A 408,576-nucleotide genomic window follows, 5' to 3' on the forward strand; every position below is an offset into this window, starting at 1 on the left:
ATAAATTCTCTACTTAGATTCATACTACTTGCCAGTTTATTAAAGAACGTCTGCGTCATTGCGGGTGCAAAACTACACCCTTTATTCGCTTTAACAAGCTTTTTTAAACCTTTTTTTTAAAGTTATATTAACTTAAACTTTAAGATACTGAAAACATGACTCTTGGAACTCCAAGTTTTCCCTCTCCCCTCCCGAAGCTTCGGGACTCTCCGAAGAAAAGGTTGACTTTACGTATAAAAAAACATAGATGTCATTACATACAAGCAATCCTATTACTACTTTCTTCAATCTATTGAAACTTCCTAAACAACAAGGTTTATTGTCGTTATTAACGGATTGTACCTCCAAAACGACTCCCCTAGCCCCGATAGCAGTGGAAATCCTTTTCTCTCATTTCTTTTACGAGAGAAAAGATTGAAACGAATAGCGGGAAATAGCTCTTAAATAGAAACATTCGTTCTTTACCTATATATAAGGAGTGCCGATTTAGTTTTTACATCTATATGATAACAAACCTTACATATATATTGTATGTATTTTTGTAATGGTCTATATTTGCATTCTTAAAATAATAAACAATGATTAAGATTACTTTGCCCGATGGGTCGATTAAAGAGTTTGCTCCTGGGATTACTCCTATGGATGTTGCCAAGAGCATTAGTGAAGGATTTGCCAGAAATGTAATTTCGGCTTCTTTTGATGGTACAACTGTGGAAACCACAACTCCTTTGACAACGGACGGCAGTCTTATATTATATACATGGAATGATGCTGATGGGAAAAAAGCTTTTTGGCATTCGACTTCTCACGTTATGGCACAGGTTCTTGAAGAATTGTACCCCGGAATAAAATTAACTCTTGGACCAGCAATATCTAATGGATTTTATTATGATGTAGATTTTGAAGACCAGAAAATTACAGATGCTGACTTCAAAAAAATTGAGGATCGTGTCCTTGAAATATCAAGAGGAAAACATGAGTTCAAACTACGTCCTGTTTCTAAAGCAGAAGCTTTGGAATTATACAAAGACAATGTTTATAAAACTGAATTGATCACCAATCTTGAGGACGGAACGATTACGTTTTGCGATCATGATACGTTTACTGATTTATGCCGTGGTGGCCATATTCCAAATACTGGAATCATCAAAGCGATGAAGATTATGAGTGTTGCTGGTGCTTACTGGCGTGGTGACGAGAAAAACAAACAGTTGACCCGTGTTTACGGAACTTCGTTTCCTAAACAAAAGGATTTAACTGAATACTTAGAATTACTTGAGGAAGCAAAGCGTCGAGACCACAGAAAACTAGGAAAAGAACTTGAGCTGTTTGCTTTTTCACAAAAAGTAGGTGCAGGATTGCCATTGTGGTTACCGAAAGGCGCTGCTTTAAGAGATCGACTAGAACAGTTTTTGAAAAAAGCACAAAAAAAAGGCGGATATGAGCAAGTGATTACGCCGCACATTGGTCAGAAAGAATTATATGTAACTTCAGGGCATTATGCTAAATATGGCGCTGATAGTTTTCAACCTATAAGTACTCCGGCCGAAGGAGAAGAGTTTTTATTAAAACCAATGAACTGTCCTCATCACTGTGAAATTTATAATGTACGTCCGTGGTCATACAAAGATTTACCTAAGCGTTATGCTGAATTTGGTACCGTTTACAGATACGAACAAAGTGGTGAATTACACGGTTTAACTCGTGTAAGAGGATTTACTCAAGATGATGCTCATATTTTTTGTACTCCGGAACAACTTGACGAAGAGTTTAAAAAAGTAATTGACTTAGTACTATATGTCTTTGGTTCATTAGGATTTGAAAATTTTACAGCCCAAATTTCTTTGAGAGATAAAGAGAATAGAGATAAGTATATAGGTAGCGATGAAAATTGGGAAAAGGCGGAAAATGCGATTATCAATGCCGCCAAAGATAAAAATCTAGACACTGTAGTAGAATATGGCGAAGCAGCTTTCTATGGTCCAAAACTGGATTTCATGGTAAAAGATGCTTTGGGAAGACAATGGCAATTAGGAACGATTCAGGTGGATTATAACCTACCGGAACGTTTTGATTTGACTTACAAAGGATCTGATAACGAATTACACAGACCCGTGATGATTCACAGAGCTCCTTTTGGATCAATGGAACGGTTTATTGCTATTTTATTAGAGCATACTGCAGGAAATTTCCCTCTTTGGTTGATGCCTGAACAAGCTATAATATTGTCTTTGAGCGAGAAATATGAAATATATGCGAAAAAAGTTTTAGATTTGCTAGAAAATCACGAAATTCGCGCCCTTGTAGACAATAGAAACGAGACAATTGGCAAGAAAATCAGGGATGCAGAAATGCAAAAAACCCCGTTTATGTTGATTGTAGGTGAGGAAGAAGAGAAAAATGGCACTATTTCTATCCGTCGTCATGGACAGGAAGGAAAAGGAAATATAAGCGTTACAATAGAAGAATTTGTCACTATTGTAAACGAAGAGATCAATAAAACATTAAAAGTATTTACAGTTTAACTTAAATTATAAAGTCATAGCAATAAGAAGCAACAGAGGTTACCAACCTCGCGTAGAAAAAAAAGATGCCCACAGAATAAACAACCTTATTCGTGGTGTACAAGAAGTAAGACTTGTAGGAGAGAACATTGAGCCAGGAGTTTTTAAACTTTCAGAAGCTTTAAGATTAGCAGATCAATTTGAATTGGATCTTGTTGAGATTTCTCCTAATGCAGAACCACCGGTTTGCAAAATCATGGATTACAAGAAATTTGTTTACGAACAAAAGAAACGTGATAAAGTCTTAAAAGCGAAATCTACACAAGTTGTTGTGAAAGAAATCCGTTTTGGTCCACAAACCGATGAGCATGATTATGAGTTTAAGAGAAAGAACGCTGAGAAATTCTTGAAAGAAGGAGCGAAATTGAAAGCTTTCGTTTTCTTTAAAGGACGTTCGATTATCTATAAAGATCAAGGTCAAATCTTATTGTTGAGATTAGCAACAGATCTTGAAGAGTTTGGTAAAGTGGAAGCGATGCCAGTTCTGGAAGGAAAGAGAATGATTATGTTCATTGCTCCTAAGAAAAAGAAATAATTATTTGCTGTAAGCAATAAGCAATAAGCCGGGTTACTTAAACTTTGCTTAAAGCATAAGCGCATATAGCTTTTGAAAAATAAGTAAGTAAGAATAAATTAAAACACTAGGAAAAAATGCCTAAAATGAAAACCAAATCTAGCGCCAAGAAACGTTTTAAAGTTACTGGTTCTGGAAAGATTAAAAGAAAGCATGCTTTTAAAAGTCACATCTTGACTAAAAAATCTAAAAAACGTAAATTAGCATTGACACACTCTGCGCTAGTTCACAAAACAGATATGAAAAGCATCAAACAACAATTAAGAATTATATAATTCTTTAGGTTAAAACAATTTAAAATAACCTTGGAGTATGGCTTTTAAGTTCTCTTGATTTAATTCGGGACGCCTGCTACAAAAAAAACAATAAAATTATGCCAAGAGCGGTAAATTCAGTTGCTAAAAGAGCAAGAAGAAAAAAAATAATGAAGCAAGCCAAAGGTTTCTTTGGTAGACGTAAAAACGTTTGGACAGTTGCTAAGAACGCGGTAGAGAAAGCAATGTGCTACGCTTACCGTGATAGAAAAGTGAACAAAAGAAATTTCCGTGCATTATGGATTCAACGTATCAACGCAGGAGCCAGATTGGAAGGAATGTCTTATTCACAATTCATGGGTAAAGTAAAAGCTAACGGAATCGAATTGAACCGTAAAGTTCTTGCAGATTTAGCGATGAATCACCCTGAAGCTTTCAAAGCAGTACTTAATAAAGTAAAATAAACGTTTTATCAACTCAATTTAGATTACTTACTTATATAAAACCTCAATCGAAAGATTGGGGTTTTTTGCTTAAATACGGTCCTACTGTACTGTTTCTAAACAATCATTCCGTTAAATTATACTTTTCAATAATATACTTGGTTATAGGCTTTAGTGGTTTCCCTGTTACTGGGTGAAATCCCGCGATATTAAAAAGCTCTATCGCTCCATCACGTTTACAATACCAAACTACAGGCTTATCCTTATTAAAGAAATCTAACGTACTATCACAATCCAATTTTTTCAATTTCATCGCAGCCTCATCAATGGTACTAATGAACCCTGCCTGTCCATTCTCCTTCAAGCAATCTACGGCTATATAATAATTTCCCTCCCACTGCATACATTCCTTTTTTGGAAAAAAAACTCCTTTTACAGTATATCCCATAAAAAACAAGGATAACAATACCGCAAAAAACATCACTGTCTTTTTTCCTATCTTATCATTTCCTGTTAAGGCAACCTTTTCGATGAATTTTCCAAAAGGAAGAGTATCTATAAACGATTCCTTTTCTTCAACAAATAAAGAAACTTCTGGATTTCCTCTTTCGCTAATTTTATCATTAAGCAAATACTTATTGTAAGGTCTTGGATTAAAATTAACCAGAATGGCTGCCAATTCTATTCTTGTTGTATTCTCAGAATCTTTCTCCCCTTTTAAAAATGATATTATAGGTTTGAATTTTCCAATATCAAAATTCTCAATCGTTTTTCTCAAATCCCCCTCTTCTTTCACATTAAAGAATATTCTAAATGAATTCCCATCGGTCTTCGTTAAGCTATTATCAAGTTTCATCAAACATAGATTTCGCAATTGAGCAGGTGTAGGATTTAATAAAATACCAGAGACATCATCAATTTTCGATACCTCATATTTAACTCTAATAGCACTCTTATACTCTTCAAAAGTAATTTTGTTCATACGCATTTATTGGAATTATTCGGAATTCTCTGGAAACCTTCAGAAATAGCGGAATGATCGGAATTCCATTAAAATTATTCAACAGAGACAGCATTCCTTTGCTACAGAATCAGTTCCTGTTTTGAATTGCAATCAAGACAAATGTACAAAACTAGTTCTAAAAAAAAGTGTTGCAAAACAGCATCTTATGTTTATTCGGGAAGTATAAATAATACTATTCTGTTTCCGCACACTTCACTTCCCAAAAAGCAAAAGAACAAAATGTTTTTAATGGCTAGCCTACTCAGGCAAAGATTCGATTTCAATATCGGACCGCCCAATCTATGTCTAATTTTTAATTCTAAAAAATGAAAAGAATAATTCTAGTATCGTGTTATATCATTGCATGTGTTGCAATGGTTTCTTGTTCCAATGATGAAGTGGAAACATCTCCAAACAATAATAAACAGCAAGTATCCGCCGATGCCCCTGCAGATCCAATTGACGGACAAAATGGTCAAACTCCGGTTCCTCCTCCTAGATAAAAGTAAAATAAAACAAAATCATAAATAGAATAGTAATCAAATTTAATTAATTTCTGTATTTTCGGGGGATGAAACTTAAAAAGTTAAATTCCCCGTTTTTTATTTTATCCATTCTTTTGTCTATCGGACTTTTATCCTGCAAAAAAGAAGTAACCATTACAGCTAAACCAAAAAATAATTCGGAATATCAACACTATTATACACTTGCTGAAAAATATTTTGAAAACAAAAAAAACGATAGAGCCTTCTATTATTATAATAAAATAAAATCTATTTCCGATGTTTCAACAGATCGTGAAAAGATAATTTATTCATTACTAAAAATGGCCATCATTCAACAAAATGAAGGGGATTATTCAAGTAGTGAAACTACAGCGACTGAAGTAATATCACTATTTCAAAAAAACACAAACCCAGCTTATAAATGTGCCATTTTTAATCTATTAGGTATTAACTATGAAAACCTATATGATTATAATAATGCAATTTATTATTACAATCAAGCCTATAATCAAGCGGATAATGAATTACAGAAAGTAGTACTTAAGAACAATATTGCAGTGATATATATGGATAAAGAAGATTATCAACATGCCATACAAATTCTTTTTCCTTTGACTCTAAATAAAAAGATTTCAAACAGTGATGAGAACAAAGCAAGAGTACTAGATAATTTGGGCTATTGTTACTTTAAAATTGGTGATTCAAAAAGCCTTAATTATATGGATCAATCTTTAAAAATAAGAAAACAGATAGAAGATAGCTTTGGAATAATGGCAAGTTATATTCATTTTTCTGAATTCTATAAAGATGTTAATTCTAAAAAATCTAATAGCTATGCAAGAATGGCCTATCAAAAAGCCACAGAAATAAACAGTGTAAATATTCGATTGAAATCATTAGCACTATTGATCGAAAATAGTATTGGGAATGAATCAAAAAAATTCTCAATGTTACACCTGCTTATTAATGATAGTATTAATAAAGTGAGACAAAAAGCAAAAAATCAATTTGCTAAAATGAAATATGACTCTAAAAAAGAAAAAGAAGAAAATTTAAAACTAAAAGCCCAAAAAGCGGAGAATGCTCTTCAATTAGAACAACAAAAAAACAGAAGCCAACTCTTATATTTTGTTGTTGGAATTATCATTTTGATTAGTATTTTCATATCCCATTTTCTTATAAATAAAAGTAAAAGAGAAAAAATAAAAATTTCGTACGACACCGAGATTCGAATTGCAAAAAAACTACATGATGAGTTGGCTAACGACGTTTATCATACTATGGCCTTTGCTGAAACTCAAGATTTATCCAACAGCCAAAACAAAGAAAAATTGCTTAACAATTTGGACATTATATATTCCAGAACACGAAACATTTCCAAGGAAAATAGTACTATCGAGACAGGATCTCTTTTTATATTCAACTTGAAAGACATGCTGTCCGGATTCAACACTAGTGAAGTCAATATATTGACTAATGGAATTGATACTATCAATTGGACAACTTTAGAAAACAATAAGAAAATAACTGTTTATCGCGTGCTGCAAGAATTACTTGTCAACATGAAAAAGCATAGTCAATGTAGTTTAGTAATACTAACTTTCAAAAAAAATGAAAATAAATTACAAATAGATTATACTGATAACGGCGTGGGAGCGACATTTGACGAAAAAAAATCAAAAAATGGGCTACAGAATGTGGAAAACCGCATTCAGGCTATAAAAGGAACAACTACTTTTGATAAAAAATCCAATAAAGGATTCAAAGTAAATATTATTTTTCCAATATAATCATAGCCTTATGTTTCATAAAGTTTTAGTTGCCGAAGATTTAGACAGTATCAGTATGACAGTTGTTCAAGCACTTGAGGAACTTTCTGTTGTAGAAATTCACCATGCAAAATACTGTGATGATGCTTTTTTGAAAATAAAAAAGGCACTTCATGACGAAGTACCTTTTGATTTATTGATAAGTGATTTGTCATTTAAACCAGACCATCGAGAAAATAGGTTCTCTACAGGTGAGGAATTAATTGACGCTGTAAAAAAAGTACAGCCAAACATCAAAACAATAGTATTTTCTATTGAAGACAAATCTTTTAGAATAAAATCCCTTTTTAATAATTGTGGAATTAATGCCTACGTATCTAAGGGGCGTAACAGTATCCCTCAACTTAAAAATGCTGTTCAAAACATATTTAACAGTGATAAGAAAATCATTTCTCCTGAATTGTCTCATCTATTAATAGACAAATCAATCTTGGAAATTGAAGCCTATGACATTTCTCTTTTGAAATTTTTATCTAAAGGATTAATTTTAGACGAAATAGCATTAGAATTTAAAAAATCCGGCATCACTCCCAATGGAAGCAGCAGTATAGAAAAACGAATCAATAAACTCAAAATATACTTCAAGGCCAGTAATAATGTACATCTTATTTCCATAACCAAAGATTTAGGATTGGTATAATCTTCTGCACCGTCCTCTTTAAAAAACTAGAACAAAAATCACACAGTTTCAAATTTAATTATTACTCCCTTTAATTTGATTAAATTGGTAATTACTAATCGTTGGAATTGAATATTTTTCAATTTTTTGAAAATAATTACCCCTTTTACGGTTTCCCGTAAAGAATTAATTTTTATTAGAATTACGTTTGGCTTGTTTAACTTTAAAACTTCAAAAATGGCCAATTTCACCAGTACGGACTTAGCATTTACAGGATACACGATTGATCTTAATAATCCTGAAAATTACAATGTAGTTTATATAGATAAAACAGCAGAATTTGAAGTAGTTCATTTCTGCAATCAGTTTTTAGAAAAATATAAAGTTCCTCAAACAAAAGCAAGCTTTCAAAAAGTAGAAAGTTTTTTGCAACACTCTCTTTTAGAACATCAAGTTTACCGAGAAGAATTATTAGACTGGATTGCGAGCAACTGGATTAAATTATAGTTGGTTCTTAACCTATTTTTTCTAAAATAAAGGAACTAATTCCAAATATCCTCTGGAATCAAAAAAATATTTTTTGACCTGATACTCCCATTATTTGTTAGAAAACGACTATGGAATACTTTTTTTTACCAAAATGAGGTTTCCCGTAAAGAAGTGATTTTTAATGATAGTAAGTTTGGTGTCAGCTATAAAAAGCAAGCCTATGATACCTTAATTTTCTGAATTTAGATTTGTTACTTTCAAAACAACTCTACTATTTATGGATTATAGAATCTTTTATTTCTATATGTAATATTTTTTTGGGGAGGGGGTAATCGACAAGAATCTGGAAGAACATAAAGAAGCGATTTTTTACGGGGTTAGGTTGGGAAGAAAAGGTTAAATAATCAATAATTTAGATACTATGAAAACTGAAATGAATACACCGATTGTTTATGATGTACAAAAAGGGAGCTATTATTACATGATGGGCTCAAAAAAACTTTAGTAATTGAAGTGCAAAACAATTTCTTAAATTATAGAAACAACTCTAATACAATGTTTAGAAAATCATGTTATACACTCCTATTTGTAACGCTATTGTCAGCCTGTAGTTTGGATAATAATCGAGAATCCTATATCTCAAACTTAGATTCTTTTGTTAAATCTACATCTGAAAACTATAAAAATTTTGAGGAAGAAGATTGGAAAAAAGCAGATAGCCTCTTTGCTAATTTTCAAACCGTTGGACATAAAAAATGGAAATCTGAATTCACTCCCGAAGAATCGGTTCATGTAAACGAGTTGATGGGTAAATATCATGCCATAAAAGTTAAAGCAGGTATATTGAATTTAAAGGAAGGTGTGAATGATATGATTCAACAAGCAGTTTCTTTTATTAACAAAATTGCAACAGACTCAACCTTAACAAAACAACAAATAAATTATAATAAATTATGAAACAATACTATCTTATTTCTATAGTAATAATGTCGTCATTCTTATTTTTAGGATGTCCAAGTACAGAAAAAAATGATCCATTCATTGCCATGAATTTTGATGCTTATGATGCAGGTCTCAATAAAAGAGTCGAAGCCTATCAAGATGCAACATTTCCAAATCTTGCCAATACAAAAGCAGGAAATCCATCAATGTATATTGATTTTTCAAGTGGAATTTTTCAAGCTTTTAAAAACAATCCAACTAATAGTAATTTACTAAAAGCAGTTTATGGAAACTTGTCAGGAGATTTAGATGTCTTTATGTTGAATAATGATTCTATTCAGCCTTTAATAAACAGCGATCCCAATTTAGTAGGTAAAATGGTTGTAGATCAAAATTCTTATGATGGCATATATGCGCCAATAAAAGACGCAGTTTCAAAAATTGTAAGCAAGAACAATGATGCTTTGCTAGTTAGTGATTTTGAAGAATACTATCCTGAATCATCCGGTAGATCTGAAATTTTGGACATTCCTTACCTAAAAGAATCATTTATTAAATGGCTTTCTAAAGGGAATACCATCCGTTTTTATGTTTCAAATTATAAAGAAAACGGGATTGATAAACACTTGTATTTTACTGTTTTTAATTGTGGTAATTCGTCAAAATCAAGTATGCTTTCAAAGGTTGAAAATTCGCTTTATTCTTTACCGTATTTTGATCTTTCAAATAAATCTTTTAAACTATCTCAGGAATATGGTGGAGAAAAAACAGGTGGTATTTTCTATGATATTACTGGTAAAGATGAAAAGCAAAAAAATCTTTTAGACTTGAATAGGGAGACCTATGTAAATGGTTTACAAAATAATAACAATTTCGAATTTTATCAGTTTGGATTGGACTGGTCAACAATAGGTGAATTAAAAAGTGTATACCAAGAGCAAAATCAATTTAAAGATTTTTTCAGAAAATTATTTATTGATGTAAGCGATGAAGATGCATATTCCATTGGAGCCTTAGATGTAAAAGTTTATGATGTTTCTGAAGATTTTGAACAGTTTTCGAAATGCAGAGAAGTGTTAAACCACAAGCCAAAATTTGAAAAAGGGAGTAATGGCGAAGATAAATTTAAAGAAGGTCAAATTGATGATATTGCTCTTTCATGTTATGACACTAAAGGGAAAGTGCTCAAAGATTGGATCTATAAAAGAAACCCGAATGTAAATCTACCGGAAGTATTTTCTTTAAATAATGAATTATTTAGAAACACCAAAAAATCAAATAAGAAAAAAGTTGAATTAGGTGTTTCTTTCGACACAAAATTTAATTTAAAAAATGTAACTAATCCCATAGGTTTAATTAGAGTAGACATAGTTATCAATACTGCAAACCCTAATATTTCGAATTCGAAGCTTGATATGTTTAAATGGTCATCTACAACCAAAAAAGGCTCTCAAAACTTAGCTCTTTTTGAATCAATAAAAAACACACTTACTGATGTAAAAGTAAAACCTGAAAATAAAGTCATTTACTCCTATTATATAAATACACTTTAATAATTACTAACCAAAAAACAAACAAAATGGAATCAACAACAGCTTACATTATCTCTCTTATTACATCATTCGTGTTTTTATTATTAGCTGCATTTATTGCAAATGCTATAAAATTTGAAGGCGGAAGTAATCCAAAAGACCCACAACAAAGAAAAATGTGGTTTTGGGTTCTTGCAATTCTATGTCCTGTTGTAATTTTTTTACTTGGATATTTCGTCTTTAAACCGGATGCTAATATTATGATTGTCAATAAATATATGACCGCACTAAGCATAGGCACTGGTATCGGTTTTATGGTTTACATTATCATAGGCTTTGGATTAAGCAAAATGTTCAAAAATGGTAAAGTAGGAAACTGGTTTTAATACTTAAAAAAAATATAAATGGATAAATTATTTGTAATAGCAATTGGTGGCACAGGAATGCGATGTTTAGAATCCTTTACACATTTAAGTGCAATTGGCATGTTCGATAATCAAGAAATTGAGATACTGACATTAGATACTGACCAAACAAATGGTAATAAAGGGAAAGTTGAACAGCAAATAGAGTTGTATAACCGTATCAAAACTTCTACAACGGCAGAAGGAGGCACACCCAATGCCAATACTTTTTTTTCGGCAAAATTAAATTTATATAAGTTTTGGACTAATTATTCTGGTTTAGGCAGAGAAAATTACAAGAATATTACAAAAATTTCCACAGGATCGCCTGAACAACAAAAATCAAATAAATTAATATCTGATTTATTTCTAGATAACAATTCTGTTCAGGAATTTGGCTTAGCACACGGCTATAGAGCACAAACACATTTAGGTTCTATGCTAATGTATCACGGGATAGTTGAGGCAGCTCGCAATATTGCTAAAGGTACAGACGTTCAGTCTCAAGAAAGAGATTTAGATGGATTTGTTTCCAAATTAGAGAAAGCAGGTGTAAATGCAAGGGTTTTTATATTCGGTTCTATATTTGGGGGAACAGGAGCGTCTTCAATACCGGTTATTCCAAAAGCATTACAAGATTTTGTAAAAATACGTTCAGGAGGTATCTCAACTATTGATTTATCGAAAGCCAAGTTTGGATCAACATTATTAACTGAATATTTCACTTTCAAGAAGCCGGACGATAAACAAAAATCAACTAAAGAAAATAGCGTTATTGCAGATTCGTCTTTTTTTCCATTAAATAGTCAAGCTGCACTTCAATTCTATCAAAGTGATCCAACTGTCCAAAAAAGCTATAAAATATTATACCACATTGGTTGGCCAATTGAAAGTAAAAAAATTGATGAGGATAATTCCGGAAATGAAACAATAACAGGTGGGTCGAATCAGAAAAACCCTTGTCATATCACGGAACTATTGTGTTCTTGTGCTGCCTATGATTTTTTTACCCGCAAAACTGGCTTTGATGGGGCTAAAGCAGAATATTTATACAAGGCAGTAGAGTTCAATAATAATTCTTTCAACTTCTCTTTTGATGATTTTGTTGGTAATATAAACAAAGCTGGAGAAACTTTTGCAAATCGTTTAGGCGCTTTTTTCTCATTGGCTCACATTTGTTTAGCAAAAAATCGTGCGGCTGTGGGAGATAGTGGATTAAAGGGTTTTATAAGGCAATTCGAAAATCAAGAAATGAAGGATTACAGTACAATTACAGATGCTGAATGTACTGAAATTGATAATTATTTTAAAGATTTTGCCTATGAATTTGACAATGACAAATTCCTTCCCGGTTGGTTATACCAAATCAGAAAGACTGTTGCACCCGGAGCATTTATGTTTGACCCAAAATCATTTCCTGATATGAAATCAGAACTTAATAAAATAGATGTTGGGGCAATCTTTTTGGATAAGAAATACCATTGGTCGGATGATCGTTCTATGAAAAATATTTCAGGAGATCGGTATGATAATTTTGTAAGTAAACTTATTAAATCTAGTTCAGAAGACAAGCAAAATGTAAACACAACCAAAGAGAAATTTTTGGCTCATATTTATAATGCAATTACTATTTCTCAAAACTTCAATTTAAATTAATAGCATTATGGCTGATAATAAAATAAAAGCACTTGCAATAAAAGTTCACCCTAATAAAGAACCCCTGGGTAAAGAATATGCGTGGGAGAAAATTCCGCAATTAGAAAAATTCACCCAGCATATTACCATACCTGAAATTGCAGTTGACAAAGATGGAAACACATCCGTGGATATTGGTTCTATTGTTTCGGGTATGCCAACAGTGTATGCCAGAGCCAATCTGTTTAGAAATGCTTTGGATAATATTGCTGATAAAGATGCCGAGGCTTCGGGATTAATGTTATTTTATAAATCTTTAATCAGCGAATGGAAAGGATTTATTAGTTGTGTCGCATTAAACTATAAAGACATTCAAATTGACAGGGTGCATCTAGCCTATTCTGACGGTAAAAAACTAATGGATACTACTAATATTTATGAGCCGATTGGTGCTTTCGGAAATGTCTTATTTGAAAGGCAACCCTTGTGGTGCGATCAATCGTTAGTAAATAACGCTGATAAAGTTCCTTTTATTGATGTGATTTCCTTTAATGGGAATGTAGTTGGTGGAACTTCACCAGACTCCTTTTTATTTACTTCAGTTTCCTATAGAATTAAAGATAGATTACCATTTATAAATGTCAATAATGGGAAATTTATTGATCCACTGCTATCTGAATTAAAGCCTGATGAACTCTCGAGCATATATGGTTATGCAAAACATATTCTTAACAATATCGAGAAATTCAGAACAAACTTTGATGGATTAGAAGAATTTCTTAAACCAAATTATGGTAATATTGGAGGTTGCATTCAAAATTGGATGGCTGACATGGTTAAATTCCAAGAATTAAAAGGGTATCCAAAATTAGAAAATCAAACGCCTCCAGAAGTTGGTACCATTTTTAAATTTCCGTTTAGTGTCTTATTCAATTATTCGACAGAATTATATGGTTCTGAAGGAATAATATCCGTTGATGCAAATTTAGAAGGGAATATATCTTTTGATCCAAAAGATTTATTACTTCCGGATTCTACGGAAATTGCACAAATTGATTTTGGAAGAGAAGGTGTGGAAACAAAGAATTATTTAAAATCTAAACCCATTCTATTATTAGAAGCGGAAACTAAAGGTCAACCCAATAATTATGCCTATTTTACATTGCCACTTACCCCCTTGGCATTAAATGTATTTGGCAAAAATTTGAATGCCTTAGTAGGATTAGATGAATCATCAAGTGTTAAATCTAGGATTTCTGCAATATATGACCCTAATGATAAAGATGGCGAAAAATTAATTGTTCAACTGAAATTATTCACCCAAACAGGTAATGAAATTACAAAACAAGTAGTTTACAACGTAACTCGTGATTCTATCCTTGGGCAAGATATTTTAATGTGGCCCAATTTTATTTCCAAACAATGGAATAGGTATTTCCTTTTTTCAGAGATTCCGCATAATGATGCAAAATTTCAAGCTACCCCATTTTTGGGAGATGTAAATGATGATTTTTTCAGAATCGTACTTGATGATAAAGGTGTACCATTATATTTAGCAAACAAAGGAAAAGCTACTGATATTCCTGAAAAATATGGTAATATTAAAGTGCAGTTGCATATTACTTCTAATAATGCTGTAGCAGATAATGCCTATAAATATGAAATTTATGAGAGCAACCAACCTTTTAAAGGCATAAAATTTTCACATGCTGGAATTGATTGTGGTTTTGGGATTATACGTTATGACGGAACAGGTAACAATGACATGTTGCCAACTAACATGCTCAAAAATCCGATAGTAGATTTATCGCCTGCCTATTTAGGGGTTGACTTTGGCAGTACAAATTCATCAATAGCCTATTATTCTGAAAGAGATTTAAAAGTTTGTGATAATCTAATATTAAAAAATAGACGTGTCTCGCTATTATCTAATGATGCGAAAAATAATGATGAAAGACCAGCGGTTGAGGACGAAATCTTCTTCTTCCAAAATGACGAGATAATTACTAATTCTATAAAATCTGTTTTAACTATACACGACCCGAGAAGGTTGTCAAATAAAGATAATATTTCTCATGATTCATTGGCCGCACAAGCAGTAAAAGGAGGTTTTCCTTGTTTTGAAAAAAATCTTCCAATTGAGAATGCTATAAACAATCGGTACATTTTAAATTATAATAGAGTTGGAAAGGCGGAATTAGTTTATAATATGAAGTGGTCGACACAAAGTATTGATAAAAGCTATAAAACAGCTTACCTAAGTTCTTTACTATTACATGTTTATGCTCAATTATTTATTGAAAATCACGAACCTAAAACACTAAAATGGTCTTATCCTTCTTCTATGGGTAAGGGATTATTGACTGAATATCAAGGTATTTGGAATTCTCTAAAAGAGGTAAGTCCTATTGTGAGTAAAGGTCCATCTTTAGAAATATTCTCACCATCTGATCTTGCTGATCTTGGAGATACTTCAGGTAATTCTTGGAATACTGAAAGTAATTCGAGTTTGGGTAATCCCGATAACAATTCAACTTCTGGTTGGGGTCCATCTATAGGTAATGTTGATGCATGGGGGAGTAATAGCCAACCTCCAGCAGCTTCCGGTTGGCCCGATGAAAGTTTAAATAAAAATAAAAAATCAGTAGTAGAGATCGCAACAGAAACAGAGCCTATTCGTTTTGATTTTAAAGTTTTAGGAGATAAAGAATCTTTAACAGAGGCTTGTGCTGTAGCAAATTACCTGGTTAGACCAAATGGAGGTTATACTTTAGGTCCTGGAGAATTAGTCTTGTGTTTTGATATTGGAGGAAGTACTACCGATATTACTGCATTATGTCAGATGGATGGCGGTAAAGCTATGATTAAGCAGAATTCAATTCGTTTTGCCGCTCAACGTGTTGCTGAAGCAACAAGGTTTTCTCCAAATTTCAAATCGGTTTTATTGAAAATGTGCGATAAGAAAAAAATAAAAATAGAAGGATTAAATACACCCAACAATAAATTTAATGAAAATACTGCACCATATTATTTTGAACAGGTAGTTGATAGGTTAGACGCCTCTGATTTTGATGATTTTTACCGTTTAATTGCTGCGGATTGTAAGGAAATGATGAGTGTAAACTTGTATGTTACAGGCTTAATTATGTATTACGCAGGTCAGTTAGCGTATAAGCTAAGGACAGAAATCGTTAAGTCTGAAGATGCTCCACAAGCGGTTAAGGCATTAGCTCCAAAAATAAAAATTGCATTTGCCGGTAAAGGAGCAAGAATTTTTGATTGGTTTAGCGCAGTAAATTCTAAAGCAGCTGACGATTATTATACTCAAATGTTTATTAGAGGTATTGGAGGAGAGTCAATAGCAAAAACGACCATAACTCCAATATCGCTAAATCCATTAAAGATAATCGATATTAATAGTCAGAAATCAGAGAATAATGCTGATGTAAAATATGAAGTTTCAAAAGGTTTGGCAATACCTACTAATCAAACAAGATTACTTGTACCAAGAAACAAAAATGCAATTGAGGTTTTAGGTGAAGATAACTTTTGTGTAGTAACTCCTAATGGAGAATTTAAATACTTAGATTCATCTAATTCTGTGACACCTGAAATGATGGAACATATAGGAGACTCTTTTATTTGCCTTCCTCCACAAGGCAAACCACATTGCCCAAGATTCATGGACTTCGCAGATTTATTTTTTAAAGTTTCTTCATCTATTTTTGGGCTAAAAATGACCCAATCAGATTTTATGACTGGTTTTCAGGATATGAATATTGAAAATTATATTAAGGGTGATCCACAATATATTGAAGCTCAAAAAAGTAAGAATGACCAGAAAAAATTTGATTATGTGGCACCAATCATCATTTTAGAGGGCATGAAATTTTTTGAAAAACATTTATTAAAAGGGATTCAAAAGCAGTAACCACTATGAATTATTGTGTATTAATAAAAATATCAAAACGTATGGTTTCCTTCTGGTATCTATCAGAAGGAAGTGCTTATGCGCCATTGATAATCAACCATTCAAATGAAGTGCCACTATATTTCTATGTAAATGGGAATGATTTTATTTTCGGGAATGCTGCCAGAGACCGCTTTTATTCAAGCGACCCTAATACTTTTGGTAATTACTTTGAAATTGTAAAAAATCCGAGTAAACATTTCAATATTTATGGGCAACAAAAGTTGGTTAAACAGCTATTTTATTTCGGAATAGAACAATATTTATCCCACTTTATTAATACTATTTTATATAAAAGTGATTCAATTGAATCATATAGACCAAATTTTCCACTTCGATTTCTTTTTGAAACAGATATAGAAGATAAAGAAAAAGCGTTAATTGAAACCCTGTTTACAGAGGCAGGTTATTATAATGTTGAACGGATTAATTACAATGAATCTTTATTTGAAGTGTTGTGCGATAAGGGGGTAATGAGAGCGAACAAATCTGTTTTGTTGCTTAATGGTATTGATAATACATTGTATCTTGAATTATACAAAAACATATCCGAATCTCCAACAGCATCTTCAAAATTAGAAGGTCATGGTGCAGACCCTAGAGTAAAGATTTTGGCAGATATGATTATTGAATATATTATAACTCAAAACTCCTATTTGTCTATTAATAAAGAAATTGAGATCGCGGCACTTTTACCCTACTCGGCTAGTTTATTAGAAAACACAACCCCAATCATTAAAGGGGATGCAATACTTACGGATGGAAAATCTTATTGGTTTAGGATAAACGAAAGAAACCTAAACGACAGATTATTATATTATTCTAATGATAGTATTATTTATACTGCCATTGAGGATTTATTAAAGTCAAACAGAATAAACGTTGAAAACACGACTATATTATTGGGAAGTGAAGAAATAAACACTTCTTATTTTTCAAATAAACTATTAAAAAAATATCCAAATGTAAAAGGAATTGAAACGGTTTGTAGCAATGACACTATGAAATTAGTGTTTTCTAAAATTGCAAAATCTGGTTATTTGGCAAAACGAAAAGTTGTTGTTAAGCCTCCTATTGCTTCAATAGATAAGGCTGACAGTCCTGAAGAAAAGAGACCTGCGTTGCCCATTTTTCTGGTAAATGTTCAAAAGAGTAACGGTCAGGATGTAAATCAAGGAAAGGAAGTAAAAATGCCGAATATTCCTCTACCTCATAAGATTGAATATAAAAAATCTAATGTGCAAGCACCTCCTATATTACCTTCCAAAAAAGAAAATATCAATTCAACTGTAACAAAACCAAAATTACCTGAGGCAAAGAAAAAGAATCCAGTCGTTCTTCCTCCATTACCTCAAAAAAAAACAATAAATAAATAAATAAATAAATATAATTATGGCAATTTCACTAGAAAAAAAGAAACCAATTTCATTGGTAAAAGAAAAACCGGGGCTTCAAAAAATTGTAGCAGGTCTTGGATGGGATGAAGCAACAATCAATGGTCATAAAGTTGACTGTGATGTTTCAGTATTTATGTTAGGGTCTAACGGGAAAATCCCACAAGACGAATTTTTTATTTTTTACAATAATCTTAATTGTCCTGACGGTGCTGTGAAGCATTTAGGAGACAGTCGAGCTGGCGAAGGCGAAGGCGATGATGAATCTGTGAATATAGATTTATCTCGTCTAGACAGTAGAATTGAGTTCTTATATTTTGCTGTAACAATAAATGAGTCTGAGGAAAGAGGACATCATTTTGGCAATGTAGAAAATTCCTATATTAATATCAGAAATGGCATTGACAATTCTATTTTATGTCAATATGAATTAAAAGAAAATTTTAACGGTCAAGACTCACTCATAATTGCATCTATTTCGCGAAACAATGGTGCATGGAATGTTGAAGCATTAGGACAAGCGTTCTCTGGCGGATTAGGAACTCTTATAGAATTATATCAATAAAACGAAAAAACATGTCAGATACCATAAATAGACCCAGTTTTAATTTAAGTAAGGGAGAACGATTCTCTCTGTCAAAAGCCGCACCTGGCTTAACAATTGTAAAAATAGGTATGGGTTGGGATCCAAACGAACAACCAAATGGACCAGATTTTGACCTTGATGTGTCTGCATTTGCCATCAACAGCAATTTCAAAATACCTTCGGATAGTTATTTTGTTTTTTATGGCCAAGTCAATATGGGGAATAAAATAGCAGATAAAGAGGAAAAACATCTTTACAGACCAATCACGCAGGATTCTTCAATAATAGGGGCAATCGATGATCCTGACGGAACAAGAAGTGATGGAGAAGATGATGAAGATATGTTTATCGACTTAACTAAAGTAGATAGCAAGGTTGAGCAAATTATTCTTTGCGCAACTATTTGCAAATTTCCTCATGATAATAAAAAAGATCGTAGGACATTAGATCAGAACTTTGGTCAGGTAAGCAATTGTTACATTCGAATAGTAAACGAAAGTGACGGAGAAGAAATGTTAAGATATAATATGAATGATAAGTTTAATGACGAAGATGCAGTAGAGTTTGGTCGATTATATCGAGTTGACAATACTTGGGAATTTGAAGCAATGGGAAGAGCTCATACAGGTAGCTTGCAAACATTAGTTGATATGTACACTTAATTTTTAACATAAAAAATAAATAATTATGGCATTTAATTTAAATAAAAGTGATGAATCTATTTCCAAAATAGATTTATTAAAAAAGTCAAATTCAGCATCTAAATTTGATTTATCAAAAAATAATGATCCATTACCTTTAAATGGAAAAGAAAATGGAAAATCAAAAACTTGGGTTTTTGCTTTATTTGGGGTTTTATTACTTGGTGGCGGCGCTTGGTATTTTTTATCAAAATCTAATAATACTATCGTAAATGAGGCATCCTCTAATTCGGTAGTTGAATCAAACGCTATTGTAACACCCTCAAATGGGCATAGCGAGACCTCTAAAGCAGTTGTAGATAGTCCTGCATCAGCAATACAAGAAAACAACACTTCTTCGGATGTTAGTGTAACTCAAAACGAGACTTCCGCTACCAATACATCTGGTCCGTCAAATAATGAATCCGTAGTAAATACAAGTTCCAATGTTTCGAAGGCGACATTGAATAACAAAGTATATGCTTCATTTGATAAGGCATCAGCTTCCTTTAGTAGTATTGATAATTCTTTAGTTAAAGACATTGTTGCATTTTTAGAGAAAAATCCAAATGCTTCAATAACTGTAAATGGTTATGCCAGTAGCGAAGGAATATTAGCAGTTAACCAGAAAATATCTCAATCAAGAGCAAATACTTTCAAAGAATATTTAATATCAAAAGGTATTTCTGAAAATAGAGTTGTTGCTAATGGTAAGGGTATTGATCATCCCATTGCCTCTAATGACGCAGAAGAAGGTCGTCAAAAAAATAGAAGAGTAGAAATATCAATCCAATAACTATTAATCATAATAAAAACTAATTGCGCCCAAAAAGAAAAGTAAAAAACAGATTTTCAAAATAATTACGTCGGAATTTTATTTAGCATTATTATTTTTGTGGTAGGGACTAGTTTGGGAAGTATTGGTTGGCTGAGTGTGTTTGCCCCTGTTTTGATTGCATTCCTAATTATCTTTCTATTATCCGGTTTAAAAAATAAAACAAAAAACTTTAAAAATATGAATGAATTAATACAACATATAAGCATTCTTTGGCAAGACATCTTAAGTCATCCAGGAACTTCTTTAGCTATAATCGGTAATTTGATTATCATCGAGAGTTTGTTGTCTGTAGATAATGCAGCTGTATTGGCTACAATGGTAATGGATTTACCAAAAGATCAGAGAGATAAAGCCTTAAAATACGGTATTTGGGGTGCTTATTTTTTTAGAGGATTAGCTATGATTTTTGCTTCTTTTCTAATAAAAATATGGTGGCTTAAACCATTAGGAGGTTTGTATTTATTATATTTAGTTTACGATTACTGGAAAAGTAAACAAACTGAAAGTACGGATGACGATACAATAGATAAAGAAAGTAATTGGCTATATAAACTAACTGTTGGTTCATTAGGAACTTTTTGGGCTACGGTTTGTTTAGTTGAATTAATGGATATGGCTTTCTCTATTGATAATGTTTTTGCAGCTGTTGCTTTTACACCAAATATCATTTTGGTTTGTATTGGAGTTTTTATTGGAATTCTTGCTATGAGATTTATAGCACAATGGTTTGTTACACTTATGGAAAAATATAATTTTCTAGAAACTGCTGCATTTATTGTAATTGCAATATTGGGAATTAAACTAACACTTTCATTGCTGGAGCATTTTTATCCAGAAGGCTCAATCAGTACCTTTTTAGGAAGCCATACTGCAGATATTGGTATATCTGTTCTGACAGTTGCAATTTTCTTTATTCCTATAATAACATCTTTATTTTTTGATTTTCCAAAGAAAAATATAAATTCTCCAGTTGAATAACATTATAAAAATAGTTTTATCAATTCTATTAATGGCATGTCTTTTCGACATGCCATACGGCTATTATCAATTTGTGCGTTTTGCATCAATGCTTGCATTTGCCTATTTATCCTTTTCAGCAAATGAACAACACAAGAAAAATGAAGCAATCCTTTTTCTTGTATTAGCAATCTTATTTCAACCCTTTATCAAAATAGCATTAGGCAGAACGATTTGGAACATAGTAGATCTCATAGTTGGGACTGGACTTTTGGTTACCGTTTTTAGAGGTAAAATGAAAAGTGATAAATAATTTAAACTATCATTATTTTAAACGAATTCGAAAAGTTAAAAACTAAGCGGCTCTTTAATTTACAATTTTAAGATACGACAAGAAACAAAACAAAACATGAAAAAAATATCCTTTTTACTCTTAATCTTAGCCTGTCAATACACCTTCTCCCAAACCAAACTTCTTTCTTGGAATCTGGAAAACTTTGGTAAATCAAAATCGGAAGAAACCATCAACTATATCGCAAATTCGCTGAAAGATTATGACATTATTGCCATTCAGGAAGTAGTTGCGGGTTATGGCGGTGCTAAGGCAGTGGCTAGATTAGCGGATGAACTCAATCGGAAAGGAGCCAAATGGGATTATGTGATTAGTGAACCAACCAGCAGTAGTGCTTATAAAACCGAACGCTACGCTTTCATCTGGAAAACGAGCAAACTTAAAAAAATAGGAAAAGCCTGGCTTGAAAAAAAATACCATTTAGAAATCGACAGGGAACCGTATTTCTGCACGTTTCAATATGAAAACAAACAGTTTACAGTAGCTAATTTTCATGCCATAACCAAAAATAAGCAACCGGAAACCGAGATTAAATATTTCAAATTTTTACCTGATGAATATCCTACTTTGAATTTGATTTTTGCAGGTGATTTCAATTGTCCGCAATCACATACGGTTTTCAACCCTTTGAAAAAAATGGGATATCAATCTATTTTGGTTGACCAAAAAACGTCACTGAAACAAGAATGCAAAAATGATAAATGCCTCGCATCAGAATTTGACAATATGTATTTCAAAACTTCAAAAATAAATACTATAGATTCGGGAGTTATTGCTTTTTACAAAAATTTCAATTCACTAAAACAAGCCCGAATAATATCCGATCATATTCCAATTTGGTTTGAATTTTCTGTGAATTGATATTAATCGAAAACTTCAAAATTATCTCCGTCAAAACTGGCAAAAACCATACTGGGATGAGAATCCTGATGAAACATATTTCCCAAATTATCGATAGCAATAGCACCTGCAAAACCATCATAAGGTTTCAATTCCTTGAACGTTTTACTAAAGGCTTCTTGTAATGTAAAGCCATCTGTAACGCGAGTGACAATTTTGGCAGCTGTTGCATTACTTACAATATCCTCGCCTACTCCAGTTAAACTCACACCGCAAAATGCATTCGCATAATTTCCTGCTACAGTTGCCGAATCTGAAATGCGTCCCGGAATTTCAAAACCTTTTCCGCCTGTTGAAGTAGCAACGGCAATTTTTCCGTTTCGGTCTAAAGCCACACAACCCACTGTTCCTGTTCCCAGTGCTTTCAGTTTCGCTTCATATTCAGCTCTACGTTGCGGAATCTCGGTTGAAAAAGATTCGAAACCGTGTTCCCGGGCAAAATTGGTTGCTCCATTTCCTCCAAGAACCCTGTCGTCATATTGCATCAATACTTGGGCAACTTGAACCGGATTTTTTACTCCTTCGATATTGATAACGCCACTCATTTTCTGGGTTTCACCATCCATAATCGCAGCGCTCATTCTAATTTTTCCGTCACTTTGTATTTGGGAACCAATTCCTGCATTAAACAATTCGTCATCTTCGAGAAGAGAAACGGCATAAACAACTGTTTCTAATGCTGAATGTGTTTTTAAAAATGTATAGGAATCTTTTACAATTTGCTCCAGCGCATTTTGCTTGGCAACTTTTGTTTCGTAATTAGTAGAAGATTCTGAGAAAAAACCGCCGTGTATGATTAATTTCATGGTATGGATGTTGGGTATTGGGTATTGGGTATTTGGACCAAAGCCTAAGACCAATTACCCAAAACCTGAATTACAAGTAATGTGAAGATTGTATGTGCATTAAATGCGTTTCTAGATTATAGGTGTCAAATTTGCTCATGACATGGGTAACCAAATGTGAAATTGAAATGGGTTGCCCTAATTCTACTTTCGTCAAATTGGTGTCTTTTATTTCACGACCATCAACCAAAATAACCAATCCGGAACCAATAGCTTCCATTTGGCTATTATTAGTAATCAACAATCCCGTATCTTCTCCAAGCCCTATTCCCAATACTCTGGGATTCCCAACAACTGCTTGAAAAAGTCGGCCAATTCGTCCGCGTTGTACAAAATGGGTATCGATTATAACACCATCTATTAAACCCAATCCGCTAGAAATTTTGACTTCCCCTTTTAATAAAGCTTCAGAGCTACTGCCTTGATAAATCATATTATTAGAAGCTGCTGCAGCACCTGCAGAAGTTCCGGCATAAATAAATTCTTCATTATGGTATTTATCCAATAAAATGTCATGAAAAGGTGTTCCACCAAGAATGGAAGTCAATCGCAATTGATCGCCTCCGGTAAACATAACGATATCGGCAGCTTTTAATCGTGCTAAAACGGTTTCATCGGCAGCTTGTTCGCGTCTTTCTATAGTAAGTATATCTACATTTTTGGCATTCAAATACTCAAATGCTTTAACATATTCAGGACCAATTTCTCGTGGAATTACTGAAGCCGTTGTAATAACTTCTATTCGAGAGTTCTCTTTGTGTTTTGATTCGTTTAATATTCTTTTTAAAATCCCAGTTTCAAAAAAATTTAAATTGCTAGTTGCATTTTTATCTATATCGGTTTCAGTAAAGCTTCCTTTATCTACCGCACCGCCTATTATTATTAGTTTTCCTAGTATATTCATTTTGTAAAAATAACCAAAAAGATAAAAAAAGCCATTGAACTATCACTTTTTTTTAAATTATCACAAACAGAACAAGTATTGTTTATTTTTAAAGAAATAAATTTTGATTCCTATTTTAAAAAAGCTAATTTAGTTGCATTCTGTACTTTTTCTAAAAAAAACTATGTAAATACCTGTCTTTTTTTCAAAGTTAGAATCTATTAAATTTAAAATCAATTCATTACCTATCCATTTTTCAGTTCAAAAAATAACATTCCCGTTTTTATGAAAATAATTAAAGTACAAGCCCTTCGTGGACCTAATATTTGGAGCATCCAAAGAAAAAAATTAATCCAAATGCGATTGGATTTGGAGGAAATGGAACAATTTCCAACTAATAAAATTGAAGGATTTAGAGAACGCATTGAAGCCATGTTTCCTACAATGATTGAGCATCGCTGTTCTGAAGGCTGTCGTGGCGGATTTTTTTCCAGAGTGGAACGCGGTACTTGGATGGGACATGTAATTGAACATATTGCACTTGAAATTCAATCTTTGGCAGGAATGGAAACCGGCTTTGGAAGAACAAGAGAAACGAAAACTCCTGGAACCTATAATGTAGTCTTTAGTTATACCGAAGAAAATGTTGGTCTTTTTGCCGCAGAATCTTCTGTTGCAATTGCTGAAGCATTAATAGCCGGAACGGATTACGATTTGAATGCCGATTTACAAAAAATGCGTGAAATACGGGAACGTGTACGACTTGGGCCAAGTACCGGAAGTATTGTAGAAGAAGCCGTTTCCAGAAATATTCCTTGGATAAGACTTGGAACAAATTCCTTAGTTCAACTAGGATATGGCATCAATCAAATGCGTTTTCAAGCAACAATTACTTGTAAAACCAGTAGCATCGCTGTAGATATAGCTTGTAACAAAGAGCTTACAAAAAAAATGTTGGACATGGCTTCGATTCCAGTTGCCAATGGAAGCATTTGTACAGACGAAGAAGGTTTGGCTGAAACTATCAAAAAAATTGGTTATCCTATCGTATTAAAACCTTTGGATGGAAATCATGGAAAAGGCGCTTCTATTAATGTTACTAATTGGGAAGATGCCGTTTCAGGCTTGGCATTCGCACAGCAATATGGCAAACGTGTCATCGTAGAAAAATTCATTACTGGTTTCGACTTTAGAATATTAGTAATTGATAATAAATTAGTAGCTGCCGCAAAACGTGTTCCCGCTCACGTAATAGGAACTGGAAAAGACAACATTCAGCAATTAATTGACACAACCAATCTGGATCCCAGAAGAGGTTATGGCCATGAAAATGTGCTAACTCAAATAGACGTCGATAGAGACACCGAAGATTTATTGGAAAAATTAGGCTATACATTAGAAACCATTCCGAGAATTGGGGAAATAGTATTCCTAAAATCCACAGCAAATTTAAGTACTGGCGGAACTTCTGTAGATGTAACCGATATGATGCACCCCGAAAATATCTTTCTCGCTGAAAGAATTTCAAGAGTAATTGGACTGGACGTTTGTGGTGTTGATATTATGGCCGAGAATTTAACGCAACCGTTAAAAGAAAATGGTGGTGTAATCTTGGAAGTCAATGCGGCTCCGGGTTTTAGAATGCACCTTGCTCCTTCTGAAGGATTACCCAGAAACGTTGCTTCACCTGTTATTGACATGTTATATCCTCCGGGTAAATCCTTTCGCATACCTATAATTGCTGTGACGGGAACCAATGGTAAAACCACTACTACCCGACTTTTGGCACATATTGTGAAAAATAATGGTTTCAAAGTGGGATTCACCACATCTGATGGGATTTATATTCAAAATCACATGATGGAAAAAGGCGATACTACCGGACCTCTAAGTGCCGAATATGTTTTGAGAGATCCAACAGTGGAATTCGCAGTTTTAGAAACCGCTCGAGGTGGAATCCTTCGTTCTGGCTTGGGTTTCAGCCGTTGCGATATTGGAATTATCACCAATATACAGGAAGATCATTTGGGTTTAAGTGACATTCACACCTTAGATGATTTGGCAAGAGTTAAAGCCACAGTTGTAAAAAGCATCAAGAAAGACGGTTGGGCAGTTTTGAATGGAGACGATGAACATTGTGTAAAAATAGGTCAAGATTTAAAATGCAATGTCGCTTATTTTAGTTTGAGTGAAGACGGTGATTTCATTAAAAAACTTTGTGCCGAAGGAAAAACGGTTGCCGTATATGAAAATGGATTTATAACCATCAAAAAAGGGGAATGGAAAATCCGAATCGAACGCGCCACTCACGTTCCTTTAACATTGGGCGGAAAAGCAAAATTCATGATTGCCAATGTGCTTGCGGCAACTTTAGCAAGTTATTTGTGGGGTTTTAAAACCGAAGATATTAGTTTGTCCTTGCAGACTTTTATTCCAAGTGCAGCACAAACTCCCGGTCGTATGAATATTTTTGAGTTTAAAAAATTCAAAGTATTGATTGATTTTGCTCACAATGCATCCGGTTACAAAGGAGTTGAAGAGTATTTACAAAGTGTTGAGGCTACAAAAAAAATAGGAATTATCGCTGGAGTTGGAGATAGACGTGATGAAGACATTAGAGAATGTGCAAATATAGCAGCTCGAATGTTTGACCATATTATCATTCGTCAAGAAAAATACCTGAGAGGAAGAACCGAAGACGAAATTATTAATTTAATCCTCGATGGAATTAAAACTTCAGGCAAAATAGTTACTTATGAAATTATTCCTAAAGAAACTGAAGCCATAAAACACGCTATCAATTGTGCCGAAGAAGGAAGCTTCATTACCGCATTAAGTGATGTGGTTACTAATGCTATCGATATTGTACAAGAATATTTAGATAAAGAAAACGAACACGGAAGCGTTTAATTTTTTTAGGAGCTAATTCCTGCTGTCCGTTATATCTTTCCTTGCCTAAAGAAGGCAAGAAAAGGATGCCACTCACATCAGGGCTAAAAACAGAAAGCCAATCGGTATCGATTGGCTTTCTGTTTTTTATTAGGTTTTCTGTTTTTTCTTCTTGGCTGCAGGAAACAACACATTATTCAAAATCAAGCGATAACCTGGAGAATTCGGATGTAAATCTAGTACTGTGGGCGCATCTCCCACCTGATGCTGAAAATCTTCGGGATCGTGGCCGCCATAAAAAGTGAACATTCCTTTTCCTTTTTCTCCATGAATGTAACGTGCTTCTCCATTTAACTCACAAGTTCCCATCACCAAAATATTCGATTTTATAAGCGCTACATCAAAAGAAGTAGTCTGTCCCATGAATCCTTTGACCAACTGCGTATGATTTTGACACAACATACTCGGTATTGGATCCCATTTTGCCGAAAATTCCATTAAGGTAAAATAATCTTTATCCATTAAAATTCTTCTTTTTGAAGTCATATCAATATCCGAAAATTCATATTGCTCCGGTCTTCTTTCTAAAATAAAATCTTTGAAAGCAAACGAATTATTATAATTCATCTTCGATTGATAATTAGCATCACTTGCATCACCGTCAAACATAGCTTCGCAAATATCCACACCATCAGCTGCCAAAGCAATATCAAAACTATCCGTTGCTGAACACATCGCAAACATAAATCCACCGCCGATAACGAAGTCCCTGATTTTTTTGGCTACAGCTCCTTTTTCTTGTGAGACTTTCGGATAGCCTAATTTAGTTGCCAATGCTTCGGCATCTTTTTTTTGTTCAATGTACCAAGGCGCATTTTTGTAAGCTCCATAGAACTTACCGTATTGCCCCGTAAAATCTTCATGATGCAAGTGCAGCCAATCGTAAAGTAGTAATTGATCACTTAAAACTTCTTCATCATAAATGGGTGTAAAAGGAATTTCGGCAAAAGTCAAAACGAGTGTTACCGCATCATCCCAAGGCTGTTTTCCTTTGGGTGTATAAACTGCAATTTTGGGAGCTTTTTCTAGCACTACCGTTTCCATATTTTGCGAAGGACTCGAAATCTCCTCTAAAATTCTGGCTTCCTCACCATCTGAAAGGATTTCAAAACTCACCCCCCGAATCTTACATTCTTTACGTATTTCTTCCGCATCTGGTAGTAAAAAAGAACCTCCCCGATAATTAAGCAACCAACTTGCTTTGTAATTTCTATCCAAACACCAATAGGTAATTCCATAAGCCTTCAGATGATTTTGCTGCGTGGTTTCATCCATTGGCAACAAAATAAAAGAAGCTTTTGCCGAAAAGGAAATAAAAATTAGTAGAATATAGATTGACTTCTTGAAAGACATTACCGTTTTTATTTCAAAGATAACAGTTTTTAGGCGATGAAAATCATAAAAAAATCCGCTGTAGCGGATTTAAATTTATATGTTAGAACGGTACATCACTGTCATCGTCCGGGTCATTCAAGTTACTTCCAAAAGCTTCATTTGCTGATGGCAAGTTTTTAGTAATAAAAGGATTGTCATCTTGATTCATACTCGACGGTAAGTCATCATAACCTCCACTATAATCTTCCAGATTATCAAATTTACCCAAATGTCCAATAAACTTCAAACGAACATTTTCTATACTACCATTACGGTGTTTTGCGATCATTATTTCTGCCTGACCTGCAGTTGGAGAGGCTTCATCATCATCCCATTCGTCAATTTTGTAATATTCAGGACGGTATAGAAACGATACAATATCGGCATCTTGCTCAATCGCACCTGATTCACGAAGGTCAGAAAGTAAAGGTCTTTTACTGGAACCACGTGTTTCCACCGCACGCGATAGTTGAGAAAGTGCAATTACAGGAACATTCAATTCCTTCGCCAATGCTTTTAAGTTACGGGAAATCGTAGAAATCTCCTGCTCTCTGTTTCCTCCTCCTTTTCCGTTTCCACCAGCAGTCATCAATTGCAAATAATCAACAATAATAATTCGGATACCATGTTGCGAAACCAAACGTCTCGCTTTTGCTCTTAAGTCAAAAATAGATAGTGACGGGGTGTCATCAATATACAATGGGGCTTTTTCTAAATTTTTAACTTTGGTACTTAATTGTTCCCATTCGTGTTTTTCCAGTTTTCCGGTACGCAATTTCTCTGATGACAAACCTGTTTCAGAAGAAATCAAACGGGTGATTAGCTGAACCGATGCCATCTCCAGGGAAAATAAGGCAACAGGCATTCCAAAATCAATTGCCATATTTCGTGCCATCGATAATACAAATGCGGTCTTACCCATTGCCGGTCTTGCCGCTATAATAATTAAATCACTTGGTTGCCAACCTGAAGTAATCTTATCTAATTTATCAAAACCAGTCGCTACACCACTCAGCCCTTCTTGACCTGCTATTTCTTCGATTCTTTTTTTGGCTTGCAACACTAAACTCTGAGCTGTTTCAGAACTTCGTTTTATATTTCCTTGTGTTATTTCGTATAATTTGGATTCGGCTCTATCTAATAAATCAAAAACATCCGTTGTTTCATCGTAAGAATCTTCAATAATTTCAGTAGATATGCGAATCAAACTGCGTTGAATAAATTTTTGAAGAATAATTCTGGAATGAAATTCAATATGTGCAGAAGACGATATCTTTTGCGTAAGCTGAATTAAGTAAAAATCCCCCCCTGCCAATTCTAATTTTGCATTTTTCTTAAGTTGGGCAGAAACGGTTAATAAGTCAATAGGCTGCGTTTCTGTAAACAGCTGAACGATAGCCTCAAAAATATGTTTGTGTGCATCTTTATAAAAAGCATCAGGCTGTAAAATGTCAATTACATCATCCACCCCTTTTTTATCAATCATCATGGCGCCAAGCACAGCCTCTTCTAAATCGAGAACCTGCGGTTGTAATTTTCCTTTTTCAAGGCTTATTATAGTAGTTTTATCAACCTTCACAGGATTAATATTTCTGAAGTTTTCCATAGTGCGAAAGTAGCAAAAATTAAAAAAAAATTGTCATTGAGTTGTTACAAATAATTGTTCATAAGTAACTATTTTTTGTTTATAACCACAAAAAAATCCGAAACTGTAAGGCTTCGGATTAAATATCAATTTGTAAGATTTTACTCTTTATATTCACCCATTTTACTGTATTTGTCCATTCTTCTAGCAACTAATTCTTCTGTTGATAAGTCTTTCAATTCATTGAATCCTTTCATGATATATTGCTCAACCGTTTTGAAAGCAGTCTCTCTATCGTAATGTGCTCCACCTAATGGTTCAGGTATAATATCATCAACTAATTTTTGTTTTTTCATATCGGCAGAAGTCAACTTCAATGCTTCGGCTGCTTGTTCTTTATATTCCCAGCTTTTCCATAGAATAGAAGAACATGATTCAGGAGATATAACAGAATACCAAGTGTTTTCCATCATATATACTTTATCACCCACACCTATTCCTAATGCTCCACCAGAAGCGCCTTCACCTACAATAACAGTAATAATTGGCACTTTTAGACAAATCATTTCGAAGATATTTCTGGCAATTGCCTCACCTTGACCGCGTTCTTCGGCCTCTAATCCTGGATAAGCTCCCGGAGTGTCAATCAAAGTCAAAACAGGAATACCAAATTTCTCTGCCATTTTCATCAATCGCAACGCTTTTCTATATCCCTCAGGATTTGGCATCCCAAAATTACGAAACTGACGTGTCTTCGTATTGAATCCTTTTTGTTGACCTACAATCATAAAAGATTGTCCATCAATTTTTCCTAAACCGCCAATCATGGCTTTATCATCTTTGAAACCTCTGTCACCAAAAAGTTCCAGAAAAGTTTCGCCACATAAAGCACGTACGTGATCCATTGTATAAGGACGGCTTGGATGTCTTGACAATTGTACCCGTTGCCAAGCAGTCAAGTTTTTATAAATATGCCTTTTAGTTTCTTCTAGCTTTTTGTTGATTTGTTTGCAAGTATTCGTTACATCAACATCTGATTCCTGACCAATAACAACACATTTATCTAACTGTTCTTCTAGTTCTTTTATAGGAAGCTCAAAATCTAAATATTCCATAGGATTTCTGCGTTTTTGTTTTTAATTCGAACCGCAAATATAAAATTTTAAATCGTTCAAAAAGGTAAATTTTATATTTATGTCTTAAACTGTATATTCTAAATTACGAAAATCATTCTTTAAACGAAGACAAATCTACATTTAATTTTTATTTAAATAATGACAATCAAACACTTACAAAGTAATTATAATTTACTTTTGAAATAAAAATCGGATAAAATCAAATCTGACAATTTGAGTTTTAAACTCTTTCGTTACTTCTTTTCTGTTGCTAATTCTTTTCTCGATTTGTAGGCTTTCAAATATTCTCCTTTTGGAGTTCCATCATCAAAAGAGCTATATTTTATTAATGCTCTTACACCTTGACGTGCTTCTTCATTGGTGAAATTTTCATATTCAATTCTATATAATGCGGAATACATTTCGGCACGACCAATTCCGTGATAGCAATGGATCAACACCGGATAATTGTCTTTGTTATCCATTATTTTGAAAAATCGGTTTAAATTTTCTTGTTTTGGAACCTGATCTGAACCATTATTAAAATAATTTACTCCGTTTATTTTTGCCACGGCTTCTTGCTCAGCAGTCAGTTCAGCAGGGATTTCTGGATTATTCTTCAAATCCGTAGTGCCCGGAAAACGCAAATCAACAATCGATTTTATATGGTATTTGGTAACGTAACTTTCTATTTCATCTGGTGGAATCACCCCTGACTTGTATACTTTACCTTCCGTTATGGTTTCAAAATTATGATTGATGTTCATATCGTAGACATATTTCCCAACAAAGATTAAAACGATTCCAAGTAAAGTAAAACTTATTAATTTTCTATTTCTTTTCATATTGTAAAGATCAATAGTATTTTGAGGACAATATACGATTGAACACTATTTTTCAAATGCCTATGGATGTCTAAAACATTGATAAGCTGATTCGTTTTATTGCAATCACCTTCACGAATTCCTGCGATTAAAAGTAAAAAAACGACAGCACTAAACAAACATCTTGAAAACCGCTTAAACTTCAACTTCCTTTTGATAATGTTTAATTACACCATTTAGGATTACTGTCATTACAATTATTATGGCTCCAATATAAAACTCAAAGCTCATTTTTTCTTTTCCTCCAAGGATGAAATAGGCTAATACGATTCCATAAACCGGCTCTAAATTAGTAGTCAGCATTACCGTATAAGGAGTGAGTTTTTGCATGACTTTTACCGAAGCAGTAAACGCATAAGCGGTACAAATAGATGCTAAAATCAAAATTAAAACCCAATTATTGAATGTCAAAATAAAGAAATCCAACGTAAATTTTTGTTGAAATATAAAGTAAACCGAAATAAAAAATACACCCGCCAGAAACTCATAAAAGGATATTACGGAAGGGTCGTGATTTTCTATTAGTTTTCCGTTCATCAGTGTAAACAAAACCCCTAATAGTATCGAAGCCAAAGCATACAGCATACCGTCTAAATAATTAACTTCGACTTTCATGATTAATGCCAGTCCGGCGATTATAATAAATCCAAAAAAGACTTCATACCAAAGCACTTTTCGACCATAAAAAAGAGGCTCTAATAGTGACGCAAAAAAAGCGCCCAATGAAAAAACGGAAAGCGTAATGGACACATTGGAAACATGAATCGCTTTGAAAAAGAATATCCAATGCAACGCAATTAACAGCCCCACAAAAATCAATTTCACGAAGGATTTAAAGGGAATTCTAAATGATTTCTTTTTGAATAAAATAAACAGTGATAAAAACATACTGGCAAAAACCATTCGATACCAAACTAAAGCATCAGCTGTTATGGTGATTAAAGCGCCTAAAATAGCGGTAAAACCCCAGATAAAAACAATAAGATGCAGGTTTAAGTAAGACTTTAATTTATCGTTTTGCATTTCGTAATAAATAAATGGCTAAAATCCCAAAAGCAAAATTGGGTAACCAAACTGCCAACATAGGGGGAATACTTGATTTTTCGGCCAATACACCAAAGATTTTATCAAAGAATACAAAAGCAAACGCTAAGGCAATTCCTATCGCTAAATTAATCCCCATTCCGCCTCTGCGTTTCATAGACGAAACCGAAACCGCAATAATGGTAAGAATAAATGCCGAAACCGGAATACTGAATTTTTTATATAGTACGACTAAATAGACATTGATATTAGACGACCCACGTTTTTTTTCTTTGTCGATGAAGTTAATCAGTTTATTCAAACTCAGTGTTTCAGCGATATAAACTACTGGGGCTAAATCCTCTAAATCAAAACTAAAACGGGCATCCTTTTGAGGTGCTTTTTCAATTTTATCTCCATTTTCCCCTACCGTCCTTTTTGTATAATCAAACATGGTGTAGGTTTTAGCCTTTGGATTCCATTTTATTCTGCTTGCCGAAATTTTATAGACCATTTTCTCTTTATTGAATTTTTCCAATGAAAAATTAAAAGCAGTCTTTGACAACGTATTAAAGCTGTTCACATAGATGAATTCAGTATCACTAATTTGTCGGTACACATCCGTGTCATCTCCCCGCATCGCTTCTTTTCCTCCCGTTTTTAAATACGTATATCTAAAATTATTAAACCCTTCACTGGCCGCAGGAACAACAAAAAACCCCATCAATAAAACAAAAACCGAAACGATGGAAGCCCCAATAATGTAAGGTCTTAAAAAACGGGTAAAAGAAATCCCCGAACTCAAAATAGCTATAATCTCTGTGTTATTGGCTAGTTTTGAAGTAAACCAGATAATTGATAAAAACAAAAAGATTGGGAATAACGAATTGGCAAAATAAACCGTGAAATTATAATAGTAAACCGCAATTTCAATAAACGGAATTTTATTCTCGATCATGAAATTAATCTTCTCCGAAACATCAATAATAATTCCAATAGGTATGAACATCAACAACATAACCGCAAAAGTGGCTAAATATCTTTTTAGGATGTACTTGTCAATTATTGTTAACATAGTAAAGTTTAATCGGTTATTTGTTTAATCGTTTAACCGAATTAACGATTAAACTTTTTTAAAGTCTTTGATTCATATTCTTCACCATCATTTCTTTCCAAGGTCTGAAATCGCCCGCTAAGATATGTTTTCTAGCCTCACGAACCAACCACATGTAAAATCCAAGATTATGGATTGTGGCAATTTGTTTTCCCAGGTATTCATTGGCAGCAAAAAGGTGACGCAAATATGCTTTCGTATATTCAGTATCCACGTACGTAATTCCCATTTCGTCAATAGGCGAAAAGTCGTCTTCCCACTTTTTATTTTTGATATTTATCGAACCGTTAGCCGTAAACAACATTCCATTTCTGGCGTTACGCGTAGGCATCACGCAGTCGAACATGTCAATTCCAAGGGCAATATTTTCCAGAATATTTATCGGAGTTCCCACGCCCATCAGGTAACGAGGTTTATCTTCGGGCAGGATTTCACAAACTATTTCGGTCATCGCATACATTTCCTCTGCAGGTTCCCCTACTGAAAGTCCACCAATCGCATTTCCTTGTTGATTCGAATTCGCAATATATTCTGCCGATTGTTGGCGTAAATCTTTATAACAACTTCCTTGAACAATTGGAAAAAACGTTTGTTCATAACCATATTTAAAAGGCTGTGTGTCTAAATGATTGATGCAACGGTCTAACCAGCGGTGCGTCATTTTCATCGAACGTTTTGCGTAATTATAATCACATGGATACGGCGTACACTCATCAAAAGCCATGATAATATCGGCTCCTATGGTACGCTGAATTTCCATCACATTCTCCGGAGTAAAAAAGTGGTACGAACCGTCAATATGCGATTTGAACTTCACCCCTTCTTCCTTAATTTTTCTATTGGCCGAAAGCGAATACACTTGGTAGCCCCCGGAATCCGTCAAAATATTGCGGTCCCAGTTCATGAATTTATGCAAACCACCCGCTTTCTCGAGGATTTCGGTTTGTGGTCGCAGGTATAAATGGTAAGTATTCCCCAAGATAATATCCGGGTTTATATCGTCTTTCAATTCGCGTTGATGCACGCCTTTTACAGAACCAACGGTTCCTACAGGCATAAAAATTGGGGTTTCAATCACACCGTGATCAGTGGTAATACTTCCCGCTCTGGCTTTGGACTGCGGATCTTTTTTTAATAAATCAAACTTCATAAACACGTTTTTCTCCCGACCGTTCGGGACGGCAAAGATAGGTTAATTTGAAACCCCCATCAAAAAAATATTTTTCTTCTAATGAAATGAAAAAGGGGGTTCCTGACAACCAAAATTTAAATACTTTTTCGGAAGAAAATTAGATAATTACATAATTTAAAAATTTAATTAAGATTTGGGAATTCCCATTTAGCAAGGTTTTACAAAGCACTTTTTGAAGCAAATCAGCCTTAGAAAATTAAGAATTAGGGCGTGATCTTGTTGCAGAACTAAATCCTATTTTTTACAGCAACAAGATCGGGCAAACGAAGTTCACTGAACTCCAATGAAAAACATCGAAAAAGTGAAGTAATCCCTCACGCAGATAAAATATCTGGCATCCATTGGCAGTTACCTGTTAATCTTACTCGATTCCCGGTAGCGTAAATTGCACTAAAAACCTCAAAATAGTTACGCAATCGCAATCTAAATTTTTAGAAAAAATCATACTATTCGTATTTATGATTAGTTAATTAACATCCGCTTAATCAACAATTTAACTAACTTTACACTATATAAACCGGAGTGTATGAATTTTGAAATACAACAAAAATAAAAGTATTATTTATAGGATATTAAGCACGATTTTATACCACTCAAAAAAACAACCGTCATGGGAACTACATATAAAAATCCGCAAGCTGAAGGAGCTGCGGCAGCAAAATCAGAAGCAGCATATGATTTAAAAGACTTATTTGAAGTTGGGTTGAACGACATTTACTCAGCAGAAAAAGCATTAATTGAAACTTTACCGCATATGGTTGAAAATGCTTCATCACCACAATTAGCCAACACCCTGCAAAATCATTTAAATGAAACGAAACAACATGTTTCCCGTTTGGAGGAAATATTTGAATCAAAGGGCATTAAAGCAGTTGCAAAAAAAAGTGAAGCTATAGAAGGATTGATAGAAGAGAGCAAAGGCATAATAGCACAAGCCGAAACGGGTGCCATGCGTGATGCCGGAATTATTGCCGCTGGACAAAAGTTGAAAAAATATGAAATTGCGACCTATGATGCGCTGCATTCATTTGCAGAAAATCTTGGTGAAAACAAAGCCGCAAATTTGCTCGCTATGACACTGAACGAACAGAAAAAAGCGGATGCCGCTTTGAACGAAATTGCTCAATCCAACATCAATTTTAATGCTTCAGAGCAGATTTAAATATAAAATATTAAAAGTAATTTTGATTAGGAACCTGTAATCATTTACTGTTTTCAGTTTAACCTAAATGCCTGCCTCGTGCAGGCTTTTTTTGTGGCTTAGTTTCAAATTTTAAATCATGTGTTTTCCAGCAAAACCACTGAGATATATGCCCACGTAAGTACATAAAGCATTCAACTAATTAAGAGCCATTTTGATGATTTATAAGATAATTATTATATATTTGATTTTAAATAAACACTGACGTTTGTCATACATATCTACCCAAAATTGGGTGTATTATGATGACTCAGTCATCACTATATACAAGTTGTACACAATTTATGGAATAACTGATGAACAAAACTATTTCAAACATAATTGCTTTTATAACCATTTTGGTTTCAACATTAAGTTATCTACAGATTTATAACGTAATGATTGATTCTCATCCAAGTTCAAAAGGTTTGTCTGAATTTTTTACTTTGGTCAGTTCAATCTTATTTATTATGAGCGGACTTAGTTTGGCTTCGATTATTAACAAAATTACAGAATTTAAAAAGTATATAATCGTGTCACTATATTTACTTATTGGAATTATTCCTATGGCAATTCAAAATCAATTCATGATCATACCAACTGGCGTATTTTCAATTATTGTAATGACAATTTCTATTTCATTAATAACTAAAGCTAAGATTAAACATCTAATTACCTTAAATGGATTATTACTTGTATTTAATGCTATTTGGGGAATATTGATAATTAAAATGTAAACTGTGTACAACAGCTACTCCTATGTAAAGCATCGTAAAGTTATTCACAACTTTTGAGAGGGTTATATGTTGGTTATTTTTCGAGTATAAAAATTCCGTTCCAACGGCTTGTTAAAAAAGTTGGAAACAACTTTTTGTCCGCCGAAGGCTTGGATTGAAAAAGTTATTCTAACTTTTTCAATAATGCCAGGAATTTTGATCTCTTTTAGTTCATAGTCATTCTTTTTAAATTCTTAAAACTCATACTCCTATATGTGGTCTGTTTTGTGCAGCCACCAGCATCGGTTTGATTGTAAGAATACAAAATAGCTGCCTGCTACAAAATGCGGCTTCTTTTTATAGAACCGCCATAGCTGTTTTGCAGTCTATTTTTTGGTATGGTTGAGCTTTTTAAGAAGATTGTTTTTATTTTTCTAACACTAAATTTTTATTGATTTGATAGGGCGTTTCCGTTTTAATTACCGAGAGTATTCTTCGTGCCAATTTATGGGCTATTTTAATAATGACACTCTTTACGTTCTTGCCTTGATGTTTGCGGTAATAGTTTTGCATTTCGGTATCTTTTCTAATGGCAATCCAGGCTGCTTCCACTAAATAACTCCGTAATTGTGAACGGCTTCTGGGGGTTATTCCTAAACACTTTTCCGATGAGCCGCTATTATAAATCCCTGGCACCAATCCGATGTAAGAGCTAAATTGTCCCTCATTATTGAATCGGCGCAAATCACCACATTCGGCCAGAATTACACTTGCCAGATAACCGCCAATTCCTGGAATACTCCTCAATAGATTATAATCTTTCTTATGGGTCTTTCTGCAATGAGCACGCATTTGATTCGCAATTTCCAAATACTCTGACCTAATAAATTTGTACATCCGTATTTTGCCCTGCAAAGCCAATTCTCCGCAGCTGGTGCTGAATTTTATATTTTCCAGCCATACAATAAAATCTTTGCTCCAATTTGAATTATCAAACTCTTGAGGTATTGCAATGCCATGAAATAATAACATACTTTTGATATGCGATTTGCTTTGTCGGAGTTTCTTGGTGACTTGGGTTCTATGACGAGCCAAAGTCGTAAACTGCTCGTGTTCTTCAGTAGGTATATAAACTCCCCTGAGAACACCTGACTTTAATTGATTAGACAGATTTCTGGAATCTAAGGCGTCTGTTTTTTGATACCGCTCCTTGTCTCCTGTCTTAACATCGGATGGATTGACAACCAAAACAGACCAACCTAAGTTTAAAAAATAGCGGGCTGAGGAAAACCCGCAGCAACCTGCTTCGTAAACTAAATCCACTTCGTGATTAGGAAATGTTTGCTCCACATATTGAAATAAATCCTCGGCAACAGAAGGCATCGAGTACGTTCTGTGAAAGAACAAATCAGTTTGAATGGAAACTGTCCAGCTTTTTTTGTGAATATCTAAACCAATGAATATCTTTGGTTTTCTTAAGGCGTCTTGTAATTGCATAATCTTCGTTTTTAGTAACTCTAAGTTATGCTTTTACATAGATGCTACAACGGATTTGGGCATTTTGGCTTAATGAGAAATTGGTTTTGTATTTGGAATGATTTACTTCGTCTATTCGCTATCGCTCGGGTGGCAAATCCGAAGAATGGGCTTAATTTAATCCCAAACCTCGCCAGGCTTTGGACGTTAGACACAACCTAAATCAACACTATGTTAACATTCAACAAAAATTATTTTGGTTTTACAATTTTATTTTTTTTCATTGAGGTTTTAATAGCGATTTTCGTCAATGATAGCTTTGTGAGACCCTATCTCGGTGATGTTTTGGTTGTTATTTTAATCTATTGCTTTTTGAAATCTTTTCTCAAATTGCCCGTTTTAACTGTTGCGCTATTTGTATTGATTTTCTCTTTCACCATAGAATTTCTTCAATTTTTAAATATTGTCGAAAAGCTACATTTAGAAAAATCAAAAATTGCCAGAACTGTTATCGGGACTTCATTCTCTTGGATCGATTTGCTAACTTATATTGCGGGAATTGCAATCGTAATTGCTGTCGAAAAGTATGGGCTTAAAAAAGAAGGAGTAGAAAATGCAAGTTTGTGACAAAATTAGAATATATGAAAACGTCCTAAAACAAGTTGGCACCAAACGCAACTTATTTTAGGACATTATACTTAAAAATTCATTTCATTATTCCATCATTTTTTCGCTGTAATACGCCATCTCAGAAGTTATTTTACCTTTATCATTAAAATTATCAATGAAAAATATTGGTAAAACAATTTTCTTTTTATCAGATTTTCTCGTTAATCTAAAATTCCACCACGATTGTACCACCATTGCATCTCCCATTTCATAATGCAAATAGTCCGGATACCCAACCATATCAATACTCGTTAGGTCAAATTTATCAAAAAGCTTTTGATCGTTTGCTTTTTGTTCCACTAAGGTTATGCTTTTCCCTACCGGTGAATTGATGTCCATAAAAGTGGCTTTTTCATCATAAAAACTATAGGCTTTGTCAAAGTCTTTATTTTCAAAAGCATAAATCATTTTTCTGACAATATTAATATTTTCATGATGATTGTAGATAACACCATTTTCTCTATCATTAAAACTACTGCCAATTTCATCAAAAATGCTGTTATTTGAATACTTGATAATTGTTTTAATTTTATTGCTTTTATCAACTACAAACAACCGATGCAAAGGCATATCTATTTTTACTCCTGTTTTGCCATGTACACCTTTTAAATCTTCCCAAGTTTGAACCCAGACTACATCTTTATTATTATCCTCTTTATATTCTAAAGCATCTGGATAAGCACCTGGAGATCTTTTGACACTTAAATAATCAACATTGTCTTTCCAAAACTTTACTTCATTCAAAAAAGAAGCTTTGTCACTCCCTTTATCATCTTTATTAGAACTGGTACCATTATATGATTTAAAATCATCTGCTAAAAAGCTCGCTACTTTGTCAGCATCACCATTGACATATGCTTGCGTCATGGCTTCTACTGCAGCAATTGCGGGATGCTCTACATAAATAGTCCCATTAGTCTTTTTTTGTGCGAAAGTGATGCAAGTAGCAATCAGCAATACAATTGAGAAAAATTTTTTCATATTTAAGGTTTTTTAGTTAATAAGATATTAAATTTAACAAAAAATACTGATTTACAGTACATTATACTATTTTTTTTTCTTAGTTTAAATTAAGAAGCTGCTGATTTTAATTTTTTTTCACCATTTTGAAGTAAATTTTTAACCACTAGATTCTTTATTTACATTTATTACAGTAGTACTCTTTTTTCTATTTTCTTTTTTAACACATTTTGTCCCGTTTTCCATCATCACATAGTCTTTCATTTTCATCATTTTGGAAACTGATTATCCATACAGACTATCAAATTACACCCTTTAAAATACAGTTCTCATTTTTTATAATTCTAAAACAACACATAAACATTTAATTAACAAACAATTGAATACATTTTATTTAACTTTATGTTTTATATACACAACAATTAAAAATTATAAAAATGGAAACAAAGAATCAATCAACAGCAACCACTGAATCCAACAAACAAAAACTCGTAATCGTAAGAGAATTTGATGCATCACGAGAGCTTGTTTGGACAGCTTGGACAGATCCTGAAAGTTGTAAGAAATGGTGGGGGCCAAAAAATTTTACTTGCCCAGTGTGTGAAATAGATTTTAAAGTTGGAGGTAAATATCTTAATTGCATGCGATCTTCTGAGGGTAAGGAATTTTGGAGCACTGGAACTTACGTCGAAATTGTCCCTATGGAGCGAATTGTTTGCACGGATTCATTTGCAGATGAGAAAGGGAATGTCGTTTCGGCGACACATTATGGTATGGAAGGTTTCCCTTTAGAATTATTTGTAACAGTTTCATTTGAAGAACATGACAACAAAACTAGAATGACACTTACTCATCAAGGGATTCCATCACGAAAAATGACCGATTTAACTAGTGCCAGCTGGAACGAATCTTTTGACAAGCTTGCGGAAAGTATAAAATAATGCTGAAAGGAAATATCACTAAAAAATAAAAAAATGGTTATATCCCCCAAAAAAGATTCACGACTACCCTAACGGAGCATTCTCAAAGTATATTAATGTCAATTAATTAATCCTTTATTTTGGGAGATACAAATTTGTTACAATCACTACTATTGTGTAATTGATGGCCCTTCCGTCCTTTTAAGTTTCATTTTTTGCAGTAATTCCTAATTCTACTCATCATGATTGAAGGATTAAATACAGCGGAAGCTCAGAAAAAATTAAAAGTTTTTGGCTTTAATGAATTGCCATCAACAAAACCAAAATCTATTTGGCGCATTGCTTTGGAAGTCGTCAAAGAACCCATGTTCATTTTATTGATTAGCTGTGGCGTACTTTATATTTTATTGGGTGATTACAGAGAAGGCATTATTTTACTTTCTGCCATTTTTGTTATTATTTTCATCACTTTTTATCAATATCAGAAAACTGAAAAAGCATTAGAAGCACTCAAGAAACTTTCCTCGCCACGCGCTTTGGTGATTCGGGATGGAAAAGAAATCCGGATTCCCGGACGCGAAGTGGTTCCTGATGATATAATTGTATTAAATGAAGGTGATCGGATTGCCGCTGATGCAAAAGTACTCGACACCATAAATCTTACCGTTGATGAATCATTGCTTACCGGCGAATCAGTCGCAGTAACGAAAAGCGTAGAAATCGATACCTCGAATTCACATGGATTAGTTTTCAGCGGAACGCTTGTTGTTCAAGGAAAAGGATTTGCAAAGGTTTTTGCAACCGGAACAAAAACACAGTTTGGAAAAATTGGAATCTCTTTGCAAAGTATTGAGGAAGATGAAACCCGATTGCAAAAAGAAATGAAAGTATTGATTCGGAATCTATTTCTTATCGGTATTTTTATCAGCATTGGTATCATTGCAACCTTTTATTTTACAAGAGGGAATTTCATTCAAGCACTACTGAATGGGCTTGCCGCTGCGATGTCCATTTTACCAGAGGAATTTCCTGTTATCCTTACCGTATTTCTGGCTTTGGGTGCCTGGCGATTATCTAAAAAAAATGTGCTGACCAGAAAACCTTCAGCAATTGAAACATTGGGTTCGGCAACTGTTTTATGCACTGATAAAACGGGAACCATTACCCAAAATAAAATGGAAATTGCCACTATTTATGATGGTCAAGAAATCGTACTGAAAAGCATTTTCCATGAAAAACAAAATCAGATTTCCAATTTGGTTGTTGCTGCGCATTATGCCTCTCGAAAAGATGCGATTGATCCAATGGAACAAGCCATTTACAAAACACATGAAGAAATAATTTCGCAAAAAAAATCGGACCATAAACTCCTAAAAGAATATCCATTGAGCAGAGAATTACTTGCTATGACTCGTGTTACTGAAAATGTTACTGAAAATTCCATATCCGTTTCTGCCAAAGGTGCCCCGGAAGCTATTTTCAAGCTTTGCAAAATGAAGGAAAAGGAAACGATGAAACATTTTTCAGCCGTACAACAAATGGCCGAACAAGGATATCGGGTTATTGCTGTTGCAAATGCTGCACATCATAAGGAACAACTCCCAGATTCGCAACATGAATTTGACTTTAGTTTTCTTGGACTTATTGGTTTAGAAGATCCCATCCGTCCAGAAGTCCCGCAAGCCATAAAAGAATGCCATGAAGCCGGTATACAAGTGATTATGATAACCGGCGATTTTCCCGCTACTGCAAAAAGTATTGCTTCATCCATAGGTCTTGATGCCAATAAAGGAATTATTACTGGAGAGGAGTTAACCGCAATGAGTGATGAAGAACTGAAATTAAGAATAACTAAAACCAATGTTTTTGCCCGCGTAGTTCCTGAACAAAAACTGAGGATTGTTCAGGCTTTAAAAGCCAATAACGAAATCGTGGCAATGACGGGCGACGGAGTCAATGATGCACCAGCCCTGAAAGCAGCCAATATTGGTATTGCCATGGGAAATAAAGGAACCGATGTGGCCAGAGAAGCTTCTTCGCTCGTTTTATTAGATGATAATTTTGCATCCATTGTTTCGGCTATACGTTCCGGAAGAAGGATTTTTGATAATCTGCAAAAAGCAATGTCGTATGTTCTCTCCATTCATATTCCTATAATCGGGCTTACCCTTTTACCCGCATTCAATACTTCGATTCCATTATTATTAATGCCGCTGCATATTGTTTTTATGGAATTGATAAATGATCCCGTTTGTTCCATTGCATTCGAATCAGAGCAAGAAGAAAAAGAAATCATGCAGCGTCCTCCCAGAGATCCAAACGAACAGTTTTTTGGTGGAAGAAAGATTATACTGAGTGTCATGCAAGGCTTTTTATTGTTGGCTATGGTTTTTTCGGTTTATTTATTTTCCAAATTCCAAGAATATCCCGAAGGAGAAGTAAGAGCTATTGTTTTTTCGGCACTACTGCTTGGAAATATTTTTATCATTTTGACCAATATTTCAAAAACAAGAAATATTATCTCCGTAATAACCGAAAGAAATCCGGTTACAATCCCCATCCTCTTAACCGCCATCATAATGTTGCTGCTGATTATTTCGATTCCGTCGTTACGTCAGACTTTTAATTTTGAAGTTACCAATTACAATCATTTTATGCCTTCTATTTTAGGAGCGATTGCTATCCTTATCGTTCTTGAAACCATAAAATATTTTAAAAACAGAAGCAGACAAAATAAAGAATCCCTTGTGTAACAAAAGTCTACAATGGCGGCAGTTGGAGTAGTCTTCAAAATAAAATTAATCACTAAATTAAAAGCATAAACAGTAAAGAACCAGCCGAAACAGTACGTTAAATTTTGGAAAAAATCATACTATTCGTATTTACAATTAGTTAATTAACAATTGATTCGATGATAGTTTGTTTAATTTTATAGTATTAAAAAAGCAAGTAATCAGTTTGTAAGATACAGGCAACAAATTTAATAGTACTTGCAACAATTAATCTTTAAAAAACAACTATTATGAGACCTGAAAGTAGTAAAAACGAACCTTTTAAAGGAGCTGTTCAAGCAAAATCAAACGCAGCACATGGATTGAGAGATTTATTTGAAGTTGGATTGAAAGACATTTATTGGGCTGAAAAAGTATTGACCAAAACGTTACCAAAAATGGTAAAAAATGCTTCATCGCCAGAATTAGTTAACTCATTAAAAAACCAGTTAAGTGAGACACAAGAACACGTTTCCCGTCTGGAAAAAATATTTGAAGTAACTGGTATTGCACCAACAGCAAAAAAATGCGATGCCATGCAAGGTATATTAAAAGAGACCAATGGTCTTATCAGAGAAACCGATATTGGTATGGTACGTGATGCTGGGCTTATTGCAGCAGATCAAAAAGTAAAACATTACGAAATTGCAACCTATGGCACTTTACATGCTTTTGCAAAAACGTTAGGTGAAAATAAAGCGGCGGAATTATTGGCTATGAATCTTCATGAAGAGAAAAGAACTGACGCTGCCTTAACTGGAATTGCTTTATCTGCTATCAATAGAGAAGCTTATAGAGCTGATTCAATTACAAATACTTAGAATGTAATTTCATTGGAGAACAGTAATTTCTTACCGTTTCTCTATTTAATATAAAGCCTGCAAATGCGGGCTTTTTTTATGGATTATTATCATCTAAATTAGTAATTCAGATTATCACAAACCGTAATCTATTGTACATTAAATATTCAAAAAAACCTTTGCGGTAACCCTAAATAAAAATTACATTTGCAGCAGTTTAACTTTTACACACAAAATGAAGCCTAACACACAACAATTAAACGATTTAACTATCCAAGTCAGAAGAGATATTCTTCGAATGGTTCACGCTGTAAACTCAGGTCACCCGGGAGGTTCTCTAGGTTGTACTGAATTTCTTGTAACCCTTTACCAAAATTTGATGGAACGTAAAGAAGGATTTGATATGGACGGAATTGGAGAAGATCTTTTCTTCCTTTCAAACGGACATATATCTCCAGTATTCTATAGCGTTTTAGCGAGAAGCGGTTATTTTCCAGTATCAGAACTAGCAACTTTCCGTTTAATCAATTCAAGATTACAAGGACACCCAACTACTCATGACGGTTTACCTGGAGTACGTATTGCATCTGGTTCTCTTGGACAAGGATTATCTGTAGCGATTGGTGCTGCACAAGCAAAAAAATTAAATGGTGACAACCATATTGTTTACACGCTTCATGGTGATGGTGAATTACAAGAAGGTCAAAACTGGGAAGCAATTATGTATGCTTCTGCAAAAAAAGTAGACAATCTTATTGCAACAATCGACCTTAACGGAAAACAAATTGACGGTACTACGGACGAAGTTTTATGTATGGGAAGTATCCGTGCTAAGTTTGAAGCTTTTGATTGGGATGTTTTGGAAATTGAAAAAGGAAACGACATCGAAGCTATTTTAGCAGGAATGACAGATGCTAAATCAAGAACTGGAAAAGGAAAACCAGTTTGTGTATTGTTGCATACTGAAATGGGTAATGGTGTAGATTTTATGATGTACAGTCATGCTTGGCATGGTAAAGCGCCAAATGATGCACAACTGGAAAATGCTTTAGGTCAAAACTATTCAGAAGACGAAACTGACTATTAGAATTAAGATTGAAGATTAACAATTTCTGATTGCAGAATTTTTTAATCTTTTCAATTTTTTAATCTTTCAATTAAAAAGAATAATGAAAAAATATACAAATACAGGAAGTAAAGATACGCGTTCAGGTTTTGGAGCGGGAATGACCGAATTAGGTCAAACCAATGAAAATGTTGTGGCACTTTGTGCCGATTTAATTGGTTCATTAAAATTTGACGATTTCAAGAAAAATCATCCAGAGCGTTTTTTCCAAATTGGAATTGCCGAAGCAAACATGATCGGAATTGCAGCTGGTTTAACCATTGGAGGAAAAATTCCTTTCACAGGAACTTTCGCTAACTTTTCTACAGGAAGAGTTTACGATCAAATTCGTCAATCCGTTGCTTATTCTGAGAAAAACGTAAAAATTTGTGCTTCACATGCCGGATTAACTTTAGGTGAAGATGGTGCAACACACCAAATCCTTGAAGACATAGGATTAATGAAAATGTTACCGGGAATGACTGTGATCAATACTTGTGATTACAATCAAACTAAAGCAGCTACATTAGCAATTGCAGATTACCATGGTCCAGTTTATTTACGTTTTGGTCGTCCGGTTGTCCCTAACTTTATGCCATCTGACGAACCTTTTGTAATTGGAAAAGCAATTGTTTTAAACGAAGGTACAGATGTAACCATTATCGCTACCGGACATTTAGTTTGGGAAGCACTTATAGCTGCTGAAGCATTGGAAGCAAAAGGTATTTCGGCTGAAGTAATCAACATTCATACGATTAAACCATTAGATGAAGAAGCAATTTTGAAATCATTGGCAAAAACAAAATGTATCGTTACTGCTGAAGAGCATAATATTCTTGGTGGTCTTGGCGAAAGTGTTTCTAGAGTATTAGCATTAAACAGTCCAGCTCCACAAGAGTTTGTTGCAGTGAATGACAGTTTTGGAGAATCTGGAACACCAGCGCAACTAATGGATAAATACAAATTGAACAACCAAGCGATTGTTGAAGCTGTAGAAAGAGTTATTAAAAGAAAATAATTTACTTTATTTCTGAACATAAAAAAAATCCCATTCTGACGAATGGGATTTCTCATTTAGTGTCGGTTTTATTATTGACACGCTTTATCTAAATGCTTTTTGATTCTTGCAGGATCAGTAGTGTTACCACTACAACTTGGAATATCTGCAAATGGAAAAGACAATCCAGTAGCTGGATTTTTAATTTCTAATTTAGTAGTATAATTATCTCCATCATCATCTACATCTAAAAAATTAGGAACCCCATCTTTATCTGTATCATCAGGATTATCAACTCCTGTTGCCAATATACGCATGTAACCATCTCCATTTAAGTCCTCTTGGTAAGAGGGAATACCATCTGCATCCTGGTCTAATCTATTCATTTCATACAATTTGAAATTAAAGACTAGAGGAGCATAAGAAGGAATAATTCCGCTTCCTGAAGCATAATACGCTAATCCCGAAGGAATGAACATTACACCTGCGCCAAAACCGTTATGAGTTACTGTTCCGTCAGCATTAGAGGTATAGGTTCCCGTTTTGAATTGTGGAAATATTTCTCCCCATCCCGTGATGGTACTTAATAAACTAAAAAAAGATTGAGGATACTTAACTTCTTCAAATGGCGTTGTGGATATAGTTGTAACCCCTGATACAGTTGTACGAGATAAATATTCTCCTTTATATGACGCTAACACTGCATCTACATTACAAGGTGATGTCCCTACTCCTTCTCTAAGCACTAAATAATACAATTTATAGGTAATATCATGAAGACTTACATCTCTGCTCAAAAGTTTAGGAAAAGTAGCTTGATCTTTATAAGACCAAATTGATTTTTGAGTTCCTCCAGTCGGTATCGTAGTAATGGTTACATCTTGATCGTCTGCAAATCCAGGATGATCTATAACGGTTATATAACTTGTTTTTAAATAATCTTCAATATCAGTATTATCAGCGGCATATTGTACTGCATAATCTCTAAGTGGCTCAATTGTAGCGGTATCATTCTTCGAACATGAAAATAAAGAGATTGTTGTAATTAATAAAATAAAATAATACTTAAATTTGTTCATTATAGCTAATTTTTAAGTGCGCAAGATACAATATTGATTTATTTTTGTAAACTATTTAACTCCGATTTTAGAAAATTTATGAGAATAGACAAATATTTATGGTGCGTCCGATACTATAAAACGAGAAACATGGTAACTGAGGCTTGCAAAAAAAATCATGTTACCGTAAATGGCCAGGTTGCCAAGCCTTCAAAGGAGGTTTTTCCTACTGATAAAATCACATTTAGGAAGGACCAAATCACCCAAATCATCACCGTTTTAGACATTCCTGAAAATCGTGTCGGGGCTAAATTGGTCGATATTTATAGAAGAAATGATACCCCGGCAGAAGCCTATCAACATTTAGAACTTTTAAAATTATCGAAAGAGCATTATCGAAAAAATGGAACTGGAAGACCTACCAAAAAAGACAGAAGAGATATTGATGAATTTGGAAATGAGATTAAAGATGATGACAATGTAGATTAAAAAAACGGTTCTCTAATCTAAAACATATATCTCTAAACCTTAAACTTTTAAACTAAAATAATGAGCAAAAATATCATCTTAACAAATCAGGAAATTGAGCATAAAATAAAAAGAATTGCATACCAAATCTACGAAACCTTTGTAGATGAAGAAGAAATTGTTATTGCGGGAATTGCGACTAACGGTTTTACTTTTGCAAAAAAAATAGCGGTAGCACTGGAAATAATTTCTCCTCTTAAAGTTTCGCTTTGCGAAGTGCAAATCAACAAGCAAAATCCCGAATTACCAATTCACACCTCCTTATCAAAAGAACAGTACGCAAATAAAGGCTTAGTCCTTGTTGATGATGTACTGAACTCTGGCACGACATTGATCTATGCAGTAAGGCATTTTATTGACGTTCCTTTAAAAAAGTTCAAGACAGCAGTCCTTGTAGACAGAAACCACAAGAAGTATCCTGTAAAAGCCGATTTTAAAGGAATATCATTATCCACTTCCCTACTGGAACACGTACAAGTTGTTTTTGATGAAAACGGAGACAATTACGCCTATTTAAGCTAGAATAGTAACTATATCCATAACCGTCTGGTCGATTGTCTTATCATCAACAATCACCTTATGCTGCGCATGGTTGTAATAGAAACTTCTGTCGAAGAGATGTTTTGCAATAAACTCTTTCATCTCTTCATCACTTTTATCAGCAATAAGAGGACGTTTACTTTTATTATGAGCTAATCTATTAAATAAAGTCTCTATTGATGCTTTGAGATAAACAGACACCACATTATCACCTTTTAACAACTCATGATTATTTGCATAACAAGGTGTCCCTCCCCCCAAACCTATAATTAAGCTGTCGGGGGAATTCAATAATTCGATGAAAACCTCGTGTTCTAGTTTTCTAAAATAAATTTCACCGTGTTTTTCAAAAATGTCATTAATGGACAAATTTACTTTCTCTTCAATCTTTTTATCCAAATCCACAAAAGGAATTTCGATATTTTTTGACAGCTTATTTGCAATTGTGGACTTACCACAACCCATATAACCTAATAATATAATTTTTTTCATCTGAATAAAACCTTACAAATTAAGGTGTTGAGTAATTTTGTTAAAAAAAGACAAATTTATAATAAAATTGCTTGGAAAACTCCAAAATAAGTCCTTATATTTGCACCCGCATTCAAGGAAAGAATTTGACTCGATAGCTCAGTTGGTAGAGCACATCACTTTTAATGATGGGGTCCTGGGTTCGAGCCCCAGTCGGGTCACAAATTTGTGATCAACACATAATTTTCTTGAAGCATTGACTCGATAGCTCAGTTGGTAGAGCACATCACTTTTAATGATGGGGTCCTGGGTTCGAGCCCCAGTCGGGTCACTAAAGGTCGAGTAATTTATTACTTGACCTTTTCTTTTTTAAGGCCACGTGGAGAAACGGTAGACTTGCCAGCTTGAGGGGCTGGTGCTCGCAAGGGCGTGTGGGTTCAAATCCCACCGTGGTCACTCTAAGGGACAAGGAAGAAAAATCTTCTTTTGTCCCGTTTTTTTTTGCTATTTAATTTATGTTAATCAAATAAATATGACTGGCAATTTCATTGACTCGAGCGGTTTATAAATGGTTATTTCGAAAAGTGAAATTTTCGGGATAATTTAAACAAATTATCTCTCTTCCCTCAGATAAATTAGTATTTGTATAAGCAAAATTAAGTTGTGTTAATCTCTTGATCACCATATTTAATAGGCCTTCAATACTTTGTTTGTCATCTGAGATATTGTTTAGCTAGATTTTTAAACGGTTTAAAAATTTATCATACTCCATTTTCATCTTTTGATAATCGTCTGCATCGATCTATGAGGTTACAAGAAGTTCCTTGGCAATAGACAATCTCTTTTCATAATTATTAATCTGTGTCAATAATTCCCCTTTTTCATCTTTAGCTGCATTTGTATTACTCCTATAAGATTCCAAAATCATTGAAGCATATAATTCCATTTATAACAAAATGAAATTATAAATAATAAAAACAATTACTGCTAAATTTAATAAATTAATTAAAAGAATGAAGCTTAACTTTACCTCTGCGTTTTGACTACAAAAAGTTTAACTAACAATGACAATGAAAGAATCTATAATATATCTTGATAATAATGCTACGACTCAACTTGACAATCGTGTCTTACAAACTATGCTGCCTTATTTTACAGAGAATTATGCTAATGCTTCAAGTGAACACCTGTTCGGTTTATCCGTAGGTGAAATAGTTGATTTTTCCAGAGATCAAGTTGCAGATTTAATCAATGCAAAACCGAAAGAAATTACTTTTACTTCTGGTGCTACAGAAGCGATAAATTTAGCCTTTAAAGGATTAATACATCATAAGAAAAAGCACATAATTACAGTGGTAACCGAGCATAAGGCTGTATTAGAAACCTGCAGTTTTATGGAAAGTTGTGGTTTTGATGTTACTTATCTAAATATAAATAAAGATGGCCGCATAAATTTAGATATGCTAGAAGCAGCAATAAGAATTGATACATTAGTAATTTGTATTATGCTAGCCAATAATGAAACTGGTGTCTTACAACCATTAAAAAAAATAGGTAAACTTGCTAAGTCTAAAGGTGTAATATTCATGACTGACGCAACACAGGCCGTTGGTAAATTACCTATTAATGTTTCTGAATTAGGCATTGATATGATGCCTATTTCTGCGCATAAATTTTATGGTCCAAAAGGAATTGGTGCATTGTATGTTTCGGAAGCAGCCAAAATAAAATTAGACTCTCAGATACACGGTGGCGGACAAGAACGTAAAATGCGTAGCGGCACGCTCAATGTCCCAGGAATTGTAGGACTGGGAAAAGCCTGCGAAATAGCATCATTAGAAATGGACGGCAATAGAATTCAAATTACTGTTTTAAGAAACCTTCTAGAGAATGAACTTTTAAAAATTGAAAATACTTTTGTAAATGGAAGTATTGAAGATAGATTATATAACACAACCAATATTTGTTTTCCTGGAGCAAATTCTGAAAGACTGATAATTGGTTTGCAAAACATTGCTGTTTCGAGCGGTTCTGCTTGTTCTTCTGTAACAAATAAATCATCATACGTTTTAAAAGAACTAGGGTTGTCTGAAACTGATGCTTTGAGCTCAATACGTTTTAGCTTGGGTAAATTTACAACAAAGGAAGAAATCAATATTGTCATTGAAAAAGTAACAAAACTTGTTGCAATCTTAAGACAGGATAATTGTTAATGAGCTAGGTCTTGTAAAAATAAGATTTGCTTTTCCGCCTGCTATTCATAAGCTACTGGTAAATAAAGCTTCGATTATCCAAATAACACTTATTTAAAGCTATGATATTTGATCAATAAGGTTATAATAATCGTCTAAAGTATCGATATCTACAGCTCCTTTTTCGAAAATTACAGATGCAACATCTTCTTTATAGTACTGAAGCATTTTTTTAGCTCCTTCATTGCCTTTAAGGTTTAAAAGTTCATCAAAATAGCGACTGCTAAATAATACTGGCGTACCTAATGTATCTGCATATTCCGAGGCCACAATACCCTTTCCTGTTTTATTGTGCTGCTCAATCAAATCCTCAAAGACTCCCGCCGTGACATAGGGCTGATCACATACGGTAAAAATGCAAAAATTTAAATTTGGTTTCAGCATACATAATCTATCTAGTCCAATTGAAATTGATGAAGCCATACCCATTTCCCAATTCAGATTATGAACAACTTGAACCTCAAGTAAATTAAGATCTTTCTCTATAACTACTTTATAAGCACCTGTCACAACTAGTACAAAAGTATTGTGTAACAAATTTGCCTGCAGTAGTGTTTTCCGCAGCAAAGTATCACCATTATATTGTAATAATTGCTTAGGTTTTCCTAATCTCGAAGAATTACCAGCTGCCAGAATTATTATGCCAAAAACTTTTTCCATATTATCATCCAATAGTTATCTTGCTTTGGTTTTCTATACTAAGCGATATTCGAAAATAATCGTGCACATGACGAAAGGCATCCTGAATCATATTTACTCTTTTAAACCACCATTGTTACTGGGTGTATTTTTTCTTTTTTATATTTTAATGATAACCCCTCTTTACCACTTATGACTGCTTTAATTTCTGATACTATAGAAAGTGCAATTTCTTCAGATGTTTCTGCGCCAATATCCAACCCAACAGGTCCGTAAATACGATTAAGTTGTTTTTCCGTTAGCACAATACCATTGTCTTTTAAGTCGTCAAGCATACGATTAAGCTTTGTTTTAGGTCCAAGAATTCCTATATAGACACAATCTGTTAGTATTAAAAATTTAAGCATAGCCAAATCATATTTGTAGTTATGGGTTATCAATACAAAGAATTTTCTATCATCTACAGATACGTTGTTTAACACTTCTTCTGGTTTTGCAATAGAAACAGCAGTAGCCTTTGGAAACCTTATAGCTGTAGCATGAGTTGCACGACCGTCGACCACAATAGTTTCCCATCCTAAAAGTGAAGTCATTTCTACAAGTGGTTTTACATCATTTCCAGCTCCGCATATTACTAGAGATATTGGTGGAGCAATATAATCTATCAATGCTTCATAAGAAGTATTTTTAAATTCAACTTTTTTTATTATTGAAGTCTTATTTTCTAATACTTCCTTACTGTAGGATGATAATATCGCGTAAGGATTATTTGCCTTTAATATTGCACTAGCTCTGTCAAACAAAACGGTACCAGGTTGAAGTGAATTTCTATTATGAGAAAACAGTGTTATAATAACGGCATCTTTTCTTTCTTTTTCTAACTGCTGTAAAAGTTCTATGGGGTTATTATTTTTAGCAGAATCTATATATTCAAAAAGAATATGCACTATACCATTACAACCAAGTTGCACACCAAATTCAATATCATCCTCATTACTGGTGTCATAGGTTATAAGCTTATTTTGTTGCTGATTGATGGCAAGTAATGCTTTTCGCAAGGCATCACCTTCAAGGCAACCTCCACTAATAGCACCCGTTAATTCGCCATCTTCACTTACAAGCATTCGTGCTCCAGGTTGTCTGTATGAAGAACCTTCAACCTTTACTACAGTTGCAAGAGCAGTTTTTTTTCCTGCTTTGGTAGCTAAAAAATAGGCTCTAAGTATATCTTTGATTTCTTTCATGTACAAACCGATTTCCTATAATAAAACACAATTCTGTAAAGAATATTTTATAATAATTGAACTATACTTCATCCAAATTAAAAGGAAGTTTTCTAATTCTTTTTCCTGTCAAATCAAAAATTGCATTGGTCAGTGCTGGTGCAAAAGGAGGCAAAGCAGGCTCACCTACTCCTCCCGCGTCGGCATCATTTTCAATTATATGTACTTCCATTTCAGGCATATCATATATACGTGGCATGTTGTATTCGTAAAAATTCTTTTTATCTGCCATCCCATCGGTAAAGGTCATCTCATGAAATACTGATGCTCCGAGTCCCATAATTATGGAACCTTCTATTTGGGCTTGAATAATATCTGGGTTTACATACCAACCACAATCCATTACTGCCCATACCTTATCTATTTTTATACCGCCGCCTTGCTTTGCAGAAACTTTTACAATCTGCCCAACTGTGCTGTCAAAACATTCTGTTATGGCTACTCCAAAACCTTCATTTTTCTTTCTAGACTTCCATCCTGAAACTTCTTCTAACTTATCAATAAGTTTTTGAAGGCGCTCTTCTTTTAAATATTTTCTTCTAAAATCTAACGGATCTTTTCCTGCTTCTTGAGCCATTTCATCCATAAAACTCTCATAAGCAAAACCATTAGTAGATGCGTAAACAGACCTCCACCAAAGTACTGGTATAGGTGTTTCAAACGGAATATCAGAAAAACTTATATTTTTAATCGATTCAAAATAAGGAGCTAAAAAACCTTCTGTAGTACTTCCGTTAGGTTTTCCTCTTTTTTCAGACATCCAGTGATCGATGTTTTGCCCTGCCATTCGGAATTTAATTGCAGCAATTTCACCATTTTCTATTACCCCTTCACCTCTATAAGAAATTCCTGGTCTAAAAGGTCCCTGCGTTGCATCATCCTCTCTTGACCAAACTACCTGCACTGGCCCATTTATCTCTTTTGATATTACAACGGCTTCATGACAAAAGTCTGTAAATGCTTTTCTTCCAAATCCACCACCTAAAAAGGTCATATTCACTATTACTGACTCTAAAGGCAATCCGAAACTTTTGCTTACACTTTCTTGCATCCAATCTGGTGCCTGTAAAGGACCCCAGATTTCAATTTTATTCCCTTGATAATGCGCTATGCAATTTACAGGTTCCATTGCATAATGCGATTGGTAAGGCGTCTCATAAACTACATCTATTTTTTTTACAGCTGAACCAATAATTTTATTAGGATCGCCTTCTTTTTTAAAAATCAGTCCTTCTTCTTTTTGCAGTAATTCTAACTTTCGTTTAGCTATTTCTGGAGAACTTAAATGTTCAAATCCGCTATCATCCCAAACAACTCTAAGTGCTTTTTTACCTTGTAAAGCAGCCCAGCTGTTATCTGCTACAACAGCAATCCCATCTCTCAAAGTGTTATGAACTTGCATTTGTATCTTAAATACTTTTTTAACACCCGCAATCTTTAAAGTTTGTGAATCATCATAACTGACTAATTTTCCTCTTAGTCTTGGATTACGTTCCACCGCTGCAAAAAGCATCCCATCAATCCTTTTATCAAGACCAAATATGGCTGATCCATTGGTTTTTAACTTTGTATCAATACGGCGAATACCTTTACCAATAAGCTTATAGTCTGAACGCTTTTTTAGTTTTACATCTTTAGGAGTAGGCAGTTTAGATGCTTTCTCAGCCAGCTCTCCATAATGTAAACTCTTTCCTGATTGTTTATGAATGATGTGACCTGATTGCGCAAAACATTCCGTCGCCGAAACAGACCAAACATCAGCTGCTGCAGTTATTAGCATTTCTCTGGCAGTGGCACTAAGCTTCAAAAGATTTTTATAAGAACCTCGTATTGTAGAGCTACCTCCGGTTATCTGACCACCATATTTTTTACTTCCCTGAGCAAATATTACATTAATATCTTTTAAATCAACTTCAAGTTCTTCTGCAATAATCTGAGGTACTGAGTGATAGGAACCTTGTCCCATCTCTGCACGATGATCTACCAAAGTTACTTTTCCACTTTCCTCAATAATGATCCAAGCATTCAACTCTACTTTATTGAGTGCAGCAAATTCTGGATTTACTATCCTTGCTGAAGCACCTTCACTACTAAAAATACCTAGATAGAAGGCGGTTCCTCCTATACCAGCTAATTTAAGAAAACCTCTTCGTGACACATTTGGAAGTATATTTGATTCTGACATGATTTTTTCAGTATTTGAGTGTAACTTTCATTGTTATTTAGCTGGTGCATAGGCACCGTTTTTAATCCAGGTAATCCAAGCTTTCTTAAATTCGCTGTGACTCAGTGGAGGCTCTGAATGTCCTTCTGCTGGTTTCCATCCCGAGAGTACTAGTCCATCATCAGCGTGAGCTAGAAGTTGCTTCATACTTTTATTCCCATTTTGTTTTCGATCTACAAGCTGCTTGGCAAGAGCATGAGCAGATCTTCCCTCAAAAATCATTTTCATATTAGCTGGAGGCAAATGCCAGTCTGGGTTTCCTGGAGGCGCATGTGGTCCAGATGTATTCTCTAGCTGATGACAATTAGCGCACTTCATGGCATAAAGCCCCTTACCGTCTACTCCTCTTTTAGGAAACATCTTATGAATATGACTGTCATCACCCTGAAGCGGAATATCTCCTATCGGATGGCAATTGACACACCTTGGACTCATAAGCACAGAATAAACTTTCTCAAAAGCTTTTACAGAGACTAAACTATCCTTCTTTACAATTGATTTTGCAATAGTTGTGTATGCATCATTCGAATAGTATCTTTTACTAAAACTAAATGCGACTATTGAAATCAGCATTAAGAACAAAGCAGCAATTTTTACAGCTCTATTTCTAACAATATTTGTCATCTTTTGTGAAAACCAATTTTTCATCATAGTGAATTATTCAAAAGTTGTATGAATTTATAATCTTTATTATCTACTAGGATTTGTTTTCAGAATTGCGTTGTATTTCGGCCGCTATGTGTATCGCTTTTCGAATTCTAGGATACGTCCCACAACGGCAAATATTACCTGACATTGCGTTATCTATATCTTCATCTGTAGGGTTCTTATTTTCTCGAAGTAGTACTGCTGCCGACATTATTTGTCCTGAATGACAATAACCACACTGCGGAACGTCTATATTCTGCCATGCCTGTTGTAAAGGGTGGTCATTATTTAAGGATAATCCTTCGATTGTAGTAATCTTTTTACCTTCAGCTCGGCTGACTTTCGTAACACAAGAACGCACAGCTTCTCCATCAAGATGCACAACACAGGCACCACATTGCGCCACACCACACCCATATTTTGTACCTGTTAATTGAAGAATATCACGTAAAGCCCAAAGCAGCGGCATGTCATTACTAATATCACAATCATAAGATTTATTGTTTACATTTAATTTAATCATTTTTAAATTAATTTATCGTTTACTCAAAATTAAGTATAAATAGCTTAGAATAAGTTTTAATTTATAAAATTAATCCAACTGATGTATAGAAAATTATTGAATTCAAACTATTAATTAAGATAATCAAACCTAAAGAATGGAAATGGCTTGGATGCTGCCATGTATTACAACTAAAATGCTCACCAAATCCCTAAGAGAACCGGAAGATGATAAATTAATCATCCGGAAAATGTATCACAAGGTTCCATCAAAAGTAGAATATTCACTTAGTGACACAAGTCTGGAATTAATAGCGCTTATAGAGCATGTACATGAATGGGGAAAAAAGCAATTGGAAAATGAAACTTCAATTCGTTAATACGGACAGCACGAACCATTATTATTAATTGCCAAGTTTCAAATCTCATAAGACAAAATTCTAAACTTTTACTTCAAGATTTGAAGCTTATGAATCATAATTCTTTAAAAAAATCTAATATTCTTATATTATTTTCTATTGTAGTTCAAAAGTTATACTAACATTTCCATTACCCAGTGCCTCAGTTAATCTTTTTGTATCATCAATGCGACCCAACCTAGTATAACTATATGAGGTAGAAAATGTTTTGTAAAAAAAGCACTAATGTTCTATTTCCATAGAGCATTAAATCTCCTGTTTGTATAGTAGAAGAATTAGATGCATTGGTTGTTAAAGCATTGGCGAAATCATAAAACTTTTCATTTCTATTCAAATCGCTCATGTTAATTGTCATCGGCAGCATTGCTTTAAATTCTGTTGCAGTAGCATTGTTCGAAAGTGTAGTATTAAAGACACTTGAACCAATCTTAATTCGGATTTTTATATTCATCGTCGAATTAGTATTGTCCGAAAAAGATGGATGAAACCTCAGGCAAAAGCCCAAAGTAGTGTACAATTCAAGTATGCTCAGTCCGTAAAAATTGCACTCTGAAGGATGTCTGACAGATGAAACGCTTTTCAAGTTGCTATTCCTTGCCAGATATAACCTATTTATACAGAGATTACGTAAAAACCGAAATCATTATTAAGTTCTCATTAGAGTCTCCGAAATATATTCATTCTATATGTTTTAGATATTCAAATCATAATAATTACAAACCTAACATTCCTAATTCAATAGTACGTTCTACTCAATTTTATCAAATCAGCTAAAAAAAGGTTCGAAAATTGTCCCGGCAAGGTCACTTTTAAAGCCTGTTTACTAGGCTTAACGGATATTTGGTGCAACTTACGTGCAACCATTTTTAAAAACACTCTTTTTCAGGGTGTTTTTTTATATCTAGTTTTCAGCAAAACCCAATTATTTCAAAATCATAACCTTTATGAGTGCTGAATTGATGATATCCCAATTTTTAACAACACTACCTTTTCTACTATAATAATATCATCCCATAAAATATATCGGGCTCACCGTCAATTCTAGTTGCTAAATTATCAGAATCCAAATAAGAATAATATGTATTCATATATATTGGAAAATTATTTCCTGAGCAATCACGCAAATTAGCTTCAGTCGATGGGGGAACTGGTCTATTAATGTATCCATTAAATAGAAAATCATCAAAGCCTCTTACCTGTCTTGTAATTACTCCTCCTGCATTTAATGCCCAACCTAAACCAACTAAACTTGCTTATTGGCAATTCTATTTTCCCAGATTTTACATCAAATAATGAAATATCGATATTAGGAACTCCTGTATAATTACCTACAGGTATATCAACATATTGCCCTAAAGAAGCTGCATTAGTTCTATTTATAACTGATGAAGATGCCGAATATTTTTCAAAGGAAATGTATAGCGGTAACAAAATGACCTAAATTAATTTTTGAATATGCTGACATTAATAAGAATAAAATCTTAATTTAAAATATAAAAAAGCGTCTTGACATACTATCAAAACGCTTTTTTTATTGTTTAAGAATACCTTTATTTCATTAATTGCTGCAAAGGTTTAAGTTGTTCTAAATCAATATTTGATTTTTGCAACACGCTCATCATGGTCATGATATTCGTAGGATTCATATCTTTTCCTAAAACACGAACAACAGCAAAGCCATTTTCTTTTCTGTTGGCGAAAAGTACAAACTCCTCAATATGCTCATCTGAACCTACGTAACTTACCGAAGCACCTTCTTTTCCAGAACTAAACTTCATTAGTTGCTGGTACTTTTTGTCTTTTAAAATCAAATTAACCTTAGCGCGTTCAATTTCAAATTCCGCTTTGTTTTTATCATTTAATTTGAAAGCCAAAACATTCATCTTATCAAAAGATTGCAAAGCTGTTTTTTGTTCCAATGTCAATTTTGTTTTATTCACATTCAATATCTCCGGGGAGACATCTAATACTACAAAATTTTTGTTTTCTGTATTTTCAACAAAGTACTTCTGCAATGTTGGTTCTGAATTGCAACTGAACAAAAACAAGCTAAAAAGCAGTGCAATACTATAAACAGCTTTCATTTTACTTTTTACCTTTTGTTGCTCTCTTCAAATCATCACCTCCAGGAATTCTCATTTTGTCCGTAAGAATAGAAATCTCACTCAAATCAAAATCCCCAGTTAAGGACATTAAAACCGTATCGTCATTTTTAGCACCCTCAATAAACATCAGTAACTCTCTAATTTGAGAATCTTTGACTCCTGATTTTACTAAAATTTTGATGTTTTTTCCGCTGTCATTTACACGCATCAATTCTTCAAGACCAGCTGTTTTGATGTATTTATCAGCGGCAACTTTCATTTCGCCTTCTACTCTGGCACTTTTAGTAGTAAAGACTTTTAGATTGTCTAATTTTTTTATCAAACTCAGATATTGCTGCGTTTCTCTGTCGGAAGCATCCACTTTTACTTTACTCATCAAGTCAAACATTTTTTTGTTTACAATGATTGAGGTAACACCATCTTGTCCGTCGAATTTATCGAAGGCCGCTTGCGCGAAAAATGGACTTGAAACTAATACTGCTACTACTGTTATTAAAAACTTCTTCATTTTTTTATATTTATTATTGTTTAAAAATTAATTCTTTTGAATCTTGGTATTCTTTAATGTAATATACACTTTCTATGCCAACGTTTACATGATTCGATAATAATGCCAATGCTTTTTGAGTTTCTTTAAGAGCAACTTCAGGATCATCATACGTTCCCAAATCCTGTTTCTCATTTGCATTATCATAATTATAAAACACATACATCCCAATTCCAAGCAAAACAACTACCGAAGCCGCAATAGATAGCCATGCTGCATAACGTTTCTTATCCCCGTCCCGAAACTTCGGGATCTGGAGTAATGGAATTTCTTGCTTCAACATTTGCTTTTTTGCGAGCGGAAAATAACCAAACATAGGCTTGTATTGTTCTAAATGCTGCGCAACATCCAGCGAAGAAAAATAATTACGTAATTCATTTTCTTCGGCAATACTGGTTTCTCCCTGAAAGTATTTTTCTAAAATTATTTCTATTTTATTTAATTCCATAGCGGTGTGTTTTTGTCATGCTTTCTCTTATCGTTTTCCTGGCTCTTGAAAGTGCTACTCGAATGGCAGTTTCATTCATATCTGTTATTTCCGCGATTACTGCAAATTCATATTGTTCTATGTCCCGCATTTGTATTAACAATCGTTGTTGTTCCGGCAACTGGTTTATTATTTTTTCAACCCAGTTCAAACTGTCGATGTCTTCTACTTTTTTATCTAAACTTTGCTGGCTATCGGTAAAATTATTATGAACGATTTTGATATTTTCCGCTCTTTTGGATTTCAACTGATCCAAACAATAATTTTTTGTCATTGTCATTGTAAAAGCTTCGACATTATTAAAGCCATCTAAATTTTTATTTTTACTCCATAATTTAACCCAAACTTCCTGAGTCGCATCTTCCGCCTCTTCAGTACTTATGAGCAGTCGCTTAGCCAGCCGAAAGACTTTGTCCTTGAATGGTGAGATTAGCTGCACAAACTCATTTTGATTCATAAAGAGTATTTATTAAGTCGGTTATACAATCAAGACGATTCATATTCCTTTTTGTTACAAAAAAAATATAAAATAAAAACTAAAGTTAGTATTTTTACGTTTATAAAAGATATTGCATCCCAAAACATGAAAAAAACATACCTACTTTCGCTTTTATTACTTTTATCTGTTTTTACTTTCCAAAGCTGTCAAGATAATGACGATGTAGCCGCACCTGTAAACTTAGACATTCAAGATTTTATCTGGAAAGGATTAAATCAATACTATTTATGGCAAGCTGACGTACCTAACTTAGCTGATGACCGATTTGCAAATCAAATAGAATTAAATGCTTTTTTGAAAGGATATCCAGTTCCTGAAAATTTATTTGATGCCTTGAGAGTCGACAAAACCATTGATAGATTCAGTTGGATTGTAGATGATTATTTAGAACTCGAAGGAGCACTTCAAGGTACCACAAAAAATGACGGTATCGATTTTGGTTTAAGTTATAAACCTGGAAGCTCTACCGAAATATTTGGATATGTTCGTTATATTATTGCAAATTCAGATGCTTCTACAAAAAACATCAAGCGCGGCGATTTTTTTACAGCAATAAACGGAACACAACTTACCATAAGCAATTACCAAGCGCTATTAGCCGCTGATAGTTACACCTTAAATATGGCGGACTACAATGGCACTACAGTTGTTTCCAATGGAAAATCGGTAGCATTGACAAAAACAGTCTTATCCGAAAATCCAATTTTAATCAACAAAGTAATAACGTCCGGTTCCCATAAAATAGGATATTTAATGTACAATGGTTTTTATGCGGATTATGATACGCAATTGAATGATACTTTTGCTTCTCTAAAATCACAAGGAATAACTGATTTGGTTTTAGATCTACGTTACAATGGCGGTGGTTCTGTTCTTACAGCAACACGATTGGCAAGTATGATAACGGGACAATTTACGGGGCAGGTATTCGCAAAACAACAATGGAATGCCAAAATCAATAGCTATTTTGAAACGAATAGTCCTGAATCATTAAAAAACAACTTCACTGACAAAATTGGGACGACAGCCATCAATAGTCTAAACTTGACTAAAGTTTATATATTGACTACTCATAGTACTGCATCAGCAAGTGAATTGGTGATTAACGGTCTAAAGCCTCACATTACTGTTGTACAAATTGGTGATGTGACCACCGGAAAAAATGTTGGATCCGTTACCTTATATGATTCCCCTACTTTTGGCAAAGAAAACAGAAACCCCAATCACAGGTATGCGATGCAGCCTATTGTATTAAAAATAGTAAATTCGGTTGGTTTTGGTGATTACTTTAATGGATTACAACCGAATTACTTGTTAAAAGAAACTGTGAGTACTTATGGAGTTCTTGGCGATACCACAGAGCCTTTATTGAGTACTGCGATTGGGAAAATCACCGGAACAGCTAAAATGCTGAAACAAAACCCAGAGAAAGGTTTTGAATATTTTAAGGACGCAAAATCTATAAATGGACTGCAAAACCAAATGTACCTTGAGAAAGCACCCGAAGGTCTTTTGAAAGCTTTGAAATAAATAAAAAAGCTAAATATAATAAAACGATGTTTTTCAAGTTAATATCTAATAATCAGTATTTTAAATATAAATCATAATGAAAAACACAACTAAAGCATTCTTGTTCTTAATCCCAATTGTTTCTTTTTCGTTTATTAGTTCTAAACCATTAGAGCCAAAAAAAATAAATATAGTTATTGATGCAAGTCATGGTGGTGATGATTATGGAGTCATCTCTAATTCTATTACCGAAAAGAAAATTGTAGAACAAGTCACTAACAAAATTAAGTCTTTAAACAGCAATGTTGTGATTCATCTTACAAGATCCGATGATACGTTTTTATCTTATGAAGAAAGAACTGATTTTATTAACAAACTCAAACCTGATTTGGTTTTATCTTTACATGTAAATTCAAGCTTAAATAATAAAACATCTGGCTTAGAATTTTATGTAGCAAAAGAAACTGAGTTTTTTGAAAAATCAAATGAAATTGCCGGAAGACTGCATGACAAATTTTCAAAAGATACAAATTTAAAAATAACAGGTATAAAAACAGGTCCTTTCTACATTCTTAAAAGATCAGAAGTACCAGCAGTGATTGTGGAACTTGGTTATTTAACCAATGAAAATGACAAAAAATACTTGATTGATGATAAGGAACAAAACAAAATTGCTAAATCCATCTCAGAATTCATTTCGGAAATGAAATAAAAACAAAAAACCCGTTCCAAATTAAGGAACGGGAATTAAGACTAAAACTAAAATAATTTTTCTTTATTTTTTAGAATAAGAGATTCAAACCTAATTTAAAATTTCTTCCTCTAGTACTAAATCCTCTGCTTTCAACAAAATCTTTATCCAGAATATTATCAACAGCACCAAAAATGTTTAATCTATTTTTGATTAATTCATAACGAATAGTAGCATTTACTAATTGATAGTCTTTCAAAATTTCGGAGTTTAAAACAGCATCATATGTTGGAGCTGGATAAGTGGTATACTCTAAATATCTATCAGACACAAACTGATACGCCACATTAAAAGCTAAACGAGGAGTTGCTTGCACATCAAGAGCCGCATTTACTTTGTGTTTTGGATTTAGAATACGAGATTGTCTTTCTAATTCAGTGAATGTATAATTTGCATTGAATTTTATGTTATCATTAAAAGCATACGAAATCATTGTTTCAATACCTTTTGCTTTATTTTTGCCATTAACATTGAAGTATTTATACGTCATCAAATCAAACCCGATTGCATCTTTTTCTTCCCTTTGAAAAGCAACTGCATTCAAAACAACTTTTTTGTTTAGCAAACTTACTTCAAAACCAGCTTCCGCAGTGGCATCTTTTTCAGGAGATAAATTCAAATCACCATACGGAGAGTACAATTGGTACAAACTTGGAGCAACAAATGCTGTACTATAAGAAGCCAACACTTTTAATGATTCTGAAAAACTATACGATGGATTAATATTATAAACTAAATTATTCCCGTATTTACTATGCATATTATACCGTGCTCCGGCATTTAAGTTTAATCCAAAACCAGAATTATAAACCGCAGTAACATAAGGATCAATCATATTGAATTTTGCCACCTCAGTGGTAATAACATCATACTCGCTTATGTTTGACATTTCGTGGAACTGAAATTGTGCACCTGTAACCAAAAATAACTGAGTTGAGATTTCGTATTTATTAAAGGCATCCACATTGACACTTCTTGACTTCGCTTGGAATAGAGATCCATAGCTAAAGATATCACGGTTGATTACGTTTGCACTAGTATTAATTACCAATTCTCCTTTATTGTATTTATATTTTGGAGAAAAACCAACTCTAAATTGCTCCGAAAGACTGAAGTTTTTAAGATCATCTGCAAACGAACCTGCATCAAAATCATTTTTCATTCGATCATAATTAGCAAAGAAATTCAACGATAATTTTTTAGTTGGTGTAAAACCAATTTTCACTACAGAATTTACTCTTGAAAAATCATCGTTCTCAAATTTAGTATTTGAATTTAATGGCTTTGCTTCAGAAATCCCTGTAGTTTCAGTACTGTTTAAAGAAGCAAAGTAATTTACTTTTTCAAAACCTCCGTTTACAGCAAATCCCTGATTGTAATCTTGTACATTATAATTTGCTTTTTTAGCAACTGTTTGTGTACCAATATTCATATATGCATTTCCGGCAATAGCTTTCTTGCCTGCTTTTTTTAGTGTAATATTAATCACACCAGTCGCTGCTCCAGAACCGTATAAAGTACTTGAAGCACCTTTCATAATCTCAATACTTTCAATTTGCTCCACTGGAAGCAATCTCAAATCATACGATAAGCTAATCCCGGAAGCATCTGTTACCGGAACGCCATCAATTAAGATTAAAACCTGATGATTTCTTCCTCCACGAATGTAAAGCCCCAAGTCTTTCCCATTGCGACTCTGATTTCCATTAATTTCAACACCTGCAACCGTACTTAAAATAGAAGCTACTGATAGTCCTGATTTTTTCTTTAAATCTTCGGCAGTAATTTTGACGATAACTTTTCCTGATTTTTCTTTTGACAAAGCAAATTTCGAATCGGAAACAACAACCTCATCAAGTTGTTTTGGCTCTTGTTGTTGTTGTGCATAAGTGTTCATTGCAAATAACAATGCAATCGCACTAAAGCGAATGAATTTTTTGTTCATTTTAAAAATGTAAAATTTAATAAATTGGGAGAAAAGCACAGAATGACCCATACCCAAACCTTTTTTCCCGAAAGTTTGATACTCGATGTAATAGGCAGGTCTCCTGGCTTGCGTCTTGTTGTTTACCTTCCCAAGAAACTGAAATAAATTCAGCTAACTCAGTGGTTTTGTAGATAACAACAAGCTTGATAGCTTACAGTTGCGGGTACAGCTCAGGATTTATGATTTAAGTTAGAATTCATGATTTAGGTTTTAAACCTAAAATCTGAAATCTAAAACTTGAAATCTTTCACCTGATTCCCTTTTAATGTGGTTTGAAAAAACAAACCTCAACCTCAATACGGCGGCAAAGATAAAATTATATTAAGTTAATAACCTAAATAATTGCGAATTTTATAATTCAATTTTAATTACAGCTCCAAAATCTACTTTATTCTGAAAAGCGTCTTTTAAAGGTAAATTCGAAATTTTACATAAAAAACTTCGGATAACTCCCGCATGTGCCACAATAATTACTGGTTTTGAATTGGTTGTTTGAAGTTCATTATTTATAAAACCAATTACTCGATCATGCAAATCCGTAAATGATTCTCCATTGGGCACGCGAACATTTACAAAATCAGTCATCCAAGGTGTAAAATCATCCGGTGGAATTACATCCCAATTTTTCATTTCCCAATCGCCAAAATTCATTTCCATCAAGCGGGAATCTTCGTTAATAGAAGCAATTTTTGAATTGTCTTTGATATAATTGGCCAAAAGAACACATCGCAGCAAAGGACTGGAATACAACCTTGCGTCTTGAGGCAATTGACTCAAAATAGACTGGAAAACAGCATCATAAGGTTCCATTATTTTCACATCCGATTGTCCGTAACAAATTCCTTTTTCGCAAACAGTTTCCGTGTGACGTACTAAATAAACTTCCATAATGCAATAACTGATATATAAAAAACCACTTCACAAACCTGTTGGGTCGCACCCAAACAATCCCCGGTATACCCGTCAATCCATTTCTGAAAATAACGCGCCAAAAAAAATCGAGTCAGAAAAACTGGGATTAAAACCAACAGCATTTGCCACTGAAAATAGGACAAAATAACTAATGGAAATAATCCAAAAAAGAAAGCTCCTACCACTTCTCTCCAAGAATAACTTTGTGCGATAGGTTTGCTTTTGCTTGAAGCATCTTCACGAGAATATTGATGGGTAAAAACAATTGAAATTGCCGCCAATCGACTGATGGAATGCGCTGTAACAAGAAGTAATAGAATTACACATTGTGGATTATAAATTATAAATTTAGAATTATCCGAGACTTCAATTAATTGAGTCAACCCTTGAAATTTAAGCACTAACAACAGCACTAAACCAATTGCTCCATAAGCTCCAATGGCGCTGTCTTTCATAATTATCAGGATTTTTTCTTTAGTCCAACCGCCACCAAAACCATCGCAAACATCAGCAAAACCATCTTCATGAAAAGCTCCCGTCACTAAAACCGAAGCAATCATAGAGAAGATTACTGCAATTTCAGGAGCAACTAAATAATTAAAAACACAATATACCCCAAAAGCCACACTCCCTACAATCCAACCAATTACTGGAAAATAACGGGACGCTTTATTTAAATAATCTGGATTATGATCGATGTTTTTAGGACACGGAATCCTAGTATAAAACATTAATGCTGTAAAAAATATATGGAGTTCTTTTTTCATTTTTGGAATTATTTTTTGATTTTATTTATCACGTAGAGACGTACTTCAGTGCGTCTCTACATTCGTAAGTCTCTACCGTTTATCGACCACTGACCCCCGCTGATTCAAAACTCGCCATCTCATTCAAGAAAGCTACAGCCGACTCAATTATAGGAAAAGCAATGGCGCAACCCGTGCCTTCGCCCAATCGCAAATCAAGTTGCAACAAAGAACGAACTCCTAGATAATCTAATATTTTTTGGTGTCCTTGCTCCGCAGAAGAATGGCAAAAAACAGCATTTTTAGTAATGGATGGATTCTTTTTAAAGGCAATTAAAAAAGCAACACTACAAATAAAACCATCAACTAGAATCAACATATTGGCTTCCTTTGCCTGAAGCATTCCACCTACCATTTGCATGATTTCAAATCCGCCGAAATAGGCTAATTTGCTGTCTAAATCATCTGAACCATCATAATTATCAAGGCATTTTTTAAGGATATTAATTTTTTGAATCAACTGTTCCTCATTTATTCCAGTTCCTTTTCCCACGCATTCTTGAATTGGTAATTCTAAAATAATACTCATTAAAACCGAAGCTGTAGCTGTATTTCCAATACCCATTTCACCAAAGCCAATGCAATTACTGCCCGTTTTTGCAATAGTGGCAATAATTTCGCTTCCTTTAATAAAACACAATTCAATTTCTGTTTTACTCATGGCAGGTCCTTGTAAAAAGGAGTGCGTTCCTTTCCCTATTTTAGCCGAAATCAAATCCGTATTCATAGGAAAATCATAATTCACGCCCGCATCTACAATAGCTAATTGAATCTTATTTTGTTTACAAAACACGTTGATTGCTGCGCCGCCTATCAAAAAATTATTCACCATTTGTCTGGTTACATCTTGCGGATAGGCACTTACACCGTGATTTGCAATTCCGTGATCAGCAGCAAAAACAACCATATTGGGTTTTGTAATTTTAGGCTCTAAAGTTTGAAACACCATCCCTATTTGTTTGGCAAGCACTTCTAAAATTCCTAATGAACCAGTTGGTTTGGTTTTTTGATCAATTTTATTTTGTAACGCATTTGCAAAAGCAGCAGCATCCATTTCCTTTTTAATATCAAAAAATACTTTCTCCACCTTACTTACATGCAAAACAGTGATTTCCTCAACTAATGGAATTTCTTGTTTTTGTTTCCAATTCAGTTGTTGCAACATAGGTTGATTGTCATAATTAGTCGCAGGTTTTCCCACACAAAAATATCCCAATGGCTCCATGTTTTCAGGCAAACCTAATAATTGCTTGAACTGATAGTAATTCAATATGGAAACCCACCCCATAGAATAGCCTTGTTCCGTTAATGACAGCCAAATATTTTGCGCCGCACAAACAGAACTGAACTTTACCGCTTCATTACTGCCAACGGTTCCAATCGTAAAATTATTCAAAACCGAACGATCATAGCAAATCACTAATCCCAGTGGTGCTTCTTCTATTGCTTCTAGCTTTAGAGCTTTGTATGCTAGTTTTTGTTGTTCGTTATCAGTTAAAGCAACTGCTTTTTCATCATAATCTAAAAACAAATCTTTAATGGCTTTCTTTATTTCACCCGACCTGATCAGATAGTATTTTGTAGCATCAGTCAATCCCACAGAAGGCGCCCAATGTCCTGCTTGCAGCGCTTTTTCAAGAACAGCATCCGGTACTTGATCCTCCGTAAAATGACGGGTGTCTCGACGGGATTTTAAAATTTCATCTAAATAAGTCATGTTTTTTTATTTAAAAGGTCAATGGCAAAAATCAATTTGAAAAACATTGCTTTGATTTTTGATATTGATATTGCCATTGTTTTTTTTGTTATTGAAAAGTTATTCATTCCAAACGATGAAACAATAATTCTCATAGGTAATTCTAGTGAATTCAGGCAGTTCAATCGCTCTAGAAAACAAGGGACAATTAATTACCAAAGTATGAAATTCCCCGTTTTCACCACAAGGATCTATTCCTTTTTCATGTAATTCTTGTGCTAATTCTTTGGTCAAAATTTTACCCAAATAATGTTCTCCCATCATTGTATTGCAAGAAACAATCATCGTTACAATTCCGTTTTCAAGCATTTGGTTTACCAAAACGATTCGGTCTTGTTGCCACAAAGGTAAAATTGCTTTTAGCGATGCTTCGGCACATACTTTGTCTTCCCAATCTTTATGCGGTTGCAAATCAATATCACCAAAAACGGCTGCTTCCAAATCATATTTGGCTTTTAGCATTTTCAAAACTGCAATAAACTTAGCTTCATAATCACCCCAAGTTGCGGGAATTCCTTCCAGAGGCAATCCCATTTTTTGGGCTTGCTGATTCAATATAGACAATGGCAATCCATGAGAACGGGATACTTTGCCGTTTTCATTCATCATATTGAGTAACACTTTTGAAATAAATCCTTGCTGAATTGCTTGCATCATTGCATAACAACTGTCTTTTCCGCCACTCCAAGAAGTCACAAAATTCATTTCTTTTCTTTTATTGTTACAGGAATTCCAGAAACCATAAGCACTACTTTATCGGAATTTTTAGCTATATATTGATTCATCCAACCTTGAAGTTCAGTGAATTTTCTACCAATATGAGTTTCGGCATGAACGCCCATCCCTATTTCATTGGTTACAATAATAATAGTCGCATTTTCTTGATTGGCAATAGCATCAAATTCGGCTTTAGCTTGTTCTAAACACAAGGAAACATCATTTTTAGTATCCACAAAAAAGTTCGTTAACCAAAGAGTAACACAATCGACAATAGCTACTTTTTCCGAAAAATCAATTTCGCTCAAGTGTTTTTCTTTTTCGATATTAATCCATCGTTCGTCCCGATCTTTTTGATGACGATCGATTCTCTTTTGGAAATCATCATCCCATTTTCGCGCTGTGGCCACATACATTGGTTTATCCGACAATCCTTTTGCTAAATTTTCGGCATAACTACTTTTACCGGAGCGTTCGCCGCCAGTGATTAAATATATCATTCTAATTGTAAATTATTAATTGTAAATTGTAATAACATCTTTTATGCTAATTGAATAACTTATTTCTTGGTATCAACTTTTGCTTTAGTCGTTTTAATAATACTTGTTATAAGTTTTAATATTGATATTGCATCGTTATTTATATTTTCATATTCTTTCTCATTTAAATAATCCGTAGCTTTTAATAATTCTAACCAATAAACAACCTCATTAGCTTCTTTTTGTGCAATCGCAAACTTGTGAATAAAATCTTGCTTACTCTCTGCATGTTCTGCTTCGCGAATCATTGCTCCAATACTTGTCCCAGATCTTAATAACTGTTTTGAAAGCACAAACTCTTTTTTATCACAACATAGATATTGATATAATCTAACTATTCGTACAGCAAAATCAAAACTCTTGGTTTTTACTATATTATCTTTCATCATTGATAATTTACAATTTATAATTATTTATACGGACAATGTCGACATCCATTGGCACAACAATGACCTCTTTTTAGATGAAACCAAGCCTTGAAAACATAATTCCCTTTTTCTAAATAATAGTCGATTCCTTCTATGAGATTTGTCGTTTGGGGTAAATATTTGGCCTTATTATCCATTGCCGTTTCAGAAGATAGTGTCGCAACATATTCCTCAATTTTAGCGGAGCAAGCAGTTGTAAAACAATTGGAACACAAGCAATCCACCACTTCGGAGGGAGTAAAAATGGGCGGAAAATTGTTGCACCAGCATTTACTTCCTTCAGGTGTGTCCCCACAATTAAAAGGAGTTCCGCAAGTAGAACAGTTTTTGACTTTAATGCTATTCATTTCGTAAAGATACTATTTGTTGAATTTTTTACTGCTAAAAATAAACAAGAAATTTTATAAATTTGGTATACCTTTGTCGCTATCGAAAAATTAAATCATGAAATTCACCTTTAAATTAATCCTTTTTGTTTTCTCTTTTTCAATTTTCGTTGGATGTAAAAAAAGCGAAAACGGAAACGTAAAAGAACCCACAAATTCAAAAAATGCAATCGAATATGCCTCGGGACTTTCTATTACCACCTACGAAGGATATTCAATAGTGACGGTTTCAAATCCTTGGCCTGAAGCCAATAAAAATTTCACTTATATATTAAAAGAAAAAAACGGCAGCATTCCTGATAGCCTACAAAAATACACCACAATTTCAGTTCCTTTAGAATCAATCGTCGTTACCTCAACGACCAATATTCCTTTTTTGGAAATGCTGGGAGTTGAAAAATCACTGGTGGGTTTCCCCCATACCGATTATGTTTCTTCTGAAAAAACCAGAAAACTAATTGACGCAGGCGCTGTTAAAAATATAGGACAAAATGAAAAATTAAACATGGAGCAGCTCATTGAATTGGCGCCTAACTTAATTGTAACTTTTGGAGTTGACAATAATAATCCAATGATTGATAATTTACAAAAAAGTGGTCTTAATGTACTCATTCAAGCGGACTGGATGGAACAAACACCGCTAGGCAAAGCAGAATGGATTAAGCTTTACGGTGCTTTATTTGGAAAAGAAAAAGAAGCCAAAACGCTTTTTGATGCAATCGTTAAAAATTACAATGACGCGATACAATTGGTTGCAAACAAAAAACCAACAGCAACCGTTTTGTACGGAGCGATGTATCAAGAGCAATGGTACGTAGCAAGAGGAAATAGCTGGGTAGCCCAATTTATGAAAGATGCCAAAGCAAATTATTTGTGGGCAAATGTTGCAGGAACAGGAAGTCTTAGTTTACCTTTTGAAAAGATATTAGAGAAAGCAAAAACAGCGCAATATTGGATAGCAACAGGTTCTTTTAAAAGTAGTACTGAATTCGAAAATAGTAATCCGCATTACAGTCAGTTTGACGCTTCAAAATCTAAAAATGTGTATACTTTTGAAAGTAAATTAGGTGCAACTGGAGGAACCATTTATTATGAATTAGCACCAAGCAGACCGGATTTAGTCTTGAAAGATTACATTAAAATCTTCCATCCGGAACTGCTTCCAAATTATACTTTTACTTTTGCACAAAAACTAAATTAAATTGGCGAATCAAAAACGAAATACGATTCTATTTTTCTTGCTTACTTTGGGGCTAGTTCTATTGTTTTTTGTAAACATTAGTTTTGGTTCAATCACGATTCCTTTTAAAGAAATTTATACTAGTTTAACTGGTGGCCAAGCGAGTAAATCCACTTGGGAATATATCATCATCAATTATCGTTTACCCAAAGCCATTACAGCAATTCTTGTTGGAATGGGGTTATCCATAAGTGGTTTGCTGATGCAAACTTTATTTCGGAATCCATTGGCAGGACCTTATGTTTTAGGACTGAGTTCTGGTGCCAGTTTAGGTGTCGCTTTTGTAATATTAGGAGCGAGCTTACCCCCCCCTTTTTTAAGTACAATTTTGCTATCCTCTTATGGAGTGGTTTTAGCCTCAACTATTGGAAGTTCTGTTGTATTACTCGCCGTTTTGATGGTTTCCCAAAGGCTACGCGATACAATGGCCATCTTAATTGTGGGATTGATGTTTGGCAGTTTTACCAGCGCAATAGTTGGTGTTCTTACGTATTTTAGTTCGGCTGAACAATTACAAAAATTCACGTTTTGGTCCATGGGAAACTTAGGCAACTTGTCTTGGTCTTCTATATTAATTCTAACAATTTGTGTAGCGATTGGATTATTATTAAGTCTATTTAGCATAAAACCACTTAATGCACTATTATTGGGTGAAAATTATGCGCGCAGTTTAGGTTTGAATTTCAAAAAAACGCGATTGATTATTATTTTTGCAACAAGCATTTTAGCAGGAAGCATCACGGCTTATGCAGGTCCAATTGCCTTTGTAGGACTGGCAGTTCCGCACATAGCAAAATTAGTATTTCAAACCAGTAACCATTCGGTTTTGTACTGGAGTACGTTACTTTTAGGCGCTTCGATTATGCTTGTTTGTGATGTAATTTCAGAATTGCCCGGACTAGAGATTACTTTGCCAATCAATGCTGTAACTTCTATAATTGGAGCTCCAGTTGTGATTTGGTTATTGGTTAGAAAACGAAAAATGATTGCCTAATGGAAAACAAAATCATCTTACAAGCGTCTCAAATCAGCATTGGTTATTCTCATAAAAAAGAGAAAATCGTAGTGGCTTCGGATATTTCTATTTCCTTAAAAAAAGGAAAACTGATTGCTTTAATTGGGGCAAATGGCATTGGAAAATCAACACTTTTAAAAACGATAACTGGAATCCAGAAACCGCTTTCCGGTGCTGTTTTCTTGAATGAAAAGAAAATCAATGATTATGAACCTTTGGACTTAGCGCAAAACCTAAGCATCGTTTTAACAGAAAAATTACCTCCAAGTAATTTAACCGTTTTTGAACTCATTGCTTTAGGAAGACAACCCTACACCAATTGGATGGGAACTTTATCTGATATTGATATTGTTAAAGTTAATGAAGCCATGGCATTGACGCAAATCAGTCATTTAGCCACAAAAAAACATTATGAGATTAGTGACGGGCAATTGCAAAAAGTATTGATTGCACGAGCTTTGGCACAGGATACTCCGTTAATAATTTTGGATGAACCTACTACCCATTTGGATTTATTGCACAAAGTAGCCTTATTCAAACTTTTGAAAAAGCTTACTCATGAAACTGGAAAATGCATTTTATTTTCTACTCATGACATTGATATGGCGATACAATTGAGTGACGAAATGATCATTATGACTCCTGAAACAGTGCTTCAAGATGAGCCTTGTAATTTTATTTCAAAAGGAAGTTTTAATACCTTATTCAAAGACGAGCATATTGTTTTTGACGCTGAAAAAGGAAAATTCATGATTGTTTAGTTACTAAGCCATTTTACTCCAAAATCAATTCATTTTATACCATTAAAGAGGTACTATTTTAAAGCAGGAATTCTTCTTTATAATAGCTGCTATCTAAAAACTATCCTTTTTCCTATCTATAAATTTCACAATAGTTAGAAGACCATTCAAAACACAAATAACACAGAGGGTTTAATTAATTTTAAAATAAAATAAACTGAATATCAATCAGTTATAATATTTATTGTATTTTTGTTATTCCTATTATTTTCCCCAAAGCTTAACTTATCTACATCATTAAAAACAATCTTTTAAAATTTTAATTATGGAAAATTTGTTTACAATGCCAAAAAAAATTATCGTTTTGGGGTCATTATTTTTACTTTTTTCTTGTAGTCAGGATGAAATGATTTATACTGATTTAGAACAGAATGTATCCTCATCACTTACTGCGAAATGGAGTGCTGACAAACTTAATGTATTTAAAGGACCTAAAGTTGCGATTGGCAATGATAGTGCACGCTCCTGGATTAGTGTGAGAAAAGATACAGGATTGCCGTATGAAATTGGTATCGAAATGACTCCCGGAGCATTAACTGGACTTCCTGATGATACGCCAGGTGTAGAGGGCCCAACTATTGTTCTTCCATTGCATATTAAAGCAAAGCAATTAACCCCTTTTAAACACATAGGACTTAATTGGCAAAACCACGGCCATGGTGGAGGACCTACAAATACTGAATTCAATTCTCCACATTTCGATTTTCATTTCTATACAATTTCTAATGAAGAGCGCTTAGCGATTCCTGATTGGTGTTCGTGTCCTGCTGATGCCGCATTTAACATCTATCCACCCACTACAATGACTACTACTAATCCCCCAATTACTATTACTACTGGTAGTTATATGCCTTTGGGTTATGTTACTCCACCTGGTCAGGGTGCCGTATATGGACAAATGGGAAAACATTGGCTACCAATACCATTTAACTATTTACCTTTCAGTAAAGTTATGGTTTACGGCACTTATAATGGGAAAATTGTTTTTGTAGAGCCAATGGTTACACTGGAATACTTATCAGCAAATCCAGCTTTTAGCGCCCTTTATTCGCAACCGGAATTATTTGAAAAAGCTGGAAATTATCCAACGAAATATAATATCTATCGTGATGCTAAGACTGGAAATACTAAAATAACTTTAAGTGATTTTTTCCCCAGAGTAGCTACACCAAATTAATTATAAATGAGGAAGTGGATGCTTCCTCATTTTATTTCTTTTTAATTATTCAGTACAAAATCGTACTAACCATTTCCTTTCAATAAATTTATACTCACTGTTGCAATGGGAGAATCAGGAAATCTCCTAAAGAAATTAGCATCTGGATACAATCCCGCTTCAGCAGCGATTTTGTGCAAAACAGGAATTTCGACGATATATTGATCTGAAAAACCGTGCGTAGCATCATAAGCCGTAGCAGCCGTTTTTCCTAAATTTGCAGCAGTCAAATTTGGAGCAATGGTATGCAATTCAATCATTAACAACCCAAATTTCCGAACGTAAGGAGACCATTTATTCAAATGTTCCAATAGATTATCTTCGACTAAACTATTACTGATTCGCTCTCCCCTATGCGCAAATGCTCCTGTTGAATGACTTACTCTGTCTTTGGTAACATGTTTTGGCATTTCCCAAATTCGGTTATGATCCAAGAAGGTTCTCACATTCAGTAAATCTTTTAAATCAATGTTATAATTTTCCAATAAATCATTGGCTAACAAATCGGGTTGCCCAATATCTCCCCAAATTACTTTGGCCCAAATATCGGCTTTGATTAAATTGGCTCGGGTTACTTTCAACGCCGCCTGATTGTAATCGGCACCAACCAGAAATAAAGGATAATCATCCAGCATTTTTCCGCGAAGCGTTTGTCTCTCTATTACAGTATAAATATGTTCGATAAATGCTCCATTACCACAACCCATATCGAGAATTCCTTTCGGCTGATCTTCTATTGGTAAATTGAATAATTTAATGATAATCTCATCTACGACTTTAAAATAAGTGTCGTGTGCACCTCCGCTTCCCCAAACATTCATTTCTCGGTCAACATGAATTTCATCCTCTCCTTCGGCCACCGTTCGGAGTATATTTGGATTACCAAAAAGCAAATCCTCCATTTTACTAAAAGTAGGTAAATAAGAAACCGTCACTCCATAAGCAGAAGCCCTTTTGGCAAAAAACAACCCCTTTTCCGTAAACTGATAATTGCCTTTTTTTTGGGTAAACCAACCTAAATCTGCAAAGAAATCTAATATAATTTTGAAATTTTCGGGGGATTTATGAAATTCTTCGGGACGGAAAGAAATCTCCATAAAATATTTATGGAACATGCCGCTCATACCAAGTCTTACTAATATTGGTCCAACCAAACAACCTTCAATATGTGTTAGAATCTGATGTTGAATTTCATTGGTCAACGTATCATTCGAAAATGAAATTCCATAATTAGTTGCATACAAATCGAAAATTAAACCCAATCGAGCGAATGGAATATCATCTAATAATCGCGTGCGAAATTGCATCGTGAAATGCAATAAATCAAGAACATCTTCATACAGATAGAACATTGGAAAAGCAATCGCACTTTTATTGTTTATGCTAAATTTGATATGGTCTGTGGTAGTATTGATATGATAATCCAAGAATCCTTGCGAACACAAAACACGCAAACCCACATTGAGATAGCCTTCATTTGCTTTAAAGTGTTCCGTAAGTTCCGCAAGTGTGACTTCTTTTTTGTCAAGAATATAGGATAGCACTCCTTTTTCAAACAAAACATACGCAACCGGAGCGGTAACCAAACCATCTAAATGTTTGAAAATGGTACTTCTAAGGATAACTTTATCAATCATAAAAGTAAGTTTTAAAGGAGAAAAAACACAATTAGATCCAGAATGACCTAATCAAATATATAAAATTCCAACCACAAAAACCGTCTTACTTTTTACAATTTACAGTTTATTACTTATTTGTCTCTTTGCTTCACCAATGACAAACGCAACAGAATTTGCAATATTAAAACTTCTAATTAACGGTGACATAGGAATTGTCAGATGATTGGGAAATTCGTTTAAAACAGCTTCGCTCAAACCCTTACTTTCTTTCCCAAAAACCAACCAATCTCCATCCTGAAAATCATTCTCCAAATACGATTTTTCGGCATGGGAACTCATTAGGAAAACTCGAGACAAATCAGGAATCTGTGCTTTCCATTCGGCTACATTTTGATATTCTGTAACATCAAGATGTACCCAATAATCTAAACCGGAACGTTTCAGGTTTTTATCATTAATGACAAATCCAAAAGGGTGAATTAAGTGCAAACGGCTTTCCGTACCTACGCACAATCGGCCAATATTTCCAGTATTATTTGGGATTTCAGGTTCTACTAAAACGATGTTTAACATTTCTTTTTGGTTAATCGGTTATTTGTTTATTCGGTTATTTGAAACTCTTCCACTTCCAAAACTTCTCCTGCCTGTAAATCATTGAGATGTACGTTTCCTATTCGAACACGTACCAAGCGTAAGGTAGGAAAACCAACAGCGGCAGTCATTTTTCGGACTTGGCGAAACTTTCCTTCATTCACCGTTATCGAAGCCCAGGAAGTTGGACCGTGACGTTCATCACGAATTTTTTTTCCTCTAGTTCCAAAAGCGGGAATTTCGTTTATCAAAAATGCTTTACACCGTTTCGTAATGTATTTCGTGCCATTGAATCCTATTTCAACCCCTTTTTGCAGTTGCTCAATGGCTTCCTGATGGATAATGCCATCGACTTGGACGTAATATTCCTTGTCGACTTTTTTACTTCGAATGATTTCGCTCATCATCCCGTCCGTGGTCAACAACAATAATCCCTCTGAATCTTCGTCAAGACGTCCTATTGCCATCGTTCCTTTGGGAAAATCATGCAATTCGCCCAGCAGTTTCTTTTTTCTTTTTAATTCGTAAATAAACTGACTCAGATACCCGTAAGGCTTGTGAATGATGAAATGAGAATGAGACATTTTAGTGTATTAGTTGTGCGTGCAAAGATAGTTTTGTTTTCGCTGGATTTAAAATAGTGTCGCCATACATTTATTGGTGTAAACCAAAAGCTATGTTAAATGATTGAATTCCTTCGTTTAAAAAGCGTAATCTTATAGAAGCTAACAGTATTAGCTTTAAAATCAAAGAGTATGGAAAGCAATGATTTAGGTTCAAAAAAAACAAATAATAAGCAAAATATAAACGAAGGATTTAGCGGTCAGAATCTAGCCCAAAATACGAATCCTGAAGTATCGCATTTGAAATCAGAAGTAGAAACTGATGCACATGGAAATCAAAAAATTGTTCAAAGAGCACGTAATATTGATGGAACTTTAGAACAAAATGAGGATAGCACTCCTATAAATTTAAGTTCTGATACCGCAAATGTTTCTGAAGAACAAGCTAAAAAAATGGTAGAAAATAAAGATCATAACTCGGACATCATTCCAAATCGTTATCCTAATGAGCATCCTGATAATAAGGAAGACAGGGGAAATATTAAACTGGATGAATAACAATTGATTTTGTTTAAAAAAAGCCAATACGAATCTAATTCCTATTGGCTTTTTTATTTTGCCAATTCCAATGTATACAGTTTAAAAAAAGAAAGGCTTACAGTACATGAGAACTGTTAAGCAGAAGCCATTTTTTCAAATTTTAAAACTGTAAAAACTTGATATAGTATTTTGATTTCCGGAAGAAAACCAGCAAACTTTTGTTTATTTTTACAAACTTACAAAAAGAAATTCTATGTCAAATATGCTTCCGTTCTTATTGCTTTTTATTATTGCCTTCGTTATTGGTATTTTCATTGGTAAACTCATTTTCTCTGCCCGGTTTCAGTCGGAAAAAATTAGTTTAGAAGAAAAATTAATTGCATTTTCCTCCCAATTCAATCAACTGAAAGAACAGATTATTGTTGACAAAACAACTTTTGAAAAACAATTAGAAAACGCCAATGCTGAAAAAGAAAGCATTCGAAGCGAAAAAGACAGTTTAGCCATCCAGCTTTCTAAGAAAGAAGTTGATTTCGAGAATCTTTGGGAACGCAACAAAGAACAAAAAGAAGAAGTCGAGAAACTGCAAGAAAAATTTACCAAGGAATTTGAGAATCTCGCCAACAAAATATTAGAAGAAAAGTCCAATAAATTTACTGAACAGAACAAAGAAAACATGAAGAATATCCTGACGCCTTTGCAGGATAAAATTCATTTGTTCGAAAAGAAAGTCGAAGACACCCACAAAGAAAGCATTGATTATCATGCGGCTTTGCGCCAACAGATTTTGGGCTTGCGGGAAATGAATATCCAAATGAGCAAGGAAACCCTCAACCTGACGAAAGCTTTGAAAGGCGACAGCAAGATGCAGGGAAATTGGGGCGAATTGGTTTTGGAACGCGTTCTTGAAAAATCAGGATTAGAGAAAGGCCGTGAATATGAAGTCCAACAAGCGTTCACTACTGAAGATGGCAATCGCGTTTTTCCTGACGTTGTCATTAATCTGCCTGACGGCAAAAAAATGATTGTCGATTCTAAAGTTTCTTTGACAGCTTATGAAAAATATATCAATGAGGAAGATGACGATGTGAAAATTGGATTTTTAAAAGAACACGTCAATTCCATCAAACGCCACGTAGAGCAATTAGGAAATAAAAACTACCACGATTTATATCAAATTGAAAGCCCTGATTTCGTGTTGTTGTTTATCCCTATTGAACCCGCTTTTGCCATGGCGTTGAATGAAGATACCAGTTTATACAATAAAGCATTCGAGAAAAACATTGTCATTGTTACGCCTGCCACTTTATTAGCTACTTTGCGAACTATTGACAGCATGTGGACCAACCAAAAGCAACAGGAAAACGCTTTGGAAATTGCGCGTCAAGCAGGTGCTTTGTATGATAAATTTGAAGGCTTTGTAGGTGATTTAATCAAAATTGGAAAGAAGATAGACGAAAGCAAAATTGAATATAGCGGCGCCATGAATAAACTGGTGGAAGGAAAAGGAAACTTAATCGTAAGTGTGGAGAAATTGAAAAAGATGGGAGCCAAAGCGAAAAAAGCACTTCCGGAAAGCATATTGAACAGAGCAGAAAAAGACGAAAATCAATTATTAAACTAAATAAAATGAAGCGAATTTTAGGGATTATTTTAGGAATCGGTACGCTAGTCTTGATTTGTTATTTTGCATTTCTCTATTACGTTCCTTATAGTGAAGGCATTCGTTCCGGTGAACTCATAAAATTGAGTCATAAAGGAATGGCGATAAAAACATGGGAAGGCGAATTAAGTCAGGGAATTTCCGGAGCTCAGATTTTTAGTTTTTCTGTCTTGGACAACGATAAAAAAGTGATTGAAGATTTGAAAGGGCTACAAGGAAATTATGTAAAATTAACTTATGTAGAACGATACAGAACATTTGCTTGGTGGGGAGAAACGAGATATTTTGTTACATCCGTACAAAAAGAAACTTCCCCTTTTAATCAAAAATAATTTTTATGAATACAACTTTTAAAACTGTCGCTTCGTCAAATATCAGTATTTCAGAATTAATGCTTCCGTCGCACACCAATTTTAGCGGAAAGATTCATGGTGGTTATATTTTATCTTTACTGGATCAAATTGCATTTGCTTGTGCTTCAAAATTTTCAGGCAATTATTGCGTTACAGCATCTGTTGATACCGTGAATTTCCTTAAACCAATTGAAGTAGGCGAACTGGTTACCATGAAAGCCTGTGTGAATTATGTTGGTAACAGTTCGATGATCATAGGCATTCGGGTTGAAGCAGAAAATATCCAAACAGGAAAAATAAAACATTGCAATTCCTCCTATTTTACTATGGTTGCGAAGGACAAAGAAGGCAAAAGCGTTCTTGTTCCTGGTTTAATCTTATCCAACCTTAATGAAGTACGCCGTTTTTGCAATTGCATCAAACAAATAGCCTTAAAAAAGGAAAAAGACCTACACGAAGAAGAGTTTGATTATAGTTCTGCGGAATCGCTGGCAAGCCTTAAAAAATACAATGTACAATTAGAGTTACACTAGATTATTTCAGCCTTATTTTTTAACTAAAATCAATCGATTTAAGATCTAAAAAACCAAAAATTAATGCAATTTCAGATTTATACAAACGGCTCAATAAGTTTATATTAATGCGATTATTTATCATTAATCGTAAACTTATTTCCTTGAAATTTCGTAACTTTAAGTAGTTTAATTCATAAATGATTATGAAAAAAATTACGCTCCTTTACCTAATTTTTATAGCTAATGCTGCTGTTGCACAAGAAAAAATGACTACTGATAAAGGAATCATCTATTTTGAGGCTTCAGTTCCTTTCTTTGAAGAAGTAAAAGCAATAAATAAAAAAACAGCCTGCGTTTTGATTACCAAAACTGGAGAGATAACCTGTTTTGCTATCATCAAAAATTTTCAATTTGAAAGAAGTTTGATGGAGGAACATTTTAACGAAAATTACATGCAGAGTCATCGATATCCTAAAGCCGTTTTCAAAGGCAGAATTGAGAAATTTGATCTGAAAAATATTGACTCAAATGCAACTGAATATCAAATTACAGGGAAAATTACCATGCATGGAAAATCAAAAAAAATCATAGTATTGGGTACAATCAAAAAGGGAGTTCAAGGAATCGAATTAAATACTAATTTTCCATTAAATACCGATGATTTCAAAATCGAAATTCCCTTTATCGTGCGCAGTAAAGTATCTAAAAACGTGAATACACAGCTTTATTGTGTTTTACAATAAAGCTATTTAGTTAAACAATTCCTAAGAGCCCCCTCCAAGTTTTTGTATTTAAACTGGAATCCTAATTTTTCCAGTTTTTCTGATGACACTCTTCGTCCGTATAATACAATTTTAGACATTTCTCCCAATGCAAATTTTAACACAAATTCGGGTACATTGGGCAACCAAATCGAGTAACCCAAAACTCGCGCCAATGTTTTAGAAAAAATTGCATTGTTTGTATTGTCATTTACGGCTGCATTATAAGGTCCATTCATTTCCTCATTTACAACAGCCTCAAGATATACATGACACAAATCATCGACATGTATCCACGGCATGTATTGCTTTCCGGATCCTAATACTGAACCCAATCGATACTTAAATATAGGAATCAGTTTCTTTAAAAAACCATCATTTTTTCCTAATACTAATCCCGTTCGGATTTTTACCGTACGAATATGCAAGTTTTCAATAAAATCTATTCCATTTTCCCATTTTTGACACGTAGAACCTAGAAAGTCATGAGCCAAAGGTGTTTCTTCCGTACAGATTTCTTCACCATTCACAGCGCCATAAATCCCAACTGCAGAAGCAGAAATAAAGGCATCCAGTTTTTTATTGTTTTTCTTCAAAACAGAATAAATCAATTGTGTTGACTTTTCTCTACTGTCAACAATAGCTAATTTACGTTTAGCAGTCCATCTTTTTTCAGCGATATTTTCACCCGCTAAATGGATTACGTAATCCGCATTTAGTACTGACGCTTCATCAATCGTTTGATTGGAAACATCCCATTTAAAATAAGAAATATCGGTTGTGTTTTTTTTATCACTTCGACTCAATATAGAAACTGAGAATCCTTTCTCAATTAATAAATCAGTTAAGTGCTTACCGATAAATCCTGAACCTCCGCTTATTAATATATTTTTTTTCATAACAAAACAAATCTAATCATTTTGAGCCACATAAACATTAACATTAATTTTTGTTTAACATTATTAGATTTTAGTTAAACATTCATTATCTTTATACTCTAATTTGAAATACATCAAAAATGGCTACTAAAAAATCAACAATAACAAAAGAGAAAATAGTTTCTATGTATATGAATTATACATTGGAAAATAATGACAAACCGAAATCCGTTTATAATTTCACGAAACTGAACAATTTTTCAGAAGCTGAATTTTACAACTTTTTCGGAACCATGGAAAGTGTAGAGAAAGAAATCTTCAAAATGTTTCTAGAAAAAACGGTCGAATTACTTCAAAAGAACCAAGACTATGAAACCTATGATATGAAAAGTAAAATGCTGAGTTTTAACTTTACTTTCTTTGAATTATTGTCTGCTAACAGAAGTTATGTGACCATGAGCTTGAAACAGCATCACAATGAGTTGAAAAATTTAATGCTGTTATCCAGTTTGAGAAGCAGTTTCAAAAACTATGTCGCAGGAATCATTTCAGATGAATACCGAATCAAACAGGAAAAATTTCAAAACTTTCAGGAAAAAGCAATTCAGGAAACGTCATGGATACAACTTTTATTGACCTTGAAATTTTGGCTGGAAGACTCCTCTCCTGCTTTCGAGAAAACAGACCTATATATAGAGAAGTCAATAAAAGCCACATTTGAATTGATGAATATCACACCGCTAGATAGCTTAATAGACTTTGGGAAATTTATTTTCAAAGAAAAAATACACAACAAATAATGAAAACCATAGACTATATCCCTACGTCAAAAATTGAAAGAGCTACCAAACTGGTGCAAACTGGTGCAAAAGTTGGTGTAAATTATCTCAAATATTACGGAGAAAAAATGGTTAATTCTGATTTGACTCGTGATAAACTCAACGAAGATAACGCAGAAGACATCTACGACGGACTGAAAAGTTTGAAAGGAAGCGCGCTCAAAGTAGCGCAAATGCTAAGTATGGACAAAAGCTTTTTGCCACAGGCTTATGTAGAAAAATTTTCTCTTTCACAGTTTTCCGTTCCCCCACTTTCGGCTCCATTAGTATTGAAAACGTTCAAGACGAATTTTGGAAAAACACCTTATGAAATTTTTGACGAGTTCAATGCGAATTCCGTTAATGCTGCAAGTATCGGGCAAGTTCATGTTGCAGTAAAAAATGGCAAAAAATTGGCGGTAAAAATTCAATATCCTGGCGTTGCCAATAGTATTTCATCTGATTTGGCTTTGGTGAAACCAATAGCGATTCGAATGTTTAACCTTCAAGGGAAAGATTCTGATAAGTATTTCAAGGAAGTCGAAGACAAATTGATTGAGGAAACCAATTATTTATTGGAATTAAAACAAAGCCAAGAAGTGGTTGAAGCCTGCAAAAAGATTGAAAATTTAGTTTTCCCAAATTACTATCCAAAATTTTCATCCGAGAAGATTATCACGATGGATTGGATGACAGGAATTCACCTTTCGGAATTTACCAATAAAAATGACAATCAAGAAATCGCGGACAAAATTGGTCAGGCATTGTGGGATTTCTATATGTATCAAATTCATATTTTAAGGAAAGTACATGCTGATCCGCATCCGGGAAATTTCTTGGTAAACGATGAAAACCAATTAGTGGCATTGGATTTTGGTTGTATGAAACAAATTCCTAATGACTTCTACATTCCTTATTTCGAATTAATAAACAAAGAAGTGATTGACAACAAGAAACTTTTTAGCCAAAAATTATTCGAATTAGAAATCCTTAGAGTGGATGACTCCAAAGAGGAAGTGGAATATTTCACTCAAATGTTTTACGATTTATTATCGCTGTTCACCAAACCTTTTCAAACCGAAAATTTTGATTTCTCGGACGCAGCATTTTTTGAAAGCATCGCACAATTGGGCGAACGATTCTCAAAAGATACTAATCTTAGAAAAATGAACGGTAATCGAGGTTCCAAACATTTCATTTATATGAATAGAACCTTTTTTGGATTATACAATTTGATGTTTGATTTGAAAGCGACGATTGTTGTCAATGAATATCAAAAATACAACTAGTGAAAAAGGAAAATCTGCCTTCAAAAATGTGTTTGGTTTGTAACCGACCTTTTAGCTGGCGGAAAAAATGGGAAAAGGTTTGGGAGGAAGTCAAATATTGTAGTGAAAAATGCAAAAGAAACAAAAAGGGTTAGTTTGGTTTAGAAATGATCTTAGAGTCCATGATAATGAATCTTTGACAAATGCTATTGTTGAAAATGATTCTGTAATTGCGGTGTATTGTTTTGATCCAAGGCATTTTGAACAAACAAGATTTGGTTTTAAGAAAACAGAAAAATTCCGAGCTAAATTCCTAATTGAATCGGTAACAGCATTGAAACAAAATCTGGAAAAATTAAATATTCCGCTTTTGGTTTATCACCAAAAACCAGAAGATTGCATTCCGGAAATTATTGCTCAAAATGGAATCAATTCTGTTTACTTCCAAGAAGAATGGACGAGTGAGGAAATGGAAGTTTTAGAGAACCTAAAAGCTAAAGTTCCGGATTCAGTATCGTTCAAAGCGACTTACAATCAGTTCTTATTTCATCCTGCAACTATTCCGTTTGACATTCCATCGATTCCAAATGTTTTTACACAATTCAGGAATCAGTGTGAAAAATTAGCAACCGTCAGACCTGAATTTGCAGTTCAACCGCTGTCTAAAGAAAATGGGATCACGAATGAAACTGTTATTCCCACGATGGAAACATTAGGGTTCAGTGATTTCGAAATGGATTCCAGAACGGCTTTTCCGTTTCGTGGTGGTGAAAACCAAGCATTGAAAAGGTTGCAAAATTATTTTTGGGAAACCAAAAAACTAAGCGTTTATAAATTAACCCGTAATGGATTAATTGGAGCTGATTTTAGTTCGAAATTTTCTCCTTGGTTGGCAAACGGTTCAATTTCGGCGAAGACTATTTATTGGGAAATTGTTAAATACGAACAACAAATTGGGAAAAATGAATCAACGTATTGGTTGATTTTTGAACTGATTTGGAGAGATTATTTTAAATACGTTTCGATGAAAAACGGGAATTCGTTTTTCAAAATTGGAGGGATTTTAGATAAAAAATACGATTGGAAAAACAATCTATCTGCCATAAACAATTGGATCAACGGCACTACTGAAGAGCCTTTTGTAAATGCTAATATGATTGAATTGCAACAAACGGGCTGGATGAGCAATCGCGGCAGACAAAATGTAGCGTCTTATTTTGCAAAGAATCTTTTGTTAGACTGGCGCATAGGAGCCGCGTATTTTGAAGCGATGCTTATTGATTACGATGTACACAGCAATTACGGAAATTGGATGTATGTTTCAGGAGTTGGCAACGACCCAAGAGATCGAAAATTTAATATTAAGTTACAAGCTGCCAATTATGACGGACAATCAAAATTCCAGAAATTATGGTTGCAACAACAATTATTTTAAAAATTAAATGAATACAAACAAGAAACATATCAATGTGGTTTGGTTTAAAAGGGACCTCCGTTTACAGGATAGCGAAGCGATTTTTAATGCCACAAAAACAGATACACCCACTTTGTTGCTTTATGTATTCGAAAAATCGTTAGAAAACGATTCGCACTACAGTCCGAGACACTGGAATTTCATCAAGCAATCGCTTCTAGACATCAATAAACAACTGGAACAATCGAATACGCACGTTTTAGCGGTGTCCTCAGAGGTGCTGCAAGTACTCAATACCATACAAGAAATATATAAAATAGACACGGTTTTTTCGCATCAGGAAACGGGTTTAAAAATTACGTATGAAAGAGATAAAACCTTCAAACGATTTTGCAAAAACAATCAAATTCATTGGGTTGAAAACACCAATAACGGCATTTTCAGAGCGTTAAAAAACAGAACGGATTGGGTTTCAAAATGGGAAAAATACATGAATGAACCTCAATTTATCTTTGATTCAAAAGCAGAAAATTTCCTCAATACGGAAGCAATAACCGAACTCGAAAAAGCATTGGAAAAGACAAATTTAGAAACTATTCCGGACACTGTTTTTCAAAAAGGCGGCAGTACAATGGCTGGAAAGTATTTGCAAAACTTCTTTGACGAGCGCTATCATAATTATAGCTCCCATATTTCGAAACCTTTATTGGCTCGAAGAAGTTGCAGCAGATTATCACCCTACATTGCTTGGGGAAATTTATCCTCCAGACAAGTTTTGCAAAAAGCGGCCACGTTCAGATTAACCTGTAGCCATAAAAAGCAAATTGATTCTTTTATATCCAGATTGACTTGGCAGGCACATTTCATTCAAAAATTTGAAATGGAAGAGATCATGGAGTTTGAAAGTGTCAATAAAGGTTTTCATTCGTTGAAAAAGAAAGTCAATGAAAATTATATTGATGCCTGGAAAACGGGACAAACGGGATTTCCATTAATCGATGCTTCCATGCGTTGCTTGAATGAAACCGGTTATTTGAACTTTCGAATGCGGGCGATGTTAGTGTCCTTTTTTACGCATAATTTATGGCAGCCTTGGCAGGAAGCAACGCAACATTTATCACAAATGTTTCTGGATTTTGAACCCGGAATTCATTTTCCACAGTTGCAAATGCAGGCTGGTGAAACCGGAATCAATATGTTGCGTATCTATAATCCAATAAAGAACAGTTACGAACACGATCCTGATGGAGAATTTATAAAAAAATGGGTGCCGGAATTGCGCAATTTGCCACGAGCTTTTGTACATGAACCGTATAAAATGACTTATTTAGACCAGAAGTTTAATGATTTTGAAGTAGGCATCAATTATCCGAAACCAATTGTAAATATGGAACGAACGAGGAAATTTGCCAGTGATTTTTTATGGAAAATGAAAAAGAATCCATTGGTAAAAGAGGAAAGTTTCCGCATATTAAAGTTGCACACCATGGCTGATATTGGGGACAGTGAATAATTTTTCAATAGCAATCTCAAAAAATCAATAGCAATTTTAAATAAATAAAATATCGTGACTATAAAAAAAGAACTTACTGATGTAGACAAAGACCGAATCATAGAAATGGCTTGGGAAGACCGAACCACTTTTGATTCGATTTTAATGCAATTTGGACTAAAAGAACAAGAAGTAATCGACTTGATGCGCATCGAAATGAAACCTTCGAGCTTTAGAATGTGGCGTGAAAGAGTGCAAGGACGTAAAACAAAACATGAAAAATTAAGGCATTTTCGGGAAGGTCGTTTTAAATGTACGATGCAAAGACAAATTAACAATAACAAGATTTCGAAAAGATAGCGTATTGTTTTTAAGATTACAGGTTTGAGGTTTCAGATTAAAAATAAAGAAAATAGATTTTAAATAACTGATTGAATAATAAAAATGAAAAACATAGTAATCATTGGTGGTAGTAAAGGAATTGGCAAAGCTATTTTGTTGCAACAATTAGAGACAAACTTTGTCTACAACATTAGCCGAAATGCGCCAGATATCACGCATCGCAATCTGAAACACTTTTCTGCAGATGTATTGCAGGATTCGCTTCCGGAAATTGAGGCTATAGACACCGTGATTTATTGTCCGGGTTCCATCAATTTGAAACCCATAGGAAGTCTTACCATAGATGATTTCAGGAATGATTTTGAAATTAATGTCATTGGCGCTGTTAAAGCGATTCAGAAATATTTACCTGTTTTAAAAAAGGGAACTAATCCATCGATTGTTTTGTTTAGCACGGTAGCCGCAAAATTAGGAATGCCGTTTCATGCTAGTATTGCTACCGCAAAAGCAGGAGTTGAAGGATTAGTGAAATCGCTGGGAGCAGAATTGGCATCGGTAGTACGCATCAATGCCATTGCTCCCACGATTACCGAAACGTCACTTGCAGCAGGTATTTTGAGAAATGATCGAATGAAAGAAAATATGGTGGAACGCCACCCGATGAAAGGCTATTTGAAACCAGAAGAAGTAGCTAGTATGACTGGCTTCCTGATTTCGGAAAATGCGAAATCAATTTCTGGTCAAGTATTCGAAATGGATTATGGAATAGTGACTTTTAAAATTTAGATATAAATTACACGCTATCAGATAAAGTTTATTTCACCATTAAGGAATGAAGTTTATTAAGAAATAATGTTTAATTTTTCTTAATTCCTTAATGGTTTATAAAAAAAATGTTTTAAAAATATCCAATAAAATAATTAGCCAAACTTAATATTGAAATACAGCATACCATGATAAAAGAAATGAAAAGTTACGAGAAAATTGAACAATACGACACTGAAATAACAGAATCGTTAGCTGATAATTACAGAGTAATAATTGAAAATTTAGGGGAAGATGTTAACAGAGAGGGCCTTGAAAAAACACCGGAACGTGTGGCCAAAGCGATGCAATATTTGACTCATGGCTACGGATTAGATCCACTAGAGATACTAAAATCAGCGATGTTTACTGAAGAACATAAACAAATGATTGTGGTAAAAGACATCGAAGTATATTCGATGTGTGAACACCATATGTTGCCGTTTTTTGGAAAAGCACATGTCGCTTACATTCCAAATGGTAAAATTGTAGGTTTAAGTAAAATACCAAGAGTCGTGGATGCTTTTGCCAGAAGAATGCAAGTGCAGGAACGATTGACGGACCAGATTAAAAATTGTATTCAGGACGCTTTGAATCCACTTGGTGTAGCGGTTGTGATTGAAGCGCAACACATGTGCATGCAAATGCGAGGGATTCAAAAACAAAATTCGGTTACCACGACTTCTTCTTTTACAGGAGCTTTCGAAAAAGATAAAACCAGAAAAGAATTTATCAGTTTAGTTTCTAATAAATTGAGTTAATTTTAATTACTTATTTGTTCATTCGAAATGTTTTTTATTAGCTAAAAATAGAACACAGATTACACGGATTAAACAGATTATTACAGATCCTTTGATTGATTAATTTTAAATTAGAGTTAATTCGTGTAATTCGTGGCAAAAAAAATTTAAGTATTATTTCGGACAAGCATAATTGTTTAAATACAAGATCATGAAAATTCTCTTAACAGGCGCAACAGGTTATATCGGGAAACGACTTTTGCCTATTCTGGTGGCACAAGGTCATGAAGTAATCTGTTGTGTGAGAGATAAAAATAGGTTTTATTGTCCCGTCGAATTTCAAAAAAGTGTCTCGGTAATTGAAGTCGATTTTCTGAAACAAGAAACATTGACAACCATTCCAGATGCTATTGATGCTGCTTATTATCTGATTCATTCCATGTCAGGAACGGCTGCTAATTTTGATGAATTAGAAAGTTTATCGGCACTGAATTTTGTACAGCGCTTGAATGAAACCGAAGCAAAACAAGTTATTTATTTGAGCGGAATCATCAATGACAAATCGCTATCCAAACATTTATCATCGAGAAAAAAAGTAGAAGAAATTTTAAATATTGGAACTTTTGCCACGACAACTTTAAGAGCTGGAATTATTGTGGGTTCAGGTAGTGCATCGTTCGAAATCATACGGGATTTAGTGAATAAACTTCCTATTATGATAACTCCAAAGTGGCTGAATACCAAATGTCAGCCAATTGCAATTCCGGATGTTCTTGATTTTTTATCCAAATCATTATTAAATCCGCTAACCTACAATCAGAGTTTTGACATTGGCGGGCCGGATATTTTAACTTATAAAGAAATGCTTTTGGGTTTTGCGGAGGCTAAAAAACTAAAGCGATGGATATTTACCATTCCTATAATGACGCCAAAATTATCCTCGTATTGGTTGTATTTTGTAACCTCAACATCCTATAGACTTGCGTCAGCACTGGTCAGCAGCATGAAAGTCGAAGTTGTTTGCAGCGATAACAGAATCAATACTTTATTGAATGTTACGCCTATGTCCTACAAACAAGCACTTTCCCGAGCTTTGATAAAAGTAGACGAGGACAAAGTAGCTTCAAGCTGGAAAGATTCGTTGGTCAGCGGACGTTTTAGCAGCAATATGTCGGAATATTTAAAGGTTCCAAAAAAGGATTGCTACATCGACCGACGTAAAATGGAAATCTTAGACCGAGATTTTACCATCAGTAGAATATGGTCCATCGGTGGTGACACGGGTTGGTATTATGGCGATTGGTTGTGGAATTTACGTGGTTTTATAGACAAATTATACGGTGGCGTAGGTTCCAGAAGAGGACGAACAAACCGACATGATATTCATTCTGGGGATGCTTTAGATTTTTGGCGCGTTTTGTATGCCAATAAAGAAGAGGGAAAATTAATCTTATTTGCCGAAATGAAATTACCAGGTGAAGCTTGGTTAGAATTTAAAATCATCAATAATACTTTGTATCAAGCGGCGACTTTTAGACCGAGAGGAATTTGGGGAAAATTATACTGGTATTCCGTTTTGCCGTTTCATGGATTTATTTTCGAAGGAATGTTGAAGAAATTGATTCAGTAATTTTTTTAAACATATAAGTTATATAAGTTTTTAGGTTATGTCTTAAAACTTATATGACTTATATGTTCAAATCCTTTTACTTCAAAATTCCGGCTTTGTACGTAGCAATCGCTCTGTCTCTGGCCATAGCGTGCTCAACCATTGGTTTTCCGTAACCTAAATCGAATTCTTTAATCCATTTTCGGATGTAAATTCCTTTTTCATCGAATTTTTTTTGTTGAATCTCCGGATTGAAAACTCGGAAATAAGGAGCTGCATCACAACCGGTTCCTGCAGCCCATTGCCAGTTTCCAACATTGGCAGACAATTCGTAATCCAGTAATTTTTCAGCAAAATAAGCTTCTCCCCATTGCCATTGAATCAATAAATGCTTGCAGAGAAAACTCGCCACCACCATGCGGACTCTGTTGTGCATGTATCCCGTTTCATTGAGTTGACGCATTCCGGCATCAACCATAGGATAACCAGTAGTTCCCGAACACCAGCGCTTGAAATCTTCTTCGTTATTGCGCCACTGAATCCCATCATACGCTGATTTGAAGTTTTGTGTAACGACTTTTGGGAAACTGAATAAAATTTGCATGAAGAATTCCCTCCAAATCAGCTCACTCAAAAAAACATCATTTTTATGGAATGCCCAATTGACTAATTTCCTGACGCTTACTGTTCCAAAACGTAAATGTGGTGAGAGATAAGAAGTTTTATCCAAAGCTGGAAAATCTCTTATATCTTGATAATTTGCAATGAATTTTAAATTATGCGGCTTTACTTTTATAGGACTTTCTTCGAAACCTATTTGTTCCAAAGTTGGAAAAACAAAGTCACTTTTATAGAAATTAGAAAACATATCCGTGGCATCGTATTCTATAACCGGAGCCATTGATTTGTATTTTTCTAGCCATTTATTTTTAAAAGGAGTGTAAACCGTGTACGGCAATCCATCGGCTTTTGTGATTTCTTTTTCTTCGAAAATAACTTGGTCTTTAAAAGAAAAGGAAATGGTATTGTTTGCTTCCAACATTTCACAAATACCGGTGTCACGTTGTATGGCGTATGGTTCGTAATCTTTGTTGAAGAAAACTTCCTTGACATCGAATTCTTCTAAAAGTGACTGCCAAACGTCAATAGTTTTTCCTTTTTTTACCAAAAGTGAACTTCCTATTTCTTGCAATTGAGCATTAATTTTTGAAAGTGATTCATGAATGAAACCTACTCTGGCATCGTTTTTTGGCAAACTGTCTAAAATGGAATCATCAAAAATAAACAACGGAATAACAGGATATTTAGATTTCAAAGCATGGACTAATCCAACATTATCTTCTAAACGTAAATCGCGTCTGAACCAAAAAAAAGATACTTCTTGCTTAGCCATTATTTAGAATTAAACATTTTATCCACCATAACACGTCTGTGATCAAAAATAGTTTTCAATTTATTTTTTACGACAAGTGTATTCATAATGCGACCAATGAAACCTAAAGGCAACGCATAATGAACCAAATCGGTCATTTTTACTCCGTTTTCAGTAGCTTCGAAAAAGTGTTTGTGATGCCACAGCGCGTAAGGTCCAAAACGTTGTTCGTCGATAAAATAACTATTCTCTTTTACGAATGTGATTTCAGTAACCCAAGGCAATTTCAAACCCAAAAGCGGCGACACTTTGTATTGTATAATTTGCCCTGCGTACATGGATTTATTATCGAAATCAGTGATTTCGAAACCCATTGTTTCCGGTGTGATTTTTTGAAGATTACTTGGACTGGAAAAAAAAGCCCAACATTCTTCTAAACTTGCATTTACATGCTGAACGGTTTCTTTTTTATAGAGTTTCATGGGTGATACTTGTTATTTTTAATCGGAAATTGAATTGAACTACAGGTTGCGTGAGGGATGGCAGTGGAGCTCTTTTTATAGCTGGCTTTTTTGCCAGCTATAAAAAAGCGGGAACGTACAGCCCGACCCGATTTTTCATCGGGTCACGCCCAAATTAAATTATTAGATTTTATAGTATTTGAAAGGCACAAATAACATTCCGAAACACTCGCCGTGTTCCTTACCCAAATGTTTGTGATGTACTTTGTGGGCTTTTCGCAATCCTATTATATACTTGTTATTGGTGTTTTTGAACCACTTAAATCGTTGATGGATAAAGACATCGTGAATCATGAAATAACAGAATCCGTAAAATGTGATTCCGAGTCCAATGAAAAAAAGATAGTTCATCCCTCCTTCAACTCCAAAGTAAAAAAGAACGATGCTGGGAATGGCAAAAATCACAAAGAAAATGTCATTTCGTTCGAAAACATTAGCGTATTTAGGTTGGTGATGATCGGCATGAAAATACCACATCAAACCGTGCATAATGTATTTATGCGTAAGCCAGGTCACACATTCCATGAAAAGAAAAACACCTAAAAAGATTAAAAAGGAAATCATTATTTTGTTATTTATTTAAAATATAGGTTTTAAAAGTAAGCACTGTTTTATACTAATTTCAACTTGTAAGTTACAAAAGATTGCGCCAATAGCCCCGCTTTCGTATAATTTGAAACCCGAATTCTGGCATTCCCAATTTCATGACAAGGCGTGTTTTCTAATTTTTTCAAGAGTTTTTTATAATAGACAAATGCCGTGTAAACTCCAAATTTAGCTTCGATGGGCAGTTTCAGAATTCCTTGATATGCGACGTTAAAGTCTTCCTGAATTTCCTTTATAATCATTTTTTTGGCATTTTCATCGAATGAGTTCAAATCGACTCCCGGAAAGTAATTTCGGTTCAAAACCAGATTATCGTCCTTCAAATCTCTCAAAAAATTTACTTTTTGGAAAGCAGAACCCAATCGCATGGCTTCGTCTTTCAACTGCTCGTATTTATGGTCTTTTCCGGCTACAAAAACTTTAAGACACATCAATCCAACCACATCAGCAGAACCATAGATATATTCATCATATTCGGCTTTGTTATTGTAATCTGATTTTACTAAATCCAGTTTCATACTTTTCAAAAAAGATTGAATCAAGTCGTCAGTAATGTTGTATTTCTTAACCGTATGCTGAAAGGAATTCAAAATCGGGTTCAGACTTATCCCAGAATTATACGATTTGTAATATTCTTTTTCGAAATCATTAATCAATTCTTCCTTATCGAAACCGTGAAATGAATCGACAATTTCATCGGCAAAACGAACAAACCCATAGATGCTGTATATAGCATCCCTAATGATTGGCGAAAGCATGTATACCGCCAATGAAAATGAAGTACTGTAGTTTTTAGTAACCAGTTTACTGCATTTGAAAGAGACATCATCAAATAATTGCTTCATGGCTATTGTTCTAAAAATTGCTTATTTATTAATTCCGACACTAGTTTTCCTGAGATCAATGCGGGTGGAACTCCCGGTCCCGGAACGGTTAATTGTCCCGTGAAATATAGATTCTTTACTTTTTTACTTTTTAATTTTGGTCTTAAAAAAGCGGTCTGTAATAAGGTATTCGCCATTCCGTAGGCATTTCCTTTATACGAATTGTATTCTGAAACAAAATCATTTTTACAGAACGATTGCTTAAATATAATGTTATTTTTTACACTTTGTTGCGTTAAAGTTTCGAAACGATCCATTATTTTATTGAAATATTCTTCTCGTAATTCCTCTGTATCTGTGATTCCTGGTGCTAATGGAACGAGAAAAAAACCGGTTTCCATTCCTTCAGGCGCAGCCGTTGTATCAGTCAACGAAGGAAAGTTTGCATAAAACAATGGTTCCTTTGGCCACTGCGGTTCATCATAAATATCCTTGGCATGCTGATAAAAATCAACATCAAAAAACAAGGCGTGATGCGAAATATTTTCTATTTTTTTATCAAACCCTACATAGAACAATAATGACGAAGGCGCAAAAACACGACTGTCCCAATATTTCTCAGAATACGCGCGATGTTCCTTATCCAGTAATGTTTCGGTGTGATGATAATCCGCTCCGCTCAAAATCAAATCGGACGCAATTGTTTCGCCATTGACAACTATCGCCTTTGCCGTTTTATTCTCAACAATTATTTTTTCAATATTTGAATTCGTGTGAAACGTAACTCCTAACTCTCTTGCTAAACGTTCCATCGCACGAACTACATCGAACATTCCGGTTTTAGGATGCCAAGTTCCAAGACCAAAATCAGCATAATTCATAAAACTGTAAAACGATGGCGTGTCAGATGGTTTTGCTCCCAGAAATAATACTGGAAATTCCAATATCTGAATTAAACGCTCGTTCTTAAATTTCTTGCGGACCTCTTTACTGATGTTAGTAAAAAATTGTCCCACTTTTAAAGCGGTTTCCTTAGTTACCAATTCCAATGGTGAAACCCCGGGACGGTATACTAAATCTTTGATGGCAATATCATAATTGCTTTTGGCTTCGGCCATAAATTCATTTAGTACTTTACCACTTCCTTTTTCAATGGCTTCAAAAGCAAATATAATATCCGCTAAATTATCAGCAATTGCTATAAAATCATCTACACCATAATACACTCGATATGCCGGAGATAATTTTATAAGCTCATAGTAATCAGTTGTTTTTTTGTCAAAATCAGCAAAAAAACGTTCAAATACATCGGGCATCCAATACCAACTCGGTCCCATATCAAAGGTGAACCCCTCTCTTTTTAATTGTCTGGCTCTTCCGCCAATAGTGGCATTTTTCTCAAAAACAGTAACTTCATGACCACTTTTCGCCAAATAGCAAGAAGCTGCCAAAGCTGAAAATCCCGAACCTATAATTGTAATTTTTTTTTTCATTTGTTTAACAAATATACAAAAATATTAAACAAAAAATTAAATTCGGTCTATTAATTCTGAAATGGTATCGAAAATTGATATTTTATCAGAAAGTTCTTCCTTATTAATAAACTCAACCAATCGACCAGTGAACCATAACTCGGTGGTATCGTCTACTAATTCATCAGTCATTTTAGTCACATATTCATTTATGGAATCTCTATCAGGCTGAACGGTCAAGTAGGATATGAAAACAATCGAATTGAAATGTTTCTTTAAATCTTTCAAATTTTCAATTGGCATACTCTCTCCCAAGTAAATCGTTTTATATCCATTCAAAAGAATTTCATAATTCAAATACATCAATCCTAATTCATGTATTTCATTCATAGGAAGCGACAAAACAAACACCTTATCAAATTTGGTTTGTTTTAAAACCTGCAATTTTTCAGTATTAACCAGTAGTTTTTGCTTGACTAAATAACTGATAAAATGCTCGTGTGCCGGAGTAATTGTATCAGACTGCCATAACAATCCCAACTCATTCATCAAAGGAATAAAAACTTGATGAAAGATTTCCTTGAAGGATTTTTCGGCAATTAACCAATTATAGGTATTAAAAAACAACTCTTGATCAAAGTTCATCATTGCCATTTTAAAAGCACTGATAGCATGATTTTTGGCATTTTTTGTAGAAATAATTTCTCTTACAAGGGACGGTATTTTTTCTTGGGGATAAGTGGCAATTTTGGATATTTTATACCCGTAATCATGCAACAAAGTAATATTCAAAAGCTTTTGTAAGCTAGCCAAATCATACAACCGAATGTTAGTATCCGTACGCATTGGTTGAAGTATATCGTATCTTTTCTCCCAGATTCGTATAGTATGCGCTTTTATTCCAGAAAGATTTTCAAGATCTTTAATACTGAAAATACTTTTTATATTGTTCATTGTTTACGTAAATTTAATAAACAAATGTAAAATAATTTTTCTTATAAATTTGAAATAATCTGAAAACTCTTGTTTTATTCTAAAGTAACGCTGTCAAACGCATCCAATTTATCTAAATTCAGGATTGTTTTAGAATTATCAGTACTTCGGGCGTACATAGGTTCAAATTTTGCTCCATACACAACCTCATCAAAAGTATACGACGTTCGAATAGCAACCGTATTACTGAACATATCATCAAAGGTTTTTATAAAAACAAGGATTTCACCGTGAATATTTTCAAAATCTTCTTTAGTAAAATTATAAAGCGGACTGTTTTCGGTAATTGGGTGAACCAAAGTCCAGCTTAAGGTTAAAGCATTTATTTTATCCAATTCTAATTCCAAAGAGTAGAAATTATTGGTCCTTATACCATTTTCTTCAATGCTCATTCCAAGAGTCATTTTGGCTTCAGCATCAGTAAAATTTGTATTTTTAAAAGGTGAGGTTCTAATCATTAAACCTTTGATTTCTCCATAAGGTGAAATCAATGCATTATGCGAAAATTTTAAAAATGCTGTAGGTTTACTAAATCGCCCGAAGAATAAACCCGTAGCAATAGCAAAACTCAATAACCCAATTAATGCTTCGGCAGCAGAAACAAGACTTGCCATAAACCCTGATGGGCTAATATGCCCATACCCTACAGTGGTGAAAGTTTGAGCACTAAAAAAATAAGCTTGACCAAACTGTACCCAATCTGATCCTGAGGTATCAATACCATTTAAATACTCAATACCTATAACATAATAGATTAAGGCAAACAAAAAATTCATTCCAACATAAAATAACAATAGAATCGACATGAATTTCCATCTCGGCAAATCAATCATCGTATGATACCAACTGATGCGACGCAAAAGATGCATACCTCGTTTCTCTACATTGGCAGTACCGTTTTTATTGACAAAACGTCCCCCATAATTATTAGCATTCGTTCCAAAACCAGTATTCTTATCCGCTTTAGCTTTTATATTGATATTTTTCAAAGAGGCCATTTCATTTCAATTAGTTGTGAGGTAAAAATAGCTAAAAAAACAGCTTGAATTTTACTTTGTAAAGGGATATTTTTGGGACTTGTGGGTTAAAACAACTTACCGATCCTATTTTTTGTTGAGAGTACTAACTAAAAAATTATTAGTATTTTAGCCACCGATTCTTTTCCTATTCGAACAGGAAAATAGAAACTAAACTAAATATTTTATGAAAAATCTGTTCCTTCTCCTCTTCAGTATTTACACACTATCGTCTTTTGCACAAACAACTTCAATTAAAAAATCTCCGTTACTTAAGGAAGCGTCTGCTAAAAGTGTTGGAATGTCAGAAGAAAGACTAGCAAGAATTGATTCAATGTGTAAAGAAGCAGTAGAAAAATATGAAATTCCTGGAGCTGTTGTCCTAGTGGCAAGAAACGGAAAAATTGTTTACTACAAAGCCTTTGGAATGGCTGATAATGAATCCGGAAAAGAATTAAAACGTGATGCTATTTTTAGAATCGCTTCGCAAACAAAAGCCATAACCTCTACTGCAATTATGATGCTATGGGAAGAAGGAAAATTTAAATTAGAAGACCCCATTTCAAAATATATTCCAGAATTTAAAAACGAACAGGTTTTAGACACTCTTTATGAAAATGGCACTTATAAAACTATTCCTGCCAAGAATCCAATTACCATAAGACATCTTTTAACACATACTTCCGGAATTGGTTATGGTGCAATAGACAGTGACGTGCGCTTTAAAAGAATATATAAAAATGCCGGAATAACCGATTTGTTTACCACAGAAAACATTAGTATAGAAGAAAGCATTAAAAAACTGGCAAAACTTCCTTTACACCATAATCCGGGGGAAAAGTTCACTTATAGCGAAAGCCTTGATGTATTAGGTTATTTTATAGAAATAGTTTCAGGAATGCCGCTTGATCAATTTTACAAAACACGAATTTTTGACCCGCTGGAAATGAATGACACCCGATTCTATCTTCCCGAGTCAAAACATAATCGATTGGTTTCGATTCAGAAAAAAGAAAATGGAAATTGGATTAAGTTTCCTACCACATTTTATGACCCTAATTATCCAGTAAAGGGAGCGCAACGCTTTTTCTCTGGAGGGGCTGGTTTATCTAGTACTGCTAAAGATTACGCTACTTTTCTACAAATGTATTTGAATAATGGAGAATTAAACGGTATCCGTCTACTAAGCAGAACTACAGTCGAATTTATGATGAAAAATCAAATAGGTAATCTACGAGGAGACACTGGGGCCTATCATGGCTTGGCTTTTGAAGTTATTGACGAAAAAGGCGAAAAAATGGGAGGCAGAAACAGTAAGGGTACATTTGGATGGGGAGGATACTTCAACACCCAATATTTCGCAGATCCAAAAGAAAATATTATCGGAATCATAATGAAGCAAACACAAGAAGCCAGTACGGATTCCACAGGTTGGAAATTTCGTCAATTAGTTGGACAATCTATTGATGATTAATATAAAAATCGAATTAAAACTAAATAATGCTTTTTAGTATTCGCTCATAATACAAAAGCCTTTATAAAAAGAAATCTCGCTCAAAAGTTTTGAACGAGATTTTTTTTTACTTTCAAATGGGATCTTAATTTGTTCAATCTTTTTTTGAGTTCAAGTCTTTTATTTACAAATCCCTTATGCAATGATTTTTTTGGGCTTTATATCAAACCCAACCAGATAAGATTTTAAATTTTGCCTCCTAAAATAAAATGTTTTAAAATAAATCAAACTAACTGAAAATCAGTACCTTTATATTGTATTTTATTTTTTTTATATAAAACTAAATGTTTATGTATAACCAGATGTTAAAAGATAGAATTGAAGCGGGTTTATTGCTTTCAGAAAAATTAAAAAAATATCAGAATACCAATACTGTAGTTCTTGCTGTTCCCAGAGGCGGAGTGCCTGTGGGATATATAATTGCCAAAAGTTTACATCTTCCTTTAGACATTGTGCTCTCCAAAAAGATTGGACATCCTTACAATAAGGAATTTGCCATAGGTGCCGTATCAATGGATTCTACGATTATTGATGAACATCCTGGTGTTTCCAATGAATATATAGAAGAAGCAATCGTCAGACTCCGAAAATTATTGCGGGGAAAATATGGACTCTACATGGGCAATCGCGAACCTATTGATATAAAAGGGAAAAACGTAATTGTGGTAGATGATGGTATCGCAACCGGAAATACCTTACTGGTCAGCATAAGTATGTTGCGAAAAAGAAACCCTGCAAAAATTATTGTTGCAGTACCGGTTTTACCTCGTGAGACTGTAGCAGTATTTGAGAAAAATGCAGATGAGTTTATCTACCTGATTGCCTCCAAATCTTTTAGAGGTGTAGGCGGATGTTACGAAGAATTTGACCAAGTCGAAGATGACGAAGTAATTAAAATATTGAGTGTTAAAAGCCCTATTGAATAGCATTACAAATCTACGTATTGTTTTATTTTAAAAAATCAATCATGGAGAAATTAGATTTGGAAATCCCCTTGTCATCTGTCACATTGAAAGGGGATTTAGTAATTCCTGAAAATGCAATTGGGATTATTGTTTTTTCACACGGCAGTGGCAGCAGTAGGTTCAGTTCCCGAAACAGAATGGTAGCAGAACTCATTCAGCAACAAAAGATAGGCACGTTCTTGTTTGACTTACTTACCGAAGACGAAGATCGTATTTATGAAAACCGGTTTAATATCGATTTACTGGCCAACCGATTAATCGAAACTACATTATGGTTAATGGGCTATAAAGGTGCCAAAAACTTACCCATAGGCTACTTTGGAGCCAGCACGGGAGCAGCATCAGCATTGAAGGCAGCAGCTCATTTTGGAAAAAGAATAAAGGCGGTAGTATCACGCGGCGGACGCCCTGATTTAGCAATTACTGAATTACCATTAGTAACCGCTCCAACACTACTCATTGTTGGTGGTGAAGATATCCCGGTTATTGGGATGAATAAAATGGCTTATGACGAACTGCAATCAATAAAAGAAATGAAAATAATTCCGGGAGCGACCCATTTATTCGAAGAGTCAGAAAAATTACAGGAAGTAGCTGATTTAGCGATTGTCTGGTACAAAAGACATTTGACAAAAGAAAACGAGTAATCCTTTTATGCTTGTCCCAAAGTCCCCAATCTATGTTTTCAATTTAACACTTAAAACCATTTATCTTTCTAAGTTATTGATAGTATTCAAATCAATTAAAAAAACAAACAATCTAACATTTAAATAAAACTACAATGGCAACAGTAAACACATACATCACCTATAATGGAAATTGCGAAGAAGCATTCAATTTTTACAAATCAGTGTTTGGTGGTGAATTCTCCTATTTTGGAAGATTTAAAGATATGCCAATGCAAGAGGGCAAAACCTGCCCTCCGGGAGATGCCGAAAAAATAATGCACATTTCCTTACCCATCAGTAAAGAAACAGCTATAATGGGAAGTGACAGCTTCGAATCGTTTGGCGCTAAAACCATTTACGGAAATAATTTTTCGCTTTCCATAGGTGCAGAAAGTAAAGAGGAAGCTGACAAACTGTTTAATGCACTTTCAGCGGGTGGAAAAGTAGGAATGCCTATGGAAGATGCTTTTTGGGGAGGCTATTTCGGGACATTCACTGATAAATTTGGTGTGAATTGGATGGTGAATTTTGAGAAAAACCAAGGGGAATGAAAATTATTTCATAACTTTTTTCGGCAAAATCAAAATATTAAATATTCTCAATTTTACAGCGTTGGAAGCATTAAAAACAAACAAATATGAAAAAATCAAAGGAATCCATACGACTTTTTGAAAATCCTATCTTGGAAAGTCTTACAAAAACCAATGCTTTGTTTGTAATCGCCACTTTAGCACTTATATCGCTAAGCATACTCCTATTTGGTATAATCAAAATAAAGCTATCAATACTGGGATATATAGCGTTATTTTTTTCGGGAACCTTTGTTTATACACTTGCCGAATATTTAATACACCGGTTTATTTATCATTCGGCAGAATATAAAAACCCTAAGAAATGGATATTCAAGATTCATGGAATGCATCATACTACTCCCCGGGACAAACAGCGATTGGTTTTGCCTCTTCCTGTATCCATGCCACTCGCTGGCTTATTTATATTTATTTTCTGGCTTATTATGGACAAGTATGTTCTTCTATTTTTCCCGGGTTTTTTAATGGGGTATTCGTACTATCTGTCTTTACATTATTTCATACACACAACCAAAGCTCCCAAAAACTTTTTTCGCTATCTATGGAAACACCATCTTTTACACCATTACAAAAATGAAACGGTAGCTTTTGGTCTTACATTTCCGCTTTGGGACATTATTTTTGGAACAATGCCAAAAGATAAAAAACTGGAATAACCCCAAAACGTTTTAAAATGACTAAACATAACGGAATGGCAATCGCAATTGCCTGGCCTGAATTTATTGGCAAACAGCCCGGTTCCTGGTATGATACCCCAATGCGCTGGTTGGGTCATAACAAAAACTTTCAATATAAAGTAGGTCATGCGTCATTGATATTAGTAGACGTCGCCTCAGGCAATTGTTCTTATTTTGATTGTGGAAGATACCATGCTCCTTATCAGCATGGACGGATTCGGGATATTACTACAGATGCAAATCTTGAAATTCATACCAAAGCTCATTTTATCAATAATAAAATCGCAAATATTAAAGAGCTGTTGAATGAAATTCAAAACAACGAAACTACTTTTGGTATGGGACCGTTATATGCTTCCTATTGTCCTGTAAATATTGAATCTTCCAGATCCAAAATTAAAGAACTGCAAAGTAAAGACGCGATTCCTTTTGGTCCATTTGTAATTAATGGAATCAATTGTTGTCGGTTTGTGAGAAACGGAATTTTGGCTGGAACCCCTGCGCTAAAATACCGTTTTAAATTGCGCTATTTATGGCGTCTCAAACCCATGCCCATAACCAATATCAACTGTCTTTCGGATAAAGTCATTATACCGGAAATTGTTGCTGATAATCCAAAAAGGCAACATCATCACTCCAATACAGTATATACCAAAGAAAACGTAAAAGGCACGCTACCGGCACCAACTAAACCTGAAAATATTCCCAAAGACAGCCAATGGTTGGGTGGCGAAGTTGCCGGAGGTTGGTTTTGGTTGAAACCAATTGACGAAGGATACTTAATAAACCGGTATTCATCAGCAGGTGTTCCAGAATGTACCGGAAAATTCAGATTAGCCGGCAGTGGATTCTTCAATATCAGAAAGTCTTATTCGTTTTCACACTTGTCTCATTGCAGCAAAGTAACAATCATTCAGGATGACGAATTATTTGAATTTTTAAGAGAAGACTAATTCGTACCTACAAAATAAATACTTCCTTCCTGCTTTATAGCTTTGCAATTGAAAAACAACCATATAAATTATAAACGATAAGAAAAACTTAATTATACAGTTACCCCTTTTTAATAGACTACCTTACACAAAAATCAATGTCTATAGAACATAAAGTTCGGCTGGTTGAAGAATTATTCGACCGTCTTGAAAATGAAATTAGTGTTTTCCAATCAGAAACTAATTTACATTGTCGTACTGGCTGTGGCCAATGCTGTTCTACACCAGACATCGTTGCTTCTCCGTTAGAGTTTTTGCCTTGGGCATTATACCTGTTTTTAAACAGCAAAGCCGAAGAAATGTTAATGGAATTGAACAATAAATCCGACAGCAACTGTCATTTATACCGACCAATAGATATCTTGGACCGCAGCAACGGAAGCTGCAGCAACTACCGCTATCGCGGATTGATTTGCAGACTTTTTGGGTATGCCGCGAGCAGAGATAAATATGGTAAACTGCGATTGGCCACTTGCAAAATAATCAAAGAAGAACAACAACAAAACTACAAGGATACTGAAGAAGCCATAAGCAAAGGATTATACGTGCCCATTTTTTCGGATTATTACATGCAACTGTCTCAAATTGACAACAGGCTCGCCATTACTTTACTCCCCATAAACGAAGCCTTAAAAATAGCCATTGAAGAAGTCTTGCATTATTACGCCTATAGACCGTTTCCGGGTGGATTGGAGAATATTGCCTAGAATAAAAAGAACAACTAATGCACATACTGATTTCAAGAAACTAGGGTTGGGACTTTAACAAAGCATTACTAACAGAGAAAAGTGTTGTCAAATGGTACGCAGCTGAAACGGTCTCGCTAAAGCGAAACGCTGATAAAAAAAGATTTTCCTCAACACTAATCTGCTTAATCTGCAAAATCTGCGTGAATTTTTTTTAGCACGCAGATCCAGCCGATTTTATAGTGCCGTAGGACTATCCCGAATTCTTAACACCAACGATTTAAAAAAAGTTAGATAGAATCGAAACAGTGTAATTCCGAATGATGCTAAAACAATCGCTTTTTTCCCTAAATTAGTTGAATTAAAATAAATTTTATGAAAAAGCTAACCAAAGAAGATATCAGTCAGGAGATTTTTGATTTATACGATGACTACGCCCATAATAAAATAGAAAGAAGGCAATTTGTTGAAAAGTTATCACTGTTTGCGGTAGGTAGTCTTACACTTCCATCACTCCTTAGCTTTATGACGCCAAACTACATCGATTCTATTTTGATAAAACCCGGAGATCCAAGGTTGAAATCAGAATTTATCACCTACGATTCTCCTAAAGGCGGAGGAAAAATCAAAGGGCTTTTATCCCAACCGACCGACACCAAAAAGAAATTACCGGGAATCATTGTCGTACATGAAAATCGAGGACTGAATCCGTATATAGAAGATGTAGGCAGAAGAGCCGCAATAGAAGGATTTATCACTTTGGCACCAGACGCATTATCGCCTTTGGGCGGTTATCCCGGAAATGATGATGCCGGAAGGGAATTACAAAAAAAACGTACTCGTGAAGAAATGCTCGAAGACTTCATTGCTGCCTACGAATACCTAAAATCACACAAAGATTGTAATGGACATATTGGTGTAGTAGGATTTTGTTTTGGCGGTTGGATTGCTAATATGATGGCGGTCAAAATTCCAGATTTGTGTGCAGCAGTTCCTTATTACGGCGGACAACCAACAGCCGAGGAAGCCGAAAAAATAAAGACACCCATAATGGCAAATTATGCCGGTTTAGATACCAAAGTAAATGAGGGTTGGCCCGCTTATGAAGCTATCCTTAAAAAGAATAAAGTAGAACATGTCGCTTATTTCTATGAAGGAGTGAATCATGGTTTTCATAACAATACCACTCCACGATACGATGAAGCCGCCGCAACTCTATCGTGGACACGAACTATTGATTTTTTCAAGGAGAAATTAAAGAAGAAATAATTTCAGAATTTTGATATTTAAAAGTCCCTTTATTGGGACTTTTTTGTGGCTGATTGTGAATTACTTTAAAGAAAATACTTAATAAATAAGAAGAGAGTGGCAATTTGATTATATTTGAAAAGACGAATTTAATTACAAATAGTTTTAACTCTTTTAGCATTGATTATATTAGATTTAGCTATGAGCAATTTTAAAAGACCTAACAAAAAATGAAATATTGTCAAACATTATTATTCCTTTTTTTATCTATTAATTTACTAGGACAATTTAACCCAAAACCAGATAAATATCAACACTATTCAATAATTAAAAAGAAAGACACCATCAATTTTCATTTATATTCAAATGATAAAATTGAGAATACAAATAGCATTTTACTTTTTCTACAGGGTTCTGGGCCAGAACCTTTTATGAATATTAAAAAAGAAGGTAAAATGACTTATATAAAAAGTCATATTCCTTTTGACTTAGAAAAAATACCCAAAAACTTCGTATTTGTTGTTATATCAAAAAAAGGAATCCCTTTTTCAACAATAAATAGTGAATTTAAAGCTACAAAATTGTTTTATGAAAATGAATCTTTAGAATACAGGGCAAACCAAGCAAATGAAGTCCTTAAATATTTAATAAGGAATTTAGTTAAAAAACCTAAAAAAATTATTGCAATTGGTCATTCTGAAGGAAGCGATGTTGCTGCTAAATTAGGAACAATAAATAAAGATTTAACTCATATTGGGTTTTGGTCAGGCGATGGAAACACTCAGTATTATGATTTCACACTTTTTATTAGAAAAGAGATTCAAAAAGGTACTTTAACAGAAAATCAAGGAAAAGTAAAAATGGACTCTTTATTAAATCAACTTAAAGAAATTGAAGCGGATGAAAACTCTATTAGTAAATTTTGGGAAGGACATACATTTCGACGTTGGACAAAATTTTCTGAAGCAGCGATTGATAATTTACTTCAAATCAAAATCCCAATTTTTGTTACAGCTTGTGGAAAAGACGAATCTGTACCTATTGAATCTACCTATTTGATTCCAATTGAGTTCATCAGACATAAAAAAAACAATCTAACATTTAAAGTATATCCAGATTATGACCATTCATTTATCATTTGGCAAAAAAATAAACCCGAATATCATTGGATGGATGTATTTGAAGAATTTATGAAGTGGACTAATGATTAATAAATATAGCCTGCTGGGTGGCAAAGTCATTCGCTCTACGAAGAGTTAGTCGGTTTACGCTGGGCAAATGTCTCCGACTTTGACCCCATAACAATGAGCCACTAACACAAAAAACTATCCCACAAAAAAGCCCCAATCGGGGCTTTTTACATATAACAGATTCAAGTTTTTATTTACTCAAATACATTTTTCTTCTGGATATAATTCGTAGAATTTATCATCTTTCAAGTCATCAATAAACAAGATGCTTTCTCCTGTTGATTCATCTATAGATTAAGATGATTGAATAAAAAACTAATAATTTTCATACCTAAAATTATTTACCTTTGTATAAATGAATAAAAACCTTTACATTATTGCTGGTTGCAATGGAGCAGGAAAAACAACTGCTTCCTTTACTATTTTACCAGAAATTTTAAATTGCAAAGAATTTGTAAATGCAGATGAAATTGCCAAAGGATTATCGCCTTTTCAGCCTGAAAAAGTCTCTTTTGAAGCAGGAAGAATAATGCTCAAACGAATCAACGAACTTTTGGAAACAAATCAAACCTTTGCTTTTGAAACTACTTTGGCAACCAAAAGTTATAAATCTAAAATTGTCGAAGCAAAAAAGCAAAAATATAATGTAACGTTGTTATTTTTTTGGTTAGAGACTGTTGATTTAGCGATAGAAAGAGTTAAAACTCGAGTCATTGAAGGAGGTCATAATATAGAAACCGAAGTCATAAAGCGTAGATACATCAATGGAATTAAAAACCTTTTTGAAATTTATCTTGAAATTGCAGATGAAGTGCTTATTTTTGATAATTCATTTGGAGTACCAGAATTAATTGCGGAAAAATCTTTAGACACTGAAATAAAAATTTTAAGCGAAACTAAATTCTATAACTTAAAAAAATATTGGAATGAAAGAGTATAAAAGATCTCAAAACCAACAAAAAATTGTTGATGGGATGAACAAGGTTTACGAGAAATTAATCGAATTCAAAAAGAAAACAAATAGCGAATTGGTTATTCTCAAGGATAATAAAATAGTTAGGATAAAACCTTAAAATCATAAAAAAAGCCTGCTCTACTAAGAGTTAGTCGGTTTACGCTGGGCAAATGTCTCTGACTTTGCGTCCACAACGAACAAGATTATCCCACAAAAAAAGCCCCGAAATTTCGGGGCTTTTTAAATATCAATAATTCAAGTTTTATTTACTCAAATACATTTTTCTTCTAGAGTACAATTCGTAGAACTGATCGTCTTTCAAGTCATCAATAAACAAGATGCTTTCTCCTGTTGATTTCATTTCTGGTCCTAATGCTTTATTCACATTATGGAATTTGCTGAAAGAGAAAACCGGTTGCTTGATGGCATATCCTTTCAACTGTGGGTTAAAAGTAAAGTCGGTTACTTTATTGTGACCTAACATTACTTTAGTCGCATAGTTCACATAAGGTTCTCCGTATGCTTTTGCTATAAAAGGAACCGTACGAGACGCTCTAGGATTCGCTTCAATGATATAAACAAGATCGTCTTTTATCGCAAACTGAATGTTGATTAAACCAACCGTTCTCAAAGCCAACGCAATATTTTTGGTATGGTCTTTTATTTGTTGCATTACAAACTCCCCTAAGTTAAATGGTGGCAAAGTCGCGTTACTATCTCCAGAGTGCACTCCACAGGGTTCGATGTGCTCCATAATTCCTATGATGTACACATTCTCCCCATCGCAAATCGCATCAGCTTCGGCTTCAATTGCTCCGGCCAAATAATGATCTAAAAGCAATTTATTTCCTGGAATCGTTTTCAATAAATTGATTACGTGCTCTTCTAATTCTTGTTTGTTGATTACAATTTTCATTCCCTGACCACCCAACACATAAGAAGGACGAATCAATAATGGAAAGTCTAAAGTATCAGCCAAAGCAGAAGCTTCGTCCGCTGTTTCTGCAATTCCAAATTGTGGGAAAGGAATTTTTAAATCGGTTAAAAGTTCTGAGAAACGTCCTCTGTCTTCGGCTAAATCCAAAGCGTCAAAACTAGTTCCTATAATTTTTATTCCGTATTTAGACAGTTTTTCGGCCAATTTCAAGGCAGTTTGTCCCCCTAATTGCACGATAACACCTTCTGGTTTCTCATGTTGGATAATATCGTAGATATGTTCCCAGAAAACAGGTTCGAAATACAATTTATCGGCTGTATCAAAATCAGTCGAAACCGTTTCTGGATTACAGTTGATCATGATGGTTTCATACCCACATTCTTTGGCGGCAAGCACCCCGTGAACACAAGAGTAATCAAATTCGATTCCCTGCCCAATTCTGTTTGGACCTGACCCAAGAACAATTATTTTCTTTTTATCCGTAACAACACTTTCATTGTCAACGTAACGAGTTCCGTCCGCTTTTTCTATTTCGGCTTCAAAAGTCGAGTAATAGTAAGGCGTTTTCGCTTTGAACTCAGCAGCACAAGTATCAACCAGTTTGAATACACGATTGATGTTCATTGTAGTACGTAAAGTGTGAACTTGACTTTCCAGACAACCTACCATGTGCGCGATTTGTCTGTCCGCAAAACCTTTTTGTTTCGCTTCCAATAACAATTCTCTTGGCAAAGATTCTACTTTATAGTTTGAAATTTCTTTTTCTAAAGTATAAAGCTCTTCATATTGTTTCAAGAACCACATATCAATTTTAGTGATTTCATGAATGCGGCTCAATGGAATTCCCATCGCGATAGCATCATAAATCACAAAAACACGATCCCAACTCGCAAAAGTCAGTTTCTCGATAATTTGTTCGTAGTTTTTATATCCTTTTCCGTCAGCTCCTAAACCATTTCTTTTGATTTCCAATGATTGCGTTGCTTTGTGCAATGCTTCTTGGAATGAACGTCCAATTCCCATTACTTCACCAACGGATTTCATTTGAAGTCCTAACGTTCTGTCAGCTCCTTCGAATTTATCAAAGTTCCAACGTGGAATTTTTACAATCACATAATCCAAAGTTGGTTCGAATAAAGCCGAAGTCGATTTGGTAATTTGATTTTGCAATTCATCTAAATTGTACCCCAAAGCTAGTTTGGAAGCAATCTTTGCAATAGGATAACCCGTTGCTTTTGATGCCAAAGCAGATGAACGAGACACACGAGGATTGATTTCAATCGCTACAATGTCTTCTTTATCGTCTGGCGAAACGGCAAACTGCACGTTACAACCTCCGGCAAAATTTCCGATGCTACGCATCATCAAGATGGCCATATCACGCATTTTTTGGAAAGTCGTGTCAGACAATGTCATTGCTGGTGCAACCGTGATGGAATCTCCGGTATGAATTCCCATTGGATCCATATTTTCGATAGAACAGATAATCACAACATTATCGTTTTTATCTCTCAAAAGTTCCAATTCGTATTCTTTCCAACCCATTAAAGCTTTATCAATTAAAACTTCGTGAATTGGTGATGCTTCTAAACCTCTGGTTAAAAGTTCATCAAAATCTTCTTTTTTATAAACGATAGCAGCTCCGGTTCCACCTAAAGTAAAGGAAGGACGGATTACTAACGGAAAACCAAATTCTTGGGCAATTTCTTTTCCTTCAAGGTAAGAAGTCGCTGTTTTTGCCGGTGCAGCAGGAATTCCAATTCTTTCAAGCAATTGTTTGAACTGCTCTCTGTCTTCGGTAATATTAATGGCATTGACATCAACCCCGATTAATTTTACTCCAAAATCAGCCCAAATTCCTTTTTCATCGGCTTCCAGACACAAGTTCAAAGCGGTTTGTCCACCCATAGTAGGTAAAACAGCATCGATTTGCGGGTGCGCTTTAAGGATTTCAATAATAGATTTGGTCGTTAATGGTTTCAAATATACGTGATCGGCCATACTTGGGTCGGTCATAATCGTAGCCGGATTGGAGTTGATTAGAATCACTTCAATTCCTTCTTCACGAATAGAACGAGCAGATTGTGATCCTGCATAATCAAATTCGCATGCTTGACCAATAACAATTGGGCCTGAACCTATTATTAAAACTGATTTTATGGATGTATCTTTTGGCATTTTATGGTAGTATTGTGTTGTGTAGTTATTTTTTTCGAAGTTCAAAGTTACTCAACTTTAACCCCTTAGCATTAAAACTTAACATTTTTAACGATAAGGTATAAAAAAAGGCGATACTAAAAAAAGTAACGCCTTATATATGTTTATAAAAACATTATTTTTTGTGTCTTGGTTCACAAGAAACAGTCAATTTATGTCTTCCTTTAGCTCTTCTACGCGCAAGAACTTTTCTTCCATTAGCAGAAGCCATTCTGTCCATAAATCCGTGCTTATTTCTTCTTTTTCTTTTCGATGGTTGAAACGTTCTTTTGCTCATTGCTTTGTATCTTTAAAATCTTATTTATATGTCTTCCTAATTTCGAATAACTGTTATTCTAAAACCGAGTGCAAATATACAAAGACTTTTTTTTCTCACAAGCAGTTTTGTAAAAATATTTTCAATTCCTTTTACTATATTTGTGATCTTAAAATAAACACACTATGTTTCACAGAAATATTAAACTTATTATCGCCGGACTTATTATAGCTACTGGCATTTGGCAATTTACAGAAGGAAATATCGGTAACGGAATATTCCTTATTTTATTGAGTGCAATTCCTATTTTTCTTTACTTCAAAAACGAATTCATCTTACTTGCCTTCTTAAAACTAAGAAAACAGGATTTTGAAGGCGCTAAAAAGTGGTTAGCTTACATCAAAAATCCCGAAACTGCTTTAGTGCAAAAACAACAAGGATATTTCAATTACTTACACGGAATCATGCTTTCGCAAACGAATATCAACCAAGCGGAGAAATATTTCAAGAAAGCGATTGAGTTAGGATTATCAATGGATATGGATTTGGCTGTAGCCAAATTGAATTTAGCCGGAGTTGCTATGACCCGCCGCCGGAAATTAGAAGCCACTTCCCTATTGAATGAAGCTAAAAAATTAGACAAACAGAATATGTTGAAAGATCAGATTACGATGATGAAAGATCAAATGAAGAAAATATAATTTTTTACAATTATCGAAAAAGGGTCAAATGATACACATTTGACCCTTTTTTTTGTCTTAAATTAATATCCCTTTAAAGGAATTTCGATTTGGTATTTTTTACCGGTATCGTTCAACAATTTCGTTTCCCTTAACCAAGGATTGTGTATTTTCAAAATCTTATAGTTAATCCCCTGACTTTTTGCAAAACTGGCCAAATCAGTAATCGAACTGTCAATTTCAATTTTCTTGGTTGGCAAAGCTCCATATAAATCTTCAGGAGCAATGGCAAACCCATATTTTACCGGATTCTTCATGATCTCTTTCAACGCTAAAATCCTGAAAACATAGCGAGACGTTTCTTCCGTAAGCAACAAATCATAATAATTAGACACTTTTTGAAGATCAATTTGTTTATTCACACCTGTCATTCCACCGTTATAAGAGGCTGCCGCCAAGGTCCAGCTTCCAAATTTTCCTTTGGCACTCAAAAAATAACTGCAAGCCGCTTCTGTAGATTTTTCTAAATCATAACGTTCATCAACGTTTTCATTGACTTCCATTTTTCTTTCTTTGGCAGTCTCCGGCATGAATTGCCAAACACCTCTAGCTCCCGCTGGCGAAACCACATTCACTAAACCACTTTCTATAACAGCCAGATATTTAAAATCATCCGGAATTCCGTTCTTTTTCAAAATAGGTTCAATTACAGGAAAAGCACGATTGGCTCTTTTTATAGCCAAAATAGTCGACGCATGCAGATTTACATTTACCAACAATTCCCTGTCCAAACGTTCCTTAACATCCGATATTTTCAATGGTGTTTCTTCCCCTGCAAAATCCAATTTTACTGGAAAAACCGACACTGATTCTTTTTTTAAGTTTTCTTTCTCTTCTGGATTTGCAACGGCAAAAATAAATATCCCACTTGCAAAAATTACGGTGAAGAGTAGCGTAAATTTATTTATCAATTTCATATTTTCTTTTTTTAAGTCTTTCGTTTCCTTACAAAAGCACGTTTGCTTCTTTTTTTGTTTCCAATATAATGGAAGGCAAATTTTCATTCAGCCATTTGTATTTATTCAAAATCATAATGTGCGTTCCACCTTTAACAACGACACAATTTTTAATATTTTTTATCGGAAAAACATCATCCATATCGCCATGAATATGAATTACGTTTTCATCAACAACTGTTCTGTCCCAAAGAACAACTTGTTCTACTGCCCAATTCAAATAACGAATATCCCGAACCGAAAGAAACTTTTCATACAATTTAAGCCTTTGATTCACTTTTTCCCCAAAGGAAAATTTAGCCAGACTTTCCATATTTAAAATCAGATTCATCGGAATCAGTTTATAGGCCTTAGTGGTCTTGGCAATTTTTAATCTGCGAGGAAATTCCAAATTACTTCTCACACTCGAAATAATAATTACTTTTCGGGCATCAATATATTTTGCCATTTCCTGAACTAAAATACCACCAAAGGAAACTCCAATCAAAACAGGATTCTTATGCTTAATTTTATCGGCAATTCGTTTTGCATAATCCGTTAAAGATTCATTGTCCATTGGGATTTCCCATTCTAATAAATGTATCTCAAAGGTATCTGTCGGAAGTGCAATCCGCTCAAAAATTGCAGTACTTGCCGCTAATCCGGGCATTAGATAAACTGGGATTTTACTCATAATTGTTTTAACGGTTTTATAACAGCATTCTGCTTTTTTATAGCGAATTTTGTATAAAAATAATTTTTTTATCGGACACTACCCGAATTACCACTTGATATTACCAATAATTTATGACTACACAACTATTTGAATCGAGCACAAGAGGCAAAGCAGATTTTGGTTGGCTTAAAGCCAATTTCTCCTTTTCGTTTGGAAATTATCACAATCCGGAACGGGTACAATTTGGAATGTTACGCGTTTTAAATGACGATACCATTGCAGGAGGAACAGGCTTTGGTACGCACAGTCATGCCAATATGGAAATCATTACCATTCCACTTGAAGGCGGATTGATGCACAAGGACAGTATGGGAAATGAAGGCGTAATTCGTTTTGGAGAAGTCCAAGTAATGAGTGCCGGAACCGGAGTGGAACATTCTGAAATGAATGCCAGTCAAAAAGACAATGCCAAAACATTACAACTATGGGTATTCCCTGACAAAGAAGAAGTTACACCAAGATACGACCAAAAATCATTTGATATTGAAAATCAAATCAATACCTTTGTAAATATTGTTTCGCCAAAAGACAGTACTGACGGAAATGCGCTTTGGGTTTACCAGAAGACCTTTTTTTATTTAGGTATTTTCGATAGCAACAGCACTACCACCTACGAAGTTAAAATTCCTCAAAACGGAGTTTATTTATTTTTAATTGAAGGCGAAATAGAAGTTAATAATCAAATTATGAAGGCAAGAGATGCCATGGGAATAACTGATTTCGATCAATTTGAAATCAAGGTTATAACTCAATCAAAAATACTTTTGGTAGAAGTACCAATGAATCACAGTTAAATTAGTATGGAAGCAGCAATCACTATGGAAATCAAAGACAATACTTTTGCAAGACAATTTGAAACTATAGTTGACGAAGGATTGGTTTCTGTCGAATATTCGTTTCAGGAGAAAAAAATATTTTTGACAAAAATCAATGTTCCTGATTCATTTGAAGATGAGGAATTCATTTCTAATTTTCTAAAAAACATCATGGAAATTGCGATTGAACGAAAATTTAAAGTTGTTCCCATTCTTCCTAAAATAGTGGTGTTTTTCAAAAAAAATCCTGTTTACAAAGAATTACTTCCTCCCGGAATACGATTATAAAAAAAAAAGAGACATTGTCAATAAACAATGTCTCTTTTTTTTGCTCAAAAACTCAAATTTCAATCGTTCAAATTATCTTCTGTCCCCAGACCGATTTGGATTATCCCTTCTTGGCATAGACTGGCGATTCGCTGGAGTATTTTCTTGGCGATCTCTCTCCATGGGTTGATAATTCCTTGGTGCGGTTGGCTGAACAGAACGATTCGCAGGAGCATTTTCTTGACGATTTCTCGGTATCGGTTGATGATTCCCTGGAGCATTTTCTTGACGAGTTCTCGGCATAGATTGACGCGTCCTTGGCTCATTAATCTGGCCCGGACGGGTTCCCGGAGAATTTCCTTGACGAGTTCTCGGTATCGCTTCTCTAGTTCTTGGAAGAACAGGTGTTTCTGGTCTTCTAAAAGTCCTTCCCTCATAGGTTCTTCTATAGGTATCATTTATCCGGTTTCTTCGTACTATTGGAGAACTGGTCCTTCTGGAAGAATAATACGAATAGGAAAGCGGATATCTTACATATCCTGTTCTGCGATAAAATGGATTTCTATAATAATAACTATGATAACCCCAATAATTATAATAATAAATAGGAGTCCAAGGACGCCAATAATATGGATAATATCCCCAATACCATGGAGATGTATAAATTACAAATGACGGTGAAAATAAATTGATTATTATTGGCCAATCATTAACGTAAAAAACGCCATTCCAATATGTATCACTAAACACTCTTTCATTGCCTGCATAACCAGGATTTAGGGTTCCAAAAGTATTTTCTGAATTAGGCTCCACAATATAATCTTCACCATACAATTCTTCATCTCCTATAATTTGAACAACAATCTTTCCGTATCTGTTTTTATTGACTTCAATAACAGCAACATCCTGATCTTCCGATCTATTTATCGCCACACGAAGCACAATAGAATAAGAATCACCATCTCTATAACTGACTACTCGAATGTAATCTATTAAATTGTCATTATTTAAATCCAGATTATTGATATTTCTATCTTTGCTATTAATAGCTCTTTCAAATTCTTCTAATGTTTTTGATTTTTGAAAAATGTCCAATACAGCATACAGATTTAGGTTATCACCCGGCAAACCTAAAGCTACCGGTTCATTTTCTATTTGAGAAAACACCGGCAAACTCAACAAACAAGTCGTTAAGAACACAAAGGATAAAATTATTTTTTTCATGATTTCAAATTTTACATATTGACATCAAATTTTAATACAAGGCACGAAAAAAAAACATCAAATAACTAGTTGTAAGATACTTATATTACATCCCTAAAAATAAAGCTGCAAAAAGTGTTCCCAAATTATTCCAAAAGAATATTTTTTTTTTAGAATTCGAAATGGTTAAAAACCGTACAACATAAAAAAAGGCATACATTATCTGTATACCTGATTTTTATTCTTCAAAATGTAAATTCCGTTTGCTAAACTGAACTACTTCTTCTCTATCTCTCTCATACTGTCCATTTTTTTATTTGCCAAGAAACCAGTAATATCTTCAAAATGTTCCACTACTCTTTTGTTTCCAAATTCAAAAACCTTAGTCGCCAATCCATCCAAGAAATCCCTGTCGTGAGAAACCAAAATCAAGGTTCCGTCAAAATCACGCAGCGCCTCTTTGATAATGTCTTTGGTTTTCATGTCCAAGTGATTCGAAGGCTCATCCAGAATCAATAAATTAACCGGTTCCAACAATAATTTAATCATTGCCAAACGCGTTTTCTCACCACCAGAAAGCACTTTTACTTTCTTCGTTACATCATCCCCGTGAAACATGAAAGCACCTAAAATATCTTTGATTTTAGTTCGAACATCGCCTACGGCAATATCATCAATGGTTTCAAAAATAGTGGCGTTTTCATTCAATAAAGAGGCTTGGTTTTGGGCAAAATAACCAATTTGTGCATTGTGACCGATTTCTAAACTTCCGCCATCAATCTCAATTTGCTTCATGATTGCTTTAATCATCGTCGATTTTCCTTCGCCATTTTTCCCTACGAAAGCCACTTTCTCGCCTCTTTCAATCACAACATTCGCATCTTTAAAAACAACATGCTCGCCGTATGATTTTGACAATTCTTTCACAATCACAGGATATTGTCCCGAACGTATTGCAGCAGGAAACTTTAATTTTAATGCCGAAGTATCTACTTCGTCAACCTGTACAATAACCAGTTTCTCTAACATCTTAACTCGGGATTGAACGGCATCTGTTTTAGAAAACGTCCCTTTAAAACGGTCGATAAAAGTCCTATTATCAGCAATCATACGTTGTTGCTCATCGTATGCTTTTTGCTGGTGAACCCTACGGTCTTTTCTCAGTTCCAAATAATGGGAATATTTTGCTTTATAATCATAAATACGCCCCATGGTAACTTCGATGGTACGATTCGTAATATTATCTACAAAAGCTCTATCGTGAGAAATCACCACAACCGCTTTGGCTGAATTAATCAAGAAATCCTCTAACCATTGAATACTTTCAATATCCATGTGATTGGTAGGCTCATCCAGTAAAATTAAGTCTGGTTTTTGCAAAAGGATTTTGGCAAGTTCTATTCGCATTCTCCATCCTCCGGAAAACTCCGAAGTCTGACGGCTAAAATCTTCGCGAACAAATCCCAAACCAATCAGAATTTTTTCTACTTCGGCTTCATAATTTATTTCTTCGATAGCATAAAATTTCTCGCTTAAGTCCGAAACTCTTTCAATTAATTTCATGTAGGCATCACTTTCATAATCCGTACGAATTGTCAATTGCTCATTGATTTCATCGATTTCCGCTTTCATTCCAAAAACTTCACCAAAAGCTTTAGAAGTTTCTTCCATCACCGTCGCACCGTCTGTAGTCAATAAATGCTGAGGCAAATACGCCACAACAGCATCTTTGGGTGCCGAAATATTACCGGTTGAAGGCTTACTTTGACCCGCAATAATTTTAAGAAGCGTCGATTTTCCAGCTCCATTTTTACCCATAAGGGCAATTTTATCATTTTCATTTATAGCAAAAGAAACATCACTAAAAAGTGTTGTGCCGCCAAATTGCACGGAAATATCGTTAACTGTAATCATTGTTTTTGTTTAAAGTTTAATGTTCAAAAATTTAAAGCTGTATTAACTGATGAACATTTTTTTGAAAGTGCAAAGATAGATTAAATTGATAATTAGACAATTTGGAAAAGGGATTATAAGAAATTATTATTTCAAATTTCTTATAATCCCTTTTCAGATCCATACTTTCACTCTTTCAAATGATTTTATATCGTATTACTCTTTCCTCCACTTTTTAGATTCCTCAAAAACATGTTCTAAAATCGCAGCTTCTCTTTCGTCAAAGTCAACGTTTCTGCGAGCCATAACTAATCGAGCCGTTTCGAACGCTTTTTTGGTTATATAAGTCGTAAATCTCGAAGCGCCTCCCCAAGAAAAACTCGGTACAAAATTGCGGGGAAATCCACTTCCAAAAATATTAGCGCTTACTCCTACTACCGTTCCCGTATTGAACATCGTATTAATTCCGCATTTACTGTGGTCTCCCATCATCAATCCACAAAACTGAAGTCCTGTTTTAGCAAAACCTTCGGTTTCATAACTCCACAATTTCACTTCTTCGTAATTATTTTTTAAGTTCGAATTATTACTGTCGGCACCAATGTTACACCATTCGCCAAGAACAGAATTTCCTAAAAACCCGTCATGTCCTTTATTCGAATAGCCAAACAATACCGAATTATTAACTTCGCCTCCAATTCTTGAATGCGGACCAACAGTTGTTGCGCCATAGACTTTCGCAGCCATTTTTACAGTTGCATTTTCGCACAAGGCAAATGGACCTCGGATTACCGAACCTTCCATAATCTCAGAATCCTTACCTATATATATAGGTCCTGTAGATGCGTTTAAGGTAACAAATTCCAACTTTGCTCCTTCTTCTATAAATATATTTTCCGGGGCGATGACATTAACACTTTTGGGAATGGGTTGTGATTTTCTGTCTTCGGTTAAGAATTCAAAATCCTCTCGTATTGCCGCATCATTTTTGGAAAAAATATCCCACGTATGTTCCACCGTTAAGCAATCATCTTGATATTCTATAATTTCATAGGTATCAAAATCAACTTCTTCCTGATTTTCGTTGGTATGAAAAGCAATTACTTCATCTCCTTTAAAAATAGCCTGATTGGACTCCAGATTACTGACCATTTCCACCAAAACATCATTAGGAAGAAAAGAGGCATTTATCATCACATTTTCTTCTAGTTCTACCATTGGAAATTTCTCCGACAAATATTCTTCTGTCAATGTGGTCGTAGTGGAACCCAAACGCATTTCCCATTTTTGACGAATGGTCATTATCCCAATAAGAATATCCGCAACTGGACGCGTGAAAGTAAAAGGCAATAATGCATTTCGTGAAGGACCATCAAAAAGTATGTAATTCATAAAAATTGTTTATTTGTTGATTTGGTTATTTGTTGATTCAAAAATTAATTTCACCAACCTACCGTTTTAATAATATTGAAGCCAAAGTTACAAAGTTTTCAAATAGATAAAAATAAAAAAAGCCTCCCGAAAGGAAGGCTTAATTGTATTTGAAAACAAGTTAAAATTATTTAACGTGTTTAGCGTATTTAGTTTTGAATTTATCAATACGTCCTGCAGTATCAATAAGTTTAGATTTACCTGTGTAAAAAGGGTGAGAAGTTCTAGAGATCTCCATTTTCACAACTGGGTATTCAACACCGTCAACTGTTAATGTTTCTCTTGTATCTGCAGTAGATTTAGTAATAAAAACTTCGTCATTCGACATGTCTTTAAATGCAACTAATCTGTAATTTTCTGGGTGAATTCCTTTTTTCATCTTGTTAATCTTTTTTTATTTGTTAATTATAACTTGTCTTGAAGCTTTTCTTCTAACAGAAAAGGTATAAACTCCTTATAACTTTTTGTTTTACAATATTATTTTGAGTTTGCAAATTTACAATTTTTTTCCAATAATCAAATCTTTGCTTGACTTTTTTTATATAATCGTAAAAAGCGATTTTTATCCTCGAATATATTGGGAATTGCTATATTTGTGGATTAATAAATAAACAGCTACTAATGGTTAATGAAATTATAAAAAGAAACGGAATTACATTCGGGATAATCACGGGAGTAATATTATCATTAATCACTACTTTAATGTATGCTATAGATATAGAATTGTTTATTGCTTGGTGGACAACCCTATTAAGTTTTTCTGTTTTTATCATTGTTCCAATTGTATCGCTTTCCAAAACAAAAAAAGAATTAAATGGTGTATTCCCGTTTAAAGAAGCCTTCACTACCTATTTTATTACAGCAGTAATTGGAGTGCTTATTTCTGTTGTTTTTAAAATTATTTTATTCAATTTCATAGATCCGTCTGTAAAAGCTACACTGCTAGATTTAACCATAAAATATTTGATCAGCACTTCTGAAAAATTTGGAGTAGCGGCATCCTCTTTAAATGAAACCATTTCAAAGCTAAAAGAAACGGATCCTTATTCAATCGTTGAACAACTAAAAGGATCAATTTTTAATATCTTTTTTTGCGCCATATTAGGATTGATCATGGCAGCCTTTTTTAAAAGTAAATCTCCATCACAAGAATAAATAGTAATGAATTTATCCATACTCATACCCCTTCTTAACGAAGAGGAATCACTTAAAGAACTTTATACTTGGATCATTAAAGTGATGCAATCGAATAATTACACCTATGAAATCATTTTTCTGGATGACGGAAGCACGGATGATTCTTGGAATATTATCGAAGAATTTGCCCGTGAAAATTCTCATGTAAAAGGAATTCGTTTCATGAAAAACTTTGGAAAATCTCAGGCATTACACGCTGGTTTTGCCAAAGCCAAAGGCGATGTAATTATCACCATGGATGCCGACTTACAAGATAGTCCCGAAGAAATTCCCGGATTATATGAAATGATTGTCAATGGTAAATTTGATTTGGTTTCCGGTTGGAAAAAGAAACGTTACGACTCCATAGTTGCCAAAAACTTACCTTCAAAATTATTCAATTGGGCTGCCAGAAAAACATCCGGAGTTGAGTTGAATGATTTTAATTGTGGATTGAAAGCCTATAAAAATGTTGTTGTTAAAAACATTGAAGTTTCGGGAGAAATGCACCGATACATTCCTGTTTTGGCAAAAAACGCCGGTTTTGGAAAAATTGGCGAAAAAGTAGTACAGCATCAAGCCAGAAAATACGGGGAAACTAAATTTGGAATGGAACGTTTCATTAATGGCTTCTTGGATTTAATTACCATTTGGTTTCTTTCCCGTTTTGGAAAAAGACCGATGCATTTATTTGGCGCAATAGGATCTCTAATGTTTATCATTGGTTTTATGCTTGCTGGATATATTGGTATTTCAAAACTATACCATATGTATAATGACATGCGTTATAGCTTGGTGACTACAAATCCTTGGTTTTATATTGCGCTTACGACGATGGTATTGGGAACGCAATTATTTTTGGCCGGATTTCTTGGCGAAATAATTTTGCGTACCAAAAACAATGAAGAGCGCTATAAAGTTTCAAGTGAGGTTAATTTTTTATAATTTTCACTCTAAATCAAAATTTAATGCAAATCATATTGTTTGATTTTGCAAATTGCATTGGGATAATTATTGAAATTGCAGGAACCATTTCTCGTCAGGACACGAACTAGCCCTGATAGAAGCGGCATCCTTTTTTTTTTTTTCTTTAAAAAAGAAAAAGATATAGCGAATAGCAGGAAATAGCTCCAAAAAAATTGAAATTGATTCGTCGAAATAACTATATTTAAATTTTAAACTAAGAATTTAGAAACTAAAAAACATACAAAAATGGATATCAAACAAAACATTTTGGATGCAGTAAATGAATGGTTAACACCAACATTTGACACAGCAACACAGGAATCTATCAAAGAATTGATGACTACATCACCTAAAGATCTGGAAGAAAGTTTTTATAAAAATCTTGAATTTGGAACTGGTGGAATGCGCGGTGTAATGGGCGTAGGAAACAATCGCATCAATAAATACACTCTTGGGAAAAGCACACAAGGACTTTCGGATTATTTGCATACAGCATTTCCTAACCAACCCATAAAAGCAGTTATTGCATACGATTGTCGTCATAATAGTGATACATTGGCCAAAGTAGTTGCGGATGTTTTCTCGGCGAATGGTATTCATGTTTATTTATTTTCTAGTTTGAGACCAACACCAGAATTATCATTTGCCCTTAAATATTTAGGTTGCCAATGCGGAATCGTTCTTACTGCTTCCCACAATCCACCAGAATATAATGGTTATAAAGTGTACTGGGAAGATGGTGGACAAATTGTTCCGCCGGAAGACGAGGGAATTATCAATGTAATTGAAAATTTAAATTACAACCAAATCAAATTTACTGCAAATGAAGATTTGATAGAATACATAGACACCGAAGTTGACGAAGCTTTTATTAAATCAACTATCGAAAATGCCAGTTTTGGCACTTCGGCTGCAGCCAAAGAAAATTTGAATATTGTTTTTACTTCTTTGCACGGTACATCAATTACACTTGTTCCAGATACTTTTGCACAAGCCGGTTATCCTAACGTGCATATCGTTGAAGAACAAAGGGTTCCAAATGGTGATTTCCCAACAGTAAAATCTCCTAATCCTGAAGAGCCGGAAGCATTGGCAATGGCAATAGCATTAGCGGATAAAACCAATTCTGATATTGTAATAGGTACTGACCCGGATTGCGACCGATTGGGTGTTGCTGTGAGAAATAATGAAGGAGAAATGACTTTGTTGAACGGAAATCAGACTATGATTTTGATGACCGCTTTTTTACTGGAAGAATGGAAAAAGGCTGGAAAAATCAATGGGAAACAATTCGTGGGTTCTACGATAGTTTCAACACCTATGATTATGGAACTGGCTTCAGCTTATGGTGTACGATTTAAAGTAGGTTTAACCGGTTTTAAATGGATTGCCAAAATGATAAAAGATTTCCCTGAACTGCAATTCATTGGCGGTGGGGAAGAAAGTTTTGGATATATGGTTGGCGATGCGGTTCGTGATAAAGATGCCGTAGCAGCGACTTTATTGATTTGCGAAGTAGCAGCTCAGGCAAAAGCCAAAGGAAGTACCGTTTATAAAGAATTATTAAAACTTTATGTAGCACACGGTTTTTATAAGGAACATTTGATTTCTATCACTAAAAAAGGAATGGAAGGCTTGGCAGAAATCAATCAAATGATGATTTCTTTACGAGAAAATCCTGTAAAAGAAATTAACGGACAAAGAGTAATCATGTTAGAAGATTATAAATCATCTGTTGCTAAAAACTTACTTACTGGCGAAGAAGAAATCATCGATATGCCAAAAGCGGATGTATTGATTTATTATACTGAAGACGGATCTAAAATTTGCGCCAGACCAAGTGGTACAGAACCTAAAATAAAATTCTACATCAGCGTGAACGCTGAATTGGATTCGGTTGAGAATTTCACGAAAGTAGAGGCTATATTAAACGACAAAATAAAAAATATTATTATTGCAATGCAATTGAACTAATGGACAAAAGCTTATTAAAATTAATTCCTTACACAAAACCTTATAAGTCTCATATTATTTGGAATGTGGTATACAATGTTCTGTATGCCTTGTTTAGCACCATTTCAATGCTAACACTTCTTCCTGTACTTGAAGTATTGTTTGGCAAAACCAAAACAATAGAAAAAGAACCTGTATATACTGGAATAGGAAATATAAAGCAGTTTGGTTCCGATTTTATGTATTATAAAATTTCAGAATTAACAAAGGAAAATAGTATCCAAGTTGCGCTGTTATTTGTTGTTTTAATGGTTATTACAACATTCTTATTCAAAAATTTATTTAATTATCTCGCCTCGCATCACATCATGCACCTCAAAAATGGGGTTTTAAGGGATTTGAGAAAATCAATGTATAATAAAATAATAGAATTGCCCATTTCCTATTATTCTGAAAAAAGAAAAGGAGATATTATGGCTCGAATGCTTGGTGATGTCAATGAAGTCCAAAATTCTTTTTTTTCTATATTAGAACTTGTCGTAAAAGAACCTTTAACTATTGTTTTTGCTTTAGTAACCATGTTTTTTATAAGCACAAAACTGACTTTATTTGTTTTGATTTTTATCCCGATTTCCGGATTAATCATTTCAAAAATCGCTAAAAATTTGAGAGCAAAATCGTTGCAGGCACAGCAAGAAAGTGGTTTCCTAATTTCTATCGTCGATGAAAGTTTGAGCGGGTTGAAAGTGATAAAGAGTTACAATGCAGAGACTAATTTCAAAAACAGATTTAACGATTCGGTAACCCGATTGTTAAATTTATCAAACAGCATCGGAAGCAAAAATAATCTGGCAACCCCATTAAGCGAATTTCTGGGAATCACAACAATTTCAGTCTTACTTTTTTATGGCGGGAATTTGGTGTTAGTAGAAAAAACATTAGAAGGCTCTGCCTTTATCGTTTATCTGACATTAGCTTTTAATATTCTTACGCCTGCAAAAGCCATTTCTAAAGCTTCGTATTCCGTAAAAAATGGATTAGCCGCCGCAGAACGGGTTTTTGAAGTTTTAGAAGTCAAAAACGAAATTACTTCAAAAGAAAATGCGATTAACAAAAATACTTTTGATTCTAATATAACAATCAAAAATATCAACTTTAAATACGAAGATGAAGCAGTTCTAAAAGACTTTTCATTGGAAGTAAAAAAAGGACAAACAGTAGCACTTGTAGGACAATCCGGAAGCGGAAAAAGTACCATTGCAAATTTACTTACCCGTTTTTATGATGTTAATGAAGGGACAATTTCTATCGATGGTATTGACATCAAAGACATGAATATTCATTCTCTTCGTGATTTAATGGGATTGGTAACTCAAGACAGTATTTTGTTTAATGATACCATAAAAGCAAATATTTCTTTAGGCAAATTAGATGCTACTGATGAAGAAATAATTGAAGCCCTGAAAATTGCCAATGCGTATGAATTTGTAAAAGATTTACCTCTGGGAATTCATACTAATATTGGCGACAGCGGAAACAAGCTTTCCGGTGGTCAAAAACAACGATTGTCTATTGCGAGAGCAGTTTTGAAAAATCCTCCGATTATGATCCTCGATGAAGCGACTTCTGCATTAGATACCGAAAGCGAAAAATTTGTACAAATCGCTCTGGAAAACATGATGCAAAATAGAACCTCTATTGTAATTGCTCACCGTTTATCCACTATTCAAAAAGCCGATTTAATTGTGGTAATGAAAAAAGGAAAAATTGTAGAACAAGGTAAACACGAGGAACTAATTGCTATGGATGGCACTTATAACAAATTAGTAACCTTACAATCATTTGAATGATGATTTAAAATTAGTAGTTTTATGTTCAATTGTGTATTAAAATCTAAAAAATGTATCTTAATAATCCAAACATAAAACTTCCTGAAGATTCAAACACCATCGTTTGGAAATACCTTGATTTATCAAAGTTTCTAGACTTACTGATGTCGCAAAAACTGTTTATGTCGCGCTCTGATAAATTTGAAGATCAATATGAAGGTACTTTTAGCGAACCCACATTTGAAGAAATAAAAAAATTATCGATTGACAATCCTGAATTTCTCAATTTTTATAAAACACATCGGGAAAAAGTAGCGATTAGCAGTTGGCATATCAATGAATATGAATCCTTTGCGATGTGGCAAATTTTCACACAAAACAGCGAAGGATTGGCTATTCAATCCACGATTGGCAGATTACAAAAGGCACTTCATCCTGAGACAAATTTCAATCAATACATTGGTGAAGTAAATTATATCGATTACAAAAAAGAATACATACCGTTTGATGATATGTTTTTTCCTTTTTTATTCAAAAGAAAGAGTTTCCAATACGAGCGTGAAGTACGAATTATATCAGATGTTGAAGATAATACCATCAAAATCAACGACGGACTTAAAATCAATGTTGACATTAATGAACTGATCGAAAAAATATACATTCACCCAAAATCTGAAAACTGGTACAAAAACCTCGTTATTCAATTAGTTAAACAATTGGGATTTAATTTTACGATTGAAAAGTCTGACTTAGAAAGTGATATTTTAATTTAGGTTTTAAACGGGTTTGTAACTTATTATTTTCCATTCCTTGTTTGACAAATCAACGTAGTTATAATGTACCACATCCATTTTATCAAATTGTCCATTTTTATTAGTATCCTCAACGGTTCTAAAATACAAACGGTTATTTGATTCAATCAAATTCCAATCGATTAATTCCTGATAACTATCCGATAATTTAGTCAATCTATCCCCACTTATTTCACTAAGATACAAAGCTTTAATATCACTTGTATCCAGTTTTCCGTCCTTATTAGTATCCATATCAACCATCGTGTAAACCATGATTTGATTTTTGGTTTTATTAGCAACTGATTTCAAATAAGTCGCAGTTTGAATCAAAACTGGTTTATCTGTCAATGCTTTTATAGAATCTGAACCAATTTTTTGAAACTTTATATTTTGTAAAAAACCAGTGATTTCATTTTCTCCATAATTAGATATTGTAAAACTCAGATCATTCACACTAGAAGATCCATATCTTGTTTTTATACCTTTTTCTCGAATGCTTAAATCTCCCACAGGATGAATCAGATAATTGGTTCCTTCCATATGAATGGGCAAATCGGCTATTTCGATATCTGTCGAATCAGTTTTGGCGACGGCTCTTCCTCTAGAAGCATCGTACGTTACTTTTGGCTTTTCTGAATCTTCTTTACAACTGGTTAAAAGCAGAACTGAAAGTCCTAATAATGCTATATGTAATTTTTTCATGATGATGTCTTATTATAAAATAAATTCAAATGTAATCATTTTTAAAAACGCTTCTGTCATTCTGTAAATCATTTATGATTTAGAAAGGGCTTAAAACTGCAATAAAAAAGCTCTTATTTCTTTTCTATTACAACTTCGCGCTCAATTTTACATTAAAAACCCTGGTGGTCATATAATTAGGAATTGCATATTGATTTTTTGAATATACATCCCGAACCCAAGTATTCGTAATCGCATTTTGATTATCAAAGAGGTTAAAAATTTCTAAGCCTATAGCTAACTCCTTAAAGCTTTTGAGCCAACCTTTATTAACATTACCCGAACTATTTTCTAAAAACACTTTAGAAAAACCAACATCTGCTCTGCGATAATCCCTCAATCTGTTTTGGTACAAATAAGGATCCGCATACGAAGGTGAACCTCCCGGCAAACCCGTATTGTAAATTAAATTCAAGTAAATTTTCACACTCGGAATATTAGGCATAAAATCTTGAAATAAAATCCCAAATTTCAATCTTTGATCTGTTGGTCTTGCAATATATCCTTTGTTATCGCTATTTTCTTCCGTCTTCAAATATCCAAAACTAAACCAAGATTCCGTTCCGGGAACAAACTCCCCATTCAACCGAACGTCCAATCCCTGCGCATATCCTTTGGCATTATTATTAGCCGCGTAACGTATTCGTACATTATCTATCGTATACGTATTTACGTCCGTCAATGATTTATAATACAGTTCTGAAACCAGTTTAAAAGGACGATTCCATATCTTGAAACTATAATCATTACTCAAAACCAAATGAATGGATTGTTGTGCCTTGACATTTGGCTGCACAACTCCATCAGCATCTCTAAGTTCCCTATAAAATGGCGGTTGGTGGTAAACACCTCCCGAAATCCTGAAAACCATATCCTTTTCCCAATTTGGTTTTATGGCAAATTGTGCTCTTGGACTAAAAGTAACTTGAGATTTACCCATTGCATTATCTCCAGAAACTTCCCAATTATGCATTCGCACTCCCGCATTATACCAAACTTCACTCGAACCTAAATTTCCTTTTCTACTCAATTGTGCGTAACTTGAAAATCTATTAATCGTATTGAAATTAGTTGCTCTCACATTCTGATAAGGCACTAAAGGTCCCGTATAAGGAGTATACGGTTGATCATTTTTAGGCAAAATAATAATTGGCGGATTTATAGAAAACCCTGCTGAATCAATTACTTCCCACTCCACAATCCTATCCCGAATGGATTCTCGTGTGTATTTTACTCCCCATTCGAATTGGTTTTCTTCCCAATCATGAAATCCTTTTACTTCCGTATTTATAATTAGCGCATCTAAATCGTTTCGTGCATGATTAAGCTGTGAACCAATTCCTCTTGAAAAAGAAACATCACCATAGGTATCAGAACCGATATTAGTATCTACTTCACCCAGACGATATTGGGCAAAAATATCAAAATGTTCCTGTTCCAAAGTATGAAAAACAGATCCGATAAATTTCAATGTAAAATTGTTCGAAGCATGAAAGGTTGTCTTTAGAGCTCCAAAATAAGTATTAAATTTATCTTTTTCTTGGCCTTCATAATAAATAGAAAGTGCCATAGGATTATCAATGGTTCCAAAATTAGTTTGACGCGTCAATGGCTGATACTGGTATTTATTTTGAGAAATATTCCCCAAAAAACTCCATTGCCATTTGGCCGACACTTGGTAATTAATATTCGTTTGAATATCAGCAAATGTTGGCGTAAAATTCGTTTGTGTTTCTTGGCTTTTCACCAAAAGACTATTGTTACGATACCGGACTCCGGTAACTGCAGACCATTTTTTATCTTTGGAAACCGCATCAATAGAAAGGCTTCCGCCAAGAAAACTAGCTTCTAGATTAGCTCCAAATTTTACTGGTTTTCTATAGGTAATATCTAACACTGAGGATAGTTTATCGCCAAATTTTGCCTGAAAACCTCCGGCAGAAAAATCAATATTTTGAACCAAATCAGTATTGGTAAAACTCAATCCTTCTTGTTGTCCAGAACGAATTAAAAAAGGACGGTATACTTCGATTTCATTTACATAAACCAAATTCTCATCATAATTCCCTCCACGAACGGCATATTGCGTACTCAACTCATTATTAGAATTTACTCCCGGTAAAGTTTTTAAGATATTTTCTATACCGGCATTAGCTCCAGGAATTTTTCGGATAACTTCAGGTTCAATTGTGGTAATTCCCTGAACTCTTTTTCCGTTTTTTGCAATAACGATAACTTCGCCCATCTGTTCTTGGTAATCACTCATTACCAAATTGAACTCATAATCTTCATTTGATTTTAAAACAATGGAAACCGTTGTCTTTTTCAAAGAAATATGCGTAAAAACAATAACCAATTTTTGATTGGCAGGAACAGCCAAATCAAAAAAACCATTTACATTAGATTGCGTTGTTTTGTTAAGACACAAAACATTTACATTCTCTACAGGTTGGTTATTTTTATCAAGAATAATTCCTTTAATCCTAGCCGATTGGGCTGATGCAGCAAGTCCAATAAAGAAAAAAAAGAAAACAAGTATTAATTTATTAGGAATCAAATGGTTTGGTTTTTATTTTTTTTGGCTTCGAAAAAAATGAGTTTCAAAGATAGTTGAATTTCCTACATTATCAATTACAACCACTTTTAAATCATTGGCACCTTCGGCAACAATCCCATCACTGAAATTGTGAATTAGTTTTTTAGTTTTATTGTCGTATTCGAACAATATCCAGTTTCCATTCAAATAGCCATTATATGATTTTATACCAGATGAGCTATCATTTATAGTAAGTTGAACTGTCTTTTGGTCACTCAACCATTTTCCTTCAATTGGTTTTGCTATGGTAATTTTTGGCGCAATGGTATCCATAACCAAAGCATATTTCCCTAAAGTTTTCACTTTAGTATTAAAAACATTTTCTTTTCTATATGTTGAATTATAGGTCACTTTTTGACCTTCAATCAAACCAATAAATATTTTTTCTCTCTGAGCTTCGTTGTATTTATTGTCTTCTATGGAAATTGTAAAATTAGTATGCGCCGGAACAGTATCGTCATGAAGATACAACGTATCATTTTTCACATCAAAATTCATATCAAAATCATCGTAAAACGTTCCTGCGGGAAAGAAAACTGACATATTCTCTTTGGCAAAATTACTGTCTTTGTTCGTTTTTACAAAATAGTTAGACACCACTGGCTCTTGGTCAATAATAGTGGATAATAGATCATATTGAATAGGAATGGAAACAGTGCTTTTATTCCCATAAAAATCCGAAACTTCAACTCGATAAACGGAAGTCAAGTTAGGAACTACTGAAATGATTCCGTTATTTTCATCAGCCTGAATAATGCTTAGTCCATATTTATTTTTCATGAATAATTTCTGAATTCTTTGCTGCGTTTTCTTGTACTTCGAATAATCGATCAGCGCATTTACATAACGCATGTCATCAAATGAATACGTGTCGAATTGATATTCAAAATTTGGTTTTCCATTGTAAAAAGACTGGACTTTAAAAAGGCCGTTTTTATTAAATGAAACATCATCATAATCAACAGCAGTTATTCCAAAACCTATTTTCCCATTGGCAACCACTTTTTCAGACAGATAGGTTCCATTTTTTTGTAATGACAAATTAAGTAACAATGGACGCTTCGAATGATTTACCGAAGTTTTTGTATCCAAAGGATAGACATAAACGGAAGAAATGACAGGCTTTTTGGTGTCCTTAATGTTTTTATCAAATCCGAAAAACATAGGATTAATAATTTTTTCTGTTTTACTGTCTCGAATTTCAAAATGCAAATGTGGTCCCTCTGAACCTCCCGTATTTCCTGAAAAAGCAATTATTTGTCCTTTTTTAATAATCAGCTCATTTGGCTTAGGAAACAATTCGATTTCAAAAGATTTCAAGGCATAATGGGATTTTTTGATGTAATCCTCAATACCATCATTGGCTCTTTGCAAATGCCCGTATACAGAAGTAAACCCATTAGGATGAGTGATATAAATACATTTTCCATTTCCAAAAGTGGAAATTTTTATTCTTGATATATAGCCATCGGCAACAGCGTAAACCTTTAATCCTTCTTTCTGTAATGTTTTTAAATCAAAGCCTGCATGAAAATGATTCGGCCTCAATTCGCCAAAATTTCCTGAAAGTTGTAGTGGAACATCAAGTGGCGAACTAAAATAATCTTTGGGATAGTCTACTTGAGCAAAAAGAGGACTGCAAAAAAATATAAAAAATATAAAAATTTTCATTGGTTTCATTTTTGCTAAGATAAAAAAAAGTAGTTAATAAAAAATTACAAACGAAATCAAATCACAACCTACTGAACTACATATAATTGATTTTTTTAACGTAAAAAAATCAATAAAATATTGTAATAATAAAAAGGAATACTAACTTTGTAAGATTAAGTAATGAATTAGAATTAATAATGAGTGTAATTGCAGAAATAATTGATACTCTTGAAAATAAGGTTGAAAAACTTTTCAGTAGACTGAAAGGTTTGGAAAAAATCAATCAAGATTTAAAAATTGAATTAACAAAATCTGCAGCAACCATACAAACTCAACATCAAGAGATTGAAGCGCTGAAAACGCAATGTGAAACACTCAAAATTACTAATACATTATTAGGCAGTGACGATAATAAAAGAGATACAAAGCTTAAAATAAATTCATTAATTCGCGAAATTGATTACTGTATAGCACAACTATCAGATTAATAATAAATATGGACGATAAGCTTAAAATTAAAATATCAATCGCAGACAGAGTTTACCCGTTAACGGTAGAATTGTCTCAGGAAGAAGGCCTTAGAAGCGCCTCAAAGAAAATTGATGTGATGATAAAGCAATTTGAAGAAAATTATGCTGTTCGTGACAAGCAAGATGTATTAGCCATGTGTGCTTTACAATTTGCCTCACAAGTAGAACAAAAACAAATTGATAATGCAATTGATGGCGAAGCAACCATTGAAAGATTAAAAAAAATCAATGCGGTTTTAGACCAATATCTCGACAATTAAACGTTCTTTACAAAGACTAAGATACTGCCTACATTAGTTCATATTTGGTAAACTCAACACTAACAATTTAGAATGAGCAAATCATCACTACTAAAGCATGCCACGCTTCGGCGAGGAAACTTGAACAGTGAGTTAGCTCAAAACTTGTCTTTCCGAGTTTATTCAATTACCCTAATGTAGGCTTTTTTTATATATAAATTTTAACAAACATGGACAACATATTAACGATCATTATTACCGGTTTTATAGGTATTGCAGGGGGGTTTGGAATAGCCAAACTAATAGAAAAAAGTAACATTTCTAACTTAATTAAAAACGCAAAAAAGGAAGCCTCATCAATTTTAAAAGATGCCAACCTTGAAGCCGAAAACATAAAAAAAGATAAAATTCTTCAAGCAAAAGAAAAATTTATCGAATTGAAATCAGAGCATGAGCAAGTAATTCTTTCTCGTGACAAAAAAGTAGCAGAAATAGAAAAAAGAGTTCGTGACAAAGAATCTCAAATTTCTAATGAATTGTCTAAAGCAAAAAAAGTCAATGATGATTTTGAATCTAAAACTTTAGAATACAGCACTAAAATAGAGGTTTTAGATAAAAGACAGTCTGAAGTAGACAAATTACACAAAAGCCAATTGCAACAACTGGAAGTGATATCTGGTTTATCTGCAGAGGAAGCTAAAAATCAACTCGTAGAGGGATTAAAAGCAGAAGCTAAAAGTAAAGCCATGTCGCATATTCAAGATACGATTGAAGAGGCTAAATTGACTGCACAACAAGAGGCTAAGAAAATCATCATCAACACGATTCAAAGAGTTGGAACAGAAGAAGCAGTAGAAAACTGTGTGTCTGTTTTTAACATTGAATCCGATGATGTAAAAGGTAGAATTATTGGTCGTGAAGGTAGAAATATTCGCGCTCTTGAAGCTGCAACAGGAGTTGAAATCATTGTAGACGATACACCAGAAGCTATTATACTTTCTTGTTTTGATCCTGTACGTAGAGAAATCGCACGTTTGGCATTACATAAACTGGTAACTGACGGAAGAATTCACCCAGCACGTATTGAAGAAGTTGTTGCTAAAACAGCAAAACAAATTGACGATGAAATTATAGAAGTTGGTAAACGTACCGTTATCGATTTAGGAATTCACGGTTTACATCCTGAATTAATTAAAGTTGTGGGACGTATGAAATACCGTTCTTCTTATGGACAAAATTTACTGCAACACTCTCGTGAAGTTTCTAAACTTTGTGGAATCATGGCAGCTGAACTTGGTTTAAACGTAAAACTGGCTAAAAGAGCAGGTTTATTACACGATATTGGTAAAGTTCCAGATGCAGAAAGTGATTTACCTCACGCATTATTAGGAATGCAATGGGCTGAAAAATACGGTGAAAAAGAAGAGGTTTGTAATGCGATTGGTGCGCATCACGATGAGATTGAAATGAAATCATTATTATCCCCGATTATTCAGGTTTGTGATGCTATTTCAGGTGCAAGACCAGGTGCAAGAAGACAAGTATTAGATTCTTATATCCAGCGTTTAAAAGACTTAGAAGAAGTAGCTTACGGATTTAGCGGTGTAAAAAACGCTTATGCTATTCAAGCCGGTAGAGAACTTCGTGTTATTGTAGAAAGTGAAAAAGTTTCTGATGAAAATGCAGCTAATTTATCTTTTGAAATATCACAAAAAATTCAAACTGAAATGACTTATCCTGGCCAAGTGAAAGTAACTGTAATCAGAGAGACAAGAGCAGTTAATATTGCGAAATAATTCTCTTCTAACTCTCCCAACGGTAGGAATTAGATAAAATAAAAAAAGACTTATTGATTTAGAAATCAATAAGTCTTTTTTTATTTTATCTACTACAATTCTCTGATTAAAAATCTGCTTTTTTTCTGGGATGAAAAGTATTAATTACCTGCGTTAAAAATTTTCGATCAAGATGAACATAAATCTCTGTTGTAGTTATCGATTCATGGCCCAGCATTAGTTGAATCGATCGTAAATCGGCACCATTTTCCAGAAGATGTGTGGCAAAAGAGTGTCGCAACGTATGCGGACTGATGTTTTTATTTAAGTTTATTTTAGTGGCCAAATCTTTAATAATCGTAAAAATCATAGCTCGTGTCAATTGATTTCCTCTTCTGTTTAAGAACAATGTATCTTCAAATCCTTTTTTAATATTCAAATGGACTCGCATCGTATCTTTATAAATTTGAATGTATTTTTGAGTTAAATTTCCAATAGGTACAAACCGTTGCTTATTCCCTTTCCCAGTGATTTTAATAAAACCCTCCTCAAAAAACAAATCGGAAATTTTTAAAGCTGTCAATTCAGAAACCCGGAGACCACAACCATAAAGTGTTTCGAGCATGGCACGATTGCGTTCCCCTTCATTAGTAGTTAAATCAATGGCCGAAATAAGAGTATCAATCTCATCAACAGATAAAGTGTCGGGAAGCTTTCTACCTGTTTTAGGGGTTTCAATCAACTCCAAAGGATTGTTATCCCGAAAGTCTTCAAATATCAAATAGCTAAAAAAACTTTTAAGCCCCGAAATAATTCTGGCTTGTGAACGAGGATTAACTTGTTTTGAAACATCATAAATGAACTGTTGAATTGTTTCGTCGTCAATCTGTATTGGAGAAATAACTATTCCATTCTTTTCAAGAAAAAGGCACAAACGTTCTATGTCGAAAGAATAATTTTCAATAGTATTCTTTGACAAGCCACGTTCGATTCTTAAATAAGACTGATAACTTTTTATATAGGTATTCCAATTCATATCCCAAAGTAAAGCATTTTTTAGACATAAAAAAACCACGCTTTTAAACGCGGTTTGCTTTACGATTAAATCAAAAATTATTTTCCCCATTTACCTCCGCCCACATAGAATCCCAAATGAATTCCTAAATACGTATTAGAAACCGTTCCTATTGTAGCTCCGCTCGCATTGTGCAAATCAGATTTTGGCACCAGATTGTATTCCATTCCCATTCTGAATTTGCCCCATTCGAAACCTCCCCGCACTAAGGCTCCCATTTTACCGTTCACACCAAATACGATCTGATTAGAATTACTCCCTTCATCGAATTCTACATTTGCGATCGAATAATACCCAATTCCTCCACCCATATAAGGAACAAAAGATTTTCCTGCTTCATCAAAATAATAATCATAAGTGGCCACATACGAACTATTCACAGATACTTTTGCGCTGGTCGTGCTCCCTCCGCTACCCTGCACATCACGAATCATTGCGGCAGCGCCAATGCGAAACCCCACATTCATATCGTCTGCTATATTGTATTTGGGTTCGATAGCAGACAGTAAACCTCCGCCGCCATTTGAAGGTACTGTGTACCCAAAATCCCATCCCACTCTAAATCCACCCTGTTTTTGTGCATACATATTGGAAAAAGCCAATACAACACCCAATACTAAAATTAGTCTTTTCATCTTTTACTTTACATGTTACTGACTCTAAAAATACGAATAAATCTTCCGCTTTATTGCACGGTGGTTAAAAATACAAACCAATTTATCAACAACTGCCAGGCCCCTATTCATTTGAGAAAAAAAAACCTCCCGAAGTGGGAGGCATAGTATATTGCTTTAATACAAAAAATTAAAATTTGTATCCCAGGGAAATTTGGAAAACAGAATTTTTAGATTCTGATTCTCCTGGAAATAAATCTTTTTGCACTCGTGTTAAGCCTAAATTATAACGTGCGCCAAGCATAAATTTTTCAGCAAAATTATAATTGGCACCAAAACCCAAACTTACATCTATTGATTTAGTGTCATCCTTAACATCAATAGATTCTCCTCCAGATTTTGCTTTGGAAGATACCAGAAACCCAATTTGCGGTCCTAATTCAAGACTAAAAGCATCAGCTATATAATATTTAGCCATAACCGGAACGTTGATATAATCTAATTTCAAATCTCCTTTATCCCCATCAACTTCTAATTTAACTCCTTGTGTAGAATACAGCAATTCAGGCTGAATAGAAAATTCATTACTTATCATAAATTCTCCAAAAAAACCTACATGAAATCCTACTAAGGACTTTGAATTCATACCATCTTGATCGGCATTAGTGATTGAGGATATGTTTAAACCTGCTTTAACTCCAAAAGACATATCTTCTTTGTCTTGAGCATTCACAATCCCAAATGTGAAAACTGTTACTAATAATAAAGTAATTTTTTTCATGATTAATTATTTAAAATTTATAGATCTAAAGTTAAAAAAATCAAACATGACATTCTTCTTTAGACCATAAAACTCGTTGACTACCTAATTAATCCGTTTAAATACAACAAAAAATAAGATTTAACTCATTGATTTTTAGATATTTAAAATAAATTTACAAGAAAAAAGCTAATTAAAAGCTTCAAAACATGATAATCTAGAAATTAAATTTAAGTGAATATTATAAGTAAAAAACATAAAATTGTAATATTTCTTTACATTAAGAGTTATACCTTGGACGTTCAAATTAAGAACAATAATCAAATACCAATATTATGAAAAAGACAATTTTAGTTGCCGTTTTACTGTTTGCTATTTCAAGTAATATGCAAGCTCAATTAGTTAAGTTTGGAATAAAAGCAGGATTAAATTATGCAAATCAAACTGGTACTAATATTACAATAAATAGTGGTAATTATGACAAAGATGCTATTACCAGCTATCACGCAGGATTAGTCGCAGAAATTAAACTTCTGGATAGTTTCTCTATACAACCTGAATTACTCTACTCTACTCAGGGAGCAACATACAAATATGCGGCTACAGAATTTAAAAATGAATTGGGTTATTTATCCATTCCTGTTTTAGCAAAAATTAATCTGAATAAAGTAATTAGTCTTGAACTAGGTCCTCAAGCTTCCTTTTTATTGAGCGAAAGAAACGATTTTGATGTTAAAGATTCTAACACGTTCGATTTTGCAGTTGTGGGTGGTTTAGGACTAAACATTACAAACCATTTTTTCATACAAGCACGTTATGGTTTAGGATTAACGGATGCTTCAAAGGATGCAGAAGTTAAAAACTCTGTTGTTCAACTCTCAGCTGGTATTAAATTCTAATAAAATTAAAATAAATTTATTAAAACCGTTCCATAAATTGGAACGGTTTTTTTATTTTTACCAAAATAACAATTATGAAAATAAGTATTATCAACGGCCCAAATCTTAATCTTCTGGGGAAACGGGAACCAGAAGTCTATGGAAGCCAAACTTTCGAAGAATATTTCACTACTTTACAAATAAAATTTCCATCAATTGAATTTACTTATTATCAAAGCAACATTGAAGGAGAATTAATTGATAAAATTCAGCAATTTGGTTTTTCTTATGATGGTATTATTTTAAATGCTGGTGCTTATACACATACTTCTATAGGTATTGGAGATGCAATAAAAGCAATTACAACACCAGTTGTTGAAGTACATATTTCGAACACATTTTCTCGCGAAAGTTTCCGGCATCAATCCTATATTTCAGGAAATGCAAAAGGAGTTATATTAGGCTTTGGATTAAAAAGTTATGAATTAGCAATACAGTCTTTTTTGTAGTTTGAATGAATTCCAAGAAAAACAAATAAATTGAAAGACAAAAGGCACAAAAAAATTGTGCCTTTTGTTTATAAAATCTCTAACTGATTATTGGGTTCCACATGGATTAAAACGTGACCTAATTCAGGAATTTCTTGTCTTAAAGTGTCTTTCAATTTATGGGCTAAATCATGTCCTTCTTTTACTGAAATATTCGCATTTACTATCGCATGAAGATCCACATGATATTGCATTCCTGCTTTTCGTATAAAACATTTCTCTGTATCAATAATTCCCTCGACTTGAAAGGAAACCTTTCTAATTTCATCAATTAAATCATCGTTCAGATTTTCATCCATAATTTCCCCAAGAGCAGGTCTGAAAATAAGATAACTGTTATAAAGAATAAAACCAGATGCAAAAAGCGCCGCCCAATCATCAGCAGATTCGTATCCTTTTCCTAAAATTAAAGCAATTGAAATCCCTAAAAATGCCGCAACTGATGTGATTGCATCACTTCTATGGTGCCAAGCATCTGCTTTCAATGAAGAACTATTCGTTTCTTTACTGCGCCTCATAACCAAACGAAAAGAATATTCTTTCCAAATAATTATCGCTCCTAAAATAAAAAGTGTCCACGATTTTGGTAATTCATGTGGGGTACCAATATTATTAATACTTTCATATGCAATAATTGTAGCTGAAGTAATTAAAAAGCCAACAACCAAAAAAGTTATTAATGGTTCCGCACGACCGTGTCCGTAAGGGTGATTTTCATCCGCCGGTCTATTGGAATACTTGATTCCGAACAATACTAAAAAAGAGGAAAAAATATCAGTAGTAGATTCAATCGCATCTGCTATTAAAGCATATGAATTTCCAAAAAAACCTGCTAACCCTTTAATAATCGCTAAACAGATGTTTCCAACTATGCTAAAATAAGTTGCTTTAATTGCAGTTTGTTCGTTTGACATTGTATTTTATAATGATTTAATAAAATAAAAAATCGTTTAAATAATCCTTTAGAATTTTGAATTTATACATTCACTCAGGTAGGATTTTTTAAACGATTTTTTTTATAAAATTAGTGTTATGCTCGAATTATATTAGCGCCAATCGCTCTTAATCGTTCGTCAATTCGTTCATAACCTCTATCGATTTGTTCTATATTTTGAATAGTACTTGTCCCTTTTGCCGAAAGAGCTGCAATCAACAAGGAGATCCCTGCACGAATGTCCGGTGAAGACATGGTCGTTGCTTTCAATTGTGATTTGAAATCATGCCCCATAACTACTGCTCTATGCGGGTCACATAACATAATTTTCGCGCCCATATCAATTAACTTATCTACGAAAAACAATCGGCTTTCAAACATTTTTTGATGAATCAATACATCTCCTCTTGCTTGTGTGGCAACTACTAAAACAATACTTAATAAATCAGGCGTAAATCCTGGCCAAGGTGCATCAGCAATAGTAAGAATAGAACCGTCGATATCCGTTTTCACTTCATATCCATCTTCATGGGCAGGAATATAAATATCATCTCCTCTTCGTTCTAAAGTGATTCCCAATTTTCTAAAAGTATTTGGAATAACTCCAAGGTTATCCCAACTTACATCTTTAATTGTAATTTCACTTCTGGTCATAGCAGCTAATCCAATCCATGAACCAATTTCAATCATGTCCGGAAGAATTCTATGCTCACAACCGCCTAGACTTTTGACTCCTTCGATAGTTAATAAATTAGACCCAACTCCCGTAATGTTTGCCCCCATAGCGTTCAACATTTTGCAAAGTTGTTGCAAATAAGGCTCACAGGCTGCGTTATAAATTGTTGTTTTTCCTTTTGCCAAAACAGCAGCCATAACAATATTAGCTGTTCCTGTAACTGATGCTTCATCAAGTAACATATCAGTTCCAGTTAATCCTTTTGGAGCTTCTACACCATAAAAATGGTCTTCTCTATTGTAACGGAATTTTGCACCCAGATTGATAAATCCTTCAAAATGCGTATCTAATCTTCTACGACCTATTTTATCTCCTCCGGGTTTTGGAATATATCCTCTGCCAAAACGAGCCAATAATGGTCCAACAATCATAATTGAACCACGAAGTGAGCCACCTTCTTGCTTAAATGCTTCAGTTTCTAAATATTGTATATTAACATCATCTGCTTGAAAAGTATAAGAGCCAGATCCATTTTTTTGAATTTTAACTCCTAAGTTCCCTAAAAGGGTTATCAATTTATTGATATCAATAATATCAGGAATATTATTAATTGTAACTTTTTCAGGAGTCAAAAGAACTGCACATAAAATTTGCAATGCTTCATTTTTAGCTCCTTGTGGCGTGATTTCTCCTTTTAGACGAATGCCACCTTCTATTTTGAAAATTCCCATATTATTTTTTTAAGGTTCTGAGGTTTTAGGTTACAAAGGCTATGAAGTTTTACCGATTTATTAAAAGCAGTACTTCAAAATCTAAACAACTTATTACCTATTTTATTTTGGATTATTGTTTTTTACGAAAGGTTTTGGTTTACCCGTTTTTAAATTCTTATTACTTAGAATTTTTGGTTGTCCAACAGGAGTGATTTTATTGGAAACTCGTTTATTAGTTCGCAATAAATCGGTAGTATTTAAAAGTTCTTCTGTACTTTGAAGCAAATTTAGTTTACCATCCGATAATTCATACAAGTGTTCGAAAATAACATCATCCTTTACGGTATCTTTATTCCAACTCAAATAGGATTTTTTCATGTGATTGGCAATTACTTTTACCAATGCATTTTTCATTTCGCCATCTTCCCATTTATTGGCGACATCAATCATATATTTTATGTTGTTACCATAATACCTGTATTTGGGGAAATTTTGCGGGTATTTTAAAACATCCGGTTTTAATTGCAAGACTTCTCGAGATGGAATTGGGTATGGCGAATCGGCCACTAATTTAAAATCAGACATAATAAAAATCTGATCCCATAATTTATGTTGAAAATCAGGAACATCTCGTAAGTGAGGATTCAAACTCCCCATCACCTGAATAATATATTTTGCCGCTTTGTTGCGCTCCACATCATCTTCAATCTTTGTAGCCTGATCAATCAATTTTTGCAAATGACGACCGTATTCCGGAATAATTAAATGGGATCGCTCCGCATTATATTCCAAATGATGAACAGTGTCGTTCGCGTTTTCTTTTATATATTTTGAATTCATATTCGAATGTATATTTTTTGATCTTATATGCCACATTCCGAAGATTTAAATCATTCGAAATGTATCAAAAATTTATTTTATATTACAGGGAAATAATACCTTTAATTGTAGAAACTTCTAAGTATTTATCTACTATTTCTTGTGAATCTTTTACGGTAACGTCAACAGATATACTTGTGAATTTACCCGTTTTGGATTTTGTCGTTTTTATAACCGCTCCCATACAGTCAAAAGCCAGTTCAACACGCTCCACATTATCATTTTCTGTTGGTACAATAAACTTAAATAAGTACTCTGCTGGCCATGTATTACTCATATCCAGCTCTACTTTTAATCTTTCGTAAAATTCCGCAGTCTCTTTTTCTTTATCGTTATCCATTTTCAATTTAAAAATAAGAGCAAATATACGGTTTCAAATGTAAATTTTGAATATTTGAAATATGATTTTTTGCCAAATTATATTTTTACGGCAATCATTTTTTCAAATTCCAATAAGTTTGAGTAATTTCGCGCCTTATTTGTAAAAAGTGCAGAAAGAAATCATAGTTATCATTGGCGGTCCCGGAACTGGAAAAAGTACAATCATAGACGGATTGGTAGCTAATGGATATTGCTGTTACCCTGAAATTTCCAGACAAGTAACTTTAGAAGCTCAAAAACAAGGTATTGAACAATTGTTCCTGACAAATCCTTTACTGTTTAGTGAATTACTTCTGGAAGGCAGAAAAAAGCAGTTTCAAAGCGCACTTGAAGAACCTCATAAAATTGTATTCATTGATCGTGGTATTCCAGATGTTGTTGCCTATATGCATTACATTGGAGACAGTTATCCTACTTTTTTTGATTTGGCTTGCCAAGAATACAAATATACTAAAATTTTCATTCTTCCGCCTTGGGAGGAGATCTATACTAGTGATACTGAACGATATGAAAACTTTGAACAAGCCAAAGATATCAATAGTCATCTTGTTACAACTTACAACAAATATGGTTACGAACTTATAGAAGTGCCTAAAGATAGTGTTGATAACAGAATTCTTTTTATCTTAGATAAAATTTCTAAATAGTTTAAGCATTACAAATTGGGATTTACGATTTTTTCATCAAGTATAAATTAAAATCTAATCCCGAAGCTTTGGGAACGAAATCTATGCCAGAAGCACTACAAATTCTCCAAAAATATTGGAAGCATGGCAAATTTAGATCACTACAAAACGAAATTATAAATTCTGTTTTAAGTGGTGAAGATACTTTTGCGATAATGCCTACCGGTGGCGGAAAATCCATCTGTTTTCAAGTTCCCGCAATGATGCAGGAAGGAATTTGTTTAGTAATTTCTCCATTAGTGGCATTGATGAAAGATCAAGTCGCTAATTTACAAAAACGAAATATTAAAGCGATTGCTTTGACTGGCGGAATAAAATCGGATGAAATGATTGACCTGTTGGACAACTGCCAATTTGGAAATTACAAATTCCTATATTTATCTCCGGAACGATTACAATCGGATTGGATTCTGGAAAGAATAAAAAACCTTCCCATAAATTTAATTACTATTGACGAAGCACATTGCGTTTCACAATGGGGACACGATTTCAGGCCTGCTTATTTGAAGATTTCAGGATTAAAAAAGCATTTTCCAAAAATCCCTTTCTTGGCTTTGACCGCAAGCGCAACTCCAAAAGTTAAAGAAAGCATCATCACTGATTTAGGATTGCACCATCCGAAAATTTTCGAGAAATCATTTGCAAGGGAAAATATTGCGTACATGGTTTTTGAAGTCGAAGATAAACTTTTTAGAATCGAACAAATTCTAAAGAAAAACCCTCAGTCCTCTATAATATATGTGAGAAATAGGAAATCTTGTTTGGATATTTCGGCACAATTACAATCTTTAGGATTCAAAGCAACGTATTATCACGGCGGACTTGCGTCCAAAGAAAAAGATAAAAACATGCAGTCTTGGATGAATGAAGAAGTGCAGGTTATTGTTGCTACCAATGCGTTTGGAATGGGAATTGATAAAGCCAATGTAAAAACAGTCATCCATATTCAGCTTCCGGAAAATTTAGAAAATTATTATCAGGAAGCTGGAAGAGCCGGAAGAAATGGCGAGAAAGCCTATGCCGTACTATTAACCAGTCCATCGGATATTCTTCAAACCGAAAATCAGTTTATCAATGTTCTTCCTGATAAAAAGTTTTTAAATCTAATGTATATCAAACTCTGTAATTATTTCCAGATTGCTTACGGAGAAGGAATCGACGAGCAATTTACGTTCAATTTACATCATTTTTGTCTAAAGTATGAGTTTCCAACATTGAAAACCTACAATGCCATGCAGTTTCTGGACAGACAAGGAATTATTAGTTTGTCCCAAGAGTTTTCTGAAAAAATTACGCTGCAATTTCTTATTCCTTCCAAAGAAGTAATCCGTTATATGAGTTTAAATCCTAATGACGAAGAAATTATTTTGGCAATATTGCGAACCTATCCTGGAATTTATGAGATCCAAACCGCTTTCAACTTAGAATTGATTGCAAAAAAGTCACATCAAGGTACAAATGAAATACAGGCAGTTTTAAATAAATTAAAGGAAAAAGATATTATTGAGTATCATTCGAAAAATAATGATGCTACATTAATTTTTAATGAAATTCGCGAAGATGAAAGAACAATAAATAGAGTTTCTAAATACTTAGAAAATCAAAACGACTTAAAAAAAGAACAACTCAAGTCTGTTATTTATTATATAAGTGAGAAAAGAAATTGTAAAAGCAAATTGATTTTAGATTATTTTGGCGAAAAGACAAACGTTGATTGTGGTATTTGTTCCTATTGTATCACTAAAAAAAATAAGAAAAGGGATGTGACTTCGCTTTCAAAAGAGATTGTTGCTTTATTACAATCAGACGATTTGAATTCTAGAGACATCCAAAATAAAACTAAAAATAGCCCAGACGACGTTATCTTTGTGCTACAACATTTATTAGAAAACAATATTATACTTGTAAAACCAAACAATAAATACACTTTAAAATCATAATGGAAAAATTACGAATTATTTTTATGGGAACCCCAGAATTTGCTGTTGGGATTTTGGACACTATAATCAAAAATAACTATGAGATTGTTGGCGTTATTACAGCAGCTGATAAACCTGCTGGCCGTGGACAAAAACTAAAATATTCGGCGGTAAAAGAATATGCGCTAGCCAATAATCTTACTTTATTACAACCTATAAACCTAAAAGACGAAGCTTTTTTATCGGAATTAAAATCCTTGAATGCTAATTTACAAATTGTAGTTGCTTTCAGAATGTTACCAAAAGTAGTTTGGGAAATGCCTTCGTTGGGAACCTTCAATCTTCATGCTTCGCTTCTACCTAATTATCGCGGAGCGGCACCAATAAATTGGGCAATCATAAATGGAGAAACGAAAACGGGTGTGACTACTTTCTTTATAGATGACAAGATTGATACCGGAGCCATGATTTTAAGTGCCGAAACACCAATCTCAGCAACTGAAAATGCAGGACAATTACATGATCGATTAATGGATTTAGGAAGTAAGACCGTTATTGAAACTTTGGAAATGATTGAAAAAGGAAATGTAACGACCATTATTCAAAAAGATGATGCTGATATTAAAACGGCATATAAGCTAAATAAAGAGAATTGCAAAATAGATTGGACAAAATCAGCTTCAGAAATAAATAACTTGATTCGAGGTTTGAGTCCTTATCCAGCTGCTTGGTGTTTCTTTGGAGACAAAAATGAAGAGTGGAATGTGAAAATATATGAAGCAAAAATCATCTCAGAACATCACAATTATCCTATTGGTAGTTTGATTTGTAACAAGAAAGAGATGAAAATTCCTGTAAAAAATGGATTAATCCAAGTACTTAGTTTACAGTTTCCGGGAAAAAAGAGAATAAACACTATAGAATTGTTAAATGGCATGTCTTTTTCTGAAAATGCGAAAGTCTATTAACATCAGTAAAAACAAGGGGTTTGATACTTTTAACAAGAAATAAGCCTTGTTTTATGAACAAAAAAAATAAGTTATTAACAAAACAAACTAAAATAACACAAAACGCTTGCAAGGAACGGATTTCCTACTAAATTTGTGTATTGACAATTTTTTTAACCAACAATTAATAACTATTTATTATGAACAAATCAGAATTAATCGATGCTATCGCTGCAGATGCAGGAATTACAAAAGCTGCAGCTAAATTAGCTTTAGAGTCATTTTTAGGAAATGTAGGCGGTACTTTGAAAAAAGGAGGAAGAGTATCTTTAGTAGGTTTCGGATCTTGGTCAGTATCTGCTAGAGCAGCTAGAGACGGTAGAAATCCTCAAACAGGAAATACTATCCAAATCGCAGCTAAAAACGTTGTGAAATTTAAAGCTGGAGCAGAATTAGAAGGAGCGGTAAACTAATCATAAGTTTTCCATTATAATAAAACCTTCCACATGGAAGGTTTTTTTATGCATTTAAACGACTTTGTTTGGTATTATCAATAATTATTCCTTAATTTTAATAAAAAAACTAGCGTCATGATTTCAGAAAAATTAAAAAAAGGACATCTTCTTATAGCGGAGCCTTCTATATTTGGAGATTTATCATTTAGCAGATCCGTAATATTATTAGCAGACCACAACAAGGAAGGTTCTGTTGGTTTTATTATAAATAAACCTTTGAAATATACCATCCACGACTTGATCCCTGATATTGATGCAAGATTCAAAATCTACAATGGTGGACCGGTAGAACAAGATAATCTTTATTTTATCCATGACATCCCCGAATTAATTCCTAATAGTGTAGAAATTTCAAATGGCATCTATTGGGGTGGCGATTTCGAATCTACAAAAGAACTTATCAATACCGGAAAAATAAGTAAAAAAAACATTCGTTTTTTTCTAGGATACACCGGTTGGGAAGAAGACCAACTGGAAACAGAAATGGAATGTAATTCGTGGATTATCACTGAAAATAATTATGAAAATAAAATCATAGGAAAATCAGCAGCTCATTTCTGGAAAGAACAAATTATGGAATTAGGAGGAGAATATCTTATCTGGTCTAATGCTCCAGAAAATCCTTATTTAAATTAAACAACACGTACCGCTTCGTTCAATTTTTCAACTAATTCATTTGCCAATTTAGTTGTAAACTCCTTTTTACGATATTTTGTAATAGGCTGTATACCTTTTATAACATTCGTAATAAACAATTCATCTGCTTTTTGAAGATCAAATGGAGAAATTACTTCTTCCACTACCTCTAAATTTGCTATTTTTTTTGCCAACCCTAAAATTTGTTTTCTCATAACACCATTCAAACACCCTTCAGAAACAGGTGGCGTAATGAGTTTATTACCCAGTAGCATAAAAATGTTTCCTTGCAAAGCTTCAATAACATTTTTACTGTCATTCAACAAAATGCAATTGTCTAATCCATTTTCATTTGCATAAATACTAGCGGTTATGTTTAAGATTTTATTAGTTGTTTTTATGGAAGACAGCAATTGTTTAGTCACATAAAAGTCTTTATACAAATCAACTTCATATTCTTTTTTGTTAATTGAATAGAACTTTTCTTCAAGTGCTATTGTATGAATTAAAAAAGAAATTGTATTATTTTGTGGTAAATAATAACCACCGTCATTTCTATAAATGGTAATTCTGGCTCGCGCCGAATCAGCTAAAGAATTATTTTTAACGAGAGAAAGTATTTGTTCTTCAAAATATTCCATGGTAAAATTCATTGGAATCTCCATTCGAACCACTCGCATAGAAGACATTAATCTAAAATAATGATCTTCTAAAAAAAGAATTTTATTATTTATTATTTTAACCGTTTCGAAAACAGCATCACCATACAAAAAAGCGCGGTTCTGTGTCAATATATTAGCGTCTTGAGACACTATAGTTCCATTAAAATTAATCATAAAAAAAGCCCTAAATTTTGTTTAGGGCAAATATAAGTCATAAAATATGATTTTACTATACAGACCCTATGAGATGTTTCAAATCTGAAATTTGATTTTCCCATAGTTGTGTTGCTTCATCTACTTCATTTTTATCAGCAAAATCAATAACCATTAAAGAAACATCCTTGGTAAGTTCATCAACTAAAATATGCAATTCAAAAAAGTACTCTGTGTCTTTACTGTTTTCATCAACCCATTTGAATTTAACTTTTTCACCCGACTTCTTAGAGGCAAGCCTAGCTTTTTCTTCGGAGTCATTCCAAATAAAAGTAAAGAACTCTCCACGAGAATTTACATTATCAGCAAACCATTCTGACAGACCAGAAGGAGTCGATATATATTGATATAATAATTGAGGCGAGGAATTTATGGGGAACTCGATTTCGTAACGTACTTTTTGGTCCATGAGCTACATTTAATTTTTGCGAAATATATAGAATATAACTCCGAAAAAAAAGCATTTTTAAAAATATTTTTTTTTCTTAAAAATATACTTGCAAGCTGTAATATTATTTTTATATTTGCACCCGCATTCAGGGATGGTTTTCCACCTTCAATCATGGCGAGATAGCTCAGTCGGTTAGAGCGCAGGATTCATAACCCTGAGGTCCCGAGTTCAAATCTCGGTCTCGCTACCAAAGCAAAAACCCTAACATCAATCTGTTAGGGTTTTTTTATGTTTAAAATTTAGTATATTCCTCAGACCCCAACCCTTAGGAGTGACGAAAAAGAGTGACGTATTAAGCTCCAAAGATTGAAATTTTTAGTACTCCCTCTTCTGTTTTTGTCAAAATAGTTGGGTCAATATAATATCTTTCGAGTATCTCATGGGTTGAATGTGATGATAAAACACCCGTGTCTTTGTTCATTACTGCATGGACCAAAGATATATAAGTCTTTCTTAAATCCTTAAAATTTACTTTTTTATCAATATCCACCATATTTTATAATGAGTAAATCCTTTTTACAAGTCATTCACCATAGTTTTTGACAATATTTTTCTCTCTGGAAATAGTATAAAATCATTCGTTTGTTCCTTATCATCGTAACTGGTAATGTAAAACTCTTAAAGACAAGGAAAAAAGTAATCAAAGAAGACCATTAGTAGTTTGATAGACTATTTTTTGGGGTATTTAAATAAAACAAGTCTAATTGCATAAAGAATTCGTTTCCAAAATATATACAAGAAATTGACAAACCAAGTCAAAAATTCGTTTTGGAATTAAATTGAGGCAATCTACATAAAGCCTTTCAATATTTTTCTTTCCTTATTATTAGTTAACAAAGCCCTATAAAATTCCCATTATTAATAGCACTTTTAATACTGTTTCTTAGAGAATTCATCAACCTAATCAAGTCATTTATCTTAAAATAAAAAATATTTTTATATATAATTTTACGTACAAAATTTTATTTTTAACGTCGTTAATCGTTTTTTTTTAGCTTTTAATCGACTACAGAAAACAAAAACCATAAATTTAAATTCTCATTAAGCATGATTTTTAATCTGAATTCATTTAAAACAAAAAATACATGTGCCATAATTAATTTAAACAGGAGAAAATCATGAAGAAAATTACTTTAATAAACATAAAACTAATTCTCACATTTTGTTTGCTTCTTATTACAATTTTTGGATATTCACAGACAATGCAAACCTTTAATATATCTGGAACTTTTACTGTTCCAGCAGGAGTCACGAGCTTAACAGTTGAAGCCTGGGGAGGAGGTGGTGCTGGTGGGGGCGCAACCGGAAATCCATCAGCAGGTGGTGGAGGTGCTGGCGGTGGCTATGTCAAAAACACATCTCTTACTGTAATTCCAGGCACCACATATACCGTTACTGTTGGAGCTGGTGGCATAGGGGCAACAGGGACAGGTGGTGCAGGAAATCCATCTTGGTTTGGATCAACGGCTACTTTATTAGCTGTTGGTGGGAACGGTGGGAATGGCGCAACTGCAGGTCTTTCAACCACTAGCGGTGCAACTGCATCAACAAGTGGTAACATTGGTTTCTCTTCTAGTTTTAATTATTATGGTGGAGCCGGAGGAACCGGTGTAGCATTAGGAGTATCAAGTGGCGGAGGAGGCGGAAGTGCAGGAACAACTTCAAATGGGAATAGTGGTCTTGTCATGCTTGGAGGTGCTGCTGTTACTGGAGGTGGTGCAGGGGCAACAGGCTTAAATATCACTAGTGACGGAGATTCAAGTACTGCTTTAGGCGGGGCTGGAGCTGGGGCTAGAACTGGAACCGGTGCAGATAAATCAGGCGGAAATGGCTATAAAGGTCAAGTAATTATCTCATGGACCTGTCCTACTTATAGTTTAACGGCAACTCTATCGCCAGCTTCAATCTGTCCAGGCAACACATCTATCGTAACACTAACGTCTTCATTATCAATACTAACAGTAGGGACTTATACTGTTACTTATAATTTATCTACCCCCAATACTGCAACAGGAAATACCGCAATTATGAATGTAACAAGTGCTGGCTCAGGAACTTTTACCACAAGCGCATTATCAAATTCAGGCACAACAAATATAATAATTACAAATCTTACAAGTGGTGGAACTTCTCCTAATAATTGTAGTTCACTCATCAGTCTAAACAATATTGCAAGCATAACCATAACCGCTACCCCTACTATTACGAGTACGACACCTGGTTTTACAATTGGCTCTGGAACAGTTAATTTGGCTGCAACTGCTTCTGCAGGGACGATTTACTGGTACACAACCGCTACAGGCGGAATTACTTTAGGAACAGGTACAAATATGACCACACCCATTATTACAACAACTACAACCTATTATGTTGAAGCGGTTAATGCATCTTGTATTTCTGCCGCAAGAACCGCAATAGTTGCAACGGTAAATTCTCCAGAAATAAATATTCTGGGAAACGCCACTTCAATTATTGATGGTGATGCGAGCCCAAGCATCATAGATTGGACAGAATTTGGATCAATGGAGACCAGTACGGGAATCATCACAAAAGCATACACTATTCAAAATACTGGTACTTCAGCCTTATCCATAGGAGCCATAACTATTTCTGGAACTAACGCTGCCGATTTCACCGTTACCACTAGTCCGAGTGCTTCAATTGCTGCTGGAGTCAGCTCTACATTTTCTGTTAGTTTTAATCCTAATACCTTAGGTTTAAAAACTGCCGTAATTTCAATCATAAATAACGACTCTAATGAAAATCCTTATGATTTTTCTATTCAAGGTACGGGAATTCAAACCTTTTTTGATAGCGACGGAGATGGTGTATATGACAATTTTGATATAGATGATGATAATGATGGCATTCTAGATGCTACTGAGGAAGTTAATTGTAATAGCTCAAATGGCCATAAAGTAGATTACAAGTTTTTAAATGAAACCTTTGGGACAGGAGGAAAAACTTCAAGCTTTACAGCAGCCTATAATGCAACAACAACCTATTGTTATGAAGACGGAATTGCAGGCACTAATACGACAGCATGCCCTAGTCAATCAACCTGGATACTGGACGATGGTGAATACACGGTAGTCTCTAAAATAACAGGAACAGTAGCTAGCGACCCTGAAAATATTCATGGTGATTTAGCTTGGTATAACGGAGAAGATCATACTACAGGAGATACCAATGGAAGAATGGCTGTTTTTAATGCCAGTTTTACTCCCGGAACATTCTATGAAACAACTATTACCGGGGTTTTGTCAAATTTACCGATAACCTACAGTTTTTGGGTATTAAACATAATGGCCGCCTCTACTTTTCCAAACTCAATTTTACCCAATGTAACAGTAGAGTTTTATGATTTATCAAACAATCTTCTTACAACTTTCAACACAGGAAACATTGGAAGATGTTCCGGAAGCTCAACAGACAATACCTGCACTCAAGGAGTTTGGAAACAATTTACTACTAGTGTCAACTTAGGAAATGTGAATGCTTTTACCATTCGTTTCAAAAACAATGCTCCTGGTGGTGGCGGTAATGACCTTGCATTGGATGATATCCTAATTTCACAAACTTTATGTGATTTAGACAATGATGGCGTTGCTGACATGTTTGATCTGGATGCCGATAATGACGGAATTGAAGATGTTATAGAAGCAGGCTTAGGAAACTTGAGTAACGCCAAAGGAAAAATAGATGTGACTTGGGTAGATATCAACGGAAACGGACTTCTGGATAGTGCTGAGTCGACAGCCGTACTAGCCGCACTAGACTCTGATGGTGATGGAATCCCAAATTATATAGATTTAGATAGCGACAACGATAGTCTTTTTGACGTGGACGAATCTGGGGCAGGAAATACAAATGCTGTTTCTGGATATGAAAATGGTGACGGAGACATTAATGGAGATGGAACAGGAGACGGTCCGGAATCAGAAACATTTAGAAGTAAAGACATTAATGGAGATGGAATAATAGAAGGTTTTGGTGACGGAATATTAGACATTTATGACTATGGTACTGGAGCTACGAACCAATACGGAAATTTAGGACAAGGTATTGCAACTGCAAATCCTGCTACTACTTATCTAAAAGACACGGATGGAGATGGAATCCCCGATTATCTTGATGTAAAATCTAATGGAATTACATTTGATATTGCCAATACTTTATTAATCTATGACTATAAAACTTTAGACACCAATAATAATGGCGTTATTGATGGCACAACCGATATTGATAAAGATGGAATTCTGGATACTTTTGACACCAACACGGCTCTGTTTGGTTCTCCTAGAGATTTACACACCAAATTATTTCTAGACTTTGACGGTAGAAACGATTATGGCCAAAGTACGGCAATTCTTGGGGGATTAGCCAATGCATCTTTAATGGCATGGATTGATTTAAATGCCGCTTTTTCTACTGATGGAGTTATTGCAGGACAAAATAATTTTCAAATCCGAATTACTGCCGCTAAGAAATTGGAAGCAGTTGTAAACGGTACAACAGTAACTTACAATACAGCTTTAAATGTATCCCAATGGTATCATGTTGGGGTAATTTACGACGGAGCAAATATAAAGTTATATTTAAACGGTGCTTTGGTGGCAACTCAAGCTAAAACCGGAAGCATATCAGCTGATGTAACATTACTTACTTTAGGAAAAGACCCTAGTTCAAATACAAAATATTTTAAAGGAAAAATTGATGAAGTTCGGGTGTTTAATATGGCTTTAACTGAATCCCACTTTCAAAGAATGGTGTATCAAGAAATCCAAGATACCGGTTCAGAAATTAGAGGTACAATTGTTCCTAAAAATATCACCACATCACCTACTTCTTTGCCTTTTACTAATTTGCTTCGTTATTATAGAATGGACAACTACATAAATGACATTATTGATGACTTAACAACAACAGCTATTGATGTTACCGGAACAAAAATATATAACCATAAACATATATATGTGCAACAGGCCCCTATGCCTTTTTTAACGGAACGTAACGGAAGTTTTGCTACTGCTGTAAACAGTCCTACAAAAGAAATTAGAGGGAATGATATTATGGATCAGGATTGGTCTATCGTAAAAGTACAACATGATATTACTGAAACGGCTAATAATATTGATTTGGGAATGCTGGTAGATTCTGGAAAAAAAATTGTGATGAATAATGATACCAAAATACAAAATGATTGGTATTTAAAACTAGATGGAAAACTAGATTTAGTGGGAATGTCACAGTTAGTGCAAACTATGGAGAGCGACTTAGATATTACAAGCTCTGGATCAATAGAAAGAGACCAACAAGGTCAATCCAACAAATACAATTATAACTATTGGAGTTCTCCAGTAAGTCCTATAAACACTGCTACCAACAATACTAATTATACTGTTGGTGGAGTAATGAAAGATGGTACTACAACAGTTCCTCAAAATATTAACTGGATTGGTGGCTACGATGGAGTGCCCACAACCCCTATTAGTTTACCTCGTTACTGGCTTTATAAATTTGATAATTATGTCAATACTTATGCTAATTGGGTTCAAATATTAGAGACAAATCCACTACGTGTAGGCCAAGGATTTACATTAAAAGGAAGTGGAGCGATATCAGGAACTCAAAATTATACTTTTGTTGGAAAACCAAATAACGGTACAATTTTAACAAATACTATAGGTGATAATCAATTATTGTTAGCAGGTAATCCCTATCCATCAGCATTAGATGCTAATGCTTTTATAACTGATAATATAAGTTCTTTAGAAACTTTCTCAAGCCCTTCTACAGATGGCACTTTATATTTTTGGGAACATTATGCTACTAATAACACACACGTTTTACGTGATTATCAAGGGGGATATGCTGTACGAAATTTAACTGGAGGATTAGCCCCTTCATCTGCAGGTGTAGATTTCATCAGCAAATCAGGAACTCCGTCAAGAGGAATCCCTAACCGATATATTCCGGTAGGACAAGGTTTTTTTATAATTGGAAAAATAGGTTCTAGTGGCATTGTTACTTTTAGAAATAGCCAAAGAGCTTTTCATAAAGAAAATGACGCTTTAAATTCGAATATAATGTATAAAACTAAAAGCGATAAAGAAACAATCTGGAATAATAACAATAATGACCCTGTAATAAAAGATACTTATAAAAGAATTCGTTTAGGTTTCAATTCCCATAATGATTATCACAGACAGGTGTTGTTAGGATTCATGGATGAAAAAGCAACTCGCGAAATGGATTACGGTTATGATGGTTTTAATCTCGATGACTTTCCAAATGACATGTACTTATTGAACGGTGAAAATCAATTAGTAATAGAAGGAGAAGGATTTTTTGATGCGAGTGCCTCCTATCCTATTGGTGTAAAAACAGATGCCGAAGGAAATGTAAAGTTCTTAATTGATGAATTAGAAAACTTCGACTCAGCACAAGCAATTTACATCTACGATGATTTGACAGGGATGTATCATGATATTCGCAATAAAACATTCGAAGTGATTCTGCCACAAGGTATAAACAACAACCGTTTTTCATTACGATTTACTAATAAAACATTAAGCATTGATGACAAAATCATCAATGATAATGCCATTAAAATTACTCATTTACAAAATGGAAATAGTCTTATAATCAACAATAATGTATTGGACACAACCGTTAAAAAAGTTACTTTATTCAATATAAATGGCCAATCGATAGACACTTGGAAAATTGATAATCAAGACCAACAAAACATTCACTTACTTATTAAAAAAGTAAATTCCGGGGTATATATTGTAAAACTTCAAACCACAAAAGGAGATTTTAGTAAAAAAATAATTATCCCTTAATGATAAGATAAAATAAATTTAAGAGGTAGAAACTGTCTGAAAAGACAGTTTTTTTTATGTCTAAATTGACCTTAAATGAACAAAAAACTAAAACATTTAAAGTTAATTTTCTTAAAACGAGTAGTTTGTCGGATGATAAAATCCTTTCATCGAAAAAAAAAATTTTTTTTAAACAATATCATCATAAATACTTAATTTTAAGACATGTAAGCCAAACACATTAAAACGAAAAGTAAATAAATAGTACTCCGAGCACAATTCTTCTTGTTGCTTTTTGTGTAAAAAATAAAAATTACACCAAAAACAGTGACAGGCAGATAGATTTTCATTGAAAACAATACCACTACAATAAAACATTATTTGTTTCTAAGGACAGCATGAATTTCTCTATGCCTTTTTATAAAAATATTAATCGTTTGATTTTAAAATGTAGGTATCATGAAAAAAAAATACTTTAACTTCCATATAAATTTATCTTTAGCATTAATAGTATCGAAAAATTACCATTTGTTTTTGATTGTTTTACTTGTTTTTTTGGTTAACATTGATAGTTTTGCTCAAACAATATCAAGTTTTACTCCAACTAATGCCTGTACTGGTTCTGGTGCTTCAGTTGTCATGACTGGAACCGGTTTTAGTGGAGCTTCATCAGCAACTTTTAATGGTGTCGCAGCAACTTCTTTCATTGTAGACAGTGATACCCAAATTACTGCCGTCTTACCTGCCACTGCCACAACTGGACTTATTTCGGTGAAACCGGCTTTAGGTCCGGATATTATTAGCTCGGGCACATTTACTGTAAATAATATTTCCGTTCCATCGGTATCAATTCTAGCCAATCCGGTTAGTCCTATATGCTCTGGAACTTCGGTAACATTTACTGCGACTCCTGTAAATGGAGGTAGCACTCCAGCGTACCAATGGTATCTTGCTGGAATTGCTGTTGGTACAAATAGCTCAACCTTCACAACCAATACTCTTGCTAATGGCAACCAGGTAAAAGTTGAAATGACTTCTAATGCGACTTGTCCAGTTCCTGCAACCGTAACCAGCAATATAGTAACGATGACGGTGAATCCTTTGCTAACACCATCTGTTACTATTGAAGCAACTGAAACAACATTTTGTGCAGGAACATCTGTGACATTTAGTGTAGATGCATTGACCAATGGCGGTCTCACTCCAACCTATCAATGGCGTTTAAATGGGACTCTAGTTGGAACAAACAGCAACTCATTCACTTCCTCAACACTTTCAAATAATGATGTCATTACATTAGATGTAACATCATCAGCTTCCTGTGTCATACCTGCAATGGTTAGCAGTAATTCAATCCAAGTTACGGTTAATCCGAATGCAACAATCGGTTTAACTTCGGGAGCTGGCACTAATAATCAAACATTATGTGCAAGCACATTAATGACAAATATTACATTTAGTATTAGTGGTGGTGGAACCGGCGCAGGAGTAGCTGGTTTACCTGCAGGAATATCTGGTAATTTCAGTGGAGGAATATTTACAATAAGTGGCACTCCTACCGTGAGTGGTTCATTTCCTTATACCATTACAACAACAGGAACTTGTGTTCAAACTACCTCAACAGGAACTATTACAGTAAATCCTGTTGCCACGATCAATTTAACTTCGGGAGTTGGAACTAATATTCAAACAAGATGTATTAATGTTGCGATAAGTAATATCACATATACTGTAAGTGGTGGAGGCACCGGAGCAGGAGTAACAGGTTTACCTGCAGGAATAACAGGTGCTTTTAGTGCAGGTACATTCACCATCAGTGGAACTCCAACTGCAACGGGTACTTTTAATTATATGGTAACTACAACAGGCACCTGTTCCCAAGCTACAGCAACAGGAACAATAACGGTTAATCCGGATGCAGCAATCAGTTTAACTTCGGGAGCTGGCACTAATAATCAAACATTATGTGCAAGCACATTAATGACAAATATTACATTTAGTATTAGTGGTGGTGGAACCGGCGCAGGAGTAACTGGTTTACCTGCAGGAATATCTGGTAATTTTAGTGGAGGTGTGTTTATAATAAGTGGTACTCCTACCGTGAGTGGTTCATTTCCTTATACCATTACAACAACAGGAACTTGTGTTCAAACTACCTCAACAGGAACTATTACAGTAAATCCTGTTGCCACGATCAATTTAACTTCGGGAGTTGGAACTAATATTCAAACAAGATGTATTAATGTTGCGATAAGTAATATCACATATACTGTAAGTGGTGGAGGCACCGGAGCAGGAGTAACAGGTTTACCTGCAGGAATAACAGGTGCTTTTAGTGCAGGTACATTCACCATCAGTGGAACTCCAACTGCAACGGGTACTTTTAATTATACGGTAACTACAACAGGCACCTGTTCCCAAGCTACAGCAACAGGAACAATAACGGTTAATCCGGATGCAGCAATCAGTTTAACTTCGGGAGCTGGAACTAATAATCAGACATTATGTGCAAGCACATTAATGACAAATATTACATTTAGTATTAGTGGTGGTGGAACCGGCGCAGGAGTAGCTGGTTTACCTGCAGGAATATCTGGTAATTTCAGTGGAGGAGTATTTACAATAAGTGGTACTCCTACCGTGAGTGGTTCATTTCCTTATACCATTACAACAACAGGAACTTGTGTTCAAACTACCTCAACAGGAACTATTACAGTAAATCCTGTTGCCACGATCAATTTAACTTCGGGAGTTGGAACTAATATTCAAACAAGATGTATTAATGTTGCGATAAGTAATATCACATATACTGTAAGTGGTGGAGGCACCGGAGCAGGAGTAATAGGTTTACCTGCAGGAATAACAGGTGCTTTTAGTGCAGGTACATTCACCATCAGTGGAACTCCAACTGCAACGGGTACTTTTAATTATACGGTAACTACAACAGGTACCTGTGCCCAAGCTACAGCAACAGGCACAATAATAGTTAATCCGGATGCAGCAATCAGTTTAACTTCGGGAGCTGGAACTAATAATCAGACATTATGTGCAAGCACATTAATGACAAATATTATATTTAGTATTAGTGGTGGAGGAACCGGCGCAGGAGTAACAGGTTTACCTACAGGAATATCTGGAAATTTCAGTGGAGGTGCGTTTACAATAAGTGGTACTCCAACCGTGAGTGGTTCATTTCCTTATACCATTACAACAACCGGAACTTGTGTTCAAACTACCTCAACCGGAACTATTACAGTAAATCCTGTTGCCACGATCAATTTAACTTCGGGAGTTGGAACTAATATTCAAACAAGATGTATTAATGTTGCGATAAGTAATATCACATATATTGTAAGTGGTGGAGGTACCGGAGCAGGAGTAACAGGTTTACCTGCAGGAGTAACAGGTGCTTTTAGTGCAGGTACATTCACCATCAGCGGAACACCAACTGTTGCAGGTACCTTTAATTATACGGTAACTACAACAGGTACCTGTGCCCAAGCTACAGCAACAGGCACAATAATAGTTAATCCGGCACTTGTTCCTTCGGTAAATATTTCTAGTACTACAACATTAATATGTTCAAGTGCCGGAACTTCAGTAACTTTTACTGCAAGTCCAACAAATGGTGGAAGTACTCCAACTTACCAATGGCAAAGAAACGGAACAACTATTGTTGGAGCAACAAGCTCCACTTATACCACTACATCACTAGCAAATCCATCTACAATCACGGTTGTAATGACTTCAAATGCTACCTGTGCATCACCAACTACAGCTACCAGTAATAGTATTGTGATGACAGTTTATACAGGAACTCCTTCACTCCCAGCAAATCCAATATCAGGTCCTACAGCAGTTTGCCCCATTACTTCCGCTACATATTCAGTATCCGCCGTGAGTGGCGCGACTCTTTACACTTGGACTGTTCCTACAGGCTGGGTAATAAATTCCGGACAAGGAACTATATCAATTAATGCAACTGCAACAGGATCAGCAACAATAGGAAATAATCAAAACATTAGTGTTCAAGTAAGTAACCCATGTGGCACTGGTAATTTAAAAACTTTTAATGTTGATGTAAATACCTTTGCGGCCGTGAACCTTGGTGCTGATATTAGTATGTGTTCTGGAACAAGTATTAGTTTAAATCCTATATTAACAGGTAATGCAAATGCCCTTACATTTACTTCCTCTAGTGGAACAATTAGCGGAGGACCATATCCAGCAATATATACTTATACACCAAACATTTCAAGTGGCCCGGTAACAATTGATGCAACATCAAATGACCCTGCGGGAAGTTGCACCTCTGGAACAGATCAATTAATTATTACTATAAACCAGACTGTGGCAATTACGTCACAACCTGTAGCTACCCAAACAGCATGTTCTGGAACGAACGTAAGTTTCAGCATAACGGCATCAGGTACAGGATTAACTTACCAATGGAGAAAAGGTGGAACAAACCTTGTTAATGGAGGCAATATAGGCGGTGCAACCAGTGCTACTTTAACATTAACCGGTGTTTTAACAACCGATGCCGGAAGCTATAATGTCGTGGTGAATGGAGCCAGTCCTTGTGCTGCGGTTACTTCTTCAAATGGTGTTCTCGTTGTAAACCAAGTAGTAGCAATCAGTAACCAGCCTGCTGTTACCCAAACAGTATGTTCAGGAAATTCCGTAAGCTTTAGTGTAACGGCAACCGGTACAGGTTTGACCTATCAATGGAGAAAAGGTGGAACCAATCTTTCCAATGTCGGGAACATCAGTGGAGCCACAACCAATACTTTAACCATTAACCCTATGGCATCAGGTGATGCTGCCGCGGATTACAATGTTGTAATAACAGGAACAGCTCCATGTACTGCCATGACTTCCAATAATTCAACTCTGATCGTGAATGATGCAGTGGCAATTACGTCACAACCAGCAGCTACCCAAACAGCTTGTTCAGGAACGAACGTAAGTTTCAGCGTAACGGCAACGGGTACAGGATTAACTTACCAATGGAGAAAAGGTGGAACAAACCTTGCTAATGGAGGCAATATAGGCGGTGCAACCAGTGCTACTTTAACATTAACCGGTGTTTTAACAACCGATGCCGGAAGCTATAATGTCGTGGTGAATGGAGCCAGTCCTTGTGCTGCGGTTACTTCTTCAAATGCTGTTCTCGTTGTAAACCAAGTAGTGACAATCAGTTCCCAGCCTGCTGTTACCCAAACAGTATGTTCAGGAAATTCAGCCACCTTTAGTGTAACGGCAACCGGTACAGGTTTGACCTATCAATGGAGAAAAGGTGGAACCAATCTTTCCAACGTCGGGAACATCAGTGGAGCCACAACCAATACTTTAACCATTAACCCTGTGGCATCAGGTGATGCGGCCGCGGATTACAATGTTGTAATAACAGGAACAGCGCCATGTACTGCCATGACTTCCAATAATTCAACTCTGATCGTGAATGATGCAGTGGCAATTACGTCACAACCTGCAGCTACCCAAACAGCTTGTTCAGGAACGAACGTAAGTTTCAGCGTAACGGCAACGGGTACAGGATTAACTTACCAATGGAGAAAAGGTGGAACAAACCTTGTTAATGGAGGCAATATAGGCGGTGCAACCAGTGCTACTTTAACATTAACCGGTGTTTTAACAACCGATGCCGGAAGCTATAATGTCGTGGTGAATGGAGCCAGTCCTTGTGCTGCGGTTACTTCTTCAAATGCTGTTCTCGTTGTAAACCAAGTAGTGACAATCAGTACCCAGCCTGCTGTTACCCAAACAGTATGTTCAGGAAATTCAGCCACCTTTAGTGTAACGGCAACCGGTACAGGTTTGACCTATCAATGGAGAAAAGGTGGAACCAATCTTTCCAATGTCGGGAACATCAGTGGAGCCACAACCAATACTTTAACCATTAACCCTGTGGCATCAGGTGATGCTGCCGCGGATTACAATGTTGTAATAACAGGAACAGCTCCATGTACTGCCATGACTTCCAATAATTCAACTCTGATCGTGAATGATGCAGTAGCAATTACGTCACAACCAGCAGTTACCCAAACAGCTTGTTCAGAAACGAACGCAAGTTTCAGCGTAACGGCATCAGGTACAGGATTAACTTACCAATGGAGAAAAGGTGTAACCAATCTTTCTAATATCGGTAATATCAGTGGTGCGACTAGTGCGACTTTAACATTAACTGGTGTTTTAACAGCCGATGCCGGAAGCTATAATGTCATGGTGAATGGAGCCAATCCTTGTGCTACGGTTACTTCTTCAAATGCTGTTCTCGTTGTAAACCAAGTAGTGGCAATCAGTACCCAACCTGCTGCTACCCAAACAGTGTGTTCAGGAAATTCAGCCAGCTTTAGTGTAATGACAACCGGTACAGGTTTGACCTATCAATGGAGAAAAGGTGTAACCAATCTTTCCAATGTCGGGAACATCAGTGGAACCACAACCAATACTTTAACCATTAACCCTGTGGCATCAGGCGATGCTGCCGCGGATTATAATGTTGTAATAACAGGAACTGCACCATGTACTGCCCTCACTTCCAGTAATTCAACTCTGATCGTGAATGATGCAGTAGCAATTACGTCACAACCTACAGCTACCCAAACAGTCTGTTCAGGAACGAACGTAAGTTTCAGCGCAACGGCAACGGGTACAGGTATAACCTACCAGTGGAGAAAAGGTACTACTAATCTTGCAAACGGAGGCAATATCAGTGGCGTAACTAGTGCTACATTAACAATCTCAAATGTGGCGACAACGGATACTGCGAATAATTATAATGTTGTGGTAACTGGCACAAGCCCTTGCGCACAAGTGACTTCAAACAACGTAATCTTGCTAGTAAATCGTAGAGTTATCATAGGAACTCAGCCATCTAATGTGGGCATATGTGCCAGTAGCCTTGCACAATTTGGTGTGGTGGCCAGTGGTGACAATCTTACTTACCAATGGTACAAAGGAACCTTCCCTGGCACTGCGGTTACCAATACTGCATTTATTACGGGGGCTCAAACTAATATTTTAAATTTTAGTCAGGCATTTTTGTCTGATGATGGTATTTATTATATTGTCGTAAGTGGTGCTAGTCCTTGTGCCTCTGTAAAGTCAAATGAGGTAACCTTAAATGTAGACCAATCCATTTTAATTACAGCCCAGCCTGTTGCACAAACTGTTTGTGAAAGCGCTTCCAATATTAGCTTCTCAGTTACTGCAAATGCAGGCGGTGATCCTATTACTTATCAATGGAGAAAAAATGGTACCAACATTTCAGGGGCAACAACTCCAACTTATACAATTACAACAGCAGTTTTGGCGAGTACAGGTAATTATGATGTGGTTGTTTCAGGACCTTCGGGTTATACTTGTCCAACGGTTACTTCTGTTAGCGCAGCACTTACGGTTACACCAACAGTAGGCACACCAACAGCAATTACCATAGCTTCAGGAACAGAACCAAGTTGTCAAATAACAGCTGCTACCACTACCTATGCTACTACAGCTACCAACAGTACCGGCTTTAACTGGTCATTAAGTAATCCAGCAGCAGGAACTATCAATTCATCAGGAGTGATGACGTGGGCAACAGGATTTTCTGGTTCAGTCAATATCCAAGTAACAGTGAATGGCTGTAACGGCCCTTCAGTACAGGTAATCAGAACAGCGAATGTTACGCCAACAGTAGGCACACCAACAGCTATTACCATAGCTGCAGGGACAGAACCGAGTTGTCAAATAACAGCTTCTACTCCAACCACCACCTTTGCTTCCACAGCTACCAACAATACCAGTTTTAACTGGTCAGTAAGTAATCCAGCAGCAGGGACGATCAACTCATTTGGAGTAATGACATGGACAACAGGATTTTCTGGTTCAGTCAATATTCAAGTAACAGCAAATGGTTGTAACGGTCCTTCAGTGCAAGTAATCAGAACAGTTATTATTACACCAACTGTTGGCATACCAACAGCGATTAGCATATCGGCAGGGACAGAACCAAGTTGTCAAATAACAGCTTCTACTCCCACCACGATCTTTACTTCCACAGCTACCAACAGTACCAGCTTTAACTGGTCAGTAAGTAATCCAGCAGCAGGAACTATCAACCCATCAGGAGTAATGACATGGACAACAGGATTTTCTGGTTCAGTCAATATTCAAGTAACGGCAAATGGTTGTAACGGTCCTTCGGCACAAGTAATCAGAACAGTTGCGATTACACCAACAGTTGGTACACCAACAGCGATTACCGTATCTGCAGGTACAGAACCAAGTTGTCAAATAACAGCTTCTACTCCAACAACTACCTTTGCTTCCACAGCAACTAACAGTACAGGCTTTAACTGGTCAGTAAGTAATCCAGCAGCAGGAACTATCAATTCATCAGGAGTGATGACATGGATAACAGGATTTTCTGGTTCAGTCAATATCCAAATAACTGCAAATGGTTGTAACGGCCCTTCGGCACAGGTAATAAGAACAGTTCTTATTAACCCTACGCCAAATGCAGTGGCAACAAATTCAGCTCAAACAATTTGTTCAACAGCTGCAATTACAACAATGGTTTTATCTGGAAATGTAGCTTCAACGACTTTCAATTGGACTAGAAATAATATAGGACCTGTTACGGGAATTGCAGCTAGTGGAAGTGGAGATATCAGTGGAAGTCTAACTAATGCTACTAATTCATCAGTAACGGTGACTTTTATCATTACCCCTACAGCTAATGGATGTGGTGGAACACCCATAACCACAACAGTTCTCGTTAATCCAACTCCAAATATACTTGCAACAAATTCAGCTCAAACAATTTGCTCAGCAAGTGCCATTACAGCGATGGTTCTATCTGGAAATGTGGCTTCAACTACGTATAATTGGACTCGAGATAATACAGTATCAGTAACTGGAATAGCAGCTAGCGGAAATGGAAATATTAGCGGAAGCCTAACAAACACTACTAATGCAGCTGTAACGGTGACTTTTACAATAACTCCTATGGCCAATGGTTGCAATGGAGCACCAATAAGTGCGACAGTTCTCGTTAACCCTACTCCAAATGCAGTAGCAACAAATGCTGCTCAAACCATTTGTTCACAAAGTGCCATTATAGCGATGGCTCTTTCTGGAAATGTAGCTTCAACTACGTATAATTGGACTAGAGACAATACAGTTACCATAACTGGAATAGCTTCCAGCGGAAGTGGAAACATCAGCGGAAGCTTAACTAATGCTACTGCTGCGCCAGTAACCGTAACTTTTACTATTACCCCTATAGCTAATGGATGTTCTGGAATACCAATAACAGCAACAGTTCTCGTTAACCCTTCGCCAAATGCAGTGGCAACAAATTCGGCTCAAACAATTTGTTCAGCAACTGCAATTACAACAATGGTTTTATCTGGGAATACAGCTTCAGCAACTTTCAATTGGGTTAGAAACAATACGGGAACCGTAATAGGAATACCAAATAGCGGAAGTGGAGACATAAGCGGAAGCTTAACCAATACTACTAGCGCACCAATAACCGTAACTTTCATTATTACTCCTGTGGCTAATGGATGTTCGGGAACTGCAATAAATACAACTGTTTTAGTGAATCCAACTCCTAATGCAATTGCGACTCCAGCGACACAAACTATATGCTCAGCAAGCCCAATTACAACAATAGTTTTATCTGGAAGTGTTGCTTCAACTACTTATAATTGGACCAGAAACAATACAGTTGCCGTAGCTGGAATAGCTTCAAGTGGAAGTGGAAACATCAGTGGAACTTTAACAAACACAACTAATGCACAAAAAACAGTAACTTTTACGATTACACCAACGGTAAATGGTTGTAATGGAATACCAATAGATGCAACGGTTATTATTGAAGCAGCTTCAGCAGGAGGCGCAGTTACAATTTCCCAACCTAACATATTGCCTGTTGTTAAAATAGTTACAGTATGTCACTCTGCCAGCGGAACGATATACCTAAGTGGGAATACCGGTACTGTTGTGAGATGGGAATCTTCAACAACAGGAGGAGCTAGTTGGACTCCAATTGTAAATACCGGCATAACATATGATTATACAAATATTCTCGTGACTACACTATTTAGAGCCGTTATCCAAAACGGATCATTATGTACGCTGGCCTATTCCTCTACATCAATTATAAACGTGATACCAAATATCAAACCTTCACCAGTAAGCGCAACGCCTTCGACAATATGCAACGGTGATTCAACAATTTTATCTTCACAAAGCGGCTATGCTACGAGCCAAAGTTTAGCTTCCGGAGGTGCTTTTGACACTGCTAATCCAAAAAACTGGTTGGTAGATGGTTGTGGAAATTGTCTGTCTGCTGGTGGTAGTAATACAAATCCAGGGCCATTTCAAGAAAGCGCCACAAATGGAGGTACTTATTCCGGCATAAATTATACTTCAACTGGAAAATTTGTAATTGCCAATGGTAATTTCAACTCCATCTTACAAACTCCCGTCTTTAATACCTTAGGATTAACATCCGCAAGTTTACATTTTGATCATGCCTATAATTTATTAGCAGGCGCATCGGCAAAAGTTGAAATTTCTATAGATGGTGGTGCCACATACAACACTATTTTGGCTCAATATAATGGACCAAGTACTCAACTTCCATATACTATTAGCACTAATATGAGTATCGATTTGAGCGCTTATTTGGGTCAAACTAATTTAAAAATACGATTTAACTACCAAGGTACTGTAGGAAGTTCATGGGCAATAGATAACATTGAAATCCCTGAAGCACCTGTAGGAGTACTAACATCTCAATGGGTTGAAACCATTACAAATACTGTTATAAGTAATAGCAATGCTACAAATGCAACAGTATCACCAACTGTAACAACAACCTATGCAGTAACATCCTACCTTAATGGTTGCACTAGTCTTGGCATTGATGGAACCACTTATGTGACCGTAACTGTAAATCAAAGACCAGTAGTAACAGCTCCTCCTGGGATAATTTGCTCAGATGACACCACTAATATTCCCTTAACAAGTAGTGAACTGGGAACAACATTTGCATGGACTGTAGTTCAAACTGGAGTGTCGGGGGCTAGTCCTGGTACTTTAAATACTATTGCGCAAAAATTAACAACAACAGGCGCTACAGCCGGAACAGCTGTTTACACAATTACACCTACTTCTAACGGCTGTATGGGAACAGCAAAAACAGTAACGATAGCAGTAAATCCTAGACCTACAGCAAACATAGGACCATCACAAACGATCTGTTATGATGGTACAGCTACTTTTAGCATTGCATTAACAGGAACTGCACCTTGGAGTGTAACCTATAGCAATGGTACAACACTAACAACAGTAAACAATGTCAATGTGAATCCTTTTGTATTTACTGTTTCTAATATCATATCTAATAAAACCTATACTATTACTGCATTGAGCGATTCTCAATGTACTTCAAAACCAATAGATTTAACTGGATTAGCAACTGTAACCGTTTTAACAGGAACAGCAGGTTTATGGACAGGATTGGTAAGTACCGATTGGTTTGATTGCAAAAACTGGGCTGGCGGATTACCTTCAAGCACTATAAATGCTCAAATTCCTAGTATCCCTTCTGGAGGGCCTAGAATGCCAGTGATCGATCCTGCAAACTCTGCTTTTGCGGCAGCGTATAGCAATATTGCCAGCGCACAAGATTTAATAATTGCCATTGGAGCTTCTGTAACTATGGCGCCAATCGGTGTTTCAGATTTGCAAATTAGTCGCGACTGGAAAAACAGTGGTTCTTTTATTCCGGGAATTGGAACAGTAACCTTTAATGGTGGAACTGCAAATCAGGTTCAAACTGTAAATCTTGGCATTAAAACCAATGAAACTTTTTATAATCTAACCACAAATAATTCAGGCACAGCTATAGGAATTAGTTTAATAGATGGCTTTGAATTAACCGTTTCTAATACCTTATCCTTATTAAGTGGTGATATCCGTTTGACAGGAGAAGCCCAATTAGTTCAGGCTGGAACCGGAGCAAATCCTATTGGCGGTTCAGGAAGATTATTGAGAGATCAACAAGGTCAAAAAAATAGTTTCAATTACAATTACTGGTCCTCACCTGTAAGTACAAATAACACTAACTATTCCATTGGCGGTGTTTTAAGAGACGGTACTGATGTTACCACAAGTCCATTTAGTCCTGGAACCATAACTTTTGGAGATAGTGCTTATTTTGCAGATGGAGCTGCTACAAACCCAATAAGAATAAGTAACCGCTGGTTTTTCAGCTATAATTCTCTTACCCCTGATTCTAATACTGGTTTACAAAACTATTTTCAATGGAACTATATTGGAAGTACTGGAGTCATAAAAATAGGCGAAGGATTTACAATGAAAGGAACGGATGGAACGGCTTCTCTTTTATTTTCACAAAATTATGTTTTTGTTGGCAAGCCTAATTCCGGGACTATCCCATTAAATATAGCCATAAACCAAACTTATCTGATTGGAAATCCATATCCATCAGCACTTGATGCCGATGAGTTTATAAAAGACAATTTAAAAGATTGTAGCGGTTGTAGAGCCAGTGCAAATATCTTTAATGGAGCTCTTTATTTTTGGGATCATTTTGGATTAACAAGCAATCACTTTCTGGCTGAATATGTTGGAGGTTATGCAACTTATACATTAATGGGTGGATTAGTTGCCATTGCTAATGACCCTTTAAATATAAATAATGGTTCAACCGGAGCTAAAACACCAAAACGCTACATTCCAGTAGCTCAAGGCTTCTTTGTAGATGCTTCGTTAGGCTCATCATTAGCAGGAACAGTAGCTACGGTTCAGGGCGGAACCCTAAATTTTAAAAACAGTCAACGAGCCTTTATTAGAGAAAGTTCCGGAAATTCTATATTTATGAAAGAAAGTCTTTCTAAAAAAGAACAAGTTGTTTCCATTGACCAAAGACCTAAAATTAGATTGAGTTTAGCATCTTCAATAGGAATAAATCGACAATTACTAGTGGGAGTTGACAGTAATACTACAAATCAATTTGACATTGGTTACGATGCCCCGATGCTAGAAAGAGAAGGAGATAATATCTACTGGGAATTTAGTAATAGTAAATTTATAATTCAAGCAATACCCGATTTTAATGATGATCGAATAATCCCTTTAGGCCTCACTATAGTAAATGAAGGCATGGCAACTATAAAAATTGATGCCCTTGAAAATATACCCGAAACTACTAAAATTTACTTATATGACAATGTTTCCGGAAGTTATCATGACATGAAAAATAGTAAATTTACAATTCCTCTGGCTATTGGTGAATACAAAAATCGTTTCTCCTTACAATTCACAAATAAAACACTTGCTGTTGAAGAGAATAATATAAATGATGGCATTCAAATTTTATATTCAAACAATTATAAAGTTTTAATTATCCAAAACAAAATTCTTGACACGATGGTTAAAGAAGTTCATCTCTTTAATCTATTAGGACAAGATATCACAAAATGGGATGTTGAAAATATGGCTCAAAACAGAATTCAAATTCCAATCAAGAATCTACCTTCTGGAGTATATATTGTAAAACTGAAAACTTCGAAAGGAGATTATAGTAAAAAAATAATTATTAAATAACCAATTTATTTCTAATGGAAAAATTAGCATAATTAAGCAAACATTAATCCTAAATTTAAAATTGATAATTAATTATTCTTTTTATATTTGAGGAATTAATTCAAATAGCATTTCAAACAAACTAATAAATAAAATTTTAACTTTTCAAAAATGAAAAAAATAAGTACTCTTTTAGCAATACTTTTATTTACAATTAGTGCGAGCGCACAAGAAACAAAACCAGTTGCAAAAGAAAAGGCTAAAAAAGAATCTTGTTGTTCAAAAAAAGATTCAAAAGTAAAAGCGGAAGGAAAAAAATGTGATGCATCAATGGCTAAAGCCAGTGGAAAAAAATGCTAAACTAAAGTGTAATTATTCAATTCTCCATAAAAAACGCCTCTAAATTAAGAGGCGTTTTTCATTTTTATAATTTCGATTCAAATAACTAAGCGTTTTTTTATTTAACTCTTACACTCCATTCAAAATCCATTTCGGAAACTTGGATTCCTTTTTCGTCTGTTCCAATAGATTTCATCCAGAAGGTTTGTCCTTCTCCTGTAGCAATAGTTTCTTGAATGGCCTTTTCAATTAAATGTCCATCCTTACAATTAAAAGTTATTCTTCCAGTTGCTTTTTTTGTGAAATTTCCTTTATTGTTAGCCACTAGCATCGATATTTTTCTACCACTTTTTTGAATTTGATACATGACTAAAGCTCCCGTAGAAAGCTCCGCAGCCATAGCTTGCACAGCAAAATACATGGAATTAAATGGATTTTGGTTAATCCAGCGGTGTTTTACTGACACTACACATTTATGGTCATCTATCTCTTTTACACGTACGCCACAGATAAATGCCGATGGTAATTTGAACAATAGAAATTTATTAAGTTTTGATACGGTAAGTTTCATATGTAGCTACTATTTATTTTTTATAGGACTTGAGCGAGAGCGAACAGGCGAAGCAATATGGTATCGCCATTCCTTATTATTTTTGGGATTTTGAATTATGGCGAGTTCATTATTACTGGTTTTGTTGCTAAAATACAAAAAAATACTATGCATACATATTAAAATATTTTGTTAATTATATGTTAATATTAAGTACTATGTCATACAAGATACTGTCTTTTAGATATATATTTGTATAAGAAATTACTATATACTTTTAAACATGGAAACAACTACCGAAAGAAACACCGCTACATTTACGCATTTGAGTGCATTAACTCAATATTTCATTCCTTTTGGAAATTACATTTTTCCAATATTGATTTGGTCTTCAAAAAAAGACAAATCGGAATTTGTGGATTACAATGGAAAACAAGTGCTGAATTTCCAATTGAGTTTATTATTGTATTCATTAGTACTAATTATGATAGCTGTTCCTATCTTTCTAATTACTTTCTTAAAGAATATTCCTTTTGAAGCACTAATAAATGATCACGATATTGTTTTAAGAAATTTTAGTTTTGAGGTAACATCGGAATATTAACAGTAGGTATAGTAGCTGTTTTAATTTTTGGCCTTTTGAAAGTGGCTGAATTCTTTTTGATCATTTATGCTTCCATAAAAATATCAAATGGTGAAAAATACAACTACCCAATCACGATTCCGTTTATTAAATAGTAAATACTAAATAGGTAAGCAGTTTCTAAATAGCCCTGATTGAAACGGCATCCTTTACTTGCTTTCTTTAAGCAAGTAAAGATAAAGTGGAAAGCAGGAAATAGCTTCAAAAAATAATCATCAATCATCAATCAAAAAATGAATAGTTTAATCAACCAAAAATCAAAAAAAAGAAATTATGAACATTGAAAACACAAAAGCCCAGATGCGTAAAGGTGTTCTCGAGTTTTGCATCTTATCCGTATTGAAAGAAAAAGATGCCTACACATCGGAAATATTAGACACTTTGAAAAACGCAAAATTGTTAGTCGTGGAGGGAACTATTTATCCACTACTTACAAGATTGAAAAACGATGGATTACTCAACTACCGTTGGGAGGAATCAACATCAGGACCACCAAGAAAATACTATGGTCTGACCGAAATAGGACAAACTTTTTTAAACGAACTTAGTGGCACTTGGACTGAATTATCTGATGCCGTAAACCTTATAACCAACCAAAAACAATAGTCATGAACAAAACTGTAAATATAAACCTAGGCGGAATGTTCTTCCATATAGATGAAGATGCATACCAAAAATTAACACGATACTTTGATGCTATAAAACGTTCTTTATCGAATTCATCAGGACATGATGAGATTATAAAAGATATTGAAATGCGTGTTTCGGAATTATTGAACGAGAAACAAATAAGTGACAAACACGTTGTAGGATTAAAAGATGTAGATGAGGTAATTGCCGTAATGGGACAACCTGAAGATTACATCATTGAAGATGAATTGAAAGGTTCTCAAACGTATAGTGACCACTCCAATAGAAGATCAAAAAAACTGTACAGAGATAAAGAAAAAGGAATGATTGGCGGTGTTGCTGCAGGATTAGGACACTATTTTGGAATCGAAGCTGTTTGGATCAGAATTGTTTTGATATTATTAGTTTTTGCAGGATTTGGAACTGGTATTCTTGCTTACATCATTCTTTGGGTTGTAACACCAGAAGCCATTACAACATCCGAAAAACTAGAAATGACTGGAGAACCAGTTAACATTTCGAATATCGAAAAAAAAGTTAGAGAAGAGTTTGAAAGCGTTTCAGGGAAAATAAAAAATGTTGATTACGATAAATATGGCAATCAAATAAAAACGGGTGCCAGCAAATTAGGAAACTCATTTGGTGATTTTATCATGACTGTTTTTAAGGTTTTTGCAAAATTTTTAGGGGTGATTTTGATTATCACCGGAATTGCAACTTTAATTTGTTTACTGATAGCCGTTTTTACTTTAGGTTCTTCAAATTTTATTGATGTGCCTTGGCAAAGTTTCATTGAAGCAGGGAATTTCACTGATTATCCAATATGGTCTTTTGGACTATTGATGTTCTTTGCTGTAGGGATTCCATTCTTTTTCTTGACACTATTAGGTTTTAAATTACTATCTCCAAATATGAAGTCAATAGGAAATATTGCAAAATATACGCTGTTGGCACTTTGGATAATTGCTATCGCCATACTTATTTCAATTGGAATAAAACAAGCATCTGAAGTGGCATACGAAGGAAAAACAGTTCAAAAAGAAACTATTAATCTAATGCCAAATGACACTTTATATGTAAAATTCAGATACAATGATTATTACACAAAAAGTATTAATGACAGGGAAAATTTCAAATTTGTACAGGATTCTGCAAATACTGAATTAATTTATTCCAACAATGTGAGATTTCAAATTTTACATACGGATGAGAAATTACCATTCATTCAGATTGAGAAGATGGCAAGGGGAAAATCATTTCAAGATGCCAAAAAAAGAGCCGAAAAAATAAAATATACTATTAAAATTGAAGGAAATCATTTAATTTTAGACAATTATTTATTGACCGAGGTGACTAATAAATTCCGTGATCAGGAAGTGGAAATCTTTTTATACTTACCTGAAGGGACTTTATTAAAACCAGATTCTTCCCTTCAGGATTATGACAGTTCTGATGATTCATTCTTCAATTTACATTACAGTTCAGACAATTACATTTATAAAGTAGAAAATTCACAAATAAAATGTTTGAATTGTCCTGCTGATGAAAATGAATATGATGACGTAGAAGATGATTCAGAAAATGACAGTACTCAAACATCAGTTACTATCAATAAAAACGGAGTTTCTGTAAAAAATGATACTATCATTAATTCAAAAAATAACATACAAGAATTAAAAATTAATAAAGACGGCATTATCATTAAAACCAAATAGCCATGATAAAAATCATCACATTAATCACAAAATTCATTATTGTCACTTTGGTTGCATTACTGTTTGCATCATGTAATCACATGATAAACATAAAATCAATAGAAGGAAGCGGCCATGTCACAACCGAAAAACGAATTGTACAAGGCGATTTTAAAAGTGTTGAAGTCAGCAATGCTATAGATCTTATCATTGAGCAATCAGACAAAATAGAAATCATTGTTGAAGCTGATGATAATTTGCAAAAAGAAATCACCACCAAAGTGGAAAACGGCGTTCTTATTATTGCTTGTGATTACAATTCTTTCAGCAATATAAAATCAAAAAAAGTAATTGTAAAAATGCCTGTAATTGATCAATTAGAAGCTTCTGGAGCTGCTACAATCAAAAGCATGAATACGATAAAAGGGGAAAGTATCAGACTTGAAGCATCCAGCGCAGCTTCAATAAATTTAAATATTGAATCCGATGCTATTTTTAGTGAAGCCAGTAGCGGAAGTACTATTGCCATCAATGGAAAAGCTCTTACGCTTGAAGCAAAAGGGTCAAGTGGAAGTACTATAGATGCCAATGATCTATTGGCAAATGAAATAAAGGCCCATTCCTCAAGTGGTAGCTCTGTAAATGTTCATCCAATAGTGAGTTTGGATGCAGAAGCATCTAGCGGAGGAAGCGTAAACTATAATACTATTCCAAAATCAATTCGGAAAGAAGCTAATTCAGGAGGAAGTGTTCATCAGGAATAAGAATTCCTTTTTAATCAAAAATTATATAAATCATCCATCAAAAGTGGATGATTTTTTTATATTTGTAAATATCCTAATTCAAATAAAAATGAAAAAAAACACTATAATACTGCTACTCCTTTTATCAACTACATTTACATTTGCACAGAAAAAAGATAAAATAAAAGGATCGAAAACAGTCACCATTGAGCAAAAAGAAGTTGGTAATTTTGAAGCACTTGAAGTCGAAGACAATCTTGAAGTTCATTTAGAAAGAGGAGAAAAAACGGAACTGAAAATTGAAGCTGATGACAATTTACATGATATTATTTCATTCGATTTAAGAGATAAAATACTTCGTATTTATACTACCAAGGAAGCCGTAAATTATAAAAAATTAATTGTTAGGATCACTTATACTAACGATTTAACCTTAGCTACTGCCAAAAACGAATCGACTATAAATGCAATACAAGAAATTCAACTAGACAATTTAACATTTAAAGCCCATGATTTTTCACAACTTTATTTGAATGTCAATGCCAAAAATTTCATATTACAAGTAGATGATAAATCAAAAACAGAACTGAATTTGAAATCAGAAAACGCAATTATCGAATTAAGTAAAAATTCATATCTAAAAGCATTAGTTACAACTATTGATTTGAAAGTTGACATGTACCAAAAATCAAATGCAACTATTGAAGGTGATGCGACCAATGCAATCCTTCGATTGGATAATAATTCGAGTCTGACAGGAAATAAACTTACCATAAAAAATGCTGATGTGACTACTGAAAGTTATTCCAATTGCAGTTTGAATGCAGTAACAACAGTTATTATTGATGCTGCAGAAAAATCAGAAATTCAGCTTTTGGGAACACCAAAAATTGAAATACGACGATTTACTGATGAAGCTAAATTGATAAAGAAATTGAAATAGGAAAATAGCTCAAAAAAAAGTCCCAATTTGTGAAAATTGGGACTTTTTTTGAGCTATTTTCTAATATTGATTATTCCTTAGAAGCCAAATATCTTTCGGCATCCAGAGCAGCCATACAACCCGTTCCGGCAGCTGTGATTGCCTGACGATACACATGATCTGCAGCATCTCCGGCTACAAAAACTCCATCAACATTAGTCTTTGAAGTTCCAGGAGTATTGATAATATATCCTGTTTCATCTAACGTAATAAACTCATTAAAAATATCTGTATTTGGTTTGTGACCAATAGCGACAAAGAAACCGGTAGCAGGAATATCAAAAATAGCTCCTGTCGTTTTATTTAAAGCTTTTACCCCTTCAACAACTTGCTCATCTCCTAATACTTCAACAGTGTCATGATTCATTAATATCGTTATGTTCTCCGTTTTACGAACGCGTTCTTCCATGATTTTAGAAGCTCTGAATTTTTCGCTTCGTACCAACATCGTTACTTTTTTACAAAGCTTTGATAAATAGTGCGCTTCTTCACAAGCTGAATCCCCTGCTCCAACAATTACTACTTCTTGGTTTCTATAGAAAAAACCGTCACAAACAGCACAAGCAGAAACGCCACCACCCATTTTTAAATAATGTTGTTCTGAAGGTAAACCTAAATATTTAGCAGACGCACCGGTTGAAATAATTACGGTTTCACAATGCAATTCTTTAGTGCCATTGATCCAAACTTTATGAATATCCCCTGAAAAATCTACTTTAGTTGCCCAACCATCACGCACATCAGTACCAAAACGTTGTGCTTGTGCTTGTAATTGAACCATCATTTCAGGTCCTGTAACTCCATCAACATAACCAGGAAAGTTCTCCACTTCGTTTGTTGTTGTTAATTGACCTCCAGGTTGAATTCCTTGATATAAAACAGGACTCATATTTGCTCTGGCGGCATATATAGCTGCAGTATACCCCGCAGGACCAGACCCTATGATAAGGCATTTTATTTTTTCTATTGTATCTGACATAGTCTTTTTTATTACATTTTTTGAAGTTGCAAATGTAGTTTTTTAATAAAAAATTATGGGTATAAAAACATCATTTTTACCTATCCTGAAATAATATTCTCCTATTTTGATTTTTGATTTGCTCAAATAAAAAATAATTCTATCTTTGCACCAGAATTACGGGGTGTAGCGTAGCTCGGTTATCGCGCCTGCTTTGGGAGCAGGAGGCCGCAGGTTCGAATCCTGCCACCCCGACAAAAGTCGAACAGAAATGTTCGACTTTTTTGTATTTATAAATTTCCTCAACTGTCCCGTGTTGAAATAAATTGACAAAAACTTCCTAATTACCTACAATCACAAAATGTTTATATATTTACAAATCATAACATTTTATACTTTGTTCTATGGAAATTTTTCTTTTGGTTGCCATATTTAGTTTATTGTTTTACATCTTTACGACATTCAAGAACCGATTTGATCAAGTTGAAGAGCGATTTGATGAACTGAACAAAAAAATTTCTTTATTGAAAATAACCGATAGGCCTACAGAGAAAAATGTGGCTCCCGCAGTTCCAATTATTGAAAAAGAAATACCTAAAGCAACTTTTGAACAAGCAAAACCGGTGCCTTTCGAGCCTGCCATAAAAGAGGAGGAAACGAAAAAAGTCATTTTTTCTATAGATAGTACGCAGCGAGAACCAAAATCTATTGAACCAAAAATAGCTGTCCCTATACTTCCACAAAAAACATTTTGGGAAAATTTCAAGGAAAACAATCCAGATTTAGAGAAATTTATTGGTGAAAACCTAATCAACAAACTTGGTGTCTTAATTCTTGTTTTAGGAATTAGCTATTTTGTGAAATATGCAATAGACAAAGATTGGATTAATGAACCGGCGCGTGTAGGAATTGGTGTTTTGTGTGGCGTATTAGTTATGGGAATTGCACATAAACTGCGACAAAATCATGCTGCTTTTAGCTCTGTTATTGTCGCTGGCGCTATTGCTATTTTCTATTTTACGATTGGTATCGCTTTTCACGATTACCACTTATTTAATCAGAGTATCGCATTCGGAATCATGGTGGTAATAACTGCTTTTAGTGCTCTAATATCACTTTCTTACAACAGAATTGAACTAGCGGTCCTTTCCCTGATCGGCGGATTTGCAGTTCCTTTTATGGTGAGTACAGGAGAAGGCAATTATGTAGTTTTATTTAGCTATATACTTATTTTAAACATAGGAATTCTCGCTTTGGCCTATCATAAAAAATGGAATTTGGTAAATGTACTTGCTTATATTTTTACCGTTTTATTGTATGGAGGTTGGTTATTTAAAGAAATTGAGAATGACAAACCACATTATTTGGGAGCATTAGTATTTGCGTTTACTTTTTATTTTATTTTCATTTTGATGAATATCATCAATAACACAAGAACAAAAGGAGAGTTTTCTAAAACAGAATTAGTAATTCTGGCCAGCAATACCTTTTTGTTTTATGGAGCCGGAATGGCAATTCTAACAAATTATCATCCCGAATTCAGAGGATTATTCACCACCATAATTGGATTACTTAATTTGGTTTATGCTTGGTTTTTATATAAGAAATTTGGATTAGACAAAAAAGCAGTTTACTTGCTTATCGGGATGACATTAACGTTTGTTACTCTTGCAATCCCTATTCAATTTGAAGGCAATTATATCACTTTATTCTGGACTGCCGAAGCCATTTTATTATTATGGCTTTCGCAAAAATCAAAAACCACAGGTTATCGATTTGGCTCTGCAATCGTTCATTTTCTAATGATTATCAGCTTGATAATGGATTGGAATAAATTTTACGGAGGCATTTCAACGCTAAACATAATTATCAATCCCATATTCGGTACCGGAATATTTGCAATAACTTCTTTATTTGCTGTTTATTATTTATTGAAACATGAAACTGAAAAAACCAATCTCCTTGGTTTTACCTTTAATCCTGAAAAATACAGAAAATATATTTTTGGATTGGGAATTGTTGTTTCCTATTTTACTGGATTTTTAGAAGTGGGCTGTCAATCAGATGATTATATCAAAAATATAAATGCTTCAGCAGCGTTTCCAGTGGTCTATCATTTGCTGTTTTTGGCAATACTGTCAACTTATCTGATAAAAAAGAAAACGGATTCAGGATTTAAGATCGCAACAGTAATTGCAATCAGCAACATTATTTTATTCGCATTCTGGTTCTCAAAATATGCTTTCAATGAACATCAAGAAATTATAAGTGCCGGAAAAGGGCAACCAATTGCGTTTTATTTACATTATTTTTCGTTGTTTCTCATTATTTATTTTGGATTCCAATTGTACCAAATAAATAAGAAACAAGTAGTTTTTGAAATGTTCAACAAGAAAATGTACGCTTGGATTGCTGCTTTTTTCGTCATTTATATCGCCAGTACAGAAATAATGCTTCACGGATTGGTGTTGCTTAATTCACCTGTCACCATCCAAGACGTTCAATCAAGTAGCCTGTATGCTGATTACAAAGCAGATTTAAATTATATTAGAGACACCATTGCTATAGAAACGATAGATATCGCCCGAACTAAAATAACCAAAACTGGCTATCCAATTCTTTGGGGAATCTTGGCTTTTGTTTTCCTAATTGTCGGAATAAAAAAACAACAAAAAAACCTTCGAATTATTGCTTTGGCTTTGCTTGGATTAACGATTTTAAAATTATTCTTGTTCGATATCAGCAATATTTCCGAAACGGGAAAAATCATATCGTTCATACTGCTAGGAATCCTGATTTTGATTATTTCTTTTGTCTATCAAAAAATAAAAGTTCTAGTTATAGATGAAAATAAACGCAATGAAACTAATGAAACTAAATAATTTTCTGATACTATTATTTTTGACAAACCTTTCGTTTGGACAACATAAGACAACTGCAAAAATAAAAATAGTTGCTAATGATGGCTTGCATAAAATGGTTTTACCACCTGCTATTCGGTCTTTTTCTAAAGAAGACTTAAGTGATTTCAGGATTTTTGATACCAAAGGAAATGAGGTACCCTATTTTATAATTCAAAATGAAAAAAAAACTTCCCCAAACACTTTTGAAGAATATTCAATACTGTCAAAAACTGTTGTGCCTAAAAAAAGCTCTTCGATTGTCATCAAAAATCCTTCGGCTACAAATATCAACCGAATTTCACTTTCTATAGCCAATTCAGATGTAGTAAAAACGTATTCTATCTCTGGAAGCGATGACCAAAAAGAATGGTTTGGTTTATCAAATTCACAAGAATTAGGAGATTTGAATAGTACCGATAAAAACAGTGTTATCAAAACCATTTCATTTCCGCTTTCCTCCTATCGCTTTTTAAAAATAGATTTCAACGATAAAAAAACCTTAGCGATCAATATTCTGAAAGCGGGAAATTTTAACAACCAAGTTCAAAATAATTTGTTGCAACAAATTATTCCTAAAAGCAGTTCTATAACGCAACTTCCAAACGAAAAGAAAACACAAATCCATCTTGTTTTTGATGCACCACAAGTTATAAACCAACTCGTTTTTGATATTACAGAACCTACGCATTATAAACGAAATGCCAGCATTTATAAAAATGTAACGCGAAAAATTAAGCATAAAACAGAAACCTATCAAGAAAATAGTACCAATTTCGAATTGAGTTCTGACACAAAAAACACATTCAATATTTCGCAAATGTTTGAAAAAGAGTTTTTTATAACGATAGAAAATCAAGATAACCAACCCTTGACTATTTCTGCAATCAAATGCAATCAAATCCCTGTCACGATAATTGCCGATTTAAAAGCAAATGAAAAATATACCATCAAAACAGGAAATCCAAATTTATACGCTCCACAATACGATCTTTCCAATTTCAAAAATAATATTGCCACAACTTTACCCCAAACCATAATTTATGAAATAAAACAAACAATTAAAGCCCAAAACGAAATTCAAGAAAAATCTTTCTGGCAGCAATCTTGGTTCATGTGGCTTTGTATTACATTAGGTGGCATTGCTATTTTATACTTTACTACAAGTCTGGTAAAAGACATGAAGAGTACGGATTAAATCCTGAAAACCTATGGTTAATTTTTTCAGAATAATTCTTAGCTAATAATAGTTATCCAATCTTCCCTAGCCCAGATGGCAGTGAAAAGCTTCGCAGAACAACTCCCTATTTTTTCTTGACAAAAAAGAGCGACCAAAGGAAGCTCCTTTTATGGCTTTAGAAAAAGGGTGTAGTTCAAGAACTTGAAATGAACAGCTGGAATAGCTCCCGAAAATCATATCCGTTTTAAAAATTAGAATCTGTCAAATGACGACTAATCAAGCTTTAACAAATGTTAACAAAATAGATTTTTAGAAACCATAAATAATTGTATTTTTACGGTTCAAAATTTAGAAAAATAAATGGGCAAAATCATCGCGATTGCTAATCAAAAAGGTGGAGTTGGAAAGACTACAACGTCTGTAAATCTTGCCGCTTCATTGGGTGTTTTAGAAAAGAAAGTGTTACTTATTGATGCTGATCCCCAGGCAAATGCCTCTTCAGGATTGGGTATTGATGTTGAATCTGTTGAAATAGGTACGTATCAAATTCTGGAACATAGTCATACGCCGAAAGAGGCCATCATAAAATGTTCTGCTCCAAATGTGGATGTAATTCCATCACATATTGACCTTGTTGCTATTGAAATCGAATTAGTCGATAAAGAAAACAGGGAATATATGCTTAAAAAAGCATTGGAAAGTGTCAAAGATGACTATGATTATATCATCATCGATTGTGCGCCTTCTCTTGGATTACTTACCTTGAACGCTTTGACTGCTGCTGATTCTGTAATTATTCCTATTCAATGTGAGTATTTTGCATTAGAAGGTTTAGGAAAGTTACTAAACACAATAAAAAGTATCCAAAAAATTCACAATCCCGATTTAGACATTGAAGGGTTATTATTGACCATGTTTGACTCGAGATTGCGTTTATCAAACCAAGTAGTTGAAGAAGTTCAAAAACATTTCAACGACATGGTTTTTGACACCATTATTCAAAGGAATGTAAAACTGAGCGAAGCACCAAGCTTTGGAGAAAGTATAATAAACTACGATGCGACAAGCAAAGGAGCTACTAATTACTTACATCTTGCTCAAGAAGTTATAAAGAAAAACAGTAAATAGTTTTATGGCAAAAGCACTAAAAAAACAAGCCTTAGGAAGAGGATTATCTGCATTGTTAAAAGATCCGGAAAACGATATAAAATCCGTAAACGATAAAAATGCCGATAAAGTTGTAGGAAATATTATTGAGCTTGAAATTGATGCGATTGAAATAAATCCGTTTCAGCCCAGAAGCAATTTCAATGAGGAATCGTTGAGAGAACTAGCGACTTCTATCAAAGAATTAGGCGTTATTCAGCCCATTACCGTACGTAAATTAGACTTCAATAAATACCAATTGATTTCGGGTGAGCGTCGTCTTCGTGCGTCAACTCTTGTGGGATTGACTACCGTTCCTGCTTACATCCGTATTGCAAATGATAATGAATCGCTAGTTATGGCCTTGGTTGAAAATATTCAGCGCCATGATTTAGATCCAATAGAGATTGCACTTTCGTACCAACGGTTAATTGATGAAATTCAGCTGACTCAAGAACAAATGAGTGAGCGTGTAGGAAAAAAACGTTCTACAATTGCCAATTATTTGAGACTTTTAAAATTAGACCCGATAATCCAAACCGGAATTCGTGATGGTTTTATCAGTATGGGCCATGGTCGTGCGATAATCAACATTGAAGATCAAGACATTCAAACTGATATTTATCAAAAAATCGTTAGTCAAAACCTTTCGGTTCGCGACACTGAAGCTTTGGTGAAAAACTATCAGGAAAGTTTAAAACCAAAACCTGCCGGCAAACCTAAAGCGGCTTCGTTTGAAATTGCAGATGCTCACAAAAGCACTTTTACAAATTATTTTGGAACTAAAGTCGATGTAAAAGTAGCCGGAAACGGTAAAGGAAAAATCACCATTCCATTTCACTCCGAAGAAGACTTCAACAGAATTATTAAACTAATAAACGAGTAGTGCATAAAATCATTTTCATAGGTCTATTCCTCTTTATAACAGGAAACGCTACTGTTTTTGCACAATCAAAAACTCAGGATGCGGTTCTGATAGCAAAAGACACTGTGAAATCGAATGATATCGATCCTTTAACCCCTGCAAAAGCGGCCTTTTATTCGGCAGTGCTACCAGGACTTGGACAAGCTTACAACAAAAAATACTGGAAAATACCTCTTGTTTACGGCGCTATGGGAACTAGCCTTTATTATTACATTAGCAATAATAAAAAGTACCATCAATATAGAGATGCTTATAAACGAAGACTGGAGGGGTATACAGATGACAATTTTACGTATCTGGATAATACGAGATTGATTGCCGGACAAAAATTTTATCAGAGAAATAGGGATTTGTCGGCATTGATAACTTTAGGTTTCTATGTTCTAAATATTGTGGATGCCAATGTGGATGCTGCTCTTTTGCAATTTAATGTGGATGAAAACTTATCCGTAAGACCAAATATTTATCCAAATGATGTAACATTCAAAACAAACTTCGGACTAACTCTTAACTATAACTTTTAACCGCAGGTCGATACGACTTGTCAGGTTAGTGTTTATTTAAATTTAAAAAAATAAAACAAATGAAAATTGCGCTTTTAGGATACGGAAAAATGGGTCAGGTAATAGAAAGAATTGCTCTTGAAAGAGGTCATGAAATCGTTTTGAAAAAGGATGAATTCAACACTTATGAAGGGCTTTCAAATGCTGATGTGGCTATTGATTTCAGTGTCCCAACAGCTGCTGTAAGCAATATTTCCAGTTGTTTTCACGCTAACGTACCTGTGATTTCAGGAACGACTGGTTGGTTAGAACATTATGATGAAATGCTCGCTCTATGCGCAGCAAAAAATGGCGCATTTATTTCTAGTTCAAATTTCAGTTTAGGTGTAAATATTTTCTTTGAACTCAATGAGTATTTGGCTAAAATAATGTCAAAATTTGACAGCTACACAGTAGAAATGGAAGAAATTCATCATACTCAAAAACTGGATGCACCAAGTGGAACTGCAATTTCATTAGCAAAAGGAGTAATTGAAAATAGTAATTACACTAATTGGACATTAGAAAATCCCGAAGTGAATCAAATTTATATCGATACCAAAAGAACTGGGACTGTTCCTGGAACTCATACGGTAACTTATAATTCAGTTGTAGATGCTATCGAAATCAAACATACCGCACACAATCGGGAAGGTTTTGCACTTGGAGCCGTAATTGCAGCAGAGTGGATAGTAGGCAAACAAGGTGTTTTTACAATGAAAGACGTTTTAAATTTAAAATAAAATTGTTTCAATTTAAGCTAGTTTCGAATGAAACAACTTTAAACTTTAAATAAAAAATTATGACAGCATATCAATGGTTTGTGTTTTTTCTAATCATGCAAGTAGTCCACTTTTTAGGAACTTGGAAATTATACGAAAGTGCAGGTAGAAAACGTTGGGAAGCAGCTATTCCTGTTTATAATGCTATTGTTTTAATGAAAATAATTGGTCGCCCAACTTGGTGGACAGTTTTACTTTTCATCCCAATTATTAACCTAATTATGTTCCCAGTAATTTGGGTTGAAACCTTAAGGAGTTTTGGAAAAAAATCTTCTTTAGATACTTTTTTAGGTATTGTGACTTTTGGATTCTATATCTATTATGTCAACTATACCCAAAAATTAGATTACATAGCAGACAGAAGTTTACATCCTGAAAATAAAACGGCAGAAACAATTAGTTCGTTACTTTTTGCAGTTATCGTAGCTACTTTAGTTCATACGTATTTTATTCAGCCATACACCATTCCTACATCATCACTAGAGAAATCATTATTAATTGGCGATTTTTTATTTGTAAGCAAAATGAATTATGGAGCAAGAGTCCCTATGACTACAGTGGCTTTGCCAATGGTTCACGATTCAATTCCTTTGACCAAAAGTAAATCTTATCTTACTTGGCCACAATTGCCTTATTTGAGATTACCTGGTATTCAAAACATAAACCGAACCGACATAGTGGTTTTCAACTGGCCCGTAGATACTGTTTATAAATTTTTTGACACATCAAAAAGAAGAGCTTACAAACCAGTAGATAAAAAATCGAATTATGTAAAAAGATGTGTTGGTATTCCTGGTGATAGCTTGTCTATAAAAGACGGGATTGTTTACATAAACGGAAAAATATTACAATTACCGGAAAGAGCTAAACCGCAATTTTCATATGCAGTTGCACTAGACGGAAAAACACCAATCGATTTTGAATCTTTATTAAAAGAGTTAGATATTACGGACGATGCAGGGTTTAAAACTGACTTAAGAGACACTTTATTCTTAAAAGCACTTACTGCAGCCGGAGCAGAAAGATTAAAAAATGTTCCCGGTGTTGTATCCGTAACAAGACAAATTTCAAAAGGTGTTGAAGGAGGTATATTCCCTCATATCAACAAATGGAACCGCGATAATTTTGGTCCAATTTATGTTCCACAAAAAGGGAAAACGGTTTCTTTAACTACTGAAACACTGCCGTTTTACAGAATGATTATTTCTGAATATGAGAAAAAAGATTTAAAAGTAAATGGAAGTGAAATTAGAATTGATGGTAAGGTAGTTAACAGCTATACTTTCGATCAAAACTATTATTGGATGATGGGAGACAACCGTCATAACTCTGAAGATAGTCGTTATTGGGGTTATGTCCCTGAAGATCACATCGTAGGAAAACCAATTTTTATATGGCTAAGCATAGACCCTCATGGAAAAGGACTCAATAAAGTTCGTTGGAATAGAGTTTTCACAACTGTTAGCGGTGAAGGTCAACCGCAATCTTATTTTAAATTATTCCTTCTTGCCTTAGTAGCCTTCTTTGTTGGAGAATATTTTTGGAAAAAAAGAAAAGAGAAAAAAGATTAATTTGAGGATTGGTTAATCAAAAAATTTCATAATACACAACTAAAGTCATAATTTCAATAAAATGTTTTTATGACTTTTGTTTTTAAAATACTTTCAAAAGATGAACACTTTATTACATCCAACCTATTTTCCATCAATTAGTCATTTTGTGGCTATGGCACAGGCTGAAAGTATTACGTTTGAAATTGAAGATAATTTCCAAAAACAAACCAATCGCAATCGCACTTATATTTACAGTCCAAATGGAATTCAGTTATTAAATATTCCAGTAAAACATTCGAAAGAAAATCATCAAAAGACAAAAGATATAAAAATAGAAACCGATTTTGATTGGCAAAAACAACATTTCAAATCACTGGAAGCGGCGTATAGAAGTTCTCCCTTTTTTGAATTTTTCGAGGATGACTTACGTCCAATTTTTGAAAAAAAACACATCTTTTTATTGGATTTAAATTTTGAATCTTTAGCTGTTCTAACTAAATGTTTGCGTTTTAAAATCGAATATTCAACTACAACTGAATACTTTCATGAAGTTGACACAGCCGTAATAAATGACTTTAGAGGTTTAGTAGACGGAAAAAAAGACAAATCCATATTTGAACCTTACACTCAGGTTTTCGATGATAAACATGGATTTATTAACAATCTAAGTGTTCTGGATTTATTATTTAATGAAGGAAAATATGCCGTGGAGTATTTGAAAAAACAAAAACTTTTATAATTAGGATTATAATTATTCCTGTTCAAAAGACAGTCTTGCCATAATAGGAAAATGATCTGAATTTATAAATTCAGGGAAGTTTTCAAATTTCTTGACCGTAATTTTTTCATCAGCAAAGATATAATCAATTCGCGCCGGATAGTACCGAAACTTATACGTTTCTCCAAAACCTTTTCCTGCTTCTTCAAAACTATCTTTTAGCTTTCCTTTTATACCTCTGTAAACATACGAAAAAGCGCTATTATTCATATCCCCACAAATGACAATTGGATATTCACAACCTTTAACATGATCTTTTAGCTTCTCAGCTTGTTCTTGTTGCTCTTTGAAACCTTCACTAATTCTCATCAGCATCTTTTTTGATTTCTTCTGATTAATCACATCAATATTTTCATCAATTTCATTAACATCGGGAGATATTTTCAATGATTGCAAATGCATATTGTACACTCTGATGATATCCTTTCCTTTTTTAATATCAACAAAAACAATATTGTTAGTCGTATTCGCAAAAACAATATTTCCCTGATTAATAATGGGGAATTTAGAAAAAATAGCCTGCCCACTTTTAATATTATTTCCATCTGTAAAAATATAGCGGTGCGGATACACTTTAAAATCAATATTGGCTGAAGAAGAGTACTCCTGAATACACAATACATCAGGATTTTTATCATTTATAAAGGTTAAAATTTCAGAAGGAACATCATCTCTATCAATCCACTTAAACACATTGAATAAATGAACATTGTAGCTCATTATAGTAAAATCATTTTCTCCTTTGGGCAATTCGACAGCAGAAAATTTATAGAATTTATTGATAAAAGTAATTCCGATCAACAAAACCAGACCAGAGACAATCATTCGCTTTTTGAATTGAAGAGCCCAATAAACAAAAAACAATCCATTTATAATAAAGAAAAGAGGCATAAAAAGCGTTAACACTGATAGAAGAGGGAACGATTTTGGTGCTAAAAAAGGAAAAACATAAGCAATGAAAGTCATTACAGCGAGCGCTATATTAAATACAAACATTACTTTATTGAACCATGAAAGGTTTTTCATTTTTTATTTTTTTCTGCAAACTAAAAACTGCTATTCTATTTGCCCGCTTTGAACAAAAATTCTTTTTCTTCTTTGGTCAGACTATCATAACCTGATTGACTTATTTTATCTAAAATTTCATCAATTTGTTGCTGTGCTTTATCTTTGGCTATTATTCTTGAAGGACTTTTTTCAACTGGCTTGCTATAATTTTTGTGTACTTTTTTAAACGGTGTAGATGCATTTTTTTTGAACAAATTTGTAAAAAAATCTAGAATACGAGAAACCATTTTACTTAAATCAATCCCGTTTTGAAGCAATTTAATGAAAATAAAACCAAAAAAAGCTCCTGAAAGATGAGAAATATGCCCTCCTGTATTTCCTAATCTGAATTGCATTAAATCAATCAAAATAATCACAAAAGTGATGTGCCATAATTTCACATTACCAATGAGCAACAATCGAATATTCATCAAAGGATGATACGTTGTTGTAGCTACCAAAACAGCCATGATTGCAGCCGAAGCGCCAACAATGGATGAACTTAAATTTAAAAAACAATAACCAGCTACAAAAGCTATCCCGGCAAATATAGCACTCAATAAATACAATCCTAAGTATTGCTTTGGTGTAAAAAAAGTCAAAAACAAACTACTTGAAAAATTCAAAACCATCATATTAAAAAACAAATGCCAGAATCCATCATGAAAAAAAGCATAGGTTAGAAAAGTCCAGGGTTTTATAATAAAATTAGAAGGCTCTGAAGAAAGCGCAATCCAATTTGGAAAATCAAAGGCACCAACTTTAAATTGATAAAAAAAAAGTAATGAAACTAGAAAACAAAAAACATTCCAATAGATTAACCGTTGGGCTATTCCACCTAATTTATACTGTAATTTCAAGTCATCTAAAATATTACCCATTTTCTTAAATTAATTCCAACGATTACTATTAAACTGATTTTTCTTCCAGTACCACATAATAATGAAACCAAATAAGGCACCTCCAACGTGAGCAAAATGAGCTATTCCACCGCCGCCTCCAAAAATTGATTTTCCTGACACTCCTAAATACAAATCTACTAAAACTAAACCTGGTACAAAATATTTTGCCTTTATTGGCACCGGAATAAACATCAAAGCCAATTCCGCATTAGGAAACATAAAAGCAAAAGCAACAATTACACCATATATAGCTCCAGAAGCTCCAACAACAGTTCCAAAATAGGCACTTACGAAATTTTGAAAACCGGGACTGTTTAAAATTGGAACTATCTGGTCGTTACCTTTTCCATTTAAAACAGCTAAAATTTCTGTTTTTGAAAATCCTTGACCCATTAGAGAATTTATTCCATCCTGATAGTAATAATAGTTGATTCCTGTATGAAGCAATGCTGCACCTAAGCCACAGGAAATATAGAAAAAGAGAAACTTTTTGCTTCCCCAAATACTTTCTAATGCAGATCCAAAAGAATATAGCGCAAACATGTTGAAGAAAATATGCATAAATCCACCATGCATAAACATGTGTGAAATAGGCTGCCAAACTTGGAAATTTGGATTTTCAGGAAAATACATGGAAAGCATTTTATAAGCTGGATCACCTATAACAAGTGTCCCAACAAAAAACAAAATATTAATAATGATTAATTGCTTAACCGTCTCTGTTACGTTTCTCATAGTGCAAATTTTTTATCTAAATCTTCCACACGCATAGTGATGAAAGTGGGTTTATAAAATGGGGAAACATTAGGGTCTTTACAGGCAAAAAGCCCGTTAACCAAATTTTCCTGTTCTTTTTCTGTAAGGTGTGTTCCTGTTTTTACGGCCAAACTTTTCGCCATAGATTTGGCAATTGTATCATTCTGGCTAAAACTGCTTTCTGGAATCCCGTCTTGTAAATCACTTAATAATTGTTCCAAAACTATTGAGACTTCACTCTCTGTCACGTTCACCGGTATTCCTGAAATGACGATATGATCTGTACTATTTTCTTCGAAAACAAACCCAGTATTCATCAATGAAAGTTGCAATTCAGCAATAAGATCCATTTCGCTTGACGAAAAAAACAAGTTCAATGGAAATAATAACTGCTGACTTGAAGCTTGATTAACCGTCATATTAACCAGCAATTGTTCGTACAAAACACGCTGATGCGCCCGCTGCTGATCCACAATAACCATTCCTGATTTTATGGAGGAGACAATGTATTTTTTATGAATTTGATAGGTTTTATGAACCGCATGCTCCACTTCTTCATCATTGAATAAAGAGGAAGTCACTTCTTCATTTTCGAAAGTAATATGTCCTATTTCATCCGTATCTTGTTTTAAACCTACATACAAACTCTCCCAATTTGCTGTTGGTTCTGGTTTTCTATAACTAGAAAATTGTTTGCTGGGTTTTTCTTCAGAGAACGGATTGAAATTTCCATCCACCTGAATCGTTGGCGTAGCACCTTCTAAATCTTTATAATGATACGGCGTGTCCAAATTAGAATCCCGATCAAAATCCAAAACCGGAGCCACATTAAATTGTCCCAAACTATGTTTTATAGAAGCTCTTAAAATAGCATATAAGGCATGTTCGTCATCAAATTTAATCTCCGTTTTAGTAGGATGAATATTAATATCAATCGTATTGGGCGGCACCGATAAATATAAAAAATAACTAGGTTGCGCACCATCTTTCAAAATTCCGTCATACGCAGCCATAACAGCATGATGCAAATAGCCACTTTTTATAAAACGGTCATTCACAAAGAAAAACTGTTCGCCACGATTTTTCTTGGCAAATTCTGGTTTGCTTACAAATCCCTGAATCGCCACTATTTCTGTTTCTTCCTGAACCGGAACTAATTTTTCATTGGTTTTACCCGAAAAAATATTGACAATACGTTGTCGCAAAGTGGAAGGTGGCAAATTAAACATTTCACTGCCATTGTGATAAAACGTAAAATGAATTTTTGGATGTGCCAAAGCCACACGTTGAAACTCATCAATAATATGGCGGTATTCCACCGTATCGGATTTCAGGAAATTGCGTCGTGCCGGAATATTAAAGAATAAGTTTTTCACTGCAAATGAAGTGCCTTTTGGCAAAACAGCAACATCTTGAGATACAAACTTACTCCCTTCAATTATAATGTGTGTTCCAAGTTCTTCCTGGTCTTGTTTGGTTTTCATTTCTACATGGGCAATCGCCGCAATAGAAGCCAATGCTTCTCCACGAAATCCTTTGGTATGCAAAGAAAATAAATCTTCAGCTTGACGAATTTTGGAAGTGGCATGACGTTCAAAACACAAACGCGCATCAGTTACGCTCATTCCTAAACCATTATCAATCACTTGTACTAATGCCTTTCCTGCATCTTTAATAATTAATTTGATATCTGTTGCTCGGGCATCTACTGCGTTTTCAAGCAACTCTTTGACAACTGAAGCTGGTCGTTGAACGACTTCTCCAGCAGCAATTTGATTGGCAACATGATCAGGAAGTAATTGAATTATACTCGACATTAACAAATTTAGGTTTAAAGTTTATGGTTTAAAAATTTTTAAAACCAAGAACTACAAATTTAATGAATTTCTATTGGGTTTTATTATTAATGTGCTTTTAAAAAAGAAAAATTCACACCCTAAAAATTCGGCCTATACAGCCTCGTTAAGAACTAATTTCAGCAAGTTAACCCTCAAATCTACTGTGATACAAATATTCCGCATATATTATGAAACATCATCTAATTCTAAATCAAAGACTAAAATCCCAAGGCCAATACAAAAATTCAAATACTTGAAAAACAATAACATAAAGTATGAATTTTGAAATTTTTTAACGAAATTATATAACCCTTCTACACCTTTAAAACTTAAATTTGTTATTTCAAACAAGTAAAATAATTAAAAACAACAGTTATGAAAGCAACCAATGAAAAACAAGAAAATGCAAAAGCAGAATCTAAAAAAGGAGCTGTAAAAGCAAAACCAGATGCGGCACAAGGTCTGAGAGATTTTTTTGAAGATGGATTGAAAGACATCTTTTGGGCAGAGCATGCGTTGACGAAAGCTTTGCCAAAAATGGCAAAAAATGCAACTTCATCTAAACTGATTCATGCCTTTGAACACCATTTAAAAGAAACAGAGGAACATGTTGTTCGTTTAGAAAAAGTATTTGAATCTTTGGGCATAAAAGCAGTAGGTAAAAAATGTGATGCGATGGAAGGATTGCTAAAAGAAGCTGATGGCATTATGGAAGAAACCGAAATTGGAGTGGTACGCGATGCAGCAATCATTGCCGCAGCTCAAAAAGTAGAACATTATGAAATTGCCACTTACGGTACTTTGCGTGCTTATGCTGTAACATTAGGTGAAAATAAAGCTGCCACTTTATTGGCTAAAACTCTCGAAGAAGAGAAAAAAACAGACGTATCATTAACCGAAATTGCGCTATCTGATATTAATCTTGAAGCAGCTCATGCACATGAATAATCCTTTGGGTAATGATTTATAATTCATAAAACGGATTTCCACAGATTCTTTAATACTTTATTAATTGCTAATGCCCATATATATATATGGAGAATCTACTATAAATGTATTAGTGACTCAATAAAAAACCTACTCCATTGGAGTAGGTTTTTACTTATGTTTTAATAAAATTGTATTATTTATTCCTTCAACTCTAAAGGCGATCCTTCTTCTATTTGGATAGCTCCTGCAGACAATAAATGTTGATTATCTATTTGATGTGATAATGAAGCTTGTTGACGAATATAAGCCATTTTTATAGCCGCAATAGCCGCTTCAGTCCCTTTATTCCCGTGAATTCCTCCACTTCGATCAATGGATTGTTGCATGGTATTATCAGTCAAAACACAAAAAATAACCGGAATATCAGTTTGTACATTCAAATCTTTAATTCCTTGAGTTACTCCTTCACACACAAAATCAAAATGTTTCGTTTGCCCTTGAATTACACATCCAATAGCAATAACAGCATCTACATTCTGCGTTTGCAACATTTTCTTAGAGCCATAAATAAGTTCAAAGCTTCCAGGAACATTCCACCGAATAATATGCTGTGGTGGAACTTGATTTTCCAAAAGGGCTTCTATAGCACCTTTATAAAGTCCTTCAGTTATAGCATCATTCCATTCTGAAACAACAATCCCAAAGCGAAAATCTTTCGCATTTGGGATTGAATTTTTATCGTAATCAGATAAATTTTTATTTACGGTAGCCATTTGATTTTTGATTATAGAGTTTTGATTTCAGATATTAAAGATAGCATTTTGAAAACAAAAATCTACACTCTTCAATCAGGAATCTTAAATCATTTTTACTATTGTGCCAATCCTATCAAGACGTCAATTGAAGCAGCTTCTGGAGTTGCCTCAAAATTTTCTTTTATATCTGTAAAATATTTTAAAGCATCTACTTTGTTTCCTAACGCTAAAGCTATTTTTCCAGCTTTTAACAAGAAACGTGGTGTTGTAAAATCATTTTTATTTGACTCAGCTGCTTTTACGTAATTTTCTAAAGCTTCTTTTGGTTGATTTTTTTGAGAATAAGCATCCCCTATCGCTCCTTTTGCCAAAGCACCCAAAACAATATCTTCAGATTTAAATTTACCTAAATATTCGATAGCTTCGTTATATTTTCCCGTATTCAAATAAGCCAAACCTGCATAATAATTAGCTAAGTTTCCTGCATCTGTTCCTGAATATTCATCAGCAATTTTTAAAAATCCAAATTTCCCTTCGGAACCATTCAAAGACAACTTATATAATGAATCACTAGCAACTCCGTCAGTAGCTTTTTGAAAATTTTCTTGCGCAACAAACATTTCATTAGCCGCTTCGTCTTGTTTTGGCGTAGCAACAAATTTTTGATATGCTAAATAACCTACAGTAAACAATGCAACACCTGCAACTAATCCAATAATGACTTTTTGATTTCTAGCTACCCAATCCTCAGTTTTTGAAGCTGTTTCGTCTAATGTTGAAAAAACACCGGCTGTTGTGCTGTCTTTTTCATCAATTTTAACCTCTTCAACCGCATCATTTACTTCTTTTTCTTTTGGTGCTTTATATCCTCTTTTACTGTACGTAGCCATTTAATTTTAATTTAGTGAGTCGCAAAAATAAAATTTTTATTCAAACCGACATAAAAAATATGCTTTTATATTCAAAAAAATATTATAGGAGGTTCTTTCTTTCCAAAGGAAAAATAATTTCCATAGAAAAAATCTAAAAGCCATTTTTATCGATATTTTTCAATAATTTGCACCCGCTTTGAAAAACCTGTTCAAAAACATCAAAGTTCTCAATACCAGCAAGCCTTAAAGATGTATTTAAAAAAGATTTCATTATTCAATTATAAGAATTTTTCAGAAGCAAATTTCGCTTTTGACAGCAAAATAAATTGTTTTGTAGGTAAGAATGGTATTGGAAAGACAAATGTGCTTGATGCAATCTACCATTTATCGTACGGAAAAAGCTATTTCAATCCATTAGCCGTTCAGAATATTAAACACGGAGAAGAATTCTTTGTGATTGATGCTGAATTTGAAAAAAACGAAAGAAATGAGCAAATCCTTTGTAGTCTAAAAAAAGGCCAAAAAAAAATATTAAAACGCAACGGAAAAGCGTACGATAAATTTTCAGATCATATTGGTTTTATTCCTTTGGTTATTATTTCTCCCACCGACAGCGATTTGGTTGTGGAAGGCAGTGAAACTCGAAGAAAATTCATTGACAGCATAATTTCGCAGTTAGATTCCCATTATTTACAACAACTGATTCAATACCAAAAAGTAATGAGCCAGCGTAATGCTTTGTTAAAATATTTTGCACTGAATCATGTTTTTGAAAACGATACGTTATCTATATATAATGAGCAGCTCAACAGTTTCGGAAATTATATTTTCGAAAAAAGAAAAGAATTTATCGACCAGTTTATTCCTATTTTCAATACACATCATCAAGCCATAACGGGTTCACAAGAAACAGTTCAGCTGGTATATGAAAGTCATTTATTCGAAAAAGATTTACTGACACTTTTACAAGAAAACATCAATAAAGACAGAGCGTTACATTACACCAGTGTGGGAATTCATAAAGATGATTTATCATTTGAAATAGACGAACATCCCATCAAGAAATTTGGATCACAGGGTCAACAGAAATCATTTTTAATCGCTTTAAAATTAGCACAGTTTGAATTCCTAAAAAAACAAAGTGGCGTAAAACCAATTCTATTATTTGATGATATCTTTGATAAATTAGACGAAAGTCGAGTGGCTAAAATTATTGAAATGGTCAACAGCGATACTTTTGGACAGCTCTTTATTTCAGATACACATCCGGAACGCACGGAAACGATTGTAAAATCGACACATCAGACCTATAAAATTTTCAACTTATAATTTTATTTAATAGTTAATTAAGATTACAAAAATGAAAATTTACCTAATTTAGCCTATTCCAATTTAAAATTAGATCAATGAAATTTCATTCAATATTCCTTATAATCCTATCTTTTGTAGTTTTATCCTGTAATGGACAAACTTCAAAAGACGTAAAAACTATTGAAGCCAAAGCTTTTGCAGAAAGAATAAAGGAGACTCCAAATCCACAAATCCTAGATGTACGAACTCCTGAGGAATTTGCGTCCGATCATATTGACAATGCTAAAAATGTAAATTGGCTTAGCAATGATTTTGTTACAAATGCCGCAAAATTCGACAAATCAAAACCTATTTTTGTGTATTGCAAAAGTGGAGGAAGAAGTCAAAAAGCTGCTGAAAAATTAAGTGAATTAGGCTTTACAACCATATACCAATTAGACGGTGGAATATTAAAATGGGATTCAGCGGGCCTTTCTAAACCAAGTAGCAAAATAATTGGCCTATCAACTCAGGAATACAACAAATTATTAAACTCAGATAAAAAAGTATTGATTGATTTTTATGCAGAATGGTGCGCTCCATGCAAAAAAATGAAACCGTATCTTTTGCAAATGGAAAAAGAATTAGCAGATAAAATCGTTATTATTCGATTGGATGCAGATAAAAATAAAACCCTGATGACTGAAATGAAAATTAGTGAACTTCCTACCTTATTATTGTATGAAAACAAAGAAGTAAAATGGAAACATTCTGGATTTATAAGTGAAGAGGATTTAAAAAAACAATTATAATAGTTTCAATATGCTTTCAAAAGACACGCTACAATTTCTGGATGATTTAAAGGCCAACAATAATAGGGATTGGTTTTTGGAAAATAAAAAAAGGTACGAAGCTTTCAAGAAAGATTACCAGCAATTAGTTGCTGATTTACTTGACGTGATGAAACCAATGGATCCTTCGCTGGAAATGCTGGAAGTAAAAAATTGTACTTTTAGAATCAATCGTGACATTCGGTTCTCTAAGGACAAGACTCCTTATAAATCGCACTTGGGTGTTTGGCTTTCTTCGGGTGCAAAAGGTTTAAATCGCTCTGGATATTATATTCATTTAGAAAAAGGCGCTAGTTTTATTGCCGGAGGATTGTATTGTCCTGAAGCGGATGATTTGAAAAAAATGCGTAAGGAAATTGCTTATTTTCATGATGATTTAGAAGCAATTCTTGAGGATAAAAATTTCAAAAAGGAATTTAAGGATTTTGATCGGAATGAAAAAAACACACTAAAAAACCCACCACGAGGGTACGAAAAAGACCATCCAGCCATTGATTTACTCAAACTGAAAAGCTTTGAATCTTCTCAAAGAATTGATATTTCAGAAGTAACAAAAAAAGATTTTGTTGCTACAATGAGTAAAAAATTAATTACCCTGAAACCACTAAATGACTTTATAAATCGCGCTTTAACTTCTGAGTAATTCTAATTTATACCGATGCAAAAAAAGAAAATTCTTTTTCTGGGAGAATCCTATAGAGCTGATGCCATCACTTGGATGAACGGTCTTAAGCAATTTGGTGATTTTGAAATCATTACTTGGGAATTAAAAACACCCAGTGATTGTATTCATAACCGAATTTTAAGGCTTTTAGAATTAGAATTAGCTATTTTTAAAATTAGAAAAATAATAAAAGCCCAACAACCGGACATGGTAATTGCAGAAAGAACCACCAGTTACGGTTTTCTTGCTGCATTATCTTGTGTAAAGCCAATAGCAATTGCACAGCAAGGCAGAACCGATTTATGGCCTGAAAAATCGATTTCATTACCTTTAAAAAAACTCATTCAGAATTACGCTTTCAAAAAAGCGGATTTAATTCATGCTTGGGGCTCAGTGATGACTATTTCTATGCTGGCAGCCAATGTCGACATGAATAAAGTTTTGGTTTTACCAAAGGGAATTGATTTAGAGAAATTCGGTAATAACAACAATGCCAATCCAGAAAAAATTTGTGCTATTGTCACTCGCTCTTTGTTACCAGAATACCGTCATGATATTATTTTAAAATCATTTGCTATTTTAAACCAAAAAGGAATAGATTTCGTACTTACTATTATAGGAGACGGAACACAACTTTCTTCATTGAAAGATTTAGCAAAAAAATTAAATATCGAAAACAAAGTCAACTTTACCGGAAGAATTCCAAATACAGCATTACCAAAACTATTGCAGCAATCTAATATCTACATTAGTATGCCAATAACTGAAGGTGTTTCGGCCTCTTTATTTGAAGCGATGGCTACTAACTGTTATCCAATTGTAACAGATATTCTAGGAAATCAAAGTTGGATTAAACATAGAGAAAACGGACAATTAGTTACCGTTGATGATTACAAAATGCTGGCAGAAGAATTAATCTGGGCATTTGAAAACAATAAACATAGGAACGAAGCAGTTTTAAAAAACAGAACGTTTGTAGAAAAAAATGCAGATTACAATATAAACATGAGAATTATTGCCAACAAATACCACGAATTAATCAACACAAATAGCCCAAATTAACTATGTGTGGAATTAATGGAATCTTGCATTTACAATCACAAAAAAAAATTGACGAACGGATTCTAACAAAGATGCGCGATTCGCTGGAACATCGCGGCCCGGATGATAAAGGATTATTTATAGAAAATAATATTGGCTTTGGACACAGAAGACTTTCAATTTTAGATATTTCCTTAGCCGGGCACCAACCTTTCCTATCGGAAGACGGAAGATATGTGCTGGTTTATAATGGCGAAATCTACAATTTCAAAGAATTTTATCCCGAGTTAAAAAGCAATGGATTTGACATTAAAACCACTTCAGATACCGAGGTTTTGATGAAATTATTCCAATTACATGGTTTAAAAATGCTCAATCGTCTCAACGGAATGTTTGCGTTTGCTATTTGGGATAAAATGGAAAAAAAGTTAATTGTTGTTCGTGACAGAATGGGGGTTAAACCGCTATATTATTCTTTTTACAACGAGACTTTTTATTTCGCATCCGAACAAAAAGCACTATTCACGGCTGGAGTTCCTCTCAAAATGGCACAAGATGGACTACAAGAATATATTTTTAACCGATTTGTTGCCGGCGAAAATACTTTGTACCAAAATGTAAAAAAAGTATTGCCCGGACATATCATGACCATTCATGAAGGTGGAAAAGTAACAACCAAAAAATGGTGGGACTTAAAAAAGGAAATTCAAAATCAGCCTGAAATAAAAAATCCCGTAGAATGGTTTCGCGAAACTTTTGATGACTCCATAAAACTGCGAATGGTAAGTGACGTTGCTGTTGGCGTTTTATTGAGTGGCGGACTGGATTCTTCCTCAATTTTGGCTTCATTATTCCATCAAAATTACAAAGATATTCAAACTTTTAATATTGGTTTCAAAGAGAAAGAACATAACGAATCGCATTTGGCTAAAATGATGGCGGAGAAATTCGACTATGGATTTCATACGATGCAATTGGAGCATACAAAGCTTTATGATAAATTAATAAGTTCCACTTATTTTCAAGACGAACCTATTATGCATTTGAGCGAACCACATCTTTTGGCAGTTTCACAAATGGCAAAACCGTCAGTAAAAGTATTACTTTCCGGTGAAGGTGCTGATGAATTAATGGGTGGTTATGTGCGATACAAAGCCTTACAATATCCATCTCTATTGAATTCCATTGCCACCATTAGTAATTTAGATGTTTTCATAAAAAACCCACGATACGAAAAGTTAATGCGTTATGCCCAAATCAAAAAAAAATCTGAATTGATCATTTACAATGGCTCTAATATTTTTCCAAAAGACATTGCGAAAACTTTTGGAATTAATACACCTCCTAAAAACGAATACAGAAAACAAATTTACCAAGAAGCAAAATCTTTATATCCGGACAATTTACGTAGACAAGCCCTTTATTTTGACCAACATACCTATTTATGCTCGCTTTTAGACAGAAACGATCGCTGTACAATGGGTGCATCCATTGAATGTCGGGAACCGTTTTTAGATCCAAGATTAGTTGTCGGATTAGGCTCAATTGAAGACAAATGGATGTTTGCAGGAAAAAAATGGAAATTCATCCTGAAATCATCGATGGAAGAACGCTTACCTGATAAAATTCTAAAATTCAGAAAAGTAGGATTGAGTGTTCCTTGGGGTGATTATATAACTAAAAGTCCTGTATTTAAAGAAGAATTAGAATCATTTTCTAGAAGTGATTTATTCCAAATTCCTTATTTTGAACACATAAACATTCAGAAACTCGTTCAAAATTTACAAAAAGGCGACACCCGCATGACTTCTTACATTATGCCACTGTTTATGATGCATATCTGGATGAAAACCTATACAACTAAATTTTAATTCTTACTTTTGACCTAGGATTAAACTATTCAAAAAAGCACTTTCTTTTATGGAAATACTACATAATTTCTCTTTAAAAAAATACAATACATTTGGTATTGAAGCCAAAGCAAAACAGTTTGTTGCAGTACATTCGGCAGAAGATTTAAAAACTATTTTACAGGAAAATAAATCCCAGAGAAAATTTATTTTAGGCGGCGGAAGCAATATGCTTTTGACAAAAGATATTGATGGATTGGTTATTCATATCGATTTGAAAAGCAAAAAAATTATTGAAGAAGATGATAATTTTGTTTGGGTCGAAAGCCAGGCTGGAGAAAACTGGCATGAATTTGTACTTTGGACCATTGACCAAAATTTTGGCGGTTTAGAAAACATGTCACTTATTCCTGGAAATGTGGGAACCACTCCAGTACAAAACATTGGTGCTTATGGCACTGAGATTAAAGACACTTTTGTTTCCTGCAAAGCGATGACGATAGAAAATCAGGAAAATAAAACATTCACAAAAGACGAATGTCATTTTGGCTACCGGGAAAGTGTTTTCAAAAATGAAGCAAAAGACCAATACGTCATTACATCGGTAGTTTTTAAATTGACAAAACGCAACCATAAAATCAATACTTCTTACGGCGATATTACGTCAGAATTAGAAAAAAATAACATTACCAATCCTTCTTTAAAAGACGTCAGTAATGCCGTAATTGCGATTCGACAAAGTAAATTACCAGATCCGAAGGAATTGGGAAACAGTGGCAGTTTCTTTAAAAATCCTATTCTATTAAAATCGGATTTTAAAAAAATACAACAGCAATTTCCTGAAATGAAATATTTCGATATTTCTGAAACCGAAGTAAAAGTTCCTGCCGGATGGCTGATTGAGCAAGCTGGTTTCAAAGGAAAACGTTTTGGTGATGCGGGAATCCATAAAAATCAAGCCTTAGTTTTAGTCAATTATGGCAATGCCACAGGACAGGATATTTTGAATGTTTCAAAAGATATTCAAGAGACAATTTTTAAAACGTTTGGCATTCATATTGAGGCTGAGGTAAATGTAATTTAGTTTCAGATTTTAGGTGTTGGGTATTTATAAATCCTAAAATCCATTTTGCTATCTCTAATGCTAAATTTCCAAAAACCAACATCTAAAACCTAATCATAAAATGTACACTCCAGATCCCTACAAAAACGAAAATCAAGAAGAAATCGAAAAATTTCTTCAAGAGAACAGCTTTGGTATCCTAATCAATCAAACGGATGGAAAATTGTGCGCAACACATATTCCATTAGAACTGGATAGTAATAAAGATGGAAATCAAATTTTATGTGGCCACATTTCTAAAGAAAACCCACAATGGAAAGGTTTCACTGATAAAGACCAAATTTTAGCTATTTTCTCCGGACCACATTCTTACATTTCTTCTTCTTGGTACGATCATGAAAATGTTCCTACCTGGAACTACATTGCGGTTCATGTTTACGGGAAAATCAAAATTATCGAGGGCGATGCTGTTGTCGAATCCCTAAAAAAACTGGTTGATAAATACGAACAAAATTCTGAAAACCCAGTTCGTGTAGAAGATTTATCTAAGAAAACCATGATGCAAACCCGAGGTATTGTAGCATTTGAAATCGAAATTACAGAAATCCAAGCCACAAGAAAATTATCGCAAAACCGAGATGATAAAAATTATCAAAACATCATTTCCGAATTAGAAAAAACAGAAGATACCCAAGCGATTGCTGTCGCAAATGAAATGAAAAAATGCACTCGATAAATTATTTCGAAATTCACACATTGTACTTAACAATTCACAATTCTATTCATACCTTTGCACTCGATTTAAAAACTCATTAAACTCTGATGCTTATACTAATTCTTTACTTTTTTATTTTTATAGTTGCTGTTCAAATTTCGTATTATCTAGGTGTTTTTGGGAAATTCGCTTTCGCCAAAACACAAAAGATAACGCCAAAAAAAATCCCAATATCGGTAATTGTTTGTGCGAAAAACGAAGAAGAAAATGTAGCGAATTACATCCCGTTACTTGCTGAACAAAATTACCCTGATTTTGAAATTGTCTTGATAGATGATGCTTCAAGTGATAATACTTTGGCTATTTTCGAAGAATTTGAAAAGCAATATTCAAATGTACGTTTGGTAAAAGTGAAGAACAACGAAGCCTTTTGGGGAAACAAAAAATATGCTTTGACTTTAGGAATAAAAGCGGCCAAAAAAGAATATTTATTATTCACTGATGCTGATTGTTACCCTACTTCAAAAGATTGGATACTTGCTATGAGTTCACAGTTTACGATGCAAAAAACAATTGTTTTGGGTTATGGTAAATATGAAAAAATTCCTAATTCATTCCTGAATAAAATAATTCGTTTTGAAACTTTACTTACGGTAATTCAATATTTTTCTTGGGCAAAAATCGGACAACCTTATATGGGTGTGGGCAGAAATTTAGCTTACAAAAAAGAAACTTTTTTTAATGTAAATGGTTTTATAGAACACATGCAAGTCCGCTCTGGAGATGATGACTTATTTGTTAATCAAGCGGCAAATGCAAAAAACACGACCATTGCTTTCACAGCGGAAAGTTTTACACTTTCTAGACCAAAAACGACATTCAAAGACTGGTTTACCCAAAAAAGAAGACATGTATCCACAGTAAATTATTATAAACCTTTCGATAAATTACAATTAGGAGCATTTTATTGTTCGCAATTACTATTTATTTTATTGCCTATTCTCTTATTGGCTTTCCAATTTCAATTGATATTAGTTTTGGGTTTAATTGTACTCCGATACTTAGTTGCTTGGATTGTTGTTGGATTTTCGGCAGGAAAATTAAAAGAAAACGACATTAAATTCTGGTTTCCTATAGTTGAAATAGTACTTATATTTACACAAATCAATATCTTTATAACGAATATATTCTCAAAACCAGTACTTTGGAAATAAACAAACAAATAGAAAAAGCAAAACAAGGCGATCAGGTTGCCTTTACCTTTCTATTGGATTATTATTGGAATGAAGTGTATGGTTTTATGCTCAAGCGTACTGAAAACGAAACCAATGCTGAAGACATTACCATAGAAACTTTTTCAAAAGCTTTTGACAAGATAGCCACTTACAACTCCGAATTTCAGTTTAATACGTGGCTAATCGCTATTGCAAAAAACGTTCACATTGATTTATTGCGAAAAAAGAAATCGAGTCTTTTTGTAGAAATTACTGATGAAGAAGACCAACAAGCTTACAATATTGCCGACACTACTCCATCGGCAGAAGATGAATTGATCACGGAACAAAATCTTTCCCAATTATTGCAATTCATCAAAGAATTGAAACCACATTATCAGGAAGTCATCCAGTTGCGCTATTTTCAGGAAATGAGTTATCAGGAAATTGCCAACAAAATTGGCGAACCGTTGAGTAATGTAAAAATTAAATTGCTTCGCGCCAAAAAACTTCTGGCCGAAATCATTCAGAATAAGAGATAATACGATTATTTATATTGTTGTTTTTTATTTTTATTTCAATTGCCGTTGGTTTTAACCAATGTATTAAAATGAGAAATGAAAATTGGCTTTAGCCGAAATTATAAAACTACTTTGGCTAAAGCCAATTTGTTCTAAAATTCCCTATCCGTTGGTTAAAACCAACGGCAATTCCTATCTGTGGTTATAAATAGACAACGCTTTACAGCCTTCTCTTTTCAACTTTTTTTTAATTAAAAAATAACCCACACATTACATACTAAATTTCTTGTTATTTACGTTGTTAAATAAAAACAACCCTTGCTTATGATTTAACTGATACCTAACCTTTAAATCCATAAATTATGTCAAAATTAAGCATTTACGAAACCAGCTGGATTGACCTTGTTTTTCAATACAGAAACAAAGAATATGGAGCGTATCAGTTGCGCCAGGAAAGTACCAAAACTTCAATAATGGCACTTTTCATGGGAATATTACTTTTAGTTTCTGCTTTGAGTATTCCTGTAGTTCTGAATTATTTTAATTCTGAAAATAGGATAACGTTAATTATACCCGAATTCACAACGCCTGTTCAACTAACCGATATTATACCCAATCAAATTCAAGAAATAGAAAAACCAGTTCTTCCCGAAGTAAAAACACAAAATGCGGAAGCTCCGATTCAAAGTGACCAACTAGTGAATCCCATAATTGTACAGGCACAACTGGCAAATCAAGATATTGCAAAAAATACCGAAAACACAAGTACAACAAACAGCATTACAGATGGAACGGCAACTGTTGGCATAAACCCAACTTCTTCCTCTGGAACAGGAACGGGAACGGATACTCCTGTTGATCCCGGAAATACAATTATTGCCAGTGTAAGTCTGGACAAACTTCCTGAATTCCCGGGAGGAATCAATAAGTTCTATACCTATGTAGGAAATAATTTTGAAAAACCAGATATTGACAGTGGCAGTACCATGAAAGTTTATGTGTCTTTTGTAATAGAAAAAGACGGAAGCATGACTGACATTCAGGTAAAAAGAGATCCTGGTTATGGTTTAGGAAAAGAAGCCGTCAGAGTATTGAAATCCTTAAAAACGAAATGGTCTCCGGGAATGATTGGTTCAAAACCGGTTCGAACTGCCTATACTCTTCCCATTACGGTACAAATGGATTAGTTATTTAAAACAGAAAAGCTTCATTTAATTTTGAAGCTTTTTTTGAATATTGTCATTATTTTCTTTAAAACATTTTCTCTTAAAAAAACCAAAAGGCCTTTTTAGCCCTGATTGCAGTGGCATCCCACGCATTTTTTTGCGTGGATACAGTGGAAAGCAGGCCAACTATTTCCTAAAAATAGCAAATATTGTGCTCCTACTGCTGCAATTTCTCTTCTTCAAATAAACAAATAAACGAATCCACAAATAAACTACATTCCTTATCTTTGTGCTTTGAAAATTGATATATGGAAACTGTTTTAGAAAATACTTTACCAATTGGAAAACCGAAATGGTTGAAGGTTAAACTCCCAATTGGCCAAAAATATACAGAGCTTCGCGGCTTAGTTGACAAATATAGTTTGAACACGATTTGTACTTCGGGAAGTTGCCCAAACATGGGTGAATGCTGGGGTGAAGGAACGGCAACATTTATGATTTTAGGAAATGTATGTACCCGTTCTTGTGGTTTTTGTGGTGTAAAAACCGGAAGACCAGAAACTGTGGATTGGGATGAGCCTGAAAAAGTGGCGCGTTCTATCAAAATTATGAACATCAAACATGCCGTAATTACCAGCGTTGACAGAGATGATTTAAAAGATGGCGGATCAATTATTTGGATTGAAACCGTAAAAGCCATTAGAAGAATGAACCCAAACACAACACTTGAAACATTAATTCCTGATTTTCAAGGTATCGAAAGAAATATTGACCGTATCGTGGAAGCCAATCCTGAAGTAGTTTCGCATAATGTAGAAACCGTTCGCAGATTAACGCGTGAAGTGCGTATTCAAGCAAAATATGACCGAAGTCTGGAAGTTTTGCGTTACTTAAAAGAAAAAGGAATCAATAGAACGAAGTCTGGAATCATGCTTGGTCTTGGTGAAAAAGAAGAAGAAGTTTTTCAAACGATGCGCGATTTACGTGATGCAAATGTTGATATTGTAACAATAGGCCAATACTTGCAACCCAGTAAAAAACACTTACCCGTAAAAGAGTTTATAACGCCGGATCAGTTTGCAATATATGAGAAATTTGGCTTGGAATTAGGGTTTCGTCATGTAGAAAGCGGACCATTAGTTCGTTCATCCTACAAAGCACAAAAACATATTTTATAAAAAATTCATTTGTTTAATCGGTTCATCGGTTAAGCAAATAAACGAATAAACGAATCCATTTGAAAACAAGAATTGCCATTAATGGTTTTGGAAGAATTGGTCGGAATTTATTTCGCTTGCTTTTAAACCATCCTACTATTGAAGTCGTTGCCATAAATGATATTGCTGATAAAAAAACTATGGCACATTTAGTGAAATACGACAGTATTCACGGTGTTTTACCATTTTCAGTAAGTCCTGATGAAAAAGGTTTTTCCGTAGATGGAAAACATTATTTATTCTTTCACGAAAAAAAAATTTCAAATCTTGATTGGAAAAGTTTAGACATCGATTACGTAATAGAGTCGACTGGAAAGTACCGTACTTTTGAAGAAATAAATGCTCATATTTTGGCTGGTGCCAAGAAAGTAATTCTTTCTGCACCTTCAGAAGTAGACACGATAAAAACGGTTGTTCTAGGCGTGAATGAGAATATTCTAGATGGTAGCGAAACCATTATTTCCAACGCCAGTTGCACAACGAATAATGCAGCACCAATGATGAAAGTCATTGATGAACTTTGCGGTATTGAGCAGGCCTACATCACTACAATTCACTCGTATACAACAGATCAAAGTTTACACGATCAACCGCATAAGGATTTACGCAGAGCACGTGGGGCAAGTCAATCAATTGTTCCTACAACTACTGGTGCAGCAAAGGCATTGACAAAAATTTTCACTAAATTGCAAGGAAAAATTGGCGGATGCGGTATTAGAGTCCCTGTTCCTGATGGTTCCTTAACGGATATTACGTTCAATGTAAAACGAGCTGTTACCATAAATGAAATAAATGCTGCTTTTAAAATTGCAGCACAAACTAACTTAAAAGGAGTTCTCGATTATACTGAAGATCCAATTGTTTCTGTAGATGTTATTGGAAACAGAAACTCTTGTCTTTTTGACGCACAACTCACCTCAGTAATTGACAAAATGGTGAAAGTGGTAGGCTGGTATGATAATGAAATAGGATATTCTTCTAGAATTATTGATTTAATTCTATTAATAGAAAGTAGAAAAAATTAACAATAAAAAATTCAGTTATAAATGAAATACCTTTTCATTTTTATCTTTTTTTTAAATTCGGTTCTGTATTCTCAAGCTAATGAGAAAACAGATAGTATTTCATATTATGGTAATTTAAGCAAATCCAATATCTTAAATAACAAATACAAAAATGCTCTTTTCTACACCCAAAAAGCAATAAACTATTCTAAAGAAGCTCGTAATTCACTGGCTCAAGCAAATCAGACCTATTCCTTAGGTAAAATTTATTATGATTTAAAAAAGTATAATGATGCTATTGAAACCTTTCATAAAAGCATTGCACTATATAAAAATTTAAACCCGACTGAGGCATATGCCTATTCTTATTATTATCTTGGGAAATGCTATGTCGCAAAAGCAAATTTTGCTGATGCCGAAATTTGTTTTGACCAAACTCAATCAATATTTGATGAATTAAAAATCCCTGATACTGCTCAAATAATAATGCTTCAAAGAGGAATTATAAGCAAGTCAAAAGGAAATTTGGATTTAGCATCAACAATTTTCAAAACCATTATTGCAAAACCTGAGAGTCCCGAAATAGTAGATTCTAAAGTGGAAGCGCTGTATCAAATAGGAACTATCGAAGCTACAAAAAACCGATTTAACCTAGCTTTGAACTATCTAAATAAAGCATTAGCGTTAAATGAAAAAAATGAAAATCTAGAACAAAAATCAAATATTTTACTCGCATTAAGTTCTGTTTTCGAAAAAATGCTGGATAAAAACAATGCATATTCTTATTTAAAACAACATCTCAATCTCAAAGAAAGCATTTCTATTTTAAACAACGAAAGACTGGGAATTGATGATTATGATAAATTTAAAGAGTCCGAACGTTTAAAAGAACTGGCGCAATTAGACAGTGATAACAAACAACAGGAAAAGGCTAATAAGTTTTCTAAATTAATTAGTATTCTGGCAATTGCGTTAATCTCTATTTTATCCTTACTAAGCTTGTCTTTGTATAAAAACAATATCATTAGAACGCAGTCCAATCTACTGTTAAAAGAAAAAAACAATGAGTTGGAAATCGCTAAAGAGAAAGCGGAAAGAGCCTCTAATGCCCGATCTGAATTTTTATCGACTGTGAGCCATGAACTTCGGACACCACTAAATGCCATAAACGGAATAGCTCATTTATTATTGGAAGAAAATCCAAAAAAAGCTCAAATGGACTATCTGAATTCATTAAAATTTTCAGGAGATTATCTGACAAAGTTTATAAATGAAATTCTGGAAATTAATAAAATTGATTCTAATAAGGTTGAAATTGAATATATCAACTTTAATTTGAAACAATTATTAGAAGACATACAAAACTCTTTAAAAGAATTAGCTACTGTAAACAACAACACATTTAATCTCGAAATTGACTCCTCCATTCCGGATTATTTGATTGGTGATCCTACAAAATTATCTCAGATAATAATGAATCTGATTAACAATGCACTTAAATTTACAAAAAATGGTAATGTCAGCGTAATTGTAAAACTTCATTCTTTGGAAGCTAAAAATGCAACTTTATATTTTGAAGTAATTGATACCGGAATTGGAATTCCGGCAGACAAATTGCAAAGTGTTTTTGATAGTTTTTCTCAAGGCTCTATAGAAATCAATCGTAAATATGGCGGAACTGGTTTAGGTTTAACAATTGTAAAAAAATTGATTAAAATTTTGGGCGGTAGAATAAACTTAAAGAGTGTCGTAGGAAAAGGCTCTGCTTTTTCATTCAAATTACAATTTAAACTAGGCTCGCAATTAGTGAAGCTTGACGAAAAACCTAAAACATACGATGATTCTTCCTTAAAAAATAAAAAAATACTTTTAGTCGAAGACAATAAAATCAATCAAATGATTACCGAAAAAATGCTTCACAACAAAGGAATCTTTTGCGAAATAATTGACAATGGTGAAGATGCTATAGAAATAGCGAAAAAGAACAAATTTGATTTGATTCTTATGGATGTCCATTTACCAGGAATTAACGGAACTATTGCTACAGAAGAAATTAGAAAATTCGATACTAAAACACCTATAATTGCACTTACCGCCATCTCATTAGATGAAAATCGTGAAATGCTTTTATCCTTTGGTATGAATGATGTTGTTACAAAGCCATTCATACCAGAAGAATTCTATGCTGTAATTGCTAAAAACGTATAGCGACTAATAATTTACAATCAATTCTTTAATAAGAATTCTTACTTTTGGCTCTGCATTTTTAGCAGCTTCCAAAACTTCATCGTGAGAAATAGTCCCAATACTTTCTTCATTTCCCATATCAGTAATTACAGAAATTCCAAATGTTTCCAAATCCATATGACGAGCAACAATCACCTCTGGAACTGTGGACATTCCTACGCAATCAGCACCAAGAATTTTCACCATTCTATATTCAGCCAAAGTTTCAAAAGTAGGACCTTGTAAACCAAGATAAATCCCTTCGTGAACCTCAATATTTAATTTCTGCGCCAATTCTTTGGCCTTAGCGATCATCTTTTTGGAATATGGCTCACTCATGTTTACGAAACGAGGTCCAAAGCGTTCATCGTTTTTACCCCGCAAAGGATGCTTCGGCGTCATATTGATGTGATCTGTAATCATGACAATAGAACCTACTTTATAATTTGGATTCACTCCTCCAGATGCATTTGAAACAATTAATTTATCAACGCCTAAAAACTTCATTACTCGCACCGGGAAAGTCACTTCTTTCATCGAATAACCTTCGTAAAAATGGAATCGTCCTTGCATAGCAACAACTTGTTTATCGCCTATTGTTCCAAAAACCAATGCACCCTTGTGACCTTGAACCGTCGATATAGGAAAATTTGGAATTTCGTTATAAGGCAATGTAAATTCTACTTTCATTTCATCAGTAAAACTCCCTAATCCCGAACCTAAGATCACACCATATTCTGGTGTAAAATCAATTTTTCCTTTAATAAAACTAACGGTTTCTTGAACTTGTTCCCACATAATTTAAAATATTTTTATCAAAATTTTCACTTCCTGAAATAAAAGAACTTTTTATGGGCAGATAGAAAAGTTGTTCGCTTGGCAAACTTCCTTTTAACCTGACATAATCTTTTTCGGTAGTTATAATAATGCTGTCCTGAGCTAAATTCTTAATTTCTAAAATATCTTTATCGGTAAAATGATGATGGTCCGGAAAAGACAAACAGGTATCATTTGTATGCCGTAAATAAGCGAAAAACGGTTCTGGTTTTGCAATTCCTGCAACTAGTATTTTATCCAGCCATTTAATTTCACCAACTTTTATCTTTTTATTTTCAGAATAAATCCAATCATCATAATCGATGTACGTAAAATACAATTCTTGATTTATCGACAGCTTTAATTTGTTTTTGATTTCATTTTGTTCATCTGGCGAAAGGTTAGAAGGACATTTTGTAACAATAATCACATTCGCTCTTTTCGCTCCGCTGCTACTCTCCCGTAAATTACCAGTTGGCAGCATACAATCATCCGAATACAAATCGCCGTAGGAAGTCAGTAAAATATAGAACCCTGCTTTTACTTTTCGGTGTTGAAAAGCGTCGTCCAGCAAAATAACTTCTGGCTTTTCTTGTTGTCCAAGCAATTGTTCAATTCCGTTTTTTCTATTAGCGTCAACAGCAACTTGGATGTTTTTGAATTTTTGAAAAAACTGAAAAGGCTCATCTCCAAGAATGGCAGCATTCGAATTGGCATCAGCCAAAATAAAGCCTTCCGATTTTCTTTTATATCCGCGGCTTAACGTGGCAATTTCATATTTACCAGAAAGCAATCGAATCAAATATTCAATTTGAGGTGTTTTTCCTGTTCCACCAACGCTTAGATTTCCAACAGCAATAATAGGTAAATCAAAAGAATAAGATTTTAAAACACCTTTATCGAAAAGAAAATTCCGAATACTCGTTATCAAACCATATAAAAGGGCGAACGGAAATAGTATTTTTCGCAGTAAATTCATTTTACGAAAGTAGAATAAATTATCTTTGATTTAAAATTTTGTTTCTTTTGTCTAATGTTTAAAGTTCCGCTCGACAAAACCTTAAACCTTAAACTTCAAACCTTAAACCCTAAACTAATGAAAATCAAAGAAATCATTTCCGTACTTGAAGAAATGGCCCCACTCGCCTACGCTGAAGATTTTGACAATGTGGGTTTATTGGTTGGAGATCAAGATTCAGAAGCGACAGGTGTTTTAGTCTGCCATGATGCTTTAGAAAATATAATTGACGAAGCAATTGCAAAAAAGTGCAATTTGGTAGTTTGTTTTCATCCGATATTATTTTCTGGTTTAAAAAAAATAACGGGCAAAAACTATGTGGAGCGAGCTGTTATTAAAGCCATAAAAAATGACATTGCCATCTATGCCGTTCACACCGCTTTGGACAACCATCAAGAAGGCGTGAATAAAATATTTTGTGATGCCTTGGGATTGATAAACACTAAAATTCTGATTCCAAAAAAAAATTACATTCGCAAACTAGTAACCTATACGATTCCGGAAAATGCGGAAGAAGTAAGAAATGCATTATTTGATGCCGGTGCGGGAACGGTTGGAAATTATGAAAATTGCAGTTTTAATTCGAAAGGAATTGGAACCTATATGGGAAATGAACACAGCAATCCTCAAGTTGGTGAGCGATTCGAATTTGTGCAAGGAGATGAAATTAAAATCGAAGTCACTTTCGAAAAACATTTAGAAAATAAAATTCTAAAAGCATTATTCAAAAGCCATGCTTATGAAGAAGTGGCGTATGAAATTTATGCCTTGCAAAACCAACATCAAAATATTGGCTTGGGAATGATTGGAGAATTGAAAAGTCCGATGGAAGAAAAAGAGTTTTTGCTTTTTGCAAAAGTGAAAATGCAAAGTGACGGGATTCGGCATTCCAACTTTATAGGAAAAGAAATAAAAAAAGTAGCCGTTCTTGGCGGAGCTGGAAGTTTTGCGATAAAAAATGCGATTCAGGCCGGGGCAGATGCTTTTTTGACTGCTGATTTGAAGTACCATCAGTTTTATGAAGCCGAAAATAAACTTTTATTAGCAGATATTGGACATTTTGAAAGCGAACGCTATACAAAAAATTATATTGTTGACTATCTTCGGAAAAAAATCCTTAATTTTGCAGTTATTTTATCAGAAGAAAATTCAAATCCAGTTAAGTACTTATAGAATATGGCGAATACGAAAGAATTAAGTGTTGAGGACAAGTTAAGAGCAATTTACGATTTACAACTAATTGACTCAAGAATTGACGAAATCAGAAATGTAAGGGGTGAACTTCCTCTTGAAGTAGAGGATTTAGAAGATGAAGTTGCAGGTTTAAGCACACGTTCAGAAAAATTGAAAAGTGAACTCGAAGTTATCGAAGATCTAATCAAAGCAAAAAAGAATGCAATTGATGAGCACAAAGAGGCTATCAAAAAATATACGAAGCAACAAGAAACTGTTCGCAACAACAGAGAATTTAATTCGTTGACTAAAGAGGTTGAATTTCAAGAATTAGAAATTCAATTGTCTGAAAAACAAATTAAAGAAATGAAAGCTTCTATCGAACACAAGAAAGAAGTAATCTCAAATTCTAAAGAAAGATTAGAAGCAAAATCGAATCATTTGAAGCACAAAAAATCAGAATTAGACGCTATCATGTCTGAAACTGCTAAAGAAGAAGCTTTTTTATCTGATAAATCAGCTGAATACCAAGCTTTAATTGAAGAAAGATTATTGAAGGCTTACACTAGAATCAGAACTAGCGTTCGCAATGGATTAGCTGTTGTTTCTATTGAGAGAGGAGCATCTGCAGGATCATTCTTTACGATTCCGCCACAAACACAAGTGGAAATCGCTTCAAGAAAGAAAATTATTACTGATGAACATTCAGGAAGAATATTAGTCGACAGCGCACTTGCTGACGAAGAAAAAGAGAAAATGGAACAATTGTTTTCTAAATTCTAATTACATTTAAGCCTCCCTAATCGGAGGCTTTTTTATTATGAAGAAATTGACGTTTTTTATATTCACTAAATCAATTGGATTGTACATTAACTTTTTGAGTTTTGTATTTCCAAATAAAGCATCGCAACTGGCGTATGCCTTTTTTAGTGAACCCAGAGAAGGCAGATTATCAAAAACTAATCTTCCCGAAATTCTACAGGAAGCGCAATCAGAGACGTTTCATCTGGATGAGCATTCTTTTCAAACGTATATCTGGAAAGGAAATGACACCATTATTCTTTTGGTTCACGGATGGGAAAGTAACGCTTCTCGGTGGGAGAATATCTTACCCTATCTAAAAAAATCGGGAAGTACTATTATTGCCATCGATGGTCCTGCTCATGGCTTATCGAGCGGAAAAGAATTTAGCATTCCTAAATATGCTGAATTTATTCATATTGCTGTTCAAAAATTTAAGCCTCAATACCTGATAGGTCATTCTATGGGCGGAAAAACTTGTTTGTATTATCAGTCGGTATATCAAAATGATTTGCTTAAAAAAATGGTAATTCTGGGAGCGCCTAGTGATTTCAAGATAATCTTGCACAATTACATTGCCCTGTTGAGTTTGAATTCTAAAATTTCTAAAGCTTTAGAAGATCATTATTTAAATAATTTCAAACTCAGTTTGGAACAATTTTCTGGTAAGATGTTTGCTTCTAAATTAAATATAAAAGGATTTATTGCCCATGATATTGATGACACTGTAGTTTTATTCGAAGAAGGTAAAAAAATTGCAAGTACATGGAAAAATGCCGTTTTCATCGAAACAAAAGGTTTAGGTCATAGTATGCATGATGCAGAATTATATGAAAAAGTCTCCCGCTTTTTATTTGAAACGGAGTAAAATGATACATCAGCAAAATCTTTTGCCGACTTCTTAATTTTCAAATAAACAAATAACTACGTAAACGATTAAACAATTTAGTACTACTTTTGCATTATGGAAGAAAATCTAAAACGTCTCAATAAATTCATAGGAGAAACTGGGTATTGCTCCCGCCGTGAGGCCGATAAAATCATTGAAGAAGGTCGTGTAACCATCAATGGAATCGTTCCGGAATTAGGCACAAAAGTTTCACCCGATGACGAAGTGCGTATTGACGGAAAATTAATTCGGGAGAAAAATGAAAAACCCGTTTATTTGGCTTTCAACAAACCTGTTGGCATCGAATGTACCACAAACTTAGAAGTTCGCAATAACATTGTAGATTACATCAATTATCCAAAACGTATTTTCCCTATTGGGAGATTAGACAAAGCCAGTGAAGGATTGATTTTTATGACCAATGACGGTGATATTGTCAACAAAATTCTTCGCGCCAGAAACAATCACGAAAAAGAATATACCGTAACGGTTAACAAACTCATAACCGATCGCTTTATCGAAAAAATGGGAAATGGCGTGCCAATTTTGGACACTATTACTCGAAAATGTAAGGTAGAAAAAATCAGCTCCACCATTTTTAAAATCGTTTTGACCCAAGGTTTAAACCGCCAAATTCGTAGAATGTGCGAATATCTGGGTTATGAAGTTACCGCTTTGAAACGTATTAGAATCATCAATATTTCACTAGACATTCCTGTAGGTCGCTACCGTGATTTAACAGATGCCGAAATCAAAGAATTAAACGAACTTATTGAACCTTCGAGCAAAACTGAAGAAGCGAGTTTACCCAAAACTGAATCTCCAAAAAGAAGAACCGAATTTATTAAAAGAGACGATCCTAGGTTTAAAGGAAGAGGAGATTATTAAGAATAAAAATCCCATTCGTTGAACTGCCCCCAAAAAGTTAGACATTATCTGAGGGTAGTTCAACGAATGGGATTTTACTTTTATTTACTAGTTATAAATTCGTAGTACAATGCTTTTGATAAAAAGTTTTTAGATTGCCTGTGACTAATCTCTTTCTCTCTTGTAAGTTCAATATATTGTCCATTTAATTTCTTTAGTAAAAAATAGTCTCGACGGCTTTCATCATTAAAATTTAATCCGGATAAAAATATAGGCTCTACCCCTTTATTTACAGAAATATTGTAATTGGTGATTATATTCCCCCAATTAACAAAACTGCATAAAAGTATTGTTCCATAAAAATACCAAATCATTTGATTGAAAAGATAAGCATTTGTTTTTTGCTTATAAATCTTCCAAAAAGTAATTAATAAACCTGCAACTGCTAATAACAGGAAAGCAAAAACGCCTAATCTTTTATAGGTTAAACCAAATGCAGTAATATATTCAACATTTTTTATAATGGCACTGATAATTAGTATTCCGTTCAATGTTATCCAAATTTTAGATAGTAATTTGAGATTACTCGCTTTCTTGTCAAAATTAAATCCATTTTTAAAAAAGAATAGCATCACGCCAACAGCCATTATTATTGAAAAAATAACAGCATTTACTCTTTCATGTGTTGCTGCGCTCAAAGACACAACCACTTGTTCTTCAAAAAACTGTTCATAATTATATGTTCCAATAAAAATTAAAATCATACAATTTAAAAGCACTAAAGTAATTTCACCACTCTTTCTTTCAAAATCAAGATCAAGAAATGAAAAAGTTTGTTGATGCTCCATTCTTGTCTCATTACTAAAATCATTATCTAACATTGAATTTCTATCATAACAAATCTCTGGTACCCAATAATTCCAGAAACTGAACGAAATATAGAAGCCTAACAAAGCAATTAGAAAGACTTCCAAAACATTCAAATCTAAAGTATAATCCGTAAATAGAGATGAAAAGTGTTCGCTACCGAAAGCGTAAACCACGAAAAACAAGGTTATAAATATAGCTGGAATAACAATGTAAGCAATGAGTTTTTTTGTCAAATCATTTTTAATTTCTCTTTTTGGAAGCCACTGGCTAAACATCAATATGCGACCTAACGAAGCAAATCCGTTGATAAATATAATTGGAAAAATCTGTAGTATTTTAAGTTTTACTTCATGAGTTTTAAATTGTAAAAAAAGAATAGACATTGATAAAGCCAAAAAGGAGACAAAATCGCCATACCAAGCAAAAGCAAAACACGACAAAACTGAGGTGATGACTAATCCTAAATGCAAACGACTTGTAAATCGTTCCTGAAAGAAATAGCAAATCATTCCGGTCAGTAGCAACCCAAAAATCGCCAGATTTACTCCTACTGCTTCCTTGTAAAAAAGCAATGTAAAAACCAGACTACAAGCTAAAATTAAATGATATTTTTTCATAATAAAAATTTTAAAAGTACTTTGCAATTCAAAGCATTAAGTTAAAAAAAGGTGCTATTTAGATTTAATTAATTTTTCAAGACTATTTAAGTGAGAAACAAAAGCGGTTCTTCCCATATTGGTAACTCGATACGAAGTTTTTGGCTTTTTACCGACAAACTCTTTTTTTACTTCTATGTAACCAGATTTTTCCAAGGCAGATGAATGACTCGCTAAATTACCATCAGTAATATCCAGTAAAGATTTCATTTCAGTAAAATCAATCCAATCATTTACCATCAAAACAGACATGATGCCTAGTCTGACTCGACTTTCGAAATCTTTGTTTAATTTATCAATGATTCCCATTATTATTTATATTTTTTGAACATAATTAAACCGTACAGAATATGTAAAATTCCAAATCCTATAGCCCAAAAAACAAGTCCGTATCCAAGATAAAAAAGGGAAATACATCCTAACACAATTTCACATATACCCAAATATTTAATATCTGAAAAAGTATACTTTTCAGCATTAATAAGCGCTAAGCCATAAAACAATAAAGTTGTTGGTGCAATCAAAGCAAATAACTGATGGTATAAAAGCGCAACACAAAATACTCCTCCAACAAATAAAGGAATCGCTAAATTGAGTAACATCTTTTTAGTAGTATTAGTCCACACGGGTAAATTAAACTTTTTACTTTTTCTTAAAGTGAAAAATATACCAAATACCAATGCTAAAATCAAAATTAACAAAGCAATGAAAGTTAATTCCATTATTAAACCATAACTATACATCTTTTGCTTTCCGTCAAAATATTCAATACCATTCTGTTTAAACAACTGATATACATAAATTGCCCCAGCTAATGCAACTGCCCCAGCAAATATTCCTGAAAGGCCACTTAACGAAATAAATCTTGAAGAGCGCTCCATCATGGAACGAATATGCGATAAATCTTCTTGATGTTTTTGACTCATAAATAAAGTACTTTGAATTACAAAGTTATTAATTAATTTTAGATTTCAAAATAGAAACTGATTTATTTCCAAAAAACTTAATAGTATTCCATCAAAGAACTAAAATATTCCGTGAACCTTCCTGCAAAACCGAAGGAGCTAGTTTGTCAAAAGCGTAACCCGCTAAAAGAAAACGGAATTCATCAACAGAAACTATCCGTGATTGACGATAAAGAGGGGTAAATAAATCCCTTTAACACTAATCCAATTATTAAACGTCTCTTTTACTCCTTTTGGAAATATGAATTATAAATCCAAGAAATTGTATTCAATTAAATATCTATACTCGCTGAGTATTTTAATTTAGCATACAATAACTTAACCTTTTGTTTGAAGTATCTTAATCTGTTTTTTTTAATAAACGCTATAAATTTGCATCATCTAAAAAAAAGTACTTGAAATTTTTCTTCAACAATTTTCGTTACTTCAGAACACAAATATTTTTATCATTTTCATCAATGATTGTTTTGATAGTTATTTGGTTTATGTTTTACCTGTATATCGACCGTAAAGTTGATCATCTCAATAATTTCACTTACAAATCGTATCAAATTTCACAAGACTTTACTGGTAACATAAGAAATTTTCAAACTTTTTTATTGTTTGGATACAAGGAAAAAGACTTTTATATTAATCATAATCAGAAAGACCTTAAACTATACATAGACAATTTAAAAAACCAAAGAAAGGAAATTGATCTAATTTTCAAAGAATCGAAAGAGTTAAACATTGGAAACAATCCATCTATGACTAATCTTTCTAAAGAAATAGATAATCTTTATATTGTTGTAAATCAGTTTAAAAAAACAGCATTAATTCGGGGATTTAAAGATCATGGGATTGAAGGTAAAATGAGGAACAAAGCACATTTTTTAGAAAAAAAATCTTCATTAAACAAAATTACTTTACTTCAATTTCGTAGACATGAAAAAGATTATTTGTTACGTTCAGATGTTGCTTCTATTACAAAATTTGAAAATTTATATAATTCTACTTTTAAAAAAAAAAATATTGATTCAGCAACCAAGCAAGTTCTTATAGATTATAAAAATGATTTTGACACTTTGGTAAAATTGAGTTCAAAATTAGGAGTTTCTCAGAATCAGGGTTTATATGGAAAAATAAATCAAATTAATGGATTTGTTGAAAGTTCATTTGTTCAAATTATAGCTCATAATGAAAAAAGAATAAATGAATTAAAAAAAACCCTATTTTATTCTCAATTATGTCAAACACTGCTTATGGCTCTTATCGCCTTAATATTATGCATTTACATATCTAAATATTTCACAAAAGACATCAAATTACTTTCGTTAGATATTTCAAGTTATATAAAGTCTAATTTCAAGGAACCAATATCCAATTTAAACCACAGATCATCAATTAGGGAAGTTGATTTCTTATTAATAAGTTACGGAATATTAAAAGAAAAGCTATCGGAAAATATTATTTTTTTAGAAAAGAAAACTGAGCAGGCGAATAAAACAGCAACCTTCAAAACGCAATTTCTTGCTAACATGAGCCACGAAATTAGATCCCCACTTAATGGAGTTATAGGAATGTTAAACATGCTCAAAACAAGTTCATTAAATAGCGAACAAACCGAATATATCGAAATAGCGGAACACAGCGCAGATCATCTTTTGGGTATTGTAAATATGATTTTAGATCATTCAAAAATGGAAGCTGGTAAAATGAAGGTAGAACAATATCCAATAAATCTCAAAAAAGAACTTACTAAACTAATCAGATTATTTGAATACCGAATAATTGATAAAAACATAAAACTACATTTTATTTATGATGATAGCATTTCAAATAACATACTTGGAGATAATTTAAGATTACAACAAGTATTGATTAACCTTATTGACAATGCAATTAAGTTTACAACTCATGGAGATGTTAAACTTGAGGTGAATTTATTAAATCGAATAGACGATTTACAGTATTTGAGTTTTAAAATCATGGATTCCGGTATAGGTATAGACGCCGATAAAACAGAACAAATGCTTCTAGCGTTTGAACAAGCCGATTTAACAACCACCAGGAAATATGGTGGCACAGGATTGGGTTTAACAATTTCTAACCAATTAGTGCAACTAATGGGGGGCAGTAAATTAAATATTATAGGTTTAGAAAGTGGGGGATCGAGTTTTAGTTTTGAAATTCCATTCAAAATTAATACAAATGTGATTTCAATTGAAGACAATAATGAAACTCACTTCAATGATATAAAAGATGTAATTATTAATAAAGCATTAATTGTTGAAGATAATTTAATAAATCAAAAAGTCTTGTATAAACTTTTGAATAAACTAAATATCCCTTCAGATATTGCAATTAACGGAAAAGAAGCGGTTACACTTTATAATAAAAATGATTATGACATCATTTTTATGGATTTACACATGCCTGAAATGGATGGGTTTGAAGCAACAGAAAAAATACATGCCTCTCCAAAATATCAAATTACCCCTATACCAATTATTGCTGTAACTGCAAGCGCATTTGATGAAGACAAGGTAAAAGCCATTTCTAAAGGTATGGATGATTTTATAACTAAACCCGTTGTTTTAAAAAACTTAGAAGAAATAATAGCTAAACAAATGCAGTTGAAATGTTTTCAAATATAAAATTGCTGTATCGATTACAAAGTTTAATAAACTTCTCTTCGAAAAAACTGAAGAAGCGAGTTTACTTACAGAAGAGCATGCAAAAAGAAGAACAAAATTCATCAAAACAGACGATCCGTGATTGAAGAAAAGAAGGGATTATTAAAATTTATATGCCTCAAATATTTGCATAAAAAAACCAAGATTTTAATCTTGGTTTTTTTATAGTTTCATTCTAATTATTTTTAGCACTTCTCAGTTTCCTTGCCAGAAGTGTGTTTTTCAACAACATCGCAATGGTCATTGGTCCTACTCCACCTGGAACCGGCGTAATGAAAGAGGACTTTTTACTCACTTCATCAAAATCAACATCACCAGTAATCACATATCCCTTGGGGTGAGAAGCATCTTCCACTCTGGTAATACCTACGTCAATTACTACAACTCCGTCTTTCACCATATCGGCTTTAAGGTAATTAGGAACTCCTAATGCTGTAATGATAATATCAGCATTTCTTGTAAATTCTTCAATGTTTTTAGTTCTACTGTGAGTCAGCGTTACTGTTGAATCTCCTGGATATCCTTTGCGGCTCATTAAGATACTCATTGGTCTTCCAACAATATGGCTACGTCCAATAACTACAGTATGTTTGCCTGCGGTTTCTACTTTGTAACGTTCTAACAATTGCATAATTCCAAATGGAGTTGCTGGTAAAAATGTCTCCATTTCCAAAGCCATTTTTCCAAAATTGGCAGGATGAAAACCATCTACATCTTTGTCAGGATCAATCGCCATCAGGATTTTTTGCTCATCAATATGTTTTGGCAAAGGCAATTGAACGATATAACCATCTAAATCATCATCTTCGTTTAACGCCTTGATTTTCGCAAGCAATTCAACTTCTGTAATGGTTTCCGGTAAACTCACTAAAGTGGATTCAAAGCCAATTTGTTCACAAGAACGTACTTTACTTCCAACATAAGTTAAACTGGCTCCATTAGTACCAACGATTACAGCTGCCAAATGAGGTACTTTTTCACCATTATTTTTCATTTGTTGTACTTCGGCTGCTATTTCCTGTTTAATATCCTCCGATGTTTTTTTTCCGTCTAGTAGTTGCATTTCTTCTTGTTTAAAAAGTTTAAAGTTTAAGTTTAAAGTTTTGGAAACTTAAACTTTAAACTCTTAAATATTAATAGTATAATGTGTTTCAAAACTGATTATTAAAAACCTGAATATGAACACTATTTTTTTTATCGCATGCCTGGCATACCACCCTGCATGCCACCCATCATTTTCATTAGGTTCTTTCCGCCAGGGCCTTGCATCATCTTCATCATCTTGCTCATTTGCTCAAACTGCTTCATCAATTGATTGACTTGCTCAATTTTTGTTCCGGAACCTTTTGCGATTCTGGCTTTTCTTTTCACATCAATTATAACTGGCTTGCTTCTTTCTTTTGGAGTCATCGAATGAATAATTGCTTCAATATGTTTGAAAGCATCATCTTCAATTTCTACATCTTTCATAGCTTTTGAAGCACCTGGTATCATTCCAACCAAATCTTTCATATTACCCATTTTCTTTACTTGCTGTATTTGGGACAAGAAATCATCAAACCCAAATTCGTTTTTGGCGATTTTCTTTTGGATTTTTCTTGCTTCCTCTTCATCAAATTGCTCTTGAGCTCTTTCTACCAAAGTCACAACGTCACCCATTCCAAGAATACGTTCCGCCATACGAACAGGATAGAACACATCAATTGCATCCATTTTCTCCCCTGTACCTACAAATTTAATTGGCTTATTTACAACCGATTTAATTGAAATTGCAGCTCCACCACGAGTATCACCATCTAATTTGGTTAAGATAACCCCATCAAAATTCAATATATCATTAAAGGCTTTAGCTGTATTTACAGCATCCTGTCCTGTCATTGCATCGACAACAAATAAAGTTTCTTGTGGCTGAATTGCTTTGTGAACTTCGGCAATTTCTTTCATCATTTGTTCATCAACAGCCAAACGTCCAGCTGTATCGACAATCACAACATTAAATCCATTCGCTTTAGCGTGCTTGATTGCATTTTGGGCAATTTCGACAGGATTTTTATTTTCTGGTTCGGAGTAAACCTCGACTCCTATAGAATCTCCAACAACATATAATTGTTGAATAGCTGCCGGACGATAAATATCACAAGCAACCAAAAGTGGTTTTTTATTCTTTTTTGTAAGTAAATAATTAGCCAATTTTCCAGAAAAAGTAGTTTTCCCGGAACCTTGTAAACCTGACATTAAAATCACTGTAGGATTTCCTGATAAATTAATTCCGGCAACATCACCACCCATTAATTCAGTAAGTTCGTCTTTAACTAACTTAACCAATAATTGTCCTGGCTGTAATGTTGTTAACACGTCCTGACCTATTGCTTTTTCTTTTACTTTAGTGGTAAAATCTTTGGCAATTTTAAAGTTGACATCGGCATCAAGCAAAGCTCTTCGAACTTCTTTTAATGTCTCTGCTACATTTACTTCGGTGATTTTTCCGTGTCCTTTTAGTATATGAAAGGCTTTGTCTAGTTTATCGCTTAAATTATCGAACATGATTTTTTATTTTATTGAAGTGCAAATTTAAGGATTTGATTTTGAAGTTTTACGGATTATTTAAATAAAAAAAACAGCCTTTTTTAGACTGTTTTAAATCGATATAATATAAGAATCACTGCTATTAAATCTAATTCTTTTCGAAAGTTAAATAATCAATGACTCCCGTACCTCTATTTAAGTCTCTTAATATCACTCTTGTCGTTGTTCTTTCAAAAACATCCCAATTATTTGACAGCTGTACCAAATGATCCGGACTTGAAAATGAAATGGAAAAATCTAAGTCGTTACCCGAGTTATCATCAACAACATCCGATTGTAGTACCGACCAATTACCTGAATAAACAGTTACCTCTTTATTGGCATTTAGAATAGTATTGGATCCAAAAGTAAAAGTATGGCCCGAAAAAAGACTTGTTTTATTTGAATTATCATCAAAAAAATAGATGATTCTCCACGTTCCATTGTTAATAGTATTTACGACTGGCGCAGCATCTTTTGCAACAGCAGTAGCGATCGTGTCATCATCACAACATGTCCCTGCAATATTTAATAAAAAAATACAGAACAAAATCGGTATAAAAACGATTCTTTTCATAATTCATTAGTTTTCAACAACAATCATAACGAATATACAAAAAAAAGCAGATTAAATATCTAATTTAAAATTATAATTACATTCTTTCCGGAACATTAATTCCAAACAAACGAAAAGAAGCTGCGATGGTATCGGCCACTTTTTTAGATAACTGAACTCTGAAAATTTTCTTCTCTAAATCTTCTTCCCCAAGAATAGGAACAGCCTGATAGAATGAATTGTATTCGCGTACCAAATCATAAGTAAAATTTGCCAGTAAAGCCGGACTATGATTATGAGCCGCATTTTGAATCACTTCAGGAAATAATTCCAATTGTTTCAATAATTCTTTCTCTTTTTCGTGCATCTCGACTACACTCGATGTGACTTTAAAATCAAAATTTGCTTTTCTTAAGATCGATTGAATTCGGGCGTATGTATATTGAATAAACGGTCCTGTATTTCCTGCAAAATCTACGGATTCTTCGGGATTAAAAAGGATTCGTTTTTTTGGGTCTACTTTTAGAATATAATATTTCAAAGCTCCAAGACCTATAGTCGTGTATAGTTTTGCTTTTTCATCAGCAGAATAGGTATCTAATTTCCCTAAATCCTCAGCAATTTTTTGAGCCGTATCTGTCATTTCCTGCATCAGATCATCCGCATCAACAACAGTTCCTTCACGACTTTTCATTTTGCCTGAAGGCAAATCTACCATTCCGTAAGATAAATGGAAAAGGTTTTTAGACCAATCAAAACCTAATTTTTTCAGGATAAGAAACAATACTTTGAAATGATAATCTTGTTCGTTTCCTACAGTATAAACCATCCCGCCAACATCTGGGTAATCTTTTACACGCTGAATGGCAGTTCCAATATCTTGCGTCATATAAACAGCGGTTCCATCTGAACGAAGCACAATTTTTCTGTCTAAACCTTCATCCGTTAAATCGATCCAAACGGAACCGTCAGGATCTTTTTCGAAAACACCTTTCTCCAAACCTATTTGAACGACGTCTTTCCCTAATAAATAGGTATTGCTTTCGTAGTAATAACAATCAAAATCAACCCCTAAATTTTTATAAGTAATGGCAAAACCATCATAAACCCATTGGTTCATGGTTTTCCAAAGATTTATAACCTCAGCATCACCAGCTTCCCATTTCAGCAACATTTCTTGTGCTTCCAGAATGATTGGCGCTTGTTTTTTGGCTTCTTCTTCAGTTTTTCCAGTACTAATTAATTGAGCAATTTCTTCTTTATACGCTTTATCAAAAGCTACATAAAAATTTCCAACTAATTTATCTCCTTTTAAACCTGTTGATTCTGGTGTTTGTCCGTTTCCGAATTTTTGCCAAGCCAACATTGATTTGCAAATATGAATTCCTCTATCGTTTATGATTTGAGTTTTATATACTTTTTTACCTGATGCTTTGATAATTTCGGCAACAGAATATCCCAAAAGATTATTACGAACGTGACCTAAATGTAGTGGTTTATTGGTGTTTGGCGAAGAATATTCCACCATTACAGCTTTATCGTCAGGATTTGGCGTCACGAAACCAAACTTTGTATTGTCTTTTATTTCATTGAAAAAATCCAAATAATATTCATCAGAAATAACAATGTTTAAAAATCCCGAAACTACATTAAAACGACTTACTTCAATTACGTTTTCTACTAAATAGTTACCAATTTTGTTTCCTAATTCTACAGGATTACTTTTAATAACTTTCAATAATGGAAAAATAACCATCGTAATATCACCTTCAAATTCCTTCCGAGTGGTTTGAAATTCAACTTTGTCAATAGCAATGTCAAATAAAGCCAGAACAGCTTTTTCAATAGAAGGCGTAAGAATTTGTGATAATGTCATTTTATGTATTTATTTAAAGGTTGCAAATATAGTTATAATGCATCGATTTGAAAATTGGAAAACAATATAATTTCCTAGTGACAGCATCCCTCTTAAATATTTACTGATTACAGTTGTGTTATTTTTTCTAAAGTGGTTGTAACAATTTATCCATTAAAGAGTCTATTTAGGTAACATTTTATTTTAATAAAATGTTAAATTTCATAAAACAGTACTATGTAATACATATATCTAAAATAAATGAATACCTTTGCATCATCAATCAATTTTTAATCAAAAAAAAAAATCATGAAGCTCAAATTAATTTTACTCTGCTTATTCGCAACCGTGTTTTCGATACAAGCGCAAAATTCGGTCAAACCAACACTTTTGGAAAATTCCGGAAGTATTTCAGGTAAAGTAATCGACAAGAAAAGCAACGCCCCTCTTCCTTATGTAAATGTTATTGTAAAAGAAGAGAACAAAGTGGTAACAGGAGGAATAACTTCGGACAAAGGAACTTTCCTTATCAAAAATCTGGCTTTAAAAAAATATACGGTTGAAATACAATTTATAGGATACAAAACGGTTTCAAAAACAATTTCATTAACAAGTGGAGACAAAAATGTCAATCTGAATACAATCGAGTTAGAGGAAGATGCCATTGAATTGAAAGGTGTTGAAGTGGTAAGTGAACGCTCCACAATTGAACAAAAGATTGATAGAAAAGTAATCAATGTTGGTAAAGACTTAATTTCAGCAGGGGCCACTGCGGCAGAAATCATGAACAACATTCCATCAGTAAGCGTTGACCCGCAGACAAATGCAATAAGTCTTCGTGGAAATTCTAATGTCCGAATATTAATAGATGGAAAACCAACTACAATTGAAGCTTCCCAATTATTACAACAAATTCCTTCGACATCAATCAAACAAATTGAATTAATTACTAATCCGTCTGCTAAATACAATCCGGAAGGAATGAGTGGAATTATCAATATAGTTTTGAATAAAAACAGTAAAATTGGTTTTAACGGAAGTGTAAATAATGGTGTAACCTTTGGAAAAACACCAAAATTAAATTCTTCAGTAGACATGAATTACAGAACTGGAAAGTTCAATATTTATGGAAATTATGGTTTGAATACTGGTAAACAATCCAATCATGGGTTCATAAAAACAACAGAACCAGGTCAGGAAGATTTTCAAAAATTTACTTTTTTGAATAATAACACTTCTCATTTGGCGAAAGTTGGTTTTGACTTTTATTTAAATGAAAAAAATACTATCTCCTTTTATACTACACAAAACATTTATAGAGGAAAGGGAGATTCTAAAACTACTGTAGATTTTCTTGATCCATCAAAAACTGATATTACTCAATTGTTCAATAATAAAAACAACAATTACTCACAGGCTTATAATTTCGATTATAAAAAGGATTTTAAAAAAGAAGGACATAACATAGAACTTGAGGTAAATTATATTAATAATGATGACAAGGAAAATGCTTTTTTTAGCACTCCAGCCACTAATTATATTACGAACAAAGGAAACAATACTTTAATCAATTTAGACTACACTAATCCGCTGACGAAAACAACTAAACTAGAGTTGGGATTAGAAAGTAGAATCGAAAACACAAAAAACAATTACCTTTTAAATAATTCTTATAATTCGGACTTCTCCTACCAAAGAAATATTTATTCTGCTTATGCAAATGTTTCCAAACAAATAGGAAAATGGAGTGGCCAAATAGGAACACGTTTCGAAAAATACGATGCCAAAGCATTATTCAAAAAGATAAACGAGAATAATGAAACTTTTGAAGATAATTTATTTACACTATATCCATCCGGATACATCAATTATACGCCAAGCGAAAAGAACTCCTTTAATTTAAGCTTTTCAAGACGTGTGGACAGACCAAGTATTGATCAGGTGAATCCAATACGGGAATGGAGTACCCCACAAATTGATTCAGAAGGAAATCCAGAACTTTTTCCACAATTTACGAATTCTTACGAATTGAATTACACTAGAAAAACAAAAATTGGTTCCATAACAACCGGTGTATTTTACAGAAGAATAAATGATGAAATTACAAGAACTCTTTATGAAAATCCTATTAATCCTTCTAAGTTAATTTTATCCTATGCGAACCTCAACGACAACAATGCTTTTGGTTTCGAAATATCAGGAAATTTACAATTTACAAAATGGTTGAGTTCTAACATCAGCTTTGATGCATATAGCAAAAAAACAAGAGGTGTGGTAGCTGATGAATTTGTTGAAGTAAATGTAACAGCCGTTAATGCACGTATAAGCAATACATTCAAGGCTTCTAAAAACTTACGCTTTCAATTATCGGGGCTGTATAGAGGGCGTGATTTGGGAATCCAAATGTTGAGACAACCGATGTGGAAAATGGATTTAGGAACCAGTTATACGGTTCTAAAAGGAAGCGGAACAATAACGGCACGATTCAGCGATGTTTTCAATACGATGCATTTCGCTTTTGAAGGAACAAAACCAAAAAAACTGGAAGGACAATTCAACTGGGAAAGTCAATCGGCATATATTGGATTCAATTACCGTTTTGGAGCAGGAAAAAACAAAGCGATTGAAAGAAAAGCACGTGACAAAAACGAAACCCAAGGAGGTGGTGGACTTTTATAAGATAAGTTTTAATAGTTTGTTGCAAAAAGAAAACCCGGAGTATGCCAACTCCGGGTTTTCTGATTTAAATCGGTATAACTAAAAAAGATTTATTACCATTTTATAATAGCACTTCCCCAAGTAAAACCACTACCGAAAGCAGCCAAAACCACCGTATCTCCTGATTTTATTTTCCCTTGTTCCCATGCTTCAGTCAAAGCAATAGGAATAGAAGCGGCAGTTGTATTACCATATTTTTGAATATTATTATATACTTGTTCATCCGTCAATCCAAATTTCTTTTGGATAAATTGAGAAATTCTCAAGTTTGCTTGATGTGGAATCAACATGTCAATATCCGAAACTTGCAAATCATTCGCTTGTAAACCTTCATTTATTACTTCGCTAAAACGAACAACCGCATTCTTAAACACAAATTGTCCATTCATATAAGGGAAATAACTTTCATCATCCGGATTATTATCGGCCAAGATATCAGTAACCCAGCGACCTCCCATTCCTGGTGCTTTTACAATTAATTCTTCGGCATGTTGTCCTTCAGAATGTAAATGTGTGGACAAAATTCCTTTAGTCAAATCTTCTTCCCTGCTCAAAACCGCTGCACCTGCTCCATCACCAAAAATTACTGAAACACCTCTGCCTCGCGTCGTCATATCCAATCCTGCCGAGTGCACCTCAGAGCCAATTACCAAAACATTTTTATACATTCCCGTTTTGATGTATTGATCCGCAACTGACAGCGCATAAATAAATCCCGAACATTGATTTCTAACATCCAAAGCTCCAATAGTTCTAAGACCTAAATCGCGTTGTACCAAAACTCCCGGACCTGGAAAATAGTAATCCGGACTCAAGGTAGCAAAAATAATAAAATCTATATCCTCTTTCGCAACACCGGAGCGCTCAATAGCAATTGCAGCCGCTTTCACTCCCATCGTAGTTGTTGTGTCTTCACCACGTATAATGTGCCTTCTTTCTTGAATCCCGGTACGCTCCTGAATCCACTCATCATTCGTGTCAATAATTTTCGACAAATCGTCATTGGAAACTATATTGGAAGGGACATAAAATCCTAATCCAGCTATTTTTGAATGGTACATAGTTTTGTTATTTTATTAAAATCAAGGATCCATATTTAAAGATACGCTAAATATCAGGTTCCAAATTACTACTTTTTTAGTAATATGCAATTATAATTTTCAGGAGCTATTTCCTGCTGTACGCTGTATCTTTTATTCTCGTAAAAAACGAGAATAAAAGGATGCCGCTTCCATCAGGGCTAGGGATTACCTATTAACCTGAATTCGATTATCTATTATTTGAAAACTGCTACCTGCTACTTAGGCTAACATTAAAGTCACTTCAAGATTCAATTCTAATTCCGAATCATGTTCAAAGAAAATGGCCCTTCTTTCAAAAGCGGCTTTAATCAAATAATGACTTCCTTTAAAATAACATTGTTTCACAATTACCTGCATCCTTCCGTTGTCGACCACTTTTAATTGATGTGGATACAATAAAAGCGCTTCATCATCTCCATCCAGTTCAATTAATTGAGATAATTTTAATTCATTAACTTCCCCAAAAAGGGACGCGACGTATTTATTAGTGGGATTTTCATATAAGGCTTTTGAGTTTCCTTTTGCAATCACATTTCCATTTCTAACCACAATCGTTTCATCTGAAAAAGACAAAGCATCCGTACTGTCATGTGTTGCAATAATGCAGGTAATCCCCTTTTGTTTTAAGTAACTGAATAAATTTCTGCGCAAGGCATTTTTCCGAAACGAATCAATCTGACTGAAAGGTTCATCCAGCAAAATGATTTCTGGTTCCAAAGCCAAAACTCTTGCCAACGCAACTCTTTGCTGTTGTCCGCCACTAAGGTATTTGGCTTTAACTTTTGCAAATTCCGTCATTTCGACCATTTCCAAAAGCTCCTGAACTCTGGCTTTCTTTTTGTCTTTATAAATATTGGACAAAAACTTTCCTACGTTTTCTTCGACAGATATATAAGGCATCAAATCGAAATCCTGCGCTAAATATTTGATATAATCTTCGCCGGGAATAAGATTCTGTTTTGGTCCAAGAATTCGTTTATTGTTATAGGTTATTTCTCCTTCATCCAAATCATATAATCCATATATCAATTTCAATAAAGTACTTTTACCGCAGCCGCTTTCGCCAATTACAGCTATATTTTGTCCTTTACCAATTTCAAAACTAACATTCTTGATAACGGGATTTTCAATGTAGGTAAAAGAAATGTTTTTTATTTCAAGCATGTTCTGTATTTAAGAGCGCAAATTTACAATGTTTAATTTAAAAATGAAGTCAAAAAAAAAGCTGTTTCGTTACGAAACAGCTTTTACTTTTATAGAAATTCGGCTTATTGCTTCACTTCAGTTTTTGCTTCTTGAATCATTTTCTCATTTGCAGTAATAGCAAATTCAACACGACGGTTTTGAGTTCTTCCTTCAGCTGTTTCATTTGATGCAATTGGGTCAGCAATACCTAAACCGGTCACTTGAAATCTAGTAGAAGAAACGCCTCTGCTCGCTAAATAATCTCTAACTGACGCAGCTCTTTCTCCAGAAAGTTTCAAATTATATTTTGGTGTACCAGTAATGTCAGTATATCCGTAAATTGTAATATCTGTATCAGGATATTCTTTAAAAACTGGAACTAATTTATCTAAATTAGCTTTTGCTTCAGCAGTCAAAGAAGATTTGTTTGTATTAAAACGCACTGCATTTTCATTCAAAACCAATTTAATTCCTTCTCCTACACGCACCACTTCAGCTCCCGGAAGGGCAGCATCTATTTCTCTTGCCTGTTTGTCCATTTTGTTACCAATAACACCACCGGCAACACCACCAACAACTCCTCCTAACACAGCTCCAAGGGCACCTTTTCCACCTTTTCCAAGGTTGTTTCCAAGAATTCCTCCTATAACAGCTCCTCCAACGGCACCTATTCCGGCACCTTTTTGAGCATTATTTGTATTTTTTAATGCTTCACAACTGGTAAACATTGAACCTATAACTAGTAGTGTTGCTATCGCAACTATTGAAATCTTTTTCATATCTGTTTTTTTATGTAATTAGTTTTTTTGAAATTGGTAAACCACGTCAGTTATCTTTCCGCCTACATCAATTTTATCTATCAATTGAAAAGAAGTAGCTGTTTGGTTTGCTACCATAAGGATATATCCTTCTCTAACTTTTTTAGCTTTTATACCTGCGTCTAAAACTTTTAGAACAAATTGCCCATCTTTATTTACAAACCAAGTGATCGGTGAGCTAAATGAAGTACAACCCGCTTTTGTCAAAGCCATATTTCCTTTATTATTATTTGAAATGAACTTCCATGTACTTCCAACAAAACATTCTGAATCAGCAATTTGAAAAGAATTCACTTTGATATATTGCGAACCCGGATACGTTACTGAACTAATTACCCAGTTTCCTTTCATTGCAACTTGGGCTTTAGTATTTTCATTAGTACCTGTTACTGATGTTGACTTACAAGCAAACATAGAAACAGCTAATATGCACAATAAAATAATTTTTTTCATCTTTTAAAAATTTATAATTAATACTCTTACAAAGATACGAAGCAAACGAAACAAAAATGTTGTAGAATTAAATTATTTTATATCATAATTAACGCTTGCGACAATTTGTCACTTCCTTCTTAATTGGTATCTTATTTGAGTAAATAGTTCCAAATTCAAACTTAAAAATTCAAAAATATGACAACTGGAAAAATTAATGTTTCGGTAGAAAACATCTTCCCCCTAATCAAGAAATTCTTATACAGTGATCACGAAATTTTCTTGCGTGAATTGATTTCAAATGGGACTGATGCTACATTAAAATTAAAACATTTAACAAGCATTGGCGAAGCCAAAGTAGAATATGGCAACCCAATTATCGAAGTGAAAATCGACAAAGAAGGCAAAAAACTGCACATTATCGATCAAGGTTTGGGAATGACTGCAGATGAAGTAGAAAAATACATCAACCAAGTAGCCTTTTCTGGTGCTGAAGAATTTCTGGATAAATACAAAGACTCTGCTAAAGATTCTGGTATTATTGGTCATTTTGGTCTTGGTTTCTATTCTGCTTTTATGGTTGCCGAAAAAGTAGAAATTATCACTAAATCTTTCAAAGACGAACCTGCAGCGCACTGGACGTGCGACGGAAGTCCTGAGTTCACATTAGAGCCTGCTGATAAAACCACTCGTGGAACAGAAATCATCTTACATATTGCCGAAGATTCTCTAGAATTTCTGGAAGAGTCTAAAATCAGTCAATTATTAAATAAGTACAATAAGTTCATGCCTATTCCAATTAAATTTGGAACAAAAACGGAAAAAATTGAACAAAAAAAGGGCGAAGAAGTTGCACCAGAAGATAAAGAAGAAACGTTCAAAACAGTTGAAATAGATAACATCATCAATAATCCAAATCCAGCTTGGACTAAACAACCAACTGAATTATCGGATGAAGATTATAAAAATTTCTACCATGAATTGTATCCAATGCAATTTGAAGAACCGTTATTTCACATTCACTTAAATGTTGATTACCCGTTTAATTTAACCGGTATTTTATATTTCCCAAAATTAGGATCTGATTTACAAATTCAGAAAGACAAAATTCAATTGTACCAAAATCAGGTTTATGTAACAGATAACGTAGAAGGAATTGTACCTGAATTTTTGACCATGCTTAAAGGTGTGATTGATTCACCGGATATTCCATTGAATGTATCTCGTTCTGGATTACAGGCTGACGCTGCCGTTAAGAAAATCTCGAATTACATCACCCGTAAAGTTGCTGATAAACTAAAATCTTTATTCAACGAAAACCGTGAAGATTTCGAGAAAAAATGGAACGACATTAAAATCGTTTTAGAATACGGAATGCTTTCTGAAGATAAATTCTACGAAAAATCAAGTGCTTTCGTTTTGTATCCTACAGTAGATGATAAATTTTACACGCTGGAAGAATTAAAAGAAAAACTGGCTGTAAATCAAACTGACAAAGACGGAAAACTGGTTGTTCTATATGCCGGAAATAAAGAAGCACAACACTCGTATATCGAAATTGCAAAAGACAAAGGATACGAGGTTTTATTGCTTGATTCCCCTATTATCTCGCATTTAATTCAAAAAATCGAAGGTGATAACAGCGGAATGACTTTTGTACGTGTCGATTCAGACCATATTGATAATTTAATCAAGAAAGAGGAAACTACTATTTCTAAATTATCTGATGAAGAGCAAACTAACCTGAAAACAGTTTTAGAAACTATAGTTCCAAAACAAAACTATTCCGTACAACTGGAAGCAATGGACAGCCAAGCAGCTCCATTTATTATTACGCAACCAGAATTCATGCGTAGAATGAAAGAAATGAGCCAGTCTGGGGGCGGTGGCGGAATGTTCGGAATGGGAAATATGCCTGAAATGTATAATTTGGTTGTGAATACCAATTCAGATTTGGCTACAACCATTCTTACTACCGAAGACAAATCAGCTCAGGAAAGTTTGGTAAAACAAGCGCTAGACTTAGCTAAATTGTCACAAAACCTATTAAAAGGAGAAGCTTTAACTGCTTTCGTGAAAAGAAGTTTTGACATGATAAAGTAAGTATTAAGAAAAAAAGAATTAAGTATCAAGACCTGCGAGTGAAAACTTGCGGGTCTTTTTTGTTTAGGAGCACAACGATTGGTTTTTCATAATAGCATTTCCTCCCGCTATCCGCTATAATCTCTTGTTCCGCTATGGCTCTACAAGAGGATTTTCACTTCTATCGGGGCTAAGGATATCGAGTACTTTCTATAATCACTGTTCTTTTTTGTAGTTTTTCTATATCTTTGAAAAAGATAATATACTGATCTTTTTCAAAATTATCTACAAAAAAACAGTGAAAATTATATTTTTATCTTCCCCGCTAGCTTTTTAAAACGTATCTTTCTTAAATACAAACAAGGGTTAAAAAACATCAATAAAATCACTTTCAAACCAATATTGAATTATGAAACAACTAGTATGGATATAATTATCATAATAATATCGTTTCTAATATTAATAGCATTTAGTTACACGGCAATTAATTTTAGAAAAATAAAATTTGGTTATAAGATTTTAGTTGGAATCATAAATCTATGGTGTATTTCTTTTTTTATATACCACCTAATAACCAAAACAAATATGAATACCTCATTATCAGTGTTTAATATTATTATTTCAATTATTTTTCAGTTTGATAATAGCTCGTATCTAAGTGATAATGTATTAAAATACTCAATTGGAATTGCTAGAATCTTAACTAGTATCTCGATTGCATTGTGTTTTTTTGGAGCAGGAATATTGTTACTATTATATACTCAGCCTATTGTTTATTTATTGGGATTTTATCTCCTTAAAGCAAATTATGAAAAAAGCAATTGTATAATTTCTACAAACTTAGTATTGTCCTGGGGATTACTAATATTTATGTCTTACATAATTTTCCCCAGCTAGCGCGAGCGTCTCGCTCGTGTCCACAAACAAAATCAGATAAATAAATACAAATAAAATGATGTACGTATTAATTGGAATGAGTTTACTTTTTGTGGCAATAGGATTTATTGTAACAGAAAATAATGCAAAATACTTATTGTCGGGGTACAATACGATGAGTGAAGAAGAGCGAAAGAAGGTAGATATTAAAGCATATATCCCTTATTTTCGAAAGTTTCATATCTTTCTAAGCGTATCTTTTTTCTTGTTTGGAACACTATTAACTTATTTAATCCATGAAAACGCAGGCGGAATTTTCGTAGGTGTCTATCCGATTTTAGCATACATTTATTTCATTTGTACCAGTTCTAAATATTTTACAGGAGTCCCTACAAAAGGGAATAAAATTGGAGTTTTCATTCTGATTGTGACTTTGATCCTTATAATTGGATTTCTTGGACGGGACATTAAGGAAGACAAGCTGATCTTTAATTCTAAAGCTATCGAATTTAAAGGAAGTTATGGAGAAGTTCTACCCCAAACAGCAATCAAAAGCATTGAACTCGTCGATGAAAAACCAAAAATTACTCGAAGAACAAATGGATTTTCCCTTGGAACCATTCAAAAAGGGTATTTCAAAACAGATAAAGACGAAATAATTAAACTGATTTTGAATGCTGACAATAAGCCATACCTTCTTTTAACAAAATCTAATGGCAAGAAAATTTATTACTCCGCAAAAGAAGAATCGAACGAAAAATTGCTAAATGAAATAAAAAAAACCTTGCCTGACATTTTATATAAAAAATAGCTCCATAGCAAAGTCGCAAAAATACCATTACGATTATATACAAATAAAGCCGTTTTTTCTAAACAAGAAAAAACGGCTTTTTGCAAACTTCAATATATTAAAGGCCTAATCGTACGCTTGGGGTACGTACGCCTATCTGTGTATTTACCGAAGTATTGCTTGGTCTTCTTTGATAATTACTTTGATCATATTCATAATAATAAAATCCTGCGTGACCATAAAAGGAATCACTGTGGTGGCAATGCGCATCACAATGAGAATGATGCATGGTATACACATCTTGCTTGCTGGCAATATAGGCCTGATACGCTTTTCTATTCTTTTTCTTTAACTCCTTTTCATAGGCTTTTTGCTCTTTCCAAAAGGCTTTTTCTTCGGCTTTAGTTTTCGCCTTAAATGTTAATTCATAATTGGCATCTTGACTACCCCTTTGTTGATAATAAGTAATTTTATCAGGATTGGTATTTATACTTGTTTCACTTTCTACACGGGCTTCTTGTGCCTGTACTGTTGCTAATGTTCCCAAAAAAAATATTGCGAATAAGGTTTTCATTGTTTTCATGATTATAAATTTTAATTACAGTTATTATCGTTTGTATTGCTAACTTCAATAGTAAGACAACAGTAAAGCACTTTACCCTACCTAAAAGTTGTAATATTTTAAAAAAGTACCGAAATACTGCAAATAGGCAATTCATCCAACTTTGCATCCCTCTTGCCCTTTTTTATTTAAAAAAGAATCGAATTGCTTACTTTAGATTTTTAATTAAAAAAATACAGCCCCAATTATGACTTTAAATATAGAAACTCCTGCCCTGCTTTTCTCCGCCACATCATTGATTTTACTCGCTTATACCAATCGGTTTCTAACGATAGCCACCATCATAAGAGGACTGAAAGAAGTATACAAGGAGAAAGAAAACAATATAATTTTATTGGAAATTAAAAACCTAAACTTACGATTAACACTCATTCGCTACATGCAAATGGCGGGCGTCTTGAGTTTATTCCTGTCGGTATTTACCATGTTGTTATTGTTTTTAGAACAGCAAATATTTGGCGTTTATCTTTTTGGATTGAGTTTATTTAGTTTACTCATTTCATTGGGTTTATCGTTTTGGGAAATTAATATTTCAGTCGATGCACTTCGATTGCATTTGAGTGATTTGATGGATAAAAAAGAAGGCATTTAAGCAAACCTATTTAGGTCACAGATACAAAAACGCGATACTATTTGGTATTAAATCAGAACAAATAATTCAACCAGTTAGAAACATTTTTTATAAGCATTAAACCCTTTCTCAATTTCAAAGTCCAACTGTCAAGCACTTTAGATTATGAACAACCACACCCTTTGGTCATTGCGACTCGGATATTCAGCTAAACAAGCGGAAACCATTAAAAGAACAGGTTTAAAAAATTTCTTGGAACAGTCTTTTGCCACAAAATTTGATTCGAAAGTTCCTGATTTTCTGGAAAACAGTCCGAAATCATTTAATGAATTAAAAGAACTTCGAAAAAAATTTAAATCATCAAGCCCTGAAGAAGCCAAAGAAATGCTCAAAAAAGAAGTACAAACTTCCTTTGAAATGAAAGCTTGGTGGATTGGCAAAATGGCCGAAACCGAATTTCCGCTTCGCGAAAAAATGACTTGTTTCTGGCACAACCATTTTGTTTCTACTTACCAAAAAGTGAAAGTGAATTATTGCCTTTTCAGCACAATCAAATTTTAAGGGAGAATGCTTTTGGCAATTTCAAAACCCTGACCAAAGAAATTATTAAAAGCAATGCTATGGTGCGTTACCTCGATAATGTTGACAACAGAAAAGACAAACTCAATGAAAATTTAAGTCGGGAATTACTCGAACTTTTTACCCTTGGGATAGGAAACTACACTGAAGAGGATATTAAAAACGGAGCCAAAGGTCTTGCAGGACTTGGCATTGGGGAAGAAAATGCAGTTTATAGAAAATTTTTCGAAGATAATGAAAGCTTCAGTTATCTGGGTAAAAAAGGCAATTTAAAACTGGATGAAATGGTCGATGCCATTTTCGAACAGCCCAAAATCCCTTATTTAATCACTCGGAAGATCTTAAAATGGTTTATTTATGATAATCCAAAGGAGGAGTTAGTACACTATTATGGTGATTATTTCAAGAAAGTCAATTTTGAAATCAAACCACTTCTGACTAAAATTTTCACCGAAGAATTCACTAAAAGCAATGCAGGTTCCAAAATTAAAAATCCATTAGAATATATTTTGCAATTAACAGCTGAACTCCATATTCAAAATCCCAATGGAAAATTAATAGCGCATTTCATAAAAGATCAGGGAATGGATTTATTCAACCAGCCCAATGTAAAAGGATGGGACGGCGGAAATTCGTGGCTCACTTCACAAGTTTTTTTACAACGAAACAATGTTGCTGATTTGCTTTGTAATGGTCGAAATTTAAGCCAAGGAAGAAAAGAGAATCAAGATAATATGATGAGGAAACAAAACCCAAATCGACCGGTAAACGTAAATCTGTATTGGGATAAAGAAGGAAATAACAAACAAATCATTGCCGAGCTCAAAGACCGATTACTATTTCAAACCGATGATACCGACCAGCAGGATTTTGAGAAATTATTAAAATACGATTTCGACAGTAAAACCGAAGGTTCCGAAAATGCCGTGACGCGATTATTTAATTTTATGGTGAAGACACCGGAATTCCAATTAATTTAAGATTTAAAAATCAAGAAAATGAACAGAAGAAATTTTTTAACACTCACAGGAACATTTACCGGAGGATCACTCCTATTGCCTGATTTTTTATATTCTTTTGGCTCTCAAAACAATTTGGTTTTGGGGGAACAATGCGTGGTTTTCGTTCAGTTAAATGGCGGGAATGATGGACTGAATACCTTTATTCCGTTTGAAGATGCACTCTATTATGACTTGCGTCCAAAAATTGCCATTTCAAAAAATGAGACACTACCTTCCGCAAAAGGCATGGCGTTTCATCCTGCTTTGAAAGGTTTTGCCAGTATGCAGCAAAGCGGCGATTTGTCCGTAATACAAAATGTGGGATATCCAAATCCGGTTCGTTCTCATTTTCGAAGTCAGGAAATTTGGCAAACCGCCCCAACCAATCAGGAATATCTCAATGAAGGTTGGCTGGGTCGTTATCTCGATTTGCAATGCAAGGAACACCAACCCACAGCAGGGATAAACATTGACTCCATTGATAATTTAGCGTTGAAAGGAGAAGAGCCCAACTCGATTACCGTAAAAGATCCCAATCGATTTATTACAAAAAACAAACAGGAAAACGACAGTCAATTATCCGCTAATCCACAGCTAGATTTTGTTCGAAAAATTGCCAATTCCGTTGTTGAAGGTTCTGATGATATTCAGAAAGCATTATCAAAATCAGCGGTTTCAGATGTAATTTACCCAAAAACTGGCTTGGCAAAAAACCTCGAATGGATTTCGAAATTGATAAAAGGAAACCTGAACTCAAAGGTATATTATACTTCGCTTGGCGGTTTTGACACACACGACAATCAACTTTCCATACACAAAAATAAATTGACGGATCTGAATGATGCTGTTTTTAGTTTTTACCAAGATTTGAAAAAAGCCAAACAATTACAAAACGTAACAATAGTGGTCTTCTCTGAGTTTGGTCGCCGCGTAAAAGACAATGGGAAGGGAACTGACCACGGAACTGCTGCTCCTATGTTTATCATTGGAGGAAATAACCGAGGAAAAATCATTGGAAAAAACCCCAATCTTTCGGATTTAGACAATGGCGATTTAAAACACGATATTGATTTTAGAAGCGTTTATGCCTCCCTTTTGAAAAACAAATTGGATTTTGATTCCTCTCAAATTGGAATACGAAACAAAGCGCTGGAAGGACTGTTTTAAGAAAGACGTAAATCACCGCAAAACCCTATCTTTACCCGCTTTTTAAAATGGAATAAATGATAAAGAATAGTGTATTAAAAGGAGTTTTCTTAGTAGGTCTTGGCGCTACGAGCTATGGAATGCTGGCTACGTTTGTAAAAATGGCTTATGGCGAAGGTTTTACCACTCCCGAAGTGACAATTGCCCAGTTTGTATATGGAATTCTGGGAATGTTGATGATCAATATTTTTCAAAAAGCTAAGAAAGGGAATGATGTTGTAAAAGCCTCCAAGAAAAACGTTTTTCAGTTAATGCTTGCCGGAACTTCTCTTGGAATGACTAGTGTTTTTTATTATTTGGCCATCAAATACATTCCTGTTTCAATTGCTATTATATTGTTGATGCAAACGGTTTGGATGGGCGTTTTATTCGAAATGATTTTAGAAAAGAAAACACCTTCTACACAAAAAATCATATCCGTAATCATCGTATTGATTGGAACGGCTCTTGCAACGAATCTCATACAGAGCAAAGTCGATTTTGACTGGCGCGGTATCGTATTAGGGCTTTTATCAGCGGCATCCTTTACCACAACAATGTTTACCGCTAATCGTGTGGCAACTCATGTTTCGTCAGCGCAACGCAGTTTATTTATGTTACTGGGTGGAGCGATAATCGTTTTTGGGTTTGCAATTGCAACACAAAACGCTCCCTTTAATTTTGATATTTTTATGAAATGGGGAATTGTACTGGCCCTTTTTGGAACCGTAATTCCGCCATTATTATTCAATGCCGGTTTCCCGCTTACCGGAATTGGATTAGGAAGCATTGTGTCCGCATTAGAACTTCCGGTTTCAGTACTAATGGCTTACTTTCTTTTAAGCGAAAAAGTAAATACGATACAATGGTTTGGAATTGTTTTAATAATTCTGGCTATTGTCATCATGAATGTCAATTTCAAGAAAACAACCTGATTTTCAATTCAAGAGTATTAATTCCACTATTTTTTATAAATTCGTAATAAATAATTTCATTATGAATTTACCTTGGCATTTATATGCAATGGCTTTTATTTATATAGTAGCAGGATTGAATCATTTCAGAAACCCCCGACTTTACCTAAAAATCATTCCTCCTTATTTTCCAAATCCAAAATTATTAAATTCCATAAGCGGTTTTGCCGAAATACTTTTGGGAACAGCGCTTTGTATTCCTATACTCTCAAATTACGGAGCATGGGGAATTATAGCCTTATTAATAGCTGTTTTCCCAGCACATCTTTACATGTATGCAAATGAAAAAGCAAGAATGGGTTTACCTAAATGGGCTTTACTGCTACGAATGCCTTTACAATTAGCCTTAATTTTCTGGGCTTACCAATACATTTAAGACATTGAAATCACTATTTGACTCCACTTCAGAACCGATACAGCTACATTTGCCAGATGCAGAAATTATCTATTATCCAGCTTTTTTTGACAAAGAAGAAGCCGATAGCATTTATGCTGAATTGGTAAATGAAATTCCTTGGCAACAAGATGAAATTCGAGTTTTTGGTAAAATTCATCCGCAACCTCGATTGACTTCTTTATATGGAAACGAAGGAAAACCATATTCCTATTCGAATATAAAAATGCAACCACATCCTTGGAATTTACTTTTGCAAAAGATAAAATCCCGAATTGAAAGTGTTTGCGATACTACTTTCACCACCGTTTTACTCAATCAGTATCGCGACGGAAGAGACAGTAACGGCTGGCACGCCGATAACGAAAAAGAATTAGGGATAAATCCTGTAATTGCCTCGGTGAGTTTTGGTGCTGAACGCACGTTTCAATTAAAACACAATTCCGACAAAGACCAGAAAAAAAGTATCGTTCTCGAACACGGGAGTTTATTGTTAATGAAAGGAACCACGCAGCATTTCTGGAAACATCAAATTCCAAAAACCGCTAAACCCTTAGGTCCCAGAATAAATGGTACTTTTCGGGTAATCAAATAGATAATTTCTGCAAAAAATCATTAGATTTGAATAAATACCCAAATTATGAATGCTATTATTGCCTATTTTTCTACTATTCCATCTTCGCATAGAAGTTTAATTCTTGTAGGTGGAATCACTATTTTTTGGTTGATAGAAAATGCCTTTCCGCTTTTTAATTTTACCTATAAAAAATGGCATCACGCCAGTATCAATATTTTTTTGACGTTCACGACTATCGTTGTCAATTTCTGTCTGGCTTTTATTTTATTAAAAGCTGCTGATTGGACAATTGCAACTCATTTTGGGATTTTGCAATGGCTTCCGCAAATGCCACTATGGCTTTATATGATCATTGGTTTACTTTTATTGGATTTAATAGGCGCTTATTTGGTGCATTTAGTAGAACATAAAACCAAATTACTATGGCGTTTTCACTTAATTCATCATACCGATATATGGATAGACACCACTTCAGCAAATAGACATCATCCCGGAGAAAGTGTTATCCGATTCACATTCACCACTCTGGGTATTTTAATCGTAGGAAGTCCCATGTGGATGGTTTTCCTTTATCAAACTTTATCTGTTGTTGCCACCCAATTCAATCACGCCAATATTTCGCTTCCTAAAAAAGTAGATACCATTCTGAGTTATTTTATCGTCTCTCCGGACATGCATAAAGTACACCATCATCATGTGTTGCCGTACACTGATAGCAATTATGGAAACATATTTTCGGTTTGGGATCGTATTTTTGGTACATTTATGACACTCCCAAAAGAAGAAATCATTTACGGCATCGATACCCATACAAAGCCCGAAGAGCATAACCAACTCCAAAATTTGCTCAAAATACCGTTTCAAAAACCCCGTTCAACAAAAAACAAGTAAAAACAATAAAAAAAATCTCCTTTTGGTACCAAGTAATTATTATTTTTCTTAATATTGGAATATAATTAGAAATGACATTTATTAATCATTAACAACTTATTTGAATTAATTTTCACGTGATGAAAAAGAGTAACCGCAAAGAATTGAACTGGGAACAAACAGAAAAACTTGTTACACTGGCCTTAGAGGAAAAAAATCCTTTTGAAATTATTAAAAAAGAATTTGGTCTGGCTGAAAAAGAAGTTCTTGAGATAATGAAAAAGAAGATGCCCGCAGAAAAATTTGAAATGTGGAAAAAGAAAGCTACTGCAAATAAGCCAAAACCAAAACCCGTTAAAATAGATGATTTTGATGAAGATTTGGATGGTAAATATTACATAAAAAATAAACTTGACTAAAATAAAACTCCTGTATCATTCAGGAGTTTTTTGTTTTTTAGACAGATTTAAATTTTATTCTCAAGCACTTTTTCTTAATAATATTAATAAATAAATAAACAATATTAATTAATATATAAATATTATTTACATTTGTATACTAATACAACTGTATGCAACCAAAACTCCCTATACAATGTCCAAGTTGCGAAAATGCACTTTCGGTTACACAACTTAGCTGTGGAAATTGCTCAACCATAGTTTCAGGTAATTATTCCTTACCCCTACTCCTTCAAATTTCTGAAGAAGAACAAAACTTTATTCTTCAATTTTTTATGACAAGCGGCAGTTTGAAAGAAATGGCTTCTCAAATGGGAAACAGCTATCCTACCGTAAGAAATAAACTAGATGATATCATTCAGAAAATAAGCCTTCTAAAACAAAAAATATGAGAACATTGCTATTCAATCCTTTCGAAAAATATTCGGAAAGGATTTTAATTATTGTGGGATTAGCATTTACCGTAATTGGTGGTTATTTAGGTTTTGTTTTTAATGCACGCTTTGACGGAGTTATTGATTTACATTTTGTAGAAAAAGTGTCTCTTTATCAACCTATTTTAGAAATTGGGATTAATATTCTAAGTACAACCGTTTTACTATTTATTGTTGGCAAAATCATTAATCCAAAAACGAGAATTATTGATATTTTTTTGACAAGTATGATTGCTCGAATTCCATACTACATTGTTACTTTCTTCAATTCAAATAATAAAGCGTATACTATTTCACAAGGAATTTTAAACTTGGTGAAATCTAATAAAACAAACATACTTTCAAGTACAGATATTTTCTATCTATTACTGATGTCATTTGCAATTATTGCTTCGTTAATTTGGTTCATCGCATTACTTTTTAACGGATTTAAAACAGCCGTAAACGCAAAAGAAACCAAGCATATCTTATTATTTATAGCAGCTATTGTTGCTGCAGAAATTATTTCTAAAATAATAATTATTAATTTTTTATAAATCTAAAATTATGGTTTCAGTAACATTAGATGGCGATACATTTATTTTTGAAATAAAAGGTCTCCATAAAATTTGGGCGATGGAAAGTAAGATTACCATTTCAAAAGAAAACATAATAAGAGCGTATCAAAACAAAAACGAGTTTACGTTTTGGAAAGGTTTTAGATTGCCTGGTACAGAAATTCCCGGTATCATTACCGCAGGGACATTTTATAAAAAAGGCAGAAATTTTTGGGATGTTATGAATAAAAAAAATGCCCTGATCGTGGAACTAAAAGACAATTATTACAAAAAACTGATTATCGAAGTTGCCAATCCAGAAGAAACAATGCGGATATTAAACACTAAATAAAAATGAAAAAATCACTACTCTTATTCCTGACATTATTTTCAATAGTATGCCATTCTCAGTCAAAAACAGCAATTCAGCCTTTTAACAAAGAAGAAATTTCCATCAATCCATTGATAAAAGGTTCGCTGTTTTCTCCTTTAAAACAAAACAAAAAGACAAATTTAGTTATTCTAATTGCAGGCTCAGGACCTACGGATAGAGATGGAAACCAAAAAGGTTTAATCAACAACGCTTCAAAATACTTATCCGAAGAATTAGTAAAAAATGATATTGCCGTTTTCAGTTATGACAAAAGGATTATCGCTCAAATGTTATCCGGAACTGTAAATGAAGTGACACTTTCATTTGATGATTTTGTCAATGATGCAAAAGACGTTTTTAGTTATTTCAAAAATCAAAAAAAATATAACAAAATAATAATTGCTGGACATAGTGAGGGCTCACTAATAGGAATGCTAGCCGCAAATAACAATTCCGACGCTTTTATTTCATTGGAAGGAGCCGGTAGAACGATTGATGCTGTTTTAGTAGAGCAAATAGAGAAACAAGCTCCTTTTCTAAAAGAAGAAGTAAAAAAAGATCTTGAAATTCTTAAAAGCGGAAAAACTTTTGAACTAAAAAATCAAATGTTAGCTTCTTTATTTAGAGCTAGCGTTCAACCGTATATGATCTCATGGATAAAATACAATCCGCAAGATGAAATCAAAAAGCTAAAAATTCCGGCATTGCTAATCAATGGAACCAAAGATTTACAAGTCAATGTTGCAGATGCGGAGTTATTGAAAAAAGCAAAACCTGATGCTGAACTCGTCATTATTGATAATATGAATCACATTTTCAAAGAAATCAAGGGTGATGATGCCGAAAATATGAAATCCTATACCAATCCTAATTTACCGGTATCGCCAAAATTAACCAGTACTATTACTGTTTTCATTAAATCATTATAAACTGTAACAATAGCAGTTTTTAAATGACTAACAGCTAAAATAAAACAAACGAAAATGAAACGAATATTTTTTTCCCTTGCTTTAGCTTCTATTCTTTGGAGTTGCAAAACTGTCAGTTCATCGGCTAGTTACACTGCTAAACAAGAAGTTCAGGTTGTTATCAATTTAAATGATGTCAAAAATGACAAGGTGATGGTAACCGTAAATGCGCCATCAATTTCGGCTGATGAAATCACGTATCATATTCCAAAAACAGTTCCAGGAACATATTCTGAAGATAACTACGGCAGATATATTGATGATCTAAAAGCGTATGATACTAAAGGAAATCTATTGGCTGTAAAGAAAACGGATGCTAATTCTTGGTCCATTGCGAATGCAAAAACTTTAGACAAGATTACTTATTTGGTAAATGACTCATTTGATACCGAAACTGGGAAAAAATTTGGTGATGATGAAATTTTTTCACCTGCAGGTTCTAATATTGATGCCGGTAAAAACATAATGCTTAACACCCATTGTTTTGTGGGTTATTTTACAAATTACATGTCAATACCGTATAAAGTGACGATTTCACATCCAGCAACACTTTGGGGTGCAACTTCTATGACTGACTTGGACGCAAGTAACACAAATGATAAATTCATAACGTCTCGTTATGCTGAATTAGTAGAAAATCCGATCATGTATGCCAAGCCAGATTACACCACTTTTACTGTTGATGATATGGAAATACTGATTGCTGTTTATTCTCCTTCGGGAAAATTTACAGCTGAAAGCATTACTCCGGAAATGAAAACGATGATGACTGCCCAAAAGAACTTTTTAGGCAAAATAAATGCTACTAAAAAATACAGTGTTTTATTATATCTATCAACCATGAAAGGAGACGACGCAAAAGGATTTGGTGCTTTAGAACATCCTACGGCAACAACAGTAGTTTTACCTGAAATGATGCCAAAAGAGGAATTAGTAAAATCGATGAAAGATGTGGTTTCACATGAATTTTTCCACATCGTAACTCCTTTATCTATTCATTCTAAAGAGATTCAATATTTTGATTACAATTCACCAAAAATGTCACAACATTTATGGATGTACGAAGGGGTAACGGAATATTTCTCCAATCTTTTTCAAATTAACCAAGGCTTAATTGATGAAGAAGAGTTTTACGCCCGAATAGCTGAAAAAATCACTCGTGCCAATACCTTGAATGACACGATGTCTTTTACAACCATGAGCGCTAATGTATTGACAAAACCGTACAAAGACCAGTATTTAAATGTATATGAAAAAGGAGCTCTTATTGGAATGTGTTTGGATATTATAATCCGAGAAAAAAGCAATGGAGAAAAAGGAATTCTGGATTTGATGCAAAAACTGTCAAAAGAATATGGCCCTACAAAACCATTTAATGATGAAGAGCTTTTCGCAAAAATAACGGCTTTAACCTATCCGGAAATAGGAACTTTTTTAAGTACATATGTATCTGGAACAACCCCAATTCCTTATGCTACTTACTTGGCCAAAGTGGGTGTTACTAATACAATAGAAAAAGTACCCGGCAACGTATTCTTAAAAGGAAAAACACCATACATCACTGTTGATCAAAAAACCAAAGAGATAATCGTTGATCCAAAGATAACGTTAATCGATTTTTATACAAGTTTGGGTCTAAAAGGAGGAGATATTATAATCGCTATAAATGACAAACCTTATTCACTTGAGAATATTGATGAAATGTTTTACGAGAGTCAAAATTGGAAAGAAAACGATCCGATTTCCGTAAAAATAAAACGCAACGGCGCAACGCAAATTATTAAAGGAAAAGTAAAATTGCCCTACGAAGAAAAAGACGGATTGAAAGCTACAGATTCTTCAAAAAATAAATTAAAAGAGGCTTGGTTTAAAGCATAAATCCAAAAAATAATTCCGAAAATCCCAATTTAGAAATAGATTGGGATTTCTTTTGTAAAATTTGAATGCGTTACCATATCATTCCAACAATTTTCTTTATTTTGCGCCAAAATATAAACACAAAGGAAATCGTCATGATTTAAAAACAAATCACTATAAAGAATGCCGATAACATGTTCCAAAAAAAAACAAATATTAACTTCACATGAAAAAATCTATTATTGCATTCGTTACGCTTTTACTTTTGTCATCTTGTAACGAAAAGGATTCAAAAACAAACTTGCATATTACCGGAAATATTAAAGGATTAAAAAAAGGAACTTTATATATTCAAAGAGCGGTGGACACAACTCTTGTTGCTATTGACACTATTAACATCGATGGCAGTTCCACTTTTGAAAGTGACTTAGAATTAAAATCACCTGAAATGCTTTATTTGTTTCTGGACAGAGGCGTGAGCAATTCATTAGACAACAACCTTTCGTTTTTTGCCGAACCAGGAAATATAACTATTGAAACTAGTTTAGACTCTTATCTTTCTAGCGCCAAAATTACAGGATCTAAGAATAATGATTTATTTGAAGAGTACAAAAAGATAAATTCCCGTTTTACAGATGAAAACCTTACTTTAATTGAAAAAAAATTCAATGCCATTAAAAGCAATAACTCTAAAGCCATTGACAGTTTAAACGCAAAACAAGATTCTAATATAAAACGAAAGTACTTATTTGCTACTAACTTTGCGATAAACAATAAAAACTACGAGGTAGCGCCTTATATTGCCTTATCAGAGATCTATGATATCAATATTAAATATTTAGATACGATTCAAAAATCAATGTCTCCAAAAGTAGCACAATCACTTTATGGAAAAAAATTGACTAAATATGTTGCCGATATCAAAAAGCAAAAATAAATGAGTTGTTAATTATAAGTTACCCTAAAATAGAAAAACCGTTTCGATACATCGAGACGGTTTTTCTATTTTACAACAGTGTAAATCAAGTATTCATTAACTCTTTAAAGCCATTCCCATAATTAGCATACCTGCAAACATTAAAATATATAAAGAGAAAACAACCAATGTCATAATTCCAATGTATTTGTAATGCGATTTTAAATATTCTAAAGAAGCAGCAAGTGTTGCCGAATCATTGTCTCTAAACGCTGCTTTGGCATTAGATCCAAATTTATTTAAGTAATACACCGGGAAAAAATAAAGAATCGCGATTGTTAAATACAAAACACTTATAATTATTCCCATGGAAGACCCCATAGCTCCCATTCCGGGTGCCATATTGCCAACCTTAGAAAATAATGTACCTGCAAATAACGCAGCTAAAACAACAATACCAATTCCTATATAACCAAGGATTGATAAAAATAAGCCCATTTAGCCGTCTCTTTCAAGAAATCTTTTGCAGATTCATTTAGTCTCATTTCAAAATTTTCAATAACTGAATGCTCTTCCATACTATTTATTCTTTTTAGGTTAGATTTAAAATTTAACCTAAAAATTATTACATATGAATGACGCACATTACAATTCTTATTTTTCTTCCAAAACAGAAAAACCGTCTCGATGTATCGGGACGGTTTTTTTTAACCTTGAATTAAATTTAATGTTGCCTTTTTTTTAATAAAAACAAAAAACCATCTAAGAGTATTAGATGGTTTTATTAAAGAGCCGGCGGAGGGACTCGAACCCACGACCTGCTGATTACAAATCAGCTGCTCTAGCCAACTGAGCTACGCTGGCGACTCATTACGGGTGCAAATATAAGTCTGAATTTCTATTTTCCAAAACAAATTCAAACTTTTTTTGCTTTTTTTTTGACTACAATTCGTTGATTTTAGCAATCAATTGATTAGCAGTTTGTTCCAATTCAACATTGATTTGTTTGAAGTGTGCTTTTTTATCTTCCACCTTTTTCTCGTTCACTTTTGTGATTAAAACGTCAAAAGCAGCTATAGCTTCGTCAATTAAAGCATTAGTTTCTGTTGTTGGTTTTCCTGTTGTAGAAATTTCGAACAAGTAAACTGCTTCAATAATATCTCCTAAAACGTAGTTGATGTCTTTCTTTAAATTCTTAACGTTTGCCATTTTTATTTTTTTAAAATTTGAATTTTAATTTGCGTCTGCAAAAGTACACATAATCTTTCTATTACCGACTATGAAATGTAAATTTCTAAAATTGAAGCTTTTCCATTGAGAATTAATGTATTCATTGCAGCGGGAATCAAAACAGTGTCTCCTTTTTTATATTCCGATTTTGAATTGTCAAAATCAATTTCAAATGCTCCTTCCAAACACATATAAACTGTAAACGTTTTTCCGGATTTAGAAACAGTAATTTCACCATTCAACGGAAGAAAATTAGTAGTGAAATAAGGACAATCCACAACTTCATTGGATACATTTTCGTTTTTAGTATATTCTTTTTTAGTTTCTATCGTATTATAGTTAATAGCCTCAAGAGCTAAATCTACATGTAGTTCTCTTGTATTTCCGCTATCATCTACCCTGTCAAAGTCATAAAGACGATAGGTAATATCTGATGTTTGCTGAATTTCGGCAACGACCAATCCCGCACCAATAGCATGAACCGTTCCTGCTTCCAAGAAAAAGACATCACCTGATTTTACTTTCACATCGTCAAGAATAGAAAGTAAGGTTTTATTTTTTAGATTTTCTAAATAATTGTTGGCATCTGATTTTTCTTTAAAACCCACAATTATCCGGGCATTATCATCAGCTTGCATGATGTACCACATTTCTGTTTTTCCAAAAGAATTATGCCGCTTTTTGGCCAACTCATCGTTAGGATGAACTTGTATAGACAAATCTTCACGAGCATCCAGGTATTTGAAAAGCAATGGGAATTGTTTTCCAAATCGTGCATGAACAACTGTTCCTAAAATTTCCTTTGGACATTCATTAATCAAAGTAGTCAATAATTTTCCTTTCCATTCACCGTTAGCTACTACACTCACATCACCGTCTACTGTTGATAACTCCCAGCTTTCGCCAGTTATTTTTGATGTAATCGGTTTATGAAGTACCGTTTTTAGTTTTTCACCACCCCAAATTCTTTCTTTCAGAATGGGTTCAAATTGTAATGGATAAAATTTCATTTTACTTTTTTTATGTATTGTAAATTTGCATAATCTATATCATTTCCGCAAACCAGTCTTCAGTTCACTTAAAAAAAATGGCGCCGTAAAGTGGGGATAAGATGCAAATTAAGATAAAAACACAAAACGTATCTAATACGATTTTGTTAATCTATGATACTAATCTTTTAACGGTTTCAAGCGCTATAGGTATGTGCCTGGTGGCTATCATACTATCAAAAATCAATTGAATAATTCCGTTCTTATCTGTTACATACGTTACACGTCCCGGAATTAACCCAAGCATTTGAGAGTGAACACCAAAAAGTTTTTTGATTTTTTTATCAGGGTCTGACAAAAGAAGAAAAGGCAGTTTATAGTGTTTAGTAAATTCTTGATGAGAAGCAACACTATCGCTACTCACACCTATTACCTCTGCACCTAGATCCTTAAAATCTTCATATTGATCTCTAAAACTGCATGCTTGAGCGGTACAGCCCGGTGTATTGTCTTTTGGATAAAAATAAATAACAAGGGGTTTATGTCCTACTATGCTTTGACTGTCAAAATCATTACCGTTGGTATCTGTTGCTTTAAAATTCGGGATTTTATCTCCCACTTTTAAGTCCATTATTCCCCTTTATAGGTTACAAAATTTCGAGGTGTTTCATAAAGAACCACTTCCAATTCAAATTGTGGTTTGATTCTTTTTCTGATTCTATTCCAAATTACCACTACGATATTCTCGGCTGTTGGATTTAAATCCTGAAATTCCAAAACATCAAGATTGAGATTTTTATGGTCAAACCGATCTTCAACTTCTTCTTTAATGATTTCGCTCAAGAATTTTACATCCATGACAAAACCGGTTTCGGGATCAATTGCTCCAGTTACACTAACAATCAATTCGTAGTTGTGCCCGTGATAATTAGGATTGTTGCATTTGCCAAAAACAGCCTCGTTTTGCTCGAAAGTCCATTCTTTTCTATGTAATCTATGTGCCGCATTGAAATGGGCTTTTCGTGAAATAGTAACTTTCATTAGAAAGGGTTGAATTAACGTTATACTTTATGTTCTTCCAGAAAATGATAAAACTCGTCGAATATTATTTTGAACCAAACGGTATATAATTCGGGATGAATTTCCATATCAACTTTCACATCCTCTATCTTCATCCATTTCCAGTCTTCTACTTCTTCCGTATTAATTTCGGGGTCATCATTATAATACCCTATCATAACGTGATCCAGTTCATGTTCAGTCAAACCGTTATCAAAAGGGGCTTTGTATATAAAATGGAAAAGCTCTTTGAGCTCTGTTTCAAAACCCATTTCTTCATACAATCTTCGGCTTCCGGCCTCAATATTAGACTCCCCTTCACGTTGATGACTACAACAGGTATTGGTCCACAATAAAGGGGAATGGTATTTTTGATTCGCCCGTTGTTGCAGCATGAGTTCATTTTTATCATTTAAAATAAAAACAGAAAAGGCGCGATGTAAAATGGCTTTTTCATGCGCTTCAAGCTTTGGCATCAACCCTATTTGCTCATCATTTTGGTTAACTAATATTACGTTTTCTTCTTTCATAGGTGTTTTTAGCCTTACAAAAATACAAAAAAGAAAATTATGGAAGGAAGCTTTAACGTTCTGTTTCGATTTGTTGAGGCGAAACCATTTTGGAGCAAGCCCAAATAAAATGCAATGCTAATCCTTTAAAGATTCTTTTGTATTTTTATACTCAAATCACACCTATTGTAATGCATACTATAAACATCCGAAAAGCGCATCCTAACGATTTAGAAAAACTCCTTGAATTCGAACAATGAGTTTATAGTAACATTTTTTTAAAATTATAAATCCAAAAGTGATTTTTTTACGTAAATAACAATAGTTAAAACTTACTTAAATCACTATTAATTTGTAAAGTAGGCGACATATTATAGTAAAAAACCGCTTTACATTTGTAGAACAAAAAAGAAAAATATGAAAACAACAACCCGTTTTTTAAGCGTATTATTTTTGCTTCCATTATTCATGTTTACTGCCTGCGGGCAAAATACAAACAAACAGAACAATATTAAAAAAACTACTAGTATGGAAAATCCAATCAATAAATCCGGAAATCCGTATTATTCTAATACAGATACGACAAAACTTAACCTTTCGGATGCCGAATGGAAAAAGGTATTACCTGAAGATGTTTATGAAGTAATGCGACATGCTGATACCGAAAGACCATTTACAGGGAAATATTGGAACACGGATGAAAAAGGAACGTACTATTGTGCTTCTTGTGGTAATAAATTATTTCGTTCCGGTGCAAAATTTGCCAGCAGTTGCGGTTGGCCCAGTTTTTTTGAACAAGATAACAAAAACAGTATAGTTTATAAAACTGACAATTCACTTGGAATGGAAAGAATCGAAGCCCTTTGTGGCAGATGTGGTGGTCATTTAGGACATCTTTTTGATGATGGACCTGCACCAACCGGAAAAAGATATTGCATGAATTCGATTGCCCTTGACTTTATACCTGATACCAAATAACATGAAGAATTTATTTTTAATTTGTCTTTTGATAACACTGAGTCTGTTTGGACAAAACAATACTGTTAGTCAAGCCGCAAAACAATCGAATCTCGAAACCATCACTTTAGCTGGCGGTTGTTACTGGTGTGTGGAAGCGGTTTATGAGAATCTAAATGGAGTAAAATCGGCAGTTTCAGGTTATGCCGGTGGTAAAATCGCCAACCCATCGTATGAGGATGTTTCCACCGGAAGAACAGGTTATGCCGAAGCAGTGCAAATTACCTACGATAAAAACGTAACGAATCTTGACGAAATTTTCAAAGTTTTCTTTACTGTTCACGATCCAACTACTTTAAACCGTCAAGGTGCTGATGCCGGAACACAATACCGATCTGCTATTTTCTACAAAAATGAACAACAAAAAGTAGCCGCACTAACAATTATCAATGCCTTGAAAAAAGCTAAAATATATGACAGCCCTATAGTAACAACACTGGAGCCGCTGACCAAGTTTTATAAAGCCGAAGACTACCATCAAAATTATTATGCAAATAATAAAAGTCAACCGTATTGCCAAATGGTGATTCAACCCAAAATTGAAAAATTTGAAAAGCTATTTAAGGATCGATTGAAAAAGAAAAAATAGAAATTATGCTAAAACCGTCTCGTAACGAGACGGTTTTTTTTAGCTCCCTAAAGAAACAATCTTACGGAACAACTTGATTTTCAACTCTAAATTTCATACATTTATACTGATTTTCAACCTTTTAAAAAAACACGCTATGCATAATGGACATCACTTTTGGGGAATGCATATGTTCTGGTGGGTATTTTGGGTAATCATGGCAATATGGATATTCGCAACTCCTTATGACATTCCCGGTCAGCGAACAAAAAAAGAGACTCCACTGGATATTCTAAAAAAAAGATTCGCCAAAGGAGAAATTACGAAAGAAGAATTCGATGAAAAAAAGAAAATTATTGATAAAAATTAACAAGAACTTTCACCTTCATTAAACGCGATCAAGAAATACTTCCGTTATATTTCAATTCTAAGACAAAACGGTCGACAAATATTTTCAAAAGATGAAAGCGCTCAAAAAATATTTAAAAAAACGAAAAAGTGTCATCAACCTTCTTTTGCAAAAACCACTACAATCTTACACACCAGATACTTTTCATGTACTCAGAGTAGAAATCAAAAAGCTCCATGCTTTATTTGACTTGGTTGACTTTTGCTCCAAAGAATTTAAACAAAATAAGACTTTCAACCCGTTTAAACTTATTTTTCGTCAGGCGGGAAAAATACGAGAACTTCAAGTGGAAACTTCTTTACTTGAAAAACATTTTTTTTTCAATTTACCCAAAGACTATTGCGTTGATTTAAAAAAAGAATTGGCTAAAGAATTAAAAAAATTCTTCTCCATTACAAACTGTAAATCAGGTTCAACCCTAAAAAAAAACTATCGTAAAATCATTCCCTTTCTTACCAAAATAAGCAAAAAAAAGGCGCAGCGTTATATGGATAAAAAAAGTGCTGAAATTAAAAAATTACTCCCCCAAAACACTTTAAAAAATAAACAAATGCATATGCTTCGCAAACGCTTAAAGGAATACCAGTACAATCAGAAAAGCCTGAATCTTAGCAAGCAAAACAAGCTAATTTCAGTCATGGATGTTTTACCGGAGCTACTTGGAGAATGGCACGATTACCAAGTAACGATCAACCATTTAAAAAAAATCATCGATTCCGGTCAAATAAATCCAACCGAAAACAATCAGCTTGAAAGCATAAAAGCACTATTCATTTTCAAAAGAGAATTTTTATTAAATAAAATAAATTCAGCCTTACTCAATAGTCTTTTTAGAAAAGGCTGAAATAGTCGAAGTTAGCACAATTAGCCCGTTCTGAACTTTTGATAAAGAAAAGAAAGATTTAATTGACATAGATTTTCAAAAATAGAATAGTATTATTTGTTCAAGATCGCACCAATCATCAGCGCACATTTCTCGCCGTCAATAGCCGCAGATATAATTCCGCCAGCATAACCCGCTCCTTCTCCACAAGGATACAAGCCTTTTATTTGAACGTGTTCATAGGTAAATGGATCTCTGGGAATACGCACTGGCGAGGAAGTTCTTGATTCTGGTGCGTGAAGTACCGCTTCATTGGTCAAATATCCTCGCATGGATTTCCCGAATTCAGAGAAACCTTCTCGCAATATCTGCGTTAGAAATCCGGGAAAAACCTGCCCCATTTCTACCGATGTAGTTCCGGGAACATAAGATGTTTTCGGTATTTCGGAGGAAACTTTGTTTTGGGTAAAATCAATCATGCGTTGCGCAGGAACTTTTTGGGTTTCCCCAGCCAAATGCCAGGCGCGTTGCTCGATACTTTTTTGAAATTCCATTCCGGCTAAAGCACCAAATTTGGCAAACGGTTGAAAATCTTCGAGTTTCAATTCGATTACAATTCCAGAATTGGCAGTCGCCTGATCCCTTTTGGATGGCGACCAGCCATTCGTAACCACTTCACCCGGACTTGTGGCACAAGGCGCAATCACACCGCCAGGACACATACAAAACGAATACATACCCCTGCCTCCTACTTGCTTCACAATAGAATAAGGTGCCGGAGGTAAATTTTCACCACGATAATCACAACTGTACTGAATGCTATCGATTAAGGATTGTGGATGCTCGGCTCTTACGCCCAGGGCAAAAGGTTTGGCTTCGATAAAAATTTGCTTTTTGTCCAATAATTCGAAAATATCACGGGCAGAATGTCCTGTGGCTAAAATTATTTTATTGGCCAGAATTGTATCTCCTTTTTGAGTAACGACACCTTGCACTTCATTATTTTTAACTAAAATATCGGTCAATCGGGTTTCGAATAAAACCTGTCCGCCACATTCGATGATTTTCTCCCGAATATCCTGAATAATTTGAGGTAATTTATTGGTTCCAATATGTGGATGAGCATCAATTAAAATATCTTCCGAAGCTCCGAAAGCTACAAATAATTCCAAAATCCTCGTTACATCGCCTCTTTTTTTAGAACGCGTGTATAATTTCCCGTCCGAATAGGTTCCAGCTCCTCCTTCACCAAAACAATAATTGGAATCTTCGTTCACAAGATGTTCCACATTGATGGCTTTCAAATCTCTTCTTCTGCCACGAACATCTTTTCCACGCTCAATAACTATTGGTTTCAAACCCAGTTCTATCAATTGCAATGCTGCAAAAAGTCCTGCAGGCCCTGCGCCAACAACGATTACCTCGGGAGCCGTTGCTACGTTCTTATAATCGGGAAGTTGGAATTTATGTTCTTGAAAAGATTCTCCTTTCAAATAAATCATCACTTTCAAATTAATTTTAACCGCTTTCTGACGCGCATCAATAGAACGTTTTAAAATGGAAACATGCTCGATTTCTTTGGTGGAAACCTTAATTTGTTTCGCCAAATAGTCTTTGAGCAACAATTCATTTGCAGCTATTTCCGGCAGTACTTGTAATAGGAGTTCTTGAGGCATTTTATCTTATTTAATCGTTGCTTTGTTGAATCGTTTATTCGAAAAACAAAAACAAAGCACAAAAATAGTATTTTGAAGTGGAATTAGTTATTGAATCTAGAATGCTTTTTTAAATTAGACTTTGTAACTTTGGCACTTTGAATCTTTGTACCTCATAAAAAAATGTCTAGAAAAATAAAACTGATTTGGGATTTCCGCGGGCCTGCTTCCGCAAAAACGGCAGAACATCACGAAATTCATTTGAAAGAATATATTACAATTGAAAAACTTGACTTAAATATCACCGGTTTCGAAATTCATGGCGAAATGCAAGCTATTGCCTTTATGGTAGTCACGGATGAAAACATGATTCAGGTAAGAGATGCTTTGAAACCGCATCGAGGAGAAATTTTTTAGTTTGCAGTACTCAGTCACAGTATTCAGTTCTCTACTGTGACTTTAAACTTCCTAATTCGCTACTTCGCTGATAAATTTAATTCGCATCAAACGCAATTCATCAATATCATAATCACCCTCAAATTCTTTGAGTGCTTCTTCTATATTATCGGAAAGGGATTCCATAAAATAATCATGAATTTCCTCCTGTTGATCATCATCAAGCATATCATCGATCCAATATTTTATATTTAACTTGGTTCCTGAATAGACAATTTGTTCCATTTCTTTAATCAAATCGTCCATCTTTAACCCTTTTGCAGAAGCAATATCATCAAGAGATAATTTTCTGTCGATATTTTGAATGATATATAGTTTATTTACCGAATTGACTCCAGTAGATTTCACCACTAAATCCTCCGGACGAATGATATCATTATCTTCTACATATCGGCTAATTAACTCTAGGAATTCCTTTCCGTATTTCTTGGCTTTTCCTTCTCCAACGCCATGAATATTAATCAGTTCTTCTTGGGAAACCGGATATTTCAAAGCCATGTCTTCGAGTGATGGATCTTGGAAAACCACAAATGGAGGAACGCCTAATTTCTTGGCTACTTTTTTACGTAAATCGCGTAACATACCCATCAATACTTCATCGGCAGTTCCTGTAGATTTTGCTGCCGTCACTATTGCTTCATCCTCAGATTCATTGTACTCATGATCTTCAGACATCATAAAGGATTCACGGTTTTTAATAAAATCCAATCCTTTCTTGGTAATTTTCACTATTCCATAGGTTTCAATGTCTTTCGACAAAAGCCCGGCAACGAGAACTTGTCGCAATAAAGCCATCCAATATTTTTCATCATGATCCGAACCGCACCCAAAAAAAGACTGCGTATCGGTTCTATGTGCTTTGATTACTGCATTGACACGACCAATTAACGTAAAAACAACTTCTTTAGATTTGTATAAATGTTTCGTATCACGAACCACTTCCAGCAATTTTACCACTTGATCAATGGCTTCAACTTTTGTTTTTGGGTTTCTAACATTATCATCCATATCAGCGCCTTCACCATTGACATCATCAAATTCTTCTCCGAAATAATGAAGTAGAAATCTCCTTCTGGACATCGAAGTTTCAGCATAAGCTACTACTTCTTGTAATAAGGCAAAACCAATTTCCTGCTCGGCAACAGGTTTACCTGACATAAATTTTTCTAATTTCTCAACATCTTTATAAGAATAATAGGCAAGACAATGTCCTTCACCACCGTCACGACCTGCGCGACCAGTTTCCTGATAATAACTTTCCAATGATTTAGGAATATCGTGGTGAATTACAAAACGAACATCCGGTTTGTCAATTCCCATTCCAAAAGCGATAGTTGCCACCACTACATCAACATCCTCCATAAGAAACATATCCTGGTGTTTAGCTCGGGTTTTAGCATCTAATCCTGCATGATAAGGAACGGCACTTATTCCGTTTACCTGTAAAACTTCGGCAACAGCCTCCACTTTTTTACGGCTTAAACAATAAATTATTCCAGATTTGCCTTTATGTTGTTTGATAAAACGGATAATATCCGATTCAACATTTTTAGTTTTGGTACGTACTTCGTAATATAAATTGGGCCTGTTAAATGATGCTTTAAAAGTAGTAGCATCAGTCATATCTAAATTTTTCAGAATATCTTCCTGAACTTTTGGCGTGGCCGTAGCGGTCAAGCCAATAATAGGCACATCACCTAATTGCTTAATGATGTGTTTTAGATTTCTGTATTCTGGTCTAAAATCATGCCCCCACTCAGAGATGCAATGGGCTTCATCGATAGCCACAAAGGAAATAGGCACCGTTTGGAGAAAAGTCACATACTCTTCTTTGGTCAAGGATTCTGGGGCAACATATAATAATTTGGTTAAACCGGAAGTAATATCCTTTTTAACTTGGGTAATTTCGGTTTTGGTAAGTGAAGAGTTTAAAACATGGGCAACACCATTTTCAGAAGACAAACTACGAATGGCATCAACTTGATTTTTCATCAAAGCGATTAAAGGTGAAACTACGATAGCAGTTCCCTCCTGAATCAAAGCAGGCAATTGGTAACAGAGTGACTTCCCTCCTCCTGTAGGCATAATCACAAATGTGTTTTCCTTATTAAGGAGACTTTTAATCACTTGTTCTTGTAATCCTTTAAATTGGCTGAAGCCAAAATATTTTTTTAATTCTTTGTGGATATCAATTTCGTTTGAATTCATTCTTGATTATGTGGTATTTTGTATAAATTTGCATCAATAAAGATACAAAATTCTTTTTAACACACAAATTTTAACCATTCTGTTTTGATAAGTAAAGAAAATATATTGGCTAGCGCCAAAAAAACTATTTTATCTGAAAGTAAAGCAATTGCCAAACTAACTGAATTTCTTGATGAAAACTTCATTGAAGCCACACAAAATATCTATAATTCCAAAGGAAGATTAGTCGTGACAGGTATTGGAAAAAGTGCCATTATTGCTCAAAAAATGGTAGCCACCTTTAATTCTACCGGAACTCCTTCGCTGTTTCTTCATGCTTCAGAAGCGATTCATGGGGATTTAGGAATGGTGCAAAATGATGATATAATTATTTGTATTTCGAAAAGTGGCAACAGCCCCGAAATAAAGGTTTTGGTACCGCTTTTAAAACGTTTTGGAAATACTTTAATTGCAATTACAGGAAATATGACTTCTTTTCTTGCTAAGGGTTCCGATTTTATTTTGAACACTACAGTAGAAGCAGAGGCTTGTCCTAACAATCTTGCTCCTACCAATAGTACTACCGCGCAATTAGTAATGGGCGATGCCATTGCTGTTTGTCTTATGGAAATGCGTGATTTCAAACCAGAAGATTTTGCAGTATACCATCCAGGCGGTGCTTTAGGCAAAAAATTATTACTCCGCGTTAAGGACATGCTGGAACATACTTTGAAACCCGCGGTTGCTCCGGATGCATCGATAAAAAAAGTTATTTTCGAAATTTCAGAGAAGCGTCTCGGCGTAACTGCCGTTGTAGATCAGGATAAAATTGTCGGAATTATTACCGATGGTGACATTAGAAGAATGCTAAATGAGAGGGATTCTTTCTCAGATTTGACCGCAAAAGATATTATGACTAAAAATCCAAAACTAATACCCTCTACAGCAATGGTTGTAGAGGCACTGAATATACTGGAAGACTTCTCCATCACACAATTAGTTGTGGTTGACAATGGCGAATACAAAGGCGTTTTACACTTACATGATATTTTAAAAGAGGGAATAGTATAATGGCGAAGAAAAACTTAAACGAAATGTCGTTTTTAGATCATCTTGAAGAATTAAGATGGTTATTGGTTCGAAGTACTATTGCAATATTAATTCTTGCTACCGTTACTTTTTTCATCAGTGATTATATTTTTGATGTAATTATTTTTGGACCAACAGATGCAAATTTTATCACGTACCGCTTTTTTTGTGATTTATCCCATGCTTTAGGTTTTGCGGATAGTATTTGCGTAACCGAAATGCCTTTTATAATCCAGAACACGGATATGGAAGGACAGGTAAATGTATTGGTCTGGACGTGTATATTAGCGGGATTTATTCTTGGCTTCCCTTATATTTTATGGGAAATATGGAAGTTCATCAGTCCTGCATTGTATGAGAAAGAAAAAAAGCACGCAAAACTTTTCATTTTTGTCTCGTCTTTGTTATTCTTTTTGGGTGTTCTATTTGGCTATTTTGTAGTGGTACCCATGTCGGTTAACTTTTTCGCCACTTTCAAAGTAAGTGCGATCGTAAAAAACCAATTCAGTATTGATTCCTATATTGGCATGGTAAAAACAAGTGTTATTGCCAGCGGATTGTTTTTTGAACTACCAATAATTATCTACTTCCTGACCAAACTAGGGTTAGTAACACCTGAATTTTTAAGAAAATATTGGAAATATGCTGTAATAATAATACTTATCGTTGCCGCAATTGTTACACCTCCTGATGTGGTGAGCCAAACAATTGTTGCTATACCGATGCTATTAATATATGAAGCAAGTATCTTAATTTCAAAAATCGTAGTACGAAATCAAAAAAAAGTAAATGGCTGATATCATTCAAGAATTCAACGACTACCGTTCTAAAATGAACGAAAAATTATTGGCAGACAACAATAAAATTGTAAAGCGTATTTTCAATTTAGATACGAATGCTTATGCAGCAGGAGCTTTGGATATAAAAACAAAAGAGTTGCTTGGACTAGTGGCTTCGGCAGTTTTGCGCTGTGATGATTGCGTTAAATACCATTTGGAAACCAGCTTCAAAGAAGGGGTTACCAAAGAAGAAATGATGGAAGCTATGGGAATCGCTACACTTGTTGGCGGAACTATAGTCGTACCTCATTTGCGCAGAGCCTATGAATTCTGGGAAGCACTGGAAGAAACCGCTGTGAAATAATTGTTAAGAAGCAAAATCGTTTAATTGTTTATTCGTTTATTTGAACGATTAAACAGTTAAACAATCAAACGATTAAACTAAAAAAATGAAATTAAGAGCCGAAAATCTTGTAAAAACCTATAAAGGACGTAGTGTAGTAAAAGGCATTTCGGTAGAAGTGAATCAAGGCGAAATCGTGGGGCTTTTGGGACCTAACGGTGCCGGAAAAACGACTTCTTTTTATATGATTGTAGGATTGGTTAAACCAAATTCAGGCAACATATTCCTTGATGATCTGAATATCACCGATTACCCTATGTACAAAAGAGCACAACAGGGAATTGGTTATTTAGCACAAGAAGCTTCTGTTTTTAGAAAATTAAGCATCGAAGACAACATATTGAGCGTTTTACAACTAACAACACTATCCAAAGCCGAACAAGAAGCTAAAATGGAAAGTTTAATTGAAGAGTTTAGCCTGGAACACATTCGCACTAACCGAGGGGATTTACTTTCCGGGGGAGAGCGTCGTCGTACTGAAATTGCGCGTTGCCTTGCTACCGATCCAAAATTCATATTACTGGATGAGCCTTTTGCTGGTGTCGATCCTGTTGCTGTAGAAGATATCCAAAGAATTGTAGCCCAATTAAAAAACAAGAATATCGGTATTCTTATAACCGACCACAACGTTCAGGAAACGTTAGCCATTACGGACAAAACCTATTTAATGTTTGAAGGTGGAATCCTAAAAGCAGGTATCCCCGAAGAACTGGTAGAAGACGAAATGGTACGTCGCGTCTATCTTGGACAAAATTTTGAGTTGAGAAAAAAGAAACTGGAGTTCTAAAGAAAGTTTTCAGGCGCAGTTTACAGGAAGCAGATTAGATAGAGGTTGGCAATTGAAAAAAAGTTGCTAACTGAGACAAAACAAAAGAGGATGTTTAACATTCTTAATTTGAAAACTTTGAGTAATCACTAAAAATTGCGACTGAATACTGTAAATGAATACTGATTACTAAAAACTACTCCACAGTAATATACCGCAACTGCTGTAAATCACCATTGTAAATATTGACATCGACATTCCCTTTTATACCTGGAATCGATGCTTTTTCGGTGAACTGCCAGAACAACCAATCGTCGTCTATTTCTTCCCTGTAAAAATTATAATTGGCAATCCAAAAAAGATAATCATTGAATTCATCTTTCAAAAAATCATCGTAATATTTCTCGCCGGTATAAATAATAGGTTTTACTCCATAATGCAATTCCACTGCTTTCAACCATCTTTTCAATCCAACTTTTAGACTATCCAGCGATTGGTTTTTAGGTAATTTTTCAATGTCTAAAATAGGTGGCAAATCTCCTTTTCGAAGTGTCACTGTTTTAATATAAAGCGTAGCTTGCTCGAGTGAATTTTCATTGGGGCGGTAATAATGATAAGCCCCTCGAATCATTTTATTTTCTTTGGCGCCAAGCCAATTCCGATTAAACTGACGGTCTTTTCTATCTTTTCCTACCGTGGCACGTATAAACACAAAATGTAAAGGATATTTTTTTTCTAAAGTGTCAACATAAGACCAATGGATTTTTCCCTGATACTCCGAAACATCTAAACCAATACTTTTTCCTTCGTGTTTTTCTAAAACCTGAAAATTTCGAACATCAGAAATGCGCTTGTTTTCAGCTGCTTCGCTGAGTACTTTATTCGATTTAAAACTAAAATAATACGCTAATCCATTACGGTAATGATAGCCAGTCCCAAGTACAAGAAGGATAAAAAAAGTAATAATTGAAAAACGCACAAGTTTTCCAGAGAAAACTGAGGCTTTCTTTTTGGATTTACGAACTACAATGGTTCTTCTTCTGACCGTTTTTTTTCTCATTCAAAAAATTACTTTTTTAAAACTTTATTATTCACTACAGACAGTAAAATATAAAAAATGATAAGCAAAGGAATTCCTAAATATTGGAAGAAAACCAATAACAAAAGAGAAATAATCAGAAAGATAATTTGAAGTGCATTATCCTTAAAAATAAATTTTTTGATTTTTAAGGAAAATAGCGGAATTTCGGCATTTAGTATGTATGCACTTAATAAAGTAATCACCAATAAAACCCATGGATTTGTGAAAATTTCGAGAACAAAAAGAGAATCAGAATACTTTAGAACCAAAGGCAAACTTAAAATAAACAATGCATTGGCGGGCGTTGGCAGACCGATGAAAGAATCTGTTTGACGCGTATCAATATTAAAATTCGCCAAGCGATAACAAGAACCCAAAGTGATAATAAAACCTAAATAAGGAAAAATTTGCATATAACTATCTGGCATAGTAGTCGAAATATCGATCATCATTTGATACATTATCAAACCGGGAACAACACCACTGGTAACCATATCTGCCAAAGAATCCAACTGTAAGCCCAACGGACTGGAAACCTTGAATAATCGGGCGAAAAAACCATCAAAAAAGTCCAAAAATATACCCAAACAAACAAAATAAAAAGCCATTTCAAAATTACGATGAAATGCAAAAACCAAAGCGACACAGCCGCAAAAAAGATTAAGCAAAGTAATAATATTTGGGATATGCTTTTTTATATTCATAGTTATAAAGTTTAGTGAGCCAAAGTTGGCAAATTTAGTATAATAAGTGAAGAGGAAGTACGTTTTTTAGTAGAGATTTTTCAACAGCCGATTCTTGTTTCCATATATTTATCCAAAGGAAGAAATAACCTCAGTAAAAAATTATATTTTTGATAAAAATTAAACAGGCTTTCGGGTTGTAAAAATAGTTCAATTGAAAAAAGGCTCCTTATTTTTATTGCTTTTGGTTTATACCTCAAATTACAGTCAGACTGTCCGGAAATACTCCAATGAGTTTATGAATATCGGTGTTGATGCTGCTGCTTTGGGCATGTCAAATGCGGTTGTAGCCTCAACCCGAGACGTCAATTCTGGGTATTGGAATCCTGCAGGACTGATTCACTTAGAAGACCATCAGGTTTCCTTAATGCATGCCAATTATTTTGCCAATATTGCCCAATACGATTACCTCGCATACGCCAGTCCCATAGATGACCGCAGCGTCTGGGGGATTTCTTTAATTCGTTTTGGTGTGGACGATATTTTAAACACCACCGAATTAATAGACAGCCAAGGCAACATTGACTACAACCGCATCAGTCTTTTTTCCACAGCGGATTATGGCTTTACTTTTTCATACGCGCGAAAACTTCCCGTTCCCGGATTTCAATACGGTGTAAATGCGAAAGTAATCCGACGAATTATTGGAAAATTTGCCAGTTCCTGGGGATTTGGATTTGATGTTGGCATACAATTCGAAAAGAACGACTGGCAGTTTGGATTGATGCTTCGCGATATCACCACTACTTATAACGTTTGGAATATCGATGAAGCCGAATACAAAAAAATCGCCAATGCAATTCCTGGAGAAAATCAGGAATTACCGGAAAGCACCGAGATCACAGCTCCAAAAGTGCAATTGGGAATCGCTAAGAAGTTTATCATTCATTATGATTACAGTATTTTGGCTGCTGCCAATATGAATATGCGATTTACGAAAACCAATGATTTAATTTCGACTGATTTTGTAAGTGTTGACCCCGCGGCAGGATTGGAATTTGGTTATACCGACTTAGTTTTTCTACGTGCCGGTGTAGGGAATTTTCAAAATGCAGAACAATTGGACGGCACTGAAAAAGTAGGCTTTCAGCCCAATATTGGATTGGGATTTAAATACAAAGGCATTCAAATTGATTATGCATTAACCGATTTAGGCAATCAAAGTACGGCGCTGTATTCGAATATTTTTTCAGTTAAAGTAGATTTGGGCATGTTTCGAAATTAATAAAAAAAGCCAACTCTACTCTCATTAAAATAGCGCGCAGATTAAACAGATTTACACTAATTTTATAAAAAATAATTTAGGTAATAGTACGGACAATAACAGAACAACCAAATGAACATTTCTTTATTAAAAAAATTTTCTTTTTTTACGTTACTTTTTTTAACTGTAAGTTACAGTTTCTCCCAAAACCTTTTATTATCGAAAGACGCCCATGTCAGCGTACTTACTTGCGGAACGGGTAACGAATCCTATTCATTGTTTGGGCATACCGCCATTCGCATCAATGACACTTCTAACAATATCGATGTGGTTTATAATTATGGTGCTTTTGACTTTAACACTCCCAATTTTGTTTTGAAATTTATCAAAGGAGATTTACAGTATTTTGCAGTAGCGCATTCCTATGGGGATTTCATCAATGAATATACGTATGAGAAAAGATCGGTTTATGAGCAAGAACTGAATATTCCGGAGCGCTTAAAACAACAATTATTTGATAATCTCAATACTTCTTTAGCCTCAGGAGAAAGCCATTACACGTATAAATTTATTGACAAAAACTGTACTTCGATGGTAGTTGACATCATTAATAAAACGCTAGATACTACAGCAATCGTGAAAAATGCAGACACAGATATCACCTATAGAACTATATTATATCCTTATTTTGACAATCACTTTTATGAAAAATTAGGAACAAGTATTATCTTTGGTAAAAAAGTAGATGGCTTAGGAACGCAAATTTTTTTACCTTTTGAATTACAAAAAAGCCTACAAAAGGTTTCTTTTCAAAACCATCCTCTTGCTCCCGAAAACAAAACCATAATTGAATTCGATGAAGAAGCTTCTGGATCTTGGTGGAACAATTGGTACACTTATGTACTATTCCTTGGATTTATTGTATTTATAAATAAGAAAAGCAGTAATCTATTTTACCTTACTATGATGGCATTGTTAGGAGTGTTTTTTGTCTTTGTAGGATTTTATTCGGAACACCATGAATTGAGCTACAATTATAATATCTTGTTGTTTAACCCAACATTATTAGGACTGCTATATTTTTACGCAACAAAAAACAAAAAAGGAGCTTACAATCTGGCTGTATTCAACATCCTTTCATTACTACTCTACCTCATCATTCTAATCAACAAAGCGCATTTATTGATTGTGCTTCCTTTAATAATTTCAAGCATGATTATTTTAGTCAGATTAGCAATTCAAAATAAAAAACGCATTCCAATTATCATTTAGAAAGCAACTTTAAACGAGAAATATAATAGAGAATACGAATAAGCCTACTACTGCCCTCTATAAAACAATACGGTCGTAATCGTTTTAAAAGCAATGTTCAAATCCAAGAAAACACTTCTGTGTTTGATATAGTACAAATCATATTGCAGCTTTATTAAACTATCCTCCATCGTCACTCCATAAGCATAATTCACTTGTGCCCAACCTGTCAGGCCTGGCTTGATAATGTGTCTGGTTTCATAAAAAGGCATTATTTCAGCTATTTCTTTGACGACAAAAGGACGTTCCGGACGAGGACCGATGACTGCCATGTCTCCTTTTAGAATATTTATAAATTGAGGAAATTCATCAATTCTTGTTTTTCTTAAAAATTTCCCGAATACTGTCACCCTCGAATCGTTTGCAGTCGTGAAAACAGCTCCGTTGGATTCGGCATTACTAATCATCGTCCTGAATTTTAAAATTTCAAATACTACACCGTCTTTCCCCACACGCTCCTGGGTATAAAACAACTTCCCTCTGTTCCCTATTGCATTCCCAATCAATATCAAAGGAAATAAAACAAGAGCAACAAACAGCCCAAGCACAGAAGTGCCTATTTCAAAAATTCTTACACTTAATAAATACAACTTATTATGATTACTGCGGCTAAAAGGGAAAAAGCGATAAAAATCTCTGGAAATATAGTGCACAGGTATGCGTTGCGTTTTACTTTCATAAACTTGGGTATACTCCCTAATAATACTTCCCGACTCCAACAAATGAAGTAATTGCTGGTACAATTCTGCAGTAATCCCCTCTGTATTTTGAGAGGCAATCACAATCTCTGATACGGAATTTTCTTTTACAAAAGAAAATAAATCGGCTCTTTTAATGTTGGAAACATAGTAATATTCCACCGTATCATCTTCGGTAGCATCAGCATGGACAAATGCAATTATTTTATAATGTGGGTCAATATGCTCTAATCCGGATATTAACTCTTCAACCTGATCCTTATCACATATTAAAATAGCATTTTGAAGAAACCGATTAGATGCTAAAAATTTAACATAAAACATCCTCCATAAAAACAAAGCCATAAATACAACCAAATAAAACACTAGAATTTCAACTCTTTTGGTGGGTAATTCCGGAGAAAAAACCGGCGTTAATAAATAAATTAAAACAGTCGTTGAAGCGGTAAGAATAGCACTTCTCACCACCTGAAATTGATTACTGGCTACCTGAAGGTCGTACATTTCGAATATCGTACCAAAAAGATTGAGATAAACACTCAAAACGATTGTCCAGTAGAAATTAATGGTAGAGAATGTGAAATAACCAAAATTGAACACCTTACCAACAAAGAACAGTGCACCCAAAACAAAAAAAACATCAAAAAGACGAAGAATCATCTTCCGTTCTGATATTTCAAAATGCATTTTCTCTATTGAAAACATTGGTGGTATTTAGATTATTAGCGCAATTTAGCGCTTTTACACCGAAGTAAATTTAATAAAGCTTAACTTTTTTAACAAAATTCTCTTTTTAACGGATTAATCTATTGCCAACTTGAATGTCCTTAATAAGAATAACTCAGTTGGTCACAATTCCTCGGGATTTTGGGTAATAAAAGCAAGCAAAAAGATGCATCGAGAATCCGCGTGATTAATAAAAATAAATTATCCCAAATAACTCAATTTGACATCTTTTTTTTAGAAGTTCCCCCTAATTGCACATTGAGTAAAGACAAAGAGTACACAAAGGCAGGTGCAGCAGTTCGCATGGCAGCATGATTAATGGTTAACAACCAGAATAAAACAAAACATATTAAAAACATATTGAACTTATTTTCTAAATACAAAACAAGCGGCGTAAAAAACAAAATCAATAAAGCTACGATACCCAAAGATCCATGTTCAGCCAACATTCGAGTAATTTCATCGTGAGACAATGTGCCATCTCCTGTCTCCGCTTTTCGAGCTTCCACACCTTTTCCCACACCCACCCCAAAAATGGGATTTTTCAGAAAAAGATCAATTTCCCCTCTTGCCACTTCTTCACGTCCCGTAAATCTGCTCTCTTTTACCCTTCCAGTTGCGTCTTGGTTTGCATACCGTTTATCGATTAGCCCCCCTGTTTGAAAAGAAGTATAACTCCAAGTGACGATTAAGGCAATTGTTACCAATACAAAAATGTAATTCAGTTTTACTCTTCCTTTAAAATTGGATTTATAATACAGAAACAACAATAGCAAGACAATCATTAAAAAACCGGTGATCATACCACCACGGGAGAAAGTGACTATACCCCTATAAGTAATGTTTAGGGCAATAATCATGTTGATGACCAATAAGAATTTTGTTCGGGACTCTAATATGATTCTAGAAAAGAAAATAAACATACCTAAACCTAAAATAGTCGCCACTTGGTTGGGACCAAAACCACCAGAAGTCTCAAAATTAGATTGTGTACTGGTAATGATGTCCCGAATGTTTGGAGTATAGAACGTTAAATATATCATACAGCTGATAATTGGCAAACCCATACTTAAGAGTATGTTGTTCATTTGGTCTAATGGAATTTTACGCCTAAAAGTATATAGAGAAGCGACTCCCAAACAGATGGGACCCGAAATATTAAAGGCTACAGTCGTTCTGATATTGGTATTGAAATTCAGCACAAAGGTGGAAAGCACAATACTGGGAATCAGCAACAATAAAAACAACCAGTACGGTACGGCTCCTCTTGAAAATCCACTGAAATACATGCCCATTAAAACAAACAACATTACTCCGTATTTGGATAGTTCATACAAAGGATTTCCCCCTGTCATTCTCAAAAAAACTTCGCTTCCCACTACATAAGCCGCAGCCATAAGCGCTTCGTTATTCCTATTTTGTTTTTTAATGATATAATAAACCCCAAAAATAAAGATGGAATAGCCATATATTTTTGAAAGAAAAGGCATAACAAATACTAAGGTCCCAATAGCAACATGGAATAAAACTAAATAGAGATAGGATTGTTCTTCTTTTTTCATATGTTACTGTTATCTAACCAATTTAAATACTGCTGTATCACGGCCTCTTCTGAATGATTTGCTACGACCATCTGAAACAATTCCTGACCGAAATTCGTCTGTAATGATTCACTTCTTATAAGTTTAACAACTGCATCATAAAACAATTCATTCTGATGAGCTGGAACAACAAATCCATTTTTTCCGTTTTGCACCAAAGATGAAATTTCGCCTACATTGGTAACAACAACTGGTTTTTTATGCCAGCCATATTCCAGAAGCGCTACAGGTAAGCCTTCAGACTGAGATGTTAAAACAGCTATTGTTGATTGATCCAGAATATTTTTTACATCTTGTTTTGAACCGTAAAGAAACACGTTTTCTTCTAAATTAAATGCAACTATTAAGTGCTTAATTTGCTGGGAATAGGCATCCTGAAAATCCTTTCCTATTAAGTGAAAGCTCCATTCGGGATAAACCTTTTTTATCTTTTTAGCGACTTCCAACAATAAAAAATGATCTTTCTGAAGTCTCAAATTGGCTAAACAAACAATCCGTTTTCCTTTGGCTCCTTTCAATTTAGTATCGTCTGAAACAATATTTTCTTCCGTTGGAAAATTGGGCAAATAAATAGTATTCTTAATCTTTAATTCCTTTTCTACCCACATTTTTAATTTTTGATTAACGACAATAATTCCATTAAAAAAAGGGGCTGCCGCTCTTAAACCTATCATCGGTCTTTTTTCTAAAAAATCGCTGTCACCATAATGGTCATGCCAAATTAATGACAAATCAGGGCAGCTTAGTTTTAAAAGAAATGCCAAAAAAAAAGAAGTACTATGAGCATGGATGACTGTTACGTTGTTTTGTCTTATATAGGCTCGTAATCGCAATATAGCTTTAAGATCAACCGCACTTTTCTTGTTTAAATACAAATACGAGACCTGTTTATCAATCTGATTGTGTAAGGGTCCTTCTTTTCGCGTAACCACCAATCCAGAGAATTCAATGCGTCCTGCCAAAGCATTGGCATAACTTACTGCCATTCGTTCGGCACCTCCGGACTCAAGAGAATCTATAATTTGTATGATTCGCATTTTTTTAGTTTCTCTTTTAGTTTGTTACTCTTAGAAAGATGTAATTGTTGGCAGTTCATTAGTATTTCTCATCGCATAATAAAAATACGTGTCAGCTCGAGTAATTCTTAAAGCTATAACTAATGTTTTCAATAAATAATGTCTTAGTTTTAAAAATTGTATTGAGAACCCTTTAATAATTTTTCAATCTCTTGCTCAAAAACATCTAAGGTATACCCCCTTGACCATTGTGCGGCTTTATTGCGCTTAGTATCAAAATCAATTTGACTCTGTAAAAGAGTTTCAATCTGCAAACTATCTTCCTTTAAATTCATTTCCAGCAAAACCCCTCTTTCTCCATAATCCAACATAAATGGCACACAAGATACGGAAGTAGCTATCGGAATGCAACCCCAAAACATGCCCTCAGCAATAACTTTCGGCCAACCTTCGCTGTCAGAAGGTAACAATACAAAATGACTGTTTTGATAGGCTTTTTTAACAGTTTCTTCCGATTGGTTTCCCTTCAGTGAAATTATTTTGCCTAAATTATTTTGAGTAATATAGTGTTCCAATAAATTTCTTTCCACCCCTTCGCCATACAGCGCTAAAGTGACATCATATCCTTTCTGAAATAAAATTGCTATCAATTGAATGGCATACAAAGGGTTCTTTCCTTTAACCAAAGTTCCGGCAAAAACAAAATCAATACGTCCTTTCAAGTCTTTTTTTGAAATAGGCAATTTATCAATTTCATAATAAGTGGCAGTAAAAAACGGTTTTATATTTTTTGAACTCCCTTCCCATTCACCATATACCAAAACCTGCATATTCCGGGTTAAGTATCTATTTTCAAGAATCAGCTGCTGCAATTTGTAAGTCCAGGACTGTTTAGATTTGGGATCCCAGTTGCCGGCATATTTGGCAGTTTTGGGAGTATTGGGAAATAAAATCTGAATCAAACAGCCCAACAAACCTATGTTACCGGGGCAACGCAAATGGATGTGATCTGCTTTTTTCATCGCAGTATAAATGCGCCAACTGATTCTTGGTATTTTTAAAACGGCACGAAAGATACTTTTCAAACGCAATACATCAAAACTGTCAATCTTTACAAATTGAATTCCATGGTGTTCATAAGAACGATCTATAGGTGAAACCGGCCCAGAAATCTCAGGGGCAACTAAAATTAATTCGGATACATACTTTGACCAAACATTCATTTCACGAACGTAGGGTGCATAAGCATAATAGTAATTTTCTGTTACTACATGAGGAACATGGGTGATTACAGCAAATTTCATTTATAGGGTTATAATTTCAAAAAAATATTTATGTCTTATTAATTAGTCTTATAATCTAAACGCCTTCCACAATATTACTTTTTAGCGATACAAAAAGTGCTGATTCCAAAAGGAAAATCTACATACTTAAGTATTCTATTCTCTAATAGAAGTAATTTAAACAACATGACATTTAATACACTGTTTTCAATAATTTGCCCCTCTTTATTTTTATTTTTCAAAAAAACACCGCTTAGTTTTCTAAAAACATAAACGGGTAGGAATAAAGAAAAATTCCAATAACTTGATTTGGAAATAGTCAGATTTTCGTTAAGCAGTTTGGTTTTTAATTCTAGATTCGTATACCTTCTGTAATGCATATTAACCACATCATGTTGGCTCCATAAAGATTGAAAAGCAGGTACAAAAACATACATTTCTCCACCTGTTTTTAATAATTGATACCAATTTTTAATAGCCTTCCTGTCATCTTCCAGATGTTCCAGACAATCTGATGCCACAATAATATCAAACTGCTCGGTCAAAGTAATCATTTGAGCATCCATCACAAAAGCATTTGGAATCCCATTTGCTTTACAATTGGCAATGGCATTTTCACTAATATCAATTCCAAAAAGATGCGCTGTCTTAAATCCTAAAAGTTCCAGATCTTTTAAAAAAATACCTGAGGAACACCCGATATCTAATATTTTACTGTCTTTCGGTGCGTTTCGTAATAAGTCAAGCAAATACCTTCTTCTGGATTTAAACCACCAATTTTCTATTTCAACTTCATGATATTTTTTTTCAAAAGCTACTTCCATTCCAAATAATCTAAATTGTTCCGGTTTTAATCTATTTTTTTATCTATAATATAACGCGGTCTTTGTTTAACCTCAGCATATATTTTACCTATATATTCCCCAATAATTCCAATGGAAAACAGTTGAATCCCTCCTAAAAAATACATCGGCAAAACAGTCGATAACCAACCTGGAACTGTATCTCCGGTAAATATGGCTAAAAATGCATAACCACTCATAAACAAACAAACAATAAAAATAACAAATCCAATTGCCGAAACTAATTTTAAAGGAACAGTACTGAAAGAGGTAATGCCGTTCCAAGCAAAGGAGAGCATTTTCCGAAAAGGAAATTTCGAATTTCCTGCTAATCGTTCCATTCGGTCATAATAAATAATTTCTTTATTAAATCCGATCAATGGAATTATTCCCCTGAGAAACAAATTAACCTCATTAAAATCAGATAACGCAGTGATAACTCTGTTACTGCACAATCTGTAATCCGCATGATTAGGAATCATGTTAGATTTCATCTTTTTTATCAAAAAATAAAATAACAAGGCGCTATTCCTTTTAAAAAAGGTATCCGTAGGTCGCTCTTTTCTAACCCCGTAAACTACATCAACTCCCGACTTATATTTTTGAATCATTTCTTCAATGATTCGCACATCATCTTGCAAATCGGCATCAATAGAAATTAGTGCATCCGCATCCACATTATAAGTAAGCAAACCAGCTAATAATGCATTCTGATGGCCGACATTTCCAGCCAATTTTAATCCTTTTACAACAACACTCTTTATAGCCTTTTTTTCAATAACATCCCATGTTCCATCTTTGCTCCCATCATCTATAAATACAATAAAACTTTTATCTGAAATCAGCTCTCTATCAACTAAATCAAAGATTAAATTGTGAAGTTGTTTTTCAGTTTCATCTAAGACCTGTTCCTCGTTATAACAGGGTGAAACTATTCCAATAACAGGTTTAAAAGTAACATGCTTCATGATTTGGAGTTAGGAATTGGAAATATATAAATAGTTGTTTTTTGAATTATTTTTTGAATCCAAGCAATACGATACAAACCTGCAGCACTCATAAGATACAAAGCAACTCGAGAAGGAAAGATATATCTCGGCTCCATATACGTTAATCCGTGAAAGATAAGCAAAGAAATAATGACACCCCAAAAAATCCAGTACCGAATTAAATTTTTCTCTCGGAATAAAAATAGTATAGCACCGGCAACAATAATTAAATTAATCGAATTGATAAGCAAAATAAAAGCCCAATAACCAATAGGTCCTTTCAGTGGACCTAAATCAAACTCATTAGGCTGAACACTATTGATAAAATAAACATGACCATAAAAACATTTCACAAAAAACTGTCGGAGAAATAAACCAGGATGCTCCAATGCATCATCAATTAGAAATTTTTTGTAAACTTCAGCATAGGATTGATGCGTTTGATCCATAATTGCCGAAAGTGCACCACCACTTTTATTCCAGTTCTGATAGTCTTTACTGTCCGGTCGAATATCACTTTCCCAAAAACGGAAATCGGTTGGTTCTTCTCGAAATTGAAATCTTCCTTGATGCGCTACATAATAAAGTAAGGTTTCTTGGTTTCCTCCGGATTTAGTTCCTGTTATAATTTTTGCAAGCTGTAAAACACCAAACCCTAATAATCCAACACAAACAAAGGAGACCATCATTTTTTTTCCATAAGATAAAAAGAAAGTTTTATTCTTAAAAAAGGCATAGAAAACGACTAAAAAACCTACTCCTAAAAGTAATAATGTATTGGGTCTGTTCAAAATCAGAAACCACATACCCAGTATTAGAAAAATCCAGCCGGATTTCTTATCAGGTTGATGAAGTGCAATTGACCAGCCATAAATAGCTAAAGTTAAAGAAAAAAAGGCGGGAGCTTCTGCCATTATTCCCAAAGAATAATAACAATGTATAGGGAAAAGAAAAAAAAGCAGGACACTTAAAAACCCTACCTCTTTAGAAAAAAAAGAACTTCCAATTCTAAATATCAAAAGTAAACTAATTGTAATAATGATTGATGTGAATGCTACCCCATAAACCCAGAGTTGATCGTCAGTCGCATTTGCCGGCGCTATTAAATAAGCAGGAGTATAAAACAGTATGGGCCCGGGTGCCTTCGTAATTACAACCTGATCATATGGAATTTTTCCTTTAATAAATAAGGCTAAATTCTTAGATTCTTCATGGAAGGTAATATCTCCAAAGGGCTTCGCCTTAAAAGGAAGATTTAAAACGACCAACATCATCAAAGATGAAATCAATACAATAATCCCATTAATTCTTTTAGTTGAAAAACCTATTGTATTCATATAATATATCCTTTAATATCAGGTTTTAAAAATGCGGCTTATTGAAACCTGACTAAAATTTAGATTTTAAATTATTTATTGAGGCTTATTAAACAGTAAAGTTAACCAACCCATCGCCCTGCCTATGGCTTCGGTAAAGGCTTCTTTTCTTTTGGTTGTTGTAAATGTATTGCTAAATCTTATAATTGTCAAGAGTATTGTAATCGCATGCCATTTTAATTGAGAGCCAATAAGTGGCTTAGGATTTTTAGTGCGCCATACATACCAGCCATTTCGAACTACCATTTTCCCATATTTATAATGATTGGGTCTTCCTGAAGGGTGATGAAAATGCTTCAACTGCAATTTAGTATTGACGACATTCTTACCAAACTGTAAAGCTCTAATACTAAAATCAGTATCTTCGTATAAACCATAGCCTTCAAAATAGGTTGAAAACCGCAAAGAATCAAATACTTTTTTTCGAAAAGCAAACGACATGCCTATAAGCAAATCGACCTCGTAGGTTCTGCCATTTAATGGAAATCCACATGTTTTACCATGGGAGTAATCAGGCATTTTTCCGGGACCAAGATAGGATTGTAAACCCAGATAATTCCGAACTACATTGCGTTGCCCTTCTTTATACACATAACCTTCAAATTGAATATACCGATGTGAATCATAAGTTACATCCGGTTGTATCAAGCTCCAGCTGTTTTCATTTAGGGCTACACCGCCAACACCGGTAATCGCTTCATCAGAGGTAAATGTCGCAATCAACTCTTCAAAATAATTAGGCAACAATTCCGTATCATCATCCAGAAAAGCAATGACATCACTTGTAGCGTTCACTTTATCCAAACCATAATTTCTTTGTTTGGTCAAACCGCGATGAGTTGGTGGAACCAGAAAATAGGATAGGTTTACGAAATGATTTTCTTGTAAAGCAATTTCAGTTTCAGAATTCGTTGAACCGTCAACAATCAGGATTTCATCAGGATATAGGGTTTGTTTCTTAACCGATTGCAGTAATTGCAACAAAGGTTGAGAACGCATATAAGTACAAATAATTAGTGTAAATTTCATTCTGCTCTTTTCAATTCATTAGCCCAAAAAACACTTCTTTCCCATTGTTTTCTATAATTCATAAAATAAAGCACCGGATTTTTTATGGTTTGATATTTATAATATTTAAAAAACAAAATAGTTTTGTAACCTCGAACTTGTTCTTGCGTAGTATGCAAAATTTGATATAACATTATTGTTGGTGAAGGTTTGGGCTGAATAGCATCATTTTGCCATTTTAAAGTGGGTTTTGTTCTAAAACCGCCAACAGGAGCTTTCAAATGTAGTATTTCAGGTTCGGGTAAATACAAAACATCATGTCCTAAATTTCGCAATTGCATTCCAAAATCACCGTCTTCACCATAACCAAACTCAAATGCTTTATTGAACCTAACTTTATTCAAAAGATCTCTTCGAACAAAACTATTACCGGCTCCAAAAGTGGGCCATTGAATTACTTTTATAGATGACTTATATTCATTTTTCTGAGTGTAGGACGTTGTCACTACCGGATTTCCAAATTGTTCTATTTTCTGAAAAATATCCTCCAGCAAATTAGATTCAAAACGATTGTCATCATCTGCTAAAAAGACCCATTCACTATTTGTTTGATTCAATGCTAAATTACGGGCATTACAAGCTCCAGCCTGATGAATAAAAAAATGTTGAATTTCAAATGGCCATTTTTCATTTTGGATATAATCCAATTCCGTTTTACTAAATTCTTCTGGGTTTTGTTCTACTATTATAATTTTACTAGGCAACAAATTTTGCCGAGAAAAATCTTTCAATACATCATACAAATAGTTGCTCCTTCCAATAGTCGGGATAATAACATCAATCGTTCTTTTATCGATCACTTTTTTTGAAGATTGTATTATAATACCATCTAAGGCTATGTTTATACCACTTCTATTCTTATAAAAAAGCGAACAAATAAAAGGCACTATTGGAAATTTCCTTTCGTACAACAGTAAATTCAATAATAATAAAAATATCCATTGCGTTTTATAATGCTGTTTCACAAAACGAAAAAGAATGTACCTATTCGTTTTTGTTAAGAAAGCATCTGGATTCTGTTTTAAAAGTTTCGGTTCAGAATAGCATAGTAATCCCTTTCGCATTCCCAGTTTGGCTAATGAACATAAAAAATAATCAAAATTTTTGTCTGGAGCCATTTCATCCTTTAGAGCCAATAAAATGGAAGAATGAACCCCTCCGACCAAGCTACTCATTTGCCAAGTTGGAAAAGTCACTGACTTATTAATCTTTATAAATGGAGATTCTTCTACATAGCCAATGCTTTTGTCTAAAAAAAGAATATCCGATGGATGGTAAGAAAGCAATAATTTATGATGATGAAATAATTTTTCAATTTCAAAAATATTCAACTGCCCCTTTAAACTGATGTGACACCATACCAAAATAGCATCTGGATATTGTTTGGCTAATAGTAGCAAAAAGCCAATTATAGATAACCCACTAGCTTTATCAATACTATAAGAATTACTTAATCCTACAGCTTTATTTCCATTATGATAAATAATTATCATTGAATTAATTTTTTATTGATGCTCCGGCAAAGGTTATAATTTCATTTTTTCTGAAGCGTACTGTTTTATAAGGATACTTCATTTTTTTGAAAAAGGCTTCCACTTTAATATAGGTTGGCGCTCCGTTTACAATATGATAAGATGCAATAGCAAAATTTGGAGAAAGATTTTCGATGGTTTTCATACACCCTTCCAAGGCTTCAATTTCGGCCCCTTCTATATCCATTTTTACAAAATCCAATTTTTCAATGTCGTTATTCAGTACCCAGTCATCAATTCGTATGGCTTGTTTTTTGACACATTTATCATTATCTGGAATCCAAACAGCCGAAGATCCAACTGTTCCAGCCTCGTAAAAATCAACTAATTTATTTTCATTCCATAACAGCAAATTCTCGATTTTGATATTTTCTGGCAGTCCCTTATTTAATTGCACATTATTATTAATTCTCGCAACGTTAAACGTATCGGGTTCAAAGGCATAAACAATTCCGTTTTCCCCAGTTAATTTCGAAAATAAAATAGATAAATGGCCACAATTTGCTCCGGCATCAATAATGATATCTTTACTTTTTACTTGATAAAAATGTTGATAGTAATTAAAATCGGGAGCTACAAAATATAAGGCTTCATTAGTAATCAGTGACAAATCCTGAAAAGTCGTTTTGTAAACCGTTTTTTTTTCTTTTTCACGGATTAGCTCATAAGAAGTTTGTTTTGGTGTATTGACACTGTAATAAAATAATTTAATCTTCTCCTTAAAATTGCCTTTAGGAAAAAGCATACTAATGATTTTTTTTAATTGTTTTTTCATTTCGATTCAGTTAAACTAATATAAAAAGACAAACTCTGTTGTGCTACTATTTCCATGCTGAATTTTTGAACAACCTTTTCTCTGGCTTTTACACCAAATTCTTTTTGCAATTCTTTATTTTCAAGTAAGTTAATGATTTTATTTGCATAAACAATATGATCTGTTGGATGTACTAAAAATCCATTTATTCCATCATCAACAACTTCTTTTGCCCAACCTATGTTGGAAGCAACAATTGCTTTTTGCATTGCCATAGCCTCTATCCAGGAAACAGGGAGCGCTTCCGCAAATGTTGGAAAAACACATACTGTTGCCGCATTAATCTGCTTTTTTATAATTTCATAAGGCACACTTCCCAAATAAATTACATTTGCTCTTGCCTGATCAGTAAACAGTTTCTGCATCATGTGCCAAGTTGAATCGGTTCCCGACAGTATATCAGCAACATCTCTGCCCACCAAAACTAATGTTGCATTTGATTTGATTTTGACTACTTCATTAAAAATCAAAGGCAATTCCAACAATCCTTTTTTCCGGATTAAACTGCCAAAATAAAGAATAGTATCCTCTCCTAAAGGAAGGGAGTTAGAAAAACTTGAATCACCACTATAAATAGTATTATTAAATAAATCAGTATCAATACAATTAGGAATGATCGTGAATTTTTTCTCTAGACCAAAAATAGAATTCGTTATATCAGCAGTAAATTGACTTACTGAAAGTAAAGCGTCAGCTTTTTGCAACGCTCTTTTTTCATGAAATTTATTAATCCATTTTACGGGTCTTTGATCCAAATGACAGAAATAGGTATCCGAACCATTCAATCGAATAACTATCGGGCACTTTTTTGGGGATATAAAAGAAGTAATCCCTGTCCAATCCGGTGCTTCTACCAAATCTATTTCTTTTTCTTGATGTAAGGTATTGATTATTTTTTGGAGTTTTTTTCGAGTAAGAAACCACGAAAATCCTTTTAGTTTTACATTTTTTATTTGCTGGATGCAAATGCCATTGTCATAAAAAATACCTTCTTCCTTTTGTCCATAGACTAAAACCCGAACAGTACATCCTTGCTGTAAAAGGCTTGAAGCCAAGTTCTTGATACTGGTACCAATGCCGCCAGAAGCACCAATTTTAGGGTGTGGATATTCGGGAGTTAAAAAGGCAATTTTCATATCTTATTTTTTGAAAAAATCTTCTAAAATTCTCTTTGTAAACAATCTTGCCCCAGCATCATTTAGGTGACCACAAGAAGAAAAATACTGATCTCCTTGAACAACATCCTCATAATTATGAATTTCAGGATAGATTTCATTTACTTTCTGAAAATAATCCAATCCTTTAGTATTAGAACACATAGGCGTCATCACTGCAATTAATTTGATGTTATTGGCTTTGCAAATTTGCTTTATCTCTTCGTAATATTTATTGTGTAGCGGTTTTAGATTAGTTAGGTTATTTTTCATATTCCCCTTCTTTGTTCGTAAAGGATAATACCCTAAATGATCTAAAACATTCGATGGTTTGTTTCTCACTGTGCTATACATCTCTCTAAATCCAATACGCGGTTCAAAAGTAACATACCTGTAAAAAGGAATATAATACAATGCCCAAAAAAATTTCTGTTTTGAAAAATGGTTTGCAATTGTTTTAGAATCGTGAATATAAGGTAAAAATTTAGAGGCTACACTCTCGGACTGTTGCTCGTTAGACAAATTCAAATCAGCTTCCAGAATCACATTTTTCATGTGATAGCCGCGTTCTATCATTAATTTCAATAATAAAGATGCTTCAAACAAATGGCCTCCACTCATCCCATAATTAAACGTTTTTAATCCTTTCTCTTCAAATAGTGGTGCTACAAAATGATTGTTAGCTCTGGAGGAACCTAAAATCACAACATCATAATCTCTCGCTTTTGAATTGTAAACATGGGCGATTTTATTCCGACTGGAGGACCGTTTATAAACTTGGGTGTAAATCACATCCAACACCCCCAAAATTAAAAAGGCAACTAGTAGTAATTTTGCGGTAAAAAGTAAAAAATACTTCATTTTTAAATTTCCATTATTATTGTTAGTGCCATTGAAAGCACTTTATTTAACAAAAGTATTACAATAATTCCGACTTTAACCTTTCCTGAATGAACCGGAATAGCACGATTTGACAAAAGTATCACATTAATACTCTCTGCCAAGCCGAAAATTACTGAGAAGAGACAAGGTACCGAGCTGTCACATCGAAAGTTTATAGGGAGCGGAGAAGAAGTACTGAACTGTCACATCGAGCGTAGTCGAGATGCTTTCCTTTTAACGGTAATCTCGAGTCTAACCTCTCCAGAGCGGAGACGAAGTACAGTTAAACGCTTTTTTAATATCGACTCAATCTGGACTACGTTCCCTATAAACTTCTCGATTTGACAAAATTCATCAAAATTGAAAATAGATAAATTCTTTATAATCAGAATAAGTACCCAAGGCAATAATAGCCAGGATACACAATGCTACTTTCAAGCCGCTGTATCTTCCTGAAATAGGTTCTATTTGACTCCTGCTATTCCATTCAACGAGAATGAAAGCAAAAACCAATAATAGGATTTCGTAACTGTATCTTTCATTTTCCAGATATTGAGCCTGATAATTTCGGTCAGTAAAAATACGTCCTATATAATCAACCGCATCGCCTAACGATTTTGCCCTAAAAAACACCCAAGCCAAGCAGCATAAAGTAAAAGTAACAAACATACTTCCCAATACTTTAAGAGAACTGAAATTCCATTGCAGCTGAACCGTTTCAATATTTGATCTGTTTTTATCTCGAAGCAATAAGGGTAAAAAATACATCGCATTGATAAATCCCCAAGCGATAAAGGTCCAATTAGCACCATGCCAAAAACCACTCAATAGAAAAATAACAAATACGTTCCGAACTTGTTTCAATTTACTCCCTTTACTCCCTCCTAGCGGAATATAAACATAATCCCGAAACCAAGAAGACAAGGAAATGTGCCAACGACGCCAAAACTCGGCGATATCTCTTGAAAAATAAGGATAATTAAAATTTCGTAACAAATCCAATCCGAACAGTTTAGACATTCCTAACGCCATATCCGAATAGCCCGAAAAGTCTCCATAAATCTGGAAAGCAAAGTAAAAAACGCCCAACAACAGCGACAAGGAATTCATCGAAGTGTAATGATCAAAAATGGCATTGGCATAGGTAGCACAAGTATCGGCAATTACGACTTTCTTGACTAATCCCCAGATAATTTGATAAACCCCTTCTTTAGCTTTTTGATAATCAAAGGTTCTTTTCACTTTTACTTGTGGCAGCAAATGAGTGGCTCTTTCAATAGGCCCAGCCACTAAAAGAGGAAAATAGCTGACAAACAGAGAATAATCCACAAAATTGTATTCGGCTTTAATTCTCTTTAAATAGATATCAATCACATAGGATAATCCATGAAAAGTATAAAAAGAGATACCAACAGGAAGAATAACATGTAACAATAACGGACTCGTTTGTAATCCGAAACCGTTCAATAATTCCGAAAATGAGGCAGCAAAAAAATTATAATATTTAAATATACCCAGAAAACCAAGATTTATGGTTATACTCAACCAAAACCAAAATTTTCGAGCAGTTTCAGTCTTAGCCTTTTCAATTCGAATTCCGGTGTAATAATCCAAAAAAGTGGAAAAAACCAACAGAAACAAAAAACGCCAATCCCAACAGGAATAAAAATAATAACTGGCAATAATGAGGATTGCATTTTGTGTACTCTTCGTTTTATTAAATACAAACCAATACAACAAGAATACGATGGGCAGGAAAACAGCAAAGGATAATGAATTAAAAAACATAGACTACTGTAACTAATTTAAGAATGTAAAATTAAGGTTTATTATTCAATACCAATGCCAAATGATTGGCTACCATTTTTGTCAAAGAAAAATTTTTCAATTTACTGTTTTCCCAACAATTGCCTATCAGAAATTTATGCTTTAAAATATTTTTCAAAATCCCTTTCAACTCCGCTACATTACATTCTTCAAATAAAAATCCGTTTTTATTTTCAACTACTAAACCCAGAACATTTCCTTGATTTCGGGTTGTTATTACAGGTAAATTACTCATCAAACTTTCAACAACTGAGTAACAGAATGTCTCACCATGAGAAGGATGAATTAAATAATCATACTCGCAATAAATTTCAGTTAGGTTGGAAACACTTCCTTTAAAATTAAAAAATCTTTGAAGAGAAAAATCCTGAATCATTTTTTTAAATTCTCCTTCAAAATATCCTTTCCCGTAAATATCAATAGTAAAGTCAAACGATTTTAAATCCTTAACCGCTAAAATTAAGTCTTGAATTCCTTTCTCTTTTCTAAGATGAGAAGCCACAATAAATTGGTTATTAGAACTGAAGTTTTTTTTCTTTTTAAATTTACTAATCTCTAAACCATTAAAAATAATGATGGATTTCTTCTCAATTTGCGCGCCAAATTCTTTAATTAATTCACTTTTCGAATATTCTGAAACCCCGACAAAAACATCAATATATCTTGAAAACAAAATCCCTTTGATTCTTTTCTCAATTTTCTTTTTCAAAGGATAACCGTTTAAAGGCCTTGGGTTATGATCTATTGCAATAATTTCAGCCTTGGAAAATTGCTTTATTTTATAAAAAGAAGGTGTACACAGTTCTAAGAAATGAGTTATAATATGAGAATAGTCCGTTTCATTTTGCTTACAAAAAGCAAAAAAATAGTTTTCCACATTATAATTACAATCATGAATACTGAGGTTGAAATACTCCCCATGATGAGATAGATTTGGGAAAAACCAATCCACTTGAATATTCTTTTCTTTGCATTGTTTGTCAAATAGCCAAAAAAAGTAGTCCATTCCGCCCACTCTTTCGGGTAGCAATTCGTAATTACAGAGTATGGCTATTTTTTTGGACTCAGTCATTCCATTGAGATAAAGTAGTTGCTATTCGGGCACTTGTACCGGATAATTTTTCACTTATTTGTAAATCAATCATTGCCTTTCTTTCCAAAGTTCTTTCTTTTGGATTCTCCAAAGCTTCATTAATTTGGTCTATTAATTCAGTTGCATGTTGGGCTATGGTTACGGATTGACTATCAACTACTTTTTTAAAATGACCATAATTTAAAAATCGTTGGTCGTTATACAAACCATTTTCTATATTACCAAAAACGGTATTGATTACCGGCTTGTCAAACAATAAGAAATCCAGACTCATGGTGGAACACATATTGATGTTCAAATCCACATGTTCCAACAACGAACGCAAATCTTTAATATCTTCCTCACTGGGAACACGCTGGGACCAGCTTTCTGCATGCTTTTCCCGAGTCAAAATCCATTTAGGTACATTCCAAACTATTTCAGGAAATTCATCCTTAACAGCTTTAAATCGGGTATCATCTTCAGCAGGGGAAGTTCTCACAATCAATTCTACATCAGTAGAAATACTTTTATTCCGAATAGCAGTGGCTATTGCTTGGATTACGATGGGATCATTTTGTCCAATGGAAACATCGGCACAACTAAAACAAATAATTTTCTTATCGGCATCCAAATGAAATTTACGGTAAAAATCTTCCGCCTTAGTTTCATATTTTTGCATTACATACGGTTCGAACTGAGGAGTTCCAACCACTTTTACATTTTCCTTTTCCACATTGGGATAAAAATACAATAATTCGGCTTTCATTAAATGACTCCACACTAGGAAATAATCAAAACTACCGAGCATTCTCCCTTTAGAAGCCAGATTGTCCCAACTGAAAATAAAGGTGCTGACCGGTATTTTTAATTGAATGACAGCGTGTAAGAATGGCGCTAAATAAGGCGGTCTTTGGTGCGTGAAAAAAACATGGGAGGGTTGGTCTTTTTGTAATAATTGACTATATGATTTTGTTGTTTTATGATTGGAAAAGGATAGAAATTGCAATTTTTCGGCCAACAAAATACTGTCGTTAGAATGAATAAAACGGGTAAAAAAATAAATGACTTTGACCAATAGGGAACGTGCAGAATTATTTTTCGGATAGCCTGTAACCAAATTATCTTTCATACCATAAAAAGAACGGTGCTTTTGCAAATGGGCTACTTCTTTCCACTTTCTAAAAAACCAAGTCAGTTTTCCTTCCACGAAAACTTCGAGTTCCTTTATTGTAATCTTGGATTGTGGAATAGTCCGAAAAGCACTTATCGGCAAGCCGGAATAGATGGTAACTGCATCAAATTGCTGTGCGCCTTCCGTCAAGAAATCACTCATGATGAAATTGCGGTAACCTACACCATCCGTTATAACTATTCCTAATTTTTTCATTTTTTTATAATTCTTTAACTCCAAAAATTTTAATAATTCAAAATTACTTCATCAACACATCTTCAGTAAGGATTTCAGTAAATCGTTTTGCTCCCCTGTCATTTAAATGATTACAATTAAAAAACATTTTATCATCCTTTATTACACCTGAAAAATCTTTAAATTCCGGTATTTTATTTTTCAATTTTGATATGAAATCTATGTTATTAATATTCTTACAAAACGGAGCACAAAAATACACAACATTAATATTATTTTGTTTTGAAAAAGACTGGATATTATCTAAAATTGTATTCCTCTCTAAAATCACATTGGGCAATGAACCCTGAAGTTGTCTTGAATTTCCATATCTGCCACCATATCCGCTGTTGTTCACCGTATTGGTTTTTTTATCAATTATATTGGCAAAAACCTCTCTAAATCCTATTTTCAAATCATTAGTGCAATACCTGTAAAAAGGAATGTAATAATTCGCATTAGGATTTTCAATATAACGCTCACAATACTCTTTTGTTATCTCATTTTCTCTAATAAAAGGAATCATTTCGTATTGAAAAATAGTGGAATTTCCCTCAACAAAATTGTAAATATAATCCACTTGTATTAAAATCTTTTCACAATGAATGTTGTATTCTTTAATTAATTGCAAAACAGTATAAACATCCGCTAATTTAGTGGCCTGAAATCCCAAATTGGCAGCTGTTTTATTTGTTTTATTAAATATTACCGATGGTACAATTCCATTTTCTACTCTTGATGAACCCAGAAAAATATAATCCACTTTCTTGTTTTTTAGACTTCTTAGGTACTGGAATTTAGTACGGGGAAAAGAGTTCTCATATATTTTAGTATATACAACATCCAACACTGTCATGAACAACAGCATCCCCAAAACGCTCCAAATTATGTAAACACTGAATTTTTTCATCTAAAACTGAAAATAAATAAAATCACTAGGACTGGAAAAAACACCTAAAACCAAAATTAATAATACAATAAGAATGACTTTTAAATTTATATATTTCCCATAAAAAGGATGTTCATTTTCTCTTGAATTCCATTCAATTAGTATAAAAAATAACAGTAACAAAAGTAATTCAATTGAATAGCGTTCGAAATCTAAAAATTGAATTCCCCCTTTAAAATCAAATTTAAACATATTCTTTATATAAATACACGCTTCTGATACTGTTTTAGCCCTAAAAAATATCCAGGCAAAAGCCGTTAAACAAAACGTCAATAGCATACTAAAAAATTCTTTAAGTGTTGGCAAGAATTTACCTTTTGCAACACTATCCATATTATTTCTGTTGTTTTGTGTTATTAAAAGCGGTAAAAAATAAACGGCATGCAATGCACCCCAAACGATAAAAGTCCAATTGGCTCCATGCCAAAATCCACTTACCAAGAAAATAATAAATGTATTCCGAATTTTCATTATCATTCCGCCTTGACTTCCGCCTAATGGAATGTATAGATAGTCCCGAAACCATGAAGACAAGGAAATATGCCACCTGCGCCAAAATTCGGCGATATCTCTGGAAAAATATGGATAGTTAAAATTACGGAGCAAATCAATTCCAAATAGTTTTGAAGTTCCTAAAGCAATATCCGAGTAGCCACTAAAATCTCCATAAATCTGAAAGGAAAAATAAACAGCTCCCAATACTAATGAAAGTGAATTCATGGAATGATAATTATCAAAAATAGTATTGGAATATAAAGCGCAATTGTCGGCTATGACCACTTTTTTAAACAATCCCCAGACAATCTGATGCACACCATCAATAGCTTTACTGCAATCGAAAAATCTTTTCTTTTTTATTTGCGGTAGTAAATGAGTGGCTCTTTCAATTGGACCTGCCACCAATAACGGAAAATAGCTAACAAAAAGGGAATACGTTACAATATTTCTTTCCGGTTCTATTCTCCCTTTGTAAATGTCAATAACATAGGACAATCCATGGAACGTATAAAAAGAAATTCCAACAGGTAAAATAACCTTCAATGTCCAAAAATTAGTAGGTATACCTAGACCTGATAATGCTTCAGCAAAAGAATCTACAAAAAAATTGTAATATTTAAAAATACCTAGAAAACTTAAATTCACTATAATACTCAACCAAAACCAGAATTTTTTATTGCCTTGATCTTTCGCTTCCTCCATTTTTATTCCCGTAAAATAATCCAGAGCTGTAGAAAATAGCAAGAGAAATAAAAAACGCCAATCCCAACACGCATAAAAAAAATAACTAGCCAGTAACAGCACAAAATTTTGCAGTTGCAGACTTTTAGTATTGACCCACCAATAAATGGTAAAAACAATGGGGAGAAATAATAAAAATGGAAGGGAGTTGAATAGCATTATATATCCCTAAATTGTTTCTGATGATTGGTTGCCCAAATATTTCCATTCTCCATTGATTCCAGAAACAATTGAGCACTATTTCCATGTCCAAAATCAGCCTCCATTTTTTTAACTTTGTGACCATGTATTTTTTTCAAAGCGGCAACAATATTTTCAGTTTTATAATCAACATTAATAATGGATGAAAGCACTATCCTATTTTGTTGACGCGTCCCGATATTGATAATTGGAATACCATAATAGGGTGCCTCTCTAATCCCCGCACTGCTGTTTCCTACAATAAACTGGCTATTTTTTAATAAACTCAAAAAATATTCAAAACGAAGGGATGGAAAAACTCTAAATCTTGGGTTATTCTTTAACCTTTCATATTCCTCAATAATGCATTTACTTCCTAAATCATTATTTGGATAAATTACAATAAAATTATGCGTATCTTCTAATATGGCTTCTACAAAATTATTGGCATACAACTTCATTTCTTTGGCTTCTGTAGTTACTGGATGAAACATAACTATGGCATAGTCCTCAAAATTTATTTCGTAATACCGTTTCACTGTTTCTAAATCTGGAAGCGAATCTGAAAACATAATATCAATGTCGGGAGAACCAATCGTGTAAATTGAAGATTCCATTTCACCCATTTGGACCAATCGTTTTGCTGCATCACCATTAGAAACAAAATGAATATGACCTAATTTACTGACACTGTGACGAATTAATTCATCAACCGTTCCTGATAATTCTCCACCTTCAATGTGTGCTACTAAAATATTATTTAAAGAACCAACGATAGCTCCTGCTAAAGTTTCTACACGATCGCCATGAACCACAATCAAATCCGGTTGTACTTGTTTACAATAGCCCGATAAACCCTCTATAGTTTTGGCTAATGTTAAATCCATTGTAGCTTCATCAGTGTGATTTTCAAACCTCTGGATGTTTTTAAAATTGCAACGTTCTATTTCTAAAAGTGTATATCCGTATTCTTTTTGCAAATGCATACCGGTAACAAAAACATAAACTTCAAAATCTTGATGGGTATCAAGAACAGAAATTAATGATTTTATTTTTCCAAAATCAGCACGGGTTCCCGTTAGGAATAAGATTTTTTTCATTTTAATACTTGATATTTTTTATTTTGTCAAGTCGAGCGAAATCGAGGCACATTCAAGTGCGACACTTTATTTTTCAATCTGCTCCCACATTAATTGTTCATCGTTATCTATATCCCTTAGTGCCGTTTTCCCTAAAAGGTTATCAAAATGCTCTGCCAGGATTTCCCCTGTTCCGGGACGTTTTACCCAAATATTTTCTTTGGTAAGCAGCGCTCCTTTTTTAATCGCAGCAATAGTACAAACAGTTGCGAAAGCAAAATCGATGGTAACTTGCTCCTCTAAGGCGGGCTGTTTCGTTCCTCCTCGCATTTGGGCCATTTCTACACTATTTACAAGGAGTGCGCTGCAAGTATTCTCATCCATACTGCACACAATATCCGGACCGGTTCGATTCATATGATCTGTAAAATGACGTTCCAGAATAGATGCGCCTAATGCCACAGCTCCTAAACAGGCATTATTATTAAGTGTATGGTCTGACAACCCAAATACTTTATCGGGAAAGGCGTCATGCATGGCGATCATAGCCCCAAAACGCACTAAATGAATTGGAGTTGGATACAAATTAGTGGTATGTAAAAGCGCCACAGGAACAGTGTACTTCTCAAAAATGGCAACTGCTTTGTGAATACTTTCTATAGTATTCATCCCGGTACTTAGAATAACTGGTTTGCCAAAAGAAGCAATATGTTCCAACAAAGGATAATTATTACATTCCCCGGAACCAATTTTATAAGCTGGCACATCAAATTTTCGCAATCGTTCGGCAGCAGCTCTTGAAAAAGGGGTAGAAATAAAAATCATACCCTTACTTTCTACATACTTTTTTAACTCTAATTCATCGGCTTCGTTTAACGAACACCTTTCCATTATCTCATAAATAGAAACATCGGCATTTCCCGGAATCACTTTTTTGGCGGCACCGCTCATCTCATCTTCCACAATATGAGTTTGATGTTTGACCATCTCAACACCTGACCTATGGGCTGCATCTACCATTTCCTTGGCTATTTGTAAAGATCCTTCGTGATTAATGCCAATCTCTGCAATAACCAAAGGTGGGTAATCCAGACCAATTTTTCTTCCTGCTATTGTAATATATGGATTCATAAAATGAGTTATCTGTTATAGGTCTTTCGACTATGCTCCTTATCGACTTCACTCGAATTAGGCAATTAATTTTATTTTGTCATGTCGAGCGCAGTCGAAACATATTCAATTTAAAACAACCTCGACTTTAGCTTCTCCTGAACTTTACCTCAATGTGATAGGCGAATACCTACTGTCACGTCGAGCGCAGTCGAGACGCTTTTTTTAATAAATACTCCGCATAATCAAAATCATCTTGAGTATCAATATCAATACCGGCAAAAATATGATTTACTACATAAGGGATACTATTTTCAGAAATAATTTCGCCCTCTCTTATCAATTTTGATTTACTGATATACAATAAACCATTTTCAAAATAAAGCGGTTCTAAATCCTGACTGCGTTGTCCTATCGTATAATTATAAGGTTCAAAACAATTGCTTGTTATCTTCCCTAATTTTTGATGGTTTCTGGTAACGGTGAATAAACTATCCGAATCACTTATTCGATACCTTTCAAAAGCTTCCCGAAGCAGGTTTTCAGGACGCAAAGGATTTGTCGGCTGTAATAAAATCACACTATCAACAGTGCTATCTCCGATTACTTCAAGCGCATGCTGTAATGCCGTCAATGTAGGTTCAAATTCCCCTGACAAATGTTCCGGTCTGTCAATCACTTTTACCCCATATTCAAGTGCAATCTTTTTTATTGCTTCATCATTCGTAGATACATAAACTTCATCTATAATATCTTTATTCTTTTGGGCTAATAAAATACTGTGAGCAATAAGCGGAATGCCTCCAAAAAGAAGATTATTTTTATTTGGTAGCCTTTTAGACCCCCTACGCGCTGGAATTATTGCTATATTCTTCATTAAAAAAAAGTATTTGCTAAAAATAGTTATTTTTTTGGCTGCCAATATATTTTTGTATCAGCAATTTTAAGATAATCATCATACTCTGCTGAAGTCAATCTATTGCTGTTTCTTACAATTTTAGGAATAGCCAATACTAAATCTAATACCGCCAGAACAATAGCTTTTAAAGCGCTAAAATCACGTTTAAAAACCTTTAGTTTGAATTGCACCCAAATAGAATACCCCATTTTATTAGGAATACTACGAAGGGGATAAAACAAAAAGAACAAATACCAGCCTGAACGTAATGATCTACGCTGTCGAATATCATAATCGAAATCGTTTTTTCTGGATTTAAAATCAACTCTGTGATGGACTAAAACGTCTGGCAAATAGCTCACCTTCCAGTTCTTTTTAAACAAGTGATAAGATGCAAAATCTTCTTCTCCATAAAAAACAAACCATTCCGGATAATTAGGAATAGCACGCCAAGCTTTCATACGCCACACATGGGCACAACCTACAAAGCCTTTCACTTGATGGGGCTGTTCGCTGGAGGACGTCGAACTTGGTAATTCCAACCCCCAAAAAATACGCATGGCAATTAAGCCACAATTGTCATTTTCGTCAAAATGTTTTTTTATACTTTCCAATGGATTCTCAGTGACAAAATGGGCATCGTCGTCCAACGAAATAGCATAAGAAGCTTCGGTTTCATTCAGCATTTTATTCCTGCAAAAAAGGTAGCCTTTTGAAATCGCATTTCTTTGGATTTTTACAGTAGGAAAATGATGCTTCACATATTCATAAGTACCATCAACGGAACCATCATCATAAACTACACATTCCACATTAATATCTTCTAAGAGATAACTGATTTTATTTAGCGTAAAAGCCAAATCGGCTTTACGATTTTTAGTGGTAATGAGTATAGAGAAAACAGGATTGATTTTCATCATCTTTAATACTTTACAATCATTTCTTTTGGTAATTTTTTCCATTTCAAAAACATCCTTGCTGTCCATTTCATAGAAATAAACTTCACAAAAAGTCTATTTTTTACAAAATAACTAATAGTACCAACTTTTTTTCGTTTTATAAAATTGAAGTTTGAATAATTTATTGTAGAAGTGTTTTTCGAAGCCTTCTCCATCCAATCTTCATAAACATTTCCCATATGGTATGCATAATTATCATGGGTTGTAAGTCTCCAATAGCCTTTTTCCATAGACTTCACATCAATATAAGCCTCTCCAATACCAGCAACTTTTTTGCCGCCTACATATGTAACCAATTCTTCAAAAATATCTTTTTTATAGGTTGCAACAAAATGCCCTGAACCTACAAAACATTTTACAGTATCATATTCTAGCCCCAATCCAAGTTTCAAATAATCTTGATTATAGTCTCTCCCCCACCCAATACTTTCATAAAAATAAATTAAAGCATCCTGATTTTTTACAGAAATAAACTTTAAATGGCTATTAAAAAAATTATCAAAAATAACATTCCCACAGTTGGTATTATACATCTTTAATTGAGGAACGATTCCCACTACTCCTGCTTTGGGAATTTCAACAAAAACTTTCGTGGTTTCGGATTGCCAATCCGGAAGAAATAGAACATCGGCATCCGTTATGGTTACCAACTCTATATTATTACCGGACAAACCCTTTAAAACAGCATTGATTTTCCCAATGTTGTCGGTATGTATCAGTTCCTTGATTTTTTTTTCTAAAAAAAGTTTGTCAAGGTAATTTACAACACTTTGACAACTACCATTATTGACAATAGTAATATAGGTTCTCTCATGAATCGTATTAAATAAAGAGTTCAAAGAGATTTTTAATATTTTAAGGGCATCAACAAAATAGCCTTCTTCATTAGGTATGTAAACAGGTACTATAATCTGATGTATGAATACAGATTCTTCTTGATTAATCGATTTATTAGGATTGCTTCCTATTCGCATTATAATTAAATTAAATTTATTATTCCTTCTTCTAAAGTAATTAATGGTCTTCCCAAAATTTCTTTCATTTTTGAAGTATCGGGACACCTTCTGGTCATGTCTCCTTCTTCCAAAGGTGGGAGGTGTATTATTTCTGAATTGGATTGGGTAATTTTAATAATATTTTGTGCCAATAACAAAATAGTCTGCTCTAAATCACTGCCTACATTTAAAACATCATTAACACATTTATCTTCAAACATCACTTTTATGCAGGTTTCCACATTATCATCCACATAACAAAAGGAACGCGTTTGTTGTCCGTCACCATAAATATAAATAGGTTCGTTTTTCAGGGCCGCTTTTAGAAAACGAGGCACAACAAAATCTTCACTTTGATTAGGTCCATAAGTATTAAAAAATCTAAAAATCGTGTATTCTAACCCATATTCATGATAATAAGATCTAAAGAATGCCTCTCCAACATTTTTTACGATTGCATAAGGCAATCTTGAATTCAATGGAGTGGTATGCTCATTTTGGGGTATTTCAAAGGGTTCGCCATACACTTCCGACGAACTGGAATAAAAGACGCGTTTAACTCCTGAGTTTTTTGACAATGACAAGATATTCTTTATCCCTTCAATATCCTCCAATACCATCATCGGGTTTTCCAACGTTCTTTTTACACCCACAACTGCAGCATAATGAAATACAAAATCAAAATTATACCTGCCAAATACCGGTACAATATCATTGTAGTTATTCACGTTAGCCTTTATAAATACCACGTTTTTAACTTTAGGAACTTTTGATAAACTGCCGGTAGAAAGATTATCAATTATAACTATTAAATTATCTTTATTTTCTGCTAATTTTTTTGCCAAGGCACTGGCTACATTGCCTGCTCCACCAGTAATTAAAATTGTCGCCATTTATAATATTTATATAAAGTTTAATTTTATCTTATCCAGTTTTAAGAACACTATGATTAATATAACGGATAGATATAATCTGTTTTTTGATACTATTTGTATGAGTTAGAACAAAATTTTATATTAAACTCTCTTGAAACTTTTTAATCTGATTTAAATTTTCAAACCCTATTTTTTGATCTGGCTCTAAATAATTCCCTTCTGCCCATTCATTCCAAGCCTTTATAAAAATTATTTTTTCTTCACTTTTATAATTTTCAATTCTCTTAAAGCAATTTAATAAATTTTTGTAAAATAATTCTGGATTCGTTTCCACAATTACTTGACCTTTTATCCCACTTCTTGGTGTATGATCCCAATTAGGACTACAACTAGGAAAAAATTTAATATCTTCAGGAATATCTGAATAATCACTAGCCTCTACTATTTGTTTATGGGTAAATATATTTCTCAATTTTAAAGTTCTGTATTTTAATTGGTTATATCTATACCCAGATAATTTGTGAACAATTCTTCCAATTAGTGAATGTTTAACTCTCATAAAAAGATGGCTAGGACTTGGCGGTGTCAAAGCATCAAAACCTGCTTCTTTGTATGGGAAATTAAAATGTTGATAGGCTATAAAATAAATGCCATCCAAACCGTTTTCTATAGCCAAAGTATTCCATAAATCAATAAACTTTTTAGAATCAGGCAAATCAGCAGGGCTATAGATAGTAAAAATTGGTTTATTATCAATTTTCAAATAGCGCTTGTCTAAAAATGCAGGTAATACCTCATAAAAATGATTAGTATAGTCTTCTGTTCCTGGATAAGTTTGATCTATCAATAAACGCTCATACTTATCACCATATGGCAAACCTCCCCATTTAGCATTAACCCATGCTAAACAAAATCCAAAATCCGGTTTACCTGAATCAAGAACCTCTTTAAAAGGCATTTCCAATAAACGTTTACCATCACCAAACCAATAATGCCAATAACAAAAACCTTCAATTCCATAGGATTTAGCCATTTGAGCTTGTTCTTCTCTAACTTCAGGTATTCTTAGATCATAATAACCCAAATCAGCAGGCAACTTGGGCTGGTCGTGTCCTTTAAACAAGGGCTTAGCTTTCCCTACATTAGTCCATTCAGTAAAACCCTTACCCCACCACGCATCATTTTCAGGTACAGGGTGAAACTGTGGGAGATAATAGGCTATTACTCTTGCTTTACTCATTTTTTATACTAATTAGTAATTAAAATCTTCTATATCTATTTTAAATAAAATTTAATTATAGATTTTAAATATTTTAACTCAAATACTTCCATTGGTTTAATTCTAAATAATTTTAACCAAATTTTAATAGGTTTAATTATATTCCCTGTGTTCAAAAATGGATTTAAAAAGGCTTTTCCGTTAAAATATTCAAGGCTCAAAATATTGAAATTTTCAACATCATCAGTCATTAACGGTAATAATCTATTATAGATTTTATGAACTTCATAGGTTGATTCATACCAAGAATTATTTATCTCTCCGTTGGAATAATGCTCAATCAAAACTTCATTCGTTACAAATATTTTAAAACCCTTTTTCTTGCATTCAAAAGAAATATTTAAATCATAATTATGAAAACCTTTCAGCTTTTCATTAAAAAACAAATTAAACTCTTTTTTCATTACCATAAAAACCCCATCAATTGCTACAACTTCAGATATAGTTCCATTTTTAAAACCATAAATCCATTTTTCAACTTTTCCATTTTCTAAATGTTGAATTATGTTAATTTCTTTAAATTCAGAAGGACAATTCCAATATCCAGAAGGCATTTTTGTTTTTAATTTGGAACCAGCTACACCAATTAGACCAAGATTGTTGTTTTCTTTAAAAATCCTATTAATAATATACCCCCAACCGATGGTATGAATTAAAAGGTCATCATGTATAAAACATAAATGTTTACCAATACTTTGTTCAATACCCATATTATATGCTTCAAAAATTGAATATTGATTTTCTGAATTATCGATAACAATCAATTCATACTCGCAACCAATCGTGTTTTTAATATTCTCAAATAAGTAGTTACTGATAATTTGGGTTCGGGAACAGATTATTATTGAAATCATAAAACTACTTTCTTTAATCTTTATTTACCATTTGTTTCAAAACAACACTTTATCCAACATCACTTTAAAATTTTCATCCGAAAAATAATCGCCAAAAGGATAAACTGCTTCATTAGAATCCATTCTACTGACAATTAAATTCTCCAGTTTTTGTTTAATTTCCTCTTTATCGGTGCAACTAGCAATATATTTATCGTCTATTATTATCCTTCGCATTTCACTTCGCTCTGGTGAAATAGATAATATTGGTTTTAGTATAGCGGCCAGAAAGGGTGCTTTACCTACCAGAATATTGCAATACAAAGGGCCATTTTCCAAGATAATGTTGATGTCTGCTTCGTGCATTTGCTCGTTGCAGGAATTGGAAAAATTTAAAGTGTATAAAACTATGATGTTGGGCGTTCTGGAGTATTTTGCTATCAACTTCTTTACATCTATACCTTTAACTCTTAAGACAAACTCCGTGTTTTCTTTATACAAAGGATTTTTGGTTACCAATTCTTCATAAGCATCCAACAAGACTTCTATATCTCTACCAAATTGAATAGCTCCATGATAGGATATCATTATTTTTTTCTTCTTTTTTAAAACAGCACTGACATCAGACAAGTCAAAAACATTTTTATCGTATTGATGTGGCAAAGCGTGGAATTTTTTTCTGGAACCATATAAATACTGCATATCTTCGGCCAATAATGCGGTAGCCAAACAAGATTTTGCGTGAGTGACCACTTCGAACATTTCTTTTAATTTGAAAAGTTCCAAACTAGTTAATGGACTTGATGAACCGGTACACCAAAACAAAGGATAAGGCTCATTGAAAGTAATAACAGCATTTTTGAGAATGGGCAAGTCTTTGGCTCCCAAGATGGTTTCGCAATCCAATCCGGCACTTCTAATAAAAATATGATCATATTCGTGGTAATCAATTTTGGCTATATAAGAACCATATACTTTATGAATATGGTTTCGTACTAATGAAATATGAAACAGCCTCCAATAGATTTTATTCAGCCATTTAGTAAAAAAAGGTGTTTTGAGATTAAGAACAAAAGATTCAATAGAATCTACGGGCAGTAAATCCAATTGGTCCTCGCTGGAATATTGCTTAAAGTAGACTACGTCAATTATTGAGTTGGGATAGGCCCTTCTTAATTTAGCCAAAAAAGACCGGGAGATAATCCCTTGACTGGTTCCCGATACTCTTAAATCTTGTTCAATTACTAAAAACTTCATTCATTATAATTATTGGTTCTACTGGAAATGTTATCAAACATAAAGTAAAGATATTACTTAAAAGGTTTGTCAAGTTGAGCCTAGTCGTCGAGTTTCGTTCCTCGCCTGCGCTCGGGATGACACGCTCGACTTGACAATAATGGTTATTCTTATAATTTCTTAATAATCTAGCACTACATAGTTATTATTTAATCTTCCACAGAAAACCAGTAGAACCTAATTTATTTTAAATTGATGAACAGTAGTAATTCTATTTAGTTTTCTTAAATGAGTAATCAAGTAAATTTTCAGTGACTAAATCTTTTATTCATTACTTTCCTTATTTTATAAAGCTCCAACCTCAATGGCAATACTTTATAGAAAAATTGCCATTTTAGTTTTTCAAATGTAGGCAATTCCATGGCATTTAAAATGCTTTCGAATAAATTATATTCCTCAAAATCTATGGCTGTAGCCATAAAATACCGTTTTAAAGAATAGGTAAGCAAGTTCTTTTTCTTCAGGTTTTGCAACACCAACAAGATGGCTTTGGTGTATGATTCTGTCCTGACTGGGTCATTTTGGTAAAATTCGCCCGTCATTGAATTGAGGTGCTTTCTGTTGTAATATAAAACGTTGTTAATAGTGATTCCTTTGAAATTTTCAGATATAATCCTGCTATAACATTCCCATTCTTCAGCATACAATACCGTTTCATTAAATCGTATGGTGTCGAAACATTTTTTTTTCCACAATACGGTACAGGAAGTCAAACTAATTTTCTGGGTAATTACTAATTCAATATTTCCTTTTGCAAGTGATTTCACTATTTGAATCGGGTGGTTCTGCATAACAGGAATCTCTTCTGTAAAAGAGGACTTCTGATAATGACAAAAATCAACAATATTTGTTTCAATAACCTCAAGACTTGTTTTTAAATTATCCGGATGCACAATATCATCATCATCAAAAAATATGACACAATCGCCTTTAGCCAAATCCAATCCATAATTTCGGCAGCCGGGCAAACCTTTTCTATAGTTATCTGAACGTTTTAAAAACTTGAATCGATGGTCTTGCTCCAGAATTGGCGTTATAATTTCTATTGTCTTATCTGTGCCGCCATCATCAATTATTAAACATTCCCAATCTGTAAAAGATTGATTTTTTATCGTTTGTAAAGTTTCTACAATAAAGTGTGCTCTATTGTAAGTTGCCATAATGATGGTTACTGTTGGTTTCATTTATTAAAAAGTGATTTTATAATTCCAAATTGTTTAAGTAATACAGTCTTAACTTAAAATCAATCTTTTCAAGGATTTTGGCTGTATTCTTTCTTTCTAAAGCCAATAATATACAAAGAATACTCAATCAAGTCCTCATACTACTCCTTGTACAATTCTTTGTGTTTTATATAGAGCATCCTTATGGCTGAGCCATGCCGTTTCAAAGCAACAATTCTCATTGAAACAGGGTCTTGTCTAATTCAGACAATTCTATTTTAGGACATCTTCCAATTTTTTCTTTGACAATACAATTATATAGGCTCTAAAAAAGAGGGAAACTATTTTTTTTCCAAACAAACTGCTTTCAATTTCAGACAACATTTTATAACGGTTTGTTTTCATAAGCGGACTAATAAGAACTAATTCTTTATAGTCGGAAATAAATCCACTGAAATATTCCTTCAAAACTTTATTCCTTTCATCCGAAAAATCAAATTTTGAACTTATTCCGTCTAAATAAAAGGTTGTTAATGTTTCCTCTACTTTATAATAACTGCAATTGTATTTGAACAATGCCAATATAAAAAACTTCCAATCCGAAATTATCTCAAATCCTTCATCATAAGGCCCTACTATTTCAAACAATTGTTTCTTTATAAATGTAGCTGGATGTGGCAAAGAACCGTGAATAAAATGAGAAAACGCCAACCTTTCTGGATATTTACTTATCCTTGAATTTGCTTTATCCACAAAATTTAAGTTAAAATACACCAAATCTTTTTCAACTAAAAATTTATGATTTTTTTGCAAAACATTATCACTATAAAAATGATCACCGCTATTCAAGAACAGCAAATACTCGCCGGTTGCCTTCATAAAACCTTTGTTCATCGCATTGTAAATACCATTATCAGGCTCACTAACCCAATAGTCGATAATATCGCTCTGACTTTCTAAATAAGCTGCACTGCCATCGGTGGAGCTGCCATCAATGACAATATATTCAAACTCTTTCCAGGTTTGATTAACCACGCTCTCTACTGTTCTTTTCAGTCCTTCGAGGTTATTGTAGTTGATGGTTATTATGGAGAGTTTAGGCATTGTTAGTTTTTAATTATTAAAGAAAACTTCGTACTCTGTGGCTATCATTCAGACATAAAAAGCAATTAGTTTAAAACACATTTAAAACTTTATGTAAACATATAAAAATATTAATATTAAATCAATCTTGATTTAAAAACGAGGCTCATAATTTACAATATGAGGTTTCCAAAATTCAAAATCATATTTTTGCCAAGCATGACAACCCATTGGTAAGTTTTGATTGTTAATCGCAAACAAATAGCTTGGGTTTACTTCAAAACTGAATTTAATGGCATCATCAAGAGGTGCAATATTAAAATCTTTAATATGTTTTGGAATTACATAGGATATAAACCAATCTTCATTAAAATGCAGCGAATTTTGAATCGTATTGTTTTTTTTTCTCCAAATATTAAAATAATCTAATGGCATTCGGATTTTATTGCGAAAGCGTCTTTTTTTTGATACACCAAAATATTCATGCTCTTTAAAATAAATTCTATGAATTGCATTTCTCATAGAACTTATTCTTCGCAATGAAAACCCCGAATTCCCTACTCCAATCATTTCATTTGAAACTGGTTTTTCATAACCTGAAAACCATGGCGCACCTATATAATCATATTTTTTTTCACACCAAAAGTCTAATTCATCTCTAAAAACAAAAGCATCCAATTCATAAGTCAATAAATAATCAAATTCTTCAAACAAACTGTAAAAAAAATCACTCAACTTTAATTTATTATACATTACAAGACTACTTTGCCATCGAGGATTAATTTCAATTATTTCAAAACTTGAAACAACCTTTTTATATGCTTCCAAATTAAGACCTTTAGGAATAACTACTTTTATGGCATGTTTATTTAAAATATCAAAACACTGTTTAAAAGAAATTAGCTCATCATTAGATGGGTTTTCACTATGAACTGGAATGACTACCACACAAAGATTATTGTGTTTCATTTTATTAAATTTATTGACTTTTAAAATATCCAAATCCTTTTTCTTACTCATGTCCTGTTAGAAACACTTTAATAGTAATTTTCAATCTATTCATAATCTTAGATAACAAGGACTTATCAACACTTGGATTTATAGCATTTTTATTTTCCAATTGATAATAAACTCTAAGTTTACTAATGTGTTCTATCTTATTATTTTTCAACAAATCATTGTATAAAGAAAACAAATATTTTAAATCAGGCCTACTTTCAAAATTATATCGAGTTAAATAAGAAGCTATACTACTGGAATTATCATATTTATAACCACTAAAATGAAAAAAACGTAAAGGATATTGCTGATTAATACAAAAAATCTCTTTCTCAGTATTTGTCAATATTCTTTCATGCAAATTCCAATTAGCCATATTATATCCCAAATGCTTTATTATATGATAATTATCCCACATTGCCGGAACATAATTAATCCAAATTTGATCATAAAACATATTTTTGCTAAAATCACAAAAACCATATTTCAACACCCTCTCATCCCACCATTTTATAAAATCTTTTATTTTATCGTACCTAGCCAATGCAATAAAACCAAGATTATAAACGCCTCCTCTTAAAGTATGATAATCCGTAGGCGCATAATCATCGTCAATTGGTGAACAAATATGGGGGGTTAGTACGATATCTCTCGAATCAAGAATTGTGATAACTTCTTCAAAATAGCTAGTAACTAAAATATCGGGATCTATATAAATGAGTTTATTCGCATTGTAATTTGTAAAAACATGTTTAATGAATGTTGGTTTTACTGCCGTATTCAGTTCAATAATATCATATTTTTTTACAATATTTTCAAATTCTGGAACTTTAATGTCTGCTACTTTAATTATTTCAAAATTATTGAACAAACTATAATCGAATGATGAGTCCAACTCATCTACTAGACCAATTATAAATTTCCAGTTAGGATGAAATTCTAAAAAAGAATCTCCCAAGGTTTTGGCATGTGCCAAATAATTATTGGAACAAATGGTAAAAGCAATATTCATAATATATATATATATTTTATAATACTCAATTTTTATCTAAAGATTCAACATTCTCTTGGAATCTATTTAATACTTATCAAATACTTTTTTTACTTTCTCTAAATAAGCAGTCCCCCATTTTTGGCTAGGCTCTAAATAATTTCCTTCTGCCCATTCATTCCATGCATTTATAAAAATAAAATTTTCATCTTCAGAATATGGAATAAAATCAGTGACAAGTTCTGTCAGCCATTTTTCAAATAATTCTGGCGTTGCATTATCTAAAATTAATGTCGGATTATTTTTTCTTCGTGCGCTATTGTCCCAACCAGCAACTATATTTGGAAACATTTTGAATGAAAATTCTTTTAATGACTTTATATTACTGATCATAAACTCATAATCCAATTTATTTAGTGCTGGTTTTAAACTTTCATCCTTATATCCTAAATTACGTTTTATTTTTTTTACAATTCTTTTTGACAAACTAACTTTCGAGTCACTTTGGTTCATTCGTTCAATTTCATTGAAAACACTTTGCCTTCTAATTCCAAAAGGTTCAAAATCAATTGCCGCATCAAATCCTTCTAATAAAGTATCCCATCCTTTATGATAACTAAAAACGGCATGACATAGATATAATTCTAGTCCATTCTCAGCAGCCAATTCTCTCCATCTTTTTACAGTTTCTGTTACATTTGGAAATAAAAATGGTTTGTAAACAATAAATACTGGTTTCTCATTAACCTTAATATATCTTGAATCTTTAAAAAACGGAATCAGATACTTTAAATGATCAATATCATCTTGGGTAGAATAGCTTTGCTCCATCAAAACTTGTTTATCTAACCCATCCCAAGTTCGGGTCCAATTTTCATTGGCCCAACACATCATAAAAGGCAAATCTTCCTTTGGGTCTTTTAGTTTTCTATCCAATGGTTCGTATAACATACGCTTACCATTAAACCAATAATGATAATAGCAAAACCCATGTATTCCGTAAGCTTTTGCCAATTGCTCTTGGGCTAATCTTGCTTCTTGCAATCGCAAATCATAAAAACCCAAATCGGCAGGCAAATGGGGTTGATAATGTCCTTCAAAACGAGGCTTGGCTTTTACAACATTAGTCCATTCCGTAAAACCTTTTCCCCACCACTGGTCATTTTCAGGGATAGGGTGAAATTGTGGAAGATATATAGCAATAGGCTTTATTTTGTTTGGCATCTTAATTATTAATTGCTTTTTTATAAACTTGAACAGTCTCTTCTAAATTCTTTTCCCAAGAAAAAAATTTAGATCGTTCAAGAGATTTGTTCGTTAATTTTTTTCGCAATTCAGAATCATCTAAAATTGAACATATTTGATCACTTAATAATTCCACATCAAAAGGATCAATACAAATACCAAATCCCTTAACAACTTCAGGTAACGATGCTTGATTTGATGAAATTACGGGAGTTCCACATTGCATTGCTTCAATTATAGGCAAACCGAAACCTTCATAAAGAGACATATACACAAAACTCAATGCATTTGAATAAAAAACTGATAAGTCAGCATCAGGAACATACTCTATAAAATGAATATGTTTAAATCCTTTATACTTATCTATACTACATTTTTTCATTTCTATACTATCAAATGTTCCTATTAAAACTAATCCTAAATCAGAATTTTTACTATCATTAACTACTTTAATATAAGCCTCAATAACATGTTCCGTATTCTTATATTTTTGATTTCTATTTAAACACAATAAATATTTTTCAAACTTTAAGTTATATTTTTCAGATAGTACTGAAAATTTTGTTTCATCTAAATTCGGGAAAAATATATTTTTATTAGCTCCTAAATAAACAGTTTCTATTTGACTTTCGTCTAAATCCTTCCTGTAATTCAATAATTCGGATTTAGTAAATTCAGATACACATATAACTTTTGTTTCTCGATCTATTGAATCATAAGCCGGTTTTAAAAGCTCTACAAAACTTGGAGGTGCCAAATCAGGTCTAGTAAAAGGCATTAAATCATGAGAGGTAAAAACTCTTTTAATGTTTTTATACTTTTTTATCTCATTAGGTATAGCTTCAAGTGGGGAATGGTAAATATCCATCCTTTTTATCATATTTTTATCAAAATGATTTAATTTTAAAAATTGCTTAGTACTCCAATTTTTAATTAAATAGGAATCAGCTTTTGAATTCAAATAATGGAGTATCTTGAATATTTCAGTTTGATTATTTGCTATTTTATTTTGAGGGCTTGAATATTTATTTTTTTCGATAAATGCAGCTAAATTATTAATTATAGCTCTATCGTATTTGTTTGAAGAATAAAATAAATCAACTTCATTAGAATTTTCAAGCCGTTTGGTAAGCTCATAAATTACTCTCAAACCTCCATGCATTACATTTTGCTTCAAATGAGTACCAATCCAAGTAGCGTCGAACAATACATTCATATCAAATTTTATAATTTTAAAACTTATACTAGAAACTTGATTCTCTTAATTTTGCTTTTTTCAACTCTGCAATTTTCAAAATATCGACATCTGATTCTGAGTGTATTGCAATTACATCATAATGCCAATCATAATCATGTATATCTCTTAAACACAATTTAATCAACTCTTCACGATTTAAATAACCTTCTTTTAATTCAAAATGACTAAACTCGCCGTATTTATTAAACCATAAAAATCTATTATATCCAAATTTGTTAAGTATTTCAAAATGCTCATTAAAATCATTTTGAGTTTTTTTTATCATAATGGGATGCCATTCGAAAATAACAAAAGGTTTATAAAGCTGTAATATTTTACCACTCCCTTTTAATATTTTACCATCATAGCCATCAACATCTATTTTTATTATATCAACTCTTCCTTTTAATTTATCAAACAAAAGTGTATCTAAACTTATTGTTTTAACTTTTTCTTCTCCAATAGCACTTGCTGTTCCTAAATGAGTTTTTATCAAACTACTGATTTTGTTATTGTCAGATTCACTTAGCATCACATTAAACAAGTGACTTTCTGGAAAGTATTTTTTATTTTCTTTTAAATATTTAAAAAACTCAAAATCACCTTCTATGCAGTAAATTTTTCCAATTTTGTCAGGCAAATTCTTTATCAAAAATAAATTAGTATCACCAACAGCTGAACCAATATCTATTATACAAAGTTCTCGATTATATAACTCATAAACCGAATCGACAAGTTGCAATAATGGATTGTTATAATTTGGAAACAGCCTGGCATAAAGAGCATATGAATTGCCATTATTAACTTTAACTTTATAACCATGAATGGTAGTTGATACAGCACCAGAAAAGATTTTAGATGAATAATTCCAAAGTAGCAACCAACATTTTCCCAAAAAACCTTGCTTGTCTCTTAATTTATAAGTCTTTAATAAAAAATTATAAATTACACTATGATAGATATTAATTTTCATTTCGAAATTATTCTAATTTTAAAAAATCCCATTTATAATTTGGCACAACAAATCCTTCTCTGTCTAAATCTCTTTTATTAACACCTAAATCCTCAATTTTAATTGATATTTTATCTTCTAAAATGTCAAAAAGTTTAGTTCTTGAAACGAAACAAGCAATAACCAAATTATAACTACCCGGCATAAGAATATTTTTTGATATGTCAGCAATTAATTTATACCTACCTTTTTTAATGACTTCAAAATCATTATCATAATCATGTAAAGAAGTTGTAAAAACAGCAATACCCTCAGTATTTACAAACTTAATTGAAACTGTAGAATTTCTAATACTATTAATAGCATTTAAAAAAATATTTATTGTAAAATCCTCACCCGAGGCAATTTGATTTGTAATCTGCAAATCAGAATTTGAAACATAAATTTTATCAAAAAATAAATCACTATCAGTTTTAATTTCTCTTTTCCATTCAGCACTTAAATCGGAATTCAGTAATAAATAATTAGAGATTATACTATTAATGTTATTTATCTCTTTTATCTTCCCGTTTTCCAGTAAAATTCCCCTAGTACACAAACTCTTTACCGCTGCCATATTATGACTCACGAACAAAACGGTTCTTCCTTGACCTTTAGAAATATCCTGCATCTTCCCAATGGCTTTTTTCTGGAACTCGGCATCACCTACGGCCAAAACCTCATCAATGATTAAAATATCAGGCTCGAGAAATGCAGCTACGGCAAAAGCCAAACGCACATACATTCCGCTGCTGTAGCGTTTTACGGGCGTGTCTATGTAACGCTCGCAACCTGAGAACTCAATAATTTCGTCAATCTTGGAGGTGATTTCTTTTTTGGTCATCCCCAGAATGGCGCCATTCAGATAAATGTTTTCGCGTCCCGTCATTTCTCCGTTAAATCCAGTCCCTACTTCCAGCAAAGAGGCAACTCGCCCACCAAATTTTATGTTGCCTGTGGTTGGTGCCGTAACTCGTGATAAAATCTTTAACAGTGTAGATTTTCCCGCTCCGTTCTTGCCTATGATACCCAAGATTTCGCCACGTTCCACTTCAAAATTAATGTCTTGCAAGGCCCAAACATAATCACTTTCTCCTTTTGTGCTTCGGTCGTTGGTATCTCCTATTTTTAGATAGGGATTTTCCTTGCCACGCACTTGATGCCACCATCGGTTCAAGTCATGTGTCAACGTACCTGTACCCACTTGCCCGAGGCGGTATTGCTTGGAGATGTTTTCGGCTTTAAGGATTATGTCTTTCAATTGGATTGTTTTTTTTGCCGCTAAGGCGCTAAGGCACAAAGTTATTTTATTTTTTTTCTTATATGAATCTTATATGCCTTATATGCTAAACTTTTTTAAACCATATAAGTATTAAGGCAATATAAGGTTTTTGGCAATGGATTATGAATATAGGATTTTGAAATTGGGATTATTTGAAAAAATTCAAGAAAAACCATTTTATGCTCCGCAATGGTTTCAATACTGCCGCCCCTAATTTATAATCAATCGTGTTTCTAAATTTATTGATTTCCGCTTTTTCTAAATCTGAAACCGTTAAAAGCCGATCGATCAAGTCCTCATAATGCGTACAATAAATGTCCTTGTTCTTGATATAAATGTATTTTTGGGTGGTGTTGTGTTTCCTGTTCATTCCCGCACTTCTGGAAATAATGCTCTGCCTATAAAAAAACAAAACCTCTTCAATGATATGCACTTTCCACCCCAAGGCGCACACTCTTAAATAAAACTCCCAATCTTCATAGCCGTTTTCCGGGTTTTCATCGTATCCGTCCGCTTGTTCCCAACATGCTTTCCGAAATAGCGAAGATCCATTATTTGCCCCATTATGAAACAAAAAATCAGCAACAGATTGTGCAGTTGATCTAAATACCTGTAGCTGTTTTTCGTTGGTGAAATACCTTCCCCAACTGCTCACGATGCCTATTTCGTCATTATTTTGTATGACGGTAAGCGCTTTTTCAATAAAGGTAGCTTCGTACTTGTCATCGGCATCTAGGGTAAGGATGAATTCGGCTTTTGCCTCTTTAACCCCCAAGTTTCTGGCACTGCTAACGCCCCCATTTTCCTTGTATAAATAAATAAAACGAGAGTCTTTAAACTCCCATTTTTGTGCAATTGCTTCGGTATTATCCAGACTACCATCGTTAACAATAATACATTCCCATTTAGTATAAGTTTGGTCATATAAGGATTGCAGGGCTTCGTCCAAGTATTGGGCTTGGTTGTAGCAAGGAACAATGATGGAGACTTTAGGCATAGGCATACGTTTTAAAACGTCTATTTTTTTTATTTGGCTCTGCTATAAATATTATGAAACATAAACTAATGTCGTTTCTTTAAAAGGTTTGTCAAGTCGAGCGCAGTCGAGACTCAAACGCTAGTCTCGACTGCGCTCGACTTGACAATATTAGTTATTTTAATCATTTAAAAGCATAAATCATCCCGGTAATTGGAGTCAAATACCTTGATATTACCCTGAAATTATTTTTAATTAATATATCTTCCAGAATAGTGGATCCTTTATCATGCCATTCAATTAACAATACATCAATGGCAACCAATAAATTCGTGTCATTCAGTTTTTGCAATATCTCATATTCAGCACCTTCACAATCTATTTTTAAGACCATTTTCTGTTTGGAGTGTTTTCCAATCAAATCAGGAAGTATATCGCTAATGTTCTTGATATCTATTTCAATTTCTTTGGCGTTATTCCTGTCAATGACAAGGCTTGAATCTAATCGTATACCACAGTTGCCTTTTGCTTGTGAATTATACAGCACTTTCTCCACTCGGGTGGAACCGCCCAGTCCAAAATTGAATGCTTCGATTTTATTGGAATAGGCTTGATTCAATTCAAGATTATACAATGCTTGAGTATAGGTTATTACAACAGGCTCAAAAGAATATATTTTTACTACATTTTTGTTTAACGCAAAAAACAAGGAGCTGATCCCTATATTCATTCCTATATCAAAAACAACGAAGCTTTCATTTGACAGTAAATTGTAATCTTTTTCGATGAATACTTCCTTCACTATAAAAAACTCTTCAGGAGATTCTATGTATAATTTCAAATCATTAAAACTGGCTAAAACGCCATCCTCATGACGCTCCAGAACAAGCTCCGGAAAATATTTTTTAATTTCAAATAAATAAGGAGCTGATTTAAAAACTAAATTATGAGGATCATTCTGAACTGTAAAACTTCGCACTAGATTTTTTAAATCCTTTTCTTTCTTTGCTATATTTGAAATTTTGTAACCCAGTTTTTTTAATACGCTATGGATGTATTTTTTCATTACATTATATTAAATCTTTACTTTTTATTCGAAATTCCATTTAAAAACTGAATAACTGCGACTGAACACGAAGTACTATTCACTAAACCGTATCAATGAAACTCTTCTCCGTCTTATTAAAAATTAGGACTCCTATAAAAAACACAATCACCGTGACTAAGAAAGTATAACCCAATCCCAAATAAGAAATATGCCCTACATTCAACAACATATATCGGGTGGTTTCTATAATATACGCCAACGGATTATACTGAACGAGCCAACCATAAGTAGGCAGTTTTTCTTTAATTAATGCCATAGGATACATCACAGCCGACAAATACATCAGCAATTGTACTCCAAAACCAATCAAATTACTAAAATCCCTGTATTTGGTTACCAAAGAGGAAATAAACATTCCCAATCCCAATCCTAAAACGCCCATAATTACTATCAATAATGGAAAAAACAATATAGATCCATTTAAGCTTACTGTTGCTCCTTGAAAATAATAATAAATATAAAAGGCAATAAATATGAAAAATTGAATTCCAAATTTAATCAAATTAGAAATCACAATTGATATAGGCACAATCAGCCTGGGAAAATAGACTTTTCCAAAAATTCCTGCATTACTGCCAAAGGTATTCGAGGTTCCCGTAAGACAAGCGGTAAAATAATTCCAAACGGTAATTCCTGCCAAGTTAAACAAAAACGGCGGAACAGTTCCGGTATCAATTCCTGCTACATTATTAAAAATAATGGTAAAGGTAATCGCGGTAAACAAGGGCTGTATCAAGTACCAAAGTGGCCCCAGGATAGTTTGTTTGTAAACGGTCACCACATCTCTTTTTACGAAAAGCATAAGCAAATCCCTGTATTGCCAGACTTCCTTCAAATTAAGTGAGAAGAATTTATTTTTTGGTGTTATTTCAAACAGCCAAGTGGTATTTGTATGTTCGGTGTGACTCATGGGTTTATGCTAAAATCCTAATTATTGATTTTATTTTCTCGTGCGTGTTTTCTCGAGCGCAGTCGAGAGACTTACTCAACTATTAACTAAACAGCATCATTACGAAGCAAATATAAATAATTTGCTCTTGGTATTGCATTAAAAAACAGCATCATATCGTATTTATTTTCGAGTATTATCGTCTACTTAATTACTACGTAGAATCAGAACCAATATAAAAAAGTAAAGTTCTGGATATGCTTGGCTGCTCTAACTAACAGTATGGAGCCAAAGCCTATTTATTAATAAGAGTTGTTTTTCAGCGAATATACTATTCATTTATAAATAACAGCAATAATTAGCAATCTATCGACATATTAATACTTGGAAAGCTTATCCATCTATTTTTGGCTTAATCCATTAATAGTCTACCCTAAGTTTTATGGAAGAGTCAGTTCGATTTTATAAATTAACTAGAGCGTTAATATTGTATCGAGAACCATATGAAAGCTAAAGTACCCGTGAGTTCGAGTGGTTTTTAAAGCTAAGATAATATCCCTAATTAAACAACACAAATAGCTTTAAAATTATATTGAGAACTCCTTAAACAACTTCTCAATACATTTTTGACTTAAAATAGCGACCGCATTTCTACACAATCTTATCGAGAACGAGTGTTTTTAAAAGTCCTATTTAAAAGTAAAGTTCTAAATTTTCAGCTCCCTTTAGGGCAGGGGTAAAATAAAAATCCTCATGTAAAAGTAAAGTTCTAAAGGATCTCCATTCTCTGTCATACTGATACCAATATTATTGATTTCTAATAACTTCACATATTCATTACTACAATATTGTGTCCCTCTATCTGAATGATGCATTAATTGTAATGATTTTTTATGTTCCGTTGAAAGATTTAGAATTGCCATTTCTAAGGCTTGAATAGTTTCAGATGTTTGCAAACTACCTCCTAAATGGTAGCCAATAATTTTTCTAGAATATGCATCGGTAATAAAACTGATATATAGAAAACAGTCTTTAATCTTCCAATAAGTAATATCACTTACCCACAATTGATTGGGAGCACCAGGAACAAAGTTTCGAATAAGATTTGGATATTTCTTGAATCTATGGAATGAATTAGTCGTTAAAGTTTGTTTTTTTTCTACGTCTAACTAAAAGATAATTAGCTGATAAAACATCATATAGTCTATCTCTACCCATTTTTATTTGATGCTCTAATAAGAAAGGTTGTAAAAGTTCATATAACTTTCTTCCTCCCATATGACGATGATTTTTTCTGATTTTTAATACCTCACAAAACAATTAATTCATCTTCAGAAACAAGTTGTTCTTGATACCAAAAATGTTGATAATATGCCTGTCGAGTTACACCAAGTAATTGGCAAAATTTGCCTAAACCAATTTTAGGATAATTGTGTTTCATCTCCTGAATTACTTGGTATTGGACTTTTTTACAATTTTGATTTTAAATTCCTGTTCAGCTATCTCAATCATTTTTCGATAAGTCTCAGCTAAAAGTCGAGCGTCTTGAAGCTCTCTTTTTAACTGTGATACAGATTCTTTTGCTTCTCTATCAGATAATTTGTTTGTTTGATCTTTCATCCTGGGCAAAGGTACAATACTGGGAGTTGAATAATCATATCCAATATCTCTTAACCAATATGTTAAGCGTAAATTGCCGATATTATACTTATGTTCAATTTCTCGCCTTGTTGATGTTCTAGTTAAAAATTCATTACAAACAAACCTTTTAAATTCTTCACTATATTTTGATTGCCATTTTGATGAAGATTCTTTTGAATATCTTTCCATAATTTTACACTTTTGTGTAAACCTATTTTCGGACAAGACAAGTTCTGTTGATAAAAAACTCACAACCTTACAATATAAGAATATTTTTTTTTTACAAAGTCCGAGAACATGGATCTTTCATCACTCAATTTTAAATATTCAATTCGCGAATCACACACCATACTGTTTGTCCCTGCCATTATAAAAATATAGGTTTGAGGTCTTAATCAAATCTATAATCACAATGCGGTGGTATGAAATTCTTATAGCAATACCAGTTATAATTATTGGTGTTTACATCCGGGGTAAAATCTTCGAGTATAAAAGGAACTGGTTTAAAAACGATAGTTGGAGCAACGGGAAAAAATAAAAGAAATTCTATATATTTGTATTATGCACATTGAAAGTATCATAGCAACAATAGCTTCTTTAGCAGCAATTTATTCATTTGCCAAGAACGACACGTCGCTATTTTACCTTTTAAAAAAAACTTTTTTTGACCCATATTTGCCCCATTAATTTTTTATCGGACGCAGAAATCCTCTATATAGCAAGCGATTGAGCTAAAAAAGGATTCGAAACTCTAACACTCTTTCTTGAAAAGAAACTTGATTTTTTTATAGAAAATAGACTTTAGAGCCTGCGAAATAATCAATACCACTTTACAATTATTCTTTTCAAAAGTTGTTGAAAGGTTTATAAAAATCACTGTTTTTTGCAAACAAAATTGCAAATGGCCTTTCGTAAGTAACTGATAATAATAGCTTTCTTGTTTGATTACTAAAAATTTGATTTTTTCTGCAAAGATTTGCAAAGAAGATGTATTTCAATAACCCCAAAACCTATCGATATTCTTCATAAAAGTTCGCAAAGTTTACAAAACTGCAAAGAAACCTGCAAAGAAAACACTTCCAAACTCTACTCGCCCTTATATTTTTACCTCGAAGACGGAACTGCATTCCGTGACTGTCTTTACAAGATATAAAACTTATGTTATCTGAGAACATAATAGAATTAATTATTGATTAGACCACTCGTTACTTAATATATGTATTAAGTACATCTGTAAAATTAAGTTTTCAAAATCATTTAAAATAACTTAAAGTAACTTTTTTGTAAAAATAAGATATTTTTTAAATACTTATTTTTACATTTGTGTAAAAATAAGAACTATTATGAGTTTTGATACTGTTATTCCAACATCCAAACGAATAGAACGTTTGCAATACGAAAACCCTTGGTGGGCATCGGGCAATGTGCAACAAACCTATCAAGATATGTCTAAAAGATTGTATTTTGATTTGTTCTATCCTTTTGTAAAAGAAACCGACATCAAGCGAGCTGTAGTCCTTATGGGACCACGCCGTGTGGGGAAAACAGTAATGATGTATCACACCATTCAAGAGCTAATCAAGGAAAACATTGCACCCCAAAAAATCTTTTTCATAGGCATTGACAATCCTATTTATATGCACCTGAGTTTAGAAGACATTCTGCTCTTGGCAAAAGAAGCCGTGCAATTAAATAACCTAGAAGGTTGTTTTGTTTTTTTTGATGAAATTCAATACCTTAAAGATTGGGAACGCCATCTTAAAGTATTGGTAGATTCTTATCCAAAAACCAAATTTGTAGTATCGGGTTCGGCTGCTGCTGCCTTACGCTTGCAAAGCTCCGAAAGTGGTGCCGGTCGTTTTACCGATTTTATGTTGCCACCTCTTACTTTTCACGAATATATTCATTTAAAGGGTTTGCATCATTTGGTGCAGCCAAAAACTATACTGTACAATGGCAAAGAAATTCCTTTTTTTATTACCCACGACAACAAGGTATTCAACAAAGAATTTTTTCACTATCTGAACTTTGGCGGTTATCCCGAAGTGGTCTTGTCAGAAAAGATACAAAGTGATATGGGACGTTATGTAAAAAATGATATTGTAGATAAAGTATTACTTCGAGATTTACCCAGTTTATATGGCATCAAAGACGTGCAAGAACTAAATAGCTTTTTTAGTTATTTGGCCTATAATACAGGAAATGAATTTTCTTTTGAAAGATTAGGAAAAGACAGTGGTATTGCAAAAGAAATTATCAAAAAGTATTTAGAATATCTGGAAGCGGCATTTTTAATTAAAGTAATTCATAAGATTGATGATAACGCTAAAAAGTTTAAAAGAGTTACCAGTTTTAAAGTCTATTTAACCAATTCTTCTTTACGAACCGCTTTATTTACACCTATTGTAGAAACGGACAAAGAAACGGGCAATATGGTCGAAACCGCTATTTTTTCACAATGGATGCATCGTGAAAATCTCGATTTAAAATATGCCCGATGGAAAATGGGACGCTCCGAAGGCGAAGTGGATATTGTATTACTAGACAACAAATTATTTAAACCGCAATGGTGTGTAGAAATCAAATGGAGCAATCGTTATGTGGAAAAACCACAAGAATTGAATAGTTTAATCTATTTCTGCAAACAAAATAATTTTAAAGCCACATTGGTAACTACTATTGATATATCAGACAACAAAACCATAGAAGAAATAAATATAACCTACGTTCCAGCAGCCGTTTATGCTTATAACATAGGAGTTAACACATTAGAAATAAAATCTAATTGGTAATAAAATGCTACCGACCCGCCCGCTCGAAGAACTTAAAACGGAGCAAAATACAATTAAACTCCGTTTCTATTCGCCTTTATAGTTGCCACTTCAGAAAATTACGGTAAGAATTTAAGCGTTGTCCACAGGAAGTGATCCCGGAGCCGAGTTTGAAACACGAGCGACTGGGGTCACGATAGGAAAATACGTCCGATGATTTTTGGGATAAAAATATTCAAGCTTGAAATTGAAGATTCATGAATACCAAAAAACAATAATAACCCATGAATATTTTTTGTTTCTTTTGAAATCAAAGAGTCACGAACTCCCATAAATTATTAACTCGTGAGTAATCAAGACAAAAGAAAAAACACTCTTCATCAATAAAAATATCCACTTACCCTAATGTTACATTCAACCCCGTTTATCCCGAAGTTTCGGGACTTTTAAGAGAGGTTTATTTTTATTCTACCTAGAGTTTAGAAAAACATACTTCATCAAAAAGTCCGTTTTAGGTCCTTAAAAACAGGTTTTTAAATAAGCTCTTAATTTTCCTTCTTGTTGATGTTAACTTAGGCTTTAATGGATGTTTTTTTTGGAGGAAATATTTAAATTGTATTTTAAATCCCATATATTTACTTTCTAATTAGCTAAACGTATATTCGTTTGGAGCTTTTTATCCCGACGCTTCGGGTAACTGACGTCAGTAGCAAACTGCTCTCGAAACTTAAAAAAACATAATGGAAAAATACTTACGACAATTAATTTCAATAGAATTTGACGATAAAAAAGAAATTTTTAATGGTTTTCTTATTGATTGGACTGAAGATTGGATTTTACTTAAAAATAATCCTGTTGATTTTATAATTGATGGCTATACGATATTAAAAAACAAAAATGTAAAGTCAATTATTCAAGACAAGGATCATGAATTTACAGAAAGAGTAATTAAGCTTAAAGGGTTAAAAACAAGTGCAGAGGAAATAATTCCGCTTAAAGATTTGTCTTCAATTATAAATTTTCTAGCGAATAAATACGAGATTTTTCAGATTACAAAAAAGTCAGATAAAGCTGTCTATCTGGGTAAACTCATAGAACTAAATGAGGAAGAACTGGTAATAGATTTTTTGGGAACCGAAGGGAGATTTGAGGGTGAAATGAGTTTTAAGCAAAAAAAAATAAGAGTTATAGAATTTGATACTGATTATATCAATTCTTTGAAACTAATTGTTGACGAAGAAAATAAAAAGTAAGTAGCTGATACTAAAAGGCATTTGACGAGATTTGGCTTTAGTCTTTAGGGAAAGTTAGGTTTGTATCAGTCAATGAGAACCCCAACCCCGGGTCAAGTGTAAAGCAAGAGCAGCTGGGGTCGCGATAAGAAAATGCGTCCAATGATTTTGGGATATAAATATTGAGGCTTGAAATCGAAGATTCATGAATACCAAAAAACAATAATAACCCAAGAATATTTTTTGTTTCTTTTGAAATCAAAGAGTCATGAACTCCAATAATTTATTAACTCGTGAGCAATTAAGACAAAAGAAAAAAGACTCTTCATCTACAAAAATAGTCAAAAAGAGCAGTAACTTTCTCCCATATTTGTTCATCATTTATCGACGCAGTCAACAGTTGTAAATTTATATTTCACACGTTCAAAATCTATAGGTACGCCTTTAACAAAATAAGAGGCACCCATAGTGGTTTCTATTTTCCCATTGCCTAAAATGAGTTCGTTACCTCGCTTTAGAAATGCCATTGGATTTTTGTATGTTATTTTATCATACGTTCCCTGAATAAATGTGTAGCTGGCAAATAAAGTATCTCCACGGAATTCTCCGGCGATTTTCCCAACCTTTTTCGGCAAATTAAAAAATTTCATCACCATATCTCCGGTTATTTTTCCATTTTTTAAAGTATTCATTTTTAATTCAATAGTATCTTCTTGATACAACGCTTTATAGCACTGTACGTCTATCGGCTTTTCAACCTGAACGACTTTTGGACTTTGATTTTTTTTACAACTTTGAAATCCAATACAAGCAAGCAGCAAACAAAAAAGGCCTAGATTTTTCATAATAGGAAATATTTAGTTAATAATTGTGGTAATAGCAATTGCTAATTTACATATAAATAGCATGCAGTAGTACAGATTTGGTGGTAGTAAAATTATAAATGATAATATTCAAACGCAATAGTAGTTTCTTTTTTGGTTTCACCATAGTCTTCTAGAACAGTATTACCTACGAAGTAAATCAAGTCGTTTTGATTCACAATATAATTCCACACAATATTGCCAACCTGACGGAGGAAGACACAAGCGACAGCGAATCTGCGAAGCAATCTCCGCAAGTAGCTCGACGTTCAACCCGCCCTTATAGTTGCGAGACCAGAAAATCACGGTAAGAATTTTAACATTGGTCCCAGGGAGTGCCCTCCCCGAGTCGTGTGTGCAACCCTAATTGCCTATAACACTCCCTAAACCAAAAATCCAATTTCAATCGCTGAACACTGTTATAAAAGGAATAAATATAATTTACCCAAGTTAAAAATCAGTAACTTTATATGCTCCAAATAAAATTTAAAACACTTGCAATAAAGGAGTTATATCGTTTGAAATAAATCTAAAAAAGGGCCATGGACAATCAAAATCGTATGCACGAATCGGTTGGCAGAACCTGATTAACTTTGGTATTATCCCTTTCGAATTCAAAAACAAAGATGATTTTGACAAACTGGGACAAGGTGATGTGATAAGAATAGAAGGACTGAGGTCCGCAATAAAAAACAGGGAAGTTTTGAATGCAACAGTTATCGGAAAACAAATGATAATTCCGCTCGTCTTAAATATAAGTGACAGGCAAATTGAACTGATCTTAAAAGGGGGAGCTATAAATTATGTAAAGGATAAGAAGAATTTGTCATAATTCCTACGGAACCCAACCTAATGCTGAATGTCACAAATTACAAAATGATTTAACTTTCAAAAAAACAAATTTAACTTGCTCGCAATTTGTAGTTCGTGCTATTGTCCTGAAAACATTTTATCGGATCGTTTTTGCATCTCCTCAAAACTCATATCTTCTTTGTGGGTTGTTATCATCCATTTATATCCAAAGGGATCCATTACATGTCCAACCCGGTCTCCATAAAACATGTCTTCAATTGGCATTACCATCGTTGCACCTGCATCAATCGCTTTCTGAAATACTTCGTCTGCATCTTTTACATACAACCCAAAAGACATCGGGTTTCCTCCAATAGTTTGAGGACTTTTATTTCCCCATTCGATATTTTCATCGGCCATCATAAGTAAAGAACCCTCAATCACTATTTCTGCGTGACCAATTAGTCCATTTGGCATAAGCAATCTGCCGCGTTCTGTTGCGCCAAATGCTTTTTTGTAAAAGTCAATTGCTTCACTGCATCCTTTGAGTGTTATATAGGAATTCAATGTGTATGCTCCTGGGTAGACGTATGATGTTTCCATATTTTTTAATTTTTAAGTATTCTATTTTTGTCTGTTGAAGTTTTTTTGACATTAGCATACATCACTAATAATTATTTAAAAATCAAAAGTTTAACAATTTTTAAAGCACAAAATGCTGATTACTAATTAACTTTAAAAGTACAAAAAAACATTTAAATTAAGTAGAAAATCCAAAATCTTGTTAGACCTGCTTACGGCAGTTCACATAGTAGTTACTCTGAAATCTGCAAACTGAGAACTGATTACTTTTTTCTATCTTTACGTTATGTTTTCACTATTCAAATCAAAACCTGTACTTAAGGATCTAATTCCGGACAACCATATCGATATTCACTCGCATCTTTTGCCTGGTATTGATGATGGTGCCAGAACTTTAGACGATACGTTACTACTGACCAAAGCGCTTCAAGGATTTGGAGTTTCGCAGTTTATTACTACTCCTCACATTATTCAACAGGTATGGGACAATACACAGGAACAAATTCAATCCAATGCTAAATCAACGGTATCGGAACTAAGAAAAAAGGCTATCACTGTCCCCTTTAAGGCTGCCGCTGAGTACATGATGGACGATCAGTTTGTGAGACTTTTTCAATCCCACGATTTACTGACATTGAAAGACAATTATGTATTAGTAGAAATGTCTTATATCAATGCTCCTATTCAGTTGTATTCCATATTATTTGACTTGCAGGTGGCAGGATACATTCCGGTTTTAGCGCATCCGGAACGCTACTTATTTTACCATAACAATTTTAATGAGTATGTAAAACTAAAAATGGCTGGTTGTTTGTTTCAGTTAAATTTATTATCGGTTGTTGGTTATTATGGAACCCAAATTACTAAAATAGCCGAGCAATTACTACAAAAAGGAATGTACAATTACGTAGGTTCTGATGTGCATCACAATAATCATATTTCATCTTTTAATGAAAAAGTAAAACTAAAAGACATACTGCCACTGAAAGAAGCCATTGCCAACAATCAGTTTTTTAAGTTTGAATAAATAGTAAAACATAAGTTCTGGATTTTTGGCTCCCTTTAGGGCTGGGGTAAAACGAAAATTATCTAGATTTTCAGCTCCCTTTAGGGCTGGGGTAAAACGAAAATCGATTTCATAAAATGGTATTGAGGACCTCAAACCAAAAAAACTACCGGCTACTTCATGGATCTTAAATAAAAAAAGGTTGTAAAGAACACTATTCTTTACAACCTTTTTATGTAACACTCTAAAAACAATTGTTACTTGTCTAATAATTCAAAAGTGGAATTCATACTTTTAAACTCAGGAACAATTTTTTTCATTTTCATTACAATATGATCGTTTTCATGGTGATTTGCAACTCCTATAAGCTCCTCAATATCAGCATTCAGGTTTTCAAATTCATCTAGAATCTCTTCTGCAATCATGATTTTTTCGTGGTACGTAGGCAATGTTTTTGAGGTGTCATTAAGCAACTCTTCGTATAATTTCTCTCCGGGTCTTAATCCGACAATTTGTATTTTAATATCTTTATCCGGGATAAATCCAGCCAGCTTAATCATCTTTTTGGCTAAATCAATAATTTTAACCGGTTTTCCCATATCAAAAATATAAATTTCGCCACCATTTCCCATGGCTCCTGCTTCCAAAACCAATTGACAGGCTTCCGGTATGGTCATAAAATACCTAATGATATCAGGATGTGTGATCGTAACCGGTCCTCCATTAGCAATTTGTTTGGTAAATAAAGGGACTACGGAACCATTGGAACCTAAAACATTTCCAAAACGGGTGGTAATAAATTTTGTAGCATTTTTTTCACCGTCATTCTTATTTTTAAATTGCAGGGATTGGACATATTTTTCGGCTATTCTTTTGCTGGCTCCCATTACATTACTTGGGTTTACTGCTTTATCAGTAGAGACCATTACAAATTTTTTAACCTTATACAAGCATGATAAATCGGCAATGTTTTTAGTCCCCTCTATATTAGTAAGAATTGCCTGAGAAGGATTTTCTTCCATCAGGGGCACATGTTTATAGGCTGCAGCATGAAAAACTACTTGAGGCTGATACCGTTTAAAAACGTTATCCATAGCGACTTTATTTCTTACATCGGCGATAACGGTATGAATTTTCGAATTAGAATCCAAATTTTTCATTTCTAAACAAAGATGATGCAGCGGTGTTTCGGCTTGATCTAAAATGACTACTGTTTGTGGGTTAAAAACTAAAACCTGGCGTACAATTTCACTCCCAATAGATCCTGCAGCACCAGTAATAAGTATGGTTTTATCTTTAAGCTGCTTAGAAATTAACTTACTGTCCAGTACAATCGGTTTTCTTTCCAGCAAATCTTCAATTTGAATGCTTTTTACTTTTTGGGAAATCTCTTTTTGATTTTCCCAATCGGAAATCAATGGCACTGTATATACGGTATAATTGAATTCTAAACACTGGTCCACTATGATTAATCGCTCCTCTTTTGACAAACTTTTATCAGCAATAATAACTGCCTGAGCATTCACCGAACGCATTAATGGCGGTAGTTTTTTCTTTTTAACCAATATGGGCAAATCCAACATGCGTTTGGTGGCGTTTTGGTTGTTTTTATCAACAAATCCAACAATTTTAAATCGGGAAGGTGTTTCAAATTTTAAAGCATTGGCAACTGATATGGCATTGGCATCCGTACCATAAATAATGGTTCTAATTAATTTATTTGTTCCTTGCTCTGAAAAATAAAACTCAAAAGTTTGCTTAATTATAACCCGATATAAAAACAATCCACAAAAAGAAAGTACTATATTGATAAAAAAAGCAGTATTTAAAAATGCTTTCTGTCCATACAGCAATTCATATCCAAAATTAAAAAAAAGAAATATAATAAGTACTGCCATTTGCGAAAACAAAAGCTTAACCGCATCAATATAAGAAGAGTGGCGAATAATTCCGGAATACGTTCTGAATAACCAAAAAAAGAAAATATTAACCGCAAAAAAGGAACCTATGAATAGAAAGCTATGCGGTGTAATGATATATTCTAGTCCAGTTCCTTTAAATATTAGAATGGTAAAAAAAAATGATAAAACTAAAACCAAAAAATCTATCATGATAATGATCCATCTAGGAAGATAGCTCAAATTATGAATGTTAAATTTTAAATTTTCTCTGGAAAAAAAATTAGAGCTTATAGGCGATGAACCTGAGTTATTAGTTTCACTCAAAATAATATTTTTAAAGATTACTATTTTTATTAAAAACAAAAATAAGAATTAATTAATGGATAAAAGGACACAAACCAATCCAATTTAGTTTTAAAAGCAATTAAACAACAAAACTGAATTTATCTCATCTTTTTTTTTAGAAATAACAACTCTTTTTTCTATTTTTCAAATAATTTTAAGATAACGGATTTTATGCAATTACAATCTTCAGGAGTCATATTGGAACCCGAAGGCAAACAAAGTCCATTATTGAAAAGGGTTTCGGCAATATGGTTGCCATAATATGGATAGTTGCAAAAAACAGGTTGTAAGTGCATGGGTTTCCACAAAGGTCGGGATTCAATATTTGCTGCTTCCAATGCCAGTCTTAAAGTTTCTCTCGTAATCCCATGGGTTTCAAAAGGATTTATTAGAATGGTGGTCAACCAACAATTAGAAAAATAAGTAGCATTGGGCACTTTAAAAACGGTGACACCATCGATAGCTGCAAATAATTCGACATAAAACTCATGCACGTTTCTTCTCAAGCTAATATGATAGTCCAAAACTTCCATTTGTCCCCGTCCGATACCCGCACTGATATTACTCATTCTATAATTGTATCCTATTTCACTATGCTGATAATATGGCGCAGCATCTCTGGCTTGTGTCGCCAAAAAAATAGCTTTTTCTTTTAGTTTTTTCGAATGAGCCACTAGCGCTCCTCCTCCAGAAGTAGTTATAATTTTACTTCCATTAAAAGAAAAAATTCCAATATCACCAAAAGTACCGCATGGTTGCCCCTTATAGCTGCTTCCCAAAGCTTCGGCACTATCTTCAAGAATGGGAATGGAATATTTATCGGCCAGCGCTCTTATGGCATCAACTTTATAGGGAACACCATATAAATGAACTGCTATTATCGCTTTTGGCTTCTTCCCCTTGGCCATCCTGTCTACAATAGCTTCTTCAAGCGCAATGGGACATAGATTCCAGGTTTCTGGTTCACTGTCAATAAAAATAGGAGTTGCCCCCAAATATAAAATAGGATTAGCTGAGGCTGAAAAAGTTATGCTTTGACAAATTACGGCATCACCCGCCTGAACGCCTAAGAGTATCAATCCCAAATGAATGGCAGCTGTACCAGAGTTTAAAGCAGCAACATGTCCTGACCCTAAATACTTTTCTAAATGGTGTTCAAAACAATCTATGTTGGAACCGACTGGAGCAATCCAATTCGAATCAAATGCTTCTTGGATGTATTTCAGTTCGCTACCTCCCATATGAGGAGCCGAAAGCCAAATTTTATTTTTATGCATGTCCTAAAAATTTAAAAAACACAGCAACTGTAGAAACACTATTTGATCTATTAATTTACTGGAATAAATTCGACGTAGAGTAGTGTCAGGTTGAGTCCATTCGACTTCGCTCAGGATAAACTAAAGTCGAAACCCTTTTTATTCCATTCGACTATAACTTCACTAAGCTTTTGACAAAGGGACGAAGGGTTCGATCCGAAAGGAAGAAAACACAATATTTTCAAAGTTACTAGAGTATAAGCAAAAATAAGAAATTTCGTGGTAAGATTCCGATTGCTATACTATATTCGGTAATACCGGTCTCATTATTTTTTTCCAAAAAAAGTAACCCAGATTGTTTTCAAAATAATGGTGATATCTCCCCAAAAACTTCGATGATAATAATAGTCTAAATTCAACTGTACTTTATCCGGAAAAATAACACGGTCGTTGTAAATAATAGGCGATGCCTGTTTTTCTAACAAATATTTTTCTGTAGTGTATTTTAAGGAAGCTAAACTGGTTAATCCAGGTTTTAATTCTAATATTTTACGCTTTTCACCTTCTAATAAATCATAATAACCTGGCAAATCCGGTCTTGGACCTACGATGCTCATCTCCCCTTTTAAAACGTTAAAAAGTTGAGGTAATTCGTCCAGTTTATAGTTCCGAAGTAGCTGACCTATTTTAGAAATACGAACATCTTCAGAAGACGATGAAATTTGTATGGTACGGAGTTTATAAATGGTGAATGGTACACCAAATTGACCAATGCGCTCTTGGATGAAGATTCCATTAGTACGCGTATCGATAACTGCAAGCAGCCAAGAAATCAGTACAACCCAAAAAAATAAGAGAAGTGTGAAGAGGGAGAAAATAATATCAAAAAAACGTTTTGTCATACCTTTGGAAGTATTTTATGTGGGATAAAAATACAAGCAAAAAACGAATTACAAAACCCTGAAAACCATTTTACGAGTAACAAACTTTCGGACTAGTAAATAAATAAAGGTCAGTAGCACTAAAAATCCACCGATAAAGAAGAAGGTTAAATACCCTTTGGTATCCATATAAATAACGAATCCGTTTAATGCCAATTGAAATCCTGCATAAACCAAGGCAACTAAAACATGGGAATAACCCATTTCATTGGCTAAATATTGGTACAAATGGGAACGATGCGGCTGAAATATATTTTCTTTTTTAAGCAATCTATTGATGATGGTGATAATAGCATCGATCCCATAAACGGAAAAGAAAAGAATATACCCGAGTTGCCCTGAATCAATAATGGTCTTTATCATAAAATAGCCCAAAAAAAGTGCCATACTAATACTCCCAACATCCCCTGCAAAGGTTTTAGCTTTTTTTCGAACATTAAATAGTCCAAAAGCAAAACAAGACAATCCCATAGTAATTAGCAATGGCAAATTGGTTTCATTAGTGGGTAAAAAAGAAAAACTAACGATAGCAGTTAATGCGTATAAAACCGTTATGCCGTTAATGCCATCCATAAAATTGAAAGCGTTTACCCAGCCTATCAGCAGTACAAACACAATAGGAAGCAACCAGACGGGTTCATGAAATAAGTTTAATTCATAAAAAATCAAGCCGACAGCTATAACATGTGATACAAATCGGGGTAATTGGGATAACGGCTTGATATCGTCGATAAAACTAACTACCGCAACCAATACTACTGCAAGCGTTACTACCCAAGAAACGTATCCCAAAAAAAAAGCGATACTAATCGCTATTGGAAAAATAATCCCACCACCTCTTAAAGTAATGGAAGTATGCGACGATCTACTATTGGGTTTATCAATGATATTGTACTTATCCGCTATTTTAAAATAAATAAGTTCAATAACTAGGAATAATATAAATATGAAAATGTAAACCATTTTTTAATTGAATATTGTAAAATGTATATTATTATCGCTTTCTATATAAAAAGGAGAATCTCTAGGTATCGTTGTCAAATCGAGCGCAGTCGAGATTCAACAACTAGTCTCGGCTTAACCTGCCCTGCCCTTTTGACGAAGGGCTTGACTTGACAAACCGTTTTAAAGAAACGAAATCCATCTGTTTTTTCTAACATGGAACTCGAAACCTACAAAGAAACCTTACAATTTATGCTTCAGCAATCCCAAAAGATATTCTCCATATCCGGATTTTTTTAAAGGTTCAGCCAGATCTTTTAGTTGTTGTTCCGTAATAAATCCCTGTCTCCAGGCAATTTCTTCAATACAGCCTACTTTCAACCCTTGGCGCTCTTCAATAACCTGAACAAATTGTCCAGCTTGCATTAAACTATTAAAAGTTCCGGTATCTAACCAAGCGGTTCCTCTGCTTAAAATTCCTACTTTCAAAGCCCCTTTTTCTAGATACACTTTGTTCACATCAGTAATTTCGTATTCCCCACGAGCACTTGGCTTGATATTCTTGGCAATTTCGACCACTGAATTATCATAAAAATACAAACCGGGTACCGCATAATTTGATTTCGGTTCCAACGGTTTTTCTTCAATAGAAAGCGCTTTAAAATTAGAATCAAATTCGACAACACCGTATCGTTCTGGATCTGAAACGTGATAAGCAAATACTACCCCACCTTCAGGATTTGTATTGGATTGCAACAATTCATCCATATTAGAACCAAAGAAAATATTATCTCCTAAAACCAAAGCCACACTGTCTTTTCCGATAAATTCTTCTCCAATAACAAAAGCTTGCGCTAAACCATTTGGAATCGCTTGTTCAGCATAACTGAATTGACAACCTATTGCCGCTCCGTCCCCTAACAATTTCTTGAAATTAGGTAAATCATGTGGAGTGGAAATAATTAATATTTCATTGATTCCTGCCATCATCAAGGTAGACAACGGATAATAAATCATGGGTTTGTCATAAACCGGCATCATTTGTTTGCTCATGGCCAGCGTTAACGGATGCAAACGGGTTCCAGAGCCCCCAGCTAATATAATTCCTTTCATTTATATATTTTTTTAAAGACTTCTCAATCAAAAAAGTCTGTATTATTTTTTTACAGATAATTTAAAATCTAATAGGACTGTCTGCTTAGCAGATTATTATTATTTAACGAATCACACAAATTTAAACGAATTCCTTTTTAGTTATTTTATAAAATCCGTACAAATCTGTTTAATCTGTATCATCCGTGTGCCATTTTATTCTTTAGATAACTATCAGGATAAACATTAAATCTAATTAATATTTTTTTTTTAATTGTATAAAAATAGCACTTAAGAATAAATTAATTTGAAACAATATCTTTAAGAATATTGTTTTTCATAATACGATGCATATTCCCCTGAAGTAATATTATTCAGCCAAGTTTGGTTTTCCAAGTACCAATTTACAGTTCTTTCCAATCCTTGCTCAAAAGTAACCGAAGGTTTCCATCCCAACTCTTTGTTTATCTTACTCGCATCAATCGCATAGCGCAAATCATGCCCTGGACGGTCTTTTACATAAGAAATCAATTGTTCAGACGTTCCTGATGCTCTTCCTAATTTCTCATCCATTATTTTGCAAAGCAATTTGACCAAATCAATATTTTGCCATTCATTAAATCCGCCAATATTATAAGTATCATGGTTAACACCTTCATGAAAAACCAAATCAATCGCTACTGCATGATCTTCAACAAAAAGCCAGTCACGGGTGTACTTTCCATTTCCATAAACGGGTAAGGGTTTGTTTTGAATGATATTATTGATGAATAACGGAATCAATTTTTCCGGAAAATGAAACGGTCCGTAATTATTGGAACAATTGGTCAACACATAAGGCAAACCATACGTTTCTCCATAAGCCCGAACAAAATGATCGGAACTGGCTTTTGAAGCCGAATAAGGGGAATTCGGGTCATAGGCAGTTGTCTCGGTAAACAAACCTTCGGCACCCAAACTGCCATAAACCTCATCAGTACTGATGTGGTAAAAACGTTTCCCTTCATAATTCCCTTGCCAAGTAGCCTTAGCCGCATTCAATAAATTCATGGTTCCGATAACATTTGTTTTCACAAAGGATAATGGATCAGTTATAGAACGATCCACATGAGATTCGGCAGCTAAATGCAAAACACCATCAAATTGATGCTCAGCAAATAATAGGTCAATAAATGGTGCATCAACGATGTCCCCTTTGATAAAAGTATAATTAGGGGCTGCTTCTATATCAACAATATTTTCGAGATTCCCGGCATACGTAAGTGCATCTAAATTAAAAATTTGATACTGTGGATACTTGTTCACGAAACGTCTTACTACGTGGGATCCAATAAAACCCGCACCACCGGTAATTAATATTTTTTTCATTTTTAGATTTTATGTTTTTTAATTAGTTTTAACAAACTCCCGAAATTCATTTTTTGTTTGCCCCAAAACCCTAAAGGGAGCAAAAAATAAATTATAGAAGACGCTTATCTTATATAAAATTAAGTCCTGCATTTTCGAGCTCCCTTTAGGGACGGGGTAAAACGAAAATTTTATGAAATCATTATCCTTCTAATTTTACAAATTCTTTAATTTTATTTAAAACATCAGAGATATTTGAAATAACCTCTTCATTGGTAAATCGTATGACTTTTAAGCCTTGAAATTCAACAGCACTGGTTCTTTCGGCATCTAATCTTTTTTGCTCTTCTGTTTGATGATAACCGCCATCAATCTCTATAACTAATTTTAATTGATGACAATAAAAATCTGCTATGTAATTAAGTAGCGGATGCTGCCTTCTAAATTTACACCCCTCCAATTGATTATTCCTCAACTCTAACCACATTATTTCTTCCGCTTTGGTAGCATTCCCCCTTAGTTTTTTAGCATTCGAAAAAATCTCTGGTGCGGCATCTTTCCACATGTTATCAGAGCGGAATGGGTTTCTTTTCATTTGAATTGTTTAAAACAAAATATTGAGAGTTCCTTTTTTGTTTACCCCTGCCCGCTGCGGGGAGGGCAAAAAAATGAACACTGAATACGATTTACATTAGATCTCATTTGAAATTAAGTCCTGGATTTTCGGCTCCCTTTAGGGACGGGGCAAAACGAAAATTGTATCATTTAAACATTTTCGCAAACTTTCCTTATATTCTGGTACACTCACCCCATATATGCGCTTGATTTTTGTTTTATCCAATAAAGAAAAAGCTGGACGCTTTGCAGGTGTAGGATAAGCCGATGAAGGAATACCATTCACTTCACAAGTATAACCTCCAATTTCCTGGATAGCCAAAACAAATTCATACCAACTGATTTCCCCTTCATTCGAATAATTATAGATCCCTGGAATCCACTCTTGTGCGGTTATAATGTCCATCATTACCTGAGCTAAATCGGCCGCATAAGTTGGAGAACCAACCTGATCATTGACCACACCAATACTGTCTCGTTCTTGCAACAAACGTTGCATGGTTTTCACAAAATTATTTCCAAACCTGCTGTACACCCATGATGTTCTGATGATAATTGTATCGGGATTGACTTCTAAACAAGCCAACTCTCCCGCTCTTTTGGTTACTCCATACACATTAATAGGTTGCGTTGTGGCTTCCTCGGTCAATGCAACGGATGAAGTTCCATCAAAAACATAATCGGTAGAAATGTGAATTAATTTAACTGAATTATCTTTGGCATATTGAGCTATAATGGACACCGCTAAATGATTGACAATATCCGCTAATTCTTGTTCTGTTTCTGCTTTATCTACTGCCGTATAGGCACCACAGTTCAAAATAAAATCTGGATTAATCGTTTCTAATTGACTTTGTAAAACCGACAAATTATCCAATGAGATTTGCGTTCTATCCGCAAAAACCCATTCAAATTGGGAGTAATTATTAGATAATACTTTTAATTCCGAACCCAATTGTCCGGTTGCTCCCGTCACTAAAATTTTTTTCATATTATTCAAAAGTCCAATCAATTTGGTCAAAGTTAGGCAATATCAAATCCTTTTCAGAAACAATAACTTCTTCAGGACTCACCTGCCAATCAATCGCTAAAGTAGGATCATCATAACGAATCCCTCTTTCGCTCTCCTTATGATACAATTGATCTACTTTGTATAGTACCGAAGCGGTTTCACTCAAAACCGAAAAACCATGGGCAAATCCGTGGGGAACCATCAATTGTTTTTTATTGTCTGCACTCAAAACCACACTGAAATGTTGCCCATAAGTAGGGGAATTTTTGCGTAAATCGACCGCTACATCAAGGATTTCTCCTTCAAGCACCCGTACCAATTTAGCTTGGGCAAAAGGATTAATCTGCAAATGCAATCCCCGAATTACGCCACGTTTGGAGAAAGACTGATTGTCTTGTATAAATTGATATGAAATCCCATTTTCATAAAATTTAGCCTGATTGTAGGCTTCAAAAAAATAGCCTCTTGAGTCTTCAAAAACTGTCGGGGTAATGATTACTAAATCATTTACAAATGTTTTTTCAATGGTCATATTGTGAATTTTTATACTTCTAATTATGTGAATACTTCTAACTCATTTTAGCAAGTATAATTATTTTATTATTTGTTAAAACAGCTCTTAACGCAGTAGTATTTAATTTTTACAAGTTCAGAAAAAAATGTATCAAGAAATTGAAAATTAAGAAAACGGGTATGTTTTTATATGGACCAGTCACGATCCTTTATCTCTTCATATACTTTTTGAATCCCCTCTTCCAAGGTAATTTTCGCTTCCCAACCCAATCCATTCAGTTTAGAAACATCCATCAATTTACGGGGAGTCCCATCGGGTTTGGTAGTATCTGTCAAAATTTCTCCTTCAAAGCCAACTGTTTTCTTTACTAACCGAGCTAAATCCAAGATAGAAATATCCTCGCCGATTCCAATATTAACCAATCCCGATTCATTATAATTTTCCATTAAGAACAAACAGGCTTGTGCCAAGTCATCAGCATATAAAAATTCTCGCTTTGGACTACCGGTTCCCCAAATGGTTACAGTTGCGTCTCCATTGCGTTTCGCTGTAATAAACTTGCGCAACATTGCTGGCAATACATGTGAATTTTTTTGGTCATAATTATCATTTGGCCCATATAAATTGGTAGGCATTACGGAGATAAAATTACAACCGTATTGATCCCTATACCCATCGCACATTTTGATACCCGCAATTTTAGCAATCGCATAGGGTTCATTAGTAGGTTCTAAAACTCCCGTTAATAAATAATCTTCTTTCAGCGGCTGTGGCGCTAACTTTGGATAAATACAGGAAGAACCAAGGAACATCAATTTCTTAACTTTATTGACATAGGCTTGATGGATTACATTATTCTGAATCATCAAATTCTCATAAATAAAATCAGCTCTGTAAGCATTATTGGCGACAATTCCCCCAACTTTCGCTGCTGCTAAAAAAACATAATCTGGTTTTTCCTGTGTAAAAAAGTCAGCAACTGCCTGTTGATTCCGTAAATCCAATTCGGAGGAAGTACGCAACACAAAATTGCTAAATCCTTGTGCTTGTAAAGCCCGTAAAATCGCGGAACCAACCATACCCCGATGACCTGCGATATATATACTATCGTTTTTATTCATGTACTATTCTGATTTTCAACAACCTCCACCTAATAACAAAAATAATTCTTGTGTTGTCAAGTCGAGTGCAGTCGAGACTCACATGATTTGTCTCGACTGCGCTCAACTTGACAAAGCGTATTGCGAAAATCACATTGATTAATTATTGCTTTTTGGTACCTCTTTGTCAAAGTTTTGAACTTTGACAAAGAGTACAATCGCCCTATTCAAACTGGTTTTTGATAAAATACCCCGCTTCTTTCAACATTTTTTCTTTTTTAAAATGCTCCACATCTGATGCCATCATTTCTTTGACTAACATAGGCAAATCATATTTAGGTTTCCATCCTAATTTCGTATTCGATTTGGTTGGATCTCCTATCAACAAATCAACTTCGGTTGGACGGAAATAGGCAGCATCAACGGCTACTACTTCTTTTCCTATTTCAATTTGATAATCAGGATTGGAGCAAGAAACTACATATCCTTTTTCAGCTACTCCTTCTCCTTTGAATTCAACAGCAATACCAACCTCCGAAAAAGACATTCGTACAAAATCACGAACGGTAGTAGTGACTCCTGTAGCAATAACATAATCTTCCGGTTCCTCTTGTTGCAAAATCAACCACATTGCTTCTACATAATCTTTAGCATGGCCCCAATCGCGTCGAGCATCCAGGTTTCCTAAAAATAAATCTTCATGTAATCCCAACGCCATTTTAGATATTGCTCTGGTAATTTTACGGGTAACAAAGGTTTCTCCACGCAACGGACTTTCATGATTAAACAAGATACCATTACAAGCAAACATACCATAAGCCTCCCTGTAATTCACAGTGATCCAATACGCATACATCTTAGCAACTGCATAAGGCGATCGAGGGTAAAAAGGTGTAGTTTCCGATTGTGGAACTGCTTGCACCGAGCCGTACAATTCAGAACTGGAAGCTTGATAAATTTTCGTTTTTTTGGTTAAATTCAATATGCGTATCGCTTCCAGTAAACGTAAGGTTCCTAAGCCATCTACATTGGCAGTATATTCCGGGGTATCAAAACTCACTTTTACATGACTCATGGCTCCCAAATTATAGATCTCATCTGGTTGCACTTCCTGGATAATACGAATTAAATTCGTGGAATCACTCAAATCACCGTAATGCAATTTGAAACGTACATTTTTTTCATGTGGGTCTTGGTACAAATGATCAATACGATCCGTATTAAACAATGAACTACGACGTTTAATCCCATGTACCTCATATCCTTTTTTTAATAAAAAATCTGCTAAGTAAGCACCATCTTGTCCTGTAATTCCTGTTATAAGTGCTATTTTCATACTTTTTATTTTCTAAACGAAACAAATGTTTTTAATAATCCTTCCTTTGTCGTAACGAGCAACGATTTCCCAATTGCATTAACAATTTTTTGATTACTCACCACATAATTCTCCGTTAACTTTTGCAAGCGTTCTGAATTAAGTGGCAAATGCAAATGGTCTCCTAATTTTGCAACACCTTTAATCCAAGAGGCTGGAATATTCAAAATCGTGTTTTTTTTTCCTAAACTAATTCCTAATAATTGAATAAGCTCATTTGTAGATAATGATTTATCATCCGAAACTTGGTAAACTCCTGAAGGTATCATACTATTTTCTAATAGTTCTTTTATCACAAAACAAAGATTTTCAACACTCAAAAAAGAACGTTGATTCTCAAATGCCCCCAAAGGCCAAGGCAAACCTTTGGCGACTAATTGGTATAACAAATTTAGATTTCCTTTGTTTTCATGGCCATGAATCATGCACGGTCTTAGGATATAAACTCGTTTCCCTATTGTCAATTCCTTGCTCAAAAGATACTGCTCAGCCCTATGTTTGGATATACCATAATGAGTTTTAGGATTAGGAACAGTGTCTTCTGTCAAAATACCTTTTACTTCATCTGCCACTGCTTTTACGGTACTCATGAAAATAAAAACCTTAGCATTAGATATCACGAAAGAATCAAACAATTGTTTTGTCAATTCAAAATTAGCATCGTAATAATCGTTAGGATTGGATACCTTTTTTAAATCGTGCGCTTTGCCAGCCAAATGAACAATGGCATCCGCTTTCAGGTCAAATCGTTGATCGGGCATATAACGCACACTCATAGGACTAACATCATGTGAGTCTTTTAAATACTCTTGAAGATTGTGTCCAACAAATCCTGAGCCGCCTGTTATTGTGATTTTCATTTACTTGAATTGTGATAAAGCCTCCCTATTTAATTTCTTCCTTTCAGAGTCAAAAAACCAACCCCATTTATTAAAGTAGCTTATTGCAGAGCTTACAAATATTTTAAATAATTTTTTACTTTTATTGGCTCCTGATTCATATTCATGCACCACCGAAACTTTTGGGAAATAGATTGTTTTATAATTTTGGTGCATTCTTCTTGATAAATCCCAATCTTCAAAATACATGAAAAATTTATCGTCATACATCCCTACTTTTTTTATCGCATCTAAATTGAGTAAGGTAAAACACCCTGAAAGTACAGGAGCATTGTAAATTATATTTTTCGGCACCTGTCTCAACTCATATTCATTGATGAATTTCTGATAAGCTCTTACTGGTTTTTTAATTTTCCTTTTAAATATACTAAACGGACTAGGCAAAAGTTTGGGTAAATTCTGAATACTTCCGTCTGTATTTAAAATCTGTGGCATCATCATACCAATAGCAGAATCCATTTTCATATATTCTACCATAGGCGTAATCACATCTCCCTCAAAATAAATGTCTGGATTAACTATAAAATGATAGTCTGAACCTGATTCTATTGCTTTTTCTATGGCTATATTATGTGCTGAACCAAAACCAGGATTAGATGGATTATGAACGTAGATTATTTTAGAATGATTACATAAATCGCTTAACTCATCACGAAGTGAATTGTCTATCAAATATAATCTTTCATTTAATCCATATGCAAGTAAACTATTTATTACTCTATTTAAAACTATTCTATCAGTATTATATAAAACAATTGAGGATGTAACTTTCATTAATTATTTAATTCTAAATGATCAAAAATTTGAATTATTTTTTTTGCGGAAAAATCCCAATTAAAGAATTTTGCACTTTCTACACCATTCATTTGCAATTCTCTCAATTTTTGATTGTTATTTATTAGCCCTTCTATTTCTATTTGCAAAGATTTATAATCTCCTGGTGAAAACACGATACAGTTTACATTATTAATTGCAAATTCACTAACACCTCCTGAATCACTTGTTATAACACCACACCCACATGCCATAGCCTCTAGGGGAGGCAACCCAAATCCCTCACTATAGGATGTAGAAATAAAAATATCCGATTCTTGGTATACTTTCACTATTTCTTTATCTGACTTTGGTTTAACAACAATAAACTCTGAAACATCGAAATCACTTAGATCATCATGACTTATCAAAACAACTTTTTCTACTTTTTCTTTTATAGCAGTAGACATGGTTGACCATGCATCAATAAAGGTTTTCAAACCTTTTAATGGATGTTTTCTTGCTACAAGACATAATTGTATTTTATCACTTTTAAAGGTTTTTCGTTCTGTTGAATTAAAAATTGAATGATTAAGTGCTGGATAAACTATTTTGATGTCCTTTTTGAAACTTCGATATTGCTCACAGAACTTCCGAGATGAATAATGTGAATTAAAAATAAATGAATAATTGTATCTAAAAGAAATTTTAGCCAATACTTTATATATCCTCAATAATAGCTTGCTTTGAATAATCATACCATCATTGAAAATATTATAATCATCCGCCTGAACAAATCTATACCTCAACTTAACAGTAAGTAAAAATCCTAATACAGACATAATTGGATCAGACGTTATTATACGAGATTCTTTTTCATATTTATTTAAATAAAAAAAAGTATTTATAACATTCTTTATTTTTCCGATTTTATTATGTTCAAATTCACCTATTGATTTAAATTTTATGCGTTCATCTATAGAAAAAGTATTAATTTCCTCTGAATTGTTTGGGTAAATTATTTGAACTTCATAATCATTGACTAAAACATTTGCCAATTCAAAAAACACTCTATTCCCTCCACCACTTTTTATTTGAGGTGTTACAAAAACAATTTTTTTCATTTCTTATATCTGATTATTGTATTGGCAGTTAATTTATTTATGATATGTGCACTATTCAAAAAAATTTATTTGATAATTATAAGGTACTAATTTTGCCTGAGTATCGAGTAAATTAATTAATAAAATAGCAAACCCATAAACTATAAATAAAATATAAAGTATGAGGCGAGTTTTTTTATCAAAAACTTGAAAGAATTTAGGGATTAATAACACTAGAAAAACATTAAAATAATAACCTAATCTCACCATCACCATAAAATCTCTAAAAAAACTCAATAAAAACAAATAGATAAAAAATCCATTTAAATATAATTTTGATTCTTTCGACAATCTCAAGATTCTATCATAATAAAATAAACACGAAAAACCAATTAGTAGCTTTGACAAAAAACCAACACCTAATTCAGCACTTGCATTAGCATCATTATTTATGACATTACCTGAACTAAAATACGCATCATATCCAGGAATTAAACCAAAAAATGATTGAATAGGTAAAATGAATGGTAGTAAGTATGCAACGCATAGTATCGGAAACCATAATTTCCCAATATTATTATTTAACACAAAATATGCAAGTATTAACAAAATCGCACTATAATGAAAACTAGTAGCCAGTGCAATACAAATTATATATTTTATTAGATTTTTATTTATTATATATTTTATCCCATAAAAGAAAATAGATATTGCTATATATTGCCTTATAATATTAAGGCTTTCGATAAAAATCCCACAAAAAAGCAATAAAAAAACTGACAAAAAAACATCATCGGAATATCTTTTTATTCCTTTATAAAATAAACTAAAAGTTATTAGTGATGAAATTAAAAAAACAAATTGGACATTAAGACCAAGGAAAAAAATTATTAAATTAATAATCCTAAATGCAGGTTCGGTTTTTGAATCGGATATAGACGCAAATATAAATGTATAACTTTCATAATCTATACCAACAAAATATCTTAATCCCGCGAAAAAAGAAACAGTCAATAAAGAAACAATCCATAAAAATTTACTTTTTGTTACTTCAGATACAAAAGCTAATAGGGATGAGAAAAATAATACTACATAATATACGAGCATTATTCTTGAATTAAAACTTTAGAAAACAATTTTAATGTTGAAGAGTAAGAAAAATATTTTTCGAAATGAGAAATACTATTGTTATAAGTTCTTATATTAGGATCTAAATCTTCAATGATTTTTTTAAAAACTTCTGGTTTCGATGTTGTAATCATTGAACTACAATTTTCTGCTTGATATCCAAAAAAAGCTAAATTTGTACCTATAATTTTTTTTCCATACATTAGTGCTTCGGCAACCTTAACCTTCATTCCACCTCCATAAAATAATGGACAAATAACAGCATTAGCGCCCTCATAAAAACAAGAAAGATCTTCTACACTATTATGAATTTCAACATTTTCGGTTTTACTAATGAAAGTCCGAAGTTTTTCCATTTCCTTCCCAACAATGACTAATCTCACATTTGGAGATAATTTTACATTATTAATGAACCAAAGAATTCCTTGAGTGTTCGCATAAAAATAACTACCTACAAATAGAATTGAAATTAGATTATTATCAATCTTGTCATAGGAATTTAAATTTTGTCTCATTGATTTAAAAGATACCGGAATTTTAATAATTTCCTTCTTTGTATAAAGTATATTTATAAGCTTTTCATCTTCATTTGTAAGACATATTATTTTATCAGACCACTTTGCTGTTAGAGATTCATTAAAAAAACAAGAAGGGAGCCTGAAAGCATGTAAGATACCCCCAGTATAAACTATTTTCTTAATGAAATCAAATTCAACATTATGATAAAAAGCAATTAGTTTAACATTAGGATACATTTTCTTTATTTTTTTTGCCAATCTTCCATAAACAGAGCTATCTAAAAAAACTAAATCATAATTCTCGGATTTAATTTTTAATAAAACATCTATAATATGATTTTGATTAAGCCCTCCCGAATATAATTTTATAAGATTCAGTAATCCTACAATTATAGCTTTATATCCCAAATTATTATTTGCAGATAGATTGTAAACATGTGTTTCAGCACATAACTCTTTAACAGATTCGTAGTTTCGGTTTGAGCATTGCCAGCCACCACTTTTATTACTTAACAAATTTGAGGAAATAAATAGAGCTTTCATACTTATTATTTATCCAATGAATTTAATTGTTTCTTCAATTCTTTTAAATATTCAAGTCCGTATAATAAATCAGGTTCTAAATGATTTCCTTCTGCCCATTCATTCCAAGACTTGATAAAAGAAATTCTATTGTCTTGAGGTTTATGTAAGATATTAGAAAAAACTTCCTTAACATGTTTGCCAAATAGTTCTGGAGTAGAATCTGTTAAAATAAGAGCTCTTTTTCCACTACGTGGAGAATGATCCCAATTTGGTATTATTGTTGGAATACAATTCAAATCTCTATCCTCATTTCCTGAAAAATAAGGATAAAATTCTTTATATTTATATTTCTTTAATCTTCCTGAAAACCTTTGAAATCCTCTTTCGATTTTAGTAGTATTCAACCTCATATATTCTGTTAATCGCACAATATTAACTGCATCAAATCCTTTACTGAGAACTAAATCTCTATTTTCGGGTGTTGTAATTTGACCTATAAAATAAACTCCTTTCAGACCGTTTTCTATTGCCCATTTATTCCATAATTCAATAAACTGTGAAATATCAGGAAAATCTAAAGGTCTATAAAGCATAAAAACTGGCCTATCATCAACTGTAATATATCTTTTATCTAAAAAAGCTGGTAAAACTGCATAAAAATGTTTTTTATAGTCTTCAATGCCTAAATACTTTTGTTCTACTAGAATTTGATTTTTCAAACCGTGCCAAACTCCACTCCAAGTTTCATTAGCCCAAGCTAGACAGAAGGGGAAATCAGGCTCTTTATTTAACACTACTTCCTCTACAGTTTTTTCCAAAATTCTTTTTCCACCTCCAAACCAATAATGCCAATAACAAAAACCCTCTATACCATATTCTCTTGCCATATTAGCTTGTGCCAATCTAACTTCTGGCAATCTTAAATCATAATATCCTAAATCTGCTGGAACTCTCGGTTGGTAATGCCCCTCAAATAAGGGTTTTGCTTTCCCTACATTTGTCCATTCTGTAAATCCTTTCCCCCACCATTCATCATTTTCTTTAATAGGTTGAAATTGAGGTAAATAGGATGCTATTAGTCTTACTTTTTTTTCCATTAATTAATTTCTCTAATTATTCTTGCCGGATTACCTCCCGCAACACTATTTCTCGGTATTGATTTTGTTACTACTGCATTTGATCCAATGATACTATTTTTCCCTATAGTTACACCTGACAGAACAACTACTCCCTCTCCTAACCAAACATTGTCTTCAATAATCACTGGGCCTTTACTATAGAGCTTTCTTTGGCTTGGCGGGAGCAACAAAGCTTCTTTGGTAATTTCTCCATGAAAATGGTCACTTATATAAACTTTACTTGCCAATAAAACGCCATTACCTATAACTATCTTGTTTATAGCTCCAATATGACAATCTTTTTGGATAGAAACGTTATCGCCAATTCTTAATTGAGGATTAAATTTATCTCCTAAAAACGCATCAATCACATCTAAACGTAATCTTTGGTCACAACCAAAATTCTTACCAATTGTAATGTATTCTCCTCCTTGCAAATAAAGCGGATATTGAATATAAACAGACCCTACTTGTTTAAACTCATTCGATTTCCACATAGAATATAATTGATTCCATTTCAAATTTAACCAATTAAATAGCTTTGGTGAAAATATACAGTAAACAACATATAGTATTGCTCGGAGTATTTTTTTTATTATTTGCTTCATTTTACAAAATTTCATTAATTATTTAAGAAACTTTCTGAAGAAAAGTTGCCAATTAGATTGGTTAATAATAAAAGCAATAACATTTTTAGGGAATAAAAATATAGCCTTAAATTTAAAACGACTTACTATAAAAAAGTCAAATTTCTTTAGGTATTTGTTCTCACTTTCTAAGTACAATTTATCAAAAACATCATAATCGATAGTTTCTTTTTTAAAAGGTTTTCCCATTTTGTGAGAAGTAACTAGTTGTTTCAAATGCACTGAAAACTCTTTTTCTGTAATAATATGTTTCTTAATCTCTTTCCCTTTTTCTTCTCTGTACGATTTGCTTTCTATCAGTTTTAAAGCTTCAGCCTTAAATGAATCTAGAGTTGTGTGAGTGATTTTATAATCTGAATCCCTATTCCAATTTATAAATCCTTCTGTGTAATTACAAGGTATGTCTTCAGAACTATATGATAAAATGGGTTTAGCTAAACTTGCGGCATATTGCCCCATTAATCCTCCTGTAATAGGAAAAGTACTTAAATAAATTTCACAGTTATCAAAAACATGGGTTATATCGGATCGAGAGCCTAGTAAGAACAACTTGTTTTCATATTTATTCTTTAATATAAAGTCTCTAATTGGTGATTCGTCCCCATTACCAGCCAGCAAAATCACAACTTTGGGATTTAAATTGATAAGAGTTTTTAAGAGTTTAAAAAACATACCCGACTTTCCATACATTTTATAATAAGCACCACCAGTAAAAATCTTAATTGCATCACTAGGTATTAGTTTTGGAAAACCAATAAATGGCTTACAATCTATTATAGGATAATAAGGCTGCATTAGCAACATACTCTCAGACAAACCCCTTTTTTCGCTAGAAACTGTACATCCATAATCTCTAAATTCTAGTGAATAATCTATACATTTTGTTCCTAACCAAAAAGCATGATCGGTCAAATTAACCTGATAGCGAGTTACTTCTTTCAATGCATTCCATATACTAACAGCTATGGCACTAGAAGGCAATAAATGAAGAAATGCTTTTTCAGGTTTAAAATCTACTACCTTATTATATACAGATTTAATTCTTTCTGTTTTTGATAAAGATTTATCTACAACAAACAATTCTGCTTTTGAATAAGATTTAATCTCGCTTAATATTTGTTTAGAGGAAGCCAAGTCATTTCCTTCGAAAACAAATAATATTTCAGCTCCCCAACTAATCAAAGCACGCAAGTATTGTTGTGTCAATCCTCTATTGTCTAGTGCAAAAACATCATAAAAAACAACTCTTCCTTTAATTGGAGTAAATGTCGTTTTTTTTGTAATAATTTTACCTGAAATTAATATCAAAAGATCTTCTAAATCTTCATCTGAATATTTCCAATTGAAAGAATAAGCTAAATCTGCAGCATCTTCAATATATTTTAATGAAAGTTCATAATTTTTATTTTCAAACTCCTTTTGTGCTAAGGCCTTTATTTTATTAAAAACAGCTTGAATTTGTAGTGACGTTAATTTACTCATTTCTTATTTTCAATTTAAAAATTAAATCTAGCGTTGTGTTTTAGCAAATTTAATTTTAAAAACATCTTATTATTATATTAAAGACTTTTTACTTTCTAAATATTTTTTTGCGAATTAACTCATTTATATTTATAATTTTATTTAGCTTAAAATAAGAAAACAATACAGCTAAAACTATTATAATTCCACTAAAAAAATATTGAAGATATCCATTAAAGTACAGTACGTTAAAAAGTGTCAAAATAGTTAATACTCCAAAAAAAGCAATATAAAGTAAATTTATATTAGTGAATCTAAATTTACCCAAATAAGATGTTGAAAAATAGACCGCAATTAATTTAATTAGACAAGCCCCAACATAGGCTATTCCAAGCACAATAAATCCAAAGAAGTCCCAGCCCAGAAAAACAAATAATAAATATGCAACAGACCAGATTCCATCAGTAAAAATATTAAAAACACCCTTGTTTTTAGCAAGAAACATAACACCTAACGGCCAAGCGATAAGTACAATAAATGAACCTAACATTTGCCATTGAAGAAGAGGAATTGCCGCCGAAAATTTAGAACTGTAAAGTATAGTTATCCCTAATTGAGCAAAGGCAATTAATCCTATTATTAGTGGTGAACCAACTAATAATGCAATTTCCATCTGTTCATTTATTAAATTATTAGACGCTTTATCATCAGTATTTATCTCACTAAGTCTAGGGAAAAAATCTGCAAGCATTGCATTAAGTACTATACCTAAATAAAGGTTTCCAATCATCCATGATGCTTGAAAAACTCCAACTGCTTCAATGTCTACTTTTTTAATTATATAAGCCCTAACAATATACATTGTTCCTGTAGCTACAAATCCTGTAACCACAATAAAAAAACCAAGTCGTGCCATATCCAAACCGCCCTTAAACGTTTGAGCAAATGTTAGCTTTGGATCTACTATTTTAATTTTTCGAGAATACCACCACGATACAAATACTCCTCCAAGAGCCGTCAATATCATTCCTGGTACAATTCCATCAACACCAAGCCACCAGTAGAAAGGTACTGTTATAGCTATTCCTACTACTGCCCCCCAAAGCGTTGCTTTAGCCATTTGGCCCATTTGGCGAAGACCTTGAAGAAGTGCAAGTTGCCCTCCCGCAATACTTGATAAAAAAAGCGTTACTGATAGTATAGCAATACTTAATGCATATTTATCATTGCCGAAAGAATAATTGCTTAAAGGAACACATAAGACAATTGTAACAAGCATTCCAAGAATTCCAGTACCTAATGCCCAGCGCCGAAGTATTGTGATTGTTTGCGATATTTTTTGATCATTTTCAGATGCATTAGCTTCAGCTATATCCTTTACTCCACTGAAGTTTATTCCAAAACCAGTAGCATTTCGAACAAGCTCAGTTGTCGCTTGTAAAATACCTATTAAACCAACGCCAGATGGGCCTAACAATATTGCTATTATCTTTGTACGAATAATCCCTATAAGTATCGAGAATAATTGCGCACCTCCAACTATTCCAGTAGCTTTAATTATTTGCTTACGGGATGTATTGTCTTCCATTATTTATTAATGTTATCAGTTTTGTCTAATGCAATTTTTAAAGCTATCAAAAATCTGAATATTTTGTAATCAGATGAACAATTTTGATTTTCATGCCACCAAAACTGTTCCATAGTATGATCATAATTTTCACAAGCAGATCCTTTACTGAGTTTTTTTCCGTAATAATCATTAAATGATTTACTCCAGTAATGATTAATTTGCATTGAAAAGTTTTTATTATTACCTGTTCTATGAATATTCCATTTTATAAATTTTTTAAATTCATTTACCGGAGGAATTATAAAAGTAAATCCTAACATCTTAACAGATACAGGAAGTGTATGCATTGAGCTATAATCACTTATAGCATAATCTGTGTTGCAAATTATTTTAGCTCCTATATATAGTTTTGGCCAACTTACGATATATTGTTCTATATCAAGTTTTGAAGGATCGTGTTTAACTTGTCCTGAAGTCCCAAACATTTTCCAATATATTGCTATCGATGGATAATTTTCAAACTTACGCAGCCAATCGGGAATTTTCGACTCATTATATGGACAAATGAATTCATCAAAATCTATATAAGCAATCCATTGGCTATCTTTGCCATATAAGTCAAAACAATTCTTGTACGCTGTCATCTGTCCTTGCGGTACAGGCCAATCAATAAGTGTTACAATACCTTTTTCAACATAAGGCTTAAGAACTTCTATATAATTATCACTTGAAAAATTATTATACAAATAAAAATGTTGAACACCAACAATTTGATGGTATTCTATCCATTCCCGCATATTATGAGCTTCATCCTTGAAAATACCGCAAACAGACAAATAATATTTTTTATTTACTTTTTTTGGTCGGTTTAATACCAGAATAAATTTATAAAGTACATCAAAAAAAGGAGAAAGAAGCATCTTTACAGTTCCTTTCAATGTCATTTTAGTTGATTCATCTCCAATCAACAATCTGTTTTTTAACATTATTTTTTATTTAAAATGATTGTAGTATACTTAAACAAAATCCAATTAGAACATAATAAAATGCTTTTTAATTTTCCAATAATACCACTATTGAAAAACATCTCACGCACTCCTCTTTTATCAAGTTTTTTATAAGCATCTTCAATAATTTTTAAAATTGCAATACTATCTTGAGTTGCAAATTGTTTTTTCTGTTTTAAAAACAATATAAGAAGTCCATAAATTTCTTGTAATCTTTCATTTCTAAAATCAGCGATTACTTTAGCATCATCAAAATTTTGAACTAATAGATCTTCACTCATTCGACTTCGCTCTAACACATCGAATCTTCGTTTGCTCACCTTATAAATTAAGGATTCATCATTTTGTCTATATATATATTCGCCCTTGCTAAAAGCAACTTTTTTACAATTAAGAACAACTTTCCTGTTAATAAATTCATCAATGAAAAATCTATCATAATTGAAACTATGTTCGCGATATTGATTAGTTTTCATCATTCCTCGACCATGAATTTCCCATTTAAGATACTTTAAAAATGCATCTCGACTTGATATATTCGGAAATGTTCCAAATTTTTCATTGAAACTAAAAGTTTCTATTTCATTGTGAGGGAACCAATGTATTTGATCAGGAAGTATAAAATCGGCATTTTCAGATAGTGCTGTACTGTGCATTTCTTCCAACATATCAGTGCTCATTTTATCATCAGCATCCATAATATATAACCATTCACCTTTACTCTTTTCAACACCAAAATTTCTTGCATTTAAAGCACCAGAATTTGGAATATTAAACACCGTTATTCTTTTATCGAGTGATGCGTAATATTCTAATATTTCCAGCGATTTATCTGTGGAACCATCGTTTACACAAATAAGTTCCCACTCTGTAAATTTTTGATTAATTATTGAATCAATCGTTTCCGAAATAAAATCAGCTGCATTATATGCAGCCATTACTACTGATATCTTAATTGTCATTATACAATTTTTAAATTATTTATTACCCCCCTTTGAACAGCTGGCAATAATTAGGCATCTAAAAGTACTAGAAAACATTTTCTAACATTTAGTCAAACTATTCATATTTATTTATAATTTCAACCACTTTTTTGATTTCTTCTTGGGCCATCACAGGGCTTATAGGTAAACTCAAAACTTCTGAATGAATTTGCTCCGTTAGAGGAAATGATAAATTATTATAATTTCTGTATGCATTTTGTTTATGTGGCGGAATAGGATAGTGAATTAAAGTTTGAACACCATTCTCAGTCAAATATTTTTGTAAATTATCGCGTTCTTTGCATCTGATTACAAACAAATGCCAAACATGAGTTTCATCATTTCTTGCAGCAATTTTAGGCAAAGTAATTTTTATATTCTTAATATTTGAGCTATAATAACTCGCAATTTGTCTTCTTATAGTATTTTCAGAATCTAAATATTTTAGTTTTACTGATAGAAATGCTGCCTGAATTTCATCCATTCTGCTATTCAATCCTTGATATTCATTTACATATTTTTGAGTCGAACCATAATTTGCCAATGCTCTTATTGTCTTTGCCAAGTTACCATCATTAGTAGTTACAGCACCACTATCACCAAGTGACCCTAAATTTTTACCCGGATAAAAACTAAAACCTGCAGCATCACCTAAATTCCCAGCTTTTTCATTTTTAAAAACTGCTCCAATTGCTTGGGCGTTATCTTCAACTATCTTTAAATTGTATTTTTTTGCTAATGTTTCTAATTGCTCACTCCAACATATTTGTCCATATAAGTGAACTACTAAAATTGCTTTGGTTTTGGGTGTTATTGCAGCTTCAATAATATTAATATCTAAATTAAAATTACTAAAATCTGGCTCAACAAAAACGGGGGTTAAACGGTTGTCAGAAATTGCAAGTATTGAAGCGATATAGGTATTTGCAGGGACAATAATCTCATCTCCTTCGTTCATAATTCCTAATTCAATATAGGCTTTAAAAATCAATCTTAAAGCATCAAGTCCATTAGCACAAGCAACAGCATGTTTCGCACCTATATATTGAGCCAATTCTGTTTCGAATGACTGCACTCTGTTGCCTAACAAATACCATCCCGAATCAATCACATCAGCAGCAATTTGTTTCAATTCATTTGCATATTGCTGGTTTATTTTTTGTAAGTCTAAGAATTTAATCATCATAGTGTAACTTAATTTAAAACAGTTTGTTGTTTTTTAATATAATAAATAAAAAGTATTTGGATATATTAATACAGAAGTTGAATAGAAGGGTTAATTAGTCATTGAAAGCTAAATTATAGTTAGCCTTTATAATGAATGGACTGATTATTCATTATATTAAATTGGTCTCGAAATAATCACTTCAAATTTCTCCTTTAATTTCAAAAAAGGTGTTTCAATAACTTTATATGAAATTATTGAAACAATAATCGTAAAAGACAATGAATAAATAAAAGAGGCTAAAGAATTTGAGGGTAGTATTGTGATTTTTGCAATCATATAAGAAGAAACTCCATTCCCCAATAAATGATACATATATAAACCATATGACCTTTTTCCTAAAAACACGAATAATTCCTTTGAAAATAATCTTTTCAAGTAATTACTATTTGAAACAGAAAACAACACCATTGAAGTGGATATACCTACAAATGAATAACTTACGATTAACCAATAAGAGATATCTTCGATGTTCGGCAATAAGTATAATGAAATAAAAAATAATACACCTATTAAGCCTATAATCAAAGGTTTAATTCTTTTTAACATAAAATCAAAACCGCCAAAACCTATAACTATTCCCAAAACAATCGATTCAAAATGAGTAATTGGCAGCACCCAAATTGCAGGATGAGGCACATTATTTGCTATTAGTGCACATCTGATTCCATTAAACAAAATGAAAATTGTGATTAATGAAATTAATTTTTTCTTAAAAGATGAATGAATTAATAGTAGAATAATAATCGGAACAAAAATATAAAATTGCTCCTCATAGGTAATAGTCCATAAATGAGCTATATATGGCATTGGGTTATATTCTCCATAAATTGCAGTCATAATATTATCGGAAAAGGTAAATAACCCAATAATTCGGATCCCAATACTATTTCCTATTGAACCATTAATAAAAGCATAAAGAGCTACAGAAAACCCAATAAATAAAAAATATATTGGCCAGATGCGAAATATTCTTCGCATATAGAATTTTTTAAAACTTATTGTATTGTTTTTATTAAATTCAGCGATTAGAAGTTTTGTAAATAAAAAAGCTGATAACACAAAAAACAAATCGACACCTATCCAACCATTTGTGTGTAAAATTGAAAGATAGGGTATTTTTGACAATAAACTATGGTGGGACAAAAACACTAACAAAAACGCAAAAAATCTTAACCCATCTAATTCTGGAAAATAAATTCTGTTACTATTGTCTTTATTTGTATAATCGTTCATGCGCTATTATATATGGTTAAAATTAATTCATCAGTATGTTTTGCTTCCCTATTTTTGTAAACTTAATAATTCATTAACTACATACTATATTCAATTCCGTTTTTATCTTTATAATTCATATCTAAAATAATTCCTTCTTTAGTAACATATCCTTTTTGAACTGCTGGATTTCCATACCATAATGTGTAAGGAAGAATCGACTTTGTCACAACACTTCCAGCTCCAATTAAAGCGTATTCTCCAATTTCAATTCCAGATAATATTGTAGCATTTGCTCCAATAGATGCACCTCTTTGAACAATTGTCTTTTTAAACTCTTCAGGATATTGTTTTGATCGTGGCACTAAATCATTAGTAAAAGTTACATTAGGCCCAACAAACACATTGTCTCTAATTGTTATACCATCCCAAATCTGAACACCTGTTTTAATGGTTACATTATCACCAATTGTCACATCATTTTCAATAAAAACTTGACAATTGATATTACAATTTTTACCTATTATGGCTTTTGATAATATCACTACAAACTGCCATATCATAGTTCCACTACCTATGTTTTGTGTCTGAACATCTGCTAAAGGATGAATTTTACAAGTCATTTTTATTTAATAAAATTTAAATAATCTTCATACTCTCTCAAATAATCAGTCTCATTATACTCGTGCGAAGCTAGCACTAAACAAATTGAACCGCTAGAAAAATTAATTTCAGAAGCCCAAATCCCTGGTGGGATATGTAAACCTAAATCTGGTCTATTTATTAACACTTGTCTTTTAGTCAAACCATCATCCAGTAAAACTTCAAAACTGCCACTTGCAGCAACCAAAAACTGATGACACTCTTTATGAGCATGCGCACCTCTTGACTCTCCACCTGGAATATCGTATAAATAAAAAATCCTTTTTACAGCAAAAGGTAATTCAACATTATTGTTAACCGTTGTAATATGACCATTTCTATCTCCAATTTGTTTTAAATGCAAAAGATTACATTCATAAACACTATTCTTAACGCTCATCTAATAAATTTTTAAAATCTTCAAAATCTCTGATATAATCTTCCTTTGAGAAATTCTCACTAGAAATATGCAATGATAGCGCATTTGTGGAAAAATTCTCTACATGCCTCCATGTTTTGGCTGGTAGATAGAGACCATAATAACTTCTATTTAAAGAAAATTTTTCACTACTTCCATCAGCATTAGTAATTATAACATCAAAGCTTCCACTCAGGGCCACAATAATTTCTTGCTGTTTAAAATAAGCATGACCACCTCTAATTCCTCCGCCAGGAACATCATAAGTCCAAAAAGTTCTTTGAATTTTAAAAGGAATCTGATTTGGATACTGCACAAAAGTTAAATTTCCTCTTGGATCTTGAATTTTTGGAAAGTCAATAATTCTTGGTTTCATTTATACTTATCTTAAAATTATACTGTAATTCTCTTATTAAAGAAAACTTTTGGCATACTTATTAATTACTAACTCTTCTTGCGAAAAAGATTTAAAATAATTATACGTTATCTTCAATCCTTCTTCCCTCTCTATCTTTGGCTCCCATCTTAAAAGCTCTTTAGCTTTTGTAATATCGGGTTGTCTCTGTTTTGGATCATCTTGTGGCAGTGGATGATATACTATTTTTTGAGAGGTTCCGGTTAGTTTTATAATTTCTTGAGCAAAATCGTTCATTGTAATCTCATTTGGATTACCAATATTTACGGGATAAGCGTAATCTGACATTAAAAGCCTGTATATCCCTTCAACTAAATCATCAACATAACAAAATGCTCTTGTTTGGGAGCCATCCCCAAAAATTGTCAAATCCTCACCTCTTAATGCTTGACCTATAAACGCAGGCAGAACCCTTCCGTCATTTAAGCGCATTCTTGGTCCGTAGGTATTAAAGATTCGAACAATTCGGGTTTCCATACCATGAAAAGTATGATACGCCATTGTGATTGCTTCCTGAAACCTTTTTGCTTCATCATAAACACTTCTTGGCCCTACTGGATTTACATTCCCCCAATATTCTTCTGGCTGTGGGTGAACCGTAGGATCTCCATAAACTTCAGAAGTTGAAGCTATCAAAAATCTAGCTTTTTTTTCTTTAGCTAAACCCAATAAATTATGGGTTCCTAAAGACCCTACTTTTAATGTTTGTATAGGAATTTTCAAATAATCAATTGGGCTTGCAGGAGACGCAAAATGCAATATATAATCTAATTGACCACTCACATGAACATAATTGGACACATCATGATTATAGAATTCAAATTGCTTTAATGGAAATAAATGTTCTATATTTTTTAAATCTCCAGTTATTAAATTGTCCATCCCTACAACTTTATAACCTTCTCCTATAAAACGATCACATAAATGCGATCCTAAAAAACCTGCTGCTCCTGTAATTAATATTCTTTTACCCATAACCTTAATTATTATTTGTTCCTATACCATAGTATTCAAAACCCAGCTCATTAATTTCTCTTCCATCAAATATATTTCTTCCATCAAAAATAATTGGGTAATTAAGAAGTTCTTTAATTCTCTCAAAATTAGGAGAACGAAAATCGGCCCATTCTGTAACAATCAATAAGGCATCCGAATTTTCCAGAGCTTCATATTCATTGTCACAATAAACTATCTTATCACAAATTATATGTTTGGCTTCATTCATAGCAACTGGATCATACGCTTGTACTTTTCCTCCAGCTGCCAAAATACTGTCAATTAATACTAATGAAGGAGCTTCCCGCATATCGTCAGTGTTAGGCTTGAAGGAAAGCCCCCACATTGCTATGGTTTTTCCTTTAAGACTTCCTTGAAAACGATTGTTCAATTTATTAAACAAAACTGTTTTCTGGTATTCATTAACCGCTTCAACAGCTTGTAAAATTTGCATAGAATACCCATTATCAGCAGCTGTCTTGATCAATGCTTTAACATCTTTAGGAAAACAAGACCCCCCATAACCAATTCCTGGATAAATAAATTTATTTCCGATTCGAGCATCACTTCCAATTCCTTTTCGCACCATATTCACATCCGCTCCCATAATTTCACAAAGATTAGCTATATCATTCATAAAGCTAATCTTTGTAGCCAACATACTGTTAGCAGCATATTTAGTCATCTCTGCGCTGGGTACATCCATAAATATTATAGGGTGACCATTCAATAAAAATGGTTTGTATAATTTACGCATAACTTCTTCCGCTTTTTTGCTCGAAATCCCAACCACAATCCTGTCAGGCTTCAAGAAATCGTCGATAGCTGCGCCTTCCTTTAAAAACTCAGGATTAGAAGCTACATCAAACGAAATTGTAAGTTTTCGTTTCTCTAATTCATTTTGTATGGCAAGTCTTACTTTTTCGGCTGTTCCAACAGGAACAGTACTTTTAGTCACAATTACCCCATAACTATTCATAAATTGTCCTATTTGTTTTGCTACTGCAAGAACATATTTCAAGTCAGCACTTCCATTTTCTCCTGGGGGTGTCCCAACCGCAATAAAAGCAACATCAGCACCCGGAATACTCTCTTCTAATGAAGTTGAAAATTGTAATCGACCTTTTGATGCATTTTTAATCACTAAAGCTTCAAGACCTGGCTCAAAAATAGGAAGTATTCCTTTATTTAAATTAGCTATTTTCTTCTCATCAATATCAACGCAAACAACATCAATACCAACTTCTGCAAAACAAGTTCCCGTTACTAGTCCAACATAACCTGTACCTACCACAACTATTTTCATATTTTCTTAAAATAATTTATTAAAATTTACTAGCCCCTAAACATTACTAAAAACTTAAACACTTTCTTTGATTTATTTTAAGAACCTTCTCAAAATCAAAACAATAACAACCAAAAATCCCAATAATAAACCACCCATCACCAAACCTTTTGCTTTCCCATATTTTTCTTTCGCCAAAGGTAAAATAGGCCGATCAATAATTTGAATTAATGGGGTTTCTTTTCGTAAAGTCACCTTGGCCAATTCCGTTTGCTTAACCAACTCGGTTAATATCGCAGTATTAGCCTGCACATCTACCTGTCGGCGGGCAGATGGGGCACGGCGTACGTTCATGGCAGGATTCAAACCAAAAGTATTGTCATTGGCCACTGCTACACCCGTAATGGCTCCGTTGAGTTCACGACGAATAGAATCGGTTTGTCGTTCCAGAATATCCATATTCTCGCGCGCTTTCTTGCTTTTTGTAGTGACATAAAAATCAGAAACTTCTTTAACAAGAGATTCAGTAAAATATTTAGAGAATGATTCATTAGTAGAACTGACATCTATACTAATTATCGCTATTTTTTTATCTTTTTGTCCCACAACCAATCCGGTTTTAGACAAATCTTGATACATCACGCCCAAGATACTATCATGTACTCGGGTAAAATATTTCCGTTTGGTATCGGGTAAAAACTGGATAGCCTTAAATTTCGGTTTATCGTTCCATTGGTCTCTCCAACCATTATTCTGAATATACATCTCCGCCAAAGAAATAGTCTTTCCATCGATAACAACTGGACTTAACAAGGTTTGCTCCACCATAGCGCGGGACTTGAACAACTCGGTCAAATTAGATCCTGTAAAAATACTGCCTCCCCCTCCGCCAAGGTCTATACCAAATGAACTCGCCAAACCTAAGGCACCTCCCAAGCCACTACTACCTTTTTCATCTTCTAATGCAAACGATAATGTTGCGGTATATACTGGTTTTTTACTAAAAGAATAGGCCAACCCTAAAGCAGCTCCTATTATTCCTGCTAGTACAATGATTTTCCATTGTGAAAATAAATAAGCAACCCAATCTTTGGCTTTTTCTATTAGCTCCTTTAAAGATATTTCGTCGCTGGCTATATTTTGTTCGTTCATTTTTATCAAGATTTTACGCTTGTATATTATTTATTATTAAAATGTGTATTTAAATGGTGTCGATAAAAACCTTTTATCTATTTTCATTTGTCTCCCTTTGGGGTTGGGGTAAAACAAATGAAATATGCTATCTGAAATCCGTTTTATTATAAGCGCAACTCATCACTGATCACTGTTACCTAATTAAAGCGATTACAATCCCTGCCAAACTAGCTAATACTCCAGCAATACTGACAAACTCACCGGTACTCATCTTTTTAACTTCAGGTTTCTCTGGCACTATAATTTGTGAACCCGGCGTTACTTTAGGATACGATCGTATAAACAAGAACGACTGAGCCACTGCCGCTTTCCCATTAGGATAAATAATATAGGCCTTCTTTTTCCATCCTTTATTGTCTACTCCCCCAACAGAACCTATATAATATCCAAATCCCTTTCCTTTCTCATAAGGAATTTCGGAAGTTAAAAGCACATTACCTGTAACTTTCACGCCTTCATTGAAAGCAGTTACTTCAATTTCATCTCCAGGAAACAAAGTCACATTGGTATTATTTTTTGGATTTTTAACAATAGACTTCCAGTCTACTGGTATGGTGGCAAATTTTAAATCTTCTTTTAATTTTTTAGTGAGCTTGTTTTGAATACTATCTTTTTTACCCAAATTCAAATTCACATTTTCCAAATCCTCAATTTGTTTGGCTTGAATTGGTCGTTTAATTTTAACACCCTCTATATTGGCTACTGCCGTCAAACCACCTGCTCTTTGAACAATATCATAGACTTTGTCTTTTTTAGTTGCCAAAACATATTTCCCCGCATAATTAACAGCGCCACTTATAGTGACCATTTCCGGTTTTTCATACACAGCCATTTTACGAATATTCACGACATCAAAAGGCTGCAATTCAAAGTTTTTTAACTGTTCATTGTTAGTTGCGGTAATTTCCAAATTAAAAAGTTGCGCTTTATTGGGATTGGCATCATCTATTTCTTCCGATTTTATCATTCGGGCAACCTCCACTCTTTTGGAAGCGGAACCGGTTAATCCACCTGCCTGAACCAATAAATCATTCAAAGTAAGATTCTCATGATATTCATAAATTCCGGGCTTTTTAATTTCACCGTCAATCGTTATTTTATACTCTTCTACAAAATCTAAAATTGAATACACCGTTACGATGTCTTCTTTATGCAAGGCAATATCCGCTTCTAGATCCCCTCCTAAGGCTTTAGCCAAATCCACATTAACGATTTCAGTAGTCAAATCCGATTTTAATCGTATAATTCTCGCTCTATTGCTATAGGCATCTTCCTTTAACCCATCCGCTTTTGCAATCAGATCTGAAATACGCATGCCTTCATAAAAAGAATACGTATCCGGTCTAAAAACGGCTCCATCTATTTTAATACGGTTTTCAAATCGATTTAAGATCTTTGACACTCGGAACACATCCCCTGACAGCGGTTTATAACTGGTATATTCAGCTGCATTGATGTCTTTTACTTTAAATTCTTTGCTTGTTTTTTGCAAAACATTTACCGAAGCGGTGTATGCAAATTCATTGAATCCTGAAGCAAAAGATAATAAGTCCGAAAATGTTTCCCCCATCTTCATCTCAAAAATCCCGGGACGTTTTACCTGTCCTTCAAGAGTGACTCTTTGATTGTAAGCAGGGATTCGAATAACATCATTATCCTTTAAACCCACATTATCCGATTGATTTCCATTGACAAGGAAGCGGTAAAGATCAATGTTTTTGTATACTTTATTATCTCTCAACAACTCTATATTTCTATAACTGCCATTCTTTCCCGGGCCTCCACCTAAAAATAAGGCATTATAAACCGTTGCCAAAGAAGAGATAGAATAATTACCCGGTTGCTTACTCCCTATTATCGTCACTCTAATGGTTCTGATACGGCTCAAACTTACTGCGACTTGAGATTGTCCGGATCCTACTGTACTATACACCCTTGCAATGGCTCCTTTTATTTTTTGGGTAGCAGCCTCAATCGTCATTCCCGTAACCGGAATCTGACCTACATACTGAATAGTTACTTTACCCTCTGTAGATACCGGAACACTGGCATTAAATTCTTGTACCCCATAAACGCTGACTTGCAATTCATCACCAGGTCCCAAGACATAATTTACAGGTGTAGCCAATTTTAAATTGGGTTCAAAATTCAAGGTAGGATTATCGAACAGCTCCGAACCAAAAATCAAAGCATTTATAGTATCTTTTACTTTAGTGTTGACAATTTTTTCTTGTTTTTTTCCAAACGCAGCTGCTTTCTCATCATCATCATCGTCTTCTTTATTATCCTTTTTAATCAATTCCGTTTTTGTCACTGGCATTGCTAAACGTTCTTTCAATTTAGCAAACTCGGCTGCAGACATTCCTTTTGCCAAAGCCATCGGTTCCGCTTGTTCAATTGTTACATTATTAGTCTGCAACTGCGTTTTAATTTTTGCAATATCACTATCTGATAAATAATCCACTTTTAACGTACTTAAATCAGTGCTTTTTAACAAGTCCTGTGCAAATGTATTGGAAGTCTGAAAAAGAGCAAACAACAATAAAAAGGTAGCAATTATTTTTCTCATGAGTACTTTATAATAATGTATTTTGTATTTTTAATCATTCTTTTTCAAGAATGCAATAGTTATTTTTTTATGTGAAAAGCCGTAATAAGAAACACCTTATAGTTTCACTGTGGCTAGCTCCATTGGGTCCCATATTACATTATCGACCACAAAACTATGTCAAAAGATTTAATCAGCAATTGATTAAATAATTCTTTTGCACATGAAAAATTGAATTATTTTATTTTCAATTTAACAAATTTGAATGTTGCCTCTCCAAATCACTATATATATTCTTAACATCCTGAGACCTTTCTTTTTGTAAAATCAAATTAGCGGTATCCGTATAAACGAAAATAGTATTTTTTAATCCAACAAAAGCAGTATAATTATTGGTACCAATAACCATATTTCCATTATTATCAACTGGGTGACCTTTAGAAACTAAATAATCATAAACAGACTCAAACGATCCTAAATCAGACCAAGTAAAGGTAGAAGAAACCACTTTAATTTTTTTACTTCGTTCCATAACGGCATAATCGATACTGATAGAAGGTATTTCGAGAGACAAATCCAAATCTAAATTTCCATTACTATTAGTGTCCCAGGCAATTTTTGATTTTTCATAGACTTCTGGATAGAATTTATTTAATTCTTCCAATAAAACCGAAGCTTTGAAACAAAACATACCGCTATTCCAGAGGAAATTTCCTTTGGCTATAAAATCAGTAGCTGTTACTTTGTTTGGCTTCTCCCGAAAAGAAATAACATCATCTCCTTTACGTTCGATGTAACCATATCCGGTTTCTGGTTTGGTGGGAATAATTCCAAAAGTTACTATAAACCCTTTTGATGCTTTTTCTACAGCTTCATGAATGGCTGTCTCGTATGGTTCTATTCCATCTATAATATGATCAGAAGGCGTGACAATTAAAATGTCATCCGGTTGAGAAGCAAAAGCAGCAAAAGCAATGGCGGCGGCTGTATTTCGAGGGGTTGATTCAATTATATCTAAATAGGGAGCATTCGATTTTTCCATCACTTGTCTACTGAGGTGGCAATTATCAATATTACCTACTACCATAATTTTATCCGCTATAGTACGATTGCGTTCCACAGTTATCTCAAACAACGACTTACCTTCAAATAAATCAAGATATTGTTTAGGTTGGCTTTTTCGTGATAAAGGCCATAATCTGCTGCCTACTCCACCTGTAAGAATAACATGTGTAATTGAAGGTTTCTTTTCCATACCCTGCATTTAAATCTTTACTATATTACTTTATACTATCTACAATCTCCCATCAACTGCATCACCCAAAACGCCTTTTACATCATATAACAAACTATTCGCATTTTGCAATTTAGATATCTCTATATCTAGAAATTGGTTGTGCGCTACTCCTAAAACTACCGCGTCAAATTTTTGATTCGGTACTACATTGGTAGTTATTAAACCGTATTCTTTTTCAACCTCAACAGGATTCGCCAACGGATCGTATATCGTTACTGTAATTCCATAATCCGTTAGTGCGGCAATGACATCCACTATTTTTGTATTGCGAACGTCGGGACAATTTTCTTTAAAAGTGATTCCCATCATTAAGACTGTAGCTCTATTAACAGAAATTCCTTTTTTAATCATCCCCTTTACTACCTGAGAAGCTACATACTCGCCCATACTATCATTCAATCGTCTTCCGGCTAATATAATTTCCGGATGATAACCAAACTCTTGCGCTCGTTGAGCCAAATAATAAGGATCCACTCCAATACAATGACCTCCAACTAAACCGGGTTTAAAAGGCAGGAAATTCCATTTGGTCCTTGCGGCTTCCAAAACGGCATGGGTATCTATATTCATCAAATTGAATATTTTAGCCAATTCGTTTACAAATGCGATATTGATATCCCGTTGGGAGTTTTCAATTACTTTGGCAGCTTCGGCTACTTTTATGGAAGGAGCTAAGTGTGTCCCGGCAGTAATCACTGATTTATATAACTCATTTACTTTTTGTCCAATTTCTGGCGTAGAGCCTGAAGTCACTTTTAAAATCTTCTCTACGGTATGTTCCTTATCTCCCGGATTAATTCTTTCAGGGGAGTAACCTGCAAAAAAATCAACATTGAATTGTAAGCCCGAGACCCTTTCCAATACCGGCACACATTCCTCTTCAGTTACTCCTGGATACACCGTAGATTCATAAATCACAATATCTCCTCTTTTCAAAACACTCCCTATCGTTTCACTGGACTTGTATAAAGGAGTCAAATCAGGACGATTATTTTTATCTACCGGAGTAGGAACTGTTACAATGTAATAATTACAGTCCGCTATACCATCTAAAACTGAAGTACAATACAAACCAATAGCATCACCGGGTTTTTCCAGCAATACTTTTTGTAATACTTCATCGGTTACTTCAAATGTAGTATCAGTACCTGATTGCAAGGAAGCAACTCTGGATTGATTAATATCAAATCCTACAACAGCATATTTCGTTGCAAATAACCGCGCCAATGGTAAACCCACATAACCCAGACCAACAACTGCTATTTTTATATTTGAACTCATTTTCAAACCAATTTTAATCAACTATTGTTAATTTCAATCCACCGCTTCGCGATTCAAACTCACAGAAATGAGTCGAAACCAGGATAATTTTAAGTGCGCAAATATAAGCACAATAAACTATACTTTTTTAAATTTTAATTCATTCAAAACCTCAAAATATGGATAAAAAGCACAAAAAACCGATAACTAACTGAAATACAATTATAAGAAAGAAAAATAACTACGTCATTTTAAAAAAAAAATCACCTGATTTAGTGATATAAAAACCACTAAAAAAGATGAATTTTAAAGTTCTAATCCAACGGATTCTCATAAAAAACCATCCGATATTCATTATATAAAATTATACTTCTATTTTCTTGAAATAAATAAAAAGTGGCTTATTTATGAATAATAAAATAAGGTTTGAAATAGCACTACACTTTTTAAATTTCTTTAATTGACAGCATCTCCTTTTGCCAGAGGGTAAAATAATTGCACCTCCCACTGCTTATTTGTATTTCATTTTCAAAACACATCCCAATGATTCCAAAACAAGAACGCAATGGGTGTTATTTACTTCTTGGACAATTGCCGTTTGAGTTGAAAATGGTCCTGAATCCAATTCTATCTTGTCACCTATTTGAAATGGAACTATTGTAATCTCACAACTATCAGGTCCATCGAGTCCTTTCTTAATAATCTTAATTTCCTCATCCCTTACAATTGCAGGTTTCCCCAACCAAAACAAGTAACGTACCACACCAACTGACTGAAATACTAAATTTCTGTCAGAATCTGGTAATTGAACAAAAACAAAGGAATTAAAAAGTGGCACTTCTACCTTTTTTTTTCGATCAGACCATTGACGCATTACTGTAATCAAAGGACAGTAGCATTCTATTCCACTTTTTTTCAATTGTTCAGCTACTTTCTTCTCCCATTTAGGTTTTGTATACACTACATACCAATTCATCTTGCATTCTGTATTAAAATAAAAATATGTCTTTTTATTTATTTGTATTTTCTCTTAAGTACTGTTTTATAAAAAACAATAATGTATCTGTAGATTCTTAAATCAATTACTATTATACTCTAAATGTATACTAACTTAAGAACCTATTCCCTGATAAACAAATCCAATCGATTCCAGAGCTGGACCATCAAGTATGTTTCTTCCGTCAAAGACAAAAGCTGGTTTTTGCATGGAGTCATAAATTTTTTGCCAGTCATACTGAACAAATTCATCCCATTCCGTTAGAATTGCTACAGCATGAGCATTTGCGCAGGCTTCATAAGGATTATCAAACGACATAATACGATCCTCATTAGTTGAAGCCGCTCTGGTTTCTAAATAATCCAAATCAGACAAAACTTTCTTTCTGGATACTTTAGGGTCGTATACAGCAATTTTCGCATGCTCATTTATCAAATCATCGGCAACATAAATAGCTGCTGATTCCCTGGTATCATTCGTATCTTTTTTGAAAGCCCAACCCAGAAAGGTTATTTTTTTATCAGAAACGGTATTATAAAGTGTTTGAACGATATTATTAGAGAAACGTCTCTTTTGATGATCATTCATTATAATTACCTGTTCCCAATAATCGGCTACTTCGTTCAATCCGTAGGATTTTGCAATGTAAACCAAATTCAAAATGTCCTTTTGAAAACAAGAACCCCCAAATCCAACCGATGCTTTCAGGAATTTTGGCCCTATTCTGCTATCCATTCCTATGGCTTTGGCTACCTCATTGACATCAGCTCCAGTTTTTTCGCAAAGTTCTGACATCGCATTAATCGAAGAAATTCGCTGTGCTAAAAAAGCATTAGCAGTCAGTTTTGATAATTCTGACGACCATACATTCGTAGTTAATATTTTATCTGCTGAAACCCAATTGGAATAAACAGCAACAAGTGCTTGTATGGCGCTTTGCCCTTCTTCCGAAGGATCTCCTCCAATTAGTATTCGATCTGGATTCAATAAATCCTGAACAGCAGTTCCTTCTGCCAAAAACTCTGGATTTGAAAGAATTTGAAACTGCACTCCATTACCGGTATTATCCAGAATACTTTTGATTGCTTCTGCCGTTCGCACTGGAAGTGTTGATTTTTCGACAACTATTTTATTGTCTTTTGCTACACTGGCTATTTGTCTCGCACACAATTCAATATATTTCAAGTCCGCCGCCATCCCTTTCCCTTTCCCATAGGTCTTTGTAGGCGTATTTACTGATATAAAAATGATTTGGGCTTCGTCTATTGCTTTTTCCACATCGGTGGAGAAAAATAAATTTCTGCCTCTTGCTTCCCCTACAATTTTATCTAATCCAGGTTCATAAATGGGAATATTGTCTATATTTTCATCGTTCCAAGCTGCTATACGCTCTTTATTCAGATCAACTACAGTGACTTGTATTTGAGGACATTTTTGGGCAATAACTGCCATTGTAGGACCGCCTACATATCCAGCACCAATGCAACAAATTTTTGTGATTTTCATTTTATAATTTTCAAATATACTATCTTTTATTATCCACCTTTTCTTTAAAAAAGGAATTTTTATTTAAGATTGTCCCAATACCAACCAACCGCTTCTTTCAATCCTTCTTGCATAGAATAGTGTGGATCATACCCTAATTCTGTTTTGGCTTTATCAATACTTGCCAAAGAATGTGGAATATCTCCTGCTCTGTTGGGTCCGTATTCTACTTCAACTGAGGCAATCCTCTCATCGTATTTAGACAAAAATTCCTTCAAATAATCAACCAGATTATTCAACGTATTCCTATCGCCATAAGCAGTATTATAAACAGTATTTACCGCTTCAGGATTTTTTGTTAACATCGCCAACTCATTCATTTGAATCACATTGTCAATATAGGTAAAATCACGGGAATAGTTTCCGTCACCATTTATTTTTGGACTTTCTAATTGCATTAATTGCATTACAAATTTTGGAATAACTGCCGCATATGCCCCGTTTGGATCTTGCTTCCGTCCAAAAACATTGAAATAACGCAAACCGATGGTTTCAATACCATACGTTCTACTAAAAATTTCAGCATACAATTCGTTCACATACTTTGTTATTGCATAAGGAGAAAGCGGTTTCCCAATTACGGCTTCTACTTTTGGCAATCCAACTGAATCCCCATAAGTGGAGGAACTTGCCGCATATATGAATCGTTTTACCTTGGCATCACGAGAAGCAACAAGCATATTTAAAAACCCAGAAACATTGACATCGTTGGTAGTAACCGGATCAATTAGAGAACGCGGCACAGACCCCAAAGCTGCCTGATGCAGCACATAATCTACTCCCTTTACCGCATTTTGACAATCAGTCGCATTACGAATGTCACCTTCGATTAAACGAAAGTTAGCATTATTGATAAAATCTTTTAAATTATGTCTGTATCCCGTCGCAAAATTATCCAAACAAATAACTTCATGTCCTTTAGACAAAAAATATTCACAAAGATTAGAACCTATAAATCCTGCTCCTCCGGTAATTAGTATCGTACTTCTTGTTTCCTCTATCATCTTTTCTTAAATTAGAAAATCAGTTACTTTGTTAGTTTTTTGCGAAATTTACTCACTATAGTTTCAAAGATATTTTTTGGTTTATCTTCTTCATGATACCCACTTGAATAAGTTCCGTAGCCATAACCGTATCCGTAACCATATCCGTAACCCGCACCATATTTAGCTTTATTTTCAAACCCGTTCAAAATAATGCTGGTGTTATTTAATTCTCCACGTTTTACCCGGTTGTTTAATAACGTGATCATTTCTTTTTTAGTGAAATTCTGTCTTACTATATACAAGGTAACATCGCAATATTGTGCTAATTCCAAGGCATCAGATACTAAACCAACTGGTGGCGTATCCAATATAATATAATCATATTTTTTCTTTAATTCTTCAATTAATTCTTTCATTCCTTCACTCATAATCATCTCAGCCGGATTTGGCGGCACTGGTCCTGAGAGAATAACATCAAGATATGGTACATGGGTATGATTAATGATTTCGTCAACTGTTTTTTGCTTAATCAGATAATTTACAATTCCAACTTCATTGGATAAATTAAATTCAGCAAATAATTTAGGCTTTCTTAGATCAAGACCAATAACTACTGTTTTTTTCTCGCTGAGCGCAAAGACTGTAGCAATATTTATAGAACAAAACGTTTTCCCTTCCCCGCTTACAGAAGATGTTATCATAAGCGTTTTAGCGCCATCTACATTTTGTTGTTTATACAAAAACTGAAGTGAAGAGCGAATAGCTCTAAAGGATTCAGATAAAGCAGATTTAGGTTTGTCAAAAACTGCCAAATTAGTATTCTCCTTACTCATCCCGACGACACCTAGCAAAGGAATTTGTGTCAACTTACTGATATCATCGGTGTTTTGAATCGAATTATTGATAAAGAAAATTGCAAATACAAAAAGCAAAGGAAATAGTACTCCCAGAAATAATGCCAACACATAATTTACGGATGTTTTTGGTCCTATAAGCCCTCCTCCAACATCTTTTGCAGGATCTATAAAATGAATATCCGATAAATTCGCTGCTTTAACAATATCAGCTTCACTCCTTTTTTGAAGAAAAGTACTGTAAATATTATCACTTAAATCATATTTTCTTTTAATCTTGATTAGCTCTTGTTGATCTTCAGGAAGTTGTTTTATAGTGCTTTCGGTCTCATTAATTTTACTGCTTACCATTGCTAAATCATATTGCAAAGATGCTTTGGCAGTAGCAATGTTTTCCAATAACACATTTTTAACAGCCTCCATTTGATTGTCAAAATCCTTGAATATTTTATCACTTTTTACTGCATAAGCCATTTCAGATCTTTGGGTAGACAATGCAATCAATTTTGACACATTTACAACAATATTTGGATCTTCAATCCCAGCTACTGATGGCGCTGGAAGTTTAGCATAGTTTACGCTATTTTTCAAGTATGCTTTTAGCGAATTATAATAGGCCATTTTGCGATTGACTTCGTCTTTCTTTACATCAAATTCTAAAATCTTATCCGAAAACTTAGCTCCGCCTTGTTCTATATCATAGATGTTTTTATCTTTCCTAAAGGATTTTAGCTCATTTCCTGTTTCTTTTAATTGGGATTCCATCGCAACCAATGTACTATCTATAAAAGCAATTGTATTAGTCGCAAACTGATTTTTACTATCTAATTGTCTTTTTATAAGCATCTTAACAGTAGAATTCAAATACTCAACCATTCTCGCTTTATTGGTCCCTTGCATTCCCAAAGTAATTATGGACCCACCTTTATCATCTGATTTAACATTTATCCCTTTATATCCAGATACTGTTCCGTCAAAATCGTTAAACTGTACAAAATACTCGTTTCCTTTATAAAAGCCAGGATTGTCTTTTATTTGTAATTTCCAATTTAAAAAAGGTAATGATACCTGCTCTCCTACGGTATATCTTTTTACAAAATCACCAGTTTCAACAGCGGTATTACTGTATGAGTTATTAGTATAGGTTATTAATGATACGTTTTGATTTTCAAAAGGAATTCTGATTTCGTATACATTTTCACTCAAAAATTTAATTTTAATTAGATTTCCTGCTAACTGCCCTTTTGATTTATCAATATTTACATAAAAAGGGACCGCACCATAAGCATCCTCAAGATTATATTTACCCTGAACTAAGTAATTAATATAGTATTGCAGTTTATCAACAACCAATTCATTATGAGATCTGGATTGCAAAGTAGTTGAAATGGTTTGAACCTGATCTGAAATTCCACCCCAATTAAAAACCAAACTGGTATTAGACGTAAAAAGAGGATTACTTTCTTCCTTTACGGAAATAAGCGTTTCCATACCGTAAATTTTTTGTTTACGAATATTCACTTGATAGGCAATCGTGAAAGTGATTAATAAACTAAGCAGAAACCATTTCCAATAACTTCCGATTTTTATTAAAAATCCCTTAAAGTCAAAACTTACTTGGTTTTCAAAAATCGAAAAATCTTTTATATCTAACATTTTTTGAATTCTGTTTTAATTTTTTAATAGTAAAAAAGTAGTTGTTCCCAATGATAACAGTGTAATAATAGTACCCAAAGATTCTATTCCTGTTTTTCCGGTTCCCCAAGTTTTTTGCTTGAGTGGTTTTACGTAAATATAATCATTCGGTTGCAAATAATAATAAGGCGATTTCATCACATTTATATCAGTAAGATCTAAATCCTGCATTTGAACCCCAGTTGGTGTTTTTCTCATGATTGTAACCGCTTTTCTATTTCCGGTAATGGTAATATCTCCAGCATTTGCAATAGCTTCCATGATAGTTACATGCTCTTGAAATAATGTTTTTGTGCCTGGACCACCAATTTCTCCATTGATAGTATATCTGAAACCCGCTAATTTTACAGTTACAAAAATGTTGGCCTCTTTATTAAAATACTCCGCTAACAGTTGCTTCTCAATTCTAACTCTTATTTCATCCAGGGTATAACCAATAACATTTAATTCTCCCAAAACCGGAATTCTAATATTTCCATGATCATCAACCGTAAATCCATCAAAATATAATCCTGAATCTGATTTACCAGCAGAAACGCCTTCATTTGTAGTACTAAAAATAGCGACTAATTTTGGATCTATTGCTTTAATTGTGATACTCAAGACATCATTAGTTTGCAATCTGTAAGGCTTTGATTCCACTGCTGAAATAGAAGTATCGTCTTGTGAATTATTCTTTTTTTGAAGATATATTAAATCTTGAGTTGAAATACAAGAAGAGAACAACACACTAATAATTAGCAATAAATAGACTCCGGATTTACTCATTTTCAATATTTTTAACGACAAATATAGCTTTTCATTTACTATTTAAAAAGTGTAACGATTCATTAAATAGATTAATTACTTTTAAAAGACTTTTCAAAAGGGACTCTTTGCAATATACTTCTTCCCAAGGTAACTTCATCAGCATATTCCAATTCATCACCCACCGAAATCCCTCTCGCAATTGTCGAAATAATTATTTCGCAATCGGCGATTTGTTTATAAATGTAAAAATTAGTGGTATCACCTTCCATCGTGGAGCTTAACGCAAAAATGATTTCGTTTACAGTTCCTGATTTTACTTTTTGGACTAATGTCGTAATATTTAACTGACTGGGGCCAACTCCGTCAATTGGCGAAATTTTACCTCCAAGAACATGATAAATCCCTCTAAATTGACCCGTATTTTCAATAGCCATTACGTCGCGAATATCTTCTACGATACAAATGATTTGATGATTTCTGCTTTTGTTAGCACAAATTTCACACAACACACTATCTGAAATATTATGACAACTATTGCAATATTTGATATCCTCACGCATAGCAACCAAAGCTTGTGACAAAAAACCCGTTTGTTCTTTGGGTTGTTTCAATAAATGCAATACTAATCGCAACGCCGTTCGTTTACCAATTCCCGGCAACTGAGACATTTCGTTAACTGCTTTTTCTATTAATTTCGAAGAAAATTCCATAAATGCAAATGTAGTAATTTGTTTAATGGTTTAATCGGTTAAATAGTTAAACGAATAAAACAGTTTAGTGGTTAATCGGCTAAAACAATTAAACAAAAAAGCGTATTTTGGTCACTTTAAATTCAACAAATGACACCTAGCACCATTCTACTACTTATAACCGTTTATTTTGGAATTTTATTTTACATCTCTCATACTGTAAGCAAAAAAGATAGCGGCAATGATGCGTTTTTTAAAGCCAATAAAAATTCCAAATGGTATTTAGTTGCCTTTGGAATGATTGGAACAGCGCTGTCAGGAGTGACTTTTATCTCCGTTCCGGGAGAAGTTGGCGCGCCAAGCGGAGAACAATTCAAGTATTTCCAGTTTGTATTGGGTAATGCGATTGGTTTTGTCATCATTGCAAAAGTGCTGTTGCCATTGTATTATCGAATGAATTTGACTTCGATTTATGGTTATATAGAACATCGGCTAGGAATTTATTCTTATAAAACTGCCGCAACAATTTTCCTGATAAGCAGAACAATAGGCTCTTCCTTTAGATTGTATCTTGTTGTAATTGTTTTACAACGCTATGTTTTTGATTTTTATGGAATTCCTTTTGCCGTTACAGTTTTGATTTCACTGGCTTTGATATTTGCGTATACGTATCGTGGCGGATTAAAAACGATTATAATCACTGATACTTTACAAACTTTCTTCTTAGTTTCTTCTGTTTTTTTGACTATTTTCTTTATTTGCAGAAGTTTGAATTTGAATGTTTTTGAGGCTTTTGAAGAAGTAAAAAACAGCAATTATTCCAAAGTATTTTTCTTTGAGGATTTTGTGTCAAGTAAGTTCCATTTTGTGAAGCAAATTCTGGGTGGAATTTTCGTAACCATTGCTATGGTAGGTTTGGATCAGGATTTAATGCAGAAAAACTTGAGTTGCAAGAACATTGGCGAAGCTCAAAAAAACATGTTCACCTTTACGGGGATATTTGTGCTTATCAATATATTTTTCCTTAGCGTAGGCGCTTTACTTTATATTTATGCCAATAAAAACGGAATTGAAGTACCAACTGATTTAGTTACCGGGAAACCCAGAACCGATTTGCTTTTCCCAGAAATTGCTTTTCACTATTTAGCATTAATTCCTTCGGTTATTTTTTTATTGGGATTGACAGCGGCTACCTTTGCCACAACAGATTCGGCCCTAACAGCACTTACAACTTCGTTTTGTGTCGATTTTCTTGGCATGGATAAAGCAGAGAATCTAAACAAACCAAATGTAGTACGAACCAGACACTTTGTTCATATTGCCTTTTCGTTTTTGATGTTTCTGGTCATTATTTTCTTTAATGCTATAAATGACAGTTCTGTAGTCGGAATGATTTTCAGGGTGGCTTCCTATACGTATGGCCCGCTTTTGGGATTGTATTGTTTTGGATTATTTGTAAAGTCGAAGACTGTTAAAGACAAATTTGTTCCAATAATTTGCTTCTTATCACCTGCTGTAACTTTCCTTATTAGCGAAAATTCGAAAACATTGTTTTTTGGATATGTTTTCGACAATGAACTGATTATTGTAAACGGACTAATCACTTTTCTTGGATTGTTACTGATTAGTAAGAATGCCACTTCTGAAACACGATTTTAAATTTTTAGCCCATCCCGAAGTTTCGGGAGGCAGCGGCATCCTTTTCTAGTCCCATTTTTTTAACGGGACTAGAAAAGATATAGCGAACAGCTGGAATTAGCTCCAAAAAACTAATATTGATTTGTTGCCAACATAACCAGTGTACACCCTATCTCGACTTTGATATCATTTAATTTCAACAGTTGATAGAACTCTGGATTCTCAGTGCCTGGATTGAAAATAACACGTTTTGGTTGCGCCTCAACAATATAATTGTAGTAATCGCGCTGACGTAAAGGATTCAGATATAGTGTGACCGTATCTATATTTTTTAATGGAATAGCTTTAGTCTGGATTTTAATTCCTGCTACTTCACCTGCATTTTGACCAATCGCAAGAACGGAATGCCCTTTGTCAACCAGTTTTTCAATCGCTAAAAAGGAGTATCTGACCGGTTTTGTTGAAGCTCCAAGAACCAACGTTTTTTTATTTTTTATCATTTTCTGTAATTATATTTTGCAAAAGTAATCAAAAAGAGCCATGAGTTTATGAATTATTAGGTTTAGTTACAAAAGCAATCAAAACAATATCCTAACATTTACACCTTTCATAGCATAAAAAAAAGAGTATTTTTGCAGCATCAAATTAGAAAAATATGGATCTTTTCATCTACCTGTTCGTAGCCCTTTTTTCAGTATTAAACCCTATAGGTACTGTTCCGATTTTTGTTGGCCTCACACAAGATGACACCAAACAGGAACGTTCCCGAATTTCCTTATGGACGGCAATAAATGTATTTGCGATTCTGATAATCTCCTTTTTTATCGGCCAATATGTTTTGCTTTTTTTTGGAATTAGCATTGATGCGCTCCGAATTGCAGGGGGATTAATCATTGTTAGTTCAGGATTTTCACTGCTTTCAGGGAAAATCAATAAAAAAAGGGGGATCAACAAAAAGATAGAAACGGATGCTCAAAAAAGAAATGATATTGCCTTAACTCCTCTAGCAATTCCAATGCTTGCGGGTCCTGGATCTATTTCTTTACTGATTGCGTTTTATCAGGAACACAACTCAACAAGCGATATCATTATATCATCACTAGCCATTCTTGCTATAGCTGTTGCTATTTTTATTATTCTTAGAAGTGCCCATTATTTAGCAAAAATACTCGGAGCATCAGGGATTGTTGCTATTTCGAGAATCATTGGTTTTATCGTAATTGCAATTGGGATTCAATATATTGTAAGTGCGATTATCAATATCATTAAAGGAAACTTAACATAAAAAAATCTGACAAGGCGGAGTACCTTGTCAGATTTTAAAATTAATTTCTAGGCAAGAAAATCTCTGCCATCATACATCTTGCACTGCCACCACCACAGGCTTCGATAGTATCTAAATTGGAGCTTAAAATTTCAGCGTGTTTTTCCAATTGTTCAATTTGTTTCGGTGTTAAACTTTGATGTGCCGCTGCACTCATAACCAAATACCTTTTATCATTTGCTCCACGAACTTCAAGCATATTTCCTGCAAAATTGTTCATTTGAGCTTCGGTAATCAAAATAATTTCTTTTCCGTTTTCTTTTAGGTTATCCAAAACCATTTTGCGTTCTTTTTTGTCATCGATACAATCAGAACAAATTACTGCAAAAGTTTCTCCCACGCACATCATTACATTGGTGTGGTAAATCAATTTTCGCTCTGAATCAATGGTTTGAAAAGCTTCAAAAATTACCGGTGCATAATCAAAATCTTCACAGAATTCGATAAATAATTCTTCATCAGCTCTGGGAGATAAAGCGCAATACGCTTTGCTATTGGCTCTGTCCAGCACTAAACTTCCCGTTCCTTCTAAGAAAAAGCCATCCTCCTCAGCCGATGTGTAATCCATTATATTATTGATTACAAAACCATTGTCTTCCAGTATGTCTAAAATATCTTCGCGACGTTCCTGACGACGATTTTCGGCAAACATAGGATATAACGCGACATCACCATTCTCATGAAAAGAAACCCAATTGTTTGGAAAAATACTATCCGGCGTATCTGGATTTGAAGTGTCGTCAACAGCAGTAACGTCAACGCCTACAGCTCGTAATTTAGCAACAAAAGCATCAAATTCCTGTTGCGCTTTGGCATTTACTGTTGCTGGCAAAAGCCCGTCTAATACTTTTTGGTAATAATTATTTACTGCCGTTTGTTCGTTCATTCGGAACGCCACCGGGCGAATCATCAATATGGAATTTGTTGTTTGTTTCATTTTTTGTTTTTTATTTTTTTTGTAGAGACTGTGAGTCTCTACATTGAAATCAATCTCTAATTAAAGGTAAGGTGGAACATCGTAATAATCCTTCTTGTTTTGCAATTTCTGCATATGGAATTTCTTCGACCACAAACCCATTCGCACGTAACCAATTGTTTAATCTGGTAAAGTTTTTTTCGGAAACTACAACATTCGTATCTATGGAAAAAACATTAGAATTCATATTATACATTTCGTCTCTTGTAATGTGAAACAAATTTTCTTTTCCAAAAAGGTTCAAAAGAAACAGATAATCCGCTTCTTCACGGAATCCTCTTTTATATATGATTCCTTTATCATTCCCAACAGGCTGAAAACAACAGTCTAAATGCAAAGCATTGTCACGAGCTTCAATTTTTGATTTTACCAAATCAAATCCTTTAACAACTTTATTTGGAAACAAGTCTTTAATGTATTGGACTCCTTGCACATTCGTTCTTGCGGTAATATAGTCTTTGTAGTCACTCCCTTTGTAAGTTCCAACAAATATGTAATCATTCCACAAAATTACATCTCCTCCTTCAATGTGTACTTCCTCTGGAGGACGAACGACTTTTTTAGCATCAATTTGATCAATAACATATTGGATCGCATCTAACTCCCGCTCTCTGTCTGGCAATATATTAGATTTAATAAAAACATCATCAATAACAAAACCAATGTCTCTGGTAAATATCTGATTGTAATTGCTAATCATTTCTGGACGAAAAACTGTCACATTATATTTCTGAAGTACTTTATTAAAAGCCTCCATTTCAGCAACCATGTCTGATTCTTTGGGATACGTACCCGCTAAAATATGTTCTAATGACTTTGGATCATAAGCTTCTTCGGCCTTTGGTGTTGGTCCATTATTAATCGCCGAACCTAAAACTACGGCTCTCAATCTTGAAGTTTCATTCACTATATGTAACGCTAGCATGTATTTTCACTTTTGACAAATATAAAAAAAGCTTCACAAATTAGTGAAGCTTTTTGAATTGAAATTTATCTTTTGTCGGATGAGACAAAATCTCTTAAAGGACTACCAGTATAAATCTGTCTTGGTCTTCCAATAGGCTCTTTATTTTCTCGCATTTCTTTCCATTGTGCAATCCAACCCGGTAAACGGCCTATGGCGAACATCACAGTAAACATATCTGTAGGAATTCCTAATGCTCGGTAAATAATTCCAGAATAGAAATCTACATTTGGATATAAGTTTCGTGATTTGAAATATTCATCTTCTAAAGCCGATTCCTCCAGTTTCTTAGCGATAGCTAGAATTGGGTCTTCCACTCCTAAAGTTGATAAAACTTCATTAGCTGCTTTTTTAATTATTTTTGCTCTTGGGTCGAAATTCTTATATACTCTGTGACCAAATCCCATCAAACGGAAAGGATCATTTTTGTCTTTTGCTTTAGCTATATATTTCTCAGCGTCACCTCCATTTTTGTGAATTTCTTCCAGCATTTCAAGTACTGCTTGATTAGCACCACCATGTAATGGTCCCCAAAGTGCAGAAACTCCTGCAGATATTGAAGCAAATAATCCCGCATGAGAAGAACCTACCATTCTAACGGTTGATGTAGAACAATTTTGCTCATGATCCGCATGAAGAATAAACAATCTATCTAACGCATCAATAACAACAGGACTAGCTTTATAAGGTTCCGTTGGCAATTCAAACATTAAACGCATAAAATTCTCTACATATCCCTTTGTATTATCGTAATAATTTAAAGGATAACCCATACTTTTTCTGTACGTCCAAGTTGCAATTACCAAGAATTTACCCATGGTTTTGCAAACTGCTTCATACATCTCTTTTTCATTTTCAACATTCACCGACTTTGGATTAAATGCTGTCAAAGCACTTGTCAAAGCAGCTAAAACACCCATTGGATGAGCTGTTTTTGGAAAACCGTCAATGATATTTTTCATTTCCTCGTTGACCAAAGTATATTTTCTAATATCATTTTCAAATTGCTCTAACTGAACTTTCGTTGGCAATTCTCCAAAAATTAAAAGATAAGAAACTTCTAAAAAATCTGCCTTTTCAGCTAAATCTTCTATTGAATACCCTCTATAACGCAAAATTCCAAGCTCTCCATCTAGGAAAGTAATTTCGCTTTTACAAGAACCTGAATTTTTGTAACCCGGATCAATAGTAATTGCACCCGACAAATCACGTAATTTGTTAATATCGATAGCCACCTCATTTTCAGTTCCTACAATGATAGGAAGTTCAAATTTTTGACCATCTATTTCTAATGTTGCTGTTTTTGACATAATATAATTGGAAATAAAACTTTTAAAATAATAATTTACCAAATCTAGGGAATTTCAAAGTAATTAAAAAATGAATAACACAATGAAATTGTTAAAACTGTCAAAAAAAAAGCCACTCACTTTACGTGAATGGCTTTTTCTTTAAAAAATATTCTGAATTATTTTATTTTGAAAGCATTTTTACCAGGAAAATAAGCGGTGTTTCCTAATTCTTCCTCAATTCTTAATAATTGGTTGTATTTAGCCATACGATCCGAACGAGAAGCTGAACCTGTTTTAATTTGACCACAATTCAAAGCTACTGCTAAATCTGCAATCGTATTGTCTTCTGTCTCTCCTGAACGGTGTGACATTACCGAAGTATAACCTGCATTTTTAGCCATGTTAACAGCTGCGATAGTTTCAGTCAAAGTTCCAATTTGGTTCACTTTCACAAGAATTGAATTAGCAATTCCTTTTTCAATACCTGTAGCCAAACGTTGTACATTAGTCACGAATAAATCATCTCCAACTAATTGCACTTTGTCTCCAATTTTTTCAGTAAGCAATTTCCATCCATCCCAGTCATTTTCATCCATTCCATCTTCGATAGAAATGATTGGATATTTAGCCACTAATTCTGCTAAATAATCTACTTGCTCTTCAGAAGATCTGATCTTACCTGTTTCGCCTTCAAATTTAGTATAGTCGTATTTTCCATTTACATAAAACTCTGCAGCAGCACAATCTAAAGCAATCATGATTTCATCTCCAAAAGTATACCCTGCAGTTTCAACTGCTTTTTTGATCGTATCCAAAGCATCTTCTGTTCCTCCAGGAAGATTTGGTGCAAAACCACCTTCATCCCCAACTGCAGTTGAAAGACCTCTATCGTGTAACACTTTTTTCAAACTATGGAAAATTTCCGTTCCCATTTGCATTGCATGCGAAAAAGAAGTTGCTTTCACTGGGAAAATCATAAACTCTTGAAATGCGATAGGCGCATCAGAATGAGAACCTCCATTGATGATGTTCATCATTGGAACTGGCAATGTATTCGCAGAAACACCACCTACGTATCTATATAAAGGCAAACCTAATTCATTCGCAGCAGCTTTTGCAACAGCTAGAGAAACTCCCAAAATTGCATTTGCTCCTAAGTTAGATTTATTTGGAGTACCATCTAAATCGATCATCATTTGATCAATAACATTTTGTTCAAAAACTGAAACTCCTATAAGCTCTTCAGAAATAATGGTATTCACATTTTTCACAGCATTCAAAACTCCTTTTCCAAGAAATGCTTTTCCTCCATCACGTAGTTCAACAGCTTCATGTTCTCCAGTTGAAGCACCAGATGGCACAGCAGCTCTTCCTAAAACACCGTTGTCTGTAATTACATCTACTTCAATTGTAGGATTTCCTCTTGAATCGAAAATTTGTCTTGCGTGAATTTTGATAATTATACTCATATACTAAAATTTTTTAATTTTAAAAATACAAATATATTCTATCTTTCGTAATGATTTAATGAAAATAATGAATGTTATCAACGAAAACGTTATATTTTTTTCACAGAAGAAACATTTAAGCTTTTTTAAGAAATTATTCTTACATTATCTGTTATTTTTTTGTATTTGATTAAAATCCATTGAAAGAGATTTATATCATTTTGACCAAAACTAAATAATGCTGATTTTAATCTAAAAAATTGATTCCATCGAACAAAATTAATCAAAACTAATTCATTATCAATAATATACATTAACTTTATATACTTTTTTTAAACTCAAAAAAAGCGCTTTATACTGCAATTTTTTGGTTAGCAATTTCGATTATTCAATCAATAAAATAAAATGTGATGGAAGCTTCAAAAAACCGTAACAATTTAATCAATTCTAGTGAAATCATTGAATTATTGAGTAAATCATCTTCTCCACTGGAAAATACAACAGATTTAGATCCATTAATTAATTATATAGGTGATGCAAAATATGTCCTCTTAGGCGAAGCATCACATGGAACTCATGAATATTATACCTGGAGAGCCAAGATTACACAGCGACTAATTCAAGAAAAAGGGTTTTCTTTTGTAGGAGTCGAAGGTGATTGGCCAGATTGCTATCGATTAAATCGTTACGCAAAAGGATATTTAGATTCCGGAAAAGACATCTACAGTGTCATGAATGAATTTAAAAGATGGCCAACATGGATGTGGGCCAATTGGGAGACAGCAGCTTTTATCGATTGGCTCAAGGTTTATAACGAAGATTTATCCGCTGATAAGCGAATCGGATTTTATGGTTTGGATGTATACAGTTTCAGGGAGTCAATGAATTCCATAATTCAATATTTAGAAAAAAATGATCCAAAAGCATTAGCAGTTGCAAAAACAGCAATGAAATGCTTTGAGCCATACGGCAGAGACGAAGGCCAAACGTACGCCAGAGCCTCATCATTCCTACCGGAATTATGTGAAAAAGAAATTCTGCATATGCTTACGGAAATAGTTAAAAATGTTCCTAACTACAATCATGATCCGGAAAATGCTTTCAGTACCGAACAAAACGCATTCGTTGCCAGAAACGCCGAAAAATATTATCGTGCCATGATAAAAAGAGGGGGCGCATCCTGGAATATTCGCGATGAGCACATGGTTTCTACGATAGAACGCCTCATGAAATTCCATGGAAAGGATGCTAAAATAATAGTTTGGGAACATAACACGCATATTGGCGATGCTCGCGCCACAAAAATGGCATCAGAAGGAATGGTAAATGTGGGACAGTTAGTAAGAGAGCAATACTTAAGCGAAGGGGTTGTTGCAGTTGGATTTGGTTCATACAAAGGGAGTGTGGTTGCCGGAAGAGAATGGGGTGATTCCATGCGAAAAATAAAAGTTCCTGAAGCAGTCGCGGGAAGCTGGGAGCACGCTTTTCATCTTGCAAGCAATGGAAAAGACAAATTGTTATTAATGAATGAAATAAAGAACGAAAAATGTCTTTCTTCTTATATAGGACATCGGGCCATCGGAGTAGTTTATAATCCAGAATATGAAAGATTCGGGAATTATGTTCCTACAATCTTACCAGAAAGATACGATGCCTTTATTTTTCTTGACGAATCAAGCGCATTGCATCCTATACATATTCAACCAGATGGAAACCAAATTCCGGAAACATATCCTTTTGGCATGTAAGTTTACATTATTTTATAGAAAGAAGGTTTGACTTTTAATTAAGTCAAACCTTCTTTCTATTTTAAAACACCAATCATATTAAAACTCTAGCCTTTTATATTTTCAATAAACTGATCGAATAAATAAGATGAATCATGTGGTCCAGGACTTGCTTCCGGATGGTATTGAACTGAGAAACAATTTTTGTTTTTCATACGCATACCTGCAACTGTTCCATCGTTTAGGTGAAGATGTGTAATTTCTAAATCAGGATGATTGTCCAACTCTTCTTTATTTACGGCAAAACCATGATTTTGAGAAGTGATTTCTCCTTTTCCAGTAATGATGTTTTTTACGGGATGGTTTATTCCTCTGTGTCCGTTAAACATTTTATAAGTTGAAATTCCGTTTGCCAGACCAATTACTTGGTGTCCAAGACAGATTCCAAATAATGGCTTGTCGTTTTCAAGAATTTCTTTTGCTACTTGAATAGCACCAGAAAGAGGCTCAGGATCACCAGGTCCATTAGATAAAAAATAGCCATCTGGATTAAATGCAGCTAAATCTTGGTAAGAAGAATAAAAAGGAAATACTTTTATGTAACAATCTCTTTTGGCCAAATTACGAAGGATATTCATTTTAATTCCTAAATCAAGTGCAGAAATTTTATAGGTTGCATTTTCATCACCAAAGAAATAAGGCTCAGTAGTAGATACTTTAGAAGCTAATTCCAATCCTTTCATATCCGGCACTTTTGCCAATGAAACTTTTAGCTCTTCAATTGGTGTTTCATCTGTACAAATTACAGCATTCATAGCACCATTGTCACGTATGTAACTTACCAAAGCGCGTGTATCTACATCAGATATACAAATAAGGTTTTGTTTAATAAAATAGTCTTCTAAACTTCCTGAAGCTCCTTCGCGAGAATAATTGAAGCTAAAGTTTTTACAAACTAAACCTGAAATTTTAATACTTTTTGATTCAACTTCTGAATCGTTTACGCCATAATTCCCAATATGTGCATTGGTAGCTACCATCAATTGACCAAAATAAGAAGGGTCAGTGAATATTTCTTGGTAACCTGTCATTCCTGTGTTAAAACAAACTTCTCCAAAAGTAGTTCCACTGATTCCAATAGATTTACCATGGAATATGGTTCCGTCACTTAATAGAAGAATTGCTTTTTGTCGTGTTGTATATTTCATTCGTTGAATTCTATTATTTTTTTAATAGTCTCATGTAACTCGAAAAACTCGTTTCATGTGTAGTTAAATATTGTGCAAATTTAATTCTTTAAAGCAATGAATGCAACGTTTTTAAAATTTATATTTTAAACATGAAAACATACAAGGATTAAAGAAATACAAGTCTTGAATTAAACATCATTCTTTGTAAAATTTCTTATAGAAAACAATAGTCCTAAGTAGCTCTGATTGAAGCAGTATCCTTTTTCTTGTCATTTGAACGAAGGAAAAATTACAAGAAAAAGATATAACAAAAGCAGGTCAAAAGTTCCTTTAAACATATAATGTTGTGCTCCTGAAATTAAAAAAAATCAAAAAAAAAGGATAAACTAGTACTAGCTTATCCTTGATTTTTATTGAATGATTATTTTCATAACTATTCAGCAGTGTCTGTAGTTGTTTCAGTTTCAGCAGCTGGAGCTTCAGCTTCAGTAGCTTCATCTTTCTTAGCTTTACCACCACGACGGCTTTTTGCTTTTTTAACTTCTTTTTTACCACCATTGTAAAGTTCATTGAAATCTACTAATTCGATCATTGCCATATCAGCATTATCTCCTAAACGATTTCCAACTTTAATGATACGAGTGTATCCACCTGGACGGTCTCCTACTTTAGCAGCTACGTCTCTGAACAAGTCAGTTACCGCATATTTGCTACGTAAGTATCCAAAAACGATACGACGATTGTGAGTAGTATCCGCTTTTGATTTTGTTATTAAAGGCTCAACAAATTGTTTAAGCGCTTTTGCTTTAGCAACAGTAGTGTTAATACGTTTGTGCTCGATAAGAGAACAAGCCATATTAGCTAACATAGATTTTCTATGTGCAGTCTGTCTGCTTAAGTGATTGAATTTTTTTCCGTGTCTCATTGCTTTATGAAATTTAATCCGCCAAGGCGGATTAGATTATTCTTTATCTAGTTTGTATTTTGCTAAATCCATACCGAAGTTTAAATTTTTAACTGCAACAAGTTCATCAAGCTCAGTTAAAGATTTTTTACCAAAATTACGGAATTTCATTAGGTCATTTTTATTGAACGATACTAAATCACCAAGTGTATCAACTTCAGCCGCTTTCAAACAATTTAATGCTCTTACAGAAAGATCCATATCAACAAGCTTAGTTTTAAGCAATTGTCTCATATGCAATGACTCTTCGTCATAAGATTCTGTTTGTGCAATTTCGTCAGCCTCGAGTGTAATTCTTTCGTCAGAGAATAACATGAAATGGTGAATTAAAACTTTTGCAGCTTCAGTAAGGGCATCTTTTGGATTAATAGAACCGTCAGTTTTTATTTCAAAAACTAATTTTTCATAATCTGTTTTTTGCTCCACACGGAAGTTTTCAATCGCATATTTTACATTTTTTACCGGAGTAAAAATTGAATCTGTAAAAATAGTTCCAATTGCAGCATTCTGTTTTTTGTTCTCTTCAGCAGGAACATATCCTCTACCTTTTTCGATCGTTAAATCGAAATTAAGTTTGATCTTGCTGTCTAAATTACAGATAACCAGTTCTGGATTCAAAACTTGGAAACCTGAAATAAATTTTTGAAAATCACCAGCTGTCAATTGATCTTTACCTGAAACAGAAATAGTAACTGATTCATTATCTATATCTTCAATTTGACGTTTGAAACGTACTTGTTTAAGATTAAGAATAATTTCGGTAACGTCCTCAACAACTCCTGAAATAGTAGAAAACTCATGATCTACACCTTCAATGCGAACAGATGTTATTGCATAACCTTCTAATGCTGAAAGCAAAACTCTTCTAAGTGCATTACCAACGGTCAATCCGTATCCTGGTTCTAAAGGTCTGAATTCAAATTTACCTTCAAAATCGGTTGAATCGATCATGATAACTTTATCGGGCTTCTGAAAATTAAATATTGCCATAAATTTCGACTAAGTCAATTATTATTTGTTGTACAACTCTACGATTAATTGTTCTTTGATGTTTTCTGGAATTTGAAGTCTAGCAGGAACAGTAACAAACGTACCTGATTTAGTTTCATTGTTCCATGTAATCCACTCATAAACATGACTTGAATTTGATAAAGAACGTTCGATCGCTTCTATAGATTTAGATTTTTCACGAACACCTACTACATCACCTGGTTTCAAGTGGTAAGAAGGAATATTTACATTTTCTCCGTTTACAGTAACATGTCTGTGTGAAACGATTTGACGAGCACCACGTCTAGAAGGAGCAATACCCATTCTAAAAACAACGTTGTCTAATCTTGCTTCACACAATTGTAAAAGAACTTCACCAGTAACACCTTTGGTTGCTGATGCTTTTTCGAATAAGTTTCTGAATTGTTTTTCTAATATTCCGTAAGAATATTTAGCTTTTTGCTTTTCCATTAACTGGACAGCATATTCAGATTTTTTTCCTCTTTTTTTAGCCATCCCGTGTTGACCAGGTGGGTAATTTCTTTTTTCGAAAGCTTTATCGTCTCCGAAAATCGCTTCGCCAAATTTACGAGCGATTCTTGTACTAGGACCAGTATATCTTGCCATTTTAAATTGTTTAAGATTGAGATTATGAATTCAGGTCTTATCCTTCGATAATCGGTATTCAATCTAGGTTATACTATTATTTTTTGAGTATTAAACTCTACGTCTTTTAGGAGGACGACATCCGTTGTGAGGCATTGGAGTAACATCGATAATCTCAGTCACTTCAATTCCACCGTTATGTAAAGAACGGATAGCAGACTCACGTCCGTTTCCTGGTCCTTTAACATAAACCTTTACTTTTTTAAGTCCAGCTTCAAGAGCTACTTTACTACAATCTTCTGCTGCCATTTGGGCTGCGTATGGAGTGTTCTTTTTAGAACCTCTAAAACCCATTTTACCAGCTGAAGACCAAGAAATAACTTCACCTTTTTTGTTTGTCAAAGAAATGATGATATTGTTAAAAGTAGCAGAAATATGAGCTTCTCCCGTTGATTCAACGATAACTTTACGTTTTTTTGCAGTTGCTTTAGCCATATTACTTATTATTTAGTTGCTTTTTTCTTGTTGGCAACAGTTTTTCTCTTACCTTTTCTTGTTCTAGAGTTGTTTTTAGTTCTTTGTCCTCTTAATGGAAGACCAGTTCTATGACGGATACCTCTATAACATCCAATATCCATTAAACGTTTGATGTTTAAAGAAACTTCAGAACGTAATTCTCCTTCAATTTTGAAAGTTGACACTGCTTCACGAATTGCTCCGATCTCATCATCATTCCAGTCTTGAACTTTTTTATCTTGGCTAACTTGAGCTTTTGCTAAAATCTCAATAGCTCTACTGCTTCCTAATCCGAAGATATAGGTAAGTGCTATAACACCTCTCTTATTTTTTGGGATATCTACCCCTGCTATTCTTGCCATAACTATCCTTGTCTTTGTTTAAATCTAGGATTCTTTTTGTTTATTACGTACAATCTCCCTTTTCTTCGCACAATTTTGCACTCGGGACTTCTCTTTTTTACTGAAGCTCTAACTTTCATTTTGAATATCCTTTAATATCTATAAGTAATTCTTGCTTTTGACAAATCGTAAGGGCTCATTTCTAGTTTCACTTTATCACCAGGTAATAATTTGATGTAATGCATACGCATTTTTCCAGATATATGGGCGATTACAATATGTCCATTTTCTAACTCTACACGGAACATCGCATTTGATAATGCTTCAATGATTGAACCGTCTTGTTCTATTGCTGATTGTTTTGCCATAAGTTAAGCTACTGCTTTTCTATTTTTACCACTCTTCATTAAACCGTCATAATGTTTGTTTAACAAATATGAATTGATTTGTTGAATCGTATCTATGGCAACACCAACCATAATTATTAATGAAGTACCTCCAAAAAACATTGCCCAAGATTGTTGAACATCCATAAGACTTACAACAATTGCTGGGAACACAGCTATCAAGGCAAGAAATAAAGATCCTGGAAAAGTTATTAAAGACATCACTTTGTCAAGAAAATCAGAAGTTTCAACTCCAGGTCTAACACCAGGAATAAAACCGCCACTTCTCTTTAAATCATCAGACATCTTATTAGTAGGAACCGTGATTGCAGTATAAAAGAAAGTAAATACAACAATTAAAGTTGCAAAAACAAAATTATACCAAAACCCAAACATATTACTAAAAGCGCCAACAATAGATTGTGATGCATCTGATTTTGATAAACCTGCTACAGCAGCAGGAATAAACATAATTGCCTGAGCAAAGATAATAGGCATAACTCCAGAAGCGTTAAGCTTCAATGGAATCCATTGTCTATTACCACCCATTAAGTCTTGTTCGTAATCCCCTGAAGAAGTACGACGAGCGTACTGAACAGGTATTTTTCGAACTGCCATTACAAGTAATACACAAGCAATAATAACCAATAACCAAATGATAATTTCAATAACCAATAACATTGGTCCACCATTATTATTCGTAACTCTGGTTGTAAACTCTTGGATAAAAGCTTGAGGGAATCTAGCCAAAATACCAACCATAATCAACAATGATATACCGTTACCAATACCTTTATCAGTAATTTTTTCTCCTAACCACATGGCGAATACCGTCCCTGTAACTAAGATAATTACTGAAGAAAATAAGAATTCAAATGAATCGAATCCTAACAAAAAAGCACTACTAGGCAAAGTTCTATACAAATTATAAATGTACGTTGGGCCTTGAACCAGAGTAATACCTATTGTCAACCAACGGGTAATTTGATTAATCTTTTTTCTACCACTTTCACCGTCACTTTGAAGCTTTTGCAAATATGGAATCGCAATTCCCATTAACTGAACAACAATAGATGCAGAAATATATGGCATTATACCTAAAGCAAAAACCGAAGCTTTAGAGAAAGCACCTCCTGTAAACATGTCTAGAATAGATCCAATACCATTTTTGGTTTGGCCAGCTAAACTGTTTAATTGAGTTGCATCAATTCCAGGAAGCGTAACGTGTGCTCCAAAACGATAAACTAAAAGAAGACCTAAAGTGATTAGGATTCTATTTTTCAGTTCCTCAATTTTCCAAACATTACTTAATGATTCAATAAATTTCTTCATCTTAATAGAAAAATTATATTGTTACAGCTTCTCCACCAGCAGCTTCAATAGCAGCTTTTGCAGTAGCGGTAAATTTGTGAGCAGTTACTTTTAATTTCGCTGTCAATTCTCCTCTTCCTAAAATCTTAACGATTTCATTTTTAGTAGCCAAACGATTAGCAACATAAACTGTCATATCAACAGAATCTGTTATCACACCATTGTCTACTAACAATTGAAGTGTATCAAGATTAACACCTTCGTATTCTTTACGATTGATGTTTGTGAAACCAAACTTAGGCACACGTCTTTGAAGTGGCATTTGACCACCTTCAAAACCAATCTTTTTAGAATAACCAGAACGAGATTTTGCTCCTTTGTGACCTCTTGCAGAAGTACCACCTTTTCCAGAACCTTCTCCTCTACCTAATCTTTTATTTTGATTGTGTGTAGAACCTTCAGCAGGTTGTAAGTTACTTAAATTCATAACAGTATTTGTTATTTAGCTTCTTCAACAGAAACTAAGTGTTTAACTTTATTTATCATCCCAAGGATTGTAGGGTTTGAATCATGCTCTACAACTTGTCCCATTTTACGTAGACCTAAAGCTTCTAATCCTCTCTTTTGAGAAAGAGGACAGTTGATTTTGCTTCTAACTTGTTTTACTAATAATTTAGCCATAATTTCCTTGAATTAACCTTTAAAAACTTTTTCTAAAGAAACGCCTCTTTGTTTTGCAACAGTATAAGCACTTCTCATTTGTAATAAAGCATCAAAAGTCGCTTTTACTACGTTGTGAGGATTTGAAGATCCTTGAGATTTAGATAATACATCATGAATTCCAACTGATTCAAGAACTGAACGAACAGCTCCACCAGCAATAACTCCAGTACCATGAGAGGCCGGAATTAAGAATACACGTGCACCACCAAATTTACCTTTTTGTTCGTGAGGAACTGATTTACCATTCAAAGGAATTTTTACTAAATTTTTCTTAGCATCTTCCACTGCTTTCGCAATTGCTTCAGAAACATCTTTAGATTTTCCTAATCCGTGTCCAACCACTCCATTTTCATCACCTACAACTACAATAGCAGAAAAACCAAAAGCTCTACCTCCCTTTGTAACCTTAGTAACACGATTTACACTTACCAAACGATCTTTTAATTCAAGACCACTTGGTTTTACTAACTCTACATTCTTGTATTTACTATTAGACATACTATATTAGAATTTAAGTCCAGCCGCTCTTGCGCCTTCCGCTAATGATTTAATACGACCGTGATATAAATAACCTCCTCTATCGAAAGTTATTACGTCTATCCCAGCTTTTAAAGCTTTTTCAGCAATTAGTTTTCCAACCGCTGTAGCAACTTCTATGTTCGTACCGTTACCTATTTCTTTTTCTCTTGAAGAAGCCGCCAATAAAGTAACTCCGTTTACATCATCAATAAGTTGAGCGTAAATTTCTTTGTTACTTCTAAATACAGATAGTCTTGGGTTAGCAGCAGTACCACTAATACTTTTTCTAATTCTGAATCTAATTCTTTGTCTTCTTTCAGGTTTTGTTAATGACATAATCTTATTTTTTAAGCTGATTTACCTGCTTTTCTTCTTAATACTTCACCTACAAATTTAACACCTTTTCCTTTGTACGGCTCTGGCTTACGAAAACCTCTAATTTTCGCTGCTACCTGACCTAAAAGTTGTTTGTCAAATGATGTTAATTTCACAATTGGGTTTTTCCCCTTTTCAGAGATAGTTTCCAAAACAACTTCTGGAGCAATTTCTAAAACAATATTGTGAGAATAACCAAGTGCTAAATCTAATTTTTGTCCTTGATTTGAAGCTCTATAACCAACTCCTACCAATTCTAATGACTTAGTAAAACCTTCTGTTACACCGATAATCATGTTATTGATTAAAGATCTGTACAAACCATGTTTTGCTCTTTGGTCTTTGTGATCAGACGATCTGTCAACTTGAACTTGACCATCTTCAACTGTAACAGTAACGTCCGAAAACTCCTGAGTTAGTTGACCATTTTTTCCTTTTACTGTAATAATACCATTTGCAACTTCAACAGTTACACCAGCAGGGATTACAACCGGACTTTTACCTATTCTTGACATCTTATATAGTCTTTAAATTAGTATACGTAACAAATTACTTCACCACCAACATTTAACTGTCTGGCTTTCTTTCCTGTCATCAAACCTTTTGATGTAGAAACAATAGCAATTCCTAATCCATTAAGGATTCTAGGAATAGTTGAAGAACTTGAATATTTACGTAAACCTGGTTTACTAATTCTTTGGATATCTTTAATTACTGACTCTTTAGTATCTTTATCATACTTCAAAGCGATTTTGATTGAACCCTGTACAGCGTTGTCTTCAAATTTGTAACTCAAGATATAACCTTGATCAAATAAGATCTTAGTTATTTCTTTTTTTAGATTAGATGCAGGAATTTCAACAACTTTGTGGTTTGCAGCCACAGCGTTACGAACTCTTGTCAAGTAATCTGCAATAGGATCTGTATACATGTGTATTAATTTGCGGTTTTGGTTTTCAACAAACTATTTGTCGAACCTGAAACCAATTTATAAATGTTTATGATACAGACAAAACGTAAGTAATGTCTGTATCAGGACGCAATAAATTACGTCTTACCAAGATGCTTTTTTAACACCAGGTATCAATCCGTTATTTGCCATTTCACGAAATGTAACACGTGAAAGACCGAATTGACGCATATACCCTCTTGGTCTACCTGTTAATTTACAACGGTTGTGCAAACGAACTGGTGAAGCATTTTTTGGTAACTTTTGCAAACCTACGAAATCTCCAGCTTCTAACAAAGCTTTTCTTTTCTCAGCATACTTAGCTACTGTTTTTTCTCTCTTAACCTCGCGGGCTTTCATTGATTCTTTAGCCATGTCTTAATTCTTTTTAAAAGGTAATCCTAATTCTGTCAATAGAGACTTTGCTTCTTTATCCGTTTTTGCACTAGTTACAAAAGAGATATCCATTCCTGAAATTTTGTTTACTTTATCAATATCAATTTCTGGGAAAATGATTTGCTCCAAAACTCCAAGGTTGTAATTTCCTCTTCCGTCAAATCCAGTAGCTTTAATACCACTGAAATCTCTTACACGTGGTAAAGCAGAAGTAATAAGTCTATCTAAAAACTCATACATTCTTTCTCCACGTAAAGTAACTTTTGCTCCAATCGGCATCCCTTTTCTCAATTTGAATGACGCAACGTCTTTCTTTGAAATTGTAGATACTGCTTTCTGTCCAGTGATCTTTGTTAACTCATCAACTGCATAGTCAATTAGTTTTTTATCAGATACAGCTGCACCAACTCCTTTACTTAAAACGATTTTTTCCAATTTTGGAACTTGCATTACGTTTACGTATCCGAATTCCTCTTTAAGAGCAGCAATTACTCTGCTCTTATATTCTTCTTTTAGTCTAGGTATATACGCCATTACTATAGTACTTGATTAGATTTTTTTGAAAATCTTACTTTCTTATCTCCTTCTACTCTAATACCAACTCTAGTTGTTTCCTTAGTTTTAGGATCAATTAAAGAAATATTAGATATTTGTATAGAAGCTTCTTTCTTTACAATACCACCTTGAGGGCTTTTTGCACTAGGTTTCGTATGTTTTGAAACCATGTTTACACCTTCAACAATCGCTTTGTTTTTCTCGCGATAAACACGTAATACTTTACCTTCAGCACCTTTATGGTCTCCAGCAATTACTCTTACGATGTCACCTGTTTTTATTTTTAGCTTTATCATCTTAAAAACGAATTAAAGCACTTCTGGTGCTAATGATACAATTTTCATGAATTGTTTTTCACGAAGTTCTCTTGCTACCGGACCAAAAACACGAGTTCCTCTCATTTCACCAGCAGCATTCAATAACACACATGCGTTGTCATCAAATCTAATGTATGAACCATCGGCTCTTCTTACTTCTTTTTTGGTACGTACAACAACTGCAGTTGAAACAGCTCCTTTTTTAACGCTTCCGTTAGGAGCAGTATCTTTGATAGAAACTACAATCTTGTCACCAACAGAGGCATACCTTCTTTTGGTACCTCCTAAAACACGGATAGTTAAAACTTCCTTTGCTCCAGTGTTATCTGCTACTTTTAGTCTTGATTCTTGTTGTACCATAATTATTTAGCTCTTTCTAGGATTTCAACTAACCTCCAACATTTTGTTTTACTCATAGGACGCGTTTCGCTAATCCTTACAGTATCTCCAATGTTGCAGTCGTTCTTTTCGTCGTGTGCGTGATACTTTTTAGTTTTCAACACGAACTTACCGTATAATGGGTGTTTAACTTTACGCACTTCAGCAACAACAATAGATTTATCCATTTTGTCCGAAGTAACAACACCAACTCTTTCTTTTCTTAAATTTCTTTTTTCTTCCATCTTTCAGCAGATTACAATTATTGCAACTCTCTTTTAGTAAGTTCCGTAGCTAATCTTGCAACTGTTCTTCTTACACTTCTAATTTGAAGTGGGTTCTCAATTGGAGAAATAGCGTGAGCCATTTTTAGGTCGGCATATGCCTTCTTAGTCTGGCTAAGTTTTTCTTGCAACTCCGCTGCAGAAAGATCTTTTATTTCTGATTGTTTCATAATATAATATAAATTATGCTTCGAAATCTCTAGCAACGACGAATTTAGTTTTTACTGGAAGCTTTTGAGCTGCAAGACGTAACGCCTCTTTTGCAACTGACAAAGGTACTCCTCCAACTTCAAACATAATTCTTCCGGGTTTAACAACGGCAGCCCAATACTCAACTGCACCTTTACCTTTACCCATACGTACCTCAAGAGGTTTCTTAGTGATAGGTTTGTCTGGAAATATTTTGATCCATAATTGTCCTTCTCTTTTCATAAAACGAGTTGCAGCAATACGCGCAGCTTCTATTTGACGAGAGGTTAAGAACATTCCATCTTCATGTACAGATTTAATACCAAACATTCCATTAGAAAGTTCATGTCCTCTTTGAGAATTTCCTTTCATTTTACCCTTTTGTACCTTACGGTATTTTGTTCTTTTAGGCTGTAACATTTTTCTTTAGTTTAAAAATTTACTTTCTTTTACGAGCGTCTGGTTTTCCACCTTTATTAAAAGGCTTTCTATCTCCTCTAGGAGAATCGCCACCTTTACCACCACCAGTTCCAGATTGTTTTTTATCCATTCCTGCAAGCGGAGAAAGATCTCTCTTTCCATAAACTTCACCTTTCATGATCCACACTTTGATTCCCATTCTACCATAAGTAGTATGAGCCTCTGCAAGTGCATAATCAATGTCAGCTCTGAAAGTTGATAGAGGAATTCTACCTTCTTTGAAACCTTCTGAACGTGCCATCTCAGCACCATTCAAACGACCAGAAATCAAAACTTTGATACCTTCTGCGTTCATACGCATAGAAGCAGCAATAGCCATTTTGATTGCACGTCTGTAAGAAATTCTGCTTTCGATTTGACGACAGATGCTTGTAGCAACTAGATACGCGTCAAGTTCAGGTCTTTTGATTTCAAAGATGTTGATTTGAACCTCTTTGTCAGTAATTTTCTTAAGTTCTTCTTTCAACTTGTCTACCTCTTGCCCACCTTTCCCGATAATAATACCAGGTCTTGCAGTAGTGATAGTAACGGTTACAAGCTTCAAAGTTCTCTCGATGATTACTTTTGATACACTAGCTTTTGATAAACGAGCATGGATATACTTTCTGATTTTGTGATCTTCGGCAAGTTTATCACCATAATCATTTCCACCATACCAGTTTGAGTCCCATCCTCTGATGATACCAAGTCTATTTCCAATTGGATTTGTCTTTTGTCCCATCTTGTATTAAATTGCTTGTGTGTTATTAATAGATCCAAGCACGATTGTTACGTGATTAGAACGTTTTCTTATTCTGTGCGCACGACCTTGTGGAGCTGGACGAAGTCTTTTCAACATCATTCCACCATCTACTGTAATCGTTTTAACAAATAAACCTGCTTCTTCCATATTAGCGTCAGGGTTTTTTGCTTGCCAGTTGGCAATTACAGATAAAACCAATTTTTCTAATTTTCTTGAAGCTTCTTTAGAACTGAATCTTAAGATGTTTAGTGCTCTTTCTACCTTCTGACCTCTTACCAAGTCCGCTACTAAGCGCATTTTTCTAGGTGAAGTAGGGCAGTTATTCAATTTTGCGAAAGCAATAGACTTATTAGCCTCTTTTCTCGCATCTGCTGTTTCTCTTTTACGAACTCCCATTGCTTCTTATTTTTTACCTTTATTTTTTGCTCCAGCATGACCTCTAAAAGATCTAGTTGGTGAAAATTCTCCTAATTTGTGACCTACCATGTTTTCTGTTACGTAAACTGGTACAAATTGACGACCGTTATGAACTGCGATAGTTTGTCCAACAAAGTCCGGAGTAATCATAGAAGCTCTAGACCATGTCTTAACCACTCCTTTATTTCCACCTGCGATGTTTTCTTGAACTTTCTTGTCTAACTTATAATGAACGAAAGGTCCTTTTTTTAATGAACGTGCCATATCTTATTATTTCTTTCTACGTTCTACGATATACTTGTTACTCGGGTTTTTCTTAGAACGAGTTCTATAACCTTTAGCTGGTATTCCATTTCTTGAACGTGGATGTCCACCAGAAGAACGTCCTTCACCACCACCCATTGGGTGATCGACAGGGTTCATTGCAACAGGTCTTGTTCTAGGTCTTCTTCCTAACCATCTTGTTCTACCAGCTTTTCCTGATACAACTAATTGGTGATCTGAATTAGAAACCGCTCCAATTGTAGCCGAACAAGTCAACAAGATCAATCTTGTTTCTCCAGAAGGCATTTTAATTGTAGCATATTTTCCATCTCTTGCCATTAATTGAGCAAATGTCCCAGCAGAACGAGCGATTACAGCTCCTTGACCTGGTCTCAATTCGATACAAGAAATAACAGTTCCAAGTGGAACTCTACTTAAAGGTAAAGTATTACCAATCTCCGGTTGAGATTCTGGACCAGAAACTAATTTCTGACCAACTTTCAATCCGTTTTGAGCAATAACATACGTTTTCTCTCCATCAGCATACGCTAACAAAGCGATAAATGCAGTACGATTTGGATCATATTCAATAGATTTAACCGTCGCAGGAATTCCTTCTTTTGTACGTTTAAAATCAATGATACGATATCTCTGCTTGTGACCACCACCCGTATAACGCATGGTCATCTTTCCTTGACTATTTCTACCACCAGAGTTTTTTATCGGCGCTATCAAAGAGCGTTCCGGCTTATCAGTTGTAATGGCGTCATAACCATTCACAACTCTAAATCGCTGACCTGGGGTAATAGGTTTTAATTTTCTTACTGACATTTTATCTTAGATATTGTTGTAAAAATCAATTGTTTCTCCTTCTTGTACTTGAACAATTGCTTTTTTAATTGCATTAGTCTTTCCACTGATTAAACCACTTTTAGTGTATTTAGTAGTTCTATCCGGTCTTACGTTCATCGTGTTAACACTCAAAACAGTTACTCCATAAGCAGCTTCAACAGCTTTCTTAATTTGTACTTTGTTTGCTTTTTTGTCAACAACGAATCCGAAGCGGTTTAAAACTTCACTTTCTTTGGTTACTTTTTCCGTTACTATAGGCTTAATTATGATGCTCATATCCTATTATTTACTTAAATTTTCTTCAATTATCTCCAAAGAACTCTCTAAAAGCACTAAATTATTAGCGTTTAATATAGCGTAAGTACTTAATTCTAAGCTACTTACTACGCTAGAGCCTTTTAAATTGCGTGACGACAAATATACATTTTTATTTGTATCACCCAAGACAAACAGGGATTTTTTATTTTCTAACTCTAAAGCTTTCAAAACGTTAATGAAATTTTTAGTGTTTGGTGTTTCAAATTCAAAGTCTGCAAGAACGATAATGTTCGATTCTTTTGCTTTAATTGAGAAAGCAGATTTTCTAGCCAAACGTTTCAAGTTTTTATTCAATTTAAATGAATAACTTCTTGGTCTTGGTCCAAAAACTGTTCCACCACCTTTAAACAATGGATTCTTTGCACTACCCGCACGAGCAGTACCAGTTCCTTTTTGTTTTTTAATCTTACGAGTACTTCCCGCAACTTCAGCTCTTTCTTTAGCTTTGTGCGTTCCTTGTCTTTGATTAGCAAGATATTGCTTTACATCAAGGTATACTGCGTGATTGTTTGGTTCTATACCAAATACTGAATCAGAAAGTTGAACTTTTCTTCCAGTATCTTTTCCGTTGAAATCTAATACTTTTGCTTCCATTACTTCTGAATGATTACATAAGAGTTGTTACATCCAGGAACACATCCTTTAATAACAAGTAGGTTCTTTTCAGCAACTACTTTTAAAACTCTAAGGTTTTGAACTTTTACATTGTCTCCTCCCATTCTTCCAGCCATACGCATTCCTTTGAATACTCTAGATGGATAAGAAGAAGCTCCTACAGAACCTGGCGCTCTTAAACGGTTGTGTTGACCGTGAGTTGCTTGACCAACACCACCAAAACCGTGACGTTTTACAACCCCTTGAAAACCTTTACCTTTAGATACACCTTGTACATCTACAAATTCTCCTTCTTGAAAAATAGAAACATCAATAAGATCTCCTAAATTTTGTTCAGTTGCGAAATCTCGGAATTCAACGACTTTTTTCTTAGCTACAGTTCCCGCTTTTTTAAAGTGACCTAAAGCCGCTTTTGTGGAATGTTTCTCGTTTTTGTCATCGAAACCAAGTTGCAACGCTTCGTACCCGTCAACACCTTTGGTTCTGACTTGGGTAACAACACATGGTCCAGCTTCGATTACTGTACAAGGAATATTCTTCCCGTTCTCGTCGAAAATGCTAGTCATGCCGATTTTTTTACCAATTAACCCAGACATAATTATTAATTATTAATTATTAAATATAAATATAGAACGCAGCTTTTAATCGAATCCTATTTTTTTAGTGGGTGCAAATGTATAACTTATTTACACACAAACCAAAAAAAAATTTTCGATTAAAAACAGCGTCCTTTTTTACTCTTAAACTACTTAAACTTTGATTTCAACTTCAACTCCACTTGGCAATTCAAGTTTCATTAAAGCATCAATAGTTTTAGATGAAGATGAATAAATATCAATCAATCTCTTGTATGACATTACTTCAAATTGCTCTCTCGCTTTTTTGTTAACGTGTGGAGAACGTAGTACAGTGAAAAGTTTTTTGTGAGTTGGTAATGGAATTGGTCCTGTTACTACTGCACCTGTACTTTTTACAGTTTTTACAATCTTTTCAGCAGACTTGTCTACCAACATGTGATCGTAAGATTTTAGTTTTATTCTGATTTTTTGACTCATTTTCTTAAAGATTAAGCGTTTCCTTTTGCTTTTTTGATAACTGCTTCCGAAATATTCGAAGGAGTTTCAGCGTAATGTGAAAATTCCATTGTTGATGTTGCACGACCTGAAGACAAAGTTCTTAAAGTAGTAACATAACCAAACATTTCTGATAATGGCACATCAGCTTTAATAGTTTTAGCACCATTTCTGTCACCCATGTCATTAACCTGACCTCTACGACGGTTAATATCACCTACGATATCTCCCATGTTTTCTTCTGGTGTAATAACTTCCATTTTCATGATAGGCTCAAGAATAACAGCACCTGCAGCACGACCTGACTCTCTGTAACCCATTCTTGCAGCTAACTCAAAAGAAAGCGCATCTGAATCGACAGGGTGAAAAGATCCGTCTAATAAAGTCACTTTCAAACTATCAACTTGGTATCCTGCTAAAGGACCAGTTTTCATAGCTTCTCTGAAACCTTTTTCAACTGAAGGGATATATTCTTTAGGAACGTTACCACCTTTCACTGCATTAATAAACTGCAATCCTACCGGAGCTTTACCGTCAACTAAATCTGCTGGTTCAATTCTAAATACGATATCACCGAATTTACCACGACCACCTGATTGTTTTTTGTAAGTTTCTCTGTGTTGTGCAGATTTAGTAAATGCTTCTTTATATTCAACTTGAGGCTCACCTTGGTTCACTTCAACTTTAAATTCACGTTTCATTCTATCAACAAGGATATCTAAGTGAAGCTCACCCATACCTGATATAATAGTTTGACCTGAAGCCTCATCTGTTCTAACAGTAAATGTTGGATCTTCTTCAGCTAATTTAGCCAAAGCCATACCCATTTTATCTACGTCAGCCTTAGTTTTAGGCTCAATTGCAATACCAATAACCGGCGCAGGGAATTTCATACTTTCTAAGATAATTGGGTGTTTTTCATCACACAATGTATCTCCAGTTTTAATATCTTTAAATCCAACTGCCGCTCCAATATCACCAGCCTCGATATAATCGATTGGGTTTTGCTTGTTAGCATGCATTTGATAGATACGAGAGATTCTCTCTTTGTTTCCTGAACGTGTGTTCAAAACATAAGAACCTGCATCTAAACGTCCTGAATAAGCACGGAAGAAAGCTAAACGACCTACGAATGGGTCTGTAGCAATTTTAAATGCTAAAGCAGCGAATGGCTCTTTAACATCTGGCTTACGCAAAATTTTAGTTTGATCTTCTTCTAATAAATCAGCATCATCAGGATGAATCCCTTCAATACCTTCTTTATCCATTGGAGATGGCAAATATTTACATACTGCATCCAACATGAATTGAACTCCTTTGTTTTTGAAAGAAGAACCAGCAATCATCGGAATGATAGCCATATCCATAGTAGCAGCTCTTAAAGCAGTGTTGATTTCTTCCTCTGTAATAGAGTCTTCATCTTCCATGAATTTTTCCAACAAATTTTCATCATAATCAGCAACTGCTTCAATAAGAATTGATCTGTATTCTTTCACTTCTGCAATCATATCTTCAGGAATAGGCACAATATCATAGGTAGCACCTAATCCCTCTTCATGCCATACAATAGCTTGATTTTTAACTAAATCAACCACCCCTTTGAAGTCATTTTCTTCACCAATTGGCAAAGTAATAGCAACTGCATTAGATTTCAACATATCTCTAACTTGCTGACAAACCATCAAAAAGTTAGAACCTTGACGGTCCATTTTGTTAACGAATCCGATACGGGGTACTCTATATTGATCTGCAAGTCTCCAGTTAGTTTCTGATTGTGGCTCAACACCATCAACAGCACTAAACAAGAAAACTAACCCATCAAGTACACGTAATGAACGATTTACTTCAACAGTAAAATCAACGTGTCCCGGGGTATCAATAATATTAAAGTGATAAGGCAATGTTTCCGGTAAAGGTATTCCTTGTGTAGTAGGGAAATTCCATTCACAAGTAGTAGCAGCAGAAGTAATTGTAATACCTCTTTCTTGCTCTTGCGCCATCCAGTCCATAGTTGCAGCACCATCGTGTACTTCACCTATTTTATGTGATTTACCTGTATAGAATAATATACGCTCCGTTGTTGTTGTTTTACCAGCATCAATGTGAGCAGCAATTCCAATATTTCTTGTGTATTTTAGATCTCTAGCCATTTCTTATGAATTAAAATCTAAAGTGAGAGAATGCTTTATTAGCTTCTGCCATTTTGTGAGTATCCATTCTCTTTTTAACAGCAGCACCTTCTTCTTTAGCCGCAGCTAAACATTCCGAAGCTAACCTTTGAGCCATAGATTTTTCATTTCTTCTTCTAGAATAAAGTATCAACCACTTCATCGCCATAGAAATTTTTCTATCTGGACGAATTTGCATTGGAATTTGAAATGTAGCTCCACCTACTCTACGACTACGTACTTCTACGTGAGGCATAACATTGGTTAACGCATCTTTCCAAATTTCTAATGATGGTTTCTCTGCATCTTGTTTTTTAGACTCAATGATGTCAATTGCATCATAAAATACTTTAAACGCTGTCGATTTTTTTCCATCCCACATTAAGTTGTTCACAAAACGTGTTACCAGTTGGTCATTAAACCTTGGATCTGGTAAAAGTGGTCTTTTCTTTGCCGCTCTTTTTCTCATGTCTTTTTTTTAATAAAATGTCATACCAATATAGTCGCGATGAATCGCGCCTCTACAGAAATAACTTTTTAAATTACTTTTTTGCTTCTTTTGGGCGTTTTGCTCCGTACTTAGATCTTCTTTGCGTTCTTCCTGCTACTCCTGACGTATCAAGCGCACCACGAACGATGTGATATCTAACTCCTGGTAAATCTTTTACCCTTCCACCCCTAACTAATACTATCGAGTGCTCTTGTAAATTGTGTCCTTCACCAGGGATGTAAGCATTCACTTCATTACCATTTGTCAAACGTACACGCGCTACTTTACGCATTGCAGAGTTTGGTTTTTTTGGTGTTGTAGTGTAAACACGCGTACAAACCCCTCTTCTTTGAGGACAAGAATCTAAAGCAACCGATTTACTCTTCTTAGTTATCTGAGTTCTTCCTGTTCTTACTAATTGTTGAATTGTTGGCATAATTAATACTAAAAATTTCTTATTATATTAAATTCCCGCTTTTTACGGGGTTGCAAATGTAGAAAATATTTTTTACTCTACAAACGTTAAACCATTAATTTTCAATAAGATTATTTTATAAATTTATTTTTATTACAAACCAGCGATATTTGCATTACTTTTATTAAAAACACAAATTCATTGAAACCCTTACTTATTTCCCTTCTGTTTCTAAATTTCGGATTGGGTTGTTCTGCTCAAAATTTTCGATTAAACATTATTGGCAGCTCTGATTCCGAAACAAAAACTATTAATTCATTGAATTATAATTCGAATCATAAAAACATAAAATCCATCAGTGATGAAACAATTCGAATATCAGATAAACTATCTAAAATAGGATTTATTGAAAACAATATAACTGACAATATAAAAGTAAATGACACTAGTTATGTCGCAAAATTAAGTTTAGGCAACAGAATCAAAACGATACATATATATATAGGTAGAAATAATGAATTAAACAACTCGATTGCACCAAACAAAACAAAAGACACAATCATCATCAGATATGAAGAAACAGAAACTTTCCTAAACAATACTTTACAAAAACTAGAACAAAAAGGATTTGCTTTAGCGAAATTAAAACTGATTAATATTCAAAACAGAAATCAAACACTTTACGCCGATTTAGAATTCACATCTGACAAAAAAAAAAAATTAAACGCAATAGAAATTAAATATATTGAAAAGGGCAACAAAACAAAATTTCCAAAAGGGTATATAGCCCAAATCAATCACAAATACCAAAATAAAATTTTCAATCAAAACATAATCAACGAAATACATAATGAATTTGAAAAATTTAAATTTGTAAACCAGATAAAATACCCTGAAATTTTATTCACAAAAGACACAACAAAAATATATGTCTATCTTGAAAAAAGGACTTCAAATACTTTTGATGGCTTCATCGGATTTTCTAACAACGAGGATAAAAAAACAACTATTAACGGCTATTTAGATATCAATCTAGAAAACACCTTAGGAGCAGGAGAGCAATTTTTAATTTATTGGAAAAGCGACGGAAACAAACAAAAAACATTTAAAACTAGCATAGAATTACCCTATTTATTTAAAAGTCCAATCGGACTGAATGCTCACCTTACAATTTTCAAACAGGACAGCACTTATCAAAACACAAAAACAGGAATTAATTTAGGCTATTATATCAATTACAACACCCGAATTTACCTAGGACACCAATCAACTGAATCCAGCGATATTCAAAATACTAACAGCAAGCAATTGAGCGATTACAAAAACTCATTTTTGACTTCAGATTTCGAATACACAAAAAACAATAACAATTCTCTATTTCCAAAAAAAACAACTCTCTTACTTACAATTGGACTCGGAAAAAGAAACTCCAATAATTTATCTGAAACAAAAGCAAACAAACAATTTTATATCAACCTAGAAGCTATGCATAATTTCCATCTAGACGAAAAGAATAGCATCAACATAAGAAGTCAAAATTATTTTTTACAAAGCAATACTTACATAATAAATGAATTATTTCGTTTTGGTGGAATAAATTCCATTCGAGGATTCGAAGAAAATAGTCTTCAAGCAAATTTTTTAACATCAATATTAACAGAATATCGACATACACTTTCTCCTAGCTTATACATTCATTCCATAATAGATTACGGCACATACGAAGACAGAACAACTGCAAAAGAAAACAATCAAAAAACGAACCTAATAGGACTGGGACTGGGATTAGGCCTACAAACAAAAAATGGATTACTGAAATTAGCTTTTGCAAACGGGAGTACTAAAATCCAAAAAATAATTTTTTATAACACTATTATTCACATATGTTATAATGTTAAATTTTGAATGCGTGCATAAAAAATCATTTCAAATGTTAGGAAAGTTAACAAATTATTAAGATTTTTGTCTCACTAATTCAAAATATTTAAAAATGAAACTAAAGTTCAATGGATTCTTAGTACTATTAGTAGTACTTGTGGCGCAACTAACTTTTGCGCAAGAAAGAGCTGTTTCAGGAACTGTTTCTGACAATACAGGAATGCCTTTACCAGGCGTGAGTGTATTAGTAAAAGGAACTAAATCTGGAACACAAACTGATTTTGATGGGAAATATTCTATCAGAGTAACTTCAAGCCAAGTCTTGATTTTTAGCTACATTGGGATGAAAACCCAAGAAATTACAGCTAGCTCAGCTACAATGAATGTGAAACTACAGGATGCTTCAATGCAACTACAAGAAGTTGTAATTACAGGAGCAGTAGGGATCAAGAAAAAGAAAGCTGCTATTACCTCTTCTTACTCTACCGTTTCCAATCAAGAATTGAAAGCAGCATCTAATCCTGATGTCGTTCGCTCTTTAGTTGGAAAGGTTTCTGGGTTAACAATCAACGGAACCAGCAATGGTGTTGGGGGTACTAACTCAATCAGAATTCGTTCTATGTTATCTTTCACAGGTAATACGGAAGCACTTGTAGTAATCGATAATGTGATCTCTACTGCAGATGTACTTGCAACATTACCGTCTGACATCATTGAAAGCGTTACGGTATTAAAAGGTGCTCAAGGCGCGGCTTTATATGGTTCTCAAGGAAAACAAGGTGTTGTTTTGGTACAAACTAAAAAAGGCACCAGAGACGAAAAAATGAGTGTTACTTTTAGTTCTGGAGTAGATGTGGAAAACATTCTATTTGTTCCTGAAAGACAACAAAAATACGGTCAAGGATGGTACAATTCTCGTGATCCACAGGAAAATGGTGGATGGGGAGAGTTATTTGACGGCGCTATATGGGCGGAAGGAATTCCTGGTAGCCCACAAGGCGATGTTATGGCTCCATACTCTTCAAGAGGAAATGACAACATTAAAGATTTTTATCAAACTGGTACTATTTACCAAAATAATCTAAACATTAATGTTGGAGGACAAGACTCGTATTTAAACTTTAATATGGGTAACGTAAGTCGTGATTTTATTCTTCAAGGCGATCACTTAAACAGAAACAACTTTGTTTTAAGCGCAGGAAAAAAATTAGACAAACTGACTTTAGGCGGAACAGTTACTTTCACCAATCAAAGAACCAAACAAGCCAATGTAAATGCAGCGACATCTCGTTCTGATTATACACTTTTAACAAACTTGCTACAAGCGGCTTCTAACATTCCAATCGGAGCGTTTAAAGACAGAGGTTTATACGGATGGAATGGTTATTACCAAAATCCTTACTGGGCTAAGGACAACAACAGATTAGAAGAGACTAGAAATTACATTAATTTCGGTGCTAATGCTGAATATGAAATCAACAAGCACATTGGAATCTCCTATAACGGATCAGTTCAGTTAAGAAATAACAATCAAATTTCTTATGCTAATGCAGGGCAAGCTCCGGCAACTGCTGACGCAGATTTTTCAACTGGTTCTGAATTTTTTCAATCTAACTTTGGATCTACATTTTACTATGGAGATTTATTGGCCAATTTCAAATATGATTTATCAGAAAACATAGGATTGAAATTCAATATTGGTCAGAATATGCAATATAATTATACCAAAAGACTTTCTCAAGGGGGTACTAATTTAGAGATTGCAGGTTTATACAATATTGGTAATGTTTTAAATCCTGCTAACCCTTCATTAATGAATAATGGAACTTTCGAAACCAGATCAACGGCTACATTTGCCAATATTGATTTGAATTACGAAGATTATCTATTCTTAAATGCAACTGGAAGATACGAAGGTAACAGTGTAGCCAAGAAAGGCAATCAGTTTTACTTTTACCCATCTGTTGGAGCATCATTTGTTCCTACTAAAGCATTTGAAGGACTAAAAGGCAAGTCTACTTTAAGCAATTTAAAAGTATATGCCAACTATTCAAAAATTGGTTCGCTAGACCCTGTAGGTGCATATGAAATTTTAGATTTAGCAACTACTGCTACTGGTTTCCCATTCCCTGGTACTGGAAATTCATTTAGCAATAGCGCTTTTATCACGGACTCTAATATTAAACCAGAAAACTATACTACCTTGGAAGGTGGAATCAATTTTGGTTTCTTTAACGACAAGTTAACTTTAGACGTTGCTGGTTACATGACCACCACCACTGATTTAATTACCGATGCTTCACTTAGTTCTGCAACAGGTTTGCAAACAAAAAAAACAAACTCTGGGGAGTTAAAAGGTAAGGGTGTTGAAATTGATTTAGGTTTTATGCCAATAAGCACACCAAATTTCAAATGGAACGGTAGATTATCCTACACCGCTAACGAAACTAAAGTTATTGATGCTGGTGAGTCTACAAAAGTTGTCATAACAGACAGTGGAAATTCACAAGTAAATGCTGATATATCTGCAGTACAAGGCCTACCTTTCCCTTTCATCACCGGTACTGACTGGACAAGAGACGCAGAAGGTCATGTAATTGTAGATGCTCAAGGAAGACCAACCCCAGATGCAAATTTTAAAAACTTAGGTCAGGTTACTCCTAAATATACAGTAGGCTTTACTAATAGTTTTGACTACAAAGGTATTGGCTTATCATTTACTATGGATTACAGAACAGGTCATCACTTTATCTCTCAAACTAAATACAACCTTACATGGAATGGACACTTGGTAGAATCTGCTGATTTTGACAGAAATGTTGGTTTTCTTTACCCAGGTTCTGTAATTGACAATCCAGCAACAGCTACTGTAGGAGATTTTATCCCTAACACAAGTGTTTTAACAGGAGGTTTTTCAAGTTTGACAGGTGCTGCTAACAGAACACAAGCTTTTTACGGACAAGCTTCTAATTTAGGTGCCCATAATTTAGTTGATGCTACAGCATTTAAAGTTAGAGAAATCGCTTTAAGCTATTCACTTCCAAAAAGAGTCTTAGAGAAAGCTGGAATTGAAACTTTTAAATTTAGTGTCAATGCAAGAAATCCATTTATAATTCTGGCTAAAGGCAATAGAGGATACGCAGATCCTGAAGCATCTAATCAGGTTAATGGTTCTACTTCATCAGCGGCTAAAACCCCTGCTGGTACTCTTACTAATACTTCAAGAAATGGTCTTGGTTTTATTGGTGATGCGCAATACCCATCAACGCGAACTTTTGGTTTTAGCATAAACACTACTTTTTAATAATTAAATAAATATATTATGAAAAAAATATTTTACAGTAGCATGATGATGTTACTCTTATTTACATCTTGTGAAAATTATCTCGATGTAAATGAAGATCAAACAAACAGAGCTGACTTTACTGATCTTGCACCCAAACAAATGCTTGCAGGAGCTATAAATAACTATACAAATCATCAGATTATCACATTAGGAAACTATGGTAACAGAGCAGCTTATGTATGGGGTTTGAATAGCGGTTACACCTCTACAGATGCAGCCTGGACCTATACTTTTGATAGTAGTAGTTATCGAACAATTTTTGAAAACTCCTATCTTTTTGCAGACAATTTTCAAGACATTTTAGATAAAGAAACTCAGTTTCCAAACTACTCTTATCATTTTGGAATTGCAAAAGTAATGAAAGTAATGTCTATGGATTATGTGACCGCCTTATATGGAGACGCTCCTTATACTGAAGCATTTAATTCTGCTATTACAGCACCAAAGTATGATGATGACAAAACAATTATTCCAGCTTTGTTCAAAGAGTTAGATCAAGCAAAAGCTTATTTCAACAGTCCAAGTGCAAATGTGGTTGGTTTAGGAGCTGAAGATATTGTTTTTCATGGAGACCTAACCAAATGGAAGAAGTTTATCAACACAGTTGAATTAAGATTATTGTTGAGATTAACTAAAACTACTGACGCTGCACTTGTTTCCTTAAGAACGACTCGTTTTGCAGCATTAAATGCAAATAAAAATTTCATTACAGAAGATGTCACTGTTAATCCAGGATTCAATACAAGCACTCTAAATTCAAGAACTCCAGTATTTAGAGCTTATGGTCAAAACGAATCTTTTAGCGCTGCTACATCAGCGAATTTAGCTAATGCAGCTGGGGATTTTGCAGCAAGACTGGTAAATGGCACATTAAATGATGCTAACATCACAACCGGAATTGTAGATCCTAGAAGATCTAGAATATTTACTCTTATTGGAACTAGCGTTGTTGGTAATGTTCAAGGTGTTTTCCCCCTTACAGCAATATCAAAAATTCCAACGTTTTATACTGGACGCACTGGTGCATCTACAGAAATTGCGAATAAAAACGGAGCTGAAAGAGACGCTTATTTAATGCAGGCTGCTGAAAGTCATTTTCTTCAGGCTGAAGCTATTGAAAGAGGCTATTTAACAGGAGTTGCCAAAGCTGAATTTGATGCCGGAGTAACTGCTTCTTTCAATTTTTACAGCAGAGGTTTTGGTACTATTGTACTAGCTGCTCTTAATCCAACGACTTATTTAGCAAGTATTGCCGGTAAAAACGGTTTAGACTATACTGGATCTACTAATAAGATCAGTGCTATTATGACTCAAAAATACATTGCCTTAGCGGAATGGAATGGTATTGAACTATACATAGATCATATGAGAACAGGTTTCCCAGTTTTACCACTACCTTTTGGTGTTGTACAGACAAATAGACCAAATAGATTGATCTATCCAACATCAGAGTACTCTTCAAATAGTGCAAATGTACCTAATGTTAGTGTTGGTGAAATATTCACTGTAAATGCAAAAACTCCTTATTATCTTCAATAATCGAGAATTTTATTTATAGTTAGTTATTCTAAAATAAATTAAGGATATCAATTTATATCAAGAATCAAAACCACCAGCCAAAAACTGGTGGTTTTTTTTATATATTTGCACCATGGAAAAAGAACACCAAATATTCGGGATTAGAGCAATAATTGAAGCCATTCAAGCAGGCGCAACTGTAGACAAAGTATACATTCAGAAGGAAGCAAGCAGCGAACTGATGAAAGACTTAATGAAAGTGATGAAGCGTGGCAACATTAACTTCTCTTATGTTCCTGCTGAAAAACTAAATAGATTGACACCTAACAACCATCAAGGTGCTGTTGCAACAATTTCTCCTATCTCATTTTTTGATTTAGAATCATTGATAGAATCAGTAATTGAAAATGGTAAAAAACCATTGTTTTTAATTTTAGACCAAATATCGGATGCACGTAATTTTGGGGCTATTATCAGAACAGCCGAATGTACTGGAGTAAATGGAATAATCGTTCAAAAAGCAGGTTCAGCTCCTGTAAATGGTGACACAGTAAAAACTTCTGCAGGTGCGGTATTTAATATTCCTATTTGTAAAGTGGAACACATTAAAGACGCTATCTTTCTTTTGCAGGCCAGTGGTATTAAAACAGTAGCGGCCACAGAAAAAACAGATCAGAATATTTATGATATTTCTTTAAATGAACCTGTAGCCATCATAATGGGATCCGAAGATCGCGGGGTAAATCCTTCGGTTTTAAAAATTGTAGATGAGAAAGCAAAACTGCCTATGTTTGGAACTATTGGTTCTTTAAATGTTTCAGTAGCTTGTGGTGCTTTTTTATATGAAGCGGTAAGACAAAGAAGTTAAAATATTTTTGATTTTAAATATAATCAATATATTAAAAAAATGAATTAAGACTCTGGTTTTAGTTCATTTTTTTCATTTAAGACAATTGTATATTCTACAGGGAAATCAGAAGAATAATAGGATAACAATTCTGTTGTTTCTTCTGGCGATGGTAAATTGACAAAATTTCCATTTACATCGAAACGTTGCATGAATTTATCTTCCTCAGGATTGTAATCTAGTTTTTCCCAATCGTATTTGATTACCTTTTTATACTCTGGTGTTTTGTAAATTAAAGACAAAACAAAACCTGTTATCATTCCGGCTAAATGACCTTCCCAAGAAATTACTTTTTCGCCTGATGTCTCGGGACTGGGGAAAACATACCAAACCAAACCACCATAAATAACAATAACTGCCAGTGACAAAGCTACCAAACGATAATATTGTGTTTGTATACCCTTAAAGAAAACAAAACTCACCAATACATAAATCAAACCACTAGCACCAATATGGTAATTATCTCTACCAATAACCCAAGTTATCATTCCCGAAAGTAAAATTCCAAATCCAATAACTTTGACAGACTGATTGGCATAAAAAAATTGTAAAGCAGCCAATAAAATCAGTAACGGAATTGAATTATTGTAAAGATGCTCAATATCAGCATGAATAAAAGGGCTGAATAAAATCCCTTGCAAACCTGAAAATTCTCTTGGATAAATTCCATTTTCAACAAAATCAAAATCGAATCGGATTTCTAGCCAAAAAACAAACCACAGGAATACTACAAAAAAAAGCGGAAGTCCAATAACCGCATTAGTAAATTTGAAATGATTATCCATCAGTTTTAGTTTCGTGTTCTTGCAAAATTAAAATCAAAAATTTATCCAAAAGCAATTTAATGCTATTTTGTCATACTAAAACCAAAAGAACATTTTAAATACAGTCCCCTAGCCCAGATGGAAACGGCATCCTTTATATCTCGTTTTTTTAACGAGATATAAAGATATAGTGGACAGCTGGAAATAGCTCCAAAAAAAATTAGAAACTAAAACAAGTTCAGTTTGAAATATAGTAATTTTACAAAATGGAAGCACCACTTGCAGAACGCATTCGACCTCAAAAATTAGAAGACTATATCAGTCAATCCCATTTGGTAGGACCAAGTGGGTCATTGACACAACAAATTACAAAAGGAATAATTCCTTCTCTAATTTTTTGGGGACCACCAGGGACGGGAAAAACGACTTTGGCACAAATTATTGCACAGGAATCAAAGCGACCGTTTTATATTTTAAGTGCTATCAATTCAGGTGTGAAAGACATACGTGATGTTATTGAAAAAGCAAAACAAAGTGGTGGTCTTTTTACTGCAAAAAACCCTATCCTGTTTATTGATGAGATTCATCGTTTTAGCAAATCACAGCAAGATTCTTTATTAGCAGCAGTGGAAAAAGGCTGGATTACACTGATTGGTGCAACCACAGAAAACCCAAGTTTTGAAGTTATCCCTGCATTACTTTCGCGTTGCCAAGTTTATGTTTTAAATGCGTTTACTAAAGCTGATTTGGAAAGCTTATTAGAGCGCGCCATGAAAACGGATACTTTTTTGGCAACGAAAAATATTGTTTTGAAAGAAACCGAGGCGCTTTTGAGACTTTCTGGAGGTGACGGACGCAAGCTATTAAATATTTTTGAACTTGTCGTAAACGCCTCTAATGAAGCCGAAATTATAATCACTAACGATCGCGTTTTCGAATTGGTGCAACAAAATACCGTTTTGTATGACAAAAGTGGTGAACAGCATTATGATATTGTTTCGGCTTTTATAAAATCAATTCGCGGAAGCGATCCAAACGGAGCAGTTTATTGGTTAGCAAGAATGATTGAAGGTGGTGAAGATGTGAAATTTATAGCCAGACGTATGCTCATTCTATCTAGTGAAGATATAGGAAATGCAAATCCTACCGCTTTTATTATGGCCAATAATGCATTTCAAGCCGTTTCAACTATTGGTTATCCTGAAAGCAGAATTATATTAAGTCAATGTGCTATTTATTTAGCAACATCTCCAAAAAGTAATGCTTCCTATCTTGCTATTGGAACAGCACAACAACTAGTGAAACAAACAGGCGATTTACCTGTTCCAATTCATTTGCGCAACGCTCCTACTAAATTAATGAAAGAATTAGGTTATGGTGAGGAGTATAAATATTCACATGATTTTGCCAATAATTTTGCTGAACAGGAATTTCTTCCAAACGAACTAAGCAACAAACCAATTTATAATCCAGGAAACAACTCTCGAGAAAACACCATTCGGGAATTCCTGAAAAACCGCTGGAAAAACAAATATGGGTATTAAAATTAAAAGCGATGCAGTGCATCGCTTTAGAAAATTATATCCTTTAAAATCTAAAATTTAACGTCTACTTTTTCAGAAAATAATTTGTCATTTAGGTAATATTCAAAAAACCACTGATTCTCAATTGCGATTAAAATACCTTGTGTATTTCCTTTTGTTGCAATGAAAGAATCTTTTCTAGAAGTAGTATATACTTTCATAATCACTTTTGGCGTTCTATCTATTAATTGAAAACCTGTAGCTGTAGGTTGTGCATAAAGCATTTTGGAATTATCAGCTATTGTATTCTGTGACGTTATAACTTGTTTTATAGGCTCTGACGTTGAAATAATTTCGGATATTCCCTTAGGAGCATTTGGCACATCTTGTTTAGGGACTGCAATTGAATTACTAATACCTGCATCATTATAATTATATTGCAAGGCATAAACAGATACAAATGCCTTATTCAATGCTTCAGTATAAGCCAGTTGATAGTCTTTTTCTTTACTTGTACCAATATCCGATTTAAAAATAATTTTTCTATCACAATCCTTAAAAGTAATATAGACTTTGGTTGTTAGAAATGATTTTTCTTTCACAACGTCAAAATACAACAAATTACATCTATCATTATTTTCTTTTGGCAATTGTTCATTATCGTAATATGCTTGAAAACCCGCTTTATTTAAATTAAACTTAGATAAAGTTGCCAATCTATATTGATTATCTGTTTTAGTGAAGTCGAATTTTAATGGAATAAGCACCGCCTTGTAATCATTTACAGATTGCGCGAAACAGTAACTTGAAATTAATACTACTAGAAATAGGAATCTTGTTTTCATAATTTATAAATATTTTTTTAGTTCTAATAAATGATTCACTTGTTTAATATGCTGTTCAACTTGCACGTTACTCTCATTAAAAAAAATTGCATCTAAGCCCGCATTAAGTGCTCCTTGAACATCAGCTTCAATACAATCCCCAATCATAACGCTGTTTTCTTTTTTGGCTTTGGCCAAATCAAGGGCGTATTCAAAAATAATAGGATTTGGCTTTTTTACTCCTGCCATTTCAGAATTAGTAATCGTTTTAAAATAATTTCCAATATTTGAATTGTTTAACTTTTTAAATTGCACTTCAGCAAAACCATTAGTAATGATATGCAGTTTATATTTTTGATTTAAATAATCCAAAACCTCAAAAGTTCCGTCAAAAAGATGGTTATTTTCAGGTAATCGTTGAATGTAATCTTGAGCTATCGTTTCAATCTCCTCATCAGAAATAGCGTAGTTCAATGCATCAAAAGAATGTTTCAATCTATTGTAACGCAATTCATCATGCGTAATTTTATCATATTGATACAATTTCCAGCATGCTTGATTTATTGGCACATATTTTTCAATAAATGCTGCAGTTTCAATTGTTGGATGACTTTTATTAAAAATAGTCTCAAACGTTAATTCAGAATTTTTATCAAAATCCCAAAGCGTATGATCTAAATCAAAGAATACGTCTTTTATAATAGTATGTTTCATTTTTAACTTCTAAAATATTCCTTCATCGACAAAGCTAAAATAACTAGCTTCCGTCACAATAAGATGGTCTAAAACTTTTATTTCTAAGCTATCTCCTGCTAGTTTTAGTTTCCGTGTAATTTGTTTGTCAGCATTGCTTGGAATCAATGTTCCCGAAGGATGATTGTGACATAATATTAATCCCGTTGCCCCCATTTCAAGTGCCGTTTTAAAAACTAATCGCACATCAACCAAAGTTCCAGTTATTCCGCCTTTACTTAATTGTGATTTTGAAATGACTTTGTTTGAATTGTTCAAATATACAACCCAAAATTCCTCGTGTGGCAATTCACCAATAATAGGCTGCATGATTTCGAAAATTGTTTTGCTGGAAGTAATTTTTGTTAACTCAACAGCATCCTCTGATCTTCTCCTTCTGCCTAGTTCTAAAGCTGCAATAATAGAAATAGCTTTTGCCTCTCCTATTCCTTTAAAATTTGTCAATTGAGAAATCGATAATTTCCCTAACGCATTCAAATTGTTATTGACACTCCCTAAAATCCGTTTGCTCAAATCAACAGCTGATTCATTGCGACTTCCTGAGCCAATCAAAATAGCAATCAGTTCTGCATCACTCAAAATACTTTTGCCTTTGAGCATCAATTTTTCTCGTGGTTTGTCGTCTTCGGACCAATTAGTTATTGGAAAAAAAGAATTTTCAGGCATAGGCATATTTCTTTTAAATTTGTTTTTTCATGCAAATACTATTTTCTAAACCCACATAAGGTTCATAGTTATCAACAATAGTATATCCTACTTTTTGGTACAAACTGATGGCTTCTTTTTGTTTATATAACGTTTCCAATATAGAGAAAGAAAACCCCTGCTCATGTGCCCAAAGTTCCAGTTCTTGCAATGTTTTTTGGGCGAACCCCATCCCTCTTGCTGCGGGAGAAACAAACATACGCTTTAATTCAATTGTATTTTTATCGTATTTCTTGAAACAACCACAAGCTACAGCTTTATTTTCGAGATAAATAACAACAACATTAGGGTTTAATTCAATGACATTATTCCCCCAATAATTTGTTTTTAATTCTGGATAACGCTCCCATAAACTAGCATCTAATGCTGCAATTAGAGTAACAAAATCTGGATTTTCGCTGGTCGTTTTAACAATTTTTATTTTGCTATCCATCCTATATTACTATTGTACCAATTCCTTTACTTCATCAAAATTCAATCCTCCATAATTCCCAGAACTCATCAATAATAAAGCTGAATTCTCAAGATTTAAATGAAACAAATAGTCTTTGAAATCTTTTGGATTAGTATAAATGATTAAATCTTTTCTATTGAATGCATTTGCTATCTGTTCATAAGTCACTTCTTCCAACTGCTTAATTTTTACTGCATCTGGAGAATAGAAAACAACTGCTTTATCGGCATATTCTAATGCGCCTTCATATTCTTTTAAAAATTCAGCATTCAAACTGCTATAGGTATGCAACTCTAAACAAGCCACCAAAGTTCTATTTGGATATTGCTCTTTTACCGCTTTTGTAGTTGCCGCCACTTTACTTGGTGAATGAGCAAAATCTTTATACGCCACTTTAGTTTTACTTTCAGCGATTTTTTCTAATCGTTTTGACGCGCCTTTAAAACTGGCAATAGCTTCGTAAAAATCGGCTTCATCAACTCCCATATTTTGGCAAATCCATTTGGCTCCAGCCAAATTATTAAGATTATGAGCTCCAAAAACCTCTATTGGCATGTCGCCTTCCGGAGTTTCTAGAAGTGTAACACCATCGTTTACGGTATATTTTGGCGTATGATACGCTAATTTTCGGATTGGATTTGTAGCGGCTTCGGCGACACGTTTTACTTCGGAATCATCTTCATTATAAACTAAAATTCCTCCATTGGTAATTTTGCCAATAAAAATTTCAAACTGTTCTACATAATTTTCATACGTTGGAAAAACATTGATATGATCCCAGGCTATACCAGAAATTAAAGCAATATTCGGTTGGTACAAATGAAACTTTGGTCTTCTGTCTATCGGTGAAGACAAATATTCATCTCCTTCCAAAACAATAAAATCATTTTCCTCAGTAAGATGTACCATCGTGTCAAATCCTTCCAGTTGTGCGCCAACCATGTAATCTACCGCTATATCATGATAATGCATCACATGAAGAATCATTGAGGTTATGGTTGTTTTTCCATGAGAACCACCAATTACAACGCGCGTTTTATTTTTGGATTGTTCATAAAGAAATTCAGGATAAGAATATATTTTCAAACCAAGTTCCTGTGCTTTCAACAATTCAGGATTATCAGCTTTGGCATGCATTCCTAAAATTATTGCTTCAATATCTGTGGTAATTTTTTCAGGAAACCATCCTAATTCCGGAGGCAAAATTCCTTTTTTATCTAATCTTGATTTTGATGGTTCAAAAATAGCATCGTCACTTCCTGTAACTTGGTATCCTTTGTTGTGTAATGCTAAAGCAAGATTGTGCATGGCACTTCCTCCTATAGCTATAAAATGTGTACGCATTAAGTTTGTGGTTTATAGTTGTTGAATTCGAAACAAATTAGAAATTAATCTTAACTTATTTATCCTTTTTTATTTTTATATTCTTCTAAAACTGATTTGGCTTTTTCAGGTTCGTTCATTTTATTTTTGTACAAATTAGCCAGCTTTTGATAGCTCATTTTTGAACCGCCTATAGCTATTGCTTTTTTGTAATTTTGTTCTGCTATTTTATATCTTTTAAAGTATTCTTCAATATGTCCTTTAGATAAATAACCATCAACGGGTGACAACCGAAATAATTCATTCGAATATTTTACAGCTTTAGACTCGCTACCACCAATAATTCCTGGTAACTGGATATATAACTCTATCAATGCCCAACGTGCCTCAATATGCTTAGGATTGAAGAATATTGCTTTCTCAAAAGAGCTTTTAACTTCATCAATCATTCCAAGAGCCTTGAATTTACTAACCTGACTTGCTTTCATCCCAAGGGCTCCTCCATATTTATAATAATAATTAGCTTCCGAAGGTTTCAATTGCTTGAGTTTTTTATAATATCCTATCGCTGTATCCCATGATTTATTTCGTCCGGCAATATCTCCCAGATACTCGATCGTTTTAAGACTAGACGGATTATTTTTTAGAAAATTTTCAAAAACAGGTCGCGCCTGATCAAATTTTTCCTCTTTGAATAATTTTTCTGCGACATCAAAACTGGATTGTGACCAAATCATCAAAGGAAGTAATAAAAAGAAGTATGCCATTTTTTTCATCTTTCAAAAATAAGGAAATTTTGAAGTATTAAACAGATTTTTTAAGCTAAAAAGCCCCTCGATTAAAAAAGGAAATATAATGAATAAGAAACATTAACATAACATAGTGGTCTTACTTTCGTAAAAACTAAAAATGAAAAGAAAGAGAAAAATTCCTTTAGTAGTATTAAGCGATGTACACTTAGGAACATATGGTTGTCATGCAAAAGAATTGTTACAGTATTTAAAATCGATAAATCCTCAAACATTAGTTTTAAATGGAGATATTATCGATATGTGGAGTTTTAGTAAAAGCTATTTTCCAGCCTCGCATATGAATGTATTGAGACAAATTATAAAAATGTCTAATCTGGGTACTCGGGTAATCTACATAACCGGAAATCACGATGAAGCTTTACGAAAATACTCTGATTTTATTTTAGGAAATTTCGAATTGGCTGATAAATTAATTCTGGATTTAGATGGCAAAAAAACGTGGATTTTTCATGGAGATGTATTCGATTCCTCTACTCAAGGCTATGCCAAAATACTGGCTAAACTAGGCGGTAAAGGCTATGATTTATTGATTTTAATCAACAGTTTAATTAATTGGTTTTTGGGTGTTTTAGGCAAAGAAAAAAGAAGCTACTCCAAAATGATTAAAGACAGTGTCAAGAAAGCGGTTTCCTTTATATCTAATTTTGAAACCACTGCAGCAGAAATAGCCATCCAAAAAAAATACAGTTATGTAGTTTGCGGACACATCCACAAACCCCAAATGAAGGAAATAGAAAATGAACACGGAAAAGTGATGTATTTGAATAGTGGTGATTGGATTGAAAATCTTACGGCATTAGAATATAAAAAACAAAAATGGAGCCTTTATCATTATAAAACAGAACACTACAAAGACACTGACACCCATGAGGAAAAAATAATCAATGACATTGTCAACAAAATTCTTTCCTAAAAACCGTATTCAGAAAAACATTAAAAGCGTTCTTAAAATCAAAATATACAGTAATGAAAATATTTTATGCTATTCAGGCAACGGGCAATGGTCACATCAGCAGGGCAGTACAATTATATCCTTATCTTCAAAAATTTGGTGAAGTAGATTTTTTTATGAGTGGCAACAATGCTAGTCTGGATGTCAATTTACCTATAAAATTTAAAAGCGATGGCTGTAGCTTGCATTACAGTAAATGCGGGGGTTTGAATTATTGGGATATTGCCAAAAATATTAAACCAAAACAAATCTATAAAGACGCGAATTCTTTACCGCTGAAAAACTATGATGTGGTCATCAATGATTTTGATTCGATTACTTCTTTGGCTTGCAAATTACAAAAGGTGCATTCCATACAATTTGGACATCAAGCAAGTTTTATATCTCCTTTGACTCCTAGACCTGAAAAAAAGAGCATTATGGGAGAAATGATTCTGAAACATTATGCGCCTTCTCCTCAATATATTGGCTTACATTTTGACAAATACGACTCCTTTATACGTCCTCCAATTATCAAAGACGAGATCCTAAATGCCGAACCCAAAAACAAGGGTCATATTACTGTTTATTTGCCTTCATTTCAAAAAGATTGCTTAGAGAAAGCATTCAACAAGCTTCCTAACTTCTCTTTTCATTGGTTTTTGAATGATGTAAAAACCAAACACACCATAAAAAACGTTACTTATTTTCCAGTGAATCAAGAATACTTCAATAAAAGTCTCATAAATTGTGAAGGAATCATTACTGGCGGAGGATTTGAAACGCCTGCTGAAGCATTATATTTAGAAAAAAAAATACTCTCAATTCCTATTCGGAAGCACTATGAACAAGAATGCAATGCAGCGGCTCTCAAAAAAATGGGTGTTCCTGTCCTTTATGATGTTGGGGATGATTTTTATTTAACAATAGAAAACTGGCTTGATTCCCATATAAAATACCCGAAAATACAAGCCAATAATATCCCTGAAACCCTGCAGTTTTTATTTGACACTTATAATCATAACTGAATAGAATAAATTATAAAAACAGAAAAGGTGCTCTTTTGAGAACACCTTTTCCTATAATTTTTTAAAATGTTAGTCATTCAACATTTTCCATAATTTGTCTTTCAATTCGGTCAAGCCTTGTTGAGCCACAGATGAAATAAACATATAAGGAATGTCTTTGAAAGCAACGTCTAATTCCACTTTCAATTCTGCTTTCAACTCATCATCGAGCATATCGCATTTTGAAATCACCAACAAACGCTCTTTGTCAAGCATTTCTGGATTGTATTTTGTCAATTCGTTTACCAAAATATCGTATTCTGCTTTGATGTCTGGCGTATCCACTGGAACTAAGAACAATAAAGTTGAATTACGTTCAATATGACGCAAGAAATAATGCCCTAATCCTTTTCCTTCGGCAGCACCTTCAATAATTCCTGGAATATCAGCAATTACAAAAGATTGGAAATCTCTGTACGCCACGATTCCAAGATTTGGTTTTAGAGTAGTAAACGGATAATCAGCAATTTTTGGTTTCGCAGAAGTTAAAACCGACAATAAAGTTGATTTTCCTGCATTAGGAAAACCTACTAAACCTACATCTGCAAGCACTTTTAGTTCAAGAATAACATCCATTTCTGCACCAGGCAATCCCGGCTGTGAGTATCTTGGTGTTTGATTGGTTGAACTTCTAAAATGCCAGTTCCCTAATCCACCTTTTCCACCACGAGAAAGTATTTGTTTTTCACCGTCTTCGGTAATTTCAAATAATATTTCTCCTGTTTCTTTATCTTTTACAACTGTTCCTAACGGAACTTCAATGAATTTATCATCGCCATCAGCACCTGTACTTCTGTCACCACTACCATCTCCACCATTACCGGCTTTAATATGTCTGGCAAATTTAAGGTGAAACAATGTCCATAGACCTTTGTTACCAACCAAAAAAACATGACCACCACGACCACCATCACCACCATCAGGACCACCTTTTTCAATAAATTTTTCTCTATGCAAATGCGTAGATCCTTTTCCTCCTTTTCCGGAAGAAACATATATTTTAACGTAATCTACAAAATTCCCTTCAGTCATTTTTTTTAATTTCAGATTTCAGATTTCGGATTTCGGATTGAAAAAAATTCAAACTGCTATCTGTCTCCTGCCCTCTATTTCTATTTTTATTATTTAAGTGCTTTCACCATCACTTTATCAATCTTCACGCCATCCATATCGATGACTTCCAACTCAAATTTTTGCCAAATTAGTTTCTCTCCCTGTTTAGGAATATGAGAGAGTTCCGTCATTATTAATCCACTCACCGTGGTCACTTCGTAATCATTGATTAATTCATCTAATTCAAAGTAAGTCAAGAAATCATGCAGTGAATAATGCCCATCAACCAGCCAACTTCCATCTTCTCTTTCAATCAGCTGAAAATCATCTTTATAAAAATCAGAAGCGTCACCTACCAAGGCTTCCAGAATATCATTCAAAGTAATTACACCCTGAAAAACACCATATTCATCAGAGACAAATGCATAATGAATGCCTGTTTTTTTGAATCTTTCTAAGGCGATATAAGCAGTAGTTTGCTCCATCATAAAAGGAGCTTCAGTCATTATATCCGCTAAATTGAAGTTTTCATTTTCAAAATGAGCAAAAATGTTTTTCAGATTAACGACCCCAACTATATCATCATAATTTTCACCATAAACTGGGTAAATAGAATGTAATTCTTTAAGCATGAATTCCTTAACCTGTTCTTTATCAGCGTGCAAAGGTAAAAAAACTACTGACTTTCTGTGCGTCATCAAGGAGTTTATTTTTCGGTCTCCAATATGAAAAACACGCTCCACAATATCTTGTTCTATTTCCTGTACTTCTCCACCTTCAGTACCTTCTTTGATAATCGCTTTTATTTCTTCTTCGGTTACTTTACCGTCCGCGGTGGGTTTTATTTGTAAAATATTCAATAAAAAATCCGTTGAATGAGTTAACAACCAAATAAATGGTGCGGTAACGATAGAAACAATTTTCATGGGTAATGCCACAGCTTTAGCAATGGATTCCGGGTGGTTCAAGCCTATTCTTTTAGGCAACAATTCTCCCAATACTAAGGAGAAAAAAGTCAAAATCACAACAACTAAACCTACAGCAACAGAATGTGAATAAGGTTTTATCATTTCAAACCCAAATATAAACGCTTCCACATCTTTGGTTATTTTATCACCACTATAAATACCGGTAAGAATCCCTATCAGAGTGATTCCTATTTGTACTGTTGACAAAAATTTATTTGGCGAATTCGCTAAATCCAATGCGATTTTAGCGCTTTTATTTCCTTTTTTTGCCGCGGTCTCTAATCTATTCTTTCGGGCTGAAATCAATGCGATTTCTGACATAGAGAAAACCCCATTTAATAGTATTAGAAAAAATATTATTAGTATTTCCAATTTTTTAGTTGATTCGTTTTTTATTTAAATCTAATTCCTGAATTTTATTTTCTGAAACCTGCAATCCGGATTTTTAGCCCAGATGGGAATGAAAAGCCCGGAGTTAAAAAAGCTAATTTTTCTTGTCAAAAAAGAGCGACCAAAGGAAGCTCCTTTTAGGACTTAGAAAAATAGTTTTTTTTAACTAGGACTTGTAATGTACAGCTGGAATTGCTCCTATAAATTATCAATAACGCTGCTTACTCTTTCAGTAATTTCAGCAATGGAACCTATCCCATTTACTGCGTGAAATTTTCCTTGCTCCTGATAATAATCCATTAAAGGAGCTGTTTTTTCATTGTATTCCTGGTAGCGATTTCTGATTTTTTCTTCGTCTTGATCGTCAATTCTACCACTTGTTTTTCCTCTTTCGAGTAATCTTGCCACCAAGATTTCATCATCGGCTTCAAGCGCTATTGTCGCTGCAACTTGAGAACCTATTGAAGTAAGAAATACATCTAAATCCTTGGCTTGTGAAATTGTTCTTGGGTAACCGTCAAACAAAATTCCATTAGTGTCCGGGTGTTTATTTACCTCATCAATTAGCATTTTAGTAGTCAATTCATCTGGCACTAAATCCCCAGCATCCATATATACTCTTGCCTGTTTCCCAAGTTCGGTATCGTTTTTTAAATTAAAACGAAATACATCACCCGTGGAGATATGCGTTAATTTGTATTTTTCTTTTAAAAATTCAGCTTGAGTTCCTTTACCTGCTCCTGGTTTTCCAAATAAAACAATGTTAGTCATGTTGTTGTGTAATTATTCTTTTAGTTTATATACTTCGGGTAAATTTCTTCCTAAACCATCATAATCCAAGCCAAAACCAACAATAAATTTATTTGGAATTCTAATTCCAACATAATCTATTTTCATGTCTTTTGTATAGGCTTCCGGTTTAAAAAAAAGTGTTGCTATTTTAAAATGCTTTACATTTTGTTTTTTAAATAATGCTTTCAGCTCTACCAAAGTATTCCCGGTATCCACAATATCTTCTATTATAATAACGCTGCGTCCAGTCAAATCCTGATTCAATCCTATTAATTGTTTCACTTCATTTGTGGAAGAAGTTCCTTCGTAAGAGGCCATTTTTATGAAAGATACCTCACATGGTTTTTTATACAGTTTCATAAAATCAGAAACTACCATAAAAGAACCGTTCAAGACACCCACAAATACTGGTATTTCATCACCAAAATCATCTTCTATTTGAGCAACCATTTTTGCGATTGCAAAGTCAATTTCTTTAGCAGAAATAAACGGAACAAATTGTTTATCGTGAAGTTGTATCATTATTTTCGTGTTTAAAATAATGCGCAAAGATACTGAATTCGGATTTGACAATTGATAAATGGGCATTAATTTGTAATTTTAAGTAAATTTCACAAAAAACCAACTTTAAATGTATTAAAAGCAATAAATGATGCAACATAAATTCCGAAGAAAATAAAATCGTATTTGCCCAAAACAAAAATACATTCGCCCTCTTATTTCAGGTTACACATTGAAAACACAATTTAAACATTAAAGTAACAGTTCAAAAAAAAGAGGCTGCCTATAAATAGACAACCCCCTTCTGTTTTAAATTAAGCTGGCAAAATAAAGACTATTTCAAAAGTAAATATTTTTTGATTGTCTCATTAAAACTTAAATCGAATAAAAAATTCATTTGTATTTTTTGCACTTGCCAATTCCGTTCTTGTGCTTACCTCATAAGCATAACCTACCATCATACGTTTGCTTATTATGAAATCAACTAGACCTGCAAAGGCTTCATCACTTCGATACATGGCCCCAATTTCAAAATTATTTTGAATCTGAATCATTGAGTTAATATCAATAGAGACCGGCGAGCCATTAACATATCTTAACATAAAAGAAGGCTTTAATACCAAAGACGCATCCGAGTTCAAGTTAAAATCATATCCCCCACTTAAATAAATATGAGGCCTGTCAGTTGCTACAGAAGCATATCCATCATCGTTTTTGGCTCTTTTTGTATTTAACATCCTGGGAATAGAAATCGAAACAAATAATTTTTCATTTTTTAACAGAGCTCCTACACCTACATTGGGATTAAAATGATTTATAGATCCCAAGGCAGGATCAGATTGTGGCAAATAGGTTTGAAGTCCCGAAGTATTTACATCGTAAAAATTACCTCCCGCTTTAAATCCCAAGTATAAATCCATTGTCTCGTCCATTTTTAACTTATAGGAAAAATCAATTCCTAACATAGTTTGTTTTTCGATAAACGTTTTATCGTTAACCATAGAAATCCCTAATCCTAAATTTCCCCCAACATTTGTTCCAAAGGAAACTGCCTGAGATTCTGGTGCATCCTTTATTCCTGTCCATTGTCTTCGGAATGAACCCGTAACAACCGTCTCATTATCCACTCCTGCATAAGCTGGGTTTATCATATTCATATGATACCTATACATGGTAAAAGTACTTTCCTGCTGGGCAAAAAGGGCACTACTCAAAAGTAGTAGTGCTCCTGCAAATATATTTTTAACTATTTTCATGTCTTTCGTTTTCTTATTTTACGACTATCTGTTTATGTATATCCAACCTTCTTTATCAATTGTACCATCACCTTCAAAATCTATCTGATAATAATACGAACTTCCTTCAGGCAACGACTGACCATTGTTTTTGCTATGACCATCCCAATCATTTTGGTAGTTTCTAGCCGAAAACACTTCTGTTCCCCAACGATTAAAAACGCGTACCACTGAGTTAGGATGGTTTTCGATATTATAAATAACCCAGGTATCATTAATCCCATCTCCGTTTGGAGTCATAGCCTCTGCTACGTTAATCTCGATCAAATCACAAAGATCCCCTAGACCATCATGATCGCGATCTTCCTGATTAGGATTGTAAGTCATCGAACAATTATCTATAGTGTCTAGAATTCCATCATTGTCATCATCATCATCACAAACATCACCCAAACCGTCATGATCATTATCCGCTTGATTCGCATTCGCTATTAACGGACAGTTATCGTTTACATCCAAGACTCCATCATTGTCGTCATCGCCATCACAATTGTCTTTGATTCCATCTGAATCATTATCGCCAAATGTATTAACAACCGTTACCACCACAGAAGCCGTTGCTACATTACCGTAGACATCTTTTACAGTCAGAATAACCGTATTGGCTCCTACATTGGTACAACTAAAAGTAAGTCTACTTAAACTGATTGAAGCAATTCCGCAATTATCAGTTGATCCATTATTTGTTTGATTTGCAGTTATTGAAGCATTCCCAGAAGCATCTAGTTGAATAGTATTATTTTTTACAAGAACAACGGGTGCAACTTTATCTTCAACAGTTACGATTGCCGTTTGAGAAGAAACGTTTCCGTTTACATCAGTTACAGTGAATTTTACCGTATTAGATCCAACATTGGCACAAGTAAACGAAGTTTTATCTAATGTCAATGACGCAATTCCACAAGCATCTGAACTTCCATTATTGATTTGAGCTGGAGTTATCGAAACATTTCCTGTAGCATTGAGTTGAACCGTTATATTTTTTGTAAGCACTGTAGGCAGAGCATTGTCAACCACTATTACCGTTTGAATTACTGCAACCGCATCTTTTCCATTACTATCACTTGCATTCCATTTAATCGTTGTGGTTCCCACCGGATAAACAGCACTCAATGCCAATGCATCGCTTCGAACGCCTTTTGCTGAACCCACAGTACAATTATCTGTGGTAGATGCCGAAACAACTACGCTTGCGCCGCAAACGTTTAAATCAGTAGTTACATTTTTATTGCCATTGGAAGTAATCACAGGAAGTTGATTATCCGTTACGACAACGGTTTGGACAACTTCAACTGCCGCATTACTGTTCGCATCTGATACATTCCATTTAATAGTTGTGGTTCCCACCGGATAAATAGCATTCAATGCCAATGCATCGCTTCGAACGCCTTTTGCTGCGCCTACAGTACAATTATCTGTGGTAGATGCCGAAACAACTACGCTTGCGCCGCAAACATTTAAATCAGTAGTTACATTTTTATTGCCATTGGAAGTAATCACAGGAAGTTGATTATCCCTTACGATAACGGTTTGGACAACTTCAACTGCTGCATTACTGTTAGCATCTGATACATTCCATTTAATCGTTGTGGTTCCCACCGGATAAATGGAATTCAATGCCAATGCATCACTTCGAACGCCTTTTGCTGCGCCTACAGTACAATTATCTGTAGTAGATGCCAAAACAACTACGCTTGCGCCGCAAACATTTAAATCAGTAGTTACATTTTTATTGCCATTGGAAGTAATCACAGGAAGTTGATTATCCCTTACGATAACGGTTTGGACAACTTCAACTGCTGCATTACTGTTAGCATCTGATACATTCCATTTAATCGTTGTGGTTCCCACCGGATAAA

388 protein-coding genes, 6 tRNA genes, 1 pseudogene and 1 riboswitch are annotated in these 408,576 nt (G+C 33.9%); of the genes and pseudogenes, 166 read left to right on the plus strand and 229 right to left on the minus strand.

Going from position 1 to position 408,576, the window contains the following annotated elements; translation table 11 throughout:
- The first annotated feature begins 247 nt into the window (after positions 1-247).
- The 5 genes from ACM55K_RS09125 to rplT all read left to right on the plus strand — a co-directional run bounded on the left by ACM55K_RS09125 (position 248) and on the right by rplT (position 3,856).
- Positions 248-418, plus strand: coding sequence for a hypothetical protein (locus tag ACM55K_RS09125; RefSeq protein ID WP_416849937.1), 171 nt, complete (start codon positions 248-250; stop codon positions 416-418).
- Between the two features lie 160 nt (positions 419-578).
- Positions 579-2,525, plus strand: coding sequence for a threonine--tRNA ligase (gene thrS, locus ACM55K_RS09130; protein ID WP_416849938.1), 1,947 nt, complete (start codon positions 579-581; stop codon positions 2,523-2,525).
- A gap of 16 nt (positions 2,526-2,541) precedes the next feature.
- The gene (infC, locus tag ACM55K_RS09135; RefSeq protein ID WP_369699884.1) at positions 2,542-3,099 is read left to right on the plus strand and encodes a translation initiation factor IF-3; all 558 of its coding nucleotides are present in this window, start codon (positions 2,542-2,544) and stop codon (positions 3,097-3,099) included.
- Positions 3,100-3,215: 116 nt separating this feature from the next.
- Complete coding sequence (gene rpmI / locus ACM55K_RS09140; RefSeq protein WP_022827375.1) at positions 3,216-3,413, plus strand: 50S ribosomal protein L35; 198 nt, start codon at positions 3,216-3,218, stop codon at positions 3,411-3,413.
- A 98-nt stretch (positions 3,414-3,511) separates the two neighbouring features.
- Positions 3,512-3,856, plus strand: a complete 345-nt coding sequence (rplT, locus tag ACM55K_RS09145) for a 50S ribosomal protein L20 (protein ID WP_091205336.1) — start codon at positions 3,512-3,514, stop codon at positions 3,854-3,856.
- 103 nt (positions 3,857-3,959) lie between these two features.
- On the opposite strand, the gene ACM55K_RS09150 is transcribed toward rplT, so the two are convergent.
- Entirely contained in the window at positions 3,960-4,817 is an 858-nt protein-coding gene (locus tag ACM55K_RS09150) for a hypothetical protein (protein WP_416849939.1), read from the minus strand.
- 347 nt (positions 4,818-5,164) lie between these two features.
- Here ACM55K_RS09150 and ACM55K_RS09155 point away from each other — a divergent pair, with 347 nt between their 5' ends.
- The 16 genes from ACM55K_RS09155 to ACM55K_RS09230 all read left to right on the plus strand — a co-directional run bounded on the left by ACM55K_RS09155 (position 5,165) and on the right by ACM55K_RS09230 (position 22,432).
- Entirely contained in the window at positions 5,165-5,341 is a 177-nt protein-coding gene (locus ACM55K_RS09155) for a hypothetical protein (protein WP_416849940.1), read from the plus strand.
- 68 nt (positions 5,342-5,409) lie between these two features.
- On the plus strand, positions 5,410-7,134 hold the full coding sequence (locus ACM55K_RS09160) for a tetratricopeptide repeat-containing sensor histidine kinase (RefSeq protein ID WP_416849941.1): 1,725 nt from the start codon (positions 5,410-5,412) through the stop codon (positions 7,132-7,134).
- A 10-nt stretch (positions 7,135-7,144) separates the two neighbouring features.
- On the plus strand, positions 7,145-7,813 hold the full coding sequence (locus ACM55K_RS09165; RefSeq protein ID WP_416849942.1) for a DNA-binding transcriptional response regulator: 669 nt from the start codon (positions 7,145-7,147) through the stop codon (positions 7,811-7,813).
- 216 nt (positions 7,814-8,029) lie between these two features.
- The gene (locus ACM55K_RS09170; RefSeq protein ID WP_416849943.1) at positions 8,030-8,299 is read left to right on the plus strand and encodes a hypothetical protein; all 270 of its coding nucleotides are present in this window, start codon (positions 8,030-8,032) and stop codon (positions 8,297-8,299) included.
- 537 nt (positions 8,300-8,836) lie between these two features.
- Positions 8,837-9,238 carry a DUF6565 domain-containing protein gene (locus tag ACM55K_RS09175; protein ID WP_416849944.1) on the plus strand — a complete coding sequence of 134 codons (402 nt, stop codon included), beginning with the start codon at positions 8,837-8,839 and terminating at the stop codon, positions 9,236-9,238.
- Complete coding sequence (locus tag ACM55K_RS09180; protein WP_416849945.1) at positions 9,235-10,776, plus strand: hypothetical protein; 1,542 nt, start codon at positions 9,235-9,237, stop codon at positions 10,774-10,776. The genes ACM55K_RS09175 and ACM55K_RS09180 overlap by 4 nt, the downstream gene beginning before the upstream one ends.
- Before the next feature lie 26 nt (positions 10,777-10,802).
- A complete protein-coding gene (locus ACM55K_RS09185) occupies positions 10,803-11,141 on the plus strand; it encodes a hypothetical protein (protein ID WP_416849946.1) in 339 nt (112 codons plus the stop codon).
- 18 nt (positions 11,142-11,159) lie between these two features.
- Positions 11,160-12,815, plus strand: coding sequence for a hypothetical protein (locus ACM55K_RS09190; protein ID WP_416849947.1), 1,656 nt, complete (start codon positions 11,160-11,162; stop codon positions 12,813-12,815).
- Positions 12,816-12,822: 7 nt separating this feature from the next.
- Complete coding sequence (locus ACM55K_RS09195; protein ID WP_416849948.1) at positions 12,823-16,725, plus strand: hypothetical protein; 3,903 nt, start codon at positions 12,823-12,825, stop codon at positions 16,723-16,725.
- A 41-nt stretch (positions 16,726-16,766) separates the two neighbouring features.
- Positions 16,767-18,140, plus strand: coding sequence for a hypothetical protein (locus ACM55K_RS09200; protein WP_416849949.1), 1,374 nt, complete (start codon positions 16,767-16,769; stop codon positions 18,138-18,140).
- A 16-nt stretch (positions 18,141-18,156) separates the two neighbouring features.
- A complete protein-coding gene (locus ACM55K_RS09205; RefSeq protein WP_416849950.1) occupies positions 18,157-18,723 on the plus strand; it encodes a TerD family protein in 567 nt (188 codons plus the stop codon).
- Between the two features lie 11 nt (positions 18,724-18,734).
- The gene (locus tag ACM55K_RS09210) at positions 18,735-19,406 is read left to right on the plus strand and encodes a TerD family protein (protein WP_416849951.1); all 672 of its coding nucleotides are present in this window, start codon (positions 18,735-18,737) and stop codon (positions 19,404-19,406) included.
- A 25-nt stretch (positions 19,407-19,431) separates the two neighbouring features.
- Positions 19,432-20,220, plus strand: a complete 789-nt coding sequence (locus ACM55K_RS09215) for an OmpA family protein (protein WP_416849952.1) — start codon at positions 19,432-19,434, stop codon at positions 20,218-20,220.
- 219 nt (positions 20,221-20,439) lie between these two features.
- Positions 20,440-21,240, plus strand: coding sequence for a TerC family protein (locus ACM55K_RS09220; protein ID WP_416849953.1), 801 nt, complete (start codon positions 20,440-20,442; stop codon positions 21,238-21,240).
- Positions 21,241-21,271: 31 nt separating this feature from the next.
- Positions 21,272-21,532, plus strand: a complete 261-nt coding sequence (locus ACM55K_RS09225; RefSeq protein WP_416849954.1) for a DUF6804 family protein — start codon at positions 21,272-21,274, stop codon at positions 21,530-21,532.
- A 96-nt stretch (positions 21,533-21,628) separates the two neighbouring features.
- Entirely contained in the window at positions 21,629-22,432 is an 804-nt protein-coding gene (locus ACM55K_RS09230; protein WP_416849955.1) for an endonuclease/exonuclease/phosphatase family protein, read from the plus strand.
- Between the two features lie 2 nt (positions 22,433-22,434).
- Here ACM55K_RS09230 and ACM55K_RS09235 read toward each other — a convergent pair whose 3' ends face one another.
- Both ACM55K_RS09235 and ACM55K_RS09240 read right to left on the minus strand, forming a co-directional pair.
- On the minus strand, positions 22,435-23,277 hold the full coding sequence (locus ACM55K_RS09235) for an isoaspartyl peptidase/L-asparaginase (protein ID WP_416849956.1): 843 nt from the start codon (positions 23,275-23,277) through the stop codon (positions 22,435-22,437).
- 70 nt (positions 23,278-23,347) lie between these two features.
- Complete coding sequence (locus tag ACM55K_RS09240) at positions 23,348-24,220, minus strand: cyanophycinase (RefSeq protein WP_416849957.1); 873 nt, start codon at positions 24,218-24,220, stop codon at positions 23,348-23,350.
- Between the two features lie 264 nt (positions 24,221-24,484).
- Here ACM55K_RS09240 and cphA point away from each other — a divergent pair, with 264 nt between their 5' ends.
- Positions 24,485-27,109, plus strand: coding sequence for a cyanophycin synthetase (gene cphA / locus ACM55K_RS09245; RefSeq protein ID WP_416849958.1), 2,625 nt, complete (start codon positions 24,485-24,487; stop codon positions 27,107-27,109).
- 129 nt (positions 27,110-27,238) lie between these two features.
- On the opposite strand, the gene ACM55K_RS09250 is transcribed toward cphA, so the two are convergent.
- The 7 genes from ACM55K_RS09250 to tgt all read right to left on the minus strand — a co-directional run bounded on the left by ACM55K_RS09250 (position 27,239) and on the right by tgt (position 35,393).
- Entirely contained in the window at positions 27,239-28,501 is a 1,263-nt protein-coding gene (locus ACM55K_RS09250) for an asparagine synthetase B (protein ID WP_416849959.1), read from the minus strand.
- Positions 28,502-28,583: 82 nt separating this feature from the next.
- Positions 28,584-30,128 carry a replicative DNA helicase gene (gene dnaB, locus ACM55K_RS09255; RefSeq protein WP_416847353.1) on the minus strand — a complete coding sequence of 515 codons (1,545 nt, stop codon included), beginning with the start codon at positions 30,126-30,128 and terminating at the stop codon, positions 28,584-28,586.
- 140 nt (positions 30,129-30,268) lie between these two features.
- Entirely contained in the window at positions 30,269-31,222 is a 954-nt protein-coding gene (locus tag ACM55K_RS09260) for an acetyl-CoA carboxylase carboxyltransferase subunit alpha (RefSeq protein ID WP_035667548.1), read from the minus strand.
- A gap of 254 nt (positions 31,223-31,476) precedes the next feature.
- On the minus strand, positions 31,477-32,067 hold the full coding sequence (locus tag ACM55K_RS09265) for a dual specificity protein phosphatase family protein (RefSeq protein ID WP_416849960.1): 591 nt from the start codon (positions 32,065-32,067) through the stop codon (positions 31,477-31,479).
- Positions 32,068-32,241: 174 nt separating this feature from the next.
- Positions 32,242-33,129, minus strand: coding sequence for a DMT family transporter (locus tag ACM55K_RS09270; RefSeq protein WP_416849961.1), 888 nt, complete (start codon positions 33,127-33,129; stop codon positions 32,242-32,244).
- Complete coding sequence (locus ACM55K_RS09275; protein WP_416849962.1) at positions 33,116-34,204, minus strand: LptF/LptG family permease; 1,089 nt, start codon at positions 34,202-34,204, stop codon at positions 33,116-33,118. The genes ACM55K_RS09270 and ACM55K_RS09275 overlap by 14 nt, the downstream gene beginning before the upstream one ends.
- 58 nt (positions 34,205-34,262) lie before the next feature.
- Positions 34,263-35,393, minus strand: a complete 1,131-nt coding sequence (gene tgt, locus ACM55K_RS09280; protein WP_416849963.1) for a tRNA guanosine(34) transglycosylase Tgt — start codon at positions 35,391-35,393, stop codon at positions 34,263-34,265.
- A gap of 652 nt (positions 35,394-36,045) precedes the next feature.
- Here tgt and ACM55K_RS09285 point away from each other — a divergent pair.
- Both ACM55K_RS09285 and ACM55K_RS09290 read left to right on the plus strand, forming a co-directional pair.
- Positions 36,046-36,597, plus strand: a complete 552-nt coding sequence (locus ACM55K_RS09285) for a YciE/YciF ferroxidase family protein (RefSeq protein WP_416849964.1) — start codon at positions 36,046-36,048, stop codon at positions 36,595-36,597.
- A gap of 488 nt (positions 36,598-37,085) precedes the next feature.
- Complete coding sequence (locus ACM55K_RS09290) at positions 37,086-37,352, plus strand: hypothetical protein (protein ID WP_416849965.1); 267 nt, start codon at positions 37,086-37,088, stop codon at positions 37,350-37,352.
- A 405-nt stretch (positions 37,353-37,757) separates the two neighbouring features.
- Here ACM55K_RS09290 and ACM55K_RS09295 read toward each other — a convergent pair whose 3' ends face one another.
- On the minus strand, positions 37,758-38,828 hold the full coding sequence (locus tag ACM55K_RS09295) for an IS110 family RNA-guided transposase (protein WP_416849966.1): 1,071 nt from the start codon (positions 38,826-38,828) through the stop codon (positions 37,758-37,760).
- A gap of 210 nt (positions 38,829-39,038) precedes the next feature.
- On the opposite strand from ACM55K_RS09295, the gene ACM55K_RS09300 reads away from it, so the two are divergent.
- On the plus strand, positions 39,039-39,434 hold the full coding sequence (locus tag ACM55K_RS09300) for a ribosomal maturation YjgA family protein (protein WP_416849967.1): 396 nt from the start codon (positions 39,039-39,041) through the stop codon (positions 39,432-39,434).
- A gap of 87 nt (positions 39,435-39,521) precedes the next feature.
- Here ACM55K_RS09300 and ACM55K_RS09305 read toward each other — a convergent pair whose 3' ends face one another.
- Entirely contained in the window at positions 39,522-40,457 is a 936-nt protein-coding gene (locus tag ACM55K_RS09305; RefSeq protein WP_416849968.1) for a nuclear transport factor 2-like protein, read from the minus strand.
- Positions 40,458-40,873: 416 nt separating this feature from the next.
- Between ACM55K_RS09305 and ACM55K_RS09310 the strand changes: the two genes are divergently transcribed.
- The 5 genes from ACM55K_RS09310 to ACM55K_RS09330 all read left to right on the plus strand — a co-directional run bounded on the left by ACM55K_RS09310 (position 40,874) and on the right by ACM55K_RS09330 (position 47,050).
- On the plus strand, positions 40,874-41,377 hold the full coding sequence (locus ACM55K_RS09310; RefSeq protein ID WP_416849969.1) for an SRPBCC family protein: 504 nt from the start codon (positions 40,874-40,876) through the stop codon (positions 41,375-41,377).
- Between the two features lie 221 nt (positions 41,378-41,598).
- Positions 41,599-44,109: a cation-translocating P-type ATPase gene (locus ACM55K_RS09315; RefSeq protein ID WP_416849970.1), complete on the plus strand. Its 2,511-nt coding sequence runs from the start codon at positions 41,599-41,601 to the stop codon at positions 44,107-44,109.
- Between the two features lie 269 nt (positions 44,110-44,378).
- Positions 44,379-44,948, plus strand: coding sequence for a YciE/YciF ferroxidase family protein (locus tag ACM55K_RS09320; RefSeq protein ID WP_416849971.1), 570 nt, complete (start codon positions 44,379-44,381; stop codon positions 44,946-44,948).
- A gap of 214 nt (positions 44,949-45,162) precedes the next feature.
- Complete coding sequence (locus tag ACM55K_RS09325) at positions 45,163-46,014, plus strand: transketolase (RefSeq protein ID WP_416849972.1); 852 nt, start codon at positions 45,163-45,165, stop codon at positions 46,012-46,014.
- Positions 46,015-46,096: 82 nt separating this feature from the next.
- A complete protein-coding gene (locus ACM55K_RS09330) occupies positions 46,097-47,050 on the plus strand; it encodes a transketolase family protein (protein ID WP_416849973.1) in 954 nt (317 codons plus the stop codon).
- Positions 47,051-47,121: 71 nt separating this feature from the next.
- Here ACM55K_RS09330 and ACM55K_RS09335 read toward each other — a convergent pair whose 3' ends face one another.
- Positions 47,122-48,108, minus strand: a complete 987-nt coding sequence (locus ACM55K_RS09335) for an FKBP-type peptidyl-prolyl cis-trans isomerase (RefSeq protein ID WP_416849974.1) — start codon at positions 48,106-48,108, stop codon at positions 47,122-47,124.
- A gap of 78 nt (positions 48,109-48,186) precedes the next feature.
- Between ACM55K_RS09335 and ACM55K_RS09340 the strand changes: the two genes are divergently transcribed.
- Together ACM55K_RS09340 and ACM55K_RS09345 are read left to right on the plus strand one after the other, a co-directional pair.
- On the plus strand, positions 48,187-48,576 hold the full coding sequence (locus tag ACM55K_RS09340) for an RNA-binding S4 domain-containing protein (RefSeq protein ID WP_416849975.1): 390 nt from the start codon (positions 48,187-48,189) through the stop codon (positions 48,574-48,576).
- Between the two features lie 60 nt (positions 48,577-48,636).
- Positions 48,637-49,137, plus strand: coding sequence for a phosphoribosyltransferase family protein (locus tag ACM55K_RS09345; RefSeq protein ID WP_416849976.1), 501 nt, complete (start codon positions 48,637-48,639; stop codon positions 49,135-49,137).
- Here the strand turns inward: ACM55K_RS09345 and ACM55K_RS09350 are convergent.
- A complete protein-coding gene (locus tag ACM55K_RS09350) occupies positions 49,129-49,647 on the minus strand; it encodes a shikimate kinase (RefSeq protein ID WP_416849977.1) in 519 nt (172 codons plus the stop codon). The genes ACM55K_RS09345 and ACM55K_RS09350 overlap by 9 nt on opposite strands.
- 127 nt (positions 49,648-49,774) lie before the next feature.
- On the opposite strand from ACM55K_RS09350, the gene ACM55K_RS09355 reads away from it, so the two are divergent.
- The 4 genes from ACM55K_RS09355 (at position 49,775) to ACM55K_RS09370 (ending at position 51,839) form a co-directional block, all read left to right on the plus strand.
- Positions 49,775-49,847 (plus strand) — tRNA-Lys (locus ACM55K_RS09355).
- A 37-nt stretch (positions 49,848-49,884) separates the two neighbouring features.
- Positions 49,885-49,957: transfer RNA gene (locus ACM55K_RS09360), tRNA-Lys, on the plus strand.
- Positions 49,958-49,999: 42 nt separating this feature from the next.
- Positions 50,000-50,082: transfer RNA gene (locus tag ACM55K_RS09365), tRNA-Leu, on the plus strand.
- A gap of 614 nt (positions 50,083-50,696) precedes the next feature.
- Entirely contained in the window at positions 50,697-51,839 is a 1,143-nt protein-coding gene (locus ACM55K_RS09370; RefSeq protein WP_416849978.1) for a cysteine desulfurase family protein, read from the plus strand.
- Positions 51,840-51,938: 99 nt separating this feature from the next.
- Here the strand turns inward: ACM55K_RS09370 and ACM55K_RS09375 are convergent, their stop codons facing one another.
- From ACM55K_RS09375 to ACM55K_RS09395, 5 genes are all read right to left on the minus strand, one after another.
- Positions 51,939-52,538 (minus strand): nucleotidyltransferase family protein, encoded by a 600-nt coding sequence (locus ACM55K_RS09375; RefSeq protein WP_416849979.1) that lies wholly within the window; start codon positions 52,536-52,538, stop codon positions 51,939-51,941.
- Positions 52,539-52,639: 101 nt separating this feature from the next.
- On the minus strand, positions 52,640-53,761 hold the full coding sequence (locus ACM55K_RS09380; protein ID WP_416849980.1) for an XdhC family protein: 1,122 nt from the start codon (positions 53,759-53,761) through the stop codon (positions 52,640-52,642).
- Between the two features lie 61 nt (positions 53,762-53,822).
- The gene (locus tag ACM55K_RS09385; protein ID WP_416849981.1) at positions 53,823-55,985 is read right to left on the minus strand and encodes a xanthine dehydrogenase family protein molybdopterin-binding subunit; all 2,163 of its coding nucleotides are present in this window, start codon (positions 55,983-55,985) and stop codon (positions 53,823-53,825) included.
- A gap of 33 nt (positions 55,986-56,018) precedes the next feature.
- On the minus strand, positions 56,019-56,459 hold the full coding sequence (locus ACM55K_RS09390) for a c-type cytochrome (protein ID WP_416849982.1): 441 nt from the start codon (positions 56,457-56,459) through the stop codon (positions 56,019-56,021).
- Positions 56,460-56,721: 262 nt separating this feature from the next.
- On the minus strand, positions 56,722-57,195 hold the full coding sequence (locus tag ACM55K_RS09395) for a (2Fe-2S)-binding protein (RefSeq protein WP_416849983.1): 474 nt from the start codon (positions 57,193-57,195) through the stop codon (positions 56,722-56,724).
- Between the two features lie 136 nt (positions 57,196-57,331).
- On the opposite strand from ACM55K_RS09395, the gene ACM55K_RS09400 reads away from it, so the two are divergent.
- Positions 57,332-57,553: a winged helix-turn-helix transcriptional regulator gene (locus ACM55K_RS09400; protein WP_416849984.1), complete on the plus strand. Its 222-nt coding sequence runs from the start codon at positions 57,332-57,334 to the stop codon at positions 57,551-57,553.
- 135 nt (positions 57,554-57,688) lie between these two features.
- Here ACM55K_RS09400 and ACM55K_RS09405 read toward each other — a convergent pair whose 3' ends face one another.
- The 6 genes from ACM55K_RS09405 to ACM55K_RS09430 form a co-directional block, all read right to left on the minus strand.
- Positions 57,689-57,769 (minus strand): hypothetical protein, encoded by an 81-nt coding sequence (locus ACM55K_RS09405; RefSeq protein WP_416850272.1) that lies wholly within the window; start codon positions 57,767-57,769, stop codon positions 57,689-57,691.
- Positions 57,770-57,779: 10 nt separating this feature from the next.
- Complete coding sequence (locus tag ACM55K_RS09410; protein WP_416849985.1) at positions 57,780-58,043, minus strand: cyclophilin-like fold protein; 264 nt, start codon at positions 58,041-58,043, stop codon at positions 57,780-57,782.
- Between the two features lie 1,099 nt (positions 58,044-59,142).
- Positions 59,143-59,676 (minus strand): DUF4252 domain-containing protein, encoded by a 534-nt coding sequence (locus ACM55K_RS09415; protein WP_416849986.1) that lies wholly within the window; start codon positions 59,674-59,676, stop codon positions 59,143-59,145.
- A 1-nt stretch (position 59,677) separates the two neighbouring features.
- A complete protein-coding gene (locus ACM55K_RS09420) occupies positions 59,678-60,205 on the minus strand; it encodes a DUF4252 domain-containing protein (RefSeq protein WP_416849987.1) in 528 nt (175 codons plus the stop codon).
- 13 nt (positions 60,206-60,218) lie between these two features.
- The gene (locus ACM55K_RS09425) at positions 60,219-60,692 is read right to left on the minus strand and encodes a hypothetical protein (RefSeq protein ID WP_416849988.1); all 474 of its coding nucleotides are present in this window, start codon (positions 60,690-60,692) and stop codon (positions 60,219-60,221) included.
- Positions 60,679-61,188, minus strand: coding sequence for an RNA polymerase sigma factor (locus tag ACM55K_RS09430; RefSeq protein WP_416849989.1), 510 nt, complete (start codon positions 61,186-61,188; stop codon positions 60,679-60,681). The genes ACM55K_RS09425 and ACM55K_RS09430 overlap by 14 nt, the downstream gene beginning before the upstream one ends.
- A gap of 126 nt (positions 61,189-61,314) precedes the next feature.
- Between ACM55K_RS09430 and ACM55K_RS09435 the strand changes: the two genes are divergently transcribed.
- Together ACM55K_RS09435 and ACM55K_RS09440 are read left to right on the plus strand one after the other, a co-directional pair.
- The gene (locus ACM55K_RS09435; RefSeq protein ID WP_416849990.1) at positions 61,315-62,760 is read left to right on the plus strand and encodes a S41 family peptidase; all 1,446 of its coding nucleotides are present in this window, start codon (positions 61,315-61,317) and stop codon (positions 62,758-62,760) included.
- Between the two features lie 76 nt (positions 62,761-62,836).
- Positions 62,837-63,451 (plus strand): N-acetylmuramoyl-L-alanine amidase family protein, encoded by a 615-nt coding sequence (locus tag ACM55K_RS09440; protein WP_416849991.1) that lies wholly within the window; start codon positions 62,837-62,839, stop codon positions 63,449-63,451.
- 70 nt (positions 63,452-63,521) lie between these two features.
- Here ACM55K_RS09440 and ACM55K_RS09445 read toward each other — a convergent pair whose 3' ends face one another.
- The 8 genes from ACM55K_RS09445 to ACM55K_RS09480 form a co-directional block, all read right to left on the minus strand.
- Positions 63,522-65,435, minus strand: a complete 1,914-nt coding sequence (locus ACM55K_RS09445; protein WP_416849992.1) for a TonB-dependent receptor plug domain-containing protein — start codon at positions 65,433-65,435, stop codon at positions 63,522-63,524.
- A 75-nt stretch (positions 65,436-65,510) separates the two neighbouring features.
- Positions 65,511-65,782, minus strand: a riboswitch (cobalamin riboswitch).
- 46 nt (positions 65,783-65,828) lie between these two features.
- The gene (cobC, locus tag ACM55K_RS09450; RefSeq protein WP_416849993.1) at positions 65,829-66,365 is read right to left on the minus strand and encodes an alpha-ribazole phosphatase; all 537 of its coding nucleotides are present in this window, start codon (positions 66,363-66,365) and stop codon (positions 65,829-65,831) included.
- On the minus strand, positions 66,350-67,156 hold the full coding sequence (locus tag ACM55K_RS09455; RefSeq protein WP_416849994.1) for an adenosylcobinamide-GDP ribazoletransferase: 807 nt from the start codon (positions 67,154-67,156) through the stop codon (positions 66,350-66,352). The genes cobC and ACM55K_RS09455 overlap by 16 nt, the downstream gene beginning before the upstream one ends.
- Before the next feature lie 79 nt (positions 67,157-67,235).
- On the minus strand, positions 67,236-68,912 hold the full coding sequence (gene cobT / locus ACM55K_RS09460; RefSeq protein ID WP_416849995.1) for a nicotinate-nucleotide--dimethylbenzimidazole phosphoribosyltransferase: 1,677 nt from the start codon (positions 68,910-68,912) through the stop codon (positions 67,236-67,238).
- Positions 68,913-69,011: 99 nt separating this feature from the next.
- On the minus strand, positions 69,012-69,656 hold the full coding sequence (locus tag ACM55K_RS09465; protein WP_416849996.1) for a Dph6-related ATP pyrophosphatase: 645 nt from the start codon (positions 69,654-69,656) through the stop codon (positions 69,012-69,014).
- Positions 69,653-70,168 (minus strand): bifunctional adenosylcobinamide kinase/adenosylcobinamide-phosphate guanylyltransferase, encoded by a 516-nt coding sequence (cobU, locus tag ACM55K_RS09470; protein ID WP_416849997.1) that lies wholly within the window; start codon positions 70,166-70,168, stop codon positions 69,653-69,655. Before cobU ends, ACM55K_RS09465 begins: the two co-directional genes overlap by 4 nt.
- Before the next feature lie 59 nt (positions 70,169-70,227).
- Positions 70,228-70,593: a four helix bundle protein gene (locus tag ACM55K_RS09475; protein WP_416850273.1), complete on the minus strand. Its 366-nt coding sequence runs from the start codon at positions 70,591-70,593 to the stop codon at positions 70,228-70,230.
- A 23-nt stretch (positions 70,594-70,616) separates the two neighbouring features.
- A complete protein-coding gene (locus tag ACM55K_RS09480) occupies positions 70,617-70,772 on the minus strand; it encodes a DUF5522 domain-containing protein (protein ID WP_416850274.1) in 156 nt (51 codons plus the stop codon).
- Here ACM55K_RS09480 and ACM55K_RS09485 point away from each other — a divergent pair.
- The 5 genes from ACM55K_RS09485 (at position 70,729) to ACM55K_RS09505 (ending at position 75,253) form a co-directional block, all read left to right on the plus strand.
- The gene (locus tag ACM55K_RS09485) at positions 70,729-70,989 is read left to right on the plus strand and encodes a hypothetical protein (RefSeq protein ID WP_416850280.1); all 261 of its coding nucleotides are present in this window, start codon (positions 70,729-70,731) and stop codon (positions 70,987-70,989) included. The genes ACM55K_RS09480 and ACM55K_RS09485 overlap by 44 nt on opposite strands.
- Positions 70,990-71,079: 90 nt before the next feature.
- Complete coding sequence (locus ACM55K_RS09490) at positions 71,080-72,222, plus strand: ABC transporter substrate-binding protein (RefSeq protein ID WP_416849998.1); 1,143 nt, start codon at positions 71,080-71,082, stop codon at positions 72,220-72,222.
- A gap of 1 nt (position 72,223) precedes the next feature.
- A complete protein-coding gene (locus ACM55K_RS09495; protein WP_416849999.1) occupies positions 72,224-73,255 on the plus strand; it encodes an iron chelate uptake ABC transporter family permease subunit in 1,032 nt (343 codons plus the stop codon).
- On the plus strand, positions 73,255-74,037 hold the full coding sequence (locus ACM55K_RS09500; protein WP_416850000.1) for an ABC transporter ATP-binding protein: 783 nt from the start codon (positions 73,255-73,257) through the stop codon (positions 74,035-74,037). Before ACM55K_RS09495 ends, ACM55K_RS09500 begins: the two co-directional genes overlap by 1 nt.
- Before the next feature lie 304 nt (positions 74,038-74,341).
- On the plus strand, positions 74,342-75,253 hold the full coding sequence (locus tag ACM55K_RS09505) for a hypothetical protein (RefSeq protein WP_416850001.1): 912 nt from the start codon (positions 74,342-74,344) through the stop codon (positions 75,251-75,253).
- Positions 75,254-75,318: 65 nt separating this feature from the next.
- On the opposite strand, the gene ACM55K_RS09510 is transcribed toward ACM55K_RS09505, so the two are convergent.
- From ACM55K_RS09510 to ACM55K_RS09520, 3 genes are all read right to left on the minus strand, one after another.
- Positions 75,319-76,929: a class I SAM-dependent methyltransferase gene (locus ACM55K_RS09510; protein ID WP_416850002.1), complete on the minus strand. Its 1,611-nt coding sequence runs from the start codon at positions 76,927-76,929 to the stop codon at positions 75,319-75,321.
- Positions 76,930-77,028: 99 nt separating this feature from the next.
- Positions 77,029-77,484, minus strand: coding sequence for a tRNA (cytidine(34)-2'-O)-methyltransferase (locus ACM55K_RS09515; RefSeq protein WP_416850003.1), 456 nt, complete (start codon positions 77,482-77,484; stop codon positions 77,029-77,031).
- 26 nt (positions 77,485-77,510) lie between these two features.
- Entirely contained in the window at positions 77,511-78,086 is a 576-nt protein-coding gene (locus ACM55K_RS09520; RefSeq protein ID WP_416850004.1) for a pseudouridine synthase, read from the minus strand.
- Between the two features lie 171 nt (positions 78,087-78,257).
- On the opposite strand from ACM55K_RS09520, the gene ACM55K_RS09525 reads away from it, so the two are divergent.
- The 5 genes from ACM55K_RS09525 to ACM55K_RS09545 all read left to right on the plus strand — a co-directional run bounded on the left by ACM55K_RS09525 (position 78,258) and on the right by ACM55K_RS09545 (position 81,879).
- A complete protein-coding gene (locus ACM55K_RS09525) occupies positions 78,258-78,623 on the plus strand; it encodes a hypothetical protein (RefSeq protein ID WP_416850005.1) in 366 nt (121 codons plus the stop codon).
- A 235-nt stretch (positions 78,624-78,858) separates the two neighbouring features.
- A complete protein-coding gene (locus ACM55K_RS09530; protein ID WP_416850006.1) occupies positions 78,859-80,229 on the plus strand; it encodes a DNA recombination protein RmuC in 1,371 nt (456 codons plus the stop codon).
- Positions 80,230-80,234: 5 nt separating this feature from the next.
- Positions 80,235-80,600, plus strand: coding sequence for a 6-phosphogluconate dehydrogenase (locus ACM55K_RS09535; protein WP_416850007.1), 366 nt, complete (start codon positions 80,235-80,237; stop codon positions 80,598-80,600).
- A 5-nt stretch (positions 80,601-80,605) separates the two neighbouring features.
- Entirely contained in the window at positions 80,606-81,154 is a 549-nt protein-coding gene (locus ACM55K_RS09540; RefSeq protein WP_416850008.1) for an acyl-CoA thioesterase, read from the plus strand.
- Positions 81,155-81,339: 185 nt separating this feature from the next.
- Positions 81,340-81,879, plus strand: coding sequence for a YceI family protein (locus tag ACM55K_RS09545; RefSeq protein ID WP_416850009.1), 540 nt, complete (start codon positions 81,340-81,342; stop codon positions 81,877-81,879).
- Positions 81,880-81,881: 2 nt separating this feature from the next.
- On the opposite strand, the gene ACM55K_RS09550 is transcribed toward ACM55K_RS09545, so the two are convergent.
- Entirely contained in the window at positions 81,882-82,796 is a 915-nt protein-coding gene (locus tag ACM55K_RS09550; RefSeq protein WP_416850010.1) for a TIGR01777 family oxidoreductase, read from the minus strand.
- Positions 82,797-82,915: 119 nt separating this feature from the next.
- On the opposite strand from ACM55K_RS09550, the gene ACM55K_RS09555 reads away from it, so the two are divergent.
- The 9 genes from ACM55K_RS09555 (at position 82,916) to ACM55K_RS09595 (ending at position 91,283) form a co-directional block, all read left to right on the plus strand.
- Positions 82,916-83,575, plus strand: a complete 660-nt coding sequence (locus ACM55K_RS09555) for a TetR family transcriptional regulator C-terminal domain-containing protein (RefSeq protein ID WP_416850011.1) — start codon at positions 82,916-82,918, stop codon at positions 83,573-83,575.
- Positions 83,575-84,882, plus strand: coding sequence for an ABC1 kinase family protein (locus ACM55K_RS09560; protein ID WP_416850012.1), 1,308 nt, complete (start codon positions 83,575-83,577; stop codon positions 84,880-84,882). Before ACM55K_RS09555 ends, ACM55K_RS09560 begins: the two co-directional genes overlap by 1 nt.
- A complete protein-coding gene (locus tag ACM55K_RS09565) occupies positions 84,882-85,016 on the plus strand; it encodes a DUF2256 domain-containing protein (protein WP_416850013.1) in 135 nt (44 codons plus the stop codon). The genes ACM55K_RS09560 and ACM55K_RS09565 overlap by 1 nt, the downstream gene beginning before the upstream one ends.
- Positions 84,992-86,296, plus strand: a complete 1,305-nt coding sequence (locus ACM55K_RS09570) for a DASH family cryptochrome (protein WP_416850014.1) — start codon at positions 84,992-84,994, stop codon at positions 86,294-86,296. The genes ACM55K_RS09565 and ACM55K_RS09570 overlap by 25 nt, the downstream gene beginning before the upstream one ends.
- Before the next feature lie 7 nt (positions 86,297-86,303).
- A complete protein-coding gene (locus ACM55K_RS09575; protein ID WP_416850015.1) occupies positions 86,304-87,788 on the plus strand; it encodes a cryptochrome/deoxyribodipyrimidine photo-lyase family protein in 1,485 nt (494 codons plus the stop codon).
- A 54-nt stretch (positions 87,789-87,842) separates the two neighbouring features.
- Positions 87,843-88,127: a TIGR03643 family protein gene (locus ACM55K_RS09580; RefSeq protein WP_416850016.1), complete on the plus strand. Its 285-nt coding sequence runs from the start codon at positions 87,843-87,845 to the stop codon at positions 88,125-88,127.
- 84 nt (positions 88,128-88,211) lie between these two features.
- Positions 88,212-88,895: an SDR family NAD(P)-dependent oxidoreductase gene (locus ACM55K_RS09585; RefSeq protein ID WP_416850017.1), complete on the plus strand. Its 684-nt coding sequence runs from the start codon at positions 88,212-88,214 to the stop codon at positions 88,893-88,895.
- Between the two features lie 167 nt (positions 88,896-89,062).
- Complete coding sequence (gene folE, locus ACM55K_RS09590) at positions 89,063-89,674, plus strand: GTP cyclohydrolase I FolE (RefSeq protein WP_416850018.1); 612 nt, start codon at positions 89,063-89,065, stop codon at positions 89,672-89,674.
- A gap of 190 nt (positions 89,675-89,864) precedes the next feature.
- Entirely contained in the window at positions 89,865-91,283 is a 1,419-nt protein-coding gene (locus tag ACM55K_RS09595) for an SDR family oxidoreductase (RefSeq protein WP_416850019.1), read from the plus strand.
- Positions 91,284-91,359: 76 nt separating this feature from the next.
- Here ACM55K_RS09595 and ACM55K_RS09600 read toward each other — a convergent pair whose 3' ends face one another.
- The 7 genes from ACM55K_RS09600 to ACM55K_RS09630 all read right to left on the minus strand — a co-directional run bounded on the left by ACM55K_RS09600 (position 91,360) and on the right by ACM55K_RS09630 (position 98,048).
- The gene (locus ACM55K_RS09600; protein ID WP_416850020.1) at positions 91,360-92,655 is read right to left on the minus strand and encodes a cryptochrome/photolyase family protein; all 1,296 of its coding nucleotides are present in this window, start codon (positions 92,653-92,655) and stop codon (positions 91,360-91,362) included.
- On the minus strand, positions 92,655-93,116 hold the full coding sequence (locus tag ACM55K_RS09605) for an SRPBCC family protein (RefSeq protein ID WP_416850021.1): 462 nt from the start codon (positions 93,114-93,116) through the stop codon (positions 92,655-92,657). The genes ACM55K_RS09600 and ACM55K_RS09605 overlap by 1 nt, the downstream gene beginning before the upstream one ends.
- A gap of 162 nt (positions 93,117-93,278) precedes the next feature.
- Positions 93,279-93,719, minus strand: coding sequence for a sterol desaturase family protein (locus ACM55K_RS09610; protein WP_416850022.1), 441 nt, complete (start codon positions 93,717-93,719; stop codon positions 93,279-93,281).
- 47 nt (positions 93,720-93,766) lie between these two features.
- Positions 93,767-94,606: a phytoene/squalene synthase family protein gene (locus ACM55K_RS09615; protein WP_416850023.1), complete on the minus strand. Its 840-nt coding sequence runs from the start codon at positions 94,604-94,606 to the stop codon at positions 93,767-93,769.
- A 2-nt stretch (positions 94,607-94,608) separates the two neighbouring features.
- Positions 94,609-96,078, minus strand: a complete 1,470-nt coding sequence (locus ACM55K_RS09620; protein WP_416850024.1) for a phytoene desaturase family protein — start codon at positions 96,076-96,078, stop codon at positions 94,609-94,611.
- A 36-nt stretch (positions 96,079-96,114) separates the two neighbouring features.
- Positions 96,115-97,011 (minus strand): MerR family transcriptional regulator, encoded by an 897-nt coding sequence (locus ACM55K_RS09625; RefSeq protein WP_416850025.1) that lies wholly within the window; start codon positions 97,009-97,011, stop codon positions 96,115-96,117.
- 74 nt (positions 97,012-97,085) lie between these two features.
- Entirely contained in the window at positions 97,086-98,048 is a 963-nt protein-coding gene (locus ACM55K_RS09630; protein WP_416850026.1) for an ion channel, read from the minus strand.
- A gap of 205 nt (positions 98,049-98,253) precedes the next feature.
- Between ACM55K_RS09630 and ACM55K_RS09635 the strand changes: the two genes are divergently transcribed.
- The 11 genes from ACM55K_RS09635 to ACM55K_RS09685 all read left to right on the plus strand — a co-directional run bounded on the left by ACM55K_RS09635 (position 98,254) and on the right by ACM55K_RS09685 (position 107,668).
- Positions 98,254-99,540 carry a serine hydrolase domain-containing protein gene (locus ACM55K_RS09635; RefSeq protein WP_416850027.1) on the plus strand — a complete coding sequence of 429 codons (1,287 nt, stop codon included), beginning with the start codon at positions 98,254-98,256 and terminating at the stop codon, positions 99,538-99,540.
- Between the two features lie 329 nt (positions 99,541-99,869).
- Positions 99,870-100,505 carry a phosphoribosyltransferase gene (locus ACM55K_RS09640; protein ID WP_416850028.1) on the plus strand — a complete coding sequence of 212 codons (636 nt, stop codon included), beginning with the start codon at positions 99,870-99,872 and terminating at the stop codon, positions 100,503-100,505.
- 41 nt (positions 100,506-100,546) lie between these two features.
- The gene (locus ACM55K_RS09645; protein ID WP_416850029.1) at positions 100,547-101,191 is read left to right on the plus strand and encodes a dienelactone hydrolase family protein; all 645 of its coding nucleotides are present in this window, start codon (positions 100,547-100,549) and stop codon (positions 101,189-101,191) included.
- Between the two features lie 134 nt (positions 101,192-101,325).
- Complete coding sequence (locus tag ACM55K_RS09650) at positions 101,326-101,763, plus strand: VOC family protein (protein WP_416850030.1); 438 nt, start codon at positions 101,326-101,328, stop codon at positions 101,761-101,763.
- Between the two features lie 86 nt (positions 101,764-101,849).
- Positions 101,850-102,458: a sterol desaturase family protein gene (locus tag ACM55K_RS09655; RefSeq protein WP_416850031.1), complete on the plus strand. Its 609-nt coding sequence runs from the start codon at positions 101,850-101,852 to the stop codon at positions 102,456-102,458.
- A gap of 17 nt (positions 102,459-102,475) precedes the next feature.
- Positions 102,476-103,432, plus strand: a complete 957-nt coding sequence (locus ACM55K_RS09660) for a DUF6695 family protein (RefSeq protein ID WP_416850032.1) — start codon at positions 102,476-102,478, stop codon at positions 103,430-103,432.
- Between the two features lie 137 nt (positions 103,433-103,569).
- Positions 103,570-104,178, plus strand: coding sequence for a YkgJ family cysteine cluster protein (locus ACM55K_RS09665; protein ID WP_416850033.1), 609 nt, complete (start codon positions 103,570-103,572; stop codon positions 104,176-104,178).
- A 354-nt stretch (positions 104,179-104,532) separates the two neighbouring features.
- On the plus strand, positions 104,533-105,426 hold the full coding sequence (locus ACM55K_RS09670) for a dienelactone hydrolase family protein (protein ID WP_416850034.1): 894 nt from the start codon (positions 104,533-104,535) through the stop codon (positions 105,424-105,426).
- 209 nt (positions 105,427-105,635) lie between these two features.
- Positions 105,636-106,616, plus strand: a complete 981-nt coding sequence (locus ACM55K_RS09675; RefSeq protein ID WP_416850035.1) for a dienelactone hydrolase family protein — start codon at positions 105,636-105,638, stop codon at positions 106,614-106,616.
- A 334-nt stretch (positions 106,617-106,950) separates the two neighbouring features.
- The gene (locus ACM55K_RS09680) at positions 106,951-107,535 is read left to right on the plus strand and encodes a zeta toxin family protein (protein ID WP_416850036.1); all 585 of its coding nucleotides are present in this window, start codon (positions 106,951-106,953) and stop codon (positions 107,533-107,535) included.
- Positions 107,522-107,668 (plus strand): hypothetical protein, encoded by a 147-nt coding sequence (locus ACM55K_RS09685; protein ID WP_416850037.1) that lies wholly within the window; start codon positions 107,522-107,524, stop codon positions 107,666-107,668. Before ACM55K_RS09680 ends, ACM55K_RS09685 begins: the two co-directional genes overlap by 14 nt.
- 144 nt (positions 107,669-107,812) lie before the next feature.
- On the opposite strand, the gene carB is transcribed toward ACM55K_RS09685, so the two are convergent.
- Together carB and rpmH are read right to left on the minus strand one after the other, a co-directional pair.
- The gene (carB, locus tag ACM55K_RS09690; protein ID WP_416850038.1) at positions 107,813-110,665 is read right to left on the minus strand and encodes a carbamoyl-phosphate synthase large subunit; all 2,853 of its coding nucleotides are present in this window, start codon (positions 110,663-110,665) and stop codon (positions 107,813-107,815) included.
- 154 nt (positions 110,666-110,819) lie between these two features.
- Positions 110,820-110,981: a 50S ribosomal protein L34 gene (gene rpmH / locus ACM55K_RS09695; RefSeq protein ID WP_007136275.1), complete on the minus strand. Its 162-nt coding sequence runs from the start codon at positions 110,979-110,981 to the stop codon at positions 110,820-110,822.
- Between the two features lie 164 nt (positions 110,982-111,145).
- On the opposite strand from rpmH, the gene ACM55K_RS09700 reads away from it, so the two are divergent.
- Positions 111,146-111,661 (plus strand): DUF2892 domain-containing protein, encoded by a 516-nt coding sequence (locus ACM55K_RS09700; protein ID WP_416850039.1) that lies wholly within the window; start codon positions 111,146-111,148, stop codon positions 111,659-111,661.
- 62 nt (positions 111,662-111,723) lie between these two features.
- Here the strand turns inward: ACM55K_RS09700 and ACM55K_RS09705 are convergent, their stop codons facing one another.
- Together ACM55K_RS09705 and ACM55K_RS09710 are read right to left on the minus strand one after the other, a co-directional pair.
- Complete coding sequence (locus ACM55K_RS09705) at positions 111,724-112,617, minus strand: lytic transglycosylase domain-containing protein (protein WP_416850040.1); 894 nt, start codon at positions 112,615-112,617, stop codon at positions 111,724-111,726.
- 28 nt (positions 112,618-112,645) lie between these two features.
- A complete protein-coding gene (locus ACM55K_RS09710; RefSeq protein ID WP_416850041.1) occupies positions 112,646-113,329 on the minus strand; it encodes an alpha/beta hydrolase in 684 nt (227 codons plus the stop codon).
- A 113-nt stretch (positions 113,330-113,442) separates the two neighbouring features.
- On the opposite strand from ACM55K_RS09710, the gene ACM55K_RS09715 reads away from it, so the two are divergent.
- On the plus strand, positions 113,443-114,165 hold the full coding sequence (locus ACM55K_RS09715) for a pirin family protein (RefSeq protein ID WP_416850042.1): 723 nt from the start codon (positions 113,443-113,445) through the stop codon (positions 114,163-114,165).
- A 24-nt stretch (positions 114,166-114,189) separates the two neighbouring features.
- Complete coding sequence (locus ACM55K_RS09720) at positions 114,190-114,474, plus strand: GNAT family N-acetyltransferase (protein ID WP_416850275.1); 285 nt, start codon at positions 114,190-114,192, stop codon at positions 114,472-114,474.
- A 72-nt stretch (positions 114,475-114,546) separates the two neighbouring features.
- Here the strand turns inward: ACM55K_RS09720 and ACM55K_RS09725 are convergent, their stop codons facing one another.
- The 4 genes from ACM55K_RS09725 to ACM55K_RS09740 all read right to left on the minus strand — a co-directional run bounded on the left by ACM55K_RS09725 (position 114,547) and on the right by ACM55K_RS09740 (position 119,359).
- Complete coding sequence (locus tag ACM55K_RS09725) at positions 114,547-115,677, minus strand: hypothetical protein (protein WP_416850043.1); 1,131 nt, start codon at positions 115,675-115,677, stop codon at positions 114,547-114,549.
- A 255-nt stretch (positions 115,678-115,932) separates the two neighbouring features.
- Positions 115,933-117,570, minus strand: coding sequence for an ABC-F family ATP-binding cassette domain-containing protein (locus tag ACM55K_RS09730; protein ID WP_416850044.1), 1,638 nt, complete (start codon positions 117,568-117,570; stop codon positions 115,933-115,935).
- Between the two features lie 195 nt (positions 117,571-117,765).
- Positions 117,766-118,941 carry a GlmU family protein gene (locus tag ACM55K_RS09735; protein ID WP_416850045.1) on the minus strand — a complete coding sequence of 392 codons (1,176 nt, stop codon included), beginning with the start codon at positions 118,939-118,941 and terminating at the stop codon, positions 117,766-117,768.
- A 166-nt stretch (positions 118,942-119,107) separates the two neighbouring features.
- Positions 119,108-119,359: a type B 50S ribosomal protein L31 gene (locus tag ACM55K_RS09740; protein ID WP_039109118.1), complete on the minus strand. Its 252-nt coding sequence runs from the start codon at positions 119,357-119,359 to the stop codon at positions 119,108-119,110.
- A gap of 242 nt (positions 119,360-119,601) precedes the next feature.
- Between ACM55K_RS09740 and ACM55K_RS09745 the strand changes: the two genes are divergently transcribed.
- From ACM55K_RS09745 to ACM55K_RS09765, 5 genes are all read left to right on the plus strand, one after another.
- Positions 119,602-120,135, plus strand: coding sequence for a DUF4199 domain-containing protein (locus ACM55K_RS09745; protein ID WP_416850046.1), 534 nt, complete (start codon positions 119,602-119,604; stop codon positions 120,133-120,135).
- Positions 120,136-120,141: 6 nt separating this feature from the next.
- Positions 120,142-121,101: a glycosyltransferase family 2 protein gene (locus tag ACM55K_RS09750; protein ID WP_416850047.1), complete on the plus strand. Its 960-nt coding sequence runs from the start codon at positions 120,142-120,144 to the stop codon at positions 121,099-121,101.
- 267 nt (positions 121,102-121,368) lie between these two features.
- Positions 121,369-123,096, plus strand: coding sequence for a phospho-sugar mutase (locus ACM55K_RS09755; RefSeq protein ID WP_416850048.1), 1,728 nt, complete (start codon positions 121,369-121,371; stop codon positions 123,094-123,096).
- Positions 123,096-124,925 (plus strand): ABC transporter ATP-binding protein, encoded by a 1,830-nt coding sequence (locus ACM55K_RS09760; protein ID WP_416850049.1) that lies wholly within the window; start codon positions 123,096-123,098, stop codon positions 124,923-124,925. Before ACM55K_RS09755 ends, ACM55K_RS09760 begins: the two co-directional genes overlap by 1 nt.
- Before the next feature lie 50 nt (positions 124,926-124,975).
- Positions 124,976-125,677: a hypothetical protein gene (locus tag ACM55K_RS09765; protein ID WP_416850050.1), complete on the plus strand. Its 702-nt coding sequence runs from the start codon at positions 124,976-124,978 to the stop codon at positions 125,675-125,677.
- A 3-nt stretch (positions 125,678-125,680) separates the two neighbouring features.
- On the opposite strand, the gene ACM55K_RS09770 is transcribed toward ACM55K_RS09765, so the two are convergent.
- The 3 genes from ACM55K_RS09770 to ACM55K_RS09780 form a co-directional block, all read right to left on the minus strand.
- Positions 125,681-126,400 carry a hypothetical protein gene (locus ACM55K_RS09770; protein WP_416850051.1) on the minus strand — a complete coding sequence of 240 codons (720 nt, stop codon included), beginning with the start codon at positions 126,398-126,400 and terminating at the stop codon, positions 125,681-125,683.
- A 127-nt stretch (positions 126,401-126,527) separates the two neighbouring features.
- A complete protein-coding gene (locus tag ACM55K_RS09775) occupies positions 126,528-128,996 on the minus strand; it encodes a TonB-dependent receptor (protein WP_416850052.1) in 2,469 nt (822 codons plus the stop codon).
- 12 nt (positions 128,997-129,008) lie between these two features.
- Positions 129,009-130,706 carry a M23 family metallopeptidase gene (locus ACM55K_RS09780; protein WP_416850053.1) on the minus strand — a complete coding sequence of 566 codons (1,698 nt, stop codon included), beginning with the start codon at positions 130,704-130,706 and terminating at the stop codon, positions 129,009-129,011.
- 179 nt (positions 130,707-130,885) lie between these two features.
- Here ACM55K_RS09780 and ACM55K_RS09785 point away from each other — a divergent pair, with 179 nt between their 5' ends.
- The 3 genes from ACM55K_RS09785 (at position 130,886) to rny (ending at position 133,253) form a co-directional block, all read left to right on the plus strand.
- Entirely contained in the window at positions 130,886-131,176 is a 291-nt protein-coding gene (locus ACM55K_RS09785; RefSeq protein ID WP_416850054.1) for a hypothetical protein, read from the plus strand.
- 8 nt (positions 131,177-131,184) lie between these two features.
- Positions 131,185-131,478, plus strand: a complete 294-nt coding sequence (locus tag ACM55K_RS09790) for a cell division protein ZapA (protein WP_035667727.1) — start codon at positions 131,185-131,187, stop codon at positions 131,476-131,478.
- Positions 131,479-131,687: 209 nt separating this feature from the next.
- The gene (gene rny, locus ACM55K_RS09795) at positions 131,688-133,253 is read left to right on the plus strand and encodes a ribonuclease Y (RefSeq protein WP_416850055.1); all 1,566 of its coding nucleotides are present in this window, start codon (positions 131,688-131,690) and stop codon (positions 133,251-133,253) included.
- Between the two features lie 106 nt (positions 133,254-133,359).
- On the opposite strand, the gene xerD is transcribed toward rny, so the two are convergent.
- The 3 genes from xerD to ACM55K_RS09810 form a co-directional block, all read right to left on the minus strand.
- A complete protein-coding gene (gene xerD / locus ACM55K_RS09800) occupies positions 133,360-134,268 on the minus strand; it encodes a site-specific tyrosine recombinase XerD (RefSeq protein ID WP_416850056.1) in 909 nt (302 codons plus the stop codon).
- Positions 134,269-134,345: 77 nt separating this feature from the next.
- Positions 134,346-134,942 (minus strand): hypothetical protein, encoded by a 597-nt coding sequence (locus tag ACM55K_RS09805; protein ID WP_416850057.1) that lies wholly within the window; start codon positions 134,940-134,942, stop codon positions 134,346-134,348.
- Between the two features lie 169 nt (positions 134,943-135,111).
- Positions 135,112-135,702 (minus strand): porin family protein, encoded by a 591-nt coding sequence (locus tag ACM55K_RS09810; RefSeq protein WP_416850058.1) that lies wholly within the window; start codon positions 135,700-135,702, stop codon positions 135,112-135,114.
- A gap of 314 nt (positions 135,703-136,016) precedes the next feature.
- Here ACM55K_RS09810 and ACM55K_RS09815 point away from each other — a divergent pair, with 314 nt between their 5' ends.
- Both ACM55K_RS09815 and aroQ read left to right on the plus strand, forming a co-directional pair.
- A complete protein-coding gene (locus ACM55K_RS09815) occupies positions 136,017-136,580 on the plus strand; it encodes a porin family protein (protein WP_416850059.1) in 564 nt (187 codons plus the stop codon).
- Positions 136,581-136,654: 74 nt separating this feature from the next.
- Entirely contained in the window at positions 136,655-137,068 is a 414-nt protein-coding gene (gene aroQ, locus ACM55K_RS09820; protein ID WP_416850060.1) for a type II 3-dehydroquinate dehydratase, read from the plus strand.
- 68 nt (positions 137,069-137,136) lie between these two features.
- On the opposite strand, the gene ACM55K_RS09825 is transcribed toward aroQ, so the two are convergent.
- The 4 genes from ACM55K_RS09825 to ACM55K_RS09840 form a co-directional block, all read right to left on the minus strand.
- Positions 137,137-138,021, minus strand: coding sequence for a cation diffusion facilitator family transporter (locus ACM55K_RS09825; protein WP_416850061.1), 885 nt, complete (start codon positions 138,019-138,021; stop codon positions 137,137-137,139).
- 116 nt (positions 138,022-138,137) lie between these two features.
- Positions 138,138-139,448 (minus strand): UDP-N-acetylglucosamine 1-carboxyvinyltransferase, encoded by a 1,311-nt coding sequence (gene murA / locus ACM55K_RS09830; protein ID WP_416850062.1) that lies wholly within the window; start codon positions 139,446-139,448, stop codon positions 138,138-138,140.
- 102 nt (positions 139,449-139,550) lie between these two features.
- Entirely contained in the window at positions 139,551-140,270 is a 720-nt protein-coding gene (locus tag ACM55K_RS09835) for a DUF4290 domain-containing protein (protein ID WP_416850063.1), read from the minus strand.
- 82 nt (positions 140,271-140,352) lie between these two features.
- Positions 140,353-140,649: a DUF493 family protein gene (locus tag ACM55K_RS09840; RefSeq protein WP_416850064.1), complete on the minus strand. Its 297-nt coding sequence runs from the start codon at positions 140,647-140,649 to the stop codon at positions 140,353-140,355.
- Between the two features lie 148 nt (positions 140,650-140,797).
- Between ACM55K_RS09840 and ACM55K_RS09845 the strand changes: the two genes are divergently transcribed.
- The 5 genes from ACM55K_RS09845 (at position 140,798) to ACM55K_RS09865 (ending at position 145,393) form a co-directional block, all read left to right on the plus strand.
- Positions 140,798-141,337: an AAA family ATPase gene (locus tag ACM55K_RS09845; RefSeq protein ID WP_416850065.1), complete on the plus strand. Its 540-nt coding sequence runs from the start codon at positions 140,798-140,800 to the stop codon at positions 141,335-141,337.
- 83 nt (positions 141,338-141,420) lie between these two features.
- Positions 141,421-143,316: a RecQ family ATP-dependent DNA helicase gene (locus tag ACM55K_RS09850; protein WP_416850066.1), complete on the plus strand. Its 1,896-nt coding sequence runs from the start codon at positions 141,421-141,423 to the stop codon at positions 143,314-143,316.
- Positions 143,316-144,263, plus strand: coding sequence for a methionyl-tRNA formyltransferase (gene fmt / locus ACM55K_RS09855; RefSeq protein WP_416850067.1), 948 nt, complete (start codon positions 143,316-143,318; stop codon positions 144,261-144,263). The genes ACM55K_RS09850 and fmt overlap by 1 nt, the downstream gene beginning before the upstream one ends.
- A 179-nt stretch (positions 144,264-144,442) precedes the next feature.
- The gene (locus ACM55K_RS09860) at positions 144,443-144,715 is read left to right on the plus strand and encodes an HU family DNA-binding protein (RefSeq protein ID WP_035667751.1); all 273 of its coding nucleotides are present in this window, start codon (positions 144,443-144,445) and stop codon (positions 144,713-144,715) included.
- A 117-nt stretch (positions 144,716-144,832) separates the two neighbouring features.
- Entirely contained in the window at positions 144,833-145,393 is a 561-nt protein-coding gene (locus ACM55K_RS09865) for a YqgE/AlgH family protein (protein WP_416850068.1), read from the plus strand.
- Here the strand turns inward: ACM55K_RS09865 and ACM55K_RS09870 are convergent.
- Positions 145,390-146,229, minus strand: a complete 840-nt coding sequence (locus ACM55K_RS09870) for an aminotransferase class IV (RefSeq protein ID WP_416850069.1) — start codon at positions 146,227-146,229, stop codon at positions 145,390-145,392. The genes ACM55K_RS09865 and ACM55K_RS09870 overlap by 4 nt on opposite strands.
- A gap of 55 nt (positions 146,230-146,284) precedes the next feature.
- Entirely contained in the window at positions 146,285-146,677 is a 393-nt protein-coding gene (locus ACM55K_RS09875; protein WP_143387973.1) for an START-like domain-containing protein, read from the minus strand.
- 155 nt (positions 146,678-146,832) lie between these two features.
- Here ACM55K_RS09875 and ACM55K_RS09880 point away from each other — a divergent pair.
- A tRNA-Met gene (locus tag ACM55K_RS09880) sits at positions 146,833-146,909 on the plus strand.
- A 102-nt stretch (positions 146,910-147,011) separates the two neighbouring features.
- Here ACM55K_RS09880 and ACM55K_RS09885 read toward each other — a convergent pair.
- A complete protein-coding gene (locus ACM55K_RS09885; RefSeq protein WP_416850070.1) occupies positions 147,012-147,212 on the minus strand; it encodes a hypothetical protein in 201 nt (66 codons plus the stop codon).
- 709 nt (positions 147,213-147,921) lie between these two features.
- Here ACM55K_RS09885 and ACM55K_RS09890 point away from each other — a divergent pair.
- The 3 genes from ACM55K_RS09890 (at position 147,922) to ACM55K_RS09900 (ending at position 167,538) form a co-directional block, all read left to right on the plus strand.
- A complete protein-coding gene (locus ACM55K_RS09890; RefSeq protein ID WP_416850071.1) occupies positions 147,922-153,567 on the plus strand; it encodes a LamG-like jellyroll fold domain-containing protein in 5,646 nt (1,881 codons plus the stop codon).
- 438 nt (positions 153,568-154,005) lie between these two features.
- Positions 154,006-167,199 (plus strand): PKD-like domain-containing protein, encoded by a 13,194-nt coding sequence (locus ACM55K_RS09895; RefSeq protein ID WP_416850072.1) that lies wholly within the window; start codon positions 154,006-154,008, stop codon positions 167,197-167,199.
- Positions 167,200-167,349: 150 nt separating this feature from the next.
- The gene (locus ACM55K_RS09900; protein WP_416850073.1) at positions 167,350-167,538 is read left to right on the plus strand and encodes a hypothetical protein; all 189 of its coding nucleotides are present in this window, start codon (positions 167,350-167,352) and stop codon (positions 167,536-167,538) included.
- 97 nt (positions 167,539-167,635) lie between these two features.
- On the opposite strand, the gene ACM55K_RS09905 is transcribed toward ACM55K_RS09900, so the two are convergent.
- On the minus strand, positions 167,636-168,088 hold the full coding sequence (locus ACM55K_RS09905; protein WP_416850074.1) for a DUF4442 domain-containing protein: 453 nt from the start codon (positions 168,086-168,088) through the stop codon (positions 167,636-167,638).
- A gap of 262 nt (positions 168,089-168,350) precedes the next feature.
- Here ACM55K_RS09905 and ACM55K_RS09910 point away from each other — a divergent pair, with 262 nt between their 5' ends.
- The 6 genes from ACM55K_RS09910 to ACM55K_RS09935 all read left to right on the plus strand — a co-directional run bounded on the left by ACM55K_RS09910 (position 168,351) and on the right by ACM55K_RS09935 (position 172,720).
- Positions 168,351-168,671, plus strand: coding sequence for a DUF4870 domain-containing protein (locus tag ACM55K_RS09910; RefSeq protein ID WP_416850075.1), 321 nt, complete (start codon positions 168,351-168,353; stop codon positions 168,669-168,671).
- Between the two features lie 41 nt (positions 168,672-168,712).
- Positions 168,713-168,805, plus strand: a complete 93-nt coding sequence (locus ACM55K_RS09915; protein WP_416850276.1) for a magnetosome magnetite crystal formation protein family — start codon at positions 168,713-168,715, stop codon at positions 168,803-168,805.
- Between the two features lie 178 nt (positions 168,806-168,983).
- Positions 168,984-169,316, plus strand: a complete 333-nt coding sequence (locus ACM55K_RS09920; RefSeq protein WP_039110051.1) for a PadR family transcriptional regulator — start codon at positions 168,984-168,986, stop codon at positions 169,314-169,316.
- 2 nt (positions 169,317-169,318) lie between these two features.
- Positions 169,319-171,055: a PspC domain-containing protein gene (locus tag ACM55K_RS09925; protein ID WP_416850076.1), complete on the plus strand. Its 1,737-nt coding sequence runs from the start codon at positions 169,319-169,321 to the stop codon at positions 171,053-171,055.
- 2 nt (positions 171,056-171,057) lie between these two features.
- Positions 171,058-171,798, plus strand: coding sequence for a head GIN domain-containing protein (locus tag ACM55K_RS09930; protein WP_416850077.1), 741 nt, complete (start codon positions 171,058-171,060; stop codon positions 171,796-171,798).
- An 88-nt stretch (positions 171,799-171,886) separates the two neighbouring features.
- Entirely contained in the window at positions 171,887-172,720 is an 834-nt protein-coding gene (locus ACM55K_RS09935) for a GIN domain-containing protein (protein ID WP_416850078.1), read from the plus strand.
- Positions 172,721-172,790: 70 nt separating this feature from the next.
- On the opposite strand, the gene trxB is transcribed toward ACM55K_RS09935, so the two are convergent.
- Complete coding sequence (gene trxB, locus ACM55K_RS09940; protein ID WP_416850079.1) at positions 172,791-173,738, minus strand: thioredoxin-disulfide reductase; 948 nt, start codon at positions 173,736-173,738, stop codon at positions 172,791-172,793.
- 159 nt (positions 173,739-173,897) lie between these two features.
- Here trxB and ACM55K_RS09945 point away from each other — a divergent pair.
- From ACM55K_RS09945 to ACM55K_RS09985, 9 genes are all read left to right on the plus strand, one after another.
- Positions 173,898-173,972: transfer RNA gene (locus ACM55K_RS09945), tRNA-Pro, on the plus strand.
- A gap of 149 nt (positions 173,973-174,121) precedes the next feature.
- Positions 174,122-176,599, plus strand: coding sequence for a DUF2339 domain-containing protein (locus tag ACM55K_RS09950; RefSeq protein WP_416850080.1), 2,478 nt, complete (start codon positions 174,122-174,124; stop codon positions 176,597-176,599).
- Complete coding sequence (locus ACM55K_RS09955; RefSeq protein WP_416850081.1) at positions 176,562-177,815, plus strand: hypothetical protein; 1,254 nt, start codon at positions 176,562-176,564, stop codon at positions 177,813-177,815. Before ACM55K_RS09950 ends, ACM55K_RS09955 begins: the two co-directional genes overlap by 38 nt.
- A 342-nt stretch (positions 177,816-178,157) precedes the next feature.
- The gene (locus tag ACM55K_RS09960) at positions 178,158-178,925 is read left to right on the plus strand and encodes a ParA family protein (protein WP_132071801.1); all 768 of its coding nucleotides are present in this window, start codon (positions 178,158-178,160) and stop codon (positions 178,923-178,925) included.
- A gap of 4 nt (positions 178,926-178,929) precedes the next feature.
- Positions 178,930-179,829, plus strand: a complete 900-nt coding sequence (locus tag ACM55K_RS09965) for a ParB/RepB/Spo0J family partition protein (protein ID WP_416845317.1) — start codon at positions 178,930-178,932, stop codon at positions 179,827-179,829.
- Positions 179,829-180,392, plus strand: a complete 564-nt coding sequence (locus ACM55K_RS09970; protein ID WP_416850082.1) for a DUF5683 domain-containing protein — start codon at positions 179,829-179,831, stop codon at positions 180,390-180,392. The genes ACM55K_RS09965 and ACM55K_RS09970 overlap by 1 nt, the downstream gene beginning before the upstream one ends.
- Positions 180,393-180,451: 59 nt before the next feature.
- A complete protein-coding gene (gene dapB, locus ACM55K_RS09975) occupies positions 180,452-181,153 on the plus strand; it encodes a 4-hydroxy-tetrahydrodipicolinate reductase (RefSeq protein ID WP_416850083.1) in 702 nt (233 codons plus the stop codon).
- Positions 181,154-181,212: 59 nt separating this feature from the next.
- Entirely contained in the window at positions 181,213-182,763 is a 1,551-nt protein-coding gene (gene lepB, locus ACM55K_RS09980) for a signal peptidase I (protein WP_416850084.1), read from the plus strand.
- A 100-nt stretch (positions 182,764-182,863) separates the two neighbouring features.
- Positions 182,864-183,484, plus strand: a complete 621-nt coding sequence (locus ACM55K_RS09985) for a WbqC family protein (protein ID WP_416850085.1) — start codon at positions 182,864-182,866, stop codon at positions 183,482-183,484.
- Between the two features lie 12 nt (positions 183,485-183,496).
- On the opposite strand, the gene ACM55K_RS09990 is transcribed toward ACM55K_RS09985, so the two are convergent.
- From ACM55K_RS09990 to mutL, 4 genes are read right to left on the minus strand one after another with little or no spacing between them, the layout of a single operon-like run.
- Entirely contained in the window at positions 183,497-184,549 is a 1,053-nt protein-coding gene (locus tag ACM55K_RS09990; RefSeq protein WP_416850086.1) for an endonuclease/exonuclease/phosphatase family protein, read from the minus strand.
- 35 nt (positions 184,550-184,584) lie between these two features.
- On the minus strand, positions 184,585-185,451 hold the full coding sequence (locus tag ACM55K_RS09995; protein ID WP_416850087.1) for a rhomboid family intramembrane serine protease: 867 nt from the start codon (positions 185,449-185,451) through the stop codon (positions 184,585-184,587).
- Positions 185,452-185,460: 9 nt separating this feature from the next.
- Entirely contained in the window at positions 185,461-186,207 is a 747-nt protein-coding gene (locus ACM55K_RS10000) for a rhomboid family intramembrane serine protease (RefSeq protein ID WP_416850088.1), read from the minus strand.
- On the minus strand, positions 186,204-188,045 hold the full coding sequence (mutL, locus tag ACM55K_RS10005; RefSeq protein ID WP_416850089.1) for a DNA mismatch repair endonuclease MutL: 1,842 nt from the start codon (positions 188,043-188,045) through the stop codon (positions 186,204-186,206). Before mutL ends, ACM55K_RS10000 begins: the two co-directional genes overlap by 4 nt.
- A gap of 396 nt (positions 188,046-188,441) precedes the next feature.
- Here mutL and ACM55K_RS10010 point away from each other — a divergent pair, with 396 nt between their 5' ends.
- Positions 188,442-189,014 (plus strand): YciE/YciF ferroxidase family protein, encoded by a 573-nt coding sequence (locus ACM55K_RS10010; protein WP_416850090.1) that lies wholly within the window; start codon positions 188,442-188,444, stop codon positions 189,012-189,014.
- 179 nt (positions 189,015-189,193) lie between these two features.
- Here ACM55K_RS10010 and ribH read toward each other — a convergent pair whose 3' ends face one another.
- Complete coding sequence (gene ribH / locus ACM55K_RS10015; RefSeq protein WP_416850091.1) at positions 189,194-189,769, minus strand: 6,7-dimethyl-8-ribityllumazine synthase; 576 nt, start codon at positions 189,767-189,769, stop codon at positions 189,194-189,196.
- Positions 189,770-189,867: 98 nt separating this feature from the next.
- Positions 189,868-190,641, minus strand: coding sequence for a tetratricopeptide repeat protein (locus tag ACM55K_RS10020; protein WP_416850092.1), 774 nt, complete (start codon positions 190,639-190,641; stop codon positions 189,868-189,870).
- Between the two features lie 231 nt (positions 190,642-190,872).
- On the opposite strand from ACM55K_RS10020, the gene recF reads away from it, so the two are divergent.
- The 13 genes from recF (at position 190,873) to ACM55K_RS10085 (ending at position 205,427) form a co-directional block, all read left to right on the plus strand.
- Positions 190,873-191,952 (plus strand): DNA replication/repair protein RecF, encoded by a 1,080-nt coding sequence (recF, locus tag ACM55K_RS10025; RefSeq protein WP_416850093.1) that lies wholly within the window; start codon positions 190,873-190,875, stop codon positions 191,950-191,952.
- 77 nt (positions 191,953-192,029) lie between these two features.
- Positions 192,030-192,725: a thioredoxin domain-containing protein gene (locus ACM55K_RS10030; protein ID WP_416850094.1), complete on the plus strand. Its 696-nt coding sequence runs from the start codon at positions 192,030-192,032 to the stop codon at positions 192,723-192,725.
- A 10-nt stretch (positions 192,726-192,735) separates the two neighbouring features.
- Positions 192,736-193,407, plus strand: a complete 672-nt coding sequence (locus tag ACM55K_RS10035) for a DUF2461 domain-containing protein (protein WP_416850095.1) — start codon at positions 192,736-192,738, stop codon at positions 193,405-193,407.
- A gap of 15 nt (positions 193,408-193,422) precedes the next feature.
- Positions 193,423-194,490 (plus strand): glycosyltransferase, encoded by a 1,068-nt coding sequence (locus ACM55K_RS10040; protein ID WP_416850096.1) that lies wholly within the window; start codon positions 193,423-193,425, stop codon positions 194,488-194,490.
- A 2-nt stretch (positions 194,491-194,492) separates the two neighbouring features.
- Positions 194,493-196,340: an asparagine synthase (glutamine-hydrolyzing) gene (gene asnB, locus ACM55K_RS10045; protein WP_416850097.1), complete on the plus strand. Its 1,848-nt coding sequence runs from the start codon at positions 194,493-194,495 to the stop codon at positions 196,338-196,340.
- 49 nt (positions 196,341-196,389) lie between these two features.
- Positions 196,390-197,403, plus strand: coding sequence for a UDP-N-acetylmuramate dehydrogenase (murB, locus tag ACM55K_RS10050; protein WP_416850098.1), 1,014 nt, complete (start codon positions 196,390-196,392; stop codon positions 197,401-197,403).
- Between the two features lie 100 nt (positions 197,404-197,503).
- Positions 197,504-198,118: an FMN-binding negative transcriptional regulator gene (locus ACM55K_RS10055; protein WP_416850099.1), complete on the plus strand. Its 615-nt coding sequence runs from the start codon at positions 197,504-197,506 to the stop codon at positions 198,116-198,118.
- 86 nt (positions 198,119-198,204) lie between these two features.
- The gene (locus ACM55K_RS10060) at positions 198,205-199,311 is read left to right on the plus strand and encodes a glycosyltransferase (protein ID WP_416850100.1); all 1,107 of its coding nucleotides are present in this window, start codon (positions 198,205-198,207) and stop codon (positions 199,309-199,311) included.
- The gene (locus ACM55K_RS10065; protein WP_416850101.1) at positions 199,302-199,853 is read left to right on the plus strand and encodes an RNA polymerase sigma factor; all 552 of its coding nucleotides are present in this window, start codon (positions 199,302-199,304) and stop codon (positions 199,851-199,853) included. The genes ACM55K_RS10060 and ACM55K_RS10065 overlap by 10 nt, the downstream gene beginning before the upstream one ends.
- Before the next feature lie 341 nt (positions 199,854-200,194).
- On the plus strand, positions 200,195-201,019 hold the full coding sequence (locus ACM55K_RS10070) for an energy transducer TonB (protein WP_416850102.1): 825 nt from the start codon (positions 200,195-200,197) through the stop codon (positions 201,017-201,019).
- A gap of 287 nt (positions 201,020-201,306) precedes the next feature.
- On the plus strand, positions 201,307-202,176 hold the full coding sequence (gene lipA, locus ACM55K_RS10075) for a lipoyl synthase (RefSeq protein ID WP_416850103.1): 870 nt from the start codon (positions 201,307-201,309) through the stop codon (positions 202,174-202,176).
- 59 nt (positions 202,177-202,235) lie between these two features.
- Positions 202,236-203,240 (plus strand): type I glyceraldehyde-3-phosphate dehydrogenase, encoded by a 1,005-nt coding sequence (gap, locus tag ACM55K_RS10080; protein ID WP_416850104.1) that lies wholly within the window; start codon positions 202,236-202,238, stop codon positions 203,238-203,240.
- 21 nt (positions 203,241-203,261) lie between these two features.
- Complete coding sequence (locus ACM55K_RS10085; RefSeq protein WP_416850105.1) at positions 203,262-205,427, plus strand: ATP-binding protein; 2,166 nt, start codon at positions 203,262-203,264, stop codon at positions 205,425-205,427.
- A gap of 3 nt (positions 205,428-205,430) precedes the next feature.
- Here ACM55K_RS10085 and ACM55K_RS10090 read toward each other — a convergent pair whose 3' ends face one another.
- Positions 205,431-206,243: a purine-nucleoside phosphorylase gene (locus ACM55K_RS10090; RefSeq protein WP_416850106.1), complete on the minus strand. Its 813-nt coding sequence runs from the start codon at positions 206,241-206,243 to the stop codon at positions 205,431-205,433.
- Positions 206,215-207,240, minus strand: a complete 1,026-nt coding sequence (lpxK, locus tag ACM55K_RS10095) for a tetraacyldisaccharide 4'-kinase (RefSeq protein WP_416850107.1) — start codon at positions 207,238-207,240, stop codon at positions 206,215-206,217. The genes ACM55K_RS10090 and lpxK overlap by 29 nt, the downstream gene beginning before the upstream one ends.
- Before the next feature lie 117 nt (positions 207,241-207,357).
- On the opposite strand from lpxK, the gene ACM55K_RS10100 reads away from it, so the two are divergent.
- The 4 genes from ACM55K_RS10100 to rluF all read left to right on the plus strand — a co-directional run bounded on the left by ACM55K_RS10100 (position 207,358) and on the right by rluF (position 211,030).
- Positions 207,358-208,452, plus strand: coding sequence for a Nif3-like dinuclear metal center hexameric protein (locus ACM55K_RS10100; RefSeq protein WP_416850108.1), 1,095 nt, complete (start codon positions 207,358-207,360; stop codon positions 208,450-208,452).
- 3 nt (positions 208,453-208,455) lie between these two features.
- Positions 208,456-209,235 carry a zinc ribbon domain-containing protein gene (locus tag ACM55K_RS10105; protein WP_416843033.1) on the plus strand — a complete coding sequence of 260 codons (780 nt, stop codon included), beginning with the start codon at positions 208,456-208,458 and terminating at the stop codon, positions 209,233-209,235.
- 37 nt (positions 209,236-209,272) lie between these two features.
- Entirely contained in the window at positions 209,273-210,121 is an 849-nt protein-coding gene (locus ACM55K_RS10110; protein ID WP_416850109.1) for an alpha/beta fold hydrolase, read from the plus strand.
- 96 nt (positions 210,122-210,217) lie between these two features.
- Entirely contained in the window at positions 210,218-211,030 is an 813-nt protein-coding gene (gene rluF / locus ACM55K_RS10115) for a 23S rRNA pseudouridine(2604) synthase RluF (RefSeq protein ID WP_416850110.1), read from the plus strand.
- 80 nt (positions 211,031-211,110) lie between these two features.
- Here the strand turns inward: rluF and ACM55K_RS10120 are convergent, their stop codons facing one another.
- The 3 genes from ACM55K_RS10120 to ACM55K_RS10130 are packed head-to-tail and all read right to left on the minus strand — an operon-like array spanning position 211,111 to position 213,461.
- A complete protein-coding gene (locus tag ACM55K_RS10120; protein WP_416850111.1) occupies positions 211,111-212,496 on the minus strand; it encodes a DUF4153 domain-containing protein in 1,386 nt (461 codons plus the stop codon).
- Between the two features lie 54 nt (positions 212,497-212,550).
- On the minus strand, positions 212,551-212,844 hold the full coding sequence (locus ACM55K_RS10125; protein ID WP_416850112.1) for a winged helix-turn-helix domain-containing protein: 294 nt from the start codon (positions 212,842-212,844) through the stop codon (positions 212,551-212,553).
- A 2-nt stretch (positions 212,845-212,846) separates the two neighbouring features.
- A complete protein-coding gene (locus tag ACM55K_RS10130; RefSeq protein WP_416850113.1) occupies positions 212,847-213,461 on the minus strand; it encodes a hypothetical protein in 615 nt (204 codons plus the stop codon).
- 434 nt (positions 213,462-213,895) lie between these two features.
- Between ACM55K_RS10130 and ACM55K_RS10135 the strand changes: the two genes are divergently transcribed.
- Positions 213,896-216,136 carry a response regulator gene (locus tag ACM55K_RS10135; RefSeq protein ID WP_416850114.1) on the plus strand — a complete coding sequence of 747 codons (2,241 nt, stop codon included), beginning with the start codon at positions 213,896-213,898 and terminating at the stop codon, positions 216,134-216,136.
- Between the two features lie 214 nt (positions 216,137-216,350).
- Here ACM55K_RS10135 and ACM55K_RS10140 read toward each other — a convergent pair whose 3' ends face one another.
- The 4 genes from ACM55K_RS10140 to argS form a co-directional block, all read right to left on the minus strand.
- Positions 216,351-217,238: a bifunctional 5,10-methylenetetrahydrofolate dehydrogenase/5,10-methenyltetrahydrofolate cyclohydrolase gene (locus tag ACM55K_RS10140; protein WP_416850115.1), complete on the minus strand. Its 888-nt coding sequence runs from the start codon at positions 217,236-217,238 to the stop codon at positions 216,351-216,353.
- Between the two features lie 131 nt (positions 217,239-217,369).
- A complete protein-coding gene (gene ffh / locus ACM55K_RS10145; RefSeq protein WP_416850116.1) occupies positions 217,370-218,719 on the minus strand; it encodes a signal recognition particle protein in 1,350 nt (449 codons plus the stop codon).
- A gap of 130 nt (positions 218,720-218,849) precedes the next feature.
- Positions 218,850-219,317: a hypothetical protein gene (locus ACM55K_RS10150; protein WP_416850117.1), complete on the minus strand. Its 468-nt coding sequence runs from the start codon at positions 219,315-219,317 to the stop codon at positions 218,850-218,852.
- A 76-nt stretch (positions 219,318-219,393) separates the two neighbouring features.
- Positions 219,394-221,172, minus strand: coding sequence for an arginine--tRNA ligase (gene argS, locus ACM55K_RS10155; protein WP_416850118.1), 1,779 nt, complete (start codon positions 221,170-221,172; stop codon positions 219,394-219,396).
- Positions 221,173-221,460: 288 nt separating this feature from the next.
- Between argS and ACM55K_RS10160 the strand changes: the two genes are divergently transcribed.
- On the plus strand, positions 221,461-223,830 hold the full coding sequence (locus ACM55K_RS10160; protein ID WP_416850119.1) for a TonB-dependent receptor: 2,370 nt from the start codon (positions 221,461-221,463) through the stop codon (positions 223,828-223,830).
- 92 nt (positions 223,831-223,922) lie between these two features.
- Here the strand turns inward: ACM55K_RS10160 and ACM55K_RS10165 are convergent, their stop codons facing one another.
- From ACM55K_RS10165 to ACM55K_RS10180, 4 genes are all read right to left on the minus strand, one after another.
- Positions 223,923-224,930 carry a 3-oxoacyl-ACP synthase III family protein gene (locus ACM55K_RS10165; RefSeq protein ID WP_416850120.1) on the minus strand — a complete coding sequence of 336 codons (1,008 nt, stop codon included), beginning with the start codon at positions 224,928-224,930 and terminating at the stop codon, positions 223,923-223,925.
- A gap of 240 nt (positions 224,931-225,170) precedes the next feature.
- Positions 225,171-226,115 carry an ABC transporter ATP-binding protein gene (locus ACM55K_RS10170; protein ID WP_416850121.1) on the minus strand — a complete coding sequence of 315 codons (945 nt, stop codon included), beginning with the start codon at positions 226,113-226,115 and terminating at the stop codon, positions 225,171-225,173.
- A gap of 104 nt (positions 226,116-226,219) precedes the next feature.
- Positions 226,220-226,915, minus strand: coding sequence for a YiaD family glycine zipper/OmpA-like lipoprotein (locus tag ACM55K_RS10175; protein ID WP_416850122.1), 696 nt, complete (start codon positions 226,913-226,915; stop codon positions 226,220-226,222).
- A gap of 18 nt (positions 226,916-226,933) precedes the next feature.
- On the minus strand, positions 226,934-227,407 hold the full coding sequence (locus tag ACM55K_RS10180; RefSeq protein ID WP_416850123.1) for a lipocalin family protein: 474 nt from the start codon (positions 227,405-227,407) through the stop codon (positions 226,934-226,936).
- 177 nt (positions 227,408-227,584) lie between these two features.
- Here ACM55K_RS10180 and htpG point away from each other — a divergent pair, with 177 nt between their 5' ends.
- Both htpG and ACM55K_RS10190 read left to right on the plus strand, forming a co-directional pair.
- Positions 227,585-229,489, plus strand: coding sequence for a molecular chaperone HtpG (htpG, locus tag ACM55K_RS10185; protein WP_416850124.1), 1,905 nt, complete (start codon positions 227,585-227,587; stop codon positions 229,487-229,489).
- Between the two features lie 931 nt (positions 229,490-230,420).
- Complete coding sequence (locus ACM55K_RS10190) at positions 230,421-231,155, plus strand: DUF3784 domain-containing protein (RefSeq protein ID WP_416850125.1); 735 nt, start codon at positions 230,421-230,423, stop codon at positions 231,153-231,155.
- Positions 231,156-231,252: 97 nt separating this feature from the next.
- Here ACM55K_RS10190 and ACM55K_RS10195 read toward each other — a convergent pair whose 3' ends face one another.
- On the minus strand, positions 231,253-231,717 hold the full coding sequence (locus tag ACM55K_RS10195; RefSeq protein ID WP_416850126.1) for a hypothetical protein: 465 nt from the start codon (positions 231,715-231,717) through the stop codon (positions 231,253-231,255).
- Between the two features lie 226 nt (positions 231,718-231,943).
- Here ACM55K_RS10195 and ACM55K_RS10200 point away from each other — a divergent pair, with 226 nt between their 5' ends.
- The 14 genes and pseudogenes from ACM55K_RS10200 (at position 231,944) to ACM55K_RS10265 (ending at position 243,470) form a co-directional block, all read left to right on the plus strand.
- Entirely contained in the window at positions 231,944-232,348 is a 405-nt protein-coding gene (locus ACM55K_RS10200; RefSeq protein ID WP_416850127.1) for a DUF2721 domain-containing protein, read from the plus strand.
- A 144-nt stretch (positions 232,349-232,492) separates the two neighbouring features.
- A pseudogene (locus ACM55K_RS10205) lies at positions 232,493-233,886 on the plus strand (DUF1800 family protein).
- An 18-nt stretch (positions 233,887-233,904) separates the two neighbouring features.
- The gene (locus tag ACM55K_RS10210) at positions 233,905-235,074 is read left to right on the plus strand and encodes a DUF1501 domain-containing protein (RefSeq protein ID WP_416850128.1); all 1,170 of its coding nucleotides are present in this window, start codon (positions 233,905-233,907) and stop codon (positions 235,072-235,074) included.
- 56 nt (positions 235,075-235,130) lie between these two features.
- Complete coding sequence (locus ACM55K_RS10215) at positions 235,131-236,027, plus strand: EamA family transporter (RefSeq protein WP_416850129.1); 897 nt, start codon at positions 235,131-235,133, stop codon at positions 236,025-236,027.
- 61 nt (positions 236,028-236,088) lie between these two features.
- Complete coding sequence (locus ACM55K_RS10220) at positions 236,089-236,442, plus strand: DoxX family protein (protein ID WP_416850130.1); 354 nt, start codon at positions 236,089-236,091, stop codon at positions 236,440-236,442.
- Positions 236,443-236,446: 4 nt separating this feature from the next.
- Positions 236,447-237,055: an alpha-ketoglutarate-dependent dioxygenase AlkB family protein gene (locus ACM55K_RS10225; protein ID WP_416850131.1), complete on the plus strand. Its 609-nt coding sequence runs from the start codon at positions 236,447-236,449 to the stop codon at positions 237,053-237,055.
- A 45-nt stretch (positions 237,056-237,100) separates the two neighbouring features.
- On the plus strand, positions 237,101-237,928 hold the full coding sequence (locus ACM55K_RS10230; RefSeq protein ID WP_416850132.1) for a sterol desaturase family protein: 828 nt from the start codon (positions 237,101-237,103) through the stop codon (positions 237,926-237,928).
- A 119-nt stretch (positions 237,929-238,047) separates the two neighbouring features.
- Positions 238,048-238,326: a DUF2805 domain-containing protein gene (locus ACM55K_RS10235; protein WP_035670363.1), complete on the plus strand. Its 279-nt coding sequence runs from the start codon at positions 238,048-238,050 to the stop codon at positions 238,324-238,326.
- Between the two features lie 152 nt (positions 238,327-238,478).
- Entirely contained in the window at positions 238,479-238,757 is a 279-nt protein-coding gene (locus ACM55K_RS10240; RefSeq protein ID WP_039109031.1) for a DUF2089 family protein, read from the plus strand.
- Positions 238,754-239,335: a hypothetical protein gene (locus ACM55K_RS10245; RefSeq protein WP_416850133.1), complete on the plus strand. Its 582-nt coding sequence runs from the start codon at positions 238,754-238,756 to the stop codon at positions 239,333-239,335. The genes ACM55K_RS10240 and ACM55K_RS10245 overlap by 4 nt, the downstream gene beginning before the upstream one ends.
- Positions 239,336-239,345: 10 nt before the next feature.
- Complete coding sequence (locus tag ACM55K_RS10250; protein ID WP_416850134.1) at positions 239,346-239,687, plus strand: hypothetical protein; 342 nt, start codon at positions 239,346-239,348, stop codon at positions 239,685-239,687.
- A gap of 2 nt (positions 239,688-239,689) precedes the next feature.
- Positions 239,690-240,637: an alpha/beta hydrolase gene (locus ACM55K_RS10255; RefSeq protein WP_416850135.1), complete on the plus strand. Its 948-nt coding sequence runs from the start codon at positions 239,690-239,692 to the stop codon at positions 240,635-240,637.
- Positions 240,638-240,691: 54 nt separating this feature from the next.
- Positions 240,692-242,554 carry a M61 family metallopeptidase gene (locus ACM55K_RS10260; protein ID WP_416850136.1) on the plus strand — a complete coding sequence of 621 codons (1,863 nt, stop codon included), beginning with the start codon at positions 240,692-240,694 and terminating at the stop codon, positions 242,552-242,554.
- A 205-nt stretch (positions 242,555-242,759) separates the two neighbouring features.
- Complete coding sequence (locus ACM55K_RS10265; protein ID WP_416850137.1) at positions 242,760-243,470, plus strand: DUF4369 domain-containing protein; 711 nt, start codon at positions 242,760-242,762, stop codon at positions 243,468-243,470.
- Between the two features lie 96 nt (positions 243,471-243,566).
- Here the strand turns inward: ACM55K_RS10265 and ACM55K_RS10270 are convergent, their stop codons facing one another.
- The 7 genes from ACM55K_RS10270 to idi all read right to left on the minus strand — a co-directional run bounded on the left by ACM55K_RS10270 (position 243,567) and on the right by idi (position 247,257).
- Positions 243,567-243,947 (minus strand): hypothetical protein, encoded by a 381-nt coding sequence (locus ACM55K_RS10270; protein WP_416850138.1) that lies wholly within the window; start codon positions 243,945-243,947, stop codon positions 243,567-243,569.
- Positions 243,948-244,239: 292 nt separating this feature from the next.
- Positions 244,240-244,313, minus strand: a tRNA-Thr gene (locus tag ACM55K_RS10275).
- Positions 244,314-244,391: 78 nt separating this feature from the next.
- The gene (locus ACM55K_RS10280; protein WP_416843010.1) at positions 244,392-244,658 is read right to left on the minus strand and encodes a hypothetical protein; all 267 of its coding nucleotides are present in this window, start codon (positions 244,656-244,658) and stop codon (positions 244,392-244,394) included.
- A gap of 68 nt (positions 244,659-244,726) precedes the next feature.
- Entirely contained in the window at positions 244,727-245,689 is a 963-nt protein-coding gene (locus ACM55K_RS10285; RefSeq protein WP_416850139.1) for a type I phosphomannose isomerase catalytic subunit, read from the minus strand.
- Between the two features lie 151 nt (positions 245,690-245,840).
- Positions 245,841-246,299: a peroxiredoxin gene (locus tag ACM55K_RS10290; RefSeq protein WP_416850140.1), complete on the minus strand. Its 459-nt coding sequence runs from the start codon at positions 246,297-246,299 to the stop codon at positions 245,841-245,843.
- The gene (locus tag ACM55K_RS10295; protein ID WP_416850141.1) at positions 246,299-246,709 is read right to left on the minus strand and encodes a 6-pyruvoyl trahydropterin synthase family protein; all 411 of its coding nucleotides are present in this window, start codon (positions 246,707-246,709) and stop codon (positions 246,299-246,301) included. The genes ACM55K_RS10290 and ACM55K_RS10295 overlap by 1 nt, the downstream gene beginning before the upstream one ends.
- Positions 246,710-246,729: 20 nt before the next feature.
- Complete coding sequence (gene idi / locus ACM55K_RS10300; RefSeq protein WP_416850142.1) at positions 246,730-247,257, minus strand: isopentenyl-diphosphate Delta-isomerase; 528 nt, start codon at positions 247,255-247,257, stop codon at positions 246,730-246,732.
- Between the two features lie 396 nt (positions 247,258-247,653).
- Between idi and msrB the strand changes: the two genes are divergently transcribed.
- The 4 genes from msrB (at position 247,654) to ACM55K_RS10320 (ending at position 250,074) form a co-directional block, all read left to right on the plus strand.
- Positions 247,654-248,214 carry a peptide-methionine (R)-S-oxide reductase MsrB gene (gene msrB, locus ACM55K_RS10305; RefSeq protein ID WP_416850143.1) on the plus strand — a complete coding sequence of 187 codons (561 nt, stop codon included), beginning with the start codon at positions 247,654-247,656 and terminating at the stop codon, positions 248,212-248,214.
- A gap of 1 nt (position 248,215) precedes the next feature.
- The gene (gene msrA / locus ACM55K_RS10310; RefSeq protein ID WP_416850144.1) at positions 248,216-248,842 is read left to right on the plus strand and encodes a peptide-methionine (S)-S-oxide reductase MsrA; all 627 of its coding nucleotides are present in this window, start codon (positions 248,216-248,218) and stop codon (positions 248,840-248,842) included.
- A gap of 136 nt (positions 248,843-248,978) precedes the next feature.
- Positions 248,979-249,191 (plus strand): SHOCT domain-containing protein, encoded by a 213-nt coding sequence (locus tag ACM55K_RS10315; RefSeq protein ID WP_416850145.1) that lies wholly within the window; start codon positions 248,979-248,981, stop codon positions 249,189-249,191.
- Between the two features lie 91 nt (positions 249,192-249,282).
- A complete protein-coding gene (locus ACM55K_RS10320) occupies positions 249,283-250,074 on the plus strand; it encodes a CHAD domain-containing protein (protein ID WP_416850146.1) in 792 nt (263 codons plus the stop codon).
- Between the two features lie 92 nt (positions 250,075-250,166).
- On the opposite strand, the gene ACM55K_RS10325 is transcribed toward ACM55K_RS10320, so the two are convergent.
- On the minus strand, positions 250,167-251,729 hold the full coding sequence (locus tag ACM55K_RS10325; RefSeq protein ID WP_416850147.1) for an NAD(P)/FAD-dependent oxidoreductase: 1,563 nt from the start codon (positions 251,727-251,729) through the stop codon (positions 250,167-250,169).
- Positions 251,730-251,891: 162 nt separating this feature from the next.
- Here ACM55K_RS10325 and ACM55K_RS10330 point away from each other — a divergent pair, with 162 nt between their 5' ends.
- Positions 251,892-252,125 carry a hypothetical protein gene (locus ACM55K_RS10330; protein ID WP_416850148.1) on the plus strand — a complete coding sequence of 78 codons (234 nt, stop codon included), beginning with the start codon at positions 251,892-251,894 and terminating at the stop codon, positions 252,123-252,125.
- Positions 252,126-252,176: 51 nt separating this feature from the next.
- Here ACM55K_RS10330 and recQ read toward each other — a convergent pair whose 3' ends face one another.
- Complete coding sequence (gene recQ, locus ACM55K_RS10335) at positions 252,177-254,372, minus strand: DNA helicase RecQ (RefSeq protein WP_416850149.1); 2,196 nt, start codon at positions 254,370-254,372, stop codon at positions 252,177-252,179.
- A gap of 84 nt (positions 254,373-254,456) precedes the next feature.
- Here recQ and ACM55K_RS10340 point away from each other — a divergent pair, with 84 nt between their 5' ends.
- The 4 genes from ACM55K_RS10340 (at position 254,457) to lptB (ending at position 257,409) form a co-directional block, all read left to right on the plus strand.
- Entirely contained in the window at positions 254,457-255,422 is a 966-nt protein-coding gene (locus ACM55K_RS10340; RefSeq protein ID WP_416850150.1) for a KpsF/GutQ family sugar-phosphate isomerase, read from the plus strand.
- Entirely contained in the window at positions 255,422-256,237 is an 816-nt protein-coding gene (gene tatC, locus ACM55K_RS10345; RefSeq protein WP_416850151.1) for a twin-arginine translocase subunit TatC, read from the plus strand. The genes ACM55K_RS10340 and tatC overlap by 1 nt, the downstream gene beginning before the upstream one ends.
- On the plus strand, positions 256,230-256,583 hold the full coding sequence (locus ACM55K_RS10350; RefSeq protein WP_416850152.1) for a carboxymuconolactone decarboxylase family protein: 354 nt from the start codon (positions 256,230-256,232) through the stop codon (positions 256,581-256,583). Before tatC ends, ACM55K_RS10350 begins: the two co-directional genes overlap by 8 nt.
- Positions 256,584-256,668: 85 nt before the next feature.
- Entirely contained in the window at positions 256,669-257,409 is a 741-nt protein-coding gene (gene lptB, locus ACM55K_RS10355; protein ID WP_416850153.1) for an LPS export ABC transporter ATP-binding protein, read from the plus strand.
- Positions 257,410-257,584: 175 nt separating this feature from the next.
- Here the strand turns inward: lptB and ACM55K_RS10360 are convergent, their stop codons facing one another.
- Positions 257,585-258,448: a glycoside hydrolase family 25 protein gene (locus ACM55K_RS10360; protein ID WP_416850154.1), complete on the minus strand. Its 864-nt coding sequence runs from the start codon at positions 258,446-258,448 to the stop codon at positions 257,585-257,587.
- An 8-nt stretch (positions 258,449-258,456) separates the two neighbouring features.
- Positions 258,457-259,173 (minus strand): CDP-alcohol phosphatidyltransferase family protein, encoded by a 717-nt coding sequence (locus ACM55K_RS10365; protein ID WP_416850155.1) that lies wholly within the window; start codon positions 259,171-259,173, stop codon positions 258,457-258,459.
- A 193-nt stretch (positions 259,174-259,366) separates the two neighbouring features.
- On the opposite strand from ACM55K_RS10365, the gene ACM55K_RS10370 reads away from it, so the two are divergent.
- Together ACM55K_RS10370 and ACM55K_RS10375 are read left to right on the plus strand one after the other, a co-directional pair.
- Complete coding sequence (locus tag ACM55K_RS10370; RefSeq protein WP_465245426.1) at positions 259,367-260,437, plus strand: putative type IX sorting system protein PorV2; 1,071 nt, start codon at positions 259,367-259,369, stop codon at positions 260,435-260,437.
- Positions 260,438-260,548: 111 nt separating this feature from the next.
- Positions 260,549-261,688: a lipoprotein N-acyltransferase Lnb domain-containing protein gene (locus ACM55K_RS10375; protein ID WP_416850156.1), complete on the plus strand. Its 1,140-nt coding sequence runs from the start codon at positions 260,549-260,551 to the stop codon at positions 261,686-261,688.
- Between the two features lie 47 nt (positions 261,689-261,735).
- Here the strand turns inward: ACM55K_RS10375 and ACM55K_RS10380 are convergent, their stop codons facing one another.
- From ACM55K_RS10380 to ACM55K_RS10570, 39 genes are all read right to left on the minus strand, one after another.
- Entirely contained in the window at positions 261,736-263,130 is a 1,395-nt protein-coding gene (locus ACM55K_RS10380) for an exopolysaccharide biosynthesis polyprenyl glycosylphosphotransferase (RefSeq protein WP_416850157.1), read from the minus strand.
- A gap of 236 nt (positions 263,131-263,366) precedes the next feature.
- Complete coding sequence (locus ACM55K_RS10385; RefSeq protein WP_416850158.1) at positions 263,367-264,713, minus strand: O-antigen ligase family protein; 1,347 nt, start codon at positions 264,711-264,713, stop codon at positions 263,367-263,369.
- Positions 264,710-265,789, minus strand: coding sequence for a glycosyltransferase family 4 protein (locus ACM55K_RS10390; RefSeq protein ID WP_416850159.1), 1,080 nt, complete (start codon positions 265,787-265,789; stop codon positions 264,710-264,712). The genes ACM55K_RS10385 and ACM55K_RS10390 overlap by 4 nt, the downstream gene beginning before the upstream one ends.
- 149 nt (positions 265,790-265,938) lie before the next feature.
- A complete protein-coding gene (locus tag ACM55K_RS10395) occupies positions 265,939-267,072 on the minus strand; it encodes a glycosyltransferase (protein WP_416850160.1) in 1,134 nt (377 codons plus the stop codon).
- Positions 267,073-267,146: 74 nt separating this feature from the next.
- On the minus strand, positions 267,147-267,875 hold the full coding sequence (locus ACM55K_RS10400; RefSeq protein WP_416850161.1) for a class I SAM-dependent methyltransferase: 729 nt from the start codon (positions 267,873-267,875) through the stop codon (positions 267,147-267,149).
- 26 nt (positions 267,876-267,901) lie between these two features.
- The gene (locus ACM55K_RS10405) at positions 267,902-268,861 is read right to left on the minus strand and encodes a glycosyltransferase family 2 protein (protein WP_416850162.1); all 960 of its coding nucleotides are present in this window, start codon (positions 268,859-268,861) and stop codon (positions 267,902-267,904) included.
- A complete protein-coding gene (locus ACM55K_RS10410; protein ID WP_416850163.1) occupies positions 268,858-270,219 on the minus strand; it encodes a hypothetical protein in 1,362 nt (453 codons plus the stop codon). Before ACM55K_RS10410 ends, ACM55K_RS10405 begins: the two co-directional genes overlap by 4 nt.
- Positions 270,220-270,294: 75 nt before the next feature.
- A complete protein-coding gene (locus tag ACM55K_RS10415) occupies positions 270,295-271,287 on the minus strand; it encodes a glycosyltransferase family 2 protein (protein WP_416850164.1) in 993 nt (330 codons plus the stop codon).
- Complete coding sequence (locus ACM55K_RS10420) at positions 271,284-272,819, minus strand: glycosyltransferase family 2 protein (protein WP_416850165.1); 1,536 nt, start codon at positions 272,817-272,819, stop codon at positions 271,284-271,286. Before ACM55K_RS10420 ends, ACM55K_RS10415 begins: the two co-directional genes overlap by 4 nt.
- Positions 272,820-272,823: 4 nt before the next feature.
- Positions 272,824-273,633, minus strand: a complete 810-nt coding sequence (locus ACM55K_RS10425) for an FkbM family methyltransferase (protein ID WP_416850166.1) — start codon at positions 273,631-273,633, stop codon at positions 272,824-272,826.
- The gene (locus ACM55K_RS10430; protein WP_416850167.1) at positions 273,630-274,808 is read right to left on the minus strand and encodes a glycosyltransferase family 4 protein; all 1,179 of its coding nucleotides are present in this window, start codon (positions 274,806-274,808) and stop codon (positions 273,630-273,632) included. Before ACM55K_RS10430 ends, ACM55K_RS10425 begins: the two co-directional genes overlap by 4 nt.
- Positions 274,809-274,811: 3 nt before the next feature.
- Complete coding sequence (locus ACM55K_RS10435; protein ID WP_416850168.1) at positions 274,812-275,687, minus strand: hypothetical protein; 876 nt, start codon at positions 275,685-275,687, stop codon at positions 274,812-274,814.
- Positions 275,688-276,062: 375 nt separating this feature from the next.
- Positions 276,063-277,496 carry an MBOAT family O-acyltransferase gene (locus ACM55K_RS10440; RefSeq protein ID WP_416850169.1) on the minus strand — a complete coding sequence of 478 codons (1,434 nt, stop codon included), beginning with the start codon at positions 277,494-277,496 and terminating at the stop codon, positions 276,063-276,065.
- Between the two features lie 31 nt (positions 277,497-277,527).
- The gene (locus ACM55K_RS10445) at positions 277,528-278,607 is read right to left on the minus strand and encodes a glycosyltransferase family 4 protein (protein WP_416850170.1); all 1,080 of its coding nucleotides are present in this window, start codon (positions 278,605-278,607) and stop codon (positions 277,528-277,530) included.
- A complete protein-coding gene (locus ACM55K_RS10450) occupies positions 278,600-279,997 on the minus strand; it encodes a hypothetical protein (RefSeq protein ID WP_416850171.1) in 1,398 nt (465 codons plus the stop codon). Before ACM55K_RS10450 ends, ACM55K_RS10445 begins: the two co-directional genes overlap by 8 nt.
- A 43-nt stretch (positions 279,998-280,040) precedes the next feature.
- On the minus strand, positions 280,041-280,778 hold the full coding sequence (locus ACM55K_RS10455; RefSeq protein WP_416850172.1) for a hypothetical protein: 738 nt from the start codon (positions 280,776-280,778) through the stop codon (positions 280,041-280,043).
- Positions 280,779-280,925: 147 nt separating this feature from the next.
- Positions 280,926-282,362 carry an MBOAT family O-acyltransferase gene (locus ACM55K_RS10460; protein ID WP_416850173.1) on the minus strand — a complete coding sequence of 479 codons (1,437 nt, stop codon included), beginning with the start codon at positions 282,360-282,362 and terminating at the stop codon, positions 280,926-280,928.
- A complete protein-coding gene (neuC, locus tag ACM55K_RS10465) occupies positions 282,362-283,483 on the minus strand; it encodes a UDP-N-acetylglucosamine 2-epimerase (RefSeq protein ID WP_416850174.1) in 1,122 nt (373 codons plus the stop codon). The genes ACM55K_RS10460 and neuC overlap by 1 nt, the downstream gene beginning before the upstream one ends.
- A gap of 66 nt (positions 283,484-283,549) precedes the next feature.
- Complete coding sequence (locus ACM55K_RS10470) at positions 283,550-284,593, minus strand: N-acetylneuraminate synthase family protein (RefSeq protein WP_416850175.1); 1,044 nt, start codon at positions 284,591-284,593, stop codon at positions 283,550-283,552.
- A 175-nt stretch (positions 284,594-284,768) separates the two neighbouring features.
- A complete protein-coding gene (locus ACM55K_RS10475; protein ID WP_416850176.1) occupies positions 284,769-285,449 on the minus strand; it encodes an acylneuraminate cytidylyltransferase family protein in 681 nt (226 codons plus the stop codon).
- 26 nt (positions 285,450-285,475) lie between these two features.
- Entirely contained in the window at positions 285,476-286,390 is a 915-nt protein-coding gene (locus tag ACM55K_RS10480; protein ID WP_416850177.1) for a glycosyltransferase family 2 protein, read from the minus strand.
- A 2-nt stretch (positions 286,391-286,392) separates the two neighbouring features.
- Positions 286,393-287,403: a glycosyltransferase family A protein gene (locus tag ACM55K_RS10485; RefSeq protein WP_416850178.1), complete on the minus strand. Its 1,011-nt coding sequence runs from the start codon at positions 287,401-287,403 to the stop codon at positions 286,393-286,395.
- A 5-nt stretch (positions 287,404-287,408) separates the two neighbouring features.
- Entirely contained in the window at positions 287,409-288,317 is a 909-nt protein-coding gene (locus ACM55K_RS10490; RefSeq protein ID WP_416850179.1) for an NAD-dependent epimerase/dehydratase family protein, read from the minus strand.
- A 118-nt stretch (positions 288,318-288,435) separates the two neighbouring features.
- Positions 288,436-289,539, minus strand: a complete 1,104-nt coding sequence (locus ACM55K_RS10495) for a glycosyltransferase WbsX family protein (protein ID WP_416850180.1) — start codon at positions 289,537-289,539, stop codon at positions 288,436-288,438.
- Between the two features lie 35 nt (positions 289,540-289,574).
- Complete coding sequence (locus tag ACM55K_RS10500) at positions 289,575-290,432, minus strand: glycosyltransferase (RefSeq protein ID WP_416850181.1); 858 nt, start codon at positions 290,430-290,432, stop codon at positions 289,575-289,577.
- A gap of 36 nt (positions 290,433-290,468) precedes the next feature.
- Positions 290,469-291,668, minus strand: a complete 1,200-nt coding sequence (locus ACM55K_RS10505) for a hypothetical protein (protein ID WP_416850182.1) — start codon at positions 291,666-291,668, stop codon at positions 290,469-290,471.
- A gap of 287 nt (positions 291,669-291,955) precedes the next feature.
- Positions 291,956-292,891 (minus strand): glycosyltransferase family 2 protein, encoded by a 936-nt coding sequence (locus tag ACM55K_RS10510; RefSeq protein ID WP_416850183.1) that lies wholly within the window; start codon positions 292,889-292,891, stop codon positions 291,956-291,958.
- Positions 292,892-293,143: 252 nt separating this feature from the next.
- Positions 293,144-293,974: a glycosyltransferase family 2 protein gene (locus ACM55K_RS10515; protein WP_416850184.1), complete on the minus strand. Its 831-nt coding sequence runs from the start codon at positions 293,972-293,974 to the stop codon at positions 293,144-293,146.
- A 132-nt stretch (positions 293,975-294,106) separates the two neighbouring features.
- Entirely contained in the window at positions 294,107-294,973 is an 867-nt protein-coding gene (locus ACM55K_RS10520; protein WP_416850185.1) for a DUF5672 family protein, read from the minus strand.
- Positions 294,966-295,964 (minus strand): glycosyltransferase family protein, encoded by a 999-nt coding sequence (locus tag ACM55K_RS10525; protein ID WP_416850186.1) that lies wholly within the window; start codon positions 295,962-295,964, stop codon positions 294,966-294,968. Before ACM55K_RS10525 ends, ACM55K_RS10520 begins: the two co-directional genes overlap by 8 nt.
- A 66-nt stretch (positions 295,965-296,030) precedes the next feature.
- Positions 296,031-297,167: a glycosyltransferase WbsX family protein gene (locus ACM55K_RS10530; protein WP_416850187.1), complete on the minus strand. Its 1,137-nt coding sequence runs from the start codon at positions 297,165-297,167 to the stop codon at positions 296,031-296,033.
- Position 297,168: 1 nt separating this feature from the next.
- A complete protein-coding gene (locus ACM55K_RS10535) occupies positions 297,169-298,404 on the minus strand; it encodes a glycosyltransferase family 4 protein (protein WP_416850188.1) in 1,236 nt (411 codons plus the stop codon).
- Between the two features lie 28 nt (positions 298,405-298,432).
- Positions 298,433-299,398, minus strand: a complete 966-nt coding sequence (locus ACM55K_RS10540; protein WP_416850189.1) for an FkbM family methyltransferase — start codon at positions 299,396-299,398, stop codon at positions 298,433-298,435.
- A 7-nt stretch (positions 299,399-299,405) separates the two neighbouring features.
- Positions 299,406-300,677 carry an ABC transporter ATP-binding protein gene (locus tag ACM55K_RS10545; protein ID WP_416850190.1) on the minus strand — a complete coding sequence of 424 codons (1,272 nt, stop codon included), beginning with the start codon at positions 300,675-300,677 and terminating at the stop codon, positions 299,406-299,408.
- A 169-nt stretch (positions 300,678-300,846) separates the two neighbouring features.
- Positions 300,847-301,695 carry a glycosyltransferase family 2 protein gene (locus ACM55K_RS10550; RefSeq protein WP_416850191.1) on the minus strand — a complete coding sequence of 283 codons (849 nt, stop codon included), beginning with the start codon at positions 301,693-301,695 and terminating at the stop codon, positions 300,847-300,849.
- 163 nt (positions 301,696-301,858) lie between these two features.
- Positions 301,859-302,740 (minus strand): FkbM family methyltransferase, encoded by an 882-nt coding sequence (locus ACM55K_RS10555; protein ID WP_416850192.1) that lies wholly within the window; start codon positions 302,738-302,740, stop codon positions 301,859-301,861.
- Positions 302,741-302,822: 82 nt separating this feature from the next.
- On the minus strand, positions 302,823-303,692 hold the full coding sequence (locus tag ACM55K_RS10560) for an ABC transporter permease (RefSeq protein WP_416850193.1): 870 nt from the start codon (positions 303,690-303,692) through the stop codon (positions 302,823-302,825).
- A 704-nt stretch (positions 303,693-304,396) separates the two neighbouring features.
- The gene (locus ACM55K_RS10565; RefSeq protein WP_416850194.1) at positions 304,397-304,738 is read right to left on the minus strand and encodes a transposase; all 342 of its coding nucleotides are present in this window, start codon (positions 304,736-304,738) and stop codon (positions 304,397-304,399) included.
- A 382-nt stretch (positions 304,739-305,120) separates the two neighbouring features.
- Complete coding sequence (locus ACM55K_RS10570; protein ID WP_416850195.1) at positions 305,121-305,501, minus strand: hypothetical protein; 381 nt, start codon at positions 305,499-305,501, stop codon at positions 305,121-305,123.
- A 1,154-nt stretch (positions 305,502-306,655) separates the two neighbouring features.
- Between ACM55K_RS10570 and ACM55K_RS10575 the strand changes: the two genes are divergently transcribed.
- Positions 306,656-308,104: an ATP-binding protein gene (locus tag ACM55K_RS10575; RefSeq protein ID WP_416850196.1), complete on the plus strand. Its 1,449-nt coding sequence runs from the start codon at positions 306,656-306,658 to the stop codon at positions 308,102-308,104.
- Positions 308,105-308,823: 719 nt separating this feature from the next.
- Positions 308,824-309,336, plus strand: coding sequence for a hypothetical protein (locus tag ACM55K_RS10580; RefSeq protein ID WP_416850197.1), 513 nt, complete (start codon positions 308,824-308,826; stop codon positions 309,334-309,336).
- 356 nt (positions 309,337-309,692) lie between these two features.
- Here the strand turns inward: ACM55K_RS10580 and ACM55K_RS10585 are convergent, their stop codons facing one another.
- Both ACM55K_RS10585 and ACM55K_RS10590 read right to left on the minus strand, forming a co-directional pair.
- The gene (locus ACM55K_RS10585) at positions 309,693-310,160 is read right to left on the minus strand and encodes a hypothetical protein (RefSeq protein WP_416850198.1); all 468 of its coding nucleotides are present in this window, start codon (positions 310,158-310,160) and stop codon (positions 309,693-309,695) included.
- 948 nt (positions 310,161-311,108) lie between these two features.
- Entirely contained in the window at positions 311,109-311,573 is a 465-nt protein-coding gene (locus ACM55K_RS10590) for a VOC family protein (protein ID WP_416850199.1), read from the minus strand.
- Positions 311,574-311,838: 265 nt separating this feature from the next.
- Between ACM55K_RS10590 and ACM55K_RS10595 the strand changes: the two genes are divergently transcribed.
- Positions 311,839-312,579, plus strand: coding sequence for a tyrosine-protein phosphatase (locus ACM55K_RS10595; RefSeq protein ID WP_416850200.1), 741 nt, complete (start codon positions 311,839-311,841; stop codon positions 312,577-312,579).
- Between the two features lie 236 nt (positions 312,580-312,815).
- On the opposite strand, the gene ACM55K_RS10600 is transcribed toward ACM55K_RS10595, so the two are convergent.
- From ACM55K_RS10600 to recR, 39 genes are all read right to left on the minus strand, one after another.
- On the minus strand, positions 312,816-314,783 hold the full coding sequence (locus tag ACM55K_RS10600; RefSeq protein WP_416850201.1) for a polysaccharide biosynthesis protein: 1,968 nt from the start codon (positions 314,781-314,783) through the stop codon (positions 312,816-312,818).
- Between the two features lie 158 nt (positions 314,784-314,941).
- On the minus strand, positions 314,942-316,081 hold the full coding sequence (locus ACM55K_RS10605) for a DegT/DnrJ/EryC1/StrS family aminotransferase (protein WP_416850202.1): 1,140 nt from the start codon (positions 316,079-316,081) through the stop codon (positions 314,942-314,944).
- 305 nt (positions 316,082-316,386) lie between these two features.
- Entirely contained in the window at positions 316,387-316,962 is a 576-nt protein-coding gene (locus tag ACM55K_RS10610; RefSeq protein WP_416850203.1) for a sugar transferase, read from the minus strand.
- A gap of 48 nt (positions 316,963-317,010) precedes the next feature.
- The gene (locus tag ACM55K_RS10615; RefSeq protein WP_416850204.1) at positions 317,011-317,964 is read right to left on the minus strand and encodes an MraY family glycosyltransferase; all 954 of its coding nucleotides are present in this window, start codon (positions 317,962-317,964) and stop codon (positions 317,011-317,013) included.
- 222 nt (positions 317,965-318,186) lie between these two features.
- Positions 318,187-319,056 carry a glucose-1-phosphate thymidylyltransferase RfbA gene (gene rfbA / locus ACM55K_RS10620; protein WP_416850205.1) on the minus strand — a complete coding sequence of 290 codons (870 nt, stop codon included), beginning with the start codon at positions 319,054-319,056 and terminating at the stop codon, positions 318,187-318,189.
- Positions 319,057-319,356: 300 nt separating this feature from the next.
- Positions 319,357-320,403 carry a dTDP-glucose 4,6-dehydratase gene (gene rfbB, locus ACM55K_RS10625; protein WP_416850206.1) on the minus strand — a complete coding sequence of 349 codons (1,047 nt, stop codon included), beginning with the start codon at positions 320,401-320,403 and terminating at the stop codon, positions 319,357-319,359.
- Between the two features lie 181 nt (positions 320,404-320,584).
- Positions 320,585-320,977 carry an endonuclease domain-containing protein gene (locus tag ACM55K_RS10630; RefSeq protein ID WP_416850207.1) on the minus strand — a complete coding sequence of 131 codons (393 nt, stop codon included), beginning with the start codon at positions 320,975-320,977 and terminating at the stop codon, positions 320,585-320,587.
- Positions 320,978-321,115: 138 nt separating this feature from the next.
- Positions 321,116-321,988, minus strand: a complete 873-nt coding sequence (rfbD, locus tag ACM55K_RS10635; protein WP_416850208.1) for a dTDP-4-dehydrorhamnose reductase — start codon at positions 321,986-321,988, stop codon at positions 321,116-321,118.
- A 1-nt stretch (position 321,989) separates the two neighbouring features.
- Positions 321,990-322,541 carry a dTDP-4-dehydrorhamnose 3,5-epimerase gene (gene rfbC, locus ACM55K_RS10640; protein ID WP_416850209.1) on the minus strand — a complete coding sequence of 184 codons (552 nt, stop codon included), beginning with the start codon at positions 322,539-322,541 and terminating at the stop codon, positions 321,990-321,992.
- Positions 322,542-322,708: 167 nt separating this feature from the next.
- Positions 322,709-323,644, minus strand: a complete 936-nt coding sequence (locus ACM55K_RS10645; RefSeq protein WP_416850210.1) for a GDP-L-fucose synthase family protein — start codon at positions 323,642-323,644, stop codon at positions 322,709-322,711.
- Between the two features lie 202 nt (positions 323,645-323,846).
- Positions 323,847-324,959, minus strand: a complete 1,113-nt coding sequence (gene gmd / locus ACM55K_RS10650; protein ID WP_416850211.1) for a GDP-mannose 4,6-dehydratase — start codon at positions 324,957-324,959, stop codon at positions 323,847-323,849.
- A 5-nt stretch (positions 324,960-324,964) separates the two neighbouring features.
- Positions 324,965-325,858 carry an NAD-dependent epimerase/dehydratase family protein gene (locus ACM55K_RS10655; RefSeq protein ID WP_416850212.1) on the minus strand — a complete coding sequence of 298 codons (894 nt, stop codon included), beginning with the start codon at positions 325,856-325,858 and terminating at the stop codon, positions 324,965-324,967.
- Complete coding sequence (locus ACM55K_RS10660; RefSeq protein ID WP_416850213.1) at positions 325,859-326,671, minus strand: glycosyltransferase family 2 protein; 813 nt, start codon at positions 326,669-326,671, stop codon at positions 325,859-325,861. It abuts the gene before it with no gap.
- Positions 326,671-327,774 (minus strand): glycosyltransferase family 4 protein, encoded by a 1,104-nt coding sequence (locus ACM55K_RS10665; protein WP_416850214.1) that lies wholly within the window; start codon positions 327,772-327,774, stop codon positions 326,671-326,673. The genes ACM55K_RS10660 and ACM55K_RS10665 overlap by 1 nt, the downstream gene beginning before the upstream one ends.
- 51 nt (positions 327,775-327,825) lie before the next feature.
- The gene (locus ACM55K_RS10670; protein WP_416850215.1) at positions 327,826-328,860 is read right to left on the minus strand and encodes an EpsG family protein; all 1,035 of its coding nucleotides are present in this window, start codon (positions 328,858-328,860) and stop codon (positions 327,826-327,828) included.
- A complete protein-coding gene (locus ACM55K_RS10675) occupies positions 328,860-329,942 on the minus strand; it encodes a glycosyltransferase (RefSeq protein ID WP_416850216.1) in 1,083 nt (360 codons plus the stop codon). The genes ACM55K_RS10670 and ACM55K_RS10675 overlap by 1 nt, the downstream gene beginning before the upstream one ends.
- 5 nt (positions 329,943-329,947) lie before the next feature.
- Positions 329,948-331,021, minus strand: coding sequence for a glycosyltransferase WbsX family protein (locus ACM55K_RS10680; RefSeq protein WP_416850217.1), 1,074 nt, complete (start codon positions 331,019-331,021; stop codon positions 329,948-329,950).
- A complete protein-coding gene (locus tag ACM55K_RS10685) occupies positions 331,021-331,563 on the minus strand; it encodes a DapH/DapD/GlmU-related protein (RefSeq protein WP_416850218.1) in 543 nt (180 codons plus the stop codon). The genes ACM55K_RS10680 and ACM55K_RS10685 overlap by 1 nt, the downstream gene beginning before the upstream one ends.
- Positions 331,564-331,668: 105 nt before the next feature.
- Positions 331,669-333,171, minus strand: a complete 1,503-nt coding sequence (locus tag ACM55K_RS10690; RefSeq protein ID WP_416850219.1) for a hypothetical protein — start codon at positions 333,169-333,171, stop codon at positions 331,669-331,671.
- 88 nt (positions 333,172-333,259) lie between these two features.
- Positions 333,260-334,738 carry an O-antigen translocase gene (locus tag ACM55K_RS10695; RefSeq protein WP_416850220.1) on the minus strand — a complete coding sequence of 493 codons (1,479 nt, stop codon included), beginning with the start codon at positions 334,736-334,738 and terminating at the stop codon, positions 333,260-333,262.
- The gene (locus ACM55K_RS10700) at positions 334,738-335,706 is read right to left on the minus strand and encodes a glycosyltransferase family 92 protein (protein ID WP_416850221.1); all 969 of its coding nucleotides are present in this window, start codon (positions 335,704-335,706) and stop codon (positions 334,738-334,740) included. The genes ACM55K_RS10695 and ACM55K_RS10700 overlap by 1 nt, the downstream gene beginning before the upstream one ends.
- The gene (locus ACM55K_RS10705; RefSeq protein WP_416850222.1) at positions 335,706-336,689 is read right to left on the minus strand and encodes a glycosyltransferase family 2 protein; all 984 of its coding nucleotides are present in this window, start codon (positions 336,687-336,689) and stop codon (positions 335,706-335,708) included. Before ACM55K_RS10705 ends, ACM55K_RS10700 begins: the two co-directional genes overlap by 1 nt.
- A gap of 97 nt (positions 336,690-336,786) precedes the next feature.
- Complete coding sequence (locus tag ACM55K_RS10710) at positions 336,787-337,893, minus strand: DegT/DnrJ/EryC1/StrS family aminotransferase (protein WP_416850278.1); 1,107 nt, start codon at positions 337,891-337,893, stop codon at positions 336,787-336,789.
- A 159-nt stretch (positions 337,894-338,052) separates the two neighbouring features.
- A complete protein-coding gene (locus tag ACM55K_RS10715; RefSeq protein ID WP_416850223.1) occupies positions 338,053-339,171 on the minus strand; it encodes an acyltransferase family protein in 1,119 nt (372 codons plus the stop codon).
- 77 nt (positions 339,172-339,248) lie between these two features.
- Entirely contained in the window at positions 339,249-339,773 is a 525-nt protein-coding gene (locus ACM55K_RS10720; protein ID WP_416850224.1) for an acyltransferase, read from the minus strand.
- Positions 339,774-339,775: 2 nt separating this feature from the next.
- Entirely contained in the window at positions 339,776-340,192 is a 417-nt protein-coding gene (locus tag ACM55K_RS10725; RefSeq protein WP_416850225.1) for a sugar 3,4-ketoisomerase, read from the minus strand.
- On the minus strand, positions 340,182-340,586 hold the full coding sequence (locus ACM55K_RS10730; RefSeq protein WP_416850226.1) for a sugar 3,4-ketoisomerase: 405 nt from the start codon (positions 340,584-340,586) through the stop codon (positions 340,182-340,184). Before ACM55K_RS10730 ends, ACM55K_RS10725 begins: the two co-directional genes overlap by 11 nt.
- A 36-nt stretch (positions 340,587-340,622) precedes the next feature.
- Positions 340,623-341,600 carry a UDP-glucuronic acid decarboxylase family protein gene (locus ACM55K_RS10735; protein ID WP_416850227.1) on the minus strand — a complete coding sequence of 326 codons (978 nt, stop codon included), beginning with the start codon at positions 341,598-341,600 and terminating at the stop codon, positions 340,623-340,625.
- 4 nt (positions 341,601-341,604) lie between these two features.
- A complete protein-coding gene (locus tag ACM55K_RS10740) occupies positions 341,605-342,927 on the minus strand; it encodes a UDP-glucose dehydrogenase family protein (RefSeq protein WP_416850228.1) in 1,323 nt (440 codons plus the stop codon).
- A 72-nt stretch (positions 342,928-342,999) separates the two neighbouring features.
- Positions 343,000-344,058, minus strand: a complete 1,059-nt coding sequence (locus ACM55K_RS10745) for a Wzz/FepE/Etk N-terminal domain-containing protein (RefSeq protein WP_416850229.1) — start codon at positions 344,056-344,058, stop codon at positions 343,000-343,002.
- A 175-nt stretch (positions 344,059-344,233) separates the two neighbouring features.
- A complete protein-coding gene (locus tag ACM55K_RS10750) occupies positions 344,234-346,669 on the minus strand; it encodes an SLBB domain-containing protein (RefSeq protein ID WP_416850230.1) in 2,436 nt (811 codons plus the stop codon).
- A 226-nt stretch (positions 346,670-346,895) separates the two neighbouring features.
- A complete protein-coding gene (locus tag ACM55K_RS10755) occupies positions 346,896-347,903 on the minus strand; it encodes a mannose-1-phosphate guanylyltransferase (protein WP_416850231.1) in 1,008 nt (335 codons plus the stop codon).
- 39 nt (positions 347,904-347,942) lie between these two features.
- Positions 347,943-349,226, minus strand: coding sequence for a nucleotide sugar dehydrogenase (locus ACM55K_RS10760; protein WP_416850232.1), 1,284 nt, complete (start codon positions 349,224-349,226; stop codon positions 347,943-347,945).
- Between the two features lie 490 nt (positions 349,227-349,716).
- Entirely contained in the window at positions 349,717-350,181 is a 465-nt protein-coding gene (locus ACM55K_RS10765; RefSeq protein WP_416850233.1) for a UpxY family transcription antiterminator, read from the minus strand.
- Between the two features lie 135 nt (positions 350,182-350,316).
- Positions 350,317-351,708, minus strand: coding sequence for a UDP-glucose 6-dehydrogenase (locus tag ACM55K_RS10770; RefSeq protein ID WP_416850234.1), 1,392 nt, complete (start codon positions 351,706-351,708; stop codon positions 350,317-350,319).
- Positions 351,709-351,767: 59 nt separating this feature from the next.
- Positions 351,768-352,751: an SDR family oxidoreductase gene (locus ACM55K_RS10775; RefSeq protein WP_416850235.1), complete on the minus strand. Its 984-nt coding sequence runs from the start codon at positions 352,749-352,751 to the stop codon at positions 351,768-351,770.
- Positions 352,752-352,774: 23 nt separating this feature from the next.
- Entirely contained in the window at positions 352,775-355,243 is a 2,469-nt protein-coding gene (locus ACM55K_RS10780) for a polysaccharide biosynthesis tyrosine autokinase (RefSeq protein ID WP_416850236.1), read from the minus strand.
- Positions 355,244-355,258: 15 nt separating this feature from the next.
- A complete protein-coding gene (locus tag ACM55K_RS10785) occupies positions 355,259-356,050 on the minus strand; it encodes a polysaccharide biosynthesis/export family protein (RefSeq protein WP_416850237.1) in 792 nt (263 codons plus the stop codon).
- 71 nt (positions 356,051-356,121) lie between these two features.
- A complete protein-coding gene (recR, locus tag ACM55K_RS10790) occupies positions 356,122-356,742 on the minus strand; it encodes a recombination mediator RecR (protein ID WP_416850238.1) in 621 nt (206 codons plus the stop codon).
- A 129-nt stretch (positions 356,743-356,871) separates the two neighbouring features.
- Here recR and ACM55K_RS10795 point away from each other — a divergent pair, with 129 nt between their 5' ends.
- On the plus strand, positions 356,872-358,380 hold the full coding sequence (locus ACM55K_RS10795) for a sodium:solute symporter (RefSeq protein WP_416850239.1): 1,509 nt from the start codon (positions 356,872-356,874) through the stop codon (positions 358,378-358,380).
- Between the two features lie 110 nt (positions 358,381-358,490).
- Here the strand turns inward: ACM55K_RS10795 and ACM55K_RS10800 are convergent, their stop codons facing one another.
- Complete coding sequence (locus ACM55K_RS10800; protein WP_416850279.1) at positions 358,491-358,856, minus strand: CoA-binding protein; 366 nt, start codon at positions 358,854-358,856, stop codon at positions 358,491-358,493.
- Positions 358,857-359,014: 158 nt separating this feature from the next.
- Here ACM55K_RS10800 and ACM55K_RS10805 point away from each other — a divergent pair, with 158 nt between their 5' ends.
- Positions 359,015-359,644 (plus strand): MarC family NAAT transporter, encoded by a 630-nt coding sequence (locus ACM55K_RS10805; RefSeq protein WP_416850240.1) that lies wholly within the window; start codon positions 359,015-359,017, stop codon positions 359,642-359,644.
- 40 nt (positions 359,645-359,684) lie between these two features.
- Here the strand turns inward: ACM55K_RS10805 and ctlX are convergent, their stop codons facing one another.
- The 4 genes from ctlX to eno form a co-directional block, all read right to left on the minus strand.
- Positions 359,685-360,620 (minus strand): citrulline utilization hydrolase CtlX, encoded by a 936-nt coding sequence (gene ctlX, locus ACM55K_RS10810; protein WP_416850241.1) that lies wholly within the window; start codon positions 360,618-360,620, stop codon positions 359,685-359,687.
- A gap of 49 nt (positions 360,621-360,669) precedes the next feature.
- Positions 360,670-361,584 carry a dimethylarginine dimethylaminohydrolase family protein gene (locus ACM55K_RS10815; RefSeq protein WP_416850242.1) on the minus strand — a complete coding sequence of 305 codons (915 nt, stop codon included), beginning with the start codon at positions 361,582-361,584 and terminating at the stop codon, positions 360,670-360,672.
- 65 nt (positions 361,585-361,649) lie between these two features.
- On the minus strand, positions 361,650-362,933 hold the full coding sequence (locus ACM55K_RS10820; RefSeq protein WP_416850243.1) for a citrate synthase: 1,284 nt from the start codon (positions 362,931-362,933) through the stop codon (positions 361,650-361,652).
- A 158-nt stretch (positions 362,934-363,091) separates the two neighbouring features.
- On the minus strand, positions 363,092-364,384 hold the full coding sequence (gene eno / locus ACM55K_RS10825) for a phosphopyruvate hydratase (RefSeq protein ID WP_416850244.1): 1,293 nt from the start codon (positions 364,382-364,384) through the stop codon (positions 363,092-363,094).
- A 389-nt stretch (positions 364,385-364,773) separates the two neighbouring features.
- On the opposite strand from eno, the gene ACM55K_RS10830 reads away from it, so the two are divergent.
- Positions 364,774-366,111, plus strand: coding sequence for an erythromycin esterase family protein (locus ACM55K_RS10830; RefSeq protein ID WP_416850245.1), 1,338 nt, complete (start codon positions 364,774-364,776; stop codon positions 366,109-366,111).
- 86 nt (positions 366,112-366,197) lie between these two features.
- On the opposite strand, the gene carA is transcribed toward ACM55K_RS10830, so the two are convergent.
- From carA to rpsL, 33 genes are all read right to left on the minus strand, one after another.
- A complete protein-coding gene (carA, locus tag ACM55K_RS10835; RefSeq protein ID WP_416850246.1) occupies positions 366,198-367,298 on the minus strand; it encodes a glutamine-hydrolyzing carbamoyl-phosphate synthase small subunit in 1,101 nt (366 codons plus the stop codon).
- 415 nt (positions 367,299-367,713) lie between these two features.
- Complete coding sequence (rplQ, locus tag ACM55K_RS10840) at positions 367,714-368,205, minus strand: 50S ribosomal protein L17 (RefSeq protein ID WP_416850247.1); 492 nt, start codon at positions 368,203-368,205, stop codon at positions 367,714-367,716.
- 36 nt (positions 368,206-368,241) lie between these two features.
- Positions 368,242-369,234 (minus strand): DNA-directed RNA polymerase subunit alpha, encoded by a 993-nt coding sequence (locus ACM55K_RS10845; protein WP_039110214.1) that lies wholly within the window; start codon positions 369,232-369,234, stop codon positions 368,242-368,244.
- Positions 369,235-369,255: 21 nt separating this feature from the next.
- Positions 369,256-369,861, minus strand: a complete 606-nt coding sequence (rpsD, locus tag ACM55K_RS10850) for a 30S ribosomal protein S4 (protein ID WP_416850248.1) — start codon at positions 369,859-369,861, stop codon at positions 369,256-369,258.
- Positions 369,862-369,951: 90 nt separating this feature from the next.
- Positions 369,952-370,335, minus strand: a complete 384-nt coding sequence (gene rpsK / locus ACM55K_RS10855; RefSeq protein WP_024981527.1) for a 30S ribosomal protein S11 — start codon at positions 370,333-370,335, stop codon at positions 369,952-369,954.
- An 8-nt stretch (positions 370,336-370,343) separates the two neighbouring features.
- Positions 370,344-370,718 carry a 30S ribosomal protein S13 gene (gene rpsM, locus ACM55K_RS10860; protein ID WP_416842889.1) on the minus strand — a complete coding sequence of 125 codons (375 nt, stop codon included), beginning with the start codon at positions 370,716-370,718 and terminating at the stop codon, positions 370,344-370,346.
- A 2-nt stretch (positions 370,719-370,720) separates the two neighbouring features.
- A complete protein-coding gene (gene ykgO, locus ACM55K_RS10865; protein ID WP_008992256.1) occupies positions 370,721-370,837 on the minus strand; it encodes a type B 50S ribosomal protein L36 in 117 nt (38 codons plus the stop codon).
- A gap of 12 nt (positions 370,838-370,849) precedes the next feature.
- On the minus strand, positions 370,850-371,065 hold the full coding sequence (gene infA, locus ACM55K_RS10870; RefSeq protein ID WP_007136545.1) for a translation initiation factor IF-1: 216 nt from the start codon (positions 371,063-371,065) through the stop codon (positions 370,850-370,852).
- A gap of 3 nt (positions 371,066-371,068) precedes the next feature.
- The gene (gene secY / locus ACM55K_RS10875) at positions 371,069-372,415 is read right to left on the minus strand and encodes a preprotein translocase subunit SecY (protein ID WP_416842888.1); all 1,347 of its coding nucleotides are present in this window, start codon (positions 372,413-372,415) and stop codon (positions 371,069-371,071) included.
- 13 nt (positions 372,416-372,428) lie between these two features.
- Positions 372,429-372,881, minus strand: a complete 453-nt coding sequence (gene rplO / locus ACM55K_RS10880; protein WP_039110218.1) for a 50S ribosomal protein L15 — start codon at positions 372,879-372,881, stop codon at positions 372,429-372,431.
- 11 nt (positions 372,882-372,892) lie between these two features.
- Positions 372,893-373,075, minus strand: a complete 183-nt coding sequence (gene rpmD / locus ACM55K_RS10885; RefSeq protein ID WP_114753105.1) for a 50S ribosomal protein L30 — start codon at positions 373,073-373,075, stop codon at positions 372,893-372,895.
- A gap of 12 nt (positions 373,076-373,087) precedes the next feature.
- Positions 373,088-373,615 (minus strand): 30S ribosomal protein S5, encoded by a 528-nt coding sequence (rpsE, locus tag ACM55K_RS10890; RefSeq protein ID WP_073210380.1) that lies wholly within the window; start codon positions 373,613-373,615, stop codon positions 373,088-373,090.
- A gap of 6 nt (positions 373,616-373,621) precedes the next feature.
- Positions 373,622-373,972 (minus strand): 50S ribosomal protein L18, encoded by a 351-nt coding sequence (gene rplR, locus ACM55K_RS10895; RefSeq protein ID WP_416850249.1) that lies wholly within the window; start codon positions 373,970-373,972, stop codon positions 373,622-373,624.
- Positions 373,973-373,983: 11 nt separating this feature from the next.
- A complete protein-coding gene (rplF, locus tag ACM55K_RS10900) occupies positions 373,984-374,526 on the minus strand; it encodes a 50S ribosomal protein L6 (protein WP_416850250.1) in 543 nt (180 codons plus the stop codon).
- 17 nt (positions 374,527-374,543) lie between these two features.
- A complete protein-coding gene (gene rpsH / locus ACM55K_RS10905) occupies positions 374,544-374,942 on the minus strand; it encodes a 30S ribosomal protein S8 (RefSeq protein ID WP_035668108.1) in 399 nt (132 codons plus the stop codon).
- Between the two features lie 123 nt (positions 374,943-375,065).
- Complete coding sequence (gene rpsN, locus ACM55K_RS10910; protein ID WP_007136553.1) at positions 375,066-375,335, minus strand: 30S ribosomal protein S14; 270 nt, start codon at positions 375,333-375,335, stop codon at positions 375,066-375,068.
- Between the two features lie 3 nt (positions 375,336-375,338).
- Positions 375,339-375,890: a 50S ribosomal protein L5 gene (gene rplE / locus ACM55K_RS10915; protein ID WP_091173704.1), complete on the minus strand. Its 552-nt coding sequence runs from the start codon at positions 375,888-375,890 to the stop codon at positions 375,339-375,341.
- A 2-nt stretch (positions 375,891-375,892) separates the two neighbouring features.
- Complete coding sequence (gene rplX / locus ACM55K_RS10920) at positions 375,893-376,207, minus strand: 50S ribosomal protein L24 (protein WP_282711769.1); 315 nt, start codon at positions 376,205-376,207, stop codon at positions 375,893-375,895.
- Positions 376,208-376,219: 12 nt separating this feature from the next.
- Positions 376,220-376,588 carry a 50S ribosomal protein L14 gene (gene rplN / locus ACM55K_RS10925; protein WP_026717863.1) on the minus strand — a complete coding sequence of 123 codons (369 nt, stop codon included), beginning with the start codon at positions 376,586-376,588 and terminating at the stop codon, positions 376,220-376,222.
- A 2-nt stretch (positions 376,589-376,590) separates the two neighbouring features.
- Positions 376,591-376,851 carry a 30S ribosomal protein S17 gene (rpsQ, locus tag ACM55K_RS10930; RefSeq protein ID WP_039110222.1) on the minus strand — a complete coding sequence of 87 codons (261 nt, stop codon included), beginning with the start codon at positions 376,849-376,851 and terminating at the stop codon, positions 376,591-376,593.
- A gap of 17 nt (positions 376,852-376,868) precedes the next feature.
- A complete protein-coding gene (gene rpmC, locus ACM55K_RS10935) occupies positions 376,869-377,060 on the minus strand; it encodes a 50S ribosomal protein L29 (RefSeq protein WP_035668115.1) in 192 nt (63 codons plus the stop codon).
- A 13-nt stretch (positions 377,061-377,073) separates the two neighbouring features.
- Positions 377,074-377,499, minus strand: coding sequence for a 50S ribosomal protein L16 (rplP, locus tag ACM55K_RS10940; RefSeq protein ID WP_007803637.1), 426 nt, complete (start codon positions 377,497-377,499; stop codon positions 377,074-377,076).
- 19 nt (positions 377,500-377,518) lie between these two features.
- Positions 377,519-378,280, minus strand: coding sequence for a 30S ribosomal protein S3 (gene rpsC / locus ACM55K_RS10945; protein WP_039110223.1), 762 nt, complete (start codon positions 378,278-378,280; stop codon positions 377,519-377,521).
- Positions 378,281-378,286: 6 nt separating this feature from the next.
- Entirely contained in the window at positions 378,287-378,697 is a 411-nt protein-coding gene (gene rplV / locus ACM55K_RS10950) for a 50S ribosomal protein L22 (protein WP_007136561.1), read from the minus strand.
- Positions 378,698-378,703: 6 nt separating this feature from the next.
- Positions 378,704-378,982 (minus strand): 30S ribosomal protein S19, encoded by a 279-nt coding sequence (gene rpsS / locus ACM55K_RS10955; RefSeq protein WP_007136562.1) that lies wholly within the window; start codon positions 378,980-378,982, stop codon positions 378,704-378,706.
- Positions 378,983-378,988: 6 nt separating this feature from the next.
- Positions 378,989-379,813 carry a 50S ribosomal protein L2 gene (gene rplB / locus ACM55K_RS10960; RefSeq protein WP_035668122.1) on the minus strand — a complete coding sequence of 275 codons (825 nt, stop codon included), beginning with the start codon at positions 379,811-379,813 and terminating at the stop codon, positions 378,989-378,991.
- Between the two features lie 6 nt (positions 379,814-379,819).
- Entirely contained in the window at positions 379,820-380,110 is a 291-nt protein-coding gene (gene rplW / locus ACM55K_RS10965; RefSeq protein ID WP_104000023.1) for a 50S ribosomal protein L23, read from the minus strand.
- A gap of 6 nt (positions 380,111-380,116) precedes the next feature.
- On the minus strand, positions 380,117-380,746 hold the full coding sequence (gene rplD / locus ACM55K_RS10970; RefSeq protein ID WP_416850251.1) for a 50S ribosomal protein L4: 630 nt from the start codon (positions 380,744-380,746) through the stop codon (positions 380,117-380,119).
- Positions 380,746-381,363 (minus strand): 50S ribosomal protein L3, encoded by a 618-nt coding sequence (gene rplC / locus ACM55K_RS10975; RefSeq protein ID WP_039110224.1) that lies wholly within the window; start codon positions 381,361-381,363, stop codon positions 380,746-380,748. Before rplC ends, rplD begins: the two co-directional genes overlap by 1 nt.
- Positions 381,364-381,516: 153 nt before the next feature.
- Positions 381,517-381,822, minus strand: coding sequence for a 30S ribosomal protein S10 (rpsJ, locus tag ACM55K_RS10980; RefSeq protein WP_011963470.1), 306 nt, complete (start codon positions 381,820-381,822; stop codon positions 381,517-381,519).
- Positions 381,823-381,833: 11 nt separating this feature from the next.
- Positions 381,834-383,990: an elongation factor G gene (gene fusA, locus ACM55K_RS10985; RefSeq protein WP_416850252.1), complete on the minus strand. Its 2,157-nt coding sequence runs from the start codon at positions 383,988-383,990 to the stop codon at positions 381,834-381,836.
- 10 nt (positions 383,991-384,000) lie between these two features.
- Positions 384,001-384,477 carry a 30S ribosomal protein S7 gene (rpsG, locus tag ACM55K_RS10990; RefSeq protein WP_035668130.1) on the minus strand — a complete coding sequence of 159 codons (477 nt, stop codon included), beginning with the start codon at positions 384,475-384,477 and terminating at the stop codon, positions 384,001-384,003.
- A 73-nt stretch (positions 384,478-384,550) separates the two neighbouring features.
- Positions 384,551-384,934: a 30S ribosomal protein S12 gene (gene rpsL, locus ACM55K_RS10995; protein ID WP_007136570.1), complete on the minus strand. Its 384-nt coding sequence runs from the start codon at positions 384,932-384,934 to the stop codon at positions 384,551-384,553.
- 180 nt (positions 384,935-385,114) lie between these two features.
- Here rpsL and ACM55K_RS11000 point away from each other — a divergent pair, with 180 nt between their 5' ends.
- The 4 genes from ACM55K_RS11000 (at position 385,115) to rlmB (ending at position 392,523) form a co-directional block, all read left to right on the plus strand.
- Positions 385,115-386,818 carry a BamA/TamA family outer membrane protein gene (locus tag ACM55K_RS11000; protein WP_416850253.1) on the plus strand — a complete coding sequence of 568 codons (1,704 nt, stop codon included), beginning with the start codon at positions 385,115-385,117 and terminating at the stop codon, positions 386,816-386,818.
- Positions 386,819-386,903: 85 nt separating this feature from the next.
- Positions 386,904-390,095 carry a SusC/RagA family TonB-linked outer membrane protein gene (locus ACM55K_RS11005; protein WP_416850254.1) on the plus strand — a complete coding sequence of 1,064 codons (3,192 nt, stop codon included), beginning with the start codon at positions 386,904-386,906 and terminating at the stop codon, positions 390,093-390,095.
- A gap of 18 nt (positions 390,096-390,113) precedes the next feature.
- Positions 390,114-391,676 carry a SusD/RagB family nutrient-binding outer membrane lipoprotein gene (locus ACM55K_RS11010; protein ID WP_416850255.1) on the plus strand — a complete coding sequence of 521 codons (1,563 nt, stop codon included), beginning with the start codon at positions 390,114-390,116 and terminating at the stop codon, positions 391,674-391,676.
- 112 nt (positions 391,677-391,788) lie between these two features.
- Positions 391,789-392,523 (plus strand): 23S rRNA (guanosine(2251)-2'-O)-methyltransferase RlmB, encoded by a 735-nt coding sequence (gene rlmB / locus ACM55K_RS11015; RefSeq protein WP_416850256.1) that lies wholly within the window; start codon positions 391,789-391,791, stop codon positions 392,521-392,523.
- Between the two features lie 44 nt (positions 392,524-392,567).
- On the opposite strand, the gene ACM55K_RS11020 is transcribed toward rlmB, so the two are convergent.
- Entirely contained in the window at positions 392,568-393,347 is a 780-nt protein-coding gene (locus tag ACM55K_RS11020; protein ID WP_416850257.1) for a rhomboid family intramembrane serine protease, read from the minus strand.
- Positions 393,348-393,592: 245 nt separating this feature from the next.
- On the opposite strand from ACM55K_RS11020, the gene ACM55K_RS11025 reads away from it, so the two are divergent.
- Complete coding sequence (locus ACM55K_RS11025) at positions 393,593-394,870, plus strand: replication-associated recombination protein A (RefSeq protein WP_416850258.1); 1,278 nt, start codon at positions 393,593-393,595, stop codon at positions 394,868-394,870.
- Positions 394,871-394,920: 50 nt separating this feature from the next.
- On the opposite strand, the gene ACM55K_RS11030 is transcribed toward ACM55K_RS11025, so the two are convergent.
- The 6 genes from ACM55K_RS11030 to ACM55K_RS11055 are packed head-to-tail and all read right to left on the minus strand — an operon-like array spanning position 394,921 to position 399,675.
- Positions 394,921-395,694 (minus strand): hypothetical protein, encoded by a 774-nt coding sequence (locus ACM55K_RS11030; protein ID WP_416850259.1) that lies wholly within the window; start codon positions 395,692-395,694, stop codon positions 394,921-394,923.
- A 3-nt stretch (positions 395,695-395,697) separates the two neighbouring features.
- Positions 395,698-396,387: a YjjG family noncanonical pyrimidine nucleotidase gene (locus tag ACM55K_RS11035; protein ID WP_416850260.1), complete on the minus strand. Its 690-nt coding sequence runs from the start codon at positions 396,385-396,387 to the stop codon at positions 395,698-395,700.
- 9 nt (positions 396,388-396,396) lie between these two features.
- Positions 396,397-397,092 carry a RadC family protein gene (gene radC / locus ACM55K_RS11040; RefSeq protein WP_416850261.1) on the minus strand — a complete coding sequence of 232 codons (696 nt, stop codon included), beginning with the start codon at positions 397,090-397,092 and terminating at the stop codon, positions 396,397-396,399.
- Between the two features lie 13 nt (positions 397,093-397,105).
- Positions 397,106-397,564 carry a GNAT family N-acetyltransferase gene (locus tag ACM55K_RS11045; protein ID WP_416850262.1) on the minus strand — a complete coding sequence of 153 codons (459 nt, stop codon included), beginning with the start codon at positions 397,562-397,564 and terminating at the stop codon, positions 397,106-397,108.
- A gap of 9 nt (positions 397,565-397,573) precedes the next feature.
- On the minus strand, positions 397,574-398,929 hold the full coding sequence (locus tag ACM55K_RS11050; protein WP_416850263.1) for a UDP-N-acetylmuramate--L-alanine ligase: 1,356 nt from the start codon (positions 398,927-398,929) through the stop codon (positions 397,574-397,576).
- 59 nt (positions 398,930-398,988) lie between these two features.
- On the minus strand, positions 398,989-399,675 hold the full coding sequence (locus ACM55K_RS11055; protein WP_416850264.1) for a tetratricopeptide repeat protein: 687 nt from the start codon (positions 399,673-399,675) through the stop codon (positions 398,989-398,991).
- A gap of 142 nt (positions 399,676-399,817) precedes the next feature.
- Between ACM55K_RS11055 and ACM55K_RS11060 the strand changes: the two genes are divergently transcribed.
- The gene (locus ACM55K_RS11060) at positions 399,818-400,633 is read left to right on the plus strand and encodes a UDP-2,3-diacylglucosamine diphosphatase (protein WP_416850265.1); all 816 of its coding nucleotides are present in this window, start codon (positions 399,818-399,820) and stop codon (positions 400,631-400,633) included.
- A gap of 53 nt (positions 400,634-400,686) precedes the next feature.
- Positions 400,687-401,679 (plus strand): glycosyltransferase family protein, encoded by a 993-nt coding sequence (locus ACM55K_RS11065; protein WP_416850266.1) that lies wholly within the window; start codon positions 400,687-400,689, stop codon positions 401,677-401,679.
- Between the two features lie 69 nt (positions 401,680-401,748).
- On the opposite strand, the gene obgE is transcribed toward ACM55K_RS11065, so the two are convergent.
- From obgE to ACM55K_RS11095, 6 genes are all read right to left on the minus strand, one after another.
- A complete protein-coding gene (gene obgE / locus ACM55K_RS11070; protein WP_416850267.1) occupies positions 401,749-402,750 on the minus strand; it encodes a GTPase ObgE in 1,002 nt (333 codons plus the stop codon).
- Positions 402,751-402,839: 89 nt separating this feature from the next.
- Positions 402,840-404,111, minus strand: a complete 1,272-nt coding sequence (locus ACM55K_RS11075; RefSeq protein ID WP_416850268.1) for a hemolysin family protein — start codon at positions 404,109-404,111, stop codon at positions 402,840-402,842.
- A 216-nt stretch (positions 404,112-404,327) separates the two neighbouring features.
- Positions 404,328-404,900, minus strand: coding sequence for an adenylate kinase (locus ACM55K_RS11080; protein WP_039110241.1), 573 nt, complete (start codon positions 404,898-404,900; stop codon positions 404,328-404,330).
- Positions 404,901-404,912: 12 nt separating this feature from the next.
- On the minus strand, positions 404,913-405,443 hold the full coding sequence (gene hpt, locus ACM55K_RS11085; RefSeq protein WP_416850269.1) for a hypoxanthine phosphoribosyltransferase: 531 nt from the start codon (positions 405,441-405,443) through the stop codon (positions 404,913-404,915).
- Positions 405,444-405,790: 347 nt separating this feature from the next.
- On the minus strand, positions 405,791-406,678 hold the full coding sequence (locus ACM55K_RS11090; RefSeq protein ID WP_416850270.1) for a PorP/SprF family type IX secretion system membrane protein: 888 nt from the start codon (positions 406,676-406,678) through the stop codon (positions 405,791-405,793).
- A 24-nt stretch (positions 406,679-406,702) separates the two neighbouring features.
- Positions 406,703-408,576 (minus strand): T9SS type B sorting domain-containing protein (locus ACM55K_RS11095; protein WP_416850271.1); only part of this gene is annotated, 1,874 nt, incomplete at its 5' end.

Source organism: Flavobacterium arabinosi (assembly GCF_048158725.1).
GTDB classification, from domain to species: Bacteria; Bacteroidota; Bacteroidia; order Flavobacteriales; family Flavobacteriaceae; genus Flavobacterium; species Flavobacterium arabinosi.

Bases quoted from the DNA above. Each gene is read 5' to 3' on its own strand.
- ACM55K_RS10410 (WP_416850163.1), bottom strand. From the start codon at position 270,219: ATGAATACAATAGGTTTTTCAACTAAAAGAATTAATGGGATTATTGTA.
- ACM55K_RS10000 (WP_416850088.1), bottom strand. From the start codon at position 186,207: ATGAGAAACGTAACAGAGACGGTTAAGCAATTAATCATTATTAATATT.
- ACM55K_RS09815 (WP_416850059.1), top strand. From the start codon at position 136,017: ATGAAAAAGACAATTTTAGTTGCCGTTTTACTGTTTGCTATTTCAAGT.
- dnaB (WP_416847353.1), bottom strand. From the start codon at position 30,128: ATGGAAAACTTCAGAAATATTAATCCTGTGAAGGTTGATAAAACTACT.
- rpsS (WP_007136562.1), bottom strand. From the start codon at position 378,982: ATGGCACGTTCATTAAAAAAAGGACCTTTCGTTCATTATAAGTTAGAC.
- ACM55K_RS10710 (WP_416850278.1), bottom strand. From the start codon at position 337,893: ATGATTAAATTCTTAGACTTACAAAAAATAAACCAGCAATATGCAAAT.
- ACM55K_RS10130 (WP_416850113.1), bottom strand. From the start codon at position 213,461: ATGAGTCAAAAACATCAAGAAGATTTATCGCATATTCGTTCCATGATG.
- ACM55K_RS09370 (WP_416849978.1), top strand. From the start codon at position 50,697: ATGAAAGAATCTATAATATATCTTGATAATAATGCTACGACTCAACTT.
- ACM55K_RS10785 (WP_416850237.1), bottom strand. From the start codon at position 356,050: ATGAGTAAATCCGGAGTCTATTTATTGCTAATTATTAGTGTGTTGTTC.
- ACM55K_RS09645 (WP_416850029.1), top strand. From the start codon at position 100,547: ATGGAGAAATTAGATTTGGAAATCCCCTTGTCATCTGTCACATTGAAA.
- lepB (WP_416850084.1), top strand. From the start codon at position 181,213: ATGACAGCATATCAATGGTTTGTGTTTTTTCTAATCATGCAAGTAGTC.
- ACM55K_RS09930 (WP_416850077.1), top strand. From the start codon at position 171,058: ATGATAAAAATCATCACATTAATCACAAAATTCATTATTGTCACTTTG.
- ACM55K_RS10165 (WP_416850120.1), bottom strand. From the start codon at position 224,930: ATGTACCATTCAAAAATAGCTGGATTAGGATTTTATGTCCCTTCCAAT.
- rluF (WP_416850110.1), top strand. From the start codon at position 210,218: ATGGAAGAAAATCTAAAACGTCTCAATAAATTCATAGGAGAAACTGGG.
- tatC (WP_416850151.1), top strand. From the start codon at position 255,422: ATGGCGAAGAAAAACTTAAACGAAATGTCGTTTTTAGATCATCTTGAA.
- ACM55K_RS10590 (WP_416850199.1), bottom strand. From the start codon at position 311,573: ATGGAAACATCATACGTCTACCCAGGAGCATACACATTGAATTCCTAT.
- ACM55K_RS09925 (WP_416850076.1), top strand. From the start codon at position 169,319: ATGAACAAAACTGTAAATATAAACCTAGGCGGAATGTTCTTCCATATA.
- ACM55K_RS10670 (WP_416850215.1), bottom strand. From the start codon at position 328,860: ATGCTCGTATATTATGTAGTATTATTTTTCTCATCCCTATTAGCTTTT.
- ACM55K_RS09630 (WP_416850026.1), bottom strand. From the start codon at position 98,048: ATGGCCTCTTTGAAAAATATCAATATAAAAGCTAAAGCGGATAAGAAT.
- neuC (WP_416850174.1), bottom strand. From the start codon at position 283,483: ATGAAAAAAATCTTATTCCTAACGGGAACCCGTGCTGATTTTGGAAAA.
- ACM55K_RS09515 (WP_416850003.1), bottom strand. From the start codon at position 77,484: ATGTTAAACATCGTTTTAGTAGAACCTGAAATCCCAAATAATACTGGA.
- ACM55K_RS10535 (WP_416850188.1), bottom strand. From the start codon at position 298,404: ATGAATGTATTGTTCGACGCTACTTGGATTGGTACTCATTTGAAGCAA.
- ACM55K_RS09875 (WP_143387973.1), bottom strand. From the start codon at position 146,677: ATGGACCAAAAAGTACGTTACGAAATCGAGTTCCCCATAAATTCCTCG.
- ACM55K_RS10200 (WP_416850127.1), top strand. From the start codon at position 231,944: ATGACTTTAAATATAGAAACTCCTGCCCTGCTTTTCTCCGCCACATCA.
- ACM55K_RS09210 (WP_416849951.1), top strand. From the start codon at position 18,735: ATGTCAGATACCATAAATAGACCCAGTTTTAATTTAAGTAAGGGAGAA.
- rplT (WP_091205336.1), top strand. From the start codon at position 3,512: ATGCCAAGAGCGGTAAATTCAGTTGCTAAAAGAGCAAGAAGAAAAAAA.
- ACM55K_RS11020 (WP_416850257.1), bottom strand. From the start codon at position 393,347: ATGGATAATCATTTCAAATTTACTAATGCGGTTATTGGACTTCCGCTT.
- msrB (WP_416850143.1), top strand. From the start codon at position 247,654: ATGAAAACAACAACCCGTTTTTTAAGCGTATTATTTTTGCTTCCATTA.
- rpsN (WP_007136553.1), bottom strand. From the start codon at position 375,335: ATGGCTAAAGAATCAATGAAAGCCCGCGAGGTTAAGAGAGAAAAAACA.
- ACM55K_RS09675 (WP_416850035.1), top strand. From the start codon at position 105,636: ATGAAATATTGTCAAACATTATTATTCCTTTTTTTATCTATTAATTTA.
- ACM55K_RS09605 (WP_416850021.1), bottom strand. From the start codon at position 93,116: ATGAAACTCTATAAAAAAGAAACCGTTCAGCATGTAAATGCAAGTTTA.
- ACM55K_RS10120 (WP_416850111.1), bottom strand. From the start codon at position 212,496: ATGAAAAAATATCATTTAATTTTAGCTTGTAGTCTGGTTTTTACATTG.
- ACM55K_RS10270 (WP_416850138.1), bottom strand. From the start codon at position 243,947: ATGGGCTTATTTTTATCAATCCTTGGTTATATAGGAATTGGTATTGTT.
- ACM55K_RS09520 (WP_416850004.1), bottom strand. From the start codon at position 78,086: ATGTCTCATTCTCATTTCATCATTCACAAGCCTTACGGGTATCTGAGT.
- folE (WP_416850018.1), top strand. From the start codon at position 89,063: ATGATAAAAGAAATGAAAAGTTACGAGAAAATTGAACAATACGACACT.
- ACM55K_RS09260 (WP_035667548.1), bottom strand. From the start codon at position 31,222: ATGGAATATTTAGATTTTGAGCTTCCTATAAAAGAACTAGAAGAACAG.
- ACM55K_RS10030 (WP_416850094.1), top strand. From the start codon at position 192,030: ATGAAATTTCATTCAATATTCCTTATAATCCTATCTTTTGTAGTTTTA.
- recR (WP_416850238.1), bottom strand. From the start codon at position 356,742: ATGGAATTTTCTTCGAAATTAATAGAAAAAGCAGTTAACGAAATGTCT.
- ACM55K_RS10085 (WP_416850105.1), top strand. From the start codon at position 203,262: ATGAAATACCTTTTCATTTTTATCTTTTTTTTAAATTCGGTTCTGTAT.
- ACM55K_RS10520 (WP_416850185.1), bottom strand. From the start codon at position 294,973: ATGAGTAAGAAAAAGGATTTGGATATTTTAAAAGTCAATAAATTTAAT.
- ACM55K_RS09700 (WP_416850039.1), top strand. From the start codon at position 111,146: ATGTTTCACAGAAATATTAAACTTATTATCGCCGGACTTATTATAGCT.
- ACM55K_RS09400 (WP_416849984.1), top strand. From the start codon at position 57,332: ATGGAAATGGCTTGGATGCTGCCATGTATTACAACTAAAATGCTCACC.
- ACM55K_RS09655 (WP_416850031.1), top strand. From the start codon at position 101,850: ATGAAAAAATCAAAGGAATCCATACGACTTTTTGAAAATCCTATCTTG.
- msrA (WP_416850144.1), top strand. From the start codon at position 248,216: ATGAAGAATTTATTTTTAATTTGTCTTTTGATAACACTGAGTCTGTTT.
- rplW (WP_104000023.1), bottom strand. From the start codon at position 380,110: ATGAGCATCATAATTAAGCCTATAGTAACGGAAAAAGTAACCAAAGAA.
- ACM55K_RS10715 (WP_416850223.1), bottom strand. From the start codon at position 339,171: ATGAACGATTATACAAATAAAGACAATAGTAACAGAATTTATTTTCCA.
- ACM55K_RS10815 (WP_416850242.1), bottom strand. From the start codon at position 361,584: ATGCTAGCGTTACATATAGTGAATGAAACTTCAAGATTGAGAGCCGTA.
- ACM55K_RS09825 (WP_416850061.1), bottom strand. From the start codon at position 138,021: ATGTCAAACGAACAAACTGCAATTAAAGCAACTTATTTTAGCATAGTT.
- ACM55K_RS11025 (WP_416850258.1), top strand. From the start codon at position 393,593: ATGGAAGCACCACTTGCAGAACGCATTCGACCTCAAAAATTAGAAGAC.
- ACM55K_RS09990 (WP_416850086.1), bottom strand. From the start codon at position 184,549: ATGAAAAACCTTTCATGGTTCAATAAAGTAATGTTTGTATTTAATATA.
- ACM55K_RS09545 (WP_416850009.1), top strand. From the start codon at position 81,340: ATGAAAAAAATTACGCTCCTTTACCTAATTTTTATAGCTAATGCTGCT.
- thrS (WP_416849938.1), top strand. From the start codon at position 579: ATGATTAAGATTACTTTGCCCGATGGGTCGATTAAAGAGTTTGCTCCT.
- fusA (WP_416850252.1), bottom strand. From the start codon at position 383,990: ATGGCTAGAGATCTAAAATACACAAGAAATATTGGAATTGCTGCTCAC.
- ACM55K_RS09705 (WP_416850040.1), bottom strand. From the start codon at position 112,617: ATGAAATTGATAAATAAATTTACGCTACTCTTCACCGTAATTTTTGCA.
- ACM55K_RS10070 (WP_416850102.1), top strand. From the start codon at position 200,195: ATGTCAAAATTAAGCATTTACGAAACCAGCTGGATTGACCTTGTTTTT.
- ACM55K_RS09475 (WP_416850273.1), bottom strand. From the start codon at position 70,593: ATGAAAGATAATATAGTAAAAACCAAGAGTTTTGATTTTGCTGTACGA.
- rplC (WP_039110224.1), bottom strand. From the start codon at position 381,363: ATGTCTGGGTTAATTGGTAAAAAAATCGGCATGACTAGCATTTTCGAC.
- ACM55K_RS09955 (WP_416850081.1), top strand. From the start codon at position 176,562: ATGAAAATAAACGCAATGAAACTAATGAAACTAAATAATTTTCTGATA.
- xerD (WP_416850056.1), bottom strand. From the start codon at position 134,268: ATGAATTGGAATACCTATATAAAAAGTTATCAGTCTTATTTAAGAATC.
- ACM55K_RS10350 (WP_416850152.1), top strand. From the start codon at position 256,230: ATGGCTGATATCATTCAAGAATTCAACGACTACCGTTCTAAAATGAAC.
- ACM55K_RS10485 (WP_416850178.1), bottom strand. From the start codon at position 287,403: ATGCGAATAGGAAGCAATCCTAATAAATCGATTAATCAAGAAGAATCT.
- ACM55K_RS10675 (WP_416850216.1), bottom strand. From the start codon at position 329,942: ATGAAAGCTCTATTTATTTCCTCAAATTTGTTAAGTAATAAAAGTGGT.
- ACM55K_RS10020 (WP_416850092.1), bottom strand. From the start codon at position 190,641: ATGGCTACGTACAGTAAAAGAGGATATAAAGCACCAAAAGAAAAAGAA.
- ACM55K_RS10745 (WP_416850229.1), bottom strand. From the start codon at position 344,058: ATGAACGAACAAAATATAGCCAGCGACGAAATATCTTTAAAGGAGCTA.
- rplO (WP_039110218.1), bottom strand. From the start codon at position 372,881: ATGAATTTAAGTAACTTACAACCTGCTGAAGGTTCTACACACAATCAA.
- ACM55K_RS09890 (WP_416850071.1), top strand. From the start codon at position 147,922: ATGCAAACCTTTAATATATCTGGAACTTTTACTGTTCCAGCAGGAGTC.
- ACM55K_RS09185 (WP_416849946.1), top strand. From the start codon at position 10,803: ATGGAATCAACAACAGCTTACATTATCTCTCTTATTACATCATTCGTG.
- ACM55K_RS09620 (WP_416850024.1), bottom strand. From the start codon at position 96,078: ATGAAAAAAAAAATTACAATTATAGGTTCGGGATTTTCAGCTTTGGCA.
- ACM55K_RS09295 (WP_416849966.1), bottom strand. From the start codon at position 38,828: ATGCAATTACAAGACGCCTTAAGAAAACCAAAGATATTCATTGGTTTA.
- ACM55K_RS11005 (WP_416850254.1), top strand. From the start codon at position 386,904: ATGAAACTAAAGTTCAATGGATTCTTAGTACTATTAGTAGTACTTGTG.
- ACM55K_RS09190 (WP_416849947.1), top strand. From the start codon at position 11,160: ATGGATAAATTATTTGTAATAGCAATTGGTGGCACAGGAATGCGATGT.
- cobT (WP_416849995.1), bottom strand. From the start codon at position 68,912: ATGACTTATTTAGATGAAATTTTAAAATCCCGTCGAGACACCCGTCAT.
- ACM55K_RS09195 (WP_416849948.1), top strand. From the start codon at position 12,823: ATGGCTGATAATAAAATAAAAGCACTTGCAATAAAAGTTCACCCTAAT.
- ACM55K_RS09250 (WP_416849959.1), bottom strand. From the start codon at position 28,501: ATGTCTTTCAAGAAGTCAATCTATATTCTACTAATTTTTATTTCCTTT.
- ACM55K_RS09720 (WP_416850275.1), top strand. From the start codon at position 114,190: ATGGAAATCAAAGACAATACTTTTGCAAGACAATTTGAAACTATAGTT.
- ACM55K_RS10705 (WP_416850222.1), bottom strand. From the start codon at position 336,689: ATGACAATTAAGATATCAGTAGTAATGGCTGCATATAATGCAGCTGAT.
- ACM55K_RS11080 (WP_039110241.1), bottom strand. From the start codon at position 404,900: ATGACTAACATTGTTTTATTTGGAAAACCAGGAGCAGGTAAAGGAACT.
- ACM55K_RS09550 (WP_416850010.1), bottom strand. From the start codon at position 82,796: ATGAAAAAAAATATATTAATAAGCGGAGGTTCAGGATTTATCGGTAAG.
- ACM55K_RS10575 (WP_416850196.1), top strand. From the start codon at position 306,656: ATGAGTTTTGATACTGTTATTCCAACATCCAAACGAATAGAACGTTTG.
- ykgO (WP_008992256.1), bottom strand. From the start codon at position 370,837: ATGAAAGTTAGAGCTTCAGTAAAAAAGAGAAGTCCCGAGTGCAAAATT.
- ACM55K_RS10610 (WP_416850203.1), bottom strand. From the start codon at position 316,962: ATGACAAAACGTTTTTTTGATATTATTTTCTCCCTCTTCACACTTCTC.
- ACM55K_RS09935 (WP_416850078.1), top strand. From the start codon at position 171,887: ATGAAAAAAAACACTATAATACTGCTACTCCTTTTATCAACTACATTT.
- ACM55K_RS10425 (WP_416850166.1), bottom strand. From the start codon at position 273,633: ATGAAAAAACAATTAAAAAAAATCATTAGTATGCTTTTTCCTAAAGGC.
- ACM55K_RS10250 (WP_416850134.1), top strand. From the start codon at position 239,346: ATGGTTTCAGTAACATTAGATGGCGATACATTTATTTTTGAAATAAAA.
- ACM55K_RS09765 (WP_416850050.1), top strand. From the start codon at position 124,976: ATGTATCTTAATAATCCAAACATAAAACTTCCTGAAGATTCAAACACC.
- ACM55K_RS10680 (WP_416850217.1), bottom strand. From the start codon at position 331,021: ATGGAAAAAAAAGTAAGACTAATAGCATCCTATTTACCTCAATTTCAA.
- lipA (WP_416850103.1), top strand. From the start codon at position 201,307: ATGGAAACTGTTTTAGAAAATACTTTACCAATTGGAAAACCGAAATGG.
- ACM55K_RS10255 (WP_416850135.1), top strand. From the start codon at position 239,690: ATGAAAAAATCACTACTCTTATTCCTGACATTATTTTCAATAGTATGC.
- ACM55K_RS10445 (WP_416850170.1), bottom strand. From the start codon at position 278,607: ATGACTGAGTCCAAAAAAATAGCCATACTCTGTAATTACGAATTGCTA.
- ACM55K_RS10755 (WP_416850231.1), bottom strand. From the start codon at position 347,903: ATGGAAAAGAAACCTTCAATTACACATGTTATTCTTACAGGTGGAGTA.
- ACM55K_RS10760 (WP_416850232.1), bottom strand. From the start codon at position 349,226: ATGAGTTCAAATATAAAAATAGCAGTTGTTGGTCTGGGTTATGTGGGT.
- hpt (WP_416850269.1), bottom strand. From the start codon at position 405,443: ATGATACAACTTCACGATAAACAATTTGTTCCGTTTATTTCTGCTAAA.
- ACM55K_RS09340 (WP_416849975.1), top strand. From the start codon at position 48,187: ATGAGAATAGACAAATATTTATGGTGCGTCCGATACTATAAAACGAGA.
- ACM55K_RS09670 (WP_416850034.1), top strand. From the start codon at position 104,533: ATGAAAAAGCTAACCAAAGAAGATATCAGTCAGGAGATTTTTGATTTA.
- rpsC (WP_039110223.1), bottom strand. From the start codon at position 378,280: ATGGGACAAAAGACAAATCCAATTGGAAATAGACTTGGTATCATCAGA.
- ACM55K_RS09735 (WP_416850045.1), bottom strand. From the start codon at position 118,941: ATGAATTACATACTTTTTGATGGTCCTTCACGAAATGCATTATTGCCT.
- ribH (WP_416850091.1), bottom strand. From the start codon at position 189,769: ATGGCTACCGTAAATAAAAATTTATCTGATTACGATAAAAATTCAATC.
- ACM55K_RS10175 (WP_416850122.1), bottom strand. From the start codon at position 226,915: ATGAAAAAGATTTCAATAGTTGCGATAGCAACACTACTAGTTATAGGT.
- infA (WP_007136545.1), bottom strand. From the start codon at position 371,065: ATGGCAAAACAATCAGCAATAGAACAAGACGGTTCAATCATTGAAGCA.
- ACM55K_RS10830 (WP_416850245.1), top strand. From the start codon at position 364,774: ATGGAAGCTTCAAAAAACCGTAACAATTTAATCAATTCTAGTGAAATC.
- ACM55K_RS09805 (WP_416850057.1), bottom strand. From the start codon at position 134,942: ATGAAAAGACTAATTTTAGTATTGGGTGTTGTATTGGCTTTTTCCAAT.
- ACM55K_RS09995 (WP_416850087.1), bottom strand. From the start codon at position 185,451: ATGGGTAATATTTTAGATGACTTGAAATTACAGTATAAATTAGGTGGA.
- ACM55K_RS09900 (WP_416850073.1), top strand. From the start codon at position 167,350: ATGAAAAAAATAAGTACTCTTTTAGCAATACTTTTATTTACAATTAGT.
- ACM55K_RS10700 (WP_416850221.1), bottom strand. From the start codon at position 335,706: ATGTTAAAAAACAGATTGTTGATTGGAGATGAATCAACTAAAATGACA.
- ACM55K_RS09375 (WP_416849979.1), bottom strand. From the start codon at position 52,538: ATGGAAAAAGTTTTTGGCATAATAATTCTGGCAGCTGGTAATTCTTCG.
- rfbC (WP_416850209.1), bottom strand. From the start codon at position 322,541: ATGACCATTGAAAAAACATTTGTAAATGATTTAGTAATCATTACCCCG.
- ACM55K_RS10500 (WP_416850181.1), bottom strand. From the start codon at position 290,432: ATGATTTCAATAATAATCTGTTCCCGAACCCAAATTATCAGTAACTAC.
- ACM55K_RS10210 (WP_416850128.1), top strand. From the start codon at position 233,905: ATGAACAGAAGAAATTTTTTAACACTCACAGGAACATTTACCGGAGGA.
- trxB (WP_416850079.1), bottom strand. From the start codon at position 173,738: ATGTCAGATACAATAGAAAAAATAAAATGCCTTATCATAGGGTCTGGT.
- ACM55K_RS10400 (WP_416850161.1), bottom strand. From the start codon at position 267,875: ATGGAAGTAGCTTTTGAAAAAAAATATCATGAAGTTGAAATAGAAAAT.
- ACM55K_RS09570 (WP_416850014.1), top strand. From the start codon at position 84,992: ATGCAAAAGAAACAAAAAGGGTTAGTTTGGTTTAGAAATGATCTTAGA.
- dapB (WP_416850083.1), top strand. From the start codon at position 180,452: ATGAAAATTGCGCTTTTAGGATACGGAAAAATGGGTCAGGTAATAGAA.
- ACM55K_RS09430 (WP_416849989.1), bottom strand. From the start codon at position 61,188: ATGAATCAAAATGAGTTTGTGCAGCTAATCTCACCATTCAAGGACAAA.
- ACM55K_RS09240 (WP_416849957.1), bottom strand. From the start codon at position 24,220: ATGAATATACTAGGAAAACTAATAATAATAGGCGGTGCGGTAGATAAA.
- ACM55K_RS10580 (WP_416850197.1), top strand. From the start codon at position 308,824: ATGGAAAAATACTTACGACAATTAATTTCAATAGAATTTGACGATAAA.
- ACM55K_RS10615 (WP_416850204.1), bottom strand. From the start codon at position 317,964: ATGGTTTACATTTTCATATTTATATTATTCCTAGTTATTGAACTTATT.
- ACM55K_RS09150 (WP_416849939.1), bottom strand. From the start codon at position 4,817: ATGAACAAAATTACTTTTGAAGAGTATAAGAGTGCTATTAGAGTTAAA.
- ACM55K_RS09985 (WP_416850085.1), top strand. From the start codon at position 182,864: ATGAACACTTTATTACATCCAACCTATTTTCCATCAATTAGTCATTTT.
- ACM55K_RS11050 (WP_416850263.1), bottom strand. From the start codon at position 398,929: ATGCGTACACATTTTATAGCTATAGGAGGAAGTGCCATGCACAATCTT.
- ACM55K_RS10245 (WP_416850133.1), top strand. From the start codon at position 238,754: ATGAGAACATTGCTATTCAATCCTTTCGAAAAATATTCGGAAAGGATT.
- ACM55K_RS09320 (WP_416849971.1), top strand. From the start codon at position 44,379: ATGAGACCTGAAAGTAGTAAAAACGAACCTTTTAAAGGAGCTGTTCAA.
- ACM55K_RS10450 (WP_416850171.1), bottom strand. From the start codon at position 279,997: ATGAAAAAATTAGGAATAGTTATAACGGATGGTGTAGGTTACCGCAAT.
- ACM55K_RS10280 (WP_416843010.1), bottom strand. From the start codon at position 244,658: ATGGCAAACGTTAAGAATTTAAAGAAAGACATCAACTACGTTTTAGGA.
- ACM55K_RS09660 (WP_416850032.1), top strand. From the start codon at position 102,476: ATGACTAAACATAACGGAATGGCAATCGCAATTGCCTGGCCTGAATTT.
- ACM55K_RS10540 (WP_416850189.1), bottom strand. From the start codon at position 299,398: ATGAAAATTAATATCTATCATAGTGTAATTTATAATTTTTTATTAAAG.
- argS (WP_416850118.1), bottom strand. From the start codon at position 221,172: ATGACATTATCACAAATTCTTACGCCTTCTATTGAAAAAGCTGTTCTG.
- ACM55K_RS09600 (WP_416850020.1), bottom strand. From the start codon at position 92,655: ATGGCTAAGCAAGAAGTATCTTTTTTTTGGTTCAGACGCGATTTACGT.
- ACM55K_RS09290 (WP_416849965.1), top strand. From the start codon at position 37,086: ATGAGCGGACTTAGTTTGGCTTCGATTATTAACAAAATTACAGAATTT.
- ACM55K_RS10150 (WP_416850117.1), bottom strand. From the start codon at position 219,317: ATGAAAAGAATCGTTTTTATACCGATTTTGTTCTGTATTTTTTTATTA.
- ACM55K_RS09920 (WP_039110051.1), top strand. From the start codon at position 168,984: ATGAACATTGAAAACACAAAAGCCCAGATGCGTAAAGGTGTTCTCGAG.
- obgE (WP_416850267.1), bottom strand. From the start codon at position 402,750: ATGACTGAAGGGAATTTTGTAGATTACGTTAAAATATATGTTTCTTCC.
- eno (WP_416850244.1), bottom strand. From the start codon at position 364,384: ATGAGTATAATTATCAAAATTCACGCAAGACAAATTTTCGATTCAAGA.
- ACM55K_RS09345 (WP_416849976.1), top strand. From the start codon at position 48,637: ATGAGCAAAAATATCATCTTAACAAATCAGGAAATTGAGCATAAAATA.
- rpsQ (WP_039110222.1), bottom strand. From the start codon at position 376,851: ATGGAAGAAAAAAGAAATTTAAGAAAAGAAAGAGTTGGTGTTGTTACT.
- ACM55K_RS10405 (WP_416850162.1), bottom strand. From the start codon at position 268,861: ATGAAGCATGTTACTTTTAAACCTGTTATTGGAATAGTTTCACCCTGT.
- ACM55K_RS10230 (WP_416850132.1), top strand. From the start codon at position 237,101: ATGAATGCTATTATTGCCTATTTTTCTACTATTCCATCTTCGCATAGA.
- ACM55K_RS10320 (WP_416850146.1), top strand. From the start codon at position 249,283: ATGAAAGCGCTCAAAAAATATTTAAAAAAACGAAAAAGTGTCATCAAC.
- ACM55K_RS10795 (WP_416850239.1), top strand. From the start codon at position 356,872: ATGACACCTAGCACCATTCTACTACTTATAACCGTTTATTTTGGAATT.
- ACM55K_RS09285 (WP_416849964.1), top strand. From the start codon at position 36,046: ATGGGAACTACATATAAAAATCCGCAAGCTGAAGGAGCTGCGGCAGCA.
- ACM55K_RS09125 (WP_416849937.1), top strand. From the start codon at position 248: ATGTCATTACATACAAGCAATCCTATTACTACTTTCTTCAATCTATTG.
- rplN (WP_026717863.1), bottom strand. From the start codon at position 376,588: ATGGTACAACAAGAATCAAGACTAAAAGTAGCAGATAACACTGGAGCA.
- ACM55K_RS10505 (WP_416850182.1), bottom strand. From the start codon at position 291,668: ATGAAGTTTTTAGTAATTGAACAAGATTTAAGAGTATCGGGAACCAGT.
- ACM55K_RS11055 (WP_416850264.1), bottom strand. From the start codon at position 399,675: ATGGCATACTTCTTTTTATTACTTCCTTTGATGATTTGGTCACAATCC.
- carB (WP_416850038.1), bottom strand. From the start codon at position 110,665: ATGCCAAAAGATACATCCATAAAATCAGTTTTAATAATAGGTTCAGGC.
- ACM55K_RS10695 (WP_416850220.1), bottom strand. From the start codon at position 334,738: ATGGAAGACAATACATCCCGTAAGCAAATAATTAAAGCTACTGGAATA.
- rpsJ (WP_011963470.1), bottom strand. From the start codon at position 381,822: ATGAGTCAAAAAATCAGAATAAAACTAAAATCTTACGATCACATGTTG.
- murB (WP_416850098.1), top strand. From the start codon at position 196,390: ATGGAAATACTACATAATTTCTCTTTAAAAAAATACAATACATTTGGT.
- ACM55K_RS09455 (WP_416849994.1), bottom strand. From the start codon at position 67,156: ATGAAAAAAGAACTCCATATATTTTTTACAGCATTAATGTTTTATACT.
- ACM55K_RS09415 (WP_416849986.1), bottom strand. From the start codon at position 59,676: ATGAAAGCTGTTTATAGTATTGCACTGCTTTTTAGCTTGTTTTTGTTC.
- asnB (WP_416850097.1), top strand. From the start codon at position 194,493: ATGTGTGGAATTAATGGAATCTTGCATTTACAATCACAAAAAAAAATT.
- ACM55K_RS10515 (WP_416850184.1), bottom strand. From the start codon at position 293,974: ATGCCTAAACTCTCCATAATAACCATCAACTACAATAACCTCGAAGGA.
- ACM55K_RS09175 (WP_416849944.1), top strand. From the start codon at position 8,837: ATGTTTAGAAAATCATGTTATACACTCCTATTTGTAACGCTATTGTCA.
- rpmC (WP_035668115.1), bottom strand. From the start codon at position 377,060: ATGAAACAATCAGAAATAAAAGATCTTTCTGCAGCGGAGTTGCAAGAA.
- ACM55K_RS10180 (WP_416850123.1), bottom strand. From the start codon at position 227,407: ATGAAAAAAATTATTTTATTGTGCATATTAGCTGTTTCTATGTTTGCT.
- rplV (WP_007136561.1), bottom strand. From the start codon at position 378,697: ATGGGAGTTCGTAAAAGAGAAACAGCAGATGCGAGAAAAGAGGCTAAT.
- tgt (WP_416849963.1), bottom strand. From the start codon at position 35,393: ATGAAGTTTGATTTATTAAAAAAAGATCCGCAGTCCAAAGCCAGAGCG.
- rfbB (WP_416850206.1), bottom strand. From the start codon at position 320,403: ATGAAAAAAATATTAATTACCGGTGGTGCGGGTTTTATTGGATCCCAC.
- rplB (WP_035668122.1), bottom strand. From the start codon at position 379,813: ATGTCAGTAAGAAAATTAAAACCTATTACCCCAGGTCAGCGATTTAGA.
- ACM55K_RS09850 (WP_416850066.1), top strand. From the start codon at position 141,421: ATGCCAGAAGCACTACAAATTCTCCAAAAATATTGGAAGCATGGCAAA.
- ACM55K_RS09840 (WP_416850064.1), bottom strand. From the start codon at position 140,649: ATGGATAACGATAAAGAAAAAGAGACTGCGGAATTTTACGAAAGATTA.
- ACM55K_RS10010 (WP_416850090.1), top strand. From the start codon at position 188,442: ATGAAAGCAACCAATGAAAAACAAGAAAATGCAAAAGCAGAATCTAAA.
- ACM55K_RS10060 (WP_416850100.1), top strand. From the start codon at position 198,205: ATGCTTATACTAATTCTTTACTTTTTTATTTTTATAGTTGCTGTTCAA.
- fmt (WP_416850067.1), top strand. From the start codon at position 143,316: ATGGAAAAATTACGAATTATTTTTATGGGAACCCCAGAATTTGCTGTT.
- ACM55K_RS10035 (WP_416850095.1), top strand. From the start codon at position 192,736: ATGCTTTCAAAAGACACGCTACAATTTCTGGATGATTTAAAGGCCAAC.
- rpsL (WP_007136570.1), bottom strand. From the start codon at position 384,934: ATGCCAACAATTCAACAATTAGTAAGAACAGGAAGAACTCAGATAACT.
- ACM55K_RS10220 (WP_416850130.1), top strand. From the start codon at position 236,089: ATGAATTTACCTTGGCATTTATATGCAATGGCTTTTATTTATATAGTA.
- ACM55K_RS09585 (WP_416850017.1), top strand. From the start codon at position 88,212: ATGAAAAACATAGTAATCATTGGTGGTAGTAAAGGAATTGGCAAAGCT.
- ACM55K_RS09395 (WP_416849983.1), bottom strand. From the start codon at position 57,195: ATGATTAAATTAAATGTAAACAATAAATCTTATGATTGTGATATTAGT.
- rpmD (WP_114753105.1), bottom strand. From the start codon at position 373,075: ATGGCTAAATTATTAGTAAAACAAGTTAGAAGCAAAATCAACTGTCCT.
- ACM55K_RS09905 (WP_416850074.1), bottom strand. From the start codon at position 168,088: ATGAAACTTACCGTATCAAAACTTAATAAATTTCTATTGTTCAAATTA.
- ACM55K_RS09725 (WP_416850043.1), bottom strand. From the start codon at position 115,677: ATGAAAAAAATAATTTTATCCTTTGTGTTCTTAACGACTTGTTTGTTG.
- ACM55K_RS10430 (WP_416850167.1), bottom strand. From the start codon at position 274,808: ATGAAAATTGCCTTTTTAACTCCCGAATATCCACACCCTAAAATTGGT.
- ACM55K_RS09780 (WP_416850053.1), bottom strand. From the start codon at position 130,706: ATGAAAATTTTTATATTTTTTATATTTTTTTGCAGTCCTCTTTTTGCT.
- ACM55K_RS09535 (WP_416850007.1), top strand. From the start codon at position 80,235: ATGAAGCGAATTTTAGGGATTATTTTAGGAATCGGTACGCTAGTCTTG.
- lptB (WP_416850153.1), top strand. From the start codon at position 256,669: ATGAAATTAAGAGCCGAAAATCTTGTAAAAACCTATAAAGGACGTAGT.
- ACM55K_RS10140 (WP_416850115.1), bottom strand. From the start codon at position 217,238: ATGCAACTACTAGACGGAAAAAAAACATCGGAGGATATTAAACAGGAA.
- ACM55K_RS09810 (WP_416850058.1), bottom strand. From the start codon at position 135,702: ATGAAAAAAATTACTTTATTATTAGTAACAGTTTTCACATTTGGGATT.
- secY (WP_416842888.1), bottom strand. From the start codon at position 372,415: ATGAAGAAATTTATTGAATCATTAAGTAATGTTTGGAAAATTGAGGAA.
- ACM55K_RS09685 (WP_416850037.1), top strand. From the start codon at position 107,522: ATGAAAGAGTATAAAAGATCTCAAAACCAACAAAAAATTGTTGATGGG.
- rpsG (WP_035668130.1), bottom strand. From the start codon at position 384,477: ATGAGAAAAAGAGCGGCAAAGAAAAGACCACTTTTACCAGATCCAAGG.
- ACM55K_RS10585 (WP_416850198.1), bottom strand. From the start codon at position 310,160: ATGAAAAATCTAGGCCTTTTTTGTTTGCTGCTTGCTTGTATTGGATTT.
- rplX (WP_282711769.1), bottom strand. From the start codon at position 376,207: ATGATAAAGCTAAAAATAAAAACAGGTGACATCGTAAGAGTAATTGCT.
- ACM55K_RS11090 (WP_416850270.1), bottom strand. From the start codon at position 406,678: ATGAAAATAGTTAAAAATATATTTGCAGGAGCACTACTACTTTTGAGT.
- ACM55K_RS10665 (WP_416850214.1), bottom strand. From the start codon at position 327,774: ATGAAAAAAATTGTTTTTGTAACACCTCAAATAAAAAGTGGTGGAGGG.
- rplF (WP_416850250.1), bottom strand. From the start codon at position 374,526: ATGTCAAGAATAGGTAAAAGTCCGGTTGTAATCCCTGCTGGTGTAACT.
- ACM55K_RS09330 (WP_416849973.1), top strand. From the start codon at position 46,097: ATGAAAAAATATACAAATACAGGAAGTAAAGATACGCGTTCAGGTTTT.
- ACM55K_RS10740 (WP_416850228.1), bottom strand. From the start codon at position 342,927: ATGAAAATAGTTGTGGTAGGTACAGGTTATGTTGGACTAGTAACGGGA.
- ACM55K_RS10645 (WP_416850210.1), bottom strand. From the start codon at position 323,644: ATGAATAAAAACGATAGTATATATATCGCAGGTCATCGGGGTATGGTT.
- ACM55K_RS09755 (WP_416850048.1), top strand. From the start codon at position 121,369: ATGGATATCAAACAAAACATTTTGGATGCAGTAAATGAATGGTTAACA.
- idi (WP_416850142.1), bottom strand. From the start codon at position 247,257: ATGAAAGAAGAAAACGTAATATTAGTTAACCAAAATGATGAGCAAATA.
- ACM55K_RS09440 (WP_416849991.1), top strand. From the start codon at position 62,837: ATGAAAAACACAACTAAAGCATTCTTGTTCTTAATCCCAATTGTTTCT.
- ACM55K_RS09325 (WP_416849972.1), top strand. From the start codon at position 45,163: ATGAAGCCTAACACACAACAATTAAACGATTTAACTATCCAAGTCAGA.
- ACM55K_RS10105 (WP_416843033.1), top strand. From the start codon at position 208,456: ATGGCGAATACGAAAGAATTAAGTGTTGAGGACAAGTTAAGAGCAATT.
- ACM55K_RS11060 (WP_416850265.1), top strand. From the start codon at position 399,818: ATGAAAAGAAAGAGAAAAATTCCTTTAGTAGTATTAAGCGATGTACAC.
- ACM55K_RS10770 (WP_416850234.1), bottom strand. From the start codon at position 351,708: ATGAAAATCACAAAAATTTGTTGCATTGGTGCTGGATATGTAGGCGGT.
- ACM55K_RS09235 (WP_416849956.1), bottom strand. From the start codon at position 23,277: ATGAAATTAATCATACACGGCGGTTTTTTCTCAGAATCTTCTACTAAT.
- ACM55K_RS10730 (WP_416850226.1), bottom strand. From the start codon at position 340,586: ATGAAACCAAGAATTATTGACTTTCCAAAAATTCAAGATCCAAGAGGA.
- ctlX (WP_416850241.1), bottom strand. From the start codon at position 360,620: ATGAAACAAACAACAAATTCCATATTGATGATTCGCCCGGTGGCGTTC.
- ACM55K_RS09500 (WP_416850000.1), top strand. From the start codon at position 73,255: ATGGAAAACAAAATCATCTTACAAGCGTCTCAAATCAGCATTGGTTAT.
- ACM55K_RS09480 (WP_416850274.1), bottom strand. From the start codon at position 70,772: ATGGATAATAAGGCCAAATATTTACCCCAAACGACAAATCTCATAGAA.
- ACM55K_RS09205 (WP_416849950.1), top strand. From the start codon at position 18,157: ATGGCAATTTCACTAGAAAAAAAGAAACCAATTTCATTGGTAAAAGAA.
- ACM55K_RS09785 (WP_416850054.1), top strand. From the start codon at position 130,886: ATGAGTGTAATTGCAGAAATAATTGATACTCTTGAAAATAAGGTTGAA.
- ACM55K_RS10690 (WP_416850219.1), bottom strand. From the start codon at position 333,171: ATGAGTAAATTAACGTCACTACAAATTCAAGCTGTTTTTAATAAAATA.
- ACM55K_RS09635 (WP_416850027.1), top strand. From the start codon at position 98,254: ATGAAAAATCTGTTCCTTCTCCTCTTCAGTATTTACACACTATCGTCT.
- ACM55K_RS09650 (WP_416850030.1), top strand. From the start codon at position 101,326: ATGGCAACAGTAAACACATACATCACCTATAATGGAAATTGCGAAGAA.
- ACM55K_RS09615 (WP_416850023.1), bottom strand. From the start codon at position 94,606: ATGAAGCAATTATTTGATGATGTCTCTTTCAAATGCAGTAAACTGGTT.
- ACM55K_RS09225 (WP_416849954.1), top strand. From the start codon at position 21,272: ATGGCATGTCTTTTCGACATGCCATACGGCTATTATCAATTTGTGCGT.
- ACM55K_RS10480 (WP_416850177.1), bottom strand. From the start codon at position 286,390: ATGATGAAAATCAATCCTGTTTTCTCTATACTCATTACCACTAAAAAT.
- rlmB (WP_416850256.1), top strand. From the start codon at position 391,789: ATGGAAAAAGAACACCAAATATTCGGGATTAGAGCAATAATTGAAGCC.
- ACM55K_RS09745 (WP_416850046.1), top strand. From the start codon at position 119,602: ATGGTTAATGAAATTATAAAAAGAAACGGAATTACATTCGGGATAATC.
- ACM55K_RS11045 (WP_416850262.1), bottom strand. From the start codon at position 397,564: ATGGATAGCAAAATAAAAATTGTTAAAACGACCAGCGAAAATCCAGAT.
- ACM55K_RS10735 (WP_416850227.1), bottom strand. From the start codon at position 341,600: ATGGGTAAAAGAATATTAATTACAGGAGCAGCAGGTTTTTTAGGATCG.
- ACM55K_RS09610 (WP_416850022.1), bottom strand. From the start codon at position 93,719: ATGATTTCCTTTTTAATCTTTTTAGGTGTTTTTCTTTTCATGGAATGT.
- ACM55K_RS10490 (WP_416850179.1), bottom strand. From the start codon at position 288,317: ATGGCGACAATTTTAATTACTGGTGGAGCAGGCAATGTAGCCAGTGCC.
- ACM55K_RS09200 (WP_416849949.1), top strand. From the start codon at position 16,767: ATGGTTTCCTTCTGGTATCTATCAGAAGGAAGTGCTTATGCGCCATTG.
- rpsM (WP_416842889.1), bottom strand. From the start codon at position 370,718: ATGGCAAGAATAGCAGGGGTAGATATCCCAAAAAATAAGAGAGGTGTT.
- ACM55K_RS09180 (WP_416849945.1), top strand. From the start codon at position 9,235: ATGAAACAATACTATCTTATTTCTATAGTAATAATGTCGTCATTCTTA.
- ACM55K_RS10125 (WP_416850112.1), bottom strand. From the start codon at position 212,844: ATGGGAATCATTGATAAATTAAACAAAGATTTCGAAAGTCGAGTCAGA.
- carA (WP_416850246.1), bottom strand. From the start codon at position 367,298: ATGAAATATACAACACGACAAAAAGCAATTCTTCTATTAAGTGACGGA.
- cobU (WP_416849997.1), bottom strand. From the start codon at position 70,168: ATGATATATTTAATCACTGGCGGCGAACGCTCCGGTAAAAGTAGTTAT.
- ACM55K_RS09435 (WP_416849990.1), top strand. From the start codon at position 61,315: ATGAAAAAAACATACCTACTTTCGCTTTTATTACTTTTATCTGTTTTT.
- aroQ (WP_416850060.1), top strand. From the start codon at position 136,655: ATGAAAATAAGTATTATCAACGGCCCAAATCTTAATCTTCTGGGGAAA.
- ACM55K_RS09425 (WP_416849988.1), bottom strand. From the start codon at position 60,692: ATGGAATTAAATAAAATAGAAATAATTTTAGAAAAATACTTTCAGGGA.
- ACM55K_RS10195 (WP_416850126.1), bottom strand. From the start codon at position 231,717: ATGAAAACAATGAAAACCTTATTCGCAATATTTTTTTTGGGAACATTA.
- ACM55K_RS10460 (WP_416850173.1), bottom strand. From the start codon at position 282,362: ATGCTATTCAACTCCCTTCCATTTTTATTATTTCTCCCCATTGTTTTT.
- ACM55K_RS11035 (WP_416850260.1), bottom strand. From the start codon at position 396,387: ATGAAACATACTATTATAAAAGACGTATTCTTTGATTTAGATCATACG.
- mutL (WP_416850089.1), bottom strand. From the start codon at position 188,045: ATGTCGAGTATAATTCAATTACTTCCTGATCATGTTGCCAATCAAATT.
- ACM55K_RS09380 (WP_416849980.1), bottom strand. From the start codon at position 53,761: ATGAAAGAAATCAAAGATATACTTAGAGCCTATTTTTTAGCTACCAAA.
- ACM55K_RS09350 (WP_416849977.1), bottom strand. From the start codon at position 49,647: ATGAAAAAAATTATATTATTAGGTTATATGGGTTGTGGTAAGTCCACA.
- ACM55K_RS10265 (WP_416850137.1), top strand. From the start codon at position 242,760: ATGAAAAAATCTATTATTGCATTCGTTACGCTTTTACTTTTGTCATCT.
- ACM55K_RS09835 (WP_416850063.1), bottom strand. From the start codon at position 140,270: ATGAATTCAAAATATATAAAAGAAAACGCGAACGACACTGTTCATCAT.
- rpmI (WP_022827375.1), top strand. From the start codon at position 3,216: ATGCCTAAAATGAAAACCAAATCTAGCGCCAAGAAACGTTTTAAAGTT.
- ACM55K_RS10390 (WP_416850159.1), bottom strand. From the start codon at position 265,789: ATGCGAATCATACAAATTATAGATTCTCTTGAGTCCGGAGGTGCCGAA.
- ACM55K_RS09385 (WP_416849981.1), bottom strand. From the start codon at position 55,985: ATGTCAGAATCAAATATACTTCCAAATGTGTCACGAAGAGGTTTTCTT.
- ACM55K_RS09160 (WP_416849941.1), top strand. From the start codon at position 5,410: ATGAAACTTAAAAAGTTAAATTCCCCGTTTTTTATTTTATCCATTCTT.
- ACM55K_RS10475 (WP_416850176.1), bottom strand. From the start codon at position 285,449: ATGAAGAATATAGCAATAATTCCAGCGCGTAGGGGGTCTAAAAGGCTA.
- htpG (WP_416850124.1), top strand. From the start codon at position 227,585: ATGACAACTGGAAAAATTAATGTTTCGGTAGAAAACATCTTCCCCCTA.
- ACM55K_RS09865 (WP_416850068.1), top strand. From the start codon at position 144,833: ATGATTTCAGAAAAATTAAAAAAAGGACATCTTCTTATAGCGGAGCCT.
- ACM55K_RS09895 (WP_416850072.1), top strand. From the start codon at position 154,006: ATGAAAAAAAAATACTTTAACTTCCATATAAATTTATCTTTAGCATTA.
- ACM55K_RS10380 (WP_416850157.1), bottom strand. From the start codon at position 263,130: ATGTTTTCAATAGAGAAAATGCATTTTGAAATATCAGAACGGAAGATG.
- ACM55K_RS10720 (WP_416850224.1), bottom strand. From the start codon at position 339,773: ATGACTTGTAAAATTCATCCTTTAGCAGATGTTCAGACACAAAACATA.
- ACM55K_RS10820 (WP_416850243.1), bottom strand. From the start codon at position 362,933: ATGTCAAAAACAGCAACATTAGAAATAGATGGTCAAAAATTTGAACTT.
- ACM55K_RS10570 (WP_416850195.1), bottom strand. From the start codon at position 305,501: ATGGAAAGATATTCAAAAGAATCTTCATCAAAATGGCAATCAAAATAT.
- ACM55K_RS10550 (WP_416850191.1), bottom strand. From the start codon at position 301,695: ATGCCTAAAGTCTCCATCATTGTTCCTTGCTACAACCAAGCCCAATAC.
- ACM55K_RS10160 (WP_416850119.1), top strand. From the start codon at position 221,461: ATGAAGCTCAAATTAATTTTACTCTGCTTATTCGCAACCGTGTTTTCG.
- ACM55K_RS09465 (WP_416849996.1), bottom strand. From the start codon at position 69,656: ATGAATTTTGTGACTTCTTGGAGTGGCGGAAAAGACAGTTGTTATGCA.
- ACM55K_RS10090 (WP_416850106.1), bottom strand. From the start codon at position 206,243: ATGTGGGAACAAGTTCAAGAAACCGTTAGTTTTATTAAAGGAAAAATT.
- ACM55K_RS09335 (WP_416849974.1), bottom strand. From the start codon at position 48,108: ATGAACAAATTTAAGTATTATTTTATTTTATTAATTACAACAATCTCT.
- ACM55K_RS10055 (WP_416850099.1), top strand. From the start codon at position 197,504: ATGTACACTCCAGATCCCTACAAAAACGAAAATCAAGAAGAAATCGAA.
- ACM55K_RS09760 (WP_416850049.1), top strand. From the start codon at position 123,096: ATGGACAAAAGCTTATTAAAATTAATTCCTTACACAAAACCTTATAAG.
- ACM55K_RS11030 (WP_416850259.1), bottom strand. From the start codon at position 395,694: ATGAAAACAAGATTCCTATTTCTAGTAGTATTAATTTCAAGTTACTGT.
- ACM55K_RS09490 (WP_416849998.1), top strand. From the start codon at position 71,080: ATGAAATTCACCTTTAAATTAATCCTTTTTGTTTTCTCTTTTTCAATT.
- ACM55K_RS10330 (WP_416850148.1), top strand. From the start codon at position 251,892: ATGTCTAGAAAAATAAAACTGATTTGGGATTTCCGCGGGCCTGCTTCC.
- ACM55K_RS09885 (WP_416850070.1), bottom strand. From the start codon at position 147,212: ATGGTGGATATTGATAAAAAAGTAAATTTTAAGGATTTAAGAAAGACT.
- ACM55K_RS10190 (WP_416850125.1), top strand. From the start codon at position 230,421: ATGATGTACGTATTAATTGGAATGAGTTTACTTTTTGTGGCAATAGGA.
- ACM55K_RS09300 (WP_416849967.1), top strand. From the start codon at position 39,039: ATGTTAACATTCAACAAAAATTATTTTGGTTTTACAATTTTATTTTTT.
- ACM55K_RS09540 (WP_416850008.1), top strand. From the start codon at position 80,606: ATGAATACAACTTTTAAAACTGTCGCTTCGTCAAATATCAGTATTTCA.
- ACM55K_RS09165 (WP_416849942.1), top strand. From the start codon at position 7,145: ATGTTTCATAAAGTTTTAGTTGCCGAAGATTTAGACAGTATCAGTATG.
- ACM55K_RS09410 (WP_416849985.1), bottom strand. From the start codon at position 58,043: ATGAATATAAAAATCCGAATTAAGATTGGTTCAAGTGTCTTTAATACT.
- ACM55K_RS10235 (WP_035670363.1), top strand. From the start codon at position 238,048: ATGAAAAAGAGTAACCGCAAAGAATTGAACTGGGAACAAACAGAAAAA.
- ACM55K_RS09965 (WP_416845317.1), top strand. From the start codon at position 178,930: ATGGCAAAAGCACTAAAAAAACAAGCCTTAGGAAGAGGATTATCTGCA.
- cobC (WP_416849993.1), bottom strand. From the start codon at position 66,365: ATGGAAGTTTATTTAGTACGTCACACGGAAACTGTTTGCGAAAAAGGA.
- rplR (WP_416850249.1), bottom strand. From the start codon at position 373,972: ATGTCATTAACAAAACCTGAAAGAAGACAAAGAATTAGATTCAGAATT.
- ACM55K_RS10845 (WP_039110214.1), bottom strand. From the start codon at position 369,234: ATGGCAATATTTAATTTTCAGAAGCCCGATAAAGTTATCATGATCGAT.
- rpsK (WP_024981527.1), bottom strand. From the start codon at position 370,335: ATGGCTAAAGCAACTGCAAAAAAACGTAAAGTTATCGTTGAATCAACG.
- rfbD (WP_416850208.1), bottom strand. From the start codon at position 321,988: ATGAAAAAAATTTTAGTGACGGGAGCAACCGGACAATTGGGTTCGGAA.
- radC (WP_416850261.1), bottom strand. From the start codon at position 397,092: ATGCCTGAAAATTCTTTTTTTCCAATAACTAATTGGTCCGAAGACGAC.
- ACM55K_RS10285 (WP_416850139.1), bottom strand. From the start codon at position 245,689: ATGAAATTTTATCCATTACAATTTGAACCCATTCTGAAAGAAAGAATT.
- murA (WP_416850062.1), bottom strand. From the start codon at position 139,448: ATGGGAATTTTCAAAATAGAAGGTGGCATTCGTCTAAAAGGAGAAATC.
- ffh (WP_416850116.1), bottom strand. From the start codon at position 218,719: ATGTTCGATAATTTAAGCGATAAACTAGACAAAGCCTTTCATATACTA.
- ACM55K_RS09680 (WP_416850036.1), top strand. From the start codon at position 106,951: ATGAATAAAAACCTTTACATTATTGCTGGTTGCAATGGAGCAGGAAAA.
- ACM55K_RS09510 (WP_416850002.1), bottom strand. From the start codon at position 76,929: ATGATTGATAAAGTTATCCTTAGAAGTACCATTTTCAAACATTTAGAT.
- ACM55K_RS10420 (WP_416850165.1), bottom strand. From the start codon at position 272,819: ATGATAATTATTTATCATAATGGAAATAAAGCTGTAGGATTAAGTAAT.
- ACM55K_RS10765 (WP_416850233.1), bottom strand. From the start codon at position 350,181: ATGAATTGGTATGTAGTGTATACAAAACCTAAATGGGAGAAGAAAGTA.
- ACM55K_RS10215 (WP_416850129.1), top strand. From the start codon at position 235,131: ATGATAAAGAATAGTGTATTAAAAGGAGTTTTCTTAGTAGGTCTTGGC.
- ACM55K_RS10595 (WP_416850200.1), top strand. From the start codon at position 311,839: ATGTTTTCACTATTCAAATCAAAACCTGTACTTAAGGATCTAATTCCG.
- recF (WP_416850093.1), top strand. From the start codon at position 190,873: ATGTATTTAAAAAAGATTTCATTATTCAATTATAAGAATTTTTCAGAA.
- ACM55K_RS10750 (WP_416850230.1), bottom strand. From the start codon at position 346,669: ATGAGAAAAATAATTGCTACCTTTTTATTGTTGTTTGCTCTTTTTCAG.
- rfbA (WP_416850205.1), bottom strand. From the start codon at position 319,056: ATGAAAGGAATTATATTAGCTGGGGGCTCTGGAACCCGTTTGCATCCG.
- rpsH (WP_035668108.1), bottom strand. From the start codon at position 374,942: ATGTATACAGATCCTATTGCAGATTACTTGACAAGAGTTCGTAACGCT.
- ACM55K_RS10660 (WP_416850213.1), bottom strand. From the start codon at position 326,671: ATGAAAGTTACATCCTCAATTGTTTTATATAATACTGATAGAATAGTT.
- ACM55K_RS10395 (WP_416850160.1), bottom strand. From the start codon at position 267,072: ATGAAATTTGCTGTAATCACCCATGTTCCTCATGTAGTAACAGAAAAT.
- ACM55K_RS10435 (WP_416850168.1), bottom strand. From the start codon at position 275,687: ATGAAGTATTTTTTACTTTTTACCGCAAAATTACTACTAGTTGCCTTT.
- recQ (WP_416850149.1), bottom strand. From the start codon at position 254,372: ATGAATTCAAACGAAATTGATATCCACAAAGAATTAAAAAAATATTTT.
- ACM55K_RS10470 (WP_416850175.1), bottom strand. From the start codon at position 284,593: ATGAATCCATATATTACAATAGCAGGAAGAAAAATTGGTCTGGATTAC.
- ACM55K_RS09305 (WP_416849968.1), bottom strand. From the start codon at position 40,457: ATGAAAAAATTTTTCTCAATTGTATTGCTGATTGCTACTTGCATCACT.
- ACM55K_RS09485 (WP_416850280.1), top strand. From the start codon at position 70,729: ATGAGATTTGTCGTTTGGGGTAAATATTTGGCCTTATTATCCATTGCC.
- ACM55K_RS09315 (WP_416849970.1), top strand. From the start codon at position 41,599: ATGATTGAAGGATTAAATACAGCGGAAGCTCAGAAAAAATTAAAAGTT.
- ACM55K_RS10100 (WP_416850108.1), top strand. From the start codon at position 207,358: ATGAAAATCAAAGAAATCATTTCCGTACTTGAAGAAATGGCCCCACTC.
- ACM55K_RS10525 (WP_416850186.1), bottom strand. From the start codon at position 295,964: ATGAATATTGCTTTTACCATTTGTTCCAATAATTATTTGGCACATGCC.
- ACM55K_RS09770 (WP_416850051.1), bottom strand. From the start codon at position 126,400: ATGAAAAAATTACATATAGCATTATTAGGACTTTCAGTTCTGCTTTTA.
- ACM55K_RS09555 (WP_416850011.1), top strand. From the start codon at position 82,916: ATGGCTACTAAAAAATCAACAATAACAAAAGAGAAAATAGTTTCTATG.
- ACM55K_RS10110 (WP_416850109.1), top strand. From the start codon at position 209,273: ATGAAGAAATTGACGTTTTTTATATTCACTAAATCAATTGGATTGTAC.
- ACM55K_RS10605 (WP_416850202.1), bottom strand. From the start codon at position 316,081: ATGCATAAAAATAAAATTTGGCTTTCGGCTCCTCATATGGGAGGTAGC.
- ACM55K_RS09910 (WP_416850075.1), top strand. From the start codon at position 168,351: ATGGAAACAACTACCGAAAGAAACACCGCTACATTTACGCATTTGAGT.
- ACM55K_RS09860 (WP_035667751.1), top strand. From the start codon at position 144,443: ATGAACAAATCAGAATTAATCGATGCTATCGCTGCAGATGCAGGAATT.
- ACM55K_RS10495 (WP_416850180.1), bottom strand. From the start codon at position 289,539: ATGAGTAAAGCAAGAGTAATAGCCTATTATCTCCCACAGTTTCACCCT.
- ACM55K_RS09445 (WP_416849992.1), bottom strand. From the start codon at position 65,435: ATGAACAAAAAATTCATTCGCTTTAGTGCGATTGCATTGTTATTTGCA.
- cphA (WP_416849958.1), top strand. From the start codon at position 24,485: ATGAAAATAATTAAAGTACAAGCCCTTCGTGGACCTAATATTTGGAGC.
- ACM55K_RS09640 (WP_416850028.1), top strand. From the start codon at position 99,870: ATGTATAACCAGATGTTAAAAGATAGAATTGAAGCGGGTTTATTGCTT.
- rplD (WP_416850251.1), bottom strand. From the start codon at position 380,746: ATGGAAGCAAAAGTATTAGATTTCAACGGAAAAGATACTGGAAGAAAA.
- rplE (WP_091173704.1), bottom strand. From the start codon at position 375,890: ATGGCGTATATACCTAGACTAAAAGAAGAATATAAGAGCAGAGTAATT.
- ACM55K_RS09730 (WP_416850044.1), bottom strand. From the start codon at position 117,570: ATGATTACAGTTAACGATATTTCCGTGCAATTTGGCGGCACAACACTT.
- ACM55K_RS10440 (WP_416850169.1), bottom strand. From the start codon at position 277,496: ATGTTTTTTAATTCATTATCCTTTGCTGTTTTCCTGCCCATCGTATTC.
- ACM55K_RS10375 (WP_416850156.1), top strand. From the start codon at position 260,549: ATGAACATTTCTTTATTAAAAAAATTTTCTTTTTTTACGTTACTTTTT.
- ACM55K_RS10805 (WP_416850240.1), top strand. From the start codon at position 359,015: ATGGATCTTTTCATCTACCTGTTCGTAGCCCTTTTTTCAGTATTAAAC.
- ACM55K_RS09575 (WP_416850015.1), top strand. From the start codon at position 86,304: ATGAATACAAACAAGAAACATATCAATGTGGTTTGGTTTAAAAGGGAC.
- ACM55K_RS10040 (WP_416850096.1), top strand. From the start codon at position 193,423: ATGCAAAAAAAGAAAATTCTTTTTCTGGGAGAATCCTATAGAGCTGAT.
- rpsD (WP_416850248.1), bottom strand. From the start codon at position 369,861: ATGGCAAGATATACTGGTCCTAGTACAAGAATCGCTCGTAAATTTGGC.
- gmd (WP_416850211.1), bottom strand. From the start codon at position 324,959: ATGAAAATAGCACTTATAACAGGAATTACAGGACAAGATGGTGCTTAC.
- ACM55K_RS09230 (WP_416849955.1), top strand. From the start codon at position 21,629: ATGAAAAAAATATCCTTTTTACTCTTAATCTTAGCCTGTCAATACACC.
- ACM55K_RS10240 (WP_039109031.1), top strand. From the start codon at position 238,479: ATGCAACCAAAACTCCCTATACAATGTCCAAGTTGCGAAAATGCACTT.
- ACM55K_RS09715 (WP_416850042.1), top strand. From the start codon at position 113,443: ATGACTACACAACTATTTGAATCGAGCACAAGAGGCAAAGCAGATTTT.
- ACM55K_RS09215 (WP_416849952.1), top strand. From the start codon at position 19,432: ATGGCATTTAATTTAAATAAAAGTGATGAATCTATTTCCAAAATAGAT.
- ACM55K_RS09870 (WP_416850069.1), bottom strand. From the start codon at position 146,229: ATGATTAATTTTAATGGAACTATAGTGTCTCAAGACGCTAATATATTG.
- ACM55K_RS09265 (WP_416849960.1), bottom strand. From the start codon at position 32,067: ATGAAAAGAAATAGAAAATTAATAAGTTTTACTTTACTTGGAATCGTT.
- ACM55K_RS10290 (WP_416850140.1), bottom strand. From the start codon at position 246,299: ATGGACTTAAAAGTGGGAGATAAAATCCCGAATTTTAAAGCAACAGAT.
- ACM55K_RS10510 (WP_416850183.1), bottom strand. From the start codon at position 292,891: ATGAAACCAACAGTAACCATCATTATGGCAACTTACAATAGAGCACAC.
- ACM55K_RS09740 (WP_039109118.1), bottom strand. From the start codon at position 119,359: ATGAAAAAAGGAATTCACCCAGAAAATTACAGATTAGTTGCATTTAAA.
- ACM55K_RS10530 (WP_416850187.1), bottom strand. From the start codon at position 297,167: ATGCCAAACAAAATAAAGCCTATTGCTATATATCTTCCACAATTTCAC.
- ACM55K_RS09505 (WP_416850001.1), top strand. From the start codon at position 74,342: ATGGAAAATTTGTTTACAATGCCAAAAAAAATTATCGTTTTGGGGTCA.
- ACM55K_RS09960 (WP_132071801.1), top strand. From the start codon at position 178,158: ATGGGCAAAATCATCGCGATTGCTAATCAAAAAGGTGGAGTTGGAAAG.
- ACM55K_RS10360 (WP_416850154.1), bottom strand. From the start codon at position 258,448: ATGAGAAAAAAAACGGTCAGAAGAAGAACCATTGTAGTTCGTAAATCC.
- ACM55K_RS09530 (WP_416850006.1), top strand. From the start codon at position 78,859: ATGTCAAATATGCTTCCGTTCTTATTGCTTTTTATTATTGCCTTCGTT.
- rplQ (WP_416850247.1), bottom strand. From the start codon at position 368,205: ATGAGACACGGAAAAAAATTCAATCACTTAAGCAGACAGACTGCACAT.
- ACM55K_RS10260 (WP_416850136.1), top strand. From the start codon at position 240,692: ATGAAACGAATATTTTTTTCCCTTGCTTTAGCTTCTATTCTTTGGAGT.
- ACM55K_RS10295 (WP_416850141.1), bottom strand. From the start codon at position 246,709: ATGAAAGTTACTATTTCACGAAAAGCCCATTTCAATGCGGCACATAGA.
- ACM55K_RS11010 (WP_416850255.1), top strand. From the start codon at position 390,114: ATGAAAAAAATATTTTACAGTAGCATGATGATGTTACTCTTATTTACA.
- ACM55K_RS09560 (WP_416850012.1), top strand. From the start codon at position 83,575: ATGAAAACCATAGACTATATCCCTACGTCAAAAATTGAAAGAGCTACC.
- ACM55K_RS09525 (WP_416850005.1), top strand. From the start codon at position 78,258: ATGGAAAGCAATGATTTAGGTTCAAAAAAAACAAATAATAAGCAAAAT.
- ACM55K_RS10780 (WP_416850236.1), bottom strand. From the start codon at position 355,243: ATGTTAGATATAAAAGATTTTTCGATTTTTGAAAACCAAGTAAGTTTT.
- ACM55K_RS09625 (WP_416850025.1), bottom strand. From the start codon at position 97,011: ATGAACAATATAAAAAGTATTTTCAGTATTAAAGATCTTGAAAATCTT.
- ACM55K_RS09950 (WP_416850080.1), top strand. From the start codon at position 174,122: ATGGAAATTTTTCTTTTGGTTGCCATATTTAGTTTATTGTTTTACATC.
- ACM55K_RS11065 (WP_416850266.1), top strand. From the start codon at position 400,687: ATGAAAATATTTTATGCTATTCAGGCAACGGGCAATGGTCACATCAGC.
- ACM55K_RS09155 (WP_416849940.1), top strand. From the start codon at position 5,165: ATGAAAAGAATAATTCTAGTATCGTGTTATATCATTGCATGTGTTGCA.
- ACM55K_RS09595 (WP_416850019.1), top strand. From the start codon at position 89,865: ATGAAAATTCTCTTAACAGGCGCAACAGGTTATATCGGGAAACGACTT.
- ACM55K_RS10415 (WP_416850164.1), bottom strand. From the start codon at position 271,287: ATGAAATTTACACTAATTATTTGTACTTATATGCGTTCTCAACCTTTG.
- ACM55K_RS09220 (WP_416849953.1), top strand. From the start codon at position 20,440: ATGAATGAATTAATACAACATATAAGCATTCTTTGGCAAGACATCTTA.
- ACM55K_RS09750 (WP_416850047.1), top strand. From the start codon at position 120,142: ATGAATTTATCCATACTCATACCCCTTCTTAACGAAGAGGAATCACTT.
- lpxK (WP_416850107.1), bottom strand. From the start codon at position 207,240: ATGAATTTACTGCGAAAAATACTATTTCCGTTCGCCCTTTTATATGGT.
- ACM55K_RS10775 (WP_416850235.1), bottom strand. From the start codon at position 352,751: ATGATAGAGGAAACAAGAAGTACGATACTAATTACCGGAGGAGCAGGA.
- ACM55K_RS10170 (WP_416850121.1), bottom strand. From the start codon at position 226,115: ATGCTTGAAATAAAAAACATTTCTTTTACCTACATTGAAAATCCCGTT.
- rpmH (WP_007136275.1), bottom strand. From the start codon at position 110,981: ATGAGCAAAAGAACGTTTCAACCATCGAAAAGAAAAAGAAGAAATAAG.
- ACM55K_RS09390 (WP_416849982.1), bottom strand. From the start codon at position 56,459: ATGAGTCCAAGGTGTGTCAATTGCCATCCGATAGGAGATATTCCGCTT.
- ACM55K_RS09790 (WP_035667727.1), top strand. From the start codon at position 131,185: ATGGACGATAAGCTTAAAATTAAAATATCAATCGCAGACAGAGTTTAC.
- ACM55K_RS10325 (WP_416850147.1), bottom strand. From the start codon at position 251,729: ATGCCTCAAGAACTCCTATTACAAGTACTGCCGGAAATAGCTGCAAAT.
- ACM55K_RS09710 (WP_416850041.1), bottom strand. From the start codon at position 113,329: ATGAGTAAAATCCCAGTTTATCTAATGCCCGGATTAGCGGCAAGTACT.
- ACM55K_RS10560 (WP_416850193.1), bottom strand. From the start codon at position 303,692: ATGAGTCACACCGAACATACAAATACCACTTGGCTGTTTGAAATAACA.
- ACM55K_RS09420 (WP_416849987.1), bottom strand. From the start codon at position 60,205: ATGAAGAAGTTTTTAATAACAGTAGTAGCAGTATTAGTTTCAAGTCCA.
- ACM55K_RS10365 (WP_416850155.1), bottom strand. From the start codon at position 259,173: ATGAATATAAAAAAGCATATCCCAAATATTATTACTTTGCTTAATCTT.
- rpsE (WP_073210380.1), bottom strand. From the start codon at position 373,615: ATGTCTAATAGTAAATACAAGAATGTAGAGTTAGTAAAACCAAGTGGT.
- rplP (WP_007803637.1), bottom strand. From the start codon at position 377,499: ATGTTACAGCCTAAAAGAACAAAATACCGTAAGGTACAAAAGGGTAAA.
- ACM55K_RS09310 (WP_416849969.1), top strand. From the start codon at position 40,874: ATGGAAACAAAGAATCAATCAACAGCAACCACTGAATCCAACAAACAA.
- ACM55K_RS09275 (WP_416849962.1), bottom strand. From the start codon at position 34,204: ATGTTAACAATAATTGACAAGTACATCCTAAAAAGATATTTAGCCACT.
- ACM55K_RS09270 (WP_416849961.1), bottom strand. From the start codon at position 33,129: ATGCAAAACGATAAATTAAAGTCTTACTTAAACCTGCATCTTATTGTT.
- ACM55K_RS10555 (WP_416850192.1), bottom strand. From the start codon at position 302,740: ATGAAAAAATACATCCATAGCGTATTAAAAAAACTGGGTTACAAAATT.
- ACM55K_RS09170 (WP_416849943.1), top strand. From the start codon at position 8,030: ATGGCCAATTTCACCAGTACGGACTTAGCATTTACAGGATACACGATT.
- ACM55K_RS10655 (WP_416850212.1), bottom strand. From the start codon at position 325,858: ATGAAAATCACAATAACAGGCGGCTCAGGATTTGTTGGACACAATCTT.
- ACM55K_RS10725 (WP_416850225.1), bottom strand. From the start codon at position 340,192: ATGAGCGTTAAGAATAGTGTTTATGAATGTAATCTTTTGCATTTAAAA.
- ACM55K_RS09665 (WP_416850033.1), top strand. From the start codon at position 103,570: ATGTCTATAGAACATAAAGTTCGGCTGGTTGAAGAATTATTCGACCGT.
- ACM55K_RS10630 (WP_416850207.1), bottom strand. From the start codon at position 320,977: ATGAAAAGAAACCCATTCCGCTCTGATAACATGTGGAAAGATGCCGCA.
- ACM55K_RS10385 (WP_416850158.1), bottom strand. From the start codon at position 264,713: ATGAAAAAAGAAGAACAATCCTATCTCTATTTAGTTTTATTCCATGTT.
- rny (WP_416850055.1), top strand. From the start codon at position 131,688: ATGGACAACATATTAACGATCATTATTACCGGTTTTATAGGTATTGCA.
- ACM55K_RS10315 (WP_416850145.1), top strand. From the start codon at position 248,979: ATGCATAATGGACATCACTTTTGGGGAATGCATATGTTCTGGTGGGTA.